A 461373-nucleotide genomic window follows, 5' to 3' on the forward strand; every position below is an offset into this window, starting at 1 on the left:
ATGGTATTGATTGCCTCTAAAACCGTCTTCTCACTATCAATAGTAATGATTTCTGTGCTTTCCTTTTTACTGATGATATCGCGGGCGGTAAGCTTCTCATCTTTCAGGAAACCACGCTCGCGCAACCAGTCGTCGTTATACATTTTACCCATGTAGCGTGAGCCGTGGTCAGGAAAAATAACTACCACAACATCACCTTCCTTAAAGCGGTCTTTCATCTGGATTACACCTGCAACAGCAGAACCCGTTGAATTGCCGGCGAATATCCCTTCCTTACGGGCAATCTCACGGGTCATCAGGGCGGCGTCTTTATCGCTCACTTTTTCAAAATGGTCAATTAAGGTGAAATCAACATTTTGCGGTAAAAAGTCTTCGCCTATACCTTCAGTGATATACGGATATATTTCGTTCTTATCGAAAATACCAGTCTCCTTATATTTTTTAAATACTGAGCCGTAGGTGTCAATACCCAATACCTGGATGTTCGGATTTTTCTCTTTTAGATAGCGGGCTGTACCGGAAATGGTACCGCCGGTACCTACACCCACAACAAGGTGCGTAATTTTCCCTTCCGTTTGTTCCCAAATCTCCGGGCCGGTTTCTTCATAATGTGCCTGGGCGTTCGACAGGTTATCATACTGGTTTGGCTTCCATGAATTAGGGACTTCACGTTCCAGACGTGAGGATACAGAATAATAAGAGCGTGGATCTTCAGGATCAACGTTGGTAGGGCAAACAATTACCTCGGCACCGAAGGCACGCAAGGCGTCTACTTTTTCTTTTGATTGCTTATCTGTAGTGGTAAAAATACATTTGTAACCTTTAATAACTGAAGCAATTGCCAAACCCATGCCAGTATTGCCCGAAGTACCTTCAATGATGGTTCCCCCCGGTTTAAGGCGGCCATCCTTTTCGGCATCTTCAATCATTTTAAGGGCCATACGGTCTTTGATGGAATTGCCGGGATTGGTAGTTTCAATTTTGGCTAAAACCGTTGCCTTTATATCCTTTGTAATTTTATTCAGTTTTACCAGTGGCGTATCGCCAATGGTTTCGAGTATGTTATTGTACCACATATGTTACAAATTTGCAAAATTGTGCTGAGTATTTGACCAGTCAAACGTCATAAATCTCTACCCATTAGGTAGAGATTCAGGTTTTAGCCGAGTTATGAGTCTTTAATTAAAACTTCAGGTGCTTTACGGTAAACCCGTTGTTAATCAATTGCTTCAACGATTGAATACCCACCTTTAAATGTGTTTCTACATATTGCTCGGTTACCTTCGAATCACTTTCGGCAGTTTTTACGCCTTCCGGAATCATGGGCTGATCTGATACCAGCAGCAATGCACCGGTTGGAATTTTGTTGGCAAAGCCGGTTGTAAAGATGGTAGCCGTTTCCATATCTACAGCCATGGCACGTAAGTCTTTCAAGTACTTCTTAAACTCCTTGTCGTGCTCCCAAACGCGGCGGTTGGTGGTATAGCAGGTGCCTGTCCAGTAGTCGCGCGAAAAATCGCGTATGGTGGTGGATATGGCTTTTTGCAAAGCAAATGATGGCAGTGCCGGAACTTCGGCAGGTAAGTAATCATTAGAGGTACCCTCGCCACGGATGGCCGCGATAGGCAATATCAAATCGCCTACAGCATTCTTTTTCTTCAAGCCACCGCATTTGCCCAAAAATATTACTGCTTTAGGCTTAATAGCAGTCAGCAAATCCATTACGGTTGCAGCTACAGAGCTGCCCATGCCAAAGTTGATGATGGTAATACCATCGGCTGTAACGCTTTGCATCGGCTTATCCAAGCCCATAATCGGCTCGTTGTTATGCCACTCAGAAAACAACTGCAAGTACTTCGAAAAATTGGTGAGAATAATATAGTCGCCAAATTTATCAAGCGGCCGGCCTGTATAACGTGGAAGCCAGTTGGCTACAATAGCTTCTTTGGTTTTTAAACCTGATTTTACCGGGCTCTGTACTTCTTTTACTTTTTTTGATTGCTCTACGATTTCCGGATCTTTCTTGATATCTATTTCTTCATTCATATTTATATGGAGTTAGGTGAAACCATTAACCTGCGGGAACAGGTCGTTTTTTAACAACAAACCCCGGTTAATTGAATTAACCAGGGCGTGTTGTATAACAAATATACAGGTTGGCTTATGTTTTTAAGGTTAAGCCACCTTTAATTTTTTCAAATCTGATTTTTCAAACTTTTCGCGGGCGTAATCCAACGTTACAGTAAAACGCTTCACATCTTTTTTGCTTGGAAACTCAAACATGGCGTCAATCATAATAGATTCGCAAATAGAGCGTAAGCCACGTGCGCCTAACTTGAATTCCATGGCTTTATCAACCACAAAATCCAGTACATCTTCTTCGAACTCCAGCTTTACACCCTCATATTCAAACAATTTCTTGTACTGTTTCAACAAAGAGTTTTTTGGCTCGGTCAGGATGTTCTGCAGTGCATCCCTGTCCAAAGGGTTCAAGTACGTAAGCACCGGTAAACGGCCAATCAGTTCGGGTATCAGGCCGAATGATTTTAAATCCTGAGGAGTAATGTACTTATACAGATTTTTTAAATCTACTTCGTGGTCATCACCCTTCAGTTTATAACCAACGGTTTGAGTACGTAAACGACTGGCAATCTTTTTATCAATACCATCGAAAGCACCACCGCATATAAACAAGATGTTGCTGGTATTTACACTAATCATCTTTTGGTCGGGGTGTTTACGGCCACCTTGCGGCGGTACGTTTACCATGGTACCTTCCAAAATTTTCAGTAATGCCTGCTGCACACCTTCACCTGATACATCGCGAGTAATGGAAGCGTTATCGCTTTTGCGGGCAATTTTATCCACCTCATCAATGTATACAATGCCTTTTTCGGCAGCGGCCACATCATAATCAGCTGCCTGCAGCAAACGGGTTAATATGCTTTCCACGTCCTCGCCCACATAACCGGCTTCGGTTAGTACCGTAGCGTCAGAAATACAGAACGGGACATTTAATACCTTAGCAATGGTTTTAGCCAGTAGAGTTTTACCTGTACCGGTTTCGCCTACCATAATGATGTTTGATTTCTCAATCTCTACCTCATCTTTATCCACCCGCTGGTTTAAGCGCTTGTAGTGATTGTACACGGCCACAGCCAATACTTTTTTGGCATCGTCCTGCCCTATTACGTATTGGTCGAGGTGTGATTTGATTTCAGATGGCTTTAATATGGTAGGTGCTAAAGGCGCAGACTTAACTTTACGAACCTTCAGCTCTTCGGCTAATATCTCGTTAGCCTGGTTTACACACTTATCGCAAATGTGCGCATCAAGCCCCGCTATCAGCATCAGGGAATCCTGTTTACCGGCTCCGCAAAATGAGCACCTGATTTCCTTGCTGTTCTTGTTCATCGCTGATTGTGATTTGTGATACTCAAATATATTGATCTGAAACAATAATAGCAACAAGCTATTATTGTTTCAGATGATTTGGCAAATGCCAGATTAATTACTTTTCGCTGCTTCCGCGTAATACCTCATCCACCATGCCAAACTCTTTAGCCTCTTCAGCAATCATCCAATGGTCGCGGTCTGATGCTTCCCAAACTTTTTCGTATGGCGTACCGCTGTGCTTTGAAATAATCTCATAAAGCTCTTTTTTCAGTTTTTGAATTTCGCGGGCAGTAATTTCAATATCAGATGCCTGGCCTTGTGCACCACCCAATGGCTGGTGAATCATAACACGTGAGTGTGGCAGTGCAGCGCGTTTACCATCGGCACCGGCACATAACAATACGGCAGCCATTGAAGCAGCCATACCTGTACAAATGGTAGCTACATCATTTGATACAAACTGCATGGTATCATAGATACCCAAGCCGGCGTAAACCGAGCCACCCGGTGAGTTGATGTAAATTTGAATATCACGTTTAGCATCAGCTGATTGTAGGAACAGTAACTGTGCTTGGATGATGTTGGCAATGTTTTCATAAATGGCATCACCTAAAAAGATGATACGATCCATCATTAAACGGGAGAACACATCCATTTGCGCCACATTCAGCTGGCGTTCTTCAATAATATAAGGGGTCATGCCTACCGGGTAAGCAATACCTGACGGCATCATTTTATGCTCAACGCTTGAAATAAATTTATCTACATGCAAGCTGCTGATGCGGTGATGCTTTACCGCATATTTTCTGAATTCGTTTTTATCAATATTGTTCATATGGTTTTGTGTAATTAGTGCTTCGTGTGTGTATACTGTACTTTCGTTAGGTATTAAGTTTGGTGTTGCCGGATTGCAAGTATATAAAAGAAGCGGTTAAATACCGCCCTATTAACATTACTTACTACAGTAAGTTTGCTTTATTATGATAAAGGCAACCCGGTGAGGGGTTGCTTTTATCAGTATAGTGTCCGGTCAACGCACGAAGCGTTACCGGTTACTCGGCTAATTTAGCAAATTCGGTATTGGTGATTTCCTGGTGGTTAATGGTAATAACACCTTTCAGGTAATCAAATACGCGCTGTGCTTTTACTTCTTCAAAAATGCGGTTGGCGTTTTCCTGATTTTGTAAAAACTGCACGGCGTACTGCGCTAACTGCTCCTCGCTGATCGGCTGTGGGCTATACATACGGAACTGCTGATCTAAACGTACTTTGGCCGCCTGGAAAACATCTTCGTATTTGATTTCGATGTTGTTATCCTTTACAATTTTGTTGGCAATCAAAGTCCATTTCAGGTTTTTGGCAAAATCGTCATAACCGCCGGCCAGTTCCTCGTCGCTCAACTTTTCGTTGGTGGCTTTTAACCAGCGTCTTAAAAACTCATCAGGCAAAGCGAAGTTATTTTTTTCGATTGACAGGTTGTAAATGTCCTGCTGTAACTTGCGCTCGCTGTCTTGCTGCTGCATGCTTTCCAGCTCTTCAGTAATCTTGGTTCTGAATTCTTCTTCAGTAGTTACTGTACCTTCACCAAATAATTTATCAAAGAACTCCTGATTCAAATCGCTTTCCTCTAAACGGTTGATGTTTTTCACCGTTAACTTGAAATTTGATTTCAACTCTGCAGCTTCGGCTTCCTCAATTTTCAGGATAGCAGCTACACGTGCAGCGTCGTTATCATAAGCTTTCTGAATGTCGAATACAATTTCGTCTCCTTTTTTCACACCAGTCAACTGAGCTTTAATCTCAGCATCTTTGATCTGCTCCAGGCGTACAGAGGTTGTATTACTGATACCACCTTCAAAAACAGAGCCATCAGGCGAAAGCTGAGTTAACTCGGCGTAAAGCACATCATCATCTGCCGATACGTCAGGGTTTGTCATCTTTCCGTAGCTACGGCGGATGTTTTTAATACGGGCAGCTAACGTTTCGTCATCAATCTTGATGTCATACTGGGTCAGTTGGTCGGCGCTGCTCAGGTCAACAGTAAATTCAGGCGCTAAACCTACCTCGTATTTAAACTCGAAGTTATCGGTGAAATCCCAGTTATAAGTTTTGTCATCATTAGCATCAGGTAAAGGCTGACCTAGTACTTCAATGTTATTTTCAGTCAGATAATTGTTCAGCGTGTCAGACAATAAGTTGTTGATTTCGTCTACCAGAATGCTTTTGCCATACATTTTTTTGATATGACCGGCAGGCACCATACCCGGGCGGAATCCCGGAAGCTTTGCTTTTTTGGCTTGCTCTTTAATGGCCTTGTCCACACGTGGCTGGTAATCCTCAGCGTTGATATTTACGGTGATGGTTGCGTTCAGATTGTCTTTCTTTTCCTGTGAGATGTTCATCTTTATATACCGGATTTTATTAAACTTTTTTAGCAAAGCCGGTTAACTCTTTACACATACCGGCTTTAGGGGTGCAAAGGTACATAAAAATATTTATTTTATAAACTGGGCAAACAGTAACTCAGGTTTCTTAAACTAATTAGTTAATCTGCTGTTGTGCCTTAAACAGCCCTTTTCTATCGGATGAAATTTAAGCAGATACTTATTACCGGAACTTTTGCTTTCGGCATTATAGCAGCCGGCTGCCATGCCCGTAAAGCAGCAGGCACCAGCCAAACGGTGGATAAAAATGTAGCAGTACCACCCAGCGGTGTGCGCCAGAGCGATACCACTACACGCACCCCAACGCCGCGCATTACGCCTTTCAGGGCACCTAATTCGCGCCCTAAACCAGTGCCTGATACACAGCCACCGGTACCGCCCATGTAATAAGATTAATTTACCTTGGTAACAGAAGAAGCCTCAGACTTATTGCTTTCTACTTCTGTTGGATTGCCTTTATATTCAACCTCTGAAGAGCCATGGCTTTGCACCTTTAAGCTTTTTAATACATTGATTTGGCAATTACTTGCACCAGCGGAAACAATTTGATAGGATCCGGTTACAAAATCAAAGGCGGATACCTGACTGCTTCCCGATAAATCCATACGATGTGAAGTTGCCTGCCCGGTGAGGTGCAGTTCGGTTGAACCGGCGCCTTCGGTGGTTACATTAGCCGCATTCATATCCAAAGTTACATGGCTTGAACCTGCAAAATTCAATCTGATATCCTGTACATTTAACTTGCCTGCCGAGGCCAGTTCAACGGCGCCTGAAAGATCAATGCCTTCCAGTTTTGCAACACCAATGTTCAGCGTCATCTCACCCGAATTGCAAATCCCTTCCTTATTAAATACATGCAGCTTCCCGCCACTTACGGTGGTTTTAATGTTTTTTAGTAAGTTGTCATCTGCAGTTATGGCTACGCTGAATGAACTATCCTGATGCAAGGTAACCTTGAAGGCACCGTCTACTTCCAGTTTGTTGAAGTTATCTACCTTACGGTTATCTGTAGCCTGATGACCTGAGCCCTTTATACAAGCCGTATTTTTACATGAAGAAGCTAAAGTTGTAGCAGCAATAGCCAAAGCGAATAAAGAAAGTGCAGGTTTCATATGGGTTGAATTTAAATGATACAGGATTTGACAACAACGGCAAAGCTGATGTTGCATCAAATATAAAGTTTCTGCGATAAACATACACAGAGCCCGGGCATTACAATTGAGTTGCACTACAATAAAAGGTAAGGCGAAATTAATGATTGGACTTATTTTTTACTGACATGTTCATGCCAGTGTTCATGAACGTTCACGGGTGTTCACGAGCGTTCACTAATAAATAATTGAAAACAGTTAATCCTTCACATATAACTATAAATTAGTTATTTGTGAAAAAACACATCTACAACGCAAGCTTTTCTTACCTACTTAAACGTCATAAAAGCGTTCACGAGCGTTCACAACACGTGAACGTGAACACCTGTGTAACATAGCTCAATAGCCTGCATCACAAGTAATAAATATTACCGTTGGTTTTAATCCTGCCTGCATCCAGCAAGGTACGAACAACCGCCAGTTGCTCATTTTTTACGCCTTTGCTCAAACCCAGTATCAGTTGCTGAATGGTTAATGGCTCGGCGCTTAATAATTGCAGCACTTCATCCGTAATCATTTCGGTGATGTGCGCGTAGTTTTGCTGGCGTTTTTCCTGCAGGCATATATCACACTTGCCACACTTGGGCGCATCCGGCTCGTTAAAGTAAGCCAATAGCTGCTGACTGCGGCAAACCGGTGTTTCGGCGTAAGCCAGCGCCGCTTCCATTTTTTTCTGATAGGTTTGCTTGCGCTGCTCAATATACTGGTTATCAATCAGTAAATATTGCTGGCTTACCCTGGGTTTCAGATAAGTAACCTGTGGCTGATCAGTTTGCGGCAAATAACTTAGCACACCGGCTTTATGCAACTGCTGCAGGGCATCAATTACCTGCTGCACATTTAAACCGGTACGCCGGGCAATATCAAATTCGCGAATGCGCACATAATTTTCAAACGCCCCGCCGTAAGAGCGCAGCAACGTTTTAATAAAAGGATCCCAACCAGAGTTTTGAATTTGAAAGTTATATAAATCTTCGTTTGAAACCTCAAACTCGAAGCGTGAAGGCAGAAACACACTTTCGTTAAAAGCCAGGTATTCGTTCTGCTCTAAAAATTTCAGGGCATTCAAAACTTTAAGCGCATCCAGTTTAAATCGGGTGCAAAACTCACCGATATCCAAATTGAAGCTCATGCCCTGACCGGCTTCGTATGCCAGCTGGAAGTAATTGGCCAGATAATGATATACCTGCTTAATCTCCTCCAATGATGGAAAACTGGCCTCAAACTTTTTTTCCTGTTTTAAACGGTCGGCATGGTTATAAAGTAATACCGCGTAGGCCCGTTCACCATCGCGGCCGGCCCGACCGGCTTCCTGATAATAGGCCTCCAAACTCTCAGGCACATCGCGGTGAATTACAAAACGTACATCCGGCTTGTCAATACCCATCCCGAAGGCATTGGTAGCCACTATTACCCTAATTTGGTTATTCTTCCACTCCTCCTGCTTACGGGTACGAACCTCGGCCTCCAACCCTGCGTGGTAATAATCCGCCTTAATGTGATGCTCGTTGAGGTGTTTAGCCAGTTCAAAGGTTTCCTTCCGGCTACGCACGTAAATAATACCGCTGCCCTTGGCACCTTTAATCACTTCCATCATTTTGCGCAGCTTGTGCTCCTCCTGGTAAACCAGGTAACTCAGGTTACTGCGCTCAAAACTCTGCTGGTATACGTTTGGCGCTTTAAACTTCAGCCGTAGCTGGATATCTTCTTTGACCTCCGCAGTTGCCGTAGCCGTTAACGCCAGTACCGGAATTTTGGGATGTAGCTCCCGCAGGTCTGCCACATGTAAATAAGGCGGCCTGAAGTCATACCCCCATTGCGAAATACAATGCGCTTCATCTACGGCTATCAAATTTACATTCATGTACTTGATACGCTCGCGCACCAACTCAGAAAGTAAACGCTCGGGCGACAGGTACAAGAATTTTACCGGTCCGTATATGCAATTATCCAGTGCAATATCTACCTCGCGGCGGTTCATACCCGATACAATGGCTATAGCCTCAATCCCTTTCGCTTTCAGATTGTCCACCTGATCTTTCATCAGCGCAATCAGCGGCGAAATCACGATGCAAATACCGGGTTTAGCCAGTGCAGGCACCTGAAAGCAGATGGACTTACCACCGCCTGTAGGTAACAGCGCCAGGGTATCGTGACCATTTAGCACCGCCTCGATGATTTGCTGCTGCAAGGGCCTAAAGGTTTTGTATCCCCAATATTGTTGTAAAATTTCTTCTATAATCATGTAAGCTGCGGCACTCTGCGCTTCAATATAAGGCTTTATTTTTATTTTCGCTCCCTCTACCATTAACTGAACTGCATGAGATATTTGTACACTACCTTTATCTTTCTATTCTTGTTTCAATTTGCCCAGGCCCAAAAATGGAGCGTTGAAAATACCATCGGCCCTCAAAAGAAATTAAGCATTACAACCGATGAAGGCACCTGGATGAACCTTGATGTAAGTCCCGACGGAAAAACTATTGCTTTTGATTTGCTGGGCGATATTTATACCATACCCATTACCGGTGGTAAAGCTACACTTTTAACCGGAGGTAAAGCTTGGGAGGTGCAGCCGCGCTACAGTCCTGATGGTAAATGGATTACTTATACCAGCGACCGCGACGGTGGAGATAACATTTGGATGATGGGTGCTGACGGTGCCAGCAAGCACCCCGTTAGTAAAGAGACCTTCCGCCTGCTCAATAATGCTTCGTGGACACCCGACGGGCAATACTTTGTAGCGCGCAAGCATTTTACAGGTACCCGTTCATTGGGTGCAGGAGAAATTTGGCTATACCACAAAAACGGTGGCGAAGGTGTACAACTCACCAAACGTAAGAATGACCAGCAGGATGCAGGCGAGCCTGTAGTATCGCCGGATGGTAAGTTTGTATATTGGAGTGAAGATGTTACCCCCGGCCCTACTTTTGAGTATAATAAAGATCCATATAAAGGTATTTATGCTATTAAACGGCTCAACCGCGAAAACGGTAAAATTGAAACCGTAGCTGGCGGTACTGGTGGTGCCTGCCGTCCGCAGCTTTCGCCGGACGGCCGCATGATGGCTTTTGTGAAACGGGTTCGGTTAAAAAGCGTTTTATACATCCAAAATTTAACCACCGGTGAAGAGTGGCCGGTGTATGATGAGCTTTCGCATGACCAGCAGGAAACTTGGGCCATATTTGGTACCTATCCCAATTTTGCCTGGACGCCTGATAGCCAGCACCTGGTGTTTTATGCGATGGGAAAGATATGGAACCTCGATATCAACACCTCTAATGCCGTGCAAGTGCCGTTTGAAGTGACCTCGCAGCAAAGTATTACAGAGGCTGTACATTTTCCGCAAAAGGTATATCAGGAAGAATTTACGGTTAAAATGATTCGTGACCTTGTGACCTCTCCTGACGGCAAACGGGTAGCTTTCAATGCTGCCGGTTACATTTACATAAAAGACCTGCCAAATGGCAAACCTGAGCGACTAACGGATGGAACTGATTTTGAATTTGAACCGGCATTTAGTCCGGACGGTAAACTGATTACTTACATTGATTGGTCGGATGAGTTAAAAGGTTCGGTTAATGTGGTGAATATTTCAACAGGGCAAATTACCCGCCTCACCCTGGATAAAGGTTTTTACTATACCCCTCAGTTTTCACATAAAGGTGATAAAATTGTTTACCATAAGGGTGATGGTAACGAGGTGATGGGTTATGCCTTTGGCAAAAACACCGGCATTTATACGGTTCCCACAACAGGTGGCGCGCCCCAACTGATTATTGACAATGGCATCCGTCCGCAATTCTCTCCCGATGACAGTAAAATCTACTACCAGGGATATGAGAACGGCGACAAAGCTTTTAAGGTAGTAGATATAAGCGGCGCTAACAACCGTACCTTATATACTTCCAAATATGCTACGCAATTTTGCCCCAGCCCTGATGGTAAATGGATGGCGTTTACCGAACTGTTTAATTGCTACCTGACTCCCCTAACCACTACCGGCGCGGCGCAGGATTTATCAGCAACGAATAAAGCCCTCCCCCTCACCAAACTCACCCGCGATGCCGGTACTTACCTGCAATGGAGCAGTGACAGCCAAAAACTGATGTGGACTTTGGGGCCAAAGTATTATACTAAAGAGGTAAAACATGCAGTTCCGTTTTTAGAAGATGACCCCGACCGCTCGCCAGTTGCTGATACGGCCGGCATCAACATTGGCCTTAAGTTGAAAACAGATGTTCCTGATGGCAAAATTGCATTTACCAACGCCCGCATCATCACCATGAAAGATGATGAAGTGATAGAAAAAGGAACCATCCTGATTGATCGTAATAAAATAATAGCTATTGGTAAGGATGTAAAAGTTCCGGCTGATGCTCGCGTGTATGACATTAGCGGTAAAACCATCATGCCGGGCATTGTTGATGTACACGCCCATTTACACGGCAGCCCCGACGGCATATCGCCGCAACAGGACTGGAATTATTATGCTAACCTGGCCTACGGCATTACCACCGCTCACGATCCTTCTAACAATACCGAAATGATATTCAGCCAGGCCGAAATGGTGAAAGCAGGCCGCATGACAGGCCCGCGCATTTATTCTACAGGCTCGGTATTATATGGTGCCGATGGTGATTTTAAAGTGGTTATCAATAACCTTGACGATGCACTTTCCCACCTGCGCCGCATGAAAGCCGTGGGTGCATTTTCAGTCAAGAGTTACAATCAGCCTCGTCGAGAACAGCGGCAACAAATTATTGAGGCCGCGCGTGAGTTACAGATGCAGGTAGTACCCGAGGGCGGCTCAACCTTCTTTACCAATATGAACATGATTTTGGACGGCCATACAGGTATTGAACATAACATCCCGGTTTGGCCGGTTTATAAGGATGTGAAAACGCTATGGAACAGCAGCAAAACCGGATATACGCCCACCCTGATTGTGAGCTATGGCACCCAGTTCGGCGAGAATTTTTGGTACAACCGCGATGAGGTTTGGAAGAACGACCGCCTGCTGACGTTTACACCTTCATCTATAATTGATGCCCGCTCGAGGCGGCGTACGGCATCAGAATATGGCGATTATGGCCATATTGAAGTTTCGCGCTATGTGAAACAAATTGCCGATGGTGGCACTAAGGTTAACCTGGGCTCTCATGGACAAATACAAGGCCTGGGTGCACACTGGGAGTTGTGGATGCTGGCACAGGGCGGCATGTCGCCGTTGCAGGCCATACGCTGTGCTACCATCAACGGTGCTTCTTACCTTGGTATGGAAAAAGAAATTGGCTCGCTTGAGCCTGGTAAGCTGGCCGATTTGATTGTGCTTAATCAGAACCCGTTGGAAGATATCCGCTACAGCAGCAATATTAAATATGTGATGGTAAATGGCCGCCTTTTTAACGCCGACTCCATGAATGAAACCGGAAGCCGCGAAAAGCCACGCCTGCCGTTTTGGTGGCAGGGCAGCCGCGGCGAAGCTGCAGCTACACCGGTAAGAAATTCGGAAACATGGACCTACACTTCAGAAAACGAAGATTAAGAACTATGGTTTGTATCTTGAGCTGCGGATAACAAGCCTCACTCATATACCTGCAAGCGAACCAACGTTGTCATGCTGAGGCACTCGAAGCATGGATGCAGAGTCGTTCATCGGAGCAGCCTGTGCAACCATGTTTCGAGTGCCTCAGCATGACAGTGTTAGTGCAATTACCCGAATACAGGTTTTTCATTACAGTTTAAAATGACATGGTGTAAAAAGAAAGGCCTGCTAAAAATAGCAGGCCTTTCATATTATAAAACCATTGTGAATTAACGGTTCTGAATATCTACATAATCCCTGTTGGTTGCGCCTACATAAATTTGACGCGGACGGCCAATAGGTTCCTTGTTTTCCTTCATTTCTTTCCACTGGGCAATCCATCCCGGCAGGCGGCCTAAGGCAAACAGCACGGTAAACATCTCAGTTGGGAAGCCTAAAGCACGGTATATTATACCTGAATAAAAATCTACGTTAGGGTATAGCTTGCGGTCAACAAAATAAGGGTCTTTCAGAGCCACTTCTTCCAAACGTTTGGCAATATCCAGTACCTCATCCTGAACGCCTAATTGAGCCAAAATATCATCACATGCTTTTTTGATGATTTTGGCACGCGGGTCGAAGTTCTTGTACACCCGGTGACCAAAGCCCATCAAACGGAAAGGATCGTTCTTATCTTTGGCTTTGGCAATCCATTTATCAGTATCACCACCGTCAGCTTTAATTTGTTCCAGCATCTCAATTACTGCCTGGTTAGCGCCGCCATGCAGCGGGCCCCACAATGCAGAAATACCGGCAGAAATAGAGGCGTACAGGTTAGCATCTGATGAACCTACAATGCGCACAGTTGAAGTAGAACAATTTTGCTCATGATCGGCGTGTAAAATCAGCAGCTTGTTCATGGCGCTTACCACTACCGGATCAGGTACGTACTCTTCTGTACGCTGACCAAAAGTCATGTGCAGGAAGTTGGTAACATAATCATACTTGTTCCACGGATAAATTACCGGGTGGCCTAATGACTTTTTGTAAATCCATGACACGATGGTGCTCATTTTGGCAATCAGCTTAATCATTTCCTGGTTCACTTCATCAGCTGTTAAACCTGACTTTAATGAAGCCGGATTAAAAGCTGCCAGTGCACCAATTAGTGAAGAGAGCTGGCCCATAGGGTGTGATTTTGACGGGAAACCATCAAAAAACTTCTTCATATCCTCATGCACCAGGGTATGATGGCTGATTTCGTATTCAAAATCTTTCAACTGATGCTGGGTAGGCAGTTCACCGTATATTAATAAGTAAGCTACTTCAATAAAACTTGAGTTTTCTGCTAGTTGTTCAATCGGATAACCGCGGTATTTTAAAATTCCTTTTTCACCATCTAAAAAAGTGATGGCACTTTTAGTAGCGCCGGTGTTTTTATAACCGATGTCTAAGGTTACATAACCGCTTTGATCGCGCAGTTTTGAAATGTCAATGGCCTTCTCGCCTTCGGTGCCTTCAATGGTGGGCAAATCAACGGTTTGGTCGCCAATTTTTAATTGTGCTTTATCCGACATAATGAAGATGAATAATTAGTATCTGTGCAGCAAATGTAAATATTTATAGCAAACTCCGCATAGCTGGCTAAGCAAAGTTATGGGTTAAGCATTAAGCACTGATATTGTTTACATTAAATTTATAATTACAAGGTAAAACAGCAAGCACAGGTAAGTGTTTGAGTTAAAGGTTTAACTTTATAAGCTCAAAAAGCAACTACCTGTTTAACACCGGCTATAGTAAAAAAATATTTATAACTTTGCGCCCTGAAAATTTATTATTAACATGAAACTATCTCAGTTCAAATTCAACCTTCCCGAATCATTAGTTGCACACAACCCATCCGAAAGCCGCGACGAATCGCGCCTGATGGTGCTTCACCGCGATTCTGGGAAAATTGAGCATAAGATATTCAAAGACGTGCTGGATTACTTTGATGACCAGGACGTAATGATATTAAATAACACCAAGGTATTCCCGGCCCGTATGTACGGTAACAAGGAAAAAACCGGTGCCACCATTGAAGTTTTCCTGCTGCGCGAATTAAATAAAGAGCTGCGCCTCTGGGATGTGTTGGTTGATCCGGCACGTAAAATCCGTGTGGGTAATAAACTGTATTTTGGTGATGACGACCTATTGGTAGCTGAGGTGGTAGATAATACTACATCACGTGGCCGTACCATTCGCTTTCTGTTTGATGGCACCGATGAAGAGTTCCGTCGCAATGTTGAAATTTTAGGTGAAACTCCACTGCCTAAATATATTAAACGTAAAGCTACCGCCGAAGATAAAGAACGTTACCAAACCATTTACGCTAAAAATGAAGGCGCCGTTGCAGCTCCTACTGCAGGTTTGCACTTTAGCCGTGAGCTGATGAAACGCCTCGAATTAAAAGGTGTTAATTTTGCTGAAGTTACATTACACGTAGGCTTAGGCACCTTCCGCCAGGTGGAGGTTGAAGATTTAACCAAACACAAAATGGACTCAGAGCAAATCATCATCGACCAAAAACAGGCCGATATTGTGAACCTGGGCATTGAGCGTAAAAAACGTGTTTGTGCAGTAGGTACAACTGTAATGCGTACCATCGAATCAGCGGTATCGGCCAGCAAAACGCTGAAACCGGCTAATGACTGGACCAGCAAGTTCATCTTCCCTCCTTACGATTTCAGTATTGCAAATTCAATGATTACCAATTTCCATACACCTGAATCAACCCTGTTAATGATGGTTTGTGCATTTGGCGGTTATGAACATGTAATGAATGCATACGAAGTAGCGGTTAAAGAGAAATACCGTTTCTACAGTTATGGTGATGCTATGCTGATTATCTAACAATAATCTTTTAATTATATACAAGACGCCGTTATAAACAACGGCGTTTTTTGTTAAAGCTCTTTTGTAATATTGCCAATCGCTGGTATTACAAATACAGATATTTTTTTTTAAAGAGATGTTACCTAATTCTTCTTCCACATTTAAGGCCGTTGCCATTATTGTAGCAGGTGGCTCAGGCTCCCGCATGCAATCGGCAGTTCCAAAGCAATTTTTGCCTATTAACGGGCGGCCGGTACTGATGCATACTTTAGAAGCGTTTGCAGGCAGCACTTACCAGCCCCAACTGATTGTTGTATTACCCGAACCTTATCATGCCTATTGGAAAGAGCTATGTACGCAATATCAATTTAACGGGGAGCATACTTTGATTAAGGGGGGCAGCACACGCTTTCACTCAGTTAAAAATGCGGTTGATACCTTAACCGATGAACGTACAATTGTAGCAGTACATGATGCTGTACGCCCTTTAATAAGCGCTGAAATTATTGACGCCTGTTATGAGCAAGCCATTTTGCAAGGCAATGCCATAGCGGCAGTAAAAAGCCGGGACTCGGTTAGGCGATTGAGTGAGAACAAGACCGAAAGCTTGCTGCGTGATGAGATTTACTTGGTGCAAACACCACAAACATTTCAATTAACCCAATTGAAGGCAGCCTACCAACTCCCCTACACCGATGCCTTTACGGATGATGCCAGCGTAGTTGAACAGGCCGGCTATACGATTCACATCGCTGAGGGCAACTACCAGAACTTTAAAATTACCTACGCTGAAGATATTGCAATAGCAGAAATGCTGTTACAAAAAAAACAGGCTGCCTTAAATTAAGGCAGCCTGATATCATTTTAACTGGCAATAGTATAAAATAGCTATGCTCTTCGGATAACGCCTAACAGCAGGGCGATGATGGCAATAACCAACAAAATGTAAATAATGTTACCCGCATTGTATACGAATAAACCTAATGCCCATCCTATTACAAGGATAACTGCGATGATGTAGAGTAAGCCTCTCATGGTAGTAGTTTTAGTGTTGAATAAATAATAAAATTTACTTGATGCATTAATAACCACAACCAATACAAAAGGTTGAGATAAAATAAAAAAACCTTGCTGCGGGCAAGGTTTTTTTATTTTAAAGGCTAAGCCTAATATTCGTCTTCGTTAAAAAAGAAATCATCTTTGGTTGGATAATCCGGCCAGATCTCTTCTATATTTTCATAAGGTTCGCCATCATCTTCCAGGGCCTGCAGGTTTTCTATTACTTCTACCGGTGCGCCTGAGCGGATCGCATAATCAATTAATTCATCTTTAGTTGCCGGCCATGGTGCATCTTCCAAATGTGAGGCCAATTCAAGGGTCCAGTACATATGTTATAAATTTAAGTTCGGTTAATTTTCAATTTTCGCAAAAGTATAATATTTTTTATCTGATTATCAAATAAATTTTATCAATTTTTAAACACGTGGTATCCACTGGTTTTCAGGCACCTGTTGCTGGTAACCCACCATTCTTGCCAATACAAAAAGGTAGTCGCTTAAGCGGTTTAAATACATATTCACCTTTTCATCCACCGGGCTTTCTTCGGCCAAATGTACGCAAAGGCGCTCTGCGCGGCGGCAAACACAGCGGGCAATGTGGCAAAACGATACTGCATTACTACCGCCGGGCAAAATAAAGTGCCGAAGTTGGGGTAATATGGTATTCATCCTATCCATTTCCTGTTCCAGCAATTCTATATCCTCCATTTTCAAATCCGGAATCACCATTTTTGATTTTTCCGGATCGGCAGCCAGTGACGAGCCAATGGTAAAGAGCCGGTCTTGTATTTCCTTCAGCAATTGCTTGTCTGATGGCTCAATATTCTGGTCACGTATCAGGCCGATGTAAGAGTTCAATTCATCTACCGTGCCGTAACTTTCAATTCGCAGGTGGTGTTTAGGCACACGTGTACCGCCAATCAGCGAAGTAAAACCTTTATCGCCGGTTTTAGTATATATTTTCATAAGGTTAGCATTACTACAGCAAATCAAGTATAGTGTTTTTGCTCAATAAAATTTTAACCTTTACGTTTATACCTTGTAACAAAAGAGTTGTAATGAAATATCTTTTTAGCTCCGCTTCTTATTTATTATTGCTAATCATATCAACCAGTCTGTTGAGCTTCAACTGCACTCACGTACCGGTATCATCTGCAAATAAGCCCAATGCTACAAGAAGCACACTGAGTCAGTTAATTACTGAGAAACAATATAATGAGCTGTTTCCTCAGCATGCGCCTCTTTATACCTATGCCGCGTTTATAAAAGCGGCACAACAGTTAGGGCAAATCAAAATGAAAATTGCCCGCCGTGCAACATCGGTTTACCAGTTTACCCGCACCGACCGTTCTACCGGCAAGAGTACCATCATCAGGCAGGATGGGGACTGGAACGAAGCCTGGGCCAGGCAAAAGCCAGATAGCGTTTACTACATCGACTTTGGCTTGTTCTGCACAGAAAAAGATGTTGCTACCAATAAAAAAGAACTGGCTGCTTTTTTTGCCCATATTGCCCATGAAACCCGCAACGGCGAGAACGGAAAGTACAACGATGGCTTGATGCTTACGCATGAAAATAATACAACTCTGCCTTACATTGCCGAAAACGACGTCTACCCTCCTTTTCCCGGGCAAAAGTATTATGGCCGGGGGCCAATGCAGTTAAGCTATAATGGCAACTATGGCTATGCTTCTGATTGTATTCTGGGTGATAAGAATGTACTGCTCAAAAACCCTGGCCTATTAGAAACCGACCCGGTACTGGCCTTTAAAACCGCTATTTATTTTTGGATGACACCGCAAACCTGCAAACCCTCGGCACATGATGTAATGATTGGCAAATGGCAGCCCACGCCGAGTGATAAAGCCAAAAATCGTGTACCCGGCTTTGGCATGACCATCAACATCGTAAACGGTGCCTTGGAATGCAACCAAGGCGAAAACCAAATGAATATGCTGGAGCGCATCGGTTATTACCAGCACTTTTTAAGCCAATTGGGTGTAAGTGATGCAAATTGCGCTTGCAGCTGCGGGAAGATAGAGCCTTATAAATAATATGTAAAAAGGATTTAAACGCAAAAAGCCTGTAATTTCTTACAGGCTTTTTGTTTTAGTATCGTCGGGATGGCAGGACGATAACCTATGCTTGTAACTTCTTGATGGTCAACGCATTAATTAAAACAAATCAAAGCAGGTATTCACTTAGGTAAACACCTCTTTTCATAATTAAAGATACACATTTAGTCGATATAAAACAAAAGCGTTGGATTATTTCCATAAGCGCTTCTTTGTAATTAACTGCGAAGATATTGGCTTGCGTATCTCGGGAGTAACGATGGCAATAAAGTTCAATAACAATGTACAGGGAACTTGGAACCGAAGGGAGGGATTTGTAACTTGACGTCAAATCCGCGTCCAAGCAGTTTATGAAGTTGTTTTGAAAAATAGGTCTCTTTAAAGACCCGCTCAAATCACATTGAATACTCTCAATCAATACTCAAATATACAACATTTTTAGGAAAATAGGTATTACACAATACCTAAGCTTCTCAAAAGCAACCGCCACATTCCATTCCGTTCAACAAGCCTGTCGGCACGTTTCACTCCATTGCTCCTACGCTCAATACCGCACATTTTTATTTCTATTATTTACACTAACGCTACCCGCAACAAAAATGTGCAGCCATTCTTTGCCCTGGCTTTTCAATCTATCACCTGCTTTGAGTTTAAGTAACGGTGTTGCTCCATGAAACCTTTCTCTGCCTATGGTAGCATTACGCTAACGCTCCATTACGACCAAAGTCAGTCGGTTTCCTTGCTTGGCTCACCTACGCATCGCAAAACGCTTCAACGCTGTCATGCTATATGCAATGTTGCCAACGCCCAGCCCTACCCGGCATATAGCGCGCCAGCCTTTAAAACTTAATCCTAACGCTCTTTACCTATGCTTTAATTATACTGATTTTCTTGAAACAGCATACGGAGCAATACCTGATCAAATCTGCTACCTACATGGCTATAAGTTGGATAAACTGGGTAGCATAATTTTAGGACACGGAGAACGTCTGGAAAATAGTTTAGAAAATTGGCTAAAGGAAAACGAGAAAAAGCCACAATAATTCCAACTTCACTTATATTGCTTATTTTCTAAAAGATGAAAGCAAAGGTCACTGGGGTTTAGAGTCAAAATATCATGCGATCAATTTCTCAGTAGAAAGAATTGAGGATTATTACGAACAGTCATTTAAGAATTTTTATAAAGTGCTACAAACGAACGAGAGCTTTTTTTCATCCTTAATTACCCTAAAAAAAATCGTTGTATTGAGCCATTCGCTATCTAAAGTTGATATGCCTTATTTTGAGAAAATATTAGCTATTAACGGTGACCAAAAAAAAAATCGAATGGGAAATCAGTTTTCACTCCGATGCTAACTTGGATAGAATAAATGATTTTGCCCAAAAATTAAATATTGATTCTGACCTTATTAAAAAAATTAAGCTAAGTGAGCGTTTGTTATCTTAAATTAAGATCATGGTTGATCTCTGGCTATGCTTGGGCCGTCACATTTGCTTTAGACCTTCAATCACATGATTTATATGAATTCCCTGATTTCGTAACAAATCTTTACCAGCAATCTTTTCTTTTGCAAATCCATAGCTATTATGCAAGGCTACAACTTCCCAATCGCTGTTAAAAACTGGGGAACCAGAAGACCCTGGCTCGGTATCAGTTAGATACTGTATTATATCTTTATCTACGAAAGTGACTACGTTCCGATAAACGCCAATTTGTTTTAGTCCTCCACCCGGATGTTGAATAATATTTACAAAATCTTCGGCTTTCAATCCATTAGGTTTCATGACCAAATGCCCAAACTCTTTATTAGCATCACCGTCTATTTTAACTATAGTCCAGTCATGTTTAACACTGGTCAAAAACCCTTCTGACGGTTTTAGTTTATAATTTATAGGAGTGACAGCAGAGAGCGCTTCTGATTCTTCATAATTGAATTGTACCACAGCCATTGACGCATATGATATGTTACCCAAAACATGGTTGTTCGTTACAATGTAATTGCCATGAATTAGAAATCCTGTACCAACGTTCGCACCTTTATCCATCGCAACAACAATCCTTACGACACATTTTGATGCTTTAACTCCTTCAGAAAGAAAATAAATTGGGAGAAGCGTAGTTTTCCGTCCAAGGATTTTTTCCAAATTGTTTTCCGCTGGAGGTTCATGCCAACTTGTTTTTTCAATATCGAGGCCCGTATCATAAAGATGATTTTCTTTGAAGGAATTGATGTATCCGTTATTTGGAAAATCTTCTATCAAAACATCTATCAATGCACCTAACTTATCGTTAGCGTCAGCATGATCTATTACGCTAAACCAAAGGTTTGATGGTTTACTATCAAACCTTATTTGTCCAGCATTTAATCCTGCTTTTTTTAAAATAGGCATTACATCTTCCTTAAAAGGCAATAAGGCGGCTAACGCGTCATTAAGTTGTGTTAAATGTTTATTCCAGGCCATTATATAAAGAGTTATTTTCTGAACAAACGCGTTCAAATAAAGGTATAAGTTTACTGTCTTGGATGGCCAGATGAACCAATTGGATGCACATTTTTAATGGCGAGTCGTCTTCGATTAAATTCGATTGCAAGCCGGATTTTGCAGCCAAAACTTTGATGCTAAAGGCATCTTGATAGCGCTGCGAAACAAAATTTGTAAATTTGTCGATTTCCATTCCCTCAATTGAGGTTTTATTTAATCGTTCTTTTAATAATGCAAACTGCGATTTTGCGTAGTTGGATCTTAAATCACTTGGGGTAACATACTCCGTTTCAAATAGCGGTTCAGCAATATCCGGGTTGATCAAATATTTCCCGTTTATTCCATCAATTTTCCTATATGAATCGAAGAATTTTTTAATAGCCAACTTGGGATTCTTTTCATAATTAGAGACGTTACAGAAAACATAATCCCATTTAAAAATAGCATCTTGCATGTATTCCATTATCGAATATGGATCATAATATAAATCGGATTCAAAACCACTTTTTTTAATCTGGTTTATGTTATTGATGCGCAAGTATCCGCGAGGAAGATTTTCAGTTGCAGCGAAACTTTTAGTCCATTCAACCGACATCTTTTGCCAGGTTGCATTAATTTCGTCCAAAAGTACGCCATTCTTTAAACGGTGATGTTCAACTACTTCAGGGCTAATCAACACAGGAATACCTTCGCAACTTTTCATAGACGAAGTAATTGCACAAATTGTGTATCCCAAATGATCTGGCGGCAGTTTAACGCTCCCAGCACCACTCATAACAAATCCGGATTTATCAAATGGTGCATAGAATAAATGTTGGTCTCGTGATATTGGTTTAGCATGACTTAAATAACGGCTGATTCTCTCAGCTTGGATTGTAAACCCTAATCCTGGCACACGAGGTACCCATTCAGAAAATGCGAAGTCAATAAATTTTAATTTTTTGCCCCAATAGAGGTTTGGATTATCAACTATTCTTCTCCAAAAGGAAGCGCCGGAACGAACTAACAATTCCCCGGCAATTTCATTATTGTCGCGCTCGCTATCACCTTTATCCAATAAACTATAGTTCTCAATCGTCTCAAGTATATTGGCTTTTTTGATTAGGTCTACAAATTTCATTAGGTCAGGTTAGGTAATTCATTTAAGGAATTTAAAAGCATATTCAGCTTGTATCTTTTTGCGGGATTATCGTTAGCCATTTGGTTTAATAATAGCCTGAAAGTAAGATTATGCATTTTACCGTTTTCAAGTTTCCCTATCGCGTGATGCCAAATTTCCCGCGCGCTTTCTTTACTCTTTAATTCAGACACATCTCCACCAGCCCTCTTCCATACATAGCGTATATCGGAATCTTCTTGGTAAATTTCGTTGCAAAATTCTTCAAAATGTTTTAGCCAGTCACTCTGGCTAACGTTCTTTGATCTTGGTATGTCGGTGTAAGTGAAATTAATTTTCAAACGCCTCCAGAAACCCAGTAATTCACCACATTGACCAAGGGCAATTTTAAAGCCTGAGTGGTACTTTGCCTTTTCGTAAATGATATTTGCGCAATTCTCCCAGTTTTTGATATAAACCAATTTACCCAATCTTTTTGCGTCAGCCACAGGGATGTCATGCTGCGAAAAATTAAGATGATCGGATAGATATTTTTGAGGCAGATTATTCAAATAATCAAATACATTAAGAATCCTACTCCAATTACCGGAATTGACACTCATATATTTCCCCACGATATCCAGAGCAATAAGGGCATCCTTTAGATTCGATTCAATAGCAATTGCACTCGGAAGTTGATTTAGAATAGACGTTCCTGTTGATATTAAAAATCTATTTTTTATCCCTATTGGAATTTTAGTCCACAGCGTTTCCCTATTTTTATACCAGCTTAGGTCGCTGAAGTCACTTATCGATAGTGTAATCATCAAGTCTTCAGACACTGGGGAACCAGCACTTAACCTATCCCAAATCTTTTGAATTAGTGGTTTAAATTCATCGATGCGCTTGGTTTTCGAAAGCAATTGTTTGATTTTCAAACCTACAAAATCCTGCCAGTTTAAGGTTTCAATGTTTAGGCTGCTCAATAATTGAGTATTAGTTAAGGGCACATTAACTGCCATAGCCAACAAAGTTGTGTTTGCGCCATCTACCGCGAATTTTATAAACTCAATTGGCTCGAAAACCTCTGCGACGGTCGCCAAAGAGGTTTTATCATTTGTAGTGAGTTTTAATTGTTCCTGCAATGCTTTAACAGGTGACAAATAAGAAACGATTAATTTAGCATGAAGTAAAAACCATTTGTTATTTTTTGAATAATCTGCTATTTTTTTTTTCAGGCCAACTGATACCTGTTGGGGCATAGTTTGAACTAATATTCTCTCAATATTTTTTACTTGTTGAACATATTTAATGACGTAATCGAGCGAAAGTTCTATTTTGCTCCATAGCGCCCAAATCAGACGACCATGGTTATCATCAATTGATTTTAACAATACGTGAAACGTTGAATCAACGCTGCTTGTCCACCAGGGTATATTTTCCTCTTCAAGTCTACGGCATAAAACTTCCTGAATTAAGTCCAAATTGCTGCTCTGCCACCAATCTGAAATATGTTTGCTTATCTGCGAGGAAATAATCTCATCAGTATCATTTAACGCAGCGATGTTGATGTTAGAAAATGATAGTAAGAGGGTACTTTCGGATAGTTTTCGGCTAAAAATTGCTTTCAACTTTAATAAAATATTTCTTTTTATATCCTTACCATCTGATTGGCTGGGTGAAAGCCTGGTAAGCAAGCGTATTAATTGCAAAATTTTACTTTCGCTCAAAGTATCGATTTGCTTGTAGCTTTTAAAAGCCAACTCGCAAAGCATAAATTTATCAAAATCGATAGGTCGAAAATTAATTTCATTAATAAATGTTTGCAAGTTAATTGCATCAGGTGAGTTAACCATCAGCTTAATGGCGAGTGATGCATCGGAAAAAGGAACCGCGTAATTTTCCGCCCTACTTTCATTCGGCCACTTTTGAAGTAGTGAATCCGGGGTAAAGTATATTTGGTATTGATCTGGGTGGATATCAGCGTGTGTAAATGCTAATCTGAACGTCAATAAGTACCGCAACTTCGGAACCATAACATTCCAAAGTTTAACGAACATTGTAGGCACATTTGAATTTAAGCCTAATACACAAACCTGATCAGCTTTCTTAGTTAACAGGAAGTTGACTATTGAAAGTAATTCTCCATCAGGTTCCTCTTTGCCCTCACCTAAGCTATTGGTTAATTCAATTTCTGTTTGATAAAGCTCATAATTACCTTTAGCAGGAATTTCGCGTATAAAAAAGTCAAAAACCTGATTTAGATCCAAAATTTGTTCGGCGTCAGCACTGCTGACAATTAGCGCATGCGTAAAAACCATTCCTGGCCGGCTACCAAATTTATCGATTAAGGTTTTTGTGAAAATTAAGTAAATATCATATCGGTGGCAGCCATAAAAAGGTTCAGGCTGTATGTCGGCGGGCTTACTTATCGGAAGATCTGAAATACGTGATAAATAAGCACTGAGTTCTCTATCATTAAATGTTGCACTTAAAAGTCCATGACCTCGGTCTTTTTCCCCAAAATAGCATTGATCAACAATGAGTGTTTTAGACTTAGCCATTATGTATCAGAGAGATAATTTTTGTTAAGTCTTTCTCTTCATTTCCGTCCGATTGTACCCAATAGCCGAAATTCTCCGGGCCAATATCCAGATAGTCTTCATTAACAACTTTTTCATCAAGTTTAGCTTCAGTTGAGGATAAACCGATAATATTCAAATTGCTCGCTTGCCAATTGGCTTTCAAAAAATTGAAAAACATCGGCATTTTACTTTGCAGGGCTAAATGAGGTTCAGCGAGATCCAAGTTTGTAAGTTTAAACTCATCCCAACATGAAAGCATAATCGTAAGTTGTGGCAACTCCTTAGGTAATAGCATACTTTTTTCTTTGATATGCACCAACATTTGGAGAAGTTCAACATAAAATGCCTGATCGCCAAGCACAAATTTTTCCTGATTTTCTTCCCCACGAGCTTCACCAATAGCCCCAAACTCAGGCATTCCTCTTGTGATAATATCTTCTGCTTCTCTTACGTCGTTAATCTTAATAAATAGCAGCCATGAAGTACTTTTGATTATTCGTTCTTTCCAATTATCATTTAACCTGCGATCATTTACCAGATTTCTAAGTTGCTCCCCCGCATAATCAGGATATGTAAAATTCACTGTGACCCCATCACGATTGATAACTTTAAAAGTAATGTCTTTATGAAAAGCAGACGGGGTATGTTCAATTTGAAGCCCCTTAGCCAGCCTATCAAAACCTGATTTAAAAATCTCCAGGTTAGTTGGCGTAGATTCGGGTTTCCATTCTGCTTTCGCAGATTTGAATAGGCGACCAAAAAGCTGTACGGCAAAATGTGTCTTTCCCGTACCTGAATCACCAAGTACTAAAATATTTTCTTCCATTAAATTTTATCTCCGTATTGAAAGAAATAAATCCTTCGCTTTTTGTGATGGTATATTTGGTTGAGCCGCGATTCTTGTTGTTGAACTTTTTATCAAATACGCAAATAAATCGAGTGCCTGGATTTGCCAATAGTCCGGTAATTTTCCTTCTTCGTTATTTTTATACGCACTTATATTAAAGTTATTGAGCGCCAAGCCGTCCTTTTCAAAATGCTCTTTAAGATTATCCTTCATAGCTGGCCTGACCACTATATCAGATTTAGTCCACGCAATTGCTACTGGCCGATTATTCAGGCTATTTGTTAACCGATTATATAAATCTTTTAGATCATCTCTTGCTGTTCCCCTGTCTGGGCCTGCCAGTTCTTCGCAATCTGCTACTAAAATAAATGAACTACTGTGTTCATGTATCCAATTAGGGGTTTGAGAAGTAGCACCGTCCAAATTCGTTGCCCAATCTTTGAACCATTCCCCTTTAGCATCTGTAATAAGAATATCGAATAAACGACCATTAGCATCTTTCAATCCAAGGTGTAAAAGGCCAGGAATTCGTCCAAACGATCCGGGGGTATGCGGTGGAAACGAAATGTCATTTCCTGGCTTCCAAGTCATGTAGTAAGCTAATGTCTCCCAAGCAGGCAACGTGTAAGAACCAGCAAATTGATATTCACCGACGTTTTCCCCCCGCCTTAGCAAACAGTAAAGCAACGTTAGTAATGTGGTTTTTCCTGAATTTTGAACTCCAATAAGCCCGACAACAGACAATGTACGGCTTGCTGCCAAGTCGGAAATATCTCTTTGACCCAAACTTATGCCAGCCCATGGAATTAGCTGTGCGACCCTCTCTACCGAATCTGCCGGTTTTTTGGTTGATGGGCCGGCGTTGTAATGCTTACACTTACCTATTGTATTGAGTGAATGACCTATGCTGCATCCTGTTACTCCAGGCATGCAATCTTCCTGAGTGCAACTTCCTATCATTATTTTGCCGCAATTTTATTCGACTGAATGTCGTGAAGAATTATTACTGCCAGTCCCGCATAATTTATTGCAATTGATTCATCGATGCCTGTTCTTTGTTTGAAGTTTGTAATAGTTTCCTTCTTGATTACCAGTAATTGCAGGAACTGGGTTATTGAAATTCTACCTACTTTTTCTTCAATAAGATTTAGGCTATAATCAATGTTTAAGTTTGAAAACTCATTCAATAATTGGTTAAAGGTTTTTTTCTCATCTTCTTTAATACAGGTTAACACCGTTTCCCTTAAGATATAGTCAACGCTTATGGGATAGAGGGGCGGAATGCTTTCACCAAGGTCTTTTGCCATAGACAATGAAATCAGCGGTGCGGTCATTTCCCTATAGCTCATGTTACCAGAGTTAGAATAAAGGGCTTCTTTCCACCAAAGAATATGGCTTCGCAACCTTAATTTTTCGGTTGATTTTAGAGTACTGGTTAACGTTTTTGTAAGATCGTTTCTGAAAGCAGTGAAAAAATCGTTTATAGGTTTATCGATTTGTAAATTATTTAGAGCTTTAGTCAACGAGTTGAATCCATTAGAAAAAACAGTGAAAAAAGTCTCAGAAGCTTTAGCAGAAAATTGATCTACCCATTCCTGTCGCAAATTACCCCATCCCTGGTTATTGTAGTGGCCATTACTGGTGTTTTGGGTGATTTGTTCGCCATTCATCGATGCCTCATTTAAGCCATTCTTTATTACTCCTTTTTCAAATGAAACATTGGTTAGCTGTAATTTTCCAATTGTAAATTCTGGAATATTAATGGACTTAGCATTATCAACCAATTCCCATTCTTTGGTTGATATCTCTTCAGCAATGGCACCTATTGCGCTTAACCAATCTTTTAGGAGAGCCGATTCCGGCCTCTCGTTAACAAATTGAAAATAGTTGCTGCCAGTCAACCAAATTATATTAGCTAATTCTGGGTTTTGTTTAGTTACACTATGTAAAGCTTCCAATATAATCGCTCTCAAAAGTGTCTTCGGCCTTTCCGGATATTTATTTCTTAATAGTTGCCATTTTTTTTTCAAGAGGTCTTCTACTTCTTCCAATATAGGATCGTCGTGCGGAATGTCCTGATCCAGTGCAACGAGTGTACTGGCGATTATTTTGCTTTTGGTCTTCAATAAAGATTTTTCAAAGACCGGAATGGTGGCCGTTAGGAATTGATAAGTGGAATTATCTTCTGCTATCGTGAAAAGACGTGCATCTAAAAAGAGCTGTAAATACTTATAAGCCATGTGATGGATAGGATTTATCGTAAATTATAAAATTATGGGAATTAAGATGATATAAAAAAACAAATATTGTAAATTGATCTATTAGGTTTATCAATGTTGAAAAAACGCCCTCTGTTTACACCGCTTAAGACAATTAGCAATGTAAACAGGGGGCGTATCGGGGCCGGCATCGCCGGCCCGCTGCACAATTTCTAAAAATTTTAAAATAATTGGAGGGCACCTTTAGGGAGGCACCGTATATGCCGTAGTCTTTTTGATACTATCGGCAATCACCAGTAACAGTGCCCAACTTGTTTTCCTTTTTCTCCTTCTTTTGGGAATAGTGGTTAAAAAGCAAACCATTCATAGCAGTTCACAAATGCGGAGCGGTTCGGGGCCAGTGCCCGAACAGTGATGCTATTGCGCAAGGATAGCGCCTGTTTTGACGATAGGAAAATTAGGCGCACCGTTAGGGATTGACGCGGCATCCTGCGTAGCAGGTATAGCAGAAAGCCCGGCCGCAGGCAACGGCAACGCATTATTTAGAAAATTTTAAAGATATTAGCCGCTCAAACCTTTATCCAAATGAGTTTAAATAGCCTTGTCCCGTTAAGACCTGATGCCAACTATTATGGTATTCAAATGGCGAATACTGAACACCGTACATGGGAGCAATCACCCGATGAAAGCATTAGCCAGTTAACTTATAACTGGGAAAATGTGGACGCAAGTATTTACCACCCATTGCGGGATGTGATGATCGCGGTCGCTCAAGCTTATCCAGATGTAGAAAAAGCAGAAGTGAAGCGCATGGCTAACGCCATCAAAGACTTGCAGCGTATGGAACTTTCCGATCCGGTTTTCGCCGTGGATGGGCAAAATATAGAAAAAATAGGCTTTATCGCAGATAAAGAAATCGTTACCGAGCGAGAGGTCAAGTTAGCGGTGCAATGGCTCAACCAGGAAGAATTTGGAACAGTAGTCAAACCAGTATTTGATACCCGCTTAGAGATACAGCGGCTGACGCCTTACCAGTTATCCGTTATCGAGGAACAGTTCCCTAAACAAATGGAGATCGCTTACGAATTATTACCCGTAGCACGTATCGCCGGAGATCACCGTGCTTTTGAAAGTTTCAGCATGGGGAATGTTGTAGAGAAGATACCGGAAGAAAGCCAAAAAGAAGATAAAGGTGGAACAGTTACGGTTTTTTACGGCACTAACCGCATTCCCGATGGCGTAGTAGATGGTAAACAACAATATCAAAATAATGACCACGATGAATTGCATTATGGTACTTGTGAAGTACAGTTGCCTGAAGGCCATGTTCAGGGAGAGTTGGAGCGTCCCGGTTGGTTCGTTCCAGAAAATGAGCATATCCATGTTGTGGTCAAAAAGGTCATTGAAACGAACGAAGCTGAGTTTATCGAAGACTTTAAACAAAAACTGGCTGAAAGGCCAAAACAGCACGCGCTGATTTTCGTACATGGTTACCGTACCACCTTCGAAGAAGCCGCATTACGGGCGGCACAATTAGCCTGGGATATACCCTTCGCGGGCTATACCGGATTTTTTAGCTGGCCTTCTGCGGGTAAACTTTTGCCTTATTTTGGCGATGACCGGCAGGCACGCGGCAGTGTAATGGTGTTTAAACAATTCATTAAAACCTTACTTGAGATCAAAGAGATCGAGCAGTTGCACTTTATCGCGCACAGCATGGGAAGCCTGGTACTCACCCTGACCGTAAAGGAACTGACCTATGACCCGAGCGTCGCTAACGACCTGGGACGAATCTTTCAATTGATACTTGGGGCACCAGATATCGATAAAAAAGATTTTAAGGATAACATCCTGCCCGCCTTTAGCGGTGTTGGGCAACAGCGCACTATGTACGCGTCCGACCACGATCTCGCGCTGGAATGGTCAGGCGTATTCCGGAGTTTTAAAGAAAGAGTTGGCCATGTTGGCGAGGATATCTTTGTTGGAACCGGATTAGATACGGTAGAAGCCTCCAACTTAAAAACGCCGAGCAGCCACAGTTATCTCTTTCAAAGCAAAGAATTATTAAGCGACCTTTATTACCTGCTCACACAGGGATTACCGCCAAATCAGCGCCGGTTAAGACAAATCCAGCACCAACCACGACCTTATTGGTTATTTCCTAAATAAAAGACCCGTCTGCAAATTCATCCATTTTTTATCTTATCGGTGTCAAGTACACAATGACGTCATGTTTCAACAATCAATAGATAATGGTGGAAACAAAGGAGTCAATGTTTTAAAAACTTTACTGGTCCAAAATATAAATGATGAGTTAAACAATATCAGACCGTTGCATTCAACCTATTCCTTATGGTCCTTTCTAAGGGTCATGGACACTATCATCGTTTATTACAAAAGCGACAACGATTTGTTGAAGGTTCTTGAGCGATTGAAATTTTGGAAGTGCAGCATGGGGTGCTTGCGCTGTCAAGAACTTTAATTTAATCATTCTTTAAACGAACGGGTTTTGAATAACCGTCGCTTCATCAAACAATCACTTCCATACAATAGTGTCTTTTGTCATATCCGACTCGGAGTATATCGGATAAACTTTGCTTTGCAATTACTCACCTTTGTTTCAAAACAACGCAAGTCAGCTTGGGTTGCAGGAAGTTAAGCTCATCTGAGCTTAACCAAACTGAATGTCTAACCAAACAAAGGAAAGCTATGGCAACAGAGATCATCACCCGTGAGGATTTAGAAGCGTTTGGTGAACGCTTACTAAACCAGATGAAAGTACTATTGACTGGCGGTTCAGCCGAAAGCGAACCGCGTAAATGGATCAAGAGCTACCAGGTCAAAAACCTGCTCAAGATCTCGAGCAACACCCTTCAAACCCTTCGTGATAACGGCACGATACCCTTCACCAAGATTGGCGGTATACTCTATTACGAGATGGATGCAATTCAAAAAGTCCTTCGCGGTGAAGCGCAATCCAAACGTATACGTTTGGCGAGGTAAAGACTGTCTTCACAAATCGGAGCAAGCCATGTTTTCGCTACGCTTAAACGGCTTGCTCCTTCGGAGATAAGCAAGATTTTGCACTTCGTTTAAAATCAAAGATCATGGGAAGACCGGCTTTACAGGAAGAAGATAAAAGGATCATTCAGGTCAACATCCGGCTCACGAAAGAAGAGAACGATATGGTTTGCACCTACGCCCAGGCATCGGCAATGACACCAGCCAACTGGATCAGGCAGAAAGCTTTTACCGGCAGGTTCCCTGCCATCAAACTTTCACCGGTAAATGCAGCACTTTACCGGGAGCTACATAAGATCGGCGTTAACCTGAACCAGGCGGTGAAGCAACTGAACGCCGGTAAACTATCACCGGCATTTCTAACCATACTAAGCGCTTTGATCAAAACGCAGAAGGACATTCTTAACTGCTTAATGAAATGACAGCGGATCAGGTAAAAGGAAAGGGATTCAGGGGAGCATTACGCTACAACCTGCAAAAGGTTGAGCAAGGTAAGGCGAAAGTCCTGGATATGACCTTTACATCGGGCAAAGAGGATTCTATCATGCGTGAGGTGGCGTTGGTCAGAATGTTAAGACCCAACCTTCAAAAATACTTCTATCATACATCCCTCAACTTTCCGCCAAATGAGAACCTCGGTGATGAACAAATGAACATGATTGCAAATGAATATTTGAACAATATGGGATTTGACCAGCACCAGTACGCCATCTTCCGGCATTACGATGCAGATCATCCGCACCTGCATATCCTTGTGAATCGTATTGGCTACGATGGTAAAGTGGTATCTGATAGCAAAGACTATCATCGCAGTGAGCAGGTGCTGCGAAAGCTGGAAAAGCAGCATGGCTTAACCGAAGTCATATCCAGCAGACAAGCGCAGGAACGAGCAATGACTAAGAATGAACTGGAGATGATTAAGCGGACGAATGTGCCATCCTCTAAAATGCAGTTACAGGAGATCATTAAAGATGTGCTCAGTAGGAAGCCAGATGCAGTACAGTTCATTGAGGCTTTAGAAGCGAAGGGAATCAATGTATTGTTTAACCAAGCCAGCACCGGCTTTGTAAGCGGCATATCCTACGGCTATGAAGGAATGCAGTTCAAAGGGGCTCATTTAGGTAACGGGTATAAATGGCAGGCTATTAAAAATGCTATCAGTTATGAACAAGAAAGAGATCGCACAGCAATTCACCAGGCAAATGTTAGGACAAGAGACTTTCAGCAATCAGCAAGAGCCTGTGAATCGGCCGCAAGAGGAACAGCAACTGGAACTTACGCAGATACAAAAGTTGCTGCCGGAAATCGAAAAAATGTACAGCAAGGCACTGGAAAACTACAGGATCAGATCAGAGCAAAAGATAGCAGACACCAGCAGGCGGCTGGAGCTGATGGACAGCACAGCAACCAACCTCGCCTTTCAAATACAAAGGATAGTTTCCAGCGCGGAGCAAATATACAAGGCCAACAACAAGGTGGGCAGCAGGTGGGTCATCAAGCTTTACCTGGTAGCGATCTTATCAGGAATTTGCTCGGCACTGATCACCCTGCTGGTGATATGGATCAAAGTGCATTGAATGAGTTCAAACGCAAGCGTAAGAAAAGGAAAGGGCAAAAATTGGGTTAGTAATGGCTTTTGATCACAAAACCTTTCTCGGCCTTTTCTTTCGTTCCTCGGTGCCTGGCCTTGATACCTTTTGATAAACGGGCTGTCTTTGCGGAGAAGAGAATTTGGGCGCATAGCTTGGTTTTGCTGCGGTGTCCTCATTGATCTTAACGGTGAGTTGTTTCCCATTCATATCAGTACCATCCAGTGCTTCAGCAGCCGCTTCAGCTCCTTTCCTGTCATTCATTTCGATAAAGGCATAGCCTTTACAAATACGCGTTTTCTTATCACGAACTATCTTGATGGTGCTGATGTCACCATATGGTGCAAACAATTTGGCCAGCTCCATTTCATCGATCTCCAGCGGAAAGCCGCCAACAAATAATTTAACTAATTCCATAAGTGGCTGCAAATGTAGAGATATAGAAAAATAGATTTCTGCATTTGTAGAAATGAACATTTCTATAAATGCAGATGTTAGAAATGCATAATTCTGCATTTCTAATAAACGAACCAGAAAGTCACGATAACAAATAAAAAAAGCCCCATATGGAGCTCTAGATTATTTTGAATTCTTTAAAAGTTCTATTTTCTCTCGCTCACTTTGCAGTAACCGCTCGTATAATTCAATTACTTTTTCAATTGGATTGAAATTGTTTTGAATTGAATTGTCGTGAAAGTTATTGATGTTGTTAAAAACAGAATCTTCGGTAAAGTGCTTTAAGCCTTCAACGGTCACACCTAATACATGAGCGATCTTTGCTAAAGCGTCTTCTTCCACCTCGGCACTTTGCTCAATCTTAGAAATGGCTTGCTGGCTGATACCTAACTCTGTTGCCAGCGTTTCCTGCTTCATACCACGCAACTCACGAAGTTTACTGATCTTTCTCCCGATATGTAAAGTCTCTGCCATGGCGTAAATGTATCAATTATTGTAAATGTACGAAACAACCGCATTATTGTAAAGTACAAATCGTTGTGGTTCGCCACGTAAGAGTACTTCTATTCTTTTGTGTTGCTGGTCAATACAGGCCGGTCGCAAAAGCATCAGTCATGGACTTAAAGCAATATGATGTACAGACCTTTCATCCCAGGTATCTTGACCAGGATGAGGTCAACGAGCCTTTTAAGGTGATCCGTGATTTCTTCGCCGCTGACTGGCTACCCGGACATTTAGAAAGCTTATTAGAATGGCGGAGATATGTGATCGAAGAGGGTTACTACACAGACCAACATAAGAGAAGTCCTGCTGGGTTACTTTTTACCCACCAGTTAAACGCCAGGCTAATTGAAGCGATTTATTTAATCAGCCGTACCAAAAGGGCATTGAAGCTTGCTGGTGCCATTCATATCAACTTTGAGGTACAATTACAGCAGGAAGAACAGGAATGGTTGCATTATCCTATATACCTATCATCCGTCGAACGCATCAATCCATATTTTGCCATTAGTAATTTCTTCAAAGTCTATACAGTTGATCAGTACCTTGATTTACTTTATGAATGGCTGGAAACGGGCCTGTCTAATCACTCGGCAGATGAGTTTTTAGATACCAGTGATGTGATCTATCTCTACGAGAACGTGCAGAAGCTATATGAAGCCGCATGGGTCATCAAGCAGCGAGAAATTGAACCTACATTAAAAAAGAGTGCGGACGAGTGTGGAGAGACGGTAACTGCGCAAGTGAAACGGTATCCTGTAAGGCTGCCATTACTGAATTTCAATTGCAGGTTTAACGAAGCTATTACATCCGCTGAACAGCTTGGCTTAAATCAATTGGTAGAGATCATCCTTAAAGAGATTGAGTCTGTATTGTTGATTATTCATCTTGGGACACATCCTGATCCTGACACGTTTTATCTACTAATTATCACAGCGGAGAAAGACAAAACATCGGAACATCAACTCTTGGATAAGATCGAAAAGAAATGCGGTCACGTGATTAATGTTTGCGCTATCGTTCACAAGTCAGATGCTTTCCTTAGAGCGCTTGAAGAAGGATGCCGCTTTTTTATCAATGCTTTACAAAAAAACAAAATAGCTTACCATTCATCTAAATTGGAATTGCCTGAACTACGAAATCCTGATGAAAACTTCATCAAGAGCCAGGTAGAAGCCATATGGAAACGTTGGGGTAAGCAAGGTAAAGACTTTCTCGATACTTCTTTGAACTGATTGGATGACGGTAATTATAACTTATCGATGTTTCTTATGCATCAGGCAGTTGAAAGCACGCTGAGTTCCATTATCAGGGTCAATTTGGGTTATCGGCTTTCCATTCATAATTTAGCCAGGCAGCTAAGGATAACATTGATCTTTACAGATGATTTGAAAAATGTATTTGACTTTAGTGTAATTGAAGATGTACAGCTTTTCGAGTTGTTACAAACGGCCTATTCGGCAGCAAGATACAAAGACGACTTTAAGGCTGACAAGGATACAGTAAAGGCTTTATCGGATAAAATATGCAAGCTGTTCATAACCGCTGAAGGAATGTATAGCCAGGTAATGGAGCAACTCAAGGATTAGGCCTCGCAGTCAGGCAGACGGTTTCATTTCACCACACGCTACGCTCAGGGTTGCATTGCACCGACAGCCTTTCTGCCGCACAGGTAATACTATGGCTCGTTTTCTCTCACCATAGATTTGCCTTTTCCATTTTATATAAATTGGTCACTGCACCACCATCACAAAATTAGCATCGCAGGAAAACTGTCAAGGGTGTATAAACGCTGCAATTAATTGCTTTTAATGGAAGCAGCGCCCTTGACAGTTTTCCTGCTTGCTGCGGCCGGTTGTTTAAGCGATGCAATGGAATGGTGTATTTCGACTAACTGTTTGGTTTCTATGAACGATAATGTTCAGTTATCCTTTATTGATATTTGAATTGTTCGTCAATCAGGGTATTGAACAGTTTTAGAAATCGAAGTATCCACTCCGGTAAAATCTGGTTCGAATCTAGCTTCAGGAGTTTTGACTTTCTGAGCGGCAATTTTTTTTCGTTCCCAGACTCGGCATAATTCGAACCTACCTTGTGGAACAAAGGACTCTATTAAACGAATTTCATATAGCTTAATTTACGGGATTCGATTTCTCTACTGGCTGAGACTTATTGGTTCCTCTAAGATGATCCAGTTGTCAGGCACTTTTGATGATTATTCTCCACATTTGTTTTTTTAATAAGATATTTTCACTGCGCAGATAGGCTGCGTACATTGAAAATACTTTGGCGTTATAAAAAGATAGTTCAATATGCAGGTTAATTCAAAGGAGTATCAGGAGCACGCGATTTTTCATGAACTCACCATATATGCAAAATTATACGACAGCCTGTCGTTCTCAACTATGCACTGGGTTACCCAGGGTGTAAGCAGCCTTTTGAATATAAATACATATATTTTCAGCTCTATACAAGGGACCTTAGAATCGATTTCTGATGTCCTGAAACGGGGGCGGATCAACGACGGGTATGCCTTGCTCCGCAAGTACTACGATTCTTCGATCATTAACATTTATTCAAACCTGTACTTGAGTGACCATTTTTCTGTAGACAATTTTGTGGTTGAAAAAATTGAAAAATGGCGCCGGGGCACAGAATCTATTCCGGGCTTCGGTACCATGTCAGAATATATCCTTGCCTCCGGTAAAGTAAAAGAGATCACTCAGCTGCTCTACCAAAACGGGGGCTTTAAAAAGAGCTCATTCGAAGGGATCAGGCAACGATGTAACGATCATACCCACTATTTATATTACAATACTTTGCTGCTTAATGACAACAAGGTCTACGTGGATGAACGATTGCAGACCTTAGAAAGGTTCAGGAGTGATCTCCAGGAAATTTTTATGCTCCATCTGGGCTATCTGTTCTATATGAATGATCATTACATGATGTCCTCTGATTATATGGATTGCCTGGAATGTGGGGAGAAGCCAGACGAAGAGCTACAATACAGTGTAGCTCCCTTTGTCCAGCGAATATTTGATGCTGTAATTGAAAAATATAGACCGGATATTGCCAAAGCGATCAAAGACCATACAAAAATGCAATTGTCTTAATCAACTCTAATCTCAAAATGATGACCAACGAAGAGTTAAATAGCATGAAATCTGAAGACATGCAATTCATTACCGGGCTTAATGAGTTGTTTGTTAAAGTCTTTGCCATTAAGCCAGACGATGAACAAGCCAAGATGCGCAAGACACCTTCGGGCGAGTACCTTTGGCGGGTTCAAAGCCGAATCTGGGATATCCAGCAAAATATAGAGGATATCGCTTTAACTGAACAACTGATCAGCGCACATCATCCTGGGCTGTCAAGGCTGGATCGTACCGCCAATGCCGGGCAAATGATTCGCTATAATTATGAGAACTTTTTCTTACGCATGGGTAAGATGAAAGATCTTTTTTTGTTGTTGATCAACGAGGTGATGATGCTGAAAATTAAAAAAGGCCTCAACTTAGAAGCCAACATACTCAAGCTGCTGGCAAAGGATCATCCACACTTTCAAGGCATCTGGTCGCAGATCCAACAGAATTTGGATGAACTAAAACCCTACCGGAACCATGTGGCCCACAATGGGTTCATTACGATGCCGGACCTGGCTTTGGTCAATTCATTTTACACCATTGACGTAAAACACAAAAACCGGCTCGATCAATACCGTTATGAATTTGCCATTAGTGATACGCAAAAGGAGCTCGTGAAAAAAATTACCGCGATCATAAAGGCGCATTTGGCAAACATCGATCAGTATCTCAAACTGATCTACCTTTTTATAACAACACCTTTTTTTGATAACCTCAAGTCCCTTACAAAAAACAAGTGATTATTTGAATGTTTTTTTGCTGATGAGATTTGTAAGTTTACTGAAAGCTAAATTTATACAACCTGATTTTTTCAGTAAGTAATTAGATCCTATGCAAGCACCTAAATCTTTACGTAAACCGTTGAACTGGCAAGACTTTGAAACCTTATGCAAAAAACTATGGGGCGAAATATGGGATTGTAAAGAAATCAAGAAGAATGGACGCACAGGTCAGGCTCAAAATGGTGTGGATGTTTTTGGAATACCGTCAGGAGAAACCCAATACTTCGGAATCCAGTGTAAGGGAAAGGACGAATACGCAAACAAGCAGTTTACGGAACAGGAAGTAATCGATGAAATAGAGAAGGCCAAGGGATTCAAGCCTCCTTTGAAAAAACTGTATTTTGCCACCACGGCCAATAAGGATGCTGTTATTGAGGAGTTTGTAAGGGTTAAAAACCTGGAAAATATCGAAAGCGGGATATTTGAGGTTCATTTATTCTCCTGGGAAGATATAGCCGACCTCATAGAAGAAAACAGGCAGACATTTAATTATTACATGGAAAGCCAGAATTTTCGGAATACAACGAGTGTTATGGTGGCGTTTGGCAATGGCGAGAATGAAATAACGCTCAAACCTAAGTTTAAGCAGCATAAAACAATTTATCGGAAAGACTTCACTGCCGGACTGGATAACGGGCTGACAGTACTTTCGGCGGCTATGACCGCAAATGCATCCTGGAACCGGATGTTTAATGCTGGTATGTCGGCACGTATAGTTAAGGCTACTGTCAACTTAAGTTATGACAAATTCAACCTGATCATAACCAATACCGGCAGCGAAGCACTGGAGGATTACAAGTTATCCTTCTGGCTGAAAGGGGATGTTCAGGACATTGCAAAAACGAATGTAAAAGATGACTTCCAGGCACTTATAGCTATTTCGCATACGGTACGGCCAACGACTTATGTTGATAAGGAAACGCTGTCAGGCGAACTGATCCCCAGGAATAATATACTGGTGGGCGACGACTCGTTTACTTCCGCTGACATCTATATTAAGCCTGCAACAATCGATAGCGAAGTACTTTTAAACTGGAAGCTGATTTCTAAACGCTATAAAACCGAAGGCACCTTAAAGATCCGGATCAACCCGGAAATCAAATCCACTTACAAGGAAATTACGGTAGACGATGTTTCGGAGGAACGCATTGAGCCCGGTGAAATAACTGATTTTATCGAGAGCAAAGATTAAGTTGATATCCAAAAACTATACTTTGGGCTGAATCACCGCATTTATCCTTTCCTTTTCCAAGCGGTCGAGCCATGAAAATTTATACCATTTAGGTATATGCCGCTTCCTTTTTCCGGAAGTAACTTCCATGTGGTATTGTAATTCACCAACCACCATGATATCGGACGCTTCTACCTTCCTGAAATTAAGTTTGTAATATTGATTATCCACGGCACCAATAAACATGTTGATGTGCCGGTAACATTCGTTATTCTCGATAAGCAGATAAAGTTTGCGCAGAATGCTTTTTGTGATCCTGGCACCGCAATAAATAGCTGTAATACTATCAGCAGGTAATTGAAAAAGAGCAACATAACTGCTTTCAAATTGCTCATCAAATGCCCGGTCTTGCCCCACATGGATGATATATTGCTGGTCTTCCTTCTTAAAATTGAGTGCATTTTCAGGTACGGCCAGCAGCCGCCATTCTTTTTCGTAAGACCAATCCTGGCTTTTTTGAAATAATTGTACCAGCTTTTGCATTTCATCTAACTTTGGAGTGCCAATTTTGAGCAGGTTGGCTTGCCGAACGATTAACTTTTCAAATTCCCGGAGCGTTACTTCAGGACGCTTGCTGCTGTAAGGAACCTGATACAGGTAGCGGCTGCTATCTGTAAAAAATGGATGTGCGCTGTCAAGCTCCAGGACAAATCCGCTGTGGTTGCCTGTATAATGTGCCCACATCAACAAGTTTTCGTGATCTTCTGTCAGCGATAAGGATACGAAATTGGTGTTTACGTACCAGCTAAGTATGTTTTTTTGCGGTTTTTTCCTTTCCTCTTCCCACCGGGCTACTTTTTCTTCAGGTACCACGCCGGTATCCTGAATTTCTCTTACGATACTACCAAACTCGGCCAGTTTTTTTAATGGATGGATTTCCTGGTGATCACTGTAATAAGGTTGTGTTTCAAATGGGTCATTGAGGGCATAAGGCTGGCTAAACCTTATCCGTTGGTTTTCCAGTATATCGACCCTTGCACCGGTGACATATTTATATAATTTCATTTGAGCTAAAATGGGTTCGTACTATTCAACAAGCGAAGTATGAATAACTTGACAGACCTAAATATAGCTCTTTATCTTTTCAATCATATCTTCACATTCACGGCTGAATTTTGCCTGCTCTGGCAAATGCATTTGTGCCGCCAGGTTGTCTTGATTTTCTTTTGTACATTTAATTAAATGTTTTAATGTATGTTCAAAATCGTCGAATATCCTAAGGTTCAGGATTTTTTTAATGAAAATAAGACGGTCGTTTACAAGAACAGACTGGCACATTATCACCTGATTCAATATTTTGACGAATTGAATGCTGGCAGACAATCTGTTTATCAAGCTTATAACATAGTTGATGACGACGGGGGGAATGTAATTGCTGTTTGGGGCGATTCGGTTTATTATTTATATGCTTTAAAATGGTCTGATACTATCCTTGATGGTTTATTGACCAAGATAGATGTTGCCAAATATACCAAGCGATTCTCCTTTTGCGGCACAGACAAATTGATCCTGGAACTGTTCGGAAAAAGCGGAGTAGCCTACGAAATTTTTAAACAGCGCGTTTTGTTTGAATGTAAGCAAGTTAAGCCGTTGACCAAACCATGTAACGGCGCTGCTTTTTTTAGCCTGACGGCCGATCTGGATACCGTTGCAGAAATGACCTACCGTTATGGCGTAGAGGAATGGGGAGTACGCGAAGGCCGGGACTTAAACCATGCCCGTCAGCTTTCTTATCAATCAATTTTGCAGGAAACAAGTTGTCATTGGGAATCTGCCGGTAAAATAACGACTATAGCAAGTGTATTGGATTCTGATACTGAATTACCAATTATTGGAAGTCTCTATACAAACCCCCAGGATCGTGGAAAGGGCTATGCCAAATGTCTGGTGCACGAAATTACCAGACAGATTACAACTAATGGTGATGGAAAATGCGGTATCGTATCTGATGCAAGTGATCCCGTGACAAATCGTATGTTTCAGGAGATTGGTTTTGAGGAAATCAGCCGATATATCGCCGTTCATACTACCCGTGAAACTGTTTGAATAAATTTATGAGAAAAGCTACTGACGAATGCCTACTATGTCGGGCTAATGCCGCGGGCAAGACCAATTCACATATTTTACCCCGGTTTATATCGACCGGTTTTTTGGGCGCTAAGGGATCACCAAGAAAAGGTTATTTATTGAACGGTGAAAATGAACTTACCGCAAAACCCAAGACCGTCCAGGACTCACCGAAAGAAAATTATATGCTTTGCGAGGAGTGCGAGACTTATTTTAGCTTATTGGAAACAGCTTCAGCCCCTTCACTTAAACTTTGGCAAGCTAGGGCTGCGAAAGGCGATCTAAAAATTATTTCGGTGCATCCGCATTTGAAATTAGTGCAGCTTGATTCCCCGGATCCGGTGATCGTGCGCTTACTGGTTTACTCTATGTTTTGGCGGGTTGATATATCATCATTGGAATCATTTAATGATTATAAATTAGATGCAGATTTGGCTGAATCCTTAAGGCTGAGTTTATTGGAGTTCAAAGCCCTGACGAATGCGGACCTGCAAGCCAATGTCAAAACCAAACAGATTACGATGCATCCCTATGCCACCATGACGGCAGGGACGTTTAAAGATGAAACAAAAAATGTCTTAGCTGCAATAAACCCAGGCAACCCGGCGTCCCTGCACGTTGACAAATTCGGCTTCTATATCTTTAAAGCTGAAAAAGATATTGCCGGTAACTTTATGGCTGATTTCAGTAACGTAAAGCCTGGTGACAATCAGATCATGGTCGTAAGTGAGCAATTATGGTACGATGTTATGGTAAAGCGCCCACTAGAGATGGCAGCGGAGCAAGCAAAAAGGAATTTAGCTAAAAAATCGTAGACTATGGCTGAACAAAGGCTATTCAATATACTGCAATTGGCATACACGCCCTTGAGCAATTACGATTTTGTGATGGTGAAAGATGATGCCATTATCCAGCAGTTTATCAATTCAGGCAAGCTATACATTATTGCCCAGCGCCCGGTATTAACTTTTGAAAATTTCTATATAGACAGTGAAGACATTGATAACCCCGTTTTAAAATTTGAAGCCCATCAAAAAGGAACCAGTGAAATACTCGAATGTGAGTTTCCGTTATTTCAGAACGAGTTTAGTGTGCCTTTTGGCAGTCGCTGCGATATTGCTATTAACTATACTTATCCGAAATCGGAAGTTATATTCCAGCATCCCATGCCATTTACTTCAATGGCGAATTTCGTGGTACATACCGGGGAAGATTATTATTGGATTTCACCCGAAAAACTAATTTATCATTACTTAAGGGATGCCCTAGATATCAGGATAAAGGGAGACATTACGAAATTTATGAAATACAAGGTTCATTACATTGGTAAGGCAACAGAACAGGATATCATAAAAAGGCTCACTGGGCATTCCCATCTGCAAGATATATTGTCGGTCGAAAGGCCATTTCATTACGGAACCCTGCCTACCGAAGAAATTGCCATATTATTCTTATCATTCAAGGATAACATTTTCATGAATACCTTTTCCCCGGACGATGACGAAATGGGTATTGCGGTTAGGATGCTTATGGGCGAAAAACTTATAGACGATAATGTTATTTATTTAGATGCCGAAAAGGCACTGATCAATGCGTTAAAACCAAAGCACAACAGGCTATTATATAATAATTATCCCGAAAGCAAGGATGGTCTACACCCGCACCATCTTGAATTCTATACATTTAATTTTTCTGATCCTATTACCCTGATGTACGATAATGGTGAAATTGTGGGTGGTCAGGATTCTTTAATTGTTGAAAAAGGAAAGACTTTACAGGTTCGAAAAGGAAGCAAGTCAAAATAACGTTCATTATGCAAAAACATATTTTCCGATGGTTTTTTCCAACCTCGATGAGAAGCAGAACTTCAAAGTTTAAGTTCGACATTACCAATGACTGCAAGATCTTTTTAAGCCAACCTGATTATTACCAAAGGAAGGTCAAGTTTGACACCCAACATAGCTATGATCAAGCTTTTGCATCACTAATTGACCGTATTTCAATTGTAATCCATCCGTTTACTTCAGCTCCAATGAGCAATACCCATGAAGCCAATACGCTAGTTATACAGGAAATCGGGCCATTCAAAGAGTTTGAACATATCATTCATAGAGGAAATCTTAGGCTTGCCAAAGGCCTGGCGGTTATTACAGTCGAGTTTCAGGGTGATTATACTTACACTGAAAATCTCAGGACTTCAGAAGAAACTGACATTGAAAAAATGATGAACTGGGATATGGATTTTGAAGATATGAGACGTAAAATGATTTCATTGGTCAGCGATATTTGTTCTTTTTTTCTCTTAGGACTTCATATTACTTACCCCACGCATAACAACTCTCACGAGTCTTTCAAGCCTCAATCGAGTGGATTATTATCGTTTTCCGGCAATGGCGAATACATTATGGACGAACACTCCGACATTTTTTCTTATCCTTTATTGATCGAAGAGGATAGGCTACCGGCGTTAACAGCCGTTTTGACTCAAATCGCTCAAGTCTGGCATAAGAATATCTGGTCTTTTTATCGGTTCCTTAAGGGTGTTCGTTCAGACTATATTACAATTGATAATTTTCTTGACCTGATGTTTACCCTGGAGAGTTTCTATGATAACAATACCTCTACCGAAATCATGAAATTGGTCTCATCGGTTATTGTTGCAGAAAGCAAGGCCGATGCAAAGAAAATCCAGGAATTGTTGAGTTATTGTTTCAGAATCAGGAATGAAGTAGCACATGGCGGAACTAATTATAGATTGTACGATTATGTACCGAAGAAACAAAACGAGCCACAAGACAAGCTTTTAATCATTAAGCTTTACTGGGGGCTTAAAAATTTGAATACTCAACTGATTTACCACGGTATACTCAAGATTTTAAACGATAAAAATCCGACCCCGGCGTCATCCATTCGGTTCGGCATTTCCGACATCAGTGATAAGTGTTTCATATAGTACCTAGTAGAGAATATGGTAATAAAAAATTACCTGGTAGAGAACCACGTTAATCTGTAATTTTGCAGGTATGAGACATCAAAGTTTAATATCTTCGGATGCAACTGCCGAGGAAGGAAAGAAGTATGCTATTATAGAAAACCATCAGTTTAATATCGGTGAGGCTACTTTTCTAAATAAAGATGGTGATAAATTCGTCTTTGAAATTAATTTATCAGGAAACAGGAAACCAGAGAATTATGAGTATATGTATGACGTTGATTCCGATACACAGGAATTAATTGGTCTGCGTGCTAAAATTGCTGTTAAAGAATAATCCCCAGTTGACATTTACCTCTCTACTAAGGATTAAACTGATGGAAATAAACGCATGCAAAAAAAACGTGCTAAGATGCCAAACTTGACGCTGGTAGTTGAGGGTCAAGTTCCATCATTTTCCCTCTCATGTTAGACAGACGCGTCAAATCGTACATAAAATTCGTGGACAACAACAAGTTCTTCCACCAATGTCGTCATGTAGCGTGAACCAGTAGAATAAGTAAAGCAGTGTTTTTTAAAATAGGTTTTGAAGAAAATTCATCGATCATTCTTATGAATTTCATTTAGGAAGAGTCAACAGTAGATAACTATTTATTATCATGCAGGCTAAAAAGTATTATTAAATATCATCAGTAAGTTGAATGTCTTTATATAATAGCCTGATGCTTCTGGTTCCAAATCATAACGTAGGAAACAAAACACGCCGCAGTTAATAGATGCGACGTGTTATTAAGATTGACGTGAAAGCTATTTGTTCGCCATCCTCTTCCACCATTCCTCAAAATTTATCAGGTTTATAGCCAATTCTTTGTCTTGGCTGAGGCTCATGATGTTGTTGGATGAGCTGATCTAAATATTTAAATAACAAGTCAATTTTTCCATCTTGCTTCATCAGCGTTGATTTTATCCTTTCGATCTCCAACCAAATATCAGTTCGTTCCGCTAGAGTTTCACGAAGTTTAACAAAGATGTCGATGATCTGAATGCTCACCGCTATCGCTCTTTGACTCTTTAGAACGTTCGATAGCATCAGTATCCCATGTTCGGTAAATACATAGGGAAGATACTTTGAGTGTTCACCTCGCTTTAAGGTCACAAATTGTGACCTTAAAATTTCATTTTCTTCTTTGGTTAGCTCGAACATATAATGGCCAGGGAAGCGCTCAAGGTTACGGTTAACCTGTTGCTTCAGTTTTTTTGTTTCAGTTCCATACAGTTCAGCAAGGTCAGCATCGAGCATGACCTTCTGGCCTCGTATTAAATATATTTTGCTCATAACAACTTCGTCAGGAACAAATAGCTGTGATTGATTTTCCATTTTATAAAAATTTCGGTCAACAGACAGTTAAGCAACTGATAGTCCTTTAAGCTTACCTTTTAACGCTGCCATATCCTCGCTCACTTTCCTTTCAATAACTTTGGCATAGACTTGTGTCGAACGCATCGATGTATGACCAAGAAGCTTGCTTACTGTTTCTATTGGCACTCCGTTCACGAGCGTTACAGTGGTCGCAAAGGTATGCCTGGCCATATGGAAGGTGAGGACTTTATTGATGCCGCATAGTTCGGCAAGTTCCTTGAGATAGCTATTCATTTTTTGATTGGATAGTTTAGGGAAGATGGTTCCGTTCGCAGCTGCTCTTACGTTTCCTTTGTACTTGCTCAATAACCGCTCTGGTTCGTTGAGTACCGGAACATTGACTGGAATAGTAGTTTTCTGACGAAAGGTCTTGATCCATAGGCCGCCGTCCTGACCTTTGACCAGGTTGTCTGGCGTAAGCTCCATCACATCAACGAAGGCAAGCCCGGTGTAACAAGCAAAGACGAATATGTCTCTTACGACACTCAATCTAGGCAGTAGCAGATGTTTTTGTTCCAGTGCAGCCAGCTCGTCGGACGTTAAAAAATCTTTTTCTACGCGGTCGAATTTCAATTGATATTTTTCAAAAGGATCACGGTATAACCATTCGATCCGGCAAGCCAAATTGATCATCTTTTTGAACCGTTCCAGATGCTTCATAATCCCATTGGTTGTCAATGGCTTTTGATGGTCAAGTGGCTGATGATTGCGCAGAAATACCTCAAAGTCCTGGATGAATTTATAGTTGAGCTCTGATAGGAAGAATGATCTTCTCTTCAACTTGTTACTCACAAATTCCCGCAAGTACTTTTGGGTAGTGTAGTAATTTTTCATGGTAGCTGGTGCAAGTACACCTTGAGAAGTTTCATTATGATACTCAGCGATTTCTTCCAGGGTATGTTCGTCATCACCACATTTCAAAAAAGCGTTCTTAACAGCATCGGCATTAATCACACGCCGTTTGAGTTGTAACTCCCGGTAACATTCTCCCAATACCTGTCTTACCTCTTCGAGGTAGATGTTGAGCTCCCTGCCTTCAGTGGTAGTCGTTTTGCCCATACCTTTCCGAACGTCCCAACACCTTGTCGCAACGCTTTGCTTGAGTGCCAGCATGGCCTTCTCTCCGTTGACCTTAATTGCCGCATAAACCGGCGCTTTTCCTTCTTTTCCTTTTTCTGTCCGCAAATTGAAGTGGACACTGAATGTGTTGATCGCTTTCATAACATTGATCTAATTAAACCATTTGCATTTATTTGGTATTAAATCATACCTAATGGTATCAAAAGATCAGCTCAAATCAGCGCAAAACAACGCAGGTTCGTTGCCTTGTAAGCTATTGTATTACAGCGATTTAAACCACTTTTGAATACCTCAAAAGTATGAAACGAAAAGAGGTGTTCAGTTAGGTGACGGATAACTTGCGATGATTTGATATAATTTGCGTTGGCAGGAAAACAAAAAAGCCTGTAAATCAATGATTTACAGGCTTTCCATATCGTTAGATATGTGGTATCGTCGGGATGGCAGGATTCGAACCTGCGGCCTCCACATCCCAAATGTGGCGCGATACCGGGCTACGCTACATCCCGAAAACGTGGTGCAAAGGTAATCAATTTTCTTACGTTTGCAAGCACTATTTTCATTATTTCAATTTTTCAAGCTTTATCGCTCAGCTCGAAGCGGTGAGGGAGGGATTCGAACCCTCGGTACAGTTTCCCGTACGTCAGTTTAGCAAACTGATCCTTTCGGCCTCTCAGGCACCTCACCATTTGTGCCTTCTTGCAAGGCGTTTTCCCGTTTGGGTTTGCAAATATAGTAATTCAGTTATCCTGTCAAAAAAAATATTAAGTTTTCTAAAACAGACTTATTCAAAGCGGTGAATTACAGACAGAAAATTTTAATAATCTATGCGCACATGGTAAATACTCATCAGCATCCGCTTAAATATTTCCTTTATCGTCTCCATATCTTTTAAAGTAATGTTACTATCATTCAGTTGCCCCTGGTTCAATTTATAACTCACAATACGATCCACCAAATCATTAATGGATTGCGCATCGGGTGTTTTCAGTGAACGTGAAGCTGCTTCAACAGAATCGGCCAGCATCAGCACCCCGGTTTCTTTCGAAAAAGGTATCGGCCCAGGGTACCGGAAAATATTTTCATCAATAAACTTTTCAGGAAAATTTTTCAAGAAAGATTGATAAAAATAATCTACCCGCGTATTACCGTGATGCGTGCGTATGCAATCAATAATCACTTCAGGTAAATTATTCCTGCGGGCCATCTCTACCCCTGCGCTTACGTGCCTTATAATAATTTGGGCACTTTCATCATACGGCAGCTTATCGTGCGGATTAAAACCGTGGTTTTGGTTTTCGATGAAATACAGCGGGTTCTCCATTTTACCAATATCATGGTACAGTGCCCCTGCCCTTACCAGCAGCGCATTACCCCCAATGCTATAAATGGCATTTTCGGCCAGGTTAGCTACCTGCAGCGAGTGCTGAAAGGTGCCAGGCGCTTTAAAAGCCATCTCACGCAATAAAGGGGCATTTGTATTGGTAAGCTCAATTAAAGTTAAATCAGAAGTAATACCGAACAGCTTTTCAAAAGCGTAAATAAGCGGATAAGCCAACAAGGTAAGTAACACGCTTACTACAAACGGAAAAAATTCCATCCAGTCAATAGTGGCTAAATTTCCTTCTCTCAAAAAAGAAATACCCAGGTAGGCCAGAAAATAATTCAATGTAATCAGTAAAGCCGACGACAGGAACGTTCCTCTCCTGAGCAACCGTTTAATGCTATAAATAGAGATCATGCCGGCAGTAATCTCATAAAAAGCAAACTCGAAGCTGTTAGGCACAAAAAAACCGGCAATCAGTACCACCAGCAAGTGGATGTTTAAGGCCAGCCTGGTATCAAATAGAATACGAATGATGATAGGTACAATACAATAAGGAATATAATACAGATTAGGAACCTGCAATTTAATTGCCCATGATAAGGTAGCCAGCATGGCGGTAATCACCAGCAATATCAACCCCACAAGGCGGTTATCATCATAAATATCTTTACGGAAGAGATATAAAAATACCAGTTGCAGGGCAAGCACCATGCTTACCAGTAAAAACTGACCTAACAACACCCAACGCCGGTCGCCGTTGATGCGGGCATTATCTTCAAATGCCTTTTTATACGATTCCAGCTTCTGATAAACCTCGTCACTAATGACGGAGCCTTTGGCTACTATTACGTCGCCTTTCTGCACCATACCACTCGTGGTCGACATGCTTTGTATGGCATCATTTTCCAACCTACGGGTAAACTTGTCGTCGTAGTTCAGGTTGTTTTGTAACCGGTTCTGAATTAACGTGAGTACAAAAGCCTTATCCAGATTTTTTTGCTGCGATAACTGGTAGTCTGCATATTGTAAGGCTTTAGCACGGGTGTACAAATCAGCCGTATTTTTTTGTGTAGCTACATTATGGTCCAGTACCGAAAGATCGTAGTTTTCGGTGTTGCGCTGGTAACGTGCGTTTAAAGTGAGCACACCTTTGGTGTATATTGCTTTTAATAAATTATAACCCAGGTTATAATAAGTTTGCTTCAGCCGCTCAGGTAAGCCAGCAGTTTTCAATTTAATGTCAAAATCATTCTTATAACCTTCCAGTTGCTGAGATTCTATATTCTCGTCAAACTGGTAAACCGGCACCACGCTTTTCAGTGCCGCATCCCGGTCAGCACTTAACTGCTGAGGCGTTTTTAAAATAGCAAAGTTATAGGGCGAAAGTAGATCGTGCTGGTTCCATATCCGCCCTTTCTCGTACTCATAGCCAAATTTAGCTTGTTTCGGAAGAAAAAACACAATTAAGCAGATACTCACAAACAGCATTAAAAACTTAACGCTAACTGCATATTTACGAAGTACTGCCCTTTGGCGCGATGCGCTGAATTTTGCCATAGTGATGTTAAACCTATCAAAAGTAAAATAAATTCAGCAAACTGAATTATTACTTGCATTTCTCGTTTCAAAGTTGATATCTTTATGATATCAAAATAAATCATAATTAATATGGAAAACGAAAAATTAATCAACCCTCCTTCCGGTTTTCTTTGCTTGCTTTTATTCTTTGTACTGATAGGTGTATCCATCTTTGCGGGCCTTGCCGGCTATGCACCCGTAGCGGTAGTTGTAGGAATTATTGACCTTGTTTTTATCCTGCCCGGACTAATTATTGTAAACCCCAACGAATCGAAAGTGCTTACCCTGTTTGGTAAATATACCGGTACCGTAAAAAAGGATGGCTTTTACTGGGTTAATCCCTTTACTACCAAAGCCAAGGTATCCTTACGCGCTAATAACCTGAACGGACAACAATTGAAAGTAAACGACAAAATTGGTAACCCTATTGAAATTGCTGCGGTAATTGTGTGGCAGGTAAAGGATACCGCCAAAGCCATTTTTGCAGTAGAAAATTACGTGCAGTATGTGAATATACAAAGCGAAGCCGCCGTTAGGCATTTAGCCAATATTTTCCCATATGATAACTTTGAGGATGAAACTGCTACCATTACCCTGCGTGGCGGTGCCGAACAGGTAAGTGCAATGCTGGAGCAGGAATTAAATGAACGCCTGTCACGAGCCGGTATTGAGGTACTGGAAGCCCGCATCTCTCACCTGGCCTACGCTCCCGAAATTGCAAATGCCATGTTGCAGCGCCAGCAGGCTTCTGCCATTATTGCAGCCCGTAAGCAGATTGTAGAAGGCGCCGTTGGTATGGTTGAAATGGCTTTAGACCGTTTATCGGCCAATAATATTGTAGAATTGGATGAAGAGCGCAAGGCGGCTATGGTGAGTAATTTATTGGTGGTGTTGTGCGGTGAGCGCAATGTATCCCCAGTGGTAAATACCGGTACGCTTTATCATTAATCCATCATGAACGATTACAGAGACTTTAAACAGGTAAGAACACCACAGCTATGGATGCAGCGCCATGGCTGGTGGCGGCCCTGGTATGAATTTACAGACGGGCAGTTTAGCTATGGTAAATTCAGCTTTGATGGCTTAACGGCGCGCGCAGCACTTTTTGAAACCCTGCATAACAGCTGGAAGGTGAGCAACAAAAGCATTTGGTCTTTTGACCAGGTAATTACCCATACCGCAGACGGTAAAGTAATTGGAGAGGTAACGCAGAAATGGTTCAAATCTGATTTCAACTTAACGCTGGCAGACGGCTCTGCATTCACTCTGAGACGCAAATCTATCTGGAAGGGAGAATACGCCTGGTCAGACAGTTCAGGCAATCAGATTGCATTAATCAGCCAGCATGCATTTTCTTCAAAAAGCATACGTTTTACTGTTGAGCAGCAATATTTGAATCATGAACTCACGCCGCTGCTATTGTTGCTTGGCACTCATCTGCTCTTTTTAACCCAGCGCCGTGCTGCCGCTGCTGCAGCGTAATATTTATATGGCAGAGAAAAAATCATTTGTATTACGCATCAATCCTGAAATGCTCAAGGAGATCGAATGCTGGGCCGGTGATGAATTCCGAAGCATTAACGGGCAGATTGAGTACTTACTGCAAAAGGCATTGAGCGACAGAAAGAAACAGCTGCGCAAAAAGAAAGCTGATTAATTACAGCTTAATTTTATTATGCATGCATAATAAAATTAATTAACTTGCGCTTCCAATTTTAAATATCTATTCATGAAAGAAGTATATATTGTTGCTGCCACCCGTACACCCATCGGTAGTTTTGGAGGCGTATTGTCTTCATTTACAGCTACCCAACTGGGCGCTGCGGCCATCAAAGCTGTGGTAGCGCAAGCGGGCATCAACCCTGATGCTGTTCAGGAAGTTTATATGGGCAATGTACTGTCTGCCGGCTTGGGGCAGGCACCGGCTACACAGGCAGCACGTTTTGCCGGTTTACCCGATGTACCGGCCACGGTGGTGAACAAAGTATGCGCGTCAGGTACCAAAGCCATTATGCTGGCTGCCCAAAGTATTGCATTAGGCCATGCCGATGTAATGATAGCTGGTGGCATGGAAAGCATGAGCAACGTACCGTATTATCTGGATAAAGCCCGCACAGGTTATCGCTTGGGCAATGCACAATTAACCGATGGCCTGATTAAAGACGGTCTTTGGGATGTATACAATGATTATCACATGGGCAGCGCCGGTGAGTTATGCGCTACCACCTGCAACATTAGCCGTGAAGAGCAAGATGCTTATGCCATACAATCTTATCAGCGTGCTATAAAAGCCCGGCAGGAAGGTTGGCTGAAAAATGAAATATCACCCATTGAAGTAACAGACCGAAAAGGCAATACCACATTAATTACAGATGATGAGGAAATTGACTTGGTTAAATTTGATAAAATACCCGGCCTTAAACCGGTTTTTCATAAAGAAGGAACAATTACAGCAGCTAACGCTTCCAGTTTAAATGATGGCGCTGCAGCACTGCTATTGGTTAGTAAAGAAAAAGCAGAGGAATTGGGATTAAAACCGCTGGCCCGAATTATAGCCTATGCCGATGCACAGCAGGCCCCTGAGCTATTCACCACAGCGCCGGCCAAAGCCATCCCGCTGGCAATTGCTAAAGCAGGCCTAACCGCTGAGCAGATTGATTATTACGAAATTAATGAAGCGTTCTCAGTAGTGGCATTAGCCAACAATAAAGCATTGAATTTAGACGTAAATAAAGTAAATGTAAATGGCGGCGCTGTGGCTTTAGGCCATCCGCTGGGCGCTTCGGGTGCACGTATTGTGGTTACCTTGCTTAATGTGCTTAAGCACAACAACGGCAGGTATGGCGTAGCCGGCATTTGTAATGGCGGCGGCGGTGCCAGCGCTTTGGTTATTGAAAATTTAAGTTAATTTAGTGCATGTTTAAACGGTTTTTAATGGCATTGGTGTGGTGTGCTTTGGGCGTAGGAACCACCTTAGCACAGCATAGCAGCGAAAGTTCTTACCAAAAATCCCTGCGCCACTACCAAGATAGCCTGCAGCGTTTGGGGCGTGAAATGGTGAACAATGAAAGTGATGTGGAACGCAAAAATGCCAATTATGCTTTCATCCGGATGCTGGTTACTGCCTTAAAGACGCCTCACTCTTATGACTTTGCCTTCGACTCATTAAAAACCATCAGTATATTAAATTCTCCGGATCGCAAGTTCCGCATTTTCAGCTGGCCGGTGATGAACCAGGATGGCAGCTACCGTTTTTATGGTGCTGTACAAATGAACAATAACGGCCCACTGGTATTGCATCCCTTGGAAGATTATTCTCCGATATTAAAAAACCCTGAAGACTCAGTTACCACCAACCGTAAATGGTTTGGTGCTGAGTATTATAAAATTATACCGGTTTACAGCAACCGTCCCTATTACGTGCTGTTGGGCTGGAAAGGCAATAATGTAAAAAGCACCAAGAAGGTAATCGAGGTTTTATCGTTCGATAATGGCATCCCCGTTTGGGGCAAGCCGGTATTTGAAGGCAACAGCAAAATCCGCAGCCGCGTAATATTTGAATATTCGCGACAGGCCTCTATGCTGTTGCGTTACGTACCGGAACAAAACCTGATTGTATTTGACCACATTGCTCCGCCCGATGCCAAAATGAAAGGCAAAATGGAAATGTATGGGCCTGATTTAACCTATGATGGGTACCGGTTGAGTAACGGCAAATGGAATTACGTTAATGACCTTGACATGCGTAACATAGCCTTAGCGGGCGAGCAGGACATTGAAGACCCCAAAAAGCAGGCCCAGCGTGATAAGGCAGCGGCGGCGGCATCATCCAGGCGAAACCATTAGCAAACTACCTTTCAAAAGCTTTTTTACTTATGCCGATACAGGCTTTTATAGATATAATAGTATTTTCGAAAAATTTAAACTAAGTAATTAATGGAGCCAGAAATAGCTGCTGTAGATGCAGGTCTTGTTGATGTACCTGCGAAAAAACACCCGAAGGGATTGTATGTACTGTTTTCTACAGAGATGTGGGAACGGTTTAACTTTTATGGCATGCGTGCCTTACTCACCCTGTTCCTGGTAAGTGCGCTGGGCTTTTCTGACAAAGATTCAGCTATTATTTACGGTGGTTTTCTGGGCCTCTGTTACCTTACTCCAATGCTCGGAGGTTATATTGCCGACCAATATCTGGGCAACCGCGCTTGTATCATTCTGGGTGGCTTTGTGATGGGTATTGGCCAGTTATTTATGTTTTACAGCGGCTACAGCTATGCCACTAATGTCGACTCTGCCCGACTAATCATGTGGATCGGCTTAGCAGTTATCATATTCGGTAACGGATTTTTTAAACCCAACATCTCATCCATGGTTGGCCAGCTGTACTCAAAAGGAGATACAAGGCTTGACTCGGCGTTCACCATATTTTATATGGGTATCAACGTTGGAGCCCTTTTGGGGATGACCGTATGCCCTTTGCTGGGCGATGTTAAAGTAGGTGATGTGCGCATGGTAGAAGCCTTTAAATGGGGGTTTTTAGCGGCGGGCGGCGCTATGTTTGTTGGTACCATCACCTTTATACTGTTAAAAAATAAATTTATTGTAACACCTAAAGGTGAAGCGATCGGCACTAAGCCGGATATGAAAGGCAGCACATTAAGCCCAACAGGCGAAGCCGAAAAAGCCAGTTTCTCTAACGGCGCTATCGGGGCTGTGATTGCTTTGCTGGCGGTATTGTTTTTAACATTCCATTATATTTCTGATGACCCGAACCCAATTAAAAGCTGGGTTTATCCATTCATCTATGCATCGGGTATCAGTTTGGCCGTACTGATATTAACTGATAAATCAGTCACAACTATTGAACGTCAGCGAATTATGGTGTTGTATACTGTTGCATTCTTTGTGATATTCTTTTGGGCTGCGTTTGAACAGGCAGGCTCATCGCTAACCTTCGTAGCCGATAAGCAAACAGATACACATGTATTTGGTTACCAGCTCCCTCCAAGCTTAATTCAAAATGCTAATTCGTTATTTATCGTAATTTTTGCACTGCCGTTTAGCTGGCTTTGGTTAAAATTACAAAAACGCAATCTGGAGCCTATTTCACCTGTAAAACAATCACTTGGTTTGCTGCTGGTAGCTTTGGGTTACTATATTATAGCATTACAGGTAAAAAATCTGGGTAGCACTGACAAAATTGGCGTAATCTGGCTAATCATCATGTACCTGTTTCATACCTGGGGCGAACTTTGCCTGTCTCCTATCGGCTTATCACTGGTATCAAAACTTGCGCCTAAACGCTTCTCATCATTGTTAATGGGTGTTTGGTTTTTGAGCAATGCCGCTGGTTATGCGCTGGCAGGTACCTTAGGTGCCATCCTCCCGCCAACAGGTGATAAGTTTACTTTTGCTACCTCGAAAGGTATTGATTTAAGAGGCATATTAGATGGTAAAGTATCAGCAACTGCTGAACAACTAGCTACACTGGCAAAAGAAAAAATCGATGTACATTACCCCACCTTTGTTGGTTTTACCATACATAACCTCTATGAGTTTTTTATGGTGTTCGTAATCTTATCGGGCATAGCATCAGTGTTATTGTTTCTGATTTCAGGAAAACTCAAAAAAATGATGAACGGAGTAAGATAATCCGCTAAGTTATTTTAATTTAATTTCGATATTTGTCAGCCTGCCTCATTGTGCAGGCTGTTTTTATATACATCTTATTCCTGCATTTTTTCAGTGCCCGACAGTATAGTTATTATTCCAACGTATAACGAAAAAGAAAACATTGAACGGATGATCCGTAAGGTATTTTCTTTGCCTCATGATTTTCATGTGCTTATCATTGATGATGGCTCGCCGGATGGTACAGCTCAAATTGTGAAGGGTTTGCAGCGCGAATTTCCTGAGCAGTTGTTCATGGAAGAGCGTAAGGGTAAATTAGGTTTGGGTACAGCTTATATTTGTGGTTTCAAATGGTGCATCCATCACCAGTATGATTATATATTTGAAATGGATGCCGATTTTTCCCACAATCCTGACGACTTGTTGCGCCTGCGCCAGGCCTGTGTAGATGGTGCCGACGTCGCCGTGGGTTCACGTTATATTACCGGTGTAAACGTGGTTAATTGGCCTATGGGCCGTGTGATTATGAGCTATTACGCGTCAGTATATGTACGCCTGGTTACGGGCGAGGATATACGCGATTTTACTGCCGGTTTTATGTGCTACAAGCGCCGCGTATTGCAAACCGTAAACCTGGATAAAATTAAATTTGTAGGCTATGCCTTCCAGATTGAAATGAAATACACCGCTATTAAGCATGGCTTTAAAGTGGTAGAAGTACCGATCATATTTACCGATCGTACAGAAGGCGCCTCCAAAATGTCGAAAGGAATATTCAGGGAAGCTGTTTTTGGTGTGATCCAAATGAAATTCAACAGCATCTTCAGGAAATATCCTGAAGGAGAATAAAGCTTTGACATGTTTTGGTGGCTGCAAGCCATTTGGATTTATTGCCTGCAGCCACCAACCAAACGTTTTAAGCTACCTGGGCGCTAACCTCTTTACCCAGTGCCTGCACCCAGTCGTTAAACAATCTGGTTTCAATCTCAACAGCTTTATTAGCATGGCGCTGCCAATCTGGGGAAAATTGCTGTAACTGGTTTAGCATTTCTTCCAGGTGCCCTTCTTCTTCCAGAATAATAGATTTCACATTTACCTTACTGCCGCTTTGGCTCAATACGTCCTGGTAGACCGGGTATAGTTCATCAGCCCGTACCTCAATAGCATAAGTAACCAAAAGGTAAGCAGCAAAGCGCAACTCTTTACTCTGTAAGCCTAATTCATTTTTCAGGTAACGGCATGAGTCGATATCCAATTGATTCAAATACTGCTTGCTGTAAGCCGGAGCTACCAAATATTCGGGTGAATAAGTAGGATAGTTTGCAGAAGCCTCCAGCTTTTCCAGCTGCTTTTTTAAATAAAAAGCATGACGATGCTCTTCTGCAGCATGTTTTAAAATGATATAGGTAACCGTAGTTGGGTCTTCGCAAGCAGAGATCTTACGGGCGCCTGTATTCTCCATCAGCGATAGCGTATTTAACCAGCGTGCATGCAATTCATTATCAGCAACTATCGAAGTCAGTATTGATTGAAGTTCCATAAAATGTTATAATGTTTCGAGCGCCTGCTCAATTTTTTGATAAATGTAGTCGAGTTGTTCGTTAGTAATGCAATACGGAGGTAAAATGTATAACACATTTCCCAGAGGCCGCAATATGATACCTTCTTTTAAAAAGAACTCGTATAGGCGGTCGCGCAGTGTACTAAAGTAAGAAGTGCTGTTACCTGTCTCCCATTCCATAGCTAAAATAGTCCCGGTTTGCCTCACATTTTTCAGGCGTGGGTGCGATTGAATTTTTGCAGCAAACTCCTGATGCCGGCTGACAATACGCAAAATATTTTCTTCGGTAGGCGGTTCCAAAAATAAATCCATACTGGCCAAAGCCGCAGAACAGGCTACCGGATTGGCTGTAAATGAATGACCGTGAAATAAAGTCTTGTGCTTATCCTCCGATAAAAAAGCATCATAAATATATTGCGTACAGGTAGTAACACCTAAAGCCATGGTGCCACCGGTTAAGCCTTTGGAGAAGCACATGATATCGGGCTGGCTTTCCATCCAATTGGTGGCGAAACGTTTGCCGGTACGTCCGAAGCCGGTAAAAACCTCGTCGGCAATGGTAAAAATGCCCTTGTCTTTACAGTGGGTTATCAGTTCATCCAGGTAAGCGGCTTCATACATCAGCATCCCGCCCGAACCTTGTACCAGCGGCTCATTAATAAAACAGCATAGTTCTTGAGATAATTCATTGATACGCTCTTTAATTTCGTTGATGTTTTCGGCATTGGGCAAATCAACAAATTCCACCTCGAACAACAAGTTATCGAACGGCGCAGTGAAAGCGCTGCGGCCACTTACAGCCATAGCCCCAAAGGTATCGCCATGGTAGGCGTTGTTAAAAGCCAGTATTTTGGTGCGCGGCTTTCCTTGGTTATTCCAGTATTGCAGGCACATTTTAAGTGCTACCTCGATGGCCGTTGAACCGTTATCCGAGTAGAAAACTTTAGCTTGGTTATCTGGCAGAATAGCCAGTAAGCGTTCAGCAAGCTCTACAGCAGCCGGGTGTGTAAACCCTGCGAATATGACATGCTCCAGTTGCAGCAATTGCTCGGCTACTTTTTTGGCGATGTACGGGTGTGCATGGCCATGAATGTTTACCCACCATGAAGACACGGCATCAATGTATGAATTGCCCTGTTCATCAAACAGCAATACACCCTCACCTCTTACAATCGGCACTGGCGGGCGGGCCGTTTGCATCTGGGTATAGGGATGCCATATTACATTTAAATCGCGTTCGGTTAAATTCATAGTTCTTTAATTAACAATTCAGCCACATGCTGATCTATCGGAAAGGTCATGTATTCTTCCCGAAGTTCACTTAGTTTTATCCACCTGAAAGCCTGCAGTGTATTACCTTCGCCATCAAAATCAAATGCTTTCGTTTTAAAATTTAAATTAAGCGGCTTCAGGTTTTTTACTTTGTAGTAAACGCTGATGATTTGAGAATCGTTGAAGGCGGATTTAACAAAGAAGTCGGTAGTATAAAAATGACTGATGATTTCAACCGGGGCATTGCATTCCTCCATAAACTCTCGCTTCAAGCCGTCAATAAGTCCCTCACCATATTCCAAACCGCCACCCGGAAGTTTAGTAAAACGATAGCCATATTCCTGCTCATCACTCAGTAATAACTCTTGCTGGTCGTTTATTAAAATACCATACACACGTACGTTAAACATGGCCATTATTCAAAGTGCTTTTTGTTACGGGTTACGTTTTCCATGGTCCATTCAATCTCAACGCGTTTGGCTTCAGAACGGATAGGGCAATTGGGCATGCTGCAATAATGGCAACACTCCGGCAAACAAGGGTCGGTATGAATAAAGAGTTCAGTTTTAACACCACCTTTGGCATTAATCAGCTTGTCTACCAAAGCCACTTCCTCGTGTACACGGTTCAGGTCAAAGTAGTTAGGCAAAGTCATGTGACAATCAATATGCAGTTCGGCACCATATTTTTGTGCACGAAGGTTGTGTACATCAATCCACTCCACTTTGCGCTGATCATTCAACACACCAATAATATGGTTTACAACATCAAAATCCGCCTCATCCATCAGGCCGGCAATAGAGCGGCGCAGCAGTTGATAGCCGGTGTATACAATGTATAAACCTACCACAATAGATAATACACTATCTAACCATACTATTTTGGTGAAAAATATAAGCAACAAGCCGGCAACCAATCCCCCACTGGTTACCATATCGGTAAGCAAGTGACGGCCATCGGCTTCGAGTGTGATAGAACTAAGCTTTTTACCCTGGTTAATCATGTACCAGCCCAGCAAGCCATTGATAGCGCCTGTAGCGCCGATGATCACGGCACCCGTAACCAAATCTTTTACTACGGATGGGTGAAATAAGCTGTAAGTAGATTTAAATAATATGCCGATACCAGCAATGCTGATAAGGGCGCCTTCGATAAAAACGGAGAAGTACTCAATTTTACCATGCCCGTATGGATGATTTTCATCCCTCGGCCTTGAAGACAAATAAATACTGAAAAACGCAAAGGCACTTGCTACTACGTTTACCACGCTTTCGGCAGCATCAGTCAATACAAAATTAGACGAGGTTATGAAGTATGCACCAAACTTGGCCAGCATTAAAACAACGCTCGCAATAAGGGCAATGATGATGATTTTTCGTTTTTCGCGCACGGAGATGATTTGCTGCAAATTTAGCAATAAGGCGTTTAAATTGCAGTAAACTTATTTTCTATATTTGCCCACACTACATATATTTTAAGATGAGCGCATTAAGTACCCGGATCAACAATTTGACCGAGTCGCAGACCATGAAGATGAATAAAATGGCCCGCGAACTCGCTGCACAAGGTGTTAACGTAATTAGCCTGAGTTTAGGCGAACCCGATTTTCATACCCCTGAGCATATCAAACAGGCGGCTAAAGAAGCTATGGATGAAAATTATACTTATTATACCCCTGTAGCCGGTTACCCGGACTTGCGCAAGGCCATAGCCAGCAAATTGAAAACCGAAAATAACCTGGACTATGATTTTAGCCAGATTGTGGTTTCAACAGGCGCTAAACAAGCTTTGGCCAACGCGGTATTGTGCTTGGTAAACCCCGGCGAGGAAGTGATTATCCCTACCCCTTACTGGGTATCATATTCGGAGATTGTGAAACTGGCCGAAGGTAAGAGTGTATTTATTGACACTACGGTTGAACAAAATTTTAAGATTACGCCTGAGCAATTAGAAGCGGCTATAACGCCCAACACTAAGTTGTTCATGTTCTCATCGCCATGTAACCCTACCGGCAGTGTATACAGTAGAACCGAACTGGAAGGTTTGGTGAAGGTGTTTGAAAAGTACCCTGAGATCTCCATCATCTCCGACGAAATTTATGAGCACATTAACTTTGTAGATCAGCATGAATCTATTGCCCAGTTTGATTCTGTAAAAGACCGTGTGATTATCATTAACGGCTTTTCTAAAGCTTATGCCATGACAGGCTGGCGTATTGGCTATTCGGCTACCAATAAAGAGCTGGCTACGGCCATTGATAAATTACAGGGGCAAATTACTTCGGCTACCTGTTCTATTACGCAACGTGCCGGTGTGGCTGCTTATACAGGCGGACTGGAAAGCGTATTAGAAATGCGTGATGCCTTTAAACGCCGCCGTGATTTGGTTTACGGCTTGCTGAAAGAAATAGAGGGTTTAAAAGTGAACCTGCCCGACGGGGCTTTTTACTTCTTCCCGGATGTAACCTCTTATTTCGGCAAGAGCTACAATGGTACAACCATTGAAGATGCCGACGAGTTAAGCTTATTTTTATTGCAGGAAGCACATGTGGCTACCGTAGGTGGAGATTCTTTTGGTGACCCTAAATCTATCCGCCTGTCATACGCAGCAGCTGATGATAAATTAGTGGAAGCCATGCAGCGCATTAAAGCAGCTTTAGCTAAGTTGAAGTAAAAACTACCCAATACACATAAAAAAACGCCCTGTACAATTTGTACAGGGCGTTTTTATTTTTAACACTGTTTTAGCTTAGATACCAAAACCGTAAGCTACACGTAAGGCAGCCATACCATAGTTGTTGTTTTGGCCAGAGAAGTTTTCATAACGGGCACCAATATCAATGTGCTTAAATGAATAACCTAAACCTGGAGCTAAGATTAACTTTGTGTCTTTGCTGCCGTCAGGACGGGCATAAACATCTCTGGTTTCGAAACCGGCACCTACTTCACCGCTCAGGTAGAAGCCGCTGCCTAAGTAACCTTTAATACCAGCTTTAACCGGTACAATGCCTACTGATGGATATTTCACATCAGATACACCGTTTAAATAAGGCACTTGTTTACCAAAAGCATTGTAGTAACCAGCAGTTAACATTAAAGCTACATTTTGGTTAACACCATACTGAACACGGGCAGTACCACCAATACCTACGTTTGATACATCATGCAGATTGCCGGTTGGTACAAAACCTTCTACGCCGATACCGAAACGAATTTGGTTAGCAGGAGTAGTAGACTGTGCCTTTACTTTTGAACCGAATAACGATGCTACAGCAATACCAGCTACAGCAAAAATTTTAGTCATTTTCTTCATAGTTAAATTTGTTAAGTACTAAACTGTCCTATAACAGTTCATGCCACTATAATCAAACATGTTGCCATAATTGGCACTTTAAGTCCGTTTTAACAATTGGATGATAATTCGTTATTCAAATGATTAACATTCAAGATTTAGGAAAAAACTGATTATCAGCTTAATTTGAGTGGTAATAGGCTATTAACAAAAGTTATCAACATGACAAATTTGCATTTAAGTTTCATACCAAATTTGACTGTCAGACAGACAATTTTTGTCTGTTTTTTCAGCATTTCACTGTCTTGTAATTAAGGAATGGCACTGTACCAAATTCCAGAAAACAAAAAAGGAGGCATAAAGCCTCCTTTTTAGTTTTTATCAGTTTATGATTATTGATGCTCTTCATCTTCTTTCGTAGGCTCATAGTTGGCCTGCAACTCTGCCAGCTTTTCCTTACCATACGCAAAACGGGTGATGATAAAGAAGAGTACTGGTACCACAAAAATAGCCAAAGAGGTTGCGGCCAGCATACCGCCAAACACCGTCCAACCAATGGTTTGACGCGCCTGCGCACCTGCACCTGATGCAAATACCAGCGGCAGTACGCCTAATATAAAGGCGAGCGAGGTCATGATGATTGGGCGCAGGCGCAGACGTACTGCATCCAACACCGCCTTCTCTAACTCTACTCCCCGATCAACACGCTCTTTGGCAAATTCAACAATCAAAATCGCATTCTTGGCAGAAAGACCTATCAGCGTAATCAAACCAATTTGCGCATATACGTTATTGCTGAGGTTGGGTAAAAAGGTTAAGAACAAGATGGCACCAAATGCCCCCAGCGGTACTGCCAGCAGTACAGAGAACGGTACCGACCAGCTCTCATACAAAGCTGCCAGGAACAGGAACACGAAGCCAATAGATAATGCAAAGATGTATATCGTCTTCGATCCGGACAGCAACTCTTCACGGCTCAAACCGGAGAACTCATAGCCATAGCCTGCCGGTAATGAACTGGCAGCTGTTTCGCGCAAGGCGGTGATAGCGTCACCGCTACTGTAACCGGGCTTGGTGTTACCGTTGATCTCTGCAGAGCGGAACAGGTTATAATGCGAAATCAATGGCGCGTTTTCAATAATCTGGTAAGATGTTAATGCACCCAACGGCACCATGGTACCGGCTTGGTTACGCACATAGTATTGACCAATGTTTTTAATATCTACCCGGTAAGAAGTATCGGCCTGGGCCACCACCCTGAATGTACGGCCATACAAGGTAAAGTCATTAATATATGAACTACCCATGTATACCTGCAGTGCATTGTTAATATCAGAAATTGCAACGCCCAGTTTCTTGGCCTTTTCGCGGTCAACCACTAATTGGTAAGCCGGCGTACGAGCGGTGAAGAAAGAGAATGCCTTCGCAATTTCGGGGCGTTTATTTACAGCGCCTACAAAATTTTGCAGTACACGTTCAAAGTTTTTAATATCACCACCTGCCTGCTTTTCTTCTAATATAAACGAGAAACCAGCGGTATTACCCAAACCCGGAATAGCCGGCGGCGGAATTACTACCACGTTGGCTTCTTTAAATTTAGCCAGCTTTTGCTGTAGCACCCCTACAATCTCGAGCGAGGTTTGATCACGCTCATCCCATGGCTTTAACTGTACGAATACCGTTGCACTGTTTGATTTGGTAGCAAAGTTAATGGCATTCAAACCACCTAAAGCCGCAAAGTGACCTATGCCAGGCACTTCCTGTATGGTTTGCATTACCTGCTTTAAAGTATTTACGGTACGTTGGGTAGATGAGCCTTCAGGTAAATCGTAGGTAACGTAGATACGGCCTTCGTCTTCAATCGGTAAGAAGCCCGACGGCTTACTTTTGAAAAGCAAAAATGTACCGACCACTATAGCCACCAGTATAAACACTACAAATTTCGAATGCTTAATACTGCGGTCTACGCCATTGCGGTATTTATGCGTTACCCGGCCAAACCAGTTGTTAAACTTATCGAAAAAGCGATCGAGGAAGTTTTTTCGTTTATTTTCACCGTCATGTGGTTTAAGCAAGATAGTACATAAAGCCGGTGTTAATGACAAGGCTATAAACGCAGAAATCAATACCGAAATAGCAATAGTAATCGCAAACTGCTGGTACAACCGGCCTACAATGCCCGGTACAAAGCCTACCGGCACAAATACCGCAGCCAGAATTAAAGCAATGGCAATAACCGGCGCCGAGATGTCTTTCATGGCATGCTCGGTTGCTTCGCGCGGCGACATCTTTTCCTCATCGATATAATGCTGCACCGCTTCTACCACCACAATCGCATCATCCACCACAATACCGATAGCCAGTACGAAACCGAATAAGGTTAAGGTGTTGATGGTAAAGCCAAGAGGTATAAAGAAAATAAATGTTCCGATGATTGATACCGGAATTGCCAGTACCGGAATTAATGTAGCCCGCCAGCTTTGCAGGAACAGGAATACTACAATTACCACCAGTGCCAATGCTTCCAACAGGGTTTCAACCACCTCATGTACCGAAACTTTTACTACAGTCACAGACTCAAACGGAACTACATAGTCTACATCAGCCGGGAAGGTTTTCTTCAACTCGGCCATGGTTGCATATACATTGTTGGCAGTTTCAAGTGAGTTACTGTTAGGTGCCTGGTATACCAGTAGGTATGAAGCACGCTTACCGTCAACAAACGAGTTACCGGAGTAGTTGAATTTACCCAACTGCACACGCGCAATATCCCTTAAATGCACTACCGAGCCATTATTGGGCTGCGTTCTTACAATTACATTTTCAAACTCTTTTGGATTCACCAAACGGCCTTTAACCAAAACAGTGTACTCAAATGGCTGTCCGTTTACAATAGGCGGCGCACCAACAGTACCGGCAGCTACCTGGGCATTCTGCTCTTGCAAGGCAGCAGTAACATCAGCTGGCGTAATACCTAACGAAGCCATTTTATCCGGCTTCAGCCATATACGCATACTAAAATCGTCGGCACGGGTAAATACGTCGCCCACACCTTTGGCCCGTAACAGCGCATCGCGTATATAAACGTTGGTATAGTTATCTAAAAAAGTTACATCATGTGAGCCCTTGGGAGAAAACATCGCTACCAGCATCAAAATACTGGGGTTACGTTTACGCACAGTTAAACCCAGGCGTTGCACTTCCTGAGGCAAAACAGGTTCGGCAATACTAACCCGGTTTTGTACATCGAGCGCTGCAATATCAATATTGGTACCCACTTCAAAGTTAACGGTCATGCTCATTTGCCCGTTACCTGTACTGTTACTTTGCAGGTAGGTCATGCCCGGCGTACCGTTTACCTGTACTTCTACGGGGGTAGCCACAGTCTGCTCTACGGTTAAGGCATCGGCACCTGTATAGTTACCGGTTACCTGCACCGTAGGTGGTGTAATATCAGGATACTGGCCTATAGGTAAAGAGCTCATTGCCAGCAGGCCCACCGCTACAATTACTATAGATATTACTATAGCCGTAACGGGCCTGCGTATAAAGGTGTCTGCAATCATGCTTTAATAATATTTATCCTGATTATTTGCCCTGTGTATTTTGAGGTTTACCCTGCCCGGCAGAACCGGCACCGCCGGCCTGACTTCCAGCTGCCTGTTGCTGCGGCGCTTTGGTAGTTACCTTGGCGCTGTCGCGCAATTTCTGGAAACCTTCGCTGATCACTTTGTCGCCTGCCTCCAGGCCTTTCAATACTACTACGTTAGCATTCAGGCGCGGGCCAAGGGTAATTTTGCGTTGATAAGCAACGGTATCTTGTGGTGCCACATATACAAAGAACTCTCCCATTTGCTCCGTTACTGCCTTGTAAGGAATGATTACCTGCTCGCCTGACTGTCCATTCAATACATTTACCACAGCGCTCATTCCGTCTTTCAGCTCATCATCCGGGTTTTGGAATTGAATACGCACCTTAATGGTTCCGGTTTGGTTATTTACCCCCCGATCAATAGCTAAAATTTTGCCGGGGCGGTGGTACATTTCGCCAGTGCTCAATTGCAGGCGGAAGGTACTGTCGGTATAATTCCGTTGCAGGCGGCCAAAACGTTCTATGTCGGCTTGGTTCACCACAATATCAGTAGCAATTGGATTTTCGTTCGACAACGTGTTTAAAAGCGTAGTACCCTGTGTTACTTCGGCACCTAGTTTTACCTGAGATATACCAATGCGGCCGGTAAACGGAGCTCGTATAATAGAGTAAGATAAATCGGTAGCTGCGGATTTAACTCCTGCGCGTGCCACTTGTACCTGTGCCCTGCTGGTAGCTAAGGTAGCAACAGCCTGGTCATAAGTTTGACGAGCCACCGCATCGTTCTTTAATAAAAACTGGTAGCGGTCAGCATCCTTTTGAGCTTTTACCAGGTTAGCTTGTGCGCTTGCCAGGTTAGCTTGTGCCTGTGCATAAGCGGCCTCGTATTTACGGCGGTCTATCTCATATAATTGCTGACCTTTTTTTACTACGTCACCCTCTTTGAAAAAAATGCCGGTAATAAAGCCGGCCACTTGTGAGCGCAGTTCCACACTGTTGTAAGCCACCACTGTTCCCTGGTACTGATCGTAATAAACAGCATCGCCTTTTATGGCTGGAGTTATGGTTACCGGTGTGGGAGGAGGAGCCGCATTAGCCTGGTCTTTGTTTTTACATGAAGCTGCAAGCATAAGCACAGCAGCAGCGGTAAGTAAAGTATAATTGTTTTTCATATCAAATGCTATGTTAGTATTAACGTACCACCAATGTACCCAAAGCCCGCTCCAGGTCTACCTTGCTTGAAAGCAGCTGGAATAAAGCTGTATAATAATTGAGTTCAGCTGTGCGCAGGTCGGCTTGAGCTACAATCACGTCCAGGTAAGTTTTTACACCTTCGCGGTATTGCAGGCTCACCACCTTGTACACATCACGGGCGAGCTCTACGTTTTGCTTTAATAACTGCCAGTTGCTGTAATTACTTTTATAAGCAGCCAAAGCCTGTACATATTCTGTATTGATAGTGTTGCGGCTGTTTATAATATCCAGGTCTACCCTCTCCACCTGTAACTTGGCTTTGGCAACATTCTGCAAACGGCGCGTACCTTGAAATATGGGTAAACTCAAAGTAAGGCCTGCGTAAGATGTAGGAAACGCATTACTATACAGGCGCGAAAAAGAATCATTAAAATACAGCAGATTATAAGCGCCTACGGCTGAAAGAGATGGCAAGAAACCGTAACGATAATAGTCTACATTTAAGTTTTGAAGATTTTTATCAGTAAGTAATTGCCGGTACTCTACCCTATTGTTAACGTTTAAAGTTTGATTGGTATCAATAGAGACTTCCCGCTCATAGCGTGTAGAATCATATGATAACTCAAAATTACGGTTAGGGCCTAAACCCATAATTTGCTTTAAATAAGCAGTCTTCGATTTAATAGCTTCTTCAGTTTGTTTACGGGTAGCCAGGGAGTTGTTGAGGGCAATGGTAGCCTGCTTGTAATCTGTTTTATCCGCTACGCCTGCCTGGTAACGCACATAGGCGTCTTTAAGGCTGCGTTGCAAACGCGCAATATCTTCATTTACAATATTTAACTGGCGCTGCGATAAGAGAACATCAAAGAAGGCTTTACTCACATCGGCTACAGTATTGATTTGTGTAACAACCGCATTTTGCCGATAGTATAAACGTGAATACTTAGACGCCCTTGAGGCGAGGAACACATCGTTATTATAAATTACCTGGCTTGCCTGTACACCCAATGACGACACATTATTACCAATAGCAAATACAGATTGCTGGGTAGTTGTGCCTGTACTGGTAGGAGTACTTCCTGTACCAGCGCCTCCTGTGTTAGTTCCGCCTGTACCGGTACCGTTGCCTGTGCCGCCTGTGTTAGTTCCGCCGTTATTGGTTCCGCCCCCGGTAGTTGCCCCGCCTGTGGTACTTCCGCCACCTGCAGCTGATCCTACCTGAGCTGTACGCTGAAAGTAGCGTTGATAACTGCCGGTAGAGGAAATTTGAGGCAACCAGGCAGATAGAGCTATATTAATGTCGCGCTCATTAATTGCTTCATCAATACCAGCCTGCCTTACGCCGGGTTGATTGCGTAGTGCATAGTCAATGCATTGTCTTAAGGTTAAATTTTGAGTAATGGCAGTGTCTCGTACATTTTGGGCATTAGACTTAACATGTACACAAAGAGCAACAACCAATAATGAAGAATACAGGTAGATAAATTTCATAAGGTAGCTTCAGCGTTTTTGCACAACGCAAATAAATATCATTAGTTTGATGTAAAACTAATTGTGTTGCAAATTTCATATTAATAACATCTAAACCTGTATATTAATCTAAAATGTTACAGAAAACAGATATTCAGATGATAATTAAATGAACGAAAAAGGGGCAGGATATTTTTATAACATTTTGACAAATGCTTTGGAGGAAAAAACAAAAAATTTTAAGTAATTTGCAGATTGATGTTAACACTTAAAAAACGAGAGTGTTTAAAAAATTTACAAATCAACTATAAGTAGTAAACTTTATTGATGCTATTTTTACAAAAAATTTAAGCAGGGTTAATACATGCGTAAAAAACTACATGAGAAAATTTCTCAGTTTAGAGATGCGGAGAATATTAAAGAGAAGGGACTGTACCCCTACTTCAGAGCGATTGATTCAGGCCAGGATACTGAAGTGATGATTGATGGTCAGCGCGTACTGATGTTTGGTTCGAACTCATATTTGGGTTTAACCAGTCACCCTAAAATTAAAGAAGCATCAAAAAAAGCGATTGACAAATACGGTACAGGTTGCGCGGGTTCAAGATTTTTGAACGGCACACTTGATATTCACGTTGAATTAGAAAGACGTTTAGCCCGCTTTGTGGGTAAAGAGTCGGCATTGCTGTTCAGTACCGGTTTTCAGGTAAACCTGGGTGTACTTTCATGCATTACGGGCCGGAACGATTATTTGATCATCGACGAATTTGATCATGCTTCCATTATTGATGGTTGCCGCTTATCTTTCTCTAAAGTAATTAAGTATGCCCACAATGACATGCATGACCTGCAGCGTAAAATGAGCATGCTGCCGGAAGAAGCTGTTAAGGTAATTGTGGTTGATGGTATCTTCAGTATGGAAGGCGATATTGTTAAGTTGCCTGAAATTGTTGAGATAGCAGATCGCTTTGGCGCAAGCATATTTATTGATGATGCCCACAGTTTGGGTGTAATTGGCGAAAATGGTTCAGGTACTGCATCACACTTTGGTTTAACCGACAAAGTGGACATGATTACCGGTACCTTCAGTAAATCATTAGCATCATTGGGCGGTTTCATTGCTGCCGATAATGAGCTGATTGAATATTTGAAGCACCGTGCACGTTCACTGATGTTCAGCGCAAGTATGCCTCCGGGTATGGTGGCCAGCGTACTGGCAGCGCTTGATATCATTGAAACTGAACCCGAGCACATGGAGAAGTTGTGGAGCAATACCCATTACGCCATGAAACTGCTTTTAGATGAAGGTTTTGATTTAGGCCCTACAGAAAGCCCTATCCTGCCTATCTATATTCGTGACAACGATAAAACTTTCTTGGTAACCAAGCATTTGCAGAACGCCGGTATATTTGTTAACCCTGTGGTATCTCCGGCCGTACCTTCTGATTCTTCGTTGCTGCGTTTCTCATTAATGGCAACCCACACCTTCGAGCAAATTGAAGAAGCGGTTGACAAATTGGTGAAAGCCTTTAAAGATGTAGGCGTAGAAACCATTAAGGAAAGAATATAACGCTATGATTACAGTAGTACCGGTAAAATCTAAAAAGGAGCTTGGCTCCTTTATTGATTTTCCGCACGACTTATATGAGGGTGACCCTAATTACGTGCCTGAGCTTTTTATTGCCCAGCGCGATTTGTTAACTAAGCACCCCTTTGTAAAGCACAATCCTATACAATGCTTTCTGGCTTACCGCAACAACAAAGTGGTAGGCCGCATTGCAGCTATCCTCAATAACCATCATAACGAATTCAACAAAGCAAATGATGGTTTTTTTGGCTTTTTCGACAGCATCGATGACCAGGAAGTAGCCGATGCGCTGGTAGCTGAAGTAGTAAAATGGCTGCAGGATAAAAAGGTGAGCAAAGTAATTGGTCCGGTAAATTTTTCCACCAACGAACCGAGTGGTTTGCTGATTGACGGATTTGATAGTCCGCCGATGATTCAAATGACTTACAATGCCCCGTACTACACGGAACTGCTCGAAAAAACTGGCCTTATAAAGCAAATTGATTTAATTGCTTATGCTTTTGGTGCCGAAGGTTATAACGATAAATCTTTCAGGATGCTGGATATGTTGCAGGAGCGTTTAAAACGCAGCAACATTACCATTCGCAACCTGAATATGAAAGATTTTAAGAACGAAGTAACGCGCGTTCGTGAAATATATAACAGCGCCTGGGACAAAAACTCAGGCTTTGTACCTATGACAGATGAGGAGTTTGACTATGTAGCCAACGACTTAAAACTCATAGTTGACCCTGCCTTTTGTAGCGTTGCCGAACACGAAGGCAAAGCCATTGGCTTTGCATTAACTTTACCCGACATTAATCAGGTACTGATAAAAGTAAAACGTGGTCGCTTGTTTCCTACAGGTATATTTAAACTGCTTTTTGGCCGCAAAAAGATAAACGGCATCCGCATTTATGCGCTTGGCGTACTTGAAGGCTATCGCAAACGCGGCATTGAGGCGGTATTGTACGGTAATATCATCAAAGAATATAAGAAAAGAGGCTTCCAAAAAGCCGAGGCTTCGTGGATATTGGAAAATAACGACTTAATGAAAAAAGCCATTATTGATATCAACGGTGAGCCTTATAAAACCTACCGCCTTTACGAAAAAGCGATATGAAAGGACGGGTACTGATTACAGGTGCGAGCGGTTTTGTGGGTTACCATTTAATTACCGAGGCACTTAAAAATAATTTAGAGGTGTACGCAGCGGTGCGCAAAAGCAGCCAGATTGATCATCTCAAAGATTTAAATATCCAGTACACCTACCCTGATTTTACCAATATAGAAAGCCTGAAGCAGGAATTTCAGGAAAAGCAATATGATTATGTGATCCATGCTGCCGGCGTTACCAAGGCACGCTCGGATGCTGAATATAATCATATTAATGCTACGTATACTAAAAACATAGCCGAAGCTGCCTTAAGCATTAACTATCATTTTAAGAAAATGGTATTCATCAGCAGTTTGGCAGCAGTTGGGCCTTTACATACCTCAAGCGGTATCATAACCGAACAAAATGAACCGCATCCGGTTACGGCATACGGTCACAGCAAACTAAAGGCCGAAAAGGAACTAAGCCGTTTTACAACATTGAACTATACCATCCTCCGCCCTACTGCGGTATATGGCCCGAGGGAAAAAGATATATTCATCGTTTTAAAACAAATAGCTAAAGGTTTAGAACCTTACATTGGCAGCAAAGCACAAAAACTGAGCTTTGTATACGTTACTGATTTAGCTAAAGCAAGTATTGCTGCACTGTATGCCGGCAATCAAAAAACTTATCATTTAAGTGATGGTAACTTTTACGATCGGTATGAGATGGCAGATATTACAAAAAGTGTTTTACACACTAAAGCTATAAAGTTACATTTGCCGCTGGGTTTGGTGAAGGTAATTGCTGCTGCTTCGCAAAGCATCAGCAAACTCAAAAATCAGGCTTCAGCATTAAATATTGAAAAACTGAAAGAACTTACTGCAGCCAATTGGAATTGCAGCATAGAGGAAGCCAAAGCAGATTTGGGATTCTATCCAGAATATAATCTGAAAAAAGGTTTAACCGAAACCCTGGCATGGTATAAGGCCAACCAGTGGCTGTAAAGCCATTTAACCGTTAACAATTAAAAGTGTTTAAACATGAAAAGCAATGTTAAACCTGCAGATGGCAAACTTGGTATTTTAATTCCAGGTTTGGGCGCCGTAGCCACTACCCTTATTGCAGGTGTTGAAGCCGTTAGAAAAGGTTTATCACAACCTATAGGCTCAGTTACACAAATGGGCAACATCCGTTTGGGCAAAAGAACCGAAAACCGTTATCCTAAAATCAAAGACTTTGTTCCACTGGCTGATTTTAATGATATTGTTTTTGGCGGTTGGGATGTATATGCCGACAATGTATACGAAGCAGCCATGAAAGCTAAAGTTTTGGAAGCAGGCTTACTTAACTCTGTAAAAGAGGAACTGGAAAGCATTGTGCCCATGACTGCTGCGTTTGATAAGAATTACGCTAAAAACCTGGATGGCACCCACGTAAAAGAAGGTACCCGTCAGGAAATGGCTGATGCGCTGATGGCAGACATCAAGAAATTTCAGGAAGAAAGTAACTGCAGCCGTATTGTATTGGTATGGTGTGGTTCAACTGAGGTTTACTTCGAGGAGTCTGACATTCACCAATCACTGGAAAAATTTGAGCAGGCTTTGAAAGATGATGATAAACGCATCGCTCCAAGTATGCTGTATGCCTATGCTGCTTTAAAGATGGGCATTCCATTCGCCAACGGCGCACCTAACTTAACTGTAGACATTCCGGCAATGGTTGAACTTTCAAAGTTAACCGAAACCCCTATTGCAGGTAAAGACTTCAAAACCGGTCAAACCCTGATGAAAACTATTCTGGCCCCAGGCTTGGCTGCACGTGCACTGGGTGTTAAAGGCTGGTTCTCTACCAATATTTTAGGTAACCGCGATGGTTTAGTACTGGATGATCCGGATAACTTTAAAACCAAAGAGGTATCTAAACTGAGCGTATTAGAAGATATTCTGCAACCGGAGCAAAACCCGGAACTGTATGGTGAGCTGTACCACAAAGTACGTATCAACTACTACCCTCCTCACGGCGATAACAAAGAGAGCTGGGATAACATTGATATCTTTGGTTGGTTAGGTTACCAGATGCAAATCAAAATCAACTTCTTGTGCCGCGACTCAATTTTGGCAGCACCGGTAGCGCTTGATTTGGCTTTGTTCTGTGATTTAGCTAAACGTGCCGGTATGAGCGGTATTCAGGAGTGGTTATCATTCTATCTGAAATCTCCTCAGGCTGCTCCAGGCTTACGCCCTGAGCATGATATTTTCAAGCAATTAATGAAGTTGCAAAATACTTTGCGCCACATGATGGGCGAAGATTTGATCACACACCTTGGTTTGGATTACTACCAGGACTTGGTTGAGATCTTGTAAATAATTGCATAACTAATCAAACAGCCGCCAATATGATTGGCGGCTGTTTTTGTTTATGGCCTTTATGGAAATTTATATCCATACAATTTATTAATCAAATGATTAAATTTGACGATTCAAACACATTTGCCTTCATCAAAAAATTTAACTTTGCCTTTCAGCTTTAAAATATGCTGAATATTACAACTATTACATTGTGTAATCGTTAACTATTCAATAAATCATTTGCAAAAACTATAATATAACCGTTTGATTATATTTAATACCCAGCCCCGGTTACGTCCGGCTGCTTACCTTACCCATTTTATTGAATACGTGAATAGCCTGTTTCAAAACAATACTTCAACTTTTCTCAAAACGCTTTTCATTTGTTTAAGCATATTTGTTTCAGCCATTAGTGCTTCTGCGCAACAAACTATAGTAACCGGTATGGTAACAGATGCCGGCAACAGACAGCCATTGCCTTATGTAACCGTAGTATTCCAAGGCAGCTCAAACGGAACCAACACGAACGAGACCGGGCGCTATGCCTTACGTTCAACTACTCCGTATAGCTCCGTTAAAGTTTCTTTCGTGGGATACAAAACCGCTGTTTTGGCCATTACACCCGGAAAAGAACAAGTATTAAATATTCGCCTGCAGCCCGACAACCGCCAATTGGGCGAAGTGGTGGTAAAAGCGGGCAAAAAGAAAAAATATACCAATAAAGACAACCCGGCGGTTGAACTCATCAGGCAGGTTATTGCACACAAAAATGAGAACCGCCCCGAGCATTATAATTTTTTAGAGTATAAGGAATACGACAGGATGATTCTTTCCTTGGAGAACGTTTCACCTACAATATCCGACAAAAAATTTTTCCGCAAGTATAAATTCTTACTGGATAACCGCGATACGACATCTGCACCCGGCAAATCATTGTTGCCGGTTTATATCAACGAGAAGCTCTCACAAAATTATATCCGCAAATCGCCTGATAAAAATAAAACTATTTTATTGGGGCAAAAGGATGTAAATTATGGTGGCTTGATTGATAATGAAGGCGTTACTACTTATTTTAAACACTTGTACCGCGAGGTAGACCTTTACGAGAATAACATTGTCCTGGTAACCAACCCCTTTTTAAGCCCGATAGCTGATGGCGCCCCCACCTTTTATAAGTTTTTTATTACCGATACTATTGTAGTAAACAACAGTAAGGTAGTTGAGTTGAGCTTTACACCCCGCAATACCAACAGTATGTTGTTTGAGGGAACCATCTACATTACCTTAGATGGCCACTATGCTGTGCAACGGGCAAGCTTATATGTAAATCCGCGTATTAACCTGAACTGGGTAAAATCGTTGCGCATTAATCAGGATTATGCTTTGAGCACCGATGGGCGCTACCATGTGAGCCGCACTGACATGCTGGCTGATTTTGGCGTTAATAAAAATAAAGCAGGCGGCGTTTTTGGCGAACGTACAGTTTCTTACAGCGATTATGTGATCAACACTCCCCGGCCTGAAGCTACTTACAATGGCTTGGCCGAAGTTGAAGCTGACAACTATAAAAACCGTGATGATGCCTTTTGGCAGCAAAACCGGTTAGATACGCTGAACGCTTCGCAGGCTAAGGTTTACGGCAATATTGATAGTTTACAAAAAATGCCGTCTTACAAGCGTATTGTATTTTTTGGTAACTTACTTTTGGCAGGTTATACTACTTTTAAAAAGTTTGAAATAGGACCCGCTAATACCTTTTACAGCTTCAATCCGGTGGAAGGTTTTCGCCTGCGTTTAGGCGGCCGTACCACACCCGGCCTGAGTACCCGCTATTATTTTGAAACTTATGGCGCTTATGGTTTTAAGGATGAAAAGTGGAAGTTTTTCTTTAGCGGTACCTATTCGCTCAATAATAAATCCATATATAAATTTCCACAGAACTATATTCGGGGTAGTTTCCAGCGTGATATCCGCATTCCGGGGCAGGATTTGCAGTTTGTGCAGGAGGATAACTTCTTATTATCATTTAAGCGTGGTAACAATAACAAGTATTTATACAACGATTATTACCGCTTAGATTATGTGCATGAATTTGAAAACCACTTCTCTTATGCTTTAGGGCTGCGTAAGTGGACACAAACACCCGCCGGCGATTTAACATTTGAAAACCGGGTAAATGGCCAGCAAAACTTTGTGAATGATTTAACAACATCACAAATTTCGCTGCAATTGCGCTATGCACCGCATGAGCAGTTCTACCAGGGCCGCATTTACCGCACACCTTTCCTGAACAAATATCCAAAGTTCACGCTGAACATTACCCAGGGGTTGAATAACGTATTGGAAAGCAAGTACAGCTATACCAACGTAAACCTGAATATTTACAAACACGTTTATTTGTCGCAATTGGGTTTTGCCGATGTAACTTTAGACGGTGGTAAGATTTTCGGGCAAGTACCTTACCCGCTGCTTACTATACACCGGGCGAATCAAACTTATGCTTACAGCATTGAATCATACAACCTGATGAACTTTCTGGAATTTGTGAGCGACCGCTATGCCAGCATCAACATTGACCAGCATTTTAATGGGTTTATCTTTAATCGCATTCCTCTGTTCAGACGTTTGAAATGGCGTGAGACGGCTACGTTTAAAGGCTTATGGGGTGGTTTAAGCGATCGGAACAACCCTGACATCCATCCATCATTGTACCGTTTACCTATGCAGCCTGATGGCACCCCCATCACTTACACATTAGGCAGCAAACCTTATGCAGAAGGCAGCGTTGGTATTGAGAACATTTTTAAGGTGTTAAGGGTAGATTTGGTACGCCGCTTTACTTACCTGGATCATCCGGATGCACCAAAATGGGGCGTCAGAGCCCGTGTTCAGTTTGTTTTTTAATAACTTTGCATTATCACTTTAAATTTATGTCACAGCAATCTACCACTTCTCCTGCTCCCAATGTGCGTACGCAGATACAATTGGGTATTTACAAAGTGATTGATCCCTTTGTAAAATTGTTAATTAAACTCGGACTTACCCCAAATGCGGTTACCTCAATAGGTTTCGTATTGAATGTAGGTGTGGCGGTTATTTTCATTGCAGGTGTTGAGGAAGGCGCGCGTGCCGATTTACGCTATGTAGGCTGGGCAGGTGCGCTTATTCTGTTTGCAGGCTTATTCGATATGCTGGATGGCCAGGTAGCCCGCCTGGGCAATATGAAATCTACCTTTGGTGCATTGTATGATTCAGTGCTCGACCGCTATAGCGAACTCATTATGTTTTTGGGTATTTGCTATTACCTGGTGGGTCATCATTATTTTCTGAGTTCCATTTTTGCATTTGTCGCCTTAATTGGCTCTATGATGGTGAGCTACGTACGTGCGCGCGCTGAAGGATTAGGCATTGAATGTAAAGGTGGTTTAATGCAGCGCCCCGAGCGGGTAATTACTATCGGTTTGTGCGCCTTATTATGCGGTGTGGTTTCTATGTACATTGGCGGCGATTACAAGCTTTACGTTCCCGGCATACCCTTCCATGTGTTTGAAACCATGTCTATTTTCACTATCCCTATAGTTATACTGGCTATTCTTACTAACGTAACTGCGTTTAAACGCTTAACTGATGCAAAAAAATCACTTGATGAGTTGGAAAACCCGTCAAAATAAAAATTCCTTCATGCGCACTTTCTTTATTGCTATGCTTACAGCTTGTACTTTACAGGTATCGGCCCACAACGCTACGCATAAATTATCCGGAACATTAACATTGCCTGATGACACGGCCAGAACAATAAAATCATCAAGCCCTTATCCTGCTATACCCTCAACTATTAATCGCCTTTTTTACTTACAGCGCGATCCTAACTCCAATACGGTTATTTATGAATTAAATGCGCCCGGCGGTAAACTGGATGTGGATGACCCGGTTCATCCCTACTGGATACGTTATAATGAGCAAGGGCAGAAAGCAGATTTGAATTACATTCAGCGTAAATTTGCTTTTGGTGTATCGGCCAAAAGTATTGGTACCGGCAAATGGGATATCAGATTAGCAGCTTACAAAAAATTTCCACTCACGCTTATGCGTGGCAACGACGGGAAATATCATATCTTCGCAACAATTTCACAAAGGCAGGCGATAATAAGCCGTATTTTTGTTAAAATTGAAGGAGGAACGTTCTGGTTCCCTAATGTACGGTTTATTGAAATTCTGGCTACAGATGCGCAAACCGGTGCAGCAGTGATTGAACGTTTTAAACCCTAAGTGAACTATGAAGAAAAATTATGTATCCAATTCACCCGAGTCGGTGAGGATGTTTAAGAGTGATGTATTAGAGGCGTTGTCAAAAGTCCACTTTACTGTTCCACTATTTGTATACGTTCCTTTAATACTGGTAATGAGTTACTGGGCGCTGTTCCGCGCTCATTTGCCCCTGCTTACCTATATTGAAATGTTTGCAGCCGGCTTGTTCTTCTGGACGTTTGCCGAATATGTTTTACACCGCTTTGTGTTTCATTATGTGCCGAAACCCCAATGGGCTTTACGCATTCACTTCATATTTCATGGTGTACACCATGATTATCCGAGTGATGCCAAGCGCCTGGTGATGCCGCCATCGGCAAGTATACCTATGGCTTTAGGCTTGTATTTCCTATTCAACGCCATACTGCCGGCCAACTATATTTTAGGCTTTTTCCCGGGCTTCATTTTAGGCTATCTGGTGTATGATATGACGCATTATGCCATTCACCACTTTAACTTTAAAGGCGGTTTCTGGAAACGCATTAAACAGCACCACATGCTGCACCACTATGCCGATGCCTCAAAAGGTTATGGTGTAAGCTCTCCCATTTGGGATAAGGTATTTCGTTCTGATTTCATTAAAAAACAGTAATGATTTCCACTACTCCGGCAGCGATAACCGTAACCACAAAAACAGTGCTTACGGTTATCGCTATCTCATTAGCTTATTTACTGGTTTCCTATATTTTAGTAGGTTTCAAGATAGACCAGATTTGGCTGTTATTGATTTTCAACGGCTTGTTCTTTGCCACCGGAGTTACCCGCAAATTTATTCTGGGGTTTTCGATCTTCATTGTGTATTGGATCATCTTCGATTATATGAAGGCCTTTCCTAATTATAATTTTCAGCCGGTACACATTGCAGATTTATTTAATACCGAAAAGCATTTATTCGGTATCCACACCGCCCAGGGCACACTTACACCCAACGAGTACTTCTGGCGCCATCATCACCCCTTTTTTGATGTGCTGGCGGGTTTATTCTATTTATGCTGGGTTCCGGTGCCTTTAGGTTTTGCGGCGTATTTGTTTTTTAAGAACAGCAAGCAATTTCTGCGTTTTTCACTCAGCTTTTTTTTGGTAAATATGGTGGGCTTTGTTATTTACTACCTGTATCCTGCCGCCCCGCCCTGGTATGTACACTTTAATGGCTTCCAGTTTATTAAACTCACGCCCGGCAATACTGCAGGGTTAAGCCGCTTTGATGCTTACTTTCATGCAGGGATATTTAAATCCATCTACGCTAAAAGTTCAAACGTATTTGCAGCTATGCCATCGCTGCATTCCAGTTACCCGGTTATTGTACTGTATTACGGAATCAAAAATCGCTTAGGCTGGGTTAATGTGTTTTTTGCAACGGTAATGTTGGGCATCTGGGGTGCGGCTGTATATGCCAGCCACCATTATGTACTCGATGTGCTGGCCGGTATTAGTTGTGCCCTGTTTACCATATTCATTTTCAATATGTTGGTAAATAAGTCTGCCGCTGTGCAAAACTTCCTGCAGCGGTATGAATCTGTTATCTCCCTATAATAGTATATATGCATAATATTTAATGCATGGGCTGATGCTCAGCATTATATCATCTGCATATTTAGGCATACTATTTGCAAATATCTTCTTGTACACAGTTCATTTTCTGTCACTGAAGATAAAACTACCATGAAAAGAATATTTTTACTATTACTCATATTAACCGGCCTTAAACTGAATGCAGCTGCTGCCGATATTGATAGCTTGAAACAACAGCTGCAATATAATCTGACTGATAGCGCAAAAGCCGAACTATATTTAAAAATGGCTCAAGCTTATTTGGATCAGAAAGCACCCAACCGTGTATTTAAGGCTCGCAACAGCGAAAATGCAGTAAACTATACCATGTTAGCACTGCATTTATATTCAAAGATGGAAGATACCACCGGCTTGCGTAAAAGCTATGCCAGCTTAGGCAAGGCTTACCATGCAGGGCGCAAATTCACTCAAGCTAAATGGTTTATGGTACAATCTACCATGATTGCTAAAGGCCAAAAGGATGTACCTACTATGGTAGCCAACTTAGTTGAACTGGCAACTATAAAGATGGAAAGTGGGGATTATGTAACCGCTAAAAAAGATCTGAACTATGCCAAGAAACTCTCAACTACTTATAACGTTGAAGGCTATCAGGAAGATATATTGCAGGGCTTGGCTATTGCCGAAAACGGGATAAAAAGCTTGCCTGATGCTGAGGAAGCGACAATTACAAACGCTTCAAATACAGGCAGTTCTACAATAGTTATTGAAAACGCAGTTGCAAAACCAACTAAAACTTCGGCCAAAACTCATAAAGTGAAAGTCAGAGCGATAAAGCTGAATACGGTTGCCCGCAAAACTGTTAAACCTGTAGTAAGCGATAAATTGGCTTCATTATAAATCCATTTTCGAATCAACAAAAAAGGGGATGTATAATTACATCCCCTTTTTTGTTGATTAAGCTACCTTCTTTTTCAAAGTTAGCACGGTAATCTCTGGCCATATACCTAACCGGCCCGAGAAGGCTAAAAAGCCGAAGCCACGATTGACGTATAAATACCGGTTGTTATGTGAAGCCAAACCTGCCCAGTCTAAATAACGGTATTGTACAGGGCTCCACCTTAAACCTGCTGCTTCTATTCCGAACTGTGCACCATGGGTATGGCCGGACAAGGTTAGATGAACAGGTACTTGATGATAGCGCACTTTCTCTTCCCAATGCGTAGGATCATGTGATAGCAATACTTTAAAATCACCAGGTGCAACGCCATTCAGCGCTTTATCTAAGTTTCCAATCTGAATAAAACCTCTCCCCCAGTTCTGTACACCAATTAGTACAATGTGCTGATTTCCCTTCGAAATCCTGACGTTCTCGTCAAGCATCAATTTGTACCCTAATTTTTGATGCTGAATTTTTAATTCCTGTAAGTTGTTCGCTTTTGCCTGGGCACTATCCCATTGTATATAATCACCATAATCATGGTTGCCTAAAATAGAAAACTGCCCATAAGGTGCTTTAATTTGGCTAAACATATCAATGTAAGGCGTAATTTCATCGGCCACATTATTCACCAGGTCACCGGTAAACACGAATAAATCTGCGTTTTGAGCTTTAATTAGATCGATACCCCTTTGCACCGCCGCCTTGTTATCAAAACTACCAGAGTGCACATCAGATATCTGTGCAATAGTAAAGCCGTCAAAAGCTTCGGGCAAATCTTCAAAATATAAAGTGTGGCGATGTACTTTGTAGTCGTATTTGCCTCTCAGCATTGCATACAGCATAGAGGTAAACGGAATTGCTGCCAGCAGAATAGCCAGTTCGCTTACAAATTTACGGCGTTCAGGAAAAGCCGAACCGGTGCCCTGCACCTGCTGGTGCTGACTGATATTAACTATGCCTGCAATAAATCGAACAAGATCACCAATGGATAACACAATTACGAACAATAGCTTACTGACCAGCATCATAAGGAATAAGCTTAGCATCCACTCATGAAACGGGCGCATTCCCTGAGCGGTACTAAAGCTACTAAGGCCCGCAATAAATACAACGGTGATGCCTACTGAAACAATAAGGTAAGCCCATAACATCAGCGACCGGGACCGGTTGGATGACCAGTCGGCAGATAAGGTACGCAGGCCCCGGTACACATACCAGTCCATTAAGAAACTAATAACCGCCAGTACAAGAAAGATGCTTAATAATCCGCCCCTGTGCATAAATTTTTATTGATTAATAATGTTAAAAGCTTAGAACACGAAGTAAGTGCTTTTGTTGCCACAACATAACTATAGGTTAACATTGCAATGTAATTTTGTATTTTTACCGTTTTACAAACCATTTATGGAAAAATTACCCTACCACTTTGACAGCGTTATATTCGATTTAGACGGCACATTATGGGATGCTACCGGCACCGTTGCCAAAGCCTGGCAAACGGCCAATGAAGAACTTAATTCAATAAAGCCCGAACAAATAAGCAAAGAAATGGTGGTAAGCGTTACCGGCATGACTTACGATGCCATATTTGAAAAATTATTTCCTTACGTAACTGCTGAAGAAAGAAAGCGATTTCAAACCGTATTTGGTAAACACGAATTGCAAATGGTGATTAATGAAGGTGGCCATTTGTATGATGATCTAGAAAGCACATTGCAGTACCTCAAAACCAAGTACCGCCTGTTTATAGTAAGCAACTGCCAGAACGGCTACATAGAAAACTTTTTAGATTTTAGCGGGTTGCATCAATACTTCGAAGCGCACCAGTGCTTTGGTACCAAAACACAACCCAAGCACGAAAATATTAAAGATATTGTGAAAGACTACAACCTGAAAGCTCCGGTTTATGTAGGTGATACCTTGGGCGACTTTGAAGCAAGCCAGAAAGCAGGCGTACCCCTCATTTTTGCAGCCTATGGTTTTGGTAAGCTTACAAGCGGGCAAACAGCCACTATTAACTCTTTCAGCGAATTGACAGAAATACTTTAACCAAATAGGATTCTCCTTCATCTTTAATCTGCCTTATTATATCACATGGCAACCGACTCAAAACATCAACACGCTAGAATATATGCCAAAGGCGAAATGGCTGACAGAAGCCGTAATTTCGACTGGTCGGCTACACCTGTCGGGCCGATTGACACATGGCCATCCCCTCTGTTAACCACAGTAAACCTCATGTTGGACTCCAAGTTCCCAATGTTTATCTGGTGGGGTGAGGAAATGACAGGTTTCTATAATGATGCGTATTTGAAAATTTTGGGAACAGATGAGCATAGCAAACACCCAAAAGCATTAGGCCAGAGAGGTGATGAATGCTGGGCAGAGATTTGGCCGATAATTAATCCGCTTTTGAAAGGCGTGTTAGAAAGTGGTAATGCTGTATATTTAGAAAATCAACTTATTCCTATTTACCGTAACGGTAAGTTGGATGATGTATACTGGACATTTTCCTACAATCCGATAAGAGATGAGAGCGGTAAACCGACCGGCATTTTAGTAGTTTGCACCGAAACTACTAAAACCAACCAGCAATTGCAGGAAAATGAGCAGCAACTGCAACGTGTGTTTGACCATATGGCTGAAGGTGTTGGGGTGGTAGATAGAAGCGGGCAAATTATTTATGCAAACCCTATGGCTCATCAGATATTAACTACAGATGAAGATTTTTTTTATACAAGAAAAAGCTATTCTGCCGAGTGGTTTAACATTCATCTGGATGGCAGGCCAATGGCAGATCATGAGCATCCGACAATGATAGCTATGGCAACTGGGAAGCCTGTTTTCAATTACGAATTTGCCATTGAACGACCGGGAAGTGACCTGATTTATTTAACGATGAACGCTGCACCTATTGCTGATAATGAGGGCAATATAACAGGTGCAGTTGGTATGTTTAGTAATATTACCAAGCGAAAACTCGCTGAGGCTGCTTTACGTGCAGCAATAGAGGATGCAGAACAGCAAAAAAGATTGTACGAAACCATTACTTCTTCTACGCCGGATTTAATTTATGTATTTGACCTGGAGTATAAATTTACGTATGCGAATAAGGCATTGCTGGATATGTGGGGTAAAACCTGGGGTACTGCAGTAGGTAAAGGTTTACGTGAAAACGGGTATGAAGAATGGCATGCACAAATGCATGAACGCGAAATTGCCCACATTGTAGCCACACATCAGCAAGTTAGAGGTGAGGTTTCGTTCCCGCATGCCACTTTGGGTCGGCGTATTTACGATTACATTTTAAACCCGGTAACAGATGATACCGGAGCAGTAATAGCTGTTGCCGGAACTACCCGCGATATTACCGACATCAGAAATGCTGAAGCTGCCATTGCTGAAAGTGAAGAGCGTTTCAGGTTAATGGCCGAAGGATCTGGGATTTTGATTGCGATGAGTGATGAAAGCAGCAATTCAACCTATTTTAGCAGAGCGTGGCAAGATTTAACCGGCAGGACGCGTGAAGAGATGCTAAGCTTCGGCTGGCTGAAACTCTTACACCCCGAGGATGGAAAACGCTACATGGATGCCTATATGGAGGCTTTTCAAAGGCGCATACCGTTTACGTTTGATTTTCGTGTGCTAACCAAGGCCGGAGATTATCAATGGCTATTGGCAAGCTCTTCGCCGAGGTTCCGCCCTGACGGATCATTTGCCGGTTATATTACCGCCTGCCTGGACATTACGGAGCAAAAGCTGAACGAACAACGAAAAAATGACTTTATCAGTATGGTAAGTCATGAATTGAAAACGCCGCTCACATCACTGAATGGCTATCTGCAAATTATAGAAGCGAAAGCCAAAAAGAACCAGGACAGCTTTTCACTTAATACTGCTGAAAAAGCTGTGCGACAAACCAGTAAAATGACAAAGCTCATTAATGGTTTCCTAAATGTTTCGCGGCTCGAATCGGGCCAGATCCATATAGACCGCGCTCGTTTTAACATGGCAGACCTCATACGCGAAGCCGAGGAAGAAACAACAGCACAAGTAAGCACTCATAAAGTAACATTTGCCTACGTAGCTGATACCTGGGTAAATGCCGACCGGGATAAAATTGGACAGGTAATAAATAATTTAATCAGTAATGCGGTTAAATACTCACCTCATGGAAGCACCATTAATGTTACCTGCATAACACATAATGGCAAGGCCTTGGTGAGTGTTAAAGATCAGGGTATAGGTATCAGCACGGAAAACCTTCCCCGTTTGTTCGAAAGATTTTACAGGGTAAGTAATGCGGGATATCAAAGTGTGGCCGGCTTCGGCATCGGGCTGTATCTCTGTTACGAAATTTTGAACAGGCACCAAGGCACCATTTGGGCTGAAAGCGAATTGGAGAAAGGCTCTACATTTTACTTTGAACTGCCGCTTGCTGCCTGAAAAGGTAGTCCAATTTAGTAAGTAGCGTATTCTGATTCAGGAGTATCTGACACCAAGCCGGATATCGTATTGTCTTTTCTGTTTAGTTGCAATTGTTGCTAACTAACATATTCCCTTTTTGTATTTCAAGTAGCATTTATTGCTCTTTTAACCACTCCTGATATACTTTGTCTTGCTTGGCTTTTTGCCAATAACTATAGAAAATTTGTGCAGATTGCGCTTTTATCTCATCCACTGCTAATGGCAGTTCTTCACGTCCATGTGCGCCGCTCTGCCCTTTTTTATCATCAGGCACGGGGCCATTATACTTCTTACCGCTTTTATGATTAGCATATCGCCTGGAACGGGTATAGCCCATTTGTAAAAACTTACGGGCCATATCCATACCTACGTAGTCTTGATCTGCCTTGTACTGTTCAAACAGCTCAAAAATTTTAATGGCCGATTGTTCAGCAATGTCAGGTGTTTTAAATCGCCAGTAAGGTAAAATCTCACTTTTGTATGGTTCAACCAATAATACCCCCTGCTCACCTTTACCAACGCGATACAGTTCCGGCTGACGTCGAAAATTTATGGTTTTGAAGTCGAGATTATAATCAAATTGAGCAGCCATAGTTTAGAGGGTTTCATACAAATAACAAATAATTATGCACTTTGTAATCAGCTAATCAGTATTGTGTTCTCACAAGCTCGTGGCCCGACACTTAATTTTACGCGGCAACTATACTTCGATTCAATTAAAATAAGCGATTTTTGCCCCTGTTATTACCGCTTATTTTGATGAATTTTCAATTGCAAGATACTATTGTTGCTTTGGCAACGCCTAATGGCAGTGGCGCCATTGGTGTAATACGTTTATCTGGTACCGATGCTGTTACCATTGCCAGCAAGGTATTTAAAGGCAAAAATCTGACTCAACAGGCCAGCCACACTATACATTTTGGCAGAATTGTAGATGGTGAAACGGTGTTAGATGAGGTAGTAATTTCATTATTTTTATCGCCCCGCTCCTACACCCGTGAAAATGTGGTCGAAATTTCCTGCCATGGCTCTACTTATATCTTAGAGTCGGTAATTAAATTGCTGATTCGTAATGGTGCGCGGGCCGCTCGTCCAGGCGAGTTTACCCTACGCGCATTTTTGAACGGCCAGCTGGATTTATCACAGGCTGAGGCCGTAGCCGATTTAATCGCATCCGATTCTAAAGCTTCACAACAAGTGGCTATGCAGCAACTCAGGGGGGGATTTAGCACCCAGCTACAGCAGTTGCGCGAGCAATTGGTACAATTCGCCTCGCTGGTTGAGCTGGAGCTTGATTTTTCGGAGGAAGATGTTGAGTTTGCCAACCGCGACCAACTAAAACAGTTGGTATTGCATATTTTTAAAGTAGTAGACCAACTCATTGAATCTTTTGAATTGGGCAATGTAATTAAGCAGGGCATCAGTACTGTTATTGCAGGCCGGCCAAACGCAGGTAAATCAACTTTGCTGAATGCACTGCTCAATGAGGAGCGCGCCATTGTAAGCGCCATACCGGGTACCACACGCGATACGGTGGAGGAAGTGCTGAATATCAACGGCGTAAATTTCAGGCTGATTGATACAGCCGGCATCCGCGAAGCTACAGATACGATAGAGCAGATTGGTGTTGAACGCACCATGGAAAAAATCAGCCAGTCTGCCCTTCTGCTTTATGTATTCGACAGTGTGCAGCTCAGTATAGAAGAAGCGGAGGAAGATATTAAGCGCTTATCAAAACCGGGGCTTCCAATTATTGCCGTAGCTAACAAGATGGATATTGCCACATCTGCCCTTTCACCTTTTTCAACACCTGGCGTTACATTTCTTTCCATTTCGGCCAAAGAAAAACTGCACCTGGAAAAATTGAAAAACTTACTGTTCGAAACCAGCATCAACGGCCGTTTAAATACCAGTGAGATGATGGTCACCAACGTACGCCATGTAGAAGCGCTGCGCTCCACTGCACAAGCCTTATCCCGGGTACTTAACGGCATCGATAGCCGGGTAAGCTCAGACTTTCTAGCCATTGACATCAAACAAGCTCTTCACTACCTGGGCGAAATTACAGGCACTGTTACTACTGATGACTTACTGGAAAATATATTCAGTAAGTTTTGTATCGGAAAATAACCTCAATGCGTATACTGTCGCTATCTTACTTTTTGTTGCGTAGCAGGGTATTTTTCATGCTAGTAATTACTGGTTAGTTACATTTATTAACTCGATAGTTGTTACAAATCTGTAACTGGTTATCACTAGTTACAGATTTGTAACACCAATGCCCGTAATTCCACTAATTTCAGCACAGGCATTCGTGGGCTTTTACTTTTGTTTTGTATATACATTTTTTGGTTGCTTGCATATAGAAAATGATGGGAACTTCCCATCAAATAAAGCGAGTACCATGACCATTAGTATAAGAAAAAGAAAAGCCAGTCAGGGCAAAATACGTCTCTATTTAGATTATATGCATGCAGGCAAACGCAGATCCGAAACGCTGGATTTATTCCTTTACGCCGAGCCAAAAAATAAAGTTGAACGGGATATCAATAAAAGCAATGAGCAACTGGCAGATGCAATTCGAGCCAAACGCTTGGTAGAGTACCAAACCAGACGACACGGCTTTGCTGATGACTCCAAGCTAAAGGGTAGCTTCCTTGATTACTTTCTCACACTCACCCGTAAACACCGTACCTCCAACGGAAGTTACGGAAACTGGCTCAGCGCCTATCAAAAACTAGTACTCTTCACCAAGGACCAGAATGGAGTAACTTTTGAAGAAATCACACCCGATTGGATGGAACGATTCAAAGCTTATTTATTAACTGCTAGAAGCACTAAGAGCCATACACGTCTATCTCAAAATTCCGCCCACTCTTATTTTAACAAAATACGGGCAGCATTAAATCAGGCATTTGAAGACCGGATCATTCCCGAGAAGATTACATTACGTGTAAAAGGAATTAAAGAAGAAGACACTCACCGAGAATACCTAACCAAAACCGAAGTTGAGAAGCTGATGGGTACACCTTGTGAAATAGAGGTATTAAAACGTGCTTTCCTTTTTAGCATTATGACTGGTTTACGCTGGTCGGATATACATGCCTTAACGTGGCGCAATGTAGAATTCGACAAAGAATTTAATTCATATGTACTTCACTACCGACAGCAAAAAACAAAATCTGCGGAAACATTGCCTATAAGTGAACAGGCCGCTTCTTATATGGGTAAGCAAGGTGAAGCCGAACAAAGAGTATTTATAGGATTAAGGTATTCGGCCTGGGTAAACCTCAAACTTCAACAGTGGGTGATGGCAGCTGGCATCTCGAAATCCATCACCTTTCACTCAGGAAGACACACACATGCAGTGGTTATGATAAATGAGGGGGTAGATATTTATACTGTTTCCAAGTTGCTTGGCCACAAGAACATTAAAACCACTCAAATATATGCTAAAGTAATTGATGAACGTAAATTAGCCGCTGTAAATCAATTTCCCAAATTTAGCAGTACATGATTTTATGCATAATACACATGATGAATACGCAAGGCGCCTGAATTTTCAATTCAAACGCCTTCAATATCACTACAAGAATGTTGTTAAGTATAATGCTGGAACGCAGGGTGTAATTGTTGATCCTGGTGTTTTGTATACTTGGCTCACTGACGAAAATTCCGGTTCTCCGGTGATAAAATTGTTTACGATGTATAGCGCTTGGAGTAACTCAAATAATTTTGGCGTTGATACTGGTTTCGAACGTGAGATTGAATATCACCTGCGGGAGGGAAACAAAAATTATTTCAACATGCTGGATAACATGTTTCACAAAACATGGGAGTTCATTCAAACCGACCTGAAAGATGCATTATACAACTATGTCAGGGATGCCAGGAGTTCTGTTCCTGTTTGGGATAAGTTGTACAATCCACCACAAAAGTTTACTAAGGCGGAATTTCTGGATGCTATTGCAATGCACACGATATTTATTTTTGACCTTTTTGAAAAATTGTATAAAAAGTTAAATTATAATTATTCACGATTATTCATTGAAAGTGAAGTTGCTGAACGACCAGTGCTTAATCCCAATTTCCTCCCTCTAAATTATGGTTCATTAAATAATAACATCACTGAGCTCTTATACAAAGAAATTACAGCTGCAGGATTTATCGACTGTACTCTGCAGGAATTTCAAAATCATTTTGACCCGTACGTGTTACCTCCTCGCGACAAAATAACGTGGTTAAAATCCAATACAACGTTATCTATCATATTTCGGGGTTCCACCTTTACGGATGCGGATACTAATCTTAGACACAAAATTAATTTACAATTTCAAAAACATATTTCTGCTCATGATATAGGAACTCATTTTAGGCAGCCTTATCAAGATTTTACACTTGGCAATCTGAAAGCAGGCTACTCAGGCATTTCGCAAACTAAGCGTCCAAAGGATTATAAATTCATTATTCATTTATTCCAGCAAATAGGTAAATTAACCTTAACTCATTAGTTAAGGTTAGCGTTAAGCTCACCAGTTAAACAAGTTTTCAATGCTTATTATTTTTGTTGTATCAAAACAAGCAAGGTACCAAGCTTTAAAAACTTTGATAATTAACTAATGAGTTTGAACACTTTTCAAAACCAACTGAACAGGATTGAAGCTGCGCTATACTTCAATAAACCTGTATTCACACTTGCAGAATTCAGCCGCTATGCGGGCATCAGTAAACGTACTGCTTATGGTCTGACCTCCCAGGGAAAAATACCTTTCAGCCGCCCCAACGGTAAAATGGTATATATCTCCAAGGCCGATGCAGATGATTTTTTACTTAGTAACCGGGTTGCTTCTAAGGAGGAACTGAACCAGCAAGCCGCCAACTTCGTGATGTTACGCAAACCTTCTCGGAAAGGAGCTGCCAACGCATGACCACAAGCGCGTTCGACTTTCAAACTACGATTTGCTATCGCGATACTATTGAAAGCAATTTGATCAGATATGCAGGGAAGCCCCTGTCTTGGATAAACGGCCTGGTTAACCACGCCCTTATCTGCCAGCAAAAAGTTTCCTTCAGCGATGAAAAGCTACAGCGCCATTTCAACTTGAAAGCTGCTTTGGCCTATGAATATGATCCGCTGCAGGTGCAGATTACCTGTGAAACTAATCCATTGTACCCAGATACCGCCTTTGGGCGATACTTTAACTACGGCATTATCTACCAAAACCTTAAACCGCTTCATTTCAGGTTACGTGTTTACGAAGATGGTGTGAATGAAGTTAACGAACTGCGCAAGATTGCAGATGAGCGGGGAAATGTTTTTGACCATTTTCATGATTTTGATGAATGGACACCAGTTGAAAACATGATTAGCTGCTTTGAATATGATGATATCATATACCGTTAAGCCTGTAGACGGTCATAAATAAAGTAATCAGATACCAACTCACTGCAAACTATACCAGAGTTAATATCCCTAAAAAGATTATCAATCAGTTAAGTACGTGTTGTGAACGGAAGTTTCAACCATGAGCACAGGCACCGAATTTCATCACAACATTAAATCCAGCTGTTACCACCAGAATAATCCGGTGGTAGCAGCTTTAAAAAATAAAAGAAATTAGAACGTATAAGCTATGACATATTTTGAAGAAAACGAGGAAAAACAGGAAACGTTAAGTATTGAAGAACAAGCCGCAAGACTGGGCATTTCCCCACTACGATTTAAATTTTATGGTGGCGTATTACCGACACCAAAGCCAATAGCTGTGCCACAGCCGGAGGTACACTTGCCCACACGCACTTATTTACGGTTAGTTAAAGTAGAAGGCAATATCAAGACACGGGCAGTGTACAGGATTGAAGCTCGTGCCGGTCACATCCTGCCTTTGGAAGAGTTTCACCTTATGCCCGAAACTACTGTTGTCGTCACCCCTGAGCCGTTGAAAGGCGTTCAACGGTTGCGGGGGTGCCATACCCTGCAGCTATCCTCCATCTGCACTGGCAGTGAGATCCGCATGCTTGGTAAGCTCAAGAACAAAGAGGCCACGCTTTCCCACTTCTTTGGTCACAAATCATTGTATTGCATTGTGATAATGGAAGGGAATGCTATTCACCTGTTTGTGTTCGGTTATTTTGATATTGGCGAGAAGCATGCGTCTGCGTCTAAGCTTCACCGTACCCTACCGAACCCAAAATCCAGCGATATGTACAAAGGTATGTTTGGCCGCTACCAGCGGGGAGATGAAAATACGCTGGCTGAGATGCAATCGCTGATTAACCAGTCCGAACATTTCAAAGCTAAAAACAAGGATTGCCCAGTGTATTTCGAGCATATTAAAGGTACCTCCGTCTTATCTATATTAAAATAACACCAAGATATTTCATGTAAGCCGATGCGGGTACCTACCTATTCAGCGGCTTACATGATTATTAAATTTCATTCCACCTTTATATTAAGCCGGGAGAAGGAAGAGAAAAGGGAACAGCAGAGGTAAGGTGATGAATGATGCAATAATGATTTTAGATATTGAATATGAATGAGAGTGTGATGATTGAGAATACAACAGCATGCATTAAAATAAAAGTAACAGTAACAACATAAAAAACAAGTGTGAAAAGGTGATGCTTTCAATACAATTATAAAGTATTTCAGCATCCAATCACCCAAGTAATATAAATATCCCCCTAATTAAGCAAACAAAAGAACCATGGTAGATAATCCAAATTGCTACATCAGTAGCGAGAAAATTGCGCGTGAAACATTTGAGCGCATTAAGAACAACAGTAGCCGCATGACTTGTGAACGCAATACAGAAGCGGCTTTATATCATAGTCAGCTCAGGAATTTGAAAGTAACGCTGGCACCGGGAGGGCTTTTCATTAATGGAAGCTTGGCTAAGTTTTACCTGGGTGATAATGACAAGGCGCTAACACGAGCTACCCTAAAACTTGCTGTTCAACAGTTGTCCGATGAGTTACAACTAGATGTGAATACCGCTAAAGTTACACGGCTAGATGTAGGTCAGAACATTGCAGTAAATAATACCCCTATCGCTTACGTGCAGCTACTGGGTGAGTGCAGCCGCTATGAGCATCTACAGATGAAGCACGGTAAAGAGTATCGGAACGGTGAGCGTGGCCTCGTGTTTTATGATAAGCAGGCAGAGATGAAGCAGCGCAAAGCCTTCATGCCGGCAGCATTGGCAAACACGAACTTCATTAGGTATGAGGCACGTTTGAAGAACTCCCGCAGTATCAGCCGTAACCTGAACGTGAGTTCCCTTACTTTAAGGGACCTATATGAACCGGAGATCTATCGCCGTTTGTACCAGTTCTGGGGTAAGGAGTTTGACAGCATCCTCAAAATCACCGATGCGGTCGGATTCAGTGATGATGCTATGCGCACGCCACAGCAGTTCTGTAATCAAATTCTATTTGAGGGCATTAAGGCTATGGGTGGGTATTCAAAGTTAAGGGATATGGTTACGGTCGCTAAACATAGCGGTGTGTATGCCTCTCCGCAGCAGTATCAGGCTGTAGTTCGCAAACTTCGCCTGATGAACGCTGTACCCGATTTGTCTGTACAAAATGAACTCATTTCAGAACTGGAAGGTAAGGTGCGTGATATTGTATTATTGTCTGCATGATTGACCTCCTGCCGTATACACCAGTAATTACCGCTTTATACCACGTTTAATTATTAAAATGATGAATGCCTCCCCTGCGGGGCATTCTTTGTTTGTAACCGTTCTTTACGCTTGTTAAATATATAGCTGTAATATGGATTTAAAGGTAAATAGCTATAATATTACGCCACCTAAAAGCATCATTTACATATTCGGTATATATATATTAAATCGTAAACAGTAAGAGAAAACGGGACGGCAAAACATTACGGTATAAGCTGAATAATTATATTCATCCACTCAATTAATTATACTAACAGTACATCTTAAATGCAGTGTAATTTATGAATAATTGTTAATGGTATAACAACGAAAAGCATAAAGCAGAATTCACCTTCTGATCTATGCTGTAGGATATTGAGAGTCATTGGACTAAGCGCAAAATGCCGGTGTATAAACGCGCTTTTTCATCTTTTGATGTACTACTTCGTTTGACGTTATTAAAGGGGCACAACCGTTTAAACAAAGGCACGGCTTACGAGAAGTATTCTTAGGCTGATTTGTAGCCTTTACTTAATACATCTTCATCATCGAAAGCAAGAACTGCAAATATAACAATTGGGTAAAAGGGTATGAATTTGTCATATATATTTATTTAAACAGCAGTTACATTTAAAAACAGATGTCACTATAAATTATTAGGTAACTGTTTACATCAGTTGCATCACGGCGTTAATACAACTGATGCTTTTTTACCATCTTTGCTTTCTCGGCCGTTTAGGCTTACCTGCATAATTGGTACTGGCTGCTTTATCGTTACTATAATTAGTTTTCTGCTTGTCAACAGACTTGGCACTGACAATAGGCATCGCTTGTTCAGCCAGCTTAATCGTTAGCTGCCGATCAGCTAAAGTATGGCCGTCCAATGCTATCATCACTGCATACGCATCATCTATTGATTTTACTTCCACAAAAGCATAGCCCTTGCATAATCTTGTTTTGCGGTCAACCACGATCTTTATGGTTTCAATCTCGCCATGTAGTGCAATCAGGCGGGCGAGGCCCATTTCATCCATTTCCAGCGGGAAGCCGCCTACAAAAAGTTTAGTTATCTGCGTTGTCATCAGTGGTGAAGATCGCCCTCCTATTTCAATAGTGCACCGGTTCATATAATATAATTATCTATCGTATGGCGCTGAATAAATAACTTTCCCGGTTAAGTTTTATTGTTTGTTCTTCAGCTTACAGCTATTATTGTTGACAGCCATTAATGCTGCTACTTATTGTTTTTTACAAGCAAAATCGTTGCCCCATTAAGCTTATAAGGGTGACCTTTCCATTAGTAAACATAACTAAACAATGGAAAAACCACTTTTACAAATCGGCTGCGACAGCGGCCTCATTACCCTCAAAGGTGTACCAGTCAATGGCATCTTCTTCTATAAACTGGTGGTACTGGAGACTTCCCCTGCCATTCACAGCCAAGGGCTGCTCTTCATCAGGCTGCAGGACAGCTGGAACCACCTCAAAGCCCGTTATCCCAAATGGTACCGCCTTTACCTCATTGACATCAGCGCCCAGATGGTCAATGTGCTCAAGTCGGATTTTCTATCCGCACCGGACAAAGATGAATATACTCAGGAGCGTTGGCTGGAACAGCTCACTGGTTACGGATTAGGCTTTTGAGCTTCTGCTTTTGATGTCGTAAAGAAAACAAAGGACTTGGTGTCTACGCTGTTTCTTAACAGTTATATGCAAAGCAATTTTAAAAAGCAGTATCTTAGCCCCAAGAATGATTAAAGCGTTTAAAACGCGGCATTCACCGTAAAAATCAAGTCGGCGTTTTATATACATTAAAACTTATTTAACCGTATTAAAAGAAACAGTAAATAACTAAACATACATATTAAATTTAAGCGTAAGCTTATTTTGTTCTTGTCTAAGGAATCGGGAAAATTCAAATGACAACAAGAGCAAATAGGTCAAAGCGCTCATGCGATAAGCGTGGGTGCTGACTTGTTTGTTGTTGTCAGGCTTTCCCGAGCCACTTAGACGCAAATGAGCTCAGCCCTGCGCTTATTGCATTTACAACCCTTAACCCTAACCCAAGTTACTAAGGATGGGCTGCTTTGGTGAACACCCTCAAATCGCTAGGCACATGAACACAACATTACTCCCATTACGTTTTCGTTTATTTTTATTGCTACTGCTGTCATTCTCGTCATTTACTTCGTGCGTCACTTCTACATCAAACAGTAGCCCTCAGACCAGTAATGATTTTACCATCAATGGCATCAAACAAGCTTTTGTGCCGAATGAAATTAACGGAAATCCCGAATACCATTTCACCGGTTCCGTTTCCAATAATACAAATAGTATCTTCAGTAAAGCAACTGTGTTTATGTCGGTCATCTTTGTTCTTGACAACGGCAAAGAAATTACTGATATGGACAACCATGAGGATGGTAACCGCTTTAGCTGGGCAGGTGCGCAGGCCTTAGAAAGCCTGCGAATGTTTGAGCCGCAGCAAACCGTCAACATGGACGAGATGATCAGCGCCGATGTACCTAAAGCTTATGAAAAGTATCCGGTCAGGTCTGTCCACCTCCGCTTCAAAGTTGAGTACACAGATGAAGTAAATAATGTAGAAAACGAAGTGTACCTAGCTGATCAGGACATTACTAACGATTGGAGGTCTTTTTTCAATTCAAGTTCTACATCTTCCACCATAAAGGCTAATTCTAAAGACACCGCAGCTGTTGCTCAAAATATAAATACTAGCACTTCAAAGCAGGACATTATTGATATTGCCCCCGCCCCTGCAGACATTATATCACCGGCCATTTTAGCTGATAACAGCACGGATCAAGTGCCACTGCAAACAGGTGTGATTGTGACTACCCACAATTACGAAGGTGACCGAACACTTACTATTTGCTTTAAAGACAAATCCGGCAACTATCAGGCAGGCAATGGCTATGTACTTGATGAAGCGGGTCTTGCTAATATGCCGGATGGGAAAGTCGACAGTACAATTTACGTCCCTGGAAGGCGCGTAGCTTTCAAAGCTGAGTTCATGGGTACTAGTGCAGGAAGTGACCAACTCATCTATCTCAAGGCACTGCCAGCGCCCTCGGTGCACATGCCGGCGCAAGTAAAAATTATAAAGCGTATTATATACAACCAATAACAACTTCTTTTGCAACTTGAATTTGAATACTATATAGGAAAGATCTTAGGGAGTAATAATGATTGCTTACATCATCTTAGGGCTACAATCGCTGCGCTTAGTGCTCCTTTGTCTGTTTCCATTGCGTTTGGCGATCAGCGCCCGCTACATCCTCTAATCACATTCAAACGCGAATGCCACTGCTCTATGAGATATCCAAGCCAAACAGCTTAAAATGTAAATTTGAGAGTAGACACCATCAAGCAGGATTACTATAGAGATACAATTATGTAAGCTACGTAGCTATATTTAGTTAACAGTTGGCTGTCAACAAACCGAACCTAAAATCGCTCCACGCATAAAATTCAAACATCCAATTTTCGCTGGCTACATTCTTTGTTAATACTCACTTCATGGGTAGGTTATATATAAAAACTTCTCATATTAAAGAAGCGACGAAGCCAATTGGCAGCTCTCGAAAGCCTTCAACACGGCAACAATTTATCAAGGCTAACGATTACGACACGGTGCAAGCTGGAACCTGAACCTTTTATGGTCAATCCTAACACTCTCGATGTATTGGGACTAATCCAATTTTCATAAAAATGAATGGAATTGCTGTCAAAAAAAAATAAATTTATATTAAGGTTACCAAGGATACTACAATTGGAAAATTAAATTAAATGGATAAACCTGCGCCGGCACTTAACAGCTAATACATATGAACATACTCCGAAATACAGATGACCAAGCTAGGGCTTTACAGAAGGCATTGAGTGAACTGGGCTATGATGTCGATCCTGATCTGGTCAGCAAACGCGTTGTGGATATGCATGTCGGACTAGTGCAGGAAGATGAGTTTTTGTACACGTTAAATTGGCTCAAGAATGTTGTTCTAGCGCATAAGCTAGAACAATTTCCAATACCGCCAGATGCCAAAAGCACGTTTACAATACCGGATCTTTTTTTGGTAGTTAATGAAAACGGCCAGCAGCAGCCTTATTTCGTAGAGATCAAAACGACCCAGGAAGACAAGATCAAATGGCGGCCAAGTTATTATGAGGGTTTACTGAACTATAGTGCGCTAACAGGCACACCGGTATTGGTTGCTTGGAAATGGCGTTCATTCGATATTTGGACACTGGTAAGACTTGAAGATTTTACACAGCGAGAAGCTGGCGCTAATTTTAAATTAGACTTAAATACTGCACATAAACGAAACCTCATGTCTTCCTTGCTGGGCGACTTTGTGGTTAATCTGCCGGAGCATTTCGCTTTAGTGATGAAGCAGCGTAAGATCAAAGAAGAAGTCATGGAGGGCAAAAAAGCTTGGGAAACAATTGTCGAGGCAGTTTATTTTCAAGGCCGCGATGGCAGAGAAGTTGATTTAAATAATAGTGGTGTTTTCGCGGTTTTTCACTGCCTGAATGTCGCAGATACAGTGGAAGAAGATGAGACGCATCTTTATTATAAGATATTTCCTTCACCCAATCATGGGCTTTTTGCTCAAACAATCCCACTAAGATTATCCGAGCACTTTGCAAAAGGTCCAGTCAATTGGCTGGAGCGTATTCGCAATCAAGAATTTCCAGTGCGCTATGAAGTTTTGCTCGAGGAGCTTATCTTAGGTATCGAAGAAGGTCTGATAGATCATATTGTTTATACCAAAATCAATCCTGATCAATAACTCATCGTTAGCCGTAAAGCCAATTGATAATAAATTTTAATTCAATATAGTTGCATATACTGCTGAATAACCGGAATGAGTTCGTCTGCTGCAGCCGGGGTAAATCCTGGAGATAATGCAAGCAAAATATAATCGTATTTCCCGTCACTTTGAAAATTAGAACGGTCTAATATCGTAAAAGGCACTAAAGGTTCTGTCGCAATTGGTCTTATTGTTCTGGAATATTCATGCATGTCGGCACGATTAAGAACGTCAGCCATCTGCGCTTCTGAAAATTGGCGCAGCTCGATCCCTTCGTTTGGATTAGCGTAATTTCGAAGATTAAAAATCTGACAATCGCCAGGATCACCTTCGTTGATGTAGGTTAATGAAAGCAGCCATCGGCAAGCGATTGCAAACGACAAATAGTTACCGCTACTTAGACCTTCCCAACCATTAATCTTTTCTGGGTAGCAACGCTCACGGACAGGCTTTTGAAGTAAGTCAGTTGCAATATATCGATAACTTGCATCACCTGTACCCAGATCGGCATGCGCATCAACATGGTCTATGTCAAATTGGTAAGAAAAATCATTCTCTTCTTGCAATTCACGGAGAAAGTAAAATACTTCCACATGATGCTTAAAGATTTTACCTTTAATCGGTTGGGATTTCTTCAGACCACATTGCTGTTCTTGAAACGCAATTACTTTCTCCACCGACCAAGGTTTAAATTCACTGTCACTCAATCGTTTTTCACTAGTGACGGTACCATAATGAACGTTATCTAAAAAGAAATCTAAATCAATATCCAATATTCGCCTTTTCATTTTTGAATTAATTTAGTTAAATGAATCGCTTAACTAATCATTTGATCGGTATGTAAACATCGTTTCAGGAGCTTTTACATGTTGTATAATACCGACACGTTTTTTATGTCACTATTAAAATAAAAAATAGAGTTGAAATGAATGGTTGGAAATGCACTATTATAATTTTCACCTTTACCAATTTTTAACTCGTTGGAGTAAACTTCAATCTTAAAATATATTACAATTCAGATTGATAAAATATACTATTAGACGGCTTGCTTAAATATAGTTCATTTATAAATTTTCAATTTGATATTGTATTATTAAGTCAATACATTGTATACATAAGATATTCAATGCTGTCAAAAGGTGGCTTTCCTCGGTTTAACTTTTAATATTCTAACGTCAATAAATTTTTAACAGTTTAAGCAATCCTAGAAGTGATTTTCCTTCATTAAACCATTTTCTGATGGAAGCGATTTGTTTGATCTTGTTAACGCTAAGCTCAAGCTGGTCGAAAATTTCTTTATAATTACTTTTATTCTCTTCCTCTATCATTTTAAGCGCCTCACTTGCAGCACTAATGTACTTTTTTAGTTCTAAAAATGAATCTTCAATTAACGTTGCCTTTAAACTGATTAATAACGCATCTGTAATCTGTTCTTCATTCACTTGAAAGAATAGCAATGCCGGATAAGAAACAGAAACAGTGTCACCAAAGTATCGGCCTATTAAATTACTGGTACTAACCGAAGGATTTTTATAGCTAGATATCCCAGTCATCATTTGCATGTAGTCACCGCTTGAAAAAGAGGTTCCAGCCCGTACTCTTCTTTTTTCTTTTGAATGAATACTGAAAACTGTTAAATAAGTCCCAGACACTTCGTTAAGTGCCATCCAGTACTCTCTATCGTTAAGAACTTTTGACAGTTGAGGATTTTCAACATCGTACAATATAAATGCAAAGGCCATTGCGCGACCTTCCTCTTTATGCTGTTGACAAATTTGTAGAAACCGTTCGGAAAAGGACTCGTAACTGTGCCCTTTGTCTAGGCTGTTGTGATAAATGTGATACATATTAATTATTGCTGAGCTTCTGCTATTTTCTGATCTAACGACTGGATCTTGTTAACTATGAACTCACCGAAATCGGACGTTATCTTGAGTTTATCGGCGCTACGCATTAGGCTGCCGTAGCTATTTTTTCCGCTAGGAGTTATATTGAAAAGATTATTTCCCAACACTTCATCCTTTTGATTCGTGATTGTTAAACTATGCAAATGCCACTGATCACCGTAATACGGGCTTAAATTTTCTCCCACAACTAAGTAAGGCCATCGGTTAATACCACTCAATTTTGTTTCGGAAATAACCTTATAAATTGATAAAATGTTGCGGTGTCCAACTGCGTAGGTTATTATTATGTGTCCAGGGTGAACACCTTTGGGACTTTTGGCAAAATGTAAATCGGTCTGAAGTGATGAAAAAGCTTTACCCCAAGGAACATAATCGCCAGAAACACCTATCGGTTTTAGCCAATATGTCGTATTCCCCTGTATGTTAAGAGGGTTAACTCGCTTTTTAAGATGTTTGGCTAAATCTAAATCCGTTTCTCGCTCTTTTTTCTTAGTTGGTTGTTTATGTAACTCTTTACTCAATCTCTCAACATCATTTTCAGTTATTGGCTCCAATACGATCCTATCCAATATTCCCTGGTAAATTTGTTTTATTAAGTTTTCTTCACTTATCCAGACCCCCCACTCATTGTTATACTCAAGACCAAATTTGTTGAAGTTTGCGGATGTAATAACAGCTTCCTTTAAATTTCCATTCTCCGCTCCGATATAAACTTTACCGTGAAGTATATTATCTATTAAAATCTTTAATTGAATATTTTTCTGTTTACAGTAATTAATTAAAGAAAGGAAGAAACTAATTTTTTCGTATTGATCGTTGGTAAACGATTTCAAACGTGTTATCAATGTTACTTTCTTCAGAAAAGAAAGTTTTTCAAATGGGAAAAAAGTTATATCTGCAGAGATAAACGGGCTTACAATTATTATCTCATCCGCATTTTCAAAGCAGGCTATAAGGTTGGACAAGTGATTAGGCCCGGGATTATTATTTATTATTTTCATAAAATTTAGGTCTTCTAATATATGAACTTATTTTAGTTGGATGTAAATCAAAAGGCTGGTATCGACGTTAATCCTCAATATGGACGTGCATACCAAAGAAATACGCAGCTTTAACATGTCTCGCATTCGAAGTAAGTATACGAAGCCTGAACTGCTTGTACGTCGTTTTCTCCACCTGTAACCCCTCCTAAAAGTCGGACTGTGTAAAGGACGAAAAGTTTTAACTTTAACCAGTCAAACGATGAAGAACTTTATCATTACGGAAGCACAAATTGTAAAAGCCATCAAAGAGTATGAAGGTGGCCGTGAGCTTAATGATGTATGCGGCGAACTGGACGTACATAAATCAACCTTTTATAACTGGCGTAAAAAAATGCCGGCATGGACAGCTAGGAGCTAAAGCGGCTGAAGGAGCTGGAAGAAGAGAACCGCAAGCTGAAGCACATGTATGCAGAACTGGTTTTGGATCATAGCCTGTTAAAATACGTACTCTCAAAAAAAAAGTTTTAAAGCCCTGCCAGCGTAAGAACATTGTTGCTTAACTAAACGATAGGCAGACGGACAAGCAGTTTGAATCCCCAAACGCTTCAGGTGAGTTATTTGGCATGCCCTGCTTTTTTACTTCTTGATACAAGTTGTTATTCTGTCATAATGGCTTAAATATTCCTGAATGCAATTTTTGCAGTAGTTTGAAATATAATTATATTTAAAGCCTTAACAACCTCATTCACATGCCTGAATCGACAATCACCATTCAACAACTCTTTGAAAATCTTTACGCACTTCATACAGAAGAGCAAGTCGACGACTTTATCGCTAGACATCCAGCTATTTTTCTATCGAATAATTGGTATCCGCTTGGGGGTAATGAAAATAATTACGGGGTAATAGAGAATCAACAGGCATCACCCATTGCTGCACTAATTGAAAAGATAACCAATTCAATTGATGCAACGCTAATGAAGAAGTGTTATGAGGCTAATGTTGATCCTAAAAGCACACATGCACCGCGAACAATGGAAGAAGCGCGTGAACGATTTTTTCCAGATTATAAAAATTGGGATTTGAATAATCCGCGTAAGAATCAAGCTAAGAATTTACAGATTCTTGCGGACGGGCCTAAGCTAACGCCGTCTTTGACGATATATGACAATGGCGAGGGGCAACACCCGGATGATTTTGAACAAACATTTCTTTCTCTATTACGAGGTAACAAAAATGAGATCCATTTCGTGCAGGGTAAGTATAATATGGGGGGCAGCGGAGCAATCATCTTTTGTGGCAAAAAGGGTTATCAATTAATTGGTTCGCGAAGGTTCGATAAGACAGGCGATTTTGGTTTCACATTTGTGCGCGAACACCCTTTGACGAAAGATGAGGAAGGCAGAAAGAAGAATACTTGGTATGAATTTTTGAAGATTGACGGTTTAATTCCGGCTTTTAAGATAACAAAACTGGACCTCAATCTCCATGAAACTTGGTTTGAAACTGGCACGGTGATGAAGCTTTATTCCTATGATTTGCCGGCTGGCAGTCGTTCGGTAATTTCTCGTGACCTGAATCAAAGTATAAATGAATATTTATTTGAGCCGGCTTTACCCATTCTAACGGTAGACCGCAAATACCGTTATCCGGATGACCGTAACCTGGAGAGAGATTTGTATGGTTTAAAGCGGAGATTAGAACTCGAAGACAATCGTTATGTGGAGGATTACTTCTCAGAAAACTACGCAGAAGAGCCATTTGGGAAATTTAAAGTCACTTGCTATGTTTTCAAAACGCGGATAGATGATAAAAATATAAAAGAAACCAAAGAAGCTATACAACGTGAGTTTTTTAAAAATAACATGTCGGTTATGTTCTCGGTCAACGGACAGGTACATGGAAACTTTACTTCTGAATTCATCACCCGTTCGCTTAAATTTAACCTACTAAAATATCACTTACTTATTCATGTGGATTGTACACACATGCACTACAACTTCCGTAAAGAGTTATTCATGGCCTCGCGTGATCGTTTAAAAGAGGGGGATGAAACTACACAGTTGCGTAAATTCCTGGCTTCGAAACTTGGTACGACCAAAGGTAGACTGGCGGAAATCGAAAAACGTCGTAAGGATTCTATTTCTGTTGATTCAAAAGATACTACAGAAATGCTAAAATCATTTTCGAAGAACTTGCCGATGGATAGCGCTTTAATGCGTTTGCTAAACCAAACATTCAAATTGGAGCAAAAAGACGATAAACCCAAGTCGAAAGAGCGGCCAAAAAAAGAAGTACAATATAAGGAAGAAAAGGAACCATTTAAGCCACAACGTTTTCCATCCTTTCTAAAAATTAAGTCTTCTACCGATAAAGGCATTTCAGCAATTAATTTGCCGCGCGGGCAGGATAAAACTATATTCTTCAAAACTGATGTGGAGAACCATTATTTTGACCGTATTGAAGAGCCTGGTCAATTTAAAGTAGGCATCGTTAGCTATAACGGTAAGAATGAAGCTAATGGAGGTACAGCGCCGGGCAAAGAAGAAGTGATTGAAAGTGTTTTTAATGTTACCACCTCTAGTCCGCATGAAGGCACCATCCGGCTAAATCTTACGACTAAAAACGAGGTCCGTGTTGGTGACGAAGTAGAAATGAAAGTTACCCTTACTGGTCCTGGTGAAGATTTCGAAGAGTTGTTTCTTGTCAAAATCGGTGATCCAGAACAGAAAAAAGAAGAAACCAAAAAGGTCGAAAAAGAGGATGAGCAGAATATTGGTTTGCCGCCTTTCGTACTTGTTTACAAGGAAGCTCGTGAAGGCTTTCAAACATGGGATGAAGTATCAGAAGGAGTTGACGCAGAAATCGATTACGACACCGTTATGGCACCGCAGGTTAGTGGGGGCAATCTTGACAAAATCATCATTAACATGGACAGCCATGTTTTAAAATCCTTTAAAGCAAAACATAAAGACTCGACAGCGTTAGAAGTGGCTGACAAGAAATACATCTCATCTGTTTATTTTCATACCCTGTTTTTATATACAATCACTAAAAATCGAAAATATGCTATATCAAAAGAAGGCGAGGATAATAAAGAAATAGATCTTGAAGTGTATTTGCGTGATCTTTTTTCGAGTTTTTATTCTGAGTTCATCTTGAACTTCGGCACCAATGATTTATTACAAATGATTAGTGAATAATGTTGAACTCAGCTTTTGATTTAGGAGAAGAATTAAAGTTGCGGGAAATTACTTACAAGTTACATCATTCTTTATGGAACCCCAACATATTTTCAGGAATTGACTTAAACCTAAATAACTGGACGACTGTGAAATATTTAAACGATGAATTAAATAACTTTCATAACGACCTTAAGTTATTACCTAAAGATAAAGGTGGACTTTATATGTTCTCTATAAAATGTCCTATGATACCGGGTATGACAGACTTTCCGGTTTATATTGGCCGTGCACTCCTCACCAAAGGACAGAATCTTGATAAGCGATGTCGAGAATATTTTCAAAAGTATGCTCAATCAAGTGAACGTCCTAAAATCACACGCATGTTCCGTTACTGGGGTGGCGAATTATACTTAAACTTTATAGTATTGGATGATAACGAAGTTATTGCAAATCATGAAAAAGACTTAATTAACGCACTACTTCTGCCATTTAATGATCTTATACCTGATTTAGAAACTCGACAAGCAGTTAAAGCATTTAACTTATGAAAATTCCCGCGTTAAGAGGCGAATTAGGTGGACGTGTGTATTACATAGCCACGTTAACCTTTGGACAAGTTAGTGAATACGTTTCTCCGATAAACGATCAGCTCCATAAATCGGAAACTTTAAACGATCTCATCCAGCGTAGCATATCCAAAAACTACTTAAATATCAAAGAATATATATTAAATCAGTCTGAGCTGTTTTTTAATTCATTAGTACTGGCGGTTTATAATAATTATCCCGAATGGACCGAAATTGAAGTAAACTTCGATAATAGCACTACTTATCAACTTGGGCTATTGGATTTCCCTGGTAATCACAAAATTTTCCCAATTGATGGGCAACATCGAGTAGAGGGTATAAAGGCTGCTTTAAAGGAAAATTCAAATTTAAAAGATCAACAGATAGCGGCCATTTTTATTGGTCACAAGAACGATGAAGAAGGTAAACTGAAAACCCGTCGCCTTTTCACAACGCTTAATCGATATGCCAAACCAGTGTCATTAGATGACATTATCGCACTTGACGAGGATGATATTGTAGCGATTACCACGCGATATCTACTTGAAGAATATCCATTGTTTAGCGGTAAAAGAATTGTGGTGGCAAAACAGAAGGGTATTCCTGGAAACAATAAAGATGCACTAACCTCTGTGATTACATTGTATCAGGCGAATGTAGAGCTCTTTAAAGTTTTTTATGCAGAGTATCATAAAGAAAAACTTACAAGAGCTAGCTTGATTGATTACCTTAAATTTCGTCCTTCCGACGACATGATTGAGGCCTTTCAAAAATTCACTCTTATATTTTGGGATGCTTTTAAGACCAAATTAACATTTATCGAGGATTATTTGGGCAAGCAAAAGGACTATTCAAAAGATTTTCGTAACAATGATAACGGTGGAAATTTGGTATTCAGACCGATAGGATTTTTGCCACTAGTAAAAGCAGCTCTTAAAATTTACACTCGGGAAGAACTAACATTTATAGAAATCTTCAGTTATTTTAACCAACTCGACTTCAACCTTGATAAGAAGCCCTGGCTATACGTCCTTTGGAATCCAATCGAAAAAGTGATGTTAACTAACTCAGATGTTCTAACTCAACTGCTTTTATTATATTTAGCTTATCCTTCAGTTCTCAACGAACAAGATATCAGAAAGCTAAAAAATGCCTATAGCGCAAAAACGTCTTACGCCGGTAAAGTTGAAGACATTTTGAAAGAAGTGAAACAAATCCAAACCTAAATTACTTGAAGATACTCCGGCGGTACTGAATCTGTTAGCCAAACATCATTAGCAGATAAATAGAACTCGTAGCCTTCACGGTGCATTTTACCCGCCGAAACCTTGAGTACAACCGGATCACCATGTCGTTTTCCAACCGCCATAACCGTTTTTAAGTCAGTGGACAGATGAACATAATCCCGGTTATTCTTTTTTAAACCAGTTAAAGTAATAGAAGTAATATTCGATACCGCAGAACCATGATATAAGTATTCTGGTGGTACTTCGGAGTTAAGTCCTAAATCTATATTCAATGAATGTCCTTGATTAGCACGGATAAAGGTTTTTGATTCATCAAAAGAGAATCTTTTTTTTTCGTTAGAAATTACGATTGATAATAAAGTCTGCTCATCAATTGAATAACCTTTTTGCTTAAGTCCGATTAAAAGAGCGTCAATTTTACACCAACCATTTTGATCCAATGAAACTCCTAGAGATTCAGGCGCGTGTCTTAGTGCCAAGCTTAATAAGCGGCTGATCTTAGTTGCCAATTGCTTGCTCATATCGCAAAAGATAGTTTCAGGTCTTCAAGCAGGCCACCTAAACCTGGCATATCAATACGTCTTGGTTTAGCATAACTTAGCATGCATTCGATGACAGAAAAAATATATTGTCTGTGATTTATTTTACAAACAAAATCTTCTTCTTTTAATTGACCGATTGGTATGTTCCCTTGAAAAATGAACCAAAAAAGTTTTCCAAGTTGAAAAACATCCGAGCGATCATCAATGGAACAATCAAAGCCTAACTCTGCTTCTTCTGTTAAAAACTTATTACCTGCTTCTGGAGAAAGCCAACCAAATGGTCCAATCTTTTCACCTAAATCATCATAGTCTTTGTCTCGATGTCTTAATAATCCTAAATCGCCAATTTTCCATACTGCATTTCCACCCGTATCTTGTTTATCTTCCAAAAAAAGCAAAATATTGTCAGGCTTTATATCTCGATGATAATAACCTTCTGAATGAAGTTGATTAATAGCGTCATAAACGTTAATACAAAACTTAACTTTTTCTTGGCTATCGAGATCTTTATTTTCAAAGATGTATTCTTTTAAATCTGTATCAGCTTTTTCCATAGCATAGTATGGAAATTCTCTTCCATCTAAGTTTATAACACCGTCAAACAATATTTGAACTACGTTATCTTTGCCTTTTTCTTTCAATTCATAGAGCACGTTCATTTCCTCTATAAAGCGTCCATACCTTCTCACAACATTGGGCTTTGCGTTTCTTCCTGGCTTGGAATAACTTGAGACTTTGATAACAATTTTATCTTTGGTTTTTTGACCAATTGCCAAGAAAACGCTACTATTTCCACCTTTCGAAGATTTAAACTCTTCCGTCAAGTATGAAAGGATATATTTTTCCTGATCTGTTTGAATCGTGTTGGCTGTGTCATCCAACTTTCCATCTGTCTTTTCAGATAGAATGATATTGTTTCTAACCAATTTCATCGAAAAAATGTCTAGATGTTATTTCAATTAATTTATTGACATTCAACACATAGAAATCTTCGATTTTTACTAAATCTTCGGATGTAAACCGATAAAAAAGTAGCAAATCTTTTATCGAGCTTTCTGAATCATCATTTAGATCCACATCACAATCCTTATTTAATAAAATTTCATTAAAGAACCTGAGACGTTCTTCTCTGGCCTTTTTAGAGTTGGATTGGGTTACACAATTTGTGGCGTACTCACGAAATGCGAAACAATTTTCCTGAGAGGGCGAAATATCAGGATCAATTACGACAAGTAATTTATAAAAATAGTCTAACGTTTCTTTATGAATTTCCCGCGTATTAAGCAAGAAATTAAAAAGTGTATAAAAGTCATTACGCTGTTTGTACCTCGTTTTACCTATCGCATAAATCTCATTAAAGCGAATAACGTCGTCCAAAACATTATAAAATTTTACTTCTAACTCCTTCGAGGCAGATTCTGTGAAATCAGTAGCCTCATAAAAACGATCGACAGCTATTTTTTTGTCAGTAATTCCATCCTTGGTTAGAGTCAACAACTCCCCAATAAAATCTAAATCACTTAAGCGATTTAAAGTAGCCGTAGTGAAAATATTTAGAGAAGTAAATTGTGGACTATCGGAAATTGTTTCAACTAAATTTTGGAGAACTGAATTTCTGAATTGAGCCTTTAAAATCTCCGGGCGATTAAGTTTTGAACCGAACTTGTTAACCCGGAAATAAAAATCCTCTACTTCTCCTTCTTCTGCATGAGTGATAACACATACGGAAATTTTGTACTCGTTATAAAAAAATGTGCTGTCCGTGTCGCTAATTGTTTTTTTCTCAGTGTCAGCAAACAATCCCTTTGCATATCCTAAGATTGTACGTGTCCTTTGTTGACCATCCACCATATCAAAAATACCGGTGTTAGTTTGGTATAAAAAGAATAATGGCAATGGGTATTTTGACTTTATCGATTCGATTAGTCGCTTCTTTGATGCAGCACTCCAAATGTCACCACGTTGGTATGGTGGATTCAAATTGATTTGATTATTGTTGTAATAGTCGATAAGAGTTCTTAAGTCCCATTCAGTAGTTGAGTAGACCATTGATGATATAATATTAGGTTAAATAAAACAACTTGCGCAACCTTCCTCTTCGGCATCCAGGATGTCTATCAATTTTCCGGACTGTTTTCGGTCTTTGGCAAGTGCTTGTTTGGTTAAAAAATCTTCTTTGATCTGTTTGATGCGCTCGGGGTTGATCAAATCTTCAAGGCGTTCATTTTGGTTCCAGGTGTAGCCATCTTTTTCATACTCCATTGCTAAGAAAAATTTAGCAGGGTTTTGTTCATAAAGCCATACCCATTCTATTTTTTGCTGAAAAAAACAGAAAAAGCAGCCCGAACGGCTGCGATTATAACTCCCGGTTTGTCCATTCACCTGGTATGGAATTTCTTTGTAGTATTGTGGGACGCCAACACCGCTTTCCTCTAAGATGCGGAAGATGTCGTCACGCACCAATACTTCTTCGTTATTTAACAGGGGAAAATCGCTTAGCGAAGCAACTGGGAAATGGGTGGATCTAAGCAGTTCGAATACAACATGATTAAATGGCTTAACACCAAGATCTAATAAATTTTTTACCTTTTGGCTTTGACCGTAAGAAAATGAAATTGGTGTTTCTACAATATCTAAAGCCCTCTTATACAAATTCGTCGGTAAATATTCTTTATAAAGCTTCCCCATATCAGCAATGTTGCTGTTAGCCATTGCTTTCAAAATAATTTCTTCACTCCAGATGTTTTTTCTGAATGGAAAAATAGACTGGACATTGGGTTTAGTTGAAATATAACCCTCTCTATCCTCGTCACCACGAATGCCGACATAGGAGATTACCGGTGTAGTGCCAATATAGGCTTCAAAGGGTTCGATCTTAAGTTTTTGCGTACACCAGCGCGTGTTTGACGATGGTAGGAAGCCGCCATATAAGCGATGATAATAATCAAAAGGGTTTTCTCTATCAGCAGTTGGGGCATAAAGTTTATGAACACTAACACCAAGTTTGGATTCCAGGTTACGAATCAATTGATACGTTTCATCAAGTTCCTTACCTGTATCGCATGTATAATATTCAATTTGCATTCCCGGATATAAGGTTTGCATATAGATTGCGAGCGCGGCACTATCTTTCCCCCCAGAAATCCCTAACACATGTCTTACCTGATTATTCTCCATCTTTTGCTAATTCCTGTTTGAGCATTTCCGCTAATATAGCGATTTTGGTAAACCGGTTCTCCCCTTTAAGTACAGACGAAATATTATGCTGAGCGTCGTTGAATTTTTGACTTTGTTTTTTGGGAAGTGTTACTACCTGCTGGCGAACTTCGCTTCCTGGTATGGTGATCTCAATCTTGAACGTTTCTTCTGAATTTAGTTGAGTTTGCTTCTTGCCAATGTCATTTAAGTTATCAAGCTCATGAATCAACTCTGGAAAACGGTCAAACAGCCGCATTTCGTCATCATCATTACTTTGTTCAAGTGGTTTATTGATAATCGATTGAGCAACCGATGAAAGCCATGCCTTACGATCTTCCAAAGGGGAAAATAGTCGATTATAAAAAGTTCGCTGATAGGGTAATAATAAATATTCTTTAAGGCCTCCTTCGTATCGTGTCCTGATTTTGGCTTTGTATTCGCTAAACGAAAGTGTTTCGCCCCATAAAGAGCAAATAACCAATTCAAAACGAGTGAGTAATTGCTCGTAGGCAGCCCTTAATTCGCGTATTGTTTGCTGTAACGCTTCCGTGAATTCCGTTAGTAACTCCGGTTCCTTGTTCAGTTGCACAAGATCAAAACCTAACGCAGCTGGAAAATCTTCAAAAAATAACCGCTCTGGGTCTTCTGCATCGGTCAGGGCCTTTCTGATCTTTTGACTGGAACTGCTGATGCGACGCGTATTTTTTGCATAACCATCCAAATCTTTGTAAAAGCGAATGAATGGTACGATGGTCTGAACAAATGCTTCGTTATCTGTACGCTCTCTTTGAGGCAGCTGTAACATTTCCCGGTACCGATTGAACATATTAATGCGAATACCGGCTACATCAAATGCTTTAATTGAGTAATCAGAAGGTTTTTTAACCAATAGCTCCAACATCTCCGCGTTAAGATCAGTGATATAACCATACTCCCCATAAAGCGCATAATCAGACCTTTTCAGAATTAGGTAGATTGGTACCCAAAAATCAAGGAACCCTTTTTTTAATTTGAAAGGTGCCTTGCTCAGTTGCTCATAAAGATCACTCACATTCCGTTTAACACCACGTGAATTTTCCAAGAACTGTTCACACGTTGCGAATAAAGGGGCGAATTCAAATGGGTCGGCCTGTAGATCGGGCTGTTGCAGTGACCAATAACCATCTGATAGTGCATGAATTCCTGTTTGTCTCAACAGGGAAAAGTAAATACTTTTTTGCGGTGGAGAACCTTTTATATTTAAGTCTTCTAAGTTCTCATGAAGGAACAAAGCTTGAAATAATTCTCGCCTTGCCGTTGAGATAGACGGCGAAAGCTTAGTTTTATTAGCCAATTCACTACGAAAAATCGGAGTGCTATAGTAGATATCGCCACAAATTTCAGACAGTTTTTCGTTAAAGCGTCTGCTATGTACGATGGTTTGGTCTTCTTCACCTAGATAGAACCAACGAACAATAGCAGGATTGAAAAAACTGTTCATCACATAGTGGTTCAACAGATTACGCTGCCTGTCAATAATCGCATCTAATTCTTTTTTAGCAATCCTGTCATTCTTATGCTTCTCCCTGGCAATTTCTGCCTTTTCAATCTCTTCAATCAATTCTTTGATTTCAGACGTATTTTGGTAATGACCATATAAAATGGCTTCCCGTCTCTCGCCTGAAATACGTATCATATCATCATCCGTTAACAGATCATTGAAAACGAGGTTAATGAATCCGTCTATCTCTCCCTGAGGGAGTTGGGATATGTAAGGATTATCGGAAATTTTAAATTGAAATACCCGAGGTGTACCTTTATCAAAGTAAGCCCGTTTGGCTGATACCGTAGGGAAGTTAAAATAAGTGCTTAAATAATTTACTACATCATTAGCACGACTTACCTCAGCAGCAGCGCTGGAAATGGCCACATCAATATCCACATCACTTGCTTCGTACAGTGTATATCGAGCCGTGCGTTTATAATAACGGATGATAAAACGCTGTATTAAATCGTCAATTGTAGTTTCTCCGTCAGTTGTATTTAAAACACCATCCAAATAGGAGGTCAAGAAGGTTTTATCTATTCGCGCGCTACCTGGTAAGAATATCTGCATCATACCTATGGTTTTCACCGCTGCTTGATAAGTCGCTTGTTTCGCAAAATCAAACTCTCCGTCAACCCGCTCTAGCGCATTACGGATTTCTGCCCAATAAGTATAATCCGGATTGGCTTTCGACTGTAAAAACGAGTTAAAATTATAGTTCAGATAATCATAAACTGCGTTAAGCCCATAAAAATTAGCCTTGCTGGATTGAAAATCTTTAAGGTCAAAATAATTGTCGCCATTAAGAAAGCTAAATAACGAACGTTCATTTTGACCATAACGCTGTAAAGCTTGTGCTAACACCGCTGCAGCAAGAATATCCAAGGGATATAACTTAGCAGCTACCTCAGCATTAAAAAAATCCCGCAATGGATATACTTTAGCATCAACGATAGCCTGAAAGGTGCGTTCAAATGCCGTATTCACCTCTTGAGGGATTGCCGAATTCAGTCGCTGACTTGCTAAATAAAGCAATTGCTCTACAGGTTCATTAAAAGTAATCTCTTTAAAGCGCCCTTTTACCTTAACCCATTCATTGCGCTGTAATTTAGATAAATGGTGAGCATATCCCGCAAAATCTTGATGTAAAGTGGTCAAAAACATGACCTCTGAATCACCACTATTGACCAATTCAGCTAATTGCTGAATAAAATAAAGCTCTTTCTCTGGTTCGTGTTTGGCAGCATACTCTAATATTTTACCGAATTCGTCGAACATCAATATGACCACCTTGCCTTTTACATTCTCGTTTTTGACCAACGACAGGAAATCCTCTAATAATTGCTGCGGCTTAAACGAAGTAGAACCGATCATTTGGGCAAACTGAGCTATGAAAGAATCATACTCGCTTACCGCTTTAAAAAAAAGATAATCCTTTAAGTCTGACCACGAACGTGCTTCATAAAAAAGCTTGTCGCCCAATAAATGTTGGGTAATAGCCGACAAAAACGAAGATTTACCTGTTCCGTATGCGCCGATTAAATTAATTGCGCGTTGACCTAAACGGTAGTTACTTGCCAACATGTCAAAAACTTCCTGGACGTTAGACGTCAAAAAATATTGGCTTAGGTCAAGTTCCTGGGTGATAATGTTAATTGAAGGTGAAAAATGATTACGCATAGTATTCCTCCAATATCTGCCATTTATCAAGTCGGCTTTTAAGTTGAAGAACCTGATTTCCGGCGGTTTGGCTAAAAGTCAATTCACCATCATATTGATGGGCCAATTCTCTAAGTTGTTCTTCTAAACCTTTTTCAGACATCCGGAAAATTACGCCTGGGCTGTTAGGGGCTTCTAACAGATCACTAAATGAAATACTTTGACTTTCCTCACCAAAGCGATCAAGTATCGTGAAAAGCAACACAGCACCTGGCAGATCGTACCGCGTTTGGCGACTTACGCGATACCATTGCACCAGTTTACCTTCAGTGTTTTCTTTATAAAAATCACTAAGTAAGTTCAATTCCACTAATAAATTAGCGGTTTCATCTTCTAAATCGACTTTACCATCATTTGAACGCAGATATGTACGCAGCAAAACATTGGCATCTGAATCATATGTCTTGTCGCTAAATAGACGCAGTTCTTCTGCTTCTGTTTTGCGTTTCATAAAACTGATTAAATGTTCTTTGGTAAATTCGCTACGTTCTTTGGAAAATTCATTAAAAAAACTATTAAAAATGAATAATTTCTCATTCTTAATAGCCGAATAATGTAATAGCCAAAGCGATGCAATATCTTCTAAAAAGGGGTCTCGATTTGCAAAAAGAAAATTACCCAATTGCGTAATTTGTTGTTGTTCGCGGTCCAAAATGTGAAACCCTCGCATCCAAAAACTAATGGATGTCACCATGTTCTTACCCACTCCAAGCCGAACGACCGCATCCTCCTGTGTGAAAGAACGGCCTTCCATAATATAGTCATAACCTTTTTTTAACCAAAAAGTTCGACAAACAAAAGTCTCGTGGCCTGAGAAGCCTATTTTCATATTTACTATCCTCTAAAACTGCCTATCAAGAACAAAGCTATCCAATTTCCATCAGAGCATGATGCAGGATTTACTAACATAGAAAAGTGCAGCAATAATATTGTGTACAATTGCTGATTATCAGCCTTTTCTGTGTTAAAAAAAACTGACTACAATTGACGTATAGAAAGTATTTTACGCATTGAACTCGGCTTAGGTTAAATTAATTTTTAAATATACAACAATGTAATTATTCGGCAAGGTAAAATGTTTAATAGAGAAAGCCTCCGATGAATCGATTAAATTATACTAGTTTATACCCTTTTAATGATCAAACAGTTAGAGGAAGAAAAATCATAGCTTAACCGGCAACATATTGAAAGCAAACGTCACAGTAAATTTCAAACCAATTACCCAATCAAACAACAGGCAACTTTCATCGGTAAATTTTAAAAACATTCAACATTGCATTGATTTTCCGCTGTTTTCATCGGTTTGGTGACAGGTTGGTAACGGGATAGCATTAACTCACTGATAATCTGCGCTACTTCACTTTCTGTATCGGTAAGTAAGATAGTCAAAGTTATTACGACCGGTTTTTTCTAACGTTAGGCATTTACTCATTAAAATCTTTGAAGTATTTAACGTTATCATCTTAAATCATAAAATGGTGATAATTCATTTGATTATCTTCACTAAGGGCTCTCAACTCGATGATAACTAAGAAGATAATAATTTATCATCTTAGCAATAATATTAAATAATAGCTATCAACATCATATACCATTTCAAACTTCATTAAAATATCATTAAAAATATTTGATAATTTCTTTTAATGTGTAGTTTTGACACCGGATGTGAAATGGTTTGTAAAATTTTTTCTATCGTTATATCTCTTCCTTCTGGGCATATACAGTCATGCATATGCTCATTACAGCCAGCGCGATAGCAATAACTATACTCACCAACAGGCCGTACAATTTGCTCACCCCGGCTCGTCTAAAGGTTATGCACTACTTAGCATAAAACCATCTCAATCGGGCTTCAAAACCCACAGGGCAAAATTTAACACCACAGACGATGATGATGAAGATGACGAAGAAGTTGCTCCTGTAAAGCGAGCAACAGATTACGGTCCCTGCATCTCCACTTATCGCCATTTATACGTTTTCCCTAACCGTTTTACTGACTGCTATACAAATACGGCATTGCTCGGCGAGCAGCGCTTTTATAGCAGCATTCAGCGGCATATCATTCTTCGCGTCATCAGAATTTGATGTAACCATCAGGCAGGCTTTACTACTGCTGCTACCCTCCCTTTTATCATTCATTGCAAACCCGTAGGCGAAGCCTGCGCGGTGCTGCCTTTGTGTAATTACATTTTCACAACTTAAATTTCATCAGGAAAAATATTCCTGTTTGTATCAGATTTTTATGAAGCAAACTCTCATGCTATTGGGCTTGTGTGCACTATTTTGCTACACCAGCTGCAAACCCAAAGAAGAAAAAAACGAAGACAATTCTAAATTATTAGTTACCACTCCGTTAAAAACCGACACCTCCAATGTCAATGAATATGTGGGCCAGATTCATGCCATAAGGCACATTGAACTGAGGGCCCAGGAACGTGGTTACATCCAAAAATTCTATGTAGATGAAGGCCAGTTTGTAAAAAAAGGCCAGTTATTGTTTCAAATTATGTCCAGGTTATATAATGCAGAAACGCAAAAATCGCAGGCGGAAGTTAACCTGGCTAAAATTGAATACCAAAATACCAAGCGTCTGGCTGATAGCGACGTTGTTGCGCCCAATGAACTTGCTATGGCAAAATCAAAATTAGAAAAAGCCAAAGCCGAACTTTCCTTAAACCAGGTACACCTACAGTTTACTTCAATCACGGCTCCATTCGATGGTATTATTGACCATTTCTCGGTGCGCCCGGGCAGCTTGGTTGAAGAAGGAGATTTGATTACCACCTTGTCTGACAATAGCCAGATGTGGGTGTATTTCAATGTCCCGGAGGCCGAATACCTGGATTATAAGGCAAAAGCCAAAGATGCCAAACCGGTAGTAAGCCTGGTGATGGCCAATCACCAGTTATTCCCTTATACCGGCGTAGTGCAAACCATCGAGGCCGATTTTGACAACGAAACCGGCAACATCCCGTTCAGGGCTACCTTTCCTAACCCGGACAGGTTACTGCGGCATGGCGAAACAGGTGATGTAAAAATGGTGGTGCCTTTGAAAAATGCATTACTCATTCCTCAAAAAGCCACATTCGAAGTATTGGATAAAAAGTATGTGTTTGTTGTAGATAAAGATAACCGCGTAAAATCAAGGCAAATCACCATCGGGGCAGACATGGAAGACGTGTATGCTGTAACTGCCGGCCTGTCGGCAAATGATAAAATCTTACTCGAAGGCCTGCGCAAAGTGAAGGATAATGACAAAATCACTTATGATTTCGTGCAGCCTCAGTCAGTAATAGACAAGTTGAAGTTACCAGCAGAATAGTTAAGAACTTAAAAGAATCACCATGTTTAATAAATTTATCAGGAGGCCGGTGTTAGCCATCGTGCTTTCTGTGGTCATCATATTTATGGGTGTACTGGCAATCAAAACGTTGCCGGTATCTCAGTTTCCATCCATAGCGCCGCCTATGGTTGTGGTAAGCGTTGCCTATCCGGGTGCAAGCGCGAATGTACTGGTTGAGTCGGTTTTAATTCCGATGGAAAAGGCCATCAACGGCGCTCCCGGCATGAAGTATATGACTTCTGATGCTACCAGTGCCGGCGAGGCCACTATACAGGTTATATTTGATTTGGGTACCGACCCCAACCAGGCGGTAGTAAACGTTAAAAACAGGATTGAGCAGGTAACCAACAGGTTACCCGAACTGGTACAGCGCGAAGGTATTGTGGTAAATTATACATCACCCAATATGCTGATGTATGTGAACCTGTTTAGTAAGGATACCAAGGCCGACCAAAACTTTCTATACAACTTTGCCAACGTCAACATTATTCCGGAGTTAAGCCGACTTTCGGGTGTGGGCAGCGCCAAAATTTTGGGCAGCCGGCAGTATGCCATGCGTATCTGGTTGAAACCCGACAGGATGCGTGCTTATAATGTGTCTACCGATGAGGTGATGCAGGCGCTCGGTCAGCAAAGTGTAATCGGTTCGCCGGGCCGGATCGGGCAAAGTTCGGGTAAACGCTCGCAGTCGCTTGAGTATGTACTCACCTATCAGGGGCGATACAACAAGCCCGAGCAGTATCAGAACGTAATTATTAAAGCCAAACCCGATGGCGAAGTGCTTTATCTGAAAGATGTGGCCGACGTTGAGTTTGGAAGTGAATTTTATGATATCTATTCTGACCTCGACGGACACCCATCAGCTGCCATCACGCTTAAGCAAACTTATGGCAGTAATGCAAGCGATGTAATTAAAGAAGTAAAAGCCAAACTGGAGGAAATCAAAAAAAGCTCGTTCCCCGCAGGGATGGATTACCAGATTAGTTATGACGTGTCTAACTTCCTGGATGCATCGATTGAAAAAGTAGTACATACGCTGGCCGAGGCATTTGTGCTGGTGGCTATAGTGGTATTCTTATTTTTAGGTGATTGGCGCTCAACGCTTATTCCAACCCTTGCCGTACCGGTATCATTGGTTGGGGCATTCTTCTTTATGCAGATGTTCGGGCTCACCATTAACCTAATTACCTTATTTGCCCTGGTGCTGGCGATTGGTATTGTGGTAGATAATGCCATTGTGGTAGTTGAGGCGGTACACACTAAAATGGCCGAGAAACATCTATCGCCATTTAATGCCACCAAAGAAGTACTGCACGAAATTAGCGGCGCCATCATTGCCATTACGCTGCTGATGACTGCGGTATTTGTTCCGGTGGCATTTATGTCTGGCCCTGTAGGTATTTTCTACAGGCAGTTTTCAATTACCATGGCCACCTCCATTGTAATCTCGGGTTTTGTAGCACTCACACTTACCCCTGTGCTCTGTGCCATGATTTTAAGGAACACGCATGGCCAGCCCAGAAAGAAAACACCGATTAACCGTGTAATTGATGGCTTTAATGCCTGGTTTGAAAGATTAACCGGACGTTATACCAGCTTTATGCAAAAAATTGTAACCCGGCGTTCAGTCACTTGGGGGTTATTGATTGCGTTCTGCGCCGGTATCTGGCTTACGTCAAGTACGCTGCCCTCAGGCTTTATTCCCAACGAAGACCAGGGGCAGATTTATGCAATCATTCAAACGCCTCCCGGCTCTACCCTGGAAAGAACCAACGATATTGCCCACAAGCTGCAGGCCATTGCCGAACATGTGGACGGTGTACAATCGGTTTCGGCCCTGGCGGGGTACGAAGTACTAACCGAAGGCCGCGGCTCAAACTCAGGTACGTGTTTAATTAACCTGAAAGACTGGTCGGACAGGAAACACTCGGCGCAGGAAATCATTGAAGAACTGGAACAAAAGGCCAAAGCTATACCAGGGGCTACAATTGAATTTTTCGGTCCGCCTGCTGTACCAGGTTACGGCGCTGCCGGTGGTTTCTCATTACGGTTGCTGGATAAAACCAACACCGGCGACTATAAAGAACTCGGCCGGGTAAATGATGATTTTATGGCAGCCTTAAGAAAACGCAAAGAATTAAGCGGCTTGTTTACCTTCTTTGCTTCCAACTATCCGCAATACGAGCTTGAAATAGATAATAAGGCGGCCATGCAAAAAGGTGTTTCAATTGAAACAGCCATGAACAACCTTTCTATTTTAATAGGTAGTACTTATGAGCTTGGTTCCATCAGGTTTGGTACCTTCTTTAAAGTATATGTTCAATCGTCGCCTGAGTACCGCCAGCTTCCCGAAGATGTTTTGAAACTCTACGTGAAAAACAACCGGGACGAAATGGTACCCTACTCTGCCTTCATGAAAATTAAGAAAACCCAGGGATTGAACGAGATCACCCGTTATAATATGTACCCTGCTGCGGCTATCAATGGTGCGCCTGCAGCGGGCTACAGCAGCGGCGAGGCCATCAAAGCCATACAGGAGGTTGCCGAAAAAACACTGCCCCGTGGTTATGATATCGACTGGCTCGGCTTATCAAAAGATGAAGTAGCCCGAGGGAATGAAGCACTTTATATATTCATTGTGGTGCTCGCCTTTGTGTACTTTGTACTGGCCGCCCAATACGAAAGTTTCATTATTCCGCTGGCCGTAGTGCTATCCCTGCCAATTGGTGTATTCGGTGCCTTTTTGCTCATTAAATTAATGGGCCTGTCAAACGATATTTATGCACAGGTGGGCTTGGTAATGCTGGTGGGCTTGCTGGGTAAGAATGCGGTGCTGATTGTAGAGTTCGCGGTTCAAAAACGCCAGCAAGGCGCATCCATTGCCGAGGCAGCCATTGAGGGCGCAAAAATCCGCTTCCGCCCTATTCTCATGACTTCCTTCGCCTTCATTGCCGGTTTAATTCCGCTGCTGTTCGCAACTGGGCCCGGGGCAATTGGTAACCGTACTATTGGTTCATCTTCTGCCGGTGGTATGCTGCTGGGAACGGTATTCGGGGTAATCATCGTACCGGGCCTGTATTACATATTTGCCAAACTGGCTGATGGCCGAAAACTGATTAAGGATGAAGATGAAAGTCCGTTAACTGAAGAAATTGAAGAAATTGAGCACCATGTTTAAACAAAGCATAAATAAATATATAACTCTGGCTTGTGTTTCGGTAGCTTTTGCCGCCTGTAAAATTCCGGCATTAAAAGGACGAAATGAAAGCAAAGCGATACCTGCAAGTTACAATAACTTGCAGGATTCCACCAATACGGCAAAGCTTAACTGGAAGAACTACTTTACCGACCCGTACCTACAGGCGCTGATTGATACCGCTTTAAAAAACAATCAGGAATTAAATATCACTCTGCAAGAAATACAAATTGTCCAAAGTGAAATAAAGGCACGCCAGGGCGAATACCTGCCATTTGTAGGCATAAAAGCAGGCGCCGGTTTTGATAAGGTAGCAAGGTATACCAACATTGGCGCACTGGAAGCCAATACGGAGATTAAGCCCGGCAAGGAAATGCCCGACCCGCTGCCCGATTACCTGATTACCGCACAAGCCAATTGGGAGGTGGATATATGGCACAAACTGCGTAATGCCAAAAAAGCGGCCGTTACCAAATATCTTTCCAGCATTGAGGGGAAGAACTTTGTAGTCACCAACCTTGTTGCCGAAGTTGCCAACTCCTACTTTGAGCTGTTAGCGCTGGACAACCAGTTGGAAATTGTAAATCAAACCATACAAATTCAAACCAATGCACTGCGGGTGGTACGTATACAACAAGAGGCAACAAGAGTTACCAAACTGGCCGTACGCAAGTTTGAAGCCGAAGTGTTGAACACCAAAAGCCTTCAGTTTGATATTAAACAAAAGATTACAGAAACTGAGAACCGTATTAACTTTTTGCTGGCCAGGTATCCACAGCCTATTGCAAGAAATGATAGCAGCTTTAACAGCCTGGTGCCGCAGGTGGTGCAGGCAGGTATACCGTCGCAGCTGCTCTCTAACCGGCCTGATATTAAACAGGCTGAGTTAGATCTGATGGCGGCCAAACTGGATGTTAAAGTAGCAAAAGCCCAGTTTTACCCTTCGCTTAATATTTCTGCCGCAGTGGGTTACCAGGCGTTTAATCCCGCCTATCTGTTCACAACGCCTCAGTCTATATTGTACTCGCTCATCGGGGAAGTAACTGCACCACTTATCAATAGGAACGCAATTAAGGCCACTTATTATAGTGCTAACGCCAAACAGATTCAGGCGGTGTATAATTACGACCGAAAGGTGCTGAATGCTTATATAGAGGTGGTTAATCAACTTTCCAACATTAATAATCTTGAGAAAACTTATGATTTGAAATCGCAGGAAGTTCAGAAACTCAATGAATCGATTGGTATATCCAATAACCTTTTCCGGTCAACCCGGGCAGATTACATGGAAGTACTGTTAACTCAACGCGATGCATTGCAATCAAAGTTTGAGTTGATTGAAACCAAGATGAAACAAATGAATGCCGTTGTTAACGTTTATCATGCATTGGGCGGTGGCTGGAATTAACACAAACCTATAGGTTACACTCATTTCAATAACTACATAGCCCTTCAACTAACGTTGAAGGGCTATGTAGTTAACAGCGGGTGCCGGCAGCCTTAATAGTTTAAGATTTGTTTCTGTCTTTAACACCCTTATGAGGCTTTACAATTTTGCGCAGCAACTTCATGATCAAATTCCCATCTGATTTTTTCTTCTTCTGGTCGAAGCCTGTAGTTGCGGATGTCATGCCATCAAGCGAACATTTCCACAATAGCTCAAAAAAAGATTGGTGCTGGTCCCTGGCTACGTTAATCGGCCCCTGCCTGAATTTGCCGTTCTTCTTTGGATTGTCATTAGGCATAAAGGTGTTGGTAAGGAAAGACAGAAATCCACGCCGTTTCAGTGTATCTGTTTTATCATCCCGCTTTAGCAGGTTTACCTTTAAATTGGTATAATATAAATCCAGATGCCCTTTAGCCTTATATCGGTTGGCATCTATATGCATGTACATTTTGTTAATGTTGGCCGATTTTACCTCAATTTGGGCCAATGGTTTTGCCAAAGCATTTAAAGCCCGCCCATCCATTGCCCCCATGGTAGTGGTATTGCTAAATGCCCCGTTTGCACTGGTGAGGTTAAATTTATAAATGGTGAGCAAATTGCCAGCACCCATCATGAGTGCCCTGGTACGGGTTATAGCATAGGGATTGCGTTTTTTAGCTGCTGTATTATTGGTGATGTTGGTAAAAAGACCATCCATATGTGTCATGAAAAGTTTGGAGGTTTCTTCTGATTTTCGCGCTGCGATAACGAATTGAAAATACCCGTTGTGCATGCGCATTGTATCTATGGTGATATCAAACGCGAGTTTCTGCAATTTTTGATGCGGGTAAGCATCCGGCCTTAACGGGCGTTTACCTTTTGGCCAGTGATAGTTGTTATACACTTCTACCCAAGAGCGGCCGATGGTAGTATTGCCAATGTGAAATTGCTGGCGCCGCAAAATACGTTCGATATCAATATTCCGCATCACCACCCGGTCAAACGACATTTGAATGCGATCCTTATCAAACTTTACAGCTTTGTAAAATGCAGTACGGCTCAGGCGGGGCATCAAGGAAAAGTGGGCGATAGAAAGCAATTTTTGCGCCGGTGAAAACAGCATGTTTTCGAAATTCACATGGTACAGGCTATCCGGGGTAGCTATCCTGAACAGGCTGGCTTTGATATATAAAGCTTTGCCTGCATTCGTGGTATCAGCTTTTCCGGCGGCGGCATGGTCAAAACTAAAATCATTGATCTTTACATTCCAATGCTCAAAGGTGGTGCTTTTCTCCCTGCCTTCATTTTGGTTTACGTAAGTGAACAGCATATTGGTAAGAGCCATTTTACGCACGGCGGTAATCTGCATCAAATCGCCAACTATTTTAAGCAGTTTTGAGGGCTGGTGCGCTGTTCGTGGTGTATCATTAAACGGCAGCCTGCGGTTAACAGCACGTATAACCGGGTGGCGCATCACCATGCTTTCAACAGTAAAGCGGCGGCCTTCCGGCATTTTTTTAAAACCGAAGTTATTGATGACTAATTGCTCTGCCTGAATATGCCATACCATATTAGGCGCTTTATGCGCTTTTACCAACCTGTGGTAAACCGCAGTATCGGGTATCAGTTTAAAGTTGGTAATGAGGCCCCGGCCCGAATCGATATTAAGATTGAACTGGTCATACTCAATGTGATAAAGGCTATCGCTGGCCTCTGTTATCATTTTCTTGAGCTGGTCGGTAAGTAAGGGCTTGGCAATCTTACTATGCGGGCTGGCCAAATCCTTTTTAAAATAATGCCACCCAAAATAGCCGCCTGCCAGCAGGACTACCAATATGCCTGCTACCCAAGCCCAAACCCTTCCTTTACCCGACCGTTGCTCACCCATGTTCTGATAAGCTATCTGGAACTGTTAGCCGGTATCAGCCCATCCTTCTCCATTTGGTCATGAATCGATTTTACATAACCTTTCAGGAAACTTTCTACACTGCTGGGCTCGTAGGTTTTGGATTGAGCCGCCCATATCAAATCCTCCGTATGGGCATCGTATAAATTGGTTTCCAGATAATACACTTTGGATTGGTCGTAGTAACCCGGTGAGTACACATACGGGTACCAATTGCTGTAATAATTCCAAAAACGGCCATAATAACCGTAGCGCAGGCCCGGGTTATAATACCCACCACCTGTGGGTATATATCGGCTTTCAGTTTCCTGCCTTAATAAGGCAACAGTTAAAATAGCATCAGCGCCGGTAGATTGTATACGCTCTAACACCAATTCGCGCCGCTGGCCGGTTTGGGTACTGAAGTTTGGCGGAAACACATCAGTGCTCTTTTCAACCCGTAAACCACGTTGCTGTAATTGTTGTTGTAAACCGCTTTCTACTTGCTGCTTAAGCGGAATATTGCTGGTAAGTGCCGCAATAAACACATTGTGATACCTGGCGGCAGTAGCGTTGGGTTTACGCCACGAGCCGGTAATCATGGTAGAGGTGCCGCAGGCAGCAATCAATAAGATGATTGCCGACACAGATGCCATTTTGAATTTTGTTTTCATGGGTAGTTGTATAAACGGTGTACGGTGTACAATCTTAATACTCAGACCTGCCCCTGGAATCGAGCAGGCTCAGGGGCTCGAGGTAAGGCGAACTTTGGGTAAACAAGGAAGATAACATCACAAACAGGCCTATTAACAAATGAGGCCATACCAACTCGTGATAGAAACCATACAAAAAAGGAAGAACTGCCAGTATAAAGCCTGCAAGTACATCAAGCGTTAAGTGCAGCTGCATGGGCACTACTTTGAATGCCCCCATAGGGTAACGGGTAAAAAGCGACAAAATCAATTCCAACCATCCGAGTATAATAGGTATAAACAAAGCGGCCGCATTACGAGTGTCTGAAAAGCCAAACAACCAGGGTGAAGCGATTAGTAATAAACCTGTTAGGTAATCAAGTATGCCGTGTACCTGAACTGGAAGAAAGCCTTTTACGGCTTGAGATTGTGCATGAGTGTTCATAACGTGTATATAATATTTAACAAATAAATGCGTACAGAATGTAGATGTATGTAGCAGGGCATAAACCAGCTAAGTTATTGTCTGCAAGTTGTATAAGTAACTGCTCATATATAAAACCATCGCCTTTGATAATCTTAACATGAAGCGCAATCCACTGTTTTACTAAAAGTTAAAATTATTAATACTTATTTGATAAAGCGTACTTATCATGCTTTCCACCAGACATCGACACTCTGCATAATGCGTATTAATACCCCTCATCAAGTATTTATACTTTCGCTTTGTCATTTCTACTCAACTTAAACTTATAATTAAACACTTCTGCCTGTTCATTCATTTACATTAAGTAATAATCAATTATACACCGGTTATTAATGAAAGAGGTTGAAGTAAGGTCGATTGAAGAATATCTGAAGCTGATTAAGCAAAGCAAAGCCGACAATGTAAAAGAAGGGCATTACCTGGATTTTCTGTTCAGGGGGCAATTGGATGATTATACGCTGATCCCGAAAATTAGCAGGTTGCAAGCTAAAGGCAACTTACTGGATGTGGAACAGGTGCTGTTGCAGGAGTTTAAACGCACTAACCCACTGCTCATTGAAGCCCATCAGCCCATGGACGATTGGGATTACCTGACGCTGGGGCAGCACTTCGGCCTGCCTACCCGCCTGCTCGACTGGTCATACAATGCACTTACGGCTCTATGGTTTGCCACCGGCCATTACGACCCCGAAAAGGAATCGGCACATCCCTACTCGGTGGTGTGGATTCTGATGCCGCATGAAGATGATTTTTTGGCCGGTATTGAGCATGTTCATCCTTTTGATGTGCCGGTTACCAAAATTGTGAGGCCACGTATCATTAAGCAGCGCATCAACAATCAGTCGGGTGTATTTAGTGTGCCGTCTTCACAAGAAGTGGTGAACAAAAAAGCAATGAACGAAACTGACTCGTATCAGCAGAAACTGATTAAGGTTAAAATTCCATGCAGTAAGTTTTTAGATATACGTACAGATATGGATACGCTGGGTGTAAATGCCTATACTATTTTTCCGGAACTGGAAGGGCTTTGCACTTACCTGCAATGGAAATACTTTGAATGATATATAATTACAAGTCAACTATTTATAAAACTATACACAAGCAATGATGGAGATAAAAAACGATTGCCCGGTACCAAATGGCATCTTAATGATTATTGGAGGTGCTGAAAATAAAGGCGACGAAGCGAAAAACAAAGAAAGGCAACCCGAAGCCCAAACTATTGAAATGGAGGTATTGAATTGCTTTGTTACTTTGCTTGATAAGCCCAACCCACATATTGAAGTGATTACATCAGCAAGCTCTTCAGAACCTGAAGAAACCTTTAAAGAATATAAAGCCGCTTTTGAAAAATTAGGTGCGGGCACCGTTAACCATATTCACCACGACAAACGTGAGGAGGTGAAATTGGATGAAGTGCAGGAAAGGCTGACAGCGGCGCAAGGCGTTTTCTTAGCCGGTGGCGATCAGTTAAAACTTACCTCAGTTTATGGCGGAACGGATATGTTGTTGTTATTAAAGCAGCGCTATATTCATGATCGGCTGGTGATTGCGGGTACAAGTGCCGGTGCCATGGCCATGTCAACCCCAATGATTTACCAGGGTGTAGGTCGCGATGAAATGATTGCGGGCAATGTTAAAGTTACTACCGGACTTGAGTTTTTACGAGATGTATGTATTGATACCCACTTTGTAAACCGGGGGCGCTTTGTGCGTATGGCCCAGGTACTGGCCACCAACCCTACATCTATAGGTTTAGGTATTGAAGAAGACACCGCTATAATTATTAAAGAAGGACGTTTGGCTGAAGTAGTGGGCTGTGGAGTAATCATCATGATTAACGCTCACCAAAGCCATGGCAGCAATATTGCCCAGGCAGATAAGGGAGAAATGCTAACCATACGGGGTTTACAAGTAGATATCCTCTCGAAAGGAGAAACATTTGTTATTCCGGAGATCAATCCACCGCATAAATAATTCTTTTTAAAATTCACAAAAATTTATCTTCAAAAGCCATCGATATATTAACCAAAAAGAAATATTATTTAAAATAATTAAAACTCATATCTCCGTTAGAAGTTATTCATTCAAACAATGCAATAAATTATATCCGATACAAACTAAGAATAGTGTTTATGGTGGCGACTATTGACTGTAGACATAATCTTCCCTTTTTGCTGTTCAGCTTAACTCAAAAAATATCTTTTTAACCATAAATTTAACTAACAGCTAACTATGTTTTATCATGACAAAAAGCTACAGTACGAGGTACGTGTAGACAAGCCAAACCCGGCGTTTGCCAAATTACTGCAACAAGCCATCGGTGGTATTGAGGGAGAAATCAGGGTATGTTTACAGTATTTGTTTCAAGCCTGGGGTAGCCGTGGCCCGGTCAAATACCGCGATATGCTATTGAACACCGGTACTGAAGAAATTTCACATATTGAAATGCTGTCTACTGCCGTAGCACTTAACTTGGAAGGCGCTACGCACGAGTTGAAAGATAAAGTAGCCGGCGAAAACCCAATTGTAAGCAGCATTTTAGGTGGTATGGATCCACGCCATGTGCTATCATCAGGTCTGGCAGCTATGGCTGTTGACAGCAACGGTGTACCGTTTAACGGTTCATGGGTGGTGGGCAGCGGTAACATTGCAGCCGATATGTATGCCAACGTAATGGCCGAATCAACCGGCCGTGTATTGGCTACCCGTTTATGGGAATTAACCGATGACAGCGGCATGAAAGACATGCTGGCCTTTTTAATTGCCCGCGACACCATGCACCAAAACCAATGGTTAGCTGTAATTGAAGATTTAGGTGGCGTGAAAGCTAACCTGCCTATTCCGAATACCTTCCCGATGAGTGACCAGGTACGTGAGTTTGAATATTCGTTTGTATCTACAGATATCAATAAACCTGCAGCGCCCGATGCCCGCTGGGCAAGCGGCCCATCAATTGATGGCAAAGGAGAATTTAAATATGTGCATGCACAGCCATACGGCGAGGAACCAAAATTAGGTCCGCCGGATGTAAAAGGCTACGCCCAGGAACAACAGATGACCGGCGGCGCAGATAAGGGTCTGCTGGAAAACATCAAGGACACCATTATGCCATAAGGCGCTCTTAACAAAACACAAAAGCCGCCTGCAATTGATATTGCGGCGGCTTTTGTGTTTTATAACTGTTACACAAGCCGTTCTCATTGCACCAGATTGCCTTTAGGTGATCTGTGCGACATTGAAAAATAATGTTGGCGTCAAATTGCTCAGGATTTGGTTTTTCAACCAAAGCAAATGTGTAATATTATCGCATGTCTGCACCTGCCCACCAACTTAAGCGCGATTTATCACTTACCCAAGCCACTGCCATTAACATGATTGATATGGTTGGCATTGGCCCATTTGTTACCGTGCCGTTCATTGTAGGCGCTATGCGAGGCCCGCAATGTATACTGGCCTGGCTGCTGGGCGCATTGCTGGCCTATATGGATGGCTCCGTTTGGGCAGAGCTGGGCGCAAAGTGGCCGGCAGCAGGCGGCAGTTACGTGTTTTTGCAAAAGGTATACAGCGAAAGCAAATTAGGGCGGCTAATGGCCTTTCTGTTTGTATGGCAAACTACTATACAGGCTCCGTTGGTGGTGGCCAGCGGCGCCATCGGCTTTTCACAATACCTTACTTTTTTGGTTGATTTAACTGATGTTCAAAAGAAACTGGTGAGTGCCGGCCTGGTGCTTATTATCACCGCATTGCTTTATCGCAACATTAAAACCATTGGCAAAATATCTATTCTGCTCTCCATCATTACTGCAGGAACGTTTTTTTGGATTATCGGCTCAGGCTTCAAAAACTTTCATACCGAGTGGGCTTTTAATTTTGGCAAGAACGCTTTTGATTTCACACCTCTGTTTTTTGTAGGCCTGGGGCAGGCGTCATTAAAAACGGTATATTCTTACCTGGGATATTACAACGTTTGTCATTTAGGCTCGGAGATTAAGCAGCCGGAAGTTAACATTCCTAAAAGCATATTTATCTCCATTACCGTGATTGCTTTGCTTTACATCGGTATGCAAACCATGATATTGGGCGCTATGCCCTGGCAAAAAATTGCAGGTTCTGATTTTGTGATCAGCCTGTACTTTCAACAGATTTACAACCTGCAGGTAGCTAAAATTGCAACCGCCTTGATTTTACTGATTGCCGTGGCTTCCCTATTTGCCGTGATGCTAGGCTACTCAAGAGTGCCGTATGCCGCGGCGCTGGATGGTAACTTCTTTAAAATATTCGGCAAGGTACATGAAAAGAAAAAGTTCCCTCATGTTTCACTTTTAGTACTTGGTGGTACAGGTCTTGTTTTCAGCTTATTATTTAAAATGCAGGATGTAATTACCGGCATTATCACCATGCGTATCATTATTCAGTTTATCGGACAATCGGTTGGCTTAATTTACTGGCATAAATCAAAACCACAGGATGAACGCCCTTACAAAATGCGGCTTTTTCCTGTGCCTGCTATTATAGGTATCGTTATCTGGCTGTTCATCCTGCTTACCAGTCCGCTTAAATTTATTGCTACAGCTGCGGGCATTATTGCAGTAGGCGTTGTGATTTATTACCTGGTAATTGAGCGGCAAAGGCAGGTACGCAAACCGGAGGCATTAGGCTAAACTTTTAACAGGGTATTAAACCTCCTGCGCATCATACACCACTACCTTTTCCCAAAGGTGGCTGCAGTTTTTGATAAAGGCCTGATGAACCGGATGACTCTGATAAGTAGCCTGATCAGTTAAATTTTTGAAGAACATAAGTTCTGACACGGCCCAGCTTTGGTCAACAACATCGCGTTTTTCAGTAGCGGCTACCACGCCTATGTGCAGTTCAGCTATTTTGTCAATTTGCCTTAAAGTTTTTAATCCGGAAATCAGTTGGTCTTTATCCTCTTTTGAATCAGGGCGCTTCAACCAGAAAAATACGTGGTGTACAATTGGGTATCGCTCTGTCGATGCTTTACCAGGCATAGCAGAAGCTGCGGCGGCACCTGCAGTGAGCACTGTAGTAGCAGCAAGAAACTTTCTTCTATTTTGAGATTTCATAATTATAATTCATTAACTATTAGAATTTACTTAATTTATATTAAAGCATTTATTTCCACGCGTTTCTTAAAAAACGCAGCCAGTTGTTGTGCATCAAGTTTTTGATATCCGTGTCAGAATAGCCACGCTTATGCATTAACTCAGGTATTTTCTGTAAGTCGGCAATGGTTTCCAAATCGAAAGGGCATTGCTCCCGGCCAAAGGCACCGTCTAAATCGGTACCGATGCCTACATGCAAGGTATTACCTGCCAGCTGGCAAATATGATCAACATGGTCTAATGCTTTTTCCAAATCACATTGCATAGCCAGCGGAAATGATACACCCCTTACCCAACCCGGCACCATCATCCAGGCATCCAGAGCTATACCGATCACCGCACCGCGTTCAATCAGCGCTTTAAGCTGCGCATCGCTATATTGCCGGTTATGGGGCACCAGTGCACGGCAGTTGTTATGGCTGGCCCAAACCGGGCCGTTAAATATTTCGAGCGCTTCCCAGAAGCTGTCATCGCATAAATGTGTGGCATCTAAAATGATGTTTAACCTTTCCATTGCTTTCAGCAAGTCATGGCCCATTTCGGTTAAACCACCTGTGGCATCTGTGCCTTGTGCATACCTGCCGGGGCCATAATGGGCGGGCCCGATAGCCCGCAATCCATAAGCATACGCGCGTTCCACATGCTCAACTGAAATAAGTGAATCCGCTCCTTCTAAACTCAATATATAACCTACAGGCTTACTTATATTGTGTATATTATTTTGCCATAATCCAACATGTGTTTCAAGCGTATGCAGATTATTGATTTGTACCATTTCTCCGGCATCTTCCATGGCTTTATACCAGGCTAACTGTCCCTGGGTTTGCGCCCAGGCCTGCTCGGGCGAGTGCCATCCTGGCAAGTGGTTATCGGGCGCTACATAACGGCCAATCTGCGTAGCTACCACCATACCGATGTTGCCCCGGCGCAGCTCAGGTAATGATACTGTTGCTTTTGCCCTGTCGGGCTTATCGGTTAAGCCCTGCTCCCGCTGGTTGATTTCAGCTACAGGAAGCCGCAGGTTGCGGTTCCATTCAAGAGCGTTCATACTTAAATCCAGATGGGCATCAATGACGAACATAAGCGTTGAGCTATAAGTTTATTTTTCGATCACGGGCTGTGGTGGGCCACTCGCCGGCAAGTTCTCCGTTCTCAACGGTGTAAGCGCGCTCATATAAGGCCACTGTTGGGCATACGTGGTAAGGAATACCATACAGCACATCGCCTACTTTATAGTTGTGCACTTCGGGAGTCTCGGCCATTAAATGCTCTTCGCTATGGCCGGTAAGCTTTAAATTGGGGGCATTAATAAAATGGATACGCTTACTCAGTTCACTTTCCGAAGCGATGGACTTATGCCCTACATCCAATGTAAGCTTGTTGGGTGCCGGAACCGATACCACCCGGCTAATCACCAGTGCCGCCGGAAGAAAATCCTCATCAGCTAATTGCTGTGTATAATTCCAATCCCAGTATACAAATGTTCCGGCGCTGCATTCTACACCGGGTGTTTGCGCATGAATGGGCAAAGTAGGCGAACCGCCAACAATAACAGTTGGCTCCTTTAGGCCTGATGCAACGATTTCATCTCTTAATTTATATACCAGCTTAAATGCATTGATACAATGCTGCTTACGCTTATCAAAGTCAACGTCGTGTATATGTCCATCATAGGCATGGAGGCCCAGCACATGTAGTCCGGGCAAGCCCGAACATAACTGATACAGCTGTAAAGCCGAATCATCAGGCAGTATACCTGTTCGGTTCATACCCACATTCAAATCGATATAAATATGGAGATTAATACTTGCTTGTTCAGCAACTTGGGCAGCAACACGGGCTGATGCTTCATTATCAACCAAACAGGAGTAAACCGTTTGCGGATATTGTTTAATGACCTCAATAAACCGATGCAGTTTGGGGCCGTTTAGCGGGTAAGCCATCAAAGCATCGGGTGCCTTACATCTACCCAGCATTTCGGCCTCGGCAATGGTAGCGCATTTAAACTTTGTTATACCTGCTGCTATCATTAATTGTGTAGCATCTGCACTTTTGTGCGATTTCACATGTACGCGCAATCGGCTCGCATCGTCTACACTGTTGATCAGCTTTTCAATATTGGCTTTTACCCTATCAGGATAAACCACCAGGGCCGGCGTATCCAACCGATCCATATTGCTGATATGATACCATGGTTCTGCCATAACTCACACTATGCTAACTCAAATAAAGCTTCTACCTCAACAGGAATATTATCCGGCAATGAGCCCATGCCCACAGCGCTGCGTACACCGATGCCGTTTTCTGTTCCCCACACCTGGGCGAACAGTTCGCTGCAACCGTTAATAATGTAGGGGTGTTTCTCAAATTCGGGCACACAGTTTACCATGCCTAATACTTTTATTACGCGCTTCACTTTACCCAAGCTGCCCAGGTTGGCTTTAATGGTAGCGAGTATGGTTAATCCCACCTGACGGGCGGCCAGTTTGCCGGCTTCCTGATCAACAGTATCGCCGATGCGGCCGATGATTAAACTTTTATCTTCCTGTACCGGGCCATGGCCCGACACATACAAATATTTTCCGTCAATTAAACAGGGCTTGTAAACGCCAAGCGGTGAAGGTGCAGGCGGCAGCGTTAAACCCAGTGCTTCGAAATTTTGATCGGCAGTATTCATTTTTCAATTGGTTTATTGCAATGATAAGCATCTGCCCCCATTAACCCATAATCACATTTGAATTTTAATTACACACCGTAAACGCAATCATATTTTATCGATGTCCATTAAAAACGAAAGCCTCCTGGCACTCGCTGCCGGGAGACTTTCTAACCTAAACCTTATCACAATAGACAGTCGCTTTTTGGATGACTGCCGCTGCAAATATATAACTCGAACCAGTAAGTGTAAAATGTACAATTAAAATTTTACATTAGAATTTTCTAATCTGGTTATTCCTGCTTTACAATACGCATGCGGCCTGTTTTAATTAACTGCTGCTCTCTGGCGCTCCAGCTTTCGCGGCCGCCAAAATCCTGCACCCAGTAATTGTTGTTTTCGGCTACGCCTACTTCTTTAAAACCGGCGTTCATTAAATTTTTGCAGTGGCCGGGGCTGGCAATCCAGCCCTTCATCACTTCATCAATGCTGCGCTGCCCCCATGCAATGTTTTCGCCTACCATAAAGCTTTTAAAACCTTTAATGGTATAACCGCCCAGTACCATACGGTCTTCCATATTGCGGCCATCTTTACTGGTATGACTAAAGTATTGCTGGTCGGCCATATCTGCTGCATGACCAGCGGCCGCATTTTCTAAATTATCGTTCCAGGTTAGCGGAGCTGCTGGTGGCATATAAGTGCCGCCGCAATTACAGCCCTGCGCACGTACAGCGTTAATACGCTTTAAAAATTCTTGTTTAAAGCCGCGCTTAGCCGAAGTTACCGGCTGCCACTGCGCTGCTGCTGTTATGGTGAGTAAAAAAGCTGCGGCAACTATCAAACCGCTTTGCATATACTGTTTAAATTTCATCTGCATGAATTAATACAGCTTTGACTTAACAGCTGCCGCTACGTTTAATGCAGGTAAAGTGAAATACATTTACGCGAATAAATGATTGCATAATAATGATAATTTTATAGTATTGCATCGTTAAACCCATCAACACTATGTCTCCGGATGAAGGTATATTAAAACGGCTGAAGGTTATTGTGAAAGATCATGGCGGGCAATTGGCTTTGGCTCAGACCATTGGTGTTGACCAGGGCTTTATCAGCAAAGTGATCAACAAAAAGCAGGACATCAGCTACTACCTGATCCGTAAACTGTGCTTTCAACTCAAGTATTCGCCCGAGTGGCTGATTTTGGGCAGCGGTGAAAAGAAAATCAACAAGCCGGAATCGGCCAAGTTGATTACCGAAATTCAGATGCTGCGCACCGAGGTGGATATCCTGCACGCCCGTATGAAGGCGTATGATATGGAGTTACAGGACATTCGCAACCAACTGCCGGTAGCACAACAGGCGGGGTAATATCAAACATTAATATTTAAAATATTGTCATTGCGAGCGATAGCGTGGCAACCGCACGGAGGCATCTGCGTCTCTGTATAGCAAGCGGTTGCCACGCTATCGCTCGCAATGACAATAAAAATCAGTTTTATAACCCATAATTTTTCGAACTTAGCCGATTCAATTATGGTTACTTTCTTCGAATCTACTATACAGCAAATTGCTGTGCATCATATTGGCAATCCTTTAGAAGATGAACTTTACGCATTAGCCGATGAGCCCCTGGCGCTTAAAGATGAACTGATGAGTCAGCTGCTGATGCAGTATTTTTTAAAGCCTTTCGAAAAAACCAACGAAGTGTATCACCTGATGCACCCCAGCGATGATGTAAAACTGAACGAACTGCATCATTTCGCCGGCGAGCTTTTTGCCAATGAAGAAAAGTTTATTGAGGTTTCGCAGCAGATAGCCAAGTATTTGTACAGCGTATCCAGTCATCCCAAAATCAAGTCGGGAGAGTTGTATGTAGTGTACTTTAACCAGGTGCAGTTAGAGGGCGAACTGCTGGATGCCATCGGACTGTTCAAGTCAGAAACCAAGGAAACTTATTTGAAAGTTTATCCGCAACAGGGTGGCTTCGGAATGGATTATGAGCAGGAAGCCATCAACATCAATAAACTCGATAAAGGCTGCCTTATATTCAATACCAATGCCGAAGAAGGCTACAAGGTGGTGGTCATCGACCAAACTAACCGCAGCCAGGAAGCTTTATACTGGAAGGATGACTTTTTGCAGCTAAAAATACGTAACGATAATTTTCATCAAACCCACAACACCCTGAGCATTTATAAAAACTTTGTGACCCAGAAACTGGATGACGAATTTGAAATGAATAAGGCAGACAAGATTGACCTGCTCAACCGTTCGATGAAGTACTTTAAAGAAAAGGAAACGTTTGAGATGGATGAATTTGCAGGTGAGGTGATCGGTAACGATAAAGCCATTCAGTCTTTTAAGGACTACAAGCAGCAATACGAGCAAGAGTTTGAAACCCTTATCCCCGACTCATTCGAAATCTCCGGCAATGCCGTCAAAAAACAGGCCCGTGTGTATAAAAGTGTATTAAAGTTGGACCGTAACTTTCATATCTATATTCATGGCAATAAGGAGCTGATTGAAAAGGGCTACGATGATGACAAGCACATGAATTACTATAAGGTGTATTTTAAGGACGAGGAATAACCGCTTTTAAACTCATCAAAGACGTAATATGGTGTCATGCCGAACTTGTTTCGGCACCTCACTAGAAAGGAAATCATTAAGGTGTTAAACGTGTAGATGACTTGTGCTATGAGATGCTGAAACAAGTTCGGCATGACAGTACTTTTTTATAACACCTATAGTACAAACCATCAATTTCTCAAAAGCAAGCTTTCGTCTTTCCTGCTCATCCAGCTATAGTAAAACAGCATCAATACACCGGTGGTTACAGATATATCGGCCATGTTGAATACGCCGGTGTGCAAGAAACCCCAGTGCAGGTACATAAAATCGGTTACGGAGCCATGTACGGCACGGTCGTAATATTGCCGATGCCGCCGCCAATGAGTAAGGTGGTGGCCAGCACCACACGTTTATCCAGCGCAGGTTTGAATAATAAGTAAATCAGCAGCCCTGCTAAAAACAACAAGGGCAAGGCAATAAACAGCACATCATGCAATGGGCCCGACATGGCATGCCCTATACTTAAGAATGCGCCTTTGTTTTCAACGCTCATGATGGTAAAATGGCCGTTTAAATAATTCAGGTTTTGCTGTGCGCTGATGTTTTCACGAATGATGTTCTTAGAAATTTGATCGCAACCAATATTGGCAAAAACCAACACCAGGATAACCACAATACGTAGTAAGTTTTTTAATTTATGATGCATTATCAATAAGGTACATCTGTTAAATTTATTTACGCTTCGTTATGAGATAAGCCAGTTTCATAAAATTTAATATTTCCTCATTCAAATCTTCTACGTTCAGCATCCTGAAATGATGATTGAACTGGTGATTATCTCCCGGCACCTGGGCAATTTTTTGAAAGCATAAATTATTGTTATAGGGTTGCCGGAAAGGAAAAACCACGTGCAGAAAGCTTTTGCCAAACTGGGTAATCCAGGCTATACGCTTTTGCCCGTTTGAAATGCCAATCATGGTTTTAGCCGGATGCAGGCTGATATTACCTACTGTTTCAAACGCCATCACCAAAGCATCAAATAGCGTTAAAGCATTTGGTGATTTGCCTGTGATAAACTCGCTGATATCTTCGCTGTAAGGTTCCAAAACAAAGAAATATGAAAGGCTCAAATTAAACATCTGCTTTCAGGAAAACAAGCGCGCTTTTGACTGCTTATTAAATGATGATTACTGAGCGTTTTGATAAAGTGAATGGCATCCGGCTGCACAGTTTAGAAGCGGGAACTGAGCACAGTGAAGTGATTCTCTTTTTGCACGGATTTCCGGAATATAGCGGCGCATGGCATCAACAGCTGGAATTTATGGCAGCACAAGGTTACCATGCCATTGCACCCGACCAGCGGGGGTATAACCTGAGCAGTAAGCCTGCGGGTGTAAAAGCGTACCTGATTAATACGCTGGTAGAAGATATTGCTGAACTGATAAAGCGACTTACTACACAAAAGATAACGTTGGTTGGCCATGACTGGGGCGGCGGTGTGGCCTGGCGCTTAGCCCGGCGCTACCCTCAATTATTAAGCCGGCTCATTATCATCAATATGCCGCACTTAGGCGTGCTGAAGCAAACGCTGAAAACCAGCCCCATGCAAATGCTGAAAAGCTGGTACACCGCTTATTTTCAGTTGCCCCTGTTGCCAGAGCTTACTGCACGCGCGTTAAATTTTAAGCTGCTGATATCATCAATGGCAGGCACTGCCAATAAAGGCACTTTCAGTGCGCCTGAGATAAAGGGTTATAAAAAGGCATGGCAACAACCCGGCGCCCTTAACCGCATGATCAACTGGTACCGGGCCGCCAAATACGATCAGGAAACAGACGGCATAATCACCATACCCACCCTGATCATTTGGGGTAAAAACGATAAATTCTTAACATTAGCCATGGCTCAAGCCAGTATTGAAAAATGCACTCACGGAAAATTAGCGATGATTGAAGATGCCACCCATTGGGTGTATCACGAAAAGCCTAATGAAGTAAACCGGTTGATTTTGGAATTTGCACAAGATTTTCAGGCTTGATTTATTAAGTTCTTTCCAATTCGACCGCAGGGAGAAATTTTCTTCATCAAGCTTTGTTTGCAGTAAGCTTATCACCTGAAGAAGATTTCTCCCTGCGGTCGAAATGACATAATAAAAAGATAAACAGAAGTTAGAGTAAAGCGTTCACGGCGCAGGTGTTCATGAACGTTCACGGGTGTTCACGCCTGTTCACGAGCGTTCACGCTATCCTGTTTTGAGAAATTAGCTAAAGCTGATTACTTTTATAAATACCTATATATCAATTACTTTACAAACAATATATAAACTAACCATCAATTTTTCACCCACTTAAACGTCATAAAAAGCGTTCACTAGTGTTCACGACACATGAACGTGAACACCCCTCTGTTTTATCTTATAAAGAGAAGCCGAACTTCTCCTCTACTCCCAAACCAAACAGGGCAAAATCATACTTCACCGGGTCGAGCGGGTCGAAGGTTCGCAGGTGTTCGGTGAGTTCTACGGCGGTTTGCCAGTCGGTTTGCTTGCGGGTAATCAATTTCAAATTGCGAGCCACCCGATCTACATGCACATCGCAGGGGCAAATCAAATCTGCCGCGCTGATGCGGTTCCAAATTCCGAAATCAACCCCGCAATTATCTTTACGTACCATCCAGCGCAAAAACATATTGAGCCGTTTACAGGTAGATTTTTGCGAGGGCGACGATACATGCTTGCGCGTACGATGCGGCGCATCGGGCAGGGAAAAAAAGTAAGAGCGGAAATAATTTAAAGCTACAGCCACCGGCTCAGCCCCCCGGCCCCCTAAAGGGGGAGTTGAAATTTGACTGCTATCACTATGCTCCCCCTTTAGGGGGCTGGGGGGTATTGGCAAAAATGCATCTTCCAAACTCTCATACCGCTCATAATGGTACCTGAAGAAGGCAATGAAATACAGTGTATCTATATCGTTAAATGTGCGGTGCTTAAACTGTAGCAACTTTTTAAGATCCGGCTCCTCGTGGTTAATAATAAAGTCATAAGGTGCGCCATCCATCAGGCTAATGAGTTCGCGGCATTTATTGATGATAGTAACCCGTTGACCCCAAGCCAGAATGGCAGCCCAAAAACCCATAATCTCGATGTCCTGCTTTTTGGTAAACGAGTGCGGTATCACAATCGGATCGTTTTTGATAAACTCCGGCCGGTTGTATTGCGCTACTTTATCATCGAGAAAAGCTTTGAGGTCTGTGATCATTCCGTGCTTTTTATAAACGTCATTGCGAGGTACGAAGCAATCTCTCTGCACCCTGATTTAATACAGCGCAGAGAGATTGCTTCGTACCTCGCAATGACGTGTGTAGTTGCTATCAAATATTTTAACTCAGCGCCTGCTTCAAATCTTCCAGTAAATCATCTATATCCTCTACCCCTACGCTTAGACGTAGTAAGTTGTCGGTCACGCCGGCTTTCTCGCGGGTTTCTTTGGGGATGGACGCATGAGTCATGGTAGCCGGGTGATTAATTAATGATTCTACCCCACCTAATGACTCTGCCAGGGTGAACACTTTAAAATTTGAAGCAATGCGGAAGGTTTCCTGTAAATCAGCATCGTTGAGGGTAATAGAAATCATACCGCCAAAATCGCGCATCTGCTTTTTAGCAATCTCATGGTTGGGCGAATCAGGGAAGCCAGGCCAATACACATGTTTTACCTTCGGGTGGCCTTTCAAAAACTCAGCCACTTTGCGGCCGTTCTCGCAATGTGCCTTCATGCGCAGGTGCAGGGTTTTGATACCGCGCAGCACCAAAAAGCTATCCATTGGGCCGGGTGTGGCACCGCAGGCATTGTAAATGAACCATAAGCGTTTGTACAGTTCCTCATCATTCATTACCAAGGCACCCATTACTACATCAGAGTGGCCGCCTATGTATTTGGTTACCGAGTGCATTACTACATCGGCTCCTAAATCCATTGGGTTTTGCAGGTAAGGCGAGGCAAAAGTATTATCTACCACCAGCAACAAATTTTTCTGTTTACTGATGTTTGCAATGGCTTCAATATCCACTACCTGCATGGTGGGGTTAGTAGGCGTTTCAATCCAAACCAGCTTGGTATTATCGTTCACATAATCATTGATGATAGACGGGTCGGACAAATCCAAGAAATGGAATTTGATGCCATAATTGGCAAATATTTTGGTAAAGATGCGATAAGAGCCGCCGTACAGATCGTTGCCGGTAATTACCTCATCGCCGGGCTGCAGTAATTTCATCACCGCATCGGTAGCGCCCATTCCGCTTGAAAAGGCTAAACCATATTTGGCATTTTCTAATGCCGCCAAACAATCTTCGAGTGCCTTGCGGGTGGGGTTGGTACCACGCGAGTACTCATACCCCTGGTTATCACCCGGCGCTTTCTGCCAGTAGGTAGAGGTCTGGTAAATGGGTGTCATCACCGCGCCGGTGGTTGGGTCGGGCTCCTGCCCTGCATGTATAGCTTTGGTTGCGAATTTCATAAGCCCCCTAACCCCCTAAAGGGGGAATTTGGTCATTCGTTCCCCTAAAAACGAAATATTAAAATTGATATTCAATAGGGATGAATATCTTACCTCTAAAATGTGACGCTCCTGTTCCCCCTTCAGGGGGTTAGGGGGCATTAATACGCCCTTGCAAACAACACCCGCTCTTTAGAAGGCTTACCCGTCAAGATACATTTGCCTTCTTCCTGCGGATTGTTTAATGGTATACAACGGATAGTGGCTTTAGTTTCTTCTTTGATGCGTTGCTCGGTTTCGGCGGTGCCATCCCAATGCGCGTACAGGAAACCTGGCTTTTCATCCAGCAGGCGCTTGAATTCTTCATAGTCATCTACCGGCGTGGTGTTGGCCTGGGTGAAATCAAAAGCTTTCTGGAAGATAGTTTTCTGAATTTCAGTCAGGAGGTGATCAATGCGGTCAGCCAATCCCTCCTGTGCCACGGTTTCTTTGGTACGGGTATCACGGCGGGCCAGTTCTACGGTACCATTCTGCATATCGCGGCTGCCTATGGCTACACGTAATGGTACACCTTTCAGTTCGTATTCGGCAAATTTAAAACCAGGGCGCTGGGTATCGCGGTCGTCAAATTTAACAGAAATACCTTTGGCCTTTAACTCACTGCTCAGTTGATTTACGAATGTGCGGATATTTTCCAGTTCTTCCTCATGTTTATAAATTGGCACTACTACTACCTGTATTGGTGCCAGCATAGGCGGCAATACCAAACCAGCATCATCAGAATGCGACATGATGAGTGCACCCATCAAACGCGTAGACACGCCCCATGAAGTAGCCCATACATAATCCAATTTACCTTCTTTGTTCGAAAACTTTACATCAAATGCCTTGGCAAAGTTTTGCCCCAAAAAGTGCGAGGTGCCCGATTGTAAAGCTTTACCATCCTGCATTAATGCCTCAATGGTAAACGTATCTAAGGCGCCGGCAAAACGCTCGTTTGGGGTTTTGCGGCCACGCACTACTGGTACGGCCAGCCAGTTCTCCACAAAATCGGCGTATACATTCAGCATTTGTTCTGCTTCAGCAACGGCTTCTTCTGAGGTGGCATGCGCAGTATGGCCTTCCTGCCATAAAAATTCGCTGGTGCGTAAGAACAGGCGTGTACGCATTTCCCAACGCACTACGTTGGCCCATTGGTTCACCAGGATGGGCAAATCCCGGTAGGATTGTATCCAGCCTTTATAGGTGTTCCAAATGATGGTTTCCGAAGTTGGGCGAACTATCAATTCTTCCTCTAATTTTGCATCCTCATCCACAATAATATTACCGTTATCATCGTTCTTTAAACGGTAATGTGTTACCACTGCACATTCCTTGGCGAAACCTTCTACGTGACTGGCTTCCTTAGAGAAAAAGGATTTGGGTATGAATAATGGAAAGTAAGCGTTGCTGTGGCCGGTATCTTTAAACATCTTGTCTAAAACAGCCTGCATTTTTTCCCAAATGGAGTAACCGTATGGCTTAATAATCATACAGCCGCGTACCGGTGAATATTCAGCTAAATCAGCTTTTATTACAAGGTCGTTAAACCATTGCGAATAATCTTCGTCTTTACTAATGATACCTTTACTCATATATAAAAGTGGAATAGAATTTGTCTGTTAATTGTGTAATATTGCCGCCAAATTTATAAATTTAATACGTGATTTGAACTTGCACTTTTTATACTTATCCAACATATGAAGAATTATATACGCTTCGGAATCCTGATCATAGGTGCGCTTGCACTGGGTTCCTGCTCTACCAGTAAACTGGCAGCCAACACAGCGGCTGATGATGATGTGTATTATACCAAGGCAACAGCCGGCGACCGGCCAACTTATGCCCAGCAACCCGCTTACCGTAATGACAATCAAGATCAGTATCAGGACGTAACGCCTGAAAACGATGATGAATATTATTATGATGACAGCTATGCTGCGCGCATCAACCGATTTGGCTATGCCTCACCATTTGGTTATTACAATGATTACTATTACAACTCTTACGGTTATGCGCCTTACGGCGGCTACGGCTTGGGTTATGGTGGTTATGGTTTAGGCTGGGGTGGTTATGGCGGCTTTGGCTATCCTTATGGTGGCTTTGGCTATGGTTATCCTTATGGGTATAGCGGCTTTGGTATTGGTTTTGGCTACGGTGGTTACCCCTACGGTGGCTTTGGTTATGGTCTGGGCTGGGGCGGTTATTACGGCGGCTTTGGTTACGGTTACCCATATGGCTATGGTGGCATTGGTTATGGTGGCTGGGGTGTATACTCGGCTTACCGCAGCAACCCGCGCCCATACAACGGGCCTGGCATAGGTTTCCGCAATGGCGGTGTAAACGGACCTCGCACAGGATACAATGGTTATGCTCGCCCGGGTGCTTATGGCGGCCGGCCAAATACTTATGGCGGCCGTGCAAACAATGCAGGCTATGCCCGCCCGCAAATATTCGAAAATCAACGCCCGAACAATCAGCAACCGCGTTATGATCCACCGGCACGAAGCAATCCGGGTGTATCATTCGGTAATGGTGGCGGTGCATTTGGTGGCGGTGGCGGCCGTTCCGGCGGCGGTGCATTTGGCGGCGGTGGCGGTCGTTCAGGCGGCAGACCTTAATCCACATCTATCAATGAGCAACTTATGAAATTAAAATATACCTTAAGTGTACTTGCTATAGTAGCATTTGCACAACACTCTTATGCACAATACGCACAGGATGCCATCCGTTTTTCGAATACACAAACGGGCTCAACATCCCGTATAAAAGCTTTGGGAAATGCCGGAACAGCCGTAGGTGGTGATTTAAGCAACATCACGGGTAACCCTGCAGGTTTAGGTTTTTTCACCAAATCTGAGATCAGCATTACGCCTGAGTATAATGGTTCGTCTACTAATTCATTATTTTACGGCAGCAATACAAAAAGCAACAAGAACAGTCTTAATTTGAATAATGCATCGATTCTTTTTTATTCACAGTTAAACAGAGATCGCGCTGCAGATAAAACCAAAGGTTGGTTAAGCCTGAACTTTGGTGTAAATTATGCCCGTACTAAAAACTACTATGACAATTCATACAGTGCAGGCAGCAACCCTACTTACGGCAGCTCTGTAGCTGATTATATTGCACAACAGGCCCAGTTAAGTAGTTATTACAATGGCGTGGGGCAGATCTCAAACCTTCAGGCAGGTGCCATAAGTGATGGATTGGTTTACTCGCCCGGAGTAAGTTCAGACGGTACTTATACTTTATATTCACCTAATACCAAAGCTGCTCCCCGTCAGGTTTGGAACACTTCGCGTTCAGGCGGACAAGCTGACTACGGTTTTTCGATGGGTGCTAATTACAGCAATAAGCTTTATTTAGGTTTGGGTATAAACTTTACCGATATCAGGTACAACAGCAGCTCTGCATTAGCAGAAACCGGAGGTTTTGCAAATAGTAACAATACCTATTCGGCTATCTATGCCACTAATCAAACCACCAAGGGTTCAGGTTTCAATGCCCGCTTCGGTGCTATTTACAAACCGGTTGAGGCAGTACGTATCGGTGCAACCATCACAACACCAACCTGGTATAGCATTGATGATGTAACTTCTGAAGATTTATACAGAGGTAATAACAGCAGTTCATCAGGCGGCCAGGATTATACTGCCTCGTACAACCTGCGTACCCCGTTTAAAGCATCTGGTGGCTTGGCTGTATTTATTCAACAGTACGGTTTCATTACCGGCGATATTGAGTATGTAGATTACAAGAGCACTCACCTGAGCAGTAACGATTTTGATGTGAGCAATGATAACGCCGACATCAAGCAATTCTATCGCTCTGCAGTTAACGCCCATGTTGGTGCTGAGGCACGCCTGACTCCGGCCTTTTATTTAAGAGGTGGTTACGGTATACAGGGCAGCCCGCAAAAAGATCTGGAAACCTCGTTTAAAACTGTTAGCGGTGGTTTAGGCTATCGTTTTGGCACTTACTATGTGGATGTGACATATACCCGCCAAAATGGTATTCTTTATACGCAGCCTTACCTGTTACAGGCTGATTATATTGCTGCCAGTAAAGATGCAGCAGGAAATCCATTTCCAATTACCAACCCTTACGTAGATTTAAAAAGAGTTTACAATAATGTGTTTTTAACCTTAGGTGCCCGGTTTTAATCCTCACCTTTAATAAACAAAAAAGCCATTGCAAATGCAATGGCTTTTTTGTTTTGTAGCTTCCAGAGCTTCACTTATTCGCCCAGAAACGAACGCAGCATCCAAACATTTTTTTGTTGGAATTGCATAAAGCGGTTTACCATATCATTGGTACCATCATCCTTAGCATCTGTAGTAATGTCCAGTATTTCTTGTTCCAGTACAATTAACTGGTTCATATCATCCAGCAGGGCACGCACCATTTCGTCTTCTTTCATACCGATGGTGTTCACCTCTTTTAATACAGAGGTTTTAATATAATCGTCGAACCTGCTGAAAGGCGCTTTACCTAAGGTAAGCACGCGCTCGGCCAGTTCATCAATGGTATTAAAGGCTTCGGTATACAGTTCTTCAAACTTTACGTGCAGAGTAAAAAAGTTATGCCCTTTTACGTTCCAGTGGCAGCCTCGTATTTTTTGATAATGAATATGGTAATTGGCTAAAAGTTCATTCAGATGATCAACCACTGGTTTTACATCTATTTGGGCTAATGATGGTTCGTTAGTGTTCATATATTTCATTATTGTATCAAATTAACACCAAGCACTTTCATGTGTTTGTACAAAAGCATATTTTTATGCTTAAAGCAGTACCCTTAAATACAAATGTCCGAAATTAAACTTCATATCGCCGAACATTTTGATGCACCGGTATGGCGCATGGAGGTAGACAGTTTAACCAACATGCTGTTTGCCGAATTAAGGGACGTAACTAACCGCCGGGTAAGTTTCGCTTCTATCAATCTGGATAGCGCAAAAACTAACTTTAAAAATTATAAAACCGAGGAAGCCTGGCTTACTGGTATGGAAAGCGCTTACAACGGCGTGCTGCTGATACATTATTATGAAACGCAACAAGGGCCTGCTCATAAAGGTTTAGCCGCAATTGACGGCGTTAGTGGAGAATTGCTGTGGAGCAATTTCAGCTACGGGTTTGACCACCTGAATACAAACGGCCCGGTATTATATGATGCCCGGCTGCAACCCCGTAAATATTTTTTGGCCGATGTTTTTAGCGGCACAGGTTCATCAGCCATTGATGTGAAAACCGATGAGCCACTGGAAAATTTTATTGAACTCCCCGCCTCGCTTCTTGCATCAGCAGTTACCGAATTGATGACCATACAGGTGGAGACTTACGGAAATATAGTGCAGTGCCTTGATTACAATAGCTACAGAATTGTATCTTTGCACACCCAATGGGCAGGGCAGTTAAAACAACTGCTGTATATATTTGAGAACGGAAAGCCTGTGTTTGAGGATTTTTTAAACGCTGATATACAAAAAATGCAGCCCGAAGCGTTTGTGCTGTATAAACACCAATTAATTTATCTGAAGAATAAAACTGAATTAAAAGTTTTAAATCTGTAAGGCTGTATAAAAATTAACATGAAATTAAAATCCCTGTTGATCGCAATACCGTCAACCTTGTTGTGTGCCAATGCTGTTGCCGCACGTTTAACAGACTCGGTTGGCGTGGAAAACCTCGACGGTAAAAAAGTTATTCTGCACAAACTCGACCCCAAAGATAATTACTATTCTGTAGGCCGCAGATACAACGTAAAACCGGCAACCATCATTCAATTTAATAACAATGTTTCTTTGCATGTAGGTCAGATAATTAAAGTACCTACCGATGTTTCTTTCCTGCAGTCATCGGCTCCGGTACAAAGCCAAAACAATTCGGTGCCGCCTACGCGTACCAGCCCGGTATACACCAGCCGCCCGCCTGCCCAGCAGCCTCCGGCCGACAATCCCCCTGCTACGGCTAATAATACAAGAAGCAATACTCAACAATACAAAGTATCAGCAGGCGAAACGCTGTTTGCTATTGCCAAACGTTTCAACACTACGGTTGATGAAATTTCAAGGTTAAACAACCTGCGTTCGAATTACCTGGCACCGGGGCGGATATTAATGGTACCTACAGGTGCTCCAACGCCGCAACCAGTGGTTACCACGGCGCAAACCAATATGAATGAAGTGGCGCGCCAGGATTCAACTAACGTAGCGCCAACCGATAGTACTTCGGCCGAACGCCGCCTGCCTGCTAACCGCTACGGCTTGTTTGAAAAGAATGAAAAAGGCGTGGCTACCTGGATTGATGACCCCAGCCTCGACCCTAACAAAAAACTGGTACTGCACCGCACTGCCCCTATCGGCACCATTGTAAAAATTACCAACCCCATGACCAGTCGTACGGTGTTTGCCAAAGTGGTTGGCCGCTTTACAGATAATGAAAGCAACCGCGATGTGGTGATTGTAATGACTAAAAATGCAGCCGAATCAATCGGCGCTTTGGATAAACGTTTTCGTGTAAATATTAGCTACGGTATTCCCGAATAAATGAACAGGCCCTATATTATTGGTATTGCCGGCGGCAGCGGCTCAGGCAAAACGTTTTTTTTAAAATGTTTTTTAGAGCACTTTAGTGCCGATGAAGTATGTCTGGTGTCACAGGATGATTATTATTTTCCGGTTGCAGATGGCATGACCGCCGAAGAAAACAAAATGTACAACTTCGATCTGCCCAGCACCATCGATCATGACCATTTTGAGCAGGATATTGAAAGCCTGGTGAACTGGCAGTCCATCACCAAAACAGAGTATACTTTTAATAATCCGCACGCTGTTCCGAAAATAATGGAAATAAAGCCTGCGCCAATTTTAATAGTAGAAGGTTTATTTATTCTGCATTTCAAAAAAATTGCAGAGCAGCTTGATCTGAAAATTTTTATTGATACGGATGAAGAAGTTGCACTGCAACGCCGCCTGAAACGCGATTTGCAGGAACGCGGCTACTCACATGATGATGTGATGTATAAATGGGTAAACCACGTAGTACCCGCTTACAAAGAATACCTGCTCCCATATAAATCAGAGTGCCACAAGGTAATTACCAACAACACCCATGTTGCCGAAGATATTATTAAAGTAACGGATGAAATTTCGGAAGATTTAAGGCAGAAAGTGCTGGTGTAACTACAAGCATACTTCACACCGTCATTGCGAGGAACGAAGCAATCTCTATACGCTATAACATGGCATACTACAGAGAGATTGCTTCGTACCTCGCAATGACGGTGTGAAGTATTAATTCAGCGTAGGATTTTCCGGAAAATTAGCAATGTGTGCATAGCGCTGCCCCATGCTTACAATTACTTCCTTCCACATGTTGTGCTCGCCGGTGGTAAATACCGCATTAATATCATATTCAGCGGCTACCAGCCAGCTATTTTCCTGTATTTCGCCTTCCAGCTGTTCTTGCGACCAGCCGGAGTAACCGGCAAAAAAGCGGATTTCATCTTCGGTTAACTGGTAAGTATTGATCAGTTCTTTGACGGTGGCAAAGTTACCGCCCCAATAAATGCCCTTATAAATTTCGGTGCCGCCATCAATTTTGTCTGGGCAGCGGTGTATAAAATGCAGGGTATCATTACCCACAGGGCCACCCACATATACAGGTAATTCAGAGTAAGAAACATCGGGCATAATGTCACCCAGCAAATATTCACTCTGGTGGTTCAGCACATATCCCATCACCCCATCGGCCGAATGCTCTGCGAGCAACACAACAGAGCGCTTAAAATTAGGGTCCAGCATAAAAGGTTCAGATAACAATAAACGGCCGGCTGCTGCTGTAACACTTGTGAGCATAGTATAAATTGGTTTTTATTATTCTAACGTTTACAATAAAGATATGTTCATTTTACTAACGAATGATACCTGCGCTTTCGCATTTAATCCGATTTATAATTTGCATTTGGTAAGTTTGCAACAATGAATCGCGAAGACATACAAAATTTAAGGCAAGATTACCGCGCCGCTTCCCTGGCAGAAGGCGATGTAAAAGCCGACCCCATACTGCAATTTGAAACCTGGTTTAACCAGGCAGTAGATGCCGAGATACACGAACCCAATGCTATGATGCTGGCTACAGCTACCCATGATGGCCGACCCTCGGCGCGTGTTTTACTGCTAAAAGGCTTTAATGAGCAAGGCTTTATGTTTTATACCAATTACCTGAGCCGTAAAGGGAAAGAGATTGCAAAAAATCCGTTAGGCAGCATGCTATTTTTTTGGGGACCTTTAGAACGCCAGGTACGCATTGAAGGCACGATTGAGAAGTTGAGCAAGGAGCAATCTGAGCGCTACTTCCACTCCCGCCCAAAGGGGAGCCAAATTGGTGCCCTCGTTTCTCCGCAAAGTCAGGAAATTGCGAGCCGGAATGTTTTAGAGGAAAAACAAAAACAATTAGAAGCTGAGTATGCGGACAAAGAAATACCTAAACCTTCGTTTTGGGGTGGCTACATTTTGAAGCCACAACTGATAGAGTTTTGGCAGGGCCGTTCTAGCCGTTTGCACGATCGGCTGGTGTATAAGAAGACCGACAAAAAGAACTGGAAGATAGTTCGTTTAGCACCATGAGTTTTGAAGAAATCAAACAACTGCTCATCAGTAAGCTGGGTGAAGGCGTTATTTTAGGCGAGGAAACCAGCGGCCTGCAACCCTCGCTGCTGATACAACCTGAACGCATTGCAGAAGTATGCCTTGAATTGCGCGACAACCCGGCTACTTACTTTGATTTCCTGTCGTGCCTGAGTGGTATGGATTATGGGGCATCTACCAACCGGTTTGGCGTAGTTTACCACCTGGCATCCATTCCCTATAAATTGCAGTTGGTTTTAAAAATAAGCCAGGAACATACCCGAGATGTCAATGACCTTCCCGTTTTCCCTACCGTAAGTAATGTTTATAAAACTGCCGAATGGCATGAGCGTGAAGCTTATGACCTGGTGGGTATTTTCTTCGAAGGGCATCCTGATTTAAGGCGTATCTTATTACCCGACGATTGGGAAGGCTACCCGCTAAGAAAAGACTACAAAGCAGCCAAATACTACAAAGGAATTAAAATTGATTGACATTTATTTCGGATTCCGGATGTTCCATTTCGGATATAGAAACATTCTTTAATTAAGCTTGAAACGATTGTATGGATAAAATCGAACTCCAAAACAGAACCAAAAAAATTGCAGTTGATATACTAAATTTCGTTAAAAGTTTACCATCTGATCGTTCTACAAGTGTATTGATAAATCAGTTGGTAAGAAGTTCTACATCCATTGGCGCTAATTATCGCTCTGCTTGTAAAGGTAAATCAACAGCTGATTTCAACAATAAAATTATCATCGTTGAAGAAGAAGCAGATGAAACTATCTATTGGCTCGAACTCATTGAGGAATCAGCCTCTGTTATTTTTCCTCAAATAAAATCTTTAAGGCAAGAGGCAAATGAACTAACGGCAATTTTTACTGAGATAGGCAAGACAGCAAAAGCAAATGCTAACAAAGCAAAACAGATGAAAACAGCATCGGCATGATTGTAAAAATTAAAAGGCTGATTACATTAAAACACATCCGAAATGGAACATCCGAAATCCGAAATAAATGAAGCATTACGCCGCTACCGCCAAAAAATAGCCTCCGCTTCTACCGAAGACATGGTGCTGAATATGGGGCCGCAGCACCCATCTACCCATGGTGTGTTACGACTGGAGTTGATAACGGATGGCGAGGTGGTTAAAGAAGTGATCCCGCACATGGGTTACCTGCACCGCTGTTTTGATAAGCATGCCGAAAATCTCACTTACCAGCAAACCATCCCGTTTACCGACCGCATGGATTACCTATCGTCCATGACTAATGCCCATGCATTTGTAATGGGTGTGGAACGGATGTTGGGTATTGATAAAGAGATACCTAAGCGGATAGAATATATCAGGGTGCTGGTGTCTGAATTAAACCGCATTGCTTCTCACTTAATTGCTTTAGGCACTTATGGTATTGATATAGGGGCCTTTACTCCGTTTTTATGGTGCTTTCGTGACCGGGAACATATTGTTGGACTGCTGGAATGGGTATCAGGCTCGCGCATGCTTTACAACTATATTTGGGTAGGCGGCCTGTTTTATGATTTGCCGGTAGGTTTTGAAGAACGCTGCCGCGAGTTTGTAGATTATTTCAAGCCTAAAATGGTAGAGTTAAATGAACTGCTTACCAACAACCAGATATTTATTAACCGCACGGCTAATGTGGGCGTGTTACCGTTAGATGTAGCTATTCAGTATGGTTGCTCTGGGCCGGTGTTAAGAGGTTCAGGTTTAAAATGGGATTTACGCCGTATTGATAATTATTCAATCTATCCCGAACTGGAATTTGACGTACCTGTTGGCCGCGGATTGGCAGGCACGGTTGGCGACTGTTGGGACCGCTATAAAGTACGGGTGGAAGAAATTGAGCAATCGTTAAAAATGATTGAACAATGCCTTGACCGGTTGCAGACGGATTTAAAACGCACACCTGATTTTGATCCTCGCGCTAAACTGCCTCGTAAAATTACACCTAAAGCGCAGGACTATTATTTGCGTGCCGAAGGCTCAAAAGGCGAACTGGGTTATTACTTTGTAGCCGATGGCCGTACCGAGGTACCGTTTAGGGTAAAAGCCCGTGGGCCGAGCTTTAACAATCTTTCTGTGTTACCGGAGATTTCTAAAGGGGTACTGATTGCCGATTTGATTGCCATAGTTGGCTCTATAGATTTTGTGCTGGGAGAGGTAGACCGGTAAGTATCGGAACCTAAGAAGCACATTGGCAATCAGCTGCCTAACTTATTGTAAAATTATTTATGTTGAATGTTTAACCTTAAAAAAGCCTGTCGTGTAACTGCTGTATGCTTATTATTAGCAAGCGTGATTGCCTGTAGTAACAAGGCGCATCAAAGTAAATCGTTTCATCAATACTTATCGTCGCAGCTTCATCCCTCAACGCAAAGTATCGACTTAAGTAAATTTGATGAGTTTGCATGGGATAGGTTTTATGTGATGCCGCCTTATACCACACAAAAAAATCTGGACAGCACTCTGGCTAAACATGCCGACCGCGTACTGGAAACTGATATTGAATATGCCGATAACCAGTGCCTGTTGGTATTTTTTTACAAAGAAGAGTTGGTAAGCCTGATTCCGGTGAAACGAACTCTTGATTTTGCAGGAACGGCCAAATATAGCAAGCAGAAAAAACTGGTTTCTTATTCAAGAACCCAATCAATACTACATGTGAGCAAAGGCAGTTGTGAAGATTGCTATATTATTAAGCCTTAACCCAACTTCCAATTTTAAAGCAAATTGGTAAAAAAAAAGCTCCCGCTTTCGCAGGAGCCGTTTTTTTAGATATACTATATTTAGAGGGTTGATTACGTCGTTTTAATTATCAAATACTTTCACCATAAACACGTAGTTCTGCATTCTTTTAATTTGCTGTGGCCAGCTTAAACCAGCCAACGAACTCTTGCTGTTATTGACGGCTAATTTAGTGTTATTTACCGAATCAGCAGGTATATTTTCTATTGCTTTCAATAAATACTTTGATTTTACTGCAAAAGCTGCGCCTTCGCGCTGTACAGCACGCATGCTTACAATACCAATAATGTTGCCGGAAGCATCCCAGATGGGGCCGCCGCTATTTCCGGGGTTAACCGGGATAGAAATTTCGTAGTTTAAAGTATCGCCATGCAAACCGGCAGATGAAGCTAAATAACCTCTACCACAAACCAAAGAATCATCAGGGTAACCGGCAGTGTAAACGCTTTCGCCCAGGTCGGTTTTTGAGTGTTTAAAGTTATAAGGCAAATTGCTTAAACGTTTAAAAGAAGGATCATCAATTTTCAGGATAGCGATATCGTACTTAGGATCGGTATAAATTACCTTGCTGGTATATTCGCCTGCCCCGTTTTGCACATGCACCGAGTCTGCACCGTTAACCACATGGTAGTTGGTCACCAAGTACCCGTCGGCCGATATGGCAAACCCTGTACCTGTGAAATTACTCTGGCTGCTGAAACGTGCCCGTGGCGAATTGATATCTTTAATAATCTGGTTGGTATGGCTGGCCAGTTGCGCGGTAACATGCTGCGTTTTTTTAATTTCGCTGCGCAGGTATTGGGTTTCGCTTTTCTCAGCAAAATATCCGCTGAAAAATAAAGTAGCCAATACCGCAAAAATAGCTACAGAAGCTGCCACCGATATTTTGGAATGGTGGTGACGCCACAATTGAGTAATACGGTTTGGTTTTCCGGCTGCCTCCTCAATCAGGTGCTCTGCATCCATTTGCTGATGGATGGCATCCATGCGGTGCTTTAGCTCTTGCTGTTCGCCAAAGCTTTTCATTAAGCCAGTAAACTTAATATGCTCATCAATCCTGCTGTTGAGCTCTGCGTTGTCCCGGCGCAGCTGTTCAAACTCGGCCCGCTCTGCTTCGGTCAGTTCACCGTTCAGGTAGCGGTCGGTAAGTTCAATTAACAGGTTGTTACTCATTTCTATAATTATCCTTTCTTACTTCTGCTGAAAAAACAATTTTTTCAAGCGTTGCAGGCATTTATACTTTTGCGTTTTGGCATTATCTGCATTGGTATAACCAAATCGCTCACAAATCTCCTGCATAGATTTGCTTTTAATGTAAAAGTCGTCAATAATGGTGCGGCAGGGTTCGCCCAACTGCTCCATAGCGGCCTGCATTTTATCAAACTGCAAGTTACGCTCGGCATGATGCTCAACCTCCTCCTCTACCGGTAAATGCTCCTGGTAATCTTTAATATCACTGGTAGCATAACGGCTCATGTGGCTTAATCGTTTTAACCACAGCCTGCGGCATACCGAATAGATGAAAGTTTTCAGCTTACTGCTCAATTCAAAATTTCCGGCTCTTACTTTATTATAAAGAACAATGATGGCTTCCTGATAAATATCTCTGGCATCATCATAAGTACCATTGTTGTTCAGCACCAGTTGCAGCACCATCGGAAAGTAAGCGGTATACAATCGCTTCAGCATCTGCTCGGAGTTATTTAATATACCGAGTATGGCTTCACTATCAGTTGGTACAGAACTATTTATCGGCTTGCTCACTACTTAATACTATTTCTGCTAAATTGTAACCCATATTTGATAAAAAAAAGTTTTTAAAAGAATTTAAATTTCATGGGTTACCTTTTACCTGTTACTGTATTAAGTGGAAACAAACACAAATAAATTAAAATGAAATCTTTCTTAAAATTTGCTGCAGTTGTAGTTATCGCTGCTTCTTTCGCTTCTTGCTCTGGTAACAAAAATGCTTCTTCAACTGACTCTACTTCAGTTAAAGTTGACTCTACTACCACTACTACTGTAGATACCACTGCTAAAGTTGATACTGCTAAAACTGACTCAGCTGCAACTGATACTACTAAAAAAATGTAATTAACCGTTAAACGGTTTTATAAAAAAGGTAACCCTGCATTAAGGGTTACCTTTTTTTGTTTGGTGTATTAACAATAAAAAATTAAATACTTGCAGCTATGAAAAACTCATTAAAAGCCGGCCTGCTGGCATTAACTATTTCGGTGTCATTTGCAGCCTGCGACGGCAACAAATCAACATCGGGTTCTGACTCAACCAAAGTTGACAGCACTGCTATGGGTACTGATACTACTGCTAAGGTTGACAGCACTACCAAAGACACTACTGTAGTTAATGCTGATACTACCCATGCAGCCAATGGTGTAGATACCATTCAAAAAACAGTGACCAAAACTTCCGTGACTAAAAAAAGCACCAAAAGCGAATAATTAACAGCATTATTAAGTAACCCATTATTTTTTTGAAAAAATTTAAAAATAGTTGGGTTACCTTTTAAAGGTATGAGTATTAACAGGTAATTAATCACCTTTTAAAAAAATAAGAAAATGAAAAATGCATTCAAATTAGGCGTATTAGCCTTAGCTTTATCTTCAATGGTTGCTTGCAAAGGTTCTGGTTCAGGTTCAGGTTCTGATTCAACTGCTACTGACTCAACTTCAACTATGAGCTCTACTACTGACACTGCTGCTACTGCAACTACTGATACTGCAGCTATGAAAGCTGATACTTCTAAAATGGCTGATACTACCAAAAAAATGTAATATCAATTATTCCAACATAAAAGCCCCTCAGGATATCCTGAGGGGCTTTTATGTTTTATGGTAAATTATATAACTTACTTTTTAGCAGTAGAATCTTTACCTGCCTTTGCAGTATCTACCGGCGCAGGAGCGGCAGCGGCAGTTGCCGGTTTACCTGCATAAAAGCTGTGTTTAGAAGTATCTTTAACAATGCGTGAGCCGCCAGAACCTGCGTTTTCCAGCATGGTAGCACTACCTAACTGGGTTGTAACCCTTGAGGTATCAATTACTTTAGCACCGGCGTCGTAGCCCGGAATATCCTTAACAGAATCCTGACCACCGGTAGGTGTATGATCACCACTGCAGGCTTGCAATACACTGGCAGCAGCGCCAATAAGGATCAGGCTGAACATTTTTTTCATTGCTGTATTTATTTTAATCATTATTAGTTAGACAAATGAATAGTTGCGTTGTTTGTAGACTGCAAAACTACAAAACTGTGCCTTATTTAAGTGCTAAAATATCAGCTGATGAATAAATAATCATTATAACAAGCTATTATTAAACAAAAAAGCACCTGCCTGGGCAGGTGCTTTTTTGAGGGTGATTAATTAACTATTTAACAGAATCACGCAGTGCTTTAATTTCATCATGAGAAGCTGTAATTTTTTGCTGCTGCTCAATCAGTATATCTTTAATATAAGCCGGAAGTTTTTCATCTTCAATAGCAGTTTGGTATGCTTTTTTGATGGCATCTTCTCCAAACTCACATTCTTCTAAAACACTTCTTTCGCTGTGGCCGGTAAAAAAGGCTTTTACATCAAGCCAGGTGCGGTGCAGGCTTCCGCTATTGGTGTTTTCGTCTTCAATATCCTTGCGGAAAGTTTGAATTTCGGTACCCAGCGCCATTTTGTTATGATGGCATTCGCCAATAATGCGGGTAAATATTTGCTTTAAATCTTCGTAACCTTCGCCAATTTCTTTGGTAGCGTGTTCGTAACCGTTGATACGGTCGTTATTGATGTTAACTAAATCATTAAGCACCTCAACGGTGTGGCTTGCATTTTCCATAATATTAATACGTAAGTGGTTGATGTTTAAATTGAAATAATAAAGCGATTAAGATCTGCCCCTGAATAATGAGATTACCCAGAAGATAATGGCCACTACAACAATAACGGCAATAATGCCCACTGCAGCACCGGCTTTGAATATGCCGCCGATTACTGAACAACTGCTCAGCACCATTAATACTAATGCTAAAGCTGGTAAACTAAGTTTTTTCATATTGATAGATGTTTGTTAAGTAGAATGTATTTCAACATATAAAAAAAATAAAGCCGCTTATGTTTGAGATAAGCGGCTTTATTTTTCAATAATGATTAAACGGATATGCTAAAGCGCCGTTAATGATGCTCTCATACAAATTGCCGGAACGTTAAGCAAGCACTTTCTTTTTATGATTACGGCTTATTTTATTTAAAAGCTTGATGCTCCCGGCAGCTACCAGCCCTCCTGTTAAATAATAAAGTACGGCCATAGCCTGGGTTTGCGGGGTACGGTTGCTATGTTCTTCGTTTAAACCCATAGGTTTGGGCAGATATACGGCACCGGCACCGGCCGCCAAACCCAGTAAAGCACCTTTAAGCCAAGTCTGCTTTTTTCCCAACCCGGCAGCACTGTAAAACAGAGCATTACTCACTATGTCGCCGGCCATGGTCAGATAATATAAATCAGGCTGTTCGGGTATTGGGGCATCTGCTTTTTTTAACGATTTACCCAGGGCCTCCATCCCTAACAAGTCCATGCGTGGTGCATCTTCATTGTTGGCTTTCACGTATTGATGTAATGCGGTTAGCGCCAAGGCACCTGCCAAGCCTCCGCCAAATGCAATCCAGCTGCTTTGTTTGCTCATAACAATTTATTTAAAGCATTAACAAAATTTACACAGGCAAAGTTTAAGATAGTTTCATTCATACACATTTACACACCGAAGTGACCTTAAAATAAATTTTTTCTTTTTGCAATCAATTTGGCTTGAAATCTGTTTTAATGACTTTTACGTAGCTGCATTAACCATCGAAATGTAACAATTGAGTAAAATCGGTACAATAAGTGTAACGTTTTTTGTTCCCGGTGCGTAATCACAAGAAAACAGCCACAATATTAAGCGCTGTTATTAACTATATTTTATATTATTTTTTTATGATTTATGACATTCAACCTGCTATTCAATGCGAGAATTGCGTAAAGTGTGGAAGCAGGCCTGTTATTGAGCAAACCAAAAAAGAATGGATAGTGAAATGTCCGAACAAGCAATGTGCGAATGAAGTAAAAAGCACTATTACAGATATCAACTTGTGGAACCATAAAAACAAGCCAAAAGTTGAATTGAATACGGTTACTGCTGCTTTGAAAAACACAGCTTAACAATTGCGCCTGCCTGAATTGCTTTATATTATATAATGATAATTATATTGCGCATCAGGTTTTGAAAGCGCATGGAAGATTCAATAGTAAGCATACAAGATGGCCGGTTATTATATAACGGCCATCTTGCTTTATCACATATCAACATTACTGTTACCAAGGGTCAGCACTGGGCAATCATCGGGCCATCGGGCTCCGGTAAAACTACCCTACTCCAGGTGTTGGCCGGCAATAGAGCACTAAACGGAGGCAATGTCAGCTATGGCACCCCTGGCTCTTTTAATACCCAAACGCCTTTGCACCCCAAACCGGTGATGGTGAGTTTAAGGCACGGCTTTCGTGATGTTGAAAATACTACTTCGTTTTATTACCAACAGCGTTACAACTCGTTCGATTCGGGCAACACGGCTACGGTAGCCGAATACCTTTCTTCTACCAGCGCCGCAGCAAATAATGAAATTAATTACTGGACTTTAGAACAGCTTACACAACAACTTCATTTACAACCTTTACTGCCTAAGCACCTCATCAAGTTATCAAACGGCGAAACCCGAAGGCTGATGATTGCTGCCGCCTTACTTAAAAATCCAGCTTTGCTGTTACTGGATAATCCTCTCACCGGTCTGGATGCCAGCAGTCGCCACGAACTGGATACACTTCTAAAAGAAACTGCCGAATCGGGAATTACCATTATCCTTACTGCTTCGGCGCAGCACATCCCCGAAGTAATTACCCATATTGCACAGTTGGAAAAGGGTCAGTTGGTGCAGGCCTGCCGAAAAGATGAGCTGGTTGCCACGGTGTTGCCTAATCATTTCGATAATCACCGGCTTGAGCAAGTAAAGCAACTATACACCGCAAACTATAAGGCTCACCGTTACAACTATTTAATACGAATGAGCAATATCCATATCCAATACGGTGATGTGAAAGTATTGGATGACGTAAACTGGACTGTATTGCCAGGCGAGCGTTGGTCATTATCAGGCCCCAATGGTGCCGGTAAATCTACTTTACTTAGTTTAGTTACCGGCGATAACCCTCAGGCATACGCAAATGATATCATACTCTTTGATAATAAACGTGGCAGCGGAGAAAGCATCTGGGATATTAAAAAGAACATTGGTTTTATTTCGCCTGAGCTGTATCAATACTTCCCGGCAGACCAAAGCTGCCTGCAGGTAATAGAATCAGGATACCATGATACCTTAGGCCTGTTCAGGCCATCGAACCCTAAAATAATGGCTAATGCCATACAATGGATGCAGGTTTTCGACATTGAACAGTACCGGTTTATATTGCTCAAAAACGTACCTGCCAGCGTGCAGCGCCTTTGCCTGCTTGCACGGGCCCTGGTGAAATGCCCGCCACTTCTCATTTTAGACGAGCCTTGCCAGGGACTGGATGACATGCAGCAACAGCATTTTAAATCAATTATTGATGCCATAGGCGAAGCCACCCAAGTCAGCATCATATATGTTACGCATTATCCGCATGAGATTCCTGACAGCATAAGCCATCATTTACGGTTAGAAAACGGACGGGTAGCTTATTGCAATTGAGCCCTTAATAACAGCTTCATCTGTTTGTCAATCTTCAGCAGGTTTGGTACAAGCTAAGGGGCTTTATGTATCTTTGTGTATGAATACGGCTGATTTACTGCAAAGGGCGCTCCGCTTCGACTTTTTAAGTATTGAAGAAGGTGTGCATTTATATCACAATGCCGGTACACCTGAATTAATGTATGTAGCTAACGAACTGCGCAAAATTCAGGTACCGCACGGGAAGGTAACATGGCAGATTGATCGCAATGTGAACACCACCAACGTATGTATAGCCAACTGTAAATTTTGTAACTTCTTCAGGCGACCCGGCCATGAGGATAGCTATATAACGGATATAGAAACCTACAAGCGTAAAATTGAAGAAACCTTTCGTTTTGGCGGCGACCAGTTATTATTGCAAGGCGGCCACCACCCCGACCTGGGCCTGGCATTTTATGTTGATTTATTTAAAGAGTTGAAGGAGTTATATCCGGCTCTGAAATTACACTCATTAGGTCCGCCGGAAATTGCTCATGTGGCCAAGCTGGAAAAAATGAGTCATATTGATGTACTTACGGCTTTAAAAGCAGCAGGTTTAGACTCATTACCAGGTGCCGGAGCCGAAATTTTGAACGACCGCGTACGCCGTTTAATTTCAAAAGGCAAATGTGGTGGCAAAGAGTGGCTGGATGTAATGCGCGCTGCGCATCAAATCAACCTGCCTACCTCGGCTACGATGATGTTTGGGCATGTAGAAACCATTGAGGAACGTTTTGAGCATTTAGTTTGGATACGCCAGGTACAAAGTGAAAAACCCGAAGGCCATTACGGCTTTACAGCATTTATACCATGGCCGTTTCAAGACGATGGTACCCTGCTGAGAAAGGTGCGCGGTATTACCAACAATGTAACCGGCGATGAATATATCCGCATGATTGCTTTGAGCCGAATTATGCTGCCAAACGTTAAAAACATTCAAGCTTCTTGGCTTACTGTAGGCAAGCAGGTAGCGCAAATATGCCTGCACGCCGGCGCCAATGATTTCGGTTCTATCATGATTGAGGAAAATGTGGTGTCAGCAGCAGGCGCTCCTCACCGCTTTACCGCGCAAGGCATTCAAAACTCAATACGTGAAGCAGGTTTTGAGCCGCAATTACGTAATCAAAAATATGAATGGCGCGAAATGCCGGTTCAGATTGAAGAGCAGGTCATCAATTATTAAATAATTTAAAAATCACATCATAAAAAAAGCGGCGCTACATAGCGCCGCTTTTTTTATGATGTGAAATTACCTTATGGTTTCAGGAAAAGTTTCACAATGTTATTTACAACATAGTCTTTGGTTAATGGCTCATCAAATGCTTCAGTTGCAGCATTAGCCGATACAAGTGTTGTAATATTTACAGTTGCCTGAGTAGTGTTATCTTCTCCAAGATAAACAGCAGCAGCGGCAGGAGCAGCAATTCCGCTGTTTACACCAGTAATCCATGGTTTTACGGCTACTCCGCGTAACTGACGCATGTAACGTAAGTGAGAAGCATGGCGTGCCTCAACAGAGTGAATGTTTAAAGCTGCGGTTAACACAGTTTGATTACCTAACAAGAACGGAGCCTGACCTTTGTAAGCTCTTACACCGTTATCTTCGAAAGCCTGTGCTAACGCCAGGAAAGTATCAAAACCAGCTGTTGTATTGCTGTTGATTGCAGCAAACGGGCCGTTACCGTTACCGCTACCGCCAGTATAATCAAAGTTGTTTAAAGTTAATGGCGCAATTGCAGCATTACCTAATTGCCCTACCAGAAACTTAACGTGATTGTTTTCGTCAGTTCTGATTAAAGCTAAACCTCCAGCTTCGGTAGCTGACATGATGCCTTGAAAACGTGGGATATAAGTATTGTAATATACAGATTCCAAATACTCAGCAGTTAACGCAAAATTTAATACATCGTTTACTGAGCTGGTTGCTGTTTGTCCGTAAGCTTTTTTAAACAGTGTTGAAAAAGCAAAAGGAAGTGCAGCTACGGCTACTTTTGAGCCAAAGCTGGTTATATTTTTAATAGCAGCTCTGCGCGGACTAACTCTTTCCGGAAACTCAGGGTCTGCTTTAACAATCTCTTCGATTAAATGATTAAGATTCATCTTTTTTTTGTTTTAAGGGTAGATTAATAAAGACCAAATGCAGGAGCCACTAACCGTGCACCACTAACGTATTTGTTCGCAATCGGAACAACTTCAGATGGCGCTTTTGATCTTTCCAGGCTGGTTCCTTCGCTCAACGTTACCACTGAGTTATCAACGAATGAGTTCATGCCGATCAAATCACGAATCAGGGCTGCATGTCTCGCTTCCACAGAAACAATTTTACCAGCTAACGTAAGATAATCTGCACTCTTAATCAGGTAACCTGCACCATTGTAGGCAGCTACACCCAAATCTTCAAATGATTTTGCGGCATTAAGTACACTGTTGCGATCGCCAAAGTTAATGCTGCTGAAATCTGGAGTTAGGGCTTTGATTGCGCTACCACCTAATGCAGCTTTAAAGAAATCGCGGTGTGCCTGCTCATGATCTCTGATATCAGTCAACAATGAGCGCTCGGTAGATGACATACCACTGTATGCGTTATCAATTACAGCTTTGTAAAAAGCAGCTTCTAACTGCTCTAAAGCATAAGCATAGTTTAAGATGCCAATGTCTCCGCTACCGATATCTACAATACCCGGGTCGCCTGAAACTCTGTCTTTTTTACATGAAGTGGCGGTCAATGCACCCACAGCTAACGCTCCTGCACCTGCAAATTGCAGGAAAGAGCGACGTGCCATTTTGTTGCCTGCCATTTCATTTCCAGTAGATGTTTTCATAGGAAAGATTTTGTTTTAAAAGTTGATTTATTTTAATTACTGTACTACAATCTACGCAGGCTTTAGTTGGGCGGTTTTTGAAAATATTTAAGTTCCACACCTATTAGTTGTAAATATTTTTTCATCATCATAAAAAAACCGCCTTTTTAAAGAAATTTTAAAGAATTTGGTGCTTGAATTATTTTTTGATTTTTTTTATTAAAACTCTCCTTTTTCCTTTTTTATGGCTGTAAATGACTGATGTTTATAGCTTTGTTGATCAGAAATAGTTTTTCAATATGGATAACCTCCAACAACAAATTCAAGCCCTGATCTTCGCCTCTGAACAAGGCATAAGAATTGAAGAAATCATATTTTGCCTGCAGCAGACTTCTGAAAGCGATTATACAGAAGTTCAAATTTTAGCGGCAATTGACGACATCAAGGGTCGCTATGCTCAGGCAGATTTGGCCATTGAACTGGTAAAAATCAATAACGGCTATCAGTTTCTGACTAAGAAACCCTACCACCAGGTAATTGGCCTTTTGCAATTGCAACGCTCAAAAAAGAAGCTGAGCCAGGCAGCTCTCGAAACATTGGCCGTTATTGCTTACCGGCAGCCGGTAACTAAAACCGAAGTTGAACAAATACGAGGCGTAAATTGCGATTACACCATTCAAAAATTATTGGAAAAAGACCTCATTAGCATTGCAGGAAAAGCTACTACGCCAGGCAAGCCGGTTATCTACCAAACAAGCCCTTATTTTGCAGATTATTTTGGAATAAACAGCTTTACCGACCTCCCGAGGATGAAAGATTTGGAGCCGGCCGAAAACACCATTGGAAATCAGCAGGAATAATTTTTTTGTTATTTTTACAGTATAGCTGATTTAGTTATTTTTGAATCTGTAAGGTAATAAAACCTGCCGCCGGAAATAACAAAAATTTTGACCTGTTTTTTTACATATAGCAAGTAATAGTATGGAAACGCCAAAGAAACCTGTAAAAAAATCTGCTGCTAAAACCTCCGCTAAAACACCTGGGGCTAAAGCAGCTCAGCCTAAACCTAAAAGGCGCTTTGATGATGATGACGAAGATGATGACGAATACAGTATGCCTTTAGAGGATATTGATTATGACAGCCTGAGGAATTATGACGATGAAGACTAACCTTCGCGTTAATTAAACTAATACATTTGTAAGCATCCGCCTCTCGAGCACGGATGCTTTTTTATATTTATCTGCCTGTTAATGAAAGTTGTTGAAGTAAAAGATAAAGCTACCCAAAAGAAATTTTTAGCCGTTGCCCCACTGGTGTACAAAAATGATCCAAACTGGATCAGGCCGCTGGACAACGACATTGAAGCCGTGTTTGATCCTCAGAGAAACAATTTTCATCAGTTTGGCAAAATTACCCGCTGGATTTTGCTGGATGACAGCAACCAACTAATTGGCCGCACAGCTGCATTCATCAATCAAAAAAAAGCGTTTAACAATCCACAGCCTACCGGGGGTATTGGCTTTTTCGAAGTAATTAACGATGAAAAAGCGGCCTTCTTTTTATTTGATACCGCTAAAGAATGGCTGAAAGCCAATGGTATGCAGGCCATGGACGGAATCATTAATTTTGGTGAGAATGATACATTTTGGGGATTGCTGATTGAAGGGTTTACACCGCCCTCTTATGGCATGAATTACCACCCACCCTATTACAAAAAATTTTTTGATGCTTATGGCTTTATTACTCAATATGAGCAGATTACCCATCTGTTGAGCTCACATAAATCTTTCCCCGAGCGTTTTACCAAAATTGCTACCTGGGTAAGAAATAAGCCGGGGTACGAATTCAGGCATTTTGAGAGCCGTAAGATTGAGCAGTTTGCTGCCGATTTTATGGAGATTTACAATGACGCCTGGCAAAATTTTGAAAACTTCGTACCCATCAATCGCAATACCATTCTTGAAACTTTCAAGAAAATGAAGCCCTTAATTGACGAGCAGCTCATATGGTTTGCCTATGTTAACAACGAGCCGGCCGCCTTTTTGTTAATTATGCCCGATGCCAACCAGATATTTAAACACTTGAACGGCAAACTGGACCTTATAGGCAAACTGAAGTTTTTATACTACCGGTGGAAGGGTGTAAACCGTATGCGGGCGGTGGTGATGGGAACTAAAAAGAAATTTCAAAAACATGGCTTGGAATCGGTACTATTCATTAAAACGAAGGAGTATGTATTACCGCTGAACAAATATGACGAGCTTGAACTCTCATGGGTAGGCGATTTTAATGAGCAAATGCTGGCGCTACAGCATGCCATGGAGGCTACGCTTGATAAGAAACATGCTACCATGCGGTACATATTTCCATAAAAAAAGCCGGATCATATGATCCGGCTTTTTTTATGCTATAGAACTGAATGCTTAGGCAGTAGCTTTGCTTTGGCGCAGCTCTTCAAAAAGTTCAATTACTTTCTTTTGCAAATCAATCACTTCAGTTTCTCTGTCCATTAACTTCTTGTTAACGTTCTCTAATTCGTTAACATATTTTTGCTCGTATTCAGCATCGTTAAAGGTAAGTAACTGCACTACCGACATTTCAAAAAGTGTGGCAATCTGCTCCAGTCTCGACAGGTTGATGTCGGTGATACCGGTTTCGATTTTTGAAAAAGCAGGAATAGAAATATCCAGCCGTTTAGCTACATCTTCCTGGCTCCAGCCCTTTTGATGACGTAATAATCTGATTTTTTTGCCCAATGTTTTCATTTCATTTAATTAAGGATAAGGGATTTCTCAATAGTTAATAAAGTTACAACAATAATTCAATATAAAAATATTTTAAACAAATTTGTGGATAACTTTGTTACTGAGGTCTTGTAAATCCAATCCTCCAAAGTTACCTGAACTCATTAAAAGCAGGTTTTTATCTGCATAAGCAAAACTTTCCAGGTAAGTTACCAACTCAGCAGATGAGTTAAAAAATTGCAAATCAGTGCGCTGAAAAGCATCTTTAACCACGTTCGCCTCGTAAGGTTCCATTTTTTTCTGTTCAAACGTTTTTGCATCAATGTAAACAATTGCGGTATCCGCTTCATCCATTGCACCCGCATACTCAGCTAAAAACTCTTTATTCAGGCTGCTGAAAGTATGCAATTCCATGCAGGCCACCAGCTCACGGTCGGGGAACTGCTGTTTAACCGCCTGTATAGTTGCCTTTAACTTAGATGGCGAATGCGCAAAATCTTTGTACACATTGGCGCTTTCATTTTTACCCAACAGCTCCAGGCGCCGCGCCGCTCCCTTAAAGGTAGTCATGTATCCGTAATAGTCAGCAGTATCAATACCCAAACTATTACATACCGAACGTGCAGCTTCCAGGTTGAGCAGGTTATGCTCACCGAATACTTCCAACGGATAACTTTCGCCTTGAAACTTAATACTGGTAACCCCGTCTTCTACCTGATAGTTGGGCAAAGTATACGGCAGCTTTGTTACGGGCGACTGGTTATCTGCAATGACTTGGTTTAATACTTCATCGTTAGCAGCGTAGTACACGGTGCCATTCGGTTGTATGGTTTGAATAAAAATTTCAAACTGTTGAATGTAGTTTTCAAACGTAGGAAAAACGTTGATATGATCCCAAGCAATGCCGCTAATGACGGCTACATCTGCTTTGTATAAATGAAATTTAGGCCGGCGATCAATAGGCGACGACAAATATTCATCTCCTTCAATAATAATCACAGGCGCTTCATTGGTTAGGCGCACCATGGTTTCAAAGCCTTCGAGCAATGCCCCTACCAGGTAATCAAAATTTTTACCTGCTGCTTTCAGCGCATGCAAAATCATTGAGGTAATAGTGGTTTTGCCGTGGCTCCCACCTATTACTACACGTTGCTTCGTTTTTGATTGCTCGTAGATATACTCAGGGTAAGAGTATATTTTTAAGCCCAACTCCTGCGCTTTCAGCAGTTCGGGGTTGTCTACTCGCGCATGCATACCTAATATCACCGCATCCAAATCAGGTGTAATACGGTCGGGGTGCCAGCCTAATTCGGCGGGCAGCAAGCCATATTTTTTTAAACGTGAAACTGATGGCTCGAACAGCACATCATCGGATCCGGTAACGGTAAAGCCTTTTTGGTGCAAAGCCATAGCGAGGTTGTGCATAGCACTGCCGCCTATAGCAATGAAGTGTACTTTCATGTAAAAGAATATTGCCTTAAAAGCAATGCACAAATAAACAAAAAAGCAGTGTTGTGGCAAAACTATTTCGGTGTTCATGAAACACTATTGTCACAGTATATTCATGTTCCGATATTCAGATAAAACTTTGAGGCATTTAATTACCTTTGTACTGTAATAAATAAAATTACAGTATGAGCGGTCGCTTTCAAATTGCTTTACACATTTTAACCCTTTTGCAACATGCAGATGGGGCACAATTATCATCCGACTATATTGCCGGCAGCGTGAATGTGAACCCGGTGCTCATTCGTAAAGAAATCAGCAACCTGAAAGCTTTAGGTTTAATTGAAAGCCGCGAAGGCAAGAACGGAGGCTATACGCTTGCCAAGGATGCAACCCAGATTAACCTGGCAGATGTGTATAAAGCTGTAAGCGAAGCACCGCTTTTGGGCAGGGCAAAGAACCAGCCTAACCCAAAATGTACTGTAGGCAAACACATTAACCAGCATTTAGACAGTTTATCTGCAAACCTTAATGAAAACATGATAAAGCAGCTAAGTAATGTCTCTTTAGCTGCTTTTACTAAACAGTTTAACTAATCTTATCTTTTTTATACATAACTGTAATATTTAATCTTACAATTTAAACATTATGAAAATTGCAATTGTTGGCGCTACCGGCCTTGTAGGTACACGTGTAGTAAACGAAGCTTTAAACCGCGGCTACGAAGTTTTAGCCCTGGCGCGCAAACCGGAAGCTTTAGCAATTAACCACGAAAAGCTGCAAACTCAGGCTGTTGACGCTTTTGATATTGATGCTTTGACTGCTGCCCTGCAGGGCGCTGATGCGGTGGTGAGTACATTTAATGCAGGCTGGACCAACCCCAACCTGTACCAGGATTTCATTAAAGGATCTGAAGCTATACAGCAAGCCACCAAACAAGCCGGTGTAAAGCGCTTACTGGTGGTAGGCGGTGCCGGAAGCCTGGAAATTGAACCGGGCAAACAACTGGTAGATTCGCCTGAATTTCCGGCCGAATGGAAAAGTGGAGCTACTGCCGCCCGTGATTACCTCAATACTTTAAAGCAGGAACAAGAATTGGACTGGACTTTCTTGAGCCCGGCTATTAATCTGCACCCCGGCGAGCGCACAGGCAAATTCAGGTTAGGCACTGATAACCCAGTGTTTGATGAAAATGGTAAATGCGATATCTCGGTAGAAGATTTAGCTGTAGCTATTGTAGATGAACTGGAAAGTAATACTTATGTAAAGCGTCGCTTTACAGTAGGCTATTAAAAAACTGTCATTCTGAGCGATAGCGAAGGACTTGTATATTTGTTAATCTATGTACAGGTCTTCGCTATCGCTCAGAATGACAGTTTTAAATTGTTATCTTAATTCTTGTCTCTTGACGCTCTCCTACTTCACAAACTTAGCCGCCACCCAGTCTTTCATTTTTTTATGGGTGATATATTTTAAGCCGTATTTGCGGGCTTCATCGGTGATTATTTCCAAATCGGGTGTCTCATAAAACCCACTGAAATAGATTTCGCCACCTTCTTTCAACGCTTCGTTATATCGCTCCATCTGGTCGAGCAGAATATTGCGGTTAATGTTGGCCAGGATGATATCATATTGCTCATTGGGTATGGCTTCCTTTGAGCCGCATAAAGCAGTAATATTGTTTACCTGGTTGAGTAAGGCATTTTCTATCGTGCTATCGTAACAAACCTGGTCATAATCGATAGCTACTATCCGGCCAGCTTTTAACTTGGCGGCCAGTATGGCTAAAATTCCAGTACCGCAACCCATATCGAGTACTTCTTTACCGGCAAAGTCATTCTCCAACATCAGCGCCATCATCATGGCGGTGGTTTGGTGATGCCCGGTACCAAAAGCCATTTTAGGGTCAATCACAATTTCATACGGAAAAGCAGGTTTGGCTTCATGAAAGGTAGCCCTTACCCATACCTGATCACCAATTTGTATCGGCTCAAAGTTACTTTCCCATACCTCGTTCCAATTTTTTTGCGGAATTAGGTTCACTTCATACGAAAAAGTAAACTGCTCATGGTAAGATTTTAAAGTTTCTTCAACAGCAGCCTGGTTAAATACATCCGCCGGCACATAGGCCTTAAAACCTAAATCGGTTTCTTCAAATGTATCGAAGCCTAAAGCGGCCAGCTCATTGATGAGTAAATCGCGCTGGTAATCTTCGGGGGTGATGAGGGTGAAGAGAAGTTCGTAATAATTCATATTTAAAATAAAAACGTCATTGCGAGGAACGAAGCAATCTTTATACACCTTTATTTAAACTTGGTGCAGATAGATTGCTTCGTTCCTCGCAATGACGTGTAGTTAGTAAGTGTAGCTAATTAATTAAACACCTTCACAATATCCAAAAAGTCGCGCGACTTTAAAGAGGCGCCGCCAATCAGGCCGCCGTCAATATCGGGTTGGGCAAACAGTTCGGGGGCATTTTTAGGGTTGCAGCTGCCACCGTATAGTATGGTGGTGTTATCAGCTACTTCCTGGTTGTATTGCTCGGCAACTTCGTTACGGATAAAGGCGTGAATTTCCTGCGCCTGCTCGGCAGTAGCGGTTTTGCCGGTACCAATGGCCCAAACTGGCTCGTAAGCCAAAACCACCTGGCTAAATTGTGCTTCGTCTAAATGAAAAACGCCTTCGGCCAATTGCTTTTTGATCACATCGAAGAAAGTATCATTTTCGCGCTCTTCCAACGTTTCGCCGATACAGAAAATAGGCTTTAAACCATTTTTCAAAGCTACATCAGTTTTTTGAGCCAGCAATTCGTTGTTCTCGCCAAAATACTGGCGGCGCTCTGAGTGGCCTAAGATGACGTAAGCGGCACCTGTTGATTTCACCATTTTGGCAGAAATCTCACCAGTATAAGCGCCGGCTTCTGCCTGGTGGCAATTTTGTGCACCAATAGCCAGTTTATCGGCCCCTTTAGCCAATTGCACTAAGCTGTACAGGTGAATAAACGGACTGCAAACCACGGCTTGCTGGTTGCCGGTTACTTCGTCTTTTACCATATTGGCAATTTCAGAAAACAGGGCTAAACCTTCGTTATAGTCCATGTTCATTTTCCAGTTGCCGGCTACTATTTTTTTTCTCATAATGTATTGTTTTAGTGTGTTGATTACAATTTGTACTTCCTTATTGTCCTTTCAATTGTAAGGAGAAATCTTCTTTATAAGACTAACTTATAGTAGACTTACCGCTCGAAGAGGATTTCTCCTTACAGTCGAAATGACAAGTGGAGATGTTTTATATTGAGTGTAATATTATATAAAATATTCCTCTCTGTATTGCTCCGTTAAATTAAATATGTCTGTAATGAGTTGCCGCTCCACTTCATCTACGGTGATACCTTTACGCTCGTATACCCGTGCTGCGGTTTCGAGCATTTTGTTCAGGGTATAAGTTTCAAAGCCCTCAGCCCCGCCCCAGGCAAAATCGGGTATAAAATTTTGCGGGTAGCCTGCACCAAACACATTGGCACTTACGCCCACCACCGTACCTGTATTAAACATGGTGTTGATACCGCATTTGGCATGGTCGGCCATTACCAAGCCGCAAAATTGCAGGCCGGTTTTGCGGAAGCGCTTTTGCGCATAGCTCCAAAGCTTTACTTCGGCGTAATTGTTTTTTAAGTTCGAGTTATTACTATCCGCACCAAAATTACACCACTGCCCTACTACCGAGTTGCCTAAGTAGCCTTCGTGCCCTTTGGATGAATTACCCCAGATGACAGCGTTATTAATTTCGCCCCCCACCCGGCAATGCGGCCCGATGGTGGTACCGCCGTAAATCTTCGTGCCCATTTTTACCTGCGAGTTTTCGCACAAAGCAAATGAGCCTCGGATATGCGCTCCCTCCCAAACCTCGGTGTTTGCAGCCAGGTAAACAGGGCCTGTTTTGGTATTAAAGGTTGAGCATTCGGCCTCGGCACCTTCTTCAGCAAAAAACTGATCGCCGATGATGACGTTGGTGCTGCTGATAGCGGCACTGCTGCGGCCCTGGGTAAGCAGTTTAAAATCGCTCCGCAGTTCTACCGGGTTCAACCTGAAAATATCTTCGGGGTTGCGTATGCAGGTGATATCGTGCTGGTACTGAACTGTATCTTCGGATATGTGCTGCGGATTGAAGTATGGCATTTGCTGTGCCGATAGCTTAACCGCAATCAGCAAATCGCCTTTTACCAGTGCCTGCCCACCACCGTTTAATGCTAAAATGGCATCCACCAGTCGCTCATCGGGACAAACCGAACCATTGATGAGCAGGTTGCGCTCCTCAATTACCAGCGGAAACTTAGTTTGCAGATATGGCTGGGTGTAATAAGAATAAGCTAACTGAAAGCGTTTGGCCCATTTTTCGGCGATGGTAAGAACGCCCATACGCAGGTTGGCAACTGGGCGGGTAAACGTTAACGGAAGTAAAGACAGATGCGCGTTATCATCAAATAAGATAATTGCCATTGCGCAAAAATAAAAAAAGTCCCGGCTGCTGGAGCGGGACTTTCGAATATTTTAAACGGTAACCGATTATTTTTTGTAACGGTTACGGAATTTATCAATACGGCCGGCAGTATCTACCAGTTTCATCTTACCAGTATAGAACGGGTGAGAAGTGTGAGAAATTTCTAATTTCACTAAAGGATACTCGTTACCATCTTCCCATTTGGTAGTCTCGCGGGTATCAATGCATGATTTGGTCAGGAAAGCATAGTCGTTTGACATGTCTTTGAAAACCACTAATCTATAATTTGAAGGATGCAGGTCTTTTTTCATCGTCTTAATTACTTTTCTTTCAAAAGTGGTGCAAATATAAGGGAATAATTCAAAAGTAAAAAGTCAAAAGTAAAAAAAGTATTTATGTCTTTATATAGAGGTGAAGCGCGTTGCCGGTATGTCCGCTGCGTTAGTGCTGCGCGCAACACATGCAGCACCCGCAGCAGTGTCACTATGGTGACACTGCCAATTAAGTACAGATTAGCTGTTCTGTGATATTTAATTTATTACCTCACAAATTTAATTGATATCTTGGCATAACTCTATCAATACCCCATTGGCACTTTTAGGGTGCACAAAGCACACCAGTTTATTATCGGCACCCGGCTTTGGTTCTTCGTTTAGCAAAACAAAACCTTGCTGCTTCAGGCGCTGCATTTCAGCGCGGATATCATCCACCTCAAAGGCGATATGATGTATACCCTCTCCTTTTCTCGCTATAAATTTGGCAATGGCACTATCGTCACTCAGCGCTTCCAGCAATTCAATTTTGTTCGGGCCGGTTTGCAGGAAAGCCGTGTTTACATTTTCGCTCTCCACCAATTCGGTTTTATAAATGCCGGTATTCAGCAGTTGCTCATACACTGCGCCTGCCGATTGAATGCTGTTGACCGCAATACCGATATGCTCAATTTTCTTCATGCCCAAATATTGCAAATTAATGACTGCCTTAAGCTATAATACCTGCCTTTTAACTATATTTACAATAATTCTTGCGTATCTTTGTACTGTTAATTATTGACTATGAACATCCCTGTATATTTAGATAACAATGCAACCACACCTATGGATCCACGGGTGCTGGAAGCAATGATTCCCTATTTTACCCAAAAATTTGGTAACGCGGCAAGCCGTAATCACCATTTTGGTTGGTTAGCTGAAGAAGCTGTTGATTATGCCCGCGAGCAGGTAGCAAAACTGATTGGTGCTAACGAGAAAGAAATCATCTTTACCTCTGGCGCAACCGAGTCGGATAACCTGGCCATCAAAGGCGTATTTGAGATGTATAAGGATAAAGGTAACCACGTTATTACTGCCGTTACCGAGCATAAAGCTGTTTTAGATACCTGCAAGCATATTGAAAAACTGGGTGCCCGTGTTACTTACCTGCCTGTGCAGGAAGACGGTTTGGTAAACCTGGAGCAACTGGAAGCCGCCATGACACCAGAAACCATCCTGGTTTCTATCATGTATGGTAACAACGAGATTGGCGTTATTCAGCCGGTTAAAGAAATTGCAGCCATTGCCCACAAGCACGGTGCCCTGTTCATGACCGATGCCACCCAGGCAGTAGGTAAAATTCCGGTAGATGTTAATGCTGATGGTATTGACCTGCTGGCCCTTTCTGCTCACAAAATGTATGGTCCTAAAGGTGTAGGTGCATTATATGTTCGCCGTAAAAACCCACGGGTTAAAGTTACTGCCCAGATGGACGGTGGCGGCCACGAGCGCGGCATGCGTTCAGGTACCTTAAACGTACCGGGCATTGTAGGATTGGGTAAAGCTTGCGAAATTTCTTACAACGAAATGGCTGAAGAAGCAGTACGCCTTTCTGCCCTGCGCGATAAGCTGCAAGCCGAGCTGACCCAACTGGAAGAAAGCTATGTAAACGGTAATGTAGAACACCGCTTACCGCATGTAGCCAACATCTCTTTTAAATACGTAGAAGGTGAAGGTTTAATGATGGCCATGAAGGATTTGGCGGTATCATCAGGTTCGGCCTGTACTTCAGCTTCATTAGAGCCATCTTATGTGTTGAAGAGTTTAGGCTTGTCTGATGACTTAGCTCACTCTTCTATCCGTTTCGGTTTAGGCCGTTTCACCACCGAAGAGGAAGTGGATTACGCCATTGAAATTACCCGCAAGGCCGTTACTCACCTGCGCGAACTTTCACCACTGTGGGAAATGTTCAAAGAAGGTATCGACCTGAACTCTATTGAGTGGGCAGAACACTAAATACCGGATGTGCAGATGCGTGACTATGCGAATGTGCAAATGATGAATTGGAATAAAAATTGAGCGATAAATTGACAAGTCGGCAACAGTTTTTGACTTTTTAATTTTGACCTTTAACTTAACAACTAAATACTTAAAGCTATGGCTTATTCAGATAAAGTAATTGACCATTACACCAACCCGCGCAACGTGGGTACATTAGATAAAAGCAGCACCATGGTAGGTACCGGCTTAGTAGGTGCACCTGAGTGCGGCGACGTAATGCGCCTGCAAATTCAGGTAGATGAGAACAATGTAATTACCGACGCGAAGTTTAAAACTTTCGGTTGCGGTTCGGCCATTGCTTCATCATCACTGGCTACCGAGTGGCTGAAAGGCAAAAGCATTGACGATGCCATGAAAATTGACAACATGGACATTGTAGAAGAGCTGGCTTTACCTCCGGTAAAAATTCACTGCTCTGTACTGGCCGAAGATGCCATCAAAGCCGCCATTAACGATTACCGCGTTAAAAACGGCCTGGAAGCCATCGAACTGGAAAAAACACATCATTAATAAATAGAATCAAGAGATAAGAACCAAGAGTCAAGACATTATAGTGTTTATTTTTGGTCTTGGTTCTTGTCTCTTGGTTCTTGACTCTAATAAAAATGGTTACCGTAACGGATAAAGCAAAAGATAAAATTGACCACCTGATGCAGGATGCAGGGCTGGACGCTTCTTATTTTTTAAGGGTGTCCGTTCAGGGTGGCGGTTGTTCAGGGTTATCATATAACTTGGATTTCGACAACGAAGAAAAGAAAGGCGATCAATTTTTCGAGGATAAAGGCGTACGTATGGCTTTGGATATGAAATCATTTTTATACCTGGCCGGTACCGAGCTTGATTTCTCTGATGGGTTGAACGGTAAAGGTTTCAACTTCCATAACCCTAACGCCAGCCGCACCTGCGGCTGCGGCGAAAGCTTTTCGGTATAAATTATATTATTTATATAAAAAAAAGGGCATCTACAATGCCCTTTTTTTTATATAGAATCTTTGCTTTTAATTAGCTGTAGAAAACTTAATAAGGTGATTCTCCCCTAAGCATGCGCGATACCCTTTCATTTATAACTTGAGACAAAGTAAAATTCAATTTTTTAATCCAAGGATTTCCATCGCGGTTCTCATATAACTCGGCCACATGAATCACAGGGTCCTCCTGATTCTCGTCTAAATACACAAATTGAAATTGCTCACCACCATCAAGTACCTCAAATATGTAAAAGGGCCGGGGAATGCTGCAGTAATACTCATATTCCGGATCAATCATTAATGCTCTTACATGCTCCTGCATTTCCTGCTGTGTTTCATTCAATCCGGTATCTACCACATAACAATACTGACCTGCTAAGTACAATAGCTCGCGCAAAGCAGCAGGAAAGTTCTTTCCTCCATTATATTGCTGCTCCAATTGTTCAACTTGCTCTAAAGTAAGTGGCTCAAGAGTAAGGGCAGAATTTTTAGGGCTTGCCCGGTGATTGTTCAGCTGTGTTTGATAATTTATGGTCATGGTTAATCAATTAAGAGGACTAAAGAGCAAATAATGAATACAATATAGAAATGTAATATCACTTAAAGGGAAAGATAGAATCTACTTTCTAAACAAACAGCCATTTTAAATCCATCAAAATATCGAAAGCTATTTACAGCATATGCTAAACAGTTTTTTAACAAAACCTGTTTAGCTAATACTCCGATATCGATACCCTTTGTTTTTATTAACAATTACTTTAAGTTTGTTCAATAAACCCGATTAAAACCTAGATGAACCCGGTTAAATCCCATTTTACGGTACCTGACCTGATACGCAATACGGTAGCAACACTTCATCCCGACAGCCATACTTTTATGACACATAAGGTAGGCGCCAATTGGGTAGATATTTCCTACCGCGAGACTTTAGACAAGGCGGATGCCATCTCGGCATGGTTGCTGGATATGGGTATTCAAAAAGGCGACCGGTTAGGTTTGCTGATTGAAAACGGCCCCGATTATATTTATTTTGACCAGGCCATACAGCAAATCGGCGCGGTAAATGCCTCTATTTACCCCACCCTTACTGAATCAGAAACCGAATATATCATCAACGATTCGGGTATGAAGGCCATTTTGGTGGGCAACCCCTTCCTATTGCGAAAAGTGTTGAAGGTGGCTAACAATTGCCCTACATTGCTGCGTATCATCCCTGCTTTTGATGATTACGCCAAATACACCGAGAAGGTAAGCCTCAACGCCGGTATACTCAGCTTTGCTAAACTCATAGCCGAGGGCAAAGCCGTAGTGGAACAATACCGCCAGGCCATAGATATTGCCCGCGAGGCCGTATTACCATCCGATTTGTCCTGCCTTATTTATACATCGGGTACCACAGGTATTCCCAAAGGCGTAATGCTGACACACAGCAACTTTGTATTAACCGTTCAGGAAGGATTGAACCAGATACCGAACGTGGAGCCAACGGATACCTTTTTGTCTTTTCTGCCGCTATCACACGTATTTGAAAGAGCAGCAACCTATTACATTTGTACCGGTGCCGGTTGCCGTATTGCTTTTTCGCAAAGTTTAGAATTGCTGGCCAAAAACATGGCCGAAATTAAGCCGACTATCATGAACTGCGTACCCCGCTTACTCGAGCGCATACATGACAAGGCCATTAAAAGCGGCACCTCGGCAGGTGGTATTAAAACCAAAATATTTTTGTGGGCTTTCCGTATCGGCGAGAAACACCGTAAAGTGCTGGAAGCCGGTAAGAAGCCGGGCTTTATACTGAGCCAACAGCATAAAATTGCCGAAAAACTGGTATTCAGCAAAATCAAGGAAAAAACGGGCGGACAAATAAAATTCCTCATTTCGGGCGGCGGTGCACTCCCTAAGCAGGTAGGCGAATTTTTTGGCAACCTGGGCATCCGCATTTTAGAGGGCTTTGGCTTAACCGAAACTACCGGCCCGATGGCCGTAACTGAGTTTGACCGCCAAGTATACGGTACCGCCGGCCGCATTATGCCGGGCACAGAGGTAGCAATACAAAACATTGATACCCGCCGTATCTATACCATTCAAAGCCACGAGTCGTTCAACCCTGATTATCAATCGGAAGAAGGTGAAATCCTGATCCGCGGCATATCGGTAATGAAAGGTTACTGGAATAAGCCCGAGGAAACTAAGGCCGCTATTGATACCGACGGCTGGTTCCATACCGGTGATATCGGGCGCTTCTTTAAGGGCAACATCCAGATTACCGACCGTTTGAAGAACATGCTGGTGAATGCTTACGGCAAAAACATTTACCCTACCCCGGTAGAAAACGCCTACCTGAAGAGCCCCAAAATTGAAGGTGTGTTTTTAGTAGGTGATAAACGGGAGTATGTAACCGCCATTATTATTCCTTCGCGTGATCTGTTGCAGGAGACATTCCATTTAAAGGATGATTTCTTCAATCAACCCAACCAATTTATTGACAACAAAGAAATTACAGATTGGATCAATCAGGACATCCGCAAATTATCCAACGAGTTGGCCAAATTTGAGCGCATCAAAAACTTTGTAATCAAACGCAATCCGTTCAGTATGGAGGAGGGCGAAATTACCGTAACCATGAAAGCCAAGCGTAAAGTGATTGAAAAGAAATACGCACAGGTTATTGATGAGATGTACTTACAGGAAGCAGAAGCTGATTAGTACTATTCAACGCAAACTTTGAGGGGCTAAAATATAAATACTTTATCCCCTTTTTTATTCATGAGCTTTTTTTGAAAACCAATTCATCCGTTTTGTCGTAAAACGATGAAAAGTATAAAAGCAAGTCCCTATAAAGGGTTTACACTTCACATTTAATTTTACGACATGAATAAATTTTTTACCTGCGCATTGCTGTCCGGCATCGTTGCCTTTTCATCGTGCCGAAAAAGCCTCTACACCAACAAAGATGATGGTACGGCCCCCGGCCAAAACACATCAAAAGCTGCTCCTGATGGCTTTAACTACAAAACCTCAAAGGATGTAAGCTTAAATCTCACGTTGCTTACCAATCAAAACACCGCATTACCGGGCGTAGTGGTAAGTGTTTACCTGCCTAACAGCAACGCTCCGATTTACAAAGGAGTAACCAACAGTGCTGGTTTACTACAGGGTACGGTTACCGTTCCATCATCAGTAACCAGCCTCATCATTGATCCGGCCTATGTGGGCTTGATGCGTAATGCACAGGGTGTTATTTCATCCGGCAACAGTATTACAGCCACTATTGGCGGTGCAAACAGTTTCAGCGGTGATATACAGGCTGAAAACATTGCAACTTCCGCACCCGGCGGTGGTGGTAGCACGCTGACTACCCTCGCTGTATCTTCTGCAGGTATTACCTTTGCATATCCTAGTCCTTATAATAGTTCATCTGATGCCAATTTAAATACCTCAACTTATCCGCTCAAGTTAGGCCGGCCTGCATACCTTGAGCCAAATCCGGATGTGATTAGCAGTGGTTTGTTATCTTATGTAAACGCCTCCCTACCCGAAGGCAAACCGCTGACCACCACACACCCCGACTACCTGAAAACCAGCGCTACTTCCGATATCAATGTAACCGCCACTTCTGATGTATGGATTACCTATGTATCAGAAGGTGCCGGCAACATGAATTCGCTGGCCTATTTCACTTACCCCACCGGCAATCCGCCAACCGATGTGAGCAACATCAGCAGAGCGACCATTATTTTTGCTAATGCTTCAGGCTACGGCTCCGGCGGCGGTTTGAAATCCGGCGACAAGGTAAAGTTAGGCCGCTTTAATGCAGGCACGTCCATCGGCTTCGTCCTGATTCAGAACGCCTGGACAGGCAGTGGTATCACAGTATCAAATACCAAATATTACTCTGATTATCTGTTAAATCCGGAAACCAATGTAAACTCGAAAAAGCATACCGTTACCTTGTATGATGATGTGCATAAGCTGTTCCTGATTGGCTTTGAGGATTTGAACCGCCAGGGAACGTCTGATGATGACTTTAATGATTTGGTGATTTACGCCAGCGCCAACCCGGTTACGGCCATCTCTACTGGTGGCGTGCCCGAAATTGACAAAGGTGGCGATGCCGATGGCGATACTGTTCCTGATGAGTTGGATGCCTTCCCGAATGACGCGTCACGCGCTTACGTAAGCTACTACCCTTCGCAAACCGGCTATGCTACTATTGCTTTTGAAGATAACTGGCCCTTTAAAGGCGATTATGATTTAAATGACCTGGTGGTAAATTATCGCTATACTTTTACCAGCAACTATAAAAACCAGGTGGTTGATGTTACCGGCGAATTTGCCCCGGTGGCATCAGGCGCTACTTACCGCAACGGCTTCGGCGTTCAGCTGCCGGTATTGGCCAGCGAGGTACAATCGGTATCCGGTCAGCAAAACAATATCAGCAACTACATTACTTTTGCAGGTAACGGTGTAGAAGCCGGCCAGAGCAAAGCGGTAATCATTCCGTTTGATAACAGCGAAGCGCTGATTAAAAATTCTGATAATTCATCATTTGTAAATACAACCAACAGCAAGAGCAAAGTATTGGGCGCTGCTGCTACCATTAAGGTCACTTTCAACTCGCCTATTGATGCGGCCAGATTACTCGTATCCAGTTTCAACCCCTTCCTGATCAGCAACTTGCGCCGCGAGTATGAGGTACACTTGCCAGGATATGCCCCAACTGATAAGGTCAATATGAAACTGTTCGGCACTGCTGACGATGCTTCAGCACCTGCAAGCGGTAAGTATTATATCTCATCAGCCAACTGGCCCTGGGCGTTAAACTTTACTACGCAATTTAGTTACCCCATTGAGGGAGAAGCCATCAATGCTGCTTACCTGCATTTCTCAGACTGGGCATCATCAGGCGGTACCAACTACCCTGATTGGTACAGCAATACAAGCCCCGGCTTTGTTGACCTGACAAAAATTTTCACGAAGTAAACAATGTTTAAAACAGAAAGCCGCTTTCAACAAAAGCGGCTTTCTGTTTTAAGTACCATGCCTGATGGCTGTTTGCAATTAACACTGCCTAACATCACCGAAAAAACGCTATTTTTGCGCCTTAAATTCAGCATAACTAACTATGAGTATTGCAGCCTTGTCTGAACAGGAAATTATTCGTCGCGAGTCATTACAACAGCTTCGTGCATTGGGCATTAACCCCTATCCTGCCGAAGCTTACCAGGTAACCGCCTTCGCGAAGGATATTAAAGATAATTTCAATAATAACCCTGAAGCTTACAAAGAAGTAACCCTTGCCGGCCGTATCATGATACGCCGCATCATGGGCAATGCTTCGTTCGCCGAACTTCAGGACTCTACTGGCCGTATTCAGGTTTATATCAAACGTGACGAGATTGCCCCTGGTGACGATAAAACCCTTTATAATACTGTCTTTAAAAAGCTTTTAGACATTGGCGATTATATTGGTGTAAAAGGGTACGTTTTCCTTACTCAAACCGGTGAAATTTCGGTACATGCACAAGAATTAGTATTACTTTCAAAATCTTTAAAACCACTTCCTATAGTAAGAAGAGATGATGACGGCAATATTTATGATAGCTTTACCGACCCCGAGTTGCGTTACCGCCAGCGTTATGTGGATTTAACGGTCAATCCAGATTATAAGCAGATCTTCATCAACCGCTCAAAAGTAATCAGCGCCATGCGTAACTACTTCAATGCACAGGGCTGGATGGAGGTGGAAACGCCTATTCTGCAAGCGGTGCACGGCGGCGCGGCGGCGCGTCCGTTCAATACGCATCACAATACCTTGGATATGCCTTTGTTCCTTCGTATTGCCAATGAGTTGTATTTAAAGCGACTGATTGTGGCTGGTTTTGACGGCGTGTATGAGTTTGGCAAAATGTTTCGTAACGAGGGTATGGACCGTACCCATAACCCGGAATTTACCGGCATGGAAATCTATGTAGCCTATAAAGATTATATCTGGATGATGGCCATGGTAGAGGAGTGCCTGGAAATAGTAGCCAAGGCCGTACATGGCACTGCAACAGTTAAAGTTGGCGAGCATGAAATTAACTTTGCCGGCCCTTACGAAAAGCTGTCGATGTATGAGTCTATCGAGAAATACACCGGTATTGATGTATCGGCGATGGACGAAGCAGCCCTACGCCAAACCTGCCGCGATTTAGCCATTGAGGTAGATGCCAGCATGGGTAAAGGCAAACTGATTGACGAGATATTCAGCGCCAAAGTAGAGGCCAATCTGATACAACCTACTTATATTACCGACTACCCTATTGAAATGACGCCGCTGGCCAAAAAGCACCGCAGCAAAGAGGGCTTGGTAGAGCGTTTCGAGCTGTTTGTAAACGGTAAAGAAATCGCCAACGCCTATTCGGAGCTGAACGACCCTATTGACCAGCGCGAACGCTTAGAAGATCAATTATTATTAGCCGGCCGCGGCGATGAGGAAGCCATGGCGATGGATGAGGACTTTTTACGTGCCCTGGAGTACGGTATGCCGCCCACATCGGGCCTTGGTATAGGCATTGACCGTTTGGTAATGCTGATGACCAACCAAAGCACCATCCAGGAAGTATTATTCTTCCCGCAAATGCGCCCTGAAAAGAAGGCTAAAGTAATAACTATCGACGATTTCGTAAACATCGGCGTTCCTGCTGAGTGGGTACCTGTAATTAATAAAATGGGTTTTAATACGCCTGATGAGTTAAAAGCTGCTAACCCGAACAAAGTATTTAATGATTTGGGCGGTATGCGTAAAAAACTTAAATTGAATGATTTGGCAATGCCAACTAAAGAGGAAGTGATGGCTTGGTTTGCGTAAGCTGACAACCTGTCTTTTCATTCTGAGCAAAAGCGAAGAACCTATAGGTTAACACACATCTTATAGGCTCTTCGCTTTTCGTTTATATCGCTACCACTGTCACCCTGAGGTACTCGAAGGGTAGATGTAGAGCCATTCATAGCAGCAGCCTGTGCACCCCATGTTTCGAGTGCCTCAGCATGACAGGTGTTGGTTTGCATGCAGAGCTGGCTCAGTACAGATGCTTTCTTATCAATCAGCATGACAACGGTGATTTCCTTCACAGTATTGTTGCTAATAATTCAAATTCCCTTTTCACGAAATAAATCTTAACAGAAACTTAATTTCTTTATAACTTCACCTTCACACATTTCGCATAGCTTTATAAAAACACGTATAAGACTATGTATTCAGCTCTTGAAATTACCGACAAAGAGTTCTTGATAAAACTTGACCGCAGCAAATTCAATATCAATTTGATTCGTACGCTGCTGAAAATTGTGGAGGTGTCTAACCCATCAGATGTTGAAGAACGCATTGACCACCGGATGGAATTGAACAAAAGCAACTCACTGGAACCGGACTACTTCGGCAACCTGGAAGAAAAATAGCCTGTTTGCTTTGAGCAAACAGGCTATCCTTATATTCTTCAGTAAGCAGGCTTTTAATCAATAACCCCTGAAACCGCGTTGAACTTGCTTGTCCATTTGGTTCAATTGGCCCTTCATCTGCTTAATCTGGTCGGCCAGTAATTTATTTTTATCTTCTTTGCTGGCTTCTGACAGGTACATCTGAGCTTCGCGCTTATTACGCTTGGCCATTGAGATACCGGCTAAACTCAACTTAGCCAGGGCTGTGTTGTGAGACATGCCCATACCCAATGTCAGAGCTTTCTTAAAGTATTTCTCTGATTTCAGTGGCGCCTTACGCGATTCAATTAATCCTAACAATAAGTTGTAATAACCGTGCTGCTTGCGGTGCAGTTGCTTTTCATAATCAGTCACTTTTAACAACCAGCTTTCGGCCTCATCAGCTTTTTCCTTGCGCAAAAAGTACTGGGCAATAATCATGTTTTCGTTGAAAAAGAAACTCAGCAACACCAAGCCACCAATCAGCAGCACCGGTATACCCCAGCCCCAGTGGCCGAAAACAGTTAGTGCCACAGCAGCGCCCATAATTACACAGGCAATAACTAAACGAACAATATTTGACATCTATTTGTATTTATCCAATTGATATGCAAATATCCGTTTATTTGCACGCTTAAGCAACGAGTAATATAAAATATTATGGCAGTAGATTTGGAACCATCCTGGCTTGAAGTTTTGCACGAAGAGTTTGATAAACCTTACATGGTTAAGCTTCGCGAATTTTTGAAACAGGAAAAAGAAGCGGGCGTTAAAGTATATCCTAAAGGCAGCGATATTTTTAATGCTTTTAACAAAACTCCGTTCAGCAACTTAAAAGCAGTCATTTTAGGGCAAGACCCTTACCATGGTGCCAATCAGGCCATTGGCTTATCTTTCGCTGTTAACAAAGGTGTTACTGTTCCGCCTTCATTAAAAAACATTTATAAAGAATTGCAAACTGATATTCCGGGCTTTACAATTCCCGCACATGGCGATTTAACCGAATGGGCAGAACAGGGCGTAATGCTACTGAATGCTACCCTCACAGTGCAGGCCGGCAAGCCGGGCTCGCATCAGAAAAAAGGCTGGGAAATATTCACTGATACGGTGATCAAAAAAATATCTGAAGAAAAAGAAGGTATTGTTTTCTTGCTCTGGGGCAAATTTGCCCAGGCGAAAGAGGAATTAATTGATACCACCAAACACCATGTACTAAAGGCTGCCCACCCCTCTCCTTACTCGGCCGATAACGGTTTCTTCGGCTGCCACCACTTCTCGAAAACCAATGCCATTTTAGAGCAGGAAGGCAAGCAGCCCATTGACTGGCAGATACATTAAGAAAAGAGAGTTAAGAATTAAGAGCCAAGAATCAAGTTTTTGGGACAAATAAAAAGAGAAAGGACAAAAGATAAAGGAAATTGTAACCTTTGTCTTTTGTCCTTTCTCTTTGTTCAAAAGCCTATCTTGATTCTTGATTCTATCATCAGTATTCCAGCGGCACAATCGGCTCCTTTTTGCTGGTGGACATGATCATCATGGTTTGGAAAGTTTTCACCACCGAAATACGGCTGATTTTTTCCATAATGAGCTGTTCGTACGATTTGATATCACGCACATATACTTTTAACAGGAAGTCGCACTGCCCGGTTACGTGGTGGCACTCGGTTACTTCTTTAATATGCTGTATCTCGTTTAAAAACGTTTGTATGGTATTGCTCTTATGAAAATCGAGTGATACCTGGATGAAAGTTTTAATGCCTAAGCCCAGTTTTTCTTCATCAACCAAGGCATGATAACTTTTGATATAAGCTGCATTTTCCAGCTTCCGAACCCGCTCGAGTGTAGGTGCAGGCGACAACCCAATTTCATTAGAAAGCTGTAAATTGGTTATGCGGCCGTTTTCCTGAAGTATCTTTAAAATCTGAAGGTCTATCTTATCGAGTTCATTCGCCATAGCTCAAAATTAGAACAAATATTTAAAACCGAAATATAATTTTATTCAGGGAATATTTCACCGAAACAAATTTTAATTATAAAACTCTGTTGAATGGCACCTTAGTATAAATTCTGGATGTAATAAATTAAGTTTCATCATTTATCGAATATCCGAATATATTAAATTAGGCAATCCTAATTTATATTTATATATTGTCCATCAACTAAAATACATCTTACTTGTTAAGCTTGATAAATGAACACACTTCATGGCGAATCTTTAGGCGACGTACACAGCTCTGTAAATACCGAAAATAAATCCGGCTGGCGAAAGGCACTGGCTTTTATTGGCCCGGCCTACCTCATCAGCGTTGGCTACATGGACCCGGGTAACTGGGCTACTGATTTAGCCGCAGGCAGTCAGTTTGGCTACCGTCTTATTTGGGTGCTGCTGCTCTCTAACCTCATCGCCTTACTGCTGCAGAACTTAAGTTCGAGGTTAGGTATTGTAAGAGGGGTAGATTTAGCCCAGGCTTCCAAAAAAGCGTACCCGCGTTTTGTTAATTTCTGTCTCTTTATTTTAGCTCAAACCGCCATTATTGCCTGTGACTTAGCCGAGGTAATCGGTATGGCCATTGGTTTGCAACTGCTGTTTCATTTACCTTTAATTGCGGGCGTGCTCATTAGTTTAACCGATACGCTGCTGCTGCTGTTTTTGATGAACAAAGGCATGCGCAAACTCGAAGGCTTTATTGTATCGCTGATATTCATCATCGGATTATCGTTTCTCACTGAGATGTTTATTGTAAAGCCGGTTTTTCATGATGTAATCAAAGGCTTTGTGCCGCATACGCTTTCTAACAGCGCGCTTTACATTGCCATTGGCATTATAGGTGCAACGGTAATGCCGCATAATTTATACCTGCATTCATCGCTGGTACAAACCCGCAAAATCAGTCGTACAGATGAGGGGATTAAGGATGCACTTCGATTTAATTTATGGGATACTACCATAGCGCTTAACCTGGCTTTTTTTGTGAATGCTGCTATTTTGATATTAGCTGCATCAGCATTTTTTAACCGGGGCTTTATCCATGTGGCCGAGATAAAAGATGCACATAAATTGCTAAACAACCTGTTCGGCAGTATGGCCCCGGCTTTGTTTGCCATTGCTTTGATAGCCGCCGGGCAAAGCTCAACGGTAACGGGTACCTTAGCCGGGCAAATTATTATGGAGGGCCACATTAACCTCCGCATTACGCCCTGGCTGCGCCGCTTAATTACCCGCCTGCTGGCTATTGTACCTGCTATATTTACGGTAGTATATTCGGGCGAAGAAGGATTAAACAATTTATTGGTATTGAGCCAGGTAATACTCAGTTTGCAATTGGGCTTTGCGGTAATACCGCTGGTGATATTTACGTCAGACAAACGACGAATGGGCAATTTCGCTATCAGCAAACCTACCCAATTGCTTGCCTGGTTCTTCGCCATCCTGATTGTTGGCCTTAACGCCCGCCTGGTGATTGAACAAATTGGGGAATGGAGTAAAGCGGGCATATCATTAACCATTATTCATTGGGTAATTGTTCCTGTAGCTATCGGACTGGCTTTACTGCTGCTGTATGTTATGCTTCAGCCTCTGCTGGCCAAGCATAAAGAAGATGCCGTGTTTATTCCGCATGGCATTGCCCGCACCATTGATAACCTGAACCCGATTACCTACAGTCATATTGGCATCACCATTGATTTTTCTAAAAACGACCAGGATACGTTACGCCACGCCCTTACACAAGGCGGTAAAGAGGCGCTTTATACTTTAATCCACGTAGTTGAAACTGCCGGCGCCCGCTATCATGGTACAGAAACTATGGATCAGGAAACGCAAAGCGACGCTAATAACCTGGATAAATATGTGCAGATTGTAAATGGCATGGGCTATAAGGCTGAAGCCAAAATAGGTTACGGTAATACCTCTGATGCCATAGCAGGCATTGTAAAAAAAGAGCGTATTCAGTTTTTGGTGATGGGTTCACACGGGCACAAAGTATTGAAGGATTTAATATTTGGTACTACGGTAAATTCGGTACGGCACAAAGTAAATATCCCGGTGTTGATAGTTAAGCCGCAAATGCGCTAAATTTGCCTTTCTTTACCTTTTGAAAAATGAGTGATCAAAACGTTTACATCAAAAATAAAAAAGCCTACTTTGAGTATCATGTGCTTGATAAATACACGGCAGGCATCAAGCTGTTAGGTACCGAAATTAAATCCATACGTGAAGGTAAAGCGAACATTAATGATGCTTTTTGCACCTTTATTGATGAAATTTTATACGTACGCAATCTGCACATTGCCGAGTACTCACACGGCTCGTTTTACAACCACGAAGCCAAACGCGACCGCGCCTTGCTACTGCAGAAGAAAGAGCTAAAAAAATTAAAAACCCGCACCCAGGAAAAAGGCCTCACCATTATTCCACTGGCCATCTTCATCAGCGACCGAGGCTTTGCCAAACTCGAAATTGGCCTGGCCCAAGGCAAAAAAGCCTTCGACAAACGCGAAACTATGAAGGAGAGGGATGTGAAAGTGGAGATGGATAGGGCAATGAAGAGATAGTTTTTGGTAGTGCTTTATGTTCGTTGATGTTCTTTTGTCTTGATACAAAAGAACCAAAAAATCAAGTACAGCCCCGTAAGGCTTTTTTGCCGCCGAGGCCTGCCCTGCAAAGGCAAGCAGCACCACAGGCTGTTTAGTGTTTGCGTATGAACAGACGGTGCTTTAATGAGTGGTAGTGCAAACACTAAAAGGCCTTTCCCCTACGCTCAGGGCCATCATGTGCTGCCAGCATTTCGCCCAAAGCTGGAGGGGCTGACGGGGAAAGGAGAATCAAGAGCCAAGAAACAGAATTTGAGAATGAACAGAATGCTTAACATCCCCCGCGTCATTGCGAGGAACGGGCGCCATCTCTATACGTCAAGTAAAGGCACTGAGCAGAGAGATTGCTTCGTTCCTCGCAATGACGTGCTTAAACAAAATACCTCTCTACCCAGGCGCGGTGGGCTGGCAGAAACCGCCCGGGCCATGCGGTGGCCTTGCGCGGGGAAGGATTGTTTCTGCCTTGATTTTTTGTTACTTTTTGATCAAGCAAAAAGTAAACTGCCAATCAGCACAGCACAAACTCAAAACAAGCCATAGCCGCACTAAAACACAAACTACCAGGCTTTATCCCCTACCAAAGGCACAAACCTGAAGGTATCAAATATCACCCGCTCGTAGTCGTTTTCGGCAACCTTGAGTACAGTTACCATTTTTTGTTCCTGCTCGTTCCCTACCGGAATAACCAGTATACCGCCAATGGTTAACTGCTTTAATAATAAATCGGGTACTGTTGGCGCACCGGCAGTCACAATAATTTTATCGTAGGGGGCATGCTCGGCAATACCTCTTGAACCATCACCTAAAAAAAACCGGGGATGATAGCCCATATGGGGCAACACCTGGGTAGTGCGCTCATAAAGGCTTTGCTGGCGCTCAATGGTATATACAGTGGCACCCAACTCTAATAATATACAAGTTTGATAACCCGACCCTGTACCTATTTCCAGTACTTTGTCGCCGCGTTTAATATGCAGTAATTGCGTTTGGTAGGCTACCGTATAAGGCTGTGATATAGTTTGGCCGGCACCAATGGGGAAAGCAATGTCCTTGTAAGCCTGTGCCCAAAAGGTTTCATCAAAAAAGAAATGGCGTGGCACTTTACCTATGGCTTTAAGTACCTGCTCATCTTCAATACCCTTCTTTTTCAATACATCAACCAGCCGTTTGCGGGCACCTTTTTCACGGTAATTATCTATAAACTTATATGCCATTGCCGTAACAAAATTAGCTAAATTAATTAGCCTTAAAGTATCATGAGCGCATTAATCTGCCCAATAATGCTTAATTCATTGAAACTTAATCTGATGAATTTATTTTGACTTCAAAGCCAAACAAAATGTTCAAATCGCAGGTAGTGTAGCATAGTAACCTCTCTGATCGTAGTAAGGTGTAATATGTCTTCCATCAAAAATCTCTTTTGGCTTAAAATGGGCGTAATCATCTGGATAATATCCGGTACGCTAATATTTGGCTGCAAGAGAACCCGCCACCCACTGGAAGCAGATGCTACCTTGCAATATAGCGGCAGCGTAGCTGCGGATGGATGCGACTGGCTGATAAAAACCACAAATGGTGCTACTTATCATGCCGACAATCTCAGCAACGATTTTAAAACCAACAGCCTGAAAGTACATATCAAATACACGCTGCTGAACACTAAATTTCAATGCGGTTTGTCTCCGGATAATGCTTACCCGGTAATTCATATCGAAGAAATCAAACGGAATTAATACGGGTCTACATCTGGTTGTACCAAACTACCTTTGCTCAATTTGGTGGTTTGATATTGCAGTATGACCTCACGGATAATGGTTTTCACTTTTGCCAGCGAAACCCCTTCACGCTCGAACTTGAGCATTACAGATTTAATGTAAAAACTACGTATGCGGCTGATGAGCGGAAACTCCGGACCTACCACCCGGTCGCCAAAATGCTTGCGCAGTTCCCCAGCTATATAATCGGCCTGCAAGGTAAGCTGATCAGGGTCGCGGTGCTTGATATCAAATTGTATAATGCGATAAAACGGCGGGTATTTAAACGTTTTACGCTCTTCTATTTCGGTAAAGTATAAATCCTTATAATCATTAGCGATTACCTGCTGAATTACCCGGTGCTCAGGGTTATACGTTTGGATAACCACCTTCCCCTGCTTACCCCGGCGCCCGGCCCGGCCGCTCACCTGGGCCAGCATTTGAAAGCTGCGCTCGTTTGCACGATAATCCGGATATTTGAGTAAGCTATCGGCATTGATGATACCAATTACCGTAACATCAGAAAAATCTAATCCTTTAGCTACCATTTGCGTACCTACCAATATATCTATACGCTTTTCTTCCAGTTCATTTAAAATAGTTTGGTAGGCGTTACGTGCACGGGTGGTATCCAAATCCATACGGGCAATGCGCACTTTGGGCAGCAGTATGCTTAACTCATCCTCAATTTTTTCTGTACCGAAGCCTTTGTATTCCAGGTGGGTTGAACCGCAAGCCGGGCAAATGTTCAGCGTGTCCTCTTTGTAGCCGCAGTAGTGGCAGTGCAATTTGCGGCTGCTTTTATGGTAAGTTAAACTTACATCGCAATTGATACAGCGCGGGGTAAAAGCACATATTTTGCAAATTAATACCGGTGCATAGCCCCGGCGGTTCTGAAACAGGATGACCTGCTCTTTATGCTCAACAGCCTTCTGCATATCTTCCATCAGTACGCCTGTAAAGTGCGACTGCATGGTTTTGCGCTTGGTTTCTTCGGTGATGCTTACCACCTCAATTTGCGGCAGACTTACGCCACCAAAGCGTTCCGTCATTTCGGCAAAACCATATTTATGGGTACGGGCATTGTAGTAAGATTCGATAGATGGCGTAGCCGAACCTAATAATACTTTAGCCCCGAACCGGCTGGCTAAATAGATAGCAGCATCGCGGGCGTTATAGCGGGGGGCAGGGTCAAATTGCTTGTAAGAGGTTTCATGCTCCTCATCAATAATAATTAAACCAATATTATCAAAAGGCAAAAACACAGCCGAGCGTGCGCCCAGTACCACTTTGTATTCGTGATTAAGTATTTTATGCCATACTTCTACCCGCTCATTATCATTAAACCGCGAATGATAAATACCAATATCATTACCGAAAAACTTACGCAGGCGCTCAATGACATGCGTGGTCAAGGCAATTTCGGGCAGCAAGTATAATACCTGTTTACCGGATTGTATCACCTCCTCCACCAGCCGGATATAAACTTGCGTTTTACCCGATGAAGTAACACCGTGCAATAACACTACATCCTTCTCCTCAAACTGCTGCCTGATGGAGTCAACCGCAGCCTGTTGCGATTCATTCAACTCAAAAGTAGCAGGGGTTTGCTGCTGCTCGTAGTACAAGCGGCTTACGTTTTTATCCTCTGCAAAAAATATTTCTTTGTCGGTTAAGGCTTTAATTACCTGACTATTTACATCCGCTGCTTCGGCCAAGTCATTTTTTGAAACCATGTGCTGCTCACGGCTCAGCTTGATAAAGGCCAGCACGGCATCCGCCTGCTTTGGCGCCCGCTTCTCAAGAATGGCAAACAGTTCACGCAGCTTTTCCTGATCCTGATAAACAGGGTTGAGTGTAAGATAGGTACGTTTACGAGGCTTGTACTTCTCGTTAACTTCTTCAGATATATTGACAATATTTTTTTCGAACAGGCCTTTCAATAAAGGCATCACGGTTTTCTGCCCCAGCAACTTCACAATATCGCTTACCGAAAGCTCAGGCTGAATATCGAGTGCATCTACAATCAGGTATTCCTTGTCGTGCAGTATGGCGCGGTCAAATTCAATATCGCGGTTCAACATAATGCGGGTTTCGCTGGCCAGCTTTAGTGCAGCAGGCAGCGCAGCATTCATTACTTCGCCGGTATTGCACAAATAATAATCGGCCATCCATTGCCAAAATTGCAGTTGCTGCGGGGTAACTACGGGCTGGTCATCCAAAATCTCCATCAGGTATTTGGCTTCATAGCGTTCCGGGGCCCTGTCGGTAACTGCGGCTACAATTGCAGTATACAACTTACTCTTACCAAACTGCACCACCACGCGCTTACCTACTGCAATGGCGCTGTTAAGCTCATAAGGCACACGGTAAGTATAATTCTTTGCTATCGCGAGAGGTAAAATCACCTCAGCAAACAGCGTTAAACGATCGGTATGGTGGGTATCAGTAAATTCGAGTGTCATGTTATAATTACTTCCTCAACGCAGCGATGGCCAGCATTGCCCAGCCCGCAATAAACAGCAATCCGCCAACGGGCGTAATCGGGCCCATAATTTTCAACCAGTCCCACTTCAACACTTCCCTGCAAGACAATAAATATAAGGAGCCGGAGAAAAACAGAATACCTAAAGTAAAGCACCAATAGCTGGCATAAACCAGGTTTCCTTTGGCGAGAGGCAGTGCTGCTAATAGCAATAACGCAAAAACGTGGTAAAAATGATATTGTACACCTTTGTTCCAGATTTCGATTTGTTGCGGCTGCAGATAAGCGCGCAGGCCATGTGCACCAAAGGCACCTAACACTACTGCCAGCACACCAAGTACGGCAGCAGTAAAAATAATTTGTTTATCCATGTGGGTAAGTGTAGCTAAAGTATCAAAAACCACTAAGTTATTTATGGCTGCAAAGTAAAAAATATACATTTGCATCACCTCGCTCATGAAGAAACTAATTGCGCTGACCATCCTGTTAATTGCTGCCATTACCGTGGTTACGCTGCTGTATTTCAAAAATCTGCATGTGCCCGGGCGCGATACGGAACGCATTATGGAATCCATACCGGCGGATGCAGCCCTGATTATGGGTATTAATAACGATGACAGCTTTTATGACGTATATGATAGCAGCGCCTTATTTACAGCTTTGGCAGGCACCGAACAGTTACATGAATTAAAGATATTACGCCAGCAACTGCTGCACAGCGCACTTTTAAATACGCATTTTAACAACCAAACCTTATATGTTTCCGTTCATGCCGGAGGCAACCTGCTGCTTACCTTTAGCAGTAATCATACATTACCTGTAAACCAACTTGCGGCCTTACTTAAACAAAATAAAGGGGTAGCTAATGTTACACCGCAAACTTTTAGCGGCAACAAAGGCTTATCCATTCAACTAACAGGGCTGAACCGTCCTTTTCAGCTGATAGAACGGGGGAAGGACATTTATTCAGGCAGTTTTTCGCCCGAAGTAATTGAAGCTATAAGCAAATCTTTAACCCAAAAAAGCCGGTTTAAGCCCCTGCCCGATCAGCAACAAGGTAACGTATTGGCCAACTTATATATCAATTATGCTGCCTTTAACCCGCTTGTGGGACATTGGTTTAAAGCTGCCAACGCAGATTTTATAAACCCCCTAACCGCACTGCCCGCACAGGCCGCGCTCACACTCAATTATAAAAGCGATGCATTAATGTTTAACGGATATACTTCTATTGAACCTAGATCACCGGCTACTTATCTTACCCTATTTGCCAATCAGCAACCCTATGTGAGCGAGCTTAAAAGTATTTTTCCGCTCATTACCGCTTACAGCACCTGCTTTTCGGTATCTGACCCTGCCCTGTTTCAACACAATTTGGTGCAATGGCAAAACAGGGCCGGCTTGAAGCCAGAGCGGGATGCCTTGCTGCAGCAAATAAAAAGTGAAACAGGCGTTGATGCAGCCGGTGATTTTAACAGCCAGCTTGGAAATGAATTTGCTATTGTTACTACCCGTTTTGATGAAAAAATAGCTATTATTCAGCTTAAAAACGGTTCAAAACTACTACCGTCGCTGGCTAATATCAGCATTGCTACAGAAGATAACACCGGCAGGTTTAATTACAATAAACTGCCGTTTTTCTTGCTGGGCGATGCATTCAGCGCTTTTAAACGCCCTTATTTTTGGATTACCGATAACTACCTCTTTTTAGCCAATACGGCTGCTGCTTTAAAAAACTATCAGGCTATCTACAGTCAGCGTACTTTTTTGCCGGGCAATAACCGGTTTAATGAGTTTAGTAACCTGATGAGCGAACGTAGCAACATTTGCTTTTTTATTAACTATAAAAACGCAGCACAGCTGTTAAAACGCGATTTGCAACCTGCCGCTTATCAAACCCTTTACCCAAAAGATAAAAATGCAGGTTCGTATTACGCAGGCTCATACCAGCTCAGCAGTGCCGACAAACAGTTTTACACCAACCTGTGCCTGCAGTTGAACAAACCCGATACGGTGCTATCTAAATAAATTAATATCTTAGGCCTAACTTAATTACAATTTAGCCGTTAAAGCAAAAAGCTGCAAAAGCAGCTTTTTATACTTAATTACCCTGGCAAACCCGGTTACTAAATGAACAAATTTTTACTGAGTTTACTACTTACTTTATGCTGTGCCACCGCCTTTGCCCAGCGTTACTCGCAATACAATACCGGCACCTTATACGATTCGTTTGAAAACCCTGCACAACGCGCCTTCATTCCCGACTCGAGCCGTGGGGTCGCCTTCAATTTTCTGATTCCTTCATTTAACTCTTATAGCCTGCTAACAGGCAATTCGCAGAGTGCTCTTTTACAACGGGCTTTTGTAGGTAATTATGCCGTACGCGATTCGTCTCGCCTGCTGCCCACCAGCACCAAAAGCAGTCATTTAATTGCCAATGCCAATGTATATGCCATTATGTTCAAAGTGTTTACCAGTTTGGATGGCAACCAGGAAGTTGGATTTTCGGCACAAACACGGGCCGAAGGACGGGGCGTATATACCGACCAGCTGGCTATGCTTTTTAGCGGTATTAACGTAAATAAATTTGCCAATAACACTGTTTATAATAACGCATTAAACACCAAGCTATATTACCAGGCTTATCACCAGTTTAGCTTTACTTACCGCGAACAGGTAAACAAACAATTTGCCCTGGGCATAAAATTAAGCGCACTGCTGGGCATAGCATATAACAAATTAGATATCAACCAGTCTGCATTGCAGTACTCCGGAGATTCAAATGCCAACATTTACCTGGGAGGCCAGCTGCATTCCAGTTATGTGCCCGGTCAGTTCGAGAAACACGATTTGTTGCCAAACTTCAGAAATCCTGGTGCTTCCATCAGTATTGGTACCATGTTCCGTACCCGCGATGGCTTTATATTACAAGGAAATATTAAAGATTTAGGTTTTATTCACTGGAGCAAGAATTCTCAGGTTTATGATTTCGGTAACTTCACCACCCTTGAATTTAATAACAGGCGCACCCGCGAAGACAACATTTTCAGGTCATTAAACAATGTGATACAAAAGTATCCTGCAAGCGGCTCATTTAATACCCCTATACATGGCCGGGCAGAATTCAGCGCCGCCCGCACTTTTTATGTAGCCGGCGATAACATGGTTAAGTACACCCCTACCTTAATTGTAGCCAAACAGTTTTATGATCCCGGTACCGAAGCAGCCTTGGTTAACCACATACAATACGGTAATGCCATACTTACTTTAACGGGTATATATAACGATTTACGCACCTTTAGCCTGGGCACCCAACTGATGGTCAAATCGCCAAACGTCGACTTTTATGTTGGCAGTGATGCCTTGAAGCAAAGTATCACTACCCTGGGGCAATCTCATAAAAATGAAGATTTGATTAACCGTAATGCCTCATACTCTGCAGCAAGCGTTTACATGGGTTTCAGCATTAAATTCGGCAATGTAATTGAACACCCGATGAATGCCAGCCGCATCCCAATGGGCGAAAAAGGCTTTTTCGGTCGCCTGTGGGGCCGCCTGTTTAAAACCGACAGGTAATCGAAAGCATTATGCTTTCTTAACGCCTGCAATAAAGTCCTTCAGGTAATAAGGCTCAAAGTACGCCACATCTTCAAACTGCCCCGATGCAAAACGGGTTGCTGCCAGTTGCGTAATTCCCATGGCAGAATTTACAAAATCGGTAACTATGACAGCATTGGCATTATGCCCCAGTGCTTCACTGCATTTGGCAGCGCCATCACCGAAAAATATCACTTGCTGCTGTTGTAACACCTCGTTAAAGCTATTTTCATCGATAATTTCAGCTGTTATTGGAGTTACAGCCTCGCCTTTAATGGTATACAATGCGGTATAAACTTCCATGCGGCGTGCATCTATCATGGGGCATAGTAACACTTCTGGATTCAACAAACCCTGGCGCGATTGTATAAAGCCCATCGCCATGGCCTGCAACGTATCAACGGCAATCAACGGCTTATCGGCAGCATAACAAATACCCTTCGCTGTAGATACGCCAATGCGCAAACCGGTATAAGAACCCGGTCCGCTGCTGACAGCTACTGCATCCAAATCTTGATAAGTTACTTTTGCCTGCTGCATCACTTCATTGATAAATAAAGTAATAACTTCAGCATGGCGGTTACGTTCATTAATTTCACGAATGGCTACCACCTCGCCATTGCGTGCAAGCGCAACAGAGCAAGCAGTAGTAGCGGTTTCTATTTGCAATATTAAGCTCATGGATAAATAATTAAGGTACAGGATCGGGGCCATGCTTGCCCCAGGGATGACAGCGGCCAATACGTTTAAGGGTTAACCAACCACCCTTAAAAGGGCCGTATTTGCGTATAGCTTCTAACCCATACTGTGAGCACGTAGGTTGAAAACGGCAGGAAGCGCCCAACAGTGGCGACAGCAAAAACTGATAGCCACGGATAATGATGATAAACACCCAGCCTATCGCTTTTTTAATTCCTTGCAGCACTGTTTTCATTGGGTAACCAGTTCGGTTAACTGATGCAGCAATTTCAGCATTTTTTTCTGCATAAATGCATAATCGGTAATTTCTTTACCAATGTAATTAATGGAGAAAATGATTTGCTTTTGCTGCAATTGCAGCGGCTGATATAAGTGCTGATCTTTTTGCAGGCGGTAAGCTTCGCGGGTGCGGCGCTTAATCAGGTTGCGGTCAACGGCGTGCTTGTAACGCTTTTTGGGCACCGCAATAAGTACCTGTGCGGATGCAGGCAGGAGAGCCGTAGCCGGCAGCCAGGTAAGCCTGAACGGATAACATAAAAAAGAAGAACCACTGCGATAAAGCTCAGCAATGAGCGTTTTATTACACAGTCGTTCTTCTTTCTTAAAGGTATGTTTCATTGCCGTAAATACTCCCAACGCAGGAGGATGGGCAATCAGTGTTAGGCTTTGTGACGACGCTCGTCAGAAACGCTTAATCTTTTTCTGCCTTTAGCGCGACGTGCGGCTAAAACTCTGCGGCCGTTAGCTGTTGCCATACGCTCACGGAAACCGTGCTTATTTCTTCTTTTACGTTGAGAAGGCTGAAACGTTCTTTTCATGACTTATATATAAAAAATTCTGTTCGTGTAATTATTTATTAAAACGGAGCGCAAATGTACAATTAATAATTTGTAAAACCAAGTAAGTAATTATCCACATTAAAAGTAGATTTGCCATACACACGGTAAACTCACCTCTGCACATGAAATCAATAATATTCTTTCTGGTAATTATTGCCCTGCCCGTTTGCCTGCAGGCACAAACACATTATAAAGTATATAGCACCGCTGATAAAAAGTTAGTGAGCCTGGATGATATCGTCAGGAAGATGGATAATGCCGATGTACTGTTTTTCGGTGAGGAGCATAATGACTCCGTCGGGCACATCATAGAATTTACCATATGGCAAAAGCTGGCTGCAAAGTATCCGGCTAAGGCAGCCCTCAGTTTAGAAATGTTTGAAACCGATGTACAGCCGGTGCTGAACGAATATTTAGCCGGTCAGGTATCAGAAAAATATCTGGTTAAAGATGCCCGTGCCTGGCCCAACTACCCCACCGACTACCGCCCTATGGTAGAGCTGGCCAAAACCAGTCACTTACCGGTAATTGCCGCCAACGCACCGGGCCGCTATACAAACATGAGCAACCGCTTAGGTTTGGCAGCGTTACAGCAATTGTCAACCCAATCCAAAGCTTACTTACCTCCCCTGCCCATTGATACTGCTACCGGCGCTTATTATGAGAAATTCTCACAATTGATGGGCGGCCATGGCAGCATGGGTGGCATGCAGCTATACCAAGCTCAGAATTTATGGGATGCCACCATGGGCTGGTCAATAGCCAATTACTACAAAAGCCATAAAGGCGCAAAAATCTTCCAGGTAAATGGCGGCTTCCACAGCGAAGAAAAGCTGGGCGCGGTTGCCCAACTCAAACGCTATGCATCACAAGCCCGTGTGATCAACATTGCGGCCTATGCCAGTCCCGAGGAACTAAGTAACCCTAACTGGGCAAAGTATAGCCAGATGGCCGACTATGTAATCCTCACTGATTTTAAAGCTAAAGACAACGAGTAATTATCCTCTTTTCGCCAGCAAATCCCGAATTTCAGTTAAAAGTACTTCCTCTTTAGTAGGCGGCACAGGCGCTAAATCGGGCTTGGCAGCTACTTCATCTTTACGCTTAAAGCGGTTAGCAGCTTTTACAATCAGAAATAAGGCAAAAGCAACAATTACGAAAGAGATGATTTGTGAGATAAAATTACCGTACTTAATAGCCGTGCCCGGTATTACCAACTGATTGAGGTTAGACAAATGGGCCGCGCTTAATGCCGGCGTAAGTATGGCCGGGGTAATAATATCCTCCACCAGTGAAGCTACAATACGCTGAAAAGCGGCACCAATAACTACCGCAATGGCCAAATCAAGCACATTGCCTTTAACAGCAAACTCTTTAAATTCTTTTACAAAACTCATGTCAAAAAAGTATTAAGTTACTACAATGGTAAAGGTAAAATATTTATTTAAATGCATTAAACCCCGCAAACATTTGGCCGTTTAAAGCATTAACAACAGTATACCAATTACATCAGCGTTATTTTTATGTTAAGGCAAATTGATGTACTTTTGCCCTGTTAATATCTTATGCTAAAACAAAGTCTTCAACAAAAATTATTACAAAAACTTTCTCCGCAGCAAATTCAGTTTATCAAACTGCTGCAGGTGCCTACTGTATCGTTAGATACCCGCATTAAGGAGGAACTGGAGGAAAATCCTGCCCTTGAAGACCTGAGTTTAGCCAACATGAATGAGCCGGAGGAACAATATCCCGACCGTGACCCTGATGACGATTATAGCAGCAGCGATGACGACAGCAGCGATTACGACGAATTTAATATTGACGATTACCTGCAGGAAGATAACGTAAACGATTACGGCTCCCGTTACGACCAAAACGGCGATGATGAGGAAGACCGTAAAGAAATGCCGATTGCCGTACAAAGCTCCTTCTTTGAAAGCCTGCAGAACCAACTGGATTTAGTGCCGCTGGCTTCTGATAAAGAATTTCTGATCGGGCAGCAGATTATTGGCAGCCTGGATGATGACGGCTACCTGCGCCGCCCCATTATGAACATTACGGATGATCTGGCTTTTTCACAGAACGTAATGGCCGAGGATGAAGAGGTGGAGGAAATGCTAAAGGTTATCCAGTCTTTTGATCCGGCAGGCGTAGGTGCCCGCAGTTTACAGGAATGCCTGCTGATACAATTACGCAAAAAAGATACGACCGACCCTATCATCCGCAAAGCCATGCTGGTGGTAGAAGAATACCTAGATGAGTTTACCCGCAAGCATTATGATAAGCTGGAACGCCAGCTAAACATGAACTCGCAGGAACTGCGTGCGGTTGTTAACGAGATACTGAAACTAAACCCCAAGCCGGGTGATACCAACGAGGTAAACACCAAGCAGCAGCAGGTGATACCCGATTTTCATATCTCAAATAATGACGGCACTTTGGTGCTGACTCTAAATGCAAAAAATGCTCCAGAACTGCGCGTAAGCCGCACTTATCAGGAGATGTTTGAAGATTATGACAAGGCCTCGCAGCGCAACCGGCAGATGAAAGAGGCGGTGCAGTACATTAAGCAAAAGCTGGATTCGGCAAAGTGGTTTATTGATGCTATTAAGCAACGCCAGCAAACCCTGCTGAAAACCATGAATGCGATAATGGTGTATCAGTACGATTTCTTTTTAACCGGCGACGAGAAAAACCTGCGCCCTATGATTTTAAAGGACATTGCCGATAAAATAGGGATGGATATTTCTACCGTATCGCGCGTAGCCAACTCTAAATATGTGCAAACCGAGCACGGTACGTATCTGTTAAAATCTTTCTTCTCTGAAGCTATCCAAACCGAAAGCGGCGAGGAAGTATCCAACAAAGAGGTGAAGAAAATCTTAGAAGAATGCATTGGCGGCGAAGACAAACGCCACCCGCTGGCTGATGAAAAGCTTACCGAAATATTAAAGGAGCGCGGTTATAATATTGCCCGCCGCACTGTAGCCAAGTACCGCGAGCAAATGAACATTCCGGTAGCGAGGTTGAGAAAAGAATTGTAATGCCCCCCACCCCCCTGAAGGGGGAGCAGGAGTTTTGACAAAAGATAAAGGACGAAAGGAGAAAGGACAAAAGATAGGATTATTGAATCCTTTGTCCTTTCTCCTTTCGTCCTTCATCCAATTTACATGGAGTCAATATAACCCTGTATGGCCGCTCCGAGCTTTTCTACAATTTCTTCGTCCAGGCCGCCCTCCTGTTGTTCCCAGCATTCTACTTCGTTGCAGGTGTGCACCAGGGTGCAAATGTGTTCATTATTGCCAACTACAATATAGCTGTCGTTACAAGGAATCACCAGCATATTGCTGAACTCACCATTGTCATATAAATCAGCCTCAATGTGGAAAGCCTCCTGGGGCTGCTCCTGCTCAAAATCAAGGTCGTCAAATTCGTCGTTATTCATACTTAATTTACAAATAATGGTGCCGATGGTTTGGAGCAGGTACTGAAGCAAACAATACCTTAAATAAATCGCTTAATATTCAAATAAGCTCAATCTATTATGTGTGCACGTTATACCGAAACCAAATCTGCCGATCAGCTTATGCAGTTTTTTCAGGTAAAAAGTATCGACCCATTTCAACCCGGCTACAATATTGCCCCTACCCGCGAGGCGCCAGTGATTACAGCTGATGAGCCCGATCGCGTTCAGGCTTTTCATTTTGGCCTGGTACCGTTCTGGGCCGAAGATACCCGCATTGGCACCAAACTGCTGAATGCCCGCAGCGAAACACTGCTCGAGCTGCGCACCTTTAAACCCCTGATGACGCACAACAAGCGCTGCCTGGTGCTGGCAGACGGTTTTTACGAATGGAAAGCTGAAAAAGCCGGTAAGCAGCCCTACCGCTTCACCCGTACTGATGAACAACCTTTCGCCTTTGCCGGCCTGTGGTCGCAATGGAAGAACCCCGAAACTAAACGCCTGTACAATAGCTTCACCATTATTACCGGCGAGCCCAACCAGCAGGTAGGCTCATTGCACAACCGTATGCCGATTATGCTGCACCCCGAAGACCAGCAATTGTGGCTATCTGATGATGTGCCATTGAACGAATTAATGCAGCTATGCAAACCCTTCCCTGATGAAGAAATGCAAATGTACGCGGTATCAAAAGAGGTGAATAAAGTAACCAATGACCATGCGGGGTTAATTTTGCCGGCAAATAGCAAATAGCAAGTAGAAGCAGCTGCAACCCATCCCCAACCTGTCAGTGCAAGCTATAGCGTGACAATATGTACATCTCAGCTCTTTAGCTTTTAAATAATTGCGTACTTTTCGCAAAATTTAAAAGCTTATGCAATTGAAAACCTTTTGTGCGGTTCTGGTACTGGCCGCATCGGCTATGCAGTTAAAAGCGCAAACGCTGTATATGCCACGCGATGTAAAGCGGGCTTACCAAAATGGTACCCGCTCGCTGGATGGCCGCCCCGGCGCCAGGTATTGGCAAAATACGGCCAACTATGATATTCACGTAACAGCCCTGCCGCCCGACCGTAACATACGAGGCACCGAGCAGATTGTGTATACCAATAACAGCCCCGACACCCTGAAGCGGCTAAACATGAAACTCATCCTCAACATTCACCGCCCCGGCGCGCCACGCTCACAACCGGCCAGCCCCAATTATTTAACACCCGGTGTACAGATTGATACCTTTGCAGTTGAAGGAAAGCAAATTCGCTGGAACAATGATGCAGCTTCATCTACCAATCAGGCCATTAGCCTGCCTAAGCCATTGTTGCCCCATACTTCAGTGAAACTGAACATTGCCTGGCATTACCAGATTTCGCTGGAAAGCGGCCGCGAGGGCATGATCGATTCTACCACTTATTACTTGGCTTACTTCTACCCGCGGGTATCTGTTTATGATGACTATAACGGATGGGACCGTATTGCTTTTACCGATGGTATTGAGTTTTATAATGATTTTAACAATTACAAACTCAGCGTAACTGTGCCCAAAAATTATTTGGTATGGGCTACCGGCACACTTCAAAATACGGATGAAGTATTACAGCCGGAATATGCCAAACGCCTGAAAAAATCCATGACCAGCGATTCTACCATTCACGTAGCTACAGCGGCTGATTTGCAAAAGCAAAACATTACCCGGCCTAATGCCACCAACACCTGGTTATGGACGGCCGAAAACATCACTGATGTAGCTTTGGGCCTTAGCAATCATTATGTATGGGATGCGGCAAGTGTTGTGGTGGATAAAAACACCAAGCGTCGCGCCAGCATGCAGGCCGCATTTAAAGATGATGCAGCCGATTTTCACCAGTCGGTACAATTCGGGCGCAACTCTTTAAGTTGGTTCTCTAACAACTGGCCGGGCGTACCTTACCCCTTCCCTAAAATGACATCTTTCCAAGGCTTTGCCGATATGGAGTACCCGATGATGGTAAACGACAGCCACACCGAAGACCCGCATTTTTCGCAATTCGTTCAGGATCATGAAATTGCCCATACTTACTTTCCGTTCTACATGGGTATTAATGAAAGTCATTACGGTTTTATGGACGAAGGCTGGGCTACTACCTTTGAATTACTGATTGGCACCTCGGAGGTTGGAAAAGAGCAGGCGGAAAAACTGTACAAAGGCTTCCGTGTAAACGGGTACATCAATAATCCTGCTACTTATGAAGACCTGCCGGTAATTACCCCCACCGACGAACTGAACCGGGGTGCCGGTAATAATGAATATGGCAAACCTTCATTAAGTTATCTGGCACTTAAAGATATGCTGGGCGATGCCTTATTCAAGAAAGCATTGCATACGTATATGGACAACTGGCATGGCAAGCACCCTATTCCGTGGGATTACTTTAACTCTATGAGCAGCGGCTCGGGCCAGAATTTAAACTGGTTCTTTAATAATTGGTTTTTCACCAATAACTATATTGATATAGCTGTAAAAACCATTCAAAAAACCAATAATGGCTATGTCTTCAATGTTGAGAACGTAGGCGGCTTTGCCATTCCGTTTGATGTAAAACTTACTTACGCTGATGGCAGCACTGAAGTAAAACACCAAACACCTGCAGTTTGGGCAGCCAATCAAAAGCAAACGGCTGTCAATATTGCCACCACTAAAACTTTGTCATCAATCACTTTAGATGGCGGTATTTTTATGGATGCTACAGAAAAAGACAACACTTTTGTTGTAAAATAAGGTCTGCATCAATATGCATATAAACAACAAATGCCCGGCTTAACCGGGCATTTGTTGTTATTGTAAATACAAAACTGGATTATGCGTTTTGCACTTGTGAATTTGCACTGTCGGCAGCACTTTTTACTTCTGCTTTGGCGTTGTCATAAGCACCTGTAGCTTTTGATTTAGCTTCGTCGGCTAAATCACCGGCCTGGCCTTTTAAATCAGAATACTTTGATTTTACGGCGCCAATAGCTTCGTCTTTATAGTCGTTTACATCACCTGCAATGCTGTTGAATTTGGTTTTAGCTTTATCGGCTACGGTAGAACCATATTCTTTTAAGTCATCAGCAGTGTTTAATGCTCTTTCTTTAGCCTTTTCAAACAGGTCGTTTACATAATCGGCTATATCTTCTCTTAATTCTGAGCCGCTTTCAGGGGCTAATAACAGGCCGATGGCTGCACCGGCAGCAGCGCCCACTAATAAAGCTGCAATAATTTTAGTTTGATCTTTCATGTTCGTTTTATATTAAGTAGATGTTCATGATAGTAACAACGCTAAAACATTAGTGTTTAATTAATTTTGTTTTTTTGAAGTATAATGCTGTGCACCGTTCAAATTTCGTGGTTGGTTACCGGCAAAGTGAAGTAAAATGTGGAACCTTTACCGCGCTCGCTTTCTAAGCTAATCTGCCCTTTATGGCGTTTTATAATTTCGGCTGCAATAAATAAACCGATACCGAAACCTGAAAAAGTTTGTTCGTTTTTCCCCTCCACCCGGTAAAAGCGGTTAAACACCTGTTGTTGGTCTGCCGGGCTGATACCTATACCATAATCTCTTACTTGTATGGTTACCTCATTGCTGTTACCGCTTACTGCTACATCCACATCAGGCGCTGTGGGCGAATACTTAATGGCATTGGTAAGCAGGTTGGTTACTACCTGGGCAATGCGGTCTTTGTCGGCAATTACTTCAAAATACCCATGCTCAGTGTACCTTATTGTATGAGTGGTTGTGGTATGCTGCACTTCTTCTATGGCTTCTTTTACGGCATCATTCACCACAATATTGGCCAGATTAAGGCTCAGGCGGCCGCTGTCCATTTTAGATACGTCAAGCAAATCTGCCACCAGGCGGGTAAGCCGGCCTACCTGCTTGTTTACTGTAATGAGCGACTTTTTAGTAAAATCGTCATCATCCACGTTTTTATGCCTACTAATGAGCAACTGTACATAAGCCTTTATAGAGGTTAAAGGCGTTTTCAGCTCATGGCTGGCCATGCCGATAAAATCATTTTTAATTTGCTCGTGCTCCTTCATCCCGGTAATATCAATGCCCGAGCCGATATAGCCTTTAAATACGCCGTTTTCGTTGTAACGGGGCAAGCCTTTCATGGTTACCCAATGGTAGTTGCCATTGGCAGCCCTGATGCGGTATTCAATATTATATTCGGCCTGTAACTGAAAAGAGCGCTGGTAAGTTTTTACCATCAGTTCGCGATCATCAGGATGGATATGGGCCTCTACAGGGTTTTCGGGGTAATTTGCCAGGGAGTCCACTCCTAAAAACTGCATAAAGCTGCGGTTCAAAAACGATATGTGATGATCTTTGCTGCTCATCCAGATGAACACGGGCGCAGTATCGGCAATTAACCTGAAACGCTCCTGGCTGTCTCTGGCGGCCTGCTCTGCATTTTTGCGTTCGGTAATGTCCATGCACGAGCCTACATAACCTGCAAAAGTACCATCTGTTAAGTACCGCGGCTTGCCTGTGGCGGCAACCCATTGCAACTCCTGATCTGCCCTTAATATCCTGAAATCTACATTATAGGGTTCCTTATTTTTAAACCGGTTAATATAATCTTCAATCACACGGTAGCGATCGGCCGGTAATACCGAGTGTATCCAGCCCCTGCCCAAATGCGCCTTTAAGGGCCTGCCGGTCCAGTCAATCCATGCCTGGTTTACAAAAGTAATTTCACCCCGGGTATTGATCATCCACAAAGCCGTACCAGCTGCATTAATAATATTTTCGAATAGTAGTTGCTGCTCGGCCAAAGCCCGGTTTGCCTTGGCCCGTTCTGTAACTTCCATACCGGCAATAATTACACCGGTAACCTGGCCATGATCATCCCTGAGCGGAGAATATTCTAAATCGAAGAAACGATGGGCAGAAGTGCGGTTATTATTCCAGTCGGCAGTAAGGCCAAAATCATACAACTGCAGCGGTTCGCCGCTTTGATAAACATTGGCCGCGTGAGTAGCAAAAGGCTGGTTTATGAACTCGGGCCATGCCTGGCTCAAAGGCAGCTGGTACATTTGGCGATTACCAAAAAGTTGGGCAAAGGCATCGCTGTAATATTCACATATAAACTCTTCGCCGCGTAACACTACAACTAAGCCAGGCGTTTGAAAGTGAAACGAATCCATGCGTTCATCTTGCCGGGGCAAATGAAGTAGTTGATGCTTTTCTGCTTCGCGGTTAGTAAGCATAGGCAGTTAAATTTAAAAGAAAGATGTAGTAGTGTTAATGCTTTAGCAAAAGTAAACAGGTATCCTGTAAAATTTAATTAATAAATAAACTTTTACAGATGATGCTGTTTTTAGGGTACCTGAATTTAAAAACAAGGTAAAGATTTATTTTTAAATGTAAAGTTAATTCTGTTAACAACTTGCTTTTTCATTTATATTTGAACGTTTGGGCTGCAGCGTGCCCACACCTTCTATCATGAAAGATTTTAAAGTAGATTTAACAAACTGCGACCGCGAACCTATTCATATTCCGGGTAATATTCAGGCGCATGGCTTTTTAGCTGCTACTGATTACAAACATATGATTACCTATGTGAGTGAGAACGTGCAGCAATATTTAAATGTAACACCCGCTCAGCTGCTGGGTAAGCCGGCAAGCACATTAGCACAGTTTATACAACACCAAAACGACCCCGAGTTTATTACGCATTTGTTGCAACTGGGCAAGCATGCGCAATCTTTTGAAAATATCAACCCCTATCAGGTTACGATTGACAGCAAAACTTACAACCTGATTCTTAATACTACGGATGACGGTTACCTACTGGAATTTGAGCCGTCGGCATCAGATTTAAGCTTCGATTTGCAGCGCACCATTGGCAGGTCGGTGTCTGAGATGCTAAGCGGAAAATACCTGCAGGAACTATTGGAGAACGCAGCCCACCAGGTAAAGCGGATTATCCGGTACGACAGGGTAATGATTTATAAATTTCTGGATGACGGCCACGGGCATGTGATTGCCGAAGCTGCGAATCCCGAACTTGAACCTTTTTTGGGTTTGCACTATCCGGCAACTGATATTCCTAAACAGGCCAGGCAGCTATACATAGCTAACCTCACCCGTATCATTACAGACGTAAATGCAGAGCCCTCACCTATTGTAACATTAAATATAGACGATGCGGAGCCCAAACCCTTAAATTTAACCAACTCTGCTTTAAGGGCCGTATCACCCATCCATATTCAATATCTGAAAAACATGGGGGTAGCCTCAAGTTTCAGTATTTCTTTACTCTATCGCGATCAGCTATGGGGATTAATTGCATGCCACAACTATTCGCCCCGGTTTATTGATTTTAAAGCACGCGAGGCCGCTAAACTGGTCGGCCAGATCATCTCGTCGGCTTTAGAATTTAAACAGGACGAGGAGAATGTAGAACTATCAGAACAGTTTAACCAGGTTTATACCTCGCTGTCTGCAAACTTGCGTAAAGGCGGCGATATTAAAGACGCCTTAACTAAACAGAAGCCATCGGTACTTGATGCTGTGCAAGTCACCGGCGCCGCTGTAATTTTTGAGAATAGCATATCGCTTTTGGGCGTAACACCCAGCGAGGAACAAACCAAAGAGCTGGCTGCCTGGTTAAAAACGCAACTGGTTGATAAAATATTTTACACCCACCATCTGCCAGCCTTGTTTCCACAAGCTAAAACTTACAGTACTGTAGCCAGTGGTTTGCTGGCCTGCTTGCTATCAAGCGAAATGGGCGAAATGATTTTGTGGTTTAAACCCGAACAACTGGCCACTGTAGACTGGGCAGGCGACCCCAACAAACCGGCAGAACCTGGCGAAGATGGCGTAATGCAGCTATCGCCCCGCCGCTCGTTTGATGTATGGACTGAAACCGTGCGCTATACCTCCAGCCGCTGGAGCAATGCCGAAATTGCTTCGGTGCTGCGCCTGCGCGAAGAAGTGGTTTATGCCATTAACCGTCAGGCCAATGAGATCCGTATCCTGAACGAGAAATTAAAGCAGGCGTATGATGAACTGGACACCTTCAGCTTCACTATATCGCATGATTTACGCACGCCTTTATCCACAATCAAAAACTACTCTGAGCTATTGCTTGAAACCAACCCGAATTTGGATAGTGGCTCACAACGGCTAATCAATAAAGTGATTGCCGGCGCCGACAAGATGAACTTCCTGATTAAAGAGGTGCTCAACTACTCTCAAATTGGCCGTACCGAAATCAATTATGTGCCTATAAACATGCATAATTTGATCACTGATATAGAACAGGAATTGAGGATGGCCCTAAAACCGCAAAATTTAACCTTTGTTGTTCAGGATACTCCGGAGATAAAAGGCGACCCAACGATGGTTAACCAGGTGTTTACCAATTTACTTAACAATGCGGTGAAATATTCGAGCCGCTCAGCTGCACCAAAAGTAATAGTAAACGGCACGGAGAATGATTATGAAATTATTTATAGCATTAAGGATAATGGTGTAGGTATTGATGTAAACTATTATAACCGTATATTTGATTTATTTAAGCGAATGGACAATGTGCAGGATTACGAGGGCACAGGAGTTGGTTTAGCTATTGTAAAAAGGATTGTAGAAAAGCATAAAGGCCGTATTTGGCTGGAAAGCGAACTTGGAGTTGGCACGATATTTTATGTATCTTTTACAAAATTTACCGATGCGAAAAACTGATATCATATATATTGAAGACAATGAGGATTTTTCCGAAATTGTTGAACGTGCTTTTACACAGGTAAATGATCAGGCTCAGTTAACAATTATTGATGATGGCAAAACTGCCCTTCAGAAAATTGAAGCTATGGCCGAAGCTCAGCATAAACCCCGGTTAATATTACTGGATATGAATTTGCCTGGAGTATCAGGGTTGGATGTATTGCGGAAAATTAAAGAAACAATGGCTTTGCGCTGCGTTCCGGTGGTGATGTTTACCACTTCTGATAATCCAAAGGATATCAGAAACTCGCTGGATAACGGCGCCAATGCTTACGTAACCAAACCCTTAGGTTATTTAAATTTGGTGAATTGCCTTAAATCAGTGAACGATTTTTGGATTAATACGGCTACGTGCGCTTAACCGGGCAGCATGAATTTATATTGATCTGTATTATCCGCCAAAACTTAATTCATAATCTACTGATGAAAAAAATATTACTAAGCATTACCGGTTTACTGTTGTCCATCAGTTGCTTCGCTCAAACTCGCATTGAGGCTAAAGATGCAGCCAAGCATCTGAACGAGGACGTGAACATTTATGATAAAGTATATGGGGCCAAGTTTTTTACCAGTTCATCCCTCACGTTGCTGGATGTAGGCGGCAGCCACCCCAACGAATACCTAACACTGGTAATTAAAGCCGAAGACCGCAAAAAATTTACCACCCCACCTGAAGATTTATACAAGGGTAAAAGCGTTTGCATTACCGGCAAACTGATTGATTTTAAAGGTAAACCTGAAATTATTATTACCGACCCGGAACAGTTGAAGGTGCAATAACTTTTGACCGTTTAATTACTGACTTTGAGCCGTTAAATTCCCTTCTGGCATGGTTATTAACCATATAGGTAAATATAGAATTTATGCCAGATTTTCATCCCAATCAAATTCTTTACACCCCTGATGCGCTCAATGAACATGGGCAGCAACTGGCCAAAAAGTATCCGAATGCCAGCCTGCAACAGGTAAAACAGCACAACCGTTTACCAGAGCTGGAAGGCATGGGGCATTACAAGGCCAAATCTGATGTATTGGTGCTGGGTCGCCTCAAATCTCAGCAAATTAAGTATAGCGGCCGCAGTTCGGATTTTATTGCACCCAGTTTGGCTAATGGCTGCTTTGGCGGCTGTGCTTATTGTTATGTAGACCGGCATAAAGCTATTAATCCCATCACTATTTTCACCAATACTGATGAGATTATACGCACATTGGATAAGCACATTATGAGCCAGCCCTGGCCGCGTGTGCCTAATCAAACCGATCCGGATTATTATACTTATGATATTGGCTGTAATTCTGACATTGCCATTGACTACAGCATTTCGCCGGGAATACATGATGTATTTGAGTTTTTCAAACAACACCCGCGCGCCAAGGCTACTTTTGCTACTAAGTTTGTAAATCGCGAGCTGCTTGAGTTTAACCCGCAGCGAAAGATTCGCATACGTTTCAGCCTGATGCCGGCGGAGGTGAGCAAACTGGTTGATGTACGTACAGACAGTATTGAAAAGCGCCTGAATGCGCTGAACGATTTTTATGACGCCGGTTATGATGTGCATGTCAACTTCTCGCCCGTTATTGTTTATGACCGCGTGCGTGGTGTAGAACGCGATTGGGAGGAAGATTACCGGGAACTATTTCAGCAGTTGGATGCGGCAGTGCGGCCCGAGGTTAAGCAGCAGATGCAGTGCGAAGTCATCTTTTTAACGCACAATCAATCTCAGCATCTCGTTAACCTGAACATCAACCCGAAGGCTGAAGAACTGCTGTGGTTACCTGAGTTACAGGAAACCAAACAGAGCAGCTTTGGCGGTATCAATGTACGCTACCAGCACCAAGCCAAGACCAGGATGATTAACACCTTCATCAATATGATGACACAGGAAATTCCCTGGTGCGGTATACGCTATATATTTTAAACAATCAGATACCTAATCTCAATTTAGCAATGTTGAGCGTTTGATTACCGTTAGCTTTAGTAATATGATTTGATTATTGCTGGATTTCACCAGTTGGCTTTATAGCTTCAGTCCTGATCATTACGCCAATGATATTTTCCATATCATCACGTAAAGGAACGAAGTTGACGCTCAGCCTGCTATTTTCACCGGTGTTTTGTGTTTGCCATTGTACCTGGTGCTCATGCCCGGCCAGCGCCTGGTCTATATACACCATTAGCCGCCTGCCCTTATCTTCGCTGATATAACTAATCAGGGGCCGGCCTTCTTCTAAAGGCATGGGGTAATGGATGTTGCTGTAAGTTGCAGCTGCCTTGTTAAAAGCAGCCAGTTTGTGCTGCTGATCAATAATAACGCATGGATACGCAAAGCTGTTAAATGCGGCGCTTATTTGTTTAAGTTGCAGGCTTATTAATTGTTTTTCGGCCTGTAACGCATCATACTGCTCGGCCAGGTTACGCAAACTCCAGTTGAGCTCTAATACGTTTACCACCTGCCGGGATATAGCACGCAATGCATCCTTCTGCATATCATTCAGCTCACGGGGCTTTACGTCCAACACGCATACGGTGCCAATAGCCTGCCCGTCATAAGTATTTAAAGCAGACCCAGCGTAGAAACGGATATTGGGTTGATTTTTAACAACCGGTAAGTTAGAAAAGCGCTCGTCCTGCTGTGCATCAGGTACAATAAGCAGGTCAGGCTGCGCAATGGTGGTGTTGCAAAATGAAAGCTCACGCTCATTACTGTCTATATCTACTCCATATTTAGCGGTAAACCACTGCGTTTGGTCATCAATAATGGTTACCAGCGCCACAGGTACTTCGCAAATTTGCGCAACAAGATTAGTTAGCGCATCCAAATCCCGGCGGATGCCCTCGGTAAAGTGCTTGAAACGGTTTACAGCCAGCAGGCGCTGGTATTCATTTTGCATTGGTGCGTAATACGTTATTAATGGCTATAAATAAAGCCTTGAAAACTATTGTAGTATGATATTAATGACCTGAACCTGTTATATTACCACTGATGCTGCTTAATGGCAGCGCCCAGATGCTGAATATGCTCTGCATCGAACAACAAGGCGGCATGTGCATGGGGTTCATAAATCCATATGCCATTTTCGTTGCACAGCATTACGCCGCAAGGCTCATCACAATAGGCCAGATCATAAACACTTTCAGTACCCTCGCGTGGTGTAATAATCACAGCCACGGGATGATCTTTCATGGGTACATCTATTTCAAAAGAAGTTGTCATATGTATAATTAACTACTTTAACTTAACTTGGTTCTGCTGAGGAATGGTTTTTCTTTAAAATTCATCGGTCAGCAGGCTGTATAGCGGCACCTCTGCCGGCTGCAGCATAAAATCGGGTTTGGTTCGTGTTACCTGTATTTCATCACCTACACTTATCTTGCCTTCCCCTTGGTGTAGCAGGTTTTGCCCGAAGTAAATTTTATGATTGCGGGTACGATAACCGGCCAGCGTTTTGGTAGGCTCTTTGCCGCTTTGTCCGCTTTGCTGGTTGATACCAATCATTACACAACGCGCGCAAGGCTTTACGCCATAAAACTTCAAGCTACCAATTTTGATTTTCCCCATCATGTCTTCGGCATGTGCCTCTCCCCCTTCGAAAACCAAATTCGGCCTGAACCTATCTATCTCTACCGGGGCTGCCAGCCTGCTATTCAGCTCGTTCAAAGACGCCTGCCCGATGATGAGAAAAGGATAAGCATCCGCAAACGATACCTGCTCGTTATTTTTAGCATAGCGATGGTCGACAGGGCGGTGGGCATCATCACTCATATACACCAAGCGGCAGCTTAAGTTGAGCTTCTGGCTAAACCAAACATCAGCAGCTGTATCAACCAGCATGGCAGTACAGGTATCATCCCAAATGCTAACCGTAACTGCTGAGCCAATTACAGGCTGAAACGGAATAGTATACATACTGCCGTCCGGCTTGTAAGTAATCTCAAAACCATCGTCGGCCAGTTGCAAACCGAACAAAGCCATAGCCGGGTGACTGCGCTGCGACAAGAAGGTGTTGTTATCATCAATCAGCATCCAGCGGCGGTCATACTGCAAACCGCGGTCGGTTACTTCAGCCTCTTGCAAAGCAACACCGCCCAACGATTTAACAGGGTATATAAAAATCTGGCTTAGGGTTAGCATACAACTATTAACTTGCGGATTAATGGATTACAAAAATGATATCAAATTTATAATTAATACTATTTATGTTGTATTTTAGTATAAATATAAAATTTATATTTGCTTAACCACGGCTTACCATCATTATATGAACCCAAAAAGCCAAGATCAGAAAAACACACCAGAAAATCTTGATCTGTTTTCATTGGAATATGCCGTTCAGCTCATTATTTTACTGGCGGTGGGCTTACTGGCATTTTCATTTTTCTAACTTTTAAGCGTTTTTTACGCTGAAATGGAAGATCTGTCCTACATATCGCTTGTCATAAGGTGAAGATCAAAATTGATACAGTCAAAATAATCAACCAGACCTTTCTTGTTCATAGGTTACTGAAAGTATTTTTATAACTGTAAATAAATTAAGTCACTCACTACCCATCAAATGGTATCTCATTTAACATCGTTACTGCAGGCTACCTAAACGTTATAAAATCTGCAGTTTCCTTAGTTTTTTAGCTTGATTTGACGTTGCCACTACGAAAGTTACGATAAAAACGCAATTGCGTTAAAATGACTTGAAGTTAATTAACTTATTAGTGATGATTCGTTTTTACCAACCTGCTGGTTAATACAAATCATACAAAAAAAGCCCTCAACTAGAAGTTGAAGGCTGCATTGAAGTGATTCCGTTTGGATTCGAACCAAAGACCTACTGCTTAGAAGGCAGTTGCTCTATCCAGCTGAGCTACGGAACCCCGCTCTTTATGGCGCTGCAAATATGCGAATTTTGATTTTAAATTACCAATATAAATTTAAGCCGTGGTTTTACGCTTATTCTTGCCTCAAATACTTCACCCGGCGTTGATTAATTTGAATCAGAATCTTTTATGTTTTGCTGTGCGTTCAGCCAGTTCACCGCCTCAATTTTGGTGGCAAAATGCTGTATCACCACTTCGGCACGCAAGTGCAGTTTTACATGATCGGCAGAGAGGCGACTAAATGCGCACGTAGAATATACAATAGCAATGTGGGTAACGCCTTCTTCGTACACTTTCGGTGTCCATTCAAAATTTACCCATCGTACCGCTCCTTCCCACACACCCAGCAAATTCGAATTATCAATCAGCAGCAGGCGAGGCTTTTCCTTTCTTACGGTATGTAAAATTTCAATAGCCCAGGCTTTTACCGACTCTGCATCATGAAATCCTATCCAATTAGCAGTAAGGCATTGCAGCCCTGCATTATGGTGTAAAATCACCCGGGGTTGCTGGTATACCGAAAAGTAGTCTCCTTTGTTCAGCTTATAAGAGGCCATGTTTGCAAGCGGAAAGCTGATGAAAAGCTCCGAGCCGCCTGCAGGCAGCGTTTCTGCCCAAAAATTTCCATGGTGTTTTTTCACAATGGCAAACATTTTAGCCATACCCGAACTGATGGATGGGGTAATTTTGTTTCTGTTATAAGCTTCAAAGTATTCGAGCAACTTGCAGCTTGATAAATCTGTATCGCGGTTTTGTGCGGAAATAATGTAATGCCCGTTTTTAACTTGACTCTTAATTACAATTTGCTGCTCGGTTACAACAATGTTTATTGCACTATCCAATACACTTTTAATGGCGGCCTGTATAGCCTTTTCATTTCCATAAAAAGCGGTAGCCTGACTGGCCTCCAGCTTAAACTGTACGTTTGGGTAAAACGATGCGTGGCTGTTTACAGTTTCCTGCAAGAGCACATCAAGATAAAAACCGTTAAGGGTACGTTGTAAATAGGTGTTTTTGTCTGCATTCAGCATTTTGTTCATACGCTTCAGCATATCATCCAGCTCCCGGCTGGATTCCAGTATGTAACCGGCAACATCTTTAAAGTGCGTTACATCCACCAGGTTCTCCTCTACCAATTGCGTGAGGCCAATTAAACTGGCTACCGGCTTGCGTATAAAATGCGAGTTGAAAAACGACACCTGTTTTAACTGTTCCAGTTTATCAACCAGCGCGTTTTCAAAAAGCTTTTTGTTGGTCATATCTTTTAACTGAAATACCAGCCCCCCCTCGGCAGGGTATACCAGCACAGAAAACCACTTTTGCAGCGGCCAGAAATAGTGTATAAACTCAACGGTAGTTTGCTCGTTGCGGGCCTTGTGGCAGTTGATATAAAAATCGGTATACGAGAGTTCGGGTAATACCAGCCAAAAGTTTTTGTGCATTACATCTTCGCTCCGGTATTCAATCAGCTGCTGCATTGCCGGGTTCCAGTTTGTAATCGTCCAGCTACAGTCTACCTGGCAGTAACCTACCGGGGTTTTGTTCAGCACCCGGTCCAGGCGCAGGTGGATATCGGTTAAACTTTGGGTAAGGGCTTTGCTATCGTCAATACTGATCTGCATTAAGTGTGCCTGAGCGCCATTATATATTAATGCATAAATGTGAACCCTAACATCAAGCAAGGCTCCACCTTTAGTAAGGTGCTGCACAGTGGCGGGTGCGGACTGATTTTGTGTTGCTTCGTTGAAGCCACTATTAAGAACAGCACTTTCGGCATAAAAATCGGCCAGGTTTTTTTGCAAAAATTCCTGGCTGCTGTAACCATAGCGCAAAACTGCAGCGTGATTTACCCGTAAAATTTGAAGGGTTTGCGCATCATAAATCCACATGGGTTGCGGATTATTATCAAACAAAAATTGAAAGCCGGAATTTGGCGAGGTATCTACAGTCACAACTCTTTTTCTACATCAACTCACTCTGTACCAATAGACAAAATTACATTAAATTGCTTATTAGTTAAGCAAGATTATATCATATATCAAACATATTCTTATTATGTTTAAAAGCAAACAGAAAATTGTTATATATGTAACTGCAGTGGGGTAATTGAATTAAATTTTTGCGAACGTTTTTACCGATACTTACACGCTCATTAGTTAATAAAGAAACAATGAGTGGAACTTTGTTGATGATATTTTTAATACTTGTTCATGTCTGATTTTACTTTCGCTTTAAAAGCACAGTTATACCAGTTTTGCACCGAATATATCACTACACGTATTTCCGGTATACAACAGGCCATAACTGCGGCTCAGCAGGCCAGCGCCGATGATACCAAAAGCAGCGCCGGTGATAAATATGAAACCACCCGCGAAATGATGCAACAGGAAACCAACCGTAATACTGCTCAACTGGCCGAAGCGATGAAAATCAAAGCGGCTTTAAACCAAATTAAACCCGATGCACAACCTTTACCAAAAGCCGCACCCGGAAGTTTGGTTTTCACCACCGAAGGCAATTTTTATATTGCTGTTGGTGCCGGCAGCTGCGTGATTGACCATATTACTTACCATACCATTTCTGCAGCCTCGCCCATAGGGCTGCAACTGCAAAAGCGCCTTGCGGGAGATGCATTTGAGTTCAATAAAAAGACTTACCGTATTACTAACATCCTGTAAACCGGTAAATGTGTACGTTAAACACCTGCTATATCAGGTTTTACTTATAGTTACAGTATTATTACAAACTATATTTATTAACTTAAGTTAATTATGGCAACTAATTTATTCACAATCTGTTAATTTAAATTAAATATATTTTCCCTTACATTACTTATTTCTTTTTTTTGCTGATATAAAGGGCATTTCTTTTTTTTACACATAGTAAATCATACATTTAACCAATTTTTAAATCTAATTATATGATCATAATTGCCGACGGCGGGTCTACCAAAACCAATTGGTGCCTGGTCAACGAAGAAGGTAAGAAGGTATATTTCAATACCGAAGGCTACAACCCCTACTTCGTAAGTACTGAGTATATTGTTAATTCATTAAACGAAAATCTGCCGTCTGATTTACCTAAGGAAAACATTACAGAAGTAAATTACTATGGTGCAGGCTGCTCCACTGCCGATAAGGTACAGCAAGTGGTAGATGCCATGCAAATTGTATTCCCGAAATCGAAAGTATATGTAGGGCACGATTTGCTGGCCGCAGCGCGTGCGTTGCTGGGCACCGGTAAAGGCTTTGCGGCTATTTTGGGTACAGGTACCAACACCTGTATTTATGATGGTAAAAACATTGCCCACAACATTGATTCTGGTGCTTACATTTTGGGCGACGAAGGCAGCGGCTGCTACATTGGCAAAAAGCTGTTAACAGATTACATCCGCGGCTATATGCCGGAGAACGTACGGAAGATTTTTTGGGAAACCTTCCAGCTTACGCCTGATGATGTAAACGAAGCGGTATACGTAAAGCCACTGGCTAACCGTTTTTGTGCCAGCTTCAGTAAGTTTGTGTATGATAACAATGTAAACATTGAGTATAGCCGCAACCTGGTAAAAACTTCGTTCGAAGACTTTTTCCGCAACCTGGTTACACATTACCCTAACTACCAAGACTACACTTTCAATTGTATAGGTTCGGTAGGTTACAACTTCCGCAACGTGCTGGAAGAAGTAGTAACTGAGCATGGCATGGTGATGGGCAACATTATCCGCTCGCCTATAGATAACCTGGTGAAATACCACCTGGAGATGGCGCCAAGCCAGCTGTAGAGATGCCCCCTAACCCCCTAAAGGGGGAATTGAATTTGGATACAAGATAAAAGAGAAAGGACAAAAGATTGAGGATATAATTCCTTCATCTTTTGTCCTTTCTCTTTTATCAAAACTTCTACTCCCTCTTTAGGGGGCCGGGGGGCTAACTATCCAGATTCAATTCGTTTTGAAAGATCTTGGCGTATTTTCGGCGATCGAATTTATAGAGTTTGGCGGCGCGGTACGATACGTTTTTTTGCTTCTCGTCCAGCTCCTTTAAAAAGCCATAACTCAGCATCTTTTTACGGAAATTGCGCTTGTCCAGCTTTTTGTTCAGGATGGCTTCATATAACTGCTGCAGCTGCGTAAGCGTAAATTTCTCCGGCAGTAATTCAAAGGCAATGGGTTGATAGCTGAGGCGACGGCGGAGCTTATTAAAGCCGGTAGAAAAGATGGAGCTGTGATCAAACCCCAGCTTGGGTAAATCATTTACCGGGTGCCAGAAGGCCTTTTTGGCATAATCAGAAACCGGCCGCAGCTCCTTTTGCCCGTTAATGCGGATGAGCGCATAGTAAGCCACCGTAATTACACGCCCCTGCGGGTGGCGGTTTACATCGCCAAAGGTGTGAAACTGCTCCATGTGCAAATCGCGCAGGCCGGTAAGCTCATACAATATACGCTCGGCGGCCTCATCTACTCCTTCATCCTGCTTCACCAGGTAACCGGGCAGGGCCAGCCAGTCTTTAAAAGGTTCAGCGTTACGTTCGATCAATAATACCTTTAGCTCGCCGGCCTCAAAGCCGAAAATCACGCAATCTATTGATAAGGCCGATTCAAATTGGGGTAGATATTGTTCCAAACCTGTATGTTTTTAAGTGGTTAATTCAATTAATGCAAAGCAGTTGTTACCCTGTGAAATTGATATAACCATAGTGTAATTTTTACACTTTATATCTAAAAACACTAACACCTGTTTAGCAAATGTATTATCTTTGATTTAAATAACCAATGCGGGCGGCTAAAACATTTATCTTAAACGGTAAACTTTTAAAAGTTGCTATATTAGCGCCGCCACATGCTACCAAAGGCAATATATTTATATGATTGCAGTCATTTATAGCGGTTCTCAGCATGCCAACTGGCGGTTGGCAGATAAGGGAAAAACCATAGCCTCGTTTAAAACCAACGGGATTAATCCTTATTTTAATGATGAGAAAAGCATACTGCAGCTATTAAACAAAAACATTAGCCTGATACACCATGCCGAAGAAATAAAACGCATTTACTTTTTTGGCGCCGGCGCTTCAAACCCGCAATTAAAAGCGGTCATCAGCAATGCGATGTCTTCGTTCTTTAAATACGCTAAGGTGAGCATTGAGCACGATATACAGGGCGCTGCCATAGCCTGCTGCAAAGATGATGAAGGTATTGTATGCATTTGCGGCAGCGGTTCAAATGCCGCCTGGTATAACGGCAAAAAAATTAAGCCTAATAATTACGGCCTGGGTTATATTCTGGCCGATGAAGGTTCGGGCAACTGGCTGGGCCGCCAGCTGATTAAGGCGTATATGAATGAAACCTTACCGGCCGACATCCACAAAAAGTTTGTGAAGAAGTATGATGTAGACCGGCGCATCCTTTTGGAGAAGGTGTACCGCCAAAAGCAGCCGGCTTTGTACCTCAGCTCGTTCAACAGCTTTTTTGCCGAGCATAAGGAGCACCCGTATATTAAAGAAACCATAAAGCAGGGTTTTCATCAATTGTTAAGCACCTATACCCTGCCCCTGAAAAAGCAGTACCCCAATGCCCCTATTCATTTTACCGGCTCGGTGGCCGATGATTTTAAGGAATATCTGGAGGAGGCTGCGGGCGAGCTGAACCTTGAAATTAAATACATTTTACGAGAACCAATACACAGTTTATTAAGTTACTATTCAAACAAGAATTAATTAAAACAAAATCATGAAAATAGGAATTAACGGATTCGGCCGTATCGGCCGCCTTGCTTTCAGGGCTGCCATTCAGCGCGAAGGTGTTGAAGTTGTAGGGATCAACGATTTGGTTGAACCAGATTACATGGCTTACATGTTAAAATACGACTCAACTCACGGTAAGTTTGACGGTACCATTGCTGTTGAAAACGGCAACCTGGTGGTAAACGGCCAAACCATCCGCGTAACTGCAGAAAAAGACCCTGCCAACCTGAAATGGAATGAAGTAGGTGCCGAAGTTGTAATTGAGTCAACCGGCTTATTCTTAACCAAAGAAACTGCCCAGAAACACATCGATGCCGGTGCCAAACGCGTAGTAATGAGCGCCCCAGCAAAAGATGATACCCGTACCTTTGTAATGGGTGTAAACCATAAAGAACTGAAAGCCGAAGATACCATTGTATCAAACGCATCTTGTACTACCAACTGTTTAGCGCCTGTGGCTAAAGTACTGAATGATAAATTCGGTATTGAAGAAGGCCTGATGAGCACTGTACACGCGGTTACTGCTACTCAAAAAACAGTTGACGGCCCATCGGCTAAAGACTGGAGAGGCGGCCGTGGTGCTTACCAGAACATCATCCCTTCATCAACCGGTGCAGCTAAAGCGGTATCATTGGTAATCCCTGAGCTGAAAGGCAAATTAACCGGTATGTCGTTCCGCGTACCAGTGCCAGACGTATCAGTAGTGGATTTAACCGTGAAGCTGAAAAACAGCGCTTCTTACGAGGACATCAAAAATGCCATGAAAGAAGCCTCTGAAGGCGAACTGAAAGGCATTTTAGGTTATACTGAAGATGAAGTAGTATCAGACGACTTTAAAGGTGATGCACGCACTTCCATCTTCGATGCCAAAGCCGGTATCGCCCTGAACGAAAACTTTGTGAAAGTGGTAGCCTGGTACGATAACGAGTGGGGTTACTCTAACAAACTGATCGACTTAGTACAAGAATTAGGTAAATTATAATTGCTTTTGTAATTTTGAATATTGCAAAGCCGGCTTTTAGTCGGCTTTGTTTGTTTTGTGAGACTTTCCTGATCAAAAGGTTAAACTATTCACGTTGTGTAATAACAATGAATTTCGTATGATATGGATTTTATAAAGTTTGTAGAAGAATTTAATCGTATAAAACCTGATGTTTCTGAATTAATCGATATAGATCCAACCATATCAACAGAAGTTGTAAATGAATTGATACATGATTATGATTTGCAAATCATATGTATTAAAGAAAGCGAAGATCCTCTATTCAACCTGATATCAAACACCAATATATGTAATTTATACTTTTGCTCAATTATCTTCAGTAACGACTTTCAAACTGACGAAGAACTGGTAAAGATTGGTTACTGCGTAGAGAAGGCGGACATATACTTGGATTGTAAAACGAATACAGTAACATTTTTATCCTTCAAAGAATATTTAAGGTTTGAAACTAATGCGGTTATTCCATCAAATGAGTTTGTTGAATTTTTATTAAAATACCTTGAAATATATTTTAATAAAACGTTCAGGAAAAACGGTGAGCAAAGGTATATTCATCAAATTACAACAACAGCAGAATTAAAAACTAACTACTTATTTAACATCCTACTTGAAGAGTTGGAGATATAACTGCTTTGATTGCTTTTCTGCCTGCCTGTGGTCAGTGTTATCACCGCACCCCGCAAGCAGATCATACTACAGAATGGTAGGCTGATAACACCAACCACAGGTGATAAATTACTTCCACTGTGCGCATGCATCCCTAAGCTGTTAACGTTCCACTCCCACGTCATGCTGAGGCGCTCGAAGCATGGGTGCATAGGCCGCTGCTATGTAAGTCTCTGCACCTACCCTTCGACGGGGCTTAGGCTGACAGCGTTGCTGCTGTCTATGATTAGTAAGGGGATCATATTACACAAAATATAATTTTTTGCTGCCTGTGGTCGGTGTTATCACCGTACCACCCGCAGGCAGGTCAAACTGTGCAGAGTGGTGCGGTGATAACACCGATCATAGTCAAAAAAAATTATTTCCGTATCAAGTCATATTGGTAAATGGACGAAGCGCCTTGCCGCATCAAAACTAAACTATCTTTGGAAACTCCATAGCTATAATCGCCTGATAGGTTGTACTTCCAGTTCATATCGCTTTGCTTAACAGTATCTACAAAAGAAAGAGCGTCATCTTTAACCGTGTAAGTTCCGGCTCTTTTGGACGTAACATTGTCTATAGTAATGGTTGACGTAAATCCCGATCCCGACGACAGTACCAGTGTCATATTCCCTCTCACATCAGCCGGTGATGTAGCGCTTAAGTAGACCATGCGAACGGTACCCTGATAAGAACCTGACAAGTTTTTGGCGGTATGGTCCTTTTTGCAACTGGTTAATAGTAGAGCAATGGCAACTAAAGAAAAGTATAGTTTTCGCATTATGGTTTAAGTTGGAGTTGGGTAAAGATAACAATCAGATTTAAAACTATAAATCACTATTAAGCTTATTACACTTCTCCTTGCGCTCGTTATAGACGAGCACAAGGAAAGCAATAAAAGGCCATAAAAAAGACCGCTGCAAGATTACAGCGGTCTTTTTTTTATAGCCAGCATAACTGACCAAACTATCAAAACGGTAAGCTTATTCAGCCGCTTCGCTGTCGTACTTAATTTTGTTCACGTGCTTGTCAATTTCCCAGCGGCCGGTGCCTTCTTCGCCAATTACTTCGAACAGTTCCAGAGCGCGGCGGGCTTTGTATTCTTCTTCGCGCTGCTCTTTCAGGAACCAGTTGAGAAATTCCATGGTCACGAAATCCTGCTCGCGCAGGCAGCTGCTGTAAATATTTTTGAACGACTGGGTAATGGCTACCTCCTGCTCCAATGCTTCTTCAAATACCTCGCGGAACGCGTTGTATTCAATGCGAATGTTGGTTACCTCAGGTGATATGGCGGTGCCGCCCATATCCAGAACATATTTAAACAGTTTTAACTGGTGGTAACGCTCTTCTTCGGCCTGTTTAAAAAAGTATTCAGAAGAGTAGTCAAAGCCGTTGGCATTACACCAGGAGGCCATGGCCAGATATATAGATGAAGACTTGGCTTCTTTTTGAATTTGCTGGTTTAAAAGCGTTTCAATATCGCTGGAAAGCAGGCTTTTAATGCGGACTAAATCTTTCATAACACTTGTAATTATACTAAGTACGGGGTTGATACAGAAGGTGTATTACAATAATAGTGCTATAAACAGCAGCTGGAATAATTTAAGTGCAATATGAAATGAGTCTAAATCGCACTTAAGCAATACAACGGTACAAACTGTCGTGAATCAGCTTATTCAATTCCAGCATAGCGAAAGTGCCTTGCAGCAATTCTTTAAACGCAATAATTTGCAGCAAGGATAATACGTAGCAATCATCGCAGGCACAAATGAATATAATCTCCAAATCGGGCGATTTGGCACTGCTCAGCAAACGCTCTTCAATATCAATCTGGTAAATGGATTTTTTGAGCTTCTGCAAATTGTTGTAGTTAAACTTAGCCAATTTACCCGCAAAATCTACATACCAACAACCTTTGCGGTCACACTGGTATACAGTGCCCTTACCAGTGCTGAACACATCCGTCCAGGTTGATGATTTTACGATTGTAGCTGACATTTGTTGAAGAACACAAATGTTCAAATTATTTATACTTAATCCAAATAAATAATCTAAATCCAGCAAATATTGAGCTTGTAAATACGAGTGTTCATGAACGTTCACGGGTGTTCACGAGCGTTCACGCCCATCAGTTTTAATTATAAGGAAAACTGCATATTTACTCATAAAATTATGATCAATAGCTTATTACAAGTATTTTAAGTTTTCTTCAGTTAAATTCCACTTACTTAAACGTCATAAAAAGCGTTCACAAGTGTTCACAACACGTGAACGTGAACACCTTACATCATTTCCTGGTCTTTCTTCTCGTGATAGGTCTTGTAAGCTAAGTAAAACAATAACAAAGAAGGCAAAAAGTACACAACCGAAATGGTGTGCAATGAAGGATACTCGGTGTACAATCGATACGCCGCCAGCAAAAATGCAATCAAGCCGCCGGCAAGATACAGGTAGAAGAATTTAGAGGCCATATTCATTTAAACACATCAACCGCAAAATTGATTGATATGGGAATAATTGCTCTATACTATTGCCAGTCATACCACCAAATCTGCAAACTTATCAACAACAAAAATGCCGGCTTTTGGCCGGCATCTGCTTATTCTGATATATCCTTTTTAAACACCACAGCACCCAAAGGCGGCACGGTAATTTGCAACGAATCGGCGCGGCCATGCCAGCGCTCGGCTTCAGTTTGTAATGGCATTGAGTTATCTACACCACTCCCCCAGTATAACTTACTGTCCGAATTGTAAATCTCTGCCCACCGGCCTTCACTTGGCGCGCCTACGCGGTAATGGTAATGCACATTGGGTGTCATGTTCAGTACCACAATCAGGTCATCCGCATCGTTATTCCCTTTGCGGGCAAATACTACAACAGAATCATTCACGTTGCCGCCATCTATCCATTCGAAACCGCTGGCGTCAAATTGCTTTTCATATAAAGCAGGCTCAGTACGGTACAAACGGTTTAGGGCTTTTACACTTTCTTTAATTCCCTGGTGGCACTCATGCTCCAGCATCCACCAGTCTAACGATTTGCTGAAATCCCACTCGTGGCCCTGCCCGAACTCGGCACCCATAAACAGTAACTTGGTGCCAGGGTGGGTAAACATATAGCTGTATAACAGGCGCAGGTTGGCAAATTTCTGCCACTCATCGCCCGGCATCTTATTCAGCATAGATTGTTTGCCATATACCACTTCATCGTGCGAAAAGGGCAGCATGAAGTTTTCGGTAAAGGCATATAATAAGCTAAAGGTCAGCTCGCTATGGTGATGTTTGCGAAAGATAGGATCGAGCTTGAAATAGTTGATACTATCATGCATCCAGCCCATCATCCACTTCATGCCAAAGCCCAGACCGCCGGTATATACCGGCCGGCTTACGCCGTTGAACGAGGTAGACTCTTCGGCAATGGTTTGCACATCGGGATAGGCATTATATACCGCCATATTAAATTCCTTCAGGAACTCAATAGCTTCGAGGTTCTCATTACCACCGTGTATGTTCGGCTCCCACTCCCCTGCATTACGTGAGTAATCAAGGTACAGCATAGATGCTACAGCATCTACCCGAAGGGCATCCACATGGTAACGGTTGAGCCAGAATAAGGCGTTACTGATTAAGAATGCCTTTACCTCATTACGCCCGTAATTGAAGATATAAGATTTCCAATCCGGGTGAAAGCCTTTTTGCGGCGAAGCATGTTCATACAGGTGCGTACCGTCAAACTGGTACAGGCCGTGCGCATCTCCCGGGAAGTGTGATGGTACCCAGTCCATAATTACCCCAATACCGGCCTGGTGCAGGCGCTCTACCAAGTACATCAATTGCTGTGGGGTACCATAACGCGATGAGGCCGCAAAGTAACCCGTAATCTGGTAACCCCAGCTTGGGTAATATGGGTGCTCCATTAAAGGCATAAACTCTACGTGCGTAAAGCCCATCTCTTTAATATAAGGCACCAGTCGGTCGGCCACCTCGTCATAAGTATAAAAGTCGTTCGGGCTTTCTACATTACGTGCCCAAGAACCCAAGTGCATTTCGTAAACCGAAAAGGGCTTGTCCAGCGCATTGTACTCATAGCGGCTAATCATCCACTCGCGGTCCTGCCACTCGTAATAAGTATCGCCTATAATAGAGGCCGTACGCGGCGGCTCTTCCCAGCGCAGGGCAAAAGGGTCTGCTTTCTGTAATTTCTCGCCGGTGTTGGAGTGAATAAAATATTTATATACTTCGCCGTTGCCTACATCAGGGATAAAACCTTCCCAAATGCCTGATTCATCCCAACGGCCAAATAAGGCATTTGAACCCTCGTTCCAGCCATTAAAGTTACCGATTACTGATACGTATTGTGCGTTGGGTGCCCATACGGCAAAGTAAGTACCGGTAACGCCTTCGTGCTGAACCACATGTGAACCGAATTTTTCGTATAAATTATAATGCTTGCCTGCTTTAAACAGATAAATATCAAAATCAGTAAAACGGCTGTAAGCTTCTACTGCATTAAGACCGTGACGTGCCTGCGATAAATGCAGCAGTTCGGCAGCAGCAGAACTTTCGTTTACCTGTGTGCCTGCATCAGTACTTTCAGGATCCACTGCTGGCAGCGGTTTTGGGGCTTTAGCGGTACGCTGCGGTTTGGTTGTGGTAATCTCAGCTGCTTGCGGCGTATTTAAAGCGGTTTTAGTTTTGCGTGGCTTCGGCGTTTTCACAGGTTCATCCTGCGGGAAAGTTTCGGCGGGCGCAGCCGCCCCGGCTTTGGCTTTTGCCTTAGTTGCTTTCGGCTTTACTGTTTTTACCGGCTCACTTTCCGAAAAGGGCGTGTCGGCCGACAGCTCTTCCGCTGCTTTCTTTTTACGCTTTGCAGGTACTGGTTTTACATTTTCATCTGCTGCAGGTTGCTCAGCAAGTGGTTCTTTCGTTTTTTTTGCCATAATTGAGGTAGAAGACTTTCAGGCTTTTACAATGGGGACTGCATTTGCTACAGATGATGTGTTAACATAGGCCATGTCCCGTTGTTTTACTTCCTGCAAGGTAATGATTAGTACAGGAACTTTATAAAATATGTGAAATGCACTAAGTCCTGCTGCGGCTGGCATCAAATAAAACGGGGCAAGTTTATGCTTGCCCCGCCAATATTATTCGTGCTATTAATCTATTTCAAAATCTCTATCTGTTTGAAATTTTTGGTGTATTTAAAGTCAACCACCCCGGCGTTATCAATAGTAAAATGTACCACCTCGCTGCCATTGATGATAATTTTCGAAGGTTTAAACGGCAAACCCAATACATTAAAATGGTAATTATCATAACGCGGCGTGTACAAACCTTCTGAAGTTTGCTGCACGGTTAAGCTGCTCTCTTTACCATTGACTACAAATTTCTTTTCCAGGTAAATGTCCTGCTCGTAAGCAAAAGTTTCACCGTAATCTTCGAATAAGAAAGAGTTTACCTCATATTCAGAATAGTAAATATTCAGCTTTACTTCCTCAATCTCTTTTTCACCGGTGTATTGCATTACTGGATATTCAGGTATCACCGATCCTGCCTTGATGAAAAGCGGAATAGTTTCGAGCGGCGTTAAAACCACTATTTCTCTACCGCCTTCTACCAGTTCATTGGTCCAGAAATTATACCAGCTGCCTGCGGGCAAGTATACACGTCTGCTGGTTTGGCCGGGCTCCATCACCGGGCAAACCAAAATTTTATCACCGTAGGTAAATTCATCCTGGCGGGCCTGGTTGGTGCGGTTATCCTGTTCCTGCATTACTACCGGGCGCAAAATAGGGAAACCATAACGGTGATGCTCCCAGAATACAGAGTACAGGTATGGAATTAACCGGTAACGCAATTCAATAAACTTACGATTGATGGCTGTATACGGTTCCCCGAAACTCCAGGGTTCGCGCTCCTTGGTATCACCGGCGGAGTGCGCACGCATGAAGGGTGAGAAAGTGCCCATCTGTATCCAGCGGGTAAACAGTTCACCATCCGGCTCGCCGCTAAAGCCGCCGATATCGGTACCACAAAAGGATATGCCCGACATAGATAAACGCTGGCATTGCAGGTTACCCAAACGCAGGTGCTCCCACGAGGCCACATTATCACCCGTCCAAACTGATGAGTAACGCTGTAAACCTGAGTAACCCGCGCGGGTAATGGTAAACGGCCGCTTGTTTTTCATAATTTTGCGCAAGCCCTCGTAAGTAGCGCGTACCATCTGCATACCATAAACGTTATGCGCCTTGCGGTGCGAGCCACGGAAACCATCGTACTGGTGGCGCACATCATCAGGGAAAGTACCGGCGCCGAAAACGGCCGGCTCATTCATATCATTCCACACGCCGGCTACGCCCATTTGCACCAACTCATCAAATAAACCGCCCCACCAGGTACGTACCTCAGGGTTGGTAAAATCGGGGAACTGGCAGCGACCAGGCCATACGTGGCCTTCCATAAAGTAATCATCGCTGCGGCGGCAGAAATAGCGTTTTTCTTTGCCTTCTTTAAATACCCAGTAATTATCATCTACCCGTATACCCGGGTCAATAATCACCACCGTTTTAAAGCCTTGCGCTGTGAGTTCCTTGATCATCTTTTTCGGATCAGGGAAATACTTACGGTTCCAGGTAAAGCAGCGGTAGCCATCCATGTAATCAATATCCAAGTAGATACCGTCACATGGTATTTTATTTTCGCGGAAGCCCTTAGCTACCGTTTTCACTTTTGATTCGGGATAATAACTCCAGCGGCACTGATGATAACCCAGCGCCCAGAGCGGTGGCATAGGGTGTGTGCCTGTTAATGAAGCATAGCGCTTCACCACATCCATCATGTGCGGACCATGGATGTAATAATACTGTAGTTCGCCGCCATCGGCCCAAAAGCTGGTTTTGCTGCGGTCTTCGGCACCAAAATCAAAATGGCTTTTAAAGGTATTATCGAAGAAAATACCATGGGCAATGCCATCATTCAGACTGATATAAAATGGAATACTGCGATAAATGGGATCCTGACCCCAGCCGAATGAATATGCGTCGGTATTCCAGTTTTTTAAACGCTTGCCGCGCAGGTTGAGATCTGTAGGTTTATCGCCTAAGCCATAAAAAGCCTCATCGTTGTGGCAAACTTTGGTACCGAATACATAATAACCACCAAACTGCACATTCTCTTCCCAGTGCATCGGTGCTGCATCGGCACTGGTTACATGGTTTTGTTTATCAGAAAAGGAAATATAAAAATTCTCCTTACTGATATGGCAATTTACCGTAGTGGTGGAAATGCGGTATTCTTTTTCATCCTCGAATAAATCAACCACCTGGGGTTTCGATTTCAATTCGGGTACGGCATAAGAAAACTCTTCGAGGAATACACCATGCGGGGCTAAACGTACCCGGATAATTTCATCGCTTACCACTACGATTTCTACACGGGCATCGCCATCAGTTACAAAGAATCGGTTGCCCGATTGCTCAGTATGATTGGGTATGCCCAGATATTTTTTTACAATCGGCTTTAATGCGGCTACAGGGTTATTTACGTGATGAAAAACTTCTTCCTCTTCTTCCTGTACAGTGGCTATAGTTTGCGCATCTTCAATTTTTTCGGCAGCTTCTTTATCTGCCAGTATCTTGCTGGTAATCCGTTCGGGGTTTAAATCAGATTTTAGTATATCTTCTTCCATTCAAACAATCAATTAGGGCGCTGCAAGATAAAAAATCTTGCTTTGATGAAAAAAATTAAGGTTTAGTTTTATAAACACCCCAATAATTACGCCATTCGGAGGAAAAAAACTTCAACTATGATGGATTTTTTATACGAACATCGTGGTTGTCTTGCACATACAATACAGAAACCGCTGCGCAGAACATAAAAACACCTGCCAATACCAAAGCATAAATGGTGTGGTTGTGGTAAAAATATTTCACAATTGGGCCACCTATTACCCCATTTACAATTTGGGGTATGGTGATAAAGAAGTTAAATATGCCCATATAAACACCCATTTTTTGCGCAGGGATAGAGCCGGAGAGTATAGCATAAGGCATAGCCAGAATGCTGCCCCAAGCCAGGCCGATACCCACCATAGGCAACCACAGTAAATCGGGGCTTTGAATAAAGAACATAGATACGTATCCTATTCCGCCTGCCACGAGCGACAAAGCGTGAGCTATTTTGCGGCTGGTAGCGCGTGCCAAGGCTGGCAATACCATAGCATAAAGGGCGGCAACACCATTGTATACGCCAAACAGAAAACTCACATGGTCGCCGGCTTGGTTAAATAATTTTGAAGAATGGTCATTCAGCGGCACATGGTAGATATGGTCAGCTACGGCCGGTGAGGTAAACACCCACATAGAAAACAACGCAAACCACGAAAAGAACTGCACCAAACCCAACTGGCGCATGGTACGTGGCATTTGCGCTAAATCGTTGAAAATTTCATTCAGGCCACCCGTCTTGGTAGCCTTTTCTGGCTCAGGTGCATGAAAACGGGCGTATTCTTCTGGTGAATATTCTCGGGTTTTCATCACCGTCCACAAAATAGTAAGTAACAGGACAACCGCGCCTATATAAAATGAATAAAGCACATTAGGCGGCACATGCGATGGAGGCGCTGTGTTGGGCACCTCCAAATAATCATACAATAGCTTAGGTAATACCGAACCAACCACTGCACCTATGCCAATCAAAAACGTTTGTACCGAAAAACCTGCACTGCGCTGACTATCGGGCAGGTTATCTCCTACTAATGCCCTGAACGGTTCCATCGCCACATTAATGGAGGCATCCATAATCATCAGCATACCGGCACCTACCACTAATGGTGGTATAAACGCAGCCAGCATAGCCGAGTTAGGCATAAAAAATAAAGCAATTGCCGATAGTATAGCACCGGTTAAAAAGTAAGGCTTGCGCCGGCCCAGGCGGTTCCAAGTACGATCGCTGTAATGGCCGATGATGGGCTGTACAATAATACCAGTGATAGGCGCCGCCAACCAAAACCACGACAGGTGCTCTACATCGGCCCCGAAAGTTTGCAGGATGCGGCTGGCATTACCGTTTTGCAGCGCCAACCCAAACTGTATACCCAAAAAGCCGAAGCTCATGTTCCAGATTTGCCAGAAACTCAGCCTGGGTTTCGGGGCTGCTGTAAGTGTTGCCATGGGTTGGATTGATGTTGATGGGATAAATATCTTAAAATATATAGTTTGTCATTGCGAGCGGCAGCGTGGCAACCGCTTGCTATACAGAGGCGCAGATGCCTCCGTGCGGTTGCCACGCTATCGCTCGCAATGACAAGATGGAACTTTTCGCCGTTCAAAATTTCAGAAGCATTCCACTCATTGCCGGCAAAGTCACATTTACACTGCCTGATATGTTATCGGTGTTGATTATTTTGCCGCTCAGCAAATCTTTAAAACTCTGGGCACCGCTTAGCTTTAACTGCTGCAGTAAGTCTTCCGGCAGTTTTACCTGTAAATTTTGTTCGGTACGGTTAAAATTAGTGAGCACTAATATACGCTCCTGTTCGGTGTAACGCAAATACAGGTACAGGCGGGTATTAAAGCCGCTGCTATGCTCATTGGCCATCATCAATTCGTAAAACTTACCATTTCTTAACGCATCGCTATTTTTTACGGTGTTAAGTAAGTTACTATAAAAGCTGCGTAGCTGTTGTTGCTGGTCGGATAAGCCTCCACCATCATAAGCGCCCTGGTTCACCCATTTTTGGTGCTCAGGCACACCCCAGTAGTCAAAAATAGTAGTACGGCCATCGCTGCCGCTAAAGCCTTCGTTACCTGCTCCTGGCTCGCCTACCTCCTGCCCGAAATAAATCATTACCGGGCCACGGTTCAGGGTAGCGGTTACTACCATGCCCGGAATGGCCAGCATCGGGTCGCCGGCAAAATCCGGACTGCCAATGCGCTGCTCATCATGATTCTCCATAAAGCGCAGCATATGCTCATCTATATCTTTGGCATCGTGGTTCCACACGCGGTTGATATCCCAGGTATTGGCCTGCGGCTCGTTGCGGGTGAGGCGGCGTATGGCATCATACAAACCCACTTTATCGTACAAATAATCGAAGCCGCCATTGTTGATATAATCATGGTATTTACCGGCATCATACGCCTCGCCGATAAAAATCAGGTTCGGAAACTCAGTTTTTAACCGGGCAGTCACCCAATGCCAGAACTCGGTGGGCACCATCTCTACCATGTCGCAGCGGAAACCATCTACCCCCTTTTGTGCCCAAAAATGCAATATGGCGTGCATTTTAAACCACAGCGGCGGCACCGGCTCAAAATGCGGGGTACGATGATTCAGATAATCCACCCCATAATTCAATTTTACGGTTTCAAACCAATCATTCATAGAAGGCGTTGCACTGAATACATCGTTACCGGTGGCTTTGGCCGGATTTTCATTAAACGTTCCGTTTTTTAACGGACTATGAAAATCATCGCCGCCGGGGTTATAGCCGTTCGGTACCACAAAAGGCTGCCCGGGGGTATAATAAAAATCGTTTTTGGGGTCAAAGGCTTTAGTATTGTCATCGTCTTGCCCAATATCCCGCACTCCTGCAGGTTTGGCATCTGAAAAGTAATGACGGGCCACATGGTTGGGCACAAAATCCATCAGTACTTTTAAGCCATTGGCATGTGTGCGCTTAATTAAGGCTTCATACTCGACCATACGGTTCGGCACATCAACCGCCAGATCAGGGTCAACATCATAATAATCTTTAATGGCATAAGGAGAGCCGGCACGGCCTTTCACCACATCCGGGTCATCGGGCGCAATGCCAAATTTGCTGTAATCCGTCATGGTAGCGTGCTCAATGACACCCGTATACCATACATGAGAAAAGCCCATGGCTTTAATTTGCTGCAGTGCTTTATCGTTAATATCGTTAAATTTACCTACACCATTTTCTTCAACAGAACCGTAATATTTATTCACGGTTTTGGTGTTGCCAAACAGGCGCGGCAACAGCTGATAGATGATGAGTTTATGCTGAGGAGTAGAAGATTCCATTTTTTTATTAACCGTATGTTTTTGGGCATAGCCCGGATGGATGAATGTGAGAGCGATTAGTATTGCGAAAAGCTTGTGCTTTATCATACTATACATGTATTAAAACTTCGCCATTGGCTTTTACCAGATGCTCTTTGCCGTAAACCAACACAGCCACTTCAATACCTGAGCGATTAGTAATATGCACGCCCTCTTTGCTTACTTTCACATTCAGTAACGCTTCGCGGAAGCCAATGTGGAACGAAAAAGACTGCCATTTTCCCGGCAAAAACGGCTGGAAGGAAAGTTTCCCATCACGCACCCGCATACCGCCAAAACCTTCTACTACCGACATCCAGGTGCCGGCCATAGAGGTGGTATGGCAGCCGTCTTCGGTATCGTTGTTATAATCATCCAGATCCAGGCGCGAGGTGCGCAGGTAAAACTCGTAAGCCCGTGCCTCGTCGCCAAGCTTAGCCGCTAAAATGGCATGTACGCAAGGCGACAGCGATGACTCATGCACGGTGCGCGGCTCGTAAAAATCAAAGTTGCGGCGGATGGTGTCTGTATCGTACCGGTCCTCGAAGAAGTAGATGCCCTGCAGCACGTCGGCCTGTTTAATAAAGCAGGAACGCAGAATGCGGTCCCAGCTCCATTTTTGGTTAATAGGGCGCTCGGTAGCCGGCAAATCTTTTACTAATATCTGCTCCTTGTCCAGGTAGCCGTCTTGCTGTAAAAATACTTGCTGCCGCTCATCATACGGATAGTACATCTTTTCAATGATGTCTTTCCATTTAGCCACCTCGGCTTCTTCTTTGAAATTAATTCGGCTGATAAGTGCCTGATATTTTGGTGCATCAGCTGCTTTTACTTTTTCAATTATTTCAGCAGCGTATTGCATACACCAAACTGCCAGTGTATTGGTATACCAGTTGTTGTTGATGTTATTTTCGTACTCGTTTGGCCCGGTAACACCCAGCATCACATACTGCTGCCGTGCTTCAGACCAATTCACTCTTTGCGACCAGAAACGTGAAACAGCTATCAGTACCTCCAGCCCGTAATCGGTTAGATACTGCTCATCGCCGGTATAGCGTACGTAATTAAATATGGCATAGGCAATAGCGCCGTTACGGTGAATTTCCTCAAATGTGATCTCCCACTCGTTATGGCATTCGGCGCCATCCATGGTCACCATGGGGTACAATGCGGCACCATCTTTAAAACCTAATAAGGCGGCGTTTTCAATGGCTTTGCCTAATTGCTTATAGCGGTACAAAAGCAGGTTACGGGTAACTTTTTGTGGCGCAGTTGCCAGGTAAAATGGCACACAATAAGCCTCAGTATCCCAATAAGTAGAGCCGCCATACTTTTCGCCGGTAAAACCTTTAGGGCCGATGTTCAGGCGGTCATCCTCGCCGGTATAAGTTTGATTGAGCTGGAATATATTAAACCGGATGCCCTGCTGCGCCGAGGCATCACCTTCAATGATAATATCGTTGTGCTTCCATTTCTCAGCCCAGGCCGCAGCCTGTTCGGCAAGCATGGCATCGAATCCTTTCTGACTGATGCGCTGCAACACATCTTTCAATTTCGCTTCCAATTCAGCTGCATCATGATTTTGCGAAGATAAATTTGCAGCGTATTTGTAGATGGTAAGCGCCTGGCCCTGGTGTGCTTTTACATTGAACTGAGCGCCTACATATTTTTCTTTCTCAACAGCTTCAACATTAATATTTGCCGGCTTGTCATTTTGCGTTACAGCGTATAGCATCCCGGTGGCAACTTCGAAGCCTGTCTTCTTAGTACGCAGCTGCACAAAGCCGCCACTTTCGAAGCTGCCTTTTTTTACCTCATCCCAAAACTTTTCGTCGTAGTTGGCATCCTTGTTTTTCACATCGCCATCTACAAATGGCTCTATCCCGATGCTTCCAATAAAGTTTATTGGAGTTAAGGTGTAGCGGATGGCACCCGCCTCATCATCTACCATACTGCAAAAGCGGATGCTTTCTACCTGCACCTGCTTGCCCTGGTGGGTAGTGGCCGTAAAAGTACGCTTTAGGTAACCTTCCTTCATGTTCAGTTCGCGCCTGAACTGGTTGACTTCACAAGTGTTTAAATCCAGTAATTCATTATCAATAATGATATGGATACCTATCCAGTTGGCGGCGTTCAGTACCTTAGCAAAAAACTCGGGATAGCCATTTTTCCACCAGCCTACACGGGTTTTGTCGGGATAATATACCCCGGCCACATAGTTACCTTGCAGGGTTTCGCCGGTGTACGTTTCTTCAAAATTTGCCCGCTGCCCCATCCGGCCATTGCCGAGGCTGAAAATACTTTCTGATATTTTGTTATAATGAGTGTTGAAACCTTCTTCAATAATCTTCCACTCATCAATTTTTATATAGTCTTTTGCCCCCCGGCCCCCTGAAGGGGGAGCAGGAGTTATAGTTGTATCACTCATTTATCAATCTCGTTGTTTATTAAAATTTATCCACACCTTACTATATTCCCCCTTCAGGGGACCAGGGAGTCTAATCTTTCAATCGTCATTTCATTTAACCCGCCAATTACCAAATCAGCTTCGGTGAGCACGGCTGGATCACCTACGCCTACGGCTTTCATACCGCCGTTTTTGGCAGCCTGAACGCCGGCAATAGCATCTTCAAACACTACACACTTCTCAGGTGCTACACCTACGGCTTCGGCGCCTTTCAAAAACACTTCAGGATCAGGTTTGGCGGCGCTTACTTTGTTACCGTCAATAATGGCATCAAAATAACTTACCAATTGCACATTCTCCAGTATCATCATGGAATTTTTACTGGCCGAACCCAGGGCGGTTTTTAAACCGGCGGCACGGCAAGCTTCTAAAAACTCTTTAGCACCGGGCAGCACCTCATTGGGTTTCATGTGGCTAATCATCTCTACATACCAGTTGTTTTTGCGGGTAGCCAGTTCTTCGCGCTCGGCTTCTGTTTTAACAACGCCCCCCCATTCTAAAATAAGTTCGAGTGAACGCACGCGGCTTACGCCTTTCAGCTTCTCGTTGTCGTGCTCCGTAAAATCGAAGCCCAGTTCATTGGCCAGGCGCTTCCAGGCTTGGTAGTGATATACGGCGGTGTTTACAATAACACCATCCAGGTCAAATATGCAGGCTTGTATGTTACTCATGGATGCGTTAAGCGCCTTATATTACCTGGCACTTTTTATTTAATTTTAAATATATTAAGGTTGTAGTTCGAGCACTAAAGTGGATTTGCCCTTAAGCGTTAGTGAAGACAGGTCTACTGTTTCTCCGCTGATGACGTTTGTGGCCTTTTTCATATTAGCTATTCGCTCTTTATAACGTTCAGTGCCCACAGTAGTTTCCTTTTCATTGCTGTTGTAAACCACCATTACCGTTTTTTGCTTATCGTACCTGAAGTATACATATACGTTATTTTCGGGTATGTACTGCATTAGTTTACCGGTTTGCAGGGCCGGTGTGTTTTTGCGGTAATTGGCCAGTTTGCGCACATAGTCAAAAGCTTCGTTCTCTTTTTTATTACGACCCGCAGCCGTGAATTTGTTATTCTTGTCGCCAGCCCAGCCGCCCGGAAAATCTTCGCGTACCAAGCCATCGGGGTTGGAATAATTTTTCATCAGTATCTCGTCGCCGTAATACATCTGCGGTATGCCGCGCAGTGTAAGCAACAGGGCAAAACCAGATTTATATTTTTCAAAATCTTCGCCCACTACCGACAGGAAACGGCTCATATCATGGTTATCCAGAAAGATAACATTCTGGGTAGCATCTTTATACAGGAAATCCTGCGCCAACACGGCATAGAGGCGGTTCACACCATCTGTCCAGCCCGGTTTCCCGTTCAGGGCTTCAAAAATTGCATCTTTAATTACACCGTCGGTCACACCGGGCAGGTGGGTATCAAAACCCCGGTTCACCGTATTGCCACCGGTAAAAAAGGCTTGGTTAGCAGCCGACCATACCAGCGTTTCGCCATAAATGGAAAGTTTTGGAAACTCGGCCTTTACTTTCTGTGCCCAATCGGCCATGTAAGCTGCATCATTGTAAGGGTACGTGTCTAAACGGAAACCATCGATACCTGCATACTCTACCCACCAAATGTGGTTTTGGGTAAGGTAATTTTGCACATAGGGGTTATTCTCATTTAAATCAGCCATGCGGTGATCAAACCATCCGTCCAGCATTTTTTTCCGGTCTGACGGTGCAGCGTAAGGGTCCATCACCGCCATATCCCTGAAATTGGAGTTGGTATATTGAGGCCACTGGTGTACCCAGCTTTTCATGGGCATATCCTGTATCAGGTAGCTTTCGGTACCAATGTGATTATGTACCAAATCTTTTATCACTTTTAGGCCCATGGCATGGCAACGCTCCACGTATTGCTTGTACAGCTCATTGCTGCCGTAACGAGGGTCAATTTTATAATAATCGGTTACGGCATAACCATGGTAGGATGCGTGTGGTTCATCGTTCTCAATTTCGGGTGTCATCCAGATGGCGGTTACGCCCAAATCTTTCAGGTAATCCAAATGGTTCACCAAACCTAAGATGTCACCCCCGTGCCGGCTAAACATCGAGTCGCGGTGCAGGCCGGTTTCACGCATGTTTTGCACCACATCATTGCCGGGGTCGCCGTTGGCGAAACGGTCGGGCATCAACAGGTAAATTAAATCTTTATTGGTTACCCCCTGCTCCCGGTTGGTTGCATGATTGCGCGCTTTGAGCACATACGTATAGATAACATCCTTTTCGCCAAGCTTGGTAAATTTTATAGTAAAGCTGCCGGGTTTAGCTGTTGCCGCAATCTGCAAATCTAAAAAGAGGTAATTGTCATTTTCAACTTTATGCGCTACCTTTAGCTTTACACCCGGGTAGCTGAGTTGTGCCTGCCGCTCGCCTATGTGATTACCATGCACCAGTAACTGCAGGCTGGGGTTGCTCATGCCGGTCCACCAGTTCATAGGCTCCACCCGTTCTAAATCGGGCATTTGCGCTTTCAAGCCGGAAGCCGTTATTACCATCAGTGCAGCTGCTGACAGGATGTTTTTAATTAACATAAGTACAGGTTAAAATTTGGTTTTGCGGCCCTTACAGGAAGCCTGCGTGTCAAATTTATAATTAATTTAATTCCTTAACTTGCAATGTGTAAAATGTTTGCCTTGTATAGCAAACATTATCTGCCAGCAAGCGATTAATTATAAATTACTATATCTCACCTCTGCATACCAATGACCAAAAAGCTTATCCTTCTTTGCCTGTTATTACTGGGCGTAATCTTTTCCTGTAACCGAAACACCGACAAAAATTTATACCGGGTGATTAAAGTGAAGGACGGAGACACCATTGAAATTTTAAGCAGTGGCAACCAGCCCATCACGGTGCGGCTGGCCGAGATTGATTGCCCCGAGAAAACACAGGCCTTCGGGCAAAAGGCCAAGCAGTTCACTTCTGATCTTTGCTTCGGTAAAATGGTAAAAATCAGCAACGGTGAAAAAGACCGCTATGGCCGCACGGTAGCCACCGTTGAACTGGAAGACGGTACCAATGTAAATTACGAACTGGTAAAGAACGGCTATGCCTGGCAATATACCGCCTACTCTAAAAGCGCGGTGTTAGCCGAAATGCAGCAGGAAGCGCAAAATCAGCACCTGGGCTTGTGGAGCGCGCCACGCCCCACCCCGCCCTGGTTGTACCGGAAGCATAAAAAGAGTAAGAAAGAGAAGGAATACGATTATGCGGAGTGATGTTTTTTGAGTGTGCTTTGTTGAGTTTGTGCTTATTGAATGTTGATGTTCTTTTGTCTTGATACAAAAGAACCAAAAAATCAGGTCGAGCCTGCTTAGGCTTTTTGCCGCACGGGGCCACCGCTGCAAAGGCTGGCAGCACCACAGGCTGTTTAGTGTTTGCGTATGAACAGATGGTGCTTTGCCCGTTGGTAGTGCAAATACTAAAAGGCCTCTCCCTTACGCGCAGGGCCACCATGTGCTGCCCGCCTTTCGCCCAAAGCTGAGAGGCTGACAGAGGAAGAGAATTAAGAGCAAAGAGCCAAGAATAAAGAAAGAAGAAGTCAGCAATAGGTCGCCCCTGCGTCATTGCGAGGAACGAAGCAATCTCTATACGTCAAGTAAAAGCATTAAGCAGAGAGATTGCTTCGTTCCTCGCAATGACGTGCATTAAAATAGCGTGTCTAAACAAATGCCTTTCCACCCAGGCGCGGTGGACTGGCAGAAACCGCCCGGGCCATGCGGTGGCCTCGTGCGGACGAAGGATTGTTTCTGCCTTGATTTTTTGTTACTTTTTGATCAAGCAAAAAGTAAACTGACATTCATTAAAGCTCAAACTCTAACAATGCGAATAGCAGCAATCGCCAAAGTAACACTTATCCCATCACCTCATACAAATTCCCCTTATATTCGTACTCATACCAACACCATCTTCATGAAACTCATCAAAGCTTTGTTCTCCCTTGCCATTACCGGCGTATTGATTTGGGCCTTACAAACCAAGTTTGGAGCCATTCCGCCGCTGGGTAAATTCCTGAACCCAACTACCGGTTTCTGGCAAAATGCAGAAAGCATGAAGCCCGGCAATGATGAGAAGATTGATATTAAAGGCTTGGACGGACAGGTTACAGTCCGGTTTGATGAAAATCATATACCGCATGTATTTGCGCAAAACGAACATGATTTGTATATGGCGCAAGGCTACCTTACCACCCGTGATCGCCTGTGGCAGATGGATATTCAAACCCGAAGTGCAGCCGGCCGGCTGGCCGAAGTGGTGGGACCATCGGCACTAAGCATTGACCGCTACCACCGGCGTATGGGAATGGTATATGGTGCAGAAAATACCATCCGACAAATGATGCAGGACCCGGTAACCCGGCGTATGCTGCTGGCTTATACGGCTGGCGTAAACAGTTACATTCGTTCCCTTTCGCCTGCTGAGTATCCAATTGAGTTTAAACTGCTCAATTATGCGCCTGAAGAATGGCAGCCTATTAATTGTGCTTTTTTATTAAAGCTAATGTCGGAAACTTTAGCCGGCGGCTCAGACGAGTTTGCCATGAGTAATGTTTTGAACAAGTTCGGACCAGAGGTGGTTAAGAACCTGTTCCCTGATTACCCTTACCGAGAGGAACCCATCATTCCTAAAGGCACCCCCTGGAATTTCAAACCGCTATCCGTGCCAAAACCTTCGGACAGTTTTATGCAGCAAATGCACAGCCAGGTAAAAACCCGGCAGAAAGTAGACGGTATTGGCAGTAACAATTGGGCGGTAAGCGGCAGCAAAACTGCAACAGGCTACCCCATGCTGGCCAACGATCCGCATTTGCACCTTACCTTTCCATCCATCTGGTACCAGATACAACTGGCAGCGCCGGGAGTGAATGTAAATGGTGTTTCGCTACCGGGAGCGCCGGGCATCATCATTGGCTATAACCAAAAAGTGAGTTGGGGTGTGACCAATGTAGATGCCGATGTACTTGACTGGTATCAAATCAATTTTAAAGATAATACCCGCAATGCTTACTGGTATAATAACCGCTGGAACCCGGTTAAAAAGCGCGTTGAAGTGATTAAGGTAAAGGGCCAGCCCGATGTAATAGATACGGTACTATACACGCATCATGGCCCGGTGGTGTACACCGAAGCTGCACAAAAAGGCAAAAGCGGCAGGGAAAACGTTCCGATTAATGCAGCACTCCGGTGGATAGCACACGATGCCTCCAACGAGTTCATGACTTTTTATCTGCTTAACAGAGCGCAAAACTATAATGATTACCGCAAGGCGCTCACCTACTATACCGCCCCGGCCCAGAACTTTGTTTTCGCCGATGCCGATAAAGATATTGCTATTACCCCCAACGGAAAACTTCCTTTGAAGTTTAAAGACCAGGGCAAGTTTTTGTTAGATGGAAGCGACCCCGGCAACGACTGGCACGGCTGGATTCCGGCTGATCAAAACCCGACGGCCAAAAACCCGGCGCAGGGATATCTGGCTTCGGCTAACCAATCATCAACTGATCCGTCTTATCCTTATTACATTAACTGGCAGTTTGGTAGTTATCAGCGAGGCAAACGTATTAACAACCGGTTAACTGCGATGAACAAAATTACGGTGGATAGTATGCGCCGCCTGCAACTGGATGATTACAGCATACATGCCTATGATGTGCTCCCTGCCATGTTGAGGTATGTAGACAGTACCAAGCTAACACCACAACAGCAAAAAGCCTATACATTAGTTAAACACTGGAATCTGCGCTTCAGCCAGGATGCCATAGGAGCAACGGTATTTCAATTATGGTGGCAGCGTTTGGATGGTATGATTTGGGATGAATTCGGCAGCGATGAAGACAACCTTCGTCACCCCTCGCGCGACCGTACAGTGGAGCTGATTTTGCACGAGCCGCAATCCAAATGGTTTGACAATGCCACCACGCCCGGTAAAGAAACCTGCGAGGACATCATTAGCAATGCTTTCAATACTACAGTTGATGAACTGGTACGCCAGCATGGCCAGCCGGGCGCTCACTGGGCCTGGAGTAAATTCAAAGGCTCACACATCGACCATCTGGCCAGTTTGCCTGCCTTTGGCAGCGGTAAATTCATAGCCGGAGGTTCGGGCGGTGTCATTAATGCCTTAACAGAAACCACCGGCCCATCCTGGCGCATGGTGGTACAACTGGGGCCTCAGGTAAAAGGGTTTGGTGTGTATCCCGGCGGGCAGTCGGGCAACCCGGGCAGCCCTTATTATAAAAACATGCTGCAAACCTGGCAAAGTGGGCAGCTTAATGAGTTATTGTACCTGCAATCAGCTACTGAAGCTTCTAAACGTATTACTTCTACCCTAACCTTAAATAAAAAGTAACATGCTCATCCTACTCATTTTTATATTAGTGTTTGCCTGTGGTTTTATACTGCCTTGGTGGCTCATCGCCGTTATTGCATTCGGTGCTGCGTTTTGGCTGGCACATTCAGCGAGTCAGGCATTTTGGTCGAGCTTTATTTCTGTATTTGTGGCTTGGGTACTGTTGGCTATGCTCAAAAGCGCACCGAACCAGCATGTGCTGGCAACACAGGTAGCCAGGTTATTTTTCTTGCCACATTGGACGCTCATTATGGCAGTAACCGGTATTTTAGGAGGATTGGTTGGCGGCTTTGCGGGCTTAACCGGTTATCTATTCAAAAGCGTGTTTAATTACCAGGGAGCCGAGTAAGCATAGAAAAATCCGCTATCGTTAGATATATTTATCCAAGATAGCGGATTGTGAAATTGAAATCTGTAATAAATATTTACAGCGCCCGCAGAGCGGCTTTTAAATCAGCAACAGATGATGATGAAGATTTAGCTGTAGTAAAAATATTTTGCGAACTGGTGCCCGAGCCATAAAAGGCAGCGTTAGCCGATTTGTCTATAGCCAGGTTAGTACCGTTTACAGTTAAGCCGGCAAATAAACCACGGCTGCGCGAGTAAGAATATACTTCGGCTTCTAATTTGTAGTCGGTGCTGGCCGAAGAGCTGCGGCCTACCGGACCGGCAGCAGCAGAGATATCGCCTCCGATGGTAAAATCACCATTTTCAACTTTGGTTAACACGCCTTTGTGGCGAAACACCAATACTAAATCAACACTTTGCACACCAATTTGAAAACCGAAGCTACCACCAGTCAGGGTTACAAATACCGGATTGCTCCAGCTGCCGTCATCCAATTTTACCATGGCTACGCCACGACCACGTTTAACACCAACCGCTAAACCCGCGTTCAGCATTTTAGGAATGACGATGATACCCTGAGTTTCCTTCACCAGTTCGGCAGGTATCTTTTCTTTCATACCTGAAAACTGCTTCAATACCGCCGTAGCAGATTGTAGGCGTTCAGTTTCCTTATCTGCCGCCGGGCTGGCTGATACCAAAATGAAGAAGAAACATAATAAAGTGGGCCATAAAGCCAGTCTGATATTGTTCATAGTTGTAGATTTTAAGTAAATAAAAAACTAATTTCCTTTGCTCATTTTAACCTGAAAGCACATAAATGGTTTTGCTAATTTCAGTCCTATGGATTTTTGCTTCGGGTTTGCCCTTTCAATTAATTGTATATTTGCGCCATGCACAAACCGCAACAGCAGCATATATTTTCCATACAAACTCCGGAAGCATTTGAACAAGCCGCGTTGGATACTTTCAGGTATCAGGCCGTTGCCAACCCTGTTTATGCGCAGTTTGTACAAGGCCTAAATGTGCAGGTTGAAATGGTTAACCGCATGCACGAAATACCTTTTATGCCGGTTGAGTTTTTTAAATCGCACCAGGTAATTACCGAACAGCAGCAGCCACAGGTTACTTTCACCAGTTCGGGCACCACGGGCATGATTACCAGCCAACATTTAGTAGCCGATGTAAGCTGGTATGAAATGAGCTTCCGCAAAGCTTTCGAGCTATTTTATGGTTCGGTTACTAATTATTGTGTATTGGCTGTGCTACCGTCCTACTTAGAGCGCCAGGGATCATCCTTAATTTATATGGCTGATGACTTGATTAAACAATCCCGGCATCCGGATAGTGGTTTTTATCTATACAATTATGCCGATTTGCATCAGCAGTTACTGAAGCAACAACAGACTGGCCAGCCCACTTTGCTTATTGGCGTTACTTTCGCCCTGCTCGATTTTGTAGAGCAGTATACTTTAAATTTTCCGGAACTGATAGTAATGGAAACCGGCGGTATGAAAGGCCGGCGCAAAGAAATGATCAGAGATGAGCTACATAGTATTTTAAACTCCGGCTTTGGCACAGTTGCCATCCACTCTGAATATGGCATGACGGAATTGCTTTCTCAGGCTTATTCCAAAGGCAGCGGTATATTTGAATGCCCACCCTGGATGCGCATTATCACCCGTGACACCAATGACCCGCTACACTTGTTAGGCACTAACGCCACAGGAGGTGTCAATATCATTGATCTGGCAAATATTAACTCTTGTTCCTTTATTGCTACGCAGGATTTAGGGCGTGTATACGAGGATCAATCTTTCGAGATTTTGGGCCGGTTTGACAATGCCGACATCCGCGGCTGTAACTTGCTGGTGGCCTGATGAACATTACATTTGGTAATCAAATTTTATTATTTTTACCCTGAAATAAACCATCAACACCCGATGATTGAAAAATTTTTGAATGATCAGCAGGATCCTAAAGCGGTTGAAAAAGTATACTCCCGCCTTACTGACCTGCTTACAACAGATGAGCAAATCATCTATATAGCTACACAAAAGAAACCGTTGGTTAACCTTTTTCCGGATTGCGTGGCTTTAACCAATAAGCGCATTCTGTTCTTTACCCCGGCTAACCTGGGCCTTTCCATTAAGTTTATCGATTTTGTATGGAAGGATATTGCCGATGTACATACCAAGGAAGAAATTATAGGCGCCATTTTTAGCGCCACTACTGTAAATGGTTCCGAAATGGGTGTAGATTACTTACCAAAAGTACAGGCCCGTAAATTATACCAGTACTCGCAAGAACGTAAAGAAGCCGAGCGCGAAGCCCGCCGCCTGCGCGAACTGGAAGAAAAGCGCGCAGCTTCAGGCGCTTTCCAATTTGAAAATGCAACGAAGCATGAAGTTCCTGCACCACCCGTTCCCCCTGCTGCACCGCAACCACCGGTAGCTGCAACTATACAACAACCTGTATATGCACCGCCTGCACCTGCGGTTACCCCGGTTCCTCCTCCGGCACCAGCCGCGGAACCTGCTGTAACAGCAAAACCTGATGAGCTGACCGAAAAGCTGAAAAAACTAAAAATGCTTTTTGATAACAGCCTCATCTCGCAAGAGGAATACAATCAAAAAAAAATGGAATTATTAAGTGATTTATAAATAAGAAAGCCTGCTTATTGAGCAGGCTTTCTTATTTAAATCAAGCGTTCATCAAAGTTAAAATCTTCCTGGTGAGTAATCTTCACCTCTGCCATTAACGGGTGTAATGGGTTAAGTACATAATTATTCTCTTCTTTTACAATAGCTGAAGGTACGCTAAGCAATAAGTGTTTATTGGCTTTCAAAAACTTGTCGCCCAATTGTTTTAACTGCACAGGTTCGGGGTACTCCTTCCAGTTTTTAGGCAGATGCTTTATATCAACCTTTAAGATATCATCGGGCGCCTCAATGGTAATTACACAATAACCGGCCGGCAATAAAGTAGGCGGTAAATGTACCAGCACTTCGAGCACCGCTAGGGCTCTTGACGAAGCCAGGTAAACTGCCGGTTTGCCTAGGCTGTTCCAGCGGCCGCCATACAAGCGTGCACCAGTGCCGCTCAAATCATGAATATACTGACACTTGGCAATCCGATATAACAGCATCAGGCAAAAATACCGTGTTCAATGCGGCCCAGTTCTTTGAAAATCATATCGAAGCCGATAGAGGTATCTAATAAGGATGCCGGAGTTTCACCTTTATAAATATGCGCCGGGGTTTTCATCCATTGTTTAAATTTATCCATGGATCCAAAAACTTCCTCACCGCGTGTATACAGGCGGGCCAGTTCAATGGCCTTTTCGGCATACTCGGTTTTAATAACGGCGTTATCTTCGTAACGTTGAAGCGTGCGGTCAGAAATGTGCATTACCTCTGCCAGTTCTTGCAGTGTAAATGAGATTTTTTGTGCTAAAGACAGCAGCACCTTTTTGGGTAAACCCTGCCGGGAAAGATTTAAGATATCAAAATCAGTGGATGCACGGGCTGGGGTAACTCCCTGGAGTAATTGATAAAAAGAGTCAAATGAACCTATGGGAAGATAAGCTGCCATAGGTTCATTAACTTCATTTATGATATTATGTTTCTTTTTGTACGACATTTATCCAAATTTATTTACAAAATGTCGTATTATCAAATTTATTCAGCGGTAATTAAAAAATAGTTTCTTTTCCCTTTCTGGGCAATCAAAAACTTCTGATTAATCAATTGTGCTGTAGTAATTTTTTCATCTATCGCACCTACTTTACTTTTGTTGATAGATACGCCGCCGGCCTGAATCATTTTACGGGCTTCACCTTTAGAATTAAATATAGCAGTCTTTGCTCCCAATAGCTCAACCGGGTCTATACCGTCGCTTAAATCTGCTTTGCTGATACTAAATTGAGGAACGCCCTCGAACAAGCCCAGTACTTCCTCATCATTCAATTCGTTTAAAAACTCAATACCGGTGTTACCAAATAAAAACTCTGATGACTTAATAGCCTTTTCGTACTCCGCTTCGCCATGTACCCGGATGGTAATATCTTTAGCCAGCGCTTTTTGTAAAGCGCGCAGGTGTGCAGCCGCTTCATGCTCTTGCTCTAAAGCTACAATTGTGGCTTCGTCAAACAGCGTGAATATCCGTATAAAGTTTTTGGCGTCATCGTCGCTCGCATTTAACCAAAACTGGTAGAATTTGTAAGGTGAGGTTTTAGCCGGATCAAGCCAGATATTACCACCTTCGGTTTTACCAAATTTAGTGCCGTCGGCTTTTTTAATCAACTGTGTTGTTAAGGCATAAGCCTCTCCGGCATCTTTGCGGCGTATTAACTCCGTGCCGGTCACGATGTTTCCCCATTGGTCAGAGCCGCCCATTTGCAGGGCGCAGTTTTTATTTTTCCATAAATAGTAAAAATCGTAACCCTGCACCAACTGGTAAGTAAACTCCGTGAACGACATACCCGTGTCACCGTTCAGGCGGTTTTTCACCGAATCTTTGGCCATCATGTAGTTTACGGTTAAATGTTTACCTACATCACGGATAAAATTCAGGAATGAAAACTCCTTAAACCAGTCGTAATTGTTTACCATTTCGGCACTATTGTCGGCACCGCTTTTAAAATCCAGAAATTTTTCCAACTGAACTTTGATGCTTTCCAAGTTATGCTGCAATACCTCTTCAGACAGCAAATTACGCTCTTGCGATTTACCCGAAGGGTCGCCTACCATGCCGGTAGCCCCGCCTACCAGTGCAAAAGGCCTATGCCCGGCACGTTGAAAATGAATTAGCGTCATGATCTGCGTGAGGTGGCCTACATGCAGGGAATCAGCCGTAGGGTCAAAGCCGATATACCCTGATACCATACCTTTATTCAGTAAATCCTCAGTTCCGGGCATTATATCATGCAGCATGCCACGCCAGCGCAGTTCTTCAACAAAGTTCATTTTTCGAGTTTCTATTATTCAACCGGCAAATATATAACAATCAGCCGAACAGGTGATTGAAAACAAGCAAGCTAATATTAGCTGTAAGATTTGAGCAGAAAGCAAATTTTATGTAAATTGCTTAAGCTATTTATGAACTTCCTCTCCCATTTTTATTTCGACCGCCATTCTATTAACTGTTACCATATTTTGGGAACGGTAATGCCCGATTTACTTAAAAATGCAGATAAAAGCGCCGTGATTCATCCCGAAAAGCTAAGTCACAGCAATCCGGAAATTCAATCCATTATTAACGGTTGGAAAAAGCATTTAGAGGTAGACCGGCATTTTCACAATTCGGATTTTTTCAAAACCCATTCCCATCGACTCAAGCTGCATTTGCTGCCGGCGCTGGCGGGCTCACCCGTAAAACCCTTCTTTTTAGGCCACATTGCAGTAGAACTAATTTTAGACAACCTGTTGTTAACGGAAAGCTTAATTTTAGCAGACGACTTTTATAACCATTTAGAAGGTTGTGAAGATGACGTTATCCATGAGTTTTTAAGCTTTAGCGGCTATACTGACTCTAACTTGTTTTTACGTTTCTACACCAACTTTAAGAAAAGCCGCTACCTGCAATCGTATATCGAAGTTAACCAGGTGGCCTATGCCCTGAAACGAATTTGCATGCGCATCTGGAATCATCCTTTCAGCCCTGAACAAGAAGTACAGCTAAATGACTTATTAGCAGATTACCGCTTGCGCCTCAAGGCAGACTTTCAATCCATCTATCAGGAAATTGAACGACAATTAACAGCTTAAACTGAGTTGGCGTTTTCCAGCACCGGTGTAGTTTCTTTGTTCCTGTTAATTTCTTGATTACGCATACGCTGGAACAGCAGGCCGAAAGCAATAGCGGTAACTACCCCGATCGCCCCCTGTACAAATAATACCGTTTGGGCGCTTACATGGTGCGCACCTAAACCGGCCACAAAGCTGCCCAGTGGCTGCATACCCTGAAAAGCCATTACATAATAGCTGATTACCCGCCCGCGCATATCATCAGATACGGTGGTTTGTATAAAGGTGTTGGTACCTGCAATCTGCATCATCATACCCATGCCCGATGGCATGATAAATAACAAAGCCAGCCAAAAACTATGGCACAAAGCAAACAGGGCAATACTTAAGCCGCATAAAATGCTGGAATAAATAACCACCCGTTTAATGTGTAATGTGTTCTTTAAACTCGCCATGTATACGGCACCAAACAATGCTCCCAAACCCGAAATACTGTTGAGCAAGCTATAGGTACCGGCATCACCTTTAAATATATCTTTGGCAAATACCGGCATTAAAGTACTGTACGACATTACAAAGAAACTGGTACAGGCCATCAGCAAAATCATTAGCTGTATGTTCTTTTCATGCCTTAAGTAATTCCAGCCCTGCTGCAGGTTCTCCCAAACGGTTTGTGTAGTTTTCTTTATCTCCATAGGAGGTAGTTTCATTAGTAATAACGAAACTATTACGGCAATAAAACTGATAGCATTTAACAAAAAACAAATGCCCGTGCCTACAGTAGTCAGCAATATACCCGCCACGGCAGGGCCCAGCAAACGCGCCAGGTTCACCATAGATGAATTGAGCGCAATGGCATTCTGCAAATCCTTTTTATCATCAATCAGTTTAATCATTAATGATTGCCTTGCAGGAGTATCAAAAGCATTAACTACACCCAAAACAGCGCTCAGTATAATAATGGTAAGTAAATGATAGGTATGTGTAAGCACGAGCACCGCCATAATGGTAGCCTGCACCATGGCCGAAATTTGAGTAGTTAACAAAACCTTGTAACGGTTATGCCGGTCTGATATAGCCCCGCCGTAAGGCGACAGGATGAGCGTAGGTATTTGCCCCGCAAAATTTACAACACCCAGCATCAGCGCCGAATGTGTTAAACTGTATACCAGCCAGTTAACCGAAATCCGCTCCATCCAGGTGCCTATGAGCGATAGCGACTGGCCTATAAAATATAACCGGAAATTGGGGTAGCGAAGCGACCGGAAAGTGGCAGACAAACGTTCCATGCAGTAGTAGATATATACCAATGACAACGCAATTCAACTTTAGTTCATTGTAAATTCAAATACCCCATCATTCAAATCTGCCACTGGAATGACAAAAGCGTTTCATTATCAGCAATTAACATTTAAAATAATTTTTTGAACTTAAAATATATCCCTACCTTTGCGCTTCCAATTGAATTGGAAAAAAGGAGAAAATTTATTTAATGGCAAAAAAACAAGAAGCAGAAAAAGAACTTCAAGCAAAACAAGCTGAGCTGGGTGCAGTAAATGCATCTGCTCAAAAAGAAAGCATTGAATCAGAAGCTGATTCAATCTCGATTGAAGAAATTAAATCGAAAATTGCAGCCGCCCACGACGATTTCGACTGGGATGCTGATGACAAAAAATTCGGTAACTACAGCAACGCCGACCGTGAGAAATTTGAGAAAATGTACGATGTTACTTTTAACTCAATCAATCAGGGTGAAATTATTAGCGGTACTGTAGTTAGCATTAATGCAAAAGACGTGGTATTGAACATCGGCTTCAAATCTGATGGTATGGTATCATTGTCTGAATTCCGTGACATGCCCGAGCTTAAAATCGGCGACGAGGTTGACGTATTTGTAGAATCTCAGGAAGATGCAAACGGCCAGCTAGTGCTTTCACGCAAACGTGCGAAAACACAAAAATCATGGGAGCGCATTAACCAGGCTCTTGAAAATGATGAAATCATCACCGGCTTTGTGAAGAGCAGAACCAAAGGTGGTTTGATTGTAGATATTATGGGCGTTGAAGCCTTCTTACCAGGTTCACAAATTGACATCAAGCCTATTCGCGATTATGATGTTTATGTGGGTAAAACTATGGAGTTCAAAGTTGTTAAGATTAACCACGAGTTTAAAAACGTAGTGGTATCGCACAAAGTGCTGATCGAAGACGATTTGGAAAACCAAAAAATTGAAATTGTTGCCCGCCTTGAAAAAGGTCAGGTACTGGAAGGTACCGTTAAAAACATTACTGACTTCGGTGCATTTATCGACTTGGGTGGTGTTGACGGCTTACTGCACATTACTGACATTTCATGGGGACGTATTGAAAATCCGAGAGAAGTATTAGCACTGGATCAGAAACTGAACGTGGTAGTATTAGACTTTGATGATGAGAAAAAACGTATCGCCCTGGGCTTAAAACAACTGACCCCTCACCCTTGGCAAAATTTAGATGAAGCCATCCAGGTAGGTTCAGTAGTAAAAGGTAAAATTGTTACCGTGGCTGATTATGGCGCATTCCTGGAAATCACCCCTGGTGTTGAAGGTTTGATCCACGTATCAGAAATGTCATGGTCACAAAACCTGCGCAGCCCTCAGGAATTCCTGAAAGTAGGTGACGAAGTTGAAGCTGTTGTTTTAACTTTAGACCGCGAAGAGCGCAAAATGAGCTTGGGCATTAAGCAATTAACGCCTGACCCATGGCAAAATGCTGCTGATAAATATGCAGTAGGTACCAAACACGTAGCTACCGTTAAAAACATGACCAACTTTGGTGTGTTTGTGGAGCTTGAAGATGGCATCGACGGTTTAATTCACATTTCTGACCTGTCATGGTCTAAGAAAGTAAATCACCCTAATGAATTTACCAAAGTTGGTGAAAAATTAGACGTGGTTGTATTGGAACTGGATGTTGAAAACCGCAAACTGAGCTTAGGTCACAAACAATTGGAAGAAAACCCTTGGGATACTTTTGAAACTATCTTTACAGTAGATTCAATTCACCAAGGCACTGTATTGAAAGTGACTGACAAAGGTGCTATTGTAGCTTTACCTTACGGTGTTGAAGGCTTTGCGCCAACCAAACACCTGGTGAAAGAAGATGGCAAGAGCGTTAAAGCTGAAGAAACCGCTGATTTCAAAATCATTGAGTTTAACAAAGACAGCAAACGTATTGTTATTTCTCACTCACGCATTTGGGAAGACCAACGTGCTGAAGCTCGGGTTACCGATTTCGAAAACCGTAAAAAAGAAGCAAAAGCTGCTAATAACGCGGTGAAAAAAGTAAAAGAATCTGTTGAGAAATCAACCTTAGGCGATTTAAGCGTACTGGCTCAATTAAAAGAGCAAATGGAAGGCGCTGAAAACGATGCCCGCAAAGGCAAGAAGTCTGACGATTCTGCTCAATAAGCATTAAATAAACTCCCTTTATAAGCCCTGCAGCGTTTGTTGCGGGGCTTTTTTGTTAGCACCCAATTACTACTCAATACACCTTATCAACTTATAGCGGTTTTAAGAGAGATGGATTTAGCAGTAGAACAACAAAACTGAGCTCTGCTGCTCTTAGTTGTGCTTGCAGTTCAGATACACATTTAAAAATTTAGGCGATGAATTAGCGCTCACTCGTTTTCAATTCAGGTAGAGTAGACGCTTTACCAATAGTAATACGTTCTGTAGCTACAGCATATCGTCCGTTCAAGTCTGTACCTTCAATCTTTATAGTGTATGTGCCTGGCTTGTCCGCTGCATAAAATGAAAAGCTGGCCTTACCTGAATTGCCGGTAACCAAATTGGGTTCCCAATGTAATGTTGATCTGTAGCCGGCAATATCAGTTGCATCTGTTTTGTAACGTGGCCGGTAAAATTCCCGATAATTTTGCACTGGTAAAGGGCGATATACATACGTACCGGGTTCGGGAAGTCCCCACGGCCCCTTTCCGCTCCGGGTAGAAATTACAATATAGGTCTTCAGGCCTTCTAAAACCTTTATGCTGGTTACTTCTTCAGCATTTACCGCATTCAGGTAGTAATGCAGATAGTCGTTGTATGATGAAAGTATTCCGGATGTCATGGGCCCCTGTGTACGCCAAACACTTACACCGTCAATAACGAAATCAACTATTAAGTTGGCTTTGTACGTATAGTTCTTGTAAGCTTGTTGAACAATTTTATGAAATTTGTCTATGCAATAAGCGTTTGTTTCTTTAAATTCAGGTAACCTGCGGTACAATAAGTCGGCTAAACTTGAGCGGCGCGCAGCAATTAACTCTTTGGTTGTTATTTCATCTGCAGTAAATGCAAAATCATCACCTATAGGTACACCTTTCTTTTTAGCCTTAATTACAACCTCTTTTAGCACATTGCCATCAAGACCGCCAGATGAAACAAGTTGGTTTTTTTTCTGCATACCGAAATAGTAGTTCAATAGAGTACTATCCGTCGCTACATTCCACGGCATCAATTGTTCAAAAGGCAAGGCTTTTACAGGGCTGGGTTTAAACTCATTCAATTCTACAGTTGCAGCCAAAGCTTTATGTTTACTATTGTAAAGCTTTAATACATAAGCAGCAGTATCCACATTAGGCAAATCAGTAAAATTAAATTCACCGTTCTGATTGCTCACGGTATCCATAAACAGCATCTGACTATTGCTTTTAAAAAACAAGGTAATTTTTGCGTCCGAAACCGGCTTTTTAAACATCCCCGTCAATCGTCCCGATAAGCGGTTATCCGGTTCCGGCGGGTATGAAGGTGCGGTTAAAGGCCCCGCAGCTAACTGCCAGTTAAAAGCGGTCCAACCTTGTGTCAGCAATAAATTATCCAGGTCTTGTTTAGCTTCAGGCGAATTTTGCATATAATACTCAGGTTGCTCTATGTTACCTTTAAGCTGCGAAGCAAGCAGTAAATGAGTTAATATATTTTCTTGGACAGTATGTTTAACCTGCGAATCATCAGTAACGGCAACCGAAAAGCTGCCGGTTACCCCTTCGCCTTTATGATCTGTAATTGAAATTTGTAAAGGGATGCTGTCAAGCGGTTGGTAACTTTGTTGCAGGCCGGCTACTTTAACGTTAAGCCTGACATCGCCCGGCATATAAACCAAACGCTCCATCAGTGGAGCACCTTTAGCATTTAGTACAGCGAATTGAACCAATCCGGGTGTGAACACTCGTTTAGGGATATGCAAAATATAAAATGCGTTTTTGAGACTAAATTCATTGCAGATAAATACATCAGCTGTATTTTGGCTCATTAAATAGTAAGTATCGCCCTGCCTGGCCACTTCAGGAGTTGCATACACATAAACCAGCACCGTATCTGCACTGCTGATATTATTTACTTTAAATGTGATGCCTTCAGGTTTAACCGGCGCTAATGTTACTGTTTGTGCTTTGCCTCCGTCTGTTCTGGTATAAACAGCCCTATAAGTTTCGTTGGCTTTTGGAGCAAACAAAAAGCTGCCCATTCCTAAATGTGATGATTGAAAATTTGCGACTTCCTCGTTTGCACTGTTTATAATATGTCCCTTCACATTTACACCAAGCCCGTCCTCGCCTATTGCCTTAAACCCTATTTTGGTATACAAGCCATTAATTAAATGCCCTCCCTCCGGCATAAATTGTAAATCTATTGGCCCATCCTCCTGTTTTAATATGATGGGTATTTGCACTACCTCCTGTTTATTTTTGTCAGCAATGCTAAGTTTAATGTTATTGTTTTCAAAACCCTGATGTAGCTCTGTATCAAACCTCAAACTTCCATCTCCGGAGGTAAGCATCTTTTTAGCTATTATTGCTTTATTACTTCCGCTCAATGTGATCAGCACATCCTGATAGGCGACAGGCACTTTATCAATTCTTGTCAGTTTCAAGGCTAAGTCCATTTTCCGGCCGCTGCCCGTGTTTTGTATTACATGCTGCTCACTCACCAGCCACGATTTTTTTCGAGGAATACCAATACTGAAATTTTTATAGAAATATACACTTTCTCCAAAGTTTTGCTGCCATTTGGTGTAGGCCCTTACCACATAAGTACCCTGCTTATATTGAAGCACAGGTAAAGCTATATAACCGCTGGCCAGACCGGCATTAACAGGTAAAGCAAACTGTTCAACCATCCGGCTGCTATCATTAAACATTTCTATATATAACTTGCTGCTTAATGCGGAAGCAAAGCCGTTAGAAGTTACATAAGCCTTAAACCAAATTGTGTCTCCCGCTGAATAATAAGGTTTATCGAAATGCAGGTAAACTTGTTCGGGCGGGTAAGTTTTATGGTAAGCTGTTAATTTGTTGAGCACCGTTGCATGCGGATTGGATGCGATAGCCTGAGCTTTTAACTTACAAGGCAAGCTACAAATAAGTATTAAAGCAATACAGTATATAAGCCAGCCCTTATACGTTGACACTTTCATAGGATAGAGGTTGATGATATACCTCTGCAGTATTTTGCATTGGTACATTTAAATTTAGAGAATATTATCCAATGATTTGACTCTGATTGCAATTTGAGCCTTACTATATATGGAAATGATCGATCTTTGAAAGCAGTATGCCTTTCTACCTGACTGGATTTCGATATTAGTTGATATAATTTACCTGAATAGGCAATATTTTATACCTTTGCCAAAATCTACGCAACGGATGCAAACACTAACTTTGCTTGACGGTCAGAAATTCCAAATTACCATTCAACGCCTTTGCCGGCAGCTCATTGAAAATCATAGTGACTTCTCAGAATCTGTAATTATTGGTATACAACCGAGGGGTATTTACCTGGCCCGCCGGGTAGCCGAAGAATTACGGCAGATTTTACCCGGCAGTACCATTTTACAAGGCGACCTGGATACTACTTTTTACCGCGATGACTTTCGCCGCCGCGAATCGCCTTTGGTACCTAATCAAACGAAAATTGATTTTATTATTGAAGGTAAGAAGGTAATCATGATGGATGATGTGCTTTGGACCGGCCGCACCATACGCTCGGCTATGGATGCCATGCTGGCCTTTGGCCGCCCGCAAAAAGTAGAACTGCTCACTCTTGTTGACCGCCGCTACTCCCGCCAGTTACCTGTTTATGCCGATTATGTAGGCATTGAGGTAGATTCTATTGCTTCTCAAAAAGTGGTGGTAAGCTGGAAAGAAACTGACGGGGAGGACCGGGTGGTGCTGGTTTCAGATAAGTAAGTTACATAATTGATATACAAATTACGCCATTGCAAGGAACGAAGCGATCTCTCTGCACATAAGTAAATAAGCACGCATAAAGATTGCTTCGTTCCTCGCAATGAGGTGACGAAGAAATACAATAACAATAAATTAAAAATGGCACTCAGCACACGGCATTTATTAGGCATTAAGGATTTAAACGTAAACGATATTCAGCAGATTTTTGAAACTGCGGATACCTTTAAATCAGTTTTAAACCGCCCTATTAAAAAAGTACCATCGTTGCGTGATGTAACCATTGCCAATATCTTTTTCGAAAATTCTACCCGTACCCGCCTGTCATTCGAATTGGCAGAGAAACGCCTATCGGCTGATGTGGTGAACTTTGCGGCATCATCATCATCGGTAAGCAAAGGCGAAACCTTGATTGATACCGTAAACAACATACTGGCCATGAAAGTGGATATGGTAGTGATGCGCCACCCCTATGCAGGTGCTGGTGTATTTTTATCCAAGCACATTAATGCTCAAATTGTAAACGCGGGTGATGGTGCGCATGAGCACCCTACTCAGGCTTTGCTCGATGCCTTCTCTATCCGTGAAAAATATGGCGATGTAGCCGGTAAAAAGGTAGTTATTGTGGGCGACATACTGCACTCCCGCGTGGCGCTATCCAATATTCTTTGTTTAAAACAGTTAGGCGCCGAAGTAATGGTTTGTGGCCCTACCACTTTGATTCCGAAATATATTAAATCATTAGGTGTACAGGTAGAGCACAACCTGATTAAAGCCTTAAACTGGTGCGATGTAGCCAATATGCTGCGCATCCAGTTGGAGCGTCAGGATATCAAATACTTCCCATCCTTAAGGGAGTACACCATGTTGTACGGCCTAAACAAACAGATACTGGATTCACTTGATAAGGAAATCACTATCATGCACCCCGGCCCTATTAACCGTGGTATTGAAATTACCAGCGATGTGGCCGACAGCAAACAATCTGTGATTTTAGATCAGGTAGAAAATGGGGTGGCTATACGCATGGCAGTGTTGTACCTGCTGGCGGGACAGACAGTGTAAATTAAGTTTTGAATTGTCATTGCGAGCGGTAGCATGGCAATCGCTTGCTATTCGAGGCGCAGATGCCTCCGTGCGGTTGCCACGCTACTGCTCGCAATGACAAGTTTATATTATTTCTGCAAAACAGTAGTACCCGTAGTGCTCACATTGAATAATACATCAGCGCCACCTTTGCTGGCATCAGCAGTGTGCACTTTTACGTTCATATCAGACTGAAAAGATGATGGATACTGCTCTTTAATCTCATATACCATACTGCCGGTACCCGAACCGGTTACTGTAGACTGCATACCATTTTTATTGTCCATAAAATTGGTGCTTTGCTTAATATCAAAATAAGCCTTAGTACCCGATACGCGGCTCAGGCGGTACGTTACTTTGGTAACTGCATTCTCCGGCATTTTCATTTTGCCGCCCATCATGTCAAACTTTACGTCCTGAGTAAAGCTCTCGCCTACTTTAAAAGTTTTATTGATGGCCTGCATACGGTTCATCATCATCCCCATCATGGAATTGATACGGTTGAGAGTAGAATCAGGAAGATGCTTGCCGGAAACCGAATCAATGTGCAGTTGTCCATCAGTAGCCGAAGTTGTGGCATAAACAGCTTTTCCGTTCAGCATACCCACAGGTACCGGCAATTGCTGACCGTTGATTTTGGGCTGGGCAACTACATTGTTTAAGCGCATAGTAACCGGCACATTATTGCCGCTTTGCGCACCGGTAGTAATATCTACATCGGCGGAAGCGGTTACAGCCAATGTGGTATTAGGCGCAATGCCTTTGGCCTTCAGGCTGTCGGCTACACTGCTATTGCCTTGTGCATTTACCGTACCATTACCGCTCATATTTACTTTTGTTAAATAATGGCGGTTAGGCAAGTATTTGAAACTTAATTTTACTTGTTGCTGTGCCTGTACAGCGAAAGACAAGCCGGCAACCAGGCAGGCGGTTATTAGAGGGATTCTCATTATGTAAATGTATTTATATCAGTAAATTATACGTGATTTACATGCATATCGTATGCCAATAATGAGTATATATTCAATTATTTCGATAAAATTTGTTCAGCTGTAAATTTTCCGCTTTGCAGGGCGGCTTCAACTGTACCCATAGCCGGGCCTTCATACAAATAATCTCCTGCAAAATAAATGGTTTGCTGTACGCCTTTGTTTAACAACTGCCTCGAGGCGTGTGCAGGAACGGTATCATAAGCATAAGAGCCGCAAGTGTAAAGATCGGCCGACCAATTGGCCACATGCCAGGCCACCAGTTTAGCTTTGATATCGGCAGGGGTATAATTAAATATATGAGATAGAGATTGCAAGGCTTCTTCCAGTAATTGCTCATGGGTATAATGCTTTACTTTACCGGCAGGTAAGCCACCCAGCCAGCCGGTTAATAAAGGCGTATGCCTGGGGGCCTGTGTCCACCAGGTAGGTATGGTTTCTTCGCTGAATAAGAAACCCATGTTTTCTAAATCACCTGCCTGCATTTGCCCGGTGGAATAGGTTTCCCAAAACTTGTCCTCAAACTGCAACAATATTTTAATAATATCGCCAAAGCCCATTAGTTGCCAGGCTTCAGTTTGCTCCGCAATAGCCGGCGTAAAATTAATGGCAGCGGCGGCTGTTTCGGGCTGCTGCAATACCCCCAAAGGTATGGCTACAATTATCTGATTTCCTTTAAATCGGTCGCCGCTATCGGTAACTACCTCTGCATGGTTTGCCTGCCAGTTTAATTGCTTTACTGGCTCATTTAAATAAATGGTTGCCCCGGCTTCGCGGCAGGATTGTACCAAATAATTGATTAGCGAACAATAGCCGGCACTCAGGCGGTGCTGTGCACCTTCATCCTCATTTTGCCACTCCTCGCGCAAGGCGAATGAACTGATCTTATCAGGGTCGCCGGTATCATAACCGGCCACATATTGCCTGATGGACGTTTTGAAGGCATCATACCTGGTATCCGCAAAGTGTTCGGCTAAAAACTGAGATAGCGGCTTGTCTTCCTTCAGTTCATTTAACTTTTGCAATAACTCTTCCCAGTAATCATCCTGGGCTTCATCTTTACTAAAGGTTCCGTTTTTAACGCGCCACATCTCACCTCCGGCTGGTTCAATCTTCAAACCGGCTTCCTTGGTCAGGCTTAGCGTAAGCGGCAAATCGCCATGAATGAACTCTGCACCTAATTCAGCATTTTTAAAAAACAGGGTATGGTTAAGGGTATGAATACGGCCGCCTGTGCGGTTGCGGGCTTCGAGTACGATTACACGTTTACCGGCTTTCGCCAAAGTAAAGGCAGCCATCAGCCCGGCAGCGCCCGCACCGATTACAATAATTTCAGCATGTTCCATAGGTAACCGCAAAGTAAGTAATGCTGATTACACTAAACAAAAAAGTTTTAAATAGATGTGCGGATGGGCACATCCCTCACTCATATCTCCAGCTTTAAACCATCATACGCCAGTTCTATCCCTGGCGGTAGTTGCGGGTTAACGTCAGCATACTTACCCAGGCGATGACTAATATGTGTAAAATATGTTTTTTCGGCACCTATTTCCTGGGCGAAAGCAATGGCTTCATCATAGGTAAAGTGTGAAATATGTGGTTGCTTTTGCAGGGCGTTCACAACCAATATGCGTGTACCTTTAATTTTCTCCCGCTCTTCGGGTGCCACCGTTTTAGCATCAGTTATATAAGTAAAGTCACCTACCCTAAAGCCGTTCACCGGCAATTTATAATGCAATACTTCAATAGGTGTAAATGTTATACCGGCTGCTTCGAAAGGTTGATTAGTAATGGTATGCAAACGTACCTCGGGTATGCCCGGATATTTATGCTCGGCAAAAATGTAATAAAATTCCCGACGTAACGCTTCCTGGACCCGTACATCGGCATATACATCCATAGCCGACTGCTGCTTATAGTTAAAAGCGCGGATGTCATCTAAACCCGCTATATGATCTTTATGGGCGTGGGTAAATACTACGGCATCCAGGCGCTTCACACATTCGCGCAGCATCTGATACCTGAAATCGGGCCCGGTGTCTATCACTATTACCCTGCCATCCGCTTCAATCATGATGGATGAACGCAGACGTTTGTCGTGCTTATCGGTAGATAAACAAACCTCACAATCGCAGGCAATCATGGGTACACCCTGCGAAGTTCCCGTTCCTAAAAATGTAATAATCAAAGCTGTAGTTGGGTTTGTTGTACCTGATGCAAGAGGGCCAGCTGCTTATCATCCAACAGGTGAATATCTACCTGTAAGGTTTGTAACAGGCTAATAATAGCCTGTATTTTATTTTCGAGGTTCGAAAATTTGTTGACCACAATTACCTTACTGTTTTGCAGTACGCAGGCACCGGTTTTAAAGTTGCCTTTCTCATAACGAACTTTATACCCTGCACATTTCAGCAGTGTTTCCAGTTTTTCGAGCGTATGGTTGGTTAACGGCAGCATCAGATTTCAAAAATAGCAAATCGGCCACTATTGTTTGAACAAAAGATTCCTTTTGGTATAACACGATGCTCTGCGTTTAACAGGCATGATTTAATCAAGGCTCAGGTAAACTGTAATATTAATGGTATAATCGTACTTTTCGCCAGTTTGCTTCGGCTCGTAAATACTGGTAGGCCACGAGTAATGTTCAATCGTAATATCCTCAATCTGATAATCGGTATTGTATATAGAGAGCGGCTCTCCGGTACCAATCTGGCCAATTTCGCGGTGGGTAATTGCTTTTTTAAAGTGGTCGAGGTCTGAAGTACAAAAAACGGTTTCATCTTCGTAAATGAACATAAAACGGGTAGCTGAATTGGTGGCAAGTGGCGAAATCATAATAACAATATTAGGTTGATGACTTAATAATACCCGGTAACTTTAAATATGTATAATAATATAAAAAGCCGGATGTTTGTTTACAACCGGCTTTTTAATAAAATATAACTTATAATTTACAAATTACCTTAAGTCCTCCACATTCACACCAGGATGTGCTTTGGCATCAAACGTAAAATAGGTGCCGGCAAGCTTAGGGTTTGGAATAAAATTACTAAGCGTATATGTATAATGCGTACCATTTTTATCAAACAGCTGTGCACTATGGATTAATTTAGTAGCAGGGTCAATCAGCAACTTCACTTTAAAAATGGTTTGCGAAGCACTGGTAGGGCTTAACTCTATAGCCTGGTAAGTTTTACCGGCCGATTTTTGCAAACCGGTGTACAGATATTTATATCCTTTTTCATACATGGTAAATAAACTGGCCGGGTTAAGACCCGAAGCGCCATTATCTATATTGTTTACCTGCACCTCGTTATCACGTTTCAGGTAAGTCCACTGGGTTTTGCCATCGCTGATGATTTCCTGTTCTACCGCACGTTTACTTACGGGGCTATACAAGGTTACCTTAAATTTGCCGGTGCCTGATTGCGATACCAATGTACCCGACTGCGAGCCGCGGGATTCGTTTTGCGGGCTGGACATGGTCATCACAAAATCGGTTTTAACGGTACCGTAGCTTTTATATTTTTTACCTACCTGGCTCAGTATGCTTTTAGCCTGTGCATCCTGCTGGGCAAATGCGGCACTATACCCTACTATGGTAAACAGAATAATGAAAGTGAATATTTTTTTCATGGTGTGTTAACTCTTAAAATGCTTTAATGTTTATAGATGCACTTGCTATTTATAAACACTAAAGCTTAGAGCTGATATCCGGCACAAGGTTTAACTACTTTTCTTTTGCAGTTCTTCGAGGTGGCGCTCCAGGCTGTACTCATCGGGGTATAGTACCTCGCGTGCCTTGCTGCCTTCAAACGGGCCTACTATACCTGCGGCCTCCAATTGGTCAATAATTCGGCCTGCACGGTTATAGCCCAGTTTAAGCTTACGCTGAATGAGCGAAGTAGAACCTTGCTGATGCAATACAATTAATCGGGCGGCATCCTCAAACATCGGGTCGCGGTCGTCGGGGTCAAACTCTTTCGGGCTGCTGCCGGCTTCGCCCTCGCCTACATACTCAGGCAGCAATAAAGCGGTAGGGTAGCCGCGCTGCTGGCCGATGAAATCAGATATTTTTTCAACTTCTGGCGTATCCACAAAAGCACACTGCAAACGGATCAAATCACTACCCGTTGCCAGCAGCATATCGCCACGACCAATCAACTGGTCTGCACCGCCGGCATCCAGAATGGTACGTGAGTCAATTTTAGACAGTACACGGAAGGCCAGACGGGCCGGGAAATTAGCTTTAATGGTACCGGTAATAATATTTACCGATGGGCGCTGCGTGGCAATCACCAAGTGAATACCTACCGCACGGGCCAACTGGGCCAAACGGGCAATCGGCATTTCCACCTCTTTGCCTGCAGTCATCATTAAATCGGCAAACTCGTCCACAATCAATACAATAAAGGGCAGAAAGCGGTGGCCGTTCTGCGGATTCAGTTTGCGGTTTACAAATTTAGCGTTGTACTCCTTCAGGTTACGTACTTGTGCGTCTTTTAATAAATCATACCGCTGATCCATTTCAATACACAGCGAGTTCAGCGTATTGATTACTTTCTTAGTGTCAGTAATTACCGCATCCGCCTCATCGGGCAGTTTAGCCAGGAAGTGACGTTCTATTTTACGGAACAGGGTTAACTCCACCTTTTTAGGGTCAACCATTACAAACTTCAACTCCGATGGATGGCGCTTATACAACAGCGACACCAGTATAGCATTAATACCTACCGATTTACCCTGACCGGTTGCCCCCGCTACCAGCAAGTGCGGCATTTTGGCCAAATCGGCAATAAATACTTCGTTAGAAATGGTTTTACCTAAAGCGATCGGCAAATCCATGGTGGTGTTCTGGAATTTCTCGGTAGCGAGTACAGAACGCATCGACACCATCTCGGGATGCTGGTTAGGCACTTCAATACCAATAGTACCCTTACCCGGCATTGGGGCAATAATACGGATACCCAGGGCAGCCAGGCTCAGGGCAATATCATCTTCCAGGTTTTTGATTTTGGAAATACGCACACCCGGTGCCGGGATGATTTCATACAGGGTTACTGTAGGACCAATGGTTGCCTTTATTTTCTCAATCTCGATATTGTAATGGTTCAGCGTTTCAACAATTTTGTTCTTGTTGGCTTCCAGTTCTTCTGCGTTTACAGAGATTTTGTTGGAGCCGTAATTTTCCAACAAGTCGAGGGTTGGGTATTTGTAAGAAGCCAAATCCAATTTAGGATCATACATACCAAACTCGGCCACCAGGCTGGCAGCATTTATATCGGCCTCACTTTTCTCTATCGCCAATTCAGGTAAAGGCCGGGTTTCCTCTACTGTTAACGGGATTTCCTCCAGTTCAGGTTCTACCTCGGTTTGTTCAATGGTAAGCTTCGGGCTTAGCTCAATGGGCTCGGGCGATAACACTACCGGCTCATGAATCATGGTGTTGGCCAGCACAGAGTTGGCAATCACCGATTGCGGCTGCACAGGCGCATTCAGCATAGCCTCTACTACCGGCGATGGCTTGGTGATGGGCTGCTGTGCCAGTTTCTCGTTAAGGGTTGCCGGTTGGGGCGGGGTAACCAATGGTGCATTATCGCGCAAGCGGTTATTGCCACTTCCCTTTGGCCATTCAACGGGCTCAGAGATGTGCTCATCTTCTATATGCACTGCATCTGGTGTGATATCATTAACCGGCGATGATACGACCATCTCTCTCTTTCTGCGTTCGGGCAGTTTAAAGTCGATGTTGTAGGCAACCACCAAAGCAGTAAGTGCAGTAAAGATTAATAAACATGCGGTACCGGCATCTCCTATTTGCGCGCCCAGCAGGCGGTTGGTCCAGAAACCGAACTCTCCTTCTAAAAAGTGAGGATAATCGGCCACCAAGCCATGCACAAAGCCAATGGTTACAGATATAAAAATCAAGCCGAACAAAGCATACGCCAGCGTTTGCCTAACCGGGAACAGTTTCACTTTAAACAACAAGCGATAACCCAGAATGAAAAACACCGCGACAAACAAAAACGAGGCAATACCGAACCATTCATAAATAAATTGGTTGGCCAGTAACGCTCCAAATTTACCGAGCCAGTTGTTCACCACCGGTACTTTCAGGCCGGCATCCAGCAATTCCTGCTGGGTTTTCATTAGGTTATGCCATCCGCCATTAGCAGGGCTTACATAGCTCTGGTCATCCTGCCAGGTGAACAAGTAAGAAGTGAATGCGATCAGGAAAAATACAGATAAAACCAGGCACAGCAATCCTACTATTTTTACTACACGGCCGTCGCGTAAATCAAACGAAGGCAAGCGCTCCAGTTTTTGCTTTACAACACGCTCACGCTCGGTGCGGCCTGTGGCGGCCGACTGACGGGGGCGGTTTTCATCTTTAAATGAATTGGTTCTGAATTGATTTCCTTTTGGCGGCATCCTGTCTCACTTATTATACAAATATAGTTTTTCCGGCTAATTCATTTGGCACGATTTTTACTTTACTCTTAATACAATAACTTGCTTTATGGGACAACTTGAATACTACATCACAAACGAGGATATCAACAGCCTGAACATGCTGCTCTCTACCAATCCTGCTCTGGCTAAGAGTTATGCGGATGATGAAGTGTCTCCGCTAATGCTTTCCTGTTATTATAAAAAGCCGGCAGCGACTAAACTATTACTTAAATATCTGGACAAAATCGATTTATTCGAAGCATCGGCGGCCGGCAAGTTTGATATGGTGGCTTATTTGCTGTTCACCAATCCCGATTCGGTAAACGATTTTAACGATGATGGTTTTACCCCATTGGCGCTGGCTTGTTATTTTGGCCATTATGAAGTTGCCCGTTACTTGATTTTGAAGGGTGCTGATGTAAACCAGTGCTTAAATAACTCGCTGAATATTTGCCCTTTACACCTGGCTGTAGCGAGTAATAATATAGACATTGTACGTATGCTGATTGAGCACAATGTACAGATTAACGTACAGCAGTCATCAGGTATCAACGCCTTACATTATGCGGCTAAACACGGCGATCCGGATATGCTGATCTTACTGTTGGAAAACGGAGCAGTTGACATGCCGATGGAAGACGGTAAACTGCCTGCCGACCTGGCCCGCGAACAAGGATTTACTGCTATAGCAGATATATTGAATTAATTTGATTTGGTACAATAGCCGCAATGGCAAATTGTATCAAATCAAAAAACTGCTTTTCTTGTTATTTAGTGACCAAACAGTAAATTATGAAAGCAGAAAAGACCTTGATGATTACCGGAAAATTATACCAGGAAATTAAAGCACACCTGCAAAACAACGATAGCTACGAGTATAATTGCGGCACCGGACTCAATCCGCACATCATTAAGATTACCGATATATCACTCGATACCGACCCGGAATTTACCCGCAACCCAAAACAATACGCTAAGGTACATGATGATAAAAGTGTACAAGTAGTGGCTGAATACGAGGATTAATTATTCTACTTACATACTGTGAGATAGCATTATTCACTATATGCATTAATTTAACTAACGCATAGTACACTTTGTAAGTTCAAACAACCGAAAGCCTTTGCTACTGCAAAGGCTTTCGGTTGTATAGAAGTTGTACTGCCGAAAGTGTATCCTCATTACATGCCCTTGATAATGGCAAATGTGCTTGCCTGCTAAATTCTGTTTGTATTTTTATCCATAAGGCACTTACAGCAAACCCAACCAATTGAATAATTATTGCGGAGGTATGCAACAACTGCGTATGTGCAAATGCTGTTATGCAGTTGCAAAGCAGATACCCATGGGTTGCAGATTTTCATTTAAGCAGCTTAACAGCTACTTATTTGACTTTTGGAACAATTAATTATTTCAGTGCTTCCTTTATGATGTAGGCACATAAAAATTAGAATATTTTTGAATAAAACAGTCATAACGAAAAGTTATATTAAATCATTAAACATTTAATTTATAACCATTTGTGATAACTACCTCAGTTAAATATTTATATCACTATTTCCCGTTCTCAACATCTGTTCAGGACACTTGCTTAGTTATCCACCTTTGGGAAATTAAGTATAATGAATACTTACCTTTGAAGTAATAGTAAGTAATATAAATGAAGCGTTTGATACTTTTAACGGCTGCCGTTTTAATGGCTGCCTGTACCTTTGGGCAAGATACCGCACAGATTGTAATACCGGGCCGGGTCAACAGCCCTGAGCAGCAAAAGAAGCCCTATGTGATTATGATATCCGTTGATGGATTCCGGTATGACTATGCCAAAAAGTACAATGCTGTACACCTGCAGCAATTGGCTAAAAGCGGTGTTGAATCAGAAGCTATGATCCCCTCCTTTCCATCGGTTACCTTCCCTAATCACTATACTTTGGTGACCGGCTTGTACCCATCTCACCATGGATTGGCCAACAATAACTTTTTAGATCGTAACTTGAAGGAGCGCTATGCTTATAACGGTAAAATGATAGGCGATGCAAAATGGTATAAAGGCGATCCGCTTTGGGTACTGGCCGAGCAGCAACACATGCTGACCGCCAGTTTTTACTGGGTAGGATCTGAAGCCCCTATCAATGGTATCTACCCTACTTACCGATATCCATATAACGAGAAGATTTCTATTGAAAATCGCATAGGTACGGTAATGAACTGGTTGCATTTACCTGCTGAACGCCGTCCGCACTTAATTACTTTTTACTTTCCTGAGGTAGACCACGCCGGTCACCATTTTGGCCCAGATGCACCAGAAACCAAACAGGCAGTGGCATATGTTGACTCGGCAGTTAACGAGCTGAATAAAGCGGTAAAATCTACCGGTTTAAAAGTAAGCTTTGTATTTGTATCTGACCATGGGATGGCAAAGGTGGATAATGAACACCCATTGAACACACAGGCTTCAATTGATACCGCTAAATTCACTGTGGCTATGGATGGGGTGATGCTGGAACTTTATGCAAAAGATAAAAGTGCCATTCAGCCTACCTACGAACAATTAAAAAAAGATGAGAGTAAATTTTCGGTATACCTGAAAAGCCAGATGCCAGCGTACTTACATTATGGCCCGCGAGATGATTACTATAACCGCATAGGCGACATATTACTACTCGCTAAGTATCCGAATGTATTTGGCAGAAATACAGATCAACACAAAGTAAGCCCTGCTACCCATGGTTACAACCCACGTTGGGTACCACAAATGCAGGCAACCTTTTATGCCTGGGGGCCTGCCTTCAGGAAAGGTGTGATGGTAGAGCCGTTTGAAAATGTAAATGTCTTCCCTGTGGTAATAACTATTTTGGGAATCAACAACCCACACAAAATTGACGGCAAAAAGCAGAATCTTGCCAGTAAAATATTAAAATAACCCTTATGCCCTGATACAGAAAATTCTGTATGTGGTTTTATAAATGACTAATGCGCAGTAAATTACTGCGCATTAGTCATTTATTGCTTTAGGTGCATTAGTTCCCTTCAGCTACACGGCGGTTAGCTTGTGAAGATTTGTTGTTCATCTCGGTATCGCGGTCTATTTCTATAATATCTACTGGCTGCGAGAAGTCACCCAGCAGGTATTTCACAAAATAGTCGGCCTTTTGCCAAAAAAAGTATTCAGTCATATCTCCATAGGCATGGCGCTGTCCTGGCAGTAAAACATAATCAAAACGCTTGTTAGCTTTGATGAGCGCATTGATAACACGAATGGTATTTGATGGACTCACGTTGTTATCAATGTCACCTGTTGACAATAGCAAGTGCCCTTTCAAATTTTTCGCTAAATCCTGGTTCTTATCAATTGAATACTGGAAGGTGGTATCCCCTTTTGGTGTGATAATCTCTTTTATACCATGATGCTTTTCACTCCACCAACGGTTATAAATGCTGTTATCATGATTACCAGATTCAGATACGGCTACCTTAAAAAAATCCGGGTAAACCAGCATAGCTGCGGTCGACATAAAACCGCCGCCTGAGTGGCCGGTAATACCCACACGGGTAATATCAATGTAAGGGTACTTATCTGCTAACTGCTCAACAGCTGTTTTTTTATCAGCCAGTCCATAATCGCGCAGGTTACCATAACCAAAGTTGTGGTACCATTTGGAACGCTCCGGGTTACCGCCACGGTTGCCTACCGTAACCACAATGAAGCCCAATTGTGCCAAGCGGTCTACATAATCCATACGGGCACTAAAGGCTTTATTTACCGCCTCAGTCTGCGGCCCCGGATAAACGTACTCAATTACTGGGTACTTTTTAGTAGGATCGAAATCAAAGGGCTTATACAGTACGCCATACAAATCGGTAACCCCATCATCCGCTTTTACTTTAAACGGTTCAGGGAACTTATAACCGGTAGCCAGCAGGCTGCTTAAATCTGTAGCGGCCAAATCCATCAGCTTATGGCCCATATTATCATACAATACACTTTTGGGCGCTGTATTGGCGCGAGAAAAGGTGCTCACCACATAATGGGTATCATCACTCTGGCTTACGCTGAAATCATAATCGCCGGGATTGATCAACTGCAAATGCGAACCATCGAGGTTAACGCGGTACAGGTGGGTGTAATAAGGGTTTTGATTGGCCTCACGCCCCGAAGCTGTAAAATACAGTACACGGTTTTTTTCGTCAATATTAATGATGTCGTCGCAATGGAATGAGCCTGAAGTAATCTGATTTTTTAACTTACCATCGGCATCATACAAATAAAAATGAGCCCAGCCGTCACGTTCCGACCATTCTACCAGTTCCTTCCCCCCATTGATCAAGCCAGGGCGGTTAATCTCGATAGAAGTATTCATGCGCTCTTCTACTACTGTTTTTACAGCGCCGGTATTGATATCTACCCGGCATACGTCAATTTTTTTTAAATCTCGGCCTGTACGGTAAAAATAGAAGTGATCGTCGGTTCCTAACCATACCGAAGGGCGGAATTCATCATCGCGGCTCTTTTGCAACTGAGGGGCCTGCCAGGTGCTTAATTCCTGGTCTTTAAAAAGGGTTACATGCAGCTTCTTGTAAGTTTTAGCCGGAAAATCAAACAGCATTAACTCTTTAACTGGATTCTCTTTCTCGCCCGGTAACTGATACTTATAAGTTTCCAGCGTAGGTCTTGGCTCGGCAATACTGTTAATTACCCACATATCTTTGATATTGCGCATATCAGAACGAATCAGTGCAAAATGCTTACTATCCGGCGACCATAACACAGGCGAAGGCTTACGCTTTTTGCGGTTCTTCTCGCGCTCTACATTCGTTTCGTTCTGATAGCTGTCACCATAGGCATAATTCTCTACCCCATCCTTTGTAAGCTGATGCTCTACAATGGTACTGTCATCCTCATTCTTCAATGCCTTTTTGTAATTGGCTTTGTCCATCCAGTACAGGTTATACTGGCGGGCAAATACAATGGCAGAGCTATCGGGCGCAATAGAGGCCCACATAGGTTTAGGTTTTACCTTATCAAAGTTTTTAAGTTCGGTTAACTGGTGATTTTGCAGGTGGTACTGAAAGTAAAAAGTTTTCTTTTCCAGTGAGTCGGCCGCCTTCTTATCCTTACGCTCTTTTTTCAGTTGCTCAACTGTACTTTTAATTTCGAACTGGATACTTTTTTCGTCTTTGGTAAACTTCAGATTTTCAATAGGCAGGTGCTGCGCATCAAAGGGATCTTTTACCACCAGGGTCACGGCGGCGGCCAGCTTATCGTTGTCAAACAACAATTCCTGCTTTCGGCTGGAAGGATCAACCAGGTACCAGCGCTTGCCGTTGCTGGTTTCAAACATGTACCAAAATTTAGTAGAGGTTTTCAGCCAGTGCGGATCAACCGATGTAGAGAATACCATTTTAGACAAACGTTTGGGCGAGTACCTTGCCGCCAGCTGGTAATTGCCTTTGGCCAGGTTTTGGGTTGGCATTTGTACAGCTGCCGTGTTTTGGGCATTAGCTTGCCCGTAAAATGCAGCTGCACCCAATAACAAGTAAAGTTTCTTCATGAAATTAATTAAAGGATTTGAAAGAGGGAAAATAGCAAAATTGCCTCTGCCATAAAACTTGTAATAAATTTAATACAGGGAGGCAAGAAGTAAGAGTCAAGAGCCAGGAATTAAGCTACAGCGTTTTACAATTACGGTCATAAAGACCTGGCTATAGAATATATTTACTATAAGGCAAAAAGAATTAACCCACCACGCCATTTGAATTATAATCAACGACATGGTGGGTCAAATTATGCTTTGAAAGTTGGTGCAATATCTTTCAACAGCGTGGAAGGAATTATTTGCTATTTATCATCTGATGAAGCTAGATACTTAATTACCGCCATTGCATCTTCACCGCCTAACCCATTGTCATTTGCTGATTTAAACGTTTCATATAAAGGCGTACTTAATGGTGCTGACATTCCTTGTTCGCGAGCCAGGCGTATGTCTTTAACCAAATGTTTCAAGGCAAAGGCGGCCGGGTACTCCCCTTTCTGTATGGCAGGGCCTTTCATTTTGGTAATGCCGTTACCAACCGCACCTTCATTGATAATGGTAAGCATGGTTTCGGTACTTACGCCGCCTTTATTGGCAAATAGAATTGCTTCTGCCAGGCCTTGCAGGTTAATTGCCAGCAGATAATTGATCGCCAGCTTGGCGGCACTTGCTGTACCTACCGAGCCTATATGTAAAGCCATTTTACTTATCGCATCAAACACCGGTTTTACACTTTCAAAGATATTAGCATCACCACCAGCCAATACGATCAATGTGCCGTCCTGCGCCGGCTTAACACTACCCGATACTGGTGCTTCTAAAAAATGTGCGCCCTTAGCCTGGCATTGCTGCATTATTTCGTGAGAGGTTTCCGAAGCTACAGTACTTGCATTCATGAATATTTTGCCTTGACTATCAACTGATAACAGCCCTTTATCTCCAGCAAATATTTCCTTGCAGGCCGCGTCATCCGATACCATTACAAAAATAACATCATTGCCTTTTGTAAGCTGCTGCAAATCATCGGCCGCAGTGGCGCCGGCCTCAACAGCTTCTTTTTCTTTATCTTTTGTGCGGTTGTACACCTGCACTTCAAACCCAGCCTTTAGCAGGTTGACAACCATTGGCGTGCCCATATTGCCCAGGCCAGCCCACCCTATTTTAAATTGACTCATTGTGTTTATGTATTTGTGAAAGAAACAATAGCCCGGCAACTAAGTTTACATGAATGCCGATCATTTGCCAATGTTAAAAACAATTACTGTCTTAAGCGTATTCCTGTTTATCCATATGGCGTGCATGGCTCAACGCACCGAAACGCAAGGCTGGTTTTTTTTATCGCACATCCAAACCATTAGTAAGAAGTTCGATATAATGGCAGACGTGCAATTACGTTCGTCCAATCAGTTCGATTATCTCACTACTGTACTGCTTCGTTCGGGCTTGCTGTACAAATTCGATGAACAGCAATCAGCCGGCTTAGGTTACGCTTATAAAGGTGACTGGGAACATGAAGCCAACGGTACCAGCTATACGCTGGAGAACCGTATTTTCGAGCAATATCTGCTGAAATTCAAATTAAAGCTCACCGAATTTAATTTACGCGCCCGCCTGGAGCAACGGTTTGTTAAAGAGCAACAGGTTAATTTTTCGCAAAGGGCGCGGGCGTTTTTTAGCGCGCAAATTCCGTTGATAGCCAATACGGATTTTTCGAAGGGTGTATACACCGGTTTGCAAAATGAGATATTTTTAAACATTGTACATAAAAACAAAGTAAACAATAGCATCTTTGACCAAAACCGCCTTCTGGGTTCAGTGGGTTACCGCTGGAGCAAAAACCTGGATACAGAGATCGGTTATTATTTTTGGTATCAGCAAGAAATGGATGTTGCTTACCGTCGTAACGTAATTCAAATTATGATAACCAGCCAGTTATAAAAAAGCATGTGCAAACATCAATTTTTAAAATCTGCACCATTAATTATTTCGTAACTCAAAACATCAACTGCCGCTTAGCCGGGTGAAGCCGGTTTACGCTCTAATAAATATCTCAATTAATGTTCACCGACCTGAGCACAGAATCCAACCGCCTTAAGGCAGTTAACCGCTTTTTAAACCTTCAGATTAGCCGCGAAAAAGAGCTTGAAGACATCCTTAATCTGGCTGCCTCCATTTGCAATGCACCGGTGGCATTGATTACCTTAATTGAAAAAGATATTCAGTATTTTAAATTTAAAACAGGCACTGAACTTAAATGTAATTTGCGTGAGAATAGCTTTTGCAATTATTTAAATAAAACAGATAAACATTTAATAGTTAATAACTTAAAATCAGATGCCAGGTTTACTAACAATCCACTGGTAAACACAGATACACCTATTTTATTTTATGCGGGCATCCCCCTCGTTACGCATGATGATGAATTTATCGGCAGCTTGTGCGTATTGGATTATGAGGAGAAAAGCCTAAGTCAAAATCAAATTGATTCGATTGCCATTTTAGCGAGGCAGGTAATTAACATACTTGAACTGGAATTGAGCTTAAGCGTATTAAAAAACCAATATCAGGAAGCGCAGGACCTGTCAGACAAATTACGTTCGTTTTTTGAAAGCTCCGAATCAGGCCATGCACTTCTCGATCGTAATTTTGCTGTTGTTACCTTTAATAAGGCTTTGTATAATTTTATTTACCGCATGTTTGGCGTTGAATTGGTGCAGGGTATTAAGGCTACCGATTATGTGGACCGGATGTATGTAAATGATTTTATTCGAAACTTCAATCAGGCATTACAAGGCGAAAACATCATCAGCGAACGCTTAATCAACCACCCGGTTCTGGGCAACATCTGGTACCGGTTTACTTACAACCCGGCTTATGACGTTGCAGGAAACGTAATTGGCATATCATGGAATGCTGCAGATGTTACAGAAAGTAAAACGCACGAGCAGCACATTCTGCAACAAAACGAAGCCTTGCGCAAAATTGCTTACGTACAGTCGCATGAGTTCAGGAAGCCGGTAGCATCCATATTGGGTTTACTTAATGTAATGAAAACTATAGGCCAAGCTGAACACGAAGCTTGCTTGCAGATGATTGAGCAATCGGCCAATGAACTGGACAGCACCATTAAACATATTATCCATACCACAGAGCCGGTTTTGCTTAATATCAACGATGGTGATTTTGAGTCGTACTTAACCATTGCCGTATAATCGAAATCACTAACTTGCCTGCTGTATTTCCGAAACAAAATATGAACGAACAGCAGGCCTTTAAACCTACGGCACTCACTGCCGGGCAACGTATATGGTCTATCATAGGTGGCTCATTAGGCAACCTGGTAGAATGGTATGATTGGTACATCTATTCTGCCTTTTCACTCTATTTTGCTTCAGCCTTTTTTCCGAAGGATAATCAAACCGCACAATTATTAAATGCCGCCGGCATATTTGCCATTGGCTTTCTGATGCGCCCGATCGGTGGCTGGCTGATGGGCACTTATGCCGATAAGCATGGACGGAAAAAAGCGCTCACGCTCTCTGTTATGCTTATGAGTGCCGGCTCTTTACTAATTGCCCTCTCTCCCGGTTACAAGCAGATTGGCGTTGCCGCGCCCCTACTACTGGTACTAGCCCGCATGATACAGGGCCTGAGCGTTGGTGGCGAATACGGCACCAGTGCCACCTACCTCAGCGAAATGGCTACGCAAAAGCACCGGGGTTTTTATTCCAGCTTTCAGTATGTAACGTTAATTATGGGTCAATTGGTGGCACTTGGGGTTCTGGTATTATTGCAACAGGTATTTTTAACCGAACAACAATTACAAAGCTGGGGCTGGCGCATACCCTTCGGCATTGGTGCAGTATTAGCGGTAACAGCCCTGTACCTGCGCCGTGGCCTCCATGAATCGAAAGATTTTACGGCCAGCCATAAGCAAAAAGAACGTGGCACATTAAAGCTGTTGTTCCGCTACCCCAAAGCAGTATTTACGGTGATTGGCTTAACCTTGGGTGGTACAGTGGCCTTTTACACCTTTACTACCTACATGCAAAAATTTCTGGTGAACACTGCGGGCTTTTCGGCTACTGATGCTACATTGATTTCCACCTGTACACTTATTTTCTTTATGCTGCTGCAGCCACTTTTTGGGTTATGGTCTGATTATATCGGTCGCAAACCCCTACTCATTGGTTTTGGCGTACTGGGTTCATTAACTACAGTGATGATTTTGAAGCAGCTCAGCGTTACGCATAACGACTGGATGGCCTTTGCTCTCATTACGATTGCGCTCATTATTGTAAGCGGCTATACCTCCATCAACGCAGTGGTAAAGGCAGAACTTTTTCCGGCGGAGATACGAGCGCTGGGCGTAGGTTTTCCGTACGCTATTGCGGTATCCGTATTTGGCGGAACGGCAGAACCACTGGCATTATACTTTAAAAAAATCCATCACCAGGAATGGTTCTACTGGTATGTTACTGGCTGTATTCTGATCTCTTTATTGGTGTATGTATTGATGAATGATACCCGTAAACATTCAAAAATTGAAATTGAATAGTAATTGTATGCTCATCTTTTTTCTGGATTTGTGATATATAAAAAGGCGATAAGTGTTTGTTTAGTTATATATTATAATGTTTTGATTATTAGTGTTTTTATTAAATTTCCTTCACTTTAAACTATATGAATAGTTTAGATTATTAATCAATTTAATTAAATAAATTTGATTAATAATAATGATTGCAAGCTACTTCACGCATCAAATTTTTTGATTAATAGCATTTTGTATTTTTGTTAAAACTAATAACATGACAACTCCAAAAATACCCCAGAAAATACTGGCCCGTCAGCGCGAAATTACTGCGGAGTTCTTGCAGCATATTGACACGCACCTGGCCGATATCTTATCTGGCAAGGCCACTGAAATGTTTGAGATACGCGACATTGCCGGGCTGATGTTTATTCATCCCACCCACCTCAGCAATACCATAAAATTAACCACCGGACAAGCGCCATGTTACTTTTTTGAAAAGCGCCTGATGAAAATTGCCAGAGAACAATTATTGGACAGTCATAAATCTATAGCTGAAATAGCCAGCTTGCTCACCTTTGATCCATCCAACTTTACCAAATTTTTTAAACGGTTTGAGGGATGTACGCCCAAGCAGTTTAGAGAAGCCGCATTCTCTGAACAGTTGAAAAATGTGCCACTTGCCATTTAAAAACTGAAACTATCACCATTTTATCTGAAGCTGGTACCATTATTATCTACGTATCGTACTGCAACTTTGTATCCATAAAAAACAGATATGGATACCACAACAAAAATCGCTCTGGTTACCGGCGGAAGCCGCGGACTGGGCAAAAACTCAGCCCTTAAAATAGCCGATAAAGGCATAGATGTTATTGTAGTTTACCACTCCAAGCAGGCAGAAGCCGATGAGGTAATTGCCCAGATTGAGCAAAAAGGCCGCAGAGCTATAGCTATGCAACTGGACGTTGCCAATACCAAGGGTTTCGATGATTTTTACAATCGCCTTAAAGAGCAACTGCAGCAAACCTGGCAGCGCGACACTTTCGATTTTCTGATTAACTGTGCGGGCATTGATGCCGCCTCTCCTTTTGCTGAAACTACCGAAGAGGATTTCGACAACTTGATGAACGTACATTTCAAAGGCACTTACTTTTTTACCCAAAAAGCGCTGCCTTATTTAGCTGATGGCGGACGTATCATCAACTTCTCATCTGGTCTGGCGCGCTTTGCTACACCTGGCTACGCAGCTTATGCCTCCATGAAGGGCGCCATTGAGGTATTTACCCGTTACCTGGCCAAAGAACTGGGGCATCGTAAAATTGCAGCCAACGTAGTAGCACCTGGCATCGTTAAAACCGATTTTACTAAAAAAGCATTCGCTTCGCACCCCCAAATGGAAGAATACATTAGCCAGATCACTTCGCTGGGTCGCCCCGGCGAGCCGGATGACATCGGCGGCATCGTAGCCTTCTTATGTACACCTGAAGCACAGTGGATCAATGCCCAGCGTATTGAAGCCTCAGGCGGTATGTTTTTGTAAATGGTTCATGGTTCATGGTTCATGGTTCATGGTTCATAAGGTAAGCTGACATAAGTTGAAGGTGTTTTAACCCGTTCACTTTTTCTATCTATGAACTAATCGCTATAAACTATCAACCATGAACCATGAACTATGTACTATTTCACTAATTTTGCCCCTATGAGTAAACTGTGGCAAAAAACAACCCAGGTAAATGATTGGGTAGAAAGCTTTACTGTTGGTCGTGACCGCGAACTGGACGCCCAAATGGCCGCCTTTGATGTATTAGGCTCATTGGCGCATACCCGCATGCTAAACAGCATTGGGTTACTGAATGAAGAAGATCTGAATTTAGTACAGCAAGAGCTGAAAGCCATTTACCAGGAAATACAAAACGGACAGTTTACCATTGAGGCCGGTGTTGAGGATGTACACTCACAGGTAGAGCTGCTGCTTACCCGCCGCATTGGTGAGGCCGGCAAAAAAATTCACAGCGGCCGTTCCCGTAATGACCAAGTGCTGGTAGATTTGAAATTGTATTTCCGCCACGAGTTACAGCAAATCGCCGAGCAAGCCCAAGCCCTATTTACCCAACTCACCGAATTGAGTGAAAAGCACAAGGCAGTATTACTTCCCGGTTATACTCACCTGCAAATTGCAATGCCATCTTCTTTCGGCTTATGGTTTGGCGCTTATGCCGAGAGCCTGACTGACGATATGGAACTTTTATTGGCCGCTTACCGCATCACCAATAAAAACCCGCTGGGTTCGGCAGCTGGTTATGGCTCTTCTTTCCCTTTAAACCGTACCCTAACAACGCAGTTGCTGGGCTTTGGTAATTTAAACTATAATTCGGTGTATGCACAAATGGGCCGGGGTAAAACTGAACGCATTATTGCGCAAGCACTGTCCTCTATCGCCGCTACACTGGGCAAACTGGCAATGGACAATTGTTTATACCTCAGCCAAAACTTTAGCTTTATTAGTTACCCTGAAAACCTGACCACCGGGAGCAGTATTATGCCGCACAAAAAAAACCCAGATGTATGGGAAATTATGCGTGGTAAATGTAACCGGTTACAGGCCCTGCCCAATGATATTGCCCTGATGACTACTAACCTGCCATCCGGTTATCACCGCGAAATGCAATTATTGAAAGAGCTGCTTTTCCCGGCTTTTGCTGAACTGAAGGGCTGCCTGCAAATGGCTGCGTTTATGCTGGAGCACGTTACGGTGAAAACCGATATTTTAAACGATGCCAAATACAGCTACCTGTTTAGTGTAGAGGAAGTAAACAAACAGGTACTTAACGGCGTGCCTTTCAGGGACGCCTACAAACAAGTGGGCCTAGCTATAGAACAGGGCAACTTTAATCCGGAGAAAGAGGTGCGTCATACGCATGAGGGTAGCATAGGTAACCTGAATAATGTTGAAATTACAGCTGCTATGAATGCCATTGTAGCGCAGTTCAATTTCGAAGAAGCAGAAAACGCCATTCGTAACCTCGTAGCTTAATATTACATGAACGGACAAAACCGCAAAGACATCTACCCCGGCCTGGAGGTAGACATTATATTAAAAAAAGATCAGCGCAGTGGTACCTTAACACGAGGTATAGTGAAAAACCTTTTAACCAGCGCCCCTTACCACTCGCGGGGTATTAAAGTACGGTTAGAGGACGGGCAAGTGGGCCGCGTAGCCTATATTGTAGAAGAAGACGATTTTTAATCCATATTCTTCCAGGAGGAAACCATAATATCATGCGTATACTGCGGGGCATATAGTACCTGCAGCCGAGTTCCTACCTGTATGCTGTCTAACACCTCGAGTGATGGCGCAGCATTTACCACTTCGGTAAACGGCGGACCTACGTTAGGCACAATCTTTAACAACAATCTTACTTCAGGCGTTCTGCGAAACCAGGCCGGCTCCTGATCGGCACTTACCACCACAGCTTCGCCCGGCATTCCATACCGGTTCAAGTACCACTCGTTAAGTGCAGGAAATAATTTGCTGCCTAACAGGCAGGCGATAAACACAAAATAAAACAGGTAAGCTACCCCGTAACGCTTTACCACTGGCTTTTTACGCAACATGAGGCCTGCAATTAACGCAGGCACACCTATTACAAAAAACACAAATAAATAATGTACAGATAATACGTGTAATACTAATGCGGCAAAAGCCTTCATGTGCAATTAAATAGTTAAGGCAGAAATGATACTGCCGGGTTTTATTTTACGTAATTTCAGTATAATTGGTTTATCAAACCAATAAAACACTTACCCTGTATGACTGCCAAAAATGAAGCCAATAATGCAAATGTACAACTCGACGCCCAACACCGCCTGTATATTGCCTTAGTTGTTGGCATCGCAGCTTTTTTTGGTTTCAGAAATTTGACCAGCGCACCTGAGCTGATTCTGCTCATTTGGATTTGCTTCGGCATGAGTTTGATTGTGATGCAATGGATTGTAATACTCACTGCTCACCCACGCGAAATTATTAAAATTGCCAAATTGCAGGATTCAAGCCGAAGCCTGATATTTCTCTTTGTGATCGGCGCATCGCTGGTAAGCCTGGGTGCTATTTTATTTTTGTTAAAATCACCAAAGTCTGCCTCTGATGCACAAACAGCTATGCATGTGCTGGTATCATTAGGCGCTGTATTTGTATCCTGGTGGCTGGTACATACCGTATTTACCATGCGCTATGCACATGATTATTATGATACCACTACCGACAATGGCCAGAGCAAGCCGGCATGCGGTTTAAACTTCCCGGATGAAGACGAACCCGATTATATGGATTTCGTTTATTTTTCCTTTGTTATCGGCATGACCTTCCAGGTATCAGATGTGGAAATTTCATCTAAGCACATCCGCCGGCTGGCCTGGGCACATGGCCTTATTTCTTTTGCCTTCAATACTGCTATTGTGGCCTTAAGTATAAATATCATCTCCGGCCTTGTATCGCATTAATTCTTCCTGTTTCATCAAATTGAGACGGTACCGTTGGCCTGTTGACTGATTTTTGATACAAACCTGTAAACTACGGTTTACACCTGGTAGCCCTTAATGACTTCATTTAAAGCTATTATTGTCATTTGTGAATATCCGGCACGTTATTGGTACTAAGCTGTACAACTACATTAAACTTATAAACGCTATGAAAAATTCAACTAAAACCCAGGTACTGTTAAAGGCATTAGATATTGAATTAAAAAGCTTACTGTCTAACGATTTAAAAAACTATAAAGCGGCCAAACAAGGCAACACCAAACAAGCCGCATAATATATACTATTTTATAAAAGAGGGTTAATCAGCGAGGGGCTGCTTCATCATGAAGTTGCCCCTTTCGTTTTTTGCAACTGTTGTTGTTTGCTAACAACATTCGCTTATCTAAACAGAAATTAAATTTAAAATTTTTACAGCGATGAATCACACCAATAATTACAATTATTAATCTATGGTACTCACATTTGCTTATTACTATCTGTAAATAACATCTATGTCAAACATGAGATGATATGAAGTAATACATGTTTGAACATTGGCATGTAAATTGAATATGTTTGAATATCTCTATAATAAGCTATACTATATATATTTTTGATGAAGAAGCGTATTTTGGTTGTTGATGATGACGCCGCTATTGTTGAAGCACTAAGCGAATTGCTTACCATACATGATTTTGAAGTTTGTACGGTACAGCGCGGCGATAAAGTATTCGAGAACATTGTAACCTATAACCCCGACTTAATTCTGATGGATATTATGCTGTCAGGAATGGACGGCCGTACCATTTGCAGGGCGCTAAGGGCAATAGAGAGTACCAGCAAAATCCCTGTAATATTATTATCGGGCGGAAACTACGAAACGGAAAACACGATAAGACAAAGTTATGCGGCTGATTTTGTACAAAAGCCATTTGATATGCACGACCTCGTTAGCCGTATACACCGGCAAATAAGCGAGCATGAATCATTAAAGGCCTCATAAGCCCATAAGCGCTTTACAAATCTGAAAACTTGGTATGTACACGCTTGATATAATTCCGTATATCAAGCACGATACCCGCACAGAAGTAAAATATAATCGGAAAGCCGACCGCTAAGAATGAGGAATAGATGAAAAACAACCTGATTTTGGCTATCGATATATTCAGCCGTTCGCCCAGATAAGTACATACCCCGAAGGAGTACCTTTCAAAAAATGTTAAAAGTCGCTGTAGCATATCAGTTTCTGTTTAAAATATAATTTCCAACGCCGCACTGCAGGCACTTTTTAAAATTACAGTAGCTGCTTTTCAATTCGAGCAGAGCCTGCGTTTCAAACGCATTTTTGGGTTTGATGCCCAAACTACTAAACCCTTCAATAATAGAATTATGTTCGGCAGGCAATTGTTCGAGTAGCTGCAGGCTGCGGTCTACAAACTTTTGCTGCTGGCGATGCCGGCCATAAGCAAACAGCACCCGCACCACCGTATTTAACAAAATATTATCTATTGAAGCTGCACCTATGGTTTTATCAGCACTGGTGGATGCCGCATCAAACCGGTAGTGGGTTATCCAATAATCATTAACTTTTAAAGGACTAAAAAGTTTACGCAAAGCCGCAGGTTCTTCCAAATCAATGATTAACGAAAACAAATGCTGGCTCTGGTTTATTAATGCAGCAAACTGGGCCAGCCTGATGGTAGGGAAATTTTGAGGCCTCAATCGTAAAAACTTCCATAAATGCTTTTCCAGCGGCGCAAGGCTATGCTTGTGTTTCAGGTAAGAAAATTCCTTTTGTAATTGCTGTGGATAAGCATCAGCAAATTCACCCTCCAGCATACCGGCTTGTCCAAAAATTAATGCCTCAATTTGCAGCGCACTATTTTTATGTTTAGCCAGTATAATCTGAGGCAACGAGCGGGCCAGTAACTCAAAAGGCAGGGCATTAATATTAAACCCAAAATTGGCAGCCAGCAACTGGTAAAAAGTTTCCTCCCAGTTACCCCTGTTTTGGTGCAGCGTGCGGATTACAGTTTCAGATTTTCGTTCCAGCCGCTCAATAAGTGTGCGGGTAAGCCAGTTTTGCATGCTCAATTGCGAAACTCTGCTAATGGAACCCTCGCAGGGAATCACCCTTTGCTGCCCGTAAATCAGCTGGTGGTAGCGGCCGTATAGATCGGCTGCAATGCGGCCCTTTAATATTAAGGTGGGTAACTTTTGCCCGTTGGGTAGTATTACCGGTTGATTATCTTCATATACCACATGTAAAATTACATTGCGGTAGGCTTCATCAGTTTGGTGGGTGTGCTTGTACCAGTCGGCAGAAGCAATGTGTATCTCCACCGTACCGGCCCAAACCGTCTCACCTATTTTAATACGGGCGTTATGAAAATCGGGCCCGGCGTTGGTATTGTGCTGCCCGGGCGCCATCACCTCAATATTTTCACCATCAACGGTTTGCAGGGCCGCACGGTCATACAAGCGGTATTGCCACACATAATGCAAAAAGTCTTCGGTGAAAAGCATGAAGACAAGATAACGCGAAAAGGCTAAATTAACAACGGCCTGTAAATAAATAAGCCGCCTGTAGGGCGGCTTATCAGCTTATTTTGTATTGGCAGCCAGTGCCGGGCTGGCCACATAGGCCTGCCATAATTCGTCTAATGTTTTGCCGGTCAGTTTTTTCCAGCTATCGGCAGTGTAGGTATGTTCGCGCATTTGTTTATCCAATTCCTTAACCACCCCTTTTTTAACGTGCTGCTCTATCCACAGCAAAAAGCGGGCGGTAATGCGGTAGCTATTTTCATAGCTTTGGCCGGCTTTATAATCGGGCAGTTTCCAGTTAGCAGCCGCATTGTTGATGCCAAACTCACTGCGGGCATAATCGGCTATGCCTTCGGTTAGCCATCCCGGCCCCGTGGTTTCGCCGTAGTCCTGCACAATGTGCATCCCTTCGTGGGTCACCACATCAATATCTTCGGGGCGGTCATGTAACCACTTTGAACTTATGCGGATGTGGGCGTCACCGGTTTCGGCCACACCTTTATATGCGGTATCAATCAAAATGTTAACGTCTTTAGCGGTGTGCTTGTTATAAGCTTTAGCCAGTTTAGGATATACATCAAAAAACGTATTGATAATCCGCTCCTGCTCACTTGCAGGTAAGGTAGCATCGGTATTGGTAAATGTTAGCGTATAGCCATCGCGTTTATAAGTTTTAGATTGTGCGTTTGCATTCCACACTAAAGCAGATAAGGGTAACAGCAGGGCATATTTTAATTTCATACTCAATTGATATGGCGTAAATATAAATACCTGAATATAAATAGACAGCTTTGTATTTAAAAAGTTGCAAGACAGGCCATCAGAAAAAATGCTGTACTTTTGCCCTACTAACGGAAATGAAAGTTTTCTACAGCACTATATGATCACTACCGATACTCTATACTTGCAAGCCGTGCAACTGCTGCAACAATTAATAGCAACACCATCATTTAGCCGCGAGGAAGCGCCAACGGCAGATATTATTGAACAGTTTTTGCAGCAGCGTGGTATTCGTACCCAACGTAAGCTCAACAATATATGGGCTTATAATAAATACTTCGACCCGGCAAAGCCCACCATCCTGTTAAACTCGCATCATGATACCGTAAAACCGAACTCCGGTTATACCCGCAAGCCTTTTGATGCAGCCATAGAAGACGATACTTTGTATGGTTTAGGCAGCAATGATGCCGGCGGACCGCTGGTATCACTCATCAGTACGTTTTTATACTTTTACGAACGCACAGATTTAAACTATAATTTTTGCCTGGCGGCTACTTCCGAAGAAGAAATTTCAGGGACCAACGGTTTAGAGTTAGTTATTCCGGATCTTGGTGAACTGGAGTTTGCCATAGTGGGCGAACCCACCCAAATGCAGTTAGCTATTGCTGAACGCGGTTTAATGGTGCTGGATTGCACCGCTCATGGCAAGGCTGGCCATGCCGCCCGCGAGGAAGGTGAAAATGCCATTTATAAAGCGCTTACTGATATTGAATGGTTCCGTAATTTCAAATTTCCGAAAGAATCAGAAGTATTCGGGCCGATCAAAATGTCGGTCACCATTATTAACGCTGGCTCGCAGCACAATGTGGTGCCGGCTACCTGTACCTTTACGGTGGATGTGCGGGTAACTGATGCTTACCGCAACGAAGAAGTATTGGATATCATCCGCCAGCATGTGAGTTGTGAGGTTAAACCACGGTCCATCAGGCTCAAACCTTCCAGTATTGATAAGCAGCACCCTATTGTACAGGCCGGTTTGCAACTGGGCCGATACACATATGGCTCACCTACTACTTCAGACCAGGCATTGCTGGATATTCCGTCCCTGAAAATCGGCCCCGGCGATTCGGCGCGGTCGCACATGGCCGATGAATATATTCTTCTCAGCGAAATCAAAGAAGGTATTGAATTGTATATTCAGTTACTGGAAACGATTACCGTACATGAAGCATAACTTACAGCCTATTTTATCCAACAGCATAGTTACCCTGCGGCCCTTACAAGCCGTTGACGAGGCCTTGCTGCAAAAGGTGGCCGATGAAAAGGAGCTATGGACCTACGGTTTGAGTGACTTGAGCCAGCCCGGCGAATTGCATAAATATATCAATAAAGCTTTAGCCGACCGTGAAGCCGAAACCTGTGCCGTGTGGACAATTTACGACCATAAAAGCAACCAGGTAGCCGGCTGTACCCGCCTGATGGATATTGACTGGAAAGATGAACGCGGGCAAATTGGCGCTACCTGGATTGGCGAAAGCTGGCGTGGCACCGGCCTCAACCGGGCCATGAAGTACGAGATACTCACTTACGGCTTCGAAACTTTGGGCCTCAACCGTATTGAGTTTAGGGTAGATGAGCGCAACATGCGCTCAAGGAAGGCGGTAGCAAGCTTAGGTGCACACCAGGAAGGGATACTGCGTCAGCACATGAAAACGCATGATGGCTTTTTGCGCAATACTGTGTTTTACAGCATTTTGAAAAGCGAATGGCCGCGTGTAAAGCACAAGCATTTTACTCATTATGTGAAGTAAGCTATGGAGTTTGGCAAAGTAAGGCCCGAACAGCTGGCAACTGTTGATTTCACCCTCCCGCCCGACCCTGACTTTACCACTCAGGTATTAGCCGCTTCGCCATCGGCAGCGTCGTTACAGGTATATGTGGGCTGCCCCACTTGGGTACATAGCGAATGGAAGGGATTACTTTACCCGCCCAAAACCAAAGACACTGATTTTTTAACCGAATACGCTAAACAGTTCAACAGTATTGAACTTAATGCTACCTATTATCGTGTGTTTGATGAACAGCATATCAGCAAGTGGCGCGCAAAAGCAGAGGTGAACCCGGACTTTAAATTTTGTCCTAAGTTTTCGCAGATCATCAGTCATCACAAACGGCTTAAAAATGCAAGCGAACTGACTACTGCTTTTTACAGGGGCATCATGGCCTTTGAGAAGCATCTGGGACCGGTGTTTTTGCAACTGAGCGATACCTTTACGCCCAAAAGTTATATAGACCTGAAAGCTTTTTTACAGGACGCCCCTACCGACGTGCCCCTGTTTACTGAATTGCGCGATGAAGCCTGGTTTGCCAATCCGCAGGTACGGGATGAGGTTTTTGGAATGATGCATAACTTGAATGTGGGTTCCATTATTACCGATGCTGCCGGGCGAAGGGATTGTGTACACTTGTATCTGCCCACTCCCCATGCTTTTATCCGTTACGTAGGCAATGACCTGCACCCTTCTGATTACCTCCGCATTGATGCCTGGGTGCAGCGCATCAAACAATGGCAGCAGCAGGGCCTGCAAAGCCTTTATTTTTTCGTGCACCAGCACGATGAACATGCTACGCCGGTAATAGCTGACTACCTGATTGAACAATTGAATAAAAATTTGGGATTAAATTTGAAACGCCCGCGGCTGATACCGCAGCAGCAGGGATTGTTTTAATACCACAAGCCGTACTACTTCAAGTTGTCATTGCGAGCGATAGCGTGGCAATCGCACGGAAGCATCTGCGCCTCGGTATAGCAAGCGGTTGCCGCGCTATCGCTCGCAATGACAAAATTTTCCCTCAATAATAAAAGCCGCTCTGCGTTAAGCAAAGCGGCTTTTATTATTGAGGGATGAATCCTTATCCTTTAGGGTTCAAAGCTACAGTAATGCGCTCTGATAAATCCTGCAGGTGATAGTTGCTCATGCTGTCGGTGGTACCGGGCAATGAGGTTTTTATCATGCTGTTGATGGCACGCAACTGGGCTTTAGCTACCGATACGGCATCAGTTTGTTCCATTTCGCGCTGAGGAGCACCGCCACGGCCTGCGGTAAATGCAACAGTAGTGCTGGCCGGTGCCGGTGGGTTCACAATGTCAATCAGTTTATCCACATACAGCTTTTGCAAGTTGCGGCGATATACATCAATTGGTGCATTGCTTTTCAGCTCCCTGAAAATGCTGCCCTGCATATCAGCAAAAAAGTCGGTGATTTTGTAAGCTTTTTGTCCTTCAGCTGCTTCAGCAACCACCAGCTTGTTCAGGGTGCGTGGGGCAACCAGGCGGTTCAATATAGTTTCCTGGCTGCGGTATACTACTTGTACCGGGCTTTGGCCAATATCCTGCAATATAGGTTGGTTTAATAACCAGGTTGGAGTAGTAAACAATTGCTTGTCTAAAAACACCATGGCCTCGTGCTGGGTGGCAGCCGGGGTATATTCATATACCACACCTGCCTGTTCAACTGTTTTAGGAGTTTCGTACACACCACCAATGTTTTTGGCTACATGGCCCATATAACGGTTAAACTGACCGGTTAATTGGTTGTACATATTCTCCAGGTTATCGTAACCTTCGTTTTCCTCTTTAGTCCACTCCGGTAGTTTCACCAAAATGCGTTGCAGGTTTTTAATACCGTAAGTACTGGCCAGCATGGCATTGTCGCTCAAATCTTCATTTTGCGAATGCGGATCATCCGGATTGCTTTCGGTACCAAACCACAGGCGGTGATCTTTCAGTGCCTCAACAGTCATTTTGTTTAATACGGGTTTTTCCCACTCTGGTCCTTTATCATTAGGCAATACGCGGTAGCCCCATTCAATGGCCCATTTATCATAATCGCCTATGCGTGGGTATAAACCTTTGGTATCTACATGGTCTTCGGGCTGCGCTACGTAGTTAAAGCGGGCATAATCCATAATAGATGGTGTATGGCCGTGTGCTTCTACCCACGCTTTATCGCGCAGTTTTTCGGTAGGCACAGTTGAGCTTGAACCCCAGTTATGGCGTAGGCCCAGGGTGTGGCCCACTTCGTGTGAAGACACAAAACGGATCAAATCGCCCATTAGCTTATCATCAAAAGTCATTTTACGGGCGCGTGGGTCACTTTCAGCAGCTTGTATCATGTACCAATCATGCACCAGTTTCATGACGTTGTGGTACCAGTTAATGTGCGTTTCCAAAATCTCACCGCTGCGTGGGTCAGAAATATGCGGACCGCTGGCATTTTCAGTTTCTGATGGCTTATATACAATTACCGAGTGGTTGGCATCATCCAGGCTCCAGGTTGAATCCTGTTTGCCGGTTGGTGCCATTTTAGCTACGATGGCATTTTTAAAACCTGCTTTTTCAAAAGCTTTCTGCCAGTCGTTTACACCAGCTATCAGGTAAGGCACCCATTTTTTAGGGGTGGCCGGGTCAATGTAATACACAATCTGCTTCTTAGGTTCCACCAGGTCGCCGCGTTTGTACTTGGCCATATCTTCCGGTTTTACCTCCAGGCGCCAGCGCGCTATCAGCTGCACATCTCTTACGCCGTGCGGGTTCAAATCAAAATCGGTGTAACCGGTAGTGAAGTAACCTACGCGCGGGTCAAAATAACGGGCCTGCATAGGCACGCGCGGCAGCATCAGTAATGAAGTATTTAATTCAACAGTTTCAGAACCTTGCGATGCAGCAGCACCCATAGTTGGAGCAGGCGCAGTTCCTCTGCCAAACGGCGAAGAGGCCAGCAAACCATAAGTTTTTACCGTGCTGATTTCAATATTATTTGAAAACGGACGAACATTCTCAATATAGCTGCGGTCGGCCTGCAGCGTACCCAAACGGATGCGCTGCTTTGACTGTGGCGAGCCGAAGAAGAAAATATCATTATCACCGTTGATGTAATCGGTCATGTCTATTACGCTTCCTTTTGAATCAGGCGAATAAGCCGCAATATTAAACGCAGCTGCAATAGCCTGAATATTGGAGCGCTGTACTGCCTGGTACATGGCCTTGGTGCTGTCGGGGCTATAAGTACGGTAAGATATTTTACGTAAAAAGATGCGGTTGTTCGGCCCTTTTTCAAAGCGGATCACGCTGCTGCCAATCTGGTCGCCGGCGTAGCCATCGGCCTCACGCACTTCGGCACCGGCACGAGAGATACGGCTTACCACCAAAATTTCGCGGTTTAACACACTATCACCAATTTCAAAATAATAGTGATCATCCACCTTGTGGGTTTTGAACAAGCCTTTGCGGGTAACGGCTTTCTCAGTAATTACTGATTTGTAAGGCTTGGGCTGGGCACGTTGCTGGGTAGCATTACCCGCAAAGCCTCCCGGAAGCGCGGTTCTGCGGGCGCTGGAATCGGGCCGGGTTTGTGCCATGGCCCCAACGGTAAGCGCTGAGAGAACTACAGGAAGTAAAAGTTTCTTCATTAGTTTAAATAAATTTCAACCTAAGTTATATAAAGCATATAGAGTTGCATGTTTATAGCTAATATGTTACAAAACCGTTAATTATCTGCTTATAATACACGCATCTGTTGCTGCTTCAGCGTTGGTATGTTACTATAAAACTGCATTACTTTAAACATTTTAGTTGTTTTTGCCTTAAGTGTATATCTATTACGCAACTCTCCCATTTTATGGCCGATTTTGATACTAAAACCAACGTTAAAGACGAGTACTCTTATGTGCAGAAAGTTTGGATTGCCATTGCCAGTGTAACCCTGCTTACCATCTTGATATTTATACTGAAAGCAGCCTTCGGGGTACTGCTGATGGTACTGGCCGGTACATTGATTGCCACTTATTTTCATGGCCTGGGCGATATTATACAACGCCATACCAAAACTAAACGCAGCGTGGCTATGGCCGGTTCAGTAATTATTACTATTTCTATTATTGCCCTGCTGGTTTGGTTTTTAGGTACCAAAATATCAGCTCAGGCCAGCACCATCAGCCGCGATATACCGGCACTGGTTGAAAAGGCCGAAAACCAGTTGCGTTCAACCGATATCGGTAATAAGATTATGGACAACTTTTCGGGTACCGATTCGCAGAAGAAACTTTATACCACCGCTCAAAACTTTTTCAGCACCAGCTTTGGTGTGGTGGGCGATTTATACATCATTATTTTTATGGGCATCTTCTTTTCAGTAAGCCCGAGTTTATATAAAGATGGTGTGATTATGCTCATCCCCAAAAAAGCTCGGCCCGATGCCATTTGCATACTTGACCGTATTACCCACACCCTTAAAGCCTGGTTGAAAGGCATGATGCTGGCCATGCTGATTATTGCCACCTTAAGCTGTATTGGTTTAACCATTATTGGCGTACCTATGGGACTGGCTTTAGCAGTATTTGCAGGTTTGCTCAACTTCATCCCCAACTTTGGGCCCGTAATTGCTATGGCACCTGCGGTACTAATTGCCTTGACGATGAGCTTTAACACTGCGCTTACTGTAGCTATATTATATATACTGATACAAACGCTGGAAAGCAACATCATTACCCCAACCATCCAGAAGCGCATGATCAATATCCCTCCTGCTGTGTCTTTAATCGGGCAGTTGATTATGGGTAGCGTATCAGGTGCGCTGGGTATTATTTTGGCCGTGCCACTGATTGCTATATTGATGATTATTATTGATGAGCTTTACGTGAAAAAGCAAAAAGATGATTCGCCAATCATTACCCAATAGCTGCGTTTAGTATTGAATTGTTAATTTCGCGGCTTATTCAATTCAATGCTCGATATTTTATATCAGGATGATTACCTGGTAGCTATTAATAAGCCGCACGGTTTGCTGGTTCATCGTTCGCCTATTGCCGGCGATGTGCAGGAATTTGCCCTGCAATTACTCCGCGACCAATTGGGCCGCCCGGTTTACCCTGCTCACCGGCTCGACCGCAAAACGGGGGGCGTTTTGCTTTTTGCATTGGATAAAGAATATGAGCACCTGATGCACCAGCTGTTTGCCACAAAAAAAATCATCAAGAAATACCTGGCTATTGTTCGTGGCTATACCGATGATTCCGGGGAAATTGATTACCCGTTAAAAAAAGAAAATGGTACACTTCAGGAGGCATTCACCTCCTATACTACCCTGCAAAGAGCCGAGATAAATATACCTTTGGGCCAGCACTCTACTACCCGTTACTCATTAATTGAAGCTGTGCCTACTACCGGGCGTATGCACCAGCTGCGGCGGCATTTTGCCCATATTCACCACCCTATTATTGGCGACAGACCACATGGCTGCAACAAACAGAACCGGCATTTTAAGCAAACCTGGCAAATGGATACCATGATGCTGCACGCCTCTTTTGTGAGCTTTGTACACCCGGTTACCAACCAACAAATTGAAATCGCGGCTCCCTTGCAGCCTGAGTTTATAAGAACCATGGGCCTGATGAGCTGGCCCGTAAATGCAGCTAACTAATTTCACTACTACATGGAAACAGCCAAAGAAGTATTTGACCGCTATTTTAACCAGGATTTTGTGCTTAATAGTCAGGAAGATTTTGAGCGGCTGGTGATACTGCCTGCCATGGAGGCTTATGCAGCCATTAAAGAGCAAACTGCTTTTGAAGCTGCCCGGCAAAATACAGGGACAATTGATGGTTATGTATTTGAAAACTTCAGTGCTTATCAGCAATCATCCGCAAAAGCACCAGCAGCAGCGCCGCAAGTAGAACTGGCCACTGTTTTAGAAGACATTGCCGAAACTATTATCCACCAATACATCCCTACTGATAAAACGGTGAATGAATTTTCTTTTGACTTTGGCACTGAAGAAGGCCGTTATAAAGTTATCTACCAAAAGGATGCAGAGGGATACTGGAATTTTAAGGGTTATCAGTTGCTTGAATGATACTGAAAACGGCTAAATGAATTTTTAATTGTTAATGTTAATATAACCCAAGTTATTCTTCGATATGTTATTTCGACCGCAGGGAGAAATCTTCTTCGAGCGATGCATCTGCTGCAGACCGGCTTGATGAAGAAGGTTTCTCCCTACGGTCGGAATGAAAAGAAGGGAGTGTGTATTTTACTAAATAGTGTTATCATAGCGAGCGGTAGTGAGACAATCGCATATAAGCATTTGTCCCTATGCACAGCAAGCAATTCCTATGTCGTTCCTCCCAGTAATAACAAATTTTTTGATTGTATTACACGAACCAAGTCCGGTATTTCATCAACCCATAAAAATGCCAATAGACCGACAGCCACGGAATCACTGCTGATGTGTAGCACATTTCTATTATATGACTGAAGCTGTGCGAATTATTGCGCAGTCGCTTCACTGCAAACCACAACGTTAGCAGTAACCAACACGTAAAAAACAATAGCGCCCAAACAGACTGGTGTATTAACAAACCAACTATGCACATTAATGCGCAAGCCATTATGCCATAGTACAACAAAGGCGGCCGGGCATTATCATGTTGTGCATACAACTGCGGAAACTTTTTGTATAACAGTGCATTATACATAGTCTTCTTTTGCTCACTGATGCTTACACCCCATTTTGCCGGGCGCACAGGATGCACAATTACAGCCGCTTCATTTTTGCTGAGTGGTATTTGGTGCTGCAATAGTTTAAAGTGCAAATCGCTATCCTCGCGCCAAGCCATAGCAAAACGCTCATCAAAACCGCCGGTGAGTTGCAGGGCCCAGCGGGTGCAGGCACAGTTGGCCGTTACAAAATCGGCAGTTTCAAGGCCGGCGGTATTGCGGGCAAAATCGGTGGGGCGGCGCTCCAGCGGTACTATTACTCTGCCGGTAAATGCCGCTAAGTCATTGCCATTCCAGCCTTGCAGGTAAGCATTCAGCCAATGGGTATCGGGCTGGGTATCGTCATCGGTAAAAGCAATTAATTGGGCCTGCGCATGCTGCCAGCCGTAGTTGCGGGCAGCAGCAGGACCTTTTTTTTGCGGCATAGGCAAAAAGCGGTGATGCGTCGGATTAGTAGCCACCCAGTTTTCTAAACCTTTGGCAGTAACAGCATCCGGCCCATCGCTTACCACAATAATTTCAAAATCTTCGGCGCTAAGCGTTTGCAGGGCAAGCGCCTCCAAACATTTTTGTAAAAGTTCGGGGCGCTGCCAGGTGGGGACTACCACACTGATCCGGATCATGCTTTATTTTTCAATCACAAACGAACCGATCACTAAGGCATCAAAAGGCGAAGTCCAGAAGCACTCAATGGCATCCCTTGGAGTGCACACAATAGGTTTACCCAACGTATTGAAAGATGTATTCACCAATACAGGCACCCCTGTTTTGCGTTGAAAAGCCTTTAATAAATCATAATAGTTTTTATGCTGATTTTCATTCACGGTTTGAATACGTGCCGTACCATCCGTATGGCGCACGGCCGGAATTTGGTCGGCCTTTTCGGGTTTTACATCATATACAAACAGCATAAATGGTGAGTAACCTGCATTTTCAAACCAGTTGGCGGCTTCTTCTTCCAGTACTACAGGCGCTACCGGACGGAAATCTTCGCGGTCTTTTACCTCGTTCAAACGCTGCTGCATCTCAGGACTAATTGGCGAAGCCAAAATAGAGCGGCTGCCTAATGCTCTTGGTCCAAACTCCATACGGCCCTGGTACCAGCCAATAATCTTGTTTTGCGCCAGGATATCGGCAGTTTCCTCGGCAATATTATTCAGTTTGCGATAAGGCACTTTGGCCCATTTCATAAACTTTTCAATTTCCTCGTCGGTGTATTCGGGGCCCCAGTAGCAATGGTTCATCACAAACTCGCGGCTGTCGCTTTTGCGCTCGTGGGCATCAACCCACAGGGCAGCGCCCAAAGCGGTACCATCATCGCCCGATGCAGGTTGTACCCAGATATTAGTGAAAGGACCTCTGTCGCGCAAGCGGGCATTAGCCACACAGTTTAAAGCTACGCCACCGGCCATACACAGGTTCTCTTCACCTGTCTCTTTATGCAGCCATTCGGCAATTTCCAGTAAAGTTTCTTCGAGTACTACCTGTAATGAGTGGGCGATATTGAAGTGATGGCTGGTAAATTCCTCATGGCGCAAACGCTGCGGCCCAAAGCGCTCAGTAAAGTTTTTATTGTTGATGGTATACTGCCCATTCGGCCCTACCTGGATAATCTCCCTGAAATCTTTTACAAACTCCGGCTTGCCATAACTGGCCAAAGCCATTACTTTATACTCGTCTGATGAATGCAGGAAACCCAGGTGGGTGGTAATTTCTTCATATAATAATCCTAAAGAATTAGGGAAGTTAACCTGACCAATACGTTTTAAATCCTGACCTTTACCTACGCTGTAAGTAGTAGTAGCCAGTTCGCCCCTGCCGTCAACCGTCATTACCGCAGCCCGCTCAAACGGTGAGCAATTGAAGGCGCTGGCAGCGTGGGCCACATGGTGGTCTACAAAGTGCCATTTTTCGCGCGGTATATTGGCACCAAAGAAGCGTTTTTGCAGGTGATGCGGATAGCCATCATTCAGCTGGCCTACGGCATTAATCATGGAAGACAAAAACAGCGGATCCCATACATTCAGCCAGTCGGCATTTACCGGGTCGGTAGTAGGCTCAAACGGAATTTCGATAGTGCCTTTGCCTTTATACTGGTCGCCAGTCAACTGATAAGGGTCAAACGAATAAGCCACATGATCGATATCATTGATGTGGATGCCGGCTACCTTCAAACAGTAGTCAATAGCATGAAAGGGCAGCTCCCAGGTAGAAAATGGTACCGGGCGCTTGCCGTGTTTGAAATGGGTAAAGCGTTCTTCTTCTGCAGCAGCCAGTAACTGACCGTCTTTAATTAAACACGCTGCCGTATCATGAAATGCAGCGTTAATGCCTAAGGTGTACATGTGGGGTATAAATTTTTATAGATAGATGAGCGTAGTTAATTACAACCCTTAAAGGCAGAAGTATAGGTAAATGTTTGCCAAAAGTTAAGGTTTGTTAAACCAGAGTAAGTAATTTAATACTTACGATAAATATTTCCTCATTGATTAAGTGAAAGTCAACAAGTTATCGCTCACATTATTCAAATTGTTAAAATTTAAGTGCTGCACCCTGGGTTGAGAATATTTCATATACATTAGTGAACAATCTGCACCAATGAAGTCACTCTGTTTACTTTTTCTGTTAATATCAGGCTGTTTTGGTTTGGCTTCTGCCCAGCAATCTAAAACAGAAGACTATATCAGCCGCTTGGAATGGTATAGCAAGAGCAAGCCATCGGCATTAATCTATGTACATTTCGATAAAGGCGTTTATACTAACAACGAAAATATATGGTTTACAGCGTATGTGCTTAAAGATGCCGGTTTGCCGCTGGAGCAGTACCACACTCTATCCGTACTATTGGTAAAAGACGATGACCGTACCATCGCGTTAAAAGGCAAATTTGCAATGGCCAAAGGTTTAGGTTTTGGCAACTTACTACTGCCCGATACCATCCTGCCCGGAAATTACCATTTACTGGCCTATACCAATATGCTCAATAAAGAAGGAGAACCACTGGATGTTTATTCACAACCCATTGCTGTAAAAACAGTGGCTAACCAAACCTTCGATGCTGCGATGCAAATCATTGATACTGGTGCAAGAGCCGGTCATCCGCTGCAGGTAAAGGTTAAAGTTACTCCCAGAAGCCTAACAAGTGATGAGGTGCCTGTCTGCCAAGTCAACTATAGGCTGGGCAGTAATATAAAAGGGCATGTTAAAACAAACAAGCAGGGCGAGGCAATAATAACTATACCAGCTGCCACTCAAACTAAAGAGACTATACTGTTTGCCAATATAAAATATAAGGATGAAATTAAAAATTTAAGCATAGCTGTACCGCAAAGCCAGCCGGCAGGCATCAGCGTTAAATTTTACCCGGAGGGCGGCAATATGGTAGCCGGCCAATTAAATACGATAGGCTGGGAAGCAAAAACAACCGGGGGGCAGCCGGTACAGGTTAGCGGCGTTTTGTATAAGGATGGCATTTCAATAGATACCATTGAAACTGCAGCTTATGGCATTGGAAAAATCAGGCTGATGCCTATGCCGGGCAGCCGTTACAGGCTGAAACTATTAAACCAAAATGCGGCACAAAAAAACACCCTATATGAATTACCAGCTGCCATATCAGGTTTGCCTGTATTAAATATTCCGCGCGCTGTTGCTAATGATACCTTGCTGGTTCAAATAAAGCTTGCTTCCCCGCAAACCATAAGTTTGCTGATACATAATTATCAGGACGTTTTTTTAAATAAACAAATGCACCTGCCGGCAACCGGGGCAAACCGTATTAAACTGGCCATGCAGGAAATGCCGAAAGGCTTAATGATAGCTACCCTGCTTGATAGCCTGGGTCGCCCGGTAGCTGAGCGCATGTTTTTTGCACATTATAACCAGCCGGAGCATATAGAAATAAACACCGGTAAAGCGCAGTATAATACCAGGGAAAAGGTAACACTTAAACTGAAGCTTACTGATTTAAAAAGCAACCAGCCCCTGCAGGGCCATGTATCTGTAGCTTGTGTGCAAAGTAACCGTTTAGTACCGGCCACACAGCAGGATATGGAAAGCTACGTGTATTTAAACCATGCACTGGGTACATTGCCATTTAATAACAAAGGGCGTGCTTACGCCAGCATGCAGTTTATAGAAGATGTGTTGCTGGTGAAAGGATGGCGGCGCTACAGCTGGAAGGAAGCAATGACTACGCAGGCACAGGATACCTTACAGAACAACCGAAGCACAGTATTTACCGGGAACATTACCCGATTTGACAAAACGTTAAAGAAACCAGCCTTGGTTAATATATTAGCCGGTGGTGCGTTAAAGCAGATTACAACCGATGCTGCAGGTAACTTTACTGTCAGCGCCGAAGACCTGATTTCTGAAGATGGTAAGAAGTTGCTGATTACAGCTAATGCAGCCGAAAAGAATAATTACATTACCCATATGACCGACCCATACGAGAAGCTGAACCGCACAGTAGCAGACCAGCTTTTGGCCGAAGAAGCTCAGCCTGCGCTTGATATGCAGAACAGCACAAGTATGGCGCTTAATGGAATGCAGAAAAATAACCTGCTTAAAGAGGTAATTATTAAAGCCCGAAAGGATAACTCAATTACCGCCAGCAACAAAGTATATTTGGGTAGAGAGGTTGATTATTATGTATGTATTTACAATATCATGAATTGCCCTAATCATCCGCCGGGCACTCCGGGTACCATAGTTTATTATACCACTAACAGTTTGCCATTGGCAGTATTGCGTTATGAGGGAATCAATCTGGGTAAAGAGTTTTATGGATCCGATTATTCACAAATCAACTTATCTACCCCCGAATACTATTCAACTGTATACTGGAACCATGCAGTGTGGCTTACCCATAACAAAGAAGCCGAATTATCCTTTTATGTAAGTGACCTCACCGGCAACTTTCGCGTTATTGTTCAGGGGCTGAGCAATAATGGAATTTTGTATGCCGAAAAGGACTTTTCGGTTAGCAATATCGGGAACAAGCACTAAGCACTTAGAGCATTGCATGGCTTTTTACTATCTTTTTATCCAGATACTGAATGCCTGCAAAAGCCACAATGATAAATACCAGTACAGACGTATAATTTTTAACCAAGCCGGCAATATCATTCAGCACAGCCGGACTAAATATTGCCAAAGCAATAACAACAGCTACCAAACTTGCAGCTGATGCACCTGCCAGAATCGCATTATACTTTACGGCTTCTGCTTTTTGCTCCTGCTCAATTATCGCTACTACATTGTCTGCAAGCGGCAAAGGGGCCAATGGCGGCTCTTGCGACAGAGCAGTAAACAACATGCTGTAAAGTTGCTCATCCTCATTTTCAGCACCTGGTTTGTCAATGCGGCTCTTATCACCGAATTGCCGGGCAATTAAGTTTTGCAATTCTTCGTCATCTATCTCTTTCATAGTTTTACAATTTAAACATGTGCGTGCATATGGCGTTGCAATCTGTCCTTTAATAACTTTCGGGCCCTGAACAGGTAACTCTTTACTGTTCCTTCGGGCAGGCCGGTTATTTCTTCTATCTCCTGGTAGCTAAACTCGTTTAAATGGTATAACGTGAGCACCGTACGATAGTTTACCGGCAGTTTAGCAATTTCCTGCTGTACAAAGGCAGCAGTATCTTTTTTATGCAACAGACTTTCGGGTGTTTCGGTAGTAGCATGGTGGTGCTCGTAATCGCTGATATCATCCGTTAAACTTCGCTTACCACCTTCCTTGCGCAACTGGTTAATGGCCGTACTGTAGGCAATGCGTGCTACCCAGGTGCTCAGTTTGCTCTGAAACTTAAAATTACCCAAATACCGGTATACCTTTATAAATACCTCCTGGCATACGTCCTCTGCCTCAGCGGGGTTACTGATCAGCCGGTTCACCATATGCCTCACCAGCTTTTCGTGTTGCTTCACTAAAAGCTTAAAAGCATGGAGATCGCCTTGCAGTATACGGTTAATCAGTTCGGGTTCGGTGTGCATTTGTGTGGGGTTAGACACCAGTGCATTTTAAAAAGTTGCAGTAAATTTATTGCAACTTTTTAAATTGTGCCTATGTCTAACGGGGCATAACATTTAATTTACAACACATATGAACTCAGGAGACATCACCGCAATGGTAATCATTCCGGCCATCATGGGCGGATTCTTTTTAATCATTCAGGCTATATTAAACCACCGCATTAAAGTAAAGATGATTAATGCTGGGCATGTAAATGAAAGCTCGGTGAAATTACTAAATAATTCAAGCGCCAATTTAAAGTTTGATACCTTAAAGTGGGGTTTAATTTTACTGTTTGGCGGTATTGGTTTGATCATACTACAATACATTCCGTACACCGAAAATTCGCCGCTGCCATTTGGCGTGGAAGCGGTTTGCCTTGCCTTAGGCTTTTTAGCCTACTACTTTGTTACCCGTAACGAGGTAAAGCAAACTGATTTGTAAGCACAGCTACTGAATGGGCCAAACTCATTTTACTAATTTTTTTAGCCAAAAAAGTATTTGTGGCACCGGAATTGTTACTATTAGTGTAAATACATTAAACTATGGCAAAGCAACATCAGGATGAAAAAGAGCTGTTTGATGATAATCAGAACACGCCCACCAATAATAACGAAAAAGGCTCGAATGCGGTAAAAGACCCGGATGAGTGGACCACCGGTGATGAACCCATGACCGGTGCCCAGCATTCTTATCTGAAAACATTGTCAGACCAGGCAGGCGAAGAAATGGACGAGAGCCTGAATAAAGCTGATGCTTCGAAAAAAATTGACGAATTGCAGCATAAAACCGGCAGAGGTGTAGAAGAATAAAACTTGTATTCCATCCCCCATACGGGAACATTTTACCGGCGAGGTTGTTTAGCCATCTGTTATTGCGACAAGCAGTGACTACTGGCTAAGCAACTTTTTTATTTTCTACCACCAACCTAATGAGTTTGAAACTTCAACTTGCACAACAAGGAGCAACCCAACTTAAAATTGCCGTTTACCGTACTTTGCAACTGGGCGATATGCTTTGCATCATCCCGGCCATGCGGGCGCTGCGCAATGCTTACCCTCATGCACATATCACTTTATTAGGTTTACCTTGGGCTGAAAGTTTTGTTGAGCGCTTCCATCAATACTTCGATGAGTTTGTGCATTGCCCCGGCCTGCCAGGCTTGCCCGAGCAACCTTTTGATGCCGCCAAGACTGCACGATTCTTTTTAGATTTTCAGCAACAAGGGTACGATTTACTGCTGCAAATGCAGGGCAACGGTACTGTGATTAACCCCATGATGGAATTTTTTGGTGCCAGACAACTGGGTGGTTTCTACACACCCGGCGATTATGCACCCAATTTGGACTACTTTATGCCCTACCCCAACGAAGGCCCTGAACCCGAGCGGCATATACAGTTAATGGAGTTTTTAGGCATTTCATCACAAGGCAATGCCTTAGAGTTTCGAGTTACACCAAGTGATGAAGCGGAGTATGCGGCATTGAACTTACCTATCCAACCGCAGCAGTATGTTTGCATCCATCCCGGATCACGCGGGGCATGGCGGCAGTGGCCAACCCAACATTTTGCAGCACTGGCCGATTATGCAGCCGAACAAGGCTATCAGCCAGTAATTACAGGCACGGCAGGTGAGCAGCCGATTATTGATGAAGTAATGGGTTACATGAAACACCAGGCCATTAATACTGCCGGTATTACTACCTTAGGTGCTGTTGGGGTATTAATTAAAAACGCACGGGCTTTAATATCGAATTGTACCGGTGTATCGCACATGGCATCAGCATTTAAAACGCCAAGTGTAGTCATCAGCATGGATGGCGAACCAGGTCGGTGGGCGCCAATTGATAAAGAAACACATTTAACCATCGACTGGACAAAAACACCTGATTACAATTTGGTATTCGAGGTAGCGGTAAAAGTGTTAAGCCGTTAAAAAACGGCTGTCGGTTTACATCCGGTTGGTATCTGCAAAAGTTTTTAGCATGCGGATGAGCGGACGGGCATCTTCCTGAGTTAAAAAGGCGTTAGCCGAAGGATTAATATAGCCTTTGAACTCTTCCATTTCTTCAGCATTGGCCGATTTAAACCCCATAGTCCATTCCGGAAAGTGCCGGCTGCTGCTTTCGCCTTCCAGCATTTTAATAATGTTATAATGACGTTTGTCGCTTTCAATAGACCGGTAGGTGGAAGCCAGCTGACTTTCGTCGCCTTCTAATAACTGAATGAAAGTACCCTCACTATACAATAGCATCCCAGTCAAACCTTTTTGTGTATTCTTGCTGCGGCTGATCTGTAATAATGAAATCAGTTCATCTTCATTCATTAAGTGTGATGCGGTGCTTAGGTAAAGTAGGTATTTCATTAAAAGTATATATGTATGTACTTGCAAATATACGCTATGCCAGCCATTGCGTAACCGCAAACCACCAAAAAGCTGATGTAACAAAACAGCATACAATACCCAGGCCCACAATTAAATTGGATAGTTTAGGGTTGAGATGATACTCATCGGCTATAATGCCGGTGGTTAACATGCCCGACATGGCCATTTCAAATACACTGATTTGAGCAATGCTGCCCCTGAGCCGCAGCGCCAAGGCAATGAGCATGATAAGTGCCGGTGCCAGCATCAGTTTATAAACTAACGAGGCCGACACGTGCTTCACCTCTTCGCGCCAGCCACTGAACCGTAATTGTAAGCCAATAGAAAACAAGGCCATAGGTCCAACCGTGGCAGCCAGTTTATCGAACAACGCACTGATGGGCGTTAAATTGATAAAATGAGGAATAATTAGTGCCCCAATACAACCTAAAAATGGTGGAAACTTGAGTACGCGCTTCACCAATAAGCCAGCGCTTAATTGCTGCTTTTGCGATGCACGTACCGCAACAATGATACCCGCCACAGAGATTAATATAAATGAAACCTGATCGCAGATGACTGCCGTGCCGATGTATTGCTCACCAAAATACGCGGCAATAAGCGGAAACCCTAAAAAGGAGGTATTGCACAAGCCCGAAGTAAGTTTGAGGCCACCAACCGTAGCTTTGTCTGCCCCGGTTACGTGACCATAAACGGTAACATATAACCAGGCCGCTACCCAAACTATAACGGGGGCCAACGCAGCCAACAGCAATTGATTATCCCACTTAATGTGGGGCAAATATTTGAATGATACAGCAGGTAACGCCAAATAGATAATAAAGGCATTGATGCCCTTATGCGCATCTGCCGGCAGGGTATTACTGCGCCGAAACAGCATACCGGCCAAAATGCAGATACCGATTAACAGGAAGTTAGTCATTAGCTGCAAAAATAGCCTTCGTTATTGCTTACAGCATAGATTAATTGTATTTATAATAGTGGTGCGAACAGTATTACATCCAAACATTCCTTCAACCACCATTAATAGTTTTGTCATTGCGAGCGATAGCGTGGCAACAGCACGGAGGCATCCACGCCTCTGTATTGCAAGCGATTGCCACGCTAACTCTCACAATGACAGGGCAATATAGCGGCTGGTTAGCTTTTCGGTAAATGCCAAAACCTCTGGCACTAAGCCCGTCTAAGGTTACGTATGGCTCGAGGAAGATTTCTCCTCAACTCTCAAAATGACAAGTGAATGATGATCCCTTATCTCTTTTTATTTGCACATATCAAAACTAACTCCGAAATTAGATGTTTAAACATACAATTTGAAAAACAATGGCTAATACAGTATTACATAAGGCCGAAAGCCGGGGGCATGCCAACCATGGATGGTTAGACAGCTACCATACTTTTAGTTTCGCTAGTCACTATGATCCGGAGCGCATGAACTTTGGCGCATTGCGGGTATTAAATGATGATAAAGTAAGCGGTGGTATGGGCTTCGGTAAGCACCCGCACGATAACATGGAAATTATCTCTATCCCGCTGGAAGGCGATTTGGAGCACCAGGACAGTATGGGCAATACCGCCACCATTCGCAAAGGCGATGTACAGGCCATGAGCGCAGGCACCGGTATTTTCCACAGCGAGAAAAACAAGAACCATAATGAGCAGGTGAAATTTCTGCAAATTTGGGTGTACCCCAACCAAATGAACGTGCAGCCGCGTTACGACCAGATCACACTTAACTTGGAAGACCGCCACAACCGCTTGCAGCAAATATTATCGCCCAATGCAGATGACGACGGTGTAATGATTTACCAGAATGCCTGGTTCCACATGAGCAAAATGGATAAAGGTGTGAGCCTGGATTACCAGCTGAAAGCCAAAGGCAACGGTGTTTACTTTTTTGTGTTGAGCGGTGATGTTACCGTAAACGGACAATTGTTAAATACCCGCGATGGTTATGGCGTTTGGGATACTGACAATTTTAAACTCACTGCCGAAAGCGATGCCGAAATATTGCTGATGGAAGTGCCTATGAAATTCTAAGTAAATGAACAACGCTCCCCTGCACATCCTGATTGCCGGCCGCCATCCAGAAATTGTACCTACGGTGGTACGCCTGCTGGGCAACACGCCCAACTGGCACCCTGTGGGTACACTTGATAACCGTGAGGCTATCAACTACATGCACCGGCAACCGGTAGATATACTGCTATTGAGCAGTGGACTTGCCATTGACGAAGAAAAGCAACTGCGCTGCGAACTTGCGCACACCCACCCCAACGCCGTAGTTATACAGCACTATGGCGGTGGTAGTGGCCTGCTCACCTGCGAGATTAAGCAGGCCATAACAGAGAAGTAATATTAAAAACTTTGTCATTGCGAGAAGGAACGGCGTGGTACCCGCTTGCTGTACTGAAGCGTAGGAGCCTCCGTGCGGTTGCCACGCTATCGCTCGCAATGACAAAGTGTTTCACTTTTTATAACCTGACAGCCAAAAATACATTTTGTACCCTCACTCGTTGATAAAGCTTGCTGCTTCTGTTAGTTTTTCAACGCACATTATTTTGGTCAAGAAAGGTGTTTCAAATGCCGGATAAGTTTTACGCTTGCTATGACAGAGCGTAAATTGCAGAATTAAGCAAACGTAATATCACCAACCCTACAATACTACCGCTGTCATGCTGAGGCACTCGAAGCATGGTTGCATAATCCGTTGATATGAACGCCTCTGCACCCACCCTTCGACGGAGCTCAGGGTGACAATGTTTCTTCCCCATGCAGCTCTTCGAAGTTTCCAAACTTCGAAGCCCTATGCGGATAGATTGCATTTACCTGAAGACACTGACACATTTATGCCAGTGTTGTAGGTGTTGCACGCAACGCCCACGCAACATTTATGATAAAGCCTTTTCCATCACCATTAGTTCCAGCGGCTGGCGCGGAATGCCAAAGCGGGTATCCGTCGGGAAAGGCAGCATCTGCCCGGTGGCCGCATACCCCCGGCGCTCGTACCAGGCAATCAGTTCATGACGTACAGGGATAACAGATATTTTGATGGCTTCGATATCTAGAGCAGTAGCTATGCGCTCGGCCTCTTGCAACAGTTGCCGGCCAATGCCCTGCGCCTGTATAGTGGGCTTTACGGTGAGCATACCTAAATACAGGCGGTTATCTTTCACTTTCTCAAGGTAGACGCAGCCGGCCAGTTCGCCGCTGTCTGAAATATATTTTAATATCGTAACCTCCGGGTTGGCAAAATACTCCTGCATAGCGGCTTCATCTATGCGCATACCATCCAACAGGTTACTTTCAGTGGTCCAACCCTGGCGGGAGCTTTCGCCCCGGTAGGCACTGTTAATTAAGGCAGTTAAATCAGTTATATCTTCAAATGTTGCGTTTACAATCGGCATAAATTTTCAAAAAGCGCAAACGTACTTCAGTTTGGGCAGATAAGCAAGTTTAACCAAGCAGCACTATTTTAATTATAATAATTACACGCTGCACCAGGCGGCCAGGCGTGCTTCCTCTACCCTACCGGCTAATAACAGTTGTTTAATATAACTATGCCAGGCCATCACATCCTTTTGCTTAAGCAGTGCGCTGGCTTCGGCACCTTCGCTAAAAGCCTGTATTGCATCGGCAATTGGCGGTTGCTTTACATTGCCCAACATACCCAGATCATTGCCGGTGAGCACATCTGAGTTGCGGATTTGTTGCGGCAAACCATCTACTCCTATACTGATTACGGGCCGGGCTACCTTAAACAGGTTATCCTGGGTTACACGGCAATACCAATCTCCGCCCAGGCGGGCTACCAAATCCAAGCTGGCCTGATCAATACGGCCATCGGTACCTATAATGGCTTCATTGATATGTACCAGTTTTACCTCGGCTATTACCAGGTTACCGGCATTGGCTTCGGTACCTAAATTGATGAGCTGGCTTACAGTGCATTCTATCTGTACCGGAGATTCAGCTACGCGAGGTGGTTTTACCAAAGATGAAGCTAAAGGTGTAAAGCCTGATTTGATAAATTCATCCACCCCACGGGCATACTCGCCACTGGTTAAATTCATTTGCTGCACCATGGGGTAATTAACAATATTGATGACTACCTCCGGCACTTCCTGCACGTTTAACAAGGTATGCTTAGGCTCGTTTTTGCGGTTACTTACCGGCGAGAACACACAGACGGGCGGGTTGGTGCTCATCAGGTTAAAAAAGCTGTACGGGCTTAAGTTCACCTCCCCTTTGCGGTTAATTGTTGAAGCAAAACAAATAGGCCGCGGAGCGACAGCATGGTTAAGGTAACCATATAGTTGTGCCGGGGCCATATCGGCAGCATTGAGCGTAATCATCATTGAGGTATATAAATATGGGCAGGCAAGTTAGAACTATAATTGCACCAAAACAAAATGCCCCGATAACCTAAACGGCTATCGGGGCACCTATCTATTCAACAAAAAACTATTCTTCGGCGTTTACCGGGCCTTGTTGCTTGTTCATCATATTGGCAACAGTTTCATCTGGTAAAACATGGCTCATGCCTACCATAGCTTTGTTTTTCAAGCCCGAAGTAATTTTATCATTTCCAGACATCAGTGCTTCGTAACCATCTTTGGCTACATCTGCCGGGTCTGATAACGAGCTTGGATCTTGTACAATTTTGCTGTTCTGCATACCGGCTTTGTTAAAGAAGTCGGTATCAGTGGCACCTGGCAACAGGGCTGTAACCGTAATATTGGTATCTTTCAGCTCAGAGCGTAAACCCTCGGCAAATGAAAGTACAAAGGCTTTTGTGCCGTGATATACTGCCTGCCATGGGCCCGGTACCTCACTGGCAATTGATGCCAGGAACAGAATTTTACCTTCATTACGCTGGGTCATTTCTTTCAGCACATGCTTGGTTAAAATCAGGTTAGCGCCAATGTTTAACTGTACAATCTCCAAATCGCGGTTAATATCACCATCCTGAAATTTGCCGTAATAACCCTGGCCGGCATCGTTCACCAATACATCTATAAAGGTACCGTTGCTGCTCAGCTCTTCACATAATGAAGCTGTTTGGTCGTAGTACGATAAATCTTTTACAAAAGTGGTAACGTTTACGCCATAGTTGGTTTTAAACTCATTGGCTTTATCGTTCAACTCATTTTCATTGCGACCTACAATGAATAAATTGTATTTATCCTGGGCAAATAATTTTGCCAACTCGTAACCAATGCCACTTGAGGCACCGGTAATTAATGCGGTTTTTGATTCGTTTGACATAGGAGTATGATTTAAAATTTTTAATCAGTAATTAATAAATCATAATTACGCCAATAAGTTTTTAACTTTTTTAATTTTTATCAGCGCCGTTGCCAATAAAAAAGCCTGTAGGCATAAAGCATACAGGCAGCTTGGTATCAAATAGTTAATGTAATTAGGCTTGTGCACGGTTGCGCTTAATCAATTCATCACGAATGATAGCGCAAGCTTCATAATTTTCCTTTTCTACGTTCTCTTGCAGTAATAAGTTTAACTCTTGGCGGCTTTTGCTTACGTACTCTAACCCTGCAGTGGTTAATGTACTAATTTGCTGAAAATATCCGTCTGCACTGATAAACCCAAATCTGCTGCTGTTTAAATCTTTCTGTTCCATGGCCACAATAGTTTAATTAATTAGGAAAGCATAAGGTAGCAAGCTATTTTTATTAATGCAAAATAATTTTAAATTATTTAACACTTTTTTAACCGTTTAAGGCAAATGCTGCCATATACATAATGTGACTACGTAATTGGGGAAATGTTTAATCAGGCAATTCGCTTGTTTATAAGTTTCTGTAATCTTCCCTCACAGGGCTGAAAACATCCAGCAAACGGCATGGTGTGATAGCCTTGCCACTATGCGGTACGTTTGGCGGGATAATAGCAAAAACACCCGGCGTTAACCGCTGGGGCTGCCCGTTAATGGTGAGTTCAAATTCACCTTGCAGCACAAAGGCACACTGCTCGTGCGGGTGGCTATGCAAGGGTACGGTGCTTCCTGCAGTTACGTCTATAAAATTCAGCGTATTGGTGGCGGTGTGTATCAGCTTTGAAGCATACCCCGGCGCAATCTCCTTAGTACTGATTTCTGAAAATGAATAAACAAACGGTGATACGGACTGATCTGACATAGTTAACTGTGTTAAATTTTTAATTTCTCAATATGTATTTTATTTAAGCCAAATAAATAAACATTAATCTTTAAACTAATTAAATGAACTATAAAGCATACATTTTGCATTTACCACTTTAAGTTGTATGTGCTTTTTTATTTATAGACTTCTCCCTGCCTTCCAGTTGCTTAACGGTTAAGTGTTGAAATGCACTTTTTAACAGGCACACCATTTGAGCAGCCGGAAGCGTGTTTAAATATATAAAAATGAAGAAAACAATTCTGCTAAGTGTAATAGGTGCCGCAGTAATTGCGGGTTGTGGAAAAAGCAGAGGTGATGTATCTCCCGATTCGGTAAACGAAACCAACATTGATTTGAATAAAAATCCGGGCTTTGCAAGTGGCGTGGCCACATCAGATGTTAAAGTAGCCCCTGTACCGTATCAAACTCCTGTACAAAATGTAGTGATCAGTCAGAATAATGATCAGCTAAAACTCTTGTATTATCAAAAAATCAGTTTGCTGGTAGATGCTGCTACCTATCACAACTCCTGGGGCATTACTTTGAAACAAGATTTCACACCATCAGTATTGGGCGGCTTTACTTATACCAATACCAATATTGAAGGAGATGTAACTCAGGATTGGGCGACCATTAACCTCAACGAGGTTAATAAATCAACAAAAGACACAGTTGTAAACGGTGTAAACATGGTTAAAATTTACTTTGAACGAAACTTCAATTTTACCAAAACGTACGCGAGTGCAACTGAAGCAGCAGCGCAAATACCGCTGATTGTACAAAGGCAGGATCAGGTAAGTTTTGTGACTAACTATGAACCCCAGGCTGACGCAAGCAGGAAGAATACCTTTAACCTGCAAATAGCCTACAGTACGGCTGGTGGAGCTAAACAATAGCTTTTCTGCACATCGTATTCATAAAAAATCCCATACTGTTGAGTATGGGATTTTTTATTCTATCAGTTGGTAATTACCAGCGACGACCGCCACGGAAATAACCGCCGCCTCTGTGATAACCACCTCTGTAATATGGACGACCATAATAGCGCTCTACCGGTACAGGGCGATAATAACGGCGCGGACCATATACTACCCGTGGACCATAATATACCGGAGCCGGAGGGTAATAGCGTGGGCCATAGTAACCGCCATAAACCGGGGCCGGAGCATATACCCTATGATATGGGTAAGGGGTACCGAAATTTAAACCTACGTGAACGCCAACCTGCGCCTTAGCTGCATTAATGGTTAAAAATGTAATTATAACAGCTGCAAAAATTTTAATCTTCTTCATCGTCTTAATCTTTTTTACAAGCGCCTCAATCAGCGTTGTTATATCAGTATGACGATGATTTGCAAGCGTGGTTTAATCTGCTTTTCAACCCTGAATGTATTTTATTGATTTACAATTAAATATTTTCAAATTTCAGGCTTAATATATTAATCAATAATTGACAAGATATTAAGGCGAACACAAGTAAATAGGGTTTTGCATTGCTATATTCAAATTTGATTCATCATACCGACAATAACAGTAATTGGATGAAGAACTCACATTATGTAGTTTATGATTTTCATATCTACTTGTGCCCGCCTACGCTCTCAACTCATAATTTTCTATAATTTGCATCAGTTAAACTACTATTTGTACACTTAACTTACTTTATGAATAACAATGAGCTGGCCACCAAGCCGCACTACCCAATATTAGACGGCCTTCGTGGTGTGGCAGCTATTATTGTTGTTACGTTTCACCTGTGCGAACCGTTATCTACAAGTAACTTAGACAAATTAGTCAATCACGGTTACCTGGCAGTCGATTTCTTTTTCCTCTTGTCGGGCTTTGTTATAGGCTATGCCTATGACGACCGCTGGCCCAAAATGACCGTAAGCACATTCTTCAAACGCCGTTTAGAACGCCTTCAACCTATGGTGGTTTTAGGAATGACACTCGGTGCATTGGGCTTTTATTTTACAGACTCAACCATCTGGCCACTCATTCATACGGTTCCGGTGTGGAAGATGCTGCTGGTAACGCTAATTGGTTATACCATTTTGCCGGTACCCTTGTCGCTCGATATACGTGGCTGGGAAGAAATGCACCCGTTAAATAGCGTAGGCTGGTCTTTATTTTTTGAATATGTGGCCAATATCCTGTATGCCATCGGCATCCGCAAGTTTTCTAAAACGGCCTTGAGCATTTTAGTTGTTATTGCTGCTATTGCCCTAGCCCATTTAGCCATTACCAACGGCGATGTGAGCGGCGGCTGGACATTAAATATACCACAGGTACGCATCGGGTCTACCCGCACCATTTACCCTTTCTTTGCCGGCTTACTGCTTTCGCGTATAGGCAAACCAATACCTGTTAAAAATGCTTTTTTATGGTGCAGCATTTTGCTGGCCATTCTGCTTTATATGCCTCGCATTGGCGGCGCTGCTCATATTTGGATGAATGGAATTTATGAGTCAGTTTGCATCATTTTCATCTTTCCGCTTATCGTTTACTTAGGTGCCGGTGGCGTATTGAAAACGCAAAGGGAGCAGCGGATATGCAAATTTTTAGGCGATATCTCCTATCCTTTATACATGGTACACTATCCGCTGGTTTATTTTTACGTAGCCTGGATCAGCAACCGTAAAGGCATTACGCTGAGCCAAGTTTGGCCTTATGCACTGCTTATTTTGGTGGGGGCCATCATTTTAGCTTACGCCGCATTAAAATGGTACGATGAGCCGGTGCGCCGCTGGCTGCGCAAAAAGCTTGGGTAGGAAGATTTATAAACAACTTGTCATTGACGTCACGTAACAAAACAGCCCACACATTTCATCAATGCATGGGCTGTTTTTGTTATATAAATTCTCGATTAGTATCTGCGGCGATAATAATGACGGCGATATACGCGGCGGTGACGGTACACCGGACGGCGGTAAGTACGGGTAATTACTACACGGCGGCGTGGCGGCGGAGCCAAACGCGGCGCACGCAAGCGGCCAAATCTTGGGCGGGGCGGCGGTGGCGGTAACCGGGGCTGAAACACATCGGTTACAGCTGCATCACGTGTCATGGCGGCGGCCATCATGTTGTTTGCTGTTCTGGCTTCAGCCAAAAAACTCATCCCCATCAGGGCAATAAGCAAGGTCAAAATCCGGGTTGTTTTCATGGTATGTTAAGTATTAAATTATAAAACTGAAATATTTAACTCTATTACAGCCAATAAGTTTAACCCGGCATACATTTTAATTATTGCTCCAAATAATTAAAGCCATAATTATTGAATATTAACTTATGCACAACTTTTCCACATTGCACCTAATTTAATACATCAGCGCTTGTGCCAACACCTGTGCCATAAATTGTAAGTAGTACACTTTAAAGTACAACCTGTATAGAGAAGTACTGCTGAGCATTTGGCAGAAGCGTTTCTGTGATTATGGCAGAAGCGCTTTACAGGCTTATTCACATCAACTTAAAATTATTTTGGTTGATGAGGGCGCTTTGGTTCCATTTTGGTGTAGGTGAAGGCACATTATGCTATCTATGACTACATCTCGACCCAAAATCTTCACATGGCACATCCATGGCAGTTACCTGTTCTATCTTTCTCAAGGCAACTATGATATATATATACCTACCAAACCCGAAAAGACTGAGGGGTATTATGGCCGGGGCGAAACCTTTCCGTTTGGCGATAATGTAATTGAAGTTCCGGCTGAAGAAGTGAAGAACCATCAGTTTGATGTTATTCTATACCAAACCAACCAGAACTATCTGAAAGACCAGTACGAAATTTTGTCGGCCGAGCAGCGCGAACTGCCTAAAGTGTACATAGAGCATGATCCGCCGCGCCAGCATCCTACCGATACCAAACACGCCGTAAACGACCCTAATGTGAATTTGGTACATGTTACCTATTTCAACCAACTGATGTGGGATTGCGGCAACACCCCTACCCAAGTGATTGAACATGGTGTAACCGCACCTGCCAATTTATATACCGGCGAAAAACAGCGGGGTATTGTAGTGATTAACAACCTGCCCCTGCGCGGCCGTTTATTAGGCCTGGATATCTTTTTAAAAGTGCGCGAACATGTGCCTATTGATTTGGTGGGCATGGGCACCGGCGATTTAGGGCTGGGAGAAGTATTACACCCGCAACTGCCCGAATTCATCTCCAAATACCGATTCTTTTTTAATCCGATACGATATACCAGTTTAGGTTTGGCAGTGTGCGAGGCTTTAATGCAGGGTATCCCTGTAGTTGGCCTGGCCACTACTGAGCTTTCTGCAGTAATTGACAACGGACATTCAGGTTTTATACATACCGATGTGAATTACCTGATTGACAAGATGCTGTTACTGCTGGAAGATGCTGATTTAGCACGTAAAATTGGCCAGGGCGGCAGCGAACTGGCAAAAGAGCGCTTTAGCATTAACCGCTTTGTAGCCAACTGGGAACAATTATTTGCCAAAGTTATAAAATCTGAGCGGCCGGCACTTACTGTGGCCTGAGCCGCTGTGCGCTAAAAGTTGTTTGAATTTATCTATCCGAATTAAATATTATGAGCAGTCACTCTTCAAAAATAGCTTTCATCAGCGAGCATGCTTCACCCTTAGCTACCCTGGGTGGCGTGGATACCGGAGGCCAGAATGTATATGTGGCGCAGGTAGCCAAACAACTGGCCAAACTGGGCTACGAGGTGGATGTATTTACCCGCCGCGAAGATGCGGAGGTAGCACAGGTCATCAATTGGTTGCCCAATGTGAGGGTGATCCATGTGGATGCCGGCCCGGCTACAGTTATTGCCAAAGAAGATATTTTGCCTTATATGCCGCAGTTTACCCAAAGTATGCTGCAGTTTATTCAGGATAATGAAATAGACTATGCATTGGCTCATGCAAACTTCTTCATGTCGGCCATGGTAGCTGCTGATTTAAAACGAGAAATCGGTTTGCCTTTTGCCGTTACTTTTCATGCACTGGGCCATGTACGCCGCATTCATCAGGGCGATAGCGATAAGTTTCCGGCAGAGCGCCTGCAGATTGAGGAGCGTATGGTACAACAGGCCGACTATATTATAGCCGAATGCCCGCAGGACCGGGACGACCTGATGAACCTGTATGGTGCACCTTCATATAAAATAGTTACCATTCCATGCGGTTTCAGTTCACAGGAGTTTCATCCGATTGACAAAACTGCTGCACGCGATTTATTGGGTTTGCCGCAGGATAAGCATATTTTATTGCAACTGGGCCGCATGGTGCCACGTAAGGGTGTAGACAATGTGATACGCTCATTAGCTGAATTAGAAAACCCCAAAGAGGTATGCCTGGTTATTGTGGGCGGCGACTGCGATGAACCCGATCCACTGCTTTGCCCCGAAATTGGCCGTTTGCAGCAAATTGCAAAGAAGATTGGGGTAACCGCTTCCATTAAATTTGTGGGCCGTAAAAGCCGCGAGCAACTGAAATATTATTATTCGGCAGCTGATATTTTTATCAGTACCCCATGGTATGAGCCTTTTGGCATCACCCCCCTCGAAGCCATGGCTTGCGGCACACCGGTAATAGGTGCAAATGTAGGCGGTATTAAATACAGTGTGGTTGATGGTGTTACCGGTGCTCTGGTTCCGCCTGAAGACCCTACGGCTTTGGCCGATAAGATTGAAGAGTTAACCGAGAGCCCGGAACTATTAGCCCACATGAGTAAAAATGCGCTTAAACGAGTGAATACATATTTTACCTGGGCAACTGTAGCACAAAAAATTGGCAAACTCTATCAAACCATGATTACCGTAAACATAAACATGGAACAAGCGGCACACAAAGCCAAAAAGAAAGCTGCTTAAGGTGAACAAGGCGATATTTTTAGACAAGGACGGTACCCTAATTGAGGATGTACCTTACAACGTTAATCCGGAACTGATTAAATTGAAACCAAATGCAATTGCTGGTTTAAAAGCGATGCAGGATGCAGGCTACGATCTTATTGTAGTAAGCAATCAGGCCGGTGTAGCCCGGGGCTATTTTACAGAAGATGCCCTGCCTGCGGTTTGGCAGAAACTTACGGCATTAGTAGCTGATGCCGGTATCAAGTTCAAAGCCTTTTATTATTGCCCCAATCACCCCGAAGGAACAGTAGCACCTTACAACATCAGCTGCAATTTCCGTAAGCCAATGCCTGGTATGCTGTTGCAGGCAGCAGAAGAACATCAGATTGATTTACACCACTCGTGGATGATAGGTGATATTCTGCATGATGTGGAAGCCGGCAAGCGGGCGGGTTGCAAAAGTATATTAGTAGATAATGGTGGCGAAACAGAATGGTTAAAAGACAGCCCCTATCGTGAACCTGATTTTGTGGTAAGCGATTTACAGGAAGCGGCTAACGTCATTACCCGTCAAACTCAACCTGCCCTGCAATTCTCATTACCCTCCTAAGTTATGCAGCAGTGGCAACAATGTAGAAAAATTTTGTGCATCCGCCCCGATAATATGGGCGATTTGCTGATGACTACTCCTGCCCTGCAGGCGCTGAAAGAAACCTTCGGTGCACGTATTACTATGCTTACCTCCGGCATGGCAGCAGGTATAGCCAAATACATCACAGAGATTGATGATGTAATTATCTTTGATGTTCCCTGGGTGAAAACACAACAGGCAGGCAATGAAACTGCTGTATTTGCCTTGGTTGAGCAGTTAAAAGCACAGCAATTTGATGCAGCTGTAATTTTCACCGTATACAGCCAAAACCCTATGCCTACCATCATGCTGGCGTATTTGGCCGGCATTCCGTTACGACTGGCTTACTGCCGTGAAAACCCTTACCAGTTACTTACCCACTGGGTACCCGACCAGGAACCCTATACCCTGATTAAGCACCAGGTACGCCGCGATTTGGATTTGGTAGCCAGCATAGGCGCCACCCCTAAACATGAAGAGCTTAGCTTAACTATCTCTCAAAGCAGCTGGGTACAAGCACAAAGCAAATTGCAGCAGAAAGGAGTAGATCTAGCCAAGCCCTGGCTGATTATGCACCCTGGCGTAAGTGAACCCAAGCGTGAATATCCGTCGCACTTATGGGCCGAAGTTGCACAAAAGGCAGCTCAACAGTTAGGTTACCAGGTGCTGCTTACGGGCTCGGCCGGTGAGGCAACCTTAACTGATAATATATATGAGCAGGCAGAAGAAAAAGAAAACATTTTTCCGGTAGCAGGCCTGTTTTCACTTGACGAATTTATTGCCCTGATTAAACAGGCGCCTGTATTGGTATCGGTAAATACCGGCACCATACATATAGCTGCCGCAACCGGTACGCCCACAGTAGTATTATATGCGCTTACCAACCCCCAGCATACCCCCTGGAAGGTAGCCTGCCAGATACTGCCCTTTGCTGTACCACCCGAAGCACAAAGCAAAAACGAAGTGATCCGGCATGTGAACCGCTATTTTAACGATGAAAATGTGGAAATGCCTTGTGCCGATAATGTGATTGCAGCTATACAACAACTCTTGCCTTCAGCAGAGTTTGAAACTCAATTAATCGACAGCATTCAAATAACCGGAAGCAGGTTACTGCTTTAAGCATTAAGATTACGCTACCAACAAGCTATTTATCGTTTCCACCAAATCATTCATATTGAAGGGCTTCGCAATAATGGCGTCGCAATGGTAGGATGCAGTGGCGGTGTTGCGGTCGGCATATGCAGAACATATAACGGCGGGAATGTGGCGCAGTTCATCATACCCTTTTAGTTGCTCACACAACGAGGCCCCATTGCAGCCCGACAAGTGGCAATCAATAATGACCAAATCGGGCATATATTTTAAAGCCATGGGTATCAATTCCTTGCTATTGGTGGTGCTGAGTACCTCAAACTTTTCATAAATCAGCACCTCCATTACAATGTCCAGCAAATTGGCATGATCATCAAGCACGAGTATGCGCTTTATTTCCTGCATAAAATTGGGTTAATCAATAAATGAATTGAATGATAATGAGATTGCCTCCCCCTGAACCTGCTGCTTACGTTAGCGAATAAATTTCAATCCGCCTACCTGGCAATAACCGAATCAATCGTAATAAGTATATAACTACTACCATTACGGAATATTGCGCTCAAACGTTACAATAATTGTTAAATAGTAAGCCTGCAATGCAAGCAGACAAGCATCTAATTATCGGACGTTTCTTTTCTGATATATTTCCTTTTATCTCGATAATAGCAACAATCTTCTTCTGGTAATTTAAATATTGTAAATCAGCATCATAAAAAAGCTTCTCGCCATGTTAAAAGCACAGGCTGAGAAGAATATACTATTTAGGAGATCTTTTGAGAACTGAAGATTGTAGTTCGCTACTCACTTAAGTTAAAGCAATGCCTATTTATTACCCAAAAACTTTTGCAATGCCTGTTGTGTGAACTCACTCAATACCAATTTTCCGCTAACGGCCGCACGCTCGGTAAGCAGCGCATCCCAATTATCTGTTCCCTCCCAAAAAATCTCCTTCAGGTTGGCCATGGCCTCGGGATGATAAGCGGCCAGTTGGTTGGCCAATATGTTGGTAGCATCGTCAAGCTCCTCTTGGGTGTCATATATCTCGTTGTACAGGCCATGTTGCTTTGCCCATTCAGCGCTTTGAAACTCCGTAGCCTTGATGGTCAATTGCGAAAACGCAGCCATCCCAACTTTACGCACTACCGCCGGCGAAATCACAAAGGGACCTATACCAATAGCCAGTTCACTTAGTTTCACCGCTGCCGCTGTAGTAGCCAATACATAGTCTGCTGCACAGGCCAGGCCCACGCCGCCGCCTACTGCTTTGCCTTGCACACGGGCAATAATCAGTTTGGGTACCTTGCGGCAGGTGTTAATTACGCGGGCAAAGCCATCAAAAAAGGCAGCGCCTTGTTCTGCATCGGTAATGCTCAACAACTCATCAAAACTGGCCCCGGCACAAAAAGTACGGTTACCATCGCTTTGCAGTACAATTACCTTTGCAGCCGGATCTGAACCTGCTTTTAATATAGCAGCAGACAGTTCGGCCAGCAAAGCCGAAGGCAATGAATTTTGAGCCGGATGAAAAAAGCGGATTACAGCAACACCTGCATCGCTTATATGTAATGTAACTGAGCCGTTAACTTTAGTTGACATAATTATGGTATAATTAATTATTCAGACCGATAAAACGTAAATGTAAGACTTAAGCTCATAACATTGTTTTTTTATAAAATAACTTTAAATTACAGCCACTATTTACTTATCAATTAAGGCGTTTATTAATTCCATTAAACTTATAAACTTATTTGCTGAAGGAAATTAAACCAAACCTTATTTGATTAGTATAACAATATAGCAAAGCGTTAAATAAGCATAAGTAAACAGTGTGTTTTATTATATTAGAATTTAAATTATCTTTGTATAACAAACACCTAATTAACTAATAAGAAAAGCGAGGTTTGAAAGTATTAATTGTTGAAGATAATGCGGACATTTTGGATATTATGGGTTATATCCTGAAGGACGATGGTAATGAGGTAATTTCATCTCCGGATGCAAAAATGGTAGCCAACCTCGCTGAAATGAATCCTGATTTGGTATTGATGGATGAATTGCTGCCCGGCGCACGTGGCAGCGAGTTATGTTTGAAAATCAAACAGAATCCGGCAACCAGCCATATTCCGGTAATACTGGTATCAACCATTCCGCACCTGGATGCACTGGCGCAAAAATGCCAGGCCGATGGTTACCTGGAAAAACCGTTTAGTATCGCTCACCTGAGCGAACTGATTAATTCATACGCCGACAGCAATTAATTAATTGCTGTTTTTGTTAATAGCAGCACCAAAGCCTCCGTCAATAGCTGTTCCGTATAAATTCTGTGCCGCTGTACACTTATTAACAAATTTGTAATTGGTAATATTTGTAATTAAATTTAAATCGTTAACAGCAAAACCTGGTCATGATTTCTAATACAGCGCTTTCAGACTCCCGGTTTGATCTGGGCATTATCTCTGATGTCCACCTTCAGGTTGCGCTTAATCTTATTCATATTGGTTTTTGGGAAATTGAACTGATGGACATGAGTATGCGCTCTACCTCTACCTGCAAAGAAAACTTCGGTTTGAGCAGCACGGATGAGTTTACCTAGGAGCGCATGATGAGCATGATACACGAGGAAGACCGGCCTAAAGTGATGCAAAGCATTGCGGCAGCCATTAACGAACAAGGTAAAGCATTTAAATCTGAATACCGTGTTAACCACCCACAGGGCCGCCCCTGCTGGATACAGGCTGATGGGATGGTTATACACCACAATGGCCGGCCTCAAAAGTTAGTAGGTACCATACGCGATGTTACCGAAGCGAAACTTAGCGAAGTGCGTAAAGATGAACTGCTGAGTATTGTGCAGCACGAAGTAAATACACCTTTAACCAGTATACGGGGTTACCTGCAATTACTGGAACGCATTACGGCCGAACAAAATGATGAGCAGGTAATTAAAGTAATCAGCCGGACGGCTAAATCAACCGAGCGCCTGATGGCCATTATTACAGAGTATTTTACCAATACGCAAAAATTAGATGATCAAATCAATCTGCGCCGCGAACCATTCAGGCTGGATGAACTTATTTATGAGATTGCTGATAATATTCAAACCATAGCCTTTAGCCACCGCATAAATTTGTATGAGATAAAGGAATGCTGGGTAGATGCCAACAGGCAGGGCATCGGGCAGGTGCTAAGTAATTTGCTTACTAATGCCATCAAATACTCACCAGACCACAATACGGTAGATATCAGGTTAACTGAAGAAACCGGCCAGATTAAAATCTCCATTCGTGATTATGGCATGGGTATACCTGAAGCATCGTTATCTAAATTATTTGATAAAGCATTCAGGGTAAATCATAATACAGCAATAGCCGGCAGTGGCATGGGGCTATATATCTGTAAAGAAATAGTGCAGCGGCACCGCGGTCAAATGGATGTAGAAAGTACCGAGGGCCAAGGCTCAACTTTTTCTTTCACTTTGCCTTTAGCAAATATTTAGAACGTTACTTATTAATGATTACTTTTCCTGTGAATATCCTTCACCAGGCACAGCTTTTTTATTTCTGATTTCTTAATTACAAAAGGCGCATATTTGGGGCGCCCAGCCACCATTTCGGTGGTATTGTCGCTATGGGCAATCACCTCGTCGGGGTGGTCGCCGGTGAGCAGGCGCTTATACATCCGGTAATCTCCCCACTCAATATAATATACTTCGCCGGGCAGTATTTTTTTATCATGAATAATTTTAAGTGCTACCCAGCAACCATTCTCCAAATAAGGATACATGGAGTGCCCCCACACTGGTAAAGCAAAATCACAATCTTCAATACCCGGAAAGTTCATATGCCCTACCGGCCGGGTGTCATTAATATCATTATATACTTCAACGCCTGATGCCGTTGCCGTTACCTCAAACATAGGTATGCCGGTAAATACTTTTGCAGATGTTACAGTATTTGCAACAGGCGCTTTTTGTATTAACTGTTCCTGGTACTTACTCTTAAAAATCTGTAGCTTTTCTGGATCAATATTTTGCCGGCTCTTTATTATTTCTGTAATTGAACTGGGTGAATTGAACCCCAGCACTTCGGCCAGTTCCACGTTATTAGTAAAGGCCCGGCCTTTAAGCTGGTTATACAAAATAATGAATTCAAGCGTTTCTGGCCTGATATATTTGATTTTACCTGCACGGGCTACAGTATTCATAAAAATAAATGTTGAAAAGTAAAGCTTGATAATATTACAGATTTTTCTTTATTTTGTTCTGTAACGATTCAAAGAAATACATTATATTTGAATTAAGCAAATTTGTTTCTGCACAATTTTCAATCCGTTGTGGTAGTCAGCAAGTTTGCGGTGCCCTGTTCATAGGCTGTACTACAGCTTATACTCAATTATGTAAACAAAGAAGAACAAAACAACAATCACACACAATCATCACTATCTAACATTATGCACATCGCTTATTTACACCCCTCCTTGTGCACACCGGGAAATGCAGCTTTCGGTCGAAAAAATAAAAAGCAAAACCGGTTGCGGCAGCAAGCTTATCAAAACGTTTGTCGCAAATATCAGCACGAAATTGAAACCATCCGCCAGTATCATCCTGGTTGGACGCCCAGGTTTTAACCTGCCCATCACTTAACCTGTGCATGGTACCCCCTCTATCTGGTAGTGTACCGGCACCGGTTAAATTCTTTTCCTACACTAAAAAACTACCTTTTTTACGATGTTTAAATTATCACAAAAATTAAAAAGTGAACTTTGGTGGCTCATCATCTCTGTAGATTACCACTATAGTCGCATTGCCATTGCCGATTACGAATTTACGCCCCATGAATTGATATTATGGCTGGAGGACAAACAAGATTACAAAAACACATTAGAGGAATGCTTGAAACTTAGCATCCCCCTACGAACATTCAGTGAAATAATTAAAAACGAAGGGTTCAATACTTATGATACCGTGAAGATGCATCCGGTTAAGCATTTTTTGTACCCCGTTACTGTGCAGATCAACAAGCCTATAGCTTGGTATTATCATGATGCTACTCCAACAGAGCAACGCTGGGCGCGTGAAGCGGCCCTCAAATGTATCCTTACTCATTTGATCGAAAATGAAAAAGCTTTAAACTTCAATTATGCCATTTAGCATATTTTTCATTTTATATTAGTAATTAATAAGCGCTTAACCATCGATTAATATCCTGAAAATTAATAGTTTATAAATTCACACTGAATTGCTCTTACAATAAGTTGATAGATTTTATATAATATTGGCAACGTGCGTCAAACTTTTTAAAATATTGACCGTATTATTACGGTATATATCTTTATGAGCGCAAACAGCTTTGTTTTTGATCACATTAAAAGTTGCTTCGACCATTCGAACATCTTCTTCCTGGTGTGCATTGACCAGCAGGGAAACTATACCTACTTAAATGAATGCTTTGCTGCACGTTATCGCGATGTATTTGGCGATGTAACCGGCAAGCCGGCTATTAGTACCATACACCCTGATGATTTGCCGGCACTAATTGAGGCCGCCGGTAAATGCCGCGCCAACCCTGAACAGTTTGCTTCGGTTACCCTCAGAAAGAAGAATGGACACGATGGTTATTTCGTAACGCAGTGGGATTTTAAGCTGGATGAAAACACTCAGCAAATTATTGCCATGGGGTATGATATCAGCGAGTTTCAAAATAAGCAGGAGCATATTGAATTACTCAATTCAACCATGCGCGATATTGCCAACATACAATCACACATGGTACGCCGCCCTTTTGCCAACATTATGGCACTGGTTAATATGCTGGAGATTGATGAAAACGATTTGGAAAACCACACTATATTGAGGCTCCTGAAAGTAAGCTGTAATGAACTGAATGATGAGTTTAATAAATTTACAGTAGAAGTACCCGTGCAGGAACAAGTTAACGGCAACAACAATTAAGTGGTTAACTAAACTTTTAATTTTGCCTGATAGGTAGTGAAAAACAAAAAGTTGAGCCATTACCTACTGCTGAGTCGGCCCAAATTTTACCTCCTGAGCGCTGAATAATAGTAGAGGAAATGTACAAGCCCAACCCCAAGCCTTTAAACTTCTTTTCTGAGGAGCCCGTAACCCGGTAAAATTGATCGAACACCCGCCTAAGGTGGCGGCGCTCAATGCCTATACCAAAATCTTTAACGCACAGTTCTACAAGGCCAGAATTTACCGAGGTATTCACAATTACCGTATCGGCTTCGGGCGAATACTTGATTGCATTTGAAATAAAATTGATAATTACCTGCCTTATGCGCTCTTTATCGGCAAAAACTTCGCCATGAAAGTTAAGATTGCTGATGATATCGTGCTTGTGCGTAGTGCGCTGCATTTCTTCAATGGTATCAGTTACCATCGTGTTAAAATCAAACCAGGCCTCTTCAAATTGCAACTTACCGGCCTGCAGTTTGGTGATGTCCAGCAAATCGCTGATGAGGGTAATTAAACGCCCCACCTGCCCCTGCAGTTTGAACATCATATCGGCCATTTTGAAGTTGCCTTCTTTGCGCAGCATCAGCTCTGCTACCTGCGCCAGGCCTTTAATGCTGGTTACCGGCGTTTTAAGCTCGTGGCTGGCCATCGCAATAAAATCGTTTTGCTGGGCTATTTGCTGCTTTTGTTCGGTAATATCGATTATAATACCTGAAATAGTTTCTGCTTTGCCGCTGCTGTTACGGTATAATTTGCCCGTAGCCCGCAACCAGGTAGTATTCTTATCATGCGCCCTAATAATGGGATACTCGATTTTAAAATCCTCGTTTTGCTGTACGGCGGTATTGATGGCCTTCCATACCGTATCGCGGTATTCATCAGTGATCTGATCTATAGCGGCATTTTCCGGCATCTCCTCGTAGGCATAATAGCCGTACAACTCTTTAAACCGCCCCGAAGGAGAAAGCCTTTTGGTACTGGCGTCAAATGTCCAGGCACCAAGCTCGGCCGAATCAATGGCCATCCGGAACTGCTCCTGTGCCAGGTTGATATTGTAGCGGCTTTCTACCTTATCGGTAATATCAACACCGGTAAGTAAAACAGCCGTTACTTTATTGTTTTTGCTGATGAACGGAGTATAAGCTAAGCTCAGCACATATTTAACCGGCCCGCTAGGCGTATGCACATACAGCGTCTCCTCTGCATTGTGGTAAGCAATACCGGTATCCATTACCCGCTGCAAAATTTTAGGATACTCTTGATTATACTTATTGTCAAATACCGTTTTTAGCGGTTTATGCAATACCTCATCTGCCCGTTTTTGCCATATGTTCAGCAAAGGACCGTTGGCCATTTCAATTACTAAATCATCACCAGCCAGCACACCGATAGCTACGGGCGCTTCACTGATGATGCGCTCGTACATTTCGCCAGTTAAATTTTTGGTTTGAGCAAGTTTAACACTTTCAGTTACATCAACAACGGTATGCAGTATGCATTGCATATTGCCATCGCTGTTTTTAATGGCTTTACAGGTAAGATCATGATAACTGGTTTGCAGATACCCGTTAACCATACTTTCGGTGGCAACGGCTGTGGCTTTATAAGTTTCACCTGTATTCCATACCTCCTGCAACAGCGTCATAAAAGACTGCTCTGCCAGCTCGGGTACGGCCACGGCTAGTGGCATACCAATAATACTGTTGCTGCGCCCCCAAAGCTTAAGCATAGCATCATTTACCAGGTGGATGATCAGATCATCGCCGGTATAGATGGCTGTGGCAGTTAAGCTTTCTGCCAAAATATCAAGCAGTTGCGTATCGGTAAATGCGCGGTCAGAATGGAGCATCCAGTTAATTAATAGTGAAGTAAAGATAGCTCAATTAATTACAACGCAAAGCAAAGATTTGATTATGCTGATTTCACCAATAATTCACTTCATGTTCAACCGGTAAATTTTATCGCTGAGGCAATACAATCTCAAAAGCCGTTCCCTTGCCCTGTTCAGATGTGATATTGAATGTCCCCTTCAAACTTTCAATTAAGTGTTTTACCAAGGCCAAGCCAAAACCATAACCCTGCTCGCCGGCGGTGCCATCGCTGCTTACCGAGGTGCCGCTTAATATGTTTTGAATCTGCGCCTCGTTCATGCCCACGCCATTATCACTTACCACAATCAACAGGTTATCCTTGGTAGTTTCGGGCTGCAATGAGAGGTTTACTTTTATAGTACCATCGGGCGGGGTAAACTTGATGGCGTTGGAAGCCAGGTTACCTATTATTTGCAGCAGTTTATTTTTTGAAAACGGCATGTCTTCAGTAGTTGCATCGGTATGCACCTCAAAATGCACCTTTTTGTTTTTAGCCTGCGAACAATAGAGTTTTTCCAATTTTTCTTTCAGCATCACCTGTGTGTACTGGTGCTGTGCTACTTCGGGCTTTCCAGTTTTCGGGGTATCAGTACTTAATATCTCGTCGGCCAGTTCCAGCAAAGAGTTTCCGCTTTTATGAATAAGGTTCACAAACTCGAGTACTTCATCGATCTCATTATCAGTCCCTTGCTCACTAATTACACTGGCCAGGCCAATGATGCCGGCCAGCGGACCGCGAATGTCATGCGCTACACGCTTTTTGGAGTCATTGACTTCTTGCATTTTGCTTTTCAGCGATTCGATGGTTTTGATGGTGTTTAACCGGTTTACCACCTCAGTACCTATAATTCTAAGTATTTCTTCCTTTTCAGGAGACAGGTCAATGGCTTTATGATTTAACACACACAAAGCGCCAAGCGCATGGCCTTCGCTGGTTTTGAGTGGTACACCATAATAATAGTTTAAGTGTACATCATTAATCACATAGTTGCGATCTTTGAACCGCTCGTCGGCACCAATATCCTTAACCTCAAGTTTATCCGTTTCATTAATCGTCCATTGGCATACCGATTCTTCGCGGGGCATCATTATAAATTCGCCATGATTACTGGCTACCGACCATTGGGTGTAAGAATCAATAATATTTACCAATGAAGTTGCCGAGCCGGTTACAGCCGCAGCAAGTTTGGCCAGCTCCTTGAAATTATCGTTCAAACTACTGTAATCCAAGTTATAATCACTCAGATTAATAATTCTCTGCATTTCATTTTTTGGCATTGGCGCAATAGTACTCATGGGGTCAAAACTGGGGTTTTAGCTTAAGTTAATTAATCATATCCATCACTTTCCAGTGATATCGATTTGCGCTTTTACATACGTAGCAAAACAAATCCGGGATTTAAAATATGAGGCATAAACATAAAAAAAGCAACCGGTTTAATAACCGATTGCTTATGTATGCTGATACTATATATGATCAGTTTTTTAATTTTTGTTCTTGTTTTTCAGGCTCGCTGCTGGTATGCACCAATTCTTCTTCGTGCACTTCTTCCTCACTTTGGGTAGCGTAATTGAGCTTACGAAAACGCCAAATGGCAAAAGCCGGTTCCTGATAACGATTAATTAATTTAAAAAACTTTGGAAAATTGTGCACTTCTTCCAGCAGTATACCGGTTACAATGCCGTTATTATCCAATATCTCGCGCACGGTATATTCTTTATCCTTGGTAATCCATATCTCAAAATCCTGGCGGATTTCCTCCATCTTATCAGGATCAATACGGTCATTAATACAAACTACTTTATCACCTGGTCTCATTGCTAATCAATTTATCAGCGCAAAGGTTACAAATAATATCTTTCCTTTTAAATTTTAATCTGTTTATGAGATTAAATTTACGATGTTATCCCAGCATTACGGAGTGGTTACAAAACGCTTCAGCAAATCTGGCGCTAAGCCAGGCAGTTTCACTTTATAACGGTAAACGCCGCCAAGGTCGTCCTCTTCTTTCAGCAATTCATGTCCCTGCTTACTGATCCAGAAAGTTTGAGTATACACTTTTTTGTTGTGTTCACCTTTACTTACCAATATCCAGCAATCTACCTTGCGGTTATCCAAGGTGGCCAGTACTTCGCTGCCTGTTACCTTCAATGTTTCGTACTGAGGCGGTGTTAAGCCGGCATCGTAAAAACTGATAGCAAATGTTTTACCTCCGGCCAGTGGCAGCATTTCAAAAGTTTCAATATCCAGGTTCCAATTAAAATTAGGTTCGGTAAATTTTAAATTGAAGTTTTTTTGCAGGTTCCCCGCAACGGTATCAGCGCTTTCAATATGATCGGCATACCAGTTATACGCCTTGGTTTTACTGCCAATGGTTTCAGCATGATACACAGGTGCAAAATCAGCCTGCTTGTTGAGCGAGTAGATATGCCTGTAGCTTGTAGTATCTTGCGCATACCAGTGTTGCGTAACGGCATACAGCGCCTCACCGCCCCGGTTTACTTTTGCAACGTGGCGTGTCCATAATGAATAATACATGGATTTAGGCGCTTTACTGTTTTGAAAGTAAACCAGGTATTGCTTTAAGCCGGTGGTTAAGTACTTGGTTTGCAACTGATGGTTACCTGGTCTGATGGTATCTGTTTTTTGAGCTGATGCAATACCAAAGTTCAGGACAATACTTAACGCAATTGAATAAAGTGTAAGGTAGTGTTTCATGTATTATGTGTGGTTGGATTTTGAATTTAGATGTAACTATAGATTAATTGTTACATGACATTTTTAATCAGTTATTCTTCGGTCATTTCCCCTTATAACTGAAATAAAGGGTGTAGAATGATAAAAACCAGCCGAAACTATTTTGCTAAAAATATTTGCATTTGTTAAAATTTTAGCTTACTTTTACAACATGCTTATGCCAATAAGCATATAATACATAATTTATGAAACCTGATTCTTTATCATTCAAAAATGTTAGAGAGTTAGCCGTCAGCATCGCCCGGTATTTTACTTATATCGAAGGCGAATTTCATCTCGAAGAAGTTCCGGTAAAAAACAGCAAATCAGCCCCCGATGAAACGCAGGAGCAAAAGGTGTGGGACCGCCCCTCGGAGCCTCCTACACTGAGCGGCTTAGCCCATCACTTGGGTTTCGATAGCAGGCAAACGTTTGAGCTTTATGAACGTAAAGGCAAATATGCCGCCCTGCTTAAACGTGCCCGCCTGCAAATTGAGGCTGAGTACGAGAAAAAACTGCACTACCAATCTTCAGCAGGGGCCATTTTTGCCCTCAAAAACTTGGGATGGAGCGAAAAGACGGCTACCGATGACATGATACGAACCCTTAAAATTGAAATTACCGAAAGCGGCCCTGTACCTGCAGGCAACGAGCGGGAAGTGTTATTAGAAGAAAAGACGATAGACAATGGACAATAGACCATTTTTTACTGCTTACCCTCGCTTATTTGTTTACATATATCTATTGTCTATCGTCCATCATCTATCGTCCCTTCAAAATGTTCAAAACATCCATTTTATTCAAACACAATTACCTGAGCCGGGCGCAGGTAGTGGTTAATCAAGGTGGTACCAGTTCGGGTAAAACCTTTGCTATTATCCAGGTACTTTTTTGCCTCGCCATTGCCGAGGAAAAACAGGTGATTACTGTAGTTGGCCAGGATATTCCCAACCTGAAAGCCGGTGCCCTTCGCGACGCGCAAAAAATTTATGATGATGAGCCGGCCATACAGCAGCAGGTCAAAAGCATCAATAAAACCGACCGACTGTTTGAATTTCATAACGGCTCGGTTATCGAGTTTAAAAGTTACGATGACTGGCAGGATGCCAAATCGGGCAAGCGCGATTATCTGTTTGTAAACGAGGCTAACGGTATTCCTTATGCGGTTTACACCGAACTGGCCCTGCGTACACGCAAGCGCATATATATTGATTATAACCCTAATGCGGCCTTTTGGGTACACGATAAAGTACTGGGCCAACCCGAGGTGCAGCTCATTATTTCAGATCACCGCCATAATCCTTTTCTGCCGCAGGCGCAACGGGAAAAGATTGAACGTACCCGCTTAACCGACGAGGAAAGCTGGAAGGTGTATGCCCGTGGTCTCACGGGCAAAATAAGCGGCCTGGTGCTGAGTAACTGGGTGCTGTGCGATGACATACCCCCGGAGGCAACCCTGCTGGCCTGCGGCCTTGATTTTGGCTACACCAACGATCCTTCTGCCTGTTTGCAGGTATACCGCATGAACGGCGAGTTGTGGCTGCATGAAGTGTTGTATGAAACCTACCTGACCAATCCTGCCCTGTCGGCACGCTTACAGGCTGCCGGCATCAGCAAAAATACATTAATTGTAGCCGACAGTGCCGAGCCCAAATCCATTGAGGAACTGCGCCTGCTGGGTTGGAACATTACGGGTACCGATAAAGGTTCCGGAAGCATCAACTACTCTATTGATATTTTAAAACGTTACCGGCTTAATGTTACCCGCAGCAGTATTAACCTGCGGCGCGAACTGGAACGCTATTGCTGGCGAACCGACGCCACAGGCCGCGATATGAACCAGCCGGTTGACCACAGCAACCACCTGATTGACCCTTTGCGTTACGTGGCCCTAATGCGTTTGGGCACCCGCCCTTCGCTGAAGCGTACATCGCGTATGCCGCACCATCAGCAGCAAGGCGGACATGCCGAACTTAACGGCATGTTATAGCTACATACCTCGATTTTACTTTTCAAATGATACAAAAGACACTTAAAACCACTACCGGTAAGTTGCTGGTCACCATCCCGACGCAGTTAAGCGAACTTAAACTTGGCCAATTGATTGCCTTACAGGCAACCGAGCAATTGAGCGATTTACAGGCTATCCATATTCTGTCCGGCATCCCGCTCGATGCACTGCAAAATGTGCGCAGCTTTGATGAATTGCAGGTATTTAACCAGCAGGTATTAGCGCTGGCACAGCAAATCAGCCACCTGTATAGCAGCGATAAATTGTCGCAAACCGTCACTTTCACGCCGGGTGCTCAACCCGTAAAAGTAAAGGTGGTTAATAACCTTTCCGTAGAACCTGCCGGTGCCTTTATGGCTGCACGCGAATTGATTGCCGAAGAAATTAACAGGCACATTCAGCGACATGGCGAAGAGCACTGGCAGGAAAACTTCAACCCTTCGCTTAAGGCTTGCAGCCAGGTACTGGCGCATTACTTTTACTGCCGCGTTACGGGCAAGCCCTATAACGAATATGAGGCCGAAGCTTTTACAACCCAGGTAGAGCAGCTGCCGGTAACCGATGCGCTCCCCATTGCCAAGTATTTTTTTTTGAGCTATCCAAACTTATCGAAACCGAAAACCGGCTTTTGGCCTCGGCTCCTGCAACGCTTGAAATCAGGGCCGGCATTAAAACGTTCGAACGGTTCAGGTATATCAATACCGTAAACGCCTTGGCCGGCGGCGATGTAACCCGCTGGGATGCCGTACTCAATTTACCCTACGAGCGTGTGCTCACCAAACTGCTGCTCAACAAAACCGAAGCCGAATACCAGCGCCGCTATACTGAACTGCAAATGGCCCAAAAGTAACTGTAGCCCATCGCTTTCCGCTCTTCTTAACCCACGCTCCAAACTTTTTGAATTTTGACTTTTAACTTTTGACTTTCCCACCCCATGCCTATCCGCAACCAAATTGAAGCCGTTACGCAATTGCTGCCGGTTTCAACCACATTTATTTATGGCTCGGCCAATGAGCTGAATCTGCTGGCAGATGATGCTGCTTTTCCCTGTGTATTTCTGCATCCACTACAAACGGTAGATGTGGTGCCGGCCCTTAACGGCTCGGTAGACAATACTTATACCCTATACCTTGAGTTTTTATACAAAACCGAGTTCGGACAGTTCACTGCCGATAACGAAACCTTGGTACAACAAGCCCTGCATTTGGCTAACCAGTTTGTAGTAAAAGCCGCCGGCTACCGCGAAGGCGAAGGCCGATACTTTAAAATTAAAGCCGGCCTGAAGGCCAAATGTGTACCTGTGTACAACAAATACAATGTGAACACTACCGGCGTTGGGTTAACACTTACATTAAGTACCCTTTACTTCGAAAAACTGATGAATGGATAAGGAAACTCGGAGTGAATGTCACTCTATTTTCTTCATCCAACTTTTACCATTCACTCCTTTTATTTTTTCTCATTTCCTAACTTATTCATTTTCTAACATTTCTCATGAACGTTTATCCGCGTATAGAAATTAATTACTACCCGCCCGTCATTAATGCCTCAGCTATCGGCCAGGTAGATTACAGCAATGTGGCTGTCCAGCAGCCGGTTGATTATCAAACCACCGGCGAGGTTTACATCAGTATCTTTGATGAAAACGGGGCAAGGGCCAACGGTAACAACATTATTGTGAGTTACCAGGAAAACTTTAATGGCGTGTTTACCCCTGTGAGCCAGGTAGTAATCCCCGGTCAGAGCGCCCGTATTTATGTAGGTATCATACACAATAGTTCATTTAACTATCAGGCCGTAATTGTGGGCGTAAGCGAGGCCAGCGAAGTTCCCTCCGGCACAACCTCGCAGCCAGGTATATGCGATGCCACCATCAACAGGGTAAGTATTGATAAACCCGAAAGCGATTATGGCGCTGCCGATGGCCAGGTGAGCATTGAGGCCAGCTCCAGTCATTTGCCTATTTTATACAGTTTAGATGGAACCAATTGGCAGAGTTCACCGGTTTTTACCCGGCTTAAGGGCGGAGGTTACACCATCTACATTCAGGATGCTGGCGGCTGTGGCAATAGCATTGATTTTACTCTGCCTGCCAGTCATAATTTATTGCAGAGCGATCCCACAATTGATTTGGGCAATGGCAACACCAGCCGTTGGAGCGCCGCTTACAATCCCATCGTATTCACCTACCAGCGCAAAGATTATGAATTGCAGCGCCTGGAATATTACAGCGATACAGAAACTCAGCTTACCCTGAATGGCTACATAGGCACACTAACCACTAATGACTATATTTATCTTGAAGCCGGCCATTATAAAGGCACTTACAAAGTAACCCGGCCTGCTGATGCTTTTCAGGTGGTGATAGCCCTTCCCTGGCAGGCGGATATGCAGGGCCTCAGCGGCTTTATGAACAGCAACCGGTTGAGGCCTTACTACAAGGTATATACTAAAATTACCTATCAGGATAAAATATCCGGGCAAACGCAAAGCCTGGTGAGTACCAACCGGCCTGACAATAGCGGCTTGGTTAAAGCCGATCTGTCCTCATTTCTGCAAAGCCTGCTGCGGGCGCAGGACGAAAGTACTTATACCGATATCAACTACCGTGATGATAACCTCAGCGCCAGTTACACCATTGCCTATGCCGAAGCATGGGACGGCCAGAATGATGAAGAGGCCACCCGTACTCATATCGGGGTACAGCACCCCTATTATGTTATTTACGCCGCTAAACAATTAGGTGATTTGCACGGCGGCAACATGGCCGCTTACGTTCCCTTTAAGGCGGTCATCAACCCTAACCAACTGGCCCGTTGGGTAACCGATTTTGCAGAGCCGGCCTACAGCGAGCATTATCCCTTTGATATCGGTTTTATTTACAGCGAAGAGGTGGCCGGGCTTAACCTGTACTGCGAAATTGCACAACTCGATATTAACCGCAAGCCGCTGCCCGGCGGCCCGCAAACTACTTACCTGCTCAATGAAGATGGCTCTTTTCTTTTAAATACGGATGGTAGCCGCCTCATCATCAGCCGGCAAAGCATTGGCAACGTGTCGATGGCGCAACACATCGGCTTAAACCGCTTATTGATAAGCGGCGGCTTTGCACCGCAGGCAGCCTACTTTACGCTCTGCCTGAAGTATGCCGATGCGCAGGGCGTACATCCGGTAACGCAAACACAAGTAGTGCGTATTGATGATGCCGTAGACGACCAATCCGTATACCTGCGTTGGATTGGCCTGAGCGGCAGCTGGAATTATTACCGGTTTGTGTACAACCAGGAGGTAACATTGGATGTACAGAACGCCACCATCATTAAACGCTTTGTACAAGATTGGGAACGCCAGGATGCCATTGAAGACGTAATCAGCAAAAGCGCCGGATTGAAAATGAAGGTAATGGCCGAAGACTTATCAGTAAATGATATCAAAGGGCTGCAAGCCATTAAATACTCACCCAAAGTACAAATGCTGGTGGGCCGCAACCCTATCAAGTGGCAAACCGTGGTGCTCAATACTGCCACCTTTGCCGAATACGAAACCCGCAACGGGCAGGCACCCTTCAGCGTTACCTTTAACTTGCCGGGCATCAATATCCAAACGCAGTAAGATCATGAACGATTTACAACTCTATATCAACAACGAGCTGGCCGATCTGAGCGATGATAGTCCTATAGCGCTTACCTTCCAGATCAATAATCTGGCTGAGGTAAAGAACCAGCAGGGTCATACCTCCAACCAGTTCAAACTACCGCTTACGCAGCGCAACCGCGCACTGCTCGGCTTTCCGGATGAGATATCTTTTACCAACAATTTGCCTTACACCCAATACCAGTGCAAAGTGATTCAGGATGGCCTGGAAATTATTCCCTTTGGTATTGGCGAGCTCAACAGCATTGAACAGGATACAGCCAATTTCACGGTGCTATCGGGTAACGTGGACTTTTTTGACAGTATTGACGGCAAATTGTATGAAATGGGCGACAAGGCCAGTTCGTGGGGCGCCAAACAACTCTGGAAGCCCTACGATCACCAATGGACGCTGCAAAATGTAGTGAACTCGCAAACCAAAACAGAGGGCTGGATATGGCCCGTGGTAGATTATGGCAAAATAGCTGCCGACTTTAGCGGCATACCACAAATTGATGTACGCAACCTGCGGCCGGGTTTCTTTCTGCATTCGGCTATTGATCTGCTGATGGCTGCTACGGGTTACAAAGCACAGGGCCGCTTATTGAGTGATCCGCTTTATAGAAAGCTGATTGTTCAATTTTCCAATGATAACTTTACACACGGCACTGATTATCAAAATGCAGTTGATGATAGCTCGGTAATTATTTCCAGTTCACAGCCGCAAGATTTCAACCAGTATACGGTCAATCACAGCCCATACAACCGAGTGCTGTTCACCAACACAGTATCGCTGTCTAAAGGAGTATTTGATATTAGCCGGCGCTCGTATACAGCTCCTGAGCACATGAAGGCTACCATCACCTTAAATTATGATGTAAAGGTACGCAGCAACACAAACAATAAGGGCGCTGTGGTTCGCCTTTTCATTCGCGCCAACCCGCCTGGTGGAGGCCCTTACATCGATTATTCAATAAGTGAAAAACACGGTGCCACCGGCAAATGGGGAGATTTTTCTGAGTATAAAAAACAAACTTTATCTGCAGAAGTGGATTTATTAAAAGGCACTGAAGTATTGGTTACCTACTCTATTGAACAATACACCGAAGGCATACTCACCAAAGCCGAATTTAGCATCATCAATAAAAAAGAAGATGTACTGTACACGCACACGGTACAGTGCGAACGTATCTTCCCTGATATCGGCCAAAAAGATTTGTTGAAAGATACCCTGCAGCGTTTCGGTATCGTTTGCCAGGCCGATAACATTAACCGCACAGTTACCTTTGCTTCATTCAGGGATATCGTTAATAATATTCCTATAGCCCGCAACTGGACGGGCAAGTGCCTTAACCAGGGCAAAACCATCAGCTTCCAGCTGGGCGGCTATGCACAGCTGAATTACCTGAAATACAAAGACGATGACAATGTAAAACCCGCCGGACTGGCCAACAGCCAGATCAAGGTAGCAGATACCACACTGGCTGCTACTGCCGACTTGTTCGAAAGTCAGTTTGCCCCCACCCTGAACCGTTACTGGATAGGCGGTACCATAGCACAGATCAGCAAAATTGAGAAGGACGGTGATAATGATGATTTCAGCATCAGTACCCAGCCCCGCATTTTGATTGATGAAAAGCTGGACCTGCGTAAACAGGGCGACCGTAGCGTAAGGTTTACCGACGGCAGCGCCAGCAGCATCACCGTAAACGATACCCTGAGTGTACCCTACTTTGATAAACCCGGCGGCCAGTACAGTTTGTTGTACGACCGGCTGCGCCTGCAATACTACCCCGAACTGGAAAAGATACTAAGCCGCAGCAAAAAGGTGGTGCGCTATTTCCTGCTCACCCCACGAGATATACTGGAGCTCGACCTGCTCATCCCCGTTTACCTCGGGCAGGACAACGCCTACTACTACATCAACAAAATTGACAGTTGGCGCAAAGGGCAGCCTACTAAGGTGGAGTTGGTGTTGCTGGGATAGAATGTGCCCTGCTGTGCATAACTTCATTTGCAACTTTATTAGTCAAGCTTTATATTTAACCAAAAATGTTAGCAACCTTAAAAATGAAGAAAATATTATTTGCCCTAATAACTACCTTTACAACGCTTACCGGTTTCAGTCAATCCGGCACTCATCCATATGGCCCGCTGCCTTACCGGGAACTAGATCAAACCATAGGCGAAACTTACATCGTTTTACTCACTGGTAATAATTCATTTCCCGAAAGTGATGTAATTAAAAAAGCTGACGAACCCCGAAAGCCGGTTTTGTTTAAAGACTTAATCGGTAAAAAGATGAAGCTGATGAGCATAGAGGGACGAAAAGGTAATTTCAAAGACAGCTTGGGAGTAGATTACACTTGTAGCATCATTGATAATACTTTTCCCGAAATAGCTCCACTTAAAGATATAGAAGATGCACGGAGCCTTTTAGTGGGCAAAACTTTGTGGCTAAACAAAGACAAGGCCTTTGCGTCAGCTCTGCCCAATGGTATACTGTCTAATGAAATAGAACTCAATCGCTTTGAACCAGTAAAAATAATTTCTGTTTCTACAGGCACAAATAATAATCGCCCTGTTATTCTTAAATTCAAAACTGCAAAAGGAAAAGAAGCAGTACTTAAAGCAGATGTAAGCGGTACCAATACCGACCACGATCCCCAGTATGTGTTCAACAACATATTTTTCACACAAGACCCTAAAACCATCTACCACTTTACCCCTGCCATTTGGGAAGCGGTCAAGAATATGTCTACCCCTAAAGGCATGCCTGCCGATGCTTTTGAGCTGGTGATCGGCAAGCCCGACCATATCAACTCCTCACAGGTGGGCCATACCTCGCGCCAGCAGTGGGTGTACGGTAAAGACAATAAATTGTTCTTTTACTTTGAGAACGGTAAGTACACCGGTAACCATAATTAATATAAAAAGGCAGTACACTTGATTACTGCCTTAAATTCCTACCAAACTATGCCAATAGGCATTAAAAACATTAACAACTGATGGATGATTTTAAAGATCAGATTAAAGAAACGCAAGCGAGCGCTGAAGCGCTGACCGCCACAGTAAATAAGCTATACCAAAAACTGGGCGACTTAACACAGCAGCAACTGGCGCTGGCACAAAGTGGCCAGGCCAACTCCAGGTATTATGAAAGTTTAACAGGACTGATTGAGAAGTATAAAACCAAAATAGACAGTACTTCAAACAGCCTGACCGCAACCAATAAGATACTAAATGACCAGGAACGGGTGCTGGCAGCCAATCAAAACCGCACACAATTATGGGGAACGGCTTATGAGGGTGCCACCGGAAAAGTTAAAAAACTGTCTGAAGCATCCGGTTTTTTGAGCGAAGTGCTGGGCGAATCTGCCAATGGCTTTAAACCCTTTGTCGAGCACTTGAAAACAGCCACAGAGGTGATGAGTCCGCTAAAGGAAGGTATCAGTAAAGCCAACCAGGCCTATACCGTGTTTCGCGAAGGTATGGCTTCCGGTAAGGGGGTGATGGAATCACTAAAGGGAGTGATGCCCGGCCTCACCGGGGGGATGCAGAATTTTAAAGTGGCGCTGGCCGAAACCGGCATCGGGCTCATCATTGTAGCGGTTGCTGCACTGGTTGAAAAATTGCAGGAATTTAAACCACTGATGGACTGGCTTACTGCGGCTACCGCCGCCGCAGGTGCCGTAATGAGCCAGTTGGGCAATTTGATAATGCACCCTATTGACAGCCTCAAAAACATGAGCGGCGGCATGGTACAGGCCGCTAAGGATGCCTTTGAACTGGCAAAGGCGCAGGAAAACCTGAAAACCACCCTGAGCGCACAGGAAGTGGCCAACAAAAGCATTGAAGACCAGATTGATTTGCTGAAGCAGCATACCGAAAACACCAAACTCAACATTACAGAACGCGAAAAATACCTGCAAAAAGCCCAGGCGCTGGAACAAAAGAATTTTAATACCAATAAAAAGCTGGCCGATCAGGCGCGCACCAATGCCATTGAAGATGCCCGCATTAACGGCGATTTAAATGATAAAGAACTGGCCGCCTTGATAGAGCGCGGCACCCAATACGCCCAGGAAATGCTGAACGAAGGCAAAATTAACCAGGCCCAGTTTGATGCCATTAAAAAAGCAGATTTAGACATCATCAGCCTGCGCAAAGAGCACCGCGATAGCAGCAAGGCCCTGCTGGATGAGGCCGACAAACTGGTGCAGGAGAAAGCCGATAAGAAAAAAGCCCGCGATGAAGCCGCCGCCAAAGCGGCCGAGGAGCGCGCCGCCAAGCCCGGCAGCGCGAGCAGGAAGAAGTGAACCGCATAAACGAATTTATTAAGCAGGCCGACGGCGAGGTGGCCCAGTCAAAAATGCGGCAGGCACAGGAACTGATGACCGGCTATGCCCTGGAGATTAGCAACACCACCCAGCACTACACCGAGCTGATTAATACTTACCAGATATTTATTGACGAGTACGAAAAACTCTCCCTAAAAGACCCCAGGTATGCCAAACAGCATAAAAAGCAATACGAGGCGGCCCAAAATGCTAAAGGGCAGTTAAATGATGAACTTAACGGCAAGCTTTCTGCCATAACCGGTAAATTTGAGCAGGACGGATTTGCCAAACTCGACCTGTACTCAACAGAATTAAATAAAATGGGCAAGTCTGCCAAAGAAATTGCTGAAAAGCAATTACAAACAGATTACAAAAAGCAGGTTGATGATGTTACAGCAATACTTGACCAGAACACAAGTTTTGATCAAAAAGCACAAACCGAACTTTCGACATTAAATGGTGAGAAACTGAATGAAAATGAACAAAAAAGAAAAAAAGAATTAGAGGATTTACAAAAAAATGCGCAAACAAATATCAATAAGGCTAATGATATTTTAGGCCAACTGGAAATCAAAAACACCGATGATCAAAAGAAGCTAAAACAAACATTTGACAACGCCGAAACGCAGGACAAAAAAGAACACTTGGAAGGTGATATTACTGAAGATCAATCCAAAGGCGACTGGAAAAAAGAGTTTCAGCACCGGCAGGAACTGCTTAATTTGGAAACTAAGCAGGCCATTGATGCCGCAGGTGAAAAAGAGGGCGCGATCTATAAAATTAAACAAGAAGCTAAACTTAAGCAGGCACAGTTGGATAAAGCGCGGCAGGCTGCCGAACTAAGCCAGCAAAAGCAATACCTGCAGTCAGCCGACCGTATGGCAGTTGCCCTGGGCAGCATTTTTGGCAAAAATACCATTGCCGCCAGGGTAGCTTTTAAGGCCCACCAGGCCGCCGCCGCCGCACAGGTCATCATGGATACCCGAACTGCAATTATGGGCATCTGGAAAGCCAATTCTGGCATCCCAGTAATTGGTGTACCCAAAGCCATTGCCGAAACCGTAATTGTGGCGGCCACCGGGGCCGCCAACCTGGCCAGCATCATGAAACAAAAGCCCGGCTTTGCCCGTGGCGGCCAGTACCTGTCAGACGGGCGGGGCGCCCTGCTGCCCGGCTACAGCCGCACCGATAATACCAATGCCTACCTGCGCTCGGGCGAGGCGGTGGTGGTATCAGAGGCCATGCGCAACCCCTGGGCGCGCAACCTGGTCAGCGCCATTAACGTGATGCACGGCGGGCGCGATTTTTCGGTTAGCAACCCCGGCCGCGGCTATGCCATAGGCGGCATTTTTACCGATGGCGGCAACGCCAACCGCTACTACAGCCAGCCCATGCAAAACCAGCAGGATTTGGCCAATACCCTGGCCTACCAGATGATCAATAACTTTCCTCCCATTTATGTGGATGTAAAGGATGTAAACAACCAGCAAAACATACTGGCCCAAACTGTAAACCGGGTAAACTTATAGCCTCAATGTGCAAAAATATATTTGCTGAAGTGCAAGGCTAATTTTATATTTACCAATATAATTAGCAACCTGTTACTCATCATGAAATACTTATCACTTTGTATACTCGCGCTGTCAATTGTTATTAACGTAAAAGCACAGTCAAACGGTCAAAACAAACTTTATGGCCCGCTGCCTTACCGGGAATTGAAAAAAACCATAGGAGAAACTTATATTGTTCTACCTACCGGTGGTTATTCATCGCCGGTGAGTTATGTGATCCATAAAGCTGATGAACCCAGGAAGCCGATTCTATTTAAAGAACTGATTGGTAAAAAAATGAAACTATTGAGCATTGATGACCGGAATGGACATTTTCAAGATAGCTTGGGAGTGGAATATCTTTGCTTTATCAGCGATGGCTCTTTTCCTGAAATAGCGCCACTCAAAGATATAGAGGATGCAAAGAACTTGTTGGTGGGCAAAACCCTGTGGCTCAATAAAGACAAAGCTTCAGCTTCGGCCTCCTCTGAACGTATATTGTCTGGCGAGGTGGAACTTAACCGCTTTGAGCCGGTAAAGGTGGTTGCTGTATCTATGGGTGGTAATAATAATTTTCCGGTAATAATTACATTCAAAACTCGAACAGGCAAGCAAGCCGTTATGATGGCAGATATAAGCGGCACCAACACACAGCACATGAGTGGATACCTTTTCAACAACATCTTCTTCACCCAAGACCCCAAAACCCTCTACCACTTTACTCCTGCCATCTGGGAGGCAGTGAAGAATATGTCTACCCCCAAAGGCATGCCTGCTGATGCTTTTGAGCTGGTGATTGGTAAGCCTGATCACATCAACTCCTCGCAGGTGGGCCATACCTCGCGTCAGCAGTGGGTGTATGGTAAGGACAATAAATTGTTTTTTTACTTTGAGAACGGTAAGTATACCGGTAACCGTAATTAAAATGAATAATATAGGCTGCCAAAGACTAAATACTTTGGCAGCGTGTAAAACTTAATTATTGATTTTGCAATTGCTACCTTTTGGTTACTTGTATCGTATTTAAACACAAAGCATATCTAAATCCTCCCGGCACTGCTCCTCTCTTTTTAACTTTCGAATGTTTAATTTTCAGAATTCACACTAATGACTATCCAGTTAGCCAACACCCTGTTCAGCAGCGGCGCATTAGCCGAGCTACATAAGGCCGGTTTCATCAACGATAAAGTATTCCTCTACCGCGAAATCTACCTGTGGGTGCAGGCACGCCAGCAAACCCGTCACATCAGCCGCAACCAGGCGGTAGCTGAGGCCCAGATCCAATTCAACCGCGACCGCCGTACCATCTGGCGCGCCCTGCACACTTTTGCCGATACGGATGCCCCTTTAGCTGCATCAGTTTGAAGAATTTTTCAGCTCATACTATGCCAAACGGCACAATTTGCATAAAAATGAAAAAAGTTGGGGTACTGACACATTTATGTCACCAAAACATTCAAAAATTATACTCATCTTTGAAGTATAGAAACACTAAGGAAAGCCACTTAAATCTTATACCCATCAGGTGCTTCATCACTGTTAAAGCAGTTATCTTTAATTCACTCCTTTTTCGCACATAAGTCAAATCAATACCACTGTCACCCTGAGGTACTCGAAGGGTAGTAGCAGAGACATTCATTAGGAATGACCTGTGAGCCCATACTTCGAGAGCCTCAGCATGACAGGGTGAGTGAAATTGCTAATAACATTTCACTCATCCCCTCACTCCTCCAACAACTCACTCATTCACTTATTCACCACCCATGCCCTACCAAATTTACCTTTATGACACCGATACGGATGATATCGGCTCGGGCAGCCTGTCGGCCGCCGCCCTGCAGGCCCAGCTCACGGCAGCCGGCGACCAGGATGTAGATGTGCACATCAGCTCGGCGGGCGGCTCCGCCTTTGATGCCATTACGATGCACGATCTGCTCAAAAAATACCCCGGCCATGTAACCACCTATATAGATGCCCTGGCCGCCTCGGCTGCCTCCATTGTAGCCATGGGCGGCCACCGTGTGGTAATGAGCAAGTACGCCCTGCTCATGATACACAAGCCCATGGTAGGCAGCGGCGGCAACGCCGATGAACTGCTGAAAGATGTACAGATGCTGAACGCCGTACAAACCCGCCTGGCACAAATTTACATAGACAGAACCGGCTTGGATGCCGCCACCATCAACAGCCTCATTAACGCCGTTACCTGGATGACGGCCGACCAGGCCCTGGCCTTGGGTTTTATTGACCAGGTAGATAATTATCAGGCCACTATTACCAACAGTGCCATCATCAGCCGTTGTACTGGTACTGCTCCTGCTGTTTACCAGCGCTGCCTTAATAAGCTTTTTACTCACTCTAAAAACACCGATAACCAATACACGCACATGAACATGCACAACCACGATCTGGTAGATAAAACCACCAGCATACTCAACAAAATGATGAACTTTTTTAAACGGGTAATGAACAAGCAAACCATCACCGACAAAGGCCCTCTCTACCATACCGGCGAACCTGAGCCCGGCACCGAGGTATACCAGGATGAGGCCATGGAAACACCTGCACCCGATGATGTGTACACCTCGCCCAGCGGCAAGCAACTCACCGTACAGGGCGGCAAAATACAAACCCTTACTCAGCCCGATCCGGATGCTGCCCCAATGGATGACGATGATGCTATGCCCGAAAGCAGGCTGGGTATCAAATCATACACCGGCAATGTGAAAAATCAGGTGGCCGCATTAAAGGCCAAACTGCATGCCCAAAATGCCCTGCTCACCGAAGCCCGCGCCGCCCTCGAAGAGGCCAGCACCCGCCTGAAGCAAACCCGCGATGAAGTGCGCAATGAAATCAAGTCCACCTTTACCCCCGAAGGCTCCAAACGCAGCAACAAGGCCAAAGCCGAAGCTCAACCGTTCTTCGCCCCGCAAAGCCAGCTGGCACAAAACGCCGTTAAAAAGGCGGTAAGGGATGCAAAGTGAAGCCCCCTAACCCCCTGAAGGGGGAACAGAAATTTTCGCTTGCTTACTTGAATTAAAAAAACTTGTCATTGCGAGCGGTAGCGTGGCAATCGCTTGCTATACAGAGCAAAGCTACAGTGCGGCTAATGTATACCACGCGCAGAGGCCTCCGTGCGATGGCCACGTCGTTCCTCCTCGCCATGACAAAACCTTAGTTACAGCTCGCTCTGTAACTCTAATCTTCTACTTAACCTCAATCACCACCTCAAACTCCCTCTTCCGGGGGCCGGTGCCACACCTTTCCCTAAAAGGTTACTCTAATCAAACACAAAAGCTCCCCCTTTAGGGGGCCGGGGGCGAACACAACAATGGCTCAATTTACCTTTACCAACAATACCTATGCCGGCGAAGCGCTGGCCGGGTTTATGGCCAGCACCTTGCTGGAAGCAGATTCTGTAAAACGCGGACTGCTCACTGTGATCAACGATGTAAAATCTCGCAAACTCATCCTGGATGTGGATGATGATGTAAAACTGCAGGACCCCTCCGGCATGTTTAACGACCAGGGCACCACTGCCACCCAAACCGAAAGCTGGCTGGACCCGGTGGTATACGAATTTATGAAACAGGAACAATGGGACAAACTGGTGCAAAGCTGGGAAGCCCAAAGTTTAGCTCCCGGCGCCTTCGGCGATTACGAAGGCGTGGTTGACCTGAGCGACTTTATGGTACAGCGCTACCTCACCAAAATTCAAATTGCCAACGAGCGCCTGTACTGGCTGGGTAAATCGGCCACTAAAGAGGCGGCTTTCAGCCAGGAGTTTAAAGGTCTGCTGCCTTCTATTGCTGCCAGTGACAGTGTATTTAAAGTAGGGCTGAATAAACCGGCCACTTCTATGGCGGCATCAGGCATCAATTCATCAGGCGTGGTTACCGTAAGCAGCACCGCCGCCCTCCGCGATGGTGATGTAGTTACGATCAGCGCTGTAACCGGCACTACCAAAGATACTACCAATGCTCCAGCAGTAACAATTGATGTGCAGGGGCAATCGTACTTCATTCAGGTACTGGATGCTACCTCATTCAAACTGGTGCGTAACTACAACGAAATCAATACCCGTAAAGCTGCTACATTTACCGGCTCGGCAGCATCAGCCACGGTAAACTATATTAATGCCAGCAACGTATTGGGTGTACTGAGCGGCGTATATTCGCAGCTTGACCCGGCCGACCGTGTGCAGGATGATTTCAACCTGCAGATTCCGCTGCATGTAGGCTATGCTTATGCACAGGCACAAGCCGATAAGGCAGTAAACGTACTGAATGCCTTTACCGATAAAAAGAAGATGGATTACCTGGGCATTCCACTGCAATTGATGAACCACTGGCAGGCCAATACCATACTGGGTGCCCGCAGTTCCAACCTGTTCCTGGGTGTTGATTTACTGGGCGATGCTTCCGAACTATCCACCGTATACCTCAAACCCTACACCAACGACAACGTGGTGCGCATGAAGGCCCGCATGAAAGCCGCCGTCAACTTCAAATTCGCCAACGAACTGTTTTACTTATCAGCGTAAGTCTCATTTCAAAACTTCACTACGCCACATTTCAAACAAACTTTTTGTCCCGTAAGGACTACCCGTTTATAGCATAAATGCCTTTTGGTTTGCCCTGTAAGGGCTACCCTTTTCATACTTCATTAATGGGTAACTTCTAACGGAGCAATAATTGGATTACTTCATCATTTCTACAAACAGGCAGCCCCATGGGGCAAATGAAATGAAATGAAATCACAGATCTCCTCTTAAATAGAACCTACCAACACAAAATAACTATTTAATAATTAAGCCCGATTTCCCTCCTCTGGGACTGGGACTCAATAACTTTACTATGTCTATTTACAATAAAATCAGCGCCGGGTTCAGCCTGGCCGCCGGCGAGCCGGTAACCTCAGGTATTGAAGATGTAATTTATATTTTCAATCAGGATGAAATCACTTTAACTTTCGATGCTGCTAACCCTCTGATTGTAACCGGCCTGGCTGCCGTAAGCAGCGCCAAAGTTTACAAGTTTGAAGGCACCAATAACAGCTTCAACGCCATCTCCAAACTCACCAAAACCCAGGTAGGCCCACGCTATACCGAGGAGATTGACTTTAACATTGCAGGCCTTTCGGTAGCCGTAAAAAACCAGTTGCGCGCCATGGGTTATGGCAGAGTACAGGCCATCGTCATCAACAACTACAAAGCCAGTGATTCGGCCATCGAATTATTCGGCGCTGTAAACGGCCTGATGCTTACCGATGCCGAGCGCAACGCTGCCGACGAAACCATTGAGGGCGGCTACAAACTGAAGCTAACCAATCCCGACAAGCTAAAAGAGCCTTATCCACCACGTGCGGTATCTATAGCCCCACAAAGCGGTACCGCTACCTACGCCAGCACCCTGGCTGCACTGGAAGCATTAGCCGTTTAATCTGATAAACCGAAATAAAGGGTAAGGTACTGTGCTTAAACTCTCGACCTTACCCTCATTATAAAAAAAACCAAATCAATGACTAAAAAATATGTTCTAAAACCCGGCAAGCACCAGTTCGCTCCGGGTGAAGCCGCCATACACGACAACCAAAGCCTGACGGATGATGAGGCCCGTTGGTACCTGGAAGAATATCCGCACATTGCTAAACTGTTTCTTCACATACCGGATGAAGAAGATGACTTTGAGCTATCAGATGAATATTGTTAGCCGTTCTCTTCCGCAACTACATCTCCTTCGCTTCCCAAGCTTTTCTACGGCTATCCTACCTGTAGTGTATTAACCTTCAATCTCATTTATTCATGAAAACTTATTTACCGCAAATTGAGCGCAGGCTATTCGTACGGCCCAACCAAACTTTCGGCATCCTGAACTACGATGCTGATAATGCCTATCCTCAGCGAATGCTTGAGCTGGTAGCTGCCTCACCTACCGCCAAAGATTGCTGGAACAAACGGGCCAAATACATTGCCGGCAATGGCTTTGAAAACCAAGAGCTGGGCAAGCAAATCATAAATGCGGCTGGCCTCAATTTAAATAAATTATTAAAAGCTGTGGCTACTGATAAAGCCCTGTTTAATGGGTTTGGTATTCACCTTAACTACAACGCTAATTACAAAATCGCATCAGCACAATACGTCAGGTTTGAAGACATTCGCATAGGCGATACTGACTGTAAAGAAACCCAAGGAAAATTCGCCGTGTATTCTGACTGGAGCCGCCGCACTTGGAAAAACATCACCCGCTCAAAAATCAATTTCCTTGCTGCCTATAACCCCAACCCAGAGGTAATCATTGAACAAGTGGTGGCAGCTGGTGGCTGGGATCAGTACAAAGGTCAGTTGTATTATTTCAACCCAGAAGTGGATGATTACCCATTAATTGAAGCTGATAGCGTTTGGGAAGATTTTGAGACAGAAGCCGGTATCAAAGCCTTCAGCAACCGCGAAGTTACTACAGGCTTTTTACCATCTACCATGCTGTTTATGCAAGCGCGCAGAGAAGAATCAGACAACAGCAAAGATAACAGTGCCTCTCCCGGCAAAGCTGCCCCCTCGCAACTGGAGAAAGATTTAGGCGCATTTCAGGGTACCAAAAGCGCCCAGAAAATCATTGTAATTGAGTACGAAGATGAAGCTTCTAAACCAGAATTTAAGCCTTATGCTATTCAAAACAATGATAAATTGTTTGAAACTACAGAAAAATCGGTAGAAGCGCGTATCATCAAAGGGTTCTCTATCCCAAAGGAACTCATTAATGCCGAAAAATCATCAGGCCTGAGCAATGGCGGCGAAAAGAAACAAGCCATTAAAGAATTTAATGATAACACCGCGCCTGACCGTCAGGAACTGTCGGAAGTTTTTGCAGAACTGTTTGAAAACTTCTGTACGGAGCTAAACACTAAAGGCAACTGGAATATCACGCCCATCCCAGCGCAGGTAGCTGATGACAATGCCGGCATAATGGCTGGTAACAGTTTAAACGCGCTACTACTGTCTGAACTGCCGGCTGCAAACAAAAAAGCCATCCTGATTTACGCTTACGGTTTTAAGCCGGCCGAAGCTGAAGCTATGGTAAGCTTTGAGCGTCAACTTTAAATTTTATACTTATGAACACACCTCTTTTGCTCAATGCTGAACAGATACGGCAATACGAAGATTTGTCTGCCAATATTAAACAACAGCGCCTTGGCAATTTTATTAAAAAAGCCCAAGAACTTGACTTAAAGCCTTTTTTAGGGCATGCCTTTTACTACCAATTGCTCAATTTCTTTACTGCCGAAAATACTTTGACCGAAAGCACACCTCAGTGCTACCAAGATTTGTATAATGGCTGTAGCTATACCGACCAAGCTGGCCATACTCTTAGTTTTGACGGTATAATTCCAGCCCTGTCATACTTCACGCTTGCCCGCTTTACAGAATCCGATGCGATACATTTTACGGCTTCGGGGCCGGTAGCTAAACAGCAGGAAAACACCAATTGCCTCAAACCGGCTGAGATCACTAAACTGGTTCAGCAGCAGCGCAGCATAGCCAACGCCTATTTGCGCGACGTGGAAAAGTATCTGCAGGCTAATAAGGCGCAATTTCCTTTATGGCATTACAACGAAAAAAATGCCAGCGCCAGGCAGCCGGGTCCTCGAATAAGAGGAATAGATAAAACAGAATTTAATTACCCTAACGGCAATGTAGCGGCCTCAATCCTGTACATGCCGGATCAATTACTATAATTATGCCGTCAGATCAGAAAATAAGCGAATTACCTGTAGCCAATGCTATAGTTAATTCAGATGCCAGCTTGCTCGTCAACAACGGGTCCGACTATCAATTTACCATGTCGTTACTACTGCAGTATGTAAGCAGTAACATCAATACAGGTATTAATTTTAGTTCAGGTACAATATTACCTCAAAATACAGCAGGAAAAAACGGAGATGTATTTCTAAACACCACGAACGGCGCAATTGCACAAAAAAGTGCGGGCAGTTGGATAATTATTTATACGCCTGCAGTTCAACCGGCTAATTATTCAGGCAATACCTTATTGTACGGCTTGGGTGTACCGGCCCCTGCACTGGGTGCAGATGGTGATTCTTACATCAATACTGCAGATGGTACCTTTTTTAAAAAGACTATCGGAATCTGGAAACAAACTTTTTCGATGCAAAGTGGCCCTGCTGGTCCGGTGGGCGTAAAAGGTGATACCGGCCTTCCCGGAAGCAATGGCAACAGTTTATTAAACGGCAGCACCAACCCATCCAACCAGAACACAGGAAAGGATGGCGATTTCTACCTGAACGCGAATACTTACACCCTGTTCGGCCCGAAAGCTAACGGCATTTGGGGTGCAGGCACGGCCTTGATCCAAAGTCCGCCGCTGCCAGTCGTGATTGACATTCCCGTCGGAACTACAGTACCTGTCACCATTAATGAATACCAATCTGCTTACGCTGAGTATTCCGATTACCCGACGCTGCTCATTCAGGAAGTAACCAGCTCAGCAACAGTAAAGGAACGCACAGATATTCAACCCATCCGCCAGTTCAAAAATGGCAAACTGGACAGCATTAGATTGGATATACCCGGCAATGATGCGAATACTACAATTAATCATTTACAACTCATTATTAAAGCATGAAACATCTATTAAAACTTTTATCACTGATGGTATGCGTCTGGACCACAGCAGCATACAGTCAAACCGACCGATTGCCGGCCAATGCCACGAGCACTCAACAACAGGGTTATTTGGTTAATCCTACGGATACCCTTAGCCGCCAAACCTGGCTCTATTACGGTAACAGAAAAGCCGACCGCATGGTACGTTACCCCGAGCTGCTGCGCACTTATATTGTGAACCAGCAGTACGCAAAACATTATGCCGACAGTTTGACGTTTGTACAAAATGTAAATAACTATAAACGAATTGATAGCCTGAAACAGGTAACAGCCAAGCTGAATCAAAATAACACGTTCAGCAATGCAGCCACACCAAATCTCATTACTGAAATAGGAGCAAATGGGGTAACTGTTGGTAACACGAATGCAGGTACCTTTTTTTCCATACAAGGTATCGGCAATTATATAGCATTTCAAAATGCGGCACAACTTACGCGTATACAGCCTGTATTAGGTGCGAGTTCATACATTGCAATTCCGCAGGGAAAGGGAATAAATACTAACTACGATACATTCGCAACTTTATCAGATTTAGCTAAATTTTCCGAAAACGGAAGTAGCCCGACCCAAAGTCGTACTAATGCTCAAAATGACAGTACTTATATTGTACACTTTCCTAATATTGCACAAATGCAGGCTTATAGCGGCCCGGCTACAGAGTGTGTGGTAGATGCGCCCGGCAGCGGGGGCAGTTTCAGCTATTCTCCGGCTGTTAACAATAGTAACACATTTTCCAGATTTACAGCTATCGGTAAAGGTACAGGTTTGTGGGTAAGAATATATAATTACTCACTTGGCATTCCTATTACGCATGATCCACGTGTACAGCGCAGCAATATTAACACCAGTACACTGATACCTGAAATCGGTTATACGGAGAATGGACCGTACATTCAACAAATGCTTAATACTTTTACTCGAAAGGCGATTAAGCTACTCATTCCCCATACCTCGCCTGGTACTGCCTTCATCATTTCAGGCATCAAGGTTGGCCAAAATACAACTATTGAAGGGCAGGATGCCATTCATGCACAACAAACTACTTCAGACACCTTAAAATTTTCCCCACTTAGCCACATTGTGAGTGTGGGTGGCTTTATCAGCCATCAAACTGATAGTAATTATCGCAATCAAGGGTTGATTTTACGAAGGCTTTCTATCACAGGCTCAGGTAAAAACAATGGATACAATGGAGTCGATTTCAATCGAAACAATGCTTACGCAGGTGCAAATGTACAATACAGGGATAGTGGTGTACCTATTATTGAGCAATGCTATATTCAAGGTTTTAGTACCCCAATCAATTTGCGGCTGGCTAATGATGTACGTATTTTATACTGCCATTTTCAGGATTACAATGTGGCCATCAGGGGGGGCAAAAATTCTAATTATATTCTGCGTCCTGATTTTTTCGTAGGTGATACTGCTGCTATTCTAAAAGGTACGCTAAACATTGTAAAAGATGCTATCATTGAACCGGGCGCTGATAAGATGGGTATCATTGCAGATAGTTTAAACCAGTCTACCTTAGATGTGCTCACTCAAAACACTTCGCGTGGTATTTGGCTGCGAAATGGCAGCTACGGAGTAGCCATCACTGGCAGAACTGTTATGCAGGGTGGCGAAGCTATTCGCATTGAGAATGCAGGTGCGGTGAACGGTGCAAATTCTGGCATCCGCATTAGTATGGATTTTGTGAATCAATCCACACCATCTATTAATATCATTAATACACAGCGGGTTATTATTGCAGGTTCTACCTGGGCAAGGGTAGCCAATGGTTCGCATTATGCTATTACCGGCAGCGGCAGTTCATCGGTGAGTGTTGGGCATAATGATTACGGAGAGTATACAGACGTAAACAAGATCAACGCCTCAGCACTAACCATTTTAGACGGAGACTATGTGAGCAATCCGCGCATTATTAACAATACAGCATCATTAAAACTGTATAATCCCAACAGTAATAATTATTACAGTTATGGTACTATTTCCGGCTCTATAAATGGCTACGCTTATAACAACGGCGCACCCGATTTAAACTCGCAAATATCATTTAAGGCTGCTGAAAACCAGTCTGGTAGCGCTCTGGGCAGTGCCATTGATTTTAAAATAAAGAAAAGCGGCCAAACGTCACTTTTTACGGGCCTTACGCTGGATGGTTCCGGCCTTACACTTTCGGGGCTTGGAAACACAAATGCGGTAAAGCATTTTAATGCCGGGTTTGGTAGCTATGATGGTGAGTTTATGCAGGCTGTGAATGGTAACCGGAATTTAGATTTATCCTTGTTCCCGGCCGGTACTGCTACCACATCCAGAATCAGATTCAACAATAGTAGCAACACTTCAAATTATGCTTCATTAAATGTAGTTGCTGCGTTAGATAGCGCAGTGATTGCTCCCATGAGCACCGGCACCCCTACTACACTGATGCCTAATCTTGTTTTTGGCAGTACAGCGCAAGGTTACATTTGGCAAAAAATTTATGTTCGAGCCTCTCAACTACTGCAGTTGCCAAGTACTACTGTTGCGCCACTGATTACTGTGGGTAAACTAAAAGGCGGCTCCGCCACGCCTGCAATAACATCGGGCACAGGTGCAGGCGCAGGGGCAGTTGTCAGCATCAGTGGCACCGACCTTTCAGGTACCATTACGCTAACTACCGGTAGTAGTCCTGTAGCTGGTGCTGCCATTGCTACAGTAACCTTTAACAGCGCTTACGCAACCGCGCCACGTAAAGGCGGTAGTCCGGCTGCAGGTAACGCTGCTACGGCCAGCCTTAGCGGTGTACAAGCCCCCTACTATACTACAACTACAGGCGCATTAGTACTCAATGCCAACACCACGGCATTGGCTCCCAACACCACTTATGTGTGGGATTATACTTTAACCCAATAACTTAACATGGAAAAGAAATATAGCCTATTGCAGCGCATCACATCTGATACACCTTTGTTTTTTAAGTGGTTGCAGCGTTTTGGCCTGGGCTTAACTATTTTAGGAACCGAGTTGATGCACCTGCAAACTTTACCTCAACAATGGTGTACTGCTTTGGTAAGCATAGGCGGCACACTTGCTGTAGTATGTCAGTTTGCCGTAAAACAATATGAACCCGTAAATACCAATAAGCCATGATGCACTTAAGTATTGCAGGCCGACAGCTGATTAAAAACTTTGAAGGCTTACGCCTAAATGCCTATCAGGATAGTGCAGGCGTATGGACGATAGGCTATGGTTCAACACATTACACAAATGGAAGCCCGGTAAAACCGGGCGACCATTTGACTGACGAACAACAGGCCGACCATCTGTTTGCAATCACCTTATTTGATTACGAGCAGACTGTAAACCAACTGGTTAAAGTTAAGCTTACACAGCACCAGTTCGATGCCTTGGTTTCGTTCACTTATAATGTGGGCACAGGGGCATTACAATCATCAACACTGCTTAAAAAACTGAACCAGGCAGATTATGCATCTGCAGCCAACCAGTTTTTGGTTTGGAACAAAGTAACCAGCCCCAAAACCGGCAGAAAAGTGATTAGCGCCGGATTGAAAAAAAGGCGTGAGCAGGAGCGCGCATTGTTTTTAACGCCATGACTCCCCTGATAAAATACATATATAACTATTTAAATTATAAGCCCGAAGTTGGCATCTTATCTGCCGTGGGCAGTTATATCATTGCCATGAAAAGTGTAATGCTTACTGATGAGGGGCTGAAGATCGTAGCCACCATTTCTGCCTGCGCGGCATGCATTGTTTCCTGCTTAACGGCCATGTCGTGGCTGATCAGGGCAATTGTATGGTGCGGCAAAATGTGGACATACCTTAAACTCCGAATCAAAAAATAGCGCCTGCTATTGACATTAAACCAACTTTCTGCCTCGGGGCGAAGCCTCGTATTTCCTACATCTGCACAATCCGCCTTTATCTACGGTTTCGGTCCGGAAATCGTCTTTCGCTCATTTCTACTTATTTATTCTTTACAAAATGTCTTTACTATCATTTATAAAAAAGATATCCGCCTGGATTCAATCTTTGTTTCAAAGTATTCCTGCTGATACTAAAACGGCCATACATACGGGTGTGGCCATAACAGAACGCATTAAACTGTTTATAGATTCTCCTGTTGCCGATGTAATTACGGCACTCATCCCCGGCAGGGCAGATGATGCGGTGGTAGCTGCACTCCGGACAGCTCTTCCTCAACTACTGAAGCAGTTACAGCTTACAGAAAGCTGCATCAACCAACAGGATGGCTCAACTATGGTGCATTGCGGATTGCAAACTTTAAGCCGCTTAAGCGATGAAGTAAAAAGCGCGTTTTTACACAATCTGTCTATCTTGCTGGCACAAGTGGCTGCCGATGGCAAACTTACGTGGCAGGACGGTGTGTACCTGTTAGAATGGTATTATCAGCACCAATTTAAAAGCAAAGTTAAAGAAACTGCTTAGCACAGTTAAACGCCGGCCTCATCGGGTATAAAATTAACCGGCTGCTGCTCTTCAAACAATACATAAGCACGTTTCCAGGGCTGGTCATCTATCAAACGCCAGTGGTGCCCGCTCCCGGTGGTATCCTGAGCAATCAAAACTTCGCCGGGGTGCAGTACAAATTGAGCGCCACTGTGCGTGGTAAATTCGAGCGTGCCGCTAAAAGTAAGTACGAATTGATAGGTGGGCGCAGTATGCCAGTCGTATGAGGATCCGGCAGGTGTTTCTTTGAAATGTATGCGGGTAGCGGCGGTAATTACATGCTCATCAACATGGCCTGCAGTAAAATGCGAATGCCCGTCGGCACCGGTGTATAAATGGTAAGCTTTAATCATAAATTATTTATGGTATGCCTGTGGCAGCAATTAGCGCTTTCAGAACAGAACAATAATACAGCAATAAAGTTATACCTGCATGAACATTGACGACGAACTGTTTCATGATGAATACAAGCCGCTGGTAGTGCCTGCCCACTTTTCGGCTAATGATAGTATGCGTAACCAGGTCATCTATGCACTATCTACTTTAGGCGCGGGCACGGCCGCTGAGGTAGGCACCCGTTTGTATGAACTGGACGACCAGACGCCAAAAGCAGAACTCCAGAAGACAACTCACGAAATTTTAAGCAGCCTGTTTGATAAAGGCCTTTTAAAAGGCAGCAAAAACGAACAAGGCCAGATGGAGTATAACCTGAGTAAAATAACAGAAACCAATACCGGTGAGCCAACTGATGCCGACCAGAGGTAATTCTACCGGATGTAACAAAGCCCCTTTTTGATTTTCTAAAAGAGGCTTTGAGCTTTTTAACCAATGTGTATACAGGTTAATTAAGCTTGCTGTAAAAATTTGTTATACATTTTTACTGGTTTGGGTTCAGCATCTGTATCATCTTATCTTTTGCATCTTTAGCATGCATCCAATCTGCCATTTCAAGTGAGTCCTGCAACTCTTCAGCAGCCCTTTTACGCATTTGTTCTTCATAAGCGGCAATTGCGGCTTGCGTATCTTTAAAGTCATCATTAGTTAAACATTCGCTTAACTCCAATGCATCCAGCATAGCCAAATTTACACCCTCGCCAGATGGTGGCATAATATGGGCCGCATCGCCAATTAGGGTAATATTTGATTGTGCTGACCAATTTTGGTCTGCAGGTACATAATTTAATGGCCGGGGAGTGAAATGATTACTGGCTTTAAACAGTTTGAAAAATATTGGGTTCCACCCTTCATAAAAATCAACCAAATAAGTATAAACTTCTGTATGATTATTGAAGTTGATGCCACTGGTTTCAACCCAATTTTGGGGGTATTTGGCCGAACCATAAAAGGTCAAGCCGCCATCTCCCCTGGGTTGCATTGTAATGCTTTTGCCGTCGTCCAGTACAATTAAGTTGCCTTGATTCAGCAGTTGATAAATTTCGTGGCACTTTATTTCAGGATTATCTACTTCTCCCTGTATTATAGTTATACCTGAATATTGCTGCTGAATATCGGTTACATACGGCCTGATTTTTGAACGTGCACCATCTGAACCAATCACAATGTCTGCAAGGGCGGTGGTGCCGTTTTTAAATTCAAGTTGCCACGCACCATTGATTTGCACAATGCTCACAAACTGACTATCCCAAATCACCGTATCAGGCTGGAGAGAATTTAATAGTAAAGTTCGCAATGCCCCTCTGTCAATTTCCGGCCTGAATCCTGCGTCGCCAAAACTTAAATTCATTTCCTGGCTACGGTCATCATAACAGATAGTTCTGTGTTTATCAGCAATGCGAAACTGATCCGCACCAGGCATGTAAGCAGCTTTAAACGCATCTGTTAAACCAGCGTGTTCGATTGCTTTTAAGCCTGACTCAAAATGCAGATCAACAATAGAACCCTGCACACGTGCTTGTGAGCTAAAATCGCGTTCGTAAACTTTTACATCTGCGCCTTTAAGGTGTAATAATCTTGCCAGCGTTAAGCCCCCCGGTCCACCACCTATAATAGCTATTCGTTTATTTTCCAGTAACATTTTATCAGATAGTTTAAATGTTTCATTTGCAAAATTAAATTTACTTTTATGGCTATAATAGCTGTAAACGCCATAAAAATAACCGCGAATGAAAATCTCTATCACTGATAAAGGCGCTGGTATTGCTAAAAAGTTTGCTGAAGCCATTGGTGCAACCACTAAAGGCAGGTTTATTTATATTCCTGAAATAAAGGGCTCAGGGTACATCACCGGCTTCTCATGGGGAAAGGAGTTGCGGATGATGATCAGGAATTATTATTTGAAAGAGGACATTTTTATTGAACGTACCAATGAACTGTCTGAAGGGCAAGAAGATATTGTATTTCTGCTAAGCGGAGTTTTTCAATCGCCCTTGTATCCGGCAGGGCAACTATTACCCGAACAAGCTTACATTTTAATTTGCAGGCATGCGGTATCTTCTATTATAGCTATGCCTTCGCATACCAATTTTGCAAGCGTAACTATTGCTGTTTCCAAACAGCATTTGCACCGGTTATTCGGCCTCATAGACCACCCTGTGGTAAGTAGTGTTTTAGAAGCCGGAGATAATTTTGTGCTCGAAACCAGCCTCTCGCCCGAAATCATTCGCACAGCCGGTGACCTCCTGTTGCAGCCCGTTCCGGAAAGCATGGAAAGCCAGTATTATAAGCTAAAATGTGAAGAACTGCTTTGCCATATTTTTGCTATGCTGATGCAGCGGGAGTACGCGCCAATAAGTGCAATGCATATGGATGATATAAAAGCCATATATGGAATTAAATCTCACTTACAGTCACATCTTAAAGAACCGCCAAACATTGCAGCCCTGGCCAAAAACGCCGGAATGAGCGAACCTAAATTACGTAAGCTGTTTAAGCAAACGTTTGGCAAAGGGGTTTTCGAATATTATCAATCTATACGCATGCAGCAGGCGGCCTATTTGCTGCGTGAAAAACGATTAAGCGTTTCAGAAACGGGCTATCAATTAGGATTCACCAACATGAGCCATTTTTCGAAAGTTTTTGAGCAGTATATAGGGCAGAAACCGAAAAAGTATTCAGCAGCTCTTCGTTAGATAGGATATACAAACTTGACTTAAAATCAAAAAGCCTTCAAAAATTGATTTTGAAGGCTTTTGTTAAGGAGTGTGATCCCGCTGGGACTCGAACCCAGGACCCCAACATTAAAAGTGTTATGCTCTACCGGCTGAGCTACGGAATCATTCTTTTTGTTCTCACCTTCTGCCGGAAACAGGTGGCGTTTTGTATGTTGTAAAGAGCGTTTTTGAACGGAAAAAGCCTCGCTTTAAGGCTTTTTCCGTTTCGTGATCCCGCTGGGACTCGAACCCAGGACCCCAACATTAAAAGTGTTATGCTCTACCGGCTGAGCTACGGAATCATCACCCTATAAATGCAAACGGCTAACCGTTTGTTTTAAAGTGGTGCAAATATAGGAGTTTTGCTTTTTGTCTGCAAATACAATTTGCAAATTGTGCAAACGCTTAAACTAAGTACATTATTGTGAGCAGGTTAATTTTTAAAAATACCGATTTTACCTTTATCACCAGCTAATAAAACCAGCCTGCCTTTTTTGGCTTTGCGGCATACATTAAAGCTATTGGCATCTATCTGCTGCCAAGTTTGGCCACCATTTATAGTATAACTACTGCCCGGAGTGCCGGTTGCCAAATATGCTTTTTGATTCAGCCATTCTACGCAAGACTGATAGCCAGCAGGCTGAAATTGTTTACCATTGCCCGGCGCATATTGTGCTTTTGCAAAATTATAGCTCACAGAATCCTGTAGCCGATCATGTGCATAATCTCCCCCAACAATTACGGCCAGATTATTACTGATAGAGAAAGCGCCTTTACTTGCCTGGCCCTGGGCTACCGGTACTGCTAAAGCTTGCCATACCGTATCAGTAAGGTAATGCGTCAATAAACGGGCTGTGTTACCACCGGTAACAATGCTCAAGGTTTTATTCTTATTTACACGCAAACAGGTTCCGCTCGCCGCAAAGGCCGCCTCACCGGGCAAGGCATCGGGCATATATTTAAACTTAGCCCAATGGTTACCGCCATCCAAAGTTTCCAGCAGCAAGAACTTGCCATCAATCGGGTCGCCCAATACAAAGCCGTGTTTGCCGTCGGGTGTAAAATCCATGGCATCCAAAAAGTAGGCTTTGTCATCATTGCGGTATACGGTTTGCCAATTAGCGCCACCATCGGTGGTTTTTAAAATCAGCGCCGGTGTGCCCGAACTCATAATAATGGCTTCCTTGTCAGAAAACCCCTCTACATCTCTGAAGTCGGCCTGCTCAAAGCCTTTCACTTGCTGCCATGTCCAGGTATGACCGCCGTCAGTAGTGATAGCTACAGTGCCTTTGCTCCCGCTGGCCCAGGCTATTTTATCATTCACTACCGAGAGGCCGCGCAGGCTGAAGTTGCGGCCTTGCTGCAGCACTTCAATGCGCTGCCCTTGTGCACTATTTACACCACATAAACACAGCAGAACAATAATTAAATATTTCAACCGGCTCATTTTACCCTTGTAAATACCTCGGTACGGCCAATTAAACTAATGCCTACGTAACCACGCACTTTCAGTTTATTACCATCCAAAGTCATTTTGCAGCTATAGGTTTTGCCGCTTTTAGGATCGTAAATGGTGCCGTCTTCGTATACATCATCACCATCAAAAGCAAAGTCTTTCAAAATTTCGAGATTAAGCAAAGGGCGGCTGCGCAGCGACTCATTCGGATTTTTCTGGTCGGTTTTGGGTTTGCCGGTTTCGTCGTTCGGTATCTTAATCCAGGCCAGTTTACCAAAATAATGGCTGCCTTTTTTGTAAATCTGGATCTGGCCCTCGCCACTGGAGTTAAGCCATTTGCCAATAATCTGATCGCCTTGCTGAGCAAAGGCACCTAAATGGAAAAACATCGCAAACAGCGACAGCAATAAAAACTTCTTCATTATTATCTATTGGTTTTAACAATTATACGGCATCGGTGCCACGGTTCACCTCCAATTTTAATAATTTTTATATTTATTTGAGCATTTGAATTGAACTCTTATATTTGCAGCCCCGGACGGAAAGAAGCGCAGCTTCATGTTCCTGACAGGCCCAGGTGGCGAAATTGGTAAACGTTGCGGTCTCAGAAGCCGTTGAGAATTGTCTCTTGAGAGTTCGAGTCTCTCCCTGGGCACTTCGCCAAAATAAAAGATAGCACTCATCAGCAGTGCTATTTTAATTTAGTGAAAAGCCCAGGTGGCGAAATTGGTAGACGCACCATCTTGAGGGGGTGGCATTCGTAAGGATGTACGAGTTCGAATCTCGTTCTGGGCACTTCTAAAACACCGCTGTTAAAGCATCAACCCCTTAATTATTCAGCTTATTTATGGTTGCGGTTGATATAATCGCATGGCTTGCCTTTGTGCAACATCGTTTCCTTTACCAATGAAGCTACATGGGGCATTTTTGCAAAAGATTATATGCCACACAATTCGTAAACAAAACTCTGTTATTTAGCTAAATACAAAAGGCGCTCATTGAGCGCCTTTATGAAAAAAATACATCCTGGTATAAGCAGCGTTTACTGTTCTAATTGGAAATTGATGGGCAGATTGTATCTTACCCGCACAGGCTGTCCGGCTTGTAAACCCGGCTTCCAGGCCGGTGCAATTTTCAGTACGCGTAATGCTTCTTCATCCAATAATCTGTCAACACCCTTGGTAAGTGATATGTTTGAGATTTTACCGTCCCTTTCAACTACAAAACTGAGGTACACTTTTCCCTGAGCTTCTGTATCAGGGTAACGGATATTCCTTTGCAAAAACTTAGACCATGCTGCCATGCCTCCTACCGGCTCGGGCATCACATCTACACCAATATGCTCAGAATTATCCGGCGCTGCGGTTTCCGTACCTCCGGGAGTTCCGCCCGGAGGCGTTCCGTGCGAATCGTCCATGCCTTTAGTATTTGTTACTTCAACGTTTTCGGTGGTAAGTCCGGGATTGGTAATTTCGGTTTGTGGTGTAAATCTATCTTCCTTCACCTCCTCATTAACTACTTTAGGTATCTGCAAAACCTCAGTAGAGGTATGTACAACAGGTTTTAACTTAGCGGGCTTCGTTTTTATGTTATCATGAATGGTATTGTCTTGCTTTTTTTCGGGTTGTTTTACAGCAGGCTGTGGAGGCGTAATATTCACAATTGTAGGCTTTGACCATATCGGCTGCTCCGGGGGTTTCACATATAGTTTAACTGCTATCCCTCCTGCAATAAATAAGCTTGCGGTTATAACAAGCGCCCTCATGGCATAATCACCGGAGTGTTTGCGCAACTCGTAAGCACCATAGCTTTTGTTGCGGTTAGTAAATACAAGGTCGAGCCACTCGGTCTTGTACAAATCAAATTTGGTGTTCAGCATATTTGTAAAAATTAAATTCTATTTATATCACTAAAATAAAATTTTATATTTTAATGTTTTAACAAAATTTAATTTTTATAATTATTATAATTACTGTGGATTATATCTGTAAAATAATCATAAACGCTCATCAACCGTTACAAAATTTGCAATGCAATATAGAATTTAATTTTATATATATTACCTATGTAAAATTTAAAACTACACACAACTCTCATTGCAAAATATAATTTTACCCACTATACACTTTCACATTGACTGAAATAATTTTAATATGCTCAAAGGAATCAAAATAACAAACTGACGAAAATCAACGCAGCAGGAGTTTTTATACATTAAGATATAGTGATTGAATAAGACGACGAAAAGCTACTTTGTGGTAAGAATGATAACGGGACGATTTTTATCTTAACATAGTTGCATCAAACAATTGCGCTGCCCACATTAAAATTATAGCCATTTTGTGAGAAGTAAATTATTGCATCAACTTTTTAACATTTTGACATATTTTTTTTGACATAGAGCCAATTTTAGCCCGGCATTTTCTACTTTTGGTGAAAATTTTTCATAATTAACCAGAAAAAATGTCAAACTTCAGATTTCAGGCTTTACAAGCGGTGCTTGACCGGGTTGCACCGGAAGTAAAAACACCGAGCGACAAAATTTCTGAGTACTTTGCTGCTAACGTTTTCGACAAAAAGAAAATGCGCGAGTACTTGTCAAAAGAGGCTTACCAAAGCATTTTGAGTTCAATTGATAATGGCGAACCTATTACCCGCGACTCAGCCGAGCAGATTGCCTCTGCCATGAAGGCCTGGTCAATGAGCAAAGGCGCTACTCACTATACCCACTGGTTTCAACCGCTTACCGGCTCTACTGCCGAAAAGCATGACTCCTTCTTCGAACCTACTGTAGACGGCGCTATCGAAAAATTTAGCGGTGATGCTTTAGCACAGCAAGAGCCTGATGCATCCAGCTTCCCTAACGGTGGCATCCGTAATACTTTCGAGGCCCGCGGTTATACCGCCTGGGATCCGTCATCACCGGCTTTTATTATTGATAAAACACTGTGCATTCCTACTGTATTTGTTTCTTATACAGGCGAAGCACTTGATTATAAAGTGCCTTTGTTAAAAGCACTGAGCGTAATGGACAAAGCAGCGGTTGACGTTTGCCATTATTTCGACAAAAGCATTGAGAAAGTAAATGCTTCATTAGGTATCGAGCAGGAATACTTCCTGGTGGATCTGGCCTTATTTAATGCCCGCCCCGATTTATACTTAACCGGCCGTACACTGTTTGGCCACATGTCGGCTAAAAACCAACAACTGGAAGACCATTACTTTGGCGCCATCCCTACCCGCGTATATAATTACATGCGCGATTTTGAAACCGAAGCTTTATTGTTGGGTATTCCACTGAAAACACGCCACAATGAGGTAGCTCCTTCTCAGTTTGAGTGTGCCCCTATTTACGAGGAAATTAACCTAGCAATTGACCATAACCAATTGCTGATGGATACCATGGACCGCGTAGCCCGCAAACATGGCTTTAAAGTGCTGCTGCACGAGAAGCCTTATGCCGGCATCAATGGTTCGGGCAAGCACAACAACTGGTCGTTGATTACCAACACTGGTAAAAACCTGTTATCGCCGGGCAAAACGCCTAAGAACAACCTGATGTTCTTAACCTTCTTCGTAAACACCATCCGTGCCGTGTATGAGCATGCCGATTTGCTGCGTGCCTCTATCGCTTCGGTAAACAACGACCACCGTTTGGGTGCCAACGAAGCGCCTCCGGCTATTATCTCTATCTTCCTGGGCAGCCAGCTGAACGAGGTATTGGATGAGATTGAAACTTCACGCATCAGCAAAAAAATTAAAGATGAAGCTTCATTGTGGCAGGGCATCCCTAAAATACCGCAGATATTAAAAGATAATACCGACCGTAACCGTACCTCTCCTTTTGCCTTTACCGGTAACAAGTTTGAGCTGCGCGCCGTAGGTTCATCAGCCAACTCGGCCAGCCCGATGACTATCCTGAACTTGATTGTGGCCGACCAGTTGAAGAAATTCAAAGCTGAAGTTGACCGCTTAATTAAAAAAGGCGAGAAAAAAGATGTGGCCCTGTTAACTGTAATTAAGCGTTACATTAAAGAGTCGAAATCTATCCGCTTTGAAGGCAATGGTTACAGCCAGGAGTGGGAGCAGGAAGCTGAAGCACGTGGTTTATCAAACTTCAAAACCACCCCTAAAGCGCTGGATGCTTTGGTATCAGAAAAAACCCAGGCTTTGTTTGAAGAAACCGGCGTATTCAGCAAACGTGAGGCCCATGCCCGCCACGAAATTTTGCTGGAAGAATACTTTAAAAAATTACAGATTGAGGCCCGCGTGATTGGCGAATTAGTGGACAGCGTGATTATCCCAACTGCTGTAAATTATCAAACCAAACTAATTGAAAACGTAAAAGGCTTAAAAGATTTAGGTTTGGATGCCAGCACTTACGAGGCCCAACTGAACATCATCACCAAGCTTTCAGAGCACATCAACTTCATTAAAACCAACAATACCCAAATGGTTGATGCCCGTAAAAAGGCGAATGCTTTAGAAGATACGCACGAAAAAGCCATTGCTTATGATGAGCAGGTAAAATCATTCTTCGTACCTATCCGCTACCACGTGGATAAGCTGGAGCAACTGGTTGACGATGCATCATGGCCACTGCCAAAATTCAGAGAATTGTTGTTTATTAAATAAACAAACTACTTTCTGTGTAAAACTAAAAAGGCCCTGCTTATGCAGGGCTTTTTTAGTTTTAGTATCACACCTTGTCATTGCGAGCGATAGCGTGGCAACCGCACGTAATCATCAGCACCTCTGTATAGCAAGCAGTTGCCACGCTATCGCTCACAATGACAGGTTTTGCAACTGCCAAGCTCCGAAAGCTACGAATGCGCAAAGAAATCCGATTCCTTATGCTGCCGGATCAGCACCTGGCGGTAAGTGTTCAGCAGGTTAGATTTTGATATAAAGCCAATAAACTTACCTTCTTTAATTACCGGTAAGCGCCATACATCCATTACATCAAACATTTCCATTACAGTACTTACCGGCTGCTGGTAATCTACCACAGCCGGGGGCTGCACCATAATATCGGCTACTTTGGCTTTGGCCAGGTTGGCATCAAACAACTGTTTGCGTATTTCATCCAGCCAGATCACACCTTCCAGTTTACCATCAGTGTTGGTTACGGCAAATATGTTGGCTTTACTTTCGGCCAGTATTTTATAAAAATCAGTAACCGGCGTATCACGGCTTACCGAAACATAATCGGTTTTGATAATGCTTTGCAGGTTAATGGCATTCAGCATGCCGTAATCATGATCGGGATAAATATGTTTCTCATGAATGAGGGCATGCCAGTACATATTATGCTCATTAAACATACGTGAAATAATGTAAGAGATGGCCGATACAATCATGAGCGGAATAAATAGCACATAACCGCCTGTAATCTCGGCAATCAGGAAGATAGCGGTTAGCGGGGCATGCAGTACGCCGCTCAGGGCGCCGGCCATGCCTACCGCTATAAAATTACTCACACTTAAATGTATTACACCGGTTTGGTTTACGGTATATGCTACCAGTAAACCTAAAAACGCACCGATAAACATGGTAGGTGCAAATGTGCCGCCGTTACCACCCGAACCCAGCGTAATACCCGTAGCTACAATTTTAATCAGCACCAGGGCCAGGATAAACACAATCATTATCCAGGGATGTGTGAGCCAATCGGCAAATAAAAACCCTTCCTTTAGAGCATCCAGGTTTCCGTTAAGCGCTTCCTGTACATAGTGGTAACCTTCGCCCAACAGCGGCGGAAAAAGCAGTATAATGGCTCCCAGTATCAACCCGCCTGCCAGCGCGCGTACATAACGATTGTATTTTAACAAGATGCCCTTCTCTAAATATTCGGCCACCTTGGTAATGTATACCGATAGCCAGCCACTCAGCAGCCCTAAAATCAGGTAGAAAGGCAATGCACTCATCATCCATCCTTCGGTAACCAAATGGAATAACTGACGCGAATTGAGCGCCTTAGCTACTACTACCCCAGTTGCTGAGGCAATTAATAGTGGGATGAAAGTAGGAATGGTAATTTCACCCAGTAATATTTCTAATGAAAACAGCACCCCGGCAATCGGACTGTTAAATACCGCCGCGATACCTGCCGAAGCGCCGGCGGCCAGCAATACTGTTTTTTCATAGGCGCTCAGGTTAAACAAACGCCCGAAGTTTGAACCTATAGCCGCACCTGTACATACAATAGGTGCCTCCAAACCCGATGAACCACCAAAGCCAACGGTAAGCGAGCTGCTGATGGAATGCGAGTAAATATTATTATACCTGATGTTAGCTTTATTGCGCTTGATATTGGCCAGAATGCTGCCTATCCCCTTTTCCATGGTATCTTTATTAACCAAATGCTGATAAACCACCGTAAGCAATATACCCAGTGAAGGTAACAGGATATAAAGGATAGGGAATGAAGACTGGGTTACAATCCGCCGGCCTACATCTTCCATTAACTGTACCAGGTACTTAAGGGTAATAGCGGCCAGGCCACCCAGTAAACCTACAATAACGCTGCAGTAAATAAGAAAGTTGCGCTGGTTTTTCTGGCGTACGCGCCAGCTGTTTAAAGCAAGTTGGAAACGGTTAAGTGTGTTCATAGATGCAGATAGCAGCCAATGTATAAATTTTGGCTTAAAAATTACGCGAAGTCCTATCTTTGGACATGATTTCTCAGCAAAGATACGACCAACGGGGGGTATCCGCATCAAAAGATGATGTACATAATGCCATAAAAAATATCGATAAAGGTATTTTCCCTAAAGCTTTCTGCAAAATAGTACCCGATATTTTAACCGGCGACCCTGATTACTGCAATATCATGCACGCCGATGGGGCCGGTACCAAATCATCATTAGCCTATACTTACTGGAAAGCCACCGGCGATATCTCCGTTTGGCGTGGCATTGCGCAAGACGCTATTATTATGAATGTTGACGACCTGCTTTGTGTGGGAGCTGTAGATAACATCCTGCTGTCGTCCACCATCGGCCGTAATAAGAACCTGATTCCGGGTGAGGTGATTGCCGCTATTATTAATGGTACTGAAGAAATCCTGGCAGAACTGCGTGAAGCCGGCATCGGTATTTACTCTACCGGTGGCGAAACAGCCGACGTAGGCGACCTGGTTCGCACCATTATTGTAGACTCCACCGTTACCTGCCGCATGAAGCGCAGCGACGTGATCTCGAACGACCGTATACAAGCCGGTGATGTGATAGTAGGATTAGCCTCCTACGGCCAAGCCACATACGAACATGAATATAACGGCGGTATGGGTTCTAACGGTTTAACCTCTGCCCGGCACGATGTTTTTGCCAAACAGATAGCCAATACCTATCCTGAAAGTTATGACCCTGCAGTGCCTCAAGAACTGGTATTTTCGGGCAGCAAGCAGTTGACCGACTTAGTTGATATTGGCAATGAACAACGGGTTACCGCAGGTAAACTGGTACTATCACCTACCCGCACCTATGCCTCGGTAATTAAAGCCATGCTCGACCAATACCGCAGCCAGATACATGGTATGGTACATTGCAGCGGCGGCGCACAAACCAAGGTGCTGCACTTTATTGAAAACCTGCATGTCATCAAAGACAACTTATTCCCTGTACCACCACTTTTTAAACTGATTCAGCAGGAATCGGGCACCGAGTGGCAGGAAATGTATAAAGTATTCAACATGGGTCACCGTATGGAATTATACGTGCCCGAAGAAATTGCTGCATCACTGATTGAAATATCAAAAAGCTTTAACATTGATGCGCAGATTATTGGCCGTGTAGAAAGCGCCGAGCAGAAAAAAGTAACCATCCGCTCGGAGTTTGGCGAATTTGTGTATTAGATAGATTCAAATCAATCCTTATTAAATACAAAAGCCCCGTCCTTATTGGACGGGGCTTTTTGTTTACACATAATCAGTAAAGATTATTGAATTTTAAAGAAATTGCTTTGTGTGTATGCAGAAAACTTGGTATTGTCTGTGCTGTATGCTGTTGCTCTAACAGTATAAGTCTGGCCAGAAGCTAAGCCTAACGCGCTCAGTTTTAAGTTAATCAAACCACTATATACTTGTGTATTGTGGTAAGTAGTTGGCTGCAAAGTATAACTGATGCTATGGACAACAACCGCAGCTTTAGCAGCCGTAGTAGCCGTTGCCGGTATTGCAGGTGTAGAAGTGGCATCATTGCCAGACCAGCTGTCAAAGTTTACAGTTTTAACAAGAGTGCTACCGTTTAAAATATCAACGGTAAACCGCCCTGGAGTCAGGTTGGTAGTAGTAGCACCAAATTGCAACTGTAAAACAGTTGAAGTGCTGAACGGGCTGCTTTGCTGGTAACCTAAGCTGCTCAACTGAATAGCAGGTAGCTTTGCTTCAATCGGATCTACATCCGCATCTTTAGTACATGAGGTAACACCTAATGTGATAATAGCAACAAAAGCAGTGAAGATATATTTTATAATTTTCATTGTTTCTAATTATGCTTTATTTAATTATATAAACTGCTCTATTTAATTAAAACAAATATTTAGCGCTCAGTAATAAGCTCCAGGTAGTACCGGTGGTGGTTAAGTCGGTCCATGGTGTAGTAACCAATTTACCGTTTAACTGACGCATGTTATAGCTGGCAACACCATTTGCATCAATACCAGTATAGCTAACCGGGCTGCTGAAAGTGATTTGCTTTTGAATACCCCAGTATTTGCTTAACAAGTTAGGTAAGTTTAACACTGTAGCACCAATTTGCAGGGTATGGCGGGTGTCACCGCTCATGATGTAAAAATCCTGTTGAATGTTGGCATCAATACGGTTGTACCATGGCAGGAACGCACCGTTTCTTTCAGCATACTGACCTCTGCGTTTGTTCAGGTAAGGCGTATTTTTGATGAACTCTTCAAAAGCTGCTTGTTGTTGCTGTGGAGTATAAGTGTATACCACACCAGTTGTAGTGTTAGTAAAGCTATACTGAGTAAAGTTCATATCGCTTCCTCTTTTAGGAATGAACATCAAATCAGATGAAGCATTACCGTCACCGTTCAAGTCACCGTTATATACAAAGCTGTAAGGGCTGCTGCCGGCCTGACCCTGGAAGTATAAACCGATAGTGGTAGCAGCATGGTTTAAGTAGTTGAAACGGTATGAAGCAGAAGCTACTACACGGTGAGGAACATAGAAACCAGTGTTACCTAATTCAACATCGTTAGAAGTACCTACGTTAGCAGTACCGGCCCAAACCTGAGCAGCAGTTGAACCACCTGAAGCAAATGCTTCTTTAGCTTTAGTATAGGTATAAGCAGCAGAAGCGCTGAAACCATTATCAAAGCGTTTGCTTAACTGACCTGTTAATACCACAGAATAACCTTTGTTGGTGTTTTCTAAAGCCACAACAGTAGAAAGGTTAGGATAAATTAAACGGTCACTAGCTTGTACTGCGCTGTTGGTACCAGTACCTACGTAACGTACACGTGAGTTGTTGGCATCGTCGTTATAAACACCGGTTGGAGTTTTTAAGTTAACGTTACGCATTCTAACTGCGTTGATGTCTTTAGTCAATAAAGCCTCACCTGTTGCTAAGAAACCGTTACCCAGATTCTTTTCAATAGCTAAATTAGCTCTGAAAACCTGAGGGAACTTAAAGTTACGGTCAAGCACTACAGTAGATGATGGAATTGAAGTACCTACAGTTTGAGGGAACAAGTTGGCATAAGTTGTTGGATCAGCGTTCAGCTTAATGTTTTGCAACTGGGCTGCAGTAGCTACTGCACCAAAGTTATACATGGCGCTGTTACTTGGGCCGTTGGTTAAGAACACATAAGGAATACGGCCGGTAAAGATACCCATACCACCACGTAAAACTAATGAATTATCTTCCAGGAAGCTGGCTCTGAAACCTACACGAGGAGACAGGTAAGTACGGCTTTTTGGCCAAACACCTGAGTTGTAGCTTACCGCACCATTGCCATTGGCATCAGGGAAGGTTAAAGCAGTCATCTGAGGGTTTTCCAGTGGGTTTTGCAAGTAGATAGGTTTATCTGCACGTAAGCCGAAAGTCAGTTTAAAACGATCAGAAACATTGTACTCATCCTGTGCATAGAAGCTTAAGGTAGAAACCTTCAGGTTAGCAGAAAATACCTGATCTACACCCGGTACCAATGAATAGTTGTAAGTGTACTGGATTGGTGCACGGTCATTCAGGAAATCGCTCAATGAGTTATAAATGTATGAACCTGCAGCACCTGGTAAAAACGCGTTACCAATGTATTGATATTCGTAGCTAACACCACCGGTAATGGTATGCTTACCTGCATAATAGGTAAGGTTATCATAAATAGTAGTAGTGTTATCAATTACCTCGTTGTATTTGGTATAAGGGTCAGAACCTGCGGTAATGTAGTTATTACCCTGGCCATCATAAATATCAATGGTTGGGAAAATACCACCTTTTGAAGTACGAGGGTTGTCATAACGCTTAAAGGTTGCCAGTAACTGGTTTGAGAAATTGCTACTGATGCGGCTGTTTAACTCGGCAGTACCGGTTTTGGTTAAGTTTTTGAAACCGTAGTTTGAGTTTTCAAACGCGATAGACTGACGGCTGTAACGACCGTTAACCAAACCACCGCTGCCGCGGGTAGTAGAAGTAACAGCACCTGTAATAGGGTTAGTAACCGTATAGGTGTAAGCACCATTATTAGGTGTAGAGGTTGAGTTTACCTGCTGGTCGCTGGTGGCGTTAGAATAGCTGTATTTAATGGTAAATTTATTTTTATCATTAATGTTCCAGTCTAATTTAGCCAGGTAGTTGGTATATTTTGGCTGAAAAGCAGCAAAATTATCATAACCACCGGTTTCATAACCATAGTTAGTTCTTAAATAGTTAGATACCGCCTGTAAGTCTGCCACCGGGGTAACAGATGGAGTACCTAAGCCCGAGCCACCTGCCGGAGAGAACTGGATACCAGGAGTAGTAGTTACACCACGCTCAAAGTTGGCAAAGAAGAATAATTTGTTTTTGATGATTGGGCCACCCAAAGTGAAGCCATAAGTTTTCTGGCTTGATTTGGCAACGGTGTTACTCAAATCCAAATCACCTACTTTAGTACCATTGTAAGATTGGTTTCTGTAGTAAGTGTAAGCTGAACCATGAAAGGTATTGGTACCGCTTTTAGTAGTAGCGTAAATACCTGCACCGGTAAAGCCAGACTGGCGAACGTCAAACGGAGCTACGTTGATAGAAAGCTCGTCATAAGTTTCGATAGAGATTGGCTGTGCACCACCACCTGGCAGTAACTCACTTGAAGTACCGAAGGTGTTGTTCAGATTAGCACCGTCAACAGTAATGTTGTTTAAGCGGCTATCACGACCGGCAAAACCGTTACCACCGTTTGATTGTGGTGACAGACGGGTAAAATCGTTTACGCTACGGCTAAAGGTAGGTAATGTACGCAATTGAGCATTGTTAATGTTGGTATTGGCACCTAAACGCGCAGTAGCGATGTTTTTTTGACCAACCACATTTACGGCTGCCAGTTGAGTACCACCCTGAGATAAGGTAGTATTCAGGATGTAAGGTTGACCCAATTGCAGGGTAATACCTTCAAATACACCGCGCTGGTAACCGATATAGCTTACCTCAACACGGTAAGGGCCACCGATACGCATACCCGGAATGTTGAACAGACCATCCTTGTTGGTACCTACCGAATAGGTAGTACCCGAAGGAACGTGTACTGCTCTTATCGTTGCACCCGGTAAGGTTTCACCCTTATCGTCTTTAATGGTGCCCGACATGCTACTTGAGGTCACCTGCGCGAAGGCAAACGTGACAGCAAACAGCGACATGAACAAGAGAAGTAAGTGTTTTCTCATACTTGTTTTGTTTGTTTTTGTTTTTTGTGTTTAATAATGTTTAAAAAAACCTGTTTCGGGTGCAAATATAGATAATCGCTTCATTACCAATGTTAATTTTATGTTAACAATCCTTCGATATTTTCAACATAGTTTCAACAATTTCAAAATATGCTTAAAACTTACTCATTTTATATAGCGTTTCGCTACATAACTTATAACATATTATACAGAATATGCCATATTTGCATGGTACAATACTTGGCCTGATATATGAGGTCAATTGTTTAATTTAGCACCCGAAAAGTAAAATCAATTAATAGATATGAACTACGATGTTATTGTTATCGGCTCAGGCCCCGGCGGTTATGTAGCAGCTATTCGCGCTTCGCAACTGGGGTTGAAAACCGCAGTAGTTGAACGTGAGTCATTAGGCGGTATCTGCCTTAACTGGGGTTGTATCCCTACCAAAGCTTTATTAAAAAGCGGGCAGGTATTTGAATACATTAACCATGCTGCCGAATATGGCATTAAGGTAGAAGGCCAGGCCACGGCTGATTTTGAAGCCATTATTAAACGCAGCCGCGGTGTAGCTGATGGCATGAGCAAAGGCGTTCAGTTTTTAATGAAGAAAAACAAAATTGACGTTATCAACGGTTTTGGTAAATTAAAAGGCCAGGGCAAGGTTGAAGTAAAAACCAACGATGGCGCTACTACCGAGCATACCGCCAAACATATTATATTAGCTACCGGTGGCCGCTCACGCGAGCTGCCTAACCTGAAACAGGATGGCGTAAAGGTAATTGGTTACCGCCAGGCCATGGTATTACCTAAACAACCTAAGTCAATGGTGGTGGTTGGTTCAGGTGCTATCGGTATTGAGTTTGCCAACTTCTACAACAACATCGGCACCAAAGTTACCGTGGTTGAATACCTCGATAACATTGTTCCGCTCGAAGACGAAGAAGTATCAAAAGCTTTAGCCCGTATCCTGAAAAAGCAGGGCATCAACATCATGACCGGCTCTACTGTTGAATCTGTTGATACCAGCGGCGACCTATGCAAGGTAAACGTTAAAACCGCAAGCGGTAACGAAGTGCTGGAAGCAGAAGTGGTATTATCTGCCGTGGGCGTAGCTACCAACTTAGAAGGTATCGGCCTGGAAGAAACCGGTGTAAAGTTTGAAAAAGGCAAGGTACTGGTAGATGATTATTACCGCACCAATATAGAAGGTGTTTATGCCATTGGCGATATTGTGAAAGGCCAGGCTTTAGCTCACGTAGCATCAGCCGAAGGCATTACCTGTGTAGAGAAAATTGCCGGCTTAAACCCTGAGCCGATTGATTATAACAACATTCCGGGCTGTACTTACTGCCACCCTGAAGTAGCCTCAGTGGGCTATACCGAAAAAGCTGCGCGTGAAGCCGGTTATGAATTGAAAATCGGTAAGTTCCCGTTCTCAGCATCAGGTAAAGCCAGTGCATCGGGCGCTAAAGATGGTTTCATTAAACTGATTTTTGATGCCAAATATGGCGAGTTATTAGGTGCACACATGCTGGGTGCCAACGTAACCGAAATGATTGCTGAGATTGTAGCCATCCGCAAACTGGAAACTACCGGCCACGAGCTGATCAAAACCATCCACCCTCACCCTACCATGAGCGAGGCCATTATGGAAGCAGCCGCCGCGGCTTATGATGAAGTGATTCACTTGTAATTGGAAGTCAAAATTCAAAAGTAAAAAGTCAAAACCTTATGCGTTTTGACTTTTTACTTTTATAACAGATAGCATTCAATGTTTGCCACCACGTCATTGCGAGGAACAAAGCAATCTCTATACGTTTAATTATAACGGGGTGCAGAGAGATTGCTTCGTTCCTCGCAATGACGTGTTAAAGAACAGACATAGCTTTTGATTTTTGACTTTTTATTTTTTACTTAACCAACTATGACCCTTCACACCATAAATACCGGCTTATTTAAACTCGACGGCGGTGCCATGTTCGGCGTGGTGCCCAAAAGCATCTGGCAAAAAACCAACCCGGCCGATGAAAACAACTTGTGCACCTGGGCCATGCGCTGCCTGCTGATTGAGGAAGGCAACCGCCTGATATTGGTTGATACCGGAATAGGCAACAAGCAAAGCGAAAAGTTTTTCAGCCACTATTACCTGCACGGTGATGATACGCTCGACAAATCTTTAGCTGCGCTCGGCTTTCACCGCACTGACATTACGGATGTATTCCTCACCCACCTCCACTTTGACCATGTGGGCGGTGCGGTAGAACGCCAGGGCGAGCAATTATTGCCTGCATTCAATAACGCTACTTACTGGAGCAACAAGGCTCATTGGGAATGGGCGGTTAATCCAAATGAGCGGGAGAAGGCTTCTTTTCTGAAAGAAAACATATGGCCTTTGCAGGAAAGCGGCCAGTTGAAATTTATAGATACTACTGATGGTGCTGAATTTATGCCGGGCATGAATATCCGTTTTGTATATGGCCATACCGATGCCATGATGCTGCCGCAGTTAAGCTACAAAGGCCAAACCATTTTATACATGGCCGATTTACTGCCATCAGTCGGACACTTGCCACTCCCCTATGTAATGGCTTATGATATGTTCCCGCTGAAAACACTTGGCGAAAAGAAAGCATTTTTAAACGAAGCCGTGGAAAAAGAATACATTCTATATTTCGAGCACGACCCGGAAAACGAATGCTGTACATTGCAAAACACAGAAAAAGGCATCAGGGTGAAGGACACTTTCAAACTTTCGGAAATTTGAGTAGTCAGCAAAGCCGCATCAGATGAATAAATGCTCGTATTAAATCAATATTTCATTAAACCGGATTGTTAAAAGCAAGTCAAATATTATAAATGAATCACAGTTACACTTTTGAAATTTTAATTTTGACTTTTAGAACTTAATTTTGCAATCCTATTGCAATTCTGCATTTAAAGCATTAAAAAGTCGCAACAAAAACGTACCTTTGCACGTTCATTTCTCTAACACAAGAATCGAGGTATATAAGTAAATGAGACAACTCAAGATCACCCAATCAATTACCAATCGCGAATCACAGTCGCTTGACAAGTATTTGCACGAGATTGGTAAGGTTGACCTGATAACTGCCGAAGAAGAAGTTATTCTTGCCCAAAAAATACGCGAAGGCGACCAGGCCGCTTTGGAACGTTTGACCAAAACCAACTTACGTTTTGTGGTATCGGTTGCTAAACAATATCAAAATCAGGGCCTTACCTTAGGCGATTTGATTAACGAAGGTAACCTAGGTTTAATTAAAGCGGCCAAACGCTTTGATGAAACCAAAGGTTTCAAATTCATATCCTACGCCGTATGGTGGATTCGCCAATCCATCCTTCAGGCTATTGCCGAGCAATCACGTATTGTGCGTTTGCCATTAAACCAGGTAGGCTCGCTGAGCAAAATCAGCAAAGCATTTTCTAAACTGGAGCAGGAGTATGAGCGCGAGCCTTCACCAGAAGAGCTGGCTGATATCCTGGAAACTACAGTAGATAAAATATCTGATACGCTGAGCAACTCAGGCCGCCATGTATCTATGGATGCACCATTTGTTCAGGGCGAGGAAAATACCCTGCTGGATGTACTGGAAAACCAGGAACCAAATACCGACTCTATTCTGATCAATGAATCATTATCAGAGGAGATTAAACGTTCACTGTCTACCCTAACCGAGCGCGAGCGCGAAATTATTGTGCTGTTTTTCGGTTTAGGCACCAATCATCCGCTGTCGCTCGAAGAAATTGGCGAGAAATTTAACCTGACACGTGAGCGTGTAAGGCAGATTAAAGACAAGGCGCTGCAACGGCTGCGGCATACCAGCAGAAGTAAAATTCTGAAATCATATTTAGGTTAACCTCATTTTTAAACGCCCCTGCTAAACAAGCAGGGGCGTTTTTGCTTTGTATGAGTATGGAACCGTCTCAATACGAACAGCTCAGTGCAGAACAAGCCATAGCCTATCAGCAAGAGCTGCGCCACCAAATCAAACTGCAGCCACTTGAAAGAGAAATCAAAATTATTGCCGGCTCTGATATCTCCTTCAATAAATATTCAGAAGTGGTTTATGCCGGTATTATTCTGCTCAAATACCCTACCATGGAAATTATCGGGCATAGTACTGCGGTAAGCCGCACCACATTTCCCTACATTTCTGGCCTGCTGGCTTTTCGCGAAGTACCTGCTTTGCTGGAAGCCTGGAACAAACTGGAGACCAAACCTGATGTGTTGGTATTGGACGGCCAGGGCATAGCTCACCGTCGCCGCATGGGCATTGCTTCGCATTTCGGGGTGATTACCAATACGCCCACCATCGGCAGCGCCAAAAGCCGCCTGTTTGGCAAATATGAAGAGCCCGGCAACGAGGCCGGCCAAGAAAGCCCGATGTATGACCGGCAAGAGATTATCGGCACTGCCCTGCGCAGCAAACGCAACTGCAACCCTATTTACATATCGCCGGGGCACTTGATAACCATGGAGCAAAGCCTTGACGTTATTAAACACTGCCTGAAAGGCTACCGCATACCTGAGCCAACCCGGCAGGCACACATATTGGTGAATAAGGTACGCACGGATAGCTTAGAGCAGGATAGTCAGCAGTACGATTTGTTTAAATAAAAGCAGGTAGTGATAATTAGCCGGTAAAGTTTGCGTTTACTATAGCAACCAACCGCCATTTATTGCATGACTAACTTTCGCCTGCTGCTTTGGGCATTTTACAAACCTTTGCTGGCCATTAATTGCATAGCTACCCTCTACACCCTCAAAATAATTATAATAGACAGACTGTTTAGTTTACCATTGTTAGTGCTGGTTAAACTACTGGGCTATGCCTGCGGTACAGGCTATCAGTATGTAGCAGCATCGCAGCAATATTACTTTTATCGCAACGCAGGTTACCGGGTACGTAAATTGTACATACAGGCTTACCTGCTTGATTTTTCAGTATTTATTTTAGCAATTACTTCTTGCCAACTCATTGTCGATGCCGCGTTTAAACATAGATAGTGTAGAACTTAGCTACTCGGGGCGCCGCATTTTGCAGGATGTTTACCTGCACTGCCAAACCGGTGAAGTATTAGGCATATTAGGCCGGAATGGTTCGGGTAAATCCAGCTTACTTAAAGTAATGTTTGGGTCTGTGAAGCCAGCGCACAAATACATGAGTATTGACGGGCGTTATATCACCACCGGTTATGCACAACACCATATTGCATACTTGCCTCAGCATAATTATCTGCCTACTCATGTACCTATACAGCAACTCGCGCAACTGATGATCAGCAAGGCGGATTGGGACGAGTTCAGCAGCTACCCCGTTTACCGGCTTAACCATACCAAAAAGATAAAAGAAGTATCGGGCGGCGAACAGCGGCAATTAGAAATTTTGATGGTACTATACAGTGCCGCACCATTCATTTTATTAGACGAACCTTTTACGCACATATCTCCCATCCAGGCTGAAGCATTAAAGGAGCTAATTAAAAAACGTTCCTTACACAAGGGTATCATTGTTACCGACCACCAGTATTACAATGTACTGGAGGTAGCGCACCGCATTATCCTGATGAACAATGGCATAACGCAGCCTGTAAATAGTAAGGATGATTTGGTAACTTACGGCTATCTTAGCGGTGCTAAAACATCTTGAACCATGACTATACCCATCTACCAGGCCGATGCCTTTACCAGTCAGTTATTCGGTGGAAACCCGGCGGCAGTTTGCCCGCTTACGGAGTGGTTGCCCGACGAAACCATGCAGAAAATAGCGCTGGAAAACAACCTGGCCGAAACTGCTTTCTTTGTTAAAACCGATGAAGGCTTTCACCTCCGCTGGTTTACACCCGAGTTGGAAATTGATTTATGCGGCCATGCCACACTGGCTTCTGCACATATCATCTTCACGCAATTAGGTTATACTGAAGATACCATTCATTTCACCACCCAACAGGCAGGTACACTTATCGTTACACGCAATGGTGATAAATATACGCTCAACTTTCCTTCGCGTCCACCTTACGACTGTGAACTTCCCGCCGGGCTGGTAGAAGCCCTGGGTGGAAAGCAACCCAAACATGCACTTCGCTCGCGCGATTACTTTTTGGTTTATGAAAGCGAAGAAGATATCCTGAACATTCAGCCCGATCATTCTTTCCTGTCAAAAATTGATGCCATTGGTGTTATTGTCACCGCGCCCGGTAAAGAAGCCGATTTCGTTTCGCGCTTTTTCGCCCCTGCCGCCAGCGTGCCCGAAGATCCGGTAACTGGTTCGGCACATTGCAATCTCATCCCCTACTGGGCCGGCCAGTTAGGTAAAAACGAATTGCATGCCTACCAGCTATCTGCCCGTAAAGGTGAGTTATGGTGCGAGCTGCAGGGCGACCGAGTGCTCATGAGTGGTAATGCGGTTACTTATTTAAAGGGAGAAATTTACTTGTAGCTTTTGGTGGTGCTTTATGTTCGTTGATGTTCTTTTGTCTTGATACAAAAGAACCAAAAAATCAAGTACAGCCCCGTAAGGCTTTTTTGCCGCACGAGGCCCGCCCTGCAAAGCCAGGTAGCACCACAGGCTGTTTAGTGTTTGCGTATGTGCAGCTTGTACTGTGTTGAGTGTTGGTGCAAACACTAAAAGGCCTTTACCCTGCGCTCAGGGCCACCAAGTGCTGCCCGCCTTTCGCCCAAAGCTGAGGGGCTGACGGGGAGGATGAGAATCAAGAGTAAAGAGCCAAGAAACAGGGATTAAGAAGGAACAAACAACGTACGCATATTAAACCCCACGTCATTGCGAGGTACGAAGCAATCTCTCTGCTTAATGCCTCTAATTGACGTATAGAGATTGCTTCCTACCTCGCAATGACGTGGGGGATAACAACATAACACAAGGCGTTCGGTCGATTCTTAAATTTTGTAAATTCTGATTAAAATAAGTGTAACCACTGCACCCCCATAACCACCCACCTGTGGCCTTGACTTTTTCGGCTGCTACCACAGTTGCCTGCTTACTGCACACCTCAAAGAAAAAGACGCAGCCACGAGTTTTCTTTTGGTTACTTTTCTTTTGCGGAAAAAGAAAAGTAACATCCACTGGCTTTCATAATACACCAACCCTTGCCTCATGAAATACAAACTCACAAACCCACATCTCCTTCATTTTTAATTCCCAAAAATATTAGCTATTTTTGAGTGTAAACTATTGAGGGAGACGATACGGTAAATGCAGCTCACACGCTTAGAGGTGAAGGGCTTTAAAAGCTTTGGCGATAAAATCACCATTAATTTTGATGAAGGAGTAACGGCTATTGTAGGGCCGAACGGCTGTGGCAAATCCAACGTGGTCGACTCTATACGCTGGGTGCTGGGTGAGCAAAGCACTCGCATGCTGCGCTCCGAAAAGATGGAGAACATCATTTTTAACGGCACCAAAAGCCGCAAGCCGGCTAACCTGGCCGAGGTATCGCTTACCTTTGATAATACCAAGAACATCCTTCCTACCGAGTATTCGCAGGTAACGCTCACCCGTAAGCTGTATCGAACCGGCGAAAGTGAATACCGCCTCAACGATGTACAATGCCGGCTTAAAGATATTACCGACCTTTTTCTGGATACCGGTATCGGCTCCGATTCTTACGCTATCATTGAATTGAAGATGATCGATGAGATCATTACCAACAAGGAGGGCTCGCGGCGTAATCTGTTTGAAGAAGCATCAGGCATATCTAAATACAAGCTGCGTAAAAAGCAAACCTTTGCCCGGTTAAAAGATACCGAGGCCGATTTGGAGCGGGTACAGGACTTACTTTTCGAGATTGAAAAAAACCTGAAAACGCTGGAGAACCAAGCCAAAAAGGCAGAGCGCTATTACCGGTTAAAAGAGCAATATAAGGAGCTAAGCATTGCACTGGCTTCTATCCGTATTGCCACCTTCGGGCAATCGTTAGCCAGTATTGAGGAACAGGAACGGCAGCAATACGATATCAAATTATCCATTGTAACCGAGGCAGACAAGCTGGAAGCGCTCATTCAACAGCAAAAGCTGGATAGCCTGACCAGGGAGAAAAATTTATCGGTACAACAAAAGGCCACCAATGAGTTTGTTGCTAAGATTCGCAGTTACGAGAGTGAGCGCAAAATAAAAAATGAGCAGCTCAAATTTGAGCAGGCCAAAGAAACACGTTTAGTTCAGGAGCTGGAGCAGGATAAAAACCAGCTGAACCATGTACTGTATACCATAAAACGCCTGGCCGAAGACCAGCTGCGCGATGAAGAAACCCTCCATACCCTGCAAAGCCAGGTAACAGATTTAAAAGAAGCAGTAGATGACCTGCGTTCAGAGCAAACCGATGCCCGCAACGAATTGCAGGAACTCACCAACATCAACAACCGACTGCAAAATCAAATTTATAAGGCTGAAAAAGATCTGGATATTCTATATATTCAGCAGCAGGCTTTAGAGCAGGAGAGCCGGCGTAATATGGAAGATGCTTCGGGTAAGGAAATGGAACTGAGCCATTTTAACCAGGCAGTAGCCGAATTGCAATACCGCTCTGAAACCACCAACCAGCAGCACCAGGCAGCAGTTGATTTTGAAAATCAGCTACAGGAAAAAATCAAGGAAACGGAAGCGGCCATCGTAACACAAAAAGATGTACTGAACCAGCAAAGCCGTCAGTTGGATGCAAAGCAGAATGAGTACAACCTTACCAAAAGTTTGGTGGATAGCTTGGAAGGATTCCCTGAATCTATTCGCTTTTTGAAAAAGAATGCGGCTTGGGTAAAGAAAGCGCCACTGCTGAGTGATATCATTTTTTGCCCTGAAGATTGCCGCGTAGCCATTGAAAACTACCTGGAGCCGGTAATGAATTACTTTGTGGTAAATACTTATGATGATGCCATTGAAGCCATTAACCTGTTGAGCCAGGCCGCCAGAGGCAGGGCGCAGTTTTTCATTTTGGATAACTATGCTGACCAGGCCGCTGCTGCTGCACCTATTGAGGCGGAAGGTTTGATACCTGCCCTTAGCATTATCGAAACAGATGCCGTTTATCGCCCCTTGTGTAATTACCTGTTGCGCAATGTGTACCTGATTGATGATAACGCCTATACCGTAATCAACAATGATACCCTGCCAGGCAACATGGTACTTTTGGGCAAAAGCGGTAAGTTCAGCAAATCGAAATTTACAATGGCCGGTGGCTCGGTTGGCTTGTTTGAAGGCAAGCGTATAGGCCGGGGCAAGAGCCTCGAAATATTAGCCGGAAATATTAAAACTTTTCAGGCCGAGATACAGCAGCACAAAAGCAAGATTGAACAGCTGCAAAGCGAACTAACCGCCCTAAAGCAGTCTGGCAAAACAACTGAAATTAAACTGTTGCAGCAAGAACTTAACCGCCTGCATACAGAGCTTATCACGGTGAAAACCCGGCAAGAGCAGCACCAGGCATTTATTGCCAACAGCAATAACCGCAAGGAAGACATTGCCCGCAAAATGGAAGCCATCGGGAATGAAATGGCTACGCTTACCCCTCAGCTAGCTGAACTCAAAACGCAAAAAGAAATACAGCAGGATGCGGTACTCAATAGTCAGCAGGCTTATAACGAACTGACGGAAACCATTACTGTACAATCCAACCGCTATAACCAGCAGAATATTGCATATCATCAGCAGCAAAACCGAGTATCGGGTTTGCTGAAAGATTTGGAATACCGCGAAGCCCAGCAAGAGAGCCTGGAGAAACGCATCAGCCAGAATACTGCTGAACTGGAAAAAGTAAAAGCTGCTTTATTGTCGTACGCCGCACAAAGCAGTACCTCTGATGATGACCTGCTGGAAATGTATGAGCAGCGCGATGAGCTGGAAAAGGCTACCCGGCACGCTGAGCAGGAATACTACGCTATGCGCGGTGAAATTACCGAAGCCGAGAATACCTTGCTGCAACTGCGCCGCAAAAAAGACCAGGCGGAACTGATTGAGAACGAGCTGAAAGACAAACGCAACAACCTTCGCATTGAATTAAACGCCCTGAAAGAACGCCTGTCGGTAGAATTTAATGTGGATATACAGGAATTACTGGAAGCAGAGGCTGACAGTAATGTAAAAGAGGATGAACTGCGCGAACGCACCCAAAAATTAAAGAAGCAACTGGACGAGTATGGCGCCATTAACCCGATGGCTATGGAAGCCTACCAGGAAATGAACCAGCGCTATGAGTTTATACAAAACCAAAAGAAAGATTTGGCCGAAGCCAAGCAGGTGCTGCTCAATACCATTCAGGAGATTGATGATACGGCACGGGAGAAGTTTATGTCGGCCTTTGTGATGGTGCGCGAAAATTTTATTAAAGTATTTCGCTCGCTGTTTAACGAAGAAGATTCCTGCGACCTGATTCTGACTGACCCGCAGCATCCGCTGGAATCTGATATTGATATTATTGCCCGGCCAAAAGGCAAACGCCCACTTTCCATTAACCAGCTTTCGGGCGGTGAAAAAACGCTGACAGCTACCGCTATATTGTTCTCTTTGTACCTGTTGAAACCGGCACCCTTCTGCATATTTGATGAAGTGGATGCGCCGCTGGATGATACTAATATCGACAAGTTCAATAACATTATCCGTAAGTTTTCCAACCAGTCTCAGTTTATTGTGGTATCACACAACAAAAAAACCATCGCCAGCACCGATGTAATATACGGTGTGACAATGGTTGAGCAAGGCATTTCTCGCGTGGTGCCGGTTGATTTGCGGCAACTGGCAGGTTAAGCCTTATTTGGTCTTAAAGTTTTTCAATACCATTCCTTTAAACTCATGTGGGTCCAAAGCTTCGCTGATGGCTACATCCTGCGCATCTGAGGTATTTTTGCGGTCGGCAGACAGTACTTGTACATTAGGATTATTGATACTGTAAATGCCGGTTTTAATATAAGATATGGCATGTGCAAACAGGCGCTCAGTGGGGTCGCCCCAATCTTTGGTAACGTCATCTTTATCCAAAGCACCTGGATAGGTTGTGGTACCAGGCGTCATGCCACTGTAGTAACCGCCCTCTCCTTTCGAGTTTTTAGTTTCAAACTGCGAAACATATAAATTGTATTTATTGATCTTTAACCCAAAGAAACCTACCGGCTTACCATAAGTAGTGGTACCAATTAGCTTTACATCCATATATGGGCGCAGATTATTAATAGTTAGCTCACTGGCCGATGCTGTAGAGCCCGTAACAATAAAGAATACCCGGTTTACATTTAGAGAGCCAGCTTTGGTAAAGTTTACTAAATTAGCACCCAAGCTGTAATTGATCTGAGCATAGTTATAGAGCTTTCCATCGTTTGCCCTAAAATATTGATGGGCCAATACCGGTGTATTACCGCTGCTTAAATTACTATTAAAATAAGTACCATACATCTGCTTGGTGTTGGCAGCGATTGGTGCCAGCAAATTACTCAGGTACTCTGCTGTTTCTACAGAGCCACCACCATTGTAACGTAAATCAACTACTACATCGGTTACACCATTGGCTGCAAAATTGCTGAATACAGGATCTAAAACTGGCTGCGCTACCGACTTTACTGTAAAGCTATTGAAAGCTACATAGCCAATTTTACGTCCGTTACCGCCATCCACAATTACTGACTTCAAAACCGGATTAACACTGTATTTTCCCTGGTTAACAGTAGCTTCAAAAGAAGTACCATCTTGCCTTTGCAATGTGAGTTTAATGGTGGGCTGCCCTAAAGCATTTACCACAGCAAGTAAATTAGGATCAGCGTTGGGATTTGAACTGGTAGGATCATAAGCAATATTAGCACTGCCATTAACTGCAGTTACCTTATAACCTCTAATCAAACCAGCTATTGCAGCGGGCGAACCCGGATACACATATTTAATACGCAAATCATTATAAGCATTGTAAAACACCGAGAATCCAAAATCGCCGTTGGTGCCGCCCAATGAGGTTGCTACACCACCTTCGTCAATGAATGAATACTTGGCACTGCCTGATGCAGTATACTCGTAAGCTTTATTGGTAGCCGGGTTAATAGCAGTTGTTGCCAACACATTAACTTCTTTGGCCAGAGCCGCAGCTTCTGTAGAGCCTGTATAGCCACGAGGCTTAAAGGCGTCGTAACTCGGCAACTGGTCATTCCAATAATAAGATTCTTTGGTGTATAAGTAAATTGAATCTTTTATCAAATCCAGCGTAGAGCCGTTGGGTGTTGTAGTACCGTCAGTATTTCCATGGTCTTTTTTGCAGGAAGTAAATACCGCCAGTATAATTAAAATTAATAGGGGGAAAAATCTTTTCATGCCTAAATATAATAAGTTTTTTACACAAACACCTCTGTACTTTTTAGTACAGAGGTGTTTTTATTTTAAATTAAATAGCTGATTGTCAATTGTGCTTCAAATGATGCTGATATAACATTCCTTTGAAACTATTTTTTTCCATCTCGCTATTTATATGATTGAGTCCATCACCCTGCAGGGTGCTCAGGCTTTCGGTTTGTACTGAATTAGTGGTTGGATAAACGCCATTTTTAATGTAGCTCAGGGCAGAGGCCAGCATACCTTCAGAGGTATCGCCAAAATCTTTGGTCAGGTCATCTTTTACAATTTTACCCGGATAATCAGGGCTACCAGGTGTCATCCCGGCATAGTAATCGCCCTGCCCTGCCGAGTTCTTGGTTTCAAACTCCGGCGTGTAGAGGGTATATTTATTAATTTTAATATCAAAGAAACCTACCGGTTTACCATAGGTAGTTGCGCCTACCAATTGCACATTCATGTAAGGGCGCAGGTTATTGATGGTTAACTCACTGGCTGATGCGGTGGAACCGCTTACCAGAAATACCACCCTCGACAAACCCATAATAGCACCCTTTTTAGCAAACTTTACCTGGTTGCCTGTAACTGTATAGTTCACCTGTGCATAATTATATAACTGGTTGGTAGCATCATCGCGCCTTACCTGGTTCTTTAGCAGCGGAGCATTACCATTGGTTAGGTTAGCGTTATAATATGCTGTATACATCATGGAACCGTTAGCCGAGCTTGGCGCAATCAGGTTATCTATATACTCAGCCGTTTCAACATACCCCCCGCCGTTGTAGCGCAGGTCAACAATTAAATCGGTAATGCCGCCGGTAGCAAATGTGCTGAAGGCTGCATCAAGTCCTGCCTGTGCTGCTGATAGCGATACATAACTATTGAATACCAAATATCCCACCTTTTTACCATTACCGGCATCAATTACGCTGGTTTTAAGTATGGGGTTCACTTTGTAATTAGATGCAGTGATAGAAGCATTGAATGTGCTGCCATCAGGGCGCTTTAAAGTTAAAGTAATGGTAGTGTTGGCTGTATAAGCATTTAATACAAAATTGTATTGAGAAGCGTTGCTGCCGTTAATTGCAGTACTGCCATTAACCGAGGTAATCTGATAGCCGCGCTTTAAACCAGCAGCATCGGCCGGCGAGCCGGGGTAAACGTATTTGACACGCAAATCATTAGCGGCATTGTAAAAGGGCGCAAAGCCGTAGTCGCCACTGTTGGCAGTAATTGCTGATTTGGTGGCCGATAAACGGGTAGCCAGCTCCCCTTCGTCAATAAATGAATACTTAGCTTCTTTCGAACCAGCAGAATAATACTCGTAAGCCTTCCCGGTGGCCGGGTTAACAGTTAGTTGTGCATAGGCATTTACCTCGTTTTGTAAGGCAGTTAAATCATCAGCGCCGGTGTAAGAACGGGGGTTAAACGCATCATAACCGGGTAGCTGGTCGTTCCAGTAATAATCTTCTTTGGCGTATAAGTAAACGGAATCTTTAATCAAATCCAGCGCAGAGCCATTTGCCGGGGGTGTAGTTGTAGTACCTCCACCATTTGTGGTAGTTGGTGCCGAGGTAGTTTGTACTATATCTTTTTTACAGGCAGTGAACAACATTAATCCGGCTGCCAAACACGCGTAAACGTTTATTTTCATATAAGTGAAGAACGATTTTTTAGTTAACGTAAGCCGCTTGTATTTGTTGCACAAATCAGCTCAAAAATTCAACTGAATTTACGTAATCTATTCCGCTTGCTTCAGCGCAGAGTTCATCAGTGGTGCTATTGCCAAGCATCAGTAAATCACGCCGTTGCAAACCATGTTCCTTCAATAGTAAATGAATGCAGTCGGGCTCAGGTTTGGGCGCTGTTTCTGCTGTGAAGTAGCAGGTTAAATAGGGTTCGAGGTGATGCCATTCCACCTGTTTAATTTTGTTTAACTGCTGTACCGGTTTACCGTTAGTAACCAAAAATATTTTTTTACGGTCTACTACAATATCCTGCAACAGCGTAAGCATATTTTGGTATAACAATAACTTTAACGGCAAATGGACGCTATCCATTAAGGCGTTAAAACCTTCACGATATTTATCTTCAAGCTTAAATTTTTGTTGCACGGTATCAAAAACAGCAGCTGCGCCCCGCTCCTGGTAAGCTTGGGTCATCAGGTTCACCAATACCTTTGCGTCCAACAATTCGGTGTACTCCAGCATGGAAGCAAAGAGATAGTACACCTGAAAAAGGTAATCTTTTTCAGGATACAGCACATTATCCAGTTCAAAAATAAAAGCCTGCTTGCGCTGGTCAATATCGTTGTAAGTCATCAGTGCGGTAATTTAATTGGATTCCATATTCGGCAAACAGAAGTTCGGCTTCTTTCAACAAGGCGGCTTCGTCGGGGTCAAGTAGATAGAGGCTTTCGATTTGCTTATCGAGGCACAAGGTTAACATTAAATGTGCATACGATGCACTTTGCGGCGATGGCAGTTGCAGCAACAGACCGGAAGCCAGCATGGGCGCCGGCAGTTCGCGGTAGTCGCCCAGCAAAATTTGAAATGAGCCCAGTTCCTTTTTTAATTGGTAGGCCTTGGCCGATGATGCACCTGTAATTAAACTATACACAGCAGATATAAAATTCTATTGAGCAATCATTCCATCCTTCATCAAAATTTTACGATCAGAAAGGTTAGCCAGATCCTCGTTGTGGGTTACAATAATAAAGGTATGCTTAAACTCATTGCGCAGCTCTACAAAAAGTTCGTGCAGTTCACGCGCGTTGGCCGAATCCAGATTGCCTGAAGGCTCATCGGCCAGCAACAAGGCCGGGCGGTTAATTAAGGCACGGGCCACTGATACCCGCTGCTGCTCGCCGCCCGAAAGTTCGCTGGGTTTGTGCTGCATCCGCTCGCCCAAACCTAAACGCCTCAATAAAAATTCGGCCCGTTTTTCGGCTTCTGCTTTCGAAGTTCCTGCGATAAAGGCCGGGATACATACATTCTCAATAGCATTAAACTCAGCCAGCAGGTGATGAAACTGGAATACAAAACCTACCTTACGGTTACGAAACTGGCTCAATTGTTTTGCTGATAGACTGCTCAGTTCCGTATCATCATAAAAAAGCTGACCGGAATCGGGCTTATCTAATGTGCCCAAAATATTTAGCAGCGAGCTCTTACCCGCGCCCGATGCACCTACGATGCTTACAATCTCGCCCTGCTCTACTTCCAGGTTTACACCTTTTAAGATTTGCAGGCTGCCGTATGATTTTTTGATGTTGAGCGCTTTAAGCATAGCGCAAATGTAAGGAACGCTGTTTTAAATTCATCTCCTATGGTTAAGAATATAGCCATTTGTTGATATGCCGAAACATTTGATAACTTTATGCATCAATCAATCATGAAATACCATCTCTCCCTTTTGCTATCTTGCCTTATAGCTTTCACACATTCGCTTCATGCTCAAAAAATTAAGAAAATAAAAGGAGAAGTGAACGGTGAAGCATACGAATTTTACGAGTTGCAGCCTCTTGTTGCGGTAAAGGGCTTAGTGTTGCTACTTCCGGCTGCGGGCGAAAAACCAAACAGTATTTTCAAGAAAACACAATTACCCCATTTGCTGGCGGCTAAAGGATATGTAGTGATTGCCCCTAAAGTGCATACGCTGTTATATGCCGATGATTACAGTATAGAAGTGCTCAACCAGATTATAACTGCTCAAACTCAAAAGTATCAAGTAACCAATTATATGATTGGCGGACTGTCATCGGGCGGAGCTGTGGCCACCCGGTATGCCGAATGTGTGATAGCAAAAGGCAACAGCAGTGCTTTAAAAGGCTTGATTGTGATTGATGCGCCGCTGGATTTGGAACGGATATATCATTCGGGCGAACGCGAAATCAATTACCCTTGCGCCGGCATCATTAAACAACAGGGCTACCAAATTAAAACACAACTTGACGGCGCCTGCAGCGGGCCGCCTGCACAACGACAAGCTAAATACATACAGCTATCGGCCTATACAGCGAGTGCTGCTGATGGCGGCAATGCCCGGTATTTGAAGCACCTGCCGGTAAGATGGTATACCGAGCCCGACTTAAACTTTGTAAGAAAGACCTACTGCCAGGACATGCAACTCGCCGATTTGAATTCTACTGATTTAGAAAGCCTGAACGCATTTTTGCAAAAAGCTGGCAACACACAATCAACTTATATCGCTACGCAAGGACGGGGTTTTCATAGTTGGAATATCATTGATGCAACCGAGTGCGCGACTTGGATGGAAAGCACCTGTAAGTGATGAATAAATGAAAACGAAAATCGCTATTTATCTTGTATTGTCCACTTCGGCACATAACCTATGCGATCCTCGAACTTGATTTTATAATACAGGCCGCCCCGCTCCAGTACAGTTACTTTAGAATTGCTGGGGATGGTCGCCATAGTTTCAGCGTTGTAGCTGGCTGTTTCGCGCATTTTAATTACGCCAGTTTCATTGCTTTTTATGTAGGTGGTATACAAGTACTCGGGCTGATTATTTGGCTTGGCTGTAGCCAACACTGGGCTGTTAATAGCATCGGCTACTCTTGCCGGCTGTTGCTGAATGGACTTGGGTGCGTCTACCGTTGCAGGTGCAGGCTGTGCTACCGATGTTGCCTTGCTAATAGCAGGCACAGTTTGAACCGGCGTTGCTTTATACCTGCTCTTTTCAACCGCAATAACCGGAGTTGCCTTTTTTACGGGTGATGAAACCGACCAGGTTTTCCATTTGGCGGTGTGCTCTTTCCGCTTGTGGTGCTTGACTGCATGTATAGGCGTTTCGTTTACAGTAGCTAACAACTGCCTGTTTACCTCAATGGTTTTATGACTATTAATGGCTTTGTACACAAAATAGCCGAATACGAATGCCAGCACTATTAAAACCATAGTGAGTACACTGTTTACCCCTTTAGTGGTAGAATAATAGCGCTTAATTTTGCGCCTTTCAGATGCAGACGCTTGTTTGAGGTTTACAAACGTGGCATCGTATTTCCGCCGCTTCAAAGGGTCGCTCAATACACCATAGGCTTCCAAGATTTCATTGTAACGGTTGGCAAAAAACTGATCCTGGGCGTTCAGTTCGGGGTTAAACTTATCAGATAGCTTTTCGTAAGCAATCCTGAGCTCATCCGAATTGCTGTCTGTGTTTACTCCTAAAATGGCGTAGAAATCTTTCATACCCGGTAATAGCGTTGCTTTTAATATAGTATTGGATTGACATTTAATAAGATAGTTTAATTAGACTACAACATTGAAAATGATATAGAAAGTTCGCTGATGAACAGCACCGGCCCGCACTAATTAAACCCGATTGCAGCGAAAAGCCCGCAGCGAGGTACGAGTAAGGACTTGCAGCGTAAAGCGGGACTGAACTGCAGGAACAGTGCTTTACTATAATAATGGTGTTATTCATCGCGTCGTTACAAGGTACGAAGCAATCTTTCAGCACTAAGCATTAAATTGTATAGAGAGATTGCTTCGTACCTCGCCATTACGGACTATATTAACAAGAGATTGTACTATACTCCCAACTCATCATCTGCTACTTTTTATACATAAAATTCAACCTAAGTTTCATAAGTACAACTGAAATTGTAGATTTACCGCAAATTCTTCAGAACACATGAATATTCACGAATATCAGGGTAAAGCCATTCTTAAAAGTTTTGGCGTACGGGTACAGGAAGGCATCGTAGCCGATACTGTGGAACAGGCTGTTGAAGCTGCCCAAAAAATGAAAGAAGAGTACAACTCGAGCTGGGTGGTAGTTAAAGCCCAGATACATGCCGGCGGTCGCGGTAAAGGCGGCGGCGTTAAGCTGGCTAAAAACCTGGATGAAGTGAAAGAAAAAGCTTCGCAGATTTTAGGTATGCAGCTGGTAACCCCACAAACCGGCCCCGAAGGTAAAAAAGTACATAAAGTGCTGGTTGCTCAGGATGTATACTATCCTGGCGACAGCGAAACCAAAGAGTTTTACATGAGCGTATTGCTGGACCGTGCCAAAGGCCGCAACATCATCATGTACTCAACCGAAGGTGGTATGGACATTGAAGAGGTAGCACACTCTACCCCTCACCTGATTTTCAAAGAGGAAATTGATCCGGCTGTAGGCCTGCAAGGTTTCCAGGCACGTAAAATTGCCTTTAACTTAGGTTTATCAGGTAATGCCTTTAAGGATATGGTGAAATTCATTACTGCTTTATACAAAGCTTATGATGCTACCGATTCTTCTCAATTTGAGATCAACCCTGTACTGAAAACCTCAGACGATAAAATTTTAGCCGTTGACGCCAAAGTAAACTTGGATGACAACGCTTTATATCGTCACCCTGATTTTGCTGCCCTGCGCGACACCAATGAGGAAGACCCAATGGAAGTAGAAGCCAGCCAAAGCAACCTTAACTATGTAAAGCTTGACGGTAACGTAGGTTGTATGGTTAATGGTGCCGGTTTAGCCATGGCTACTATGGACATTATTAAAATAGCCGGTGGCGAGCCTGCTAACTTTTTGGATGTAGGCGGTACTGCCAATGCACAAACTGTAAAGGCTGCTTTCAACATCATTTTGAAAGACCCGAACGTGAAAGCTATCCTGATTAACATTTTCGGTGGTATTGTTCGTTGCGACCGTGTTGCACAAGGTGTGATTGATGCTTACCAGGAAATTGGTAACATTCCGGTTCCAATCATTGTTCGCTTACAAGGCACCAATGCCGAGGAAGCAAAAACCCTGATTGATAACTCAGGATTAAAAGTTTACTCAGCCATCCTGCTAAAAGAAGCAGCAGAGCGGGTAAAAGAAGTTTTAGCTAAATAAGCTTATATAACTGATATAAAAAGGGAGCCAACGGTTCCCTTTTTTGTTGAAAAAAGAATGACATTAAAATTATATGTTTAAACATGTAATTGATTTACATTTGCATCATACTTTAAAACAATAAATAATTATGGCAACTAAATGGAATTTAGACCCCATGCACTCAGAAGTGCAGTTCAAGGTAAAGCACCTGGTAATTTCTACAGTAACCGGTTCATTTAAAAAATTTGAGGGTATCGCCATCAGCGAAGGTGAAAATTTTGATAATGCTGAAATTGATTTTTCGCTGGATGTGGAAAGCATTGATACCAACCAAACTCAACGCGACGAGCACTTGAAAAGTGCTGAGTTTTTTGATGCAGCTAATTATCCAAAAATTACGTTTAAATCTACGTCTCTTACTAAACTGAGCGACGACGAATATACTTTAACTGGTAACCTGACCGTAAAAGACGTAACCAAACCGGTTACCCTGAAAGCAGAATACGGCGGCTCAGCTACTGATTTTTACGGCAACATGAAAGCCGGCTTTGAAGTAACCGGTACCATTAACCGTAAAGAGTTCGGCTTAACATGGAGCGGCATCACTGAAGCAGGCGCCATTGTGGTAGGCGAAGATGTGAAGTTGACTATGAACGTTCAGTTCGCTAAAGAAGCGTAATTTTTGATGTCGAATTTTGAAGGTTCGATTTCGGATTTTAATCGTTACAACAAAACCTATTGTTTGGATTGATATACAAATGATTCATTTAATTTTTACAAAGGCTGTTTATTTTAAACAGCCTTTGTTTTTTCACCACATCAAACATTATCGCTTCATTTATTCTTATTCTCACATCCGAAATCAAACGTCCGAAATCCGAAATTCATCTATGTTACTCAGAATATATCCCGAAAATCCTAACCCCAAAGCTATTCAACAAGTGGCAGAGGTATTGCGCAAAGGCGGACTGATCATCTACCCTACCGATACTATTTATGGTTTGGGATGCGATATTACCAATCACCGCGCCATCGAAGCTATTTGCCGTATCAGGGGTATCAAGCCTGAAAAGGCCAATTTTTCTTTTATATGTTACGATTTAAGCCATATTGCCGATTATACCAAAACCATTGATAACGGTGTTTTCCGGGTGATTAAGAAAGCGTTGCCGGGGCCATTTACTTTTATATTTAACGCCAGCAACCAAGTACCCAAACTTTTGAGCTCGAATAAAAAAACGGTGGGTATACGGGTACCGGATAATGACATAGCGCGTGAAATTGTGCGGGTATTGGGCAACCCGATTCTTTCCACTTCAATACGCGATGAGGACGATATTATCGAATACTCTACCGACCCGGAACTGATTTATGAAAAATACCGTGATTTGGTAGATATTGTGATTGATGGCGGTTATGGTGATAATGTGCCTTCAACCGTAGTAGATTGTACTTCCGGCGATTTTGAAATTATACGCGAAGGCAAAGGTGATTTAGAGGCTTTTCTTTAAAAAATACAAGTTCTGAACCATAATTGCAGTTAATCCAGCTGCTATCTGGTAGCATAAGTAAAGCCATCCTTACAAATTTATTGTAGCAAATTTCAATTCACTGGATTAACTAAAATTGACACCGGTTCTGGCCTAATAAATACAAACCTGTGCAAGTACGGAAAATTATGGTGACAGCTGCATGAAACAGTTAAATCATAACATTTTACTTGTCAATTGGGTTACTCCCTTTTATAAAGGTGCATTAGTTAGCAGACTTCATTTAAATTAAAAGAATATACCAAACAACCGGTGACGCCTTTTGGGTTTCCGCCTCACGGGTGGTGTATACTTACGGGTAGAAGCCGATGAAACCTTTGCCTTCAGTTTTTTGGCAGCGGATATAGGCGTTTCTGTTTCGAAAGGTTTAATACCCGGCAAAGCGGAATGCAATGCCGTGCCATACGATATTTTGTAAGACACCGGGGCCGACGTATGGCTTAAACGCGCATGCCGGTTTGCCAAACGGGCAAATACAATCACAAAACCTACCATAGCCACCACCAGCAGTACAAACGCATAGCGCGAGATATGAATAATGGATGATTTTAATTCAAATGTACCCTTGGTTGGATTAAATGTTCCGCCAGCTCTTACCAACATGGATTGCAGGGAAGCCAGCTTGGCATCCTGTGCCAGTTGCTGCTGCTGGTAATGGCTAACCATAGATTGCAGCCTTTCATTTTCGCTCTGCAATACCGGAACATTGGTAGCAGAAGCAACATTTTCAACCTGTATGGTATCTTTTACGGGCACAAGCGCCGGCACGGCTGCTGTGGTTAAACTGCCTTGCGCAACGGCTTCTTGTAAGGCCATGCCATCCGCATAGCGGTCGGTCGGGTTTTTACTCAGGCATTTATAAATGATATCCAGTAACCAACCGGGCACTGTCATTTCTCTTTCCAGCTGTGCTTCGTTCCAATCGGCAGGCAAATGTTGCCGCCGGTAATCAAGCACATCCGGCACAGCGGCTTCCATGTGTGATAGCATCACGGTGTTGCGGGCGGTTTCACTGTGCCCTTCCAGTACAAAGGGTACCCGGCCTGCCAGCAATTCATACAATACCACACCATAACTGTAAATATCAGTTTGGGGCAGCATCTCCCCCTGATTTTGCTCGGGGGCCATAAATTCAATGGCACCGGCATGGCGCAGGCTGGTACGGCGCTGTTCCTCATTCATTAAAGCCAAGCCAAAATCAAGCAGCACATAATTGCCGCTTCGGGTATTATAGCGTACGTTATTGCTTTTGATATCACCGTGAAAAACCCCTACACGGTGGCAGTGGGCAAGTGCAGAAGCCAACTGATCGGCTACTTTAATCACCTCACGTACCGGGAAAATCTCAGGATGCGGTGCTTGCAGTAGCTCGCATAAATCTGGCCCCTCAATGTACTCCATCTCAATGTACGGGAAGGAGCCGCTTTCGGTTAAGCCTGAGCTGAGTATTTTAACTACGTACGGTGAAGCCTGTTCGTTTACCTTGTAGAGTTTCTCTACCTCATTCTGAAAGCTGCGGTAATTTTTATCATCCGAACTTTCGTTGTAAATGGGCGTAGGCAGCATTTTTACAGCGGTGTAAATGCTGGCTTGCCTGCGGCCTTTATATACCGAACCCTGGCCGCCGGTTTTCATGGCGCCTAAATTCTCTAAACCTTCTACTATCGTAAATACTTTTGCCATTTACGCGTTTTCAGGTTGGTAACTAAACTCAACTACAGCCGACTCACCCAGAATAATCTGGTCGCCTTCGGCCAGATGATATCCTATATCAGTAGCATGCAGCTTAACCAGCTCTTCTGTTTTGGCCGAGCGTATTTTGATTTTATTGCGGGGCGGAACACCACCTTCATCAGCATACAATACAAAGCAAGCGGCTTCGTTGTCCCACTCAATATGCGCATGCTGACGGCTGATATACTTGTTTGCCTGGTTGGATGAGTCGGAAGGAAAGGCAATCTGATTGGTACGAAAAAATCCATCCGCAGCCTGTGCTTTACGGTCGCGGCCAATATTTACTTTTTGTGGTCCAGATTTCAATGTGTATTCCTGCTGTTCGGCCTCTCCGTTTAAGATACGGATATATGCCGTTGCCGTATGCTGAATAAAATGCTTATTGGTTTTAATAAACAATGCGGCATCCAGATGAGGTGCCTGTACAGCTTCGGGCGGAAACTCATTTTCACTAATAATCTCCAGTGTCCAGTTTTCAGGCAAGCCGAGGTCATAATCATCGGCAATTTTCTGAATTTCCTGCCTGAAATGCTCCTGTTCATCTGCGTAAACTGCAGCCTCATATAAATGCTTATCTGCCTCATCAGCAGCTACAAACAGGCAAAGGCCTTTAATGTAATTACCTTCACCACCTTCGGCTTTTTGTAATTCATCTTTTATAAACCGCAATAATGCATGGCGTATGCCCTTAATATCGGTAGGCCGTTCATCGGCATTGCTCCTGAAAAAATTGAACATGGAAGTGATAATCTATTTATGCTGAAAGATGCGCTTCAATATATAAACCTATAAAGGAATGAGCAACAAAAGGGTTTATAAAAATTGTATTTATACTTTTAAAGTTGTCACTTTCATTAGCGACAGTATTAAAATTATAAACCAACTTAACAAACAACTTTGTCATTGCGAGCGATAGCGTGGCAACCGCACGGCGGCATCTGCGTCTCTGTATAGCAAGCGGTTGCCACGTCGTTCCTCCTCGCAATGACAATAATTTACAAGTGGCTAGCTTTGCATGTTAATTCTACGGTTCGAAACAACAACTATTTACCAGTACTTCTACTCCAATCCCTGCACTTCGCTTATGCTCTTGATATATTTCTTCTGCAACAGGTACGGAATTACATGCTCACCGGCCAGCTTCACCGCATCAGACGAGCCCTTGGTGGCTTCAATACGCACGCAGACCACCAAATTGCCTTTTCCATCAGGTTTGGGTGCAAAAAATACGTACCAGCCATCATTAATTTCCTGCCCTTTCCATATACGCTCGGGGGTACCGGTTTTACCGGCTACGGCCAGCTTAAGCGTGTACACTTTGGGGGCGCTCTGTTCAATCATATATTTACGCATCAACTGAGCATATTGCGGGTCGTTGGCTATCTTCACACCCTGTTTTACGGCTACTGCCGAGTCGCTTACCTTTAGCACATATCGGTTAGGCATCAGCACACCATTATTGGCAATACCCGCAGCTACACGGGCCACAGCGGCCGGGGTAGCAATCAATCCACCCTGCCCCCATGCCATGCCCGATATCCCTTTTGCCCTGGTTTTACGGATGTTGTTTGGATTGTAGCGCGGTTTGGTATTAAACTCTGTTTTGCGCCATAAGGTACGCCATTTATCCTCCTGCGCCTGGCTCAGGCTTTGGCGTCCATAATAATAACCACCTACCCCATGCAGAAACATACCGGTTTTTAGGTACAATGTAGCCATCTGCTCTTCCAGATGCTGTTCATTTGCCAGTTTGATGAAGTACACGTTATTCGATTTGGCTACGGCACGTTCAAGGGTAATGTTTCCGGTTTCGTCGGGCTCCAGGCCTTTGGTGCGTATGCGTTCGGCTGTACTTACATGATAAGTTTGCCGGGCTGCCGCCATGCCCAATTTATTAAACGAAGCCAACGAGGTGACCAGTTTAGCTGTGGAACCAGGTTGTGTAGCGTAAGTAAACCCTAAATCGGAAGTGGTCATCCAGCCGGCCAGTTGGTTTTGCTCGGCATTGGTCATGGTCAGTTGCTCCCAGTTATGAACCGGCGGCAACGGGTACATGGAAGAGGCCAGCACATCGCCGGTATTGGATTCCATTACCACAACCGATACCCGGTTATCCTGCAACGAAGTATCAGCTGCAATAGAATGCTGTATCTGCGCTTGCAAACCTGCATCTACAGTTAATTGTACATTGCGGTTACGGTTACGGAACGAATCAACCTTGGCACTATTGATACCAGCCAGCAGCAGGGGCGCAATAGCGCTGTAATCTTTTTTCACCACGGTCATCTCGTGTACACCACGTGGCAGGAAGCGATTTTCTTTATAGCGGTTAGCTGTTACATCGTAATTAGTCATCGGCATTTGGAAACCGCGCAAATCGGCCGCATGTTCATACTCGGCAAAGTAGCCGTTGGGGCTGCCATTGAATACGCCGGTATTGTTATCACCTACCCAAAAGAAAGTTTCGGCATCAAAAGGATAATAACGGTCGAGGCGTTTGTGTTGTGCTGAGTCCAGATCATAATTCGGCATACCTGCGGCCTTTAATTTATTTAACTGCTGGCGGATAAGTTCTGGCTTGCTGGTAGCTAATATCAAACCCTCACGGTCATACAAGGTACCGGCCTGCAGGCGGTTCATCAAAATGGCAATACGCGGGTTATAACTAAACATACGTGCGCCGCTACGATCGGCTACCAAAGCAGGTTGCACCACCCATTTTTTGTTATTAAACAGGTAGCGCGATACATTTACAGTAAGCAGCACCAAACCAATACAGGCAGCCAGCAATGCAGGTACCAGGTTACGGTCTTGCTGCTTGGTAATGTACCCCATCTGTACCTGCGTACCTTTTACCATTGAAGCCGACAGTAGAAAACCGGAGGCCAGCAAGTTAGCTACCAATGACGAACCACCGTAACTTTGAAACGGCAGCGAAACACCGGATAAAGGTAATGCCCCTGTAGAACCACCGGCAATGAGCAGGAACTGCACAAAGGTGGAAATACCCACCCCGGCGCACAGGTAGAAGAGGAACGGCGTACCTGTTCCGCGCCCTACGATGATACCCCGGTGAAGATATATTAAGAAGAGCACGAATATGCAGACGATACCCGTCCAGCCGAAATCTTCGCCCATGGAGGGCAGTATCATGTCGGTATGTGCCTCGGGTATGGTTTTGGCAAAGCCCTCACCTATGCCCTGGCCGGATACGCCACCGCTCGACATGGCCCACAGGCCGTTGGCCACCTGGTCGCCACCATAAACTTCATTGTTCCAGGCATCCTGCCAGATAGCCTTGCGATCGGTTAACCGTTGTACCGGGCCGGGAAATGCTTTACCCAAGTAAGGGATTTGGTCAATAGTGACAAACGCCGCCATAATTACCAGTGCTATCACAGCCGATTCACTCAGTTGCCGGCGCTGGAACAGCATCATTAAACCTACAATAAAAGCGGTTGCCAATGCGGAGTACCACACGTTCTTTAGTATCCAGGAAGCGATAATGTATATCACTATGGCGCTTACCATAAACATAAAATCGCCACGGGAAAAAGAGAACAGGATGATAAAAGTAAAGCATACCACCATGGCCGGGCCCAAATCACCCAGTAAGAGAAACAGTAACAGCGTTACTAAAATGGCAATTAAAGCAAACGAAAAAAACGACCAGCGTTTACCCCAGGTGGTATATTCGCTGATCAAGCGCTCATTCGCGGCGAAAAAGCCGGCCAAAAACAAGATGATCAGATACTTTACAATCTCACTTGGCTGAAAGCCCAGCAGGTTTACTTTCACACCGCTGCCCTCAGGGCCGGTACCGAATGCAATAGTAAGCATGAGCAAACCCACTGCACCAGCCACCCAGGGCCAGCCATTGGCCGCACTGCGAATGTTATTGAATATCAGCAAACGATAAAACCGAGAATCGGGCGTGAAACGGCGCAGCGGCAGGAACAGCAGCACGCATAAACCGAACAGACCGATGCCCAAGTATGACAATGAATCGCGCGCCAGGAAACGGTCGCGAAGCGGATCCTGCAAGCTGAGCATTGTTAAGAATGCCATGCCAATGAGCAGCATTAATACGGGCAAAATTACCTGATCGGCAGTGCTGAATTTGAGGGAAAGCAGCAGGTGCACAATCAAAAACCCGGCAAAGAAACAGGCTACAATGAGCCAGAAACCTTTATTAAATTCTTCGGGTGTACGAACAATTAGTGTCTTTTCCTTTTTCAGGATGTTAAAATCGCGTGTGGAAAGCAGGCGAATGGTATGCGGCGATTGGTTAAAAGTAAACTCAACATCTTCATCCAAACCTTCTACCCCTTGCGATGAACCAAACTGGTATCCGGGCTGCATAGGCAACACTTTGTAAGCTTTGCCTGCAGGTAAGTGCTCAAAAGCAAAACGGCCATCGGCCCCGGTACGGGCAAAAGCCGTAAGCGTTTGCAGGTGCCGGTTGCCGCTACTGTCCGGAACGTAGGTTTTTACCAGCGAGGGTGAAGTTTCACCTTTGAGCTGGGCCGCACCTTCCAGGTCATCGGTATACAAACTATCCTGCGGCAATATCATTTCTAACCTTACCAATACGCCCGGGACAGGTGCTTCCTCATGCACAATCTGGCCTTTTATGCCATACTTGCCCAAACTCACATCTACACTGGCGGGTAACGATGGCGGGTTCTTTTGCTCCTGCACAAAACGCACGGAATCGGCTCCGGTATAGCCTAAAAGTGACCGCGAAGCCAGTACCCTTTTCTGAAACGATTCTCCGCCGCTGGCATAAGCCTCATTGGCATTTACCTCATACCTGCGCTTGTTTAATTCGCCAATATTGTCAATCTTCTGGCCAACATTCATTTTTGAAGCTACTGTAGCTTCAATCAGGCTGATGTCTTTTTTATCTTCAAAGTAATACCCCTTTTGCAGCAAAGCTTTCAAGTGCGCTGCAGGGTCGGCGGCATTCAGGTTCACTATGGTGCCCTCTTGCAAACGCTTAGGCACATCGGCAAAGCGCTGTTGCAGTACGCCGTAAAGCTTAAAAAACAACAGGCCTAACAATATCGAAATCAGTAATAAAAAGAGGCGTTCTTTGCCCCGGCCGGGTGCAGCAATTTTAGCGGTTGGTTCCATGCGGCGGTTTAGCAGTTGTTGTAGATGCGGTATCAGCAATATAGAGTAGAGCCGGAATACGGGTGGAAACCGGCTGGGTTGCAGTAAAGGCGTAATTTACCTGCACAGGGTAAGCACAATTTAAAAACCTTACATGCTGTAATTGCAGTGCAGTATTTACAGCAGCTACACCCGTGCTGAAACCATTAATGGTTATACCATTTAATACGATGCACTTGCAAACCGGCCCCAATTTAATGGCTGGCCCGGCGTAAGCCGTATCGCGCTGAAGTGTTAAGTTTCCTTTAATTAACAAGGTGTCTTTATTGATTTTCAGTGTATCACTAAGCAATACCGGTTGTGCAAAATCAGAAGTTGTAATCAGCAGTGTGTCGCCTTTTAAATTGTTAATAGTGTCCTGAAGCTTTTGTTCAGCGGCATTGCGCTGTTTTTGTACCGGTTTATCTGCCTGATTAGCAGCTACCTGTGGTTTCGGTTGGTGTTGATTTTGCCACCAGAACCATCCGGCTACAGCTAAAAGCACTACACATAGTATAGATAACAGCGTAATTAGGCCACTATTACTTTTATGTTGGACAGCAGGCTGAACAGGGGCTGGTGGAACTGCTGGCTGCTTTTCAGGACCGGCAGATACGGTGCTGGTACTTTCTGGTTGTACACTGTTAGTAACCGGCATTGTGGCTTGGGCCTGCTGCGGCTTTTTGTAATTGTGCACCAATACTACAGTTACATTATCGCGCCCGCCATTGCGGTTTGCAGTTTCAATCAGTGTACGGCATTTGTTAGCCAAATCGCCGTTATTGGAAACGATATTGGTGATTTCCTGCTTGTCTACCATATCGGTGAGGCCATCGCTGCAAATCAACAGCACATCGCCGGGCAAAAACGGCGACTGGCCGGTTTCTATGTAATTCTTTTCGGTAGTTAACGTGGCATGGAAGCCCAGCGCCTTGTTAATTTCGTTGCGCTTGGGGTGCTGCATGGCGGCAGTTTCGGTAAGCCGACCCGAATCTTCCAGAAATCCCACAAAAGAATGATCCTGCGTAATCTTAATCAGCGACTGATCGCGCAGCAGGTATAAGCGGGTATCGCCCACGTGGGCATAATAAAACTGGTTGTTTTCAATATCTACCAACGCGGCTGTAGCTACGCAAGCCATTTCTTTTAACTGCGCATCTTTTTGCTTACGCTGATAGATCTGGCCATTGGCCTGTTCAAAAGCACTGATTAAAGCCTGCTCTACATTGGCAGAGTTCGCTGAAAGCTGCTCGATGAATTGGGTGCGGGCAATTTCGGCAGCAATTTCACCGCCGTCATATCCGCCTACTCCATCAATTACTGCAGCCAGAATAAAGCGGCCGTTTTGTACCTGCTGGGTTATAAAAGTATCTTCGTTGTTGGTACGGACACGCCCGGTATCTGTTAATCCGAAAAAATGATTATCCATTGCGTTTACCGGATTGTTTAATATCTATAAAATGAGCCGCCAGCAATATTGCTGCAATTACCAGCAAGCCGATTGATAATAATTGTGAAGAAACCATACGCTAAGCTTTAAACAAGTTTACACCGATGATGCCATTGAGTAAAATGCGTGAGTTAACGGGCAACTCTACCCATCGCGGAGCATTCACATCACTTCGTTCCACTACGTTCTCGTTCAACGTAGTCATCTCGCCAAAGGAAGCCAGATAAAATTTGCCGTCGGCTTTGTTATAACGTATGCTGAGGTGAGGCACGTTCACCCACTCGGTAGGGATTCGGAATATGTGTGCGTCATGCCGGGTTTCTTCTTTGCCCGATACAATAATTTCCTCATCTTTCATTAAGTATTCCATCTTCAGGCCCGAGCGTTGCTGCTCGGGGAATATAGTTTCCAGCCGGGCATAGATGCCTGATGATTTAGAATTATCCGGTTCAATTTCCAAATCACCCTCGTAAGGCAATTCGTAGTAGCCTTCGCTGTAATAGGTAAAGCCTTTCAACACATCATGGTTTACATCAAAGGTTTGGGCAATACCCGTTTGGCGCGGAATGAAGGTAACCCGCAGGTTATCATCCTGCTGATTGTTATTATCTGGCAGCAGTTTACCAATAAACCCTTTATCGCCCCTGGCGTAATCGGGGTGCGAAACCAGCCGGAACACCCATTTAGAACCTGACGGTGCAACTGTTTTTCCTTCCTCGCGATAGCTGCGCAGTATTTCGTAAAACTGCTTTACCGACTCCTGCACAATAAGACCGAAGATACCCTGCTTGTTTTGCATAAACTCATGGTAATCTTCGGCGTTGAAGCTGATGATAAACTCGTGGTAAAAAACTACCCGGTTAGCAAAAGACAACTGGGCAATAGAATCCTTAAATTTTTCTACAATGTATTGATAGATGCTGTCGGGCGTTAACCCGGCAGGCGCTTTGGGCTTAGCCCGTTCTTCGTTGGTTAAAAACCAGTCCTGCACGCCAATGCGCTGCCAGAAATTGGGTTTTGCTTCCATAAGTAATATTTTCGGTAAAGGTGAATATCAATTAATATACATCAGCATCGGCACTCTCATCGGTTGAAGGTGCAGTGCTGGTACTAGTGCTATCGCCGGTTTCTTCCTGCAAGGTATCTTGGTTTTGCCGCTTACGCTGCAACTCACGGTTACGCTTAATGACTGAATCTATCGCCTGTTGCGCATTATTTACAGCCGGCTTGCTTTCTGTATCAGTTGGCGGAGCCGAATTGTTGTAATTACTCTCCATTTGCGGCGCCTGGGTGTTACCAGTACCAGCAGTATCAGTTTGCTGTGTCGCTGTCGTATCTGCACCTGTTTCAGCCCCGGTACTGCCCTGGCGTTTAAAGAATAAAGCGTAGCCAGAAAAAACCATGAATATGATGAGCAATGCTATCAGACCGGTAAATACCGGTCTGGACATATATACTCTTGAGGTGCTGAACTCTGATATCCGGTCCTGCTCCATATCCTGCTTTTCCTGCTGATATTGGTTAACCAGGTTTTGCAAACGCTCATTTTCCTGCAGCAATGCTCCAGGTTCGGCAGCGCCGGAAGTTATAGGTTGCGGAATAGAACTTTGCGGAACAGGCACTGTACCACTCAGGGCCGCTTCTGCCGCCGCCAGGCTACCACTGATGACGGCCTCCTGTAGCTCCATGCCATTAGCGTACCGGTCCATCGGATCCTTGCTCAGACATTTGCTAATAACGTTTAATAACCACGATGGTACCCGGGTTTCTTTTAAACGCAACTCTTCGGTTAAATGAGTTTTGCGCAGCTCCAGTAAGTCGGGCACCGGAGTTTCCATATGAGCCAGCATCACCTGGTTTCGGGCAGCCTCGCTGTGGTCGGCCAAAGGGAAAGGTACCTGACCGGCCAGCAATTCGTACAGGATGATGCCATAACCATAAATATCGGTTTGGGGCAGCATTTCGCCACGGCTTTGCTCGGGAGCCATAAACTCAATGGCACCGGCATGCCGCATACTGGTACGGCGCTGCTCCTCACTCATCAATGCCAGGCCAAAATCAAGCAGCACATAGTTGCCGCTGCGGGTATTATACCGTACGTTATTGCTTTTGATATCACCGTGCTGAACGCCAACCTTATGGCAATGGGCCAGCGCTGATGCCAATTGATCAGCCAGTTTAATGACTTCCCGTACCGGGAAAACTTTGGGATTAGGGTCTTGCAGCAGTTCGCATAAGTCGGGCCCCTCAATGTACTCCATCTCAATGTACGGGAAGGAGCCGCTTTCAGTTAAGCCTGAGCTGAGTATTTTAACCACGTAGGGTGAAGCCTGCTCGTTAACTTTGTGCAGCTTTTGCACTTCGTTTTGAAAGTTGCGATAATTTTTATCATCATCGCTCTGCGTTAAAACCGGTGTAGGCAACAACTTAACTGCTGTAAAAATAGTAGCCTGCCTGCGGCCTTTATATACTGAACCCTGGCCGCCGGTTTTCATGGCGCCCAGGTTTTCCAAACCTTCTGCTATGGTAAATACTTTGCTCATGTGATTTTCTATAAACCCAGATTATGAAATAATGTTAGCTGAATTTGTACATCAACTGCCAGCCTAAGTAAAAAAGGTATATAACAAACAGTTGATGTTAGGCGCTAATTTAAATTAAAGTCTACATAATCAATTTATTATGTACTTCAATTTGATTAAAGTACAATTCCTTTAAAACTTTTAGCTCTTGCAGCTACTTTTAAAGTAAAGGTTAATAATTGACCGCAGTGAACAATTTAGGCTATGAATATAAAGCATTTAATCACATCAGCCGTAACAGGGACCACCTTTATGACGCTTTTCAGCCATGTAGTTTCTGAACTTAATGATGAAAATTACAGTGAGCCCCGGTTACTCAGTTTATTATTGCAAAGAGCCATACCTGCCACGCCAGCCAAAACAGCAAAGCCTTCGGGCTGGCTGCTGCACTATGCTACCGGCACTGCTTTTAGTGCAATTTATAAGCAATACTTAAATAAAGCTGGCAAAAAGCCCAATGTAAGTAATGGCTTGGCCATGGGTGCCATAAGTGGTGTGGCTGGCATTGCCATGTGGAAATCAGTGTTTACGGCGCATCCCTGGCCACCTAAAATTTCGCATCAACGCTTTTTTGCCCAGTTATTTGTTGCTCACCTGATATTTGGCGTAGTAACGGCAGAAACCATGCGCCTGCTTGAAAAAGATACAGAGGTTTAGCTTATAAACTAACCCTCTGTATTGATATATTATTGACTGTTAATAATTTCATTGGCAACAGCCTGAGCTACCAGGTCAACCGTTTGCAATACAATAGCTTCATGCCCACCCTCAAACACCTGGCGTATGGGGATATGCTTCCCTTTAAATACTACATGAACAAACATGGTTCCTACCGGCTTTTCTTCAGTTTCGCTGCCACCGGGCATGGTTAAGCCAGTAGTTGCTACCTGAATATCTGAAGGTATGAAATCTTTCAGTCCTTTTGCCATCGCTTCAGTCACCTCAGCCGATTCAGGAGTATATTGTTCTACCAGCTCGTCAGAAACATTCAAATGGTCTTTTTTTATATCGGCATTATAGCATACCAAAGAACCGGTTAATATTTTACCACAGTTAGGCAATAATGCAAATTCAGCTATTACTCTACCAGCTGTGGCGCTTTCGGCAAAGGCAATACTTAAGCCTTGTTCGTACAACAATTTGCTGCATTTTTTTACAATTTCAGATGGCATAGGCAGAAATATGTAATCCTCGTTCTTGTTTATTAACAACAGCACCAGAGTGCCTCTTTACTATAATTACAACTTAAAAGAGTATCTGTTTAAAATAGAGTTTATAAAAAAGCGCTTTGGCAAAAGTTTACCAAAGCGCCTTTTTTATTTAGCAATATCTTTTAGCTGGCAATAGGAATGCTGGTTTGCGTTTTGCGTGCAGCTTTCATCAGGCTGTGCATTTGCAAAAAAGTATTATTCCAGCAGTTATCTTTCAGGAAGTGGTCAACATGGGCTAACCATTCTTTATCCTGCTTTTGCTGCAAAGCTTTTTCAATGCCTTCAATAAACTCTTCGTTCGTGCTGCCTATATGCACCAGTTTTTCAATACCGTATGGATGTACTACATCGCGTATAGGTGTTGATACTACAGGTACGCCTCCGGCCAGATATTCAGGCGTTTTGGTAGGGCTAATGAAACGTGTAGACTCATTGATGGCAAACGGTATTAAAGCCACATCCCATCCAGACAGATAAGCCGGCAGTTCCTGATAGTTTTTACCGCCCAAATAATGAATGTTTGGCAGCTGCGGCAATGTAGCCGGATCTATTTTTACTACCGGGCCCAAAAGCATTAACTGCCACTCGGGCTTGCTTTCGGCAATAGCCTTAATTAAATCAATATCAAACCGCTCATCAATCACGCCGTAAAAACCCATTTTAGGGCCTTTAATGCCTGCCTGATCCTGCGGCTCAGCGCCCTGGCTGCGGGCTTGACCAAAATGTGCTTTATCTATACTGCTCGGAAAGGCATGTATATTAGCGTGCTGATGCTTCTTGGCTTCATAGATGGATTGGCCACCGGTAAATACCACATCGGCTTTAGCCAGCATTCTTTTCTCCATATCCTTCAACTCAGGCGGCGCAAATTTAAAGGCCGAGAGTTCGTCCATGCAATCAAACACGGTAAGGCCTGCGGTATACTTATCAGAGAAAGACAGCGCCATAGGGGTATAATACCAGAAAGTAAACTCCTGTAAGTCTTTACCTTTTAAAAAGGCATCAAGCAAGGTAGTTAAGGCACTGTTCACTTCCTGCGGTGACAAACCCGGTTGTAAATGCGGAACGCCTACCCGCACACCTGAAGACTGCTTTTCGAAATTAAGCAAAGGTGTACTCCCCGGGGCAGCGTCAAATATAGGTTCTTCTAAAAATAAAACCTCAAAATTGCCCTGCTCGGCAAAACGGCTTAACAAATGTTGCGGCCGCTGGTAAACAAAATTCCAGCGCAGGTGCGAGAAGCATAAAATACTGCCCTTATTTCCCCTCCTATTTTCTTTCATTTAGATAGATGTTTTATTAATTGAATACTTTTGTTCCGGCTTAACCAGCTGTAAAGCTTACAGCCAATAATTTCAGGCTTTGCAACCCATTAAATGCGTAATATTTACTGATACAGGAACCGGGAACTGCAAAACAACCTTTTCGTTACATCATCATTTGATGAGAAGAAAAGCAAAAAGAAAGAATTGATATAGCCCTGTACAATGAAAATCTTCGGCGATTTACTTATTAAGTAACATCAAGCAACAGATATTGTTTAAAACAGAATGCCAAAAATGACACATAATAGAATTGTAACTGATTTTTGACAAAGCTCCTCTTAGTGAAAAAAAATAAATGCTTTATGAGTTAACATATTATTCATAAATACGTATATATCAAAAGCAAACACAACTATTAAGAATACCGGTAAATGCAGTCTTATAAATGTATATAAATTGAATAACTGCATTTTACCCACAAACCTGGGCATGGTGTAGCTGAATGATCATCACTGATAATAGGCGTTTGAACATTAATTGCTGAAAAATGTATCTTACATCAGTATTTGCCCGTTTAACCTACTTGTTTATACTTATCATACTGTGCTAAATGAACTTTCAACCGAAATGAGCCTGGAACAATTTTCAGCCGAACGGCAGGCGATGCCTGAAACCGGTATTGTGCAGCAATTACATATACTTCATACCCCTGCCGAAGAAATATATGATAACGCTGTGCAAGTGGCTGCAATGCTGTGCCAAGCTCAGGCTGCAGCGCTAATATTTTTTAACGGTAACCAAGGCTGGGTGAAAGCTAAAACCGGCATTGATATAACCGAAATTGATGATTTTGGTACGTTGCCACAACATACTACTTATGAGCAAAGCATAGGTGCCTTGTCAGTTACACATCCGCTGTTTATACAACACCGTATTTCGTTTTATATAAGCTTGCCGCTTACTGCAGCTAACGGCGAGGTAATGGCTTACTTGTGTGTAATGGATGCACAACCACTGCAGTTAAGTTTAGCACAATGGCAGGGGCTCAATTTAGCTGGGCGGCAAATTGTACTTCATTTGCAAAACCGGATAAAACTGCTGAACGATCAGTACGCACCCGAATTGCAGATTAACCGTGCGCAACTCAGTCATGTTTTTCACAATGCCATTGATGCCATTGTAGTAACCACCGCTGATAATACCATTATACAATGGAACCTGAAAGCCGAAAAGCTATTCGGCTGGAGTAGGGCTGAAATAGCAGGGCGCAAATTTGATGAAGTTTGTATTCCGCAACACACTGCCACTTATAACCAATACAAAGCCGGCAGGACAGACCAGATTAATACCGACACGATAGAGTTAACCGCCCTGAACAAAGCCGGGAAAAAATTAGAAATTAAGCTGGGCCTGTCTAACGTTGTACTTAACCAGCAGCAATATATAGTTGCCTTTGTAGGCGATATTACGGAGTACAAAGAGGTAACCAGCCGGCTCGACCGGCAAAAGGCTTTCTACGAAAATATACTGAATAAACTACCTACCGATATTGTGGTGTTTGATGCCAATCACCGGTATATGTTTGTGAACCCTGGCGCCATCAGTAATGAGGAATACCGCAAATTCATTATCGGAAAAGATGACTATGAGTATGCGGCCTACCGCAACCGCGATGCTGCCATTGCCGACCAGCGCCGGGCGCAGTTTTTAGAAGTAAAAAATACCGGCCGTGAAATGCGCTGGGAAGACAGCCTGCACAACCCGGAAGGTAAAATAATTACACACCTGCGCCGCCTGTTTCCGGTGCATGACGAGAACGGCAACCTTGATTTTGTACTCGGTTTCGGCATGGACATTACCGAACGTAAAACACTGGAAGAAAAGCAATCGGTGCTGGTTAAACAACTTTCGGCACAAAATGCACAACTGGTTGATTTTTGCAATATAGTTTCGCATAACCTGCGCGGGCCGCTGGTAAATATGTCTATGCTTGTGCAGTTTATAAAAGAGACGGATGATATTGAGGAGCATAGATTTCTGATTTCTAAACTGCAGCCGGTAATTGATAACCTTCACACCACCTTTAATGAACTGGTAGAATCCATACAGATCAAGCAGGATGTGGAAATACAGTCAGAAAAAATATATCTTGAAGATTGTGTAAAAAGAACACTGGAGGGATTGGACCCCGAGATCAGCAAAACCGGGGCTGTGATAGAAACTGACTTTCAAGAGGCAGCTACTTTATACTATCCGCCTAAGTATCTGTTTAGTATATTTCATAATTTAATAGGTAACTCGCTCAAATACCGCTCGCCCGAACGAAAACCTCATATTCGTATCGGTACCAAAAGAGATAATGGCACGGTTATCCTTTCGGTTAGTGATAACGGTTTAGGGCTGGATATACAGAAGCATAAAGATAATTTGTTTAAAATTGGCAAAGTTTTCCATCGGCACCCCAATGCCAAAGGCTTTGGTTTATTCATGACCAAAACCCAGGTTGAAGCCATGGATGGGAATATTTGGGCCGAAAGCGTACCCAACGAGGGTACTACTTTCTTTGTAGAATTTAAAAACCAGCATATATGAAATCGTTAACAAATGTTTTTGTTATTGATGATGACAAAACCTTTGTTTTCCTGACTAAGAAAATCATTCAGTCTGCACCCTATGCAGTGAAAATTGAGGAATTTAATGATGGGCAGCAGGCCATTGACTACCTGCGGCAAAATGCAGGTAAGCATGATATGCTGCCTGATGTAATATTTTTAGACCTCAGCATGCCGGTAATGGATGGCTGGGAGTTTATTAACGAATACCAGCACCTGCAGCCCAGTATTGCAAAAGATGCCAGACTATACATTGTTTCCTCTTCCATATCTCCGCATGATATTGAGCGATCAAGGCACCTGGAGGTGGTTGCTGATTTCATCATCAAACCCCTTGTAAAAGGGAAATTTGCAGAAATTGTGGAAAGCCTGCCATCTCACTAAACCTGTTCCATTTATCAAAATCAACAGCACACGCATCAATTTAATTATACAATCGCTATGTTCAGTCATCAATCGGTTAACCTCGACGTATTGAGGCAGCGCGCATACAACCTGCGCTGGGCAACCGTGCCCGAAGATGTTATTCCGTTAACTGCCGCCGACCCCGACTTTCCGAGCGCACCAGAAATAGCAGAAGCGATTATTAAGTTTACCAAAGACCGTTACCTGTGCTATGGCCCGCCTACCGGCTTGCCTGAATTTAAAACCACAGTAGCAGATTTTTTTCAGCAAAAACGCAATGTTCCGGCCAATCCGGCCTATACTATGCCGGTTGATACTGCCGCTTTTGGCATTTATGTAACCTGCAAAGCCTTTTTAAAGCCGGGCGATGAAGCCATCATTTTTGATCCGGTTGACTTTCTGTTCCGTTATTCTACAGAAGCGGTAGGTGCTACGGCCATTCCTTTCGCCATTGCGCCGGGCACCGATGTAGTTGATTTTGGCGAACTGGAGAAATTGATTTCGCCCCGCACCCGTATGGTGTGCCTGTGCAACCCCCTTAACCCCACCGGCAAAGTATTTACAGCTGCCGAGCTTACCCAATTGGGTGAAATTGCCTGCCGGCATAACCTCATTATTTTATCTGATGAGATATGGAGTGATATTATCTTCACCCCGCATACGTATACCAGTATTGCATCCCTAGGCGAAGAAATCAGAAACCGTACGGTTATTGTTACAGGTTACAGTAAATCATACGGTTTGGCCGGCTTGCGTATTGGCTCGGTGGTATGCCCTACCGAGGAGCTTTTTCAGCAATTATACGCAGCATCGCTGCACATGTCAACCATACATGGCGCCAACGTACTGGGGCAGGTGGCCGTAATTGCCGCTTTAACCCAATGCGATGACTGGCTGAAAAATTTTGTGAGCCACCTGCAAAACATGCGCGATTTATGTGTAGCACAGCTCAATGCCCTACCCGGCGTTAATTGCATAGCCCCCGAGGGCTGTTATGTAGCCTTTGCCAATATTACCGGCACGGGTAAAACCAGCGCCGAAATGCAGCAGCTCTTGTTTAACGATGCCAAAGTAGCCGTTGTGCCCGGCCTTAAACAATGGTTTGGCGAGGGTGCCGAAGGCTATATCCGCCTTTGCTTTGCCACTTCTGATACGATATTAACTGAAGCGCTTTCAAGAATTACCCATACCCTAAAATCTGCATCATGAAAGTTGTAATTATTGGCGGTGGCATTGCCGGCCTGACCCTCGGCGCCCTGCTGCACGACCGTAGCATTGAGTTTAGCATCAGCGAACGCAACCTCATGTCGCCTTCGCACGGCCATGCTTTTTTAATGCATACCGATGGCCTTGCCATACTAAACGAACTAAGCACCGAACATCAAATTGATTTGCCCGGCAATTATCTGGACACTTATCGCCTTAGCCGGCCCGACGGGCAGGAGATTAAGCGGGTGCCTTTACTCTCGTGGAAGAGTATCAAACGGCAGGATATGCTTCATTTTTTAACGTCACTAGTTCCCAAAGGAAGTATCATTCCCGGCAGGCAGTTTTCGCATTTCAATTATGAGAACGGTAAAGCTGTAGAGGCCGTGTTTATGAACGGAGATGTGGAAAGAGGTGACTTGTTCATCGGTGCTGATGGCAGTAATTCAAAGGTAAGGCAGGAAATATTAGGTAAAACCACTTATACACCTACCGAAGTAAAAGAAATAGTAGGCATCGCCCCCAATACTCCCTCGGCGAACAGCGAACTGAGCTTGTTCAATAAAATTCAGGATTTAGAGAAAGGCTTGTCTTTTGGCTATATACCGGTATCAGAGCAAGAGCTGGTTTGGTTTATGCAATATGATGCTACCGCTGATGATGTATCCACCAAACAAGCTGATGAACTGGCGGCCTTTTGCAAAGCGCAGTTGAAGGATTTCCCCTTGGTGGTAAAGGAAATTTTAGATGCCAATGATTTCAATACCACTTACCTCTGGAATACCACGGATTTTGACTTGCTGCCCCAGTTTCACCACAACAACGTTGCTGTAATAGGCGATGCCGCACACCTGGCCTTGCCGTTTACCAGCTCGGGCACTACCAATGCAGTAATTGATGCTAAAGTACTGGTAGATTGTTTGGATTATACTACAGGCTATGAACAGGCTTTTAACAAGTTTTATAAACTGCGCGCAGCCGAAGTGCAAAAGCATACGGAGCTGGGCCGTCAGTTAAAAAAGGTTTTTCTAAACCCCGAAAAAGAGGCTGAAATACCTATCCCGCTTATTTCGCGCAAACGTGTAAAAGCGGATAATCCGGCACAGCATAACCCTATAAAAGTGCTGTATTTTACCGACCCTATTTGCTCAACCTGTTGGATTATACAGCCACAGCTGCGCAAGCTGAAGCTGGAATATGGCGATTACCTGAATATACAATACTGCATGGGTGGTTTGCTTTCCTGCTGGGAAGATGGGAATACCGGCAGTATAAAAAGCCCTGATGATGCCGCCCGCCACTGGGAAGAAGCCTGCCGTAACTACGATATGCCAATGGATGGCGATGTGTGGATCGAAGATCCGCTGCATTCGTCTTACCCGCCTTCTATTGCCTTTAAGGCCGCCCAGTTGCAGGATGAAGGCAAAGCTGTAAAGTTTTTACGCCGCATACAGGAAATGGTGTTTTTGGAAAAGAAGAACATCATTAAGTGGAAACACATTGAAAATGCGGCCTTCGATGCCGGCTTGGACTGTATTAAACTACTTTCTGATTTCGGGAAGCGTGCACAGGAAAACTTCAGGGCAGATTTAGCTTTGGCCAAACAATATGGTGTTACCGGATTTCCTACTTTATTCTTTTCTGATGGTTCGGGCAAGCAATTCATGCTGCGCGGCAATCAGCCGTATGAGCAGTTTGAAAGTATAGTGACCGGTTTATTGTCAAATGCACAGAAAAAGCCGCTGAATCATACTCCGGCCGAACTTTTTGAACAGTTTTCTACCCTGACAGGTAAGGAGTTTGCCGTGCTAACCAACACCACTAAAGCCGAGGCCACACAAGCATTGGAAACCCTATTGCAGGAAGGACATATTGAACGCCATCAAAGTAAAAATGGTGTTATCTGGAAATACAAGTCACTGATTAGTCAATAATCAATGCTATAAATAAGGCCGGGGTACGCTACCCCGGCCTTATTTATAGCCCATCATTAATACCTATAACCAAAACATTTTCAACAATTGCACGCTATATTTACAGTATGGATACCACTACCCCGAACGCAATTTTTGAATATGCCCGCACCAATGATGTGGAGGGTTTGAAAAATAGTTTACAAACCGGCAGCCTGGATGTGACCGATAGCCGGGGCTCAACACCTTTAATTATTGCCGCTTACCATAATAACTTAGAAGCCGTAAAATTTTTACTGCAAAACGGGGCACAAACCGATTTGCAAGATGGTATGGGTAACACTGCCCTGATGGGTGTTTGCTTTAAAGGCTATACTGAAGTAGGCAAAATTTTATTAGAGCATAAAGCCAACCCTAACGCGGTAAATGGTAATAATGCCACTGCCCTGTCTTTTGCAGCTACCTTTGGCCATAATGAACTGATTAAGTTATTACTTGAGTTCGGTGCCGACCGCAATATGCGCGACCGCTTTGGTAAATCGCCAGCCGATTATGCCGGCGTACAAGGCAACGAAGAAGGATTCTTTTTGTTGACAGGAAGAAGGGAGTAAGATAAAATCAAGAAACAAGAGTCAAGAATCAAGACTATCTTGACTCTTGTTTCTTGATTCTTAGTTCTTGGCTCTTTACCCTTAGCTCTACTTTCTCTCCAGCACTACAATAGGCTCGTGCATATCCCACTCGGGCGTAAAACCTTTTTGGTTGAGCAGGCCGCGCTGGCCAATGGAAAAATTACCTAATATAATGTCTGGCTTACCATCATGGTTAATATCACCGGCTTCTAAGGTAATCCAGCGGCCATACTTCTCAACCGGAATGGCGTGGGCTTTAAACTTGAGGTTGCCGGTTTGCTCCAAATACATAAAGCCTTCATATGGGTTGTACTTAAAATCGGCAAAGAAAGCAATAGTCGCCAGGTCCATGTCCCCGTCACCGTCAAAATCGGCCGCTATGGCTTTAGTACAACCATCAATACGATAAAAGAATTGCTGCTTAAATTTCCAGTTACCCTGGTTAATGAATATATAAACCCCGTGATAAGGTTTTAACACTTTTGAGTAATCGCTGTTATCACCCGCAGCGTATACTATATCAGGTTTGCCATCATGGTTCATATCCACCAGTTGAAAAGTGCTGGAACCATATATTGGCGGAAAGCGCAGCAGGTACTGAGCATTAAAGCCACCTTTGTGGTTATTTAAAAACAGCACGATTCCCTCATCTGCCTGGCCAAACAGTGTAATTACATCGGGCCAGCCATCATTATTAAAATCGCCGGCTACGCTTTGTGTAGCCCCCGGTTTGGGCCAAATGATACTTTTTTTATATTGATGATTAATTTGCTGCTGTATCAAATACAAGCCCCCCTTATCGTGCCCGAAGCCGCAGGTTACATAATCGGCCAGGCCATCTTTGTTAAAATCGGCGCTTACCGTTTGCACGGGGCGCGGCAGGCTGTCTGTGAGTATTTCGGGCTTAGCTTTAGGCGTTAAACTTACATTAAGCACCTGGCCATTCAACACATCTGCGGGCATCATGGAACCTATACAGGTAAGTAAAGCCTGATGATTGGATTCAAACGCTATTCCGGTTATAGGCGAGGCAAAACGATTGATTTCTTTGGGTCGCAATTGACTGTCCCAAGTATATAAACCATTCCCTGCATCAGCCGTATAGAGCTGCTGTGTAGAAGGATCAATAGCAATCATGGTGGTCATGGCCGGTGATTGCTTATCATAACCGGATGGACGTTTCAAAGTAAATCCTGCCCAATCGCGCAGGGGCTCTTCCTTACGTTTTGGAATCGTCAGTGTATCGGGCGATTGTGTTTTATACCAGTTTACTATATCTTGCCATTGTGAGGTAGCAATAGTGGAATGTGTATCTGAAAAATACATCCCCATATAATTTTGAATACCTAAATTTTTTGCCATAGCAGGTAATATACCCTGTTCCCAGCTGGCTTTATCAGCTAATGCCGGTTCAGGGTAACGGTGGCAACTGGAACAGTAAATTTGCGCCAGGCGCTTACCCTCGGCCAAATGCTCCTCGGGCGTTATTGGTGCATGATGTTGTTGCCGGCAATTGGATAATATAATGATACCTGGCAGTAAAAAAGCTGCCATGCAAGCATATAGAGTTTTAATATTCAATTTGATAACGTTAAGAGTAACAAGTGATATACCATTGCGTAAAATGCATACGCAATAATGTACATTAAAACGTTTTTCAATAGCAGTGATTGACTAATACAATCAGTGGATATCTATCACCCCAATTTGGCTTTAACCCCTCTTGGAATATATAACCGTGGGAATAATTACCCAATACTATATCCGGTTTACCATCGTGGTTCACATCATTTACATCCATACTCATCCAGCGGCCATATTGGTTAACGGGTAGGGCATGAGGCTTAAAATGTAATGAACTATCCTGTTCAAAATAGAGCAGCTCTTCAGCAGGGTTGTTCAGCATATCTGCAAAAAAGGCAATGGTGGTAATGTCTAAATCGCCATCGCCGTCCATATCCGCAGCTATAGCTTTGGTGCAGCCGTTAACCGGGTAAAAATAACTTTGCTTTAATTTCCAGTTACCTTGGTTGTTAAAAATGTACATGCCATGATAAGGCTTCAATATGCGCGAATTGCGGAAATTATAACCTGCGGTTACTACCACATCCAGCTTACCGTCATGGTTCATATCTGCCAATTGAAAGCTGGACAAACCATACACCGGTGGTACCTTCAGCAATTGCTTCACTGCAAAACCACCGGCATGGTTATTCGTAAACAAAAACAAGCCTTCGTTTTTAGCGCCAAATAAGGCCATAATATCCGGCCAGCCATCATTGTTGTAATCGCCTACGGTGGCTTGCACAGCGCCTGGTTGTGTAGTTAGCTGCACTTTCTCAAACTGATGCGTAGCCGTTTGCTTCAGCCAAAACAAACCGCCTGTGCTGCCCCCCTGCCCGCATACTATATAATCTTGCAATCCATCTTTGTTTAAATCGCCTGTGGCGGTAAAAACCGGACGCGGCAAATCTGTGCCTATCACCTGTGGCTGGGCAGGCCGGGCACCGTTTAAGTCAACCTGTGTAAGGCGGCCATTGGGATAGTCTGCCAACTCGATGACACCGACAGAAGCTAGAATTGCCTGATTGTCTTTGGTAAATAAAGCCTGCATAGCCGTGCTGGGCAGTTCGGTTACTTCATGCGGCTGTAAGGGTGCACCCCATTCCAATAACTTACGGCTTTCCAAATCACTGCTGTAAATTTTTTGCGTGTAAGGGTTAACCGATACCATAGTGGTATAAGGTACGCTATCGGCTTTAGCCGGCAACCGCAGGCTGAAACCGGCCCAGTCATGAACCAACGGTACCGGTGGCTTCGCTTTAGGCAAACTATCAGGCGCTACGGTATTATAGTAAGTTACAATTTTATCCCAATCGGTTAACGATATGCCCGAAGCTGCCGTATCTGGTTTAAAATATCCACCTGCATAATTTGCCAAATGCAGATACTTCGCCATATCTGGCAAAATGTGGTTGATCCATACCGCCTTGGTTAAAGCGTTGGCAGGCACCAGCTGGTGACAGCTACCGGCACAATAATGCTGCACCAACACGGCACCATCGTGTTTAACATCACCATTTAAAGCTTCCATTTTGACTGAACCGGATGGCGAATTACAGCCGCTACTTATAGCTGCACCAATAGCTGTTAAACCGAAAAATGTAATCAGCATTTTGTGCAGGGCACTTCTCTTCAGTTTCATCATATAATAGTATCTGTTAGTTAAAGTTTACACTACGACTTTGACCTTTAGTATTAACAATTTGCACTGATGCCATCTGACTGCTTAGCGTAATAAACCGTGCCGATTGCGATAAGAAAGATGCGCCCAAATAAAATTCCTGCCGTTGTTTGGTGCCATTTTTATAATTAATTACAGCAAAAGCATCGGCAGGCTGCAGCGGGTAGGTTTTTACCTGCCGCTTTAATCGGTACAGCTTCATCGCATCACGGTTTTGGGTAGCGGCCAGCAAATACTGGTTTCCGGCACCTTTCAATTTCACCAGCGCTTTGCCGTCACCGGGGATGTATATTCCGCTTTGCAGAATACTCAGGGGCTTAAAGCCGCCTTTACCATCACCTTTTAAGTATAGGCCGTTCATGGCATCATAACGACCGGTGGTTACTTCGGTACCATAATCGTTACCGTTAATTACCGCATCCAGGTTGCCGTCGCCATCAAAATCATCCACAGTTACCCCACACCACATGGAGGCCTGGGCTTCAACCGGCAATTGTTGAATGCTGAATTTACCATGCCCGTCGTTCCGTAAATATGCAGTTTGCAGGTACGTGGCTTTTAAGCGCACTGCCCCTTTGCGCATATCAGGTGTGATAACTTCATCCATTGGTGCTACAGCAAATGATTTATAGTTTTGGTATTTGATACGCATACTGATCATCTGTTTCACAATATCATCACGGGTGTAAGCCGGAAACTCCTGCATTTTGCCTTCTTTATCTTTTAAGTATATAGACGGGAAAGCATCATAACTGCCATTCTGATCAAAATCTTTAGCAGTGATAAACATTGGGTACTTTTCTGTTGCTCTGTAAAAAGTATTTAATCCGGTGTTACCTACCAGGTAATCCATATCGCCATCGTGGTCGAAATCGCCGGCGGCAATGGTATTCCACCAACCCAGTTCTGCCTTCAGCCCTGTTGCATTGGTGGCATTTTTGAACACCCCTTTATCGTTTTTCATGAACGTGATGGGCATCCACTCGCCGGCCATCATCAGGTCGGGCCAGCCATCGTTATCAAAGTCGGTAAACAAAGCATCACATACCAGGCCGATATTTTTCAGACCGGGCGCTACGCTGCCGGTTACATCTGTAAACTTTACTGCTCCGCTCTTACTATCATTACGCAAAATTAGGCTCGACACCGGCTTAGGATAATTCCAGGGTTCCACACGGCCGGATACAAACAAGTCGATATCACCGTCTTTATCGTAATCAACGCCCCGTACACATAATTTGCTGGTATAATTTTGTGGCAGCGCGCCTTGAGCCAGAGCATATATCCCCTTACCATCATTCAAATACAAACGATCCTGGTAAGACGGCGAGTTGGGTTCGTTCTGGTAACCGCCACTGGCTATGTATAAATCCAAATCGCCATCGCCGTCGGCGTCAAACAACAGTGTACCTTCATCTTTAACGGGTGCTGCGGTATTTACCGGAGCAGTTAACGGCTTTTGTACAAACTTGCCACTGGCTTGCTGCAATAGCACCTGCGCCGGGTATTTAGAAGTACCGCCGACAATCATATCGTCATAACCATTGCCGTCTACATCACCGGCTGATAGTGCAGGCGAATATTCTGACAGTTTGTGCGGCAACAACTTTTGGATGTTGAAATCTACAAAATCATCGTCCTGATGCTTGTAGGTGATGCCATCAGTGCGGGTAACCTCGGTAAACAGGCTTTGGGTGTTGATAGCTGGCTGTGTAAACGAATACGGTTGGCGTGCATTGGTTTCGTTAACGTTCAATGTAGTATCTGCCTTAACCTGTGCTAAGGTTTGTTGCCTGCCATTAGGCCACTTAATAACCACTGAATCTACCTTCGAGATTTTGCCCAGCCCAAAATGAGCTACATTTTGCATGGTAGACAAGTACCCTCTGAAAGGATTATGTTCATAAACCTGGTGCTGGCCGTGGTTATAATAGACATCGGCCCAGGCGCCTAAACCATCCTTGTTATTCGCATCGCCCTGAAACTTAATTTGCAGGTAATGGTTTTTGTCTTTCTCGTTTTCGTGGCTTGTGTTTTTATATACCAGCGCTTCGGAGTTGATGTTATTGATGATCATATCCAAATCGCCGTCGTTATCCAAATCGGCATAGGCTGCGCCGTTTGAGAAAGTGGAGACGGTAAGGCCCCAATCCTGACTTACATCCTCAAACTGCAGGTTGCCATTGTTATGAAAAGCATAGTTCGGGATTTTTACCACCGGAATTTGTGTAAGCACCTGCTGCTTGGAGGCAATAGCTACCGCATTATCACGGAAGGCCAAAAAATCATGGTCGGTTACATCGCGCGGGTAACCGTTGGTTATCACAATATCGCGGTAACCGTCATTATCAAAATCTGTAATCAGCGGGCACCAGCTCCAGTCGGTTTGGGCTACGCCGCTCAGGTAAGCAATTTCGCTAAAGGCAGGTGCACCGATAGAGTCGTTCTGCCCTACCCTCGGCCCCTGGTTAAGCTGCAGGGTATTGCGCGGGTATTGATATTGGTAATGAAAGTAATCGAAGTTTTGGTACATCTGGTACGAGTTAGGGCTCATGAACATTTTTTTGCGGAAGTTATCTTCCGGGTTCATGTCCAGCTCAAATACATCGGCAAGGCCATCGTTATTGATGTCTACAATATCCTGCCCCATTCCGCTGGCCGAGGTATGCTTAAAATACTCCTGGCTGCGGTCGGTAAAAGTGCCGTTGTGGTTATTAATGTACAAGATGTTGCTCGAAAGAAAGTCATTAGTTACATAAATATCTTTCCAACCATCGCGGTTAATATCGGCAATGTTGGTGCCATGCCCGTAACCCATAATGGTAATACCGGCCTGTTTTGATACATCGGTAAATACCGGATGCTTTAGGGCTGCACTGTAATCATTGCGGTACAGGCGCCCGGTACTGGGGTGGGTACCATCGGCAACAATAGGTTTAAAAACGCTCGGGTTATCCTCCGGGATGTTTTCGTTTACGGTGAGGTACATATCCAGATCACCGTCGTTATCATAATCAAAAAACGATGCCATGGTAGAATGGCAATTGGCGTTCAGTCCATAATCTTTGGCCAGTTCTTTAAAACGGGGCGTACCGTTTTGATCTGCTCCCTGATTGATGTAAAGCAGATTGATGCGCTTAGCCGGGTCATTCAATAAAGTATTACATACATAAATGTCGGGTTTGCCATCATTGTTAATATCTACTATGGCTACCCCTCTGCCCCAGCCGCCTTTGCCGCCCACACCTGCGGTAGCAGTAACATCTTCAAACTTGAAGTTTCCTTTATTGAGGTATAATTTATTGGGTACGGCATTACCGGTAAAATAAATATCCGGCAGGCCATCACCATTAAAGTCGCCGATACCTACGCCCCCACCGTTGTATATATTAATCATATCCAACGGGTTAATAGAATCGTTCTCTACAATGGTATTATTGAAAGTGATACCGGTTTCAGACGAAGGCATAGCCTGAAAAAGCGTTGCCTTTTTACAAGAAAACAGCGCTGAAAGCAAAAAGAAAGAAAACAGATACAGGGGGTATCTCATATTCTGGGGAAATTGGTTTTTGATATAAAGCAAAAAGAGGTGAAGATATAAAATCTTCACCTCTTTGCCTAAAACTTTTATCCGTTATTAATAACCAGGATTTTGTTTCAACTTTCTGCCTTGTGAAAGGTCAATTTGAGGTTGTGGAATAGGATACAACTCATTTCTACCTTTAGTGAATTTAGCAACCTTCATTACCGCTGAGGTAAATTTATCACCAAAATCACGGGTATTTTTAAGGAATTTTTCAATCTCAGCAGCCATAAAACCATTTCCGGCAGGGCCGCCGTTAATGCCATCCCAACGTGAAAGGTCGAAGAAGCGATGGCCTTCCATACCTAATTCCAATTTACGCTCGAAATAAACAGCTTTGCGGGCAAAATCTTTACCTCCCGCAGCAAACTGACCGTTGTACAAACCAACTTTGTAGTTAGCAGCAAACTGGGTGTTATCAACAATTGGTTTACTAGCATCAGGCGCACCGTTTGTTTGGCCATAGCCAGTAAGTTTACCCTTAACCCAGCCGCTTGTATTGGCAGCACGAGCCCTTACCCGGTTAACATAAGCTTCTGCACCGGCTAAATCACCAGCTTCAACAGAACACTCCGCTGCCCACAATAATACATCGGCAAATCTGATAGCATTATAGCTGTTAGCTGTAGATTGGTTAGCAGCCCACCCACCGTAAGTATCTGAAGTGGTTGACTGGGCAGCTTTGTAATATACATTCTTTATTGGAAGGTACGGACCACCGTTTCCTTGGTCACGAGCCCAAGCAGCACCAGGGCAAATACCCCAATCCAAGTAAGGGATACCGCGGCGGCCAACTGACCAATCTAACCTTGCATCCAGTAATTCGTTTCCTGGTAAATAAGTCGCATCGCTTTCTTTAACACCTTGGTCGTTCTTAATATAATCGTTTTGGTAAGTGTCTAACAATGGTAAACCATTGGCATCAACTTTAAACGAGTTTACAAAATCAAAAGTAGGCTGAAAGAAACCGCAGCAGCTTGCAGGGCCTGCTGACGGGAAGTTAAGCACGTTACCGGCATTACCATTTAAGCCGTTAGCACCATCTTTAACAGAAGCCTGAACAACAAATACACCTTCGGCGTTATTTTTCTTTAAAGCGTTAAAGTTATCGCCATATGGTACTAAATTATATGCGGCACCAGAGCTGGTTTTACCGTTTGCAATTACTGTTTTTAACAATGTAAGCGCTTGCGGGTATTTATGATCGAACATTAAAGTTTTTGCCAAAAATGCATTAGCTGCCCATTTATTGGCACGACCAATTTGTGGTTGGGTTTCGGGCAGGTCTGCAGCAGCAGCTGTAAAGTCAGCTTCAATTTTATCCCATATCGGACCATCGTTACCTACATCGAAATTATCTGCTGCGTAAGTAACAGTTTCATCTACATAAGGAACATTCTTCCATAATTTAGCTGCTTCCAAATGGAAGAAACCACGTAAAAACCTTGCTTCAGCAATAAACTGCTTCTTTTGGTCGTCAGTTATAGAACCATCTGTAACGGTAGATAATACCCGCAGCACATCATTTGCACGTTGCACACCTGCATAGCAAACCCGCCATTTGGCATCAAGGTAGTCGTTTGAACCTGAAGCGCTAAACGCCTCAAGGTTAGCAGCAGCCGGCTGGTCACCAGGGTTAGAGCCTTTAAAAGCATCACCTGCCACAACGCTACCATAAATCCAGTTATCGGTACCGGTAAGCCATGGGTCTCCCCGCTGACCATCATAAACCCCATCAACTACTGAGTAAGCACCAATTAAAACACCATCAACACCAGTACGGGTGGCTACCACATCGGGAGTTAAAGACCCAATAGCCGGCTGATTGAGGTAGTTTTTGCATGAATATGTTGATGCAAACAGCGCTAAGGTTGCCGGAATCAACATTTTAATTTTTAAATTTTTCATAACTATTATGTTATATCTTTTTAGTTATTAGAAGGTTAAATTAACACCGAATATAAATCTGCGTTCGTTGTTAGGATAGTTACCCAAATCTACGCCTAAGCCGTTGTTAGCAACAGATTGCAGCTCTGGGTCGAGGCCTTTGTATTTGGTAGCAGTAAACAGATTGGTACCTTGTACATAAACATGAAGCTTATCCACACCAACTGCTTTAATCATGTTAGGGGCAAAAGTGTAGCCTATTTGTACTGAACGCAGTTTCAGGAACGAACCATTTTGAACATAGTATGAATTGATCTGATCGGTTGTGCTAAAAGTTGTAGCTGTTTCAACTATAGGAGCTTTAGCATTTGCATTTTGAGCTGCGGTTTTTGTCGGATCCCAAGCGTTGTACAATAAGTCGGTGCTTTTGTTACCAGTTTGCGAACCGTAGAAATTGGTCCAGTATAAAATAGAGTTATAAATTTTGCTGCCTTGAGAGCCGTATAATACTGCAGTAAAATCGAACCCTTTGTAAGCTGCACTCAGGTTTAAGCCATAAGTAAAGTTAGGATTAGGGTTACCAATATAAGTACGGTCAGCATCGGTGATACGACCATCGCCGTTTACATCAGCATAACGGAAACGGCCAGGCTTTGCATCTTGCTGATATGAGGGTACAGTACCGAATAAATCTGGTTTCTGCTGCGCATCAAGTGCATCAATCTCAGCTTGCGAATTCCAATAGCCAACCACTTTGTAACCATAGAACTCACCTATACTGTGTCCAACTTCGTTTCTGGATACGTTACCATTACGTACGCCGGTTGAAGGGAAGTTAATACCACCTAAGTTTGTGATTGTATTTTTAAGCGTAGTGATATTAGCGCCGATGTTGTAAGTAAATTCACCTGATTTACCGTGGTAAGTAGCGCTGATATCAACGCCTTTGTTCTGCACCTCACCCACGTTTACAGTTGGCGGGGTGTTAGGAGAACCACCTGCTGTTGCAAGTAGTGGCAACTGAACTAATAGTCCGCTGATGTTCTTTTTGTAATACTCAACCGTTACGTCGAAATGATTGAACAGGGCTGCATCAAAACCAACGTTAAAGATTTTATCAGTTTCCCATGAGGTTTGAGCATTGCCCGTTGAATTTGCAAAATAACCAGCAGCAATTGAATTGATAGAACCGTCAATTGGATAAGATGCACCACCAGCGCTTGGTCCGTAAGCAGAATAGAAGCTATTCATCCTTACGTTTGCATTGTAACCTGATGAACCATAGCTGCCGCGAATTTTCAAGTCATTTAACCAGGTTGAACCTTTCAGGAACTCTTCTTGTGTTACACGCCAAGCTAATGAAACGGATGGGAAAGTACCCCATTTCTGACCTGGTGCAAAACGTGAGCTACCATCACGGCGGATAGTTGCGCCTAAAATGTACTTATCATTGTAAGTATAATCTAAACGTCCGAAGAAGGACAAGGTTTTATTCAGGTTTCCGTAACCGCTATTTGCTGTAGTTGTAGAAGGTATACCTTGAGTAATATTTGCAAAATAAGGATCCAGAGAGAATAGACGGTGTGTTGAAGCATTAAGTGAACGGAAACTGTAGCCTCTTTGCTCAAAACCACCTAACACGTTAATATTATGTTTGCCAATTACCTGTTTGTAATTAATGGTGTTACTCCAGTTAAAATTGGTTTCGTATTGAGAACCTTCGTTATAACCGTTATCACCACCGTGTGCCTCACCGCTATCATACTGGCGGTAAGCAATGTTGTAATAATATCTGTTTGCTACATCAGCACTGAAAGCAGTTCGTGCTGTAAAGTGTTTCAAAAAGTCAGCTTCTGCATAAGCAGTACCTTGCATACCCCACTGGTTAGTATTGGTAGTTTTCTGACGCTCTTGAATACCTACAGGGTTAATGGCATTACCCAAAGCAGCAGGGCCGGCCCAAGTACCACCCAGGTTTCCTGCAATATCACGTACAGGGATAATAGGTGCAGTACGGTAAGTGTAAGAGATGGGGTTACCTTCAGCCTGGTTGCCACCTGATAAGCCACCACCACCATTTGGAGACTGAGCGTAGAAGTAGCTGATGTTTTCGCCCAAACGAATGTGATCTTTTACGTTAAATACGGTGTTTACACGTGCTTGGTAACGTTTAAAATAAGTATTAAGTAAAGTACCTTGTTGGTTGGTGTAACCCAGCGATAAAAAGTAAGCGTTTTTATCACTTGCGCCACTGGCGCTGATGGAGTGCTGCTGAATAGGTGCAGGTTTAAACACTTCGTGGAACCAATCCGTGCCGGCGCCTCTAGCGAACTTTTGAATTAAGATATCGCGGTTTGGATCATTATCCAAATGATATTGAGATAAAAAATTGCTGGCATTCGCTTCATTAAATACACTTTTTGTACCAGTAATAGCATTTTGATATCCATAATCAGCTATCCTGCCATTGATAAGTAACGGATTGCCCGGATCAACTTTATTTAGTAATTGTTCATATTCGCTTGCATTCAGTGTATGAAACACATTGCCTGATAATGGACGGGTTGTGCCGTAAAATGCATCATAAGAAATGGTTGTCTTTCCTTGGCGGCCTCTTTTAGTAGTTACCACAACAACACCATTACCGCCACTTACACCATATATAGCTGCAGCGCCTGCGTCTTTCAGCACAGAGATAGACTCAATATCATTAGGGTTGATGTTAGAAATGCTACCAGTTTGCAATCCGTCAACTACATAAAGCGGCTGCGAGTTACCGAAATTGCCGATACCACGTATAAAAACCTGAGCACTTGCACCAGGAGCACCTTGAGTTACTACGTTAACACCTGCAGCTTGGCCTTGCAAAATGCTTTCGGTACTTACAGTTGGTACCGACTTCGCAGCTGCAACGTTAACTGTTGTAACGGAACCCGAAATGTCTTTCTTACGTTGGGCGGTGTAGCCTGTAACCACCACTTGGTTCAGCTCTCTGTTGTTAGCAGTTAAGGCAATTGTACCTACAGAACCCGAACCAACAGTTACATCGCGGTTTTGGTAACCGATGTAAGAGATGGTAAGCACCTGGCCTTGCGTTGCCGAAATGCCGAAATTACCGTTGGCATCAGTTACAGTACCAAAGGTAGTTCCCTTTAACCTAACAGATGCACCGATAATAGGCTGCTTGTCATCAGCGCCTATTACTTTCCCGGTAATCCTGGTTTGTGCTGAAGCTGCCAGTGAGAGAAGTAAGCAGCAAATCAGCCCGCAAATTACCCTTCCTTTAAGAAGTAAATTTTTAAGCATGAGTTTTGAATTTAGTTGATTAAATATAGAAATTGTTGATTAAGCGATATAAGCTGATTCGGGCATCAGGCACCCGGCTGCAAGCCGTGTGATGCCACTAAACTGGCAACCCGAATAATTTTGATGAAAAAGATGAGCAAGTAAAGGTTTATCCATACGCATTTATATTGTATACAGTTACTCGTTGTTAAGCATTAAATACTTAACTAAAACGTTGTAGTTAAAATGTTATAAAAATATCAGGTCTATACATCGGGCAATGCAGGTTTAGTTTCATCTCCCGAACAATAGACTAATGTATTAATCACACCAAGAAATCACAAGGCTGTTAAACGATTTGTAAAAAAATTATAAAAGGGTAAATCTTCAATCAATTTTATCAAAGTTATCGGCATCTGCTTATCAAGTATTTATTTCATTAAGCCTTTTATTGCATTTTTTAAAAGTTACATCAATGTAAATTTTAAGTAAAATACATGCTACATAGCAATAATTTTACGGCTTTGGTTCTGATAGCATTTAACGAGGCTTCTAAGCCTTTGTATTTTATCAAGAAAGTGGCCCGACTTTAATGCTTTTCTTAAGCGTTAAAAAAGTATCAATGACTTATAACTGTCATAAATACATTATAACATTAGTTAAATACCAAATAAAAATGGGCTGCTTGTTTAAAGCAGCCCATTTTGTTTTGCGGGTGTATATGATATTATATACGCCCTATATCGCCTCTTAACACCTTTTTGTTATAACTCCAATAAAATACAATAGGATATACAAAGAGGTTAAATATAGTATTGGTAATCAATCCGCCTATTACCACAATAGCCAGCGGCTTTGAAGCTTCAGAGCCAATACCGTGCGACAGGGCAGCAGGCAGTAAACCAATGGCAGCCATCATAGCCGTCATGATCACAGGGCGCATACGGTCGGCCACGCCATCTTTCACTGCATCGGCAAATGATGGGAAAGCGTTGTAACGCAATTCGCGGATATTGGCTTTAAACTTGGTTATTAAAATTACCCCATTCTGCACGCAGATACCAAATAAGGCAATAAAGCCAATACCTGCCGAAATATTAAAGTTTACACCGGTAATCAGCAGTGCTAATATACCACCCATAATGGCGAAGGGCACGTTGTTTAACACCAGTAATGAATCGCGCACGTTACCGAACAGGATGAACAGGATAAAGAAGATAATTAACAAACTTACCGGTACCGCCTGCGATAAGCGCTTGGTGGCCCGCTGTTGGTTTTCAAAGTCGCCCGCCCATTCCAGATGGTAGCCTTTAGGCAATTTAATTTCTGCATTTACCTTCTTTTGTGCCTCGGCAATGGTACTGCCCATATCGCGGCCACGGATAGAGAATTTGATAGCACCATAGCGGCTGTTTTTGTCGCGGTAAATCATGCTCACACCGGTAATTTTACGGATGTCGGCAATTTCGCGCAGCGGCACCTTGTTACCACCAAGTGTAGGCACCCGTAAATCACCAATGGAAGTGGCATTGCGACGGAAATCTTCGGGGTAACGGATTCGTAAATCAAACTTACGCTCACCTTCATAAATCTGGGTGGCGGCCTTACCTCCTATGGCCATTTCTACCACGGCATTGGCATCGGCAGCGGTTACGCCGTACTGCGCCATCTTTTCCTGATTGAGGTTAATCTGCAATTCGGGCTGACCCATATCGCGCAGCAAACCCAAATCGGTGATGCCCTGCACACCTTTTAGTATTTTATAAATACGCTCTTCCTGGCTTTCGATGAACGGATAGTTGTCACCAAACATTTTTACCACGATGGAACCTTTTACGCCGGATACAGCTTCCTCCACGTTATCAGAAATAGGCTGAGAGAAGTTCAGGTCAATACCCGGGAAGTTTTTCAGCTTGTTCTGCATGCGGCGGATGAGTTCCTCTTTGGTTTCCTTGCGCTTCCATTCATCTTCAGGGTAAATGTCCACATGAAACTCTACGTTGTAAAAGCCGGTAGCATCTGTACCGTCATTAGGGCGCCCGGTTTGCGACAGCACCTGTTTCACCTCGTCAAAGCTCAGGAATATCTTGCGCATCTCGTTGGCCAGGTGCACCGATTGATCGAGTGAGGTACTCAGCGGGCCGGTAGCACGCACGTAAATTGAACCTTCGTTCAACTCGGGTAAAAACTCAGTACCCAGCAATGTGAAGCAACCTAAACTAATCACCAGCGCTACCATAGCAGTGATAAATACCACCGTTCTGTTCTTAAAACAAATGTTGTAAAACTTTAATGCGTTTTTGCTTATGAACTCCACAAACACATTGTGCTTTTCCTTTACATTCTTCTTTAATAATATACTGGCCAGGGCCGGTACAAAAGTAAAGGTAAGCAGCAAGGCACCCAGCAGGGCAAAGCTCAACGTCCAAGCCAGTGGCGAGAACATCTTGCCTTCTACCTTTTGGAAGCTGAAGATGGGCAGCAGGCCGGTGATGATAATCAGCTTGGCAAAAAAGATCCCTTTGCCGTTTACCAAACAAGCCTGGCGAATCATGCCCAGTTTGCTGAGTTTATTAAACTGCTCCATGCCCACTTTATGTGAGCGGTGATCGAGCACCACGAAAATGCCTTCCACCATCACTACCGCACCGTCTATGATGATACCAAAGTCGATAGCGCCCATGGACAGCAAGTTGGCCGACATACCTTTTAGTGTTAAGCAAATAAAGGCAAATAGCAGCGCCAGCGGAATAATCACCGCCACAATTACGGTAGTACGCCAATCGGCCATGAACAGGAACACGATTACCGTTACGAATACAATACCCTCAAACATATTGTGCAGTACAGTATGTGTGGCAAAGTCTACCAGATCTTCGCGGTCATAAAACGCTTTGATACGTACATCATCAGGAAGGATGCTGGTGTTCAGCTCTTTCAATTTATCTTTCAGGGCGGCAATAACTACGCTTGGGTTTTCGCCTTTGCGCATCACTACGATACCTTCAACCACGTCGGGGTCAAGGTCGCGGCCTACCTGGCCTAAACGCGGCAGGGCCGATTCGGATACATCGGCAATGGTTTTTACATAAACAGGAATGCCGTTTACGTTATTCACCACAATGTTTTTGATCTCACTGATGTTATTCAGCAAACCAATACCGCGAACCACATACGCCTGGCCGGCCTGCTCAATGACGTCGCCGCCTACGTTGATGTTGCTTTTTGATACCGCATCGTACAGTTGCAATGGTGTAATACCATATTGAACCGATTTTTCAGGATCGATGGTAATCTGGTAAGTTTTAACCTCGCCGCCAAAGCTGTTTACATCGGCTACACCGGGTACGCCCCGTAACTCGCGGCTTACTACCCAATCCTGAATGGTTTTCAGCTCACGCACCGAGTGGCGGTTGCTGGTTAGCGTATAACGGTAAATTTCACCGGTTGGGCCGTACGGCGGCTGCACTTCAGGGTCTACCCCATCAGGCAAATTAGCATCGCCCAGGTGGTTATTGATTTGCAAACGGGCAAAATTGTAATCTACCCCATCGTCAAATGTTACTTTAATTACCGACAAACCGAACAGCGACGATGAACGCACAGCTGTTTTCTTTTCGGCCGGGTTCATGGCAATTTCAATGGGGCGGGTTACAAATTTCTCCACCTCCTCGGCGCTGCGGCCCGGCCACTGGGTAATAATAGTAACCGATGTATTGGTTACATCCGGGAAGGCATCAATGGCTATATTCTTGAAGCTGATGTAACCACCTACGGCAATTAACAGCGTTACAAAAAATACAAAATATCTGTTTTTGAGTGCAAAGGTGAGCACTCCTTTAATGAAACTATTCATTTAATGAGGGTTATAAGGTAACCGTTAGTCTTTTAAAGACTCATATAAATACAACTGGCGTGAGGCCACCACACGTTCGCCGGGTTTAAGGCCAGCCGAGATATAAGCTTTGTCCTCTACCCGCTTGGCAATGGTAATGGGCTGAATACGCACATGCGCCTTACCATCAGCCACCACCACATAATTGCGGTCGTTGTCGAAGATGATACCCCGGGTGCTGATTACCGGCAGGCTGTTGCCCGACTTGGATTGAATTTTTACGTTGGCAAACATCTGCGGCTTTAGCAAAGCGCCGGGGTTTGGAATACGCACACGGGCTTTCATTACCTTATCATCAGCATCCAGCATGTTGTAAATCTTATCTATTTGCCCGGTGAATACCTTATCAGGATAAGAAAGTGTAGTGATGCTCACTTGGTCGCCTGTTTGTACGCTGGAGATATCAGATTCGTAAATATTGATGAGAACATATACATCTGATAAATCGGCGATGGTAAACAGCGGCTCGCTGTTATCGGTACGTACCTGCATACCATTGGTGAGGTTTTTATCTACCACATAACCTGAAATCGGCGTTTTCAGTTCGTAACCTTGTCCGTTGCTTTTATTGATACCGATAACCGCATTGGCACGACGGCTCTCGGCCTGCGCTTTCTGATAATCGGCCTGTGCCTGCTCCACATCTTTTTGTGAGGCTAAGCCACTTTTATATAAGTCCTGCTGCGACTGATAAGCACGGCGGGCGGCACGCACATCAGCATCGGCTGATACCACATCTTTAGAGAAACCGGCTACCTCGGCACTTTTCAGTATAGCCAGGGTTTGCCCTTTGCTTACCACATCGCCCAGGTTTACGCGTACATCGCCGGCCACACCGCTCACCAGCGGGAATACTTTTACCATTTTATTTTCATCAGGAGCAACGCTGCCGGTGAGGGTAATTTCGCCTCTGGCATTGCCTTCCTGCACGGTATCCATCAGCAGGCTATTTAATAAGGTATCAGTTACCTGAAATTTTTCGTCCTTCTGCTCTTCGGGGGCGTGGTGCGAGCAGCTTTGTAAAGTGGTACCTGCGGCGGCCAGTACTACCGCAAGCGTGAATATTTTATATCTGTTCATTGACATGGCTTTGGCGTTATTGTTTGTTAAAGAAAGGGGTTCCGGTTACGTAATTCAATTGTTCGAGCGATGATACTTTGTTGAGTTGGATGTTATTGAGCTGCACCGTAGTGTTTTTGTAGGCATCATAAAAATCCAGAAACTCCAGCAGGCTGATGTTGCGCTTTTGGTAGTTTTCGAACACACCCTTTATCAGGCGGTTAAAATCTCCTTTAAAGCCGGTATCAAAACTGTTGTACAAGGTTTCGAGGCGTGTAGCCAGCTGGTAATTGGTAGCCACCTGGGTTTGTACCACACCCTGCTGGGCCTGCAGTTGCACACGGCTTTGATCAACCGCTATGCGGGCTTGTTTAATGCCGCCCTGGTTGCGGTTAAAAAACGGCAGGTTGAACTCAATGCCGGCTCCTATAAAGTTATTACCATAGCTGCCCAGCTTATCGTAGCTCACACCCAAACTAAAATCGGGCACGGCCAGGGCTTTTTGCAGGCGAAGGTTTACATCACTGTACTGCACCTGCGACTGAGCGGCTTTTAAGTCGTAACGATTCACAATAGCCGAATCCAGCAGTTGCTGATATGGCACTTTGCTTACGCTTTCTTTATCCGTATCAAAATCATATACCGGGATGATATACGTATTTGGGTTGGCACGAATGAGTAACTTGAACTCGCTTTGAGTAGTATCAATGGTGGTCAGCAGGTTATTGTACTCGCCTTGCAAGGAGTACAATTGCGACTGGATACGCAGCACTTCTTTTTGTGCAATGTTACCCGAAGCAAACTGGCGCTTAAACACATTCAGGGTACGACCTAAAGAGCTGATCTCTTCGGTATAAACCCGGGCCGATTGCTCCTGGAAGTAAATGGTATAAAAATCGTTGCGCAGGGTATAACGCAAGGTACGCAGCAGATCAAAAAACTGGTAGTTGGATTGCTGCGCTTCAATTTGCGCCAGCTGGATATTTTTGTTGCGCTTGCCCGCAGTTTGTATCACCTGCGTGAGGCTCATGGCCTGCTGACTGCTGGCATTGTTTACCTGTGTGGCATGAATACCATTGCTGAAGTTAAAATCGGGGTTAGGGAACAGCTTGGCGGTAATAATTTGCGCCTGGGCAATATTCACATTATACTTTTGAATGAGCAGTTGCAGATTGTTCTGCAAAAAGCGGCTCTCCGCATCTTTCAGGCTGAGGCGCAGTGTATCGGCCGGAGCCACCTGGGCATGGGCCCGGTTGCCGGCAGCCATCACTCCGGCTAACAACAGGAAAGTGAATAGGTAACGAACAATTTTTGTATACATCGTATATTTTGAATTATACAAATGTACCCGCGGCGTATTAGAGCCAAATTAAAGCCACATTAGAAAGCCATTAGAATTGAAATGAGCAGAATTAAATAGTTTAATTATGGCTTAAAATGTAATTCATTTTGTCATTGCGAGGAACGAAGCAATCGCGTCGTTCACAGGGTGAAGATGCACAGCTACGGGATTGCTTCGTTCCTCGCAATGACAAATTTTATAATGTCATCTTCAAATAAATTCCAGCCACTTACCGCCCATTCCGCCCATTTACTGCGTATATTTGAGGATAGAGAACGGCAAGGAATTGAACAAGGTAAGCGAAGTAAAATGCCCGCATTGCAAAGAGTGGACGCTGTGGCGTGGCCATGTGGACGACCGCTGCCTGTACTGCGGAAGTTTCTTGGATCCGCAGCGCTTTTCGCGCGATGTAGAGCGTAAAATACGCAACGAAGTAATTGCCGAGCAGGACCTGTTTTATATTAAGCCCGAGGACGGTCCCACCAAGCGCCGCATCAAGGAGCAACTGAATAAACTGCGCTGGCTGTTTTTTTACGTGCAGCTGGGCTTTGCCATTTTTGTGGGCTTTATCTTACTCATCATCAGCATTCTGCCCGGCTAAATGAAAACATTACTTAACCCTTGGTTTGTAGCCTGCTGCTTGATTTGGCTAACCGTATACCTCATGCGCCGCAGCGGCCACTACCTCCCCTACCTCAACGGCTACCTTACCGATGCCATTGCCGTGCCCGTGATTGCCAACTTAGGGCTGTGGTTTCAGCGCCGGGTGATGATTAAAAATGATTACTATGTGCTCTCGCCGGGGCATGTGGTGTTTATTGTACTGGCGGTAAGTGTATGGTTTGAGTTGGTGCTTCCGCGGTATTCTTCTATTTATACTGCTGACGTGTTGGATGTAGTTTTGTATGCAGTGGGTGGCTTGTTTTTTTATGGGGTGATGAATAGGCCGGTGGTGGAGTAACTTTAACAAAAACTTAGTAGAACAAATTATCATACAGAAGATTTGGAACAAGACACTGTACATTTAAAGATAATAAAACATGAATTGGCTGCCGTTGGCATCAACATTACCGACATTTACGACTTAGTAAATACAAATACTACGTACAAAAAGGGTATACCTATTTTAATAAATGCTTTAAGCTATCAAATTAAACAGGATACACTATTAGAAGGAGTTATAAGGGCGTTAGCCACAAAAGATGCCCGAGGAACAGCCGGGAAAGCTTTATTAAAATGCTTTTCAAGCATATCACCTGAAAAAGTTCTTTTAAAATGGGCTGTTGGTAATTCAATGACAAAGGTAATTACAGAAAATGAAGTTGAAGAAGTTATAAGTATTGTTAATAATAAGAAATTAGGCATAGAGCGGCAAATGTTTGTTCTGTCATTAGCCGAGGTTCCAAGCCCGAAAGTGGAAGAAATTTTAATAAAATTGCTTGATGACGAGATAGTTATTTTACATGCGCTGCAAGCTTTAGCTAAAATAAAATCTACCCAATCATTAGAACGAATAAAACTGCTGACTCAGCATTCTAACATTTACATCAGAAGGCAAGCTGTTAAGTCTATTAAATCAATTCAAAAGAAGTAAAATACTTTATTCCGCCAAGAGTCCACGCTTAAGGCCTTTACTTGCCTGCAGTTGTGTTATCCCCAACCTCTATTTGCAGCACATCAACCGAAAGACAACTTATAGCAGCACAATTTTAAGATAAATCATTGTATACATCTATTCATCTAAGCTTGTGCTCCTATGGCAGTTGGTGATAACACCAACTACAGGCGATACGATCACTATACCGCCTTTCTCATTTTCAAAAAAGTAATTAAAACAAACGCTACCACCGGGGTAGTAAATAGAGCCAGCAGTATAGAACCCCTGTAGCCAAAAATTGTATGCCTCCCATAATTACCAATAGCAACAATTAAAAACAATGCTATTAATATTAAAATAATTTCAGGAGCACCGATGTTCATAAAAGCAGATATCATGAAGGTTGAAGTTTAAGTGTTAGTAAAGATATTACTAATACATATAATATGAAATATTCTTGTTTATTCTTCAACTATTGCCCTTCCGCTCAAGCGTCCACGCTTAAGCACTCTGCAAGCGGCTCTGCCATAAGTAGCTCAAGCGTAAACGCTTGAGCGGAAGATGGGGATAACACCCCACGTTCTTCGAAGTTTTCAACTTCGAAGCTTTATGCCGGTAGATTGCATCTACCTGAAAACTACTGACAGGCTTGTGCCACTGCTGCGCCTGCTGCGTGGTGCTGCGGGTGCTGCGCACTGCTTCAGGGTGCTGCGTCTGCTGCGTAGTGCTGCGTGGTGCTGCACCCGCTGCGCGCAGCACCACGCAGCACCCTCCTTACTCATGCCTGAACTCAATCACAAAAGCCGTTCCCTGCTGTACCGAAGAGTTGAGCGTAATGCTGCCTTTAAACAGCTGAATAATCTTTTGCGTTACATACAGGCCAACCCCGCTGCCCTGAAAGCTGCGGCCGTTGGGGCTGCGGTAAAAGGAGCTAAAAATGCGCTCGGTATCTTCGGCCGGTATGCCAATGCCTTTATCTATCACCTCAATGCGGATGAGGGCATCATCTACATATAAATTACAAGTAACCGGCTGGTTATTAGAAAACTTAAAGGCATTACCAATGATGTTATTAAGCGCAATGGTCAATAGCGATTTATTGGCGGCAATAAACAGGTGCTGCTGGTCGTCGGGCAGGTGCTGTATGTTGAGGAGCAGCATTTTGTCGCCCATGCGTTCGGTCCACTCGGCATAGAGTTCCCACAATAGTTCATCAATTTGCACAGGGCTAAGTTTGGCCTGGGTGTACTGCATATCGGCCTGGGCCAGTTCCATCAGGCTGGCAATAGTCTCCTTCAGCCGTCCGGCATCGGTAAGCACCGAGTGCAGCGTTTGCTGGTAATCACCCGGCGAACGCAGCTTATTGAGCGATACTTCGATTTCGCCAATAATACTGGTCACCGGCGTTCGCAACTCGTGCGAGGCATTGGCTACAAAGGTTTGCTGCAACTCGAAGGCGTTTTGCAGGTGACTGAGCAGGCGGTTAAAGTTTTGGGCCAGTTCGCTGATCTCATCCCGGCCGTTGCCCTCGTTTACCCGCAGGTGCAGGTTGCTGGCCGTAATGCGCTGCATCTGGCTCACCACATCATTAATAGGCGAAAGCGACTGCTGGGCGAACCAACGCCCTACGAAAAACAGAATACCGTTGAGCACGATAAAGAGAGAAATCATAATCTCCACCAAATCCTGCAATCGGGTATAGCCCTGTGCATCCAGCGCCGAGGCCAGTATAATGAAACTGCCCTGATTGTCATCTACCTTAATGCCCACCGTTTGGCGCTGCCCCTCCATAAACTGGATATAGTTCTTACTGCGCACCTGCTCAATGGTATTCAAATCCCAATACTGCTGGTTATCCTTAATAAAGCGGGCACGGTTGTTCTCATCGTAAATACGGATTACCTCATCGTGCAGCTTGGTTACATAGCGCTCTTTGACCCGGAAGAGTGAATCGGCGCTGATTTCATCAGCATTTAAATATACATCGGCCGCTACCCGGGCGCGGTTGGTAAGGCGGTTATAAAAATCGGACAGGAAGAAGGAGGAAAAAGCGATATAAATTATCACCATCACAATCAGCAAAGCTGCCGAACTGATGAGGGTAAAATTGAGCGCCAGCCGGTTTTTTATCTTCATTGGGCGCGGTCTTCCTTCAATATATAGCCCATACCAATTACGGTATGAATGAGTTTGCTTTTGAAACCTTTCTCAATTTTTTTGCGCAGGTAATTCACATACACATCTATAAAATTGGTACCGGTATCAAACTCAATTCCCCACACTTTTTCGGCAATATATTCGCGCGATAAGGTTTTATTAGCGTTGCGCATAAATAGCTCCAGCAAGGTGTATTCTTTGGCGGTAAGGGCAATCTGGGTGCCGGCACGCTCGGCGGTTTTACTCCAGGTATCCAGCTTCAGGTCGCTGAAAGTAAGCACCGGGATTTCCTGCGCTACGGGTTTGTACCTGCGCAGCAGGGCCTCAATGCGAGCCATTAATTCGCTGAAATGGAAGGGTTTCACCAGGTAGTCATCAGCACCAGCCTGAAGGCCTGATACTTTGTTCTGGATACTGTCTAACGCGGTCAGCATCAGCACCGGCACATTTTTATTGATACGGCGTATCTGGCGGCACAAATCGATACCATTGATATCTGGCAGCATCACATCCATAATAAGGATATCAAACTCCTGCTCCTCTACCAGTTTAATAGCCGAAGCACCATCGTGTGCGGTAGCCACTTTGTAAGGGTATTCCTGCAAGCCTTTTTTAATAAAGGCAGCTACTTTCTCTTCATCTTCTATGAGGCAAACCTTGGTCATGTACAGCAATCTTAAACAATATTTGGCATAAATAAAACGGGCCTTAAATTATAAATTCAGGCCCGTTGTTAATGTTGCGACTACAGCTTATGCATTTATGCTTCGGGTTCATTGATTACCTGCACTACAATTTTGCCGCGGGTATGTCCCTGCTCGCTGGCTTTTTGCGCCTCGGCCACCGCATTGAGCGGGAATACTTTGGTGATGATCGGCTGAATTTTGCCGGCATCCAGTAACTCACCTATCTGCTTTAACTGGTCAGGATAAGATTGGGCCATGTACTGTTTGCCCTCAATGTTTTTTTCTTTGAGCGCATCCGGATTGGCGATGCCTACGGTAGATACCAGTATACCGCCCTGTTTCAGCACCTGAACGGATTTTAATTGCGTATCGCCGCCAATGGTATCAAATACTACATCATAGCCCGTAAGCTTTTCTTCAAATTGCTCCGTTTTGTAATTGATCACCTCGTCAGCACCTAAATCTTTCAAAAATTGAATATTGCTTTCAGATGCTGTAGTGGCCACATGTGCGCCCTTCCACTTGGCAAACTGAATGGCGAAAGTGCCTACACCGCCGGAGCCGCCATGAATCAATATTTTTTGACCGGCTTGTAGTTGCCCATGGTCAAATATCCCTTGCCATGCGGTTAAACCAGCCAGCGGTATAGCAGCTGCGGTAAGAAAATCAGCTCTTTCGGGCTTCAATGCCAATTGGTCGGCCTTTACGGCCACATATTCGGCATAGGTACCGTTACGGGTTACATCCGGACGGCCATACACTGCATCTCCGGCTTTAAAGGTAGTTACCTGTTCGCCTACTTCTTCTACGGTACCGGCCGCATCCCAACCCAGTATTAACGGAAACTGGTAATTACCGTGGCTACCCTGGCGCACTTTCCAGTCGATAGGGTTGATGCTGGTGGCATATATTTTTACCAACACCTCATCAGCTTGTATTTCAGGCATGGGTGCCTCTTCATAATTTAATTCTTCGGGACCACCATATTGGTGAATTTGTACTGCTTTCATAAGTTTTAGAGTCATGAGCCAAGAAACAAGAATCAAGACACATCTTGTACTCAGCTCTTTTGATATTTGATGATATTACACTTACCTTATTATTTAAAAGCCAGTACCAAGCGTCTTGATTCTTGTTTCCTGGCTCTTGATTCTTTCTCTAAGATTTATCTACCAGTTTCCAGCTTTCGGCACTGTAACGGTCGCCGGTGTTGGGGTAACGGGCTAATAAGTCGTCTATAGATTTAAAATCATCATTAGTTAATACCACTTGTGTACTGCCGGCATTATCGGTCAGTTTATCGCGCCTCTTGGTACCAGGGATGGGGATAATGTTATCGCCCTGAGCCAAAACCCAAGCCAGTGCCAATTGGGCCGGACTGCATCCCTTTTGCTGCGCCAGCTGCGCGAAGCCGTTAGCCAGTTGGGTATTATTATCCATATGTTCGGCCTGAAAACGGGGCAGCGCCTTACGGAAGTCGTTGTCCGGCACTTCGTTCATATTCAATGTATTAGTCATCAGGCCACGCGCCAGCGGACTGAACGGTACAAAAGCAATATTCAGTTCCTTGCAGGTGGGTAACACATCCTTTTCTACATCGCGCGTTAGTAATGAATACTCACTTTGCACCGCGCTGATGGGGTGAACTGCGTGCGCTTTACGGATGGTATTGGCTGAAACTTCAGACAAACCAATGTACTTTACCTTGCCTTGTTTGACGAGCAGGCTCATGGCACCTACCATATCTTCAACCGGCACATTAGGATCAATACGATGAGCATAATATAAATCAATCACATCAACCTTCAACCGCTTTAAACTGGCCTCAACTGCGGTTTGCATGTGCCCCTGTGAACCATCGAAATAGTTACCCTGGCCATCAGTCCGTGGCCGGAAACCAAATTTGGTGGCGATAAATATTTTATCGCGGTTTGGAACCAGCACTTTTGACACCAGCTTTTCATTTTCGCCGTTGCCATAAATATCGGCTGTATCCCAAAAGTTAATGCCCAAATCCAGCGCCAGGTGCAGTGTGGCTATGGATTCTTCATCATTCGTGGTGCCATAAGCATGGCTCATGCCCATACAGCCCAAGCCAATGGCCGAAAGGCTGATGCTGGTATCAGCAAAGTGTCTGTAATCCATATTTCGTTATACCTTAATTATTTTAACTTTAAATAACTGTGTTATAAAAAACGAATATCTAAAAGGTTTTAATTTCAGTTGATTTTGTGAATGGGAAAATATGCTTCCCCAGGCATGCTGAATAACGCTATGCATTTGTTTCTCAATAATTTTACAACCCGGCACAGCAATAAATATTAAATTGCCACTTCAATACCTCCACCTACAACCCCTGATGCATGAAATATAAATTCTACGCAACAATTCTATTAGCCGGCAGCTTGCTCGGTAACGCAAAGGCGCAAAATATTCCGACACCCAAACAACATTTCGGCTTTACTATTGGCGACGATTACCACTTGGCTAACTTTATACAAACCGAAGCTTATTTTAAGAAACTGGCTGCCAGTGCACGCACCAAATACGTAGACATAGGCCAAACGGAAGAAGGCCGCCACCAGTTTATGCTGATCGTATCCTCGCCTGAAAATATAAAGCAGCTGGATAAATACAAGCGCATAGCGCAGCAATTAGCCCACGCCGAAAACCTGACTGATGCCCAGGCCCGTGCCTTGGCTGACCAGGGTAAATCTGTAGTTTGGATTGACGGTGGCTTGCATGCTACTGAAACGGTGGGCATTCATCAACTGATTTTAACCGCTTACCAGTTGGTTACCCGTAACGATGCTGAAACAAAGCATATACTGGATAATACGATTATCCTGATGGTGCATGCCAACCCCGATGGCCAGGAACTGGTATCCAAATGGTACATGCAGGAAAAGGATTCGACCAAGCGCAATATGAACGTGCCGCGGTTATGGCAGAAATACATCGGGCACGATAATAACCGGGATTTTTTTATGATGAACATGAAAGAATCGCAAAACATTACCCGACAGCAGTATATAGAGTGGCTACCACAAATTGTGTATAACCATCACCAAACCGGCCCCGCCGGCTCGGTAGTGGCCGGCCCGCCCTACCGCGACCCTTATAATTATGTGTATGACCCTTTGCTGGTCACCAGCATTGATGCTGTAGGCGCTGCGATGAATAACCGCCTCAACGCGGAGAACAAGCCTGGTTATACACAGCGCAGCGGCACCAGTTTTTCTACCTGGTGGAACGGCGGCCTGCGCACGGCGCCTTATTTCCATAACATGGTAGGCCTGCTTACCGAAATTATTGGCAGCCCTACCCCATCTTCCATACCGCTGGTTCCTGAACGCCTGATTCCGAACGGAGCCACGCCTAACCCGGTAGCGCCACAGCCCTGGCATTTCAGGCAGAGTATTGATTACTCGGTATCGCTTAATTATGCCGTGCTCAACTATGCTACCCATATGCGGCAGGATTTGCTGTTTAATATTTACCGAATGGGCAAAAATTCAATAGAGCGTGGCAACCGCGATAACTGGACACTGTCGCCCAAGCGGATTGACTCGATTAACCGGGCATTTAAAAGTGATACCAGTTCGCGGCAAACCGCCAATGGTGCTTTCCGCAATGCAGGCGTACCGGTAAAGTTTTATGACAAGGTGTTAAAAGACCCAACGCTGCGCGATGCTCGCGGTTATATCATCCCGAGCGATCAAACGGATTTTCCTACGGCCGTTAAATTCATCAATGCCCTTATCCGATCAGGCATTGTGGTGCAGCAGGCTACCGCCAGCTTCAGTGTTGGCGGCAAAAGCTATCCGGCCGGTTCTTATGTAGTAAAAACAAACCAGGCATTTCGCCCGCATGTGCTGGATATGTTCGAGCCGCAGGATCACCCGAATGATTTTCAATATCCTGGCGGCCCGCCCGTTCGCCCCTATGATATTACCGGCTGGACACTGGCCTACCAGATGGGCGTAAAATTCGACCGTGTACTGGAAGGCTTTGATGGGCCGTTTAAGCGAATCAACTATGGGGATTTACAAAAGCCACCCGTACAACCGTTCGCTGCCTCGGTTAATGGTTATTACTTTAACGCCGGTGCCAATAATTCATTTATAGCGGTTAATGACCTGTTAAAAGCAGGTAAAAGCGTATACCGTGTAAACGGAAACACTGCAGGTTTGGGCAGCGGCGCTTTTTATGTAAGTACTGATAATGAGGTGAACAATATTTTACGCAATGCATCAGCAACATTGGGACTCAAAATCACCGCTTCACCGGCAGTACCGGGTAACCTCGAGAAAATTGTGCCTGCCCGCATTGCGCTGTGGGATACTTACGGTGGCTCGATGCCCTCCGGCTGGATACGCTGGCTGATGGAGCAGTATAAATTTCCATTCCAGGTAATGTATACGCAGGATATTGATGCCGGCAACCTGAAGGATAAATACGATGTAATCGTATTTTCCAGCGGCTCTATCCCGGCATCAGGTGGCCGAAGCGGCACGAATGAAGGCAGCAACAGAACGAGCAACCTGCCTGCCGAGTACCAGCGTATGGTGGGCCGCATCAGTGCCGAGAAATCGGTACCAAAACTGAAAGCTTTTTTAGAAGCAGGCGGCCATATTGTTACCATCGGTACCAGCGCTAACCTGGCCTACCATTTGAATTTGCCGGTGCAAAATGCTTTGGTAGAGAAGACAACGAGCGGACAGGGGCGCCCACTTTCGGCTGATAAATTTTATGTACCGGGCAGTATATTACAAGCAAGCGTTGATACCGGCCAAACCGCAAATTGGGGAATGAATACCACTGCAGACGTAGACTATGATACCAGCCCGGTGTTTAAATTAAAACCTGGTGCAGATGCAAAAAATATTATTCCACTATTAACATTTAGTTCTGCAACCCCTTTACTTAGTGGCTGGGCCTGGGGGCAAAGCTATTTAAACCATACCATTGCTGCTTTTGAAGCCCCCATAGGCAAAGGCAAACTCGATGTATTCGGCCCCGAAATTACATTCAGGGGGCAGGCACAGGGAACCTTTAAGCTATTGTTCAACCAATTATACCTGCTGAATACCAAATAATAGCTTTAACAAAGTTCATTGTTAATCTTTGCTATATTAATATCTTAATTTTATAATAATTTTAATTTTAGATTAACATTTAATAAAAGGGCGCTTGATATCATCAAGCGCCCTTTTTACATTTTAAATATCGAATAAACTATTTAGCTATCAATAATTTAAGGAACACATTAAAAAACAATTAAATTTTTAAGAGCGATGATATTTACATCATATATAATTTATATATTTACTGAAGTATTTAGTTAATAGGTAAATGATAAAACACATTAGTTAAATAACCCCCTAATTAAACAAACGCATATGGTACTCACAGTTATTGACAGCAGCGGAGAAAAAAAAGTGGTCAATTGCCCTAAATGCAAATCTCCGTTAAGTTCAAGGGCACATCGTGGTTTTTTAGTGAAAGCTTTGCTTTTTTGGCTGCCCATTAAACGTTATGCATGCTATAAGTGTAAACGTAAACCTTACATCTGGCAGCCCTGATTTTGCAATCAGCCCCATGTAACATTGCTTTTACTTTATACATTCTTAGAATCTTTTTCTGCCCTTACCTCGTATGTTTACCCAATTGTAAACCTAACGAGCCGTGACCAAATCCGTACGTAAGCCCAAATTATCATGCCCTGTTTGCGGGCACCTCTTTCACTTTCAACAGCATAGAAGCTGGTTTTTGAAGAATGTACTCTTTTTTATTCCTATAAAAAAATACTATTGCGCTAAATGTAAAAAAAGCCGGTATGTGCTTGTAAATGATTAAGTTCTGTTTACCGGCATATGTGGAGTTTACTCCGTCAAGGTGTATAATTTACTATCCGCAAAAGTGAATGTTTTAACAGATAATTACCTTAACTCACAAACCTGTTATCCAATCATCACTTATTTAATTGCAATACAGTAGTTTAAATTTAGGCTTAAACATCAATTGCTGCAATGCCTGCGTATAAAATTTATGTAGCTATAATTTGAACTCCGGCTAGTGGTATACGTATTGATTAGCCTTTTATATGAATGAGATACATGCAAGCCAATCAGGCCGCCCCAGGATAGAAAACTTTTCCACATTTGCAAGAAGTGGCTTATATATTGCAAGAGATAGTGAAGGAACATTGTGGTTTAAGCACAAGAAATCAGAAAGGATTACTGCATCAGTTCCGGCTTTATTAAAAAGATATTTATAAGATGAGCAGGATATTAGCTGTTGACGATGATAAAGATATATTGGAAGTCATTCAATTCATTCTTGAGGATTCGGGTTACGAAGTAGATACCTTATCAGACGGCCGAATGCTGTTGGATAAGATCAAGGCTAACGCCCCCGACTTAATTTTGTTAGACATTATGTTAGGCAATGTGGACGGGCGCGACCTATGTAAGAACGTAAAGGCTACTGTTGAAACCAATGGCATCCCGGTAATCATGATTTCGGCCAGCCACAACCTGTCTGATGTTTTGAGGCAGGATTGTGCCCCTGATGATTTTATAGCTAAACCATTTGATATCAATGTATTGCTTAAAAAAATTCAGACCCAGTTAAAACCTGCTGCCTGAGATCAAAATACCTCATTTAACCCCACAAACACCCCGCTCGAACCGTAGTTACCAATTCCGTAATCAATACATAAAGTAGAGCGGGTGTACTTGTTAAACAAAAATCTTAGTCCGGTACCTGCACCGTTTTCCCAATAGGTAAATAGCCCTGTTTTTTGATGCCTGAGTAATGTAGGCATAGTTGCAGTTTCGGCACTCGCCGTTTCTGTATTTACGAACAATACACCGCTGATAAGCTTATTTGCCGTTATCGGAAAACGGTATTCCGTTTCTGCATAACAAAACGACAGTCCTTTAAAACGGCCCATTGTATACGCCCGGCCGCTGCGACCGTATGTATCGCCTTCCGTACCGGGCAACTCAAGGTATGGGATAGAACCACGCATCAAATAGCTGCCCCAGTGCCAGAAAGCCAACACATGTTCGGGGTTTTGTTTCGACAGGCTAAAGTACTTGCGAAACTCTGTACGCAATTGCCAGGCATCATGTGTACTGCCCATCAGGCGCGTATTGTATTTGAGCCCTGCATCGGCATACATTCCCCGGTAAGGCCGGTTGGGCTGGTCGCGGCTATCATACTGAAAGTTTACGGATACCCCATTGGCTGAATACTTGTTGGGGTTGAAATCATTACGCCTGCTGTAGCTGTAATGATGAGTGCGGATATTGCTCGAGTCGCGCCGTTCATCGTCAATACGCCGGTACCGGTTAATAGCCATGCCCAATCCCGCATAAAATTTACCGGTAAGTTTGCGGTATAACTTTTCTCTCAGGCGCAGGTAGTTGTAAATAAGCGGAAAAGCCGTCGCATTGTTCTCAATGGGCAGGCCAATAAGAGAGAAGCTCCCGTCCTGCATCCGGCGCCCGGTTCCGGTACCATAGTCAAACGATACAGCGCGGGCCAGCTGCCAGTTACCTTGCAGGTTCCATTCGTTATCAGGTAAAAAAATGCTGTGTTTCACTTCTACCGATGCCAAACCTTTGGTAGCCACATAAGCAGTTACTCCCCCAACCGACAGATTGGTAGTAGCCGGATTACCGGTATACTTGGCACCTGATAAGGCCAGGGCAAAATCAGCCCCTGTGCTCGGGTTGTACCCTACAGAAGGAATCAATGCAATTTGAAGCTTTTTGACATCTTCAACAGGTTCGCGTTTCTTTTTACGCAGCTTTGCAATCACATCATAGATATCGGTTTGGTTAGTTACCGAATCTGTAAATGAACTTTTAGTTTGGGCAGTTACGTTAAGGCATAATATACTTATCAGCACACATACCAATGCAGCTTTGAACATCAATCAGGTTTCAATTAGTTAGGACTTGTAATGTAATAAAAAAATTACAATACAAATATTACGCGATCAATTCCGGACTGAATTTTAATTAAATTTTAATCTCGATGCCATAGTTGTGCAGTTCTGCCTGAATTTTCCGGTTCCATTGTGCCTGGGCAAAAGTATCCTGCCCATGGCGGGTTTCACCATCATACGCATCCTGCATTACATTCATCTCGTGCATGTAATCAAAATAGAGGGCATGTAAGGCGCCATCATAGTTTTCTACCGGTAGCGGCGTGTGCAGTAATTGCTGCTTGTAACGTTCACTTATAATTTTTACAATATCAAAATGCCGCTGTTCATGGCTCAGCACTTCATCAGTACGGTAGTCGGGTTTCACCCAGCAAGCGCTTTTGGGTATATATACTTTTAGGGCTACATCTATATAAATCGTGCTACGCTCAACTTTTATATCTTCATCAAAACCAAAGCCCGGAAATACCTCGGCCGTATAACGGCTGCTACGGGCCTTATCTTTAAAATCATCCCAGTTGAGCGGGCGATTGATGTTGTAGTAAATGGTATCGGCAGTATTGTTATTGCAATCCCGAAACTTAAGCTTTACTGCAGTAGCCAGCAAAGGATTATGGTCTACCTGTTTACTCATCCATATATTGAACCAGGTAAGCGCACTCACCAAGCTGCGGCGCAAACTGGGTTCAATCACCTGGCGGTTACCCACAGGGCGCATATACTGCATGCCGCCTTTGTAAGTCACCAGACTTACTGTGTCGTCCGTGTGTTTCAATCCAAAAGATAGCTCAAGGGTTATTTTGCCACTTACCTTTTTATCGGGCGTGAGCGTTTCACTAATTTTTAATTGCTTAATACCTATCACTACCTGCCGCAAATTATTACCATTGCTTACATTATGCTGTATAAAATTACGCAAAGCATGCAAAGCGCCCCCCTGCACATCAGCTTTCTCAGTCACCGGTATGGGGCCATCTGAAATTAAATGGGCAATGGCCGATGCTTCAGTCCTTAAATCCTGCACACCCGCCACAGCATAATAATTAGCTGCGATAGGTACCGCCTCATTTTGTAAAACAATAGGAGTAACTGGAATTACAGGTGTATGATATGAAGAAAATATAACTGACAAGAAAATAATAACCGGCATCAGGCCAGTTCGAATAAAAATCCGTTTATGTAATTGCATTTTACTTTTAACGGCAATTAAACTTGTAGTTGTATCTTAAACTACTGATTCATGGGGATTTGACACCTCCCTGACGATTATTTTTCGCTCTGAATACCAGCGTTAAACATTAAACAGAGTAACAAAAAAAAGCACTTGTTATACCACTGGCGAAATGCCTTCGTTTAAAATGTGCTTTATCATTTGTGATTAACCGCTGTGGATTGCATTTTTGCAGTTGCTTCTACAGGCAATCATCATAGGAACACCTTATGTTTAAACTTAAGTACGCTGTATTTTCTGCACCGCTGCTGCTGGCCTTACCGGCTGCTGCCCAGCAAAACCCGTCGTTCAACCTTTTCCGCACCTACCATACGGCTACAGAGTTGATGGACAAGCAAAAATTCGTAGCTGCGGCCGAGCAGTTCAGGCTCATCGAGTCGCAACGCCTGCTTACCTTAAATCAGCCCCGTTTTGAGTCGGAGTTGACGTTGCTGCAAGAGAACGCTCAATATTACGAAGCGCTTTGCGCCCTCGAATTGGGCAATGACGATGCCGAAAGTCTGTTTCTGCGCTTCATTAAAGAACATCCCGAAAATCCGTTCAGCAAGCTGGCTTACTTCCAAATTGGCCGTTTTTACTCCAAGCAGAAACGTTATACCGATGCCTTGAGGTGGTTTGAAAAAATAAAGGCCGGCGATTTAAACGGCCGCGAAAACACCGAATACAAATTCAGAAAAGGCTACGCTTATTTTGAGCTGAACGATTACAAAAATGCGCAGGCGCTATTCAGCGAGGTAAAAACCACACGCTCGCCTTTTACAGAGGATGCCACCTATTACTTTGCCTACATTGCTTACCTGAACAAGGATTATGATTTGGCGCTGGTCAACTTTGAACGGTTGAAAAACTCTAAAAAGTATGAAAGCAGCTACCCCTATTACATTACCGCCGTTTACTTTTTAGATAAACGCTATGATGATGTGATCAGCTACGCTATACCGATTTTAAATAGCACCAAACAGCAGCATGAAACTGAAATGCTGCGCCTGGTAGCGGCTGCATACTTTGCCAAAAACAATTTCCAGCAAGCGGTTACCTATTACAACCGTTTTCAACAGCAGGATTTGGGCCGCACCCAAAACTCGCAGGACAGTTACCAAATTGGTTATGCCAACTATAAAACGGGCAACGATGCCAAAGCCATCACAGAACTGGAAAAGCTGGTTGACCAAACCGATACCTACGGACAAAGCGGTAACTATACTTTAGGTACGCTGTTTTTAAAGCAAAACAACAAGCAAAGCGCCCGTAACGCTTTCCAGGTAGCTGCCAAATTAGATTTTGATAAGCAGATACAGGAAGACGCCTTATTTGAATACGCCAAGCTTTCCTACGAGTTGGACTTCAATAACCAGGCATTAGATGCTACCCGTTTATATTTAAGAAATTACCCCCGTTCTAAACGTACCGATGAGGTAAAAACTTTATTAGGCGAAGCACTGCTGAACTCTCGGAACTATAAAGAGGCGGTAGAAATTTTAGAGCCAATTGCTTCTACTTCCAACAACGCAGGCCAGGCTTACCAGAAAGTAACCTATTACCGTGGTTTAGAATTTTATAACGAGCGTGCTTTTGAAAATGCTATTGGTATTTTCATCCGCTCACTCAACTACCCTATCGACCCGGATATTACCGCCTTAACTACTTACTGGCAGGCAGAATCTATGTACGAGGTACGTAAGTACAACGAATCGGTAGAACGTTTTGAAGAATTTTTGGCAATGCCGGAGGCTAAAAAGACCAGCGTATACAACTATGCCAACTATGGCCTGGGTTACGCTGCCTTTGGTGCGGAGCAGTATCGCAAAGCGGCCAATAATTTCGAGCGATTTTTGGCAGGCGAGCAAAAAGACCGCAATACCATCAATGATGCTACCGCCCGTTTGGCCGACAGCTACTTTGTGCTGAAAGATTACAATACAGCCCTTAACTACTATAACCGCATTATTGCACAACGCAGTCAAGGCGAAGATTATGCCTTATTTCAACGGGGTATGATTCAGGGTTTGCAGGGCTCGCTGGATGGCAAAATTTCCACTCTGGGCGATGTATTGAGCCAGTTCCCGAATTCAGATTTTGCGGATGATGCCGCTTTCGAAATGGCTTATACCTATTTTCTGAAAAATGATGGCGACCGCGCCAAGTCTGATTTGCTGGCCATGGTGGAGAAATATCCGCGCAGCAGCTACATTCCGCGCGCACTGCTCACCATCGGCTTAATTGATTATAACGCCAATCGTGACGATGCGGCTGTAGAATCATTCAAGAAAGTGGTAGCCAGCTATCCGCAAACCGACGAGGCCAAGCAATCATTAAAGCAAATCGAAAAGATTTATACCGATAAAGGTGATGCTCAAACTTTCATTAGCTACGCGGCTACCACACCTATAGGCAACTACACCGCAGCCGAGCAGGAAAGCATCATGGTAACTGCCGCCAACAACCTGTACCTGAAAGGCGACTGGCAGGGTGCGGTATCGGCTGTAAACTCTTACTACGATAAATTTAAAAACCCGATTTACGACAAGCAGCTGCGCTTTATCCGTGCACAGGGTTTGGTACATTTGAACCGTTATGATGAGGCGGTAGATGATTACCACATCATCCTGAACGACTGGACCAGTGCTTATACCGAAAAATCGTTGATCGGTATTTCACAACTGTACCTGTCGCAAAAGAAATACAATGAAGCGGTGGTGTATTTGAAACGCCTGGAAACCAATTCAGAATACAAAGCTGACTACACCTTTGCTGTAAATAACCTGGCGCTTTGCTACTCGCAAATGCAAATGCCGGATGATGTACTGCACTATGTGAAGCTGATTCGTGATAACGAAAAATCATCAGAAGAAGACAAAAACCGCGCAGGCTTATATGCAGGCAAGGCCTATATGCAAAAAGGCGATAACAGCAGTGCATTAAAAGAACTGAACGCTACAGTAGCCAGCACTAAAACCGTTACAGCAGCCGAGGCCAAGTATAATGTGGCATTAATTGAATACAAACAAGGCAACTACAAAGCCTCACAAAAAACCTGCTTCGAGCTGGCCGAAAAACTATCCAATTACGATTACTGGGTAGCCAAAACTTATATTTTGCTGGCCGATAACTATATCGCTTTAAAAGATACATATCAGGCAAAAGCCACGCTGCAAAGTATTATTGACAACTACAAAGGCAACGATGATATTTTGAGCACAGCAAAAGAAAAACTGCAAAAAATCAGTCCGCAGCAGGCCGCACCGCTTGAGGCTACGCCTGCACCGGCCATTGGCACCGACAGCACCACTATTAAATCCGATTCTACTAAAACCGTTCCTGCAAATTCAGGCGAAAACAAAGAAATACAGCAATAATGAAACTGACTATTCCCAGCCAACTCCTGCTTACGTTTACTTTTGCATTTTGCTTTGTTTCTGCAGAAGCACAGGTAAAAAAGCCGGCTCAAAAAGCGCCGGCCAAACGTACGACTACTAAGAAAACCACCAGTAAGCCGGTGGCAAGGCCGGTTGCCAAAAAATTGGGTGACGCAGCAGCTACCAAATCACCAGTTGATACAGCAAGGCGCGGCGGCCAAACCACTGCCCCGCCTGCACAGGCAGCAACACTATCCGAAGAAATTGTGGTAACCACCAGTTACAAACCTGTACTGGCCGATGCGGTAAAAATTCGCCGCAACCCCGATTTGGAGGACGTAAGTCCGTACAAAGCGCCTTTATCCTACAATGGTTTGCTGGATAAAAAGCAAACGAAAGATTCCGAAATCCGCCCGCTGGTGGCTATGCCGCTGCCTGCCGAGCGCGATACCATTGCTTACAATAACTACGTGAAAGCGGGTTTAGGCAGCCTGAAAACCACTTACGCCGAAGGTTATTTTAACAACGGCCAGGATCAGGCCCTGCAATACGGCGGCTTTGTAAAGCACTTTGCCCAGCAGGGAAGCCTAAATAAACAAAATGAATCCCGTAACGATGTAAGCGCTTTTGGCAAATACATTGGTGCAGAAAACACTGTAAGCGGTAAACTTAACTACAATTACCGCAGCAACTATTTTTACGGCTACGATGTAAATAACCCGCCTGCGGTAGCATTCGATCCGGCTAAGCAACATTTCAGTACCATTGGTACCGAAGGCGAGCTGGCTAAAAACTATAAAGATACCGACCGTGTGTTTACCTATGGGGCCAAATTCAAAGGTTATCTGTTCAGCGATGCTTACAAAGCACGTGAGAATAACATTGTGGTATCGGGTTTCCTCAATCAAACCATTAAGCAGTTTTATGCCGGTTTAGCCGCCTCAATTGATGTAGCTTCACAAACAGATAGTGCTTACTCGCAAAACAACAGCCTGCTGCGTTTAAATCCTTACCTAAAATTTCAGGGCGATAATTATAAAATTGATGCGGGTATCAACATTGTTGACCAATTTGGCTACGCACAAAAGTTCTATATCTTCCCGGCTGCAAAACTGGAATTACAGGTAGTGCCTAAATATGTCCGCCTGTTTGCCGAAGCCAAAGGTGATGTTAACCGTACTTCGCTGCAAGGCCTGTCATTAATTAATCCTTTCATGGGCCACAACCTGAATATCCAAAACTCGGTTGACCAACTGGATTTGACCGTGGGATTGAAAGGTACCATCATTTCAGGCTTGGGCTTCAAAGCTTCAGTATTCCGCAACAGCGTTAAAAACCTGCCTTTATTGGTGAGCAACTTCAACGCTACCGGTACCAACAACGCCTTTGTTGTTATTTATGACAATGGCCGCTCACGCATTACCGGCTTTAACGGTGAGCTTGACTACCGTGCTTCAGATGATTTTGACCTGTTTGGCCGTGTAGAGTTTAAAGATTACTCGCTGGCGAGTGAACCCATTGCCTGGAACCTGCCTAAGTTTACCCTAACCGCAGGTACTGCTATTCACATCAGCAGCAAAGTAGATATCAATGGCTCATTGCTAATCCGTGGGGCTACTAAAGATCCTCACACCGCAAACAACAGCGTTGGTGGTACACCGGTGTACAGCACCATCGGCTCATTTGCCGATTTAAGCGGTGGTGTATCATACAAGGTAAACAAGCGCTTTAATGTGTTTGTTCAGGCCAACAACATCTTAAATACCAATAACCAGATGTGGCTGTACTATCCTAATTACGGATTTAATATCTTTGGAGGCGCGGGCTTTAGTTTTTAATCGAGTTTGCAAACCGGCGGGTTTTAATTATTTTTAGCATCAAATGGATTTAGCTGTATATATAGGCGAACTGTTGCGTAAGCAAGGAAAGCTTAGCGTGCCCGGGCTGGGCTTTTTCAGTCAGGTGCGTAAAGACGGCTATTACCGCGATGACCGGAGCATCTTCCACCCGCCGCATTACGAAACCAGTTTCGAAGCCCAGGCTTCGGATGATACCACACTGGCTACTTACCTGAGCGAACGCAAGAAAATTTCGGTTGCCTCGGCCACTTATTTTGTTGAAAAATACATCAACAACCTGAAGCAACAGGCCGCTGAAGCAGATATTGCATTAGACCAACTGGGTTGGATGCGCATGCAGGGCGACAAGCTTTCTTTTAAGCCCAATGCTGCCAGTTCAACTTACGAGCAGGAATATTTCGGCCTGCCGGCTCTGTCTGTTAATAAGATATGGGATCAATTATCAGGCTCCCAGACAACACCTCAAGTGATAGAGGAAGCAGTTGTGGCGGAAGCAACGCCCATTAGTGCGGCACCTGCAGGCACCTTTACACCGGCGGCACCGGTTGCAGAACCTACGCCGGCCCCAACGCCCGAACTGGCCATATTTCCGGAGGTGCTCACCCTTCGTGAAAACAAAGCTGAACCTGCTGCAACACCTGTTAAACCTAAACGGGTACCAGAAAACACCAAAGAGGCGGCACCTATAAAAGCGGAGGCTACAGAAGTAGCGGAGCCCAAAACAGCTATCAATATCTGGATATTGGTATTAATTATTGTTACTGTAGCTGCTATTATATTACTGGCACTTTACCAATACAAACCGGGCCTGTTTTCGCACCGGGCCGCACCACAACAGGTGGCAGTAAAACATGATAATGCTGATACCATAGCTACCGAAAAGAAAATTGACACCCTACAAGCCGGCCAGAATGAGCGCAGCGATACGTCCGCAGTGGTTGCAGCAACTACCCCTGCTGTTACCAAAACGGCTGACACAACGGTTGCCGTAACCCGCCCTGTAGCTGTACCTGATAATCAGGCAGCAACTACACCTGCCGAAACGTTAACTCCACAGCAACGCTATGATATTATGGGGGGCGCTTTTGCTAACGAAAAAATAGCCAAACAGGCCATTACGGCCTATAAAAAAGTGGGTGTAACTGCCCGTATATATGAAAGCCTGCCCGGCCGCAAGGTAAAGTTAACCCTGGGCACCTATCCGAGTTATGATGAGGCCAGTATGCACCTGCACCAGCTGCAGGCTGCCGGAAAGGCCACTAAAGATGCTTACGTACAACGACCAAAATAAAACACTACATGACCATTCTTGCTCAAGTTACTGACACGGCACAGCAAGTTGCCGATACGATAAACCGCGCTGCCACTGCCGCCCCACTACCCGACCAGGATTTACGTTTCGGCGACCTGCTGGTTAAAGGGGGCTGGGTTATGGTGCCTATCGGGATACTGGCCGTACTGGGTTTGGTAATTTTCTTTGAACGTTACTTTACCATCCGCAAGGCCGCTAAAAACGAATCTAATCTGATGCAGCAGGTTCGCAGCAGCATCATGTCGGGCAAGCTGGATTCGGCCATTGCACTGGCACGCAACAGCAACTCGCCACTGGGCCGCATGCTGCAAAAAGGCTTACTGCGCATTGGCCGCCCTATTAAAGAAATTGAAGGCGCTATTGAGAATGTAGGCAAGCTAGAAGTAGCCAAGCTGGAAAAGAACATCGGCATCATCGGCATTGTGGCCGGTATTGCACCCATGTTCGGTTTCCTGGGTACCATTGCCGGAGTAATTAAAATTTTCTATGATATCTCTAAAACAGATAATATCAGCATGGGTGTAATCTCGGGCGGTTTATATGTAAAGATGGTAACTTCAGCTGCCGGCTTGTTTGTAGGTATCGTAGCCTATGTGTGCTACCATATCCTGAACATGATGGTGGACAAAGTAATTCTGAAACTGGAAACCGACGCTGTTGAATTTATCGACCTGTTAGAAGAGCCTGCTACCGTATGAATTTAAGAAGAAGGAAAGGCCGCCCCGGTGCCGAGGTGCATACCTCGGCCATGAATGATATCATGTTCTTCCTGTTGCTGTTCTTCCTGATTGCATCAACAGTAACCAACCCGAACGTGATCAAGCTGATGCTGCCCAAATCATCGTCAGGCCAGTCGGTATCTAAAAAAACCATTACGGTATCGGTTACTAAAGATCTTAAATACTACGTAGATAAGAAGGAAGTGGCTGAGGCCGATCTTTCCAACACGCTGGCCGGTTACAAAACACTGGCCACCGAACTGACTATTGTATTGTATGTTGACCGCACAGTGGCCATACAAAACGTAGTGCAGATAATGGATACGGCACAAAAATTGAACATTAAACTGGTATTGGCTACCGAACCCAAGTAATTATGGATTACCGTCAGCAAGAAAATAATTATCCTAAAGCCTTTTTGGCTACCGGCGTCATTTTGGGGCTGGTAATGGCTTTGAGTTATTTTCTGGTATTTAAAGCACCTGTAAAAGAGCAGGAAGGTACCGGCGGAATTTTGGTAAACTACGGTACGGTTGACGAAGGCATGGGAAATGATTATATGAGCGCCGAAGAACCTTCGGTAGCCGAAAACGCCAACCATACCAAACCTGATAAGGTAACGCCTGCCCCCCCTACTGAGCAGCCTTCGCATGTAGAGAGCAGCAACAAAAATGTGGTGACGCAAAATACCGAAGATGCCCCTGAGGTTGCCGCTAACGATAAAAAGCAAAGTTCAACAGTAGCCACTACACCTGCCAAGCCTACCGAAGCCAAGCCTACCATTAACCAAAACGCCTTATACAAAGGCAAAACCAACAATGGCACCGGCGAAGGCGATGGCACCGGCAACAAACCCGGCAATCAGGGCGATCCAAACGGTTCTACTTTAACGCCCGATTACGGCAAAGGCGGTAACGGCACAGGCGGTACCCTGCAAGGGATGGATAACCGCAGCTTTTCGGTAAAACCCAGCCTGAACTTCGACCCACATGTAGACGGATTGGTGATTGTAGACATTATTGTAGACAAAAACGGCAACGTTACCTATGCACAGGCCGGCCGTGGTACTACTGTAAGCAATGCCGATGTAATTGACCGCTGCGAACAGGCCGCCAAACGCGCCCGCATCACCGCCTCAGAAACCGCGCCCGATCAAACCCGCGCCCGCATTGTATTCAGGTTTAAAAGGCAGTAAGCAATTTGTACCTTTGATGGCAGTTATTGCCACATGAATTACACTGAAACACTCGACTATTTATATACCCAACTGCCCATGTTTACACGCGTGGGCAGTTCGGCGTTTAAAAAGGATTTAACCAATACGCTGGCCTTATGTGAGCGGCTGGATAACCCGCAATACAAATTCAAAAGTGTGCATGTAGGTGGCACCAACGGCAAAGGTTCCACCTCGCATATGCTGGCGGCCATACTGCAAACCGCTGGTTATAAAACAGGTCTGTACACCTCCCCTCACTTGCGGGATTTTCGCGAACGCATCCGCATTAACGGGCAGATGATTACCGAACAGCAGGTAATTGATTTTGTAGCCCGGCATCAAACTGATTTTGAGCAAATACAACCCTCTTTTTTCGAAATGACGGTAGCCCTGGCGTTTGATTTTTTTGCTAAAGAACAGGTAGATATTGCTGTAATAGAGGTGGGTTTAGGCGGCCGGCTTGATTCTACTAACGTGATTACCCCCCTGCTATCAATTATCACCAACATCGGCTGGGACCATATGAACCTGCTAGGCAATACGCTATCCGAAATTGCAGGCGAAAAAGCAGGTATCATCAAACCTGATGTTCCTGTAATCATAGGTGAATATCAACCAGAAGTGGCACCAGTATTTGAACACAAAGCCAAGGAGGTGAAAGTACCACTAACGTTTGCTTCGGAGCAGTGGGTTGTAAAGCAATCTAAAAATGAAAATGGCTTAGTTGGCATTGCGGTGTCGCATTCCACCGGTGGAAACAACTCATTGTCTCCTCTTAACCTGCTGCTGGACTTAACCGGCTCCTATCAGCTTAAAAATATTAAAACGGTATTAGCTGCCGTTGAAGAATTGCGTAAGCAAGGCTTTGTAATTACTGATGAACATTTGCAAACCGCGCTGCGCCAGGTACAGCATTTAACCGGATTGGCGGGCCGCTGGCAAACGTTAAGTACCGGGCCCCTCACCATTTGCGATACCGGGCATAATCCTGAAGGCATTGCCGAAGTGGTAAAAAATATTCAATCGGTTACTTACCGCCAGCTGCACATGGTTATTGGCATGGTGAATGATAAAGATTTGAGCAAGGTACTGGCACTGCTTCCGCAGCAGGCTACCTATTACTTTTGCAAACCTGATTTGCCCCGTGGCCTGGATGCCCATAACTTACAGGAACAAGCAGCAACATTTGGCTTAAAAGGCGATGCTTATCCATCTGTGCAAGCCGCATTAGCTGCAGCACAGCAACAGGCCGGCGATGGTGATTTGGTGTTTGTAGGTGGCAGTACCTTCACCGTGGCTGAGGTGGTGTAAATTGTTTATGATATGGTGATATCTGCAAACAAAATCTTGTCATTGCGAGCGATAGCGTGGCAACCGCACGGAAGCATCTGCGCCTCTGTATAGCAAGCGGTTGCCACGCTATCGCTCGCAATGATAAAAGTTATAGTATAAGACGGCAAATCTACTCCGTTTTCATTTCCTCTTTTGCCTCGGCATTGTATTCATAATCGCCGCCGAGCAGATAGCCCCAAGGCTTCAAATCTTGTATGCGGTCGAAAATGATTTTCAGGATGGCAATGGTAGGTATAGACAGAAACATGCCTGATAAACCCCATATGGCCTCGCCCAATACGATGCCCAAAAAGGTAATCAGGGCATTAAGGCGCACCTTTGAGCCTACCACCATCGGCAGCACCACGTTGGCATCAATGGCGTGTATACCAATCATTACCGCAGCTACAATTAGAGCTTTGGTGAGCGCACCGGTGGCAAAAGTAATGAGGGTACTTAGCAACAAGGCAGTAAAAATACCAATGTATGGGATGATGTTAAATATACCGGTAATGATACCCAGCAATGCAGCGTACTTGATACCAATAATCCAGAAAGCCAGGCAGGCAATACCCGAAACTATTACCATTTCAATTAACAAACCCAAAATATACTGACGAAGTATTCTTTGGATGTTTTCCATAATATCGTGCACTATATATTCATAATCTTCGGTGCAAACTGCCAGCACAAAGCGGAACAGCAGGCGTCGGTAAATCATGATCAGGAAAGTAAAAATCAAGATAAAAACGAAGAACAGTGCCAGGCCCGATACCGCGCCAAAGGTGGTGCCCACCACAGCTGTCCCCGAGGCCATTACTTTGGCCGTAGCGCTTTTTACATAAGTATTTTGGCTGTGTTTGGTTACATGGAAGGTGTCGCGTATCCAGTTCTGCACATCGTTAGATGAATCGGTAATTTGCTGCTGTAACTGCGGCCAGTCATCCGCCAGGTTACTGATTTGTGAACCCACCAGATAGAAGATGCCGCCAATGAAGGATACCATTAGCAGTATGGCTAAAAACGACGCTAAACTGCGTGGCATTTTTAATTTACGCTCAAAAAAGTTCCCCAGAGGTAATAGCAAAATTGAAAACAGGAACCCAAACATCAAAGGGTCTAAAAATTCTTTTCCTTCAATAATCAGGAAACCTAAGGCAATAACACCTAAAAGCACTAAAGCCAGTTTTGCATAAAACGGTAAGGGTACACTTTTAATAATCATACTATTGAAATTGCTGATGGGCGAATATTAGCACTTAACACCATACCCTATAATATGTTTTTACCTTACTGATTAGTTGTCAGGCGCTCCAGTATCTGCCTTATGTACCGGTCCATTACTGCCACCGGTTGCTGGCTGAAGATATGATTGGCGCGATTAGCCAAAATAATATTGAAAGAAATAGCCCGGTGCCCCAGCGCGGCTGCCAATCCGTATATACCCGCCGTTTCCATTTCCAGATTGGTAATTCGCCTGTCATGATGTGCAAATTTCTGAATGGTTTGCATCAGCTGCGGCCAGGCATTAGTGGCACGCACCTGCCGGCCCTGAGGAGCATAAAAGCCGGGAGCGGTGATGGTTATACCTTGTTCTAAATCAGCAGCCAGTTGAGTGAGCAGGCCGGCATCGGCATTTGCAAAGTATGGGGAGATGTTTATCTCAGCAGGCAACTGGTTTTTAAAGGCCTCCAGTAAGTGTTGGTCTTCAACAGATAAATGCTGTTGGTAGTAATGCATCAGTGCATCCAAACCTATAGCTGAGGCAGATACCATCAGGCTATCCACCGGTATATCGGCCTGTACAGCGCCGGAAGTACCGATACGGATAATATCCAATTTCCGCAAGTTTTCATTTACAGTACGACTTTTTAAATCCACATTCACCAGTGCATCCAGTTCATTCAATACAATATCAATATTATCAGTACCAATACCGGTTGAGATAACTGTAATACGTTTGCTGCCAATGCGGCCGGTATGGGTCACAAACTCGCGTTTGCCCTTTTTAAATTCAATTTTATCAAAATATTTACTCACCTCGGCTACCCGGTCCTGGTCGCCCACGGTAATTACTGTATCTGCCACCTCGTGCGGAAACAGGTTGATGTGGTAGGCACTGCCATCGGCATTTAAGATAAGGTCAGTTTCAGAGATGAAATTCATGATGTATGTAATGTTAAAGGTTAACAAAGCTAATCAATTCTGTTTTCAGGCGTCCATAGTATATTCATGCTGCGGTATTGTAATTTACTATCAAAGCCTTTACTTTTGTACAGTCCTTTAAGCCCTAATACTCCAATGGTAATATAACCGACCTGCTGGTTTTACTCATTTTATCTGGCGCTACAGTTTAACTGGTGGCAGGTCGTTAATGTGTTGTACTTCCGGAGTGTTCACTCCGGTTATCCTTTTCATTTATAAACTATCATGTATGCTTAACGGACCTGATCCAAACGAAAAATATCCTTTGCCCCATTACCATAAACTGGTATTTTTAAAGAACTTCATTAACCACCCCAAAATAGAAATTGGCGATTATACTTATTATGATGATTTAGAAGACCCATCCAATTTTGAACGCAACATTCTGTATTTTTTTGATTTTTTAGACGATAGGCTCATTATCGGGCGATTTTGCAGCATTGCATCAGATGTAAAGTTTATCATGAACGGTGCCAACCATGAAATTGCCCCTGTTTCTACCTTTCCCTTCGGTATCTTCGGTAAAGGTTGGGAGAAAGTGAATGAGGATGTAGATATGACTTCCAAATTTCCGAACAAAGGCGATACAGTGATTGGTAATGATGTATGGCTGGGTTATGGTGCCACCCTTATGCCGGGTGTAAAAGTTGGAAACGGCGCCATTATAGCCAGCAAAGCTGTAGTTACTAAAGATGTACCCGATTATGCCATTGTTGGTGGCAACCCTGCACGCATAATTCGTAAACGATTTGAAGATGATGTAGTTCAGCGGCTGCTCAAAATTGCCTGGTGGAACTGGGATGCACCAACAATAACGGCTCACCTTAAATTAATTAACAGCGCCGATGTTGATGCCCTCGAAGCCGTTGCTAATAACCGCAATTCTTCATTATAACTAAAATTCGGAACAGGTTACCATTTGAGTTGTTATATGATTTATAACACAAACTAAAATTACCATGGCAAAGTATTCAGCAAAAGCACAAGAGAAAGTGCACGAGGAAATGCACGAAATGAAGGAAGGCAAATTAAAAACCAGTAACGGCAAAAAGGTAACCAATCCCAAACAAGCCATTGCCATCGGCCTGTCCGAAGCCCGTAAAGAAGGCGCTAAAGTGCCAAAGAAGAAAGATTAATAACAACAAAGCCGCTTTTTAAAGCGGCTTTGTTGTTATTGCTATTCAAATGATGCATCAGTTTTTACCCGTAAACGCATCCATAATTTCCATTAAAGTGATGGCTTCCTCAATACTGCAGGGATTTTCCTGCTCACCGTTAAACCAGGCCACTACTTGCTGAATCATTGGCTGTTCAATATGCTGCGGATGCTCGAAGGTAGTACTATGATTCTCAGTGCCTGCTTTCCAGCTTACTTGGTTTCCAAAAAACGGAAAGGTGATGCTCCCCTTACTCCCTACCACCACACACTCATCGATTACGTCGCTTTCGGCCACGTTAAAACACCAGGAGCCATTTACGGTTACCTGGTTTTCAAATAAAATATGTCCGCACACCTGGTCATCTGCCGGGTACAGGCCGGATTGATTGAGCGAAAAGCCCTGATAGGCCTTCGGCTTACCGAAGTAAAACAACATTAAATCCAGTTGGTGCGGTGCCAGGTCATGAAAGTAGCCGCCACCGCTTAGTTCGGGCTGTACCCGCCAGTTGGTAGCCACATCGGCCACCAGTGCAGGCTTAGGGCTCTGCCACATCCGTATTTGTACCGTGCGTACATCACCGATGACCTGTTCGTCCAGCAACTTCTTCACCAGCAAAAACATAGGCAGCGCCCGGCGGTAATGTGCTACCGAAAGCTTGGTGCTGCTGCTCTTCGCCGCTTCGGCAATCTGCCTTGCTTCATCGGCATTCAGCGTAACGGGTTTTTCCACGTAAACATGCAGGCCGCGCTGCAGGGCATCTATAGCATAAGGCATATGATTGGCAGGTGGAGTGGCAATATACACCGCCTCGATACCGGCCTGCGCCATCATCTCATTAGCATCCGCGTACCATTCGCCTACCCCATGCCGCTGTGCATAATCTTCGGCTTTGGCAGCATCGCGGCGCATTACAGCTTTAAGGCGACTGTTGGGCACTTTATTAAATGCCGGACCGCTCTTCTTTTCCGTTACATCGCCACAGCCTATAATTCCCCAGTTGATGGTTGCCATAAGTAGTTAATTACTTGAGTATACCTTCAATCTGTGAAAGCTCTTCTGCCGAAAACTGGATATTATCCAGACATTTCAATGAATCGGCCAGCTGTGCGGCACTGCTGGCACCTACCAGTACAGAAGTTACACGCTCATCTTTCAACAACCAGGACAGCGCCATTTGGGCAAGCGTTTGTTCGCGTTGCTGTGCTATTGCGTTCAGTTGTTTTACCTGGCTGATGCGTTCATCTGTTACCTCATTGGTTTGCAGGTGTCCGCTTAATTTGGCCGCACGGGAATCTTCGGGAATACCTTTTAAATACTTATTGGTGAGCAGGCCTTGTGCCAGTGGCGAGAACGGAATACAACCTACGCCGTTTTCTTCCAGTACATCCATTAAACCACCTTCCACCCAGCGCTCAAACATAGAATATTTGGGCTGATGGATTAAGCAAGGCGTACCCAGTTCTTTTAATATTTTAATGGCTTGCGCTGCTTCTTCGGCCTGGTAGTTAGAAATACCAACATACAGGGCTTTACCTTGCCGAACAATCAGATCCAGCGCCATCATGGTTTCCTCCAACGGCGTATCCGGGTCGGGGCGGTGACTGTAGAAAATATCCACGTAATCCAATTTCATGCGCTTCAGGCTTTGGTCGAGACTGGAAACCAGGTACTTTTTGCTTCCCCACTCGCCATACGGGCCGGGCCACATGCGGTAACCTGCCTTACTGGAAATAATCAGCTCATCGCGGTAACCTTTAAAATCCTGGTGCAGCAGTTTGCCAAAGTTTTCTTCGGCCGAGCCCGGCTCCGGGCCGTAGTTGTTGGCTAAATCAAAATGAGTAATACCACTGTCAAAAGCCAGGTGTAATATTTTCCGGAAGTTTTCTTCTACATCTACACTGCCGAAGTTATGCCACAGGCCCAGAGATACAGCCGGCAACAAAATGCCGCTGCGACCGCACCTGCGGTACAGCATATCATTATAGCGGTTAGCTGAAGGTAAATAATGCATGGTTGTTTTTTATTTTAGGTATTGAGCTAAGGTAATGTTTTTGACTTGATGAGGAGGGTTTGATTTTGAATTATTGCCGGATGGGATTTAGCTTTTCGTTTTGTGTTTCATGAGGACAGGGTTGTCAGTTATGAAAGCCAGTGGATGTTCTTTTTCTTTTTCCGCAAAAGAAAAAGAACCAAAAAGAAAACTCGTGGCTGCGTCTTTTTCTTTGAGGTGTGCAGTGGGAAGGCAACTGTGGTGGCAGCCGAAAAAGCCAAGGCCACATGGTGAGAATATTGGAGGTTCTGTGGTTATAGTTGCCTATAATAGGATTGACAGAATTTAAGAATGAACAGGATGGGATGTGGCATTTTGTTATCCCCCACGTCATTGCGAGGAACGAAGCAATCTCTCTGCATTTAACCCCTTCAAGCGTATAGAGATTGCTTCGTTCCTCGCAATGATGTTTTGGTGATGGGGGTGGTATCTGTTGTTTCTTGATTCTTGGCTCTTTGCTCTTGACTCTATTCTTCCCTTGTCAGCCCCTCAGCTTTGGGCGAAAGGCGGGCAGTACTCGTTGGGTGGTGCGCTGGCAAGAGGCCTTTTAGTGTTTGCACCAACACCCAACAAAGCACAGCCTGTTCATACGCAAACACTAAACAGCCTGTGGTGCTGACCGGCTTTGCTGGGCAGGCCCCGTGCGGCAAAAAAGCCTTACGGGGCTGTACTTGATTTTTTGTTACTTTTTGATCAAGCAAAAAGTAAACTGCCAAAAATAAAGCACAAGCTTAACAAAGTAGGTAGCAGCACTAACTCAACTCCCTGATTTTTACAAACACCATCACACCATAGGCCATTAGCACTAAAACATTAATTATCAGTACCCAATTCAAATCGGCATGGCGGTAGCGGTTGCGGGTACAAATAACAAGCAGTGTAATAAAACTGATAATGAGCAGTACGGGCAGTACCAAAGCCAACTTACTACTAGTATTAATATACAGGTGCTCCAGGTTGCCGGCTTTACCGGTGATGAAAGGCACCAGCGCAATTAACACTAAAATTAAAAACAGGCGTACCAGTGTTTTTGCTGCAATTTGACTTAACTTCATACCGGCAGTAAAAATAAGCAGCCGGGGGCGGCTATCCTAATGTATTTGAAGCCGAATACCAACGGGCTTAATTATATTCGTAGCCAGTATTTAAAACTGATATAATGCTTAAGAAAATCAGCTTGCTATTTACCGTAGTGTTGCTATGCTGCATGGCAGCTCAGGCCCAGCCCCGGCCTGCATTTCAAATTGTGCCGTTGGGTGTAAAGGGCGGTATTGATGAAAGCAATCTTTCTGCCTATATGGTGGCTGAGGCAGGTACCCGCAATTACGTTTGTTTAGATGCAGGCACTTTACACTATGGCATACTTCAGGCGGTAAAACAGCACACTTTTAACGTGCCGGTTACACAAGTGCTGCGACAATACATAAAAGGCTACTTGATTTCTCATTCGCACTTAGATCATTTATCAGGCCTGATTATTAATTCGCCTGATGACAGCGCCAAAACTATTTATGCTTTTGAAGATTGCATCAACACCTTTAAAACGCATTATTTTACCAACAAAAGCTGGAGTAATTTTGCCAATGAAGGCGAAGCGCCGCAGCTGAAAAAGTACACTTACCAGGTATTGCAACCGCAAGCAAGTATACCCGTTGCCGGAACCGGGATGCAGGTTACTGCCTACCCTTTAAGCCATGCTAACCTTACCAGTACAGCCTTTTTGCTCAACAGCAAAGGGAGCTACTTGCTATACCTGGGTGACACGGGCCCAGATGAAGTGGAAAAAAGCCAAAACCTACAGCACCTATGGCAGGCTATTGCGCCCCTGGTGAAAAACAAAAGCCTGAAGGCGTTAATGATTGAGGTATCTTTCCCGGATGAGCAGCCGGATAAAAGCCTGTTCGGTCACCTCACGCCACGCTGGCTGATGCAGGAACTCAAACAACTCGAAAGCTTCGCCGGTACCGGCAGCCTGAAAGGTTTTAAAGTAATCATTACCCACGTAAAGCCACCCGAAGAGCGGATTGCACAGTTGAGAAAGCAGTTGCAGGCGGAGAATACGTTGCAGTTGAATCTGATATTTCCGGAACAGGGGAAAGCGATAGATTTATAACGTTGTTCAAAACCTCATTTTAACTGCAGCGAAGAACATGAGGCTTAATAGTCAAAATACAGGTGCTTCGTTGCTGCTTAAAGTAACAATTTCATAATTTTAACCTATTAATAAAAGCAAAAGCTTAATTTATAGTATTTCTCCGGCTTGGAATTACTGCGCTGTCGTTCGTTAATATGAGCATCAAATAATAGTAAATTACTTTCGTATCAAGTGCGTAATGATCAACTATATGCTTTTAATGCAAAATGAAAAATAAGATTAAAGAAATCAACGAAATCATTAATTCATCTCCATGGATGGATATTTACATCTATAAATATGAGAAAGACCATTTAATCTTAGCCGCAAGTGAAGACTTCTGCTATTATCATAACTTAGAGATTCATTTCAAGAATGTTTATGCAATGGAAATTAACAATTGGTTTAAAATAGATACCCAAAGGCAGTTTCTTGAAATAACCGAACTTGACACGGAAGTGGGAGGATACCTGGTTCAAAAATTTTTAATCGAGAAAGGTCATACTATCTTTCAAATGATATCTGAAGATGATGAATATTTTTATATAGTGGCAAAGGACATTGATTATTCCAATCAGTTGGTCAAATATTATGAGTAGTATCCGTATAAGATGAAAGATAAAATCCAGCTATTAAATAGCATAATCAGTTCATATTCACATCTGGATTTCTATATGTATAGATGGATATACAGATCGGAAACTTTAATCTTGGCTGGAAGTGAAGATTATAAACGTATGCATAATATTGAGATATATTTTAAACAGGTGTTTACTATTGTATGTAACTCCTATTTTTCAATAGATATGCGGCGGCCATTTATTCATTTAATGGATGACATTGAAAAAGAAAGACAATTAAACATTAAATATGGTGTAACTATAGGAAACAGTATTTTTAAAATAAATTCGAATGAGAGGCAAGAATTTTACATCATGGCCGAAGATATAGACTACGTGCATGGCGTAGTAAAATACAATTAGCTTTTCTACTCATAACGCAGGTCCACCAATATATCATCTCAATTGACCCGCCCTGCGTTCTCGCAAGCGTCCAACCTATGGGTTACCAAGCATTTGAATAAATTCATAATTTGGACACTTGCGGGAACTGCTTAATTCATAGCCAATTTATAAGCTTCTGATGCATTACATATTTACAATTTAATACATCCCACTTAACATTTTCCTTATTGCAGGGTTTATAAAATACGCCCTAACAGGAAAAAATGAAACTCAACCTTTACATATTAATTTTGCTATGCCTGTTTGGTTTCGGCTGCAGGAACAAACCTGCGCGTGAAACGCAGCAGCAGATCACCGCTAACGATAGCATTCCACCAGTAGATACTACAACTCCGCGCCTAAAAATTACATGGGATAAAACAGGCAGGAAAATTTCGCACGATGTATACTTTGCCGAGTATGGCCGCATCAGGCGCTTACATGGCGATACGCTGCTGCTGATCTACCACTGCGGCGGCCCGGGTAACGAATGGGATAATATTGTACTGCGCAAAAGCAACGACAACGGCAACAACTGGCAAGCCCCTGTTACGGTTGCCAAAGATGATAACCCACAATATTATGGCTTTTCCACACCCGATTTACTGGTACTGAAGAACGGCTGGCTTTTAGTGGCTTACACTGGCCGCGGCAAGCCCGATGACAGTACGCATAACAACATACAGGTACGCATCAGTAAAAATAAAGGTGAAAGCTTTGGGCCGCCGGCTGTGGTAAGTGTAGGCCGTTCCTGGGAGCCGGGTTTAGTGCAACTACCCGATGGTGAGATTGAATTGTTTTTTTCTACAGAGCTATCAAGTTCGCGCAAATCATGGGGCCGACCCGAACAACGGGTTACATTGATGACCTCAAAAAATAACGGGCAAAATTGGAGCAAGGGTAAAGAGATCGCTTTTATGAAAGGCGGCCGCGATGGTATGCCGGTACCGCTGGTATTACAACACAACAAAGGCATTGTGGTGGCTATTGAATCGGTGCATAGCAAAAAATCGCCGTATATGCTGTGGTCGTCATTAAACAAAAAATGGGATTACAACACCCTGCCCTTTGAGGCCAATGGCCGGCGCTGGTTTGGCGCTGCCGGGAAGCTTTGGGCGGGTGCCCCATATATTATTCAGTTATCCACAGGCCAAACTTTGGTATCGGTACAAGATACCGGGGGCCGTAAAATTAACCGCTATACCAACTGGAAAAAGAACACCATGCTGGTGATGACCGGTAACAGCATGGCCAAAAACTTCACCAACGTTACTTATCCCTGGCCTCATCTGCCGGTAACTGAAGGCGCTTATTTTAATTCATTATTTTTAAAGAATGACAGCACCATCTTCGCTGTGAGCACCCGCAACTTTGCGGATAAGCATAGTGAGATTTGGCTGAAGGAAGGACACATCTGGCCGGATAAATAAGGATTGAGCGCATGACTGGAGGGAAGCCTATGATACAGGCTGCTCCGACTAAGTTTTTGCAGACTAACCCAGGTCAGCTTCAAAACACCAGAATATTGCTAAATGTTAAAGCATAAAAAAAGCCGGTTTCTTGCAAATCGGCTTTCTTTGTTGTGTGTATAAGGTAAGTAGGCTAAATGTCGAATGAAAAATCTTCATCTACTGTAATCCGTGCACTCTCAGCTATTTCACTGAATTCGTAGCGCTTTTCGGTTACATCCTGATGCGATTTGATGTAGTCAACCGTGTCTTTTAAACCTTCGGCAAACTTTTCAAAATCCTCCTTATACAAAAATATCTTATGCTTAACGAAAGATCCGTCTTCCAGGCGTTTTTTACTTTCGGTAATTGTGATGTAGTAATCATTTGAGCGCGTAGCCTTTACATCAAAGAAATAAGTTCTTTTACCGGCTCTTACTTTTTTTGAAAATACTTCATCACGTTCTCTGCTTTCAAAATCTCCCATTGCTTAAAAGTGTTGTATTAGTTTGATTGGCATAAATATATCAAAAATATTTATCGAACAAGGGTTTACGTAATAATATTTATTAACATTTAAACATTTTTCTCCGTCTTTTGTATACATGCCTTTTACTTACGCACTTTCTTGCTCTTCCAGCAACTGCTTTTCGTATAAATCAAAATACAAGCCCTTCATTTCCATCAAAGTATCATGATTTCCCTGCTCTGCAATACGCCCTTCGTCCATTACCAGTATATGATCGGCATTTTTTATCGTAGAAATACGATGGGCAATAATAATACTGGTTTTACCCTGCATAATACGGCCCAGATTATTTAATATCTCCTCTTCGGTGCGCGTATCTACCGCCGAAAGACAGTCGTCAAAAATCAAAATTTGCGGCTCTTTAATAATAGCCCTGGCGATAGATACCCGCTGCTTTTGTCCACCCGATAGGGTAATCCCCCGTTCGCCAATCATGGTTTTAAAACCGTTTTCAAACTCTGCAATATTCTGGTGAACGGCGGCATCACGGGCGGCCTGCTCCACCTTAGGCATATCCAGCACATCGGCGCTAAAGGCAATATTGTTGGCAATGGTATCAGAAAACAAAAACACCTCTTGTGGCACAAAGCCCAGTTGCGAGCGATAACTGTTCAGGTTCAACTGGTTAACCGGCTGCCCGTCAATGCGCACCTGTCCGCCTGTGGCATCATACATACGCATCAGCAGGTTGGCAATGGTTGATTTACCCGAACCTGTACGGCCAATAACTGCCAGCATTTGCCCCGGCTGCACCGAAAACGATACCGACTTGAGCGCCTGTATACCAGTATCGGGGTAGGTGAAATCAACCCTGTCAAAAGTTATCTGCCCTTTTACGTGCAGCGGCTTGTCGTTAGGCGAAACGATATCCGGCTGCTCATTTAAAAACTCATTAATACGTTTTTGCGAAGCGGCAGCACGTTGAATTAACGAGGTTACCCAACCCAAAGACAATACCGGAAAGGTTAACTGGTTTAAGTACACAATAAATTCGGCAATATTGCCCGAAGTAATGTTGCCCTTCATTACCTCAATGCCGCCAATATAAATGGTTAGAATAATGCTCAAGCCAATCAGGAGCAGCATCATGGGGTAAAACAGCGCCTGTACCCGTACCAGTTCCATAGAATGGGTTTTATAATTTTCGCTCTCAGCCTCAAACTTTTGATTGATAAAACCTTCGCGTACGTAAGATTTCACCACCCTGATCCCTGAAATATTTTCCTGCACAAAGCTGGAGAGCGATGACAACCGTTCCTGTATGCGCTCGCTGCGAAAATTGATGATATTGTTCACATAGTAAATACTCACCACCAAAATAGGCAAAGGCAATAAGGAAAATACGGTAAGCCGCACGTTTACCCCCACCATGGCAAATACCACCAGTAAAAACAACACAATGGTATTAATGGCATACATAATGGCCGGCCCCAGGTACATACGCACACGGCTTACATCTTCAGTAGCTCGGTTCATCAAATCGCCGGTGTTGTGGCGTCGATAAAAAGCCAGTGAGAGTTGCTGGTAGTGATGGTAAATTTCGTTCTTTAAATCATATTCAATATGCCTTGACATCAAAATGATGGTTTGCCGCATAAAAAACAGAAATAAGCCACGCATCAGCGACAGCGCCAAAACCAGTACACCAAACAGCAGTAAACTTGAACCAAATATCTGGTAAATTACCTGCTGCCGTTCAAAGCCGTTGAAAAGGCGGTACAGGCGTATATTTTCTACCACTAAATCAAAAGCAATACGAATCACCTGTGCCGGTAGTACGCTGAAGATGTTGGAGATGATAACGAAGATGATTCCCGGTATCAGCCGCCAGCGGTATTTATAAAAGAACTTGTTTAAATAGGCTAAATGTTTCATTCCTGAAAGCAAAGGTAGAGAATTGCTTGGTTAGTTGTTCATGAGGAAAGCTGACATCGGCTGATGATGTTTTACCTTTTTACTTTTTCTATCTATGAACTATCAACTATGAACCATCATCTATCAACTAATCACTACAAACTATCAGCAAAAAAATCGTACTTTTGCACAAAATTTAACGGGCCTGTAGGCAGGCTGTAATTCAACCGGACGGTATTTTACTTTTTTACAAACTTTAAAGGTCTAAAAGTACTTGTAGTGATAAAATTCGGGTTGAACACGTTAGCCAAATACTACGCTGTTAAATTTAGAGTTAAAGCATTGAGTACAACATCTACAAACCGTTCTTATACATGTTAAATAGAAGGCACCTTCGAGTAAAAGTATTACAGGCCCTGTATGCCTATCACCAGTCTGATGACAAAGACATTAAGCAGCACGAAAAAAACCTGCTCACCAGCATTGACAAAGTATACGAGATGTATATCTGGATGCTGTCGCTGATAGATGAGGTTGCGCATTACTCCGAGCGCGATGCCGAGGAGCGGGCCAACAAATATCTGCCTACGGCCGATGACCTGGCACCCAACCTTAAAATTACCACCAACCGTTTTTTAACTTCACTGGAGCAGAACAAGGATTACCTGGCTGCCCTCAAAAAGTATAAAATTTCCTGGGATTTTGACCCCGAGCTGGCCAAATCACTGTTCACCATCCTGAAAAATGCAGATGAGTATAAAGCTTATTTAGCCAAAACTGATGATTCCCTGCATTCGGATAAAGATATTATCAAGTTCATCTTTAAAAAGGTAATTTTAAAATCATCACTGGCAGAGCAGGTGTTTGAGGATAAATTTATCTTCTGGCCGGTAGATAAAGAAGTTTTACAGGCACTGATTGCCAAAACGTTCAAAAATTTCTCGAACGATAACCCGAACGAGAACAAGCTGGCCGAGGTAACCGCCAACTGGGCCGAAGACCGCGACTTTATTGTAGATTTATTTGAGCAAAGCATCAGGCATAATAAGGAGTACCAGGAGTTGATTAACGGTAAAACCCAAAACTGGGAGCCTGAGCGCATTGCCATGATGGATACGCTGCTGATGAAGATGGCTATTACAGAATTTATTAACTTTACATCGGTACCGGTTAAAGTAACCATTAATGAGTATCTGGAAATTGCCAAAGAATTCAGCACACCTAAGAGTAACTCATTTATAAATGGTATTTTAGATAAGTTGCTGATTGATTTGAAAACAGCTAACCGCGTACGCAAAACCGGCAGAGGACTAATTGAGTAACCCCGAGATATGAAAAACTATTTGTTGATACTGGCCGCCGCAGGCATGCTGGCTGCCTGTAACCAAAACAGCCAAAGCACTGCAGCTGCAAACGGCACTGCTGCCACCGAAGCTACAGATACGGTAAACGTTCCCGTAATGAAATTTAAAGACATTACGCATGATTTCGGCAAGATTAAAACCGGCGACAAGGTGCATTATGAGTTCAGCTTCACCAATACGGGTAAATCTCCTTTGATTATTAAGGATGCAGTGGCCTCATGCGGCTGCACCAAGCCCGAGTGGCCCAAAGAGCCTATTGCGCCCGGCGCTACCGGCTTAATTAAAGTAACGTTTGACAGTGCCGGCAAATCGGGTTTGCAGGATAAGCAAATTACCATTACCGCCAATACCAACCCGGCCCAAAATATGGTGCACCTGATTGGTGAAGTAACCGCAAGTTAATTATTTTAAACATTGTACATGATAGCAACTATTTTTTTAATGCAGCCTGCTGGCGGCAGTAGCGGTATTGCCGGTTTCCTGCCCATGATTTTGATTGTGATCGTATTTTACTTCTTCATGATCAGGCCTCAGGTGAAAAAGCAAAAAGACCAGAAGAAATATGTGGATGAACTGAAAAAAGGCGACCGCGTAGTTACCAGTTCAGGCATCCACGGTAGAATTTATGAAGTAGGCGAAACCACTTTTTTAGTGGAAGTTGATAACGGCGTTCGCATTAAATTTGATAAAGCTGCCATTTCATTAGATGCCTCAAAAGCATTGAATACACCTGCAGTAACTAAAGCTTAAAAGGGCACCCTTTTTAAATAAAATGCCGTTCCGTTTGTAATTAGCCGGACGGCATTTTAATTTTAACCGTTTGTTAAAAGCATTATATGGCCATCATCAAGCTATCAGCATCAGAGCGCAGAAGGTTTACGGTGTTTACCACCTGCCTGGTGCTGGCTGCTGTAGCCTGGCTGCTTACCGGCCTGGGCAGCAACTACAGCTATCAGGCCACCGGAGTACTTGCCTACCGCAACTCGCCCCAAAAGCGGGCTTTTCGTTCACTGCAGTCTGATACGGTTAGCATTACCCTGCAGGGCACAGGCTGGCAAATGCTGTTTGCACGCTTAGGCAGCAGCATACGTACCATACCGGTTGATTTACACACCCTCGAACATCAGAATTTTTTGGTGCTCAGCAACCAGTTGCGCACCATCAACAACCCAAAATATGGCGAACAGAGAATATTAGCCATCAGTCCGGATACTTTATATTATGATTTTACCAAGCGTTTGATCAAAAAAGTACCGGTGCAGCTCATCAGCGCCATTGGTTTCGAACACCAGTATGCACCCTATGATGCTACCGTAATTAAGCCGGCTTATGTAACCATAAGCGGACCGGGCAATTTGATTGACAGCATTAAGTTTTGGCAAACCGACTCTTTAAACCTTAATGATGTGGACGGCACCGTAAATGCTAAAGTACGGTTACAGGCAGTTAAAGAGGGTAATCTTACGGTTTACCCTAAAGTAGTCCAGGTGCAAATTCCGGTAGATGAATTTACGGAGAAAACGCTCGAAATACCGGTAAAGCTGATTAACAATCCGCATTATTATAATGTGAAACTGTTTCCGCAAAAAGTTAAAATCACTTTTACTACGGCACTGACCCGTTATAAAGAAACCGATGAAGATTTTTTTGAGGCTGTTGCCGACTTCCAATTGTGGACAGACCATAAAAACAGCGTGCTGCCGGTAAAACTTACACGCGTACCCGCTTATTGCCGCATTGTACGCGTTGAGCCCCGAACAGTGGATTTTATTATTGCTAAATAATGCTTAAGATAGGAATTACCGGTAATATAGGCAGCGGCAAAACCACCGTGAGCAAAATGTTTGAGTTGCTGGATATCCCGGTATTTTATGCCGATGATGAAGCTAAAAAAGTAATGACTGCTGATGCCATTCTGGTAGCATCGCTAAAAGAAACTTTTGGGCCCGAAGCTTATTTTACTGATGGCAGCCTGAACCGCAAATTTATAGCCGGCATTGTATTTAACAACCCTGCTGAACTGGCCAAACTAAATGCCATTGTACACCCGGCCGTATTCAGGGCATTTGACAATTGGGTGCTGCGTTACCCCCACGCACTTTATGTAGCTAAAGAAGCGGCTTTGCTGTTTGAGAGCAGTTCGTACCGCATGTGCGATTACTCGGTAGTAGTAACCGCCCCCTTACCACTGCGTTTGCAAAGGGTAATTAAACGTGACCAGATTACGCTTGAGGAAGCCGAAAACCGGAATGCCCGACAAATGCCCGAAGAGAAAAAAGTGAAGCTGGCCGATTATCATATCGTAAACGATGAAAGCCGGCTGGTAATTCCGCAAGTATTGCAATTGCATGAGCGGTTTAAAACCCTGGCCCAACCAGCATGATTTTAGATGACTTTATCAGCCTCGACGAAACAGGCCTGTACTGCCCTTACGGTAAGTTTTATATCGATCCTAAACAGCCGGTAGAAATAGCATTGGTTTCACATGCCCATGCCGACCATGCGGTTGCCGGTAACCAGCAGGTGTATTGCACTGCCCCTACTGCTGCTTTTATGCAATTACGGTATGGTAAAAGTGCAGGCAAGCAATTCCATATTACGCATTGGCACCAGGCTTTTGCCGTAAATGGAGTAAACATCACCTTTATACCCGCCGGGCACATGTTGGGATCGGCCCAGATTTTAATGGAATACCAGGGCACCCGCTACCTTTACACCGGCGACTATAAATTGCAGCCCGACCCTACCTGCGAGCCATTAGAATGGGCAAAAGCCGACGTGCTGATTACTGAAAGCACTTTTGCTAATCCCTCCGTACAGCACCCCGACCCTGTTGCAGAGATCAGTAAACTGAATGAAATAAAAAGTAATATCATGCTTGGCGCTTACGCTTTGGGCAAGGCCCAGCGCTTAACCGCCATGATTAATACTTACGCGCCGCATAAAAAGGTGCTGATTCATCATCGTATTCTGCCGTTACATCAATTATATCAGAACAATGGCATTACATTGGGCAATTACCAGCTTTATGGCCGCAAACTAATGAAAACACAGGGCGAGTACGTATACATTGTACCGCCGCTTACATTCGATAGTTACTTTAGGGCGGTGGGTGTAAAGCGTTTATTTGCTTCGGGATGGAGCAATTTGCAAGTGAACAAGCAAGATACCCTATTCATATCCGACCATGTGGACTGGAATGATATTTTAACCACTATTGCACAGGTGCAGCCCCGGCAGGTATGGACTTTGCACGGCGACGGCCGCCACCTGAAAGAACATTTTAAAGATCAGCTTACGGTAAAACTGTTGAACTAATGCTGCAGGAAGGTATTGATTATTACATTAATGAGGATGGCTTGTATGTATTTACACGTGAGTACCATTTAAAACGTGGTTATTGCTGCAAAAACAAATGCCTGCATTGCCCCTGGGACTACGGAAAACCAAAAGCCCTTAAACAAAATAAAAATAAATAACATATTTGTATTAATTTTAAGGTTATGCAGATAGAAAAGGAAATACAGGCCAGTAAATTTGAAGACAATCACCACAGAGTAATTGTAAATTTAAGCTATACCTATGGCTGGCTGAATAACCTGCTGCGTTATGAGTTTGAAAAATACAACCTCACCAGCCAGCAGTTTAACGTGCTTCGTATCCTGAGAGGGCAATATCCCAATCCTGCTACCGTAAATTTGATTAAAGAGCGCATGGTAGACAAAATGTCTGACGCCTCGCGCATTGTTGACCGCCTGGTGCAAAAAAACCTGGTATCGCGCTGTACCAATAATAAAGACCGCCGTGCGGTTGATATCCGCATCAGCGATGAAGGCCTGGAGGTATTGGGCAAAATGGACCAGGAATTTCAGATGAAAAATCTGCTTAAACAAAACCTTACCGATCAGGAAGCAGTTGCCTTAAGTGATTTATTAGATAAATTGCGGGGGTAAATTTAAAATCCCCTACCCTTTTCTGGCAGCCACCATCATATGCGGACTAAATACCATGAGTTCTGTATTGCTTTCTGTAGCTTTTAACAATTCCATCATGGCTTGCTTTTTGGCCGCGTCTGCACGGGTTTCAAAGTACTTGCTGTCCAGCCAAATCATGCCTTCCACAGCATAAATTTGCTCAAACTGTAATCCGGCAACGCTCACTTCATTCATTAACTCTTGGGGATAATGGTAATAAGCCTGGGGCAAAATACCAGGCAATGTGGCCGGTGCGTGGTGCTCACCTGTAGTTAGTTCTGTTTTACACATCTCTAAAAAGCCAGGCACATGCATCATTCCATTTAGCAAGCCAGGCAGTGTAGAGGCAGCGCGCCCAATGGCAAACCCCAGCACTATGCCACCAGGTTTGAGCACCCGTAGTGCTTCAGCTAACGCCGCTATACGGTCGGTTTTATGTTGAAGGTGATACAAAGGTCCATGAAGGATGACCATATCGGCGTAATCATTTTTAAAATTCAATTTACGCGCCTCTCCCACGCTACTTTGGTAACGGCTTTTAAGCTTGGCTGCCCGTTTCTCTGCTTGTTGGACATGCTTCAGTACCGGATCAATCAAATGCACCTGGTGGCCTTGTTTGGCCAGCCATTCGGCATAAATGCCAGGGCCGCCCCCTACATCAAGTACAATCCCACTCCCTGTTGGTAAATAGCGACTAATCAAATCTTTGTTACGCTCAAACTCCAGCGGGCCCAGGCCTAACTGTAACCTGGCTTCTTCAGATGTTTGTGAATAAAATTGTGCGATGTCCTGATGAATGGAACCGGCAGTACTCATGGGTAATTATAATTTGTGATTCCTATCTTTTAAAACGGCAAACCAATACCAAAATTCAACTGCATAAAGTGATAGGTATCGTTTGAGTTCTGCGGGTCAACCGTATTAGAATTGGCAATGCGGTAATTGCGTTTAAAGTCGCCTTCATGAAACAATTCCCTGAAGTGTTTAACCAGCACATACTGGTCTGAGCCCGAAAACTGCGGATCTTTAAATTTAAAAGCTACATCTAAACGGAAAATGAAATAACTTAAATCAAACCGCAAACCAGTTCCAACGCCAATAGCGGTGGAGTTCCACAGGTTGTTCAGTTTGAACTCGCCGCCCGGGTTATCATCAGTTTGGTGCAGGCGCCATACGTTACCAAAATCTGTAAACATAGCTCCTTTCAGCTTTGCACCGAACAGGTTGTTGGCAATGGTGTAACGGTATTCAGCATTACCAATAATCTTAATTTCACCAAATTGGTCGAGGTACCGCAATCTCGAGCGAAGGGTATCTGCCCGGTTATCGGCACCGTACGAGGCACGGGTAAAATTACCGGGGCCCAGTGTGCGCGGCAGCCATGCCCGAATATCATTGGCACCGCCGGCATAAAAGTTCTTTTCAAAAATCAGCAAATCACTGTTGCCATAAGGCACCCCAATGCCCGGATTAATGCGGAAAATGAACTGGCGCTCCCCGCCCAGATGTTTATAGAAGCGCAGGTCAATTTCGCCTTTGGCATACTGCGAGAACGTATATCCAAACAAGGTACGGTTACCGGCTGTATCGCGCTTGGTATTAAACAAGCGGCTCAGCAGGTTTAAATTGTTACCGCCTATATCAACCGAACCCCTGAAATATGTAAAATCATCGTAAGTATTCAGTCGGTTGGCATTTAACTGGAAAGTGTACTGGCTACCAATGGTAAATATGGTACGGCCAATGAGGTAAACATAAGAGTAGCGGTTATAATTGAGTAACTGCTGACGGGCAAAGGGATCAATGGTACCCCTTGAAAACTCGATATTGATAGGCGTAAGCGTATGCAGCTTGCGGCTGGTTTCGGCCCAGTCATAAGTTAGTGAGTTGATAAAGCTTTGCCGCTTTACCAGCCCGTTTTGGTAAAACAGCGAGTAAGTAGAGGATAGTATGGTATGCGGCACACCGTATTTGCCCAGTGTAGGAAAATTGAACGGTGAAACAATGCGCGGGAAAATCAAACTGGCCCCTGCTTTAAAATCCTGATTTTCTATGTAGCCACCGCTGTTAATGGCATTACCGTTGGCATTAAACAGCACGCTCCAGTTCAGCTTAATTTGCAGTGCTACAGCTTGCTTAAACAGGTTATGGTTAGTAAAAGTATTACCCAGGTTATATCCAAACCGGTTACCGTTAAACAGCACTTCTGCCTCCACCCGGTCTGATTTTTGTTTGAGCGGCACTAGGTCAATCTGCGTGTTCAGCCGGTTCGTACTGTCGGGCAGTTTAGTATAAGTAGGGTTGGGTACATTACGAAATACATTCAGTTCAGAAAGCCTGGAGGTAGTTAAGTTCTGTTGGTTGATATCATAGATATCGCCTTTGCGCTGAAAGGTATAACGTGTTAAAATATTAGGCTTAAACTTGCCCGAATAATCCACAAACCTGAACTGCGAATCTACCTGCAGGGTATCGCGCTTACCCGGCTTACGGCCATTGCTGTTGGCTACCACAATCAATGTATTGTTAATGGAGTAAACAGGATGAGCGGATTTACCTTCGGGATTGGTAATGATCATCTTTATATCAACCACACTGTTGTTAAAAGTAGAGTCGTAATTGAAGCTGATGTACTGGCGGAAAAAATCGTAATAACCATTTTGCTTCATTACCTGGTAAAACTGGTCGCGGTCAAAAGCCAGACTGTCCAGGTCAAAGCGGTCGCCTGGTTGGATGTGCGAAAAACGATGCCGGTTCACCCGGTATAAAGCTTCCACTTTTTTATCCAGAATGCTATCCTGAAACTTACGTATCCTGAACATCGGCCCCTCAACAGCGCTGAAGTACAAATGGGCCTTCTTGTTTTTAACCGTAATGCTATCCGAAACTTTTGCCTTCAGGTAACCTTTATTCTGTAAAAACTTCTCCATCTGCACCCGCGAAAACTCAACCAGGTTGCTGTCTAAAATAGCTGGTGGATCGCCTATATTCCGTTTCCCGTTTTTGCTGAACAGGTAATAAAATTGAAGGTTAAGGTAATTATTGGGCTGAATTTGCTTGTCTACATAGGTTTCTGCAGCTTCGGTAAACTCTTTATCAACGCCGGTAATAGTCACCTTACGCACCAGGGCTTCATTATTTTTTAAACGGCGGGTAAGGCTGCAACCGGTGGTTAAAAGCAAAAGAATACTTAATATTGCAAGGTAAAAATCAGGCTTCGCGAATGCTTTCAAAATCTCAAATCGGTTTATTAAAGTCCTTACAGCAAAAAAAGTTTCGCAGGGAGCACGGCTTTTTCCTGGTAGAAGGGCATAAATCTGTTACAGAGTTTGCCCAATCCAATTACCAGATTGAAAGCGTTTACTACACTCCTGATGCAGCAACATTGTTAAATAAACTACCAAAGAAACTAAATTTCCAGCAGATTACGGACAGTGACATTCAAAAAATCAGCAGCCTTACTACACCGCAGCAGGTAATAGCCCTGGTAAAAATACCAGCCTGGCCACTATTGAACGCCCAACAACTGAAAGGTAAATTTAGTTTGGTGCTTGATGGCATCCAAGACCCTGGCAACCTGGGCACCATTATCCGCACGGCCGACTGGTTTGGCATTGAGCATATTATTTGCTCAGAAGATACGGTGGATGCATACAACCCCAAAGTGGTACAAGCCACCATGGGCTCACTGGCCAGGGTGAACATACATTATACCGGTTTAGCAAATATTTTACCTACCCTGCAACTACCACTGTATGGCGCTTTGTTAAAAGGCAATAACATTTACCAAACCGATTTTGGCACCGAAGGCCTGATTGTAATGGGCAACGAAGGCAACGGCCTCCGCCCCGAAATTGAGCAGCTGGTGAGCCATGCCATCACTATACCGCGGCTGGGTAAGGCCGAGTCGTTAAATGTGGCTATTGCTACTTCTATCTTCTGCTCAGAAGTGAGTAGAAAAACATTGAAATAAATTAGGCAAAACTCAAATATATTTCTAATTTTGCCTTCCTGAAAAATGGTCGGGTGGCCGAGTGGCTAGGCAGAGGTCTGCAAAACCTCGTACAGCGGTTCGAATCCGCTCTCGACCTCACCAGGTTTCATACATTAAAATCTAACACCATGGGCGTTACACGTTTAAAAAGAAAAGACAGAAGAAATAAAACTTTCTCTCGTTTAGAAGTACAAGGCTTAAAGCTGGCTACCAACTTACAGCCAGGCAGCCGCTCAAAAGAGCCTAAAAACAGCCAATTAGCTAAAAATAACGAAATTTTAGCTCAATTAACTGCTTCTGCTAAGTAATCAGCCTCTTCCCCTGCTCTCTGAAAAGAAGAGCGAGATGGAACCTGAATTACTAACAAAAAATTAAAATCCTGTAGGTTTATACCGACAGGATTTTTTTATTGATACGGCTGATTAAGCCCGGTCCTTCATAAATAAAGCCAGTATATAATTGCACCAGCGCAGCGCCGGCTTCCAGTTTTTCCATCGCATCCTGCTCTGAGTGAATACCTCCTACCCCAATAACCGGGAATGCGTTGCTGGATTTTTGCACCAAATATCTGATCACTTCTGTTGAACGATGCGTTAAGGGCTTACCGCTCAGGCCACCGGTTTGGCTTTTTAAGCTCTCGGGCGAATTTAACCCCTCGCGGCTAATGGTGGTATTGGTAGCAATCACGCCGGCAATACCGCTCTCCTGCACA

General features: G+C 43.4%; 423 protein-coding genes, 8 tRNA genes and 1 pseudogene (2 of these 432 only partly in view). 237 read left to right on the forward strand and 195 right to left on the reverse strand.

The annotated features are described in order from the left end of the window. The 5 genes from ACYVNW_RS05965 to tig all read right to left on the reverse strand — a co-directional run. Positions 1 to 1076 carry the 5' portion of a cystathionine beta-synthase gene (locus tag ACYVNW_RS05965; RefSeq protein ID WP_460678935.1) on the reverse strand. 286 nt of this gene lie to the left of the window's left edge, so 1076 of the gene's 1362 nt are visible here — the first part of the coding sequence; the start codon lies at positions 1074 to 1076; its stop codon lies off the left edge, out of view. A 106-nt stretch (positions 1077 to 1182) separates the two neighbouring features. Beyond that, the gene (locus ACYVNW_RS05970; protein WP_460678936.1) at positions 1183 to 2046 is read right to left on the reverse strand and encodes an AMP nucleosidase; all 864 of its coding nucleotides are present in this window, start codon (positions 2044 to 2046) and stop codon (positions 1183 to 1185) included. Between the two features lie 129 nt (positions 2047 to 2175). Beyond that, positions 2176 to 3414: an ATP-dependent Clp protease ATP-binding subunit ClpX gene (gene clpX / locus ACYVNW_RS05975; RefSeq protein ID WP_460678937.1), complete on the reverse strand. Its 1239-nt coding sequence runs from the start codon at positions 3412 to 3414 to the stop codon at positions 2176 to 2178. Between the two features lie 97 nt (positions 3415 to 3511). Continuing rightward, the gene (gene clpP / locus ACYVNW_RS05980) at positions 3512 to 4231 is read right to left on the reverse strand and encodes an ATP-dependent Clp endopeptidase proteolytic subunit ClpP (protein ID WP_460678938.1); all 720 of its coding nucleotides are present in this window, start codon (positions 4229 to 4231) and stop codon (positions 3512 to 3514) included. Between the two features lie 217 nt (positions 4232 to 4448). After that, positions 4449 to 5798, reverse strand: coding sequence for a trigger factor (tig, locus tag ACYVNW_RS05985; protein WP_460678939.1), 1350 nt, complete (start codon positions 5796 to 5798; stop codon positions 4449 to 4451). 183 nt (positions 5799 to 5981) lie between these two features. Here tig and ACYVNW_RS05990 point away from each other — a divergent pair, with 183 nt between their 5' ends. After that, a complete protein-coding gene (locus ACYVNW_RS05990) occupies positions 5982 to 6227 on the forward strand; it encodes a hypothetical protein (RefSeq protein ID WP_460678940.1) in 246 nt (81 codons plus the stop codon). 5 nt (positions 6228 to 6232) lie between these two features. Here the strand turns inward: ACYVNW_RS05990 and ACYVNW_RS05995 are convergent, their stop codons facing one another. Together ACYVNW_RS05995 and ACYVNW_RS06000 are read right to left on the reverse strand one after the other, a co-directional pair. Continuing rightward, positions 6233 to 6952, reverse strand: a complete 720-nt coding sequence (locus ACYVNW_RS05995; protein ID WP_460678941.1) for a head GIN domain-containing protein — start codon at positions 6950 to 6952, stop codon at positions 6233 to 6235. Between the two features lie 391 nt (positions 6953 to 7343). Beyond that, entirely contained in the window at positions 7344 to 9236 is a 1893-nt protein-coding gene (locus ACYVNW_RS06000) for a RecQ family ATP-dependent DNA helicase (RefSeq protein ID WP_460678942.1), read from the reverse strand. 75 nt (positions 9237 to 9311) lie between these two features. Here ACYVNW_RS06000 and ACYVNW_RS06005 point away from each other — a divergent pair, with 75 nt between their 5' ends. Beyond that, a complete protein-coding gene (locus ACYVNW_RS06005; RefSeq protein ID WP_460678943.1) occupies positions 9312 to 12539 on the forward strand; it encodes an amidohydrolase family protein in 3228 nt (1075 codons plus the stop codon). A 269-nt stretch (positions 12540 to 12808) separates the two neighbouring features. On the opposite strand, the gene ACYVNW_RS06010 is transcribed toward ACYVNW_RS06005, so the two are convergent. Further along, positions 12809 to 14095: a citrate synthase gene (locus ACYVNW_RS06010; RefSeq protein WP_460678944.1), complete on the reverse strand. Its 1287-nt coding sequence runs from the start codon at positions 14093 to 14095 to the stop codon at positions 12809 to 12811. A gap of 265 nt (positions 14096 to 14360) precedes the next feature. Between ACYVNW_RS06010 and queA the strand changes: the two genes are divergently transcribed. Beyond that, positions 14361 to 15410 (forward strand): tRNA preQ1(34) S-adenosylmethionine ribosyltransferase-isomerase QueA, encoded by a 1050-nt coding sequence (queA, locus tag ACYVNW_RS06015; RefSeq protein ID WP_460678945.1) that lies wholly within the window; start codon positions 14361 to 14363, stop codon positions 15408 to 15410. Between the two features lie 118 nt (positions 15411 to 15528). Beyond that, the gene (locus tag ACYVNW_RS06020) at positions 15529 to 16239 is read left to right on the forward strand and encodes a 2-C-methyl-D-erythritol 4-phosphate cytidylyltransferase (protein WP_460678946.1); all 711 of its coding nucleotides are present in this window, start codon (positions 15529 to 15531) and stop codon (positions 16237 to 16239) included. A gap of 41 nt (positions 16240 to 16280) precedes the next feature. Here ACYVNW_RS06020 and ACYVNW_RS06025 read toward each other — a convergent pair whose 3' ends face one another. The 3 genes from ACYVNW_RS06025 to ACYVNW_RS06035 all read right to left on the reverse strand — a co-directional run bounded on the left by ACYVNW_RS06025 (position 16281) and on the right by ACYVNW_RS06035 (position 17416). Further along, on the reverse strand, positions 16281 to 16427 hold the full coding sequence (locus ACYVNW_RS06025) for a lmo0937 family membrane protein (RefSeq protein WP_460678947.1): 147 nt from the start codon (positions 16425 to 16427) through the stop codon (positions 16281 to 16283). Between the two features lie 131 nt (positions 16428 to 16558). Beyond that, positions 16559 to 16780: a DUF2795 domain-containing protein gene (locus ACYVNW_RS06030; protein WP_002996718.1), complete on the reverse strand. Its 222-nt coding sequence runs from the start codon at positions 16778 to 16780 to the stop codon at positions 16559 to 16561. 87 nt (positions 16781 to 16867) lie between these two features. Continuing rightward, on the reverse strand, positions 16868 to 17416 hold the full coding sequence (locus tag ACYVNW_RS06035; RefSeq protein ID WP_460678948.1) for a cob(I)yrinic acid a,c-diamide adenosyltransferase: 549 nt from the start codon (positions 17414 to 17416) through the stop codon (positions 16868 to 16870). A gap of 92 nt (positions 17417 to 17508) precedes the next feature. Here ACYVNW_RS06035 and ACYVNW_RS06040 point away from each other — a divergent pair, with 92 nt between their 5' ends. The 3 genes from ACYVNW_RS06040 (at position 17509) to ACYVNW_RS06050 (ending at position 19881) form a co-directional block, all read left to right on the forward strand. Beyond that, the gene (locus ACYVNW_RS06040) at positions 17509 to 18504 is read left to right on the forward strand and encodes a chitinase (protein WP_460678949.1); all 996 of its coding nucleotides are present in this window, start codon (positions 17509 to 17511) and stop codon (positions 18502 to 18504) included. An 815-nt stretch (positions 18505 to 19319) separates the two neighbouring features. After that, positions 19320 to 19568 carry an AbiH family protein gene (locus ACYVNW_RS06045; RefSeq protein WP_460681000.1) on the forward strand — a complete coding sequence of 83 codons (249 nt, stop codon included), beginning with the start codon at positions 19320 to 19322 and terminating at the stop codon, positions 19566 to 19568. A 79-nt stretch (positions 19569 to 19647) separates the two neighbouring features. After that, positions 19648 to 19881, forward strand: a complete 234-nt coding sequence (locus ACYVNW_RS06050) for an AbiH family protein (RefSeq protein WP_460681001.1) — start codon at positions 19648 to 19650, stop codon at positions 19879 to 19881. A 129-nt stretch (positions 19882 to 20010) separates the two neighbouring features. Here ACYVNW_RS06050 and ACYVNW_RS06055 read toward each other — a convergent pair whose 3' ends face one another. The 6 genes from ACYVNW_RS06055 to ACYVNW_RS06080 are packed head-to-tail and all read right to left on the reverse strand — an operon-like array spanning position 20011 to position 27777. Then, a complete protein-coding gene (locus ACYVNW_RS06055) occupies positions 20011 to 20988 on the reverse strand; it encodes a trypsin-like peptidase domain-containing protein (RefSeq protein WP_460678950.1) in 978 nt (325 codons plus the stop codon). Further along, positions 20975 to 22129 carry a hypothetical protein gene (locus ACYVNW_RS06060; RefSeq protein ID WP_460678951.1) on the reverse strand — a complete coding sequence of 385 codons (1155 nt, stop codon included), beginning with the start codon at positions 22127 to 22129 and terminating at the stop codon, positions 20975 to 20977. Before ACYVNW_RS06060 ends, ACYVNW_RS06055 begins: the two co-directional genes overlap by 14 nt. Continuing rightward, on the reverse strand, positions 22129 to 24669 hold the full coding sequence (locus ACYVNW_RS06065; protein ID WP_460678952.1) for a GAP1-N1 domain-containing protein: 2541 nt from the start codon (positions 24667 to 24669) through the stop codon (positions 22129 to 22131). The genes ACYVNW_RS06060 and ACYVNW_RS06065 overlap by 1 nt, the downstream gene beginning before the upstream one ends. Continuing rightward, positions 24662 to 25516: a TRAFAC clade GTPase domain-containing protein gene (locus ACYVNW_RS06070; RefSeq protein ID WP_460678953.1), complete on the reverse strand. Its 855-nt coding sequence runs from the start codon at positions 25514 to 25516 to the stop codon at positions 24662 to 24664. The genes ACYVNW_RS06065 and ACYVNW_RS06070 overlap by 8 nt, the downstream gene beginning before the upstream one ends. Before the next feature lie 6 nt (positions 25517 to 25522). Beyond that, complete coding sequence (locus ACYVNW_RS06075) at positions 25523 to 26467, reverse strand: TRAFAC clade GTPase domain-containing protein (protein WP_460678954.1); 945 nt, start codon at positions 26465 to 26467, stop codon at positions 25523 to 25525. A 29-nt stretch (positions 26468 to 26496) separates the two neighbouring features. Further along, positions 26497 to 27777 (reverse strand): GTPase-associated system all-helical protein GASH, encoded by a 1281-nt coding sequence (locus tag ACYVNW_RS06080; RefSeq protein WP_460678955.1) that lies wholly within the window; start codon positions 27775 to 27777, stop codon positions 26497 to 26499. Between the two features lie 564 nt (positions 27778 to 28341). Here ACYVNW_RS06080 and ACYVNW_RS06085 point away from each other — a divergent pair. The 4 genes from ACYVNW_RS06085 to ACYVNW_RS06100 all read left to right on the forward strand — a co-directional run bounded on the left by ACYVNW_RS06085 (position 28342) and on the right by ACYVNW_RS06100 (position 32404). Then, complete coding sequence (locus ACYVNW_RS06085; RefSeq protein ID WP_460678956.1) at positions 28342 to 29925, forward strand: alpha/beta hydrolase; 1584 nt, start codon at positions 28342 to 28344, stop codon at positions 29923 to 29925. A gap of 540 nt (positions 29926 to 30465) precedes the next feature. Further along, complete coding sequence (locus tag ACYVNW_RS06090) at positions 30466 to 30759, forward strand: helix-turn-helix domain-containing protein (RefSeq protein WP_460678957.1); 294 nt, start codon at positions 30466 to 30468, stop codon at positions 30757 to 30759. A gap of 104 nt (positions 30760 to 30863) precedes the next feature. After that, a complete protein-coding gene (locus ACYVNW_RS06095; RefSeq protein WP_460678958.1) occupies positions 30864 to 31199 on the forward strand; it encodes a plasmid mobilization protein in 336 nt (111 codons plus the stop codon). Then, a complete protein-coding gene (locus tag ACYVNW_RS06100) occupies positions 31196 to 32404 on the forward strand; it encodes a relaxase/mobilization nuclease domain-containing protein (protein WP_460678959.1) in 1209 nt (402 codons plus the stop codon). The genes ACYVNW_RS06095 and ACYVNW_RS06100 overlap by 4 nt, the downstream gene beginning before the upstream one ends. Positions 32405 to 32417: 13 nt before the next feature. Here ACYVNW_RS06100 and ACYVNW_RS06105 read toward each other — a convergent pair whose 3' ends face one another. Beyond that, positions 32418 to 32783 (reverse strand): RNA recognition motif domain-containing protein, encoded by a 366-nt coding sequence (locus ACYVNW_RS06105; protein WP_460678960.1) that lies wholly within the window; start codon positions 32781 to 32783, stop codon positions 32418 to 32420. A gap of 162 nt (positions 32784 to 32945) precedes the next feature. Beyond that, positions 32946 to 33296: a helix-turn-helix domain-containing protein gene (locus ACYVNW_RS06110; RefSeq protein ID WP_460678961.1), complete on the reverse strand. Its 351-nt coding sequence runs from the start codon at positions 33294 to 33296 to the stop codon at positions 32946 to 32948. A gap of 140 nt (positions 33297 to 33436) precedes the next feature. On the opposite strand from ACYVNW_RS06110, the gene ACYVNW_RS06115 reads away from it, so the two are divergent. The 5 genes from ACYVNW_RS06115 to ACYVNW_RS06135 all read left to right on the forward strand — a co-directional run bounded on the left by ACYVNW_RS06115 (position 33437) and on the right by ACYVNW_RS06135 (position 38443). Then, on the forward strand, positions 33437 to 34558 hold the full coding sequence (locus ACYVNW_RS06115; RefSeq protein WP_460678962.1) for a hypothetical protein: 1122 nt from the start codon (positions 33437 to 33439) through the stop codon (positions 34556 to 34558). Further along, entirely contained in the window at positions 34559 to 34912 is a 354-nt protein-coding gene (locus ACYVNW_RS06120) for a HEPN domain-containing protein (protein ID WP_460678963.1), read from the forward strand. 723 nt (positions 34913 to 35635) lie between these two features. Next, complete coding sequence (locus tag ACYVNW_RS06125) at positions 35636 to 36439, forward strand: hypothetical protein (protein ID WP_460678964.1); 804 nt, start codon at positions 35636 to 35638, stop codon at positions 36437 to 36439. A 17-nt stretch (positions 36440 to 36456) separates the two neighbouring features. Next, positions 36457 to 37209 (forward strand): Cthe_2314 family HEPN domain-containing protein, encoded by a 753-nt coding sequence (locus tag ACYVNW_RS06130; RefSeq protein WP_460678965.1) that lies wholly within the window; start codon positions 36457 to 36459, stop codon positions 37207 to 37209. Positions 37210 to 37300: 91 nt separating this feature from the next. Further along, a complete protein-coding gene (locus tag ACYVNW_RS06135) occupies positions 37301 to 38443 on the forward strand; it encodes a restriction endonuclease (RefSeq protein WP_460678966.1) in 1143 nt (380 codons plus the stop codon). Positions 38444 to 38458: 15 nt separating this feature from the next. Here the strand turns inward: ACYVNW_RS06135 and ACYVNW_RS06140 are convergent, their stop codons facing one another. Beyond that, positions 38459 to 39487 carry a DUF2971 domain-containing protein gene (locus ACYVNW_RS06140; RefSeq protein WP_460678967.1) on the reverse strand — a complete coding sequence of 343 codons (1029 nt, stop codon included), beginning with the start codon at positions 39485 to 39487 and terminating at the stop codon, positions 38459 to 38461. 189 nt (positions 39488 to 39676) lie between these two features. Between ACYVNW_RS06140 and ACYVNW_RS06145 the strand changes: the two genes are divergently transcribed. From ACYVNW_RS06145 to ACYVNW_RS06165, 5 genes are all read left to right on the forward strand, one after another. Continuing rightward, positions 39677 to 40528 carry a GNAT family N-acetyltransferase gene (locus ACYVNW_RS06145; RefSeq protein WP_460678968.1) on the forward strand — a complete coding sequence of 284 codons (852 nt, stop codon included), beginning with the start codon at positions 39677 to 39679 and terminating at the stop codon, positions 40526 to 40528. A gap of 8 nt (positions 40529 to 40536) precedes the next feature. Further along, entirely contained in the window at positions 40537 to 41364 is an 828-nt protein-coding gene (locus ACYVNW_RS06150) for a hypothetical protein (RefSeq protein WP_460678969.1), read from the forward strand. A 3-nt stretch (positions 41365 to 41367) separates the two neighbouring features. Further along, the gene (locus ACYVNW_RS06155) at positions 41368 to 42354 is read left to right on the forward strand and encodes a hypothetical protein (RefSeq protein WP_460678970.1); all 987 of its coding nucleotides are present in this window, start codon (positions 41368 to 41370) and stop codon (positions 42352 to 42354) included. Positions 42355 to 42362: 8 nt separating this feature from the next. Next, positions 42363 to 43502, forward strand: a complete 1140-nt coding sequence (locus ACYVNW_RS06160; RefSeq protein ID WP_460678971.1) for a hypothetical protein — start codon at positions 42363 to 42365, stop codon at positions 43500 to 43502. A gap of 70 nt (positions 43503 to 43572) precedes the next feature. Next, positions 43573 to 43818 carry a hypothetical protein gene (locus ACYVNW_RS06165; RefSeq protein WP_460678972.1) on the forward strand — a complete coding sequence of 82 codons (246 nt, stop codon included), beginning with the start codon at positions 43573 to 43575 and terminating at the stop codon, positions 43816 to 43818. 501 nt (positions 43819 to 44319) lie between these two features. On the opposite strand, the gene ACYVNW_RS06170 is transcribed toward ACYVNW_RS06165, so the two are convergent. The 5 genes from ACYVNW_RS06170 to ACYVNW_RS06190 all read right to left on the reverse strand — a co-directional run bounded on the left by ACYVNW_RS06170 (position 44320) and on the right by ACYVNW_RS06190 (position 48865). After that, positions 44320 to 44859: an ORF6N domain-containing protein gene (locus ACYVNW_RS06170; RefSeq protein WP_460678973.1), complete on the reverse strand. Its 540-nt coding sequence runs from the start codon at positions 44857 to 44859 to the stop codon at positions 44320 to 44322. 27 nt (positions 44860 to 44886) lie between these two features. Then, positions 44887 to 46122 (reverse strand): site-specific integrase, encoded by a 1236-nt coding sequence (locus ACYVNW_RS06175; protein WP_460678974.1) that lies wholly within the window; start codon positions 46120 to 46122, stop codon positions 44887 to 44889. Positions 46123 to 46416: 294 nt separating this feature from the next. Next, a tRNA-Pro gene (locus ACYVNW_RS06180) sits at positions 46417 to 46490 on the reverse strand. Positions 46491 to 46581: 91 nt separating this feature from the next. Further along, a tRNA-Ser gene (locus ACYVNW_RS06185) sits at positions 46582 to 46668 on the reverse strand. Between the two features lie 130 nt (positions 46669 to 46798). Next, positions 46799 to 48865 carry an HD family phosphohydrolase gene (locus ACYVNW_RS06190; RefSeq protein ID WP_460678975.1) on the reverse strand — a complete coding sequence of 689 codons (2067 nt, stop codon included), beginning with the start codon at positions 48863 to 48865 and terminating at the stop codon, positions 46799 to 46801. Between the two features lie 111 nt (positions 48866 to 48976). Between ACYVNW_RS06190 and ACYVNW_RS06195 the strand changes: the two genes are divergently transcribed. The 7 genes from ACYVNW_RS06195 to ACYVNW_RS06225 all read left to right on the forward strand — a co-directional run bounded on the left by ACYVNW_RS06195 (position 48977) and on the right by ACYVNW_RS06225 (position 55366). Then, entirely contained in the window at positions 48977 to 49834 is an 858-nt protein-coding gene (locus ACYVNW_RS06195; RefSeq protein WP_460678976.1) for an SPFH domain-containing protein, read from the forward strand. A gap of 6 nt (positions 49835 to 49840) precedes the next feature. Next, positions 49841 to 50368 (forward strand): hypothetical protein, encoded by a 528-nt coding sequence (locus ACYVNW_RS06200; RefSeq protein ID WP_460678977.1) that lies wholly within the window; start codon positions 49841 to 49843, stop codon positions 50366 to 50368. Between the two features lie 7 nt (positions 50369 to 50375). After that, the gene (locus tag ACYVNW_RS06205; RefSeq protein WP_460678978.1) at positions 50376 to 50543 is read left to right on the forward strand and encodes a type II toxin-antitoxin system antitoxin; all 168 of its coding nucleotides are present in this window, start codon (positions 50376 to 50378) and stop codon (positions 50541 to 50543) included. 72 nt (positions 50544 to 50615) lie between these two features. Beyond that, positions 50616 to 51794 (forward strand): acetyl-CoA C-acyltransferase, encoded by a 1179-nt coding sequence (locus ACYVNW_RS06210; RefSeq protein ID WP_460678979.1) that lies wholly within the window; start codon positions 50616 to 50618, stop codon positions 51792 to 51794. Positions 51795 to 51802: 8 nt separating this feature from the next. Then, on the forward strand, positions 51803 to 52732 hold the full coding sequence (locus ACYVNW_RS06215) for a hypothetical protein (RefSeq protein ID WP_460678980.1): 930 nt from the start codon (positions 51803 to 51805) through the stop codon (positions 52730 to 52732). 90 nt (positions 52733 to 52822) lie between these two features. After that, positions 52823 to 54538 (forward strand): peptide MFS transporter, encoded by a 1716-nt coding sequence (locus tag ACYVNW_RS06220; protein WP_460678981.1) that lies wholly within the window; start codon positions 52823 to 52825, stop codon positions 54536 to 54538. Positions 54539 to 54631: 93 nt separating this feature from the next. Continuing rightward, a complete protein-coding gene (locus tag ACYVNW_RS06225; RefSeq protein WP_460678982.1) occupies positions 54632 to 55366 on the forward strand; it encodes a polyprenol monophosphomannose synthase in 735 nt (244 codons plus the stop codon). A gap of 67 nt (positions 55367 to 55433) precedes the next feature. Here ACYVNW_RS06225 and ACYVNW_RS06230 read toward each other — a convergent pair whose 3' ends face one another. Genes ACYVNW_RS06230 through ACYVNW_RS06245 form a run of 4 tightly spaced genes read right to left on the reverse strand, consistent with a single transcriptional unit; the run spans position 55434 to position 58740 of the window. After that, entirely contained in the window at positions 55434 to 56057 is a 624-nt protein-coding gene (locus tag ACYVNW_RS06230) for a hypothetical protein (protein WP_460678983.1), read from the reverse strand. 6 nt (positions 56058 to 56063) lie between these two features. Then, complete coding sequence (gene bioA / locus ACYVNW_RS06235) at positions 56064 to 57329, reverse strand: adenosylmethionine--8-amino-7-oxononanoate transaminase (RefSeq protein ID WP_460678984.1); 1266 nt, start codon at positions 57327 to 57329, stop codon at positions 56064 to 56066. Further along, positions 57326 to 57766 (reverse strand): NUDIX domain-containing protein, encoded by a 441-nt coding sequence (locus ACYVNW_RS06240; RefSeq protein WP_460678985.1) that lies wholly within the window; start codon positions 57764 to 57766, stop codon positions 57326 to 57328. Before ACYVNW_RS06240 ends, bioA begins: the two co-directional genes overlap by 4 nt. Beyond that, the gene (locus ACYVNW_RS06245) at positions 57766 to 58740 is read right to left on the reverse strand and encodes a cation diffusion facilitator family transporter (RefSeq protein WP_460681002.1); all 975 of its coding nucleotides are present in this window, start codon (positions 58738 to 58740) and stop codon (positions 57766 to 57768) included. Before ACYVNW_RS06245 ends, ACYVNW_RS06240 begins: the two co-directional genes overlap by 1 nt. 89 nt (positions 58741 to 58829) lie before the next feature. Here ACYVNW_RS06245 and ACYVNW_RS06250 point away from each other — a divergent pair, with 89 nt between their 5' ends. After that, positions 58830 to 60023, forward strand: coding sequence for a pyridoxal phosphate-dependent aminotransferase (locus ACYVNW_RS06250; RefSeq protein ID WP_460678986.1), 1194 nt, complete (start codon positions 58830 to 58832; stop codon positions 60021 to 60023). A gap of 75 nt (positions 60024 to 60098) precedes the next feature. On the opposite strand, the gene ACYVNW_RS06255 is transcribed toward ACYVNW_RS06250, so the two are convergent. The 4 genes from ACYVNW_RS06255 to ACYVNW_RS06270 form a co-directional block, all read right to left on the reverse strand. Then, positions 60099 to 60653: a hypothetical protein gene (locus ACYVNW_RS06255; RefSeq protein ID WP_460678987.1), complete on the reverse strand. Its 555-nt coding sequence runs from the start codon at positions 60651 to 60653 to the stop codon at positions 60099 to 60101. A 380-nt stretch (positions 60654 to 61033) separates the two neighbouring features. Further along, positions 61034 to 64207: an efflux RND transporter permease subunit gene (locus ACYVNW_RS06260; RefSeq protein WP_460678988.1), complete on the reverse strand. Its 3174-nt coding sequence runs from the start codon at positions 64205 to 64207 to the stop codon at positions 61034 to 61036. Positions 64208 to 64229: 22 nt separating this feature from the next. Then, positions 64230 to 65405: an efflux RND transporter periplasmic adaptor subunit gene (locus tag ACYVNW_RS06265; protein WP_460678989.1), complete on the reverse strand. Its 1176-nt coding sequence runs from the start codon at positions 65403 to 65405 to the stop codon at positions 64230 to 64232. Positions 65406 to 65424: 19 nt separating this feature from the next. Next, the gene (locus tag ACYVNW_RS06270) at positions 65425 to 66918 is read right to left on the reverse strand and encodes a TolC family protein (protein ID WP_460678990.1); all 1494 of its coding nucleotides are present in this window, start codon (positions 66916 to 66918) and stop codon (positions 65425 to 65427) included. 343 nt (positions 66919 to 67261) lie between these two features. Between ACYVNW_RS06270 and spt the strand changes: the two genes are divergently transcribed. From spt to ACYVNW_RS06320, 10 genes are all read left to right on the forward strand, one after another. Further along, on the forward strand, positions 67262 to 68467 hold the full coding sequence (spt, locus tag ACYVNW_RS06275) for a serine palmitoyltransferase (protein ID WP_460678991.1): 1206 nt from the start codon (positions 67262 to 67264) through the stop codon (positions 68465 to 68467). Between the two features lie 4 nt (positions 68468 to 68471). Then, positions 68472 to 69587: a GNAT family N-acetyltransferase gene (locus ACYVNW_RS06280; protein WP_460678992.1), complete on the forward strand. Its 1116-nt coding sequence runs from the start codon at positions 68472 to 68474 to the stop codon at positions 69585 to 69587. Further along, on the forward strand, positions 69584 to 70570 hold the full coding sequence (locus tag ACYVNW_RS06285) for an NAD-dependent epimerase/dehydratase family protein (RefSeq protein ID WP_460678993.1): 987 nt from the start codon (positions 69584 to 69586) through the stop codon (positions 70568 to 70570). The genes ACYVNW_RS06280 and ACYVNW_RS06285 overlap by 4 nt, the downstream gene beginning before the upstream one ends. A gap of 36 nt (positions 70571 to 70606) precedes the next feature. Then, a complete protein-coding gene (locus tag ACYVNW_RS06290) occupies positions 70607 to 71929 on the forward strand; it encodes an inositol-3-phosphate synthase (protein WP_460678994.1) in 1323 nt (440 codons plus the stop codon). Positions 71930 to 72178: 249 nt separating this feature from the next. Next, positions 72179 to 74818 carry a DUF5686 and carboxypeptidase-like regulatory domain-containing protein gene (locus ACYVNW_RS06295; RefSeq protein ID WP_460678995.1) on the forward strand — a complete coding sequence of 880 codons (2640 nt, stop codon included), beginning with the start codon at positions 72179 to 72181 and terminating at the stop codon, positions 74816 to 74818. Positions 74819 to 74844: 26 nt separating this feature from the next. Further along, entirely contained in the window at positions 74845 to 75585 is a 741-nt protein-coding gene (locus tag ACYVNW_RS06300) for a CDP-alcohol phosphatidyltransferase family protein (RefSeq protein ID WP_460678996.1), read from the forward strand. A 10-nt stretch (positions 75586 to 75595) separates the two neighbouring features. After that, positions 75596 to 76183: a DUF4833 domain-containing protein gene (locus tag ACYVNW_RS06305; RefSeq protein ID WP_460678997.1), complete on the forward strand. Its 588-nt coding sequence runs from the start codon at positions 75596 to 75598 to the stop codon at positions 76181 to 76183. A gap of 7 nt (positions 76184 to 76190) precedes the next feature. After that, entirely contained in the window at positions 76191 to 76814 is a 624-nt protein-coding gene (locus tag ACYVNW_RS06310; protein ID WP_460678998.1) for a sterol desaturase family protein, read from the forward strand. Further along, complete coding sequence (locus ACYVNW_RS06315; RefSeq protein ID WP_460678999.1) at positions 76814 to 77755, forward strand: phosphatase PAP2 family protein; 942 nt, start codon at positions 76814 to 76816, stop codon at positions 77753 to 77755. The genes ACYVNW_RS06310 and ACYVNW_RS06315 overlap by 1 nt, the downstream gene beginning before the upstream one ends. Positions 77756 to 77884: 129 nt before the next feature. Further along, positions 77885 to 78634 carry a hypothetical protein gene (locus ACYVNW_RS06320; RefSeq protein WP_460679000.1) on the forward strand — a complete coding sequence of 250 codons (750 nt, stop codon included), beginning with the start codon at positions 77885 to 77887 and terminating at the stop codon, positions 78632 to 78634. Positions 78635 to 78691: 57 nt separating this feature from the next. Here ACYVNW_RS06320 and ACYVNW_RS06325 read toward each other — a convergent pair whose 3' ends face one another. Further along, positions 78692 to 79900: a metallophosphoesterase gene (locus ACYVNW_RS06325; protein ID WP_460679001.1), complete on the reverse strand. Its 1209-nt coding sequence runs from the start codon at positions 79898 to 79900 to the stop codon at positions 78692 to 78694. 181 nt (positions 79901 to 80081) lie between these two features. Here ACYVNW_RS06325 and ACYVNW_RS06330 point away from each other — a divergent pair, with 181 nt between their 5' ends. After that, on the forward strand, positions 80082 to 80726 hold the full coding sequence (locus ACYVNW_RS06330) for an HAD family hydrolase (RefSeq protein ID WP_460679002.1): 645 nt from the start codon (positions 80082 to 80084) through the stop codon (positions 80724 to 80726). A 45-nt stretch (positions 80727 to 80771) separates the two neighbouring features. Then, positions 80772 to 83123 carry a PAS domain S-box protein gene (locus ACYVNW_RS06335; protein WP_460679003.1) on the forward strand — a complete coding sequence of 784 codons (2352 nt, stop codon included), beginning with the start codon at positions 80772 to 80774 and terminating at the stop codon, positions 83121 to 83123. Positions 83124 to 83259: 136 nt separating this feature from the next. Here the strand turns inward: ACYVNW_RS06335 and ACYVNW_RS06340 are convergent, their stop codons facing one another. After that, the gene (locus ACYVNW_RS06340; RefSeq protein ID WP_460679004.1) at positions 83260 to 83736 is read right to left on the reverse strand and encodes a DUF4385 domain-containing protein; all 477 of its coding nucleotides are present in this window, start codon (positions 83734 to 83736) and stop codon (positions 83260 to 83262) included. 167 nt (positions 83737 to 83903) lie between these two features. Between ACYVNW_RS06340 and mnmE the strand changes: the two genes are divergently transcribed. The 7 genes from mnmE to ACYVNW_RS06375 all read left to right on the forward strand — a co-directional run bounded on the left by mnmE (position 83904) and on the right by ACYVNW_RS06375 (position 90790). Beyond that, positions 83904 to 85274, forward strand: coding sequence for a tRNA uridine-5-carboxymethylaminomethyl(34) synthesis GTPase MnmE (gene mnmE / locus ACYVNW_RS06345; protein WP_460679005.1), 1371 nt, complete (start codon positions 83904 to 83906; stop codon positions 85272 to 85274). Between the two features lie 148 nt (positions 85275 to 85422). After that, on the forward strand, positions 85423 to 86661 hold the full coding sequence (locus tag ACYVNW_RS06350; RefSeq protein WP_460679006.1) for a tyrosine-type recombinase/integrase: 1239 nt from the start codon (positions 85423 to 85425) through the stop codon (positions 86659 to 86661). Between the two features lie 4 nt (positions 86662 to 86665). After that, positions 86666 to 87655, forward strand: coding sequence for a hypothetical protein (locus tag ACYVNW_RS06355; protein ID WP_460679007.1), 990 nt, complete (start codon positions 86666 to 86668; stop codon positions 87653 to 87655). A 108-nt stretch (positions 87656 to 87763) separates the two neighbouring features. Then, a complete protein-coding gene (locus tag ACYVNW_RS06360; RefSeq protein ID WP_460679008.1) occupies positions 87764 to 88072 on the forward strand; it encodes a helix-turn-helix domain-containing protein in 309 nt (102 codons plus the stop codon). Then, complete coding sequence (locus tag ACYVNW_RS06365) at positions 88069 to 88548, forward strand: hypothetical protein (protein WP_460679009.1); 480 nt, start codon at positions 88069 to 88071, stop codon at positions 88546 to 88548. The genes ACYVNW_RS06360 and ACYVNW_RS06365 overlap by 4 nt, the downstream gene beginning before the upstream one ends. Before the next feature lie 229 nt (positions 88549 to 88777). Continuing rightward, complete coding sequence (locus ACYVNW_RS06370) at positions 88778 to 89512, forward strand: hypothetical protein (protein ID WP_460679010.1); 735 nt, start codon at positions 88778 to 88780, stop codon at positions 89510 to 89512. 339 nt (positions 89513 to 89851) lie between these two features. Next, on the forward strand, positions 89852 to 90790 hold the full coding sequence (locus tag ACYVNW_RS06375; protein ID WP_460679011.1) for a phage/plasmid replication domain-containing protein: 939 nt from the start codon (positions 89852 to 89854) through the stop codon (positions 90788 to 90790). Between the two features lie 731 nt (positions 90791 to 91521). Here the strand turns inward: ACYVNW_RS06375 and ACYVNW_RS06380 are convergent. Continuing rightward, positions 91522 to 91893 (reverse strand): RNA recognition motif domain-containing protein, encoded by a 372-nt coding sequence (locus ACYVNW_RS06380; protein WP_460679012.1) that lies wholly within the window; start codon positions 91891 to 91893, stop codon positions 91522 to 91524. Between the two features lie 235 nt (positions 91894 to 92128). Between ACYVNW_RS06380 and ACYVNW_RS06385 the strand changes: the two genes are divergently transcribed. The 3 genes from ACYVNW_RS06385 to ACYVNW_RS06395 all read left to right on the forward strand — a co-directional run bounded on the left by ACYVNW_RS06385 (position 92129) and on the right by ACYVNW_RS06395 (position 95625). Then, the gene (locus tag ACYVNW_RS06385; protein ID WP_460679013.1) at positions 92129 to 92455 is read left to right on the forward strand and encodes a hypothetical protein; all 327 of its coding nucleotides are present in this window, start codon (positions 92129 to 92131) and stop codon (positions 92453 to 92455) included. 472 nt (positions 92456 to 92927) lie between these two features. Then, positions 92928 to 93959, forward strand: a complete 1032-nt coding sequence (locus tag ACYVNW_RS06390; protein ID WP_460679014.1) for a hypothetical protein — start codon at positions 92928 to 92930, stop codon at positions 93957 to 93959. Between the two features lie 700 nt (positions 93960 to 94659). Further along, entirely contained in the window at positions 94660 to 95625 is a 966-nt protein-coding gene (locus ACYVNW_RS06395) for a hypothetical protein (protein ID WP_460679015.1), read from the forward strand. 41 nt (positions 95626 to 95666) lie between these two features. Here ACYVNW_RS06395 and ACYVNW_RS06400 read toward each other — a convergent pair whose 3' ends face one another. The 3 genes from ACYVNW_RS06400 to ACYVNW_RS06410 form a co-directional block, all read right to left on the reverse strand. Then, complete coding sequence (locus ACYVNW_RS06400; protein WP_460679016.1) at positions 95667 to 96434, reverse strand: hypothetical protein; 768 nt, start codon at positions 96432 to 96434, stop codon at positions 95667 to 95669. Between the two features lie 387 nt (positions 96435 to 96821). Then, positions 96822 to 97313, reverse strand: a complete 492-nt coding sequence (locus tag ACYVNW_RS06405; RefSeq protein ID WP_460679017.1) for a hypothetical protein — start codon at positions 97311 to 97313, stop codon at positions 96822 to 96824. A gap of 185 nt (positions 97314 to 97498) precedes the next feature. Next, positions 97499 to 98554, reverse strand: a complete 1056-nt coding sequence (locus tag ACYVNW_RS06410; RefSeq protein WP_460679018.1) for a restriction endonuclease PLD domain-containing protein — start codon at positions 98552 to 98554, stop codon at positions 97499 to 97501. A gap of 79 nt (positions 98555 to 98633) precedes the next feature. Between ACYVNW_RS06410 and ACYVNW_RS06415 the strand changes: the two genes are divergently transcribed. The 5 genes from ACYVNW_RS06415 to ACYVNW_RS06435 all read left to right on the forward strand — a co-directional run bounded on the left by ACYVNW_RS06415 (position 98634) and on the right by ACYVNW_RS06435 (position 103513). Then, positions 98634 to 98735 (forward strand): hypothetical protein, encoded by a 102-nt coding sequence (locus tag ACYVNW_RS06415; protein ID WP_460679019.1) that lies wholly within the window; start codon positions 98634 to 98636, stop codon positions 98733 to 98735. A gap of 60 nt (positions 98736 to 98795) precedes the next feature. After that, entirely contained in the window at positions 98796 to 98954 is a 159-nt protein-coding gene (locus tag ACYVNW_RS06420) for a transposase (RefSeq protein WP_460679020.1), read from the forward strand. Positions 98955 to 99285: 331 nt separating this feature from the next. Beyond that, on the forward strand, positions 99286 to 101739 hold the full coding sequence (locus ACYVNW_RS06425) for a hypothetical protein (protein ID WP_460679021.1): 2454 nt from the start codon (positions 99286 to 99288) through the stop codon (positions 101737 to 101739). After that, a complete protein-coding gene (locus tag ACYVNW_RS06430; RefSeq protein ID WP_460679022.1) occupies positions 101739 to 102269 on the forward strand; it encodes a hypothetical protein in 531 nt (176 codons plus the stop codon). Before ACYVNW_RS06425 ends, ACYVNW_RS06430 begins: the two co-directional genes overlap by 1 nt. Next, entirely contained in the window at positions 102266 to 103513 is a 1248-nt protein-coding gene (locus ACYVNW_RS06435) for a DNA sulfur modification protein DndB (protein ID WP_460679023.1), read from the forward strand. The genes ACYVNW_RS06430 and ACYVNW_RS06435 overlap by 4 nt, the downstream gene beginning before the upstream one ends. Here ACYVNW_RS06435 and ACYVNW_RS06440 read toward each other — a convergent pair. The 6 genes from ACYVNW_RS06440 to ACYVNW_RS06465 are packed head-to-tail and all read right to left on the reverse strand — an operon-like array spanning position 103510 to position 111347. Beyond that, entirely contained in the window at positions 103510 to 104055 is a 546-nt protein-coding gene (locus ACYVNW_RS06440; protein WP_460679024.1) for an RNA 2'-phosphotransferase, read from the reverse strand. The genes ACYVNW_RS06435 and ACYVNW_RS06440 overlap by 4 nt on opposite strands. Then, positions 104052 to 105008 (reverse strand): protein kinase domain-containing protein, encoded by a 957-nt coding sequence (locus ACYVNW_RS06445; RefSeq protein ID WP_460679025.1) that lies wholly within the window; start codon positions 105006 to 105008, stop codon positions 104052 to 104054. The genes ACYVNW_RS06440 and ACYVNW_RS06445 overlap by 4 nt, the downstream gene beginning before the upstream one ends. After that, a complete protein-coding gene (locus ACYVNW_RS06450) occupies positions 104995 to 106125 on the reverse strand; it encodes a GmrSD restriction endonuclease domain-containing protein (RefSeq protein ID WP_460679026.1) in 1131 nt (376 codons plus the stop codon). Before ACYVNW_RS06450 ends, ACYVNW_RS06445 begins: the two co-directional genes overlap by 14 nt. A gap of 18 nt (positions 106126 to 106143) precedes the next feature. Then, entirely contained in the window at positions 106144 to 107253 is a 1110-nt protein-coding gene (locus tag ACYVNW_RS06455; protein ID WP_460679027.1) for a phosphoadenosine phosphosulfate reductase domain-containing protein, read from the reverse strand. Further along, positions 107243 to 110479: a hypothetical protein gene (locus tag ACYVNW_RS06460; RefSeq protein ID WP_460679028.1), complete on the reverse strand. Its 3237-nt coding sequence runs from the start codon at positions 110477 to 110479 to the stop codon at positions 107243 to 107245. Before ACYVNW_RS06460 ends, ACYVNW_RS06455 begins: the two co-directional genes overlap by 11 nt. Beyond that, entirely contained in the window at positions 110472 to 111347 is an 876-nt protein-coding gene (locus tag ACYVNW_RS06465; protein WP_460679029.1) for a DUF4007 family protein, read from the reverse strand. Before ACYVNW_RS06465 ends, ACYVNW_RS06460 begins: the two co-directional genes overlap by 8 nt. A gap of 836 nt (positions 111348 to 112183) precedes the next feature. On the opposite strand from ACYVNW_RS06465, the gene ACYVNW_RS06470 reads away from it, so the two are divergent. The 4 genes from ACYVNW_RS06470 (at position 112184) to ACYVNW_RS06485 (ending at position 118465) form a co-directional block, all read left to right on the forward strand. Further along, positions 112184 to 112603 (forward strand): hypothetical protein, encoded by a 420-nt coding sequence (locus ACYVNW_RS06470; RefSeq protein WP_460679030.1) that lies wholly within the window; start codon positions 112184 to 112186, stop codon positions 112601 to 112603. Positions 112604 to 112760: 157 nt separating this feature from the next. Next, positions 112761 to 113840, forward strand: coding sequence for an efflux RND transporter periplasmic adaptor subunit (locus tag ACYVNW_RS06475; RefSeq protein WP_460679031.1), 1080 nt, complete (start codon positions 112761 to 112763; stop codon positions 113838 to 113840). A 22-nt stretch (positions 113841 to 113862) separates the two neighbouring features. Further along, positions 113863 to 117039 (forward strand): efflux RND transporter permease subunit, encoded by a 3177-nt coding sequence (locus ACYVNW_RS06480; RefSeq protein WP_460679032.1) that lies wholly within the window; start codon positions 113863 to 113865, stop codon positions 117037 to 117039. After that, entirely contained in the window at positions 117032 to 118465 is a 1434-nt protein-coding gene (locus ACYVNW_RS06485) for a TolC family protein (protein WP_460679033.1), read from the forward strand. Before ACYVNW_RS06480 ends, ACYVNW_RS06485 begins: the two co-directional genes overlap by 8 nt. A gap of 100 nt (positions 118466 to 118565) precedes the next feature. Here ACYVNW_RS06485 and ACYVNW_RS06490 read toward each other — a convergent pair whose 3' ends face one another. The 3 genes from ACYVNW_RS06490 to ACYVNW_RS06500 are packed head-to-tail and all read right to left on the reverse strand — an operon-like array spanning position 118566 to position 121505. Then, positions 118566 to 120371 carry a hypothetical protein gene (locus ACYVNW_RS06490; protein ID WP_460679034.1) on the reverse strand — a complete coding sequence of 602 codons (1806 nt, stop codon included), beginning with the start codon at positions 120369 to 120371 and terminating at the stop codon, positions 118566 to 118568. Between the two features lie 11 nt (positions 120372 to 120382). Continuing rightward, on the reverse strand, positions 120383 to 121042 hold the full coding sequence (locus ACYVNW_RS06495; protein WP_460679035.1) for a hypothetical protein: 660 nt from the start codon (positions 121040 to 121042) through the stop codon (positions 120383 to 120385). A gap of 34 nt (positions 121043 to 121076) precedes the next feature. Next, positions 121077 to 121505 carry an SPW repeat domain-containing protein gene (locus tag ACYVNW_RS06500; protein ID WP_460679036.1) on the reverse strand — a complete coding sequence of 143 codons (429 nt, stop codon included), beginning with the start codon at positions 121503 to 121505 and terminating at the stop codon, positions 121077 to 121079. Between the two features lie 374 nt (positions 121506 to 121879). Here ACYVNW_RS06500 and ACYVNW_RS06505 point away from each other — a divergent pair, with 374 nt between their 5' ends. The 4 genes from ACYVNW_RS06505 (at position 121880) to ACYVNW_RS06520 (ending at position 126211) form a co-directional block, all read left to right on the forward strand. Next, positions 121880 to 122608: an FRG domain-containing protein gene (locus ACYVNW_RS06505; RefSeq protein ID WP_460679037.1), complete on the forward strand. Its 729-nt coding sequence runs from the start codon at positions 121880 to 121882 to the stop codon at positions 122606 to 122608. 43 nt (positions 122609 to 122651) lie between these two features. Continuing rightward, complete coding sequence (locus ACYVNW_RS06510; protein ID WP_460679038.1) at positions 122652 to 123524, forward strand: cyanophycinase; 873 nt, start codon at positions 122652 to 122654, stop codon at positions 123522 to 123524. 258 nt (positions 123525 to 123782) lie between these two features. Continuing rightward, positions 123783 to 124664: a manganese catalase family protein gene (locus ACYVNW_RS06515; RefSeq protein ID WP_460679039.1), complete on the forward strand. Its 882-nt coding sequence runs from the start codon at positions 123783 to 123785 to the stop codon at positions 124662 to 124664. Between the two features lie 194 nt (positions 124665 to 124858). After that, positions 124859 to 126211, forward strand: a complete 1353-nt coding sequence (locus ACYVNW_RS06520; RefSeq protein WP_460679040.1) for an APC family permease — start codon at positions 124859 to 124861, stop codon at positions 126209 to 126211. A 15-nt stretch (positions 126212 to 126226) separates the two neighbouring features. Here ACYVNW_RS06520 and ACYVNW_RS06525 read toward each other — a convergent pair whose 3' ends face one another. The 5 genes from ACYVNW_RS06525 to ACYVNW_RS06545 all read right to left on the reverse strand — a co-directional run bounded on the left by ACYVNW_RS06525 (position 126227) and on the right by ACYVNW_RS06545 (position 130204). Then, positions 126227 to 126637: a Dabb family protein gene (locus tag ACYVNW_RS06525; RefSeq protein WP_460679041.1), complete on the reverse strand. Its 411-nt coding sequence runs from the start codon at positions 126635 to 126637 to the stop codon at positions 126227 to 126229. 49 nt (positions 126638 to 126686) lie between these two features. Next, the gene (locus ACYVNW_RS06530; RefSeq protein WP_460679042.1) at positions 126687 to 127757 is read right to left on the reverse strand and encodes a dipeptidase; all 1071 of its coding nucleotides are present in this window, start codon (positions 127755 to 127757) and stop codon (positions 126687 to 126689) included. A 10-nt stretch (positions 127758 to 127767) separates the two neighbouring features. Next, positions 127768 to 128880, reverse strand: a complete 1113-nt coding sequence (locus ACYVNW_RS06535; protein WP_460679043.1) for a D-TA family PLP-dependent enzyme — start codon at positions 128878 to 128880, stop codon at positions 127768 to 127770. Positions 128881 to 128888: 8 nt separating this feature from the next. Beyond that, complete coding sequence (locus tag ACYVNW_RS06540) at positions 128889 to 129353, reverse strand: RidA family protein (protein ID WP_460679044.1); 465 nt, start codon at positions 129351 to 129353, stop codon at positions 128889 to 128891. A 272-nt stretch (positions 129354 to 129625) separates the two neighbouring features. Next, the gene (locus tag ACYVNW_RS06545) at positions 129626 to 130204 is read right to left on the reverse strand and encodes a CAP domain-containing protein (RefSeq protein ID WP_460679045.1); all 579 of its coding nucleotides are present in this window, start codon (positions 130202 to 130204) and stop codon (positions 129626 to 129628) included. Positions 130205 to 130341: 137 nt separating this feature from the next. Here ACYVNW_RS06545 and ACYVNW_RS06550 point away from each other — a divergent pair, with 137 nt between their 5' ends. Next, positions 130342 to 130704: a hypothetical protein gene (locus ACYVNW_RS06550; RefSeq protein WP_460679046.1), complete on the forward strand. Its 363-nt coding sequence runs from the start codon at positions 130342 to 130344 to the stop codon at positions 130702 to 130704. Between the two features lie 165 nt (positions 130705 to 130869). Then, entirely contained in the window at positions 130870 to 131925 is a 1056-nt protein-coding gene (locus ACYVNW_RS06555; RefSeq protein ID WP_460681003.1) for a nucleoid-associated protein, read from the forward strand. Positions 131926 to 132095: 170 nt separating this feature from the next. Here ACYVNW_RS06555 and lspA read toward each other — a convergent pair. Both lspA and ACYVNW_RS06565 read right to left on the reverse strand, forming a co-directional pair. Further along, positions 132096 to 132613, reverse strand: a pseudogene (gene lspA, locus ACYVNW_RS06560) (signal peptidase II). Positions 132614 to 132638: 25 nt separating this feature from the next. Continuing rightward, on the reverse strand, positions 132639 to 133013 hold the full coding sequence (locus ACYVNW_RS06565) for a DUF5655 domain-containing protein (protein WP_460679047.1): 375 nt from the start codon (positions 133011 to 133013) through the stop codon (positions 132639 to 132641). Positions 133014 to 133087: 74 nt separating this feature from the next. On the opposite strand from ACYVNW_RS06565, the gene ACYVNW_RS06570 reads away from it, so the two are divergent. Further along, positions 133088 to 133945: an alpha/beta fold hydrolase gene (locus tag ACYVNW_RS06570; RefSeq protein WP_460679048.1), complete on the forward strand. Its 858-nt coding sequence runs from the start codon at positions 133088 to 133090 to the stop codon at positions 133943 to 133945. Positions 133946 to 134321: 376 nt separating this feature from the next. Here the strand turns inward: ACYVNW_RS06570 and ACYVNW_RS06575 are convergent, their stop codons facing one another. The 3 genes from ACYVNW_RS06575 to proS all read right to left on the reverse strand — a co-directional run bounded on the left by ACYVNW_RS06575 (position 134322) and on the right by proS (position 138038). Beyond that, on the reverse strand, positions 134322 to 135164 hold the full coding sequence (locus tag ACYVNW_RS06575) for a TIGR02757 family protein (RefSeq protein ID WP_460679049.1): 843 nt from the start codon (positions 135162 to 135164) through the stop codon (positions 134322 to 134324). A gap of 121 nt (positions 135165 to 135285) precedes the next feature. Continuing rightward, on the reverse strand, positions 135286 to 136425 hold the full coding sequence (locus ACYVNW_RS06580) for a cystathionine gamma-synthase (RefSeq protein WP_460679050.1): 1140 nt from the start codon (positions 136423 to 136425) through the stop codon (positions 135286 to 135288). Between the two features lie 140 nt (positions 136426 to 136565). Next, the gene (gene proS, locus ACYVNW_RS06585; protein ID WP_460679051.1) at positions 136566 to 138038 is read right to left on the reverse strand and encodes a proline--tRNA ligase; all 1473 of its coding nucleotides are present in this window, start codon (positions 138036 to 138038) and stop codon (positions 136566 to 136568) included. A 105-nt stretch (positions 138039 to 138143) separates the two neighbouring features. Between proS and ACYVNW_RS06590 the strand changes: the two genes are divergently transcribed. Both ACYVNW_RS06590 and ACYVNW_RS06595 read left to right on the forward strand, forming a co-directional pair. After that, complete coding sequence (locus ACYVNW_RS06590; RefSeq protein ID WP_460679052.1) at positions 138144 to 139064, forward strand: hypothetical protein; 921 nt, start codon at positions 138144 to 138146, stop codon at positions 139062 to 139064. 24 nt (positions 139065 to 139088) lie between these two features. Next, complete coding sequence (locus tag ACYVNW_RS06595) at positions 139089 to 140609, forward strand: hypothetical protein (RefSeq protein ID WP_460679053.1); 1521 nt, start codon at positions 139089 to 139091, stop codon at positions 140607 to 140609. A 74-nt stretch (positions 140610 to 140683) separates the two neighbouring features. On the opposite strand, the gene ACYVNW_RS06600 is transcribed toward ACYVNW_RS06595, so the two are convergent. Continuing rightward, the gene (locus ACYVNW_RS06600; RefSeq protein ID WP_460679054.1) at positions 140684 to 141160 is read right to left on the reverse strand and encodes a Dps family protein; all 477 of its coding nucleotides are present in this window, start codon (positions 141158 to 141160) and stop codon (positions 140684 to 140686) included. A 93-nt stretch (positions 141161 to 141253) separates the two neighbouring features. Between ACYVNW_RS06600 and ACYVNW_RS06605 the strand changes: the two genes are divergently transcribed. From ACYVNW_RS06605 to ACYVNW_RS06615, 3 genes are read left to right on the forward strand one after another with little or no spacing between them, the layout of a single operon-like run. Beyond that, on the forward strand, positions 141254 to 142018 hold the full coding sequence (locus ACYVNW_RS06605) for a DUF4905 domain-containing protein (protein WP_460679055.1): 765 nt from the start codon (positions 141254 to 141256) through the stop codon (positions 142016 to 142018). Positions 142019 to 142036: 18 nt separating this feature from the next. Then, positions 142037 to 142993: a DPBB and LysM peptidoglycan-binding domain-containing protein gene (locus ACYVNW_RS06610; protein ID WP_460679056.1), complete on the forward strand. Its 957-nt coding sequence runs from the start codon at positions 142037 to 142039 to the stop codon at positions 142991 to 142993. Beyond that, positions 142994 to 143629 carry a uridine kinase family protein gene (locus tag ACYVNW_RS06615; RefSeq protein WP_460679057.1) on the forward strand — a complete coding sequence of 212 codons (636 nt, stop codon included), beginning with the start codon at positions 142994 to 142996 and terminating at the stop codon, positions 143627 to 143629. Positions 143630 to 143740: 111 nt separating this feature from the next. Here the strand turns inward: ACYVNW_RS06615 and ACYVNW_RS06620 are convergent, their stop codons facing one another. Beyond that, the gene (locus tag ACYVNW_RS06620; RefSeq protein ID WP_460679058.1) at positions 143741 to 144304 is read right to left on the reverse strand and encodes a YqgE/AlgH family protein; all 564 of its coding nucleotides are present in this window, start codon (positions 144302 to 144304) and stop codon (positions 143741 to 143743) included. A gap of 123 nt (positions 144305 to 144427) precedes the next feature. Between ACYVNW_RS06620 and pdxH the strand changes: the two genes are divergently transcribed. The 5 genes from pdxH to ACYVNW_RS06645 all read left to right on the forward strand — a co-directional run bounded on the left by pdxH (position 144428) and on the right by ACYVNW_RS06645 (position 147806). Continuing rightward, positions 144428 to 145075 (forward strand): pyridoxamine 5'-phosphate oxidase, encoded by a 648-nt coding sequence (pdxH, locus tag ACYVNW_RS06625; protein WP_460679059.1) that lies wholly within the window; start codon positions 144428 to 144430, stop codon positions 145073 to 145075. After that, a complete protein-coding gene (locus tag ACYVNW_RS06630) occupies positions 145072 to 145569 on the forward strand; it encodes an NADH-quinone oxidoreductase subunit C (RefSeq protein WP_460679060.1) in 498 nt (165 codons plus the stop codon). Before pdxH ends, ACYVNW_RS06630 begins: the two co-directional genes overlap by 4 nt. 71 nt (positions 145570 to 145640) lie before the next feature. Then, positions 145641 to 146027, forward strand: coding sequence for a four helix bundle protein (locus tag ACYVNW_RS06635; RefSeq protein WP_460679061.1), 387 nt, complete (start codon positions 145641 to 145643; stop codon positions 146025 to 146027). Between the two features lie 120 nt (positions 146028 to 146147). Beyond that, positions 146148 to 147272, forward strand: a complete 1125-nt coding sequence (locus tag ACYVNW_RS06640; RefSeq protein ID WP_460681004.1) for an NADH-quinone oxidoreductase subunit D — start codon at positions 146148 to 146150, stop codon at positions 147270 to 147272. 66 nt (positions 147273 to 147338) lie between these two features. Further along, positions 147339 to 147806: a hypothetical protein gene (locus ACYVNW_RS06645; RefSeq protein ID WP_460679062.1), complete on the forward strand. Its 468-nt coding sequence runs from the start codon at positions 147339 to 147341 to the stop codon at positions 147804 to 147806. Between the two features lie 102 nt (positions 147807 to 147908). Here ACYVNW_RS06645 and ACYVNW_RS06650 read toward each other — a convergent pair whose 3' ends face one another. Further along, entirely contained in the window at positions 147909 to 149018 is a 1110-nt protein-coding gene (locus ACYVNW_RS06650) for a trypsin-like peptidase domain-containing protein (RefSeq protein WP_460679063.1), read from the reverse strand. 18 nt (positions 149019 to 149036) lie between these two features. Further along, positions 149037 to 149609 (reverse strand): RNA polymerase sigma factor, encoded by a 573-nt coding sequence (locus tag ACYVNW_RS06655; protein ID WP_460679064.1) that lies wholly within the window; start codon positions 149607 to 149609, stop codon positions 149037 to 149039. Positions 149610 to 149738: 129 nt separating this feature from the next. Here ACYVNW_RS06655 and ACYVNW_RS06660 point away from each other — a divergent pair, with 129 nt between their 5' ends. The 3 genes from ACYVNW_RS06660 to ACYVNW_RS06670 all read left to right on the forward strand — a co-directional run bounded on the left by ACYVNW_RS06660 (position 149739) and on the right by ACYVNW_RS06670 (position 150640). Continuing rightward, positions 149739 to 149939 carry a hypothetical protein gene (locus tag ACYVNW_RS06660; RefSeq protein WP_460679065.1) on the forward strand — a complete coding sequence of 67 codons (201 nt, stop codon included), beginning with the start codon at positions 149739 to 149741 and terminating at the stop codon, positions 149937 to 149939. A gap of 98 nt (positions 149940 to 150037) precedes the next feature. Beyond that, positions 150038 to 150307: a hypothetical protein gene (locus ACYVNW_RS06665; protein WP_460679066.1), complete on the forward strand. Its 270-nt coding sequence runs from the start codon at positions 150038 to 150040 to the stop codon at positions 150305 to 150307. A 117-nt stretch (positions 150308 to 150424) separates the two neighbouring features. Next, entirely contained in the window at positions 150425 to 150640 is a 216-nt protein-coding gene (locus ACYVNW_RS06670; protein ID WP_460679067.1) for a hypothetical protein, read from the forward strand. A gap of 74 nt (positions 150641 to 150714) precedes the next feature. On the opposite strand, the gene ACYVNW_RS06675 is transcribed toward ACYVNW_RS06670, so the two are convergent. From ACYVNW_RS06675 to ACYVNW_RS06690, 4 genes are all read right to left on the reverse strand, one after another. Next, positions 150715 to 151041 (reverse strand): hypothetical protein, encoded by a 327-nt coding sequence (locus ACYVNW_RS06675; RefSeq protein ID WP_460679068.1) that lies wholly within the window; start codon positions 151039 to 151041, stop codon positions 150715 to 150717. Between the two features lie 193 nt (positions 151042 to 151234). Continuing rightward, on the reverse strand, positions 151235 to 151690 hold the full coding sequence (locus ACYVNW_RS06680; protein ID WP_460679069.1) for a PA2169 family four-helix-bundle protein: 456 nt from the start codon (positions 151688 to 151690) through the stop codon (positions 151235 to 151237). Positions 151691 to 151738: 48 nt separating this feature from the next. Further along, positions 151739 to 151906, reverse strand: coding sequence for a hypothetical protein (locus ACYVNW_RS06685; RefSeq protein WP_460679070.1), 168 nt, complete (start codon positions 151904 to 151906; stop codon positions 151739 to 151741). A gap of 151 nt (positions 151907 to 152057) precedes the next feature. Further along, entirely contained in the window at positions 152058 to 152534 is a 477-nt protein-coding gene (locus ACYVNW_RS06690; RefSeq protein WP_460679071.1) for a hypothetical protein, read from the reverse strand. Positions 152535 to 152824: 290 nt separating this feature from the next. On the opposite strand from ACYVNW_RS06690, the gene ACYVNW_RS06695 reads away from it, so the two are divergent. From ACYVNW_RS06695 to ACYVNW_RS06705, 3 genes are all read left to right on the forward strand, one after another. Then, a complete protein-coding gene (locus tag ACYVNW_RS06695; protein WP_460679072.1) occupies positions 152825 to 153049 on the forward strand; it encodes a hypothetical protein in 225 nt (74 codons plus the stop codon). Between the two features lie 71 nt (positions 153050 to 153120). Further along, complete coding sequence (locus tag ACYVNW_RS06700) at positions 153121 to 154611, forward strand: ATP-binding cassette domain-containing protein (RefSeq protein WP_460679073.1); 1491 nt, start codon at positions 153121 to 153123, stop codon at positions 154609 to 154611. 79 nt (positions 154612 to 154690) lie between these two features. Further along, a complete protein-coding gene (locus ACYVNW_RS06705) occupies positions 154691 to 155815 on the forward strand; it encodes a CofH family radical SAM protein (protein ID WP_460679074.1) in 1125 nt (374 codons plus the stop codon). Positions 155816 to 155886: 71 nt separating this feature from the next. Here ACYVNW_RS06705 and ACYVNW_RS06710 read toward each other — a convergent pair whose 3' ends face one another. Continuing rightward, entirely contained in the window at positions 155887 to 156732 is an 846-nt protein-coding gene (locus tag ACYVNW_RS06710; protein WP_460679075.1) for a ferritin-like domain-containing protein, read from the reverse strand. 23 nt (positions 156733 to 156755) lie between these two features. Beyond that, on the reverse strand, positions 156756 to 157454 hold the full coding sequence (locus tag ACYVNW_RS06715; RefSeq protein ID WP_460679076.1) for a ferritin-like domain-containing protein: 699 nt from the start codon (positions 157452 to 157454) through the stop codon (positions 156756 to 156758). Positions 157455 to 157732: 278 nt separating this feature from the next. Here ACYVNW_RS06715 and scpB point away from each other — a divergent pair, with 278 nt between their 5' ends. The 3 genes from scpB to ACYVNW_RS06730 all read left to right on the forward strand — a co-directional run bounded on the left by scpB (position 157733) and on the right by ACYVNW_RS06730 (position 159806). After that, a complete protein-coding gene (scpB, locus tag ACYVNW_RS06720) occupies positions 157733 to 158293 on the forward strand; it encodes an SMC-Scp complex subunit ScpB (protein WP_460679077.1) in 561 nt (186 codons plus the stop codon). A gap of 121 nt (positions 158294 to 158414) precedes the next feature. After that, the gene (locus ACYVNW_RS06725; RefSeq protein ID WP_460679078.1) at positions 158415 to 158603 is read left to right on the forward strand and encodes a hypothetical protein; all 189 of its coding nucleotides are present in this window, start codon (positions 158415 to 158417) and stop codon (positions 158601 to 158603) included. 81 nt (positions 158604 to 158684) lie between these two features. Further along, positions 158685 to 159806, forward strand: coding sequence for a GNAT family N-acetyltransferase (locus ACYVNW_RS06730; RefSeq protein ID WP_460679079.1), 1122 nt, complete (start codon positions 158685 to 158687; stop codon positions 159804 to 159806). Between the two features lie 51 nt (positions 159807 to 159857). On the opposite strand, the gene ACYVNW_RS06735 is transcribed toward ACYVNW_RS06730, so the two are convergent. Further along, positions 159858 to 160199 (reverse strand): helix-turn-helix domain-containing protein, encoded by a 342-nt coding sequence (locus ACYVNW_RS06735; RefSeq protein WP_460679080.1) that lies wholly within the window; start codon positions 160197 to 160199, stop codon positions 159858 to 159860. A gap of 72 nt (positions 160200 to 160271) precedes the next feature. Beyond that, the gene (locus ACYVNW_RS06740) at positions 160272 to 161639 is read right to left on the reverse strand and encodes a UDP-N-acetylmuramate--L-alanine ligase (protein WP_460679081.1); all 1368 of its coding nucleotides are present in this window, start codon (positions 161637 to 161639) and stop codon (positions 160272 to 160274) included. 173 nt (positions 161640 to 161812) lie between these two features. Here ACYVNW_RS06740 and ACYVNW_RS06745 point away from each other — a divergent pair, with 173 nt between their 5' ends. Then, positions 161813 to 162220: an Rrf2 family transcriptional regulator gene (locus tag ACYVNW_RS06745; RefSeq protein WP_460679082.1), complete on the forward strand. Its 408-nt coding sequence runs from the start codon at positions 161813 to 161815 to the stop codon at positions 162218 to 162220. A 52-nt stretch (positions 162221 to 162272) separates the two neighbouring features. Continuing rightward, positions 162273 to 162917: an NAD(P)-dependent oxidoreductase gene (locus tag ACYVNW_RS06750; protein WP_460679083.1), complete on the forward strand. Its 645-nt coding sequence runs from the start codon at positions 162273 to 162275 to the stop codon at positions 162915 to 162917. A gap of 123 nt (positions 162918 to 163040) precedes the next feature. Here the strand turns inward: ACYVNW_RS06750 and prmA are convergent, their stop codons facing one another. The 5 genes from prmA to mce all read right to left on the reverse strand — a co-directional run bounded on the left by prmA (position 163041) and on the right by mce (position 167077). Further along, complete coding sequence (prmA, locus tag ACYVNW_RS06755) at positions 163041 to 163877, reverse strand: 50S ribosomal protein L11 methyltransferase (RefSeq protein ID WP_460679084.1); 837 nt, start codon at positions 163875 to 163877, stop codon at positions 163041 to 163043. Positions 163878 to 163996: 119 nt separating this feature from the next. Beyond that, positions 163997 to 164761, reverse strand: coding sequence for a triose-phosphate isomerase (gene tpiA, locus ACYVNW_RS06760; protein ID WP_460679085.1), 765 nt, complete (start codon positions 164759 to 164761; stop codon positions 163997 to 163999). Positions 164762 to 164929: 168 nt separating this feature from the next. Next, a complete protein-coding gene (locus tag ACYVNW_RS06765; protein ID WP_460679086.1) occupies positions 164930 to 166123 on the reverse strand; it encodes a putative sugar nucleotidyl transferase in 1194 nt (397 codons plus the stop codon). A gap of 66 nt (positions 166124 to 166189) precedes the next feature. Continuing rightward, positions 166190 to 166435 carry a type B 50S ribosomal protein L31 gene (locus ACYVNW_RS06770; RefSeq protein ID WP_460679087.1) on the reverse strand — a complete coding sequence of 82 codons (246 nt, stop codon included), beginning with the start codon at positions 166433 to 166435 and terminating at the stop codon, positions 166190 to 166192. Between the two features lie 240 nt (positions 166436 to 166675). Then, positions 166676 to 167077 (reverse strand): methylmalonyl-CoA epimerase, encoded by a 402-nt coding sequence (gene mce, locus ACYVNW_RS06775; RefSeq protein ID WP_460679088.1) that lies wholly within the window; start codon positions 167075 to 167077, stop codon positions 166676 to 166678. Positions 167078 to 167179: 102 nt separating this feature from the next. Here mce and ACYVNW_RS06780 point away from each other — a divergent pair, with 102 nt between their 5' ends. The 3 genes from ACYVNW_RS06780 (at position 167180) to ACYVNW_RS06790 (ending at position 169368) form a co-directional block, all read left to right on the forward strand. After that, the gene (locus tag ACYVNW_RS06780) at positions 167180 to 168391 is read left to right on the forward strand and encodes an IscS subfamily cysteine desulfurase (protein ID WP_460679089.1); all 1212 of its coding nucleotides are present in this window, start codon (positions 167180 to 167182) and stop codon (positions 168389 to 168391) included. 141 nt (positions 168392 to 168532) lie between these two features. Then, entirely contained in the window at positions 168533 to 168946 is a 414-nt protein-coding gene (gene iscU / locus ACYVNW_RS06785; protein ID WP_460679090.1) for a Fe-S cluster assembly scaffold IscU, read from the forward strand. A gap of 95 nt (positions 168947 to 169041) precedes the next feature. Next, on the forward strand, positions 169042 to 169368 hold the full coding sequence (locus ACYVNW_RS06790) for a HesB/IscA family protein (protein WP_460679091.1): 327 nt from the start codon (positions 169042 to 169044) through the stop codon (positions 169366 to 169368). Between the two features lie 85 nt (positions 169369 to 169453). Here the strand turns inward: ACYVNW_RS06790 and ACYVNW_RS06795 are convergent, their stop codons facing one another. Beyond that, positions 169454 to 169942: an SMI1/KNR4 family protein gene (locus tag ACYVNW_RS06795; protein WP_460679092.1), complete on the reverse strand. Its 489-nt coding sequence runs from the start codon at positions 169940 to 169942 to the stop codon at positions 169454 to 169456. Positions 169943 to 170196: 254 nt separating this feature from the next. Here ACYVNW_RS06795 and ACYVNW_RS06800 point away from each other — a divergent pair, with 254 nt between their 5' ends. From ACYVNW_RS06800 to lysS, 3 genes are all read left to right on the forward strand, one after another. Beyond that, positions 170197 to 172110 carry an AMP-dependent synthetase/ligase gene (locus ACYVNW_RS06800; protein ID WP_460679093.1) on the forward strand — a complete coding sequence of 638 codons (1914 nt, stop codon included), beginning with the start codon at positions 170197 to 170199 and terminating at the stop codon, positions 172108 to 172110. Between the two features lie 165 nt (positions 172111 to 172275). Next, positions 172276 to 174387, forward strand: coding sequence for an LruC domain-containing protein (locus ACYVNW_RS06805; protein WP_460679094.1), 2112 nt, complete (start codon positions 172276 to 172278; stop codon positions 174385 to 174387). A gap of 142 nt (positions 174388 to 174529) precedes the next feature. Then, the gene (gene lysS / locus ACYVNW_RS06810) at positions 174530 to 176257 is read left to right on the forward strand and encodes a lysine--tRNA ligase (protein ID WP_460679095.1); all 1728 of its coding nucleotides are present in this window, start codon (positions 174530 to 174532) and stop codon (positions 176255 to 176257) included. Positions 176258 to 176298: 41 nt separating this feature from the next. On the opposite strand, the gene ACYVNW_RS06815 is transcribed toward lysS, so the two are convergent. Next, a complete protein-coding gene (locus ACYVNW_RS06815; RefSeq protein WP_460679096.1) occupies positions 176299 to 176499 on the reverse strand; it encodes a hypothetical protein in 201 nt (66 codons plus the stop codon). Positions 176500 to 176640: 141 nt separating this feature from the next. Between ACYVNW_RS06815 and ACYVNW_RS06820 the strand changes: the two genes are divergently transcribed. Beyond that, positions 176641 to 176847: a hypothetical protein gene (locus tag ACYVNW_RS06820; RefSeq protein ID WP_460679097.1), complete on the forward strand. Its 207-nt coding sequence runs from the start codon at positions 176641 to 176643 to the stop codon at positions 176845 to 176847. 57 nt (positions 176848 to 176904) lie between these two features. On the opposite strand, the gene ACYVNW_RS06825 is transcribed toward ACYVNW_RS06820, so the two are convergent. Continuing rightward, positions 176905 to 177450: a DUF2892 domain-containing protein gene (locus ACYVNW_RS06825; protein WP_460679098.1), complete on the reverse strand. Its 546-nt coding sequence runs from the start codon at positions 177448 to 177450 to the stop codon at positions 176905 to 176907. Positions 177451 to 177525: 75 nt separating this feature from the next. Here ACYVNW_RS06825 and ung point away from each other — a divergent pair, with 75 nt between their 5' ends. Continuing rightward, positions 177526 to 178203 (forward strand): uracil-DNA glycosylase, encoded by a 678-nt coding sequence (gene ung / locus ACYVNW_RS06830; RefSeq protein ID WP_460679099.1) that lies wholly within the window; start codon positions 177526 to 177528, stop codon positions 178201 to 178203. Between the two features lie 145 nt (positions 178204 to 178348). On the opposite strand, the gene ACYVNW_RS06835 is transcribed toward ung, so the two are convergent. Continuing rightward, positions 178349 to 178819 (reverse strand): Lrp/AsnC family transcriptional regulator, encoded by a 471-nt coding sequence (locus ACYVNW_RS06835; RefSeq protein WP_460679100.1) that lies wholly within the window; start codon positions 178817 to 178819, stop codon positions 178349 to 178351. A gap of 237 nt (positions 178820 to 179056) precedes the next feature. Between ACYVNW_RS06835 and ACYVNW_RS06840 the strand changes: the two genes are divergently transcribed. After that, positions 179057 to 180940 (forward strand): Nramp family divalent metal transporter, encoded by a 1884-nt coding sequence (locus tag ACYVNW_RS06840; protein ID WP_460679101.1) that lies wholly within the window; start codon positions 179057 to 179059, stop codon positions 180938 to 180940. A gap of 26 nt (positions 180941 to 180966) precedes the next feature. Then, a complete protein-coding gene (gene smpB, locus ACYVNW_RS06845; RefSeq protein WP_460679102.1) occupies positions 180967 to 181419 on the forward strand; it encodes an SsrA-binding protein SmpB in 453 nt (150 codons plus the stop codon). Positions 181420 to 182015: 596 nt separating this feature from the next. Here smpB and ACYVNW_RS06850 read toward each other — a convergent pair. After that, positions 182016 to 182672, reverse strand: coding sequence for a protein-L-isoaspartate(D-aspartate) O-methyltransferase (locus ACYVNW_RS06850; protein WP_460679103.1), 657 nt, complete (start codon positions 182670 to 182672; stop codon positions 182016 to 182018). A gap of 183 nt (positions 182673 to 182855) precedes the next feature. Between ACYVNW_RS06850 and ACYVNW_RS06855 the strand changes: the two genes are divergently transcribed. Further along, positions 182856 to 183191, forward strand: a complete 336-nt coding sequence (locus tag ACYVNW_RS06855) for a hypothetical protein (RefSeq protein WP_460679104.1) — start codon at positions 182856 to 182858, stop codon at positions 183189 to 183191. On the opposite strand, the gene priA is transcribed toward ACYVNW_RS06855, so the two are convergent. Then, positions 183188 to 185677, reverse strand: a complete 2490-nt coding sequence (gene priA / locus ACYVNW_RS06860) for a replication restart helicase PriA (protein WP_460679105.1) — start codon at positions 185675 to 185677, stop codon at positions 183188 to 183190. The genes ACYVNW_RS06855 and priA overlap by 4 nt on opposite strands. 7 nt (positions 185678 to 185684) lie before the next feature. Next, positions 185685 to 186179, reverse strand: a complete 495-nt coding sequence (locus tag ACYVNW_RS06865) for a DUF423 domain-containing protein (RefSeq protein ID WP_460679106.1) — start codon at positions 186177 to 186179, stop codon at positions 185685 to 185687. On the opposite strand from ACYVNW_RS06865, the gene ACYVNW_RS06870 reads away from it, so the two are divergent. Both ACYVNW_RS06870 and ACYVNW_RS06875 read left to right on the forward strand, forming a co-directional pair. After that, positions 186154 to 187725, forward strand: coding sequence for a hypothetical protein (locus tag ACYVNW_RS06870; protein ID WP_460679107.1), 1572 nt, complete (start codon positions 186154 to 186156; stop codon positions 187723 to 187725). The two genes, ACYVNW_RS06865 and ACYVNW_RS06870, sit on opposite strands and share 26 nt — an antisense overlap. 102 nt (positions 187726 to 187827) lie before the next feature. Further along, positions 187828 to 189273, forward strand: a complete 1446-nt coding sequence (locus ACYVNW_RS06875; RefSeq protein ID WP_460679108.1) for a DUF5723 family protein — start codon at positions 187828 to 187830, stop codon at positions 189271 to 189273. Positions 189274 to 189282: 9 nt separating this feature from the next. On the opposite strand, the gene tsaB is transcribed toward ACYVNW_RS06875, so the two are convergent. Genes tsaB through rpmH form a run of 4 tightly spaced genes read right to left on the reverse strand, consistent with a single transcriptional unit; the run spans position 189283 to position 190811 of the window. After that, positions 189283 to 189975, reverse strand: a complete 693-nt coding sequence (tsaB, locus tag ACYVNW_RS06880) for a tRNA (adenosine(37)-N6)-threonylcarbamoyltransferase complex dimerization subunit type 1 TsaB (RefSeq protein WP_460679109.1) — start codon at positions 189973 to 189975, stop codon at positions 189283 to 189285. 10 nt (positions 189976 to 189985) lie between these two features. Then, positions 189986 to 190228 (reverse strand): membrane protein insertion efficiency factor YidD, encoded by a 243-nt coding sequence (yidD, locus tag ACYVNW_RS06885; protein WP_460679110.1) that lies wholly within the window; start codon positions 190226 to 190228, stop codon positions 189986 to 189988. Continuing rightward, the gene (gene rnpA / locus ACYVNW_RS06890) at positions 190225 to 190611 is read right to left on the reverse strand and encodes a ribonuclease P protein component (RefSeq protein WP_460679111.1); all 387 of its coding nucleotides are present in this window, start codon (positions 190609 to 190611) and stop codon (positions 190225 to 190227) included. The genes yidD and rnpA overlap by 4 nt, the downstream gene beginning before the upstream one ends. A gap of 41 nt (positions 190612 to 190652) precedes the next feature. Next, a complete protein-coding gene (gene rpmH, locus ACYVNW_RS06895) occupies positions 190653 to 190811 on the reverse strand; it encodes a 50S ribosomal protein L34 (protein WP_157542256.1) in 159 nt (52 codons plus the stop codon). Positions 190812 to 190954: 143 nt separating this feature from the next. On the opposite strand from rpmH, the gene ACYVNW_RS06900 reads away from it, so the two are divergent. Next, entirely contained in the window at positions 190955 to 191830 is an 876-nt protein-coding gene (locus ACYVNW_RS06900; RefSeq protein ID WP_460679112.1) for a ChaN family lipoprotein, read from the forward strand. Here the strand turns inward: ACYVNW_RS06900 and mscL are convergent, their stop codons facing one another. Beyond that, positions 191831 to 192229, reverse strand: coding sequence for a large conductance mechanosensitive channel protein MscL (gene mscL / locus ACYVNW_RS06905; RefSeq protein WP_460679113.1), 399 nt, complete (start codon positions 192227 to 192229; stop codon positions 191831 to 191833). It lies immediately after the preceding gene. 168 nt (positions 192230 to 192397) lie between these two features. On the opposite strand from mscL, the gene rpoN reads away from it, so the two are divergent. After that, positions 192398 to 193876: an RNA polymerase factor sigma-54 gene (gene rpoN, locus ACYVNW_RS06910; protein WP_460679114.1), complete on the forward strand. Its 1479-nt coding sequence runs from the start codon at positions 192398 to 192400 to the stop codon at positions 193874 to 193876. Positions 193877 to 193998: 122 nt separating this feature from the next. Here rpoN and ACYVNW_RS06915 read toward each other — a convergent pair whose 3' ends face one another. Continuing rightward, positions 193999 to 194277, reverse strand: a complete 279-nt coding sequence (locus ACYVNW_RS06915) for a hypothetical protein (RefSeq protein ID WP_460679115.1) — start codon at positions 194275 to 194277, stop codon at positions 193999 to 194001. Between the two features lie 99 nt (positions 194278 to 194376). Here ACYVNW_RS06915 and ACYVNW_RS06920 point away from each other — a divergent pair, with 99 nt between their 5' ends. After that, the gene (locus tag ACYVNW_RS06920; protein WP_460679116.1) at positions 194377 to 195048 is read left to right on the forward strand and encodes an SOS response-associated peptidase; all 672 of its coding nucleotides are present in this window, start codon (positions 194377 to 194379) and stop codon (positions 195046 to 195048) included. Positions 195049 to 195169: 121 nt separating this feature from the next. Then, positions 195170 to 197050, forward strand: a complete 1881-nt coding sequence (locus ACYVNW_RS06925; protein WP_460679117.1) for a M1 family metallopeptidase — start codon at positions 195170 to 195172, stop codon at positions 197048 to 197050. A gap of 79 nt (positions 197051 to 197129) precedes the next feature. Here the strand turns inward: ACYVNW_RS06925 and ACYVNW_RS06930 are convergent, their stop codons facing one another. After that, complete coding sequence (locus ACYVNW_RS06930) at positions 197130 to 197549, reverse strand: YtxH domain-containing protein (RefSeq protein ID WP_460679118.1); 420 nt, start codon at positions 197547 to 197549, stop codon at positions 197130 to 197132. Between the two features lie 98 nt (positions 197550 to 197647). After that, entirely contained in the window at positions 197648 to 199525 is a 1878-nt protein-coding gene (locus tag ACYVNW_RS06935; protein WP_460679119.1) for a PAS domain S-box protein, read from the reverse strand. Between the two features lie 235 nt (positions 199526 to 199760). On the opposite strand from ACYVNW_RS06935, the gene ACYVNW_RS06940 reads away from it, so the two are divergent. The 4 genes from ACYVNW_RS06940 (at position 199761) to ACYVNW_RS06955 (ending at position 203968) form a co-directional block, all read left to right on the forward strand. Continuing rightward, positions 199761 to 202007: an ATP-binding protein gene (locus tag ACYVNW_RS06940; protein ID WP_460679120.1), complete on the forward strand. Its 2247-nt coding sequence runs from the start codon at positions 199761 to 199763 to the stop codon at positions 202005 to 202007. Then, positions 201994 to 202410 (forward strand): response regulator, encoded by a 417-nt coding sequence (locus tag ACYVNW_RS06945; RefSeq protein WP_460679121.1) that lies wholly within the window; start codon positions 201994 to 201996, stop codon positions 202408 to 202410. Before ACYVNW_RS06940 ends, ACYVNW_RS06945 begins: the two co-directional genes overlap by 14 nt. A 62-nt stretch (positions 202411 to 202472) precedes the next feature. Beyond that, positions 202473 to 202829: a hypothetical protein gene (locus tag ACYVNW_RS06950; RefSeq protein WP_460679122.1), complete on the forward strand. Its 357-nt coding sequence runs from the start codon at positions 202473 to 202475 to the stop codon at positions 202827 to 202829. Between the two features lie 83 nt (positions 202830 to 202912). Beyond that, on the forward strand, positions 202913 to 203968 hold the full coding sequence (locus ACYVNW_RS06955) for a spore photoproduct lyase family protein (protein ID WP_460679123.1): 1056 nt from the start codon (positions 202913 to 202915) through the stop codon (positions 203966 to 203968). A 73-nt stretch (positions 203969 to 204041) separates the two neighbouring features. Here the strand turns inward: ACYVNW_RS06955 and ACYVNW_RS06960 are convergent, their stop codons facing one another. From ACYVNW_RS06960 to ACYVNW_RS06970, 3 genes are all read right to left on the reverse strand, one after another. Further along, the gene (locus ACYVNW_RS06960) at positions 204042 to 204941 is read right to left on the reverse strand and encodes a GAF domain-containing protein (RefSeq protein WP_460679124.1); all 900 of its coding nucleotides are present in this window, start codon (positions 204939 to 204941) and stop codon (positions 204042 to 204044) included. An 83-nt stretch (positions 204942 to 205024) separates the two neighbouring features. Then, positions 205025 to 205264, reverse strand: coding sequence for a hypothetical protein (locus ACYVNW_RS06965; protein WP_460679125.1), 240 nt, complete (start codon positions 205262 to 205264; stop codon positions 205025 to 205027). A 54-nt stretch (positions 205265 to 205318) separates the two neighbouring features. Next, the gene (locus tag ACYVNW_RS06970; RefSeq protein WP_460679126.1) at positions 205319 to 206182 is read right to left on the reverse strand and encodes an MOSC domain-containing protein; all 864 of its coding nucleotides are present in this window, start codon (positions 206180 to 206182) and stop codon (positions 205319 to 205321) included. Positions 206183 to 206309: 127 nt separating this feature from the next. On the opposite strand from ACYVNW_RS06970, the gene ACYVNW_RS06975 reads away from it, so the two are divergent. Next, on the forward strand, positions 206310 to 206432 hold the full coding sequence (locus ACYVNW_RS06975; protein WP_460679127.1) for a hypothetical protein: 123 nt from the start codon (positions 206310 to 206312) through the stop codon (positions 206430 to 206432). Between the two features lie 410 nt (positions 206433 to 206842). Here ACYVNW_RS06975 and ACYVNW_RS06980 read toward each other — a convergent pair. Together ACYVNW_RS06980 and ACYVNW_RS06985 are read right to left on the reverse strand one after the other, a co-directional pair. Next, positions 206843 to 206916 (reverse strand) — tRNA-Arg (locus tag ACYVNW_RS06980). Positions 206917 to 207026: 110 nt separating this feature from the next. Next, positions 207027 to 208871, reverse strand: a complete 1845-nt coding sequence (locus tag ACYVNW_RS06985; RefSeq protein WP_460679128.1) for a PAS domain-containing protein — start codon at positions 208869 to 208871, stop codon at positions 207027 to 207029. A 258-nt stretch (positions 208872 to 209129) separates the two neighbouring features. Here ACYVNW_RS06985 and ACYVNW_RS06990 point away from each other — a divergent pair, with 258 nt between their 5' ends. Both ACYVNW_RS06990 and ACYVNW_RS06995 read left to right on the forward strand, forming a co-directional pair. Beyond that, positions 209130 to 209597, forward strand: a complete 468-nt coding sequence (locus tag ACYVNW_RS06990; protein ID WP_460679129.1) for a 3-oxoacyl-ACP synthase — start codon at positions 209130 to 209132, stop codon at positions 209595 to 209597. 242 nt (positions 209598 to 209839) lie between these two features. Then, complete coding sequence (locus ACYVNW_RS06995) at positions 209840 to 210700, forward strand: N-acetylglucosamine kinase (protein WP_460679130.1); 861 nt, start codon at positions 209840 to 209842, stop codon at positions 210698 to 210700. Between the two features lie 145 nt (positions 210701 to 210845). Here ACYVNW_RS06995 and ACYVNW_RS07000 read toward each other — a convergent pair whose 3' ends face one another. Further along, positions 210846 to 211541, reverse strand: a complete 696-nt coding sequence (locus tag ACYVNW_RS07000) for an NUDIX hydrolase (protein WP_460679131.1) — start codon at positions 211539 to 211541, stop codon at positions 210846 to 210848. A 241-nt stretch (positions 211542 to 211782) separates the two neighbouring features. Between ACYVNW_RS07000 and ACYVNW_RS07005 the strand changes: the two genes are divergently transcribed. From ACYVNW_RS07005 to ACYVNW_RS07015, 3 genes are all read left to right on the forward strand, one after another. Continuing rightward, on the forward strand, positions 211783 to 212631 hold the full coding sequence (locus ACYVNW_RS07005) for a BadF/BadG/BcrA/BcrD ATPase family protein (RefSeq protein ID WP_460679132.1): 849 nt from the start codon (positions 211783 to 211785) through the stop codon (positions 212629 to 212631). A 13-nt stretch (positions 212632 to 212644) separates the two neighbouring features. Further along, positions 212645 to 213640 carry a type I glyceraldehyde-3-phosphate dehydrogenase gene (gap, locus tag ACYVNW_RS07010; RefSeq protein WP_460679133.1) on the forward strand — a complete coding sequence of 332 codons (996 nt, stop codon included), beginning with the start codon at positions 212645 to 212647 and terminating at the stop codon, positions 213638 to 213640. 123 nt (positions 213641 to 213763) lie between these two features. Continuing rightward, positions 213764 to 214288: a hypothetical protein gene (locus ACYVNW_RS07015; protein WP_460679134.1), complete on the forward strand. Its 525-nt coding sequence runs from the start codon at positions 213764 to 213766 to the stop codon at positions 214286 to 214288. Positions 214289 to 214685: 397 nt separating this feature from the next. Here ACYVNW_RS07015 and ACYVNW_RS07020 read toward each other — a convergent pair whose 3' ends face one another. The 11 genes from ACYVNW_RS07020 to ACYVNW_RS07070 all read right to left on the reverse strand — a co-directional run bounded on the left by ACYVNW_RS07020 (position 214686) and on the right by ACYVNW_RS07070 (position 230427). Then, entirely contained in the window at positions 214686 to 215090 is a 405-nt protein-coding gene (locus ACYVNW_RS07020) for a hypothetical protein (protein WP_460679135.1), read from the reverse strand. A 202-nt stretch (positions 215091 to 215292) separates the two neighbouring features. Continuing rightward, positions 215293 to 215829 (reverse strand): ferritin, encoded by a 537-nt coding sequence (locus ACYVNW_RS07025; RefSeq protein WP_460679136.1) that lies wholly within the window; start codon positions 215827 to 215829, stop codon positions 215293 to 215295. 115 nt (positions 215830 to 215944) lie between these two features. After that, positions 215945 to 216307, reverse strand: a complete 363-nt coding sequence (locus tag ACYVNW_RS07030) for a hypothetical protein (RefSeq protein ID WP_460679137.1) — start codon at positions 216305 to 216307, stop codon at positions 215945 to 215947. 284 nt (positions 216308 to 216591) lie between these two features. Further along, positions 216592 to 216780 carry a hypothetical protein gene (locus ACYVNW_RS07035; RefSeq protein WP_460679138.1) on the reverse strand — a complete coding sequence of 63 codons (189 nt, stop codon included), beginning with the start codon at positions 216778 to 216780 and terminating at the stop codon, positions 216592 to 216594. A 128-nt stretch (positions 216781 to 216908) separates the two neighbouring features. Continuing rightward, positions 216909 to 219251, reverse strand: a complete 2343-nt coding sequence (gene glgB, locus ACYVNW_RS07040; RefSeq protein WP_460679139.1) for a 1,4-alpha-glucan branching protein GlgB — start codon at positions 219249 to 219251, stop codon at positions 216909 to 216911. A 221-nt stretch (positions 219252 to 219472) separates the two neighbouring features. Continuing rightward, on the reverse strand, positions 219473 to 222001 hold the full coding sequence (locus ACYVNW_RS07045; RefSeq protein ID WP_460679140.1) for a glycoside hydrolase family 31 protein: 2529 nt from the start codon (positions 221999 to 222001) through the stop codon (positions 219473 to 219475). 115 nt (positions 222002 to 222116) lie between these two features. Then, positions 222117 to 223484, reverse strand: coding sequence for an MFS transporter (locus ACYVNW_RS07050; RefSeq protein WP_460679141.1), 1368 nt, complete (start codon positions 223482 to 223484; stop codon positions 222117 to 222119). A gap of 154 nt (positions 223485 to 223638) precedes the next feature. Next, on the reverse strand, positions 223639 to 225360 hold the full coding sequence (locus ACYVNW_RS07055) for an alpha-amylase family glycosyl hydrolase (protein ID WP_460679142.1): 1722 nt from the start codon (positions 225358 to 225360) through the stop codon (positions 223639 to 223641). An 88-nt stretch (positions 225361 to 225448) separates the two neighbouring features. Beyond that, positions 225449 to 227806: a glycoside hydrolase family 65 protein gene (locus tag ACYVNW_RS07060; protein WP_460679143.1), complete on the reverse strand. Its 2358-nt coding sequence runs from the start codon at positions 227804 to 227806 to the stop codon at positions 225449 to 225451. A gap of 53 nt (positions 227807 to 227859) precedes the next feature. Continuing rightward, on the reverse strand, positions 227860 to 228516 hold the full coding sequence (gene pgmB, locus ACYVNW_RS07065; protein ID WP_460679144.1) for a beta-phosphoglucomutase: 657 nt from the start codon (positions 228514 to 228516) through the stop codon (positions 227860 to 227862). A gap of 54 nt (positions 228517 to 228570) precedes the next feature. Further along, positions 228571 to 230427, reverse strand: a complete 1857-nt coding sequence (locus tag ACYVNW_RS07070; RefSeq protein ID WP_460679145.1) for a glycoside hydrolase family 13 protein — start codon at positions 230425 to 230427, stop codon at positions 228571 to 228573. A 171-nt stretch (positions 230428 to 230598) separates the two neighbouring features. Between ACYVNW_RS07070 and ACYVNW_RS07075 the strand changes: the two genes are divergently transcribed. The 3 genes from ACYVNW_RS07075 (at position 230599) to ACYVNW_RS07085 (ending at position 234593) form a co-directional block, all read left to right on the forward strand. After that, entirely contained in the window at positions 230599 to 231114 is a 516-nt protein-coding gene (locus ACYVNW_RS07075) for a thermonuclease family protein (protein WP_460679146.1), read from the forward strand. Positions 231115 to 231808: 694 nt separating this feature from the next. Next, positions 231809 to 234244 (forward strand): penicillin acylase family protein, encoded by a 2436-nt coding sequence (locus ACYVNW_RS07080; RefSeq protein ID WP_460679147.1) that lies wholly within the window; start codon positions 231809 to 231811, stop codon positions 234242 to 234244. A 1-nt stretch (position 234245) separates the two neighbouring features. Continuing rightward, positions 234246 to 234593 (forward strand): hypothetical protein, encoded by a 348-nt coding sequence (locus ACYVNW_RS07085; RefSeq protein ID WP_460679148.1) that lies wholly within the window; start codon positions 234246 to 234248, stop codon positions 234591 to 234593. Between the two features lie 76 nt (positions 234594 to 234669). Here the strand turns inward: ACYVNW_RS07085 and ACYVNW_RS07090 are convergent, their stop codons facing one another. Beyond that, positions 234670 to 235344, reverse strand: a complete 675-nt coding sequence (locus ACYVNW_RS07090) for a lipid-binding SYLF domain-containing protein (protein WP_460679149.1) — start codon at positions 235342 to 235344, stop codon at positions 234670 to 234672. Between the two features lie 138 nt (positions 235345 to 235482). On the opposite strand from ACYVNW_RS07090, the gene ACYVNW_RS07095 reads away from it, so the two are divergent. Together ACYVNW_RS07095 and ACYVNW_RS07100 are read left to right on the forward strand one after the other, a co-directional pair. Further along, entirely contained in the window at positions 235483 to 236469 is a 987-nt protein-coding gene (locus ACYVNW_RS07095; RefSeq protein ID WP_460679150.1) for an acyl transferase, read from the forward strand. 63 nt (positions 236470 to 236532) lie between these two features. After that, positions 236533 to 237252 (forward strand): PH domain-containing protein, encoded by a 720-nt coding sequence (locus ACYVNW_RS07100; RefSeq protein WP_460679151.1) that lies wholly within the window; start codon positions 236533 to 236535, stop codon positions 237250 to 237252. 35 nt (positions 237253 to 237287) lie between these two features. Here ACYVNW_RS07100 and ACYVNW_RS07105 read toward each other — a convergent pair whose 3' ends face one another. From ACYVNW_RS07105 to tyrS, 3 genes are all read right to left on the reverse strand, one after another. After that, positions 237288 to 237737 carry an RES family NAD+ phosphorylase gene (locus tag ACYVNW_RS07105; RefSeq protein WP_460679152.1) on the reverse strand — a complete coding sequence of 150 codons (450 nt, stop codon included), beginning with the start codon at positions 237735 to 237737 and terminating at the stop codon, positions 237288 to 237290. Continuing rightward, positions 237737 to 238183 (reverse strand): type II RES/Xre toxin-antitoxin system antitoxin, encoded by a 447-nt coding sequence (parS, locus tag ACYVNW_RS07110; RefSeq protein WP_460679153.1) that lies wholly within the window; start codon positions 238181 to 238183, stop codon positions 237737 to 237739. Before parS ends, ACYVNW_RS07105 begins: the two co-directional genes overlap by 1 nt. An 86-nt stretch (positions 238184 to 238269) precedes the next feature. After that, positions 238270 to 239556 (reverse strand): tyrosine--tRNA ligase, encoded by a 1287-nt coding sequence (tyrS, locus tag ACYVNW_RS07115; RefSeq protein WP_460679154.1) that lies wholly within the window; start codon positions 239554 to 239556, stop codon positions 238270 to 238272. Between the two features lie 132 nt (positions 239557 to 239688). Here tyrS and ACYVNW_RS07120 point away from each other — a divergent pair, with 132 nt between their 5' ends. Continuing rightward, complete coding sequence (locus ACYVNW_RS07120) at positions 239689 to 240357, forward strand: ACP phosphodiesterase (RefSeq protein WP_460679155.1); 669 nt, start codon at positions 239689 to 239691, stop codon at positions 240355 to 240357. On the opposite strand, the gene ACYVNW_RS07125 is transcribed toward ACYVNW_RS07120, so the two are convergent. Continuing rightward, positions 240354 to 241625, reverse strand: a complete 1272-nt coding sequence (locus ACYVNW_RS07125) for an MFS transporter (RefSeq protein ID WP_460679156.1) — start codon at positions 241623 to 241625, stop codon at positions 240354 to 240356. The genes ACYVNW_RS07120 and ACYVNW_RS07125 overlap by 4 nt on opposite strands. Positions 241626 to 241828: 203 nt before the next feature. Here ACYVNW_RS07125 and rpsA point away from each other — a divergent pair, with 203 nt between their 5' ends. Next, complete coding sequence (gene rpsA, locus ACYVNW_RS07130) at positions 241829 to 243784, forward strand: 30S ribosomal protein S1 (protein WP_460679157.1); 1956 nt, start codon at positions 241829 to 241831, stop codon at positions 243782 to 243784. A gap of 202 nt (positions 243785 to 243986) precedes the next feature. Here the strand turns inward: rpsA and ACYVNW_RS07135 are convergent, their stop codons facing one another. Then, positions 243987 to 246674: a hypothetical protein gene (locus ACYVNW_RS07135; protein ID WP_460679158.1), complete on the reverse strand. Its 2688-nt coding sequence runs from the start codon at positions 246672 to 246674 to the stop codon at positions 243987 to 243989. 343 nt (positions 246675 to 247017) lie between these two features. On the opposite strand from ACYVNW_RS07135, the gene pyrR reads away from it, so the two are divergent. Further along, complete coding sequence (gene pyrR, locus ACYVNW_RS07140; RefSeq protein ID WP_460679159.1) at positions 247018 to 247560, forward strand: bifunctional pyr operon transcriptional regulator/uracil phosphoribosyltransferase PyrR; 543 nt, start codon at positions 247018 to 247020, stop codon at positions 247558 to 247560. Between the two features lie 138 nt (positions 247561 to 247698). Continuing rightward, positions 247699 to 248622: an aspartate carbamoyltransferase catalytic subunit gene (locus ACYVNW_RS07145; protein ID WP_460679160.1), complete on the forward strand. Its 924-nt coding sequence runs from the start codon at positions 247699 to 247701 to the stop codon at positions 248620 to 248622. 110 nt (positions 248623 to 248732) lie between these two features. Here ACYVNW_RS07145 and ACYVNW_RS07150 read toward each other — a convergent pair whose 3' ends face one another. From ACYVNW_RS07150 to ACYVNW_RS07180, 7 genes are all read right to left on the reverse strand, one after another. Then, positions 248733 to 249593 carry a hypothetical protein gene (locus ACYVNW_RS07150; RefSeq protein WP_460679161.1) on the reverse strand — a complete coding sequence of 287 codons (861 nt, stop codon included), beginning with the start codon at positions 249591 to 249593 and terminating at the stop codon, positions 248733 to 248735. A gap of 77 nt (positions 249594 to 249670) precedes the next feature. Beyond that, positions 249671 to 250978: a flavin monoamine oxidase family protein gene (locus tag ACYVNW_RS07155; RefSeq protein WP_460679162.1), complete on the reverse strand. Its 1308-nt coding sequence runs from the start codon at positions 250976 to 250978 to the stop codon at positions 249671 to 249673. A gap of 80 nt (positions 250979 to 251058) precedes the next feature. Then, positions 251059 to 251820: an MBL fold metallo-hydrolase gene (locus tag ACYVNW_RS07160; protein ID WP_460679163.1), complete on the reverse strand. Its 762-nt coding sequence runs from the start codon at positions 251818 to 251820 to the stop codon at positions 251059 to 251061. Then, positions 251817 to 252089 (reverse strand): hypothetical protein, encoded by a 273-nt coding sequence (locus ACYVNW_RS07165; protein WP_460679164.1) that lies wholly within the window; start codon positions 252087 to 252089, stop codon positions 251817 to 251819. The genes ACYVNW_RS07160 and ACYVNW_RS07165 overlap by 4 nt, the downstream gene beginning before the upstream one ends. 90 nt (positions 252090 to 252179) lie before the next feature. Then, on the reverse strand, positions 252180 to 252467 hold the full coding sequence (locus ACYVNW_RS07170) for a hypothetical protein (RefSeq protein WP_460679165.1): 288 nt from the start codon (positions 252465 to 252467) through the stop codon (positions 252180 to 252182). A 123-nt stretch (positions 252468 to 252590) separates the two neighbouring features. Then, positions 252591 to 253268, reverse strand: a complete 678-nt coding sequence (locus ACYVNW_RS07175) for a LolA family protein (RefSeq protein WP_460679166.1) — start codon at positions 253266 to 253268, stop codon at positions 252591 to 252593. 90 nt (positions 253269 to 253358) lie between these two features. After that, a complete protein-coding gene (locus tag ACYVNW_RS07180) occupies positions 253359 to 256064 on the reverse strand; it encodes an FtsK/SpoIIIE family DNA translocase (protein ID WP_460679167.1) in 2706 nt (901 codons plus the stop codon). A gap of 88 nt (positions 256065 to 256152) precedes the next feature. On the opposite strand from ACYVNW_RS07180, the gene ACYVNW_RS07185 reads away from it, so the two are divergent. The 3 genes from ACYVNW_RS07185 (at position 256153) to ACYVNW_RS07195 (ending at position 259008) form a co-directional block, all read left to right on the forward strand. Beyond that, positions 256153 to 256791, forward strand: a complete 639-nt coding sequence (locus tag ACYVNW_RS07185) for an ankyrin repeat domain-containing protein (RefSeq protein WP_460679168.1) — start codon at positions 256153 to 256155, stop codon at positions 256789 to 256791. A gap of 86 nt (positions 256792 to 256877) precedes the next feature. Next, positions 256878 to 257111 carry a hypothetical protein gene (locus ACYVNW_RS07190; protein WP_460679169.1) on the forward strand — a complete coding sequence of 78 codons (234 nt, stop codon included), beginning with the start codon at positions 256878 to 256880 and terminating at the stop codon, positions 257109 to 257111. Positions 257112 to 257745: 634 nt separating this feature from the next. Next, complete coding sequence (locus ACYVNW_RS07195) at positions 257746 to 259008, forward strand: alkaline phosphatase family protein (protein ID WP_460679170.1); 1263 nt, start codon at positions 257746 to 257748, stop codon at positions 259006 to 259008. Between the two features lie 97 nt (positions 259009 to 259105). Here the strand turns inward: ACYVNW_RS07195 and ACYVNW_RS07200 are convergent, their stop codons facing one another. Together ACYVNW_RS07200 and ACYVNW_RS07205 are read right to left on the reverse strand one after the other, a co-directional pair. Then, complete coding sequence (locus ACYVNW_RS07200) at positions 259106 to 261637, reverse strand: S9 family peptidase (RefSeq protein WP_460679171.1); 2532 nt, start codon at positions 261635 to 261637, stop codon at positions 259106 to 259108. A 287-nt stretch (positions 261638 to 261924) separates the two neighbouring features. Then, complete coding sequence (locus ACYVNW_RS07205) at positions 261925 to 262794, reverse strand: NAD(P)-dependent oxidoreductase (protein ID WP_460679172.1); 870 nt, start codon at positions 262792 to 262794, stop codon at positions 261925 to 261927. Between the two features lie 124 nt (positions 262795 to 262918). Between ACYVNW_RS07205 and ACYVNW_RS07210 the strand changes: the two genes are divergently transcribed. The 7 genes from ACYVNW_RS07210 to ACYVNW_RS07240 all read left to right on the forward strand — a co-directional run bounded on the left by ACYVNW_RS07210 (position 262919) and on the right by ACYVNW_RS07240 (position 269400). Beyond that, the gene (locus tag ACYVNW_RS07210; protein ID WP_460679173.1) at positions 262919 to 263557 is read left to right on the forward strand and encodes a DUF2490 domain-containing protein; all 639 of its coding nucleotides are present in this window, start codon (positions 262919 to 262921) and stop codon (positions 263555 to 263557) included. Positions 263558 to 263676: 119 nt separating this feature from the next. After that, positions 263677 to 264831, forward strand: coding sequence for a GAF domain-containing protein (locus ACYVNW_RS07215; protein ID WP_460679174.1), 1155 nt, complete (start codon positions 263677 to 263679; stop codon positions 264829 to 264831). Positions 264832 to 264872: 41 nt separating this feature from the next. Next, entirely contained in the window at positions 264873 to 266177 is a 1305-nt protein-coding gene (locus ACYVNW_RS07220) for an MFS transporter (protein ID WP_460679175.1), read from the forward strand. Positions 266178 to 266427: 250 nt separating this feature from the next. After that, positions 266428 to 266841, forward strand: coding sequence for a helix-turn-helix domain-containing protein (locus tag ACYVNW_RS07225; protein ID WP_460679176.1), 414 nt, complete (start codon positions 266428 to 266430; stop codon positions 266839 to 266841). A gap of 87 nt (positions 266842 to 266928) precedes the next feature. Continuing rightward, entirely contained in the window at positions 266929 to 267693 is a 765-nt protein-coding gene (locus ACYVNW_RS07230; protein WP_460679177.1) for an SDR family oxidoreductase, read from the forward strand. A gap of 159 nt (positions 267694 to 267852) precedes the next feature. Then, positions 267853 to 269187: an argininosuccinate lyase gene (gene argH, locus ACYVNW_RS07235; protein WP_460679178.1), complete on the forward strand. Its 1335-nt coding sequence runs from the start codon at positions 267853 to 267855 to the stop codon at positions 269185 to 269187. Positions 269188 to 269193: 6 nt separating this feature from the next. Further along, a complete protein-coding gene (locus ACYVNW_RS07240) occupies positions 269194 to 269400 on the forward strand; it encodes a YwbE family protein (protein ID WP_460679179.1) in 207 nt (68 codons plus the stop codon). Here ACYVNW_RS07240 and ACYVNW_RS07245 read toward each other — a convergent pair. Next, on the reverse strand, positions 269397 to 269864 hold the full coding sequence (locus tag ACYVNW_RS07245; protein ID WP_460679180.1) for a hypothetical protein: 468 nt from the start codon (positions 269862 to 269864) through the stop codon (positions 269397 to 269399). The genes ACYVNW_RS07240 and ACYVNW_RS07245 overlap by 4 nt on opposite strands. A 99-nt stretch (positions 269865 to 269963) precedes the next feature. On the opposite strand from ACYVNW_RS07245, the gene ACYVNW_RS07250 reads away from it, so the two are divergent. From ACYVNW_RS07250 to ACYVNW_RS07260, 3 genes are all read left to right on the forward strand, one after another. Continuing rightward, positions 269964 to 270653, forward strand: a complete 690-nt coding sequence (locus tag ACYVNW_RS07250; protein WP_460679181.1) for a DUF1345 domain-containing protein — start codon at positions 269964 to 269966, stop codon at positions 270651 to 270653. A 187-nt stretch (positions 270654 to 270840) separates the two neighbouring features. Continuing rightward, positions 270841 to 270966, forward strand: coding sequence for a hypothetical protein (locus ACYVNW_RS07255; RefSeq protein ID WP_460679182.1), 126 nt, complete (start codon positions 270841 to 270843; stop codon positions 270964 to 270966). Between the two features lie 321 nt (positions 270967 to 271287). Further along, the gene (locus ACYVNW_RS07260) at positions 271288 to 271674 is read left to right on the forward strand and encodes a response regulator (protein WP_460679183.1); all 387 of its coding nucleotides are present in this window, start codon (positions 271288 to 271290) and stop codon (positions 271672 to 271674) included. Between the two features lie 13 nt (positions 271675 to 271687). Here the strand turns inward: ACYVNW_RS07260 and ACYVNW_RS07265 are convergent, their stop codons facing one another. The 3 genes from ACYVNW_RS07265 to ACYVNW_RS07275 form a co-directional block, all read right to left on the reverse strand. Then, positions 271688 to 271909 (reverse strand): PspC domain-containing protein, encoded by a 222-nt coding sequence (locus ACYVNW_RS07265; protein ID WP_460679184.1) that lies wholly within the window; start codon positions 271907 to 271909, stop codon positions 271688 to 271690. Between the two features lies 1 nt (position 271910). After that, positions 271911 to 273197: a DUF2851 family protein gene (locus ACYVNW_RS07270; RefSeq protein WP_460679185.1), complete on the reverse strand. Its 1287-nt coding sequence runs from the start codon at positions 273195 to 273197 to the stop codon at positions 271911 to 271913. A 78-nt stretch (positions 273198 to 273275) separates the two neighbouring features. After that, the gene (locus tag ACYVNW_RS07275; RefSeq protein ID WP_460679186.1) at positions 273276 to 273956 is read right to left on the reverse strand and encodes a basic secretory protein-like protein; all 681 of its coding nucleotides are present in this window, start codon (positions 273954 to 273956) and stop codon (positions 273276 to 273278) included. 139 nt (positions 273957 to 274095) lie between these two features. On the opposite strand from ACYVNW_RS07275, the gene ACYVNW_RS07280 reads away from it, so the two are divergent. Genes ACYVNW_RS07280 through ACYVNW_RS07290 form a run of 3 tightly spaced genes read left to right on the forward strand, consistent with a single transcriptional unit; the run spans position 274096 to position 276667 of the window. After that, positions 274096 to 275172 (forward strand): M20 family metallo-hydrolase, encoded by a 1077-nt coding sequence (locus ACYVNW_RS07280; protein WP_460679187.1) that lies wholly within the window; start codon positions 274096 to 274098, stop codon positions 275170 to 275172. Next, positions 275162 to 275749: a GNAT family N-acetyltransferase gene (locus ACYVNW_RS07285; protein WP_460679188.1), complete on the forward strand. Its 588-nt coding sequence runs from the start codon at positions 275162 to 275164 to the stop codon at positions 275747 to 275749. Before ACYVNW_RS07280 ends, ACYVNW_RS07285 begins: the two co-directional genes overlap by 11 nt. 3 nt (positions 275750 to 275752) lie before the next feature. Next, a complete protein-coding gene (locus ACYVNW_RS07290; RefSeq protein WP_460679189.1) occupies positions 275753 to 276667 on the forward strand; it encodes a DUF72 domain-containing protein in 915 nt (304 codons plus the stop codon). Positions 276668 to 276851: 184 nt separating this feature from the next. Here the strand turns inward: ACYVNW_RS07290 and ACYVNW_RS07295 are convergent, their stop codons facing one another. Then, positions 276852 to 279410 carry a zinc-dependent metalloprotease gene (locus ACYVNW_RS07295; protein ID WP_460679190.1) on the reverse strand — a complete coding sequence of 853 codons (2559 nt, stop codon included), beginning with the start codon at positions 279408 to 279410 and terminating at the stop codon, positions 276852 to 276854. A 209-nt stretch (positions 279411 to 279619) separates the two neighbouring features. Between ACYVNW_RS07295 and ACYVNW_RS07300 the strand changes: the two genes are divergently transcribed. From ACYVNW_RS07300 to ACYVNW_RS07310, 3 genes are read left to right on the forward strand one after another with little or no spacing between them, the layout of a single operon-like run. Beyond that, positions 279620 to 280678: an AI-2E family transporter gene (locus ACYVNW_RS07300; RefSeq protein WP_460679191.1), complete on the forward strand. Its 1059-nt coding sequence runs from the start codon at positions 279620 to 279622 to the stop codon at positions 280676 to 280678. 45 nt (positions 280679 to 280723) lie between these two features. Then, positions 280724 to 281419: a pseudouridine synthase gene (locus tag ACYVNW_RS07305; protein WP_460679192.1), complete on the forward strand. Its 696-nt coding sequence runs from the start codon at positions 280724 to 280726 to the stop codon at positions 281417 to 281419. 12 nt (positions 281420 to 281431) lie between these two features. After that, entirely contained in the window at positions 281432 to 281851 is a 420-nt protein-coding gene (locus tag ACYVNW_RS07310; protein ID WP_460679193.1) for a hypothetical protein, read from the forward strand. A 298-nt stretch (positions 281852 to 282149) separates the two neighbouring features. Here ACYVNW_RS07310 and ACYVNW_RS07315 read toward each other — a convergent pair whose 3' ends face one another. Continuing rightward, positions 282150 to 283118 carry a glycosyltransferase family 2 protein gene (locus ACYVNW_RS07315; RefSeq protein WP_460679194.1) on the reverse strand — a complete coding sequence of 323 codons (969 nt, stop codon included), beginning with the start codon at positions 283116 to 283118 and terminating at the stop codon, positions 282150 to 282152. 3 nt (positions 283119 to 283121) lie between these two features. After that, positions 283122 to 284840 (reverse strand): carbamoyltransferase family protein, encoded by a 1719-nt coding sequence (locus tag ACYVNW_RS07320; protein ID WP_460679195.1) that lies wholly within the window; start codon positions 284838 to 284840, stop codon positions 283122 to 283124. Positions 284841 to 285093: 253 nt separating this feature from the next. Here ACYVNW_RS07320 and ACYVNW_RS07325 point away from each other — a divergent pair, with 253 nt between their 5' ends. Next, positions 285094 to 287505: a hypothetical protein gene (locus ACYVNW_RS07325; protein ID WP_460679196.1), complete on the forward strand. Its 2412-nt coding sequence runs from the start codon at positions 285094 to 285096 to the stop codon at positions 287503 to 287505. A 4-nt stretch (positions 287506 to 287509) separates the two neighbouring features. Here ACYVNW_RS07325 and ACYVNW_RS07330 read toward each other — a convergent pair whose 3' ends face one another. Further along, on the reverse strand, positions 287510 to 287926 hold the full coding sequence (locus ACYVNW_RS07330; protein ID WP_460679197.1) for a hypothetical protein: 417 nt from the start codon (positions 287924 to 287926) through the stop codon (positions 287510 to 287512). Positions 287927 to 287937: 11 nt separating this feature from the next. After that, complete coding sequence (locus tag ACYVNW_RS07335; RefSeq protein WP_460679198.1) at positions 287938 to 288495, reverse strand: RNA polymerase sigma factor; 558 nt, start codon at positions 288493 to 288495, stop codon at positions 287938 to 287940. Between the two features lie 109 nt (positions 288496 to 288604). Here ACYVNW_RS07335 and ACYVNW_RS07340 point away from each other — a divergent pair, with 109 nt between their 5' ends. From ACYVNW_RS07340 to ACYVNW_RS07350, 3 genes are all read left to right on the forward strand, one after another. Continuing rightward, positions 288605 to 288958: a DUF6249 domain-containing protein gene (locus ACYVNW_RS07340; RefSeq protein WP_460679199.1), complete on the forward strand. Its 354-nt coding sequence runs from the start codon at positions 288605 to 288607 to the stop codon at positions 288956 to 288958. A gap of 101 nt (positions 288959 to 289059) precedes the next feature. Then, on the forward strand, positions 289060 to 289326 hold the full coding sequence (locus ACYVNW_RS07345) for a DUF3072 domain-containing protein (RefSeq protein WP_460679200.1): 267 nt from the start codon (positions 289060 to 289062) through the stop codon (positions 289324 to 289326). A 119-nt stretch (positions 289327 to 289445) separates the two neighbouring features. Further along, the gene (locus ACYVNW_RS07350; protein ID WP_460679201.1) at positions 289446 to 290450 is read left to right on the forward strand and encodes a glycosyltransferase family 9 protein; all 1005 of its coding nucleotides are present in this window, start codon (positions 289446 to 289448) and stop codon (positions 290448 to 290450) included. Between the two features lie 15 nt (positions 290451 to 290465). Here ACYVNW_RS07350 and ACYVNW_RS07355 read toward each other — a convergent pair whose 3' ends face one another. Both ACYVNW_RS07355 and ACYVNW_RS07360 read right to left on the reverse strand, forming a co-directional pair. Then, entirely contained in the window at positions 290466 to 290879 is a 414-nt protein-coding gene (locus ACYVNW_RS07355; RefSeq protein ID WP_460679202.1) for a BLUF domain-containing protein, read from the reverse strand. A 34-nt stretch (positions 290880 to 290913) separates the two neighbouring features. Then, a complete protein-coding gene (locus tag ACYVNW_RS07360; protein WP_460679203.1) occupies positions 290914 to 291822 on the reverse strand; it encodes an AEC family transporter in 909 nt (302 codons plus the stop codon). A 401-nt stretch (positions 291823 to 292223) separates the two neighbouring features. On the opposite strand from ACYVNW_RS07360, the gene ACYVNW_RS07365 reads away from it, so the two are divergent. Further along, positions 292224 to 292940 (forward strand): pirin family protein, encoded by a 717-nt coding sequence (locus tag ACYVNW_RS07365; protein ID WP_460679204.1) that lies wholly within the window; start codon positions 292224 to 292226, stop codon positions 292938 to 292940. 4 nt (positions 292941 to 292944) lie between these two features. After that, positions 292945 to 293256 (forward strand): hypothetical protein, encoded by a 312-nt coding sequence (locus ACYVNW_RS07370; RefSeq protein WP_460679205.1) that lies wholly within the window; start codon positions 292945 to 292947, stop codon positions 293254 to 293256. A 535-nt stretch (positions 293257 to 293791) separates the two neighbouring features. Here ACYVNW_RS07370 and ACYVNW_RS07375 read toward each other — a convergent pair. From ACYVNW_RS07375 to ACYVNW_RS07395, 5 genes are all read right to left on the reverse strand, one after another. Then, positions 293792 to 294307, reverse strand: a complete 516-nt coding sequence (locus ACYVNW_RS07375) for a GNAT family N-acetyltransferase (RefSeq protein WP_460679206.1) — start codon at positions 294305 to 294307, stop codon at positions 293792 to 293794. Between the two features lie 81 nt (positions 294308 to 294388). Continuing rightward, on the reverse strand, positions 294389 to 295258 hold the full coding sequence (locus tag ACYVNW_RS07380; protein WP_460679207.1) for a flavin reductase family protein: 870 nt from the start codon (positions 295256 to 295258) through the stop codon (positions 294389 to 294391). A 106-nt stretch (positions 295259 to 295364) separates the two neighbouring features. Then, positions 295365 to 296168 carry an SDR family NAD(P)-dependent oxidoreductase gene (locus ACYVNW_RS07385; protein WP_460679208.1) on the reverse strand — a complete coding sequence of 268 codons (804 nt, stop codon included), beginning with the start codon at positions 296166 to 296168 and terminating at the stop codon, positions 295365 to 295367. Between the two features lie 154 nt (positions 296169 to 296322). Beyond that, on the reverse strand, positions 296323 to 296541 hold the full coding sequence (locus ACYVNW_RS07390) for a hypothetical protein (protein ID WP_460679209.1): 219 nt from the start codon (positions 296539 to 296541) through the stop codon (positions 296323 to 296325). 169 nt (positions 296542 to 296710) lie between these two features. Further along, on the reverse strand, positions 296711 to 297058 hold the full coding sequence (locus tag ACYVNW_RS07395) for a cupin domain-containing protein (RefSeq protein WP_460679210.1): 348 nt from the start codon (positions 297056 to 297058) through the stop codon (positions 296711 to 296713). A gap of 248 nt (positions 297059 to 297306) precedes the next feature. Here ACYVNW_RS07395 and ACYVNW_RS07400 point away from each other — a divergent pair, with 248 nt between their 5' ends. Beyond that, the gene (locus ACYVNW_RS07400; protein ID WP_460679211.1) at positions 297307 to 297957 is read left to right on the forward strand and encodes a hypothetical protein; all 651 of its coding nucleotides are present in this window, start codon (positions 297307 to 297309) and stop codon (positions 297955 to 297957) included. Positions 297958 to 298030: 73 nt separating this feature from the next. On the opposite strand, the gene ACYVNW_RS07405 is transcribed toward ACYVNW_RS07400, so the two are convergent. Then, complete coding sequence (locus ACYVNW_RS07405) at positions 298031 to 298354, reverse strand: hypothetical protein (protein ID WP_460679212.1); 324 nt, start codon at positions 298352 to 298354, stop codon at positions 298031 to 298033. Positions 298355 to 298725: 371 nt separating this feature from the next. Here ACYVNW_RS07405 and ACYVNW_RS07410 point away from each other — a divergent pair, with 371 nt between their 5' ends. Further along, positions 298726 to 299832 (forward strand): acyltransferase family protein, encoded by a 1107-nt coding sequence (locus tag ACYVNW_RS07410; protein ID WP_460679213.1) that lies wholly within the window; start codon positions 298726 to 298728, stop codon positions 299830 to 299832. Between the two features lie 95 nt (positions 299833 to 299927). Here ACYVNW_RS07410 and ACYVNW_RS07415 read toward each other — a convergent pair whose 3' ends face one another. After that, positions 299928 to 300224, reverse strand: coding sequence for a hypothetical protein (locus tag ACYVNW_RS07415; RefSeq protein WP_460679214.1), 297 nt, complete (start codon positions 300222 to 300224; stop codon positions 299928 to 299930). A gap of 377 nt (positions 300225 to 300601) precedes the next feature. Here ACYVNW_RS07415 and ACYVNW_RS07420 point away from each other — a divergent pair, with 377 nt between their 5' ends. From ACYVNW_RS07420 to ACYVNW_RS07435, 4 genes are read left to right on the forward strand one after another with little or no spacing between them, the layout of a single operon-like run. Beyond that, the gene (locus ACYVNW_RS07420) at positions 300602 to 301573 is read left to right on the forward strand and encodes a glycosyltransferase (RefSeq protein ID WP_460679215.1); all 972 of its coding nucleotides are present in this window, start codon (positions 300602 to 300604) and stop codon (positions 301571 to 301573) included. A 50-nt stretch (positions 301574 to 301623) separates the two neighbouring features. Next, a complete protein-coding gene (locus ACYVNW_RS07425) occupies positions 301624 to 302910 on the forward strand; it encodes a glycosyltransferase family 4 protein (RefSeq protein WP_460679216.1) in 1287 nt (428 codons plus the stop codon). Position 302911: 1 nt separating this feature from the next. Further along, positions 302912 to 303502 carry a D-glycero-alpha-D-manno-heptose-1,7-bisphosphate 7-phosphatase gene (locus ACYVNW_RS07430; protein WP_460679217.1) on the forward strand — a complete coding sequence of 197 codons (591 nt, stop codon included), beginning with the start codon at positions 302912 to 302914 and terminating at the stop codon, positions 303500 to 303502. A gap of 3 nt (positions 303503 to 303505) precedes the next feature. Beyond that, positions 303506 to 304645, forward strand: a complete 1140-nt coding sequence (locus tag ACYVNW_RS07435; protein ID WP_460679218.1) for a glycosyltransferase family 9 protein — start codon at positions 303506 to 303508, stop codon at positions 304643 to 304645. 9 nt (positions 304646 to 304654) lie between these two features. Here the strand turns inward: ACYVNW_RS07435 and ACYVNW_RS07440 are convergent, their stop codons facing one another. Further along, a complete protein-coding gene (locus ACYVNW_RS07440) occupies positions 304655 to 305023 on the reverse strand; it encodes a response regulator (protein WP_460679219.1) in 369 nt (122 codons plus the stop codon). A 420-nt stretch (positions 305024 to 305443) separates the two neighbouring features. Then, positions 305444 to 306217, reverse strand: a complete 774-nt coding sequence (locus ACYVNW_RS07445) for an enoyl-CoA hydratase/isomerase family protein (RefSeq protein WP_460679220.1) — start codon at positions 306215 to 306217, stop codon at positions 305444 to 305446. Positions 306218 to 306522: 305 nt separating this feature from the next. Here ACYVNW_RS07445 and ACYVNW_RS07450 point away from each other — a divergent pair, with 305 nt between their 5' ends. From ACYVNW_RS07450 to ACYVNW_RS07460, 3 genes are all read left to right on the forward strand, one after another. Further along, entirely contained in the window at positions 306523 to 306879 is a 357-nt protein-coding gene (locus ACYVNW_RS07450; protein ID WP_460679221.1) for a response regulator, read from the forward strand. A gap of 146 nt (positions 306880 to 307025) precedes the next feature. After that, on the forward strand, positions 307026 to 307214 hold the full coding sequence (locus ACYVNW_RS07455) for a hypothetical protein (RefSeq protein ID WP_460679222.1): 189 nt from the start codon (positions 307026 to 307028) through the stop codon (positions 307212 to 307214). A 9-nt stretch (positions 307215 to 307223) separates the two neighbouring features. Beyond that, positions 307224 to 308117 (forward strand): PAS domain-containing sensor histidine kinase, encoded by an 894-nt coding sequence (locus tag ACYVNW_RS07460; RefSeq protein WP_460679223.1) that lies wholly within the window; start codon positions 307224 to 307226, stop codon positions 308115 to 308117. Positions 308118 to 308128: 11 nt separating this feature from the next. Here the strand turns inward: ACYVNW_RS07460 and ACYVNW_RS07465 are convergent, their stop codons facing one another. Beyond that, positions 308129 to 308824, reverse strand: a complete 696-nt coding sequence (locus tag ACYVNW_RS07465; protein ID WP_460679224.1) for a S24 family peptidase — start codon at positions 308822 to 308824, stop codon at positions 308129 to 308131. A gap of 246 nt (positions 308825 to 309070) precedes the next feature. Between ACYVNW_RS07465 and ACYVNW_RS07470 the strand changes: the two genes are divergently transcribed. From ACYVNW_RS07470 to ACYVNW_RS07480, 3 genes are all read left to right on the forward strand, one after another. Continuing rightward, positions 309071 to 309247, forward strand: a complete 177-nt coding sequence (locus ACYVNW_RS07470) for a hypothetical protein (RefSeq protein ID WP_460679225.1) — start codon at positions 309071 to 309073, stop codon at positions 309245 to 309247. A 100-nt stretch (positions 309248 to 309347) separates the two neighbouring features. Continuing rightward, positions 309348 to 309770: a hypothetical protein gene (locus ACYVNW_RS07475; RefSeq protein ID WP_460679226.1), complete on the forward strand. Its 423-nt coding sequence runs from the start codon at positions 309348 to 309350 to the stop codon at positions 309768 to 309770. Between the two features lie 183 nt (positions 309771 to 309953). Beyond that, positions 309954 to 310571, forward strand: a complete 618-nt coding sequence (locus ACYVNW_RS07480; protein WP_460679227.1) for a hypothetical protein — start codon at positions 309954 to 309956, stop codon at positions 310569 to 310571. A gap of 16 nt (positions 310572 to 310587) precedes the next feature. Here ACYVNW_RS07480 and ACYVNW_RS07485 read toward each other — a convergent pair whose 3' ends face one another. The 4 genes from ACYVNW_RS07485 to ACYVNW_RS07500 all read right to left on the reverse strand — a co-directional run bounded on the left by ACYVNW_RS07485 (position 310588) and on the right by ACYVNW_RS07500 (position 315185). After that, positions 310588 to 312444 (reverse strand): PAS domain-containing sensor histidine kinase, encoded by a 1857-nt coding sequence (locus ACYVNW_RS07485; RefSeq protein ID WP_460679228.1) that lies wholly within the window; start codon positions 312442 to 312444, stop codon positions 310588 to 310590. Positions 312445 to 312553: 109 nt separating this feature from the next. Next, positions 312554 to 313762, reverse strand: coding sequence for a GAF domain-containing sensor histidine kinase (locus ACYVNW_RS07490; RefSeq protein ID WP_460679229.1), 1209 nt, complete (start codon positions 313760 to 313762; stop codon positions 312554 to 312556). Between the two features lie 181 nt (positions 313763 to 313943). Continuing rightward, entirely contained in the window at positions 313944 to 314285 is a 342-nt protein-coding gene (locus ACYVNW_RS07495; protein ID WP_460679230.1) for a hypothetical protein, read from the reverse strand. Positions 314286 to 314381: 96 nt separating this feature from the next. Beyond that, positions 314382 to 315185 (reverse strand): hypothetical protein, encoded by an 804-nt coding sequence (locus ACYVNW_RS07500; protein WP_460679231.1) that lies wholly within the window; start codon positions 315183 to 315185, stop codon positions 314382 to 314384. Between the two features lie 224 nt (positions 315186 to 315409). Between ACYVNW_RS07500 and ACYVNW_RS07505 the strand changes: the two genes are divergently transcribed. From ACYVNW_RS07505 to ACYVNW_RS07620, 24 genes are all read left to right on the forward strand, one after another. Next, positions 315410 to 315901: a terminase small subunit gene (locus tag ACYVNW_RS07505; RefSeq protein ID WP_460679232.1), complete on the forward strand. Its 492-nt coding sequence runs from the start codon at positions 315410 to 315412 to the stop codon at positions 315899 to 315901. A gap of 80 nt (positions 315902 to 315981) precedes the next feature. Beyond that, entirely contained in the window at positions 315982 to 317193 is a 1212-nt protein-coding gene (locus ACYVNW_RS07510) for a PBSX family phage terminase large subunit (RefSeq protein WP_460679233.1), read from the forward strand. Between the two features lie 26 nt (positions 317194 to 317219). Next, positions 317220 to 317921 carry a hypothetical protein gene (locus ACYVNW_RS07515; RefSeq protein WP_460679234.1) on the forward strand — a complete coding sequence of 234 codons (702 nt, stop codon included), beginning with the start codon at positions 317220 to 317222 and terminating at the stop codon, positions 317919 to 317921. Between the two features lie 5 nt (positions 317922 to 317926). After that, the gene (locus ACYVNW_RS07520; RefSeq protein WP_460679235.1) at positions 317927 to 318064 is read left to right on the forward strand and encodes a hypothetical protein; all 138 of its coding nucleotides are present in this window, start codon (positions 317927 to 317929) and stop codon (positions 318062 to 318064) included. Between the two features lie 84 nt (positions 318065 to 318148). Next, on the forward strand, positions 318149 to 318604 hold the full coding sequence (locus ACYVNW_RS07525) for a hypothetical protein (protein WP_460679236.1): 456 nt from the start codon (positions 318149 to 318151) through the stop codon (positions 318602 to 318604). 104 nt (positions 318605 to 318708) lie between these two features. After that, the gene (locus tag ACYVNW_RS07530; RefSeq protein ID WP_460679237.1) at positions 318709 to 320826 is read left to right on the forward strand and encodes a hypothetical protein; all 2118 of its coding nucleotides are present in this window, start codon (positions 318709 to 318711) and stop codon (positions 320824 to 320826) included. A gap of 4 nt (positions 320827 to 320830) precedes the next feature. Continuing rightward, positions 320831 to 322834 carry a hypothetical protein gene (locus ACYVNW_RS07535; RefSeq protein ID WP_460679238.1) on the forward strand — a complete coding sequence of 668 codons (2004 nt, stop codon included), beginning with the start codon at positions 320831 to 320833 and terminating at the stop codon, positions 322832 to 322834. 83 nt (positions 322835 to 322917) lie between these two features. Continuing rightward, complete coding sequence (locus tag ACYVNW_RS07540) at positions 322918 to 323775, forward strand: hypothetical protein (RefSeq protein WP_460679239.1); 858 nt, start codon at positions 322918 to 322920, stop codon at positions 323773 to 323775. An 80-nt stretch (positions 323776 to 323855) separates the two neighbouring features. Next, positions 323856 to 325166 (forward strand): hypothetical protein, encoded by a 1311-nt coding sequence (locus ACYVNW_RS07545; protein WP_460679240.1) that lies wholly within the window; start codon positions 323856 to 323858, stop codon positions 325164 to 325166. After that, positions 325163 to 326716, forward strand: a complete 1554-nt coding sequence (locus tag ACYVNW_RS07550) for a hypothetical protein (protein WP_460679241.1) — start codon at positions 325163 to 325165, stop codon at positions 326714 to 326716. The genes ACYVNW_RS07545 and ACYVNW_RS07550 overlap by 4 nt, the downstream gene beginning before the upstream one ends. A gap of 81 nt (positions 326717 to 326797) precedes the next feature. Next, positions 326798 to 327661 carry a hypothetical protein gene (locus tag ACYVNW_RS07555; protein ID WP_460679242.1) on the forward strand — a complete coding sequence of 288 codons (864 nt, stop codon included), beginning with the start codon at positions 326798 to 326800 and terminating at the stop codon, positions 327659 to 327661. 183 nt (positions 327662 to 327844) lie between these two features. Continuing rightward, complete coding sequence (locus ACYVNW_RS07560) at positions 327845 to 328102, forward strand: hypothetical protein (protein WP_460679243.1); 258 nt, start codon at positions 327845 to 327847, stop codon at positions 328100 to 328102. 398 nt (positions 328103 to 328500) lie between these two features. Then, positions 328501 to 329721: a head maturation protease, ClpP-related gene (locus ACYVNW_RS07565; protein ID WP_460679244.1), complete on the forward strand. Its 1221-nt coding sequence runs from the start codon at positions 328501 to 328503 to the stop codon at positions 329719 to 329721. A 347-nt stretch (positions 329722 to 330068) separates the two neighbouring features. Further along, positions 330069 to 331280, forward strand: a complete 1212-nt coding sequence (locus ACYVNW_RS07570; protein WP_460679245.1) for a hypothetical protein — start codon at positions 330069 to 330071, stop codon at positions 331278 to 331280. A gap of 313 nt (positions 331281 to 331593) precedes the next feature. Then, the gene (locus ACYVNW_RS07575) at positions 331594 to 332178 is read left to right on the forward strand and encodes a hypothetical protein (RefSeq protein ID WP_460679246.1); all 585 of its coding nucleotides are present in this window, start codon (positions 331594 to 331596) and stop codon (positions 332176 to 332178) included. Between the two features lie 78 nt (positions 332179 to 332256). After that, a complete protein-coding gene (locus ACYVNW_RS07580) occupies positions 332257 to 332448 on the forward strand; it encodes a hypothetical protein (protein ID WP_460679247.1) in 192 nt (63 codons plus the stop codon). Between the two features lie 92 nt (positions 332449 to 332540). Beyond that, positions 332541 to 333836: a hypothetical protein gene (locus tag ACYVNW_RS07585; RefSeq protein WP_460679248.1), complete on the forward strand. Its 1296-nt coding sequence runs from the start codon at positions 332541 to 332543 to the stop codon at positions 333834 to 333836. Positions 333837 to 333847: 11 nt separating this feature from the next. After that, positions 333848 to 334471, forward strand: coding sequence for a DUF6712 family protein (locus ACYVNW_RS07590; protein ID WP_460679249.1), 624 nt, complete (start codon positions 333848 to 333850; stop codon positions 334469 to 334471). A 2-nt stretch (positions 334472 to 334473) separates the two neighbouring features. Continuing rightward, positions 334474 to 335379, forward strand: a complete 906-nt coding sequence (locus ACYVNW_RS07595; protein ID WP_460679250.1) for a hypothetical protein — start codon at positions 334474 to 334476, stop codon at positions 335377 to 335379. Continuing rightward, positions 335376 to 338318, forward strand: a complete 2943-nt coding sequence (locus ACYVNW_RS07600) for a hypothetical protein (protein ID WP_460679251.1) — start codon at positions 335376 to 335378, stop codon at positions 338316 to 338318. Before ACYVNW_RS07595 ends, ACYVNW_RS07600 begins: the two co-directional genes overlap by 4 nt. Before the next feature lie 6 nt (positions 338319 to 338324). Then, positions 338325 to 338555 (forward strand): hypothetical protein, encoded by a 231-nt coding sequence (locus tag ACYVNW_RS07605; RefSeq protein ID WP_460679252.1) that lies wholly within the window; start codon positions 338325 to 338327, stop codon positions 338553 to 338555. Continuing rightward, positions 338552 to 339019: a lysozyme gene (locus tag ACYVNW_RS07610; protein ID WP_460679253.1), complete on the forward strand. Its 468-nt coding sequence runs from the start codon at positions 338552 to 338554 to the stop codon at positions 339017 to 339019. The genes ACYVNW_RS07605 and ACYVNW_RS07610 overlap by 4 nt, the downstream gene beginning before the upstream one ends. Beyond that, on the forward strand, positions 339016 to 339270 hold the full coding sequence (locus ACYVNW_RS07615) for a hypothetical protein (RefSeq protein WP_460679254.1): 255 nt from the start codon (positions 339016 to 339018) through the stop codon (positions 339268 to 339270). The genes ACYVNW_RS07610 and ACYVNW_RS07615 overlap by 4 nt, the downstream gene beginning before the upstream one ends. A gap of 139 nt (positions 339271 to 339409) precedes the next feature. Beyond that, positions 339410 to 339874, forward strand: coding sequence for a hypothetical protein (locus tag ACYVNW_RS07620; RefSeq protein ID WP_460679255.1), 465 nt, complete (start codon positions 339410 to 339412; stop codon positions 339872 to 339874). Positions 339875 to 339879: 5 nt separating this feature from the next. Here ACYVNW_RS07620 and ACYVNW_RS07625 read toward each other — a convergent pair whose 3' ends face one another. Continuing rightward, a complete protein-coding gene (locus ACYVNW_RS07625; RefSeq protein WP_460679256.1) occupies positions 339880 to 340248 on the reverse strand; it encodes an AraC family ligand binding domain-containing protein in 369 nt (122 codons plus the stop codon). A gap of 79 nt (positions 340249 to 340327) precedes the next feature. Here ACYVNW_RS07625 and ACYVNW_RS07630 point away from each other — a divergent pair, with 79 nt between their 5' ends. Next, a complete protein-coding gene (locus tag ACYVNW_RS07630; RefSeq protein WP_460679257.1) occupies positions 340328 to 340660 on the forward strand; it encodes a hypothetical protein in 333 nt (110 codons plus the stop codon). A gap of 112 nt (positions 340661 to 340772) precedes the next feature. Here the strand turns inward: ACYVNW_RS07630 and ACYVNW_RS07635 are convergent, their stop codons facing one another. Beyond that, complete coding sequence (locus tag ACYVNW_RS07635) at positions 340773 to 341930, reverse strand: FAD-dependent oxidoreductase (protein ID WP_460679258.1); 1158 nt, start codon at positions 341928 to 341930, stop codon at positions 340773 to 340775. A gap of 88 nt (positions 341931 to 342018) precedes the next feature. On the opposite strand from ACYVNW_RS07635, the gene ACYVNW_RS07640 reads away from it, so the two are divergent. Continuing rightward, a complete protein-coding gene (locus ACYVNW_RS07640; RefSeq protein ID WP_460679259.1) occupies positions 342019 to 342984 on the forward strand; it encodes a helix-turn-helix transcriptional regulator in 966 nt (321 codons plus the stop codon). A gap of 73 nt (positions 342985 to 343057) precedes the next feature. On the opposite strand, the gene ACYVNW_RS07645 is transcribed toward ACYVNW_RS07640, so the two are convergent. From ACYVNW_RS07645 to ACYVNW_RS07660, 4 genes are all read right to left on the reverse strand, one after another. Next, positions 343058 to 343130 (reverse strand) — tRNA-Lys (locus ACYVNW_RS07645). Positions 343131 to 343234: 104 nt separating this feature from the next. After that, positions 343235 to 343307 (reverse strand) — tRNA-Lys (locus ACYVNW_RS07650). 131 nt (positions 343308 to 343438) lie between these two features. Beyond that, positions 343439 to 344452: a WD40/YVTN/BNR-like repeat-containing protein gene (locus ACYVNW_RS07655; protein ID WP_460679260.1), complete on the reverse strand. Its 1014-nt coding sequence runs from the start codon at positions 344450 to 344452 to the stop codon at positions 343439 to 343441. Beyond that, a complete protein-coding gene (locus ACYVNW_RS07660) occupies positions 344449 to 344883 on the reverse strand; it encodes a DUF2147 domain-containing protein (RefSeq protein WP_460679261.1) in 435 nt (144 codons plus the stop codon). Before ACYVNW_RS07660 ends, ACYVNW_RS07655 begins: the two co-directional genes overlap by 4 nt. 149 nt (positions 344884 to 345032) lie before the next feature. On the opposite strand from ACYVNW_RS07660, the gene ACYVNW_RS07665 reads away from it, so the two are divergent. Further along, a tRNA-Leu gene (locus tag ACYVNW_RS07665) sits at positions 345033 to 345116 on the forward strand. Between the two features lie 56 nt (positions 345117 to 345172). Next, a tRNA-Leu gene (locus ACYVNW_RS07670) sits at positions 345173 to 345256 on the forward strand. A 247-nt stretch (positions 345257 to 345503) separates the two neighbouring features. On the opposite strand, the gene ACYVNW_RS07675 is transcribed toward ACYVNW_RS07670, so the two are convergent. Then, entirely contained in the window at positions 345504 to 346340 is an 837-nt protein-coding gene (locus ACYVNW_RS07675; protein WP_460679262.1) for an energy transducer TonB, read from the reverse strand. Positions 346341 to 346924: 584 nt separating this feature from the next. Between ACYVNW_RS07675 and ACYVNW_RS07680 the strand changes: the two genes are divergently transcribed. Next, a complete protein-coding gene (locus ACYVNW_RS07680; protein WP_460679263.1) occupies positions 346925 to 349096 on the forward strand; it encodes a glutamine synthetase III family protein in 2172 nt (723 codons plus the stop codon). Positions 349097 to 349284: 188 nt separating this feature from the next. Here the strand turns inward: ACYVNW_RS07680 and ACYVNW_RS07685 are convergent, their stop codons facing one another. Further along, positions 349285 to 351072: a chloride channel protein gene (locus ACYVNW_RS07685; RefSeq protein ID WP_460679264.1), complete on the reverse strand. Its 1788-nt coding sequence runs from the start codon at positions 351070 to 351072 to the stop codon at positions 349285 to 349287. 65 nt (positions 351073 to 351137) lie between these two features. On the opposite strand from ACYVNW_RS07685, the gene ACYVNW_RS07690 reads away from it, so the two are divergent. Further along, entirely contained in the window at positions 351138 to 352316 is a 1179-nt protein-coding gene (locus ACYVNW_RS07690; protein WP_460679265.1) for an AIR synthase related protein, read from the forward strand. Positions 352317 to 352399: 83 nt separating this feature from the next. Here the strand turns inward: ACYVNW_RS07690 and ACYVNW_RS07695 are convergent, their stop codons facing one another. Beyond that, the gene (locus ACYVNW_RS07695; protein ID WP_460679266.1) at positions 352400 to 352942 is read right to left on the reverse strand and encodes a hypothetical protein; all 543 of its coding nucleotides are present in this window, start codon (positions 352940 to 352942) and stop codon (positions 352400 to 352402) included. A 46-nt stretch (positions 352943 to 352988) separates the two neighbouring features. Further along, the gene (locus tag ACYVNW_RS07700; RefSeq protein WP_460679267.1) at positions 352989 to 356339 is read right to left on the reverse strand and encodes a TonB-dependent receptor; all 3351 of its coding nucleotides are present in this window, start codon (positions 356337 to 356339) and stop codon (positions 352989 to 352991) included. Positions 356340 to 356643: 304 nt separating this feature from the next. On the opposite strand from ACYVNW_RS07700, the gene lpdA reads away from it, so the two are divergent. From lpdA to smc, 8 genes are all read left to right on the forward strand, one after another. Next, positions 356644 to 358035: a dihydrolipoyl dehydrogenase gene (lpdA, locus tag ACYVNW_RS07705; protein WP_460679268.1), complete on the forward strand. Its 1392-nt coding sequence runs from the start codon at positions 356644 to 356646 to the stop codon at positions 358033 to 358035. A gap of 231 nt (positions 358036 to 358266) precedes the next feature. Beyond that, positions 358267 to 359106, forward strand: coding sequence for an MBL fold metallo-hydrolase (locus ACYVNW_RS07710; protein WP_460679269.1), 840 nt, complete (start codon positions 358267 to 358269; stop codon positions 359104 to 359106). Between the two features lie 250 nt (positions 359107 to 359356). Then, positions 359357 to 360217 (forward strand): sigma-70 family RNA polymerase sigma factor, encoded by an 861-nt coding sequence (locus tag ACYVNW_RS07715; RefSeq protein ID WP_090466905.1) that lies wholly within the window; start codon positions 359357 to 359359, stop codon positions 360215 to 360217. A gap of 56 nt (positions 360218 to 360273) precedes the next feature. Beyond that, entirely contained in the window at positions 360274 to 360978 is a 705-nt protein-coding gene (gene nfi / locus ACYVNW_RS07720; protein WP_460679270.1) for a deoxyribonuclease V, read from the forward strand. A gap of 66 nt (positions 360979 to 361044) precedes the next feature. Further along, entirely contained in the window at positions 361045 to 361368 is a 324-nt protein-coding gene (locus ACYVNW_RS07725; RefSeq protein WP_460679271.1) for a hypothetical protein, read from the forward strand. Further along, complete coding sequence (locus tag ACYVNW_RS07730) at positions 361346 to 362011, forward strand: ATP-binding cassette domain-containing protein (protein ID WP_460679272.1); 666 nt, start codon at positions 361346 to 361348, stop codon at positions 362009 to 362011. The genes ACYVNW_RS07725 and ACYVNW_RS07730 overlap by 23 nt, the downstream gene beginning before the upstream one ends. Positions 362012 to 362014: 3 nt before the next feature. Next, positions 362015 to 362800, forward strand: coding sequence for a PhzF family phenazine biosynthesis protein (locus ACYVNW_RS07735; RefSeq protein ID WP_460679273.1), 786 nt, complete (start codon positions 362015 to 362017; stop codon positions 362798 to 362800). Positions 362801 to 363574: 774 nt separating this feature from the next. Next, positions 363575 to 367117, forward strand: a complete 3543-nt coding sequence (gene smc, locus ACYVNW_RS07740; protein ID WP_460679274.1) for a chromosome segregation protein SMC — start codon at positions 363575 to 363577, stop codon at positions 367115 to 367117. Positions 367118 to 367120: 3 nt separating this feature from the next. Here smc and ACYVNW_RS07745 read toward each other — a convergent pair whose 3' ends face one another. The 5 genes from ACYVNW_RS07745 to ACYVNW_RS07765 all read right to left on the reverse strand — a co-directional run bounded on the left by ACYVNW_RS07745 (position 367121) and on the right by ACYVNW_RS07765 (position 371968). Further along, the gene (locus ACYVNW_RS07745; protein ID WP_460679275.1) at positions 367121 to 368662 is read right to left on the reverse strand and encodes a S41 family peptidase; all 1542 of its coding nucleotides are present in this window, start codon (positions 368660 to 368662) and stop codon (positions 367121 to 367123) included. A gap of 85 nt (positions 368663 to 368747) precedes the next feature. Further along, on the reverse strand, positions 368748 to 370310 hold the full coding sequence (locus ACYVNW_RS07750; protein WP_460679276.1) for a S41 family peptidase: 1563 nt from the start codon (positions 370308 to 370310) through the stop codon (positions 368748 to 368750). 79 nt (positions 370311 to 370389) lie between these two features. After that, entirely contained in the window at positions 370390 to 371001 is a 612-nt protein-coding gene (locus tag ACYVNW_RS07755) for an HAD family hydrolase (protein ID WP_460679277.1), read from the reverse strand. Then, the gene (locus ACYVNW_RS07760) at positions 370982 to 371299 is read right to left on the reverse strand and encodes a hypothetical protein (protein ID WP_460679278.1); all 318 of its coding nucleotides are present in this window, start codon (positions 371297 to 371299) and stop codon (positions 370982 to 370984) included. Before ACYVNW_RS07760 ends, ACYVNW_RS07755 begins: the two co-directional genes overlap by 20 nt. A gap of 15 nt (positions 371300 to 371314) precedes the next feature. Continuing rightward, positions 371315 to 371968, reverse strand: coding sequence for an ABC transporter ATP-binding protein (locus ACYVNW_RS07765; RefSeq protein WP_460679279.1), 654 nt, complete (start codon positions 371966 to 371968; stop codon positions 371315 to 371317). A 195-nt stretch (positions 371969 to 372163) separates the two neighbouring features. On the opposite strand from ACYVNW_RS07765, the gene ACYVNW_RS07770 reads away from it, so the two are divergent. After that, complete coding sequence (locus ACYVNW_RS07770; RefSeq protein ID WP_460679280.1) at positions 372164 to 372973, forward strand: hypothetical protein; 810 nt, start codon at positions 372164 to 372166, stop codon at positions 372971 to 372973. Positions 372974 to 372996: 23 nt separating this feature from the next. Here the strand turns inward: ACYVNW_RS07770 and ACYVNW_RS07775 are convergent, their stop codons facing one another. Beyond that, complete coding sequence (locus ACYVNW_RS07775; protein WP_460679281.1) at positions 372997 to 373890, reverse strand: DnaJ domain-containing protein; 894 nt, start codon at positions 373888 to 373890, stop codon at positions 372997 to 372999. A 445-nt stretch (positions 373891 to 374335) separates the two neighbouring features. Here ACYVNW_RS07775 and sucC point away from each other — a divergent pair, with 445 nt between their 5' ends. From sucC to ACYVNW_RS07790, 3 genes are all read left to right on the forward strand, one after another. After that, positions 374336 to 375529 carry an ADP-forming succinate--CoA ligase subunit beta gene (gene sucC, locus ACYVNW_RS07780; protein WP_460679282.1) on the forward strand — a complete coding sequence of 398 codons (1194 nt, stop codon included), beginning with the start codon at positions 374336 to 374338 and terminating at the stop codon, positions 375527 to 375529. A gap of 130 nt (positions 375530 to 375659) precedes the next feature. Beyond that, the gene (locus tag ACYVNW_RS07785; protein ID WP_460679283.1) at positions 375660 to 376190 is read left to right on the forward strand and encodes a YceI family protein; all 531 of its coding nucleotides are present in this window, start codon (positions 375660 to 375662) and stop codon (positions 376188 to 376190) included. A gap of 211 nt (positions 376191 to 376401) precedes the next feature. Further along, positions 376402 to 377022 (forward strand): L-threonylcarbamoyladenylate synthase, encoded by a 621-nt coding sequence (locus tag ACYVNW_RS07790; protein WP_460679284.1) that lies wholly within the window; start codon positions 376402 to 376404, stop codon positions 377020 to 377022. Positions 377023 to 377289: 267 nt separating this feature from the next. Here ACYVNW_RS07790 and ACYVNW_RS07795 read toward each other — a convergent pair whose 3' ends face one another. From ACYVNW_RS07795 to ACYVNW_RS07820, 6 genes are all read right to left on the reverse strand, one after another. Further along, on the reverse strand, positions 377290 to 378744 hold the full coding sequence (locus ACYVNW_RS07795) for a serine/threonine protein kinase (RefSeq protein ID WP_460679285.1): 1455 nt from the start codon (positions 378742 to 378744) through the stop codon (positions 377290 to 377292). Then, positions 378745 to 379533 (reverse strand): FHA domain-containing protein, encoded by a 789-nt coding sequence (locus ACYVNW_RS07800; RefSeq protein ID WP_460679286.1) that lies wholly within the window; start codon positions 379531 to 379533, stop codon positions 378745 to 378747. A 321-nt stretch (positions 379534 to 379854) separates the two neighbouring features. After that, positions 379855 to 383931, reverse strand: coding sequence for an FtsW/RodA/SpoVE family cell cycle protein (locus tag ACYVNW_RS07805; protein WP_460679287.1), 4077 nt, complete (start codon positions 383929 to 383931; stop codon positions 379855 to 379857). Continuing rightward, a complete protein-coding gene (locus tag ACYVNW_RS07810) occupies positions 383915 to 385378 on the reverse strand; it encodes a PP2C family protein-serine/threonine phosphatase (RefSeq protein ID WP_460679288.1) in 1464 nt (487 codons plus the stop codon). Before ACYVNW_RS07810 ends, ACYVNW_RS07805 begins: the two co-directional genes overlap by 17 nt. A gap of 100 nt (positions 385379 to 385478) precedes the next feature. Further along, positions 385479 to 386426, reverse strand: coding sequence for a hypothetical protein (locus ACYVNW_RS07815; protein ID WP_460679289.1), 948 nt, complete (start codon positions 386424 to 386426; stop codon positions 385479 to 385481). Positions 386427 to 386457: 31 nt separating this feature from the next. Next, positions 386458 to 387942: a serine/threonine protein kinase gene (locus ACYVNW_RS07820; RefSeq protein ID WP_460679290.1), complete on the reverse strand. Its 1485-nt coding sequence runs from the start codon at positions 387940 to 387942 to the stop codon at positions 386458 to 386460. Positions 387943 to 388233: 291 nt separating this feature from the next. On the opposite strand from ACYVNW_RS07820, the gene ACYVNW_RS07825 reads away from it, so the two are divergent. Continuing rightward, positions 388234 to 388638, forward strand: a complete 405-nt coding sequence (locus tag ACYVNW_RS07825; RefSeq protein WP_460679291.1) for a hypothetical protein — start codon at positions 388234 to 388236, stop codon at positions 388636 to 388638. A 29-nt stretch (positions 388639 to 388667) separates the two neighbouring features. On the opposite strand, the gene ACYVNW_RS07830 is transcribed toward ACYVNW_RS07825, so the two are convergent. Further along, entirely contained in the window at positions 388668 to 389153 is a 486-nt protein-coding gene (locus ACYVNW_RS07830) for a CinA family protein (protein ID WP_460679292.1), read from the reverse strand. A 161-nt stretch (positions 389154 to 389314) separates the two neighbouring features. Further along, on the reverse strand, positions 389315 to 390475 hold the full coding sequence (locus tag ACYVNW_RS07835; protein ID WP_460679293.1) for a glycosyltransferase family 1 protein: 1161 nt from the start codon (positions 390473 to 390475) through the stop codon (positions 389315 to 389317). 609 nt (positions 390476 to 391084) lie between these two features. Here ACYVNW_RS07835 and ACYVNW_RS07840 point away from each other — a divergent pair. From ACYVNW_RS07840 to ACYVNW_RS07860, 5 genes are all read left to right on the forward strand, one after another. Further along, a complete protein-coding gene (locus tag ACYVNW_RS07840; RefSeq protein ID WP_460679294.1) occupies positions 391085 to 393049 on the forward strand; it encodes a sensor histidine kinase in 1965 nt (654 codons plus the stop codon). Continuing rightward, a complete protein-coding gene (locus ACYVNW_RS07845) occupies positions 393046 to 393453 on the forward strand; it encodes a response regulator (protein ID WP_460679295.1) in 408 nt (135 codons plus the stop codon). Before ACYVNW_RS07840 ends, ACYVNW_RS07845 begins: the two co-directional genes overlap by 4 nt. Positions 393454 to 393510: 57 nt before the next feature. Next, the gene (locus tag ACYVNW_RS07850; protein ID WP_460679296.1) at positions 393511 to 394683 is read left to right on the forward strand and encodes a MalY/PatB family protein; all 1173 of its coding nucleotides are present in this window, start codon (positions 393511 to 393513) and stop codon (positions 394681 to 394683) included. Beyond that, positions 394680 to 396614 (forward strand): DsbA family protein, encoded by a 1935-nt coding sequence (locus tag ACYVNW_RS07855; RefSeq protein ID WP_460679297.1) that lies wholly within the window; start codon positions 394680 to 394682, stop codon positions 396612 to 396614. Before ACYVNW_RS07850 ends, ACYVNW_RS07855 begins: the two co-directional genes overlap by 4 nt. Before the next feature lie 107 nt (positions 396615 to 396721). Next, positions 396722 to 397204, forward strand: a complete 483-nt coding sequence (locus ACYVNW_RS07860) for an ankyrin repeat domain-containing protein (protein WP_460679298.1) — start codon at positions 396722 to 396724, stop codon at positions 397202 to 397204. Positions 397205 to 397291: 87 nt separating this feature from the next. On the opposite strand, the gene ACYVNW_RS07865 is transcribed toward ACYVNW_RS07860, so the two are convergent. The 8 genes from ACYVNW_RS07865 to ACYVNW_RS07900 all read right to left on the reverse strand — a co-directional run bounded on the left by ACYVNW_RS07865 (position 397292) and on the right by ACYVNW_RS07900 (position 415499). Next, positions 397292 to 398779: an FG-GAP repeat domain-containing protein gene (locus ACYVNW_RS07865; RefSeq protein ID WP_460679299.1), complete on the reverse strand. Its 1488-nt coding sequence runs from the start codon at positions 398777 to 398779 to the stop codon at positions 397292 to 397294. A gap of 103 nt (positions 398780 to 398882) precedes the next feature. Then, positions 398883 to 400433, reverse strand: a complete 1551-nt coding sequence (locus ACYVNW_RS07870) for an FG-GAP repeat domain-containing protein (protein ID WP_460679300.1) — start codon at positions 400431 to 400433, stop codon at positions 398883 to 398885. Positions 400434 to 400446: 13 nt separating this feature from the next. Next, on the reverse strand, positions 400447 to 404019 hold the full coding sequence (locus tag ACYVNW_RS07875; RefSeq protein ID WP_460679301.1) for a VCBS repeat-containing protein: 3573 nt from the start codon (positions 404017 to 404019) through the stop codon (positions 400447 to 400449). 87 nt (positions 404020 to 404106) lie between these two features. Then, the gene (locus ACYVNW_RS07880; protein WP_460679302.1) at positions 404107 to 405960 is read right to left on the reverse strand and encodes a RagB/SusD family nutrient uptake outer membrane protein; all 1854 of its coding nucleotides are present in this window, start codon (positions 405958 to 405960) and stop codon (positions 404107 to 404109) included. A gap of 27 nt (positions 405961 to 405987) precedes the next feature. After that, a complete protein-coding gene (locus tag ACYVNW_RS07885; RefSeq protein WP_460679303.1) occupies positions 405988 to 409245 on the reverse strand; it encodes a SusC/RagA family TonB-linked outer membrane protein in 3258 nt (1085 codons plus the stop codon). Between the two features lie 706 nt (positions 409246 to 409951). Further along, positions 409952 to 413080, reverse strand: coding sequence for an efflux RND transporter permease subunit (locus tag ACYVNW_RS07890; RefSeq protein WP_460679304.1), 3129 nt, complete (start codon positions 413078 to 413080; stop codon positions 409952 to 409954). 24 nt (positions 413081 to 413104) lie between these two features. Further along, a complete protein-coding gene (locus ACYVNW_RS07895; protein WP_460679305.1) occupies positions 413105 to 414205 on the reverse strand; it encodes an efflux RND transporter periplasmic adaptor subunit in 1101 nt (366 codons plus the stop codon). A 10-nt stretch (positions 414206 to 414215) separates the two neighbouring features. Beyond that, positions 414216 to 415499, reverse strand: a complete 1284-nt coding sequence (locus ACYVNW_RS07900) for a TolC family protein (protein ID WP_460679306.1) — start codon at positions 415497 to 415499, stop codon at positions 414216 to 414218. Between the two features lie 283 nt (positions 415500 to 415782). On the opposite strand from ACYVNW_RS07900, the gene ACYVNW_RS07905 reads away from it, so the two are divergent. From ACYVNW_RS07905 to ACYVNW_RS07915, 3 genes are read left to right on the forward strand one after another with little or no spacing between them, the layout of a single operon-like run. Continuing rightward, the gene (locus tag ACYVNW_RS07905; protein ID WP_460679307.1) at positions 415783 to 416121 is read left to right on the forward strand and encodes a hypothetical protein; all 339 of its coding nucleotides are present in this window, start codon (positions 415783 to 415785) and stop codon (positions 416119 to 416121) included. Continuing rightward, entirely contained in the window at positions 416122 to 416481 is a 360-nt protein-coding gene (locus ACYVNW_RS07910; RefSeq protein WP_460679308.1) for a hypothetical protein, read from the forward strand. Between the two features lie 42 nt (positions 416482 to 416523). Beyond that, entirely contained in the window at positions 416524 to 417114 is a 591-nt protein-coding gene (locus tag ACYVNW_RS07915) for a HEAT repeat domain-containing protein (RefSeq protein ID WP_460679309.1), read from the forward strand. A gap of 777 nt (positions 417115 to 417891) precedes the next feature. Here the strand turns inward: ACYVNW_RS07915 and ACYVNW_RS07920 are convergent. From ACYVNW_RS07920 to ACYVNW_RS07935, 4 genes are all read right to left on the reverse strand, one after another. Then, a complete protein-coding gene (locus ACYVNW_RS07920; RefSeq protein ID WP_460679310.1) occupies positions 417892 to 419253 on the reverse strand; it encodes a HAMP domain-containing sensor histidine kinase in 1362 nt (453 codons plus the stop codon). Beyond that, complete coding sequence (locus tag ACYVNW_RS07925) at positions 419250 to 419939, reverse strand: response regulator transcription factor (protein ID WP_460679311.1); 690 nt, start codon at positions 419937 to 419939, stop codon at positions 419250 to 419252. Before ACYVNW_RS07925 ends, ACYVNW_RS07920 begins: the two co-directional genes overlap by 4 nt. A 95-nt stretch (positions 419940 to 420034) precedes the next feature. Continuing rightward, positions 420035 to 420970, reverse strand: a complete 936-nt coding sequence (locus ACYVNW_RS07930) for an NADP-dependent oxidoreductase (protein WP_460679312.1) — start codon at positions 420968 to 420970, stop codon at positions 420035 to 420037. A 148-nt stretch (positions 420971 to 421118) separates the two neighbouring features. Then, complete coding sequence (locus ACYVNW_RS07935) at positions 421119 to 422105, reverse strand: aldo/keto reductase (RefSeq protein WP_460679313.1); 987 nt, start codon at positions 422103 to 422105, stop codon at positions 421119 to 421121. A 218-nt stretch (positions 422106 to 422323) separates the two neighbouring features. On the opposite strand from ACYVNW_RS07935, the gene ACYVNW_RS07940 reads away from it, so the two are divergent. Together ACYVNW_RS07940 and ACYVNW_RS07945 are read left to right on the forward strand one after the other, a co-directional pair. Further along, positions 422324 to 425059 carry a M14 family metallopeptidase gene (locus ACYVNW_RS07940; protein WP_460679314.1) on the forward strand — a complete coding sequence of 912 codons (2736 nt, stop codon included), beginning with the start codon at positions 422324 to 422326 and terminating at the stop codon, positions 425057 to 425059. Positions 425060 to 426241: 1182 nt separating this feature from the next. Beyond that, positions 426242 to 426610, forward strand: a complete 369-nt coding sequence (locus ACYVNW_RS07945; RefSeq protein WP_460679315.1) for a response regulator transcription factor — start codon at positions 426242 to 426244, stop codon at positions 426608 to 426610. A 2-nt stretch (positions 426611 to 426612) separates the two neighbouring features. Here ACYVNW_RS07945 and ACYVNW_RS07950 read toward each other — a convergent pair whose 3' ends face one another. Both ACYVNW_RS07950 and ACYVNW_RS07955 read right to left on the reverse strand, forming a co-directional pair. Continuing rightward, a complete protein-coding gene (locus ACYVNW_RS07950) occupies positions 426613 to 427905 on the reverse strand; it encodes a BamA/TamA family outer membrane protein (protein ID WP_460679316.1) in 1293 nt (430 codons plus the stop codon). An 88-nt stretch (positions 427906 to 427993) separates the two neighbouring features. Beyond that, the gene (locus tag ACYVNW_RS07955) at positions 427994 to 429052 is read right to left on the reverse strand and encodes a hypothetical protein (protein ID WP_460679317.1); all 1059 of its coding nucleotides are present in this window, start codon (positions 429050 to 429052) and stop codon (positions 427994 to 427996) included. 308 nt (positions 429053 to 429360) lie between these two features. Here ACYVNW_RS07955 and ACYVNW_RS07960 point away from each other — a divergent pair, with 308 nt between their 5' ends. From ACYVNW_RS07960 to ACYVNW_RS07990, 7 genes are read left to right on the forward strand one after another with little or no spacing between them, the layout of a single operon-like run. Beyond that, entirely contained in the window at positions 429361 to 432507 is a 3147-nt protein-coding gene (locus tag ACYVNW_RS07960) for a tetratricopeptide repeat protein (RefSeq protein ID WP_460679318.1), read from the forward strand. After that, a complete protein-coding gene (locus ACYVNW_RS07965; RefSeq protein WP_460679319.1) occupies positions 432507 to 434345 on the forward strand; it encodes a TonB-dependent receptor in 1839 nt (612 codons plus the stop codon). The genes ACYVNW_RS07960 and ACYVNW_RS07965 overlap by 1 nt, the downstream gene beginning before the upstream one ends. A 43-nt stretch (positions 434346 to 434388) precedes the next feature. Further along, complete coding sequence (locus ACYVNW_RS07970; protein ID WP_460679320.1) at positions 434389 to 435657, forward strand: hypothetical protein; 1269 nt, start codon at positions 434389 to 434391, stop codon at positions 435655 to 435657. Between the two features lie 8 nt (positions 435658 to 435665). Next, positions 435666 to 436376, forward strand: a complete 711-nt coding sequence (locus ACYVNW_RS07975) for a MotA/TolQ/ExbB proton channel family protein (protein WP_460679321.1) — start codon at positions 435666 to 435668, stop codon at positions 436374 to 436376. After that, on the forward strand, positions 436373 to 436771 hold the full coding sequence (locus ACYVNW_RS07980) for an ExbD/TolR family protein (protein ID WP_460679322.1): 399 nt from the start codon (positions 436373 to 436375) through the stop codon (positions 436769 to 436771). Before ACYVNW_RS07975 ends, ACYVNW_RS07980 begins: the two co-directional genes overlap by 4 nt. A gap of 2 nt (positions 436772 to 436773) precedes the next feature. Further along, complete coding sequence (locus tag ACYVNW_RS07985) at positions 436774 to 437592, forward strand: energy transducer TonB (RefSeq protein WP_460679323.1); 819 nt, start codon at positions 436774 to 436776, stop codon at positions 437590 to 437592. A gap of 33 nt (positions 437593 to 437625) precedes the next feature. Then, positions 437626 to 438924, forward strand: coding sequence for a bifunctional folylpolyglutamate synthase/dihydrofolate synthase (locus tag ACYVNW_RS07990; RefSeq protein ID WP_460679324.1), 1299 nt, complete (start codon positions 437626 to 437628; stop codon positions 438922 to 438924). Positions 438925 to 439075: 151 nt separating this feature from the next. Here the strand turns inward: ACYVNW_RS07990 and ACYVNW_RS07995 are convergent, their stop codons facing one another. Next, positions 439076 to 440170 carry an AI-2E family transporter gene (locus ACYVNW_RS07995; protein ID WP_460679325.1) on the reverse strand — a complete coding sequence of 365 codons (1095 nt, stop codon included), beginning with the start codon at positions 440168 to 440170 and terminating at the stop codon, positions 439076 to 439078. Positions 440171 to 440235: 65 nt separating this feature from the next. Next, positions 440236 to 441111 (reverse strand): nucleoside phosphorylase, encoded by an 876-nt coding sequence (locus ACYVNW_RS08000; RefSeq protein ID WP_460679326.1) that lies wholly within the window; start codon positions 441109 to 441111, stop codon positions 440236 to 440238. Between the two features lie 268 nt (positions 441112 to 441379). On the opposite strand from ACYVNW_RS08000, the gene ACYVNW_RS08005 reads away from it, so the two are divergent. Together ACYVNW_RS08005 and ACYVNW_RS08010 are read left to right on the forward strand one after the other, a co-directional pair. Next, positions 441380 to 442045, forward strand: a complete 666-nt coding sequence (locus tag ACYVNW_RS08005; RefSeq protein ID WP_460679327.1) for a CatB-related O-acetyltransferase — start codon at positions 441380 to 441382, stop codon at positions 442043 to 442045. A 64-nt stretch (positions 442046 to 442109) separates the two neighbouring features. Beyond that, the gene (locus tag ACYVNW_RS08010) at positions 442110 to 442286 is read left to right on the forward strand and encodes a DUF6496 domain-containing protein (protein ID WP_460679328.1); all 177 of its coding nucleotides are present in this window, start codon (positions 442110 to 442112) and stop codon (positions 442284 to 442286) included. A gap of 57 nt (positions 442287 to 442343) precedes the next feature. Here ACYVNW_RS08010 and ACYVNW_RS08015 read toward each other — a convergent pair whose 3' ends face one another. The 3 genes from ACYVNW_RS08015 to ACYVNW_RS08025 form a co-directional block, all read right to left on the reverse strand. After that, positions 442344 to 443321 carry a Gfo/Idh/MocA family protein gene (locus ACYVNW_RS08015; RefSeq protein WP_460679329.1) on the reverse strand — a complete coding sequence of 326 codons (978 nt, stop codon included), beginning with the start codon at positions 443319 to 443321 and terminating at the stop codon, positions 442344 to 442346. 10 nt (positions 443322 to 443331) lie between these two features. Beyond that, positions 443332 to 444321 carry an L-glyceraldehyde 3-phosphate reductase gene (mgrA, locus tag ACYVNW_RS08020; protein ID WP_460679330.1) on the reverse strand — a complete coding sequence of 330 codons (990 nt, stop codon included), beginning with the start codon at positions 444319 to 444321 and terminating at the stop codon, positions 443332 to 443334. Between the two features lie 791 nt (positions 444322 to 445112). Continuing rightward, a complete protein-coding gene (locus tag ACYVNW_RS08025; protein WP_460679331.1) occupies positions 445113 to 445415 on the reverse strand; it encodes a hypothetical protein in 303 nt (100 codons plus the stop codon). A 104-nt stretch (positions 445416 to 445519) separates the two neighbouring features. Here ACYVNW_RS08025 and ACYVNW_RS08030 point away from each other — a divergent pair, with 104 nt between their 5' ends. The 3 genes from ACYVNW_RS08030 (at position 445520) to ACYVNW_RS08040 (ending at position 448928) form a co-directional block, all read left to right on the forward strand. Next, complete coding sequence (locus tag ACYVNW_RS08030) at positions 445520 to 446473, forward strand: MBL fold metallo-hydrolase (protein ID WP_460679332.1); 954 nt, start codon at positions 445520 to 445522, stop codon at positions 446471 to 446473. A 248-nt stretch (positions 446474 to 446721) separates the two neighbouring features. Next, the gene (locus tag ACYVNW_RS08035) at positions 446722 to 447093 is read left to right on the forward strand and encodes a hypothetical protein (RefSeq protein ID WP_460679333.1); all 372 of its coding nucleotides are present in this window, start codon (positions 446722 to 446724) and stop codon (positions 447091 to 447093) included. A 629-nt stretch (positions 447094 to 447722) separates the two neighbouring features. After that, on the forward strand, positions 447723 to 448928 hold the full coding sequence (locus ACYVNW_RS08040; RefSeq protein ID WP_460679334.1) for a sialidase family protein: 1206 nt from the start codon (positions 447723 to 447725) through the stop codon (positions 448926 to 448928). A 172-nt stretch (positions 448929 to 449100) separates the two neighbouring features. On the opposite strand, the gene ACYVNW_RS08045 is transcribed toward ACYVNW_RS08040, so the two are convergent. Beyond that, a complete protein-coding gene (locus tag ACYVNW_RS08045) occupies positions 449101 to 449433 on the reverse strand; it encodes a DUF3276 family protein (protein WP_460679335.1) in 333 nt (110 codons plus the stop codon). Between the two features lie 129 nt (positions 449434 to 449562). Next, on the reverse strand, positions 449563 to 451350 hold the full coding sequence (locus ACYVNW_RS08050) for an ABC transporter ATP-binding protein (protein WP_460679336.1): 1788 nt from the start codon (positions 451348 to 451350) through the stop codon (positions 449563 to 449565). A 353-nt stretch (positions 451351 to 451703) separates the two neighbouring features. Here ACYVNW_RS08050 and nusB point away from each other — a divergent pair, with 353 nt between their 5' ends. From nusB to ACYVNW_RS08090, 8 genes are all read left to right on the forward strand, one after another. Beyond that, on the forward strand, positions 451704 to 452651 hold the full coding sequence (gene nusB / locus ACYVNW_RS08055; RefSeq protein WP_460679337.1) for a transcription antitermination factor NusB: 948 nt from the start codon (positions 451704 to 451706) through the stop codon (positions 452649 to 452651). Between the two features lie 9 nt (positions 452652 to 452660). Beyond that, positions 452661 to 453095, forward strand: coding sequence for a DUF1573 domain-containing protein (locus tag ACYVNW_RS08060; RefSeq protein WP_460679338.1), 435 nt, complete (start codon positions 452661 to 452663; stop codon positions 453093 to 453095). An 18-nt stretch (positions 453096 to 453113) separates the two neighbouring features. After that, complete coding sequence (gene yajC / locus ACYVNW_RS08065; RefSeq protein ID WP_460679339.1) at positions 453114 to 453443, forward strand: preprotein translocase subunit YajC; 330 nt, start codon at positions 453114 to 453116, stop codon at positions 453441 to 453443. An 86-nt stretch (positions 453444 to 453529) separates the two neighbouring features. Then, entirely contained in the window at positions 453530 to 454477 is a 948-nt protein-coding gene (locus tag ACYVNW_RS08070; protein ID WP_460679340.1) for a CdaR family protein, read from the forward strand. Next, entirely contained in the window at positions 454477 to 455076 is a 600-nt protein-coding gene (gene coaE / locus ACYVNW_RS08075) for a dephospho-CoA kinase (protein WP_460679341.1), read from the forward strand. The genes ACYVNW_RS08070 and coaE overlap by 1 nt, the downstream gene beginning before the upstream one ends. After that, positions 455073 to 456011, forward strand: coding sequence for an MBL fold metallo-hydrolase (locus ACYVNW_RS08080; RefSeq protein WP_460679342.1), 939 nt, complete (start codon positions 455073 to 455075; stop codon positions 456009 to 456011). Before coaE ends, ACYVNW_RS08080 begins: the two co-directional genes overlap by 4 nt. Further along, entirely contained in the window at positions 456011 to 456172 is a 162-nt protein-coding gene (locus ACYVNW_RS08085) for a DUF5522 domain-containing protein (protein WP_460679343.1), read from the forward strand. Before ACYVNW_RS08080 ends, ACYVNW_RS08085 begins: the two co-directional genes overlap by 1 nt. A 24-nt stretch (positions 456173 to 456196) precedes the next feature. Next, entirely contained in the window at positions 456197 to 456646 is a 450-nt protein-coding gene (locus ACYVNW_RS08090; protein WP_460679344.1) for a MarR family winged helix-turn-helix transcriptional regulator, read from the forward strand. 12 nt (positions 456647 to 456658) lie between these two features. On the opposite strand, the gene ACYVNW_RS08095 is transcribed toward ACYVNW_RS08090, so the two are convergent. Together ACYVNW_RS08095 and tamL are read right to left on the reverse strand one after the other, a co-directional pair. Beyond that, on the reverse strand, positions 456659 to 457483 hold the full coding sequence (locus ACYVNW_RS08095) for a class I SAM-dependent methyltransferase (protein WP_460679345.1): 825 nt from the start codon (positions 457481 to 457483) through the stop codon (positions 456659 to 456661). Between the two features lie 29 nt (positions 457484 to 457512). Further along, positions 457513 to 459849 carry a translocation and assembly module lipoprotein TamL gene (tamL, locus tag ACYVNW_RS08100; RefSeq protein ID WP_460679346.1) on the reverse strand — a complete coding sequence of 779 codons (2337 nt, stop codon included), beginning with the start codon at positions 459847 to 459849 and terminating at the stop codon, positions 457513 to 457515. A gap of 41 nt (positions 459850 to 459890) precedes the next feature. On the opposite strand from tamL, the gene ACYVNW_RS08105 reads away from it, so the two are divergent. The 3 genes from ACYVNW_RS08105 to ACYVNW_RS08115 all read left to right on the forward strand — a co-directional run bounded on the left by ACYVNW_RS08105 (position 459891) and on the right by ACYVNW_RS08115 (position 460969). Beyond that, positions 459891 to 460640: a TrmH family RNA methyltransferase gene (locus tag ACYVNW_RS08105; protein WP_460679347.1), complete on the forward strand. Its 750-nt coding sequence runs from the start codon at positions 459891 to 459893 to the stop codon at positions 460638 to 460640. 47 nt (positions 460641 to 460687) lie between these two features. Continuing rightward, positions 460688 to 460758 (forward strand) — tRNA-Cys (locus ACYVNW_RS08110). Positions 460759 to 460789: 31 nt separating this feature from the next. Further along, positions 460790 to 460969: a spore protein gene (locus ACYVNW_RS08115; RefSeq protein ID WP_460679348.1), complete on the forward strand. Its 180-nt coding sequence runs from the start codon at positions 460790 to 460792 to the stop codon at positions 460967 to 460969. 79 nt (positions 460970 to 461048) lie between these two features. Here ACYVNW_RS08115 and ACYVNW_RS08120 read toward each other — a convergent pair whose 3' ends face one another. Beyond that, a protein-coding gene (locus ACYVNW_RS08120; protein ID WP_460679349.1) for a quinone-dependent dihydroorotate dehydrogenase crosses the window boundary here: on the reverse strand, positions 461049 to 461373 show its 3' portion. It continues 719 nt past the right edge of the window; 325 of the gene's 1044 nt are visible here — the last part of the coding sequence; its start codon lies beyond the right edge, outside the window — the gene reads right to left on this strand; its stop codon occupies positions 461049 to 461051.

It is taken from the genome of Mucilaginibacter koreensis (genome assembly GCF_054783355.1).

What these genes read in the sequence shown, in the direction of transcription:
- ACYVNW_RS05970 (WP_460678936.1), bottom strand. Translation starts at nt 2,046, where the DNA reads ATGAATGAAGAAATAGATATCAAGAAAGATCCGGAAATCGTAGAGCAA.
- clpX (WP_460678937.1), bottom strand. Translation starts at nt 3,414, where the DNA reads ATGAACAAGAACAGCAAGGAAATCAGGTGCTCATTTTGCGGAGCCGGT.
- clpP (WP_460678938.1), bottom strand. Translation starts at nt 4,231, where the DNA reads ATGAACAATATTGATAAAAACGAATTCAGAAAATATGCGGTAAAGCAT.
- tig (WP_460678939.1), bottom strand. Translation starts at nt 5,798, where the DNA reads ATGAACATCTCACAGGAAAAGAAAGACAATCTGAACGCAACCATCACC.
- ACYVNW_RS05990 (WP_460678940.1), top strand. Translation starts at nt 5,982, where the DNA reads ATGAAATTTAAGCAGATACTTATTACCGGAACTTTTGCTTTCGGCATT.
- ACYVNW_RS05995 (WP_460678941.1), bottom strand. Translation starts at nt 6,952, where the DNA reads ATGAAACCTGCACTTTCTTTATTCGCTTTGGCTATTGCTGCTACAACT.
- ACYVNW_RS06000 (WP_460678942.1), bottom strand. Translation starts at nt 9,236, where the DNA reads ATGATTATAGAAGAAATTTTACAACAATATTGGGGATACAAAACCTTT.
- ACYVNW_RS06005 (WP_460678943.1), top strand. Translation starts at nt 9,312, where the DNA reads ATGAGATATTTGTACACTACCTTTATCTTTCTATTCTTGTTTCAATTT.
- ACYVNW_RS06010 (WP_460678944.1), bottom strand. Translation starts at nt 14,095, where the DNA reads ATGTCGGATAAAGCACAATTAAAAATTGGCGACCAAACCGTTGATTTG.
- queA (WP_460678945.1), top strand. Translation starts at nt 14,361, where the DNA reads ATGAAACTATCTCAGTTCAAATTCAACCTTCCCGAATCATTAGTTGCA.
- ACYVNW_RS06020 (WP_460678946.1), top strand. Translation starts at nt 15,529, where the DNA reads ATGTTACCTAATTCTTCTTCCACATTTAAGGCCGTTGCCATTATTGTA.
- ACYVNW_RS06025 (WP_460678947.1), bottom strand. Translation starts at nt 16,427, where the DNA reads ATGAGAGGCTTACTCTACATCATCGCAGTTATCCTTGTAATAGGATGG.
- ACYVNW_RS06030 (WP_002996718.1), bottom strand. Translation starts at nt 16,780, where the DNA reads ATGTACTGGACCCTTGAATTGGCCTCACATTTGGAAGATGCACCATGG.
- ACYVNW_RS06035 (WP_460678948.1), bottom strand. Translation starts at nt 17,416, where the DNA reads ATGAAAATATATACTAAAACCGGCGATAAAGGTTTTACTTCGCTGATT.
- ACYVNW_RS06040 (WP_460678949.1), top strand. Translation starts at nt 17,509, where the DNA reads ATGAAATATCTTTTTAGCTCCGCTTCTTATTTATTATTGCTAATCATA.
- ACYVNW_RS06045 (WP_460681000.1), top strand. Translation starts at nt 19,320, where the DNA reads ATGTTGCCAACGCCCAGCCCTACCCGGCATATAGCGCGCCAGCCTTTA.
- ACYVNW_RS06055 (WP_460678950.1), bottom strand. Translation starts at nt 20,988, where the DNA reads ATGGCCTGGAATAAACATTTAACACAACTTAATGACGCGTTAGCCGCC.
- ACYVNW_RS06060 (WP_460678951.1), bottom strand. Translation starts at nt 22,129, where the DNA reads ATGAAATTTGTAGACCTAATCAAAAAAGCCAATATACTTGAGACGATT.
- ACYVNW_RS06065 (WP_460678952.1), bottom strand. Translation starts at nt 24,669, where the DNA reads ATGGCTAAGTCTAAAACACTCATTGTTGATCAATGCTATTTTGGGGAA.
- ACYVNW_RS06070 (WP_460678953.1), bottom strand. Translation starts at nt 25,516, where the DNA reads ATGGAAGAAAATATTTTAGTACTTGGTGATTCAGGTACGGGAAAGACA.
- ACYVNW_RS06075 (WP_460678954.1), bottom strand. Translation starts at nt 26,467, where the DNA reads ATGCCTGGAGTAACAGGATGCAGCATAGGTCATTCACTCAATACAATA.
- ACYVNW_RS06080 (WP_460678955.1), bottom strand. Translation starts at nt 27,777, where the DNA reads ATGGCTTATAAGTATTTACAGCTCTTTTTAGATGCACGTCTTTTCACG.
- ACYVNW_RS06085 (WP_460678956.1), top strand. Translation starts at nt 28,342, where the DNA reads ATGAGTTTAAATAGCCTTGTCCCGTTAAGACCTGATGCCAACTATTAT.
- ACYVNW_RS06090 (WP_460678957.1), top strand. Translation starts at nt 30,466, where the DNA reads ATGGCAACAGAGATCATCACCCGTGAGGATTTAGAAGCGTTTGGTGAA.
- ACYVNW_RS06095 (WP_460678958.1), top strand. Translation starts at nt 30,864, where the DNA reads ATGGGAAGACCGGCTTTACAGGAAGAAGATAAAAGGATCATTCAGGTC.
- ACYVNW_RS06100 (WP_460678959.1), top strand. Translation starts at nt 31,196, where the DNA reads ATGACAGCGGATCAGGTAAAAGGAAAGGGATTCAGGGGAGCATTACGC.
- ACYVNW_RS06105 (WP_460678960.1), bottom strand. Translation starts at nt 32,783, where the DNA reads ATGGAATTAGTTAAATTATTTGTTGGCGGCTTTCCGCTGGAGATCGAT.
- ACYVNW_RS06110 (WP_460678961.1), bottom strand. Translation starts at nt 33,296, where the DNA reads ATGGCAGAGACTTTACATATCGGGAGAAAGATCAGTAAACTTCGTGAG.
- ACYVNW_RS06115 (WP_460678962.1), top strand. Translation starts at nt 33,437, where the DNA reads ATGGACTTAAAGCAATATGATGTACAGACCTTTCATCCCAGGTATCTT.
- ACYVNW_RS06125 (WP_460678964.1), top strand. Translation starts at nt 35,636, where the DNA reads ATGCAGGTTAATTCAAAGGAGTATCAGGAGCACGCGATTTTTCATGAA.
- ACYVNW_RS06130 (WP_460678965.1), top strand. Translation starts at nt 36,457, where the DNA reads ATGATGACCAACGAAGAGTTAAATAGCATGAAATCTGAAGACATGCAA.
- ACYVNW_RS06135 (WP_460678966.1), top strand. Translation starts at nt 37,301, where the DNA reads ATGCAAGCACCTAAATCTTTACGTAAACCGTTGAACTGGCAAGACTTT.
- ACYVNW_RS06140 (WP_460678967.1), bottom strand. Translation starts at nt 39,487, where the DNA reads ATGAAATTATATAAATATGTCACCGGTGCAAGGGTCGATATACTGGAA.
- ACYVNW_RS06145 (WP_460678968.1), top strand. Translation starts at nt 39,677, where the DNA reads ATGTTCAAAATCGTCGAATATCCTAAGGTTCAGGATTTTTTTAATGAA.
- ACYVNW_RS06150 (WP_460678969.1), top strand. Translation starts at nt 40,537, where the DNA reads ATGAGAAAAGCTACTGACGAATGCCTACTATGTCGGGCTAATGCCGCG.
- ACYVNW_RS06155 (WP_460678970.1), top strand. Translation starts at nt 41,368, where the DNA reads ATGGCTGAACAAAGGCTATTCAATATACTGCAATTGGCATACACGCCC.
- ACYVNW_RS06160 (WP_460678971.1), top strand. Translation starts at nt 42,363, where the DNA reads ATGCAAAAACATATTTTCCGATGGTTTTTTCCAACCTCGATGAGAAGC.
- ACYVNW_RS06165 (WP_460678972.1), top strand. Translation starts at nt 43,573, where the DNA reads ATGAGACATCAAAGTTTAATATCTTCGGATGCAACTGCCGAGGAAGGA.
- ACYVNW_RS06170 (WP_460678973.1), bottom strand. Translation starts at nt 44,859, where the DNA reads ATGGAAAATCAATCACAGCTATTTGTTCCTGACGAAGTTGTTATGAGC.
- ACYVNW_RS06175 (WP_460678974.1), bottom strand. Translation starts at nt 46,122, where the DNA reads ATGAAAGCGATCAACACATTCAGTGTCCACTTCAATTTGCGGACAGAA.
- ACYVNW_RS06190 (WP_460678975.1), bottom strand. Translation starts at nt 48,865, where the DNA reads ATGGCAAAATTCAGCGCATCGCGCCAAAGGGCAGTACTTCGTAAATAT.
- ACYVNW_RS06195 (WP_460678976.1), top strand. Translation starts at nt 48,977, where the DNA reads ATGGAAAACGAAAAATTAATCAACCCTCCTTCCGGTTTTCTTTGCTTG.
- ACYVNW_RS06200 (WP_460678977.1), top strand. Translation starts at nt 49,841, where the DNA reads ATGAACGATTACAGAGACTTTAAACAGGTAAGAACACCACAGCTATGG.
- ACYVNW_RS06205 (WP_460678978.1), top strand. Translation starts at nt 50,376, where the DNA reads ATGGCAGAGAAAAAATCATTTGTATTACGCATCAATCCTGAAATGCTC.
- ACYVNW_RS06210 (WP_460678979.1), top strand. Translation starts at nt 50,616, where the DNA reads ATGAAAGAAGTATATATTGTTGCTGCCACCCGTACACCCATCGGTAGT.
- ACYVNW_RS06215 (WP_460678980.1), top strand. Translation starts at nt 51,803, where the DNA reads ATGTTTAAACGGTTTTTAATGGCATTGGTGTGGTGTGCTTTGGGCGTA.
- ACYVNW_RS06220 (WP_460678981.1), top strand. Translation starts at nt 52,823, where the DNA reads ATGGAGCCAGAAATAGCTGCTGTAGATGCAGGTCTTGTTGATGTACCT.
- ACYVNW_RS06230 (WP_460678983.1), bottom strand. Translation starts at nt 56,057, where the DNA reads ATGGAACTTCAATCAATACTGACTTCGATAGTTGCTGATAATGAATTG.
- bioA (WP_460678984.1), bottom strand. Translation starts at nt 57,329, where the DNA reads ATGAATTTAACCGAACGCGATTTAAATGTAATATGGCATCCCTATACC.
- ACYVNW_RS06240 (WP_460678985.1), bottom strand. Translation starts at nt 57,766, where the DNA reads ATGGCCATGTTTAACGTACGTGTGTATGGTATTTTAATAAACGACCAG.
- ACYVNW_RS06250 (WP_460678986.1), top strand. Translation starts at nt 58,830, where the DNA reads ATGAGCGCATTAAGTACCCGGATCAACAATTTGACCGAGTCGCAGACC.
- ACYVNW_RS06255 (WP_460678987.1), bottom strand. Translation starts at nt 60,653, where the DNA reads ATGACTAAAATTTTTGCTGTAGCTGGTATTGCTGTAGCATCGTTATTC.
- ACYVNW_RS06260 (WP_460678988.1), bottom strand. Translation starts at nt 64,207, where the DNA reads ATGATTGCAGACACCTTTATACGCAGGCCCGTTACGGCTATAGTAATA.
- ACYVNW_RS06265 (WP_460678989.1), bottom strand. Translation starts at nt 65,405, where the DNA reads ATGAAAAACAATTATACTTTACTTACCGCTGCTGCTGTGCTTATGCTT.
- ACYVNW_RS06270 (WP_460678990.1), bottom strand. Translation starts at nt 66,918, where the DNA reads ATGAAATTTATCTACCTGTATTCTTCATTATTGGTTGTTGCTCTTTGT.
- spt (WP_460678991.1), top strand. Translation starts at nt 67,262, where the DNA reads ATGCGTAAAAAACTACATGAGAAAATTTCTCAGTTTAGAGATGCGGAG.
- ACYVNW_RS06280 (WP_460678992.1), top strand. Translation starts at nt 68,472, where the DNA reads ATGATTACAGTAGTACCGGTAAAATCTAAAAAGGAGCTTGGCTCCTTT.
- ACYVNW_RS06285 (WP_460678993.1), top strand. Translation starts at nt 69,584, where the DNA reads ATGAAAGGACGGGTACTGATTACAGGTGCGAGCGGTTTTGTGGGTTAC.
- ACYVNW_RS06290 (WP_460678994.1), top strand. Translation starts at nt 70,607, where the DNA reads ATGAAAAGCAATGTTAAACCTGCAGATGGCAAACTTGGTATTTTAATT.
- ACYVNW_RS06300 (WP_460678996.1), top strand. Translation starts at nt 74,845, where the DNA reads ATGTCACAGCAATCTACCACTTCTCCTGCTCCCAATGTGCGTACGCAG.
- ACYVNW_RS06305 (WP_460678997.1), top strand. Translation starts at nt 75,596, where the DNA reads ATGCGCACTTTCTTTATTGCTATGCTTACAGCTTGTACTTTACAGGTA.
- ACYVNW_RS06310 (WP_460678998.1), top strand. Translation starts at nt 76,191, where the DNA reads ATGAAGAAAAATTATGTATCCAATTCACCCGAGTCGGTGAGGATGTTT.
- ACYVNW_RS06315 (WP_460678999.1), top strand. Translation starts at nt 76,814, where the DNA reads ATGATTTCCACTACTCCGGCAGCGATAACCGTAACCACAAAAACAGTG.
- ACYVNW_RS06320 (WP_460679000.1), top strand. Translation starts at nt 77,885, where the DNA reads ATGAAAAGAATATTTTTACTATTACTCATATTAACCGGCCTTAAACTG.
- ACYVNW_RS06325 (WP_460679001.1), bottom strand. Translation starts at nt 79,900, where the DNA reads ATGGACTGGTATGTGTACCGGGGCCTGCGTACCTTATCTGCCGACTGG.
- ACYVNW_RS06330 (WP_460679002.1), top strand. Translation starts at nt 80,082, where the DNA reads ATGGAAAAATTACCCTACCACTTTGACAGCGTTATATTCGATTTAGAC.
- ACYVNW_RS06335 (WP_460679003.1), top strand. Translation starts at nt 80,772, where the DNA reads ATGGCAACCGACTCAAAACATCAACACGCTAGAATATATGCCAAAGGC.
- ACYVNW_RS06340 (WP_460679004.1), bottom strand. Translation starts at nt 83,736, where the DNA reads ATGGCTGCTCAATTTGATTATAATCTCGACTTCAAAACCATAAATTTT.
- mnmE (WP_460679005.1), top strand. Translation starts at nt 83,904, where the DNA reads ATGAATTTTCAATTGCAAGATACTATTGTTGCTTTGGCAACGCCTAAT.
- ACYVNW_RS06350 (WP_460679006.1), top strand. Translation starts at nt 85,423, where the DNA reads ATGCCCGTAATTCCACTAATTTCAGCACAGGCATTCGTGGGCTTTTAC.
- ACYVNW_RS06355 (WP_460679007.1), top strand. Translation starts at nt 86,666, where the DNA reads ATGCATAATACACATGATGAATACGCAAGGCGCCTGAATTTTCAATTC.
- ACYVNW_RS06360 (WP_460679008.1), top strand. Translation starts at nt 87,764, where the DNA reads ATGAGTTTGAACACTTTTCAAAACCAACTGAACAGGATTGAAGCTGCG.
- ACYVNW_RS06365 (WP_460679009.1), top strand. Translation starts at nt 88,069, where the DNA reads ATGACCACAAGCGCGTTCGACTTTCAAACTACGATTTGCTATCGCGAT.
- ACYVNW_RS06370 (WP_460679010.1), top strand. Translation starts at nt 88,778, where the DNA reads ATGACATATTTTGAAGAAAACGAGGAAAAACAGGAAACGTTAAGTATT.
- ACYVNW_RS06375 (WP_460679011.1), top strand. Translation starts at nt 89,852, where the DNA reads ATGGTAGATAATCCAAATTGCTACATCAGTAGCGAGAAAATTGCGCGT.
- ACYVNW_RS06380 (WP_460679012.1), bottom strand. Translation starts at nt 91,893, where the DNA reads ATGACAACGCAGATAACTAAACTTTTTGTAGGCGGCTTCCCGCTGGAA.
- ACYVNW_RS06385 (WP_460679013.1), top strand. Translation starts at nt 92,129, where the DNA reads ATGGAAAAACCACTTTTACAAATCGGCTGCGACAGCGGCCTCATTACC.
- ACYVNW_RS06390 (WP_460679014.1), top strand. Translation starts at nt 92,928, where the DNA reads ATGAACACAACATTACTCCCATTACGTTTTCGTTTATTTTTATTGCTA.
- ACYVNW_RS06395 (WP_460679015.1), top strand. Translation starts at nt 94,660, where the DNA reads ATGAACATACTCCGAAATACAGATGACCAAGCTAGGGCTTTACAGAAG.
- ACYVNW_RS06400 (WP_460679016.1), bottom strand. Translation starts at nt 96,434, where the DNA reads ATGAAAAGGCGAATATTGGATATTGATTTAGATTTCTTTTTAGATAAC.
- ACYVNW_RS06405 (WP_460679017.1), bottom strand. Translation starts at nt 97,313, where the DNA reads ATGGCACTTAACGAAGTGTCTGGGACTTATTTAACAGTTTTCAGTATT.
- ACYVNW_RS06410 (WP_460679018.1), bottom strand. Translation starts at nt 98,554, where the DNA reads ATGAAAATAATAAATAATAATCCCGGGCCTAATCACTTGTCCAACCTT.
- ACYVNW_RS06415 (WP_460679019.1), top strand. Translation starts at nt 98,634, where the DNA reads ATGGACGTGCATACCAAAGAAATACGCAGCTTTAACATGTCTCGCATT.
- ACYVNW_RS06420 (WP_460679020.1), top strand. Translation starts at nt 98,796, where the DNA reads ATGAAGAACTTTATCATTACGGAAGCACAAATTGTAAAAGCCATCAAA.
- ACYVNW_RS06425 (WP_460679021.1), top strand. Translation starts at nt 99,286, where the DNA reads ATGCCTGAATCGACAATCACCATTCAACAACTCTTTGAAAATCTTTAC.
- ACYVNW_RS06430 (WP_460679022.1), top strand. Translation starts at nt 101,739, where the DNA reads ATGTTGAACTCAGCTTTTGATTTAGGAGAAGAATTAAAGTTGCGGGAA.
- ACYVNW_RS06435 (WP_460679023.1), top strand. Translation starts at nt 102,266, where the DNA reads ATGAAAATTCCCGCGTTAAGAGGCGAATTAGGTGGACGTGTGTATTAC.
- ACYVNW_RS06440 (WP_460679024.1), bottom strand. Translation starts at nt 104,055, where the DNA reads ATGAGCAAGCAATTGGCAACTAAGATCAGCCGCTTATTAAGCTTGGCA.
- ACYVNW_RS06445 (WP_460679025.1), bottom strand. Translation starts at nt 105,008, where the DNA reads ATGAAATTGGTTAGAAACAATATCATTCTATCTGAAAAGACAGATGGA.
- ACYVNW_RS06450 (WP_460679026.1), bottom strand. Translation starts at nt 106,125, where the DNA reads ATGGTCTACTCAACTACTGAATGGGACTTAAGAACTCTTATCGACTAT.
- ACYVNW_RS06455 (WP_460679027.1), bottom strand. Translation starts at nt 107,253, where the DNA reads ATGGAGAATAATCAGGTAAGACATGTGTTAGGGATTTCTGGGGGGAAA.
- ACYVNW_RS06460 (WP_460679028.1), bottom strand. Translation starts at nt 110,479, where the DNA reads ATGCGTAATCATTTTTCACCTTCAATTAACATTATCACCCAGGAACTT.
- ACYVNW_RS06465 (WP_460679029.1), bottom strand. Translation starts at nt 111,347, where the DNA reads ATGAAAATAGGCTTCTCAGGCCACGAGACTTTTGTTTGTCGAACTTTT.
- ACYVNW_RS06475 (WP_460679031.1), top strand. Translation starts at nt 112,761, where the DNA reads ATGAAGCAAACTCTCATGCTATTGGGCTTGTGTGCACTATTTTGCTAC.
- ACYVNW_RS06480 (WP_460679032.1), top strand. Translation starts at nt 113,863, where the DNA reads ATGTTTAATAAATTTATCAGGAGGCCGGTGTTAGCCATCGTGCTTTCT.
- ACYVNW_RS06485 (WP_460679033.1), top strand. Translation starts at nt 117,032, where the DNA reads ATGTTTAAACAAAGCATAAATAAATATATAACTCTGGCTTGTGTTTCG.
- ACYVNW_RS06490 (WP_460679034.1), bottom strand. Translation starts at nt 120,371, where the DNA reads ATGGGTGAGCAACGGTCGGGTAAAGGAAGGGTTTGGGCTTGGGTAGCA.
- ACYVNW_RS06495 (WP_460679035.1), bottom strand. Translation starts at nt 121,042, where the DNA reads ATGAAAACAAAATTCAAAATGGCATCTGTGTCGGCAATCATCTTATTG.
- ACYVNW_RS06500 (WP_460679036.1), bottom strand. Translation starts at nt 121,505, where the DNA reads ATGAACACTCATGCACAATCTCAAGCCGTAAAAGGCTTTCTTCCAGTT.
- ACYVNW_RS06505 (WP_460679037.1), top strand. Translation starts at nt 121,880, where the DNA reads ATGAAAGAGGTTGAAGTAAGGTCGATTGAAGAATATCTGAAGCTGATT.
- ACYVNW_RS06510 (WP_460679038.1), top strand. Translation starts at nt 122,652, where the DNA reads ATGATGGAGATAAAAAACGATTGCCCGGTACCAAATGGCATCTTAATG.
- ACYVNW_RS06515 (WP_460679039.1), top strand. Translation starts at nt 123,783, where the DNA reads ATGTTTTATCATGACAAAAAGCTACAGTACGAGGTACGTGTAGACAAG.
- ACYVNW_RS06520 (WP_460679040.1), top strand. Translation starts at nt 124,859, where the DNA reads ATGTCTGCACCTGCCCACCAACTTAAGCGCGATTTATCACTTACCCAA.
- ACYVNW_RS06525 (WP_460679041.1), bottom strand. Translation starts at nt 126,637, where the DNA reads ATGAAATCTCAAAATAGAAGAAAGTTTCTTGCTGCTACTACAGTGCTC.
- ACYVNW_RS06530 (WP_460679042.1), bottom strand. Translation starts at nt 127,757, where the DNA reads ATGTTCGTCATTGATGCCCATCTGGATTTAAGTATGAACGCTCTTGAA.
- ACYVNW_RS06535 (WP_460679043.1), bottom strand. Translation starts at nt 128,880, where the DNA reads ATGGCAGAACCATGGTATCATATCAGCAATATGGATCGGTTGGATACG.
- ACYVNW_RS06540 (WP_460679044.1), bottom strand. Translation starts at nt 129,353, where the DNA reads ATGAATACTGCCGATCAAAATTTCGAAGCACTGGGTTTAACGCTGCCG.
- ACYVNW_RS06545 (WP_460679045.1), bottom strand. Translation starts at nt 130,204, where the DNA reads ATGAAATTTAAACAGTATATGCAAAGCGGTTTGATAGTTGCCGCAGCT.
- ACYVNW_RS06550 (WP_460679046.1), top strand. Translation starts at nt 130,342, where the DNA reads ATGTCTCCGGATGAAGGTATATTAAAACGGCTGAAGGTTATTGTGAAA.
- ACYVNW_RS06555 (WP_460681003.1), top strand. Translation starts at nt 130,870, where the DNA reads ATGGTTACTTTCTTCGAATCTACTATACAGCAAATTGCTGTGCATCAT.
- ACYVNW_RS06570 (WP_460679048.1), top strand. Translation starts at nt 133,088, where the DNA reads ATGATGATTACTGAGCGTTTTGATAAAGTGAATGGCATCCGGCTGCAC.
- ACYVNW_RS06575 (WP_460679049.1), bottom strand. Translation starts at nt 135,164, where the DNA reads ATGATCACAGACCTCAAAGCTTTTCTCGATGATAAAGTAGCGCAATAC.
- ACYVNW_RS06580 (WP_460679050.1), bottom strand. Translation starts at nt 136,425, where the DNA reads ATGAAATTCGCAACCAAAGCTATACATGCAGGGCAGGAGCCCGACCCA.
- proS (WP_460679051.1), bottom strand. Translation starts at nt 138,038, where the DNA reads ATGAGTAAAGGTATCATTAGTAAAGACGAAGATTATTCGCAATGGTTT.
- ACYVNW_RS06590 (WP_460679052.1), top strand. Translation starts at nt 138,144, where the DNA reads ATGAAGAATTATATACGCTTCGGAATCCTGATCATAGGTGCGCTTGCA.
- ACYVNW_RS06595 (WP_460679053.1), top strand. Translation starts at nt 139,089, where the DNA reads ATGAAATTAAAATATACCTTAAGTGTACTTGCTATAGTAGCATTTGCA.
- ACYVNW_RS06600 (WP_460679054.1), bottom strand. Translation starts at nt 141,160, where the DNA reads ATGAACACTAACGAACCATCATTAGCCCAAATAGATGTAAAACCAGTG.
- ACYVNW_RS06605 (WP_460679055.1), top strand. Translation starts at nt 141,254, where the DNA reads ATGTCCGAAATTAAACTTCATATCGCCGAACATTTTGATGCACCGGTA.
- ACYVNW_RS06610 (WP_460679056.1), top strand. Translation starts at nt 142,037, where the DNA reads ATGAAATTAAAATCCCTGTTGATCGCAATACCGTCAACCTTGTTGTGT.
- ACYVNW_RS06615 (WP_460679057.1), top strand. Translation starts at nt 142,994, where the DNA reads ATGAACAGGCCCTATATTATTGGTATTGCCGGCGGCAGCGGCTCAGGC.
- ACYVNW_RS06620 (WP_460679058.1), bottom strand. Translation starts at nt 144,304, where the DNA reads ATGCTCACAAGTGTTACAGCAGCAGCCGGCCGTTTATTGTTATCTGAA.
- pdxH (WP_460679059.1), top strand. Translation starts at nt 144,428, where the DNA reads ATGAATCGCGAAGACATACAAAATTTAAGGCAAGATTACCGCGCCGCT.
- ACYVNW_RS06630 (WP_460679060.1), top strand. Translation starts at nt 145,072, where the DNA reads ATGAGTTTTGAAGAAATCAAACAACTGCTCATCAGTAAGCTGGGTGAA.
- ACYVNW_RS06635 (WP_460679061.1), top strand. Translation starts at nt 145,641, where the DNA reads ATGGATAAAATCGAACTCCAAAACAGAACCAAAAAAATTGCAGTTGAT.
- ACYVNW_RS06640 (WP_460681004.1), top strand. Translation starts at nt 146,148, where the DNA reads ATGGTGCTGAATATGGGGCCGCAGCACCCATCTACCCATGGTGTGTTA.
- ACYVNW_RS06645 (WP_460679062.1), top strand. Translation starts at nt 147,339, where the DNA reads ATGTTTAACCTTAAAAAAGCCTGTCGTGTAACTGCTGTATGCTTATTA.
- ACYVNW_RS06650 (WP_460679063.1), bottom strand. Translation starts at nt 149,018, where the DNA reads ATGAGTAACAACCTGTTAATTGAACTTACCGACCGCTACCTGAACGGT.
- ACYVNW_RS06660 (WP_460679065.1), top strand. Translation starts at nt 149,739, where the DNA reads ATGAAATCTTTCTTAAAATTTGCTGCAGTTGTAGTTATCGCTGCTTCT.
- ACYVNW_RS06665 (WP_460679066.1), top strand. Translation starts at nt 150,038, where the DNA reads ATGAAAAACTCATTAAAAGCCGGCCTGCTGGCATTAACTATTTCGGTG.
- ACYVNW_RS06670 (WP_460679067.1), top strand. Translation starts at nt 150,425, where the DNA reads ATGAAAAATGCATTCAAATTAGGCGTATTAGCCTTAGCTTTATCTTCA.
- ACYVNW_RS06675 (WP_460679068.1), bottom strand. Translation starts at nt 151,041, where the DNA reads ATGAAAAAAATGTTCAGCCTGATCCTTATTGGCGCTGCTGCCAGTGTA.
- ACYVNW_RS06680 (WP_460679069.1), bottom strand. Translation starts at nt 151,690, where the DNA reads ATGGAAAATGCAAGCCACACCGTTGAGGTGCTTAATGATTTAGTTAAC.
- ACYVNW_RS06685 (WP_460679070.1), bottom strand. Translation starts at nt 151,906, where the DNA reads ATGAAAAAACTTAGTTTACCAGCTTTAGCATTAGTATTAATGGTGCTG.
- ACYVNW_RS06690 (WP_460679071.1), bottom strand. Translation starts at nt 152,534, where the DNA reads ATGAGCAAACAAAGCAGCTGGATTGCATTTGGCGGAGGCTTGGCAGGT.
- ACYVNW_RS06695 (WP_460679072.1), top strand. Translation starts at nt 152,825, where the DNA reads ATGATTTATGACATTCAACCTGCTATTCAATGCGAGAATTGCGTAAAG.
- ACYVNW_RS06700 (WP_460679073.1), top strand. Translation starts at nt 153,121, where the DNA reads ATGGAAGATTCAATAGTAAGCATACAAGATGGCCGGTTATTATATAAC.
- ACYVNW_RS06705 (WP_460679074.1), top strand. Translation starts at nt 154,691, where the DNA reads ATGAATACGGCTGATTTACTGCAAAGGGCGCTCCGCTTCGACTTTTTA.
- ACYVNW_RS06710 (WP_460679075.1), bottom strand. Translation starts at nt 156,732, where the DNA reads ATGAATCTTAATCATTTAATCGAAGAGATTGTTAAAGCAGACCCTGAG.
- ACYVNW_RS06715 (WP_460679076.1), bottom strand. Translation starts at nt 157,454, where the DNA reads ATGAAAACATCTACTGGAAATGAAATGGCAGGCAACAAAATGGCACGT.
- scpB (WP_460679077.1), top strand. Translation starts at nt 157,733, where the DNA reads ATGGATAACCTCCAACAACAAATTCAAGCCCTGATCTTCGCCTCTGAA.
- ACYVNW_RS06725 (WP_460679078.1), top strand. Translation starts at nt 158,415, where the DNA reads ATGGAAACGCCAAAGAAACCTGTAAAAAAATCTGCTGCTAAAACCTCC.
- ACYVNW_RS06730 (WP_460679079.1), top strand. Translation starts at nt 158,685, where the DNA reads ATGAAAGTTGTTGAAGTAAAAGATAAAGCTACCCAAAAGAAATTTTTA.
- ACYVNW_RS06735 (WP_460679080.1), bottom strand. Translation starts at nt 160,199, where the DNA reads ATGAAAACATTGGGCAAAAAAATCAGATTATTACGTCATCAAAAGGGC.
- ACYVNW_RS06740 (WP_460679081.1), bottom strand. Translation starts at nt 161,639, where the DNA reads ATGAAAGTACACTTCATTGCTATAGGCGGCAGTGCTATGCACAACCTC.
- ACYVNW_RS06745 (WP_460679082.1), top strand. Translation starts at nt 161,813, where the DNA reads ATGAGCGGTCGCTTTCAAATTGCTTTACACATTTTAACCCTTTTGCAA.
- ACYVNW_RS06750 (WP_460679083.1), top strand. Translation starts at nt 162,273, where the DNA reads ATGAAAATTGCAATTGTTGGCGCTACCGGCCTTGTAGGTACACGTGTA.
- prmA (WP_460679084.1), bottom strand. Translation starts at nt 163,877, where the DNA reads ATGAATTATTACGAACTTCTCTTCACCCTCATCACCCCCGAAGATTAC.
- tpiA (WP_460679085.1), bottom strand. Translation starts at nt 164,761, where the DNA reads ATGAGAAAAAAAATAGTAGCCGGCAACTGGAAAATGAACATGGACTAT.
- ACYVNW_RS06765 (WP_460679086.1), bottom strand. Translation starts at nt 166,123, where the DNA reads ATGGCAATTATCTTATTTGATGATAACGCGCATCTGTCTTTACTTCCG.
- ACYVNW_RS06770 (WP_460679087.1), bottom strand. Translation starts at nt 166,435, where the DNA reads ATGAAAAAAGACCTGCATCCTTCAAATTATAGATTAGTGGTTTTCAAA.
- mce (WP_460679088.1), bottom strand. Translation starts at nt 167,077, where the DNA reads ATGAAGAAAATTGAGCATATCGGTATTGCGGTCAACAGCATTCAATCG.
- ACYVNW_RS06780 (WP_460679089.1), top strand. Translation starts at nt 167,180, where the DNA reads ATGAACATCCCTGTATATTTAGATAACAATGCAACCACACCTATGGAT.
- iscU (WP_460679090.1), top strand. Translation starts at nt 168,533, where the DNA reads ATGGCTTATTCAGATAAAGTAATTGACCATTACACCAACCCGCGCAAC.
- ACYVNW_RS06790 (WP_460679091.1), top strand. Translation starts at nt 169,042, where the DNA reads ATGGTTACCGTAACGGATAAAGCAAAAGATAAAATTGACCACCTGATG.
- ACYVNW_RS06795 (WP_460679092.1), bottom strand. Translation starts at nt 169,942, where the DNA reads ATGACCATAAATTATCAAACACAGCTGAACAATCACCGGGCAAGCCCT.
- ACYVNW_RS06800 (WP_460679093.1), top strand. Translation starts at nt 170,197, where the DNA reads ATGAACCCGGTTAAATCCCATTTTACGGTACCTGACCTGATACGCAAT.
- ACYVNW_RS06805 (WP_460679094.1), top strand. Translation starts at nt 172,276, where the DNA reads ATGAATAAATTTTTTACCTGCGCATTGCTGTCCGGCATCGTTGCCTTT.
- lysS (WP_460679095.1), top strand. Translation starts at nt 174,530, where the DNA reads ATGAGTATTGCAGCCTTGTCTGAACAGGAAATTATTCGTCGCGAGTCA.
- ACYVNW_RS06815 (WP_460679096.1), bottom strand. Translation starts at nt 176,499, where the DNA reads ATGCTGATTGATAAGAAAGCATCTGTACTGAGCCAGCTCTGCATGCAA.
- ACYVNW_RS06820 (WP_460679097.1), top strand. Translation starts at nt 176,641, where the DNA reads ATGTATTCAGCTCTTGAAATTACCGACAAAGAGTTCTTGATAAAACTT.
- ACYVNW_RS06825 (WP_460679098.1), bottom strand. Translation starts at nt 177,450, where the DNA reads ATGTCAAATATTGTTCGTTTAGTTATTGCCTGTGTAATTATGGGCGCT.
- ung (WP_460679099.1), top strand. Translation starts at nt 177,526, where the DNA reads ATGGCAGTAGATTTGGAACCATCCTGGCTTGAAGTTTTGCACGAAGAG.
- ACYVNW_RS06835 (WP_460679100.1), bottom strand. Translation starts at nt 178,819, where the DNA reads ATGGCGAATGAACTCGATAAGATAGACCTTCAGATTTTAAAGATACTT.
- ACYVNW_RS06840 (WP_460679101.1), top strand. Translation starts at nt 179,057, where the DNA reads ATGAACACACTTCATGGCGAATCTTTAGGCGACGTACACAGCTCTGTA.
- smpB (WP_460679102.1), top strand. Translation starts at nt 180,967, where the DNA reads ATGAGTGATCAAAACGTTTACATCAAAAATAAAAAAGCCTACTTTGAG.
- ACYVNW_RS06850 (WP_460679103.1), bottom strand. Translation starts at nt 182,672, where the DNA reads ATGGCATATAAGTTTATAGATAATTACCGTGAAAAAGGTGCCCGCAAA.
- ACYVNW_RS06855 (WP_460679104.1), top strand. Translation starts at nt 182,856, where the DNA reads ATGTCTTCCATCAAAAATCTCTTTTGGCTTAAAATGGGCGTAATCATC.
- priA (WP_460679105.1), bottom strand. Translation starts at nt 185,677, where the DNA reads ATGACACTCGAATTTACTGATACCCACCATACCGATCGTTTAACGCTG.
- ACYVNW_RS06870 (WP_460679107.1), top strand. Translation starts at nt 186,154, where the DNA reads ATGAAGAAACTAATTGCGCTGACCATCCTGTTAATTGCTGCCATTACC.
- ACYVNW_RS06865 (WP_460679106.1), bottom strand. Translation starts at nt 186,179, where the DNA reads ATGGTCAGCGCAATTAGTTTCTTCATGAGCGAGGTGATGCAAATGTAT.
- ACYVNW_RS06875 (WP_460679108.1), top strand. Translation starts at nt 187,828, where the DNA reads ATGAACAAATTTTTACTGAGTTTACTACTTACTTTATGCTGTGCCACC.
- tsaB (WP_460679109.1), bottom strand. Translation starts at nt 189,975, where the DNA reads ATGAGCTTAATATTGCAAATAGAAACCGCTACTACTGCTTGCTCTGTT.
- yidD (WP_460679110.1), bottom strand. Translation starts at nt 190,228, where the DNA reads ATGAAAACAGTGCTGCAAGGAATTAAAAAAGCGATAGGCTGGGTGTTT.
- rnpA (WP_460679111.1), bottom strand. Translation starts at nt 190,611, where the DNA reads ATGAAACATACCTTTAAGAAAGAAGAACGACTGTGTAATAAAACGCTC.
- rpmH (WP_157542256.1), bottom strand. Translation starts at nt 190,811, where the DNA reads ATGAAAAGAACGTTTCAGCCTTCTCAACGTAAAAGAAGAAATAAGCAC.
- ACYVNW_RS06900 (WP_460679112.1), top strand. Translation starts at nt 190,955, where the DNA reads ATGAAATCAATAATATTCTTTCTGGTAATTATTGCCCTGCCCGTTTGC.
- mscL (WP_460679113.1), bottom strand. Translation starts at nt 192,229, where the DNA reads ATGAGTTTTGTAAAAGAATTTAAAGAGTTTGCTGTTAAAGGCAATGTG.
- rpoN (WP_460679114.1), top strand. Translation starts at nt 192,398, where the DNA reads ATGCTAAAACAAAGTCTTCAACAAAAATTATTACAAAAACTTTCTCCG.
- ACYVNW_RS06915 (WP_460679115.1), bottom strand. Translation starts at nt 194,277, where the DNA reads ATGAATAACGACGAATTTGACGACCTTGATTTTGAGCAGGAGCAGCCC.
- ACYVNW_RS06920 (WP_460679116.1), top strand. Translation starts at nt 194,377, where the DNA reads ATGTGTGCACGTTATACCGAAACCAAATCTGCCGATCAGCTTATGCAG.
- ACYVNW_RS06925 (WP_460679117.1), top strand. Translation starts at nt 195,170, where the DNA reads ATGCAATTGAAAACCTTTTGTGCGGTTCTGGTACTGGCCGCATCGGCT.
- ACYVNW_RS06930 (WP_460679118.1), bottom strand. Translation starts at nt 197,549, where the DNA reads ATGAAAGATCAAACTAAAATTATTGCAGCTTTATTAGTGGGCGCTGCT.
- ACYVNW_RS06935 (WP_460679119.1), bottom strand. Translation starts at nt 199,525, where the DNA reads ATGCTTACTAACCGCGAAGCAGAAAAGCATCAACTACTTCATTTGCCC.
- ACYVNW_RS06940 (WP_460679120.1), top strand. Translation starts at nt 199,761, where the DNA reads ATGAAAGATTTTAAAGTAGATTTAACAAACTGCGACCGCGAACCTATT.
- ACYVNW_RS06945 (WP_460679121.1), top strand. Translation starts at nt 201,994, where the DNA reads ATGCGAAAAACTGATATCATATATATTGAAGACAATGAGGATTTTTCC.
- ACYVNW_RS06950 (WP_460679122.1), top strand. Translation starts at nt 202,473, where the DNA reads ATGAAAAAAATATTACTAAGCATTACCGGTTTACTGTTGTCCATCAGT.
- ACYVNW_RS06955 (WP_460679123.1), top strand. Translation starts at nt 202,913, where the DNA reads ATGCCAGATTTTCATCCCAATCAAATTCTTTACACCCCTGATGCGCTC.
- ACYVNW_RS06960 (WP_460679124.1), bottom strand. Translation starts at nt 204,941, where the DNA reads ATGCAAAATGAATACCAGCGCCTGCTGGCTGTAAACCGTTTCAAGCAC.
- ACYVNW_RS06965 (WP_460679125.1), bottom strand. Translation starts at nt 205,264, where the DNA reads ATGACAACTTCTTTTGAAATAGATGTACCCATGAAAGATCATCCCGTG.
- ACYVNW_RS06970 (WP_460679126.1), bottom strand. Translation starts at nt 206,182, where the DNA reads ATGCTAACCCTAAGCCAGATTTTTATATACCCTGTTAAATCGTTGGGC.
- ACYVNW_RS06975 (WP_460679127.1), top strand. Translation starts at nt 206,310, where the DNA reads ATGAACCCAAAAAGCCAAGATCAGAAAAACACACCAGAAAATCTTGAT.
- ACYVNW_RS06990 (WP_460679129.1), top strand. Translation starts at nt 209,130, where the DNA reads ATGTCTGATTTTACTTTCGCTTTAAAAGCACAGTTATACCAGTTTTGC.
- ACYVNW_RS06995 (WP_460679130.1), top strand. Translation starts at nt 209,840, where the DNA reads ATGATCATAATTGCCGACGGCGGGTCTACCAAAACCAATTGGTGCCTG.
- ACYVNW_RS07005 (WP_460679132.1), top strand. Translation starts at nt 211,783, where the DNA reads ATGATTGCAGTCATTTATAGCGGTTCTCAGCATGCCAACTGGCGGTTG.
- gap (WP_460679133.1), top strand. Translation starts at nt 212,645, where the DNA reads ATGAAAATAGGAATTAACGGATTCGGCCGTATCGGCCGCCTTGCTTTC.
- ACYVNW_RS07015 (WP_460679134.1), top strand. Translation starts at nt 213,764, where the DNA reads ATGGATTTTATAAAGTTTGTAGAAGAATTTAATCGTATAAAACCTGAT.
- ACYVNW_RS07020 (WP_460679135.1), bottom strand. Translation starts at nt 215,090, where the DNA reads ATGCGAAAACTATACTTTTCTTTAGTTGCCATTGCTCTACTATTAACC.
- ACYVNW_RS07025 (WP_460679136.1), bottom strand. Translation starts at nt 215,829, where the DNA reads ATGAAAGATTTAGTCCGCATTAAAAGCCTGCTTTCCAGCGATATTGAA.
- ACYVNW_RS07030 (WP_460679137.1), bottom strand. Translation starts at nt 216,307, where the DNA reads ATGTCAGCTACAATCGTAAAATCATCAACCTGGACGGATGTGTTCAGC.
- ACYVNW_RS07035 (WP_460679138.1), bottom strand. Translation starts at nt 216,780, where the DNA reads ATGGCCTCTAAATTCTTCTACCTGTATCTTGCCGGCGGCTTGATTGCA.
- glgB (WP_460679139.1), bottom strand. Translation starts at nt 219,251, where the DNA reads ATGGCAAAAAAAACGAAAGAACCACTTGCTGAGCAACCTGCAGCAGAT.
- ACYVNW_RS07045 (WP_460679140.1), bottom strand. Translation starts at nt 222,001, where the DNA reads ATGGAAGAAGATATACTAAAATCTGATTTAAACCCCGAACGGATTACC.
- ACYVNW_RS07050 (WP_460679141.1), bottom strand. Translation starts at nt 223,484, where the DNA reads ATGGCAACACTTACAGCAGCCCCGAAACCCAGGCTGAGTTTCTGGCAA.
- ACYVNW_RS07055 (WP_460679142.1), bottom strand. Translation starts at nt 225,360, where the DNA reads ATGGAATCTTCTACTCCTCAGCATAAACTCATCATCTATCAGCTGTTG.
- ACYVNW_RS07060 (WP_460679143.1), bottom strand. Translation starts at nt 227,806, where the DNA reads ATGAGTGATACAACTATAACTCCTGCTCCCCCTTCAGGGGGCCGGGGG.
- pgmB (WP_460679144.1), bottom strand. Translation starts at nt 228,516, where the DNA reads ATGAGTAACATACAAGCCTGCATATTTGACCTGGATGGTGTTATTGTA.
- ACYVNW_RS07070 (WP_460679145.1), bottom strand. Translation starts at nt 230,427, where the DNA reads ATGTTAATTAAAAACATCCTGTCAGCAGCTGCACTGATGGTAATAACG.
- ACYVNW_RS07075 (WP_460679146.1), top strand. Translation starts at nt 230,599, where the DNA reads ATGACCAAAAAGCTTATCCTTCTTTGCCTGTTATTACTGGGCGTAATC.
- ACYVNW_RS07080 (WP_460679147.1), top strand. Translation starts at nt 231,809, where the DNA reads ATGAAACTCATCAAAGCTTTGTTCTCCCTTGCCATTACCGGCGTATTG.
- ACYVNW_RS07085 (WP_460679148.1), top strand. Translation starts at nt 234,246, where the DNA reads ATGCTCATCCTACTCATTTTTATATTAGTGTTTGCCTGTGGTTTTATA.
- ACYVNW_RS07090 (WP_460679149.1), bottom strand. Translation starts at nt 235,344, where the DNA reads ATGAACAATATCAGACTGGCTTTATGGCCCACTTTATTATGTTTCTTC.
- ACYVNW_RS07095 (WP_460679150.1), top strand. Translation starts at nt 235,483, where the DNA reads ATGCACAAACCGCAACAGCAGCATATATTTTCCATACAAACTCCGGAA.
- ACYVNW_RS07100 (WP_460679151.1), top strand. Translation starts at nt 236,533, where the DNA reads ATGATTGAAAAATTTTTGAATGATCAGCAGGATCCTAAAGCGGTTGAA.
- ACYVNW_RS07105 (WP_460679152.1), bottom strand. Translation starts at nt 237,737, where the DNA reads ATGCTGTTATATCGGATTGCCAAGTGTCAGTATATTCATGATTTGAGC.
- parS (WP_460679153.1), bottom strand. Translation starts at nt 238,183, where the DNA reads ATGGCAGCTTATCTTCCCATAGGTTCATTTGACTCTTTTTATCAATTA.
- tyrS (WP_460679154.1), bottom strand. Translation starts at nt 239,556, where the DNA reads ATGAACTTTGTTGAAGAACTGCGCTGGCGTGGCATGCTGCATGATATA.
- ACYVNW_RS07120 (WP_460679155.1), top strand. Translation starts at nt 239,689, where the DNA reads ATGAACTTCCTCTCCCATTTTTATTTCGACCGCCATTCTATTAACTGT.
- ACYVNW_RS07125 (WP_460679156.1), bottom strand. Translation starts at nt 241,625, where the DNA reads ATGGAACGTTTGTCTGCCACTTTCCGGTCGCTTCGCTACCCCAATTTC.
- rpsA (WP_460679157.1), top strand. Translation starts at nt 241,829, where the DNA reads ATGGCAAAAAAACAAGAAGCAGAAAAAGAACTTCAAGCAAAACAAGCT.
- pyrR (WP_460679159.1), top strand. Translation starts at nt 247,018, where the DNA reads ATGCAAACACTAACTTTGCTTGACGGTCAGAAATTCCAAATTACCATT.
- ACYVNW_RS07145 (WP_460679160.1), top strand. Translation starts at nt 247,699, where the DNA reads ATGGCACTCAGCACACGGCATTTATTAGGCATTAAGGATTTAAACGTA.
- ACYVNW_RS07150 (WP_460679161.1), bottom strand. Translation starts at nt 249,593, where the DNA reads ATGAGAATCCCTCTAATAACCGCCTGCCTGGTTGCCGGCTTGTCTTTC.
- ACYVNW_RS07155 (WP_460679162.1), bottom strand. Translation starts at nt 250,978, where the DNA reads ATGGAACATGCTGAAATTATTGTAATCGGTGCGGGCGCTGCCGGGCTG.
- ACYVNW_RS07165 (WP_460679164.1), bottom strand. Translation starts at nt 252,089, where the DNA reads ATGCTGCCGTTAACCAACCATACGCTCGAAAAACTGGAAACACTGCTG.
- ACYVNW_RS07170 (WP_460679165.1), bottom strand. Translation starts at nt 252,467, where the DNA reads ATGATTTCGCCACTTGCCACCAATTCAGCTACCCGTTTTATGTTCATT.
- ACYVNW_RS07175 (WP_460679166.1), bottom strand. Translation starts at nt 253,268, where the DNA reads ATGAAAAAAATATTCACTTTCATTATTCTGTTTACCATAGTAGGGTAT.
- ACYVNW_RS07180 (WP_460679167.1), bottom strand. Translation starts at nt 256,064, where the DNA reads ATGCCGCCAAAAGGAAATCAATTCAGAACCAATTCATTTAAAGATGAA.
- ACYVNW_RS07185 (WP_460679168.1), top strand. Translation starts at nt 256,153, where the DNA reads ATGGGACAACTTGAATACTACATCACAAACGAGGATATCAACAGCCTG.
- ACYVNW_RS07190 (WP_460679169.1), top strand. Translation starts at nt 256,878, where the DNA reads ATGAAAGCAGAAAAGACCTTGATGATTACCGGAAAATTATACCAGGAA.
- ACYVNW_RS07195 (WP_460679170.1), top strand. Translation starts at nt 257,746, where the DNA reads ATGAAGCGTTTGATACTTTTAACGGCTGCCGTTTTAATGGCTGCCTGT.
- ACYVNW_RS07200 (WP_460679171.1), bottom strand. Translation starts at nt 261,637, where the DNA reads ATGAAGAAACTTTACTTGTTATTGGGTGCAGCTGCATTTTACGGGCAA.
- ACYVNW_RS07205 (WP_460679172.1), bottom strand. Translation starts at nt 262,794, where the DNA reads ATGAGTCAATTTAAAATAGGGTGGGCTGGCCTGGGCAATATGGGCACG.
- ACYVNW_RS07210 (WP_460679173.1), top strand. Translation starts at nt 262,919, where the DNA reads ATGGCTCAACGCACCGAAACGCAAGGCTGGTTTTTTTTATCGCACATC.
- ACYVNW_RS07215 (WP_460679174.1), top strand. Translation starts at nt 263,677, where the DNA reads ATGTTCACCGACCTGAGCACAGAATCCAACCGCCTTAAGGCAGTTAAC.
- ACYVNW_RS07220 (WP_460679175.1), top strand. Translation starts at nt 264,873, where the DNA reads ATGAACGAACAGCAGGCCTTTAAACCTACGGCACTCACTGCCGGGCAA.
- ACYVNW_RS07225 (WP_460679176.1), top strand. Translation starts at nt 266,428, where the DNA reads ATGACAACTCCAAAAATACCCCAGAAAATACTGGCCCGTCAGCGCGAA.
- ACYVNW_RS07230 (WP_460679177.1), top strand. Translation starts at nt 266,929, where the DNA reads ATGGATACCACAACAAAAATCGCTCTGGTTACCGGCGGAAGCCGCGGA.
- argH (WP_460679178.1), top strand. Translation starts at nt 267,853, where the DNA reads ATGAGTAAACTGTGGCAAAAAACAACCCAGGTAAATGATTGGGTAGAA.
- ACYVNW_RS07240 (WP_460679179.1), top strand. Translation starts at nt 269,194, where the DNA reads ATGAACGGACAAAACCGCAAAGACATCTACCCCGGCCTGGAGGTAGAC.
- ACYVNW_RS07245 (WP_460679180.1), bottom strand. Translation starts at nt 269,864, where the DNA reads ATGAAGGCTTTTGCCGCATTAGTATTACACGTATTATCTGTACATTAT.
- ACYVNW_RS07250 (WP_460679181.1), top strand. Translation starts at nt 269,964, where the DNA reads ATGACTGCCAAAAATGAAGCCAATAATGCAAATGTACAACTCGACGCC.
- ACYVNW_RS07255 (WP_460679182.1), top strand. Translation starts at nt 270,841, where the DNA reads ATGAAAAATTCAACTAAAACCCAGGTACTGTTAAAGGCATTAGATATT.
- ACYVNW_RS07260 (WP_460679183.1), top strand. Translation starts at nt 271,288, where the DNA reads ATGAAGAAGCGTATTTTGGTTGTTGATGATGACGCCGCTATTGTTGAA.
- ACYVNW_RS07265 (WP_460679184.1), bottom strand. Translation starts at nt 271,909, where the DNA reads ATGCTACAGCGACTTTTAACATTTTTTGAAAGGTACTCCTTCGGGGTA.
- ACYVNW_RS07270 (WP_460679185.1), bottom strand. Translation starts at nt 273,197, where the DNA reads ATGCTTTTCACCGAAGACTTTTTGCATTATGTGTGGCAATACCGCTTG.
- ACYVNW_RS07275 (WP_460679186.1), bottom strand. Translation starts at nt 273,956, where the DNA reads ATGAAATTAAAATATGCCCTGCTGTTACCCTTATCTGCTTTAGTGTGG.
- ACYVNW_RS07280 (WP_460679187.1), top strand. Translation starts at nt 274,096, where the DNA reads ATGATCACTACCGATACTCTATACTTGCAAGCCGTGCAACTGCTGCAA.
- ACYVNW_RS07285 (WP_460679188.1), top strand. Translation starts at nt 275,162, where the DNA reads ATGAAGCATAACTTACAGCCTATTTTATCCAACAGCATAGTTACCCTG.
- ACYVNW_RS07290 (WP_460679189.1), top strand. Translation starts at nt 275,753, where the DNA reads ATGGAGTTTGGCAAAGTAAGGCCCGAACAGCTGGCAACTGTTGATTTC.
- ACYVNW_RS07295 (WP_460679190.1), bottom strand. Translation starts at nt 279,410, where the DNA reads ATGAAGAAACTTTTACTTCCTGTAGTTCTCTCAGCGCTTACCGTTGGG.
- ACYVNW_RS07300 (WP_460679191.1), top strand. Translation starts at nt 279,620, where the DNA reads ATGGCCGATTTTGATACTAAAACCAACGTTAAAGACGAGTACTCTTAT.
- ACYVNW_RS07305 (WP_460679192.1), top strand. Translation starts at nt 280,724, where the DNA reads ATGCTCGATATTTTATATCAGGATGATTACCTGGTAGCTATTAATAAG.
- ACYVNW_RS07310 (WP_460679193.1), top strand. Translation starts at nt 281,432, where the DNA reads ATGGAAACAGCCAAAGAAGTATTTGACCGCTATTTTAACCAGGATTTT.
- ACYVNW_RS07315 (WP_460679194.1), bottom strand. Translation starts at nt 283,118, where the DNA reads ATGATCCGGATCAGTGTGGTAGTCCCCACCTGGCAGCGCCCCGAACTT.
- ACYVNW_RS07320 (WP_460679195.1), bottom strand. Translation starts at nt 284,840, where the DNA reads ATGTACACCTTAGGCATTAACGCTGCATTTCATGATACGGCAGCGTGT.
- ACYVNW_RS07325 (WP_460679196.1), top strand. Translation starts at nt 285,094, where the DNA reads ATGAAGTCACTCTGTTTACTTTTTCTGTTAATATCAGGCTGTTTTGGT.
- ACYVNW_RS07330 (WP_460679197.1), bottom strand. Translation starts at nt 287,926, where the DNA reads ATGAAAGAGATAGATGACGAAGAATTGCAAAACTTAATTGCCCGGCAA.
- ACYVNW_RS07335 (WP_460679198.1), bottom strand. Translation starts at nt 288,495, where the DNA reads ATGCACACCGAACCCGAACTGATTAACCGTATACTGCAAGGCGATCTC.
- ACYVNW_RS07340 (WP_460679199.1), top strand. Translation starts at nt 288,605, where the DNA reads ATGAACTCAGGAGACATCACCGCAATGGTAATCATTCCGGCCATCATG.
- ACYVNW_RS07345 (WP_460679200.1), top strand. Translation starts at nt 289,060, where the DNA reads ATGGCAAAGCAACATCAGGATGAAAAAGAGCTGTTTGATGATAATCAG.
- ACYVNW_RS07350 (WP_460679201.1), top strand. Translation starts at nt 289,446, where the DNA reads ATGAGTTTGAAACTTCAACTTGCACAACAAGGAGCAACCCAACTTAAA.
- ACYVNW_RS07355 (WP_460679202.1), bottom strand. Translation starts at nt 290,879, where the DNA reads ATGAAATACCTACTTTACCTAAGCACCGCATCACACTTAATGAATGAA.
- ACYVNW_RS07360 (WP_460679203.1), bottom strand. Translation starts at nt 291,822, where the DNA reads ATGACTAACTTCCTGTTAATCGGTATCTGCATTTTGGCCGGTATGCTG.
- ACYVNW_RS07365 (WP_460679204.1), top strand. Translation starts at nt 292,224, where the DNA reads ATGGCTAATACAGTATTACATAAGGCCGAAAGCCGGGGGCATGCCAAC.
- ACYVNW_RS07370 (WP_460679205.1), top strand. Translation starts at nt 292,945, where the DNA reads ATGAACAACGCTCCCCTGCACATCCTGATTGCCGGCCGCCATCCAGAA.
- ACYVNW_RS07375 (WP_460679206.1), bottom strand. Translation starts at nt 294,307, where the DNA reads ATGCCGATTGTAAACGCAACATTTGAAGATATAACTGATTTAACTGCC.
- ACYVNW_RS07380 (WP_460679207.1), bottom strand. Translation starts at nt 295,258, where the DNA reads ATGATGATTACGCTCAATGCTGCCGATATGGCCCCGGCACAACTATAT.
- ACYVNW_RS07385 (WP_460679208.1), bottom strand. Translation starts at nt 296,168, where the DNA reads ATGTCAAACGAATCAAAAACCGCATTAATTACCGGTGCCTCAAGTGGC.
- ACYVNW_RS07390 (WP_460679209.1), bottom strand. Translation starts at nt 296,541, where the DNA reads ATGGAACAGAAAGATTTAAACAGCAGCAGATTTGGGTTTATCAGTGCA.
- ACYVNW_RS07395 (WP_460679210.1), bottom strand. Translation starts at nt 297,058, where the DNA reads ATGTCAGATCAGTCCGTATCACCGTTTGTTTATTCATTTTCAGAAATC.
- ACYVNW_RS07400 (WP_460679211.1), top strand. Translation starts at nt 297,307, where the DNA reads ATGAAGAAAACAATTCTGCTAAGTGTAATAGGTGCCGCAGTAATTGCG.
- ACYVNW_RS07405 (WP_460679212.1), bottom strand. Translation starts at nt 298,354, where the DNA reads ATGAAGAAGATTAAAATTTTTGCAGCTGTTATAATTACATTTTTAACC.
- ACYVNW_RS07410 (WP_460679213.1), top strand. Translation starts at nt 298,726, where the DNA reads ATGAATAACAATGAGCTGGCCACCAAGCCGCACTACCCAATATTAGAC.
- ACYVNW_RS07415 (WP_460679214.1), bottom strand. Translation starts at nt 300,224, where the DNA reads ATGAAAACAACCCGGATTTTGACCTTGCTTATTGCCCTGATGGGGATG.
- ACYVNW_RS07420 (WP_460679215.1), top strand. Translation starts at nt 300,602, where the DNA reads ATGACTACATCTCGACCCAAAATCTTCACATGGCACATCCATGGCAGT.
- ACYVNW_RS07425 (WP_460679216.1), top strand. Translation starts at nt 301,624, where the DNA reads ATGAGCAGTCACTCTTCAAAAATAGCTTTCATCAGCGAGCATGCTTCA.
- ACYVNW_RS07435 (WP_460679218.1), top strand. Translation starts at nt 303,506, where the DNA reads ATGCAGCAGTGGCAACAATGTAGAAAAATTTTGTGCATCCGCCCCGAT.
- ACYVNW_RS07440 (WP_460679219.1), bottom strand. Translation starts at nt 305,023, where the DNA reads ATGCAGGAAATAAAGCGCATACTCGTGCTTGATGATCATGCCAATTTG.
- ACYVNW_RS07445 (WP_460679220.1), bottom strand. Translation starts at nt 306,217, where the DNA reads ATGTCAACTAAAGTTAACGGCTCAGTTACATTACATATAAGCGATGCA.
- ACYVNW_RS07455 (WP_460679222.1), top strand. Translation starts at nt 307,026, where the DNA reads ATGATTTCTAATACAGCGCTTTCAGACTCCCGGTTTGATCTGGGCATT.
- ACYVNW_RS07460 (WP_460679223.1), top strand. Translation starts at nt 307,224, where the DNA reads ATGAGCATGATACACGAGGAAGACCGGCCTAAAGTGATGCAAAGCATT.
- ACYVNW_RS07465 (WP_460679224.1), bottom strand. Translation starts at nt 308,824, where the DNA reads ATGAATACTGTAGCCCGTGCAGGTAAAATCAAATATATCAGGCCAGAA.
- ACYVNW_RS07470 (WP_460679225.1), top strand. Translation starts at nt 309,071, where the DNA reads ATGCACATCGCTTATTTACACCCCTCCTTGTGCACACCGGGAAATGCA.
- ACYVNW_RS07475 (WP_460679226.1), top strand. Translation starts at nt 309,348, where the DNA reads ATGTTTAAATTATCACAAAAATTAAAAAGTGAACTTTGGTGGCTCATC.
- ACYVNW_RS07480 (WP_460679227.1), top strand. Translation starts at nt 309,954, where the DNA reads ATGAGCGCAAACAGCTTTGTTTTTGATCACATTAAAAGTTGCTTCGAC.
- ACYVNW_RS07485 (WP_460679228.1), bottom strand. Translation starts at nt 312,444, where the DNA reads ATGCTCCATTCTGACCGCGCATTTACCGATACGCAACTGCTTGATATT.
- ACYVNW_RS07490 (WP_460679229.1), bottom strand. Translation starts at nt 313,762, where the DNA reads ATGAGTACTATTGCGCCAATGCCAAAAAATGAAATGCAGAGAATTATT.
- ACYVNW_RS07495 (WP_460679230.1), bottom strand. Translation starts at nt 314,285, where the DNA reads ATGAGACCAGGTGATAAAGTAGTTTGTATTAATGACCGTATTGATCCT.
- ACYVNW_RS07500 (WP_460679231.1), bottom strand. Translation starts at nt 315,185, where the DNA reads ATGAAACACTACCTTACACTTTATTCAATTGCGTTAAGTATTGTCCTG.
- ACYVNW_RS07505 (WP_460679232.1), top strand. Translation starts at nt 315,410, where the DNA reads ATGAAACCTGATTCTTTATCATTCAAAAATGTTAGAGAGTTAGCCGTC.
- ACYVNW_RS07510 (WP_460679233.1), top strand. Translation starts at nt 315,982, where the DNA reads ATGTTCAAAACATCCATTTTATTCAAACACAATTACCTGAGCCGGGCG.
- ACYVNW_RS07515 (WP_460679234.1), top strand. Translation starts at nt 317,220, where the DNA reads ATGATACAAAAGACACTTAAAACCACTACCGGTAAGTTGCTGGTCACC.
- ACYVNW_RS07525 (WP_460679236.1), top strand. Translation starts at nt 318,149, where the DNA reads ATGCCTATCCGCAACCAAATTGAAGCCGTTACGCAATTGCTGCCGGTT.
- ACYVNW_RS07530 (WP_460679237.1), top strand. Translation starts at nt 318,709, where the DNA reads ATGAACGTTTATCCGCGTATAGAAATTAATTACTACCCGCCCGTCATT.
- ACYVNW_RS07535 (WP_460679238.1), top strand. Translation starts at nt 320,831, where the DNA reads ATGAACGATTTACAACTCTATATCAACAACGAGCTGGCCGATCTGAGC.
- ACYVNW_RS07540 (WP_460679239.1), top strand. Translation starts at nt 322,918, where the DNA reads ATGAAGAAAATATTATTTGCCCTAATAACTACCTTTACAACGCTTACC.
- ACYVNW_RS07545 (WP_460679240.1), top strand. Translation starts at nt 323,856, where the DNA reads ATGGATGATTTTAAAGATCAGATTAAAGAAACGCAAGCGAGCGCTGAA.
- ACYVNW_RS07555 (WP_460679242.1), top strand. Translation starts at nt 326,798, where the DNA reads ATGAAATACTTATCACTTTGTATACTCGCGCTGTCAATTGTTATTAAC.
- ACYVNW_RS07560 (WP_460679243.1), top strand. Translation starts at nt 327,845, where the DNA reads ATGACTATCCAGTTAGCCAACACCCTGTTCAGCAGCGGCGCATTAGCC.
- ACYVNW_RS07565 (WP_460679244.1), top strand. Translation starts at nt 328,501, where the DNA reads ATGCCCTACCAAATTTACCTTTATGACACCGATACGGATGATATCGGC.
- ACYVNW_RS07570 (WP_460679245.1), top strand. Translation starts at nt 330,069, where the DNA reads ATGGCTCAATTTACCTTTACCAACAATACCTATGCCGGCGAAGCGCTG.
- ACYVNW_RS07575 (WP_460679246.1), top strand. Translation starts at nt 331,594, where the DNA reads ATGTCTATTTACAATAAAATCAGCGCCGGGTTCAGCCTGGCCGCCGGC.
- ACYVNW_RS07580 (WP_460679247.1), top strand. Translation starts at nt 332,257, where the DNA reads ATGACTAAAAAATATGTTCTAAAACCCGGCAAGCACCAGTTCGCTCCG.
- ACYVNW_RS07585 (WP_460679248.1), top strand. Translation starts at nt 332,541, where the DNA reads ATGAAAACTTATTTACCGCAAATTGAGCGCAGGCTATTCGTACGGCCC.
- ACYVNW_RS07590 (WP_460679249.1), top strand. Translation starts at nt 333,848, where the DNA reads ATGAACACACCTCTTTTGCTCAATGCTGAACAGATACGGCAATACGAA.
- ACYVNW_RS07595 (WP_460679250.1), top strand. Translation starts at nt 334,474, where the DNA reads ATGCCGTCAGATCAGAAAATAAGCGAATTACCTGTAGCCAATGCTATA.
- ACYVNW_RS07600 (WP_460679251.1), top strand. Translation starts at nt 335,376, where the DNA reads ATGAAACATCTATTAAAACTTTTATCACTGATGGTATGCGTCTGGACC.
- ACYVNW_RS07605 (WP_460679252.1), top strand. Translation starts at nt 338,325, where the DNA reads ATGGAAAAGAAATATAGCCTATTGCAGCGCATCACATCTGATACACCT.
- ACYVNW_RS07610 (WP_460679253.1), top strand. Translation starts at nt 338,552, where the DNA reads ATGATGCACTTAAGTATTGCAGGCCGACAGCTGATTAAAAACTTTGAA.
- ACYVNW_RS07615 (WP_460679254.1), top strand. Translation starts at nt 339,016, where the DNA reads ATGACTCCCCTGATAAAATACATATATAACTATTTAAATTATAAGCCC.
- ACYVNW_RS07620 (WP_460679255.1), top strand. Translation starts at nt 339,410, where the DNA reads ATGTCTTTACTATCATTTATAAAAAAGATATCCGCCTGGATTCAATCT.
- ACYVNW_RS07625 (WP_460679256.1), bottom strand. Translation starts at nt 340,248, where the DNA reads ATGATTAAAGCTTACCATTTATACACCGGTGCCGACGGGCATTCGCAT.
- ACYVNW_RS07630 (WP_460679257.1), top strand. Translation starts at nt 340,328, where the DNA reads ATGAACATTGACGACGAACTGTTTCATGATGAATACAAGCCGCTGGTA.
- ACYVNW_RS07635 (WP_460679258.1), bottom strand. Translation starts at nt 341,930, where the DNA reads ATGTTACTGGAAAATAAACGAATAGCTATTATAGGTGGTGGACCGGGG.
- ACYVNW_RS07640 (WP_460679259.1), top strand. Translation starts at nt 342,019, where the DNA reads ATGAAAATCTCTATCACTGATAAAGGCGCTGGTATTGCTAAAAAGTTT.
- ACYVNW_RS07655 (WP_460679260.1), bottom strand. Translation starts at nt 344,452, where the DNA reads ATGAGCCGGTTGAAATATTTAATTATTGTTCTGCTGTGTTTATGTGGT.
- ACYVNW_RS07660 (WP_460679261.1), bottom strand. Translation starts at nt 344,883, where the DNA reads ATGAAGAAGTTTTTATTGCTGTCGCTGTTTGCGATGTTTTTCCATTTA.
- ACYVNW_RS07675 (WP_460679262.1), bottom strand. Translation starts at nt 346,340, where the DNA reads ATGCTGAACACCAAATTTGATTTGTACAAGACCGAGTGGCTCGACCTT.
- ACYVNW_RS07680 (WP_460679263.1), top strand. Translation starts at nt 346,925, where the DNA reads ATGTCAAACTTCAGATTTCAGGCTTTACAAGCGGTGCTTGACCGGGTT.
- ACYVNW_RS07685 (WP_460679264.1), bottom strand. Translation starts at nt 351,072, where the DNA reads ATGAACACACTTAACCGTTTCCAACTTGCTTTAAACAGCTGGCGCGTA.
- ACYVNW_RS07690 (WP_460679265.1), top strand. Translation starts at nt 351,138, where the DNA reads ATGATTTCTCAGCAAAGATACGACCAACGGGGGGTATCCGCATCAAAA.
- ACYVNW_RS07695 (WP_460679266.1), bottom strand. Translation starts at nt 352,942, where the DNA reads ATGAAAATTATAAAATATATCTTCACTGCTTTTGTTGCTATTATCACA.
- ACYVNW_RS07700 (WP_460679267.1), bottom strand. Translation starts at nt 356,339, where the DNA reads ATGAGAAAACACTTACTTCTCTTGTTCATGTCGCTGTTTGCTGTCACG.
- lpdA (WP_460679268.1), top strand. Translation starts at nt 356,644, where the DNA reads ATGAACTACGATGTTATTGTTATCGGCTCAGGCCCCGGCGGTTATGTA.
- ACYVNW_RS07710 (WP_460679269.1), top strand. Translation starts at nt 358,267, where the DNA reads ATGACCCTTCACACCATAAATACCGGCTTATTTAAACTCGACGGCGGT.
- ACYVNW_RS07715 (WP_090466905.1), top strand. Translation starts at nt 359,357, where the DNA reads ATGAGACAACTCAAGATCACCCAATCAATTACCAATCGCGAATCACAG.
- nfi (WP_460679270.1), top strand. Translation starts at nt 360,274, where the DNA reads ATGGAACCGTCTCAATACGAACAGCTCAGTGCAGAACAAGCCATAGCC.
- ACYVNW_RS07725 (WP_460679271.1), top strand. Translation starts at nt 361,045, where the DNA reads ATGACTAACTTTCGCCTGCTGCTTTGGGCATTTTACAAACCTTTGCTG.
- ACYVNW_RS07730 (WP_460679272.1), top strand. Translation starts at nt 361,346, where the DNA reads ATGCCGCGTTTAAACATAGATAGTGTAGAACTTAGCTACTCGGGGCGC.
- ACYVNW_RS07735 (WP_460679273.1), top strand. Translation starts at nt 362,015, where the DNA reads ATGACTATACCCATCTACCAGGCCGATGCCTTTACCAGTCAGTTATTC.
- smc (WP_460679274.1), top strand. Translation starts at nt 363,575, where the DNA reads ATGCAGCTCACACGCTTAGAGGTGAAGGGCTTTAAAAGCTTTGGCGAT.
- ACYVNW_RS07745 (WP_460679275.1), bottom strand. Translation starts at nt 368,662, where the DNA reads ATGAAAAGATTTTTCCCCCTATTAATTTTAATTATACTGGCGGTATTT.
- ACYVNW_RS07755 (WP_460679277.1), bottom strand. Translation starts at nt 371,001, where the DNA reads ATGACTTACAACGATATTGACCAGCGCAAGCAGGCTTTTATTTTTGAA.
- ACYVNW_RS07765 (WP_460679279.1), bottom strand. Translation starts at nt 371,968, where the DNA reads ATGCTTAAAGCGCTCAACATCAAAAAATCATACGGCAGCCTGCAAATC.
- ACYVNW_RS07775 (WP_460679281.1), bottom strand. Translation starts at nt 373,890, where the DNA reads ATGAAAGATTTCTACGCCATTTTAGGAGTAAACACAGACAGCAATTCG.
- sucC (WP_460679282.1), top strand. Translation starts at nt 374,336, where the DNA reads ATGAATATTCACGAATATCAGGGTAAAGCCATTCTTAAAAGTTTTGGC.
- ACYVNW_RS07785 (WP_460679283.1), top strand. Translation starts at nt 375,660, where the DNA reads ATGGCAACTAAATGGAATTTAGACCCCATGCACTCAGAAGTGCAGTTC.
- ACYVNW_RS07790 (WP_460679284.1), top strand. Translation starts at nt 376,402, where the DNA reads ATGTTACTCAGAATATATCCCGAAAATCCTAACCCCAAAGCTATTCAA.
- ACYVNW_RS07795 (WP_460679285.1), bottom strand. Translation starts at nt 378,744, where the DNA reads ATGGCAAAAGTATTTACGATAGTAGAAGGTTTAGAGAATTTAGGCGCC.
- ACYVNW_RS07800 (WP_460679286.1), bottom strand. Translation starts at nt 379,533, where the DNA reads ATGTTCAATTTTTTCAGGAGCAATGCCGATGAACGGCCTACCGATATT.
- ACYVNW_RS07805 (WP_460679287.1), bottom strand. Translation starts at nt 383,931, where the DNA reads ATGGAACCAACCGCTAAAATTGCTGCACCCGGCCGGGGCAAAGAACGC.
- ACYVNW_RS07810 (WP_460679288.1), bottom strand. Translation starts at nt 385,378, where the DNA reads ATGGATAATCATTTTTTCGGATTAACAGATACCGGGCGTGTCCGTACC.
- ACYVNW_RS07815 (WP_460679289.1), bottom strand. Translation starts at nt 386,426, where the DNA reads ATGGAAGCAAAACCCAATTTCTGGCAGCGCATTGGCGTGCAGGACTGG.
- ACYVNW_RS07820 (WP_460679290.1), bottom strand. Translation starts at nt 387,942, where the DNA reads ATGAGCAAAGTATTTACCATAGCAGAAGGTTTGGAAAACCTGGGCGCC.
- ACYVNW_RS07825 (WP_460679291.1), top strand. Translation starts at nt 388,234, where the DNA reads ATGACGCTTTTCAGCCATGTAGTTTCTGAACTTAATGATGAAAATTAC.
- ACYVNW_RS07830 (WP_460679292.1), bottom strand. Translation starts at nt 389,153, where the DNA reads ATGCCATCTGAAATTGTAAAAAAATGCAGCAAATTGTTGTACGAACAA.
- ACYVNW_RS07835 (WP_460679293.1), bottom strand. Translation starts at nt 390,475, where the DNA reads ATGAAAGAAAATAGGAGGGGAAATAAGGGCAGTATTTTATGCTTCTCG.
- ACYVNW_RS07840 (WP_460679294.1), top strand. Translation starts at nt 391,085, where the DNA reads ATGAGCCTGGAACAATTTTCAGCCGAACGGCAGGCGATGCCTGAAACC.
- ACYVNW_RS07845 (WP_460679295.1), top strand. Translation starts at nt 393,046, where the DNA reads ATGAAATCGTTAACAAATGTTTTTGTTATTGATGATGACAAAACCTTT.
- ACYVNW_RS07850 (WP_460679296.1), top strand. Translation starts at nt 393,511, where the DNA reads ATGTTCAGTCATCAATCGGTTAACCTCGACGTATTGAGGCAGCGCGCA.
- ACYVNW_RS07855 (WP_460679297.1), top strand. Translation starts at nt 394,680, where the DNA reads ATGAAAGTTGTAATTATTGGCGGTGGCATTGCCGGCCTGACCCTCGGC.
- ACYVNW_RS07860 (WP_460679298.1), top strand. Translation starts at nt 396,722, where the DNA reads ATGGATACCACTACCCCGAACGCAATTTTTGAATATGCCCGCACCAAT.
- ACYVNW_RS07865 (WP_460679299.1), bottom strand. Translation starts at nt 398,779, where the DNA reads ATGGCAGCTTTTTTACTGCCAGGTATCATTATATTATCCAATTGCCGG.
- ACYVNW_RS07870 (WP_460679300.1), bottom strand. Translation starts at nt 400,433, where the DNA reads ATGATGAAACTGAAGAGAAGTGCCCTGCACAAAATGCTGATTACATTT.
- ACYVNW_RS07875 (WP_460679301.1), bottom strand. Translation starts at nt 404,019, where the DNA reads ATGAGATACCCCCTGTATCTGTTTTCTTTCTTTTTGCTTTCAGCGCTG.
- ACYVNW_RS07880 (WP_460679302.1), bottom strand. Translation starts at nt 405,960, where the DNA reads ATGAAAAATTTAAAAATTAAAATGTTGATTCCGGCAACCTTAGCGCTG.
- ACYVNW_RS07885 (WP_460679303.1), bottom strand. Translation starts at nt 409,245, where the DNA reads ATGCTTAAAAATTTACTTCTTAAAGGAAGGGTAATTTGCGGGCTGATT.
- ACYVNW_RS07890 (WP_460679304.1), bottom strand. Translation starts at nt 413,080, where the DNA reads ATGAATAGTTTCATTAAAGGAGTGCTCACCTTTGCACTCAAAAACAGA.
- ACYVNW_RS07895 (WP_460679305.1), bottom strand. Translation starts at nt 414,205, where the DNA reads ATGTCAATGAACAGATATAAAATATTCACGCTTGCGGTAGTACTGGCC.
- ACYVNW_RS07900 (WP_460679306.1), bottom strand. Translation starts at nt 415,499, where the DNA reads ATGTATACAAAAATTGTTCGTTACCTATTCACTTTCCTGTTGTTAGCC.
- ACYVNW_RS07910 (WP_460679308.1), top strand. Translation starts at nt 416,122, where the DNA reads ATGAAAACATTACTTAACCCTTGGTTTGTAGCCTGCTGCTTGATTTGG.
- ACYVNW_RS07920 (WP_460679310.1), bottom strand. Translation starts at nt 419,253, where the DNA reads ATGAAGATAAAAAACCGGCTGGCGCTCAATTTTACCCTCATCAGTTCG.
- ACYVNW_RS07925 (WP_460679311.1), bottom strand. Translation starts at nt 419,939, where the DNA reads ATGACCAAGGTTTGCCTCATAGAAGATGAAGAGAAAGTAGCTGCCTTT.
- ACYVNW_RS07930 (WP_460679312.1), bottom strand. Translation starts at nt 420,970, where the DNA reads ATGAAAGCAGTACAAATTCACCAATATGGTGGTCCCGAAGAATTAAAT.
- ACYVNW_RS07935 (WP_460679313.1), bottom strand. Translation starts at nt 422,105, where the DNA reads ATGGATTACAGACACTTTGCTGATACCAGCATCAGCCTTTCGGCCATT.
- ACYVNW_RS07940 (WP_460679314.1), top strand. Translation starts at nt 422,324, where the DNA reads ATGAAATATAAATTCTACGCAACAATTCTATTAGCCGGCAGCTTGCTC.
- ACYVNW_RS07945 (WP_460679315.1), top strand. Translation starts at nt 426,242, where the DNA reads ATGAGCAGGATATTAGCTGTTGACGATGATAAAGATATATTGGAAGTC.
- ACYVNW_RS07950 (WP_460679316.1), bottom strand. Translation starts at nt 427,905, where the DNA reads ATGTTCAAAGCTGCATTGGTATGTGTGCTGATAAGTATATTATGCCTT.
- ACYVNW_RS07960 (WP_460679318.1), top strand. Translation starts at nt 429,361, where the DNA reads ATGTTTAAACTTAAGTACGCTGTATTTTCTGCACCGCTGCTGCTGGCC.
- ACYVNW_RS07965 (WP_460679319.1), top strand. Translation starts at nt 432,507, where the DNA reads ATGAAACTGACTATTCCCAGCCAACTCCTGCTTACGTTTACTTTTGCA.
- ACYVNW_RS07970 (WP_460679320.1), top strand. Translation starts at nt 434,389, where the DNA reads ATGGATTTAGCTGTATATATAGGCGAACTGTTGCGTAAGCAAGGAAAG.
- ACYVNW_RS07975 (WP_460679321.1), top strand. Translation starts at nt 435,666, where the DNA reads ATGACCATTCTTGCTCAAGTTACTGACACGGCACAGCAAGTTGCCGAT.
- ACYVNW_RS07980 (WP_460679322.1), top strand. Translation starts at nt 436,373, where the DNA reads ATGAATTTAAGAAGAAGGAAAGGCCGCCCCGGTGCCGAGGTGCATACC.
- ACYVNW_RS07985 (WP_460679323.1), top strand. Translation starts at nt 436,774, where the DNA reads ATGGATTACCGTCAGCAAGAAAATAATTATCCTAAAGCCTTTTTGGCT.
- ACYVNW_RS07990 (WP_460679324.1), top strand. Translation starts at nt 437,626, where the DNA reads ATGAATTACACTGAAACACTCGACTATTTATATACCCAACTGCCCATG.
- ACYVNW_RS07995 (WP_460679325.1), bottom strand. Translation starts at nt 440,170, where the DNA reads ATGATTATTAAAAGTGTACCCTTACCGTTTTATGCAAAACTGGCTTTA.
- ACYVNW_RS08000 (WP_460679326.1), bottom strand. Translation starts at nt 441,111, where the DNA reads ATGAATTTCATCTCTGAAACTGACCTTATCTTAAATGCCGATGGCAGT.
- ACYVNW_RS08005 (WP_460679327.1), top strand. Translation starts at nt 441,380, where the DNA reads ATGCTTAACGGACCTGATCCAAACGAAAAATATCCTTTGCCCCATTAC.
- ACYVNW_RS08010 (WP_460679328.1), top strand. Translation starts at nt 442,110, where the DNA reads ATGGCAAAGTATTCAGCAAAAGCACAAGAGAAAGTGCACGAGGAAATG.
- ACYVNW_RS08015 (WP_460679329.1), bottom strand. Translation starts at nt 443,321, where the DNA reads ATGGCAACCATCAACTGGGGAATTATAGGCTGTGGCGATGTAACGGAA.
- mgrA (WP_460679330.1), bottom strand. Translation starts at nt 444,321, where the DNA reads ATGCATTATTTACCTTCAGCTAACCGCTATAATGATATGCTGTACCGC.
- ACYVNW_RS08025 (WP_460679331.1), bottom strand. Translation starts at nt 445,415, where the DNA reads ATGAAGTTAAGTCAAATTGCAGCAAAAACACTGGTACGCCTGTTTTTA.
- ACYVNW_RS08030 (WP_460679332.1), top strand. Translation starts at nt 445,520, where the DNA reads ATGCTTAAGAAAATCAGCTTGCTATTTACCGTAGTGTTGCTATGCTGC.
- ACYVNW_RS08035 (WP_460679333.1), top strand. Translation starts at nt 446,722, where the DNA reads ATGAAAAATAAGATTAAAGAAATCAACGAAATCATTAATTCATCTCCA.
- ACYVNW_RS08040 (WP_460679334.1), top strand. Translation starts at nt 447,723, where the DNA reads ATGAAACTCAACCTTTACATATTAATTTTGCTATGCCTGTTTGGTTTC.
- ACYVNW_RS08045 (WP_460679335.1), bottom strand. Translation starts at nt 449,433, where the DNA reads ATGGGAGATTTTGAAAGCAGAGAACGTGATGAAGTATTTTCAAAAAAA.
- ACYVNW_RS08050 (WP_460679336.1), bottom strand. Translation starts at nt 451,350, where the DNA reads ATGAAACATTTAGCCTATTTAAACAAGTTCTTTTATAAATACCGCTGG.
- nusB (WP_460679337.1), top strand. Translation starts at nt 451,704, where the DNA reads ATGTTAAATAGAAGGCACCTTCGAGTAAAAGTATTACAGGCCCTGTAT.
- ACYVNW_RS08060 (WP_460679338.1), top strand. Translation starts at nt 452,661, where the DNA reads ATGAAAAACTATTTGTTGATACTGGCCGCCGCAGGCATGCTGGCTGCC.
- yajC (WP_460679339.1), top strand. Translation starts at nt 453,114, where the DNA reads ATGATAGCAACTATTTTTTTAATGCAGCCTGCTGGCGGCAGTAGCGGT.
- ACYVNW_RS08070 (WP_460679340.1), top strand. Translation starts at nt 453,530, where the DNA reads ATGGCCATCATCAAGCTATCAGCATCAGAGCGCAGAAGGTTTACGGTG.
- coaE (WP_460679341.1), top strand. Translation starts at nt 454,477, where the DNA reads ATGCTTAAGATAGGAATTACCGGTAATATAGGCAGCGGCAAAACCACC.
- ACYVNW_RS08080 (WP_460679342.1), top strand. Translation starts at nt 455,073, where the DNA reads ATGATTTTAGATGACTTTATCAGCCTCGACGAAACAGGCCTGTACTGC.
- ACYVNW_RS08085 (WP_460679343.1), top strand. Translation starts at nt 456,011, where the DNA reads ATGCTGCAGGAAGGTATTGATTATTACATTAATGAGGATGGCTTGTAT.
- ACYVNW_RS08090 (WP_460679344.1), top strand. Translation starts at nt 456,197, where the DNA reads ATGCAGATAGAAAAGGAAATACAGGCCAGTAAATTTGAAGACAATCAC.
- ACYVNW_RS08095 (WP_460679345.1), bottom strand. Translation starts at nt 457,483, where the DNA reads ATGAGTACTGCCGGTTCCATTCATCAGGACATCGCACAATTTTATTCA.
- ACYVNW_RS08105 (WP_460679347.1), top strand. Translation starts at nt 459,891, where the DNA reads ATGCTTTCAAAATCTCAAATCGGTTTATTAAAGTCCTTACAGCAAAAA.
- ACYVNW_RS08115 (WP_460679348.1), top strand. Translation starts at nt 460,790, where the DNA reads ATGGGCGTTACACGTTTAAAAAGAAAAGACAGAAGAAATAAAACTTTC.